The sequence below is a fragment of the Mucilaginibacter sp. P4_A11 genome, assembly GCF_056402535.1.
Genome location: NZ_JBFUHE010000002.1, coordinates 230,686 through 692,058 on the forward strand (window position 1 = coordinate 230,686; position 461,373 = coordinate 692,058).

A 461,373-nucleotide genomic window follows, 5' to 3' on the forward strand; every position below is an offset into this window, starting at 1 on the left:
AGCACTTTGTTACCTTCTTCAAAGGTAAACAGGAAGCTGGCATCAAAACCTTTATAGGTGATGGTATTGCTTAAGCCTCCGAAATATTTAGGTAGCGCGTTACCAACTATCTGACGGTCTGAAGTGTTGATCACGCCATCTTTATTAACGTCTTCGAATATGGCGTTGCCGGTTTGAGGATCAACACCTAATTGTTTATACATCCAGAACGAGAACATAGAATATCCCTGCTGCATGCGGATCCAGTCGCGGCTGTACTGGTTGATTGGTACCGGAAGCGATTTGATCTTGTTAACGTTGCCCGAAATATTGAAACTGCTGCTCCAGCTAAAATCTTTGGTTTTGATGTTGTTTGAACTGATGCTTACCTCGTAACCTTTGTTGCTTATTTTACCAACGTTGCTGTAGTAAGTGCTGTAGCCTGTGATACCAGGCACCGGCAATTGCAATAGCACATCGCTGGTTTGTTTCGAGTACAGATCGACAGATAAGTTCAGGTGATTGTTCAGCAAGCCGAGGTCAAAGCCCACGTTAGCCTGTGCTGTACGCTCCCATTTCAGGTTTGGATTAGCCAATTGCTGTGGCGCTGTGCCAGCTTTATCACCACCGGTTGTATTATCGGGATAGCCGGCACCGCCGCTCCATAAACCCTGTGCAGCAAAGTTGTTGATACCAGCCTGGTTACCGGTAACACCGTAGCTGGCACGCAACTTAAGATCGCTGATGGAATTTACATCTTTCAAAAAGCTCTCTTCCTTCGCGCGCCATGAAGCTCCTACCGATGGGAAGTACCCCCATTTATTGTTGGCACCAAATTTCGACGAACCATCGGCACGGGCACTTACTTCCAGGTAATACTTGCTGGCATAGTTGTATGAAATACGCGAGAAGTACGATGAAAGGTTGGCCTTTGTCCAGGTCTGATTGGCTGTACGTGTTGATGCTGCCGAGATATCAGTATAGGCATTATTAGGGAAGCCGGTTCCCTGGGCAGATGTTAGCTGTACAATATTGCTTTGCAGGGTATTACCCGCCACCACATCTAAGGTATGCTTTTGGCCAAAAAGATGATGATAGGTTAAGGTTTGCTCGTTGATCCAGGCGCTGCTTTGGGTTATGGCCGATGTTGCAAGGCCGTTTGTAGGCGATGCGCCAAGCTGCGTTTTATCATTCCAGTATTCAGATTCGTTGTAGTTGTTATAATCAACGCTCCAGCTTGAACGGAATTTCAATCCTTTCAGGATCTCGATATCGGCATATACGTTGCCTATGTAACGTAAGCTTGTGGTGTTTACATCATAGTTATTCAACAGCACCTGCAGGTTATCAAAACCGGCATACCGGGCAGGTGTACCGTCAGGATTGGTTTCGGGCAGATAAGTTGGTGTATGCAATGCCGATTGGAACAAACCTCCCGCCGGACCATCACCAGAACGAGCCTGGTTGCGGTACGAACGCGAAATGCTATTACTTGTACCCACCTGTACCCTATCGCTGATACGTTGATCGAGGTTTACTTTAAAGCCAAGGCGGCTAAAGTCGATTGGTTTGATATCGGCCTGTTGTTTGGTATAGCCCGCGCCTATATAATATTTAGTATCCTTTGAACCACCCTCTAACGACAAATCGTAGTTAGCCAGGTTACCAGTGCGGAACAACTCACTCAAACGGTCGTAGGTGTTTTGTTGTGATGGTAGGCCACGTGGTGCCGGTGAGGCCGTAGGGTTATCATCAGCAGCACGGAAAGGCACGTAAGCGTAGGTTTTAATACCGGCGGCATTACCCGCTGCAACCGCATCCGCTTCAGAGTTACGATAAAACTCATTTACTATTTCGGCATGCTGTGGACCTGTAGTAAGTTTCCACAATTTATCCTTAGGCTGCCATGCCAACCCCTGCGAAACGTTAAGGTTGATCTTGGGCCTGGTATTGTAATTACCGCGTTTGGTAGTAACGATAACCACGCCGTTTGCACCGCGCGAGCCGTAAATAGCCGTAGCGCTGGCATCCTTCAATACCTCGATATTCTCAATATCATCGGGATTGATATCGGCAATAGGCGATGTTGCCCTGCCGCCGGTGCTAACAGTTTGCAAACTGGTGTTATTCAAAAATACACCGTCGACTATATAAAGCGGATCATTACTGGCATTGATAGACGTGGTACCGCGTACACGGATAAAGATCCCATCGCCCGGCACACCGGTGTTGGAGTTGATCTGTACACCAGATGCTTTACCCTGTAACTGGGCATCAAAACTGGCGACCGGGGTTTTCTTTACTTCATCGGCCTTTATGGTTGATACCGAGCTAATCAGATCCTTACGGGTTTTGGTACCGTAGCCCACCACTACCACATCGTTAAGCTGTTGTGGAATAGGTTTCAGGTAAATTTCAACGGGGCTGCCGTTAACAACAATTTCCTGTTGTTCATAACCTATAAAACGAATGATCAATGTATAAGGAAATTTTTGGCCGGTTACAAAGTCAAAACGACCTTCGGCACTGGTTGAAACCGCGTGGGTTGTGCCCTTAATTGACACTACAGCACCCGGAAGTACATCCCGGGTGGTAGCATCAAATACACGTCCTTTTAAAATTGAATTAACGGTTGCGGGCGGCTCCTGCTGGGCCACTGCTGCAATAGGCAAAAAGAACAAAAGCAGGAAAAGATATTTGGAAAGTACAGTTGTGTTTTTACGGATAAATATTTCCATATTTAACGAGGTTAAAATAAATGATCAATGCGTTTAGTTTAGCTCAGATGCAAACCGGCGGAGTGATTGGCGTTACGTAGCTGGTTTGTCATTCGCCACACCGGCAAGGCTTCCTTGCCGGTTATTTTTAATCAGGGGGTAGTATAGTTTAGTTCATATGCTGCGTTAAAGTACCTTACAATTCAAATCATTTTTTTTCATAGCGATGCAGGGCCGGTTTGTTAACCTGCTATAATCAATTTCACGAATAGATCATGTTATTTACAACAACTGCACATACATGCTTTTGGAGAAGCGTGCATTCGTTGTGATTGTTCAGGAAGTACTGTTGTGGTGGTAAAAAAAGCGTTCATCACTCTTGTTTTTTTATTAGTACGGCGACAAACATAGAAATTAAAAAATAAACTACCAAATCTATAGACTATATATTTAATTTGTTACAATAGCAGGTAAATCGATTTTGAACAGGCAGGAATTATAAATTTCCAAAGGTGATCGGAAGACTTCGGAGATCTGATCAAAAAGAAAAAAGGAAAATTGGCCCGGGAGTATATCCAATCGAAAGTGATAGATGTTGCCAGGGAAAAAATATTTGATACCAGTAAATAGCTGAGTGAGATTGCTTATGGATTAGGATTTAAATATCCGCAGCATTTTACACATTTGTTTAAGCAGCGCGTTGGGTACTCTCCTTATTGAATACCGGTCGTTAAATTAGGCTGCTCAGATAAAAAACGGGCACACTATCCAACAGCATGTGCGCCCGTTCAAGGAACCTGTTACCGCTTCCCGATAAAATTAATTCATAACCGTTTCACCCGGCTGTGCTACTATACGCAGGTAAGGTTTAACTGTTTTCCAGCCGTTGGGGTATTTTTCTTTTGCTTCTTCGTCAGATACTGCCGGAACGATGATCACATCTTCGCCGTTTTTCCAATTTACCGGGGTGGCCACTTTGTAGCCGGCTGTTAACTGCAATGAATCCAGCACCCGCAGTATCTCATCAAAATTGCGACCGGTTGCCATTGGATAAGTAAGCATCAGCTTAATTTTTTTATCAGGGCCGATAATAAATACAGAGCGCACGGTTTGATTAGTAGCGGCTGTACGGCCTTCTGATGTTCCGGGTTCATCAGCCGGTAACATGTCATATAACTTTGCAATGGCAAGGTCGGGGTCACCTATCATAGGATAGTTTACAGCGTATCCCTGGGTCTCCTCTATGTCTTTTGCCCACTCAGCGTGACGCCCTACCGGATCAACACTTAAACCTATCACCTTGCAGTTACGCTGCTGAAATTCGGGGGCAAGTTTAGCCATGTAGCCCAGCTCGGTAGTACAAACCGGGGTAAAATCTTTAGGATGCGAAAAAAGGATTGCCCAGCCGTTTCCTATCCAATTATGAAAATTGATAGTGCCTTCGGTAGTTTCTGCCTGAAAATCGGGAGCGGTGTCGTTTAATCTGATACTCATGATGTTTATTGGTTAAAGTGGTTAAAAAATAAATTGATCGTCTTTACAAGTCGCAAGGTTTACAGAGCCAATAAAACGGATAAGCTTTTCGAGCATACGCATGCAATAACCACCAGAGATTCTAAATCCAGTTAATGGTTTTATATTAAAACTTACAGTGGTTTGGAGCGTTTGGGTTTTCATGGTCTGTTGCTTTTGACATAACAAAGATGCAACAGACAACAGGGTATATTTTGTAACAAAAGATACAAACGCCTGTAACAAAAGTTACAATTCGCTCAGTAATTTAACCTGGTTATAGTAAAGGAGTAATTTATTATCTATTTCGAGCTTTTTAAGCAAACGGGATACAACCACCCTGCTGGTGCCCAGGTCGTCGCCAATTTGCTGATGAGTAAGATTGATGAGCGAAGAACCGGTTGCCTTTGCTTTTTCCTTAAGATAGTTAACCAGCCGATCATCCAGTTTTTTAAAGGCTATGTCATCAATACTCTTTAGGATTTCGGTGAAGCGGTTTAATATCGTTTGCATTACAAAACGCTTCCAGGTTGGGTATTTTACCATCCATCCGTCCATGACATCCATAGGCACACAAAGCAGTTCGCTGTCCTCCTCGGCAGTTCCGCGGATAACACTAAAGTGCGACATCATACAGCAGGTAAATGTCATAGCGCAGCTTTCTCCTTCCTTTACATAATATAGCAATATTTCCTGGCCTTCATCGTTTACACGACTTACTTTAAAAGTACCGCTAAGCAACAGTGGCACAGCCCGTATGGTTTGTCCCGGGTTAAGCATGGTATCGCCGCTTTTTACCGTCATCAGCATGGAGTTTGTTTCCATTTCGGCCAGCAAAGCAGGTTCAAATACTGATTCAAATTTACTAACGGCAGCTTTAACACTAAACATGGTCATAGGTTTTGGAGGCTAAAAATAATCAATTTATCAGATGTTTAAATGCCATAATGAGATGTGTGAAGTATATTGTACAGCTGAGAAAAAACCTTTATATCAATTTTTGCCGAGCACAATAGCAGGCATCTCGTTCACTTTATCAATAACAATCCCCTGTTCATTGTAAAGCGTAAAATGACTGAGCAAGATATTATTCAGCCATACTTCATCAGGCTAAAACTATAACATGTAACTATTTTTTATCGGCCATTTTTTTTTGATCACGTCTATCGGTCATTTTCCAACTTAACTATTTACTCACTTCTCAAACTTTGCACCGGATTAGCCATAGCCGCTTTTATGGCATGATAACTGACAGTTACAGTTGCGACGATGACGGCTAACAATCCTGCTGTTCCAAACATCCACCATTGAATAGGAATGCGGTATGCAAAACCCTGCAGCCAATTGTGCATAGCCCACCAGGCTATCGGCGAAGACAGGACAATAGATAGTAGGACAAGCTTTAAAAATTCTTTGGATAGAAGCCCGTTAATTGACGAAATACTTGCGCCTAAAACCTTGCGTATACCAATCTCTTTGGTACGTTGTTCTGTAGTAAATGCCGCCAGTCCGAATAGGCCCATGGCTGCCAGTACGACGGTGATCATGGTAAAAATGCTAAAAATAGCGGCCAGCTTATCTTCTGCCTTGTACCGTGCATTAAAAGCATCATCCATAAAAGTGTAATCGAATGGTGTATCGGCATCATACTTTTTAAAAATGCTTTGCATCGAACCAAGCAGTGTGGGTAAATTGGTGTGCGGTTTTATTTTTGCGAAAAGGTAGCGGCTCCCCGATCCGAGTGTCCATGATTTTGCCGTATCCGGCGTTATAAAAAGGCCCAGGGGCTGGATCTGGTCTTCCAGCGATCCAAAATTGAAGTTCTTTATTACACCGCCTACTTCATTATTTTTCGCGCCGGTGTTAATGAAGCTCCCTACCGGGTTAGCTGGCAGATGTAGTTTTTCTGCCGCCAATTCATTGAGAAGCACTTTTTGACCAATTTCCAGCTCGGTGCCCTGCAAAGGCGGATATTTCCATTTCAGTCCCAAAATAGAGAAGAAATTTTTGTCGACAGTTAAAAAAGGAAGCATCACGGTTTCATCTTTAGTATTGCCACCTATCCCGATCATATCATAATTACTGAACATTCCGTACCGGGAAGTAGCAACATTGGTTACACCTGATAGCGACATGATCTCATGCTTAAAAGCAGGGTAACTTTTAAAGTTGCCGCCAACCGGTATCATAACCACGTTATCGCGGTCTACACCTGTTTCCGTATGCCTGAAAAAGTAAAGCTGCCTGTCTATCACAATACCACAGATGATCAATCCTACAGATATGGAGAATTGCAGCGTGGTAAATACCTTCCGGATGATAACCCCTCCTGATTGTTTGCTCATCTTTCCTTTAAGGGTAATAGCCGGCTTAAWGGCCGACAATACCAATGACGGATAGCTGCCTGCTACTAATATTGTAAACACCAACAATCCAAGTAAAAGAGATAAGATCAACGGGCTGTAAAAGAAAGCATCATCAATTTCCAGTTGAAGGATGTTAAAAAGCACCGGTTTAAACAGGTAACACAATGCGTAGCCTAACGCAAAAGATACTATCGAAAAAATGGCCGATTCGATGTAGAATTGCAGTGCGATGCTTTTACGGCTGGCGCCTGATACTTTTCGGATCCCAATTTCTTTTGCCCGCAAAGTAGCCCTGGCGGTGGAAAGGCTCATGTAATTGAACAAAGCCAGTAAAAGTATCAATAAGGCAATCAGCGGGAATATGGTAAGGTATTTAAAGTTAGAATTGTCATATGATCTTTTCAAGTGCCGGTCTACCAGCGGAAATAGCGAGAATTTTATTCCAGGATCGGTGTTTTTGCCGGCATAGAGCGATTGGAGTCCACGTTTTAGCATCGCTGTATCCGTAGGGTGCCTTAGTAGAAGATAAATATCGAAAAGCCCCCCGCCTACTTTCTGATCACCCATAAATTTTTTAGCGGCTTTAGTGGTGATAAAACCGCTGTTGGACGCAACGAAATTATACTCAATGGAAGAGTTGGAAGGGCAGTTTTCGGCAACGCCGGTTACCTGGTAGATATAGGCGCTGTCTGTCCTGATCGTAAGCAGTTTGCCAACCGGATCCTCATTGCCAAAATACTTTTTTGACATAGCCTGTGATATAACCACTGAAAAAGGGGCGGATAGAACCTGTGAGGCTTGTCCCGATAATAATTTAAAGGAAAAGAAGCTGAAGAAACCGGCGTCGGCAAACACCAACTTATTTTCGGCAAACTTCCGTTCGGGCTGTGAAGGGTTACTGATAACCACCGACGACATGAAATAATGCATGGTACGCATGTAGTCTTCCACAGCCAGTTGCGACTGTTTGATGATTGGCCCGGATGCATAACTCATTTGGTCAAGGTTCATCGTATTGCCGTTTATCTTCATTTCCGCATAAGGCTTGAATATGCGATCTGCATTTTTATGAAAACGATCATAACTATGTTCATGTGCCACGTACAGCATAATGAGCATGCATACGGCTAAACCTACTGCTAACCCCGAGATATTGATCAGGCTGTAAAGCCTCTGGCGTACCAGGTTACGCCATGCGATCTTGATATAATTTCTAAACATATAATTGCGGTTTAATTTCTCAGAAGGCCAGTTTGAGGTGGCTTCCTGGTACGAAATTATCGCCGTAGAACGGGAATAAGGTGTCAAATGATAAGATGGGCCTCCTTTTTTCAGCTCGCTTTTATATTCAGCCGGACTTTTCCCTGTCATTTCCCGGAAAGTGCGGTTAAAGGTTGATTTGGAATTGAACCCGGTATCAAATGCAATGCCCAGCAATGTTAACCTATCATAAGCAGGGTCCTTCATTTTCTGCACCACCTCCCTTATTCGGTATTCATTAACAAAATCATTGAAGTTTTTCCTGAGTGTCACATTAATGATCCTGGATAATTCGTGGGGATGCAGGTCCAGCTTTTCGGCCAGTGACTTTAAGCTCAATTCCGGGTCCTGGTAAAACCGATGCTCTTCCATGGCTCTCTTCAGCCAGGTGCCTTTTTCTTTCATCGCCACTGAAGGCGATGGCTTTGAAATGACCGGTACCAGGACAGGAGCTGTAGTTTCTGGCTTGGAAAAAACCGCGGCAGCTATCCAGATCATCATTACCGTAAAAAGGAGATATAAAGGATAATAAGTATAAAGGCCAGACGCATTATGGTAATAAAAATAGTCGATGGCCGTATAAGGGATCCACAACAACCATAAGGTACCGAAAACCTTCAATAAACGATACAGCCACCGTAGTTCGTGCCGGTACCTGTCGCCCCAGCTATTAAATTTTACGCCCTGGTAAAAGCGTTCGATTAGCCTGAACGACAAATACAGGTATATAATAACCGAAATAAACGCGGCGAGGTGCAATACCGGGCTCATTTGCTGAAAGGTTAGCGTATTGTAAGTAGCCACGCCCGTGCTGATGCTCTCCCTGATCTCCAATATCAAAACGCCCTGTTCCGGCAATAAAGGGATAAAATGCAGCAGGTCTTTCGAACGGAATTTATATTCCGGCCGGGTTGCTTTCAGCACATAAAAATAGATCAGGGGGCCCAGCGTCAGCGAAAATTGCAGGGGCATCCAATTCCAACGGGGGAAATAAGTTTCCAGCCTGATGTCAATGCACAGGATCCAGGCTACCCACAAAACAATGATTACGAGCGCTATGGCAAAAATCCGGTTGGCAGTTCTGTTAGTGGCCTTGCTAAACCATAACAATAGGGCAAAAGTGAGCCCGATAAATATCGTTCCCAGGAAGGCCAGGTCATACAGGTTAATATGGAAGGTATATGGATTCAAGTATATCTACTATTTCAATTGCCATTCCAAATTTATATGTTACTGACATATAGACAACTCCCTGATATTAAAAAAACAAGTTGTAATAAAACCGGACATCAAACCGTGCGGTTTCGGATTAACTATAACAAAAAAGAGGCGGTATTTACACCGCCTCTTGTCAATAACTATGCTTTTGCCTGGTTGATATCACTAATGGCATCCTCCGCAGCAGTTGCAGACGCTGTGTCATTAACTTTTTTCCGGGCTTCTTCAATTTGCTGTAACGCGGCAATGAGTTTTGGTGCGATACCATACTTTTTGAAACTTACAGCAAGGTCTTTAATGGCGTGAATACCCTGCAATACATACTGCCGGTTTTCCAGTTTGCCTATCATTGCCGGGAACGGGCCGCGCGCCAAATCAAACTTTACCTGAACAGAAGCTTTTCCGAAAGCATTGATCACATACAACCATTCCTTATCCGAGCCATTTGAGGCATAAACCTGAACAATGGCTTGTCCCAATTTCCCTTTGTCGTCCGCTTCCATGCTTTTGGCGGTTTGGAAGGCGTCTTCGGGTGCCACACTATTTAATGCAATAAGAGCAGCTCCTTTAACCGTATATGACGGGCTGGAAAGCGATGCTTTATAAATATCAATATATGTTTTGGATTTTGCGTTCCCTAAAATGCCGATAGCGGCTGCCCGCACAGGATAGTTTTTATCATTTTGCGCAATACCAGCCAGGATTGGCAATGCAGCTTTCGCTACATCCACACTATCCAATTTAAGCGACCTGATCGCTTTTAACTGCACACCATGATATTTATCTTTTAAAGCAGCAAGAACTATATCCAAACCTTCTTTTGAGATTTCCTGATTGATGGCAGCGTTCAATGCCTCCAGCCTGTCAAGATAAAGCGGGGCATGATGATATTGATAGTTAAATTCGGCCAAGCTCTTATGGTCGGTCTTTTTGGTAAGCAGCACTTTATCGGCGTCAACATTAACCAGATCCGGCTTTATAGGGCTATTAAAGATCAAAGTATCGTTCTTTTGTGTAAGCCAAACCTGTTTTCTTGTTATCTTCCCTCCTGCATACAAATCCACCGCTATAGGAACACGGAATATTTGCCCGTCCTGCTTTTGGCTGATAAATATCTTTTGCTGATGATCAGATTCATTCCATTGATAAGTGATATCCAATACTGGGTGACCTGCGCCGTAATACCACTGGTTAAAAAACCAATTCAGGTCTTTTCCGGATATTTCTTCCATAGCTAACCTAAGGTCATGAACTTCGCCATTTTTAAAGCCACGGGTTTTGAGGTAAAGCCCTAACCCTTTAAAAAAGGCATCATCCCCAAGGTAATTACGAAGCATAGTGAGGACTAACCCGCCTTTATCGTAAATATTAGCACCGTTTATCCCTTCCTCGTCAGTATACACAAATGGTGTTAAGGCCTGTTTATAAGCGGTGCCATTATTTAAATAGGCCTGCAATTCATCATATCGCTTGGCATCTCCATCGTCTTTGCCATATTTCTTTTCGTTCCAGTACTTCTCACCGAAAACCGCGAACGATTCGTTAAGCGTTTCGTTGCTCCAGCTTTCGCAGGTAACCAAATCGCCAAACCATTGGTGAAAAAGTTCATGGGCAATCGTTGTTCCTCCCGAACCGTTCGGATCATCGATCAGGTCCCAGGGGGTTTTTTGCACGTACTCGCCGTGCAAAGTAGCCGAGCTGTTTTCCATAGCCCCCAGCGGATAATCACGAACAACAACCTGGCTATATTTCTCCCAGGGGAAATCAACACCTAAGGCTTTCGAATAAAATTCGATCATCTCAGGCGTTTGCCCGAATATTTGTTTAGCATAGGGTGCATAAGCAGGCTCCAGGTAATAGGAAACCTCTTTATTGCGCCATTTATCTTTATAGATCTTAAAATCACCTATCGCCATCATAAACAAGTAAGGGCAATGCGGCAGCGACTGTTTCCAGGTATCCGTACGGGTACCATCGGCATTATTTTTTTGGCTAATAAGCAAACCGTTAGATAGTGTTGTGTATTTTGCAGGCACAGTCATGCTAACCTGTTCGGTTGTTTTTTGATCAGGCTTGTCAATAGTCGGGAACCAGCAGGAAGAGCTTTCGGCTTCGCCCTGCGTCCAGATCTGGGTTGGTTTGCCCGGTTCTTTACCTAAAGGGTTTACAAAATACAAACCTTTTCCGTCAAGTTTAAAACCGGGTTTATCGTGCAACTCGTTAGGTTTGGCCGTATAATCAATAAATAGTGTGTAATGTTCTTTTTCGGTATAGGTCCTGTTAAGCTGAATAGCTAACGAAAGGCTATCTTCATAATGGTAACGAAGCGGCACCACCTTCCCGTTTTCCATGATCCCGATGGTTTTAATATCCATGCCTTTGGCATCAAGCCTTACCGAATCTGTAGGGTAAAAATGAGGCTTCAGGGTAACCCACTCTTTTCCGTATAAATATGATTTTTGATAATCGAACCTCACATCCAGCCGGGTATCTATCAAATCATTGATTTTAACGGCAGTTTCATGATAATAAGGAACTCCGGGAGCATGATGATTGAGCTGGGCTTTTGCCGGTGGCAGAAAACCCGCAGCCAGCATCAAACCAAAAAATAAAGTTTTGTATGTTTTTCTCATTTAATAAAACGTTTTACCAAACGCTAAGATACATATCTGAATGAATAAACTATAAAAGAGTTACCTGTAAAAAGTATCTCTTTTACTAAGATAGGTTGGTCGATATTCTCCGGATCTTTTGTACCTCTTTTACATTAACCAAGAAGACCTTTTGCAAACAGGACAATCAAAAGAGAGCCAAACATTTTCGTAGGTATTGTAATCATTGTCAATAAGCAACACAGCCCAATTACTTAGTCTGACAATCCGTTTTTTGCTTGGTTTTTGCCAGGATCGGCTCGGCCGAATTTTGGGTAATTTCCTGCACATTAATTTTATTAACATACCCTGCTTCAGTGCTCACCACACTAACGTAATTTGCTTTACCCTCAACTACCGTTATTTTTAATGGTGTTGATTTTTTCCCATTTGATAATCCGCCACTCACTACACTAACGGTGTGGTCGCCAACGGGAAGATCATGGATTGAGAACGATTTGTTTTTTAGCTTGCACGTTAACTGATCATCAATGTAGAAACGGTAATTAACGGCAGAACCCGCGTAACCTGTAAGCCTGATCAGATAAACCTGCCCTGTTTTTGTTTGTGAAAAAACATTAAGGGAAGTTGTAAGCATAAACGCAAATACGGCCAGGAATTTGATTGTTTTCATAATTTATATGTTAAGGTAGTTTAATTTAAAAATTGATGATCATCTTTAATCTTATCAGGATTGATATTGCGGCCCAAATCCGGGTTGATGGTTTGAGTAGGCTGATGCAGGATATTCAGGAGCAAAAAGCAGGTGAGTATAAGCAGGTAATTTTTTTTCATTAATGTGAGGCTCAGATACTCAAATGTAACTTTTTTGCCCTGAACTAAACTTTTATCCGTTATTTTTATAAATGATTAAATACTTATCACGCCTGTTATTAACGCTTATCGTTGGTTTGTGTAGCTATGTCACCGTATATGCGCAAGCGGCCGACTCCACCCGGAAAGCAGCTGCAAAAGACAGCAACAGTGTAAGTTTCATGGTCAAAATGCAGGCTTTCGCAAAAAAATCGGCCCACGAAAGCGCCGAGGATTTCAGCGCGGATAAAGCCGCTTTAGCACAAAACAACATCTTTGAGCAGATCAAAAAAACCATGCAAAAGGCCAAAAGCTATTTGAGAACAGGTGTGGATACGGTTGGAACGAGGGCTCAATTTGAGCTCACTCAAAAAGATTTTCTGATAGCAGGCGATGGTGTGCTCACCAACACCGGCACAGCACAAACTTTCCGTAACTTAACAGCCACCTCAAAAATACTCACTGAGCTTTTAAATAAAGCCAATACCAGTAAAGCCCGGCTCGACCATCATCAGCAGGAACTTACAGGGTTCCGTTACCAGTTGGATTCACTGCTGAGCGTACCGGCACTGTTTAAATTTTCGACAGACTCGGTGGTGCTTTCCAAATACATTCAGCAAATTGTAGTAGTAGCCCATGAGATCCACCCTGTTGACAGTGCGCTGAAACAAGCCAACAATAATGTTCAGGGACTATTAAACCAGATAAACGGGCAGGTTTTCAAACTGCAAACCAGCCTGGAGGAAATTGAATTGTATCAAAAAACAATGGCAAAAAACACTTTTGACAGAGAGTTTGAAAACATATGGGGACCACCCGGTCATTACCGTCCATTCGGAGAAATACTTGGGCAGGCAAAAGCAAAAGGGATACTTACACTGCTCTTTTATCTGCAGGATAACGCCGGAAAACTGGTTGTTTTTGTAATGCTCATAATCGCTTCTTATACATATATTCGTTCTTTAAAAAATATTTATGCCGAGCAGCAACTAATCACCAAGGATTATGAAGGGCAGCTAATCTTTCGTTACCCTCTGCTGTCTGCCTTGGTAATTGTTATCAATCTGTTCCAGTTTATTTTCTTTTCGCCGCCTTTTATTCTGAACGTAATATTCTGGACAATTGCCTGTATCAGTCTTACTATATTGTTTAAGAATTTTATTACACCATACTGGATGAAGCTATGGCTGGTTATGATGGGCTTGTTTTTAATTGCTGCTTTTGATAACCTCATCCTTCAGGCGTCGCGTTCAGAGCGTTGGTTCATGCTCATCATCTCTGTGCTGGGCTGTGTTGCGGGCGTAATAGTGATGCTTAAAGGGAAAAAAGAAGAACTAAGAGAAAAATTGATTTTGATAGCCATTAGCTTTATGGCCCTGCTGGAGTTCCTAGCTACCGTATCTAACATATTTGGCAGGTACAACCTGGCCAAAACACTATTGATAAGCGGCTTTCTCAACGTGGTGATTACGATACTGTTTTTATGGGGCATTCGGTTGATCAACGAGGGACTTTTCCTGGCTTTTAATGTTTACACCCACCAGGACCCAAAGCTTTTTTATTTAAACTTTGAGAAAGTTGGCAAGAAGGCCCCCGCCCTATTTTATGTATTCTTAGTTTTTGGCTGGATTATCCTGTTCGGACGAAATTTTGCCGGGTTTGAATACATTTCCGGCCCGCTAAGAGAGTTTTTCAGTGTGGAACGTACAATTGGCGACTACAGTTTCAGTATCAACAACCTGTTACTTTTTATCGTTATAATGGCAGTATCCGTCATTGTTTCAAAGATCGTTTCCTTTTTTGCTTCCGACAGGCACCAAACTTCCGATAAGGACGGAAAAACCGCCGGTCCTGGTATCGGCAGTTGGTTACTGTTGATCAGGATATCTATCCTGAGTATAGGTTTATTTTTGGCAATTGCCGCCGCAGGAATCCCCTTAGACAGGATCACTATTGTTTTGGGCGCATTAGGCGTAGGTATAGGCTTCGGCTTGCAAACGCTTGTTAACAACCTTGTAAGCGGACTAATCATCGCCTTTGAAAAGCCAGTTAACGTGGGCGATGTGGTTGATATTGACGGCCAGGGCGGAACCATGAAGTCTATTGGTTTTCGCAGCAGTATCATCGCTACCTGGGAAGGTGCAGATATGGTAATGCCCAATGGCGATCTGTTAAACTCTCACCTCATCAACTGGTCGTTGGGAGGCAACCGCAGACGTATGTCTATAGTTATCGGCATCTCGTATGATGCCGATCTGGAGAAAGCCCGGCATTTACTGATGGATATTTTGGATGCGGAACAACGCCTTGTCAAAAGCCCGGCACCGGTGGTTCAATACGAACAATTTAACAGCAGTTCTATTGATGTAAAGGTTTTTTTCTGGACAAGGCATCTCCGTGATTCCTATGCAACACGCAGCGATCTTATCATGGCTATTACAGCCTCATTCAGGTCAAACGGTATAGTGATACCTTTACCACAGCAAGATGTACATCTGCATCGCCCTGAAAGTTCCGGCGATAGTAACGGATAGATTACCCATTTAAAGTTCAAAAGTGTTGAATATAAAAAGGTCGACCGGACGATCCAGTCCCCGTCCATCGCGCTTTTATTGCCGTCATATTTGACAGGCTGTTTCTACAAGATAAAGAAAGTTAAATACTACAGTTCCTTCATTATCATCAGCTTGAACGTACTCTCGCCAATAAAGCAATAGCACGTTTAAAACAGCTAAATTGCATTTTTAGCTGTTTTTTTTAAAAAATTTGATAAGATTAACTATTTGATCAAAAGCCCCTCAATCACCTGAGCATACCAGCGCGCAAGGTAATCATTGGGGTGATTGACGTTATTGCCTGTCATGTCCTGGTAGCTTTTGTACTTCAGCAATTCCTCATGCACACCTGTCATATCAGCCAATACAACCCCTTTTTTAATAAGCTTTGTCAGCTCCGCCTTGTATAGCCCTTGCAAACCGGATTGCACGGCGTGCGGATTAGGCAGCATAGGCGCGATCAGGATAAACTCGGCTTTGGGGTTAACGGTAGAAACAGCGCTTATGATGCCATTGATCTGCTCTCGAAATTGCTCCGGTGAAACCTTGTCGCTGCCATCATTCATGCCAAAGCCAATGACCACGAGATCCGGGTTGCAGGCTGTTACGCGTGTTGAAACTGAATCAAGTCCCCATTTTGCAAGTTTACCGGGCACAGAAGCATTGCTATAAGTTACCTGGGCCCCGTAAGCATTTCGCAAATGATAAACAACAAGTTCTGGCCAGGTAGGCATAAAAGGCGCAACATTCTCAAAGCCACTCGCGTTGTAACCTGTTTCTATGCTATTGCCATAAAACAAAATATTTACTTGCTTTTTGGCTGATAGCTTTCCTATGGTAACAGGCAGATCGCTTTCCTCGAATGCCGGCACCGGGCCGTTCCATTTCCTGTTTTTTTCAGGGATATAGGTAACGGAAATCTGCCGGGCACTGAAATATGCATTTTCATTAAACAGTACAAAAGTGCCGGGCGCTTTACCAGCCATCGATAAGCCAGGTTTATTTTCTGTAAAAACGAGGTCCTCTTTTTTTAAAAACGGAATTGCTGATCCCTTACCTATGCTGACCTTGCCGTTTGCATAATTCCAGTCCCTACCTTTTACAAAAGCTTTGCTTTGGTCGGCAGATTTTACAGAAAGGATCTTCCGGGCATTAAAAAGTAACGATCCGCTTGCCTGGTGGTCGCCATCTTTGATAATCTGTATGCGTTCATCCGTAATCGTATCCGCTTTCCAGAACGGCTGGTTGTATCTCGCCAGGTTTATATACTTATCCCATCTCGGTGAAAGCCCCAATTGCTTAAACACCTGAGTAACTGCGCCCGCAATGATCACGTTCCCTTTATCCGAAGGATGTAACCCATCGTAGGTAAAGTTTATTGCTGCCGGTGGATATGGGTACTCGTCGTTTTTAGGATCAAAGGGTACACCTGTTGACAAGGGATAGGTGTAATTTTTGTACTCCCCATTTTTAGGGTCTTTCAGGCGTTTAAAATGCACCAGGTTTTCTATTTTGAGTGATGGGTGATGATATAGGTCCACTACGGGGATGTTCTCATATTTACCGATAGCTATAACGGCGTCTGCAAATTCCTCCAGCGATTGTCCGTTCTTTTTTTGATAGGAACCAAATGCATTATTATTTGCATCTGCTATATAAACAAAGTCATTTCGCTGCATCGGGGTTATGAGAACGATCTTCGCATCCGGGTTCAGCTGCCGGATCTTGTTGATAATGATCCGGAACGAACCATACGCCGTTGTGTTACCGGCAGCATGCTGATAATCATCCATCTTTCCGACAGGCCGGCCCTGCCACCAATCATTTGTGCCTAAAAAAACGGTGTATACGTCGGCTTTAACAAGGCCCAAGCGCTCGATATCCCGGGCGATGGCACCCGCCGTCCAGCCGTTACGCCCCTGGTTTATATACCGCAAATTGGGCAATTGATCTGTTACGCGTGTTAAATAGCCCTTACTAACCCTGTTTCCGGTTTCATCGGGATGATCGTTCAGGTAGGTGATCGAATCACCAATGGCGATCCAGGTTAACTCTTTTTCCTTAAATGAACACATGAGGAATGCAGCGAACACTACAAACAGATATTTTTTCATATTTTTTTATACTAAAGAAAATACCGGCCGATCCTTAAAGATCTGCCAGCATTAACACAATACGTTGACCCTGTGGCCTAACACGGTACAAACTTCCGTTAGTAGTTTTCTCTATCGTACCTTGTTTCGCGGCCAGCCGGTACAGGTGCCCGTCAAATTCATAGCGGGCACTGTTCCCTGTTACTTCCCGGAACGCGGTTTTGGCGTTCTCAGCAACATACAGGTCCAGAAACCAATCGCCAGCCGGCTGGTTCTTTGCAGTGATGACGAGGGAATTCTCTTTCATGTCGATCTCGAATGTACCTTTACCCACTGGCCATAAAGCACGTGCAGTTGTTTTATCTACATTCGTAAAAATCGGATCACCGCCGTGAAGAGGGACTTCCCGCGTACCGTCATTCATCATGAAACGAAACCCTTCGGGCTTACCACGTTTACCCCACTGAAAACCGTCGACCACCGGAAGCGTATAAAAGAAACTTTGATTAACGGTGGTTACATCATTCAGGTATTTATCCGGAATTTTTTCGTTAAACAGGTGGAGATCTGTTAAACGCAGTTCTCCGTTTTCCCAAAGCAGGTTAACCCTGTAAAACCGGCTATTGTACCATACGGTCTTTTTATCGCTTCCCCCCAGGTCCTTACTTACCGTAAAGGTAGTAGACGGAGTAACTTTGTAAGTCTTTTTAAACCATTCGCCCGACTGTGCCATCGTCTCCACCCGCACCTTCCCCTCGTTACGAAGACGGGCTATGATGGGTATCTGCCATTCCAAACCTTTTTTCATCGCGTCCCAGGTGAAAGAATTTTCCTGACCAGCCTGCGTGTAATTATAGCCAAGCGAGGAATCGTTGGCGAACGTTTGCAAAAACCAGTTGATCCACTGCTCGTTCCCTCCCGCGTGGGGGTAAACCGGCTCAAGTGTGGTCACCGATCTGCCGTCGGCATATTGCCGGATGGGGTCGCTGCCCAGCATCCTGAATACAGGTACCGGCAACTGCTGTTCGGCATGCTGTGCCGGCATGTAGGCGTTAACACGGCTTGGATAATAAGCCTGGTTCCAATATCCGCCCCATAGGGTAAAGCCGTCCGTGCCAACCTGGTCCTTGCAATTTGCAGAGGCAACTATCTTATATTTATCATACATGTAATTCAATGAATAAGCGTCGATGACCCAGGACGCGATAGATTTAGGGTAATAACCAAATATTTGCTTAAAGTCTGCAAAGTAAACGTCGATGATCTTTTCACGCTCCGCAGGTGTGTAACCCACAGAGAAACCGACATCGGAATGCCAGTCCCAGGCATATTTTCCACGCCATTTAATACCGGCCTTTTCAATCAGCGGCTGCGGCAGCTCCCACCAGCCGCCAATCTCAAATTGATCTTCGGGCAGTGTTTTTAATAGTTCCTGATACCGTTTATCAATCAGTGCATCATACTGCAACAAGAAAGTACCTCCAAGATGATATTCCTTCATCAGCCTGATCTGGCTTGCCACGGTCTCATACAGTACTTCTTTTGTGATATTTGCATCTCTCGGTTCGATATCCCGAATGAAGTTGACTATGTTAACAATTTTCGGAGCGCCAGCCGGTGTAGGCTTTTGAGCGAATGAACGAGTGACAGTAACAGAAGCCATCACAGTTAGTATGATGAGCGAAAAAAAATTGGATCTCATGAACACTTGTGCTTTTAAATTATTTGTAAATAATGAGTATTTAGTTATCAGCCGCCTAATTAGGTAAATATAGCTACTCAATTAAGTGCGGATAACGCTTATCAATAATATTACGCGCCTGAGGTGAAAGAGAATCGACAGGGACTGGTTTATCCTGAGGACGCGATTGCTTTTGATTAATGGTACCCAACAGGCTCCATTTTCGGGTCATTTGCTTAGGTTCTGTAACATGAACATCATAACGCGTAAAATCGATAACTTTTTCAGGCGTGTTCTTTTTCCAGTCTTTCAATAAAGCGAGGCGAAAATCTTTATTCATAAACCACCTGATCTCATTATTTGCATCCGAGCCGCCAATACCGGAACCCCGCTCTTCAAACCTGTAATTGAAACTGTTGCTTTTGTAATGTTTACGCCACAGTAATCCAAATTCTCCCTGGGTAATCAATCGCGTGCCGGGCCAGCGCTTCCTGATAGCAATTAACCAGTTTTTTAAAGATGCCGGATCATAAGGTAAACTCAATTCCCAGCAATTGGTAACCCAGCCAAAGCCATTGAGTGCAAAACCTTTGTCAAAATGAATAGCCGTTGTATGCATCATTTCTTTCAACCCGGTTTCTTCACCGTATTTACCAATGGTTTCAATAGGGCCAACGCCCATCCTGCTATTGAACCCGTCTTTAAAACCCTCCCTCCGGGCGGCAAGGAAATCAACTGACCAGCCATCTAAATTTACGCAATCAATAAAATCCTTTTTGTTTTGCGCAGGTTTACAGAAATGTTCTTTTGATGGATAAAAAGGGTAAACTACAGCCCCGTCACCATCCTGGTTATCAATACTGAACTGGCTCCATATATTCCCCTGACATACATGGATCCCTTCATATTCAGCAAGATATTGTTGGTTTTTTGCCGACATAAACCCTGCGACTATGCTCAGCGGCCGGTAACCGTTGCCCACCAACTTCTCAATAATTTTCAGCGCGTCGTGTACATCCTGGTTCACCTGCGCAGTTGTATTATAGGCATTGGCAAAATAGGCGCCAGGTATAAAGGTGACATCGTCACCATATTTATAATGATACCCCACCACAAGTTTTCTGATCTCCCGGTAATTCGTAGTGGTATCGTTTAATGCAAGCCAACTTAGTGACCAGGTTATTTTCCCACCCGGAAATCCTTCCGCCACAGCATTCCTGAAAGCAATAACGCGTGCCGGCGTATGTAATGCGCGTTCATCTTCGCCAACATTGCGGTTTCTCGAAACCTCTATCTGGTTAACCCGGATAACAGTATTAAAGGTGAGGAAACGGTTACCCATCAAAGCTGATGCCTTTTTTGATTTATTACCCTGAGCCTCTACACCTGAAAATGAAATCAGCAGCAAAAACGCTATTGAAAGAATGATCTTAAAGTTCATATATAGATAAGTTTTTGACAGCAAGGTGCTGTTGGTTAATATATAAATACCGGGCCGGATAACCAGCCCGATATTTTGATGAATTACCATCCCGGATTTTGTTCCAGTTTATGACCGTTGGTCTGGTAAAAAGCCACCTCTTTTGTTGGTAGGGGTTGCAGGTAATCTTTCGCCGGATCGAACTTCCTCCCCCTTTCGGCGATCAGAAAGCCGTTGGCATCAACTTTACCCGCAAAGCTTGGATCATTATAAGGTTTTCTTGTTGCCCAATCTGTGCCGGATATTTTAATCCCTTTCACATCCTGGGGCAGTTCTGTTTCAGCGGTTTTCCATCTGCGCAGATCATCATAACGGAAACCTTCAAGTGCCAGTTCAACAGTTCTTTCCCGCCTGATCTCCGTTTGCATGTTTAGGTTACTGACAGTGGCAAAAGCGTTGGTCAGGTGCGGCATCCCAACCCTATCCCGCAGCTTGTTGATTGATAAATTAAGATCGTTATCGCTGATAGATCCGTTTTTTTCATACACAGCTTCAGCATAGTTCAACAGAACTTCAGCATAACGGATCAGGTGCCTGTCAAAATCAAATAAACTGTTGTCGCCTTCCCGGCCTGAATTATTGGCTACCGGATCTTCTGACATGTATTTATAAAGAATATAGCCGGTATTATAATTACGTTGTGGCGCATCTGGCCAATTGGCCACTTTGGTTACCGGAAAAAACACACGGTTGATAAGCGTACCGGGTATGATCATGGTTTGTGTCATACGCGGATCACGGTCTTGAAATTCTGAAGTAAAGGTGCTGTAACCATGGAAAACAGTGCCGGCAGCAGTTATCGGCAAGCCATTTTTATCCAGGTACAAATCTACCATTTTGCGGGTTGGGTTATAACCGTCCTGGTCGTACATATACGGCGCGTCATGCCCGAGGATATTCCTTGCGTACCTTCGGTCAAGAATGGTTTCTTTGGCATCATCACCCGCTTCAAGGAACAGATAGCGATAACTTTGCGCCCCACTGCCTGTATAAAGACTGTAAACGCCGCTGGTTATAACCGCCTGCGAAGCGGCCACAGCAGCATCAAGGTATTTACCGGCACTTGCACCGCCCCTTGATTTTTGCCAGGTGCCTTCAAACAGTGCTACGCGTGAAGTCAGCGCCAATGCCGCGCCCTTAGTGACCCGGCCGATATCAGGCGATGAAACATCCGACTGCACAGGCAGGTCGTTTTTAGCTTCATCGAGATCCTTTAAGATAAGGTCGGCTATTTCTGTACGGCTTGACCTCGGCGCGAACAATTCAGGGTCATCCGTTTTAAGCACCTTTGTGATCAACGGAACACCACCATAGATACGGAGTAATTTCCAGTAATACCAGGCCCTGAAAAACTTAGCTTCGGCTACATATTTTTTGATCTCGACGTCGGCATTTCCGGCACCTTTTTCCATAATATTATTGGCAGACCGAATATAACCGTAACTTGAATTCCAGGTGTCTGATGTTTCAGCCGGCACTAACTGTCCGTTGCTTACAGAGTTTGGCACGTTAAACGCGATATCGGATTCTGTATCCTCTTCACCAAACCGGTCCAGTCCGTTATACAGGTTATTCGCTGCAAGCTTGAAATCCGCGCCAGTTTTCCAAAATGTGGCGTCTGTAATGCTGTCCTTTGACACCAGGTTCAGGTCTTTTTTGCAACTGCTCCACAACGTTGCCATAAGCAAAATGCAAATAACTGAGGTTCCGCGTATCGCCTTCATATGGTTAGTACCTGAATTGCTTTTCTTTATTTGATCAGGAGTTAAATATTTAAGTTTCATAGTGTGTTTCATTTAGAATTTAACATTTAAGCCCACCGAATAAACTTTGTTGTATGGGTAAGTACCCTCCTGACGGTAGCCGTCTTCAGGATCAAAGTTGTCGCCGAATGTCCCTTTCGAAAAAGTAAACAGATCCTGACCACTAACATAAATACGGGCAGATTTCATCTTGATGGACCTTGCTATCGCGTCAGGCAGGTTATACCCTATGGTGATCACCTTAAACCGCAGATAGGCAACATTTTGTATGGTTTTAGTAGATGCATGGTAATTATAACTTCCTACATCGTCCCAACCTAAATTTCCAGGCAGATATCTTGGAAATTCTGCATTCGGCCGGCTGGCACTATAGGTTTTGTTATAGAAATATGCAAGTGAAGGCCAAAAGAAGGTGTTGGGCCTGCTAATGTTACTTTCATAGATCACATTCCTTTTGCCAACACCCTGTAAAAATACCTGCAGGTCAAATTGTTTGTAACCCAGGTTAATGGTTGAAGAATAGGTATATCTTGGAGTAACGTTACCCAGGTACACCATGTCGCCGGCCAGCCCTTTGCTTTTATCACCGAATGCGGTCAGTTTCCCGTCGCCATCAACATCTTTATACATCACATCACCTATAGACACCCTCGCCGGCACACCCTGAAGTTTTTTATAAGCGTCCAGTTGTGCCTGGGTTTTTATGATGCCATCATAAACATAACCAAAGTAGGAATTGATAGCATAACCTTTGCGGGTTTCAACGAGGCCTTCGCTATAGTTATCGCTGTTTTTCAATTCCACCAGTTTATTTTTACTGTCACTCAACTGTAGGGATATGCTGTACCGGAAACCATTGATCTTGTCTTTCCAGGTCACAATGGTTTCAAAACCCTTCGTAACCAATTTACCCTGGTTGCTTGATGGCGGGGTAGCACCAAACGTTGCAGGAACAGCGATATTCACCAGCATGTCATCGTTGATCTTGTTGTAATAATCAAATGAAAAGCTAAGCCTTGAACTCAACAGCGCAACATCAACACCGATATTTTTGTTAATGATCGTTTCCCAGGTCCTGTCGGTAGAAGCCGGATTGGCATTTGCTCCGGTAAGACCGGCATTTGGCGCGCCTAAAGGATAATTACCGCTTATTGATATTAATGGGATATAATCGTAAAGACCTAACCTGTTGATCTCCTGGTTCCCCATTTTACCGTAAGACACCCTAAGTTTCAACAGATCAAAAGTGTTCATTGATTTAATGAATTTTTCTTCTGATAAGTTATAGGCTAAAGCGGCTGACGGAAAAACAGCACTCCAACGCTTTGCGGGCGCAAACTTGGAACTTCCATCGGCGCGGGCGGTCACGTCTAAAATCAGTTTGTTTTTATAACTATAGCTTAACCTGCTGAAATAAGAGCCAAGCGCCTGATCATTCAGGTTACCGGTAAAGTCTGCATAGGCAACTTTTGTCCTATCGGCCAGGTTAAGCGTAAACAGGGTATTATTTGGAAAATTGTACCCCGTGGTTGTCTGACCTGAAAAACCGGTTTGTTCCAGCGATGCGCCGCCTGTTAAATTGAAACGGTGATCTGCTCCGAACTCCTTATTGTAATCAAAATAAGCCTGGTAAAGTTTGTTCAACGTTTTTGCGTTAGTATAAGCAGCAGAATTTGGGGTGTTCCTGATGTCCTGTATGCCACCGGTATAATTGCTCCGTATGATCGTAGGATGAATGGCTGTATTATTAAGGTAATCCAACCTTACCGCAGCCTGGCCGATAAGTTTAAGTCCCGGAAGGATCGAATAATCGACTTTGAAATTCGTTGCAAAACGGGAGAAACCATTAGTTGTTGTACCGCCTTCGGCTAAGTAACCCGCCGGGTTTGCATAGCCCTGGTAGCTGTAAAACTGTCCCACCTGATTATAAACCGGTGCATAGGGAAATTGCCTCGTTACGTTTTTTAACGGGCTCTCTCCATTGATCTCCGAAGGGGTTAAGGTATTGGTGTTGTCAAAGTTGGTACGTGTTTCTACAGATAATTTACTGCCGATACGGAAATCGTAATTCATGCGGAGGTTATACGCATCTGACTTATTTTCTCCAAACCGAAGAATTCCATTATCTCTTTTGTAACCGGCAGAGACCATGTAATTATTATTTTCCCCTCCGCCCGATATGGCAACATTATGGATCTGCTGGGAGGAGCTTTTGTAAACAACCTTATTCCAGTCAGTATAACCATAAAAACCAGGATAATTGGTAACACCGTAGTTCCAGCCCTGGTTTAGGTCCGGAGCTGCATTGGCTTTTATCTTCTCGAAAACTTCAGGAGCGAAACCAGGAAGGCCTGTATTCCTTAAACCTTCATCCGCAAATTCGGCGTATTGCAGGGTATTCATCATTTTTCTGAGATAGGTAGGCGTCTTGATACCAAAGTTGGCGGTATAGTTAACCTCGGGCGGCCCTTTTCTGCCGCGCTTGGTGGTTACAATGATCACACCGTCGCCTGCACGGGCTCCGTAGATAGCGGCTGCGGCATCTTTCAGCACGGTTACTTCAGCAATGTCATTGGTATTGATGGTATTGATATCTCCCGGGATACCGTCAACAAGCACTAAAGGCGCATTACCATTGATAGAAGAACTACCGCGCACTTTCAGGTCGAAGTTCCCGCCGCCCGGTTGCCCGCTGTTTTTGGCTATTGTTAAACCAGGAATGGTACCCTGTAACGCATCAAAACTGCTGGTAACAGGCCGGTTCTCAAAAACCTCAGCCTTAACCGAGGAAATGGCACCTGTAACCGCCCCCTTTGCCCGGGTTCCATAGCCTACAACCACAACCTCGCTCAATCTCGAATCTACTTTAACCATTTTGATATCGATAACTGTTTTTCCGTTCAACGGAACCCGCTGGCGCTGATATCCGATATAAGTGAGCACCAGCACGGAAGTTGGCGATGGTACATTCAACGTGAACGCGCCATTATTGTCAGATATAATACCAAGCGTAGTTCCTTCGATACCGATAGATACGCCCGGCAAGGTCTCGCCACTTACAGAATCCCTGACCACACCCGATATTCTTTGCTCAACGATGACGTTGCCGGACGGGCGCGGCGATTCCGCCTGTTCCTTTCGGGTAAGAAGGATTACTTTGTTTACAATGTGGTAGCTAAAGGGCTGCCCCTTAATACACTGCTCCAGTACGTTTTTAAGATCCAAATCTTTTGCCTCCAGCGTAATCGGCCTTGCTCCCTCAATCGCGGCGTTGTTGTAAACAAAGTCGTAATCCGTTTGAAGCTTGATCTGAGCGATCACAGCAGAAAGTGGTGCGTTTTTAACGGTCAATGTGACTCGCTGCGCCAAGGTTGTAGCATGCACCTGTAACAGGGCAACGGCTATGAATAGAAATGTGAGCTTCATTTTTAAGATCAGATTGGAAATTACATAGGAATCCCTCCTGAAAAGTAATTCAGTAAATTTTTTATACATTTGAATGTTAGGTTATTGTGTTATTGGATAGCTTCAATAAATAATTACCTGATTCAGCATCGCTGATCAGCCAGGAACGGTTCGAACGTTCCTGGTTTTGTAAAACTTTCGTGTTTATATTTTTTCTATACAGGGACTCCTTTCTTTTTATTGATTGATCTTTTTTAATTGTTGATTTTTCAGGTTTTATAATGGCGGCTGATGATTGGTAGCATCAGTTACTGACTATGATTTTTCTTTTATCAATTTTAAAATGTACATGACCCAGGCTCTGCAAACTGCTGAGGATGTCGGCCAGGTTGGATGAACGGGAAAATGTTCCGCCAAATTTTTCATCATTGTTACTAAAGTTTTGGTATTCCACATCTACATCATACCAGCGGCTAATTGATCTCATGACACTGCTAACCTGCTGATCATTGAACATGAAAAAGCCGTTCTTCCAGGCAATCACTTCTTCGAGGTTCGCCTCAGTAACCGCTAACCTCCCGCTGTTCCTGTCCAGTCTGGACTGCTGGCCCGGGATCAGGACACCGGTAGCGCCCGAAGTCAGATCTTTTACCTTCACGCTGCCCTGCAATAAGGTTGTGCTGATCGCGTGCTCATCATCATAAGCTTTGATATTGAAATGAGTGCCAAGCACGGTGATCTCCTGTCGTCCGGAGCGTACTTTGAAAGGCCGTGATGTATTATGCGCTACTTCAAAATAAACCTCTCCTGTAACTGCAACAACCCTTTCTTTTTCGCTAAACTGTGTGGGAAAAGAAATCGAGGATGCTGCATTGAGCCACACTTTTGATCCATCTGCCAGGACCAGCGGATAGGGTGATTGTTCGCCACGGCCTGTAACGAGCGTATTAACAGCATTTTTTAACGACTGGCCGGCAGCTGTGCCCCGGTAAGAAACGCCGTTAGCCGGACTGACATTGACCATTGTTTGCCCGAGTTTGACTAAAGTAGCCGACATGGACTGACTAAGGATGATCTTTTTACCGTTAGCAAGGGTAAGTGTTGCCTGAAGCTCCCCGGGTTTAATAATGGCCGTCACCTGCTTTTTTTCGGATACCTGACGGCCAACCGGGTATTTCCAAAGCAGAATGGCAGAAGTTGACGCGATAACGATGGCAGCGGCGGCGCTAAGCTTATATATAAGTGTCCTGACCCTTACCCTACGACGGTTGATCTCTGCTTTAACTTGCTGACGAAGTAAGTTCAAGCGCTCTGCTTCTTTTACATTAGCGGGCACCACAGCTTCTGCTGCATGTAATTGTTCTGAAATCAAATTTCTCAGTACATTTTCATCTGTTGTTCCAAACAGTTGAAAAAGATCAGACAATTCCTCGTCACTACATTTATTGTCAAGAAATTTACAATACAACAGGTAATGGTTCTCTTCCAAAATATTAGGTTCTTTTGTGCTAATACGCTTGAAAAAAACCTGTCATCTACCGGATGCAAAAAAATATTTTTTATCTGGCCTTTTTTGTCACAATTCTCGCGCGGCTAACAAGATAGGGTTGTCCCTTCGCTGCTAAATACGTTTGTACAGGATCCCGTCAAAAGGCAGCCTTCATCTATACCAGAAAAATCACAGGAAAGATCACAAGTTTTTTTGGATAAAATGCAGCAAAGCAGGTATGGTGACGCTGTAGGAGATGTGATGAGTTTTGAACATAAATGTTTTGACCCGCTTTGTCGCTCTGACAATATGCCCGTTAATGGTTGATGTAGAGATGCCAAGCAATTCGCTAACCTCATCATAACTTCTGCCTTCCTGCTTGCAAAGCCTGAAAACGATTTTTTGCTGCTCGGGAAGCTGCTCTATAGCCATCTCCAGCAAGTTATGGGTTTCTTTAAAAAACAAATTTGACGCGGCATCCTCTGTAATGTCATTAACAATATACCTTACCTGCGCCTGCAGTTCGTTTTCACGAGCAAGGTTCCGGTAAAAATCGTAAACCAGGTTTTGAGCAACCTGGTAAATATAGGCTTTCAGTCCTTTTTCTGGATCAATCAGGTGGCGCTTTTCCCAGATCTTGATGAACACGGTTTGCAGTATCTCCTCTGCCACAAATTCCACCTTGATCATCTTAAGCAGCTTCCGGTAAACAGGCAAACTATAACGATCATAAAAATAGTCGAACGCCTTTTCATCACCAGCGAGCAGTTTTTTCAACTGATTTTTTTCCTGATCCGGCAATGGTGTTTGTTGGAGCATTGATTAATAGGCAAGAATTATGTTTGGCTGGTCTATAATAATTGTAACCGCTAAGTTACAATAATCTGTTTTCTTCAAACCTTGAATGGTACTAAGTTATACAATACTTAACAGTAACTATCCCCAACTGTCTGTAACACATTGCTGGTATAGGTATAATCTGGTTTTGTATATCAACTTTATCATCCACCTTTTCGGCTGCTGTAAGGCAACATGGTAAGGCTTATTGTTTTACGGCCGAAGTAATATGGTCATAAATCAGAGCGTCTCTTACTTATAAATGGCCATAATCTGGCCTGCCAGATCATTGAAAGGGCTATTATTATTTACCCAAATCAACCCGATCAAAGCTAATCATAGCGGGTTTTGCCATTGAACCGGAGGAAACAACTAAACCTACCAATAAATATTTTTTTATTTGATTGGTTACAGACCCCATTTTGTCCGTCGATTGAAGAGTAACCGCAGAAAACATCCCCCCTTTCGTTGCAAACGAAGCCAGTAATATCTGTAAGGCGACTGAAAATAACTACCGGCTAAATAAGCGCCTGGCTTGACACAAGAGTATTTACTTTATCACCTGATCATATCGTGGGAGGAGCCTGGTGTACCAGCGGAGCCCCCCGGCTTGTCCTGAAGATTCCGGCTGCATCATCAAGGCTATCTGTGAATAAAAAAATAGCCTGCAATCTAAACGATTGCAGGCTATTGGACAATTCAATATCAAAATTAGCGGAGAAGGAGGGATTCGAACCCTCGGTACCGTTTCCAGTACGTCAGTTTAGCAAACTGATCCTTTCGGCCTCTCAGGCACCTCTCCATTTTCGTTTTTATTAACGTTCTAAAAATCAAGAACTCATAAAAACCGCGATCCAATAAATAAAAAAAGCCCTTAGTTTGGGCTTTTGCGGAGAGGGAGGGATTCGAACCCTCGGTACCGTTTCCAGTACGTCAGTTTAGCAAACTGATCCTTTCGGCCTCTCAGGCACCTCTCCGTTTTACTTTAAATTTATTGTCCCTTTTTCAGGGACTGCAAATATAGTAATTCATGCATCCCGTCAAAAAAAAAAATGATTTTCTAATAATCAATTCGCACGTGGTAAATACTCATCAGCATCCGCTTAAAAATCGCCTTTATAGTTTCAATGTCTTTCAAAGTTATATTACTGTCTTTCAGCTGGTTTTGATCAAGCTTGTATTTCACAATGCGATCAACCAGTACACTGATCGATTCTTCATCGGGCTCCTTTAATGAGCGCGAAGCGGCCTCAACCGAGTCGGCAAGCATCAAAACGGCACCTTCTTTGGTGAAAGGAATAGGTCCGGGATAGCGGAAAATGTTCTCGTTAATGAATTTTTCAGGAAAATTTTTCAATGACGACTGGTAAAAGTAATCCACCCGGGTATTACCGTGATGGGTGCGGATAAAATCGATCACCACTTCGGGCAGATTAGCCTTGCGCGCCATTTCAATCCCCCTGCTCACATGGCGGATGATGATCTGGGCGCTTTCTTCATATGGCAGCTTATCATGCGGATTAAACCCTGAGCTTTGGTTTTCGATAAAGAACAGCGGGTTCTCCATTTTACCAATGTCATGGTACAAAGCCCCTGCCCTAACCAATAGCGCATTGCCTCCAACGGCATAAATAGCGTTTTCGGCCAGGTTAGCAACCTGCAACGAGTGCTGAAAGGTACCGGGTGCATTAAAAGCCAGTTCGCGTAGCAAAGGAGCGTTGGTATTGGTAAGCTCGATGAGCGTAATTTCGGATGTAATTGCAAATACCTTCTCAAACAGGTAAATGAGCGGGTAAGCCAGTAGTGTAAGCAGCACGCTAACCACAAAAGGTAAAAAGTCCATCCAGTCGATATTCAGGAAATCCCCCTCGCGGATAAAGGTGATGCCTAAAAACGCTACAAAATAAGTAAAGATGATGATCACTGCCGAGATCAGGAATTGCTCACGACGTACCAGGTTTTTGATACTGTAAATAGATACCATACCCGCCGTAATTTCATAATAAGCAAACTCAAAGCTATTGGGCACAAAAAAACCGGCTATCAACACCACCAGCAAATGAATATTAAGCGCCAAACGGGTATCAAACAATATGCGGATGATGATAGGCACTATACAATAAGGGATATAGTACAGATTGGTTGGGAACTGTAATTTTATTGCCAGCGATAAGGTAGCCAGCATGGTGGTAATTACCAGCAATATCAGACTCACCAACCTGTTATCAGCATAAATATCTTTACGGAAAAGATACAGGAAGATCATGAGCAGCGATATGGCTATAGCTACCAGGAAAAACTGCCCCAGCAATACCAGATTCCTGTTGCCGTTTACACGGGCATTATCCTCAAAAGCTTTTTTAAACGATTCCAGTTTTTGATACACATCATCATTAACTACCGAACCTTTATAAACTATCACCTCCCCTTTTTGCACCATACCGCGGGTTACCGAAAGTCCATCCACAACTTCTTTCTCCAATCTCGAGGTTAGGTTGTTATCGTAAGCAAGGTTATTTTGCAGACGGTTACTGATCAGATCAAGCAGGAAGGCCTTGTCCAGATCGGTATGTTTACTCAATATCTTATCAGAGTATTCCTGCGCCTTTTCTTTGGTGAACAGTTCACTGGTATTTTTATCAGTGGCAACGTTCTTGTCCAGGATCCTGACAGGATAATTCTCTGAGCCTTGCTGGTACTTGGCATTGGGCTTAAAAACGCCTGTTTGATAAATTTCGGTAAGCAAATCGGTGCCGGCAGTAATATATTTTGGCTTAAGCTTATCGTTAATACCTGCATTATGCCACTTGATTTCCAGGTCAGCTTTAAAACCATCTATTTGCTGGTTTTGCATGGCGGCATCCAGCTGGTAAATCGGCGTTATGCTTTCCAGTGCCGACTTCTGATCGGCCATGATCTCCTGGGGTGTTTTTAAGATGGCGAAATTATAGGGCGATACGAGATCCTTCTGGTTCCAGATCCTACCCTTTTCATGCTCGTAGCTAAATTTTGCCTGCTTGGGTAAAAAGTAAACAATGAGCACGATACTGATCAGCATCATCAAAAACTTAACATTACGGGCGTATTTGCGCAGTAAAGCCTTTTGGCGCGAAGTGGATAGTTTTGCCATTTAAATGATTAACCTGCCAAAAATAATATAAGTTTCTGTTATATGCAGTTTTTCTTGTTTTTACAAAAACAAATTTGATATCTTTGTGATATCATTTTAAAATCAATCTAAATCATGAATCCTGAAAAAACCATCAACCCGCCATCCGGCTTTGCCGCACTTATTTTGGCCGTTTTTTTATTAGTAGTGGCCGTCGTTTGCTTTTGCTACGGCCAGGAACCCCTCGGTTTCATACTGGTTCCGGTTAGTGTTATATTTTTATTTCCTGGTATCATCGTTGTTAACCCTAACGAGTCAAAAGTGCTTACCCTTTTTGGCAAGTACGTAGGCACTGTAAAAACAGACGGTTTTTTCTGGGTTAACCCCTTCACTGTTAAGAAGAAAGTATCCTTAAAGGCGTTTAACCTTAACGGGCAGCAGTTAAAAGTGAACGACAGCATAGGTAACCCTATTGAAATTGCCGCCGTTATTGTTTGGCAGATAAAAGATACGGCTGCTGCTGTTTTTGCCGTCGAGAATTACATTCAGTATGTAAATATCCAAAGCGAAGCCGCTGTAAGGCATTTGGCCAATTCTTTTCCATATGACAACCTGGAGGATGAAACTGCTACCATCACCTTGCGTGGCGGTGCCGACCAGGTGAGCATGTTGCTGGAGAAAGAGCTGAACGAAAGACTTGACCGTGCCGGCATTGAGGTTTTGGAAGCCCGCATTTCGCATTTAGCCTATGCCCCCGAAATTGCACATTCCATGCTGCAGGTACAGCAGGCATCGGCTATTATTGCTGCCCGTAGACTGATTGTTGAAGGCGCGGTTGGCATGGTTGAAATGGCGCTGAACAAACTATCAGAAAAAAATATAGTTGAGCTTGACGAAGAACGTAAAGCAGCCATGGTGAGTAACCTGCTGGTTGTACTTTGCGGCGATAAAGCTGTTAACCCTGTTGTTAATACTGGTACCTTATACCATTAATACCATGGATCAATTCAGAAGTTTTGACCAACTCCGAGTAACAGAATTACCTGTGCTGAGGCACGGCTTTTGGCGACCGTGGTATGAGCTTACCGACGGGCAATTCAGCTACGGCAAGCTCACTTATATTGGTGCTTTAAAACGCAAATGTACGCTTGAAACTGCCTATGGAAGCTGGACAGTGAAACGTAAAAGCTGGCTGGGCCGAAAATTTATAATTGAGCAGCCTGACGGTATGGAGATAGGCCTGGTAACCCCACAGCTTTGGTGCCGTAAGATAAACTTAACTACGAATAATGGCCTTACGGCTACTTTTTATAACAAAAAGATTCTATCGCACAATTATACCTGGGTAAGCGAGCAACTGGGCGATATATTGAATGTGCAAACCAAATTCTGGAAGTGGAAAAAGCCTTTTATTGTAAAAATTGATCCGGATATGATCAAAAAAGTACCAGAACTGTCTTTACTGGCGTTACTGGGCATAAATTTAGTTTTGTTAAAACAGGCCGAAGCAGCGGCCGCAAGTTGATATGGCGGAGAAGAAAGCATTTGTATTACGTATTAATCCCGACATGCTGAAGGAGATTGAGAGCTGGGCTGCTGAAGAATTCAGGAGCACCAACGGCCAGATCGAATACCTCATGCAACAGGCCCTGCTTGCACGTAAAAAAGGCGTGAAGAAGAAAAAGGAAGATCAGTAGACAGTTTACAGTTGCCCGTTTGCAGTTACTATAGTGATATGAGCGGCAGCGACAACCAACTCCAATTCTATATAATCAAAAAACTGTCCACTGATCTAAGAACTGCCCACTGCAAACTAAAAACTGCAAACTAATTTTATTATGCATGCATAGTATTTTCTTTCATTCAAATCACTAAATTTGCCCACCAATTTTAATGAGGGACACATGAAAGAAGTAGTAATAGTAGCCGCCACACGCACGCCTATGGGTAGTTTTGGAGGCAGCTTAGCCGCTATCAGCGCCACGCAACTGGGTGCTGCGGTAATCAAGTCAGCAGTAGAAAAAGCGGGTTTACGGCCCGACCAGGTACAGGAAGTTTATATGGGTAATGTAATGTCGGCCAATATTGGGCAGGCGCCGGCTACCCAGGCAGCTATATTTGCCGGGCTCCCCTATCTGCCTGCTACAACCGTTAATAAAGTTTGCGCATCGGGCATGAAAGCTATTATGCTGGCTGCTCAAAGTATAGCCCTGGGACAAAACGATATTGTTGTTGCCGGCGGTATGGAAAGCATGAGCAATGTGCCTTATTACCTGGATAAAGCCCGCAACGGTTACCGTTTAGGCAATGGTCAAATTATTGATGGCCTGGTAAAAGATGGTCTTTGGGATGTTTATAATGACTATCACATGGGCTCAGCAGCTGAGCTTTGCGCTGCCGACTGTAATATCAGCCGTGAAGAACAGGACGCTTTTGCTATATTATCATATCAACGTGCTCAAAAAGCACAGCAAGACGGCAAATTTAAAGATGAGATAACTCCTGTTGGTCTTAAAGACAAAAAGGGCGATATCACTATGTTTACCGAAGATGAGGAACCTCAAACGGTAAAGTTTGAAAAGATCCCATCGCTGAAACCTGTATTTAAAAAGGATGGTACAGTTACAGCCGCTAACGCGTCAACCTTAAATGATGGCGCAGCAGCAGTAGTATTAATGAGTCGCGAAAAGGCTGATGAATTGGGCATAAAGCCGCTGGCCAAAATAGTATCTTATGCTGATGTCCAGCAGGCTCCCGAATGGTTTACCACAGCACCATCAAAAGCTATACCGCTTGCACTGCACAGAGCAGGCTTGCAAAACTCTGATATCGATTTCTTTGAGATCAATGAAGCCTTCTCTGTGGTATCAATAGCCAACAACCAGCTTTTGAACCTCGACCCCGAAAAAGTGAACGTTAATGGGGGCGCTGTTTCATTGGGCCATCCTCTCGGCGCTTCAGGTGCGCGAATCATTGTTACCCTTTTACACGTATTAAAGCAAAATAATGGTAAATACGGTGCCGCGGGGATCTGCAATGGTGGCGGCGGTGCCAGTGCAATGGTTATTGAAAATTTACGTTAATACTTTTAAAACTACGTCATTGCAAGTAACCATCAGGGAGAGCCCTTAAAGAGATCTTTATGACGTGTAAAATATACTTTAGTGATGTTGCGCGTGGGGCGCGTTAGGGATTGCAGTGAAAAGCCCACAGCGTGTGTAGGGCTTGCGGGCAGGAAAAGCGAGGACTTGCAACGAAAAGCCCGGCCGCAGGCAACGCCCATATTATAAAATAGATCATAAATAAAGTTAATAATCAACAATTTACAATTACGCTATTAATAAAGAACCATGACAACCGACTAACGGGAGCTCATTAATACCTATAAAATCAAATTATAATTATTAATAATCTCATTCTATACAGAGAAACTTGCAAAGCCACCCCACAAATCGGGGATCGCTTCGTTCTTCGCAATGACAAAAGAAATAAGCTCAACTAATTAATTAAAAATCGTGACAAAAAAAGTTGCCCTAACTCTCCTTTCTATCCTGCTTTGCCTGCAAACCTTTGCCCAATATTATGACGAAGGCACACGGGTTAAAAAACTTGGCGAATACCAGGACAGTCTCACCCGTCTCGGCAAAAAAATTGTAAATGACGAGAACGATATGGAGCGGAAAAATGCCAATTACCAGTTCATTAAAACACTGGTGCAGGCGTTAAAGATCAACAACTCCTTCCTTTTCCCATTTGATTCGGTTAAGAGCATCAGCATTATCAATTCGCCAGATAACCGCTTCCGCATCCTGAGCTGGCATGTGATAAATCTTGATGGCAGCTACCGTTTTTACGGCACGGTGCAAATAAATACCGGCGGTCCGCTTAAAATGTTTCCGCTTGAAGATTACTCACCTTTATTAAAAAACCCGGAAGATTCGGTAACCAGTAGCCATAAATGGTACGGTGCCCAATATTACAAAATAGTGCCCGTGTATGGCCCAAAACCTTACTATATATTGCTGGGCTGGAAAGGCAATACGGTAAAATCTACAAAAAAAGTGATCGATGTAATTTCGTTTAATAATGGCGTGCCGCAGTTTGGAATGCCCATATTTAATGGTAACAGCAAAACCCGCAACAGAGTGATATTTGAATACGCCCGGCAGGTATCCATGCTGTTAAGGTATATACCCGAGCAAAACCTTATTGTGTTTGACCATCTTTCGGCCCCCGATGGCAGAAGCAAGGACAAACCCGAAACCTTTGGGCCCGACCTGAGTTACGATGGTTACAAATTAAAAGAAGGCCGCTGGACCTATGTAGAAAACCTCGACATGCGTAACATCGCCGGTGGCACAAACTCAGCTGCTGACAATGAATACATTGATCCGAAAAAGCAGGCTGCTAAAGACCGGGCGCTTGTACCCATTAAACATTAAGAATAAAACCACGGAACGAAGTAGAAAACACAAACATTTATTATATAACTTGTAACACTTTCGGTATTAAATTTCGAATTAATAGAAATATATTACTTTAGCAAAAACTATTGATGATAATGCAAGAAATCTCTGCAACCACCACAAAAAAATCAAGATTCCCCAGAAGTGTCCCTTATATTATAGGGAACGAGGCTGCCGAACGCTTTAGCTTTTATGGCATGCGTTCAATACTTACCCTTTTTTTAGTAAAACAATTCTTTAACCCTACGGGTAGTGCCGCCTTGGCTCAACAGGCTGACGCCCATGCCAATAAACTGAATCATTTATTTGTTATGGTAGCCTACGCTTTGCCATTTGTGGGCGGAATGGTGGCCGACTGGTTTACCGGCAAATATAAACTCATCCTTTATATTTCAGTGGTATATTGCCTTGGACACCTGTTGCTGGCGATGTTTGATACAAGCCTCGATGGTTTTGAGATAGGTATGCTTGTTGTAGCTATCGGTGCGGGTGGTATCAAATCGTGTGTTTCGGCCAACGTAGGCGACCAGTTTGATGCCAGCAATCAGGATTTGTTATCAAAAGTTTACGGCTGGTTTTACTTTAGCATTAACGCCGGCTCTATGCTTTCAACAGTGGCTATCCCTCTTGTTTATAAATATTATGGCCCTAAATGGGCTTTTGGTATTCCCGGCATATTAATGGCTTTGGCAACAGTGATATTTTTCATGGGCCGCAAAAAGTATGTGAAGGTACCTCCGCAAGGCGTAAACCGAAATAACCTGGTGTTTATTACCTGGTACGCACTCACCCACTTAAGTAAAAAGAAACCTGGCCAATCATTACTTGATATTGCTAAAGAAAGTTATGATCCGGAACGCGTTGAAGGAGTTAAAGCGGTATACCGTGTAATTTCCGTATTCTTTTTTGCACTCGCTTTTTGGGCTGTTTGGGACCAATGCCTTTCAGAATGGACGCTTTATGCCGAAAAAATGGATCGAAACATCAACCTCGGTTTTACGTCGTTCAAGATAGAACCGGGTTCAATGTCTACATTTAATACTGTTTTCCTTTTGTTATTCATACCACTTTTTAACTATGTGATTTATCCGGCCTTTGATAAGATTGGATTAAAAACAACACCTTTACGCAGGCTTGGCGCCGGTTTGATTTTAACTGCATTATCGTTTGTAGTTATCGGTTTTACACATGTTAGTATTGACCATGGCGGCTCACCATCAATGTGGTGGCAGGTGTTGGCCTTTTTAATATTATCTGCTGCAGAAGTGCTGGTATCAATTACCGGTTTAGAATATGCTTATACCCATTCTCCAAAATCAATGAAAAGTACCATGTCGGGAATTTGGTTTCTGGTTGTTTCCTTTGGTAACCTAATCACTGCCCTTGTTAACGGGCTTATTGAAGATGGCGGCTGGTGGGCTAAAAATCTTAAGGGTGCCAATTACGAATGGTTTTTTGTGGCTTTTATCGCCGTGTTCATCATCATATTCCTGATTGTTTCGCCACGCCTTAAAGAAAGAAACTACATTACCGACCCCTACGTGGAAAACTAGGTCATTGCAGACACTCATAATCTGTAAAATATTTATATCTAAAAACAGGATTGCGCAAGCTTTCCTGTTTTTTTGTTTTGATGCTCTGTAAATTGATTATTTTCGCACCTTAAATATTCATCTCATTTTCAAAATACTGTTCAGTGCCCGATAGCGTCGTAATCATACCCACCTATAATGAGAAAGAAAATATCGAACGGATGATCCGCAAGGTATTCTCATTACCTCATGATTTTCACGTACTTGTCATCGACGATGGTTCGCCTGATGGTACGCAGGTTATCGTTAAAGACCTTCAACCCGAGTTTGACGGAAGGCTTTTTATTGAAGAGCGCGCCGGTAAACAAGGCCTTGGTACAGCCTACATACATGGCTTTAAATGGGGCATTGCCCGCCATTACGACTACATTTTTGAGATGGATGCCGATTTTTCGCATAATCCGGATGATCTTTTGAAACTAAGGCAAGCCTGCATTGATGGTGCCGACGCAGCAATAGGTTCACGCTATGTAACTGGCGTAAACGTAGTAAACTGGCCCATGAGCCGTGTGCTGATGAGCTATTTTGCATCAGTTTATGTACGTTTTATAACCGGGATGAAGGTACAGGACGCCACCGCCGGCTTTATGTGCTACAAACGCAGAGTACTTGAAACCGTGAGGCTGGATAAGATCAAGTTTGTTGGCTATGCTTTCCAGATAGAGATGAAATACACCACCCTTAAACATGGTTTTAAGCTGGTAGAAGTCCCCATTATATTTACCGACCGCACGGCTGGCACCTCCAAAATGTCCACCCGTATTTTCCGCGAAGCATTTTTAGGTGTGATCCAGATGAAGATCAACAGCATCTTCAGGAAATACCCGGAAGGGTGATTTTTTGAGGCGAAAGGATAAAGGTAAAAGGCGAAAGGTAGAAGCATTTCGCCTTTTTACTTAATCAAACACAAATAACCTTTCACCTTTATCCTTTTGCCTTTAACCTTATTAAAAGAAACAAACCTTTTACCTTTAACCTTTCACCTTTAGCCTAAAAAATTACTAATTTCGTTGGCAATGAATGAGCATCTTGACCCTGAACGCGAACGCCTCAGTCCTGCCGAACGTGATATTGAAAAAGTATTGCGCCCGCAGCAGTTTGAGGATTTTACCGGTCAGCATAAAATATTAGCCAATTTAAGGATCTTTGTACAGGCCGCCCGTCAGCGCGGCGAAGCGCTTGACCATGTGCTGCTGCATGGCCCTCCGGGTTTGGGTAAAACCACCCTGTCGCACATTATAGCCAATGAAATGGGTGTTGGTATCAAGATCACCTCGGGACCTGTTTTAGATAAACCCGGCGATTTGGCCGGTTTACTTACCAACCTTGAAACCGGCGACATCCTTTTCATTGACGAGATCCATCGTTTAAGCCCGCTGGTTGAAGAGTATTTATACTCGGCAATGGAGGATTTTAAGATAGATATAATGCTGGAGAGCGGCCCTAATGCCCGTTCGGTACAGATCTCGCTGAATCCATTCACCCTGGTTGGGGCTACCACTCGTTCAGGTTTGCTAACTGCACCTTTAAGGGCCAGGTTTGGTATTAATTCGCGGTTGGAATATTACGATGCCAAACTGCTTACAACAATTGTACTGCGTTCGGCATCTATATTAAAAACGCCTATTACTGATGAAGGTGCTTATGAAATTGCCCGCCGTAGTCGTGGCACCCCGCGTATTGCCAACGCGTTGCTTCGCCGTACGCGCGATTTTGCCCAGATCAAAGGCAATGGTAAAATTGATACCGAAATTGCCCAGTATGCCTTAAATGCCCTGAACGTGGATAGCCATGGTCTTGATGAAATGGATAACAAGATCCTGACTACTATAATTGATAAGTTTAAAGGAGGCCCGGTTGGTTTAAAAACCGTTGCAACGGCGGTTGGTGAGGATGAGGGTACCATTGAAGAAGTTTACGAACCTTTTTTAATACAGGAAGGCTTTTTGATGCGTACAGCCCGCGGGCGTGAAGCTACCGAAGCCGCCTACAAACATTTAGGAAAGATAAAGCTGGGGGGAAATCCATCGTTATTTTGATATAAACCTACATATATATATCCATCACCACCAATTATGAAAGCCAAATTAAAACTATTGCTCACTACTACTGCGCTTATTTTGAGCGGTGTAACCATTGCATCGGCACAAACAACAACGCCGCCGGTTAATCCACCCGCTCCGGCAAATACCGTTACCTTGCCTGCCGACTCAATTAACAAAGTCAAAAAAGATACTGTACCTGCTGTACACAAACCTGTGCCTACATTAAAAGTGGGCATCATGGGTTTAAACCATGATCACATTCACCTTATATTAAGCGAGTACCGTAAAGGAAACGTGAATATTGTAGGCATAGCCGAACCTAACAAAAAGCTTTGGGAAAAATTTGGCAAAGCCTATAACCTACCCGATTCCCTGTTTTTTGACGACCTGAAGAAAATGTGTACCGTCCGCAAACCTGCTATTGTGTTAGGTTATAACGAGGTTGGCAAACACGTAGATATTGTGGAGACTTGTGCACCGCTTGGGATTTCTGTAATGGTTGAAAAGCCTTTAGCCGCCACTCTTGAGCAGGCTAAACGCATGGAGTTTCTGGCACTTAAATACTATGTTAAAGTGTTAACCAACTATGAAACTACCTGGTACCCATCGTTCCAGGATGCTTACAATACGGTTAAGTTGGATAGCGTAGGCATGATTCGTAAAATGGTGGTGCATGACGGACACGAAGGTCCGCGCGAAATAGGCTGCAGTGAAGATTTCCTGAGCTGGCTTACCGATCCTGTTTTGAACGGAGCCGGTGCCCTTAATGATTTTGGCTGCTATGGCGCCGATTTAATGACCTGGCTAATGAAAGGCCAGCGCCCGATAGCAGTAACCGCCATTGCAAGGCATTACAAACCCAATGTATACCCTAAAGTTGAAGACGATGCTACCATACTGGTTGAATATGCCAACGCCACGGGCCAGATAGAAGCTTCATGGAACTGGCCGTTCGGTATTAAAGATATGGAGATCTTTGGCGCTAAGGGCTATATCCATGCATTTGACAAGGATAGCGTTGAAATAAAAGTTAACAATCGCGTACGAGGATATAAAGCAGCGCCGCTTATTTCGCCTGCCGATGCGCCTGTTGCCTATTTTACCGCCGCATTGCAAAATCCGCTTAAACATCCTGACGACCGTTCGTCATTGAAATACAACATGATCGTGATGCAGATCCTCGACGCGGCTAAGCGCTCTATAAAAGAAGGCAAACGGATAGTTTTGTAATCGAAATTTAACATCAATAAAAAGGCCTGCAATATCTTTCCCTTACGAAAAGATATTGCAGGCCTTTTTATTTTAAGCCATCTCAAACATATTCAAACCTTAAATTGATAATTAAATTTATTTACAATAAAAGATAGGCGTGTTATATAATTATTAATTTAGCCGCCGTTTAAATGATTGAAAAACCAACCTATAATATGATAAAACAAACGTTAGCCATGCTGGCCCTTTGTGCTTTCGGCGCTGTTTCATGCCAGTCGAAACCATCAGATAAAACAATCGCCGCGGCTCCGGCGGCTGCAACGCCGGCTACTGCCAATGCTGCCCCACAGGGTGATGCCGCCGCCATTCTGGCCCGCAAACAGGTACCTATCCTTTGCTATCACCAGATCCGTGACTGGAAACCGACAGATTCAAAAAATGCCAAAGATTATATAGTACAGATTGCCGCTTTTAAAGAACACATCAAAATGCTGGCCGACAGCGGTTACCACACTATACTGCCCGATCAGCTTTATGCATACCTTACCAAAGGTGCGCCATTGCCTAAAAAGCCTATCATGCTTACGTTTGATGATACTGATCTTGATCAGTTCACCATCGCTAACCCTACCCTAAAAAAATATGGTTTTAAAGCGGTTTATTTCGTGATGACCGTATCATTGGGCCGCCCGCATTATATGACCAAAGAGCAGGTGAAACAACTATCTGATGAAGGTAACGTTATCGCAAGCCACACCTGGGACCACCACCGTGTTGACCGTTATTCGCATACCTCTACCCTTAAAATCATTGGTAAAAATGGAAAAATAACCAATCGCCCGGTTGATGACTGGGTTACCCAGATCGAAAAACCAACCAAAACACTGGAAGAGATCACCGGTAAAAAAATGGATTACTTTGCTTATCCGTTTGGTATCTGGAACAAAGCCGCTTTACCTGAGCTCAGGAAACGCGGTTTCAAAATGGCTTTTCAATTAGCTGATAAACGCGATCAAACTGATCCGCTGATGACTGTACGCCGTATTTTAGATAGCGGTTACTGGAGCGCCAAAACTTTAAGCAACAGTATCAGGAATAGCTTTTAGCCCGCCGGCCCCCCTTTTGATTAACATATTGCATTTCAATATAACGATTAACAAAAAATGCCTGGCTCTTTGAGCCAGGCATTTTTTGTTAAACATTCTCCAGACCTCCCCCTTTAGAGGGTTGGGGCAAACTACAAGTTCTCCCCTGCCGGGCCCTGGCCTTTGTTTGACGACGGCATTTTGCTGATATCCTTTTCGTCGGGCTTTAAATGAACTATTTCGGCTATTATGGTATCGTCGCCGGTATTTTCGCCCAACTCGTCATTGTGCAGGTCTGAATAATCATTGTTCATCACTGCTGTTTTATCTATAGTTTCCATAATGGTACGTTTATTTAATTCCAGTTACCCACTTTACGGCTTCATCCAGGTTTTCCAATCTATAGCCTGCAAACTTGCCCGGTAAAATATATTTAAACAAGTGGCTAAACTCGCGCACATCGTCCTGATCGGTTACAACAGCAACCTTATTCCACCGTGTAAAATACTTAAGACCAAGCCTGACGTTGCCGCACCAGGCACCAGCCGAAAAATTTTTAATATTTGTTTCCAGTATCAGTAAAAAGTTTATCCGCCCGGTTTGTTTTACCTGCAGCTCAAGCAAAGGTCGTATGGCCTTCTCATAATCGCCGATGGTAACGTGGCCAACCGCATGTATTCCCAATACATGCGCAGGCAAATATCTTATATGCTCAAGCATGCTATAATTCTCTATTTTTTAATCAGATACAAAAACTGAACCAATAGTAACTTTATAGCAAACCGGAGTAAATAATAATAACGAATAATGTCCATGTGCAAGTATATCCTGGCTACTAAAACCCGCTCGGGTATATTGCTGTATATACACCAATTTCAATTTATACTATCTTTGCATCAATGCAGCAAAACAAGGCCACATATAGTCAACTCATTAAAAGCGAGGCGCAAAAGCTTGGCTTTTTGTTTTGCGGTATAGCCAAAGCAGATTTTTTAGAAGATGAAGCCCCGCGCCTTGAATCCTGGCTCAATAAAAACATGCATGGCGAAATGGCGTACATGGAAAACCATTTCGATAAGCGTCTTGATCCGCGGCTATTAGTTGACGGGGCTAAATCAGTCATATCATTAGGCATTAATTATTATACAGATCAACGGCAGGACGATCCATCGGCCCCTAAAATATCTAAATACGCTTATGGCATTGATTACCACACGGTAATTAAAGATAAGCTGAAACAACTGCTGCAAATCATCAATGAAGAGATAGGTGAAGTAGGCGGCCGTGCGTTTGTTGATTCGGCCCCGGTGCTGGATAAGGCCTGGGCACGTAAAGCAGGCATGGGCTGGATTGGCAAAAACAGCAACCTACTTAATAAAAAGGCCGGTTCATTCTTTTTTTTGGCCGAGCTGATCATCGACCTTGAATTGGAATATGATATAGCCCCCACCATTGATCATTGTGGAACCTGCACCAATTGCATCGACGCCTGCCCTACCGATGCCATTGTTGGCCCCTATGTGGTTGACGGCAGCCGCTGCATTTCATACCTCACCATCGAGCTCAAAAATGAGATTCCACAGGAGTTTAAAGGCAAAATGGATAACTGGATGTTTGGCTGTGATGTTTGCCAGGATGTTTGTCCCTGGAACCGATTTTCGGTACTCAATACGGAACCTGCCTTTACCCCTCACGCCGATCTGTTACATCTAAAAAAAGACGACTGGCAGGATATCACCCAGGATATTTTTCAAAAAGTATTTAAAAACTCGGCCGTTAAGCGCACGAAATTCAGCGGATTGCAACGAAATATCGATTTTTTAAAGGGAGTCTGAACCGTGCCTTTGAACTAAGCGATGTGAAGCTACTGTAGCTCAGTAAAATAGTGTAATAACCGAAAACGTCATTGCGAGGTACGAAGCAATCCCAAACTATACAGAGTGGCTCTGCTAATCGGGGATTGCTTCGTACCTCGCAATGACGCTTTATTTATAATAATTTACCCCTTTTTAAACTTCAATGCCAACTGAGCCAGCATATCATCGTTAACTGGCTGCGCGGGCTCATCCTTCTTTTTAAAAGGTTTGTTTTGATATTGCTGATTTTTGGTATGATCGGGCTTGGTGTATTCCTTTTTTTGATACTCTGGCTTAGGAGCAGCAGGTTGTTGATCTGCCGGCTTTGGCTGGGCTGCTTTGTTAGCCTGGCGCTCAGCTGTTTTTTTGGCATTCCAGCGGGTATAGATCTCTTCGAGCTTACGTTTGGTATACAACGGAAAATCACCCTGCATCATCCATGAGTAGTAGCTTGGCTCGGCGTTTAATACATCCTCTACACGTTTGCCTTTATGCTTGCCAAAGTTTATTAACTCTTCGCCCTGCTCATTGTAAACCATACGGCCTGCAAAATCAACCGGTTTGCTCAGGTTAGTAAACACATGTAAAGCTTCAACATCGCCAACAACCGGAACTAATTTGTTACCTTTTTTGTCCTCCCACTCCACGTTTTCATAACGCTCTATCTGCGCCAGCAAAACCTCCATGGTAGCACGGGTATCAGCCTCGGCCGAATGGGCATTTTCAATTACTTTATTACAATAAAACTGGTAAGCGGCTTTCAAAGTACGCTGCTCCATCTGGTGAAATATATTTTGCACATCCACAAAATGGCGCTCATCTAAAGTAAATGATACACCAGCGCGCAAAAACTCCTCCATGATCATGGGGATATCAAACTTATTTGAGTTATAGCCGGCCAGGTCGCTATCGCCAATAAAATCGGCTATTTCCTGCCCAAGCTCTTTAAATTGTTTTTCGTTTTGTATGTGCTCGTCGTAGATGCCATGCACCAGCGATGACTCAAGCGGAATAGGAATGCCCGGGTGAACACGCCATGTTTTAACGTCCTCACTACCATCGGGATTAAGCTTGATAACAGATATTTCAACTATACGGTCGGCACCGATATTGGTACCTGTTGTTTCAAGATCAAAGAAAGCCAGCGGGCGTTTTAATTTTAATTTCATTTGTTAGTGTTCAGAGATGCAAAGGTCGCAAATGTCCTAAAATTAATCAGCAGAATAAATTTTTTAATTTATTTAATATACCAATTTATTATTTAATTTGATTATCCCTAATTATCACAATTTGTATGAGCAAAATCTCTCTTATTCTTTTGATTTTTATTGGCTTATCACACTTAGCCACAGCCCAGGATTTTGAGGCCGGAGTTACTGATCAAGAGGTTGAAATGACCAAATATGATAAAGATCCGCAGGCCAATGCTGTCTTTTTAAATGAATTTGGCAATACCCGTATAGATGAATATATGGACCATATCAGGCTGATCCATACGTATCACGCCAAAATTAAAATATTTACCAAAGAGGGCTTTGATAACGGCACTATAGCGATACCTATCCATACCGAGAATAACTCGGACGAAGAGGTTAACAATGTTACCGGAACAACTTATTATAAAGATGATAACGGCATAATTCAAAAAGCCGAACTTGACTCTAAAAAAGTGTTTACTGTAAAAGATTACAAATATGGCAGTACAGTAAAATTTGCATTGCCTGCTTTACGCCCGGGTTGTGTTATTGAGTTTAAATATGAACTGATCTCTCCTTACTGGTATCATTTTCGGGGATGGGACTTCCAGACCAGTATCCCGAAAGCATACTCGCAATATGAGGTACATATACCAGGTTTCTGGAATTTTAACGCCTCTCTACGTGGTGCCCTGAAACTAACTAAAACCACTTCTGAAGTTGAGCGGGAGTGTTTTTCATCAGGCGGATCAAAAGCCGATTGTTCACATATTACTTATGCCATTAAAGATATCCCTGCTTTTGTTGAAGAAGATTTTATGACTTCCCGCAAAAACTTCCTTTCGGCTATATTTTTTGAACTGGTTGAATATACCAACCCCTATACCGGCGTTAAAACCGTTGTAACCAAAGAATGGACAGACGTTGACCGCCTGCTGAAAACAAGCGACGATTTTGGTTCACAATTAAGACGTACCAGCTTATTAAAAGAACGCATAGCGCCCGTTATTGCAGGTAAAACAGATGAGCTTGACAAAGCAAAAACTATTTACACCTGGGTTCAAAAACAATTGAAGTGGAACGACTATATAGGTATATACAGCGAAGGGATAAAAAAAGCTCTTGACACCCATACCGGCAGTGTTCCCGATATCAACTTAACCCTTATTACAGCATTAAATGCAGCCGGCCTTAATGCTGAAGCCGTGTTACTTTCAACACGGGAGCATGGAATGGTGAATACGCTTTACCCGGTATTAAACGATTTTAACTACGTTGTTGCAAGGGTAACTATTAACGACAAAACTTATTTACTTGATGCAAGCGATCCGTTGCTTTCATTTGGGCTGCTGCCTCTTAGGTGTATAAACGATAAAGGAAGGGTGATCAGCCTTAATAAACCGTCGTATTGGATTGAACTAACTTCGCAACAAAAAGCCGCAACAACACGCACCCTTGAATTAACTTTGCTCGACAACGGCAAATTAAAGGGCAGCCTTACCACTTACTACAAAGGCTATGACGCTTATGAAAAGCGTAAGGCTATAAAAAAATTCAATTCTGTTGATGAATATGTTGAAGATTTTGATGAAAAGCAGCCTAAATTAAAGGTTATCAAATCAGATATAATGAACCTGGATAGCCTTGACAATCCGTTAAGAGAAACATTTGAGGTTGAGATAGACGCATTTGACAATACTAATCATGACAGGCTTTCGTTTAATCCCTACCTTTGGGAAAAACGCACAACAAACCCTTTTAAACTAACCGAACGTGATTATCCTGTTGACTGGGGCTATGCGTCGGATAAGCGCTTGGTACTGGTGATGCATGTACCCGCGCAATATATCATTGAAACACCGCCGCAAGTAGTGGCCTTTTCTTTACCTAATAAAGGGGGGATGTTCGCTACTTCATTTGAAACGCAGGACAATAGTACCTTCACTTTTTCAAATATCATTCAATTCAATAAATCAGTTTACGATTCGGCCGAGTACCCCTACTTAAAGGAACTTTATAACAAGATCATCCTTACCGAAAAAGCCGACATGATTTTCAAGAAAAAATAATGAAGACATTTTTAACGCTATTTTTTACCGTCATTATTTATACCAATGCCACAGCGCAGGATAATTATGATGTATCCCTTATACCAAAAGAACTTTTACCTTATGCCAGTTCAGTTGTTCGAAATGAAGCAATAACAACAGAGGTTCGTGATCTTGACAATACCCTGCTTCACGTAAAAAGAGCCATTACTGTATTTAATAAAAACGGGGATGACGATGTTGCAATTGGTATTTCGCACAACAAAAACCGCATTATTAAAGATGTTAAAGGAATAGTCTACAATCAATATGGAAAGCCGATCAGTAAGTTTAGTGAAAGTGACTTTGAAGATGACAGCAATCATGACGGATTTTCCTTATTCACTGACGTTAAAATCAAACACTATCGCCCACTGGTAAGCGACTATCCATATACGGTAAGCTATGAGTATGATGTAAAATTGAAACAAACGCTTGAGTTCAGGGATTGGGAACCTAATCCATCAACGGGAGTAGCTGTCGAAAAAAGTTCATACACATTTATTTGTAAGCCCGAATTTAAGATCCGATATAAAGAGGTAAACGTTCCGTCAAAAGTGGTTATTGGCACCAATAAAGACGGATTAAAAACATACACATGGCAGGCAAGCAATTTAAAAGCTGTCAAGTATGAACCATACAGTCCGCTTCGCACTGCAAATTTAAGTTATGTTAAAATAGCGCCCGAAAAATTTAGTTATGGCGGTATAGCCGGCTCGTTTACTAACTGGAAAGAACTTGGTATGTGGCAATATGACAAACTTAATGCCGGCAGACAGGTGCTATCCCCGCAAACTGTAAGCCGCATGAAGGAACTCACTAATGATATGACCGATCCTAAGCAAAAAGCAAGAAAGATCTATGAGTACATGCAAGGTAAAACTCATTACATCAATATATCAATAGGCATTGGCGGATATCAGCCCTTCCCGGCAGCAGATGTTGATCAGCAAAACTACGGTGACTGTAAAGCCCTCGTTAACTATACACAAGCCTTATTTAAAGCAGTTAATATTGATTCATATTATTGTGTAGTTGAGGCGGGAAATGCCAAAGTAAGTATGCTTACTGATTTTGCAAGCATGGACCAGGGTAATCATATCATATTATGCCTGCCCTTCAAAAACGACACAACCTTTTTAGAGTGTACCAATCAAAACATGCCTTTCGGCTACTTGGGCGATTTTACTGACGACCGTACCGTATTGGCCTGCACACCGGAGGGAGGCAAATTGATACATACGCCGAAATATACGGCGCAGGCAAACCTGGAGCAACGCACAGCAGCTTTTACAATTGCCAACGATGGTGCCCTAAAAGGTTCAATTATTACCAACTTTAAGGGAGCGAATTATGAAGACCGTGATCATATCATTTATGAATCGTCAAAAGAGCAGGTAAAAGATCTTAAAAAGATATACCCGATCAACAATCTTGAAATTGAAAGTGCCGATCTGAAACAGTTTAAAACAGGGCAACCATATACAACCGAAAACCTGAAAGTGTCTGCAAGTGATTATGGGTCAGTAGCCGACGGAAAAATTATATTTCTGGCAAACCCGGTTAATCGCATAAGCTCACCGCTCCGTGAGGTACGTAACCGCCGCAATGATGTTTATATTAATCGTGGTTATACCGATGAAGATGAGATCACTTATACCATGCCCGCCGGCTATAAGGTTGATATGCGCCCTAAAAAGGTAAGTATCGAAAAGCTATTCGGAAAATTTGAATCAAGCACAACGGTAAACGGCGATAAGCTAATCTATAACCGCAAATTGCAGATCATCGATGGTACTTACAGTAAAGATACTTACCAGGACCTTGTTGATTTTTATCAATCAATAGCTGATGTTGACAACGATAACGTTACACTGATTAAAAGTAACTAAAGATCACAATACCCAGGATAATGCCAAGTACCATGATCAGATAAAGCATGATCTCGGTACCTGCAAAACGTTTGTATTTGGTCCAAAATGAGTATTCTTCTTTTTTATCGGCCATGATGGCGCAAAATTATTGAAAATTAGGTCACAAATCAGCTCTAATTTTTACGAATTACACGAATGCGACTTAACCTGATATTCATTTAATTCGCACAAATCCTTCTAAAATTCGTGTTAACAGGATTGGGATTATTTTAATTTATACTACTGCTGGTAACACTTTCGATAGAACCTGCCCTGGAGAAGTATTTGTATAGCGAAGGATCACGCAATTTCACAATGATCACCCCGCGGCGCGAGCTGGCATGTACTACATAGCCATTTTGCAGGTAAACCCCCACATGGCTGAACTGCTTTCCGTCGAAATCAAAAAACACCAGATCGCCCTCTTTTAGTTCGTCCTCATATTTTCGTTTGATGATGGTGATCTGCTTACTGGTCATGCGCGGAATGGTGAGGCCATAAACCTGCTGTTCGAGCAAAAAGGTCAGGCCCGAGCAGTCAACACCATCCTTATCCAACCCGCCAAATTTATAGGGTGTTCCCATCCATTGATCGATAAACGCATAAAGGCGACCGTTTTGAATGTCCCCCCTGCCTACCCCCATAATTTCGGAGTATTTTGAGGCGATATCAGGAGAAGGGTTAACTACTTCACCCGGCTGGCCGCGCATAGCGGCCTTGCGCGAATGACATGAGCTTAATATAAAAGGGGAAAGGAAAAACACAAACAAGTAAAAACTACGGCGCAGGTATATGCTCATGAAGTAAAATTAACTTTAAACTTTATTGCAATGATACAGATGTTTTTAACATATCAACATGGGTGAATGTGCAGATATATCTTCATCACATCATTACGAGGTACGAAGCAATCCCGGACTCTACAGGGCGGACCTGCTTATAGGGGATTGCTTCGTACCTCGCAATGACGTGTTTTTTTAGCTCTTCACCACCCTTTGGATCTCATCCAGTTTCATAAGCGCTTCAACCGGGGTTAGGGTATTTACATCAAGGTTATTCAGTGTATCACGGATCTTTACCAATACGGGGTCATCTATCGAAAACATTTGCATCTGCACGGCTTGCTTCTGCACTTTACGGATACTTTCTTTAATATGTTCGCCGCCGGTACGTTCGTTTTCCAGCTTCTTCAGGATCTCATTGGCACGGCTAAGCACTTTGGCAGGCATACCTGCCAGTTTAGCCACGTGGATCCCGAAGCTGTGTTCGCTGCCGCCGGGCACCAGCTTACGTAAAAAGATGATCTGCTGCCCTACTTCCTTAACCGATACATTAAAGTTTTTGACACGGTTAAACGAGTTGCTAAGCTCATTAAGCTCATGATAATGCGTAGCAAACAAGGTTTTAGCCCTTGCAGTTGGGTGGTTATGCAGATATTCGGCAATTGACCAGGCAATGGAAATACCATCATAAGTTGATGTACCACGACCGATCTCATCCAACAGGATCAGGCTCCTATCGCTTAGGTTATTGAGAATGCTTGCTGTTTCGTTCATCTCCACCATGAAGGTCGATTCGCCGGACGAAAGGTTATCCGAAGCCCCTACCCTGGTAAAGATCTTATCAACCAAGCCTATGGTAGCCGCCTTAGCCGGCACAAAACAGCCCATCTGTGCCATAAGTACTATCAAGCCGGTTTGCCTTAACAAAGCCGATTTACCCGCCATGTTGGGACCGGTAATGATGATGATCTGCTGGGTTTCCGAATCAAGAAATACGCTGTTGGTGATATACTCTTCACCTATCGGCAAATTCTTTTCGATAACCGGGTGACGGCCGCCTTTTATATCAAGTACCCTGCTTTCGTTTATCTCGGGCTTAACGTAGTAGTTTTTAATAGAGATGGTAGCGAAGTTAAGCAGCACATCCAAACGGGCTATGAGCTGGGCATTGAGCTGAATAGGTTTGATATACTCGGCCAGCGAATACAGCAGGTCATTATATAGCTGCGTTTCAATTACGAAGATCTTTTCTTCGGCACCTAAAATCTGCTCTTCATACTCTTTAAGCTCAGGCGTAATATAACGCTCGGCATTAACCAGGGTTTGCTTACGGATCCATTCGGTAGGAACTTTATCGCGGTGGCTATGTGTAACCTCCAGGTAGTAACCAAATACGTTATTGAACGATACTTTAAGCGATGGGATCCCCGTTAGCTCGGCCTCACGCTTCTGGATCTCCAACAGGTAGCCTTTACCGCCGAAAGCGATCTTCCTAAGCCTGTCAAGTTCTTCACTGATCCCCTCATTCATCACCGAACCTTTAACCAGCATTACGGGGGGCTCGGGGTTTAGTTCGCGTTCTATCTTTTCACAAATAAGCGCACAGGGGTTTAACTGCTCTCCTATCGCACGCAGGGGGGCACTTTGCGATGATTCGGCAATCCGCTTGATCTGAGCTATAGCGGTCAATGCCTTTTTTAGCTGGCAAACCTCGCGCGGATTAGCTTTTTGCAAGCCAATTTTGGAGATCAGCCTTTCCAGGTCACCTATCTGGCGGAGGTATTGCAGCAGGTCTTCGCGCAGTTCTTCATTGCCTATCAGGTATTCAACCACACCAAGGCGGTCATTAATAGCCTTGATTTGTTTAAGCGGCATCACAATCCAGCGGCGTAGTAAACGTGCGCCCATTGGTGAGCAGGTATGGTCAAGTACATCAACCAGCGTAAGGGCGTTTTCATTAGCCGAACCCACCAGCTCCAGGTTGCGGATACTGAACCTGTCGAGCCAAAGGTACCTGTCTTCCTCAATCCTGCTGATGGCCGAAATATGCCCGAGGTTACGGTGTTCCGTTTCATTAAGGTAATGAATGGCAACACCTGCGGCAATGATGCCCAAATTCAACTTATCAATACCGAAACCCTTGAGCGATTTAACGCCGAAGTGCTTCAGTAGCGTTTCGGTTGCATAATCACCGCTGTAAGGCCATTCGTCAAGGGAATAAGTATAGAAGCGGTCACCATAGGTATCTTTAAAATCGCGAGTGCGGCTTTTGGGATAGATCACCTCGCTTGGCGAAAAAGTTTGCAGCAGCTTATCAATATAATCGCTGTTGCCCTGGGCGGTCATGAACTCGCCTGTTGAGATATCAATAAGCGCTATACCAATGCTGTTTTTTTCAAAATGCAGCGAAGCAAGATAGTTATTGCTTTTTTGATTCAGGATATTATCATTGGTAGCTACACCGGGGGTAACCAGTTCGGTTACGCCTCGCTTAACAATGGTTTTGGTAGTTTTTGGATCTTCCAGCTGATCGCAGATAGCCACACGCTGCCCGGCACGAACCAGCTTAGGCAGGTATGTATCCAGTGAATGGTGCGGAAAACCGGCAAGCTCAATATGTGTAGCGGCGCCATTTGCGCGGCGGGTAAGTACGATGCCTAAAATTCCGGCAGCCTTCACGGCGTCTTCGCCAAATGTTTCATAAAAATCGCCTACCCTAAACAGCAGCAAAGCACCGGGGTACTTTACTTTGATAGCATTATATTGCTGCATTAAGGGGGTTTCTTTGGTAGTATCTTTAGCCAAGCGGTTACTCCTTCTGTTAATCGGGTAAAGTTAATGCATTGGCAGTGGTTTTAGGGCATTGTTGAAAATTCGGGGAGATGTGGATATGTGAACGCCATAACCTGCAAATATTTGTTACTCGATTTTTGTTTAAGCGGTATTCCCCTCACATGGAAAATACCGCCTTTAAACGAGCGTTAACTGGAATTAAACTATTGAAAAGCTAATTACCTCCGGAGCATCCCCATCCGGATCGATGGTAATTGTAAAAACCTGGCTGATCTCCGATAAAATATTCAGGTCACTGGCATAGTGCATTAAAAAACTTCCGATAGTCCGCAAGCTAAACGACTGGCTAAAAACACCGGATATTTTTTTATAGGCATCATTAAAACTTGTATACTGACTATGTTGCTGTACAATATTATTTAAATTTTGAATACCCAAAATAAAATCCTTTAAATCAGATTGCAGCGAGGGATTGGCGCGGATAACACCGGCGTAGGTGTTACCAAAGATCCAATTATCAGGATCGGCTTCAAACTGGGCCAGGTTATCGGGATTGCCCATTTTTTTAATGACACCTTCAGCTGCCGCAGCAAAATCGCTGATGTCGGTATCAGGATCAAAATCATTTAAATAACCAAGCCAAAGGCCACCATAGGTTTGCTGCCGGGTGGCCGGATCACGTCTCAGCTGATAATCAGATATGAAAGTCATGGAAGCTCCCATTGCCATGGCAAGGTATTTAAGGTTTAATCCTCCCCACCCGATACCCCCTATTGTTTGCATTAGCAGTTTAAAAGCAGCCGGAGAGAAAAGCAACTTATGTTCTGTCAAAACCTTTTTATCTTTTACATTAACCTTAGGAAGGTATTTAGCAATAACATTTTCAACATCTGCCGCCTTAATTGCGCCCCAAAGCACAGCAAGGTCAATTAAATCCTTGAAATCATCTTCTTTTAATCTTGTTTCCTCTGATATTTGGTTTACCAGCATGCTAATATCAAACTCGTCAATTGCAGGGATCGCTTGTTTGGAATACCCAGCCATATCGGCGGTGATCAAACCTTTCCATGATCCAGAAGGTTTCCCCAATCCCCACTTGTAACCTAATGTTCTCTCCATTGAAATTTGCTGAGCGGTTTTACCTAAATTAGTTCTTACAACATCTTTTAAATCGGTATAATCCTTACCTAAGAGGCTAAAATCAAATATCTGCAAACCAAAACCCCAGCTTTTGTTAACGGCGAGCGTTTTTTCATTTAAGTACGAATTAACTACTGCGCCAGCTATCTTGTTATCCCGGATATCTTCTAATAACCTGGCAGGTTTAAATTTCAGCAGATCCAAATGATACTTATTATTTGTAATCAAATCTTTAGTTGCCAGTTTAACGGATAATATTTCGTTTTCTTCAGTTAATCTTTTATACTGGTAACTAAAGCTAAAATTCAAACTGGCATTGGCAATGGCTTTTATTTTATCCGGGATTATCTTTTTGATGGCGTCGATCTTATCAATCAGCGCGTTTATCGAATCTGGTACTTTATCCAACTTAAAATAAGTCAATAACTGCGTTACAATTCCCTCCTCGCTTGCAGTAGCAGTATTGTTTTTTATTTTTTGAAGAGCGGCATCAATCTCATCTGCGGTATGACCAAATACCGACTCTATAATTTTTTCATATAATTCGCCAAGTTGCTTTTCAAGCTCACTGGTATTTGATAATCCAATTTGAATAGCTGCGCCAGCACTTACCGCCGTTGAGGTGGCTTTGCCTTTTTTAAATATGACAAGACATTCCTCGTCGGGAAGTTTTTTTACGAAATACCGAAAATCGTCTTTGATGGAAAAATCAACGGCAGCCGTTAAGCTTGGTGTAAGGCTAAGATCAAGGGTTACAGGTACCGGCAACATTCCGGAAAGCAAACTAAGTGATGACGCGAAAATATTTGACCAGCTAACTTTGATGGTGCTTGAGAGGCTTCCGCTAACCAAAAAAGCAAGAGCATCATCTTCTTTAAGAGCCCCAACGTCAGCAGGGTCAAAAATAGTCAGGTATTCACGAGTGTCGTCCAAAAAGGCCGCGTTTATAATATCGGTATTAGTATGCTTTTTATAAAAAACCGATTTCGCATTACCTTCTGAAGTTAAAACCAAATCAAACCCGACACTCGAAATTGGCAAATTCGCATTTAATTTAGCAGTGATTGCGTTTACATATTTTAAATAGGCTTCAGAATCGGAATTAAATGTAATGGGGGCATCTTTTATTCCTGTAAATTCATCTTCATCCTTGTCATCCTCGTCATTAAATAATTGAACACTAACCCCGGCTCCTGCACCGATTGTAAAAGTTACACCTTCAAGATTAATAGATGTTGCCCCATCAGTGCTCAAAACTATAGGCGTTTCATCTGCCATAAGGTCTTTATCCTTTAATGACTTGGTGGTAAGCAACAACTCGCGCACCGGAACAAGAACTTTCGATAAATCAATCATATACAATAGCTTAAGTTTATAATGCAATCTAACATTATACTTTAAACTTAGTACAAAATCTACAAAAAATCTGGCAAAAAAGTTAGTCTGAACTAAACTACGTGGTGGTGCTCCCGGATAGAAATCGGTATATTACCTTAGGTAATGTTTGAGAATTATATAACCCCCATACATAGCTAAACTATTGATCGGGACTTGAAATATTAATGCAAGAAGTTAAGATGCTTCCCTGTTACTTAGCTACCAGCTTCCCGTTTACAATCCTATTTGTATAATCTTGTATTTGCGCCTTACAATCCAGCATTCCTTTTTGCATTTCGGCATTTGGTTGGGCAGTGTTCAGGTTTTTCTCCAATCCTTTATCGGCTACAGCAAAAATGCCGGTGAAGTTTTTCCCATCAAACAGATAGGTATAATTACCCTGCATAAACTGGTAGATATTGCCTGTTGAGTTGATCACTTTGGGCTGCTCATCGGGTAGGTTACTTACCAAACTCCTGCCCCATGATCTAAAGGGTTTGTTATAACCGATCAGATCGACCACGGTTGGATAAATATCCATTTGCGATGCCAGATCAGTACGAACGCCTTTTAGATTATAAGCATTATTGGCACTATAAAACAAAATAGGTACTGCGAAACGGTTAATCTGCTTGCTGTATTCAGGGTAATAGGTTTGACTGGTATGATCGGCCGTGATCACAAAAATGGTGTTACTGAACCAGGGCTGCGTTTTGGCATAATTAAAGAAGATCCGCAGGGAATTATCCGTATACTGAACACATTTATCAATAGCCAGCGGACCGCCCTTAAACCTTTCTTTGTATTTTTCGGGTAGTTGATAAGGGTCGTGAGAGGAAAGCGTAAAAAGCGTAGCCATAAAAGGTTGTTTCTGAGAGCTCAGCGTGCGTCCCATAAACGGGAAAAAATGCTCGTCCCAAATACCCCAGATCCCGTCAAAATCTTTATCATCGTTATATTCGGTACGGCCATAATAGTGCTGATAGCCCAAAATACTGCCAAAACCCTGAAAGCCCATCGACCCGTTTGCCGCCCCGTGAAAGAATGAGGTTTGATAGCCCATACTATCACAAATGGACACTACCGACTGGATTTTTTGCTTGGCATAAGGAGAAGAGGTAAAAGCGTTTTGAAACGAAGGAATCCCTGCTATTACCGACGATACAGCATGAATTGATTGCCGGCCGGTTGCATAGGCATTAGTAAATATAAGACTGCTGTTGGAGAGCGAATCCAAAAACGGCGTATATGATTTAAATCCAGGGATATTAACATTGCGGTTCATGCAGCCCCAATACTCGCGGGCCATACTTTCCAGTATAATGATCACCACATTAGGTTTACTGGCCGGCCTTGTATTATACTGTTTAACGGGTTTGATGTTACTGCTGATGTATGCCTCGTTCACCCAGTGCTGAAGTTTGTAATTATTGGTACCTAATGTCCGGAAAACAGCGAAAGGAGTATTCAGCACAATATCGCCCTGGTTAGGTACAGTGATGTGCTTGTAAGCATCAACCATATTGATTGGCCTGGTACTGTGTGCAAAATCGCCCCGGATTCCTCCGATAACCAGTGTAAGGATGAGCAGAAAAGATACTATGGATGATAGAAAATATATTTTCTTATCCTTTACCACGACAGGCTTCAACTTCACAGCTTTATATAGCCAGATCCAGCAAACTGAGCACAATATAAATATGATGATCACATACCAATAGGCTTCAGAAAAATGAGTGAACAACAGTTTCTTATTATTTTCATCGGCCAATACATCAAGCGTTGCCTTGGTTGAGCGTACCTGGCTAAAGCGATAGTAAATAATATCAACAAAGTTGGTAGCGTAGGCAAGCAAGTTGGTAACAAAGTACAGGATAGCCATACTCTTTTGAAACTTTGGGTGGCTGTTTATAGTCAGCGGCAAAACACTGAGTAAAATGAACAGGCTGTTGATATAAAGTAGCGCCGTAGTGTCAAAAGCCATTCCATAATAGCATAACTTAAGCAGTACCCAAAAGCTATCTACAGCAAACAGGTGTGTATTAAAAGCAAAGAATAACAACCTTGCAATAAAGTAGAACAAATACCCCAAAAACAGCCTGTATAAAAGCACTTTATATTCGGCCAACCTTAATTTACTTTCCATGAAAACACGTTGCTTTTAGTTTCCCCCAAGGTCGGATCAGCAGGAAAAGATCAAACCTGGTTTTCACCGGGAGCTAATAAAAAGCGAAAGTAAAAAAAATAGAATAACAATTATTTAATACTAAATCAACAGCGATTTAATGACATTAGGTTAGCAAATGAGTTGTTAAATATTGAGGAGGGAGAAAGAGAACAGGAGGAGGCAGGGACCACTTTTAAAATCAATAATAAACACGGGGCACCTAACGGAGCCTTAAAGTTTCCATTTTGTTTCCTATAAACACGATACTCCTGCGGAGTGTATCAATTGCTTTAAACTCCGTAGGATTATCGTGTTTATAGACATTTTGTACCCAATATATTGGCTCCGTTAGGTGCCACGTTTTTTTAAAGCGATTTCCCTGAACGCTAAGGCAATTTAAACCCACCCTCTCCTGTAAATTATATAGCTTTTAACTGCCTGTATTGTCGTAAAGTGGCCTGGTTATTTCGTTTGATCCGGTAAGGAAGTTTTTTCAATTTTTCCTGCAATAGCATATAAGACTGAAAATCGGCATTGCCCTGTAATTTTTTAACCAGCTTATCCAACTGATCTTCAAACTTTACAATTTGTTTATAAGCCTCATTATTATCCCTTAAATTAGGTAAAAACTCACGTATGGTACTATAAACCCAAACCTCAAATTTAGGATTTAACCAGCCTGCAAACTTTAGCGCCAGAATCTCACACATCCAAAGGCCATCTGTTTTATTCACAAATATCATTGATTCTAAATCGGCCTGGTTATTAACATGGTTACCCTCAAAATTCGACTCATTAAAGGGCAATGGCAAATTTTTGAGCTCTTCAATAAAATCTTTGGTTTGTTTCAGCTTTAAAAACTCGGTCGGACTTTTTTCAAAGATTTTGCCCATCTCTGTGGCATTTATCATTAAATCTTTATCACTTATATCAAACTCAATAACCTGATTATTGAAATCAAATTCAAAAACTGCATTTACCATACGTCTTCTCTAAAATATGTATTAATTAACATGCAAGTATACCAATAGCTATTTTAAAAACTACAAAAATTAGCATAAAAAATTAAATCTTCATAAAAAACCACAAAAATTAGCAATTAATAATAGCCCGTCTGATCAGGAAAACGCGTCACCACTCAAATAAAACTTTACCACTCCTGTTGCAAAGCTCAAAATATTCCGTTAACTTTGAAATACAAAGTACTTTTAATACAAATGAAATTCAACAGATCATACCTCATTTTAACACTCATCCTCTTCATAACCGAGGTACTTATCGGCGTATATCTGCATGATCGGCTTATCCGCCCTTTCGGAGGCGATCTTTTAGTAGTTATCCTTATTTATTGCCTTATAAAAAGCTTATTCAAAACACCATGGCTAAAAACAGCCTTCGGTACACTGATCTTTTCATATATAGTTGAGATATCGCAGTACTTTAATCTACTTAGCTACCTCAACTTACAAAACTCAAAAGTGGCTGGCATACTGCTTGGGCATTCATTTTCCTGGGGTGATATGCTGTGTTACACCATTGGTATATCTATAGTGATAAGCATCGAACTGCTTTACAGTCAACCCAATAACTTACCAAAAACTAAAATTATATAATATGGACTATTTTGTAGATGAACATTCGATAGTGCGCAAAATTTGGGGTAAGGCAGATACCATCCTGTTCATTTTTGCCGGAGCCGCTGCGGAATTTGCTTTAAATAAGGCTGTCGACTGGCTTTATTTCACAGGCAAGCTCCCGGCCGATCCCCTGACCCGCCTGTTCAGCACCGTTGCTTATTCGCGGCAGATCCTTTTTTCGGAGCGCGAAGCGGCGTTAAAGGCAATTGATAAAATAAACGCTATACATAAAGGCGTTGAAAGCGCCCGCGGCTCCCAAATACCCGACTGGGCTTATCGCGATGTACTCTTCCTCTTGATTGATCTCTCCATCCGCTCACATGAGCTATTGGAAAGGCCTTTGAGCATAGCCGAAAAAACCGAAGTGTTTAATGTGTTTTATAAGGTTGGCAAACAGATGCAGCTAACCAGTCTGCCAAAAGATTATCATCACTATCTGCAAATGCGCAAAGAACACCTTGAATGCAATTTGGTTAACAGCACTTTTACTATTGACCTGTATCATCAATACAGAAAACACCTTGGCTTTCTCCGTTACCAGATCTTGAAGCAGGCACAGTTACTTACCGTCCCTGCGCAGATCGGCCAGCAACTGCCCTTGGGTAAAATAGCCTGGCTTTGGCCTGTATTAAAAGTATACAAGGCAGTAAAAAACATTAAACCCGGAAAGTTTTTAAGGGATGCCCTTTTGCCAGAGCAATACAAAGTTCAGATCCAGGGAATGGACAAGGCATATATTTTAAACTGATCCATGAAAACAATTATCAAACACTTCGGGGCCTTCGTGTTGCAGCAGGCACTCTCCTGCATATTCCCGATTTTGGTATTTACAATGCTGGCACTTTCGCACCTGTTTGCAGGCATTTTGCCCCGGTATGATTTTATGTTGATAGCCTGCCTGCTTATCCAGGCGGCTTTATATTATACCGGGATCGAAACTAAAGATGAAGTGCTGGTGATCTGCATATTTCACCTGCTCGGGTTAATGATGGAGCTTTTTAAGGTTCATTATGGCTCATGGGCTTATCCTGAATTTGCTTATTTGAAAATTGGCGGCGTTCCGCTATACAGCGGCTTTATGTATGCAAGTGTTGCCAGCTACATGTGCCAGGCCTGGCGAAGGCTTAACCTGCAAATACAAAACTGGCCCAACCGGCACATTGCCCGTACTATAGGCGTTTTAATATACCTTAATTTTTTCAGCAATCATTTTATGCCGGATGTCCGTTATGGCATAGGCGTATTGATCCTTTATTTTTTCAGGCGTTCGGTTGTAGTTTTTCACTTACAAGGTCAGGCTTACCGCATGCCCACCATATCGTCATTTTTACTCATCGGCTTTTTCATCTGGCTTGCCGAAAACATAGCTACCCGGCTTGGCGCCTGGCGTTATGCTTACCAGCACCAAGCATGGACAGTGGTCAACTACCAGAAAATAAGCTCATGGGCTTTCCTGGTAATTGTAAGCTTTATCATTGTTGCCGAATTAAAATTCTTAAAAGAGAGCGTGAAGCCATCCCCGGCATTATCGATTTAAACAATGCCTGCTTCATTAATTTCACGCAAAGGCGCTAAGCCGCAAAGGGGACTTCTTTCTTAGCGCCTTCGCGTCTTTACGTGAAACTCCGTCTAATTCGAAATCCGAAATCCGAAATCCGAAATTCTCAAATCAAAGCTCTTTGATCACCCGGCAGGGGTTTCCGACGGCCACTACATTGGCAGGGATATCTTTGGTTACTACACTTCCTGCACCTATGGTAGTATTATCACCTATAGTAACTCCGGGACAAACAATTACACCGCCGCCAAGCCACACATTGTTGCCAATAGTGATAGGCGCAGCATATTCAGGGCCTTTAATTCTCTCGCTGGCAATTACCGGGTGATAGGCGGTATAAAGCTGCACGTTGGGTGCCAGGAAAACATTATCGCCAAAGGTAACGCGCGCACAATCCAGTATAATGCAGTTAAAGTTCAAAAACAGATTATCACCTGCTGTTATATTAAAACCATAATCACAGTAAAAAGGCGATTGAATATCAATATTCCCCTTAAAGTTTCCTAACAGCTGTTTTAACAGCGCAGTTTTGGTTTCCTTATCGTCATAACCGGCAGCATTATATTGGGTAAACAGTTGGCGGGCTTTTGAACGGGCAGCAACAAGTTCGGCATCCCCGGCATTATACAGCTCGCCGGATATCATTTTTTCAAGTTCGGTCATCGGTAGTGTTTACAGGTATTGGTTGCAAATATAGGGCTTACTGGCAATATAACACCGTATTACCAATATGACATTAACCGCTCACCATGCGGTAATCGCTATCCTATTATGTAAATCATTGCTTTTAAAAGCTAACAATTACAGGTTAACAATACAGCTTTTTTAAATTTAAAACTATTAACGCCAATGCAAGTTATACTAATAGTTAATTTTTAATAAATTAAAGAAAAAATGAAGAATTTAAGAATAACAGCCGCAGCTATTGCCCTGTCATTAGCCGGCTCTTTAGCATTAGCAAATGGTCACAAGCCTCAAAATGATGGCGCCACCATAGTAAAGTATACAATGGCGACTGATACCGTACCCGGTAAAAATAAAAAGAAGCCAAAAACACCGGTACCTATACCCAAACCAACCGATCCGGCGCCAAATCCGAATCCAACACCTGCACCAGTACCGACTGATCCAAACCGGGTCCCTATGCCTGTGCCGACGCCGACACCTGCGCCTACCCCAACGCCAACACCAAACCCTTCACCAACACCTAACACCCCTAACCCGGTGCCGCAACCAAACACACCAAATACGCCGAGCCCAACAACGCCAAGCCCGACACCTAATCCGTCGAGCCCAACGATTCCAAGCCCGACTACGCCTAATCCGTCGAACCCAACCAGGCCGTCAAACTTTGGCCCAACCCAGTAATTTCAAGTTCGTTTTAAACAAAAACGCCCCGGGATATTTTAACCCGGGGCGTTCTTGTTATTATTTGTCAATTTCGTTTAGTTACTCGCTTGAGTAAAGGTATAAGGCAAATTAGTAAAAGTACCACCTAATACCTGCGATGTTTCAATGGATGCTATGGAACCATCGTCATTATAATTTACCTTTTTTGTGGTCAAATTATAAGTACCTGTTATTACATTTTTTGTTGGATCTATAGATGTAATTATGATAGTACCTGAGCCCGGTTCAACGGTTCCTACCTGATTATAGGATGTTCCGCTTGTTGATGTAAAATAGGCCATTTTTACTTTATCTGTAGCATCAACTTTATAAGTTGATATCGGAAAAGTATTAACATTAGTGGCATTAGCGTCACTTAATGTAATAGTCCATTTTACCCTTTTCAGATCGGTAGTGCCCACTACATTAAATGTCTTTGTTTTAGCATTAGCATCATAATTTATGGTGGCAGTAACATCATCGGGGATCCATGATGTACCATTGATAGTAGCAGCAAGTATTTGGTCGGAAGTGGTAGAAGCAGAAGTAACAACGTCCTTTTTACAGCCCTGGAATATTATAGCTGACAAAACGAACAGCATTAATAGTTGGATTTTCCTCATATATAAATTTTATGCAAATAACGATGTTTAAGAAGTAATAATCACAACGGAAATTACTTTTTTCACATATTTTAACATTCGCCGATGCGGCGGCTTTCAATAGTTAAGCCCCAATTATAACACAAATCATTTTATTTAACCATATTAGGCCGAAATTTTTAAACATGATCAACGTAAACGAATATTTTGAAGGCGCCGTTAAATCACTGGCATACACTACCCCGCAGGGCCGCTCAACCATTGGCGTTATTGAACCTGGCGAATACGAATTTGGCACATCAAGCCACGAAACCATGACAGTAATTGAAGGCAGTCTTGAGGCCCTGCTTCCCGCAACCGACAAATGGCAAACATTTACAGGCGGACAAACATTTGAAATTGAAGCCAACACATCATTTAAAGTAAAAACAGAAGTGCAGAGTTCATATCTGTGTACTTATAGGTAATGTCTGAATCAGAATTTACAGAATTAGAGAATTTTCAGAATGCATCTTGTTAATTTTAAAATTCTGTAAATTCTGATTCGGACAAAAATTTTGAACCGGGATTTTTTAGGATTAATGGATTCACCGGATTCATTTCCCTGATTAATTAGGTAACCGTTATTAAATTATCCTCTTCGGACTTACGGACTTCTCCAAATTTCTACCATCCACATAGATAAAAGCAGCAAAATTTTATTTGGTTATAGCATAGTTTGCAGCTTTAATAAATGAATTAAGCATAATTACTGCAACTTTATATTGATTCTAAATAATTTTTTTCGTACTTTCATTTTGTACATCATAATATTTATCTCTTTTTGTTGAGATAATGTTAAATAAACATGATTTAAATAATTGATTTTTTAGAAATCTTTAAAAATTACCGTAAATTTTATAATTTATTTGAGTTTTGGTAACTTCGTGGTTACACCCCTTATAAAATTATAAACGGTTTAATTTAAACAATGGATCAAACTGATAGCCACCAGGGTCTTTACAGACCGGAATTTGAACACGATTCGTGCGGAACGGGATTTATAGCCAATATAAACGGTCATAAAGCCAACCAGATCATTGATAACGCGTTAACCATGCTCGAAAACATGGAACACCGTGGTGCGTGCGGATGCGACCCCGAAAGCGGGGACGGTGCGGGTATTTTAATACAATTGCCCCATGAATTTTTAATGGAAGAATGCTCAAACCTTGAGATCAGCCTGCCGGAACCCGGTGAGTATGGTGTAGGTATGATTTTCTTACCAAAGGATTCGGCCCAAAAGAAGGCCTGCCGTAATATTATTAACAACGCTATTGAAAAATTAGGCTTACATAAACTTGGCGAGCGTAAACTCACTGTTGATTCATCAGTTATTGGTGAAACAGCACGCCAGGCCGAACCTGATGTGGAGCAAATTTATATTGCAAGGCCGCATCATATTACCAATGCCGATGATTTTGAGCGTAAACTATTCGTGCTCAGAAGGTATATCAACAAAACCATTACCGAAACTGTAGCCGGTGCTTCTGATAATTTTTATTTTACATCATTAAGCTGTAAAACAATCATTTACAAAGGACAGCTTACTACGTACCAGCTGCGTAAATATTATGCCGACCTTTCTGATCCGCGTATTGCATCGGGCTTTGCCATGATCCACTCGCGTTTCTCAACCAATACTTTCCCTTCATGGAAACTGGCCCAGCCGTTCCGCTTAATTGCGCATAACGGCGAGATCAATACCTTAACAGGTAACCTGAACTGGTTTTATGCAGGCCTGAAATCATATGCTTCGTCATACTTTACTGCCGAAGAAATGGAAATGCTGCTGCCTGTGATAGATAACAACCAGTCGGACTCGGCCTGTTTAGATAATATCATCGAGATCCTGTTGCATTCCGGTCGTTCATTGCCACACGTAATGATGATGCTGGTACCTGAGGCATGGGATGGTAACGAAGCCATGGATCCGCTTAAAAAAGCATTCTACGAGTTTCACGCTACCCTGATGGAGCCATGGGATGGCCCGGCAGCTATTACCTTTACCGATGGTAAACTGGTAGGTGCCCTGCTTGACCGTAACGGCTTGCGTCCATTGCGTTATGTAATAACCAATGATGGCCGCGCTATTGCTGCATCAGAAGCCGGTACTTTAGCTATCGACGAAAGCACGGTTTTACGCAAAGGCCGTTTACAGCCTGGTAAAATGCTGTTGATCGATACTGAAAAAGGCCGTATCATCACCGATGAGGAAATCAAGAAACAAGTTGCATCACAACAGCCTTATGGCCGTTGGTTGGAAAACTATAAAATTAACCTGAGCGAACTTACTGAGCCGCGTTTGGCTTTCGCCAACCTGTCTGAAGCTTCGGTATACCGTTACCAGCAGGTATTTGGTTACAGCCGCGAGGATATCGACACCATTATTAAACCAATGGCGCTTGATGGTAAAGAACCGGTAGGCTCAATGGGTACCGATGTGCCTTTGGCTATCCTTTCCGACAAACCTCAGCACCTGTCAAGTTATTTCAAACAATTCTTCGCACAGGTAACCAACCCACCTATCGACCCGATCCGTGAGCGTTTGGTGATGAGCCTTGCTACCTTCATTGGTAACAATGGCAACCTGCTGGATGAAGATAAAATGCATTGTCATTGCGTAGTATTGAAACACCCGATATTGAAAAACCACCAGTTAGAGAAACTGCGTAGTATCGATACAGGCCTGTTCCACGCTAAAACGCTTCAAACTTACTTTAAGGCTGATGGCCTGCCTGGTTCATTGGAAAAAGGTATTGCAAGGCTTTGCCGTTATGCCGAAGATGCTGTTGATGACGGCTTTGAGGTATTGATCCTTTCGGACCGTGCGGTTGACTCTGAGCACGCCCCTATCCCTACCCTGCTGGCTGTATCTGCCGTACACCACCACCTGATCCGCAAGGGCCGCCGTGGCGCTGTAGGCCTGGTAGTTGAAACCGGTGATGCCTGGGAAGTACACCACTTTGCCTGCTTACTGGCCTTTGGTGCTACTGCCATTAACCCATACCTGGCGCTTTCAACTATCGAAACACTGAAGGACAATGGCAGCCTTGAAACCAGTTATGATATTAAAAAACTGCGAAATAACTACGTTAAATCTATTAACGATGGCTTGTTGAAGATCTTCTCGAAAATGGGGATCTCCACATTACAGTCATACCATGGTGCCCAGGTATTCGAGATCCTTGGTATTAATAAAACTGTTGTTGACAAATACTTCCATGGTGCGGTTACCCGTATAGGCGGTTTAGGCCTTGACGAAATTGCCCGCGAAGCACTTTGCAAACATAAAATGGGCTTTGAGGCCAAAGGTGCCGATAACCTGCTGCCTGAAGGTGGTATTTACCAGTGGAAACGCCGAGGCGAAGCCCACTTGTTTAACCCTACTACCGTTCACTTGTTGCAGCATGCTACCCGCAGCAATAACTACGAGGTTTACAAAAACTACGCTAAAGTGGTTAACGAGCAAACTGAAAAGCATTTCACCATCCGTGGCCTGCTTGATTTTGCCCACCACCGCGAATCTATCAGCATTGATGAGGTTGAACCGGCCGAAAGCATTATGAAACGTTTCGCTACAGGTGCGATGTCATTCGGCTCTATCTCGCACGAGGCGCACAGTACTATGGCCATTGCCATGAACCGAATTGGCGGTAAAAGTAACACTGGCGAAGGCGGTGAGGACGAAATGCGTTACGACAAATTGCCAAACGGCGATTCGTTACGTTCGGCTATCAAACAAGTGGCTTCAGGCCGTTTTGGGGTTACCTCAAACTACCTTACTAATGCCGACGAGTTACAGATAAAAATGGCGCAGGGCGCAAAACCAGGCGAAGGCGGTCAGCTGCCGGGCCACAAGGTTGACGATTGGATCGCTAAAACCCGTCACTCTACGCCGGGTGTAGGTTTGATCTCTCCTCCTCCGCACCATGATATTTACTCTATCGAAGATTTGGCACAGCTCATCTTCGACCTTAAAAATGCCAACCGTGCTGCCCGTATCAACGTTAAATTGGTATCAAAAGCAGGTGTAGGTACTATTGCAGCCGGTGTTGCCAAAGCACACGCCGATGTGATCCTGATTGCCGGCTATGATGGCGGTACAGGTGCATCGCCAATAAGCTCCATCAAACATGCTGGCTTGCCTTGGGAGCTTGGCTTAACTGAAGCCCACCAAACACTGGTACGCAACAAACTGCGCAGCCGTGTGGTATTGCAAACAGATGGCCAGCTGAAAACCGGTAGGGATTTGGCTATCGCAGCCCTGATGGGTGCCGAAGAATGGGGTGTAGCTACTGCTGCCCTTGTTGCTGGCGGCTGTATCATGATGCGTAAATGCCATTTAAATACCTGCCCTGTAGGTGTTGCCACACAAGATCCTGAACTGCGCAAATTATTCTCGGGCAAACCAGAGCACGTTGTTAACCTGTTCCGCTTTATGGCCCAGGAGTTACGCGAGATCATGGCCGAGCTTGGTTTCCGTACCATTCATGAAATGGTTGGCCGCGTACAGTTCCTGAAAGTGAAAGATAACCTGCAAAGCTGGAAAGCCAAAAAGATCGACCTTAGCGGCATCCTGCACCCGGTTACCAACTCCAAAGGCATGACCTTGTACAACAGCGAATCACAGGATCATGGCATGGCCGATATCCTTGACTGGAAACTGTGGGAAACCGCAAAACAGGCCATTGAAGATAAAACCCCGGTATTTGCTTCATTTGATGTGATCAACGTTAACCGTACTATCGGTACCCTGTTATCAAACGAGATCTCGAAAGTATACGGTTCGGCAGGTTTACCTGATAATACCATCAACTACAAGTTCAAAGGCTCGGCAGGTCAAAGCTTCGCTGCTTTTGCTACCAAAGGTATCTCATTTGAATTGGAAGGTGAAGCAAATGATTACGTAGGTAAAGGCCTTTCAGGTGCACAGATAGCGGTTTACCAGGCAGCTAACGCAACTTTCACCCCCGAAGATAACATCATTATCGGTAACGTAGCCCTTTACGGCGCTACATCAGGTGAGCTGTTCATCGGCGGTATGGCCGGCGAACGTTTCGCGGTACGTAACTCAGGTGCTACAACAGTTGTTGAAGGTATTGGCGATCACGGTTGCGAATACATGACAGGTGGCCGTGCACTCATCCTTGGTAAAACAGGCCGCAACTTTGCAGCCGGTATGAGCGGTGGTATAGCTTGGGTTTATAACCCCGAAGGTTCTTTTGCCGAAAACTGCAATACCGAAATGGTTGACCTTGATCCGCTAAGTGTTCAGGATGAAGAGCAGATCCTTACCCTGCTGCGTAAGCACATCACCTTAACAGGCAGCAAGCTTGCACAACAGATCCTGAACAACTGGAACGAAGCTTCGACACAGTTTGTGAAGGTATATCCAAGAGAGTATAAAAAAGTTTTAGAGAAATTACAATATCAAACTATAGGCTAAGAAATGGGAAAACCTACAGGATTTCAGGAGTTTAATCGCGAACTTCCATCAAAAGTTCCGGCTGCTGAACGCGTTAAGAATTATAACGAATTTGTTAATTTATACACCGAAGAGAAGCTTAACCAGCAATCGGCAAGGTGTATGAATTGCGGTATCCCTTTCTGCCATTCGGGATGCCCGCTCGGTAACATCATCCCTGAGTTTAACGATGCGGTGTATCGTAAAAACTGGGAAGAAGCCTACCATATATTATCATCAACTAATAACTTCCCTGAGTTTACAGGCCGGATCTGCCCTGCTCCATGCGAATCGGCATGCGTGTTAGGCATCAACAAACCGCCTGTAGCTATTGAGGAAATTGAGCGCCATATCATCGAGATCGCTTACGAGAAAAACCTGGTAAAACCAACTGCCCCGCTTGTTAAAACAGGCAAAAAGGTAGCAGTTGTAGGTTCAGGCCCTGCAGGTCTTGCCGCAGCAGCCCAACTGGTAAAAGTTGGCCATGCCGTTACCGTTTACGAACGTGACGACCGTGCAGGTGGTTTATTACGCTACGGCATCCCCGACTTTAAATTAGAGAAATGGGTTGTTGAACGCCGTGTGGAAGTAATGGAGAAAGATGGTGTTGTATTTAAATACAACAGCGAGGTTGGTGTAAACGTTGCTGCCGATGAACTGGTACGTAATAACGATGCCGTGATATTGGCAGGCGGTTCAACCATTCCTCGTAACCTGCACATTCCGGGCCGCGAGTTAAAAGGCATCCATTTTGCAATGGACTTCCTGAAACAGCAAAACAAACGCGTAAGCAATATTGAAGTTACCGCTGAAGAAATTATAGCTACCGGTAAAGATGTAGTAGTAATTGGTGGTGGTGATACCGGATCTGACTGTGTGGGCACTTCAAACCGCCAGGGAGCCGCTTCTGTTAAACAATTTGAGGTGATGTTCCAGCCGCCGGCTCAGCGTACACAGCACATGCCATGGCCTACTTACCCAATGGTACTTAAAACTACCAGCTCGCACGAAGAAGGTGCAGACCGTTTCTGGGGTGTTAACACTTTAGAGTTTTTGGGTGATGAGCAAGGTAACCTGCGTGCGCTGAAAGTAGTTGATGTAGAATGGGAACAAGATTTTATGGGCCGCCCGGTAAAATTCCATGTTATTGAAGGTTCGGAACGTGAAATCCCTTGTCAACGTGTATTCCTGGCTATGGGCTTTTTACATCCGCAGCATGAGACATTCATTAGTCAGCTTGGTGTTGATATTGACGAACGTAAGAACGTTAAAGCCAAAGAAGGCATTTACCGCACCAACGTAAGCAAAGTATTTACAGCAGGCGATATGCGCCGCGGACAATCATTGGTTGTTTGGGCTATATCTGAAGGCCGCGAAGCCGCCCGCAAGGTTGATGAGTTTTTAATGGGGCACTCCCTGCTGGAAAGCAAAGATGCTGTTAACCAGTTTGACCAGGTGTTTTAATGTTAGAGATTGGAGGTTAGAGATTGGTTAACATCTTTCGCAGATATCTCCTTATCATATTGTTTTAATTATGAAGCCGGGCAATTGCCCGGCTTTGTTGTTTTACTCCGTAGCAGCTGCCTTAAACTCCATTAGGTTGTGGGTTTGTAGTAATATTTTCAGGACGAAACCATTATCGGCATCTGCTTTGTTAATCACTATCAAAACATTTACACCATGAGCAAACAAAGCAATATCGCCGCACAGCAAAAGTTTGGCGAAGCTGTTAACAGCAGAAATTTTAAAGCATTTTATGATTTGGTGGCTGCCGATTCTATCGATCACGATCCGGCTCCAGGCCAGGTTGCAGGTCCACAGGGATATATTGATTTTTTCACTAAGCTGAGCACCGCTTTTCCAGATATGGAGCTGGCTGTTGAGCAATTAGTTGCCGACGATGAGAACGTATCATTCGCCTATACGTTAACCGGAACGCACAAAGGCGACTTTAATGGCATCCCAGCTACAAATAAAAACATAGAGGCCCGCGGCATGCAAATCTCAAAATTTGAAAACGGTAAAATGATTGAACGTTGGGGAAGCTCGGATGAGCTTGGGATATTGAAACAAATTGGAGCGAGCATTAGCTTGCATTAAATCACCAACGTCAAAAAACAATAAAGCTGGGCGTTTGTCCAACTTTATTGTTTTTAGCTATTTTACTTCAAGGGAGGTCTTCCGCGTCCTCGTGTATGAAAATCAGCCATGTTTTGTCTCCCTACTGCTCACACTTAAAGCTTACATGGGTTTCAACCTTTAAATCTGGCTGCACTTGGATATTAAATACCATTCTATATGCTATCTCCCTCAGCGGCACTACGTCAGTTACTTTACATTGATGGATAAAATCCATTCCATCCATATGCCCTGGAAAATCAAACTCCGCTCCAGCTTCCGGTTTAAAGTCAGCGATGTAATAATACCAGTGTTTCATGCTTTCGTTACCCGTAAATGCCTGTCAAAGGCATGTTCGGATACATTGAAAAGGTGTTTAATAACAAGCGGCGAATTTTCAACTGCTTACGTTCTTGATATTTAAAAACTTACCAAGTCTAAAAGACTTCGTAAGTTTAGTATAGCTGGTCTATTTTTCCAGGTATTGTTTAAGCGAGATCCCGGTAATATGTGTCCAGCCGGCAACAAAATTTTCTTTTTTGAAGGAATCTAATGGTGGGAAGGTTTCCAGGCCGCTATGAGTAAGTACCAGTTTAGTACCCTCCCCTTCAGGGAAAAGCTCCCACGTAACTTCCGATTCACCTTCATAACCGTCATATCGCCAGGTGTAAGCAATAGTTTTGCCCTCGACAACTTTTGTTACCCGGCACAGGTGTAAAAACTCTTGCTTGTCGTCACCACCTGTAAACTCAAATTCAAAGCCTATTTCGGGTTTAAATTCGGCAAGGTCAAAATACCACTCTTTCATTTTTTCTTTAACGGTAATAGCTTCCCATACCTTTTGGATGGGTGCAGCATAAACCCTTTCAATAACAAATGGTTGCGTACTCATAGTTTGTTGTTTTTATGGTTATCTGTGTTTTGTTCATTGGTCAAAAAAGTGTCGAGTGCGTCCAGTTTCTGTGTCCAGAACTTTCGGTATTGCTCAGCCCATTCTGTAACTTGTTTTAACTGCTTCAAATCGGCATGACAAAAGCGCTCCCTCCCCTGCTGTTTAATAACAAGCAAACCGCATTCGGTCAGTATTTTTATGTGTTTGGATACAGCAGGGCGACTTATATCGAAATTATCAGCAACAGCATTAAGGTTCATCTGCCGGTAGGCCAGCAGGTTTATGATCTCTCGTCGGGTAGGATCGGCAATAGCCTGGAAAACGTCTCTTCGCATAATAACCAAACGGTTACATGAAACCGTTCGGTTACAAATATAAATGAAACCTTTTGGTTACACAATGAATTTTTCAATTTTTCCTACGGGCACATTCATGAATGTTTATTATTACCCGGCTTTTCTTCGAGCCTTTCATTATACACTTATTTTCAGACAGATACACATACAAGCATCTTCTGATATTGAAGATCAGAAGATAGAACAGCAGGTAGCAGCACCTGTGCTATAGGTAATTTTACGTAGTGAAAATTGGGTGATTATACCTATTTCGGGGTATTATTTTTTGCCATATTTTTATCGCACCTGAACAATTTAATGCAAGTAATACAATGGCAGTACGTATAGTATGTATAAAAACTGATACCAAACCGCATGAAAACCCCTATGTGGCGATTGACTCATTAGAATGGATCAACGAACGGATCAATGTAAAAGGCCTCACCGAAAGATCAAAACTTTACGACTGGATAAAAAACGAAGACGGCGACGCTTACATCATCGACAATAAGGGGAATAAAACCAGCCTGATCCCGGCCGTTTGCCCCGAGGGTAACAAGTATGTTAAAACCGTTTATGACGAATCGGAGCCGGATTACCTGTTGGGTTTGCCGGAATGTGCATAAAAGCTGCTACCAGCCTTTAAAAGGGTTAACGCTTAAAAAGGAATTGTAATATCGCTTGTCTCCGGTTACCTCGGTTGTTGCCCATGGAGGTAAATCAAATTCTTCATCCTCACTATCGAGCTCGATCTCGGCCATAAGCAGTCCCTGATTATCGCCTAAAAACTCATCAACTTCCCAAAGTTTGCCGGCGTAAGTAATGCGATAACGGTATTTTTCCAATTCGGAGGCTGCAAAACTATCAAGCAGCTGAGTCCCGTCAGCTACTGGAATAGTATATTCAAATTCGCTGCGACTAAAACCTGCTGTACCTCCTTTGATGGTGATATAAGCTTCAGTATCAGTTACTCTGATGCGAATGGTTTTCTTTTCATCACTAAAAATATACCCTTGCCTGAAATGCATTGCATTGGGCTTTGCCAACGGCTGCCATTTTTCGTGATCTACCAAAAACTTACGTTCTATTTCAACTGCCATCAGATTTACCGGATTTATTATAAGTCTGCAATTTTAGCATTATTTAACATTTGAGTGTTTATAATATATCATATATTTATAGTATACCATACTTATATGATAACCACCAAACCTATCACAAACCTAACCTGCATTGTGTTGATCTTGTTTTCCTTCGGCTGTAAACAACGTACTATTGTTAAACACAATGGCGAAAAAGATCTGATTTCCTTTAAACCGATACTGGGTATTAGCTATACCGAAATAGCACGCCGATCGCAGAACGGGCTCTCTTTCAATAGCGTAGGTTATAAATTAGAGCCGCAATGGAAAATGAAATTCGTTTCAAACGATTCAACCAGCATATATAGCCCTATAAAAAAGCAGTTCATCAATTTTCCGCTTAGTTGTGGTTACGATTCCATTTTTAATACGGCCCGTACCTGGCTTAAAGTTAAAACAATGACTAAAGACAGTATGATCATCGAATTGCTCAATGCCCATGCAGATTCGGTTGATACCCGCGGTACCAAAATTTATATGGTTTTTTACGCCGATAATTATATAAAAAACGTACTTCATGGCGATGTAAGTAAATGCAAAAGCCCCAGCCGAAAAGATAGCGTATACATACAATCATTAACCGATACTGCCAATAAAGACTTTACTAAAGCATTTGCTGCCCGGCAACCTGTTGAACTCGAAAGCAAAAGCCCGCATGTTACCTTTAGTAAACGCCATACAAAGCCAACTATGCTTAATAATTTCAGCAGCTCTAACGATTATATGGGTCCCGAGTTCGACATCAAAGTCAACAATGCATATAAAAATTTCAACTATTCGTTTTCGATATTTGTTGATCCGGCCGGACAGCTACATTATGGGAAGCCCCTTGTTTTTATATTAGAAAAAGAGCGTATACCAACCTATATCCACCTTTCGAAAGCTGTAATGGACAGTTACCTGAAATACTACCTGAACTTTATTCCCGGCAAAACACTTGGTATTGTGCATACCAGCGAGATAGCTATACATGTTACAGGAAAGCAGGGAGTGTAGATTAAAATTCGCTGCGGTCAACACCTACTGTAGTTCCTTTTTTAGTGATATAATACCATCAAACCTATATGCTAAACGCTAAACCTGTTACAAAACTAACTTTCATTTTATTGACTTTGTTTTGCTTCGCATGCAAACAACGCAACATTGTTAAACATAATGGCGAAAAAGACCTGATCTCGTTTAAACCTGTTTTCGGCATCACATATACCGAAATTGCCCGGCGTGCACAGGATGGACTTTCGTTTAACAACTATGGCTACCAGTTAGAGCCTCAATGGAAAATGAAATTTGTTTCCAATGATTCAACCAGTATTTACAGCCCTACAAAAAAGCAGTTTATTAACTTTCCGCTCAGTCGGGGTTATGATTCTATTTTTAATACGGCACGCACCTGGCTCAAAGTCAAAACCATGACCAGAGACAGTATGATCATCGAGCTGCTCAAAGCATATGGCGACTCGGTTGATACCCGCGGTGCCAAAGTTTATATGGTTTTTTACGCCGATAATTATATAAAAAACGTACTTCATGGCGATGTAAGTAAATGCAAAAGCCCCAACCGAAAAGACTCAGTTTACATACAATGGTTAGCCGATGCCGCAAATAAAAATATTGACAAGGCCTTTGCCGCCCGGCAACCTGTTGAGCTTAAAAGTAAAAGCGCACTGGTTACTATTAGCAAACGACATACAGAGCCAACCATGCTCAATAATTTCGACACATCTGATGATTACATGGGGCCGGAATTTGACATCACTGTCGATAAAGCCTACGCCAATTTTTACTATTCCTTTTCGATATTTGTTGATCCCACAGGCCAGATGCATTATGGAAGGCCACTTACTGTTTTTTTGGAAGAGGACCGCCGCATTACTTATATCCATCTGTCAAAAGCCGTCATGGAAAGCTATCTTAAATATTATTTGAAGTTGACTCCCGGTAAAACGCTTGGCATAACGCATACAAGCGAAATAGCCGTTCATGTTACCGGCAGACCGCGGGTATACAGCTTAACAAAAAACTTACAATGATGTTCTCTACCGCAATTTCGCTGTTTTTTTAACCGTTTATTGAAATATCTATATCTTTAGCGGCAATGCTACTCATCAATCTAAAAACGTTAAAAACGGCAGCATTCGGACTGCTTATCCTATTATCTGCCTGCATTTCAAGCTGCGGCGATAGCCAGTCAGGTAAAAAGAAAAGGGAACTTATTTCTTTTAAGCCCTACAATGGCATAAATTATTCTGAAGTATCAAGACGCCAGCGCAATGGTCTCTCATTTAACGAATACGGCTATCAGCTGGAGCCTCAATGGAAGCTAAAATTTGTTTCTGACGATTCTATAAGCATTTTCAGCCCTACCAAAAACGCATTTATTAACTTTCCGCTCACACGTGGATATGATTCTATTTTTAATGCTGCACGTTCCTGGTTGAAGGTAAGGAAGATCAATAAAGACAGTATCACTATGGAGATCCTGATCCAGAAAGGCGACTCGCTGGATGTTAAAGGCACTAAGGTTTTTATGCGCTTTTATGCCGATAACTACATTAAAAATGTTTTACATACTGATACTTCGATATTAAGGCGTCCCAGCAGTAAGGACACTTCATTTATCCGCTCTCTCTCGGCAAAAGCTAATGCCGATTATACCAAAGCTTTTTCGGCAAGACAACCTGCCATTATCACCAGTAAAAGCCCGCTGGTAACAGTATCGCGCCGCACCACCAAACCAGACATATTAAATAACTTTGATAACTCTGACGATTATCTCGATCCGACATATGATATTGTGATCAAAAACGCCTTTAAAGATTTTTATTATTCCTTTACCATGTATATTGACGATAAGGGTAATTTATACTTCGGTATCCCCCTTGTTGGATTTAACGGAGATCAGGAAAGAGAGGCCGACTATATTCACACGTGCAAAGCTGTAATTGAAAGTTATTTTAAGTTTTACCTAACTGCAAAGCCAGGCACAACACTTGGTATGATCCACTCAAGCACGGTTTCGGTACACGTTGAAGGCAAGGCTAAAACTACAACTAAGTAACAATTGTGCTATTTTGTATAAGCGTATAGCTTTTAGCGTTTAATTTTCGCCAACCGGTCAAAACGGCATTTGTAAAAAAGTGTTAAATAAACGGCTGCTAAAAATGCAATACGGCTAAATGTTTATATTAGCCCCTGTTACTTCTTTAACTTATATTGATGATCATACGTCGATTTTTACTCCTATTATGCCTGTTAACTGCCTTTGGCGCATCTGTTTTTGCCCAGCAGGATAGCATCCCCCTAACAACCATAATTGAAAAAACCAGCAAGTTTAACAGCAGCTTCCCAATTGAAAAAGTTTACCTGCACACAGATAAACCTTACTATGCTGTTGGCGATACCATTTGGTTTAAAGCTTATGTAACTATTGAAAAACACCAGCCATCGGCTTTGAGCCGCATTGTGTATGTAGATCTGATCAACAACCGGGATTCGGTGGTTGAAAGTCAGCGTATTTCGGTTACAAATGGCTTTGCAAGCGGTAATATTGTACTTAATGGCGATACCTACAAGCAGGGAGCTTACCGCCTGCGCAGCTATACCGGCTGGATGCGCAATTTTGATCCTGATTACTTTTACGACCATACCTTTAATGTTGGTAACGCAATTGATAACCAGGTGCGTACCAACATAAGCTATAAAAGCTCAACCAAAAGAACAGGCGTTAAAGTTGACGCTACCATTCTTTACAAAGGATCAGATAATTCTCCCTATGCTAACAAAAAAGTTAGCTGGCAGCTCATGAAAAACGGTGACCCCGTTAATAAAGGCCGGGGCACTACCGACGACAAAGGCGTATTACTTGTTGATATCCCCGAAAGCCAGGCCGATGTAATTACCGGCGGCATCCTGGTGACAGCGATTGATGTAGGCGATCGTAAAACCATCAATAGCAGCTTTTCTATGCGTACTGCGGTTAAAGGATATGACGTGCAATTTTTCCCTGAAGGTGGTCAATTAACCAACGGTATCCGTACCAAAGTTGCTTTTAAGGCCATAGCCTCAAGCGGCCTGGGTGTTGACGTCAAAGGGACTATCGTTGACGATAAAGGGGCCGAAATAGCCCAGATCAACAGCGCGCATTTAGGTATGGGGGTTTTCGCTGTTACACCTGATATCGAAAGATCATACAAAGCAAACATTATATTTCCTGATGGTTCGCAGGCTTCTTATAACCTGCCGCGCGTACAATCAATGGGGATAAACATTGGCGTTTATAATAATGATCCGGTCAATCTTACGGTAAAAATATCAGCTAATGACCTGTTTTTTCAGCGCAAACAAAACAAAAGCTTTTACCTGGTAGCACAAAGCGGCGGCGTTATTTATTATGCCGCGCAAACAGTATTGCAAAGTACAGTGTATTCGGCCAATATCCCTAAAAGTAAATTCCCCACAGGTATTGTGCAGGTAACGCTGTTTTCATCGGGCGGCTATGCTTTATGCGAGCGGATAGTATTTATTCAGCATAACGACCAGATTAACCTGGCCCTGAAAACGGATAAGCCATCATACAGCACCAGAGGCAACGTTAAGATCACGGTATCGGCAAAAAACAATACAGCCCCGGCCGAAGGCAGCTTTTCGGTAGCTATAGTTGATGATGGTACAGTACCATCAAATGAAGACGCGGAGTCAACCATATTGAGCAATATGTTACTTACTTCTGATCTGAAAGGTTATATCGAAAAGCCAAATTACTACTTCAATAAGCCTGATGATGAAAAGCTGGCCAACCTTGACATTCTGATGCTTACACAGGGTTACCGCCGCTTCAATTACGAGGATATACTGGCCGATAAAACCCCGCCACTTTATTTACTTCCGGAACAAGGCATTGATGTAACCGGAACGTTGAGGACCAATACCGGCCTTCCGGTAGCCAAAGGCAGCCTTCGTTTACTGATTCCTGACAAAAACTTTTCGGCAGAAACGATTACCGACATGACAGGCAATTTTAAGTTCTCGAACGTGAATGTGCCGGATACTTCAAAAATTACACTAAGCGCACGTAACAACCCTAACGGGCGCAACCTTGTTATATCCATTAATGGCGAAGCTTATCAAAAACTGAGCAAAAACAATAACATTCCCGATGAGATCCTGAATATCGACAGTACTTTCCGTCCTTATTTACAGAACAGCTATAAGCAGTATCAAAGCTCGCGTACCATAAAAGAGGTTGTTGTAAAGGCTACCAAGATCGTAAAAAAAGCAAGCCATGCCGACTATGGCACCTTCGCTGGTTTATCGATGCAGGCAGATCATGAAATATCGGCCCAGCAGCTGCAAGGTTGCCCCTTGCTGTTAAACTGTTTATCAACCATGGCAATGGGCCTTACTTATATTGATAATAATTTTTATATCACCCGCGATTACAATTCCGGCAGCCGTACGCCGGTACAGGTGTATGTAGGCAGCTTACCCGTTGATGCCAACTTTTTATCAAGCGTGCAATCAAGCGAGGTTGAGTCTGTCGAGATCTTTTTGAATGATGGTGTAAGTGGCATTAACCGCAGCACCCAAACCAAAGGGGTAATGGTGATCAACAAAAAAGTGGTTAAAAAAGAGAAAATAACGCTTGCCCAATTACAGGAACTTATCCCTAAGCAAAACGTGATCACTTTTGCAGTGCAGGGTTATACCAAAGCCAAAGAATTTTATTCGCCTAAATATGATGCTACCAAAGCGGGCACGCTTGGCGGCGATCTGCGCAATACTATCTATTGGAAACCAAACGTGATTACCGATAAAACAACTGGTACTGCAACAATCAGTTTCTTCAACAGTGATCAGCGTGGCTCATATCGTGCTATCATTGAAGGGATCGACGCCGAAGGCAACATAGGCCGTAGCGTGATACATTACAACGTAAAATAGCACAATACAATTCAAACTAAATAGAAAAGCCCTGATTACTTAAATTGTAATCAGGGCTTTTCTATATCTCCCTGCCCTATCTATATCAATTAAAAAGTGAAGGCAAGCCTACTAATTTGTTTCCTATAAAGCTTTAAGCTTTGTGCATTCGGCTTTTAGCTTTTATTAATTATATTAGTACAACCAATTTAATTTAAACATTATCATCATGAATTTTCAACTCATCAACTGGCTGGCCGTTGTGGTTGCAGCATTATCTGCGTTTTTAGTTGGCGGTATCTGGTACTCACCCGCCCTGTTTGCTAATGCCTGGATGGCCGATAATAAACTCAGCAGCGCCGAGCTTCAGGCATCCAGCAAAGGCAGGGCTTTTGGCTTTACAGCTTTCTTCTCCATTATTATGGCGGTAAACCTGGCCATGTTTTTAGCTGATGCCAAAACCGACCTGGCCTGGGGAGCAACAGCAGGGTTCCTTGCCGGTATTTGGACGTTTTGCGCCATTGCTATCCACAGCCTGTTTGAGCTTAAAAGCTGGCGTTTAATATTTATAAACGGCGGTTACAGCGTGGTATCTTTAACCCTGATGGGATTGATATTGGGTGCCTGGAGATAAGATAATTAAACAATAACAGGAAGCGAATTTATGCGAATTACACAAATAGCCATCGGGCTTTAATTCGTGCACATTCTATTAGGGCGATTTAGTGTATCCTACCATGACATAATTAAAACAGGGGTCATGCTGAGCCTGTCGAAGCATGTTGGGCATGGCCTCTGCGCACAAGTCTTCGACAGGCTCAGACTGACCAGCCCTCTTTTATCATTTCGCCTTCGGAGTTCGTTGTATTTTAACACTCAAAATGACATTTGTGTTATACATTCCATGAACAATAGTGACGGTTTTTAGTTGAACTTTACAGTAGTCAAACCAAAATACATTACCATGGCAAGCACAACAAGTTCATTTGAAAAAACGTTCACCATTGGTGGCGACATTACCATTAATCGTTTGGGTTACGGTGCTATGCGCATTACGGGACCAGGTATCTGGGGACCGCCGCAAGACAGAGAAGAAAGCATTCGTGTATTAAAGCGCGCTGTCGAACTGGGTGTTAATTTTATTGATACGGCCGACAGCTATGGGCCGAATGTATCGGAAGAATTAATTGCCGAAGCCCTGCATCCATATCCTGCAGATTTGTTAATTGGTACCAAAGGTGGCCTGCTACGTACCGGTCCTGGTGAGTGGCCGGTAGATTCTTCGCCGGAGCATCTGAATGAAGCCCTTGAAGGCAGCCTGAAACGTCTCCAGGTTGAACGTATTGACCTTTACCAGTTACACCGCATCGACCCTAAAGTACCTGCCGAAAAATCATTTGAGTTTTTGCAAAAAGCGCAGCAGGAAGGCAAGATCAGGCATATCGGTTTATCTGAAGTAAGTGTTGAGGATATCAAACTTGCCCAGCAATATTTTGAAGTAGTATCGGTACAAAACATGTACAGTGTTGATAACCGTAAATGGGAAGCCGAACTGGAATACACCCGCAATCATAATATCGCCTTTATTCCGTGGTTCCCGCTTGGCGGCGGTAATGTACAGGGCGAGGCGATATTAAACCGTATCGCCGCCAAACATGGCGCTACGCTTCACCAGGTGGCCTTAAGCTGGTTACTGCACCATTCGCCAAATATCCTGCTCATTCCGGGAACATCAAGCGTTAAGCATCTGGAAGAAAACATGAAGACTGCCGATATTCAATTATCAGAAGATGATTTGGATGTATTGGATAGTTTAGCTGACGCGTAACAAAAGGAATTGAAAGTTTATGAATATGTCATTGTTGTAGCTCGGCAATCGCATGCTATACAGGGCTGCTAACGTCCCATCAGGGTCTCTCGCAGAGAGAACATGAGGTTTTGATCTATTTTCCAAAAAATTAAAAAGGATGTCAGTAATTTGGCGTCCTTTTCTTGTTTAAGTTGATAGGAAAAATAGTTACCTGAAGATAGTTACGAACATTAACACCAAATGAGAAGTAAAGAAGAAATACTGAATAGTTATAACACCACCGGAAACGATGGGTTACCTGAAATGAGCGCTGGTGATCTGCTCAAAGCTATGGAAACCTATAAACAGGAATGGGCGGAAGCAGCATTTACAGCGGCGAGACAGCAGGATACATTGGGTAATTACACGTTTAATAATTACGCCGATTTTTTAGATAGCATTGAAAAAACGACTAAACCAATTGATGAATTTGGTATTACCCTTGCTGCCGTGGCCGACAGTATTGTCACCAACTTTTTGCCCGATGATAATTCCGTAACCGAGTTTGATTTTAATTTCACTATGCAAGGCAAAGGTTATACAGCCTTTTATACTAAAGATGCCCAGGGCTATTGGAAAATGAGCCGATGGGCAACTCACAATGGTTAAAAATCATGTCATTGCGAGCGTAGTGCGGCAATCGCATGCTATACAGGGCGAATATACTTCCGTGCGATTGCTTCGTCCCTCGCAATAACATTTATGAGTATCTACAAGTCAGCCACTTTAAACGGCTTTACGTCAACACTTTCCCAAACCCGCTGGGTAATATAAGGGTCTGCATTTTTCCAGGCTTCCAATTGCTCGTAAGTTTCAAATTGTACTATCATTGTTGAGCCTATCATTTTACTGTCGTCATTGAGCATAGCGCCGGCCGCAACTAAATTACCATTGGCTTTAAGCGCTTTGGCTCCGTCAACATGATGCGGGCGCGCGGCCATCCGGCGATCAAATGCCTCAGCGTCTGTAAAATCATATGCGGTTACAAGGTATTGTTTCATGGGATATCTTACTGGTTAAACACGTTTTTCAAGCCCGAATATCTGCAAAACTATCTCATTAAAATAAATTAAAAATTAAATTAAATTTATAACTGTAAACTTGACAATTTTTACAATATTTGTTTTCCGAAAAACTAACCTGAATAATGAAGAATAATTTGCACCAGGAATTTATTAAGATCTTTAACAAAGAAGCAGACAACGCGTACTTTTCGCCCGGCCGTGTAAACCTTATTGGCGAACATATTGATTACAACGGTGGTTTGGTTATGCCATGTGCCATCACTTTTGGTACTTATTTATTGACCTCTCCTAATGAGGATGGTATTTTCCGGTTCAGGAGCTTAAATTTCAGCGAGCAAAAAGATACCCCGCTGCAACTTCATTATGAAAAAACAGGCGAAAACTGGTTTAACTTTCCTATCGGTGTAATTGATCGCTTTACCAAAGACGGTCACCAGTTAAAAGGCATTGATATGCTATTTTATGGCGATATTCCAATTGGCTCGGGTCTTTCGTCATCGGCTTCAATTGAGGTGGTTACTTCTTATGCTTTAAATGACCTGTTCAATAGTGGTTATGATAAGCTTGACCTGGTGAAACTGTCAAAAGATGTCGAGAACAATTTCATTGGTGTTAATTGCGGCATTATGGATCAATTTGCGGTAGCTTTTGGCGAAAAAAACAAAGCCCTGATGCTTAATTGCGATACCCTGGATTACCAGGCGGTTGACAGTAATCTTGGCGAATATGTACTTGCCATTATCAATACCAACAAGCCCCGCAAACTGGCCGAATCAAAATACAACGAACGTGTACAGGAGTGCCAGGCAGCACTTGCTGCCCTGCAGCAGCAACTGGATATCAAATATCTTTGCGAGATAGACAGCGCTACTTTTGAACAATACAAACAGCTGATAGTAGACCCGATTGTGCAGAAACGCGCCAAACACGTAATTGAAGAAAACGACCGTGTAAAACTGGCTGCGACAGCTCTTGCCGCTAATGATCTGGCGGAGTTTGGAAAACTGATGTATGCATCGCACGATTCACTGCGCGATTTATACGAAGTAAGCGGTGTTGAATTGGATACCGTTGCCGAATATGGCAAAACCAACCCTGATGTTGCCGGTGCCCGTATGACCGGTGCAGGTTTTGGTGGTTGTGCCATAGCCCTGGTAAAAGGCGATGCTTTTGACAAATTTAGCCAGGAAGTAAGCGAATACTACACGCAAAAAATCGGCTACGCCCCTTCTGTTTATAGCTCGCTCATTGGCGACGGCGTAGGTGTGCTGGCATCAGTACTTAACTAACGGCTTTTTTTAATATTTTTGCGCCCTTATAATGGTTCATTAGTTCATTACGGTAAAGCACCAATGAACTAATGAACCATTTAACTAATAAACTATAGGGATGCGCAAATTAAAGTTAGATGAGCTGAACCGGGCTACGGTTGATGAATTTAAAGCACAGGATAAATTGCCGGTAGCCGTAGTGTTGGATAACGTGCGCAGCATGCACAATATCGGCTCTATTTTCCGTACTTCTGACGGCTTTGCGGTTGAACAGGTTTGCCTTTGTGGCATCACCGCCCAGCCCCCCCACCGCGAAATTGAAAAAACAGCCCTCGGCGCAACCCAATCTGTTAACTGGACTTATTACGAAACCCCGCTGCAGGCCGTTGAACAATTACGTAAAGATGGCTACCAGATCATAGCCATTGAACAGGCCGAAAGCAGTATCATGCTCCACGAATTTAAACCCGCCGAAGATGGCAAATACGCCCTGATTTTTGGCAACGAAGTAAACGGTGTAAGCGATGAAGTAATGCAGGTTATTGATGCCTGTATCGAGATCCCACAGTTTGGCACCAAGCATTCATTTAATATCGTTGTATCCGCAGGTATCGTACTTTGGGACTTTTTTGCTAAGATGGCGATATAGGGTAAAAAATGAAATGACATATCCACGTCGTCATGCTGAACTTGTTTCAGCACCCCACGAGACAGGTAGGCGATTTGCTTAGCATGGTTGCTTAGCGAGTGAGGTGTTGAAACAAGTTCAACATGACCGTGATTTTTATGTAATAAGTAATAATAACACTGCTGACATTTACTTCTTCAACACATAAAATGACATTTCCTTCCTCGTCACAAAACCGAGCTTTTCATACACTTTAATAGCCCTTTCATTTTCGGCTTTTACATGCAGAAAAGGTATTTCAGCAGCTACTTTAATGCGTTTAGCCTGGCTCAACAATAATTTGCCTGCATAACCGCGCCCCAGGTAATCGGGATGGGTACAAACGGCACTGATCTCGGCGTAAGGCGCAGGGTTTAAACGCTGGCCGGCCATGGCAAGCAGTTTATCGCCATCAAAAATACCCTGATAATGCCCAAATTCAATAGTTCGTTCTATAAAAGGGCCTGGGTTGGTCAATTGAGTAAGTTCAAGCATTTGGGGCACATGCTGCTCTGTAAGCGGCACCGGGTCTTCGCCCGAAACATCAGCAGGTATTTCACCCTCAAAAACCATTTGCAGGCATTTTAGGTAATGTACTATTTTCCACTGTTCAGGAATTTCAATATCATGCGGGGCAATAAATATAAAATGGCTCTCGAAGGGAATAGCATCGTAAAGCAGGTTAAAATTTCCGGCCGATATTTCAGCAGTAGCTACAAAAGGTGAAACCTCTTTCGGGAAATATTTTGCTATATCATTACCGCCTGAAAACGCTTTATTGCCAGTAAGAAGCGCGTTCCAGGCCGGATTATCAAGTATATGCTTCATTTAAATTTGGTGATGGTGGTAAGGGCAAAGCTATTAAAAATACCCTGCTGTGGGGATCCCGGCTTGTCATTCAATTTTAATTTAATGCTTACATTAGCTTTATCCATTATAAAATTATTACGATGAACGCCCTTGCAAAAAAACTGCAGATCAAACCAAATTCACGCTGGCTGCTGCAAAATGCCCCTTCCGGTTACACGGATAGCCTGTCGCCCCTGCCTGATAACGCCAACCTGGTTTTTATCACGGAAGGAGAATTTAATGGCATCCAGTTATTTGTAACCAACGGTGCAGAACTGGCATCAGAGCTTAAAGTGATCACCCCTCTGCTTAAAGCAGATACGGTTTTCTGGATCATCTACCCTAAAAAAAATTCGGGCATTCAAACAGATCTGGAAATGATGAGTAGTTGGGACGCCCCTGCCCAATACGGCTTACGGCCGGTAGCATCGGCAGCAGTTAACGAAGTATGGACGGCGCTGCGTTTCCGCCCTATTGAGGCTGTAAAAGTATCTGAAGGCCGTAACGATGCCGTACGCAATAACGAACACAGTGCTTATATTGATATAGACAACAAGATAGTAACCCTGCCGGACTATATAAAGGAAACATTAGTACAACATCCCGGGGTGCTTGACTATTTTCAATCATTGGCTTACAGCCACAAAAAAGAATATGTGCTTTGGATCCTCACTGCCAAGCAGGAGAAAACCCGGCAGGACCGTTTAACTAAAATGGTAGAAATGCTGCAGAACAAAAAGAAAAATCCATCAGAAAAATAGCAACCATCCAAATGGTTAAAAAACAAAATAGCCCTGAATTTTCAGCAAATACAGGGCTATTTTATGTTCAACTATTATTTACCAGCCTGAGCCTTGTTTAGCATTACCATTTTTGATATGCTCTTCGGCAGTAGCTTTACCCATAATGGCAGCCATTTTGTTTCCTTCACTGTCAGTTCCTGTGGCAATGTATCTGCCCGATTTTACGTCGATAACTGGATTGATCATTGGTACATTTTTAGTTTTTGTTTTCACTGAATAAGCGGTAATACCACTTCCTTTTTCTGTTGCCATGATAAGTTTCTTTTGTTTTTTAATGTTAACCCCATTTAAACTGAATTGTTTTCAGCACAGGTATAATTGGTTTCTATGCGTAAACATGCATCATTTTTTTTTAATTAAAAATAGCCAGCATAAATAATTTGTTAACAGATTTAAGTTTGTGTTAATAACGAGTAAACCATGGTGTCTTCAAAGCGGCCGTTATGCAGGTGATATTCCTTAAAATAAGCCTCCTGAACAAAATTATTTTTGAGCAATAATTTAATTGAAGCGAAATTACCCGGACTTACACGGGCCTCTATCGAATGCAATTTGAGCACATTAAAGCCATAATCGATAGCAGCCGTAACGGCTTCCTGCATGATCCCCTGCCCCTGGTACACAGGGTTTAAAAGATACCCGATCTCGGCACGGTGATTATCTTTCTCTATCCGCCAAAAGCCTATACTGCCAATACATTTATGATTGTTTTTCAGGCAGATACACCAGGTGATACCATCATTTTTGCTAAGCAGATCTTCTATCACATCTATCAGCCCAACAGCATCATCAATGGTTTTATTGATTGGCCGGTTAATGTATTGCATCACCGTTTCATTCGATCGCATTTCAAACAGACCGGCAGCGTCATCATAGGTGAAACGCCGCAATACGAGGCGCTCGGTTGTTAAAACGGGGAACGGGGTAAAGTTAGGGCTAAGCATAAATACCAATGTAAGTAACCGGCTACCGGGCACCGGCAAGTCTACCGTTAAATTTAACTATCAGGTTAAAAAGATCGGTGTATTTGTTAAGCGGCAGCGTGGCGCTGATGTCAAAAACATCATGATAAGCCTTAATACCACCCATAGTATAAATAAAAAAAGCAGGGACACCCTGTTCGGTAAAAAAGTAATGATCACTGTTGGCTGCCTTACCGCGGGAGGCCACTTTCACAAAGTAATTATTTTCCTTGTTGATCTGTTGCATAGCAGCAAACTCTTTAGGATAAACAGTGGCATTGACAACGGTTATCCCATCAACACCTGTCCCGTTAAGATCAAGGTTGATCAGGAAACGGATGTTTTTTAGCGGGATGAGCGGGTTTTGCGTAAAATATTTAGAGCCCAGCAAACCGGCTTCCTCTCCCGAAAAACAAATAAAAGCTACGCTGAACGGTAACGGATGTTTGGCATAGTAATGGGCAAGTCCCATGAGCTCGGAAATGCCACTGGCATTATCATTAGCACCCGGAAAATAAGTTTTATCGCCCATGCCGCCCAAATGGTCGTAATGCGCGGTGATCACGATAACAGAATCAGGTTTGGATGTCCCTTTTACAATACTGCAGATATTGGCTGTTTTAAAATCGGTTATCAGTTTATTTTCGATAGCTACGCTAAGCGTTGTAGGAGTTTCTTTAATTGCCTTTTTATCAACCTGGATCACGGTATAATCCAAAACCTGCCCCTCGGCCGACCAGGTGAGTTTATCTTCGAGCGATAAAATGACCCTGTTTTGCTGATCGATAAAATGGGTACTGTCTTTTTTGATCAGTTGTCCTGTACCCGTTACCCCACGGCTATCCGGCGAAACAATAAAATCTTTACCGGGTCTTAACTGCACACCATTTACAGCCACCTCCATCTTACCGGGAAAAGTATTGACCGGGTAACTAAAGTCCTGTAAAAAACTTTTACCGTCCATTGGCTTTACACCGTATAATTTTAGCTTAGCGCTTAAAAACGCGGCGGCTTTATGAACGCCGTCTTTGGTATAACCACGCCCCCAGAAGTAAGGCGACGTAAGCGTATCAACCATTTTACGGGCAAAAAGGGTATCCTGAGCAAAAAGGCTGTTTGAAATAAAAAGGAATAAAAGGATCAGTTTAGGTTTCATTCGGTATCTAAATAAAACTATCGGCCTCGCGGTAAGCTTTGATCAGTGCAAGTTCGCCTTCTTTTCCTGCTCCGGCAGTGCCGTGCTCCATGCCCATCACACCTTTGTAGCCTTTGTTATAAATGTGTTTGAATATGTTTTTATAGTTCACTTCGCCTGTGCCGGGTTCTTTACGGCCGGGGTTATCACCTATCTGGTAGTAGCCAATCTCGTCATAAACCAGGTCGAGCGTTGGGATAATGTTGCCCTGGTTACGCTGTACGTGGTACATATCATACAGGATCTTGCATGACGGGCTTCCTACAGCCTTGCATATAGCATAAGCCTGGTCGGGCGTACGCAGAAACAGGTCGGGATTATCACTTAGCGGTTCCAGTACCATAATAATACCGTGCGGCTCCAGTATGGCAGTCCCCTTTTTTATGGCCTCAATAACATTACCCGTTTGTACACCAATGGGGAGCTTACGCGCAAAATCGCCGGGAACAACAGTAACCAGCTTACTGCCTATGCGTTTGGCTACCTCAACAGCCTCTTTGCAGGAGGCTATAAATTTTTCAACCTGATCGGCATTGCCTGTTGCCAGCATATTGCTATCATTACCCAAGCCCGGCTGTACAAAAACGCCCATGGCCATACCAAGTTTCGCCAGTGTATCCCCTATCTTTTTTTGCTGTTCAACCGGGCGGCCACCCATTCCGTTATCCTCAATAGCCCGGAAACCTTTATCGTACGCAAATTTTATCTGGTCGATAAAATCCTCACCAGCGTGGTTTTTAAACATGCCGTCATGAATGCCATAGTTGAGATTAAAAAGTTTGTCGCCTGCGATTACGGCAGCTTCGCCGGCAGGCTCAGTACAACTGGTAAGTGTGGCGGCTTTTAAAACACCCGTAGTAAATAACGAAGCCCCGGCCAGCACCGAGCTTTGAACAAAGTTTCTGCGTTTCATGATGGTTGTTGATTGGTTTGCGGGCTAAATATAACATCTATGCTCCATTTGAGACATGGCAAAGATTGATTTATCAGGATTTTTTAGACAGTTCGTGACGGTCTGGAGACAGAGAATGATTGAAAATCCGGCTATTTTGTTTATCTTTGTGTATAAACGGCAAAAATTTAAAGCTATTCCAGCTTACAGCGCCCAGCTATTTTGATGCTGATCTGTTTTATTCCCCGCTGATACCGTTGCTGCCCGGAACTTAACTTAAAGATCATTTTTACGCTCACTAAACAGGTATTTATTACCTGGCCCGGCCTTTTTATTGCTAAACGGAATAGCTATTATTTAACTTAATTGATCTTAATTATGGCTAAATCGCAAGCAACATTCATGAAAAAACAACTGGAAAAAAATCGCCAGAAAAAAAAGGAAGATAAAGAACAACGCAAACAGGAACGTAAACAAAACTCAGGCGGCAGCGACCTTGACAGCATGCTGGCTTATGTAAACGAATTTGGCGAAATTGTATCAACACCGCCCGAAAAGAAACAGGCATAGCAGGGTTTAAAGAGTACATCATCGAAGTATTGTAAATATTTAGTGGCTGTAGCCCGAGTAATTGAACCTTTTACTATTTTAATTGTCATAACAAAAAAATCAACCACAGTTATGAAATTTCAATTAGGCTTTGTTTCCCTTATCGCACTCACGATTGCCTCTTGCTCAGGCAATCGTACAACAAATGATGCTGATACGGTAATTAAAAAGGAAGACACCGCCATGGCCAATGCACCCGATGCCCCGGCAGTAAATATGGAGTATTGCTTTTACGCCACCGAGGGTAACGCTAATCAGGACACTACGAAAGTGAACCTGCATATTAACGGCAACAAAGTTACGGGCGACATGGACTGGCTACCCAAAGAAAAAGATGCCCGCAAGGGCTCGTTGATGGGTAATTTGAACGGCAATGTTATTAAAGCATTGTGGACTTACGGGCAGGAAGGTAGCACAGATACCTTAAGCGTTGAGTTTCAGCTCAGGGGCAACCAGCTTGCACAAAAGCCTTACAAGTACGATACAAAAACCGGCAAACAGCAAACCAACAGCACGGCCGATTACGCAGTAATTTACAGCATGAAAAATTGTCGTTAATTTAAACGCTATTTATAAATTAGCTAAAAAATAAAAAGCAAAATGGAAAAGCGTGAAACCAGCATATTGTACCTTGTATTGGGTTTATATACTTTAATGATAAGCTGGTACTACAACCACAGTATAATTTTACTCATCATTCATTACATATTTTGGCCGGTTTATCTCATATATGAATTGCTGATAGGCCACCTTGCTCATGGCATGTGGAAAACCATTCCGCTTTCATACTTCAAATAAGACAAAAACATTTCCAATAAGTATAAAAACAAAAAACCACCCTGAAAATATTTCAGGGTGGTTTTTCTGTTTTTATGGCAATTTAAACTTTTTCAACCACAACCGCAGTACCGTAGGCAAGCACCTCGGTAATGCCCTGCATTACCTCGTTGGCATCATAACGCATGTTAATGATAGCATTTGCGCCAATTGCCTGTGCATGCTGGATCAAAAGCTGGTAAGCTTCCTCACGTGCATTTTCACATAATTCAACATAAATTGAAAGCCTGCCGCCAAACAGAGACTGAAAACCGCCTGCAATATTGCCCAACGCGCTCCTGCTGCGCACAGTAATGCCACGTACAACGCCCAAATGCCTGGTAATCCTGTAGCCATCTAAGGCTGTGCTGGTAGTAATAAGTGATGTATCCATTTTAGTTTATTTATTGTTCACCAATGTTTATCGGTATTTTTTATTTAGATGCAGTATGGGTAACGATATTACGTAATTGAGTGTTTTTATTTTTACGATTAGTTGATACGATCATGCATTGCTTGTGGTTGACGGCTCATAGACTGCTTGGGTGGTGTGAGGATTATATAAATAAGAGGCTAATTACTGAAACTGTATTTGCATTAGGGATCGTAGCGGATACCGGCCCATGTGGCTAAGGCCGGTGCAGTATGAGCGTAGAGCCCGGGCCGGAGGTAATGCCATAATTATTAATAGTATTTAACAGCCAAATCTTTAATACCATAGCTAAATTCAAAAGCAACTAATCTCTTATCTCCAATCACTAATCTCTATATGGGTGTTACCTGCGACCGGGCTATCCACTCATACGCCTGCAGGCATTACGCTCAGGGCCGGTATCCGCTACTATCTAACGCTTTTTCTGAACCAGGATTTATGGGATTAACGGATTCATCAGATTGATTTATTCACTCATCTTTCTACCACCACTACTATAAAGCCATCTCATAAACCATATACACTCCACTACCAATCACCAATCGTTAACCACGATCTGTGAACTATCAACCATGAGCTAAAATTCCGTACCTTCGCCGAAAAATTAAAAATCGATGCCTGATAAAATTAAAGCTGTTTTTTTAGATCGTGACGGAGTGTTAAACCAGGAAATGGGCGATTATGTACGCCGTTTTGAGGATTTCCACGTACTTGATAACTTCGAAGCCCTTAAAACCTTGCAGGATCGTGGCTATATGCTGCTTGTTGCTACCAACCAGGGCGGTTTGGCCAAAGGCTGGTATACCGAAGAAGAGCTGGCAAAAATGCATAATCACCTGAAACAGGTTTACCATGAGCACGGCGTTGAAATTACCGATTTTTTTTACTGCCCGCATCACCCCAATTTTACCGGCGATTGCGATTGCCGCAAACCCAAACCGGGACTGCTGCTGCAAGGCATAGCCAAATACAACATCGACCCGTCAAAATCATACTTTATAGGTGATCGTGAACGTGACGTTGAAGCAGGAACTGCTGCCGGCATAAAAGGCATCCTGATTGATAGCGATCAGCCTATTAGCTCGGTGCTGGATCAGATAGCTTAGTAATACCATAATAACGTCATTGGGAGGTACGAAGCAATCCCCAAAAAGCAGAGCAGCAATGCAAGTCCCTCTGTATAGTTTGGGATTGCTTCGTACCTCGCAATGACGGTTTTAAAAGATGCGTTTTTACTAAAATAAAACCCTTTCCTTAAAACATTTTCTTCTCTCCTGCTTTTTACCAATATTTATATTATCCTATGCAAAAAAGCCGCTACTTAAAAAACCTCGATGCTGTTTTGGCCGCCCTTATCGGCTGGTTTATATTGAGCTTGTTTTTCAGGTATAGCGGTGTTGGCGTTTCGCCGGATAGTATTATGTACACCAGCGCAGCCAGGAGTTTCAGGGGCCATGGCACCTTGTTAACTTTTAACCATGTACCCATTGTTGATTTCCCGGTTTTTTATCCTATTTATCTTGGCATCATATCGATAATCACACAGATAGACCCGGTTAAATTTGGTGCAGTAATGAACGGGATCATGTTTGCTACCCTCATTTTTACCAGCGGGTGGATCATGGAACATTTTGTACCTGCTTCAAGGATCTATAAATGGCTTATGCTGACAGCCATTATCCTGAGCCCTCCGTTGCTGCAGGTTTACTCCTACTTATGGTCGGAGACCTTGTTTATTCTTGAAATTCTGTTCTTCCTGGTTGCCTTCCGCGAATATCTTCTAAAACACACGCTTAAAGCGCTGGTTGTGGCGGCGGTTATTGCTGCTATAAGTTGTATAACACGTTATGCGGCTATCACTATTGTAGGCACCGGTGGTTTACTTTTACTGTTGGACAGGGTTTTGCCGTTAAAAAAGAAGATAGTCCATATTATTGTCTACGGGCTTGTTTGTATCTCTTTATTGGTAAGTAACCTGGTTTACAACGCCTTTATGTCGGGCACCACTACCGGTCCGCGGGAACCATCCATTACTCCTTTTAGCAAAAACCTGTATTATTTTGGTACCGTGATGTGCGATTGGATGGGCCTCACTCCAAATCAATATTGGGCTGCGACACCTTTAGCTATTATTATTTTTCTGGGTTTTATAGGCGCTCTGGCGTTTAATTACTACAGGCGCAAGCTTGATAGCTTTGAAAACCTTGCTATTACCTTCGCCATGGTTTATGGGGCGTTTATTGTTTTATCGTCAACATTTTCAAGATACGAGCGTATTAACCACCGCCTGCTTTCGCCACTATTTATAACCGCTTTATGGGGCTATACCAGCTGGGCTTTATTACTGCTTAAGAAAATAAAAAGCAATGTTACCCGACGTGTTGCAGGCGTTGTAATGATTATACTCATGCTGGGCTTTATTACCAGCGAATTTTTGATTGACAAAGCCCGCTATAACGACCAGGTGGCCGACGAATACGGCAACCCCGGATTCACCGACGAAAGTTGGATCGACTCGGAGTTTGCCATTTACCTTCGTAGCGGCGATCAAAGCCTCTTTAAACCCGGAGTAAAAGTTTATACCGATGCCCATGAGGCTGTTTACTTCTTCTCGGGTATGTCATCCTACCTGGTGCCGCATCGTTTTTTCACTAAGGATATTGATAAATTTTACAAGGTAAAACACTATTACCTCATTTGGTTCAACGTACTCGAAAACCCTGAGCTTATTAACCTGAAGGATATTCAGAAAGTTAAAAGCCTCAAAAAGATCAAGGACTTTGGCGAAGAGGGCGCGATTTATGAGTATGTGTCTGAACCTTGATTTACAGGATTTTAGGATTACCATGAATGAATAAACGCTGCTTCTTTTCGCAGCAAGTTAGCATATATTCATGCTTTTTGGGGGCCTGTCGGGCCGCGTTAGGGATTGCAGTGTAAAGCCCGGAGCGCGTCTTGGGATTGTGCACAGGAAAGGCGAGGACTTGTAACGGAAAGCCCGGAGCGCGTCTTGGGATTGTGCACAGGAAAGGCGAGGACTTGTAACGGAAAGCCCGGGCCGCAGGCAACGCCCATATTATAAAAACATCCCCTGTCGTTGTTGATGTTGTCATGAATTAACAAGGCCATTATGCATGGGGTAAAGTTGTTGGTAACAACGGCAAAAGGTCAATATTTTAACAACATTGGGGGTTAACCTCATTTTTTCATTAATAAATTAATAATCAATTACTTAATGAAAAAATATTCAATTTTGTGTTAACCCTGTTAACCCCCTGTTATTGCAGTCGGCGGTCGGCGCTGTCACCGAAAAAGGCTAAGGCTAACAAAATTAAATTCTAAAAGCTCGCCTGAAAAGCCATGAAACTTCTTGAAAATTTCATGTACCGGCATACTTTTTTACATTAAATTTTGATTTAAAAAACATCTGTCTATATTTGCACCGCTAATCTATAGTTTTACTATATAAAAAATGAACGGTATCGCACTACATCATCTTCATCTGCATCACCACCATGTGGTGATCAGCTAATATGTATGTTTCTACGCGAAATAACAACCTCCGTTTATATTCTTTTTTATCATAGTCTCTTAAATTCAATCTTTTGAAAACACTTAAAATAGCTATCCAAAAATCGGGTAGGCTCAACGAAAAATCTGTTGAATTATTAAAAAATTGCGGCTTAAATTTTGAAAACTACAAAAGCTCGCTGATCTCCCCGGTATCCAATTTCCCTTTAGAAATCCTTTTCCTTCGCGATGACGATATTCCTGAGTATGTGCAGGATGGCATTGCTGATCTGGGTATAGTTGGTGAAAACGTGATCCAGGAAACCGAAGTTGAGGTAAGCTACCTGCAACGCCTTGGCTTTGGTAAATGCTCACTCAAAATCGCAGTACCCAATAATAGTGACATCAATTCCCTGGCCGACCTTGACGGTAAGGCCATAGCTACCACCTACCCTGCCATTTTAGGCAAGTTCTTAAAGGAAAAAAATATTACTTCAGATATCCGCACCATTTCGGGTTCGGTTGAAATTTCACCCGGCTTAGGCCTTAGTGATGCAATCTGCGACCTGGTATCAACAGGCGGCACGCTGAAAAGCAACGGACTGAAACCTTTTGCCGATGTTATGTCGTCAGAAGCAGTGCTGATTGGCAGCAAAGCCATTGCCGAAAGCGACCTGGTATTGGAGCTGATCCAGCGCATCCAATCTGTTTTACGCGCCAAAGAGACTAAATATGTAGTACTTAACGTTGAGAAGAGTAATCTTACCTCGGTAATTGCTTTACTGCCGGGCGTAAAAAGTCCTTCGGTAGTGCCATTGGCTGAAGAAGGCTGGGTGGCAGTACACACCGTGATCCCCGAACGTGATTTCTGGGACCGTATAAGCCAGCTTAAACAAGCCGGGGCGCAAGGCATTGTAGTAATGCCTATTGAGAAGATCATTTTATAGTAGTTGGCAGTGGCAGTTGGCAGTTTGCGCTATGGTAAATTGCTGATTGTTGCGAACTGCAAACTGATAACTGCAAACTGGAATGAAGACATACAATTATTCAGAACTTTCATCTACCGAGATCCAGAAACTGGTTCAGCGCAATGTTGACCCTGCCAACGAGATCAGGACCATTGTTGAAGATGTAATTGCCAACGTGCAGCAGCATGGTGACAGTGCTTTATTTGACTATGCTTTAAAGTTTGATAAGGTGGAGCTGAGCAAGCTTTATCTTGATAAAGCCGAGCTGGAAGAAATAGCTAAAGCCATATCTGCCGATCAGAAAGCGGCATTGGAAACTGCCTACGGCAATATCTATAAATTTCATAAAACGCAGCTAAAAACCGAGGACAAGGTTGAAACGATGCCCGGTGTAACCTGCTGGCGCGAACTACGCCCAATTGAAAAAGTCGGCTTGTATATTCCCGGCGGTTCGGCGGTATTGCCAAGTACGTTTTTGATGCTGGGTATCCCGGCCCGCATTGCAGGCTGCCATGAAATAGTAGTCTGCTCTCCGCCGCAAAAAAACGGTAAGGTAAATGCCTTTATAGCCTACGTGGCACTGATGCTGGGCGTTGATAAGATCTACTTAGCAGGCGGTTCACAGGCTGTAGCAGCCATGGCTTACGGAACGGCAAGCATTCCTAAGGTTGATAAGATTTTTGGCCCGGGCAACCAGTTTGTAACCAAAGCCAAAACCATCATTCAATCAACCACCACAACGGCAATTGATATGCCCGCAGGCCCATCGGAAGTATTGGTTATTGCTGATGAAACTGCTATCCCGGCCTATATCGCAGCCGATTTGCTGGCCCAGGCTGAGCACGGCATCGATAGCCAGGCGGTATTGGTTTGTACCTCTGCCGATGTTGCTCAAAAAGCCATTGCCGAAGTGGAGAAACAATTACCGGTATTGCCCCGTGCCGAGATAGCCAAACTGGCCATCGATAACTCATACGTAGTGATCGCCAACAGCCTGAGCGAGGCCATGACCTTCAGCAATCAATACGCGCCAGAGCACTTAATACTGGCTACTCATAGCTGGGAACAGATCACCAGCAGTATCATCAACGCCGGTTCGGTTTTTTTAGGCAACCTTACCCCCGAAAGCGCAGGCGATTATGCATCAGGCACTAACCACACCCTGCCAACCAGCAGTTATGCAAGAGCTTATTCTGGGGTATCGGTCGATTCGTTTGTGAAGAAGATCACGTTCCAGCATATCACCCGCGAGGGCATTAACAACATTGGCCATACCGTTGAAGTGTTGGCTGAGCTGGAAGGCTTGCACGCGCACAGGAACGCGGTGAGTGTGAGGATGAGCCCCCCAACCCCCTAAAGGGAGAGTTTGGATCCGGCGAAGAAATGCAAAATATAAACCAAACCGTCATTGCGAGGTACGAAGCAATCGCGAACTATACAGGGCGGCCCTGCTTATCGGGGATTGCTTCGTACCTCGCAATGACGGGTGTAAAAAAGATTAAAAAATGTTCGACATAAATAATATCCTTAGAGAAAATATAAAACGACTTGTGCCCTATTCATCGGCACGTGATGAGTACCAGGGCGAAGCAAGCGTTTTCCTTGATGCCAATGAAAATGCCTTTGGCTCCCCTTTAGATCAGCAGTTTAACCGTTACCCTGATCCTTTACAGTACGACTTAAAAAAACGTATCACCGAAATTAAAGGCGTACCGCCACGTAATATTTTTGTGGGTAACGGCAGTGACGAAGCTATCGATATCCTGTTCCGCAGTTTTTGCAATCCAGGTGTTGATAATGTGATCCTGGTGCCGCCAACCTATGGCATGTATGAGGTATCGGCCAACATTAACGATATTGAAGCCCGCAAGGTAAATTTAACCGAAGACTACCAGCTTAATTTAGAAGGTATTGCTGAGGCTATCGACAAAAACACCAAGCTTATCTTTATTTGCTCGCCAAATAACCCAACAGGTAATTCCATCAACCGCGATGATATTCAAACTTTGCTGACCAACTTTAACGGTATTGTAGTGGTTGACGAGGCTTATATCAATTTCAGCAGGCAAAAATCATTTATCCAGGAGCTTACCGAATGCGCCAATCTGGTGGTAATGCAAACCTTATCAAAAGCCTGGGGTTTGGCTGGTTTACGTGTGGGCATGGCCTTTGCCAGCGAAGAGATCATTGAGGTGATGAATAAAGTAAAGCCACCTTATAATGTTAACGGATCATCGCAGCAACTGGCACTGACAGCTTTGGCAAACGTTAGCCAGGTTAATGATTGGATCAAAGAAACCCTTGCGCAACGCGACAGGCTGGTTTTACAACTGAAAGAATTTGATTTTGTGGTCGATATCTATCCATCTGATGCCAACTTCATTCTTGTAAAAACCACTAACGCTAATGGCATTTACGATTTCCTGGTGAAACAGGGTATCATCGTGCGTARCCGTTCAAAAGTTGAACTATGTGAGGGCTGTCTCCGCATAACCGTTGGCACTCCCAACGAAAATACCACCTTACTGCAAACCTTACAGAATTATAAATGAGCAATTTACAGAAAATATTATTTGTAGACCGCGACGGCACGCTGATCAACGAAACACCCGACGAGCAGATAGACTCATTCGCCAAGCTTTCGTTTTATCCTGGCGCGTTAACCTATTTGCCTAAAATAGCCAAAGAACTCGATTTTGAACTGGTGATGGTTACAAACCAGGATGGCTTAGGTACCTCTGTTTATCCTGAAGATACATTTTGGCCTGTACACAATTTCATCCTTCAAACCTTTGAAGGCGAAGGCGTAAAATTTGCCAACCAAATCATCGACCGTACTTTTGCCCGCGACAATGCGCCTACCCGCAAACCAGGCACTGCGTTACTTACGCAATACCAGGATTCGGAGAAATACGACCTGAAAAACTCATTTACCATCGGCGATCGTAAAAACGACGTGTTGCTCGCTAAAAACCTGGGAGCAAAAGCAATTTGGCTTAACAATAACAGCAATTTAGGCGGCAACGAATTTAGCGAAGCTGATCATATTGATGATGTGATCGCTTTGGAAACTACCGACTGGCAAAAGATATATGAGTTTTTAAAACTCGGTCAGCGGGTATTTGAACACCGTCGTGCTACCAAAGAAACCGATATTTATATCAAAATAAATCTTGATGGTAAGGGCGACGCCAAGATCTCAACCGGTCTGCATTTTTTTGATCACATGTTGGATCAAATTGCCCGTCACGGTAGCATCGACCTGGAGATTACCGCCAAAGGGGATCTGCATATCGACGAGCATCACACCATTGAAGATACCGGCATAGCCTTAGGCGAGGTATTTGCAGCTGCTTTAGGCAATAAAATGGGCATTGAGCGTTACGGCTTCTGTCTGCCGATGGATGATTGTCTGGCGCAAGCTGCTATTGATTTTGGCGGCCGTAACTGGATAGTTTGGGACGCCGATTTCAAACGCGAAAAAGTGGGTGATGTACCAACAGAAATGTTCTACCACTTCTTTAAATCGTTCAGCGATGCTTCAAAAAGCAATTTGAACATAAAAGCCGAGGGACAGAACGAACACCACAAAATTGAAGCTATATTTAAAGCCTTTGCCAAGGCAATAAAAGTGGCCGTAAAACGTGATGTAGATAAGATGGTTTTACCAAGCACGAAGGGGCTGCTTTAGGCAGAAGCAAAAGACAAGAAATCAAGAAGCAAGATTTTTTCTTGGCTCTTGACTCCAGATATCTTTAATCTTAGAAAAATGATAGGCATTATACTATACGGAGCTGGAAACATATTTTCCCTTACCGCCGCTTTAGAGCGCTTAGGTATCCCCTATGGCTTTATCAACAGCGAGGAAGATTTTGATAAGTACGACCGCTATATCATCCCTGGTGTTGGCCATGCGGGTGCGGCCATGAATAAGCTTAAGGCTACCGGGCTTGTGCCGGCTATCAAAGCGTTAAAAAAACCTACGCTGGGTATTTGCGTGGGAATGCAGTTGCTTACTTCCTACTCAGAAGAGGGCGATTCTAACTTACTGGATATCATACCGGTTAAAACTTTAAGGTTTAAAGATAGCGCCGACTACAAAGTTCCGCACACTGGCTGGAACAGGGTTTACCCCGAAAAAGAAAACCCGCTATTTGAAAATATACCGTCAGGTTCACACTTTTACTTTGTACATTCATACTTTATTGAGTATGATAAAGCATACACTTTATTGGCCTCCAACTACGGAAATGAATTTTCGGCATCAATTTGGCTTAATAATTTTTATGGCGTACAATTCCACCCCGAAAAATCGGGCGAGTTTGGCGAAACATTGTTAACTAATTTCTCAAAAATATAAAAGGATATGTACATTATTCCTGCCATTGACATTTTGAACAAGAAGGTAGTCCGCCTTCGCGAAGGCGACTACGCACAGGTAACTGAATATGATGTTACCCTTGAAGAAATGATTGAGCGCTACCAAAGCAACGGCACCAACTTCATCCACATTATTGACCTTAACGGTGCAAAAAACGATTTCAGCAATCAGCAATACCTGTTTGATGTGATCCGCAAAACCGACATGAAGGTGCAATACGGCGGTGGTATCCGCAGTATCGAAAAAGTAAAAGAACTGATAGATGCAGGCGTTCACCGCGTAATTGTTGGCACACAAGCCCTTACTAACCCTGATTTTCTGCCAGATTTAAGCAAAGAGATTTGCGGAAAAGACAAATGTTCTGACCAGGTTGTTGTAGCCATCGACGTGCTTGACGAAGTGATCAAATACTCCGGATGGATGGAAAGCTCGCCCATCAAACTGATGGATTATGTTGATAAATGCCTTGCCTTAGGTTTCTTCCGTTTCCTGTGCACTGATATCAACAAAGACGGTAAGCTTGGCGGTGCCGGTATCGAACTATACGAAAAACTGCTTGATCATTCACCTTTTATTAAACTGATAGCTTCGGGCGGTGTAAGCTCTATGGGCGATATCGAAAAACTTAACCGCTTAAAAGTTGAATCGGTAGTGGTTGGTAAAGCAATATACGAGGGTCACATCACTATTGAAGATGTGAAACATTGGAATCTGGACGCGCTGATATCTATATAAAAATGTATTAAAAACGTCATTGCGAGGTACGAAGCAATCCCCTACTGGCAGGTCCGCCCTGTATAGTTCGCGATTGCTTCGTACCTCGCAATGACGGATGTATTAAATAGCCCCATGCTTGCTAAAAGAATTATCCCTTGTTTAGATGTTAAAGACGGGCGTACTGTTAAAGGTGTAAACTTTGTAGACCTTCGCGATGCCGGTGACCCAGTTGAACTGGCCTGGAACTATTCCAACCAGGGAGCCGATGAACTCGTTTTCCTGGATATTACCGCAACCGTTGAACGCCGTAAAACCATGGTTGAACTGGTAAAAGCTGTTGCAAGGCAAATCAATATCCCTTTCACCATTGGCGGCGGGATCAATGAAATTGCTGATGCTGACGCCTTACTAAATGCGGGAGCGGATAAAATTTCCATCAATTCGGCTGCGGTGCGTAACCCTAAGCTGATAGATGAACTGGCTGCCGCTTTCGGTGTTCAGTTTGTGGTGATAGCAGTTGATACCCGCAGTATTGGTGATAAAAATGTGGTACACCTGAACGGCGGCAGACTGCCAACAGAACGTCAAACATTGGAATGGATATTGGAAGCCGAAAGCCGTGGCGCAGGTGAGATCCTGCTTACCTCCATGGATCATGATGGTACCAAAGGAGGCTTTGATAATGGCTTGCTTAAAACTGTTAATGATGCTGTGCACATCCCGGTGATAGCTTCAGGCGGTGCCGGCAAGGTAGCGCACTTTGTTGATGTTTTTGAAAAAACCAATGTAGATGCAGCACTGGCGGCTTCGGTATTTCATTATGGTGAAATATTGATACCGGATTTGAAACGAATATTACAAGATAATAAGATTGAGGTAAGGATCTGAGATAAAAGCGGCGGCTTGTGCAATTCCCTCCCTTGGGAGGGTGTAGGGAGGGGTTTCAGCAACAGGTGTATTATAACAGGTGCATAAATCCCTCGTCGTCGTTGGTGTTATCATCAACAACAAGTTGCTCAACACAGGCGAGCCGTGCCGATAGCTATTGGTGACAAGAGCAAAGATTCGACAATATCCACACAGTTGCCGTGAGGACACGGCAACGAGGAAAATAGGAAAAGAAAAATGAACATAGATTTTGAAAAAACCGGCGGACTTGTCCCCGTAATTATACAGGACGAGCAAACCCTTGAGGTTTTGATGCTCGGTTACATGAACCAGGAAGCTTACGATAAAACCGTACAGGAAAATATCGTTACTTTTTATTCCCGCTCAAAAAACCGCCTGTGGACCAAAGGCGAAACCAGCAGCAACTTTCTGCATGTAAAAAACATCAGCATTGACTGCGATAACGATACCCTGCTTATTAAGGTTAAAGCCGATGGCCCTACCTGTCATACAGGCTCACGCAGCTGCTTCAATACCGAATTTAATCAAAACTTTATACTGGAGCTGGAAAACATCATTGCCGACAGGTATACAAATCCAGTAGAAGGATCGTACGTGAACAAGCTTCGCAATAAAGGCCTCAATAAAATAGCCCAGAAAGTTGGTGAAGAAGGCGTTGAAACGGTAATAGCAGCCCTTGCCGAAACTGAAACCGACCTGATCAATGAATCATCAGACCTTGTTTTCCATTTACTGGTTCTGCTTCGCGAAAAAGGTTTGACATTGGAAACGATTGCTAAAAACTTAGAATCGAGGCATAAGTAATTTTGTTCATGGTTCATAGATCATGGCTATTTTTTTAGTTCCATTCTATTATGAACTATGAACCAAACCCCATGAACTAAAAGCAATCACCGTACAAAAAACAGTCGAGATGTTACGAAGCATTTTTCTGCTACACCTTTTATTCTTCTTATTTGGCATTACCACAAGTAATGCGCAAAGCGGGAAGCTGAGAGCTCAGATAGCTGAAATTGCTAAAGATGCCAAAGGCACCGTTGGAGTTTCGATATTAAACCTTGAAACCCGCGATACATTATCATTGAATGGGCATGCTCATCTGCCTATGCAAAGCGTGATGAAATTCAGCATCGCAATTACCGTTTTGCATGAAATTGATAAAGGTCATTTTAAACTTGATCAGCTCATCCATATAGACAAAAGTGATTATTATGACACTTACAGTCCGCTGAAGGATAAAAACCCTGCGGCTGACGTTGATATTTCCATAAGGGAATTACTAAGCTATATGGTGTCATTAAGTGATAATATCGCCTGTGATGTACTAATAAAGACACTCGGCGGTATCAATAAAGTAAACGACTACATTCATAGCCTGGGAGTAAAAAACATTGCTTTTAAGGCCACCGAATTTCAGATGGCCCAGGCCTGGCCAATTCAATACACTAACTGGGCCCAAGTAACAGATCTTACCCATTTGCTTGATATCTCATTTAAACTAAACTTCCTTTCAGCAGCAAGCCACGCCTACCTTTGGCAGATCATGCAGGAAACATCAACCGGGCCCAGCCAGATCAAAGGACTGCTTCCAGCCGGTACAATTGTTTACCATAAAACCGGGCGATCGGGTACCAATGATGAAGGCATCACTGCCGCCACTAATGACATTGGCATTATAACCTTACCCAATGGCAAACATTTGGCAATAGCTATATTTGTAAGCGATACACCAGTTGATTTACCGATACGTGAATCAGTTATAGCCAGGATCGCTAAAGCGGCATTTGACAGCGCGGTGAAATAACAAACCTGCAACGGGTTAACTTAATTAATAACAAAAATGATCACCGTACAAAAAACCGCCGAACTTACAGGCCATACCAACCCGATCTTCACGCTTGAGCTATCGCAAAAGCCAGGGATCTTGTTTACCGGTGGGAATGATAAGGGCTTGGTTGAGTGGAGCCTGAAGGATTTTTCGTTCATTAAGGTGATGTTTCCGGTTAATGCATCTATTTACGCCATTCATTGTCCGGAGGGATACCCGCTAATGTTTGCCGGCTTACGCAGCGGTGAGGTTCTGGTATTTGATTTCATTCAGCAGAAATTACTTAAACCGTTAAGACATCACCGCAAGGCCATTTTTGACATCAAATCGTCGGTTAAAAAAGATGAATTACTGACCGCTTCTGAAGATGGCACGGTATCGGTATGGAGCCTTAAAACGTTGGAGATGGTACATAGCATAACCGTATCGAAGGATACCGTACGCTGCATCGCTGTTTCGCCCGATCAAAAACAGGTGGCTTTCGGTTGCCGCGATAATCATATCGCCATTTACGACCTGGAAGATTATACCATCATTAAAGCGCTTCACGGCCATACTATGGCTATTTTTTCGCTTGCCTACAGTCTGGATGGAAATTATCTTGCCTCTGGCTCACGCGATGCGCAGGTAAAGATCTGGGATGCGAATACCTATCACGAAACAAAAAATATCCCGGCACACTTGTTTGCGGTAAATCATATTGTGTTTCACCCTACCCTGCCCTATTTTGCTACTGCCAGTATGGATAAAAGCATCAAGATCTGGGGATCTGATGATTTTAAGCTTTACAAAAACATCAGCAGGGAAAAAGGCTACCCAGGCCATGTACTCTCTATCAATAAATTGGCTTGGGGTGCTGCCGATCAACTCCTTTCAGTAAGTGACGATAAAAAGATCATTTCCTGGGAGATCAAATTTAGCTGATAATTGCATTTCCAGGAAATCTACCTTACTTGCCTGTTTAACGGCAACACGCAGTCAAATTATACTCTTCCCCTGTCTGTACCTTTCCATTTCTGTTAAAGCAGTACAGGAGGTTTTATTTGGTAATATCATAAGCTTCTTTCCAAACAAGCGCCCAAAAAAATAATATTAAACGGTGTATTTTTAACACAAAATCCACTGTTTTAATATACTGGCAACTTCAGTCTATTCATTCCTATTTTGTTTATTCATTTTATTCATTGCAAAAAACAAAACAACATTTATAGTCAAATACTCGTAATTACACACTCAATACTCGAGTTCATAAAAGCAACCTAAATTTCAATCATAGCTTTTAAGAATATAAAAAATAGTATGAATAAGTATAGTTATGAGGCCAAAACTTATCATCTTTATTATTACATTCTTATTCACCATAGGCCTGTTAACAAACAGTACCTATGCGGCAACCACTTATGACTGGAAAGGAGGCAGCAGTACAGCCTGGGATACTCCCACAAACTGGAGCCCAAGCAGAACATCCCCTACCTCAACTGACATTCTGCAAATTGGCGTAGTATCATTTACCAATGCGCCAACGATAACCACCAGTACCAGCAGTGCCAGCACGTCATGCGCATCAATTACTTTCGGTACCATAACATCATCGATAACGTTAACAGTAAACGGCACCTTATCAGTAAGCGGAGCGATTTTACAAAACCCTCCTGCGTTATCATTGCTTGGGCTTGGAGGAACAATTACAACAACACTTACCGGTACAGGATCCATAACATGCGGCTCAATGCAGGTTGGCAGTACCACCTTTTTAAGTGTAGGCGCCATTACTGTAAACCAGGTAACAGTGGTGTCAAATGTTAGCTCATTGCAAATAAACGGAGATCTGAGTGTTTATGGAACCTCCAATTCGGTGGTTGTTTTGTTTGTAACTCTTTTGCAAACAAACAATTCCGCATTCTATCTGCGCGGAGGTACAACAACCATTAGCGGGCAAATTTACACCAACACGTCTGCGGCTTCGGGAGGAATATTAAATATTTCGCTGCTTTCATCCTCAACTGCTACGTTCACTGTAGATGTACCTTCAGGTTCAACGCTTACCCCCCGTTTGGTGTTAACTAATGTTACCCCTATTAAATCAACAAGTAATGCGGGATCGATAGACTTTTATAACAACGGAGGCGGGTCGGGAACCTGCACGGTTGAATACGCAGGCAGCAGCCAAACCGTATATACCGAAAGTACCAGCCAGCTCGATATCAGCCCTACCGCCTATCAAAATATAAAATTTTCAGCAACCGGCACAAAAACCATAAACTCAGGCGATCTAACCGTTTACGGTGACTGGAACTCGGCGTCAACATCGGGCAAGGTTGATGCGGTAACCAACAACCCTAACGTTATCTTTAAGGGGGCAGCTCAGTCACTAAGCGATGCCGGATCAGATGCGGGCAACGGTGTATTGTTTAAAAATGTTTTTGTACAAGGCAGCGGAACAAAAACAATGTCAGCTTCAGGCTCAGGGAAATTTGCAGTTTCCTCTGCAGGGATACTTACAATGGGAGGCACAGCTACATTGGCAGCAGGCGGAGTACTTACATTAAACTCGGATGCTACCGGTTCAGCAACTGTTGCAAGTATTCCCAGCGGTACCGCTATTACCGGCAATGTGAACGTGCAACGCTACATTAACGGCGGGGCAACAAAATACAGGGGATACCGTTTGTTAACCTCAACCGTTAATACAGGCACTTCAACTCCGGTTTTCACGTTGGCATATCTTAAAAACAACACATTTGTTACGGGCACAACATTGGCCGCAGGCGGCTTTGATGTTTCGCCGGGGGCTAATAACCCTTCCATTTACTTTTTTAAAGAAAGCCAGGCCGCTAACCAAAGCTCTTTTACATCCGGCTATTACAGGGGGGTTAACAGTTTGACTTCTCCATACTCTTTTGATGGTGAAACCGGCACCCGTTCTATCGGCATAGGCAACGGCTTTTTATTCTTTTTCCGTGGCGAYCGTACCGCGGCAGGTTCTATAAACAACGCCATATTTACTACTTATGTTCCGCAGCCTACAACAATGACCGAAACCGGAACATTAAACCAGGGAAATGTTACCGTGGCAAATTGGTACAACGGCGCATCGACCTTGCAATATTCAAACCCCGCCGTTAACACTCTTCAGGGTTATAACCTGGTAGGCAACCCTTATCCTGCCACTATAAATTTCGAAAAATTTAACCGTAAAGGCACATCCGGCAGCACTGCCGATCAAAAATCGTCTATCTATATTTCAGGGCAAAAGGCTCAAATTTATACAACCACGTCATCAAACGTGCCCCCCTTAACCTTCATATGGGTTTACAATGTAACAACTAAAATTTTGAGAGCTACCAGCAATATGCAGGGCAGATAACTTCTGTTAATGATACCACCATTACCGTTAACCCTGGTGTACAAAGCGTAATTGGCGGCGCGGCAAGTAATATGATTGCAAGCGGTCAGGGATTTTTTGTTATTGCAAATGGCAGCAGCCAGGCTTTAACATTCAGAGAATCGGCCAAGGTAACCAACCAGCCTTCTTCAACTACACTTGCGGGGGTATTCAGCCTGCCGCAAACTAAAACACCTATTGCACAAGCACTGAGCACGGGCAACAAAGCAATCATGAGCAGTGCAAACTCGCCAATTGCGGCCTCTGATATAACCGAGACGGCGGCTCAACCAAGCCCCGTTATGCATCTTTTACTTGAAAAAGACGCAGCAAATTTTGATGGTATCGCACTTGTATTTGACAAATGGGCAACGGCCGCCTTTAGTAAAGATAAAGATGCCGAAGACCTTGGCGGGAACGGCGCTTTGGAAAGTTTTTCGGCCTTAACCAGCGACAGCGTAAAAACAAGTATCCATCACCGTCCCTTACCCGGAAAAAAACAGGAAATAATCCCTCTTTTTGCAGATGCCACAACATCAGGTCAATATAAAATCAAATTAGCCGGTGTTAAAGATCTGCCTGCTATTTATGAAGTATGGCTTAAGGATAATTTCACCAAAGATTCGGTGAATATTAAAGCTTATACTGATTATAACTTTACCATAGATAAAAGTAATACTAACACTTTCGGCACCGGGAGGTTCCAACTTGTGATGCGCCAAAATCAGGCCCTCATGGTACATTTGCTCAACTTCGACGCTAAGAAGGTAACAGACGAAGCTCAAATTACCTGGCTTACCGAAAACGAGGCTAACTATACAACATATGTTGTTGAAAGAAGCACCAACAACGGTAAAACATTTGATCTTATAGGCACGCTTAACTCAAGCGGGGCAAAAAACTATTCGCTTAATGATAAAACACCGGCGCCTGGCCTTAACCAATATCGCTTAAAACAAATTGACTTAAATGGTGATGCCATTTACTCTAAAATTGCACCTGTGATGTTTGCCAATAAACCGCAAAATACTATAAGCAGTATCATAAGCCTGTACCCCAACCCGGCTACTGATATAATTCACGCCGAAATGTTAATAGGCAATAGCAGTACAGTAAAATACAAAATCAATATCACCAACAGCGAGGGTAAGGTTATAGCCACAGCTACATCATCGCAGTCTAACTGGCAAAATAATGTAGCTGCATTTGTTCCGGGTACTTATATCATGCAGGTAGTTAACAGCAAAGACAACACCGTTGTAGGGTTTAAGAAATTTATCAAGCAATAAGGATAATCAAAAAAAGCGCCTGATGCCACATAGATTATGAGTATGCTTTTTTTGTTCAAGCGAGTATATACCATCCTCATTGATGGTATCAATTTTAACTTTACCGGATGCGTGGATGATGTGCTCATTATTGAGCATAATACCCACATGCGTTACCCGGCCTTCGGCATTATCAAAAAAAGCCAGATCGCCCAGCCTGGCATCTCTTATGGAATTAACTTTATTACCTTCTTTTACCTGCATACTGGCATCACGTTTAAGTTTAAGGCCTTTAAGCTTATAAACTATTTGTGTAAAACCGGAGCAATCGATACCAAAATGCGTGCGGCCACCCCACAAATATGGGGAATTGAGGAATGATTTAGCAGTTGCCGCGATATCCTCAGGCTCGCCAACTTTCCCGATTATCTCAAAACGTTCGTTACCAACACGGCATGAAGTTCCTTCTAAAAAAGCAAGCGAACTGCCAGCTGGTAGATAAACAACACTGTTATCACCAATTTTCCAGGCCTGGGTAACGGCGTGGTAGGTAAGCTTAGGTGGATGGTTCTTAATATTTTTATACGCCATATGACCAAGCATAGCAAATTGCAGGCGACCTATCCATCCCACATATCCGTCACTTTCAGCAATGATCTTAACCCAGTTGTTTTGCCACTCGGTAATTTCAAACGCTTCGCCAAATAATAATTGCGACACCTGTTCGCTCCGCTCGTTAGGTTCGGCCCTAAGCGGGATTACGGACAGGTTACATATCCCGTACTCCATAGTTTCTGCAAATGTCAAATAAACAAAAATTCTACGCGTATTTTAAAAAACACACGGTTAGCAATTTAATATGATGTTAATTTATAATTGGTATCTGTAACCCTGGGGATAAAACCTACACGATAATACAAATATTTTTAGACTTTTCAATCAAACCTGAGATACCTTAAACTCAAGAACTTTACTTTGTCGCTACCTCAAATCTATTGCTAAATAAAAAGGGATATGCACCGCATATCCCTTTTTAATATCATTTAAAAATAAGTTTTTATTCGTTCATGTGCAGCCAGTCCTTTTTGGCAAGCAGTTCTTCTTCGCTTTCGCGGATATCTTCGTCATCAACACAACAATCAACCGGGCAAACTGCAGCACACTGAGGCTCATCATGAAAACCTACACATTCGGTACACTTATCAGGCACTATATAATATATATCGTCAGATAATGCAGCTTGTGTTTCTTCAGCATTCAGGGTATTACCATCGCCAAAATCAATTACCCCTTTCAGGCCCGTCCCGTCGCTAAAACGCCAGGCCGCTCCTGCATCATAAATAGCATTATTAGGGCATTCCGGTTCGCAGGCCCCGCAGTTTATGCATTCGTCGGTGATTTTAATCGCCATATTTCTAAATATCTAATAATCTCAATTAACTTTGCCTGCAAATTGCAAGCGCACAAATATAACAAAAAAAGGCTTTAAGGGTTTAATCCCCTACCATATATATGTCAAAAATTAATATAAAAAAATCAATAAATTCATTTTCGGAGCTGGGCAGGCAAATGCTATCGCCCGATGCATCGCTAAGCGCCCTTATCGAAAATGAACAATATCACAATGCCTGGTTCACGCCGGCAAGTGTTTCGGAGGCAGTAACAGCCATAGGTAATATGCTCAACGAAGCCGACCTAAGCACCTGGCTTTTAAAATATGACCTTGAAACAGGCAAGCCTGCAAAAAACGTTGGACTAATCCTGGCCGGCAATATCCCGCTGGTAGGTTTTCACGATGTTCTTTCCGTGATTGCTTCAGGCAACAAAGCACTAATCAAAGCTTCGTCGCAGGATGCCAGGCTTATCAAAGCTGTACTGGAAAAGCTGGTAACTATTGATGCTGATTTTGCCGGCAGCTTTAGCTTTGTTGACAGGCTGCAAGGCTTTGACGCCATCATAGCCACCGGCAGCAACAACAGCTCACGCTATTTTGATTATTACTTTGGCAAGGTGCCCAATATCATCCGTAAAAACCGTAACAGCATTGCTGTTTTAAGCGGCAAGGAAACTGCCGGAGATTTATTCAATTTAGGCCATGATATATTTGATTATTATGGACTTGGTTGCCGTAATGTGTCCAAAGTACTGGTACCGGAAGGTTATGACTTTACTTTCTTTTTTGAATCGATAGAAGATCATAAAGCCATCATCAATCATCACAAATACAATAACAATTACGATTATAATAAGTCCATATACCTCGTTAACCGTGATAAGCATTTAGATAATGGCTTTTTAATGGTTAAGGAAGATGACAGGCTGACATCCCCACTGTCAGCTTTATTCTTTAACTACTACCGCGACATGACAGAAGCTGAAAACATCATCAGTCAGAACGCTGAAAACATCCAGTGTATAGTAAGTACATTGCCCTTACAAGTAAAAAACCAGGTAGTAGGTTTTGGCCAAAGCCAGCAACCAAAATTATGGGATTATGCCGACGGTGTGGATACGATGGAATTTTTGTCAAGTCTTTAAATAAATAATACCTTTGGGAGTGAGCTAAAAGCAGAAGGCTTAAAGCCGAAAGCGCCTGTAAAAATATAAATTGCTTTAAGCTTTTTGCTTTGAGCCTTGAGCTAACAAAATGTATATCATAAAAGTTAAAGGCGTTGCCAAAATACCCGATTATGTACAGCTGCGCGATGATAAGTTTACGCTGCTGGCTTATTTCAGGGTCGACAGGCCGGAGAAATCGCTGGATAAAGTTGGATTAGGTGATAAGGCCGAACACATCATGAATATTATCAAAGACCTTCCTTTTGGGCAGATCTTAAAATTAGAGCTATAAAAACGATGATTGGAAATTCTATAATAAAACTAAACAACGTTGATATTTTTCAACAGGCGCACCTGGTACTTTCAAACGTAAATTTACATGTTGATAAAGGCGATTTTGTGTGGCTTATAGGCCAGACAGGATCAGGCAAAAGTAGCCTGCTAAAAGTAATTTATGGCGATTTAGGAATTAAAGCCGGCACAGGCCATGCCTGCGGCTATGAGTTGAGCAAGCTACCCAGCCGCGACATTCCCTATCTGCGCCGTAAATTGGGTATAGTTTTCCAGGATTTTCAGTTACTTACCGACCGCACCATTGAGCAAAACCTAAATTTTGTGATGCGTGCCACCGGTTGGAACGATAAAAAGCTGATCGCTGACAAAGCGCTTGACGTGCTTGAAAAAGTTGGTCTGCGTTCAAAATTAAAGAAAATGCCGCATGAGCTTTCAGGCGGCGAACAGCAGCGCGTGGTTATTGCACGTGCCCTGCTTAATGACCCTGAAATAATCCTCGCCGATGAGCCTACGGGCAACCTCGATCCCGAAACATCCGAAGAAATTGTTTTGCTCCTTAAACAGATCAGTCAATCGGGCACAGCCGTATTGGTAGCTACTCACGATTATCACATTATCCGTGCTTTCCCATCGCGCATTATCAAATGCGAAAATGGTAAGGTTTTGGAAGATGTGGAGATATAAAAATTATTTTACCGTCATTGCGAGGTACGAAGCAATCGCAAACTGTACAGGGCAACTTGCTTAGCTACTCTGCCTATAGGGGATTGCTTCGTACCTCGCAATGACGCTTTTAAAAGTCCAACCCGCCAAATCAGCGGTGCATTATGTCACCATTTCTTAAAATTGCTTCATGCCACTGACAGCTTGACCGTTTTGCGGCTATGGCAAGATACTTGATTGGCACTACTCGCTATGAAATTTAACGATATGTTGAAGAAAAAGAAGACAGAAAATACGAATAATATAAACGAAGTGAACAACGATCAAACGCATAATGAAGGGCAGGATCAAGCCCCTGTAGCAGAAGATACAGCTACAGAAACCCAGGAAACCGCTGCTCCTACTGCAGAAGAAAAGCTGAAAGACGAACTGGCACAGGCTAATGATAAGTACTTGCGTTTATATGCCGAATTTGATAACTTCAGGAGACGTACTATTAAAGAACGTGAGGAAGCGCGCAAAACTGAAGGTAAAGATGTGATTGTGGCTTTATTACCTGTACTTGATGACTTTGAACGCGCGCAACGTGCTATGGAGAAGGCTACCGAGGTTGCTCCAGTTAAAGAAGGTGTTACCTTGATTCAAAACAAGCTAAAAAATATATTGGGGCAGAAAGGCCTGAAAGAAATGACATCAATCGGCGATGCCTTTGATGCTGACCTGCATGAGGCCATTACCAACATTCCGGCGCCTACAGATAACCTTAAAGGCAAGGTAATGGATGAAATGGAAAAAGGATACACCCTGAACGACAAAGTGGTTCGTTTTGCCAAAGTGGTAGTTGGAGCGTAAATTAATTAGTGAATTATTGAATTAGCGAATTAGTGATTGATGCTTGTTTGCCGAATTCAGTTCTTCTTTTAATGCTTTACTAAATAAATAAAATATCAGAATACGGGTTGGTAATTTTTAAATCACTAACTCACTAATTCAATAATTCAACATTAAACATGGCTAAGAGAGATTATTACGATGTGCTTGGAGTTGCAAAAGGTGCAAGTGCTGATGACATAAAAAAAGCATATCGTAAAATGGCTATTAAATATCACCCTGATAAAAACCAGGGCGATAAAGAAGCTGAAGAAAAATTCAAGGAAGCTGCCGAAGCTTACGAAGTATTGAGCACTCCTGAAAAACGTCAGCGGTATGACCAGTTTGGTCACGCTGCCAACGCGTCATCACCAAATGGCGGCGGTTATGGCGGTGGCGGTGGTATGAATATGGACGACATATTCAGCCAGTTTGGCGATATTTTTGGCGGCGGCAGTCCGTTTGAAGGTTTCTTTGGCGGTGGTCGTCAAGGCGGTGGAGGCGGCAGGCGTGTAGCCCGCGGCAGCAACCTGCGCATTAAAGTGCGTTTAACCCTTGAAGAAATTGCCAACGGTGCCGAAAAGAAAATCAAGGTTAACAAACAGATCATCTGTAAAACCTGCGACGGCAGCGGTGCAAAAGATAAATCATCATTCCAAACCTGTAAAACCTGCGGTGGCTCCGGAGCTGTGCGCAGGGTAACCAATACTATTTTGGGCCAGATGCAAACTACCAGCACCTGCCCTACCTGTAATGGTGAAGGTTCAACCATACTGTCAAAATGTACCGTTTGTCATGGTGATGGCGTTGTTCGCGGTGAAGAACTGATCACTATACAAGTACCTGCCGGCGTTAGTGAAGGTATGCAGTTGAGCATGAGCGGCAAAGGTAACGCGGCCCCACGGGGCGGTGTTCCCGGAGATCTAATCATCCTGATTGAGGAAGTACCTCACGAAACACTTAAACGTGATGGTAACAATGTGATCTACGACCTGCATGTAAACTTTGTTGATGCTACTTTAGGTACATCTGTTGAAGTACCCACTATTGATGGCAAAGCCAAGATAAAAATTGATCCAGGAACACAAGGTGGCAAGATCCTGCGCCTGAAAGCTAAAGGCTTACCAGAAGTAAACTCATATCACCGCGGCGACCAATTGATCCACATTAACATATGGACACCAAAGGCCCTGAGCCGCGAAGAGCGTGAGATCCTGGAAAAACTACAAAGCTCTCCCAACTTTAAACCCAATCCGGGCAAAAACGAGAAAAGTTTCTTTGAACGAATGAAGGAATATTTTGAGTAGTCTTTGAGGTGAAAGCATAAAGCATACAAAAGCCCGGAGTTTTAACAACTTCGGGCTTTTTAGTTTTGCAACAAGTTCAAACACGGACGCTTGAACTTGCATTATATCACCCCGGCTTTTTCCAGTTCCACCTGCATTTGTTGCTGCAAGCTAAGCGCTTCGGCACGGGCAGCATCAGCAAAATCTTCACCGTTACTCGCATATAATATTGAGCGGGATGAGTTTACAATAAGGCCGCAATCTTTAGTGATACCGTACTTACAAACCTCTTCCAGGCTTCCACCTTGTGCACCTACTCCGGGTACCAGTAAGAAATTGTCGGGCGCATATGCGCGGATGTTAGTAAACTCTGTGCTTTTGGTAGCACCTACGACGTACATGATCCTATCGGCACCGGCCCAGGTATTGGCCTTTTTAATTACATTTTCATACAAATAGCCATCACCGGTTTGCAGGTATTGAAAGTCCTTGCTTCCGACAGATGACGTAAGGGCTAAAATGATGACCCATTTACCTTCATAAGCAAGGTAGGGCGTAACGCTGTCGCTACCCATATAAGGTGTAATGGTGATAGCGTCAAAGCTCATTCCGCCCGATTGCTCGTCAAAAAATGCTTTGGCATATTTATCGGATGTATTGCCGATATCGCCGCGTTTTGCATCAATGATACTCAAACAATCTTTAGGCAGGTATTTATAGGTATCAATTAAGCTTTGCAGTCCTTTTATTCCATAAGCCTCGTAAAAAGCGGCATTAGGCTTATAGGCTATACAGAGATCCTGCGTAGCATCAATGATCCGTTTGTTGAATTCAAGTATAGGATCGGGATATGATCTTAAAAATTCGGGGATCTTGTTGATATCGGGATCAAGCCCAACACATAAAAACGATTTCTTTTTTTTGATCTGTTCAATTAACTCCTGGCGAGACATCATCAGCTGCTGAATAATATTTTAATTGTCAAAAAAACTAAAAATTTGGCTTATGTGTTCTGATATAGGTGATATTTATTTAATTAATTTGAAATTAAAGAATAATTGTTTACACTTGCATCGTTTTCCATTGAATTTTTCTTGCACTAAAGAAACAATTTAAATCACCACGCTTTTTATTATCACTTTCATATAATACTTGCATGGGTTTGGATGTTTACTAAAAACAAGGTTTCAGGATCAATTTCTTTCAATTATAGCCGCATATGTTTTTACATGTGCTCAAAGCTTTACACTTGCATAGAAATTTTTACCGTTTGAAAACACATTACAATTAAAAAATCCCATTGAACTATAATTCATATCATGTCTGATAAAATTGAATTGACCGACAAACTCGTTTCTGAGTTGCGCGAAATTGCCAGAAATTTAGGTATTGCTGAGGCCGACGAACTACGTAAAGCTCAGCTTGTTGCCCGCATTATTGAACAACAACAACTTATTGAGGCCGCCAGGGCCCAACAAAATCTTGTTGAATCAAACTATACCCCCACCCCCGCTCCAGGTGAAGAACCTGCCGAAACCGCGGAAAAACCCCGCAAAAGGGCCCGCGTTATAAAAACTAAAGATTCGTCAAAGCCGCGTGTTGAAGTTCCGTTAGACGATACCAATCTGTTTGATGCACAGGATGATGAGCCATCACAGGAAGACCCGGAAACTGAAGCTCCTGCTGTAACTGCAGAAACAGAAGCTCCGCAGGCAGGCGAAACAGTGACACGTACAGAAGAAGTTGTTCCGGAAGCCCGCCCGCAAAAATTTGAGCGTAGGGTTAACAGCAACCAAAATCAGCAAAAAGCTCAGGAGATCCCAATCAATCTCGACTTTGATAATGTAATTGTAAATGAAGGTGTTTTGGAAATTATGCCTGATGGTTATGGTTTCCTTCGTTCATCTGATTATAACTACCTTACTTCTCCCGACGATATTTACGTATCACAATCACAAATAAAATTATTCGGTCTTAAAACAGGTGATACTGTTAGAGGCAGCATCCGTCCTCCAAAAGAAGGCGAAAAATACTTTCCGCTGGTGCGCGTAGAGGCTATTAACGGCCGTATCCCTGCCGAAGTGCGTGACCGTGTACCTTTTGATCACTTAACACCGCTGTTCCCTTCTGAGAAATTGAGCCTGTTCACCGATCCGAACAATTATTCAACCCGCATCATGGACCTGTTTTCGCCAATTGGTAAAGGTCAGCGTGGTTTGATCGTGGCGCAACCAAAAACAGGTAAAACCATGTTATTGAAGGATGTAGCTAATGCAATAGCAAAAAACCATCCCGAAGTATACCTTATTATATTACTAATTGACGAGCGTCCTGAGGAGGTTACCGATATGGCCCGCAGCGTACGTGCCGAAGTTGTTTCATCAACCTTTGATGAGCCAGCTGAGCGCCACGTAAAAATTGCCAACATTGTGCTTGAAAAAGCAAAACGTATGGTTGAGTGCGGTCATGACGTAGTGATCCTGTTGGATTCAATCACCCGTTTAGCCCGTGCTTATAACACTGTTGCCCCTGCATCAGGTAAAATATTATCAGGTGGTGTTGATGCAAACGCGCTTCACAAACCTAAACGCTTCTTTGGTGCAGCCCGTAACATTGAGGATGGTGGTTCATTAACCATCATTGCTACCGCGCTTACCGAAACCGGTTCAAAAATGGACGAAGTTATTTTTGAAGAATTTAAAGGTACAGGTAACATGGAGCTGCAACTGGATCGTAAATTATCAAACAAACGCATCTTCCCGGCTATTGATATCACAGCTTCAAGTACCCGTCGTGACGACTTACTGCTTGACCGTGATACACTTCAGCGTATCTGGATCCTTCGTAACCACCTTGCTGATATGAATTCGCAGGAATCAATGGAGTTTTTACAAGGTCAGATCAGGGGTACAAAAACTAACGAAGAATTTCTGATTTCGATGAATTCGTAATATTTTAGCGATAATGAAGTTATAGGTAAGTAGAATATTATTTGTAACTTCATTATTACTTAATAAATTCCTGATAACTTCATGGCGAAATGAAGAGACGCGTAAAAAAACACCTTCCTAATGCTATTACCTGTGCCAACCTGTTTAGCGGTTGTATAGGGATTGTTTTCGCCTTCCAGGGTAATCTGGTAGTGGCAGCCTATGCCATTTTTCTCAGCTCGATATTTGACTTTTTCGACGGCCTTGCTTCAAGGGTATTAAATTCTTACTCGTTTATAGGTAAAGATCTTGACTCATTGGCCGATATGGTAAGCTTTGGCGTACTGCCTTCGGTTATTATGTACGAGCTGTTTTTACAGGCACCCCAAATAAATAATGTTAGCTGGATATTAAACTTTGTAGCGTTCCTGCTGCCTGTATTCTCGGCATTGAGGCTTGCTAAATTCAATAATGACACCCGACAATCGGATAGTTTTATAGGTTTGCCTACACCCGCAAACGCCATACTGATAGCATCGTTACCTTTAATAGTACAACAGTACGATGCTTTGGCCCATTATATACTAAACCCGTACTTCCTTACTGTTTTGGTATTGATAATGTGCTCGCTGCTTGTATCCGAGATACCGCTCATGTCGCTTAAGTTCAAGAACCGCGACTTTAACAAAAACATTTTCCGCTATTTACTGCTCTTGTTTTCGGCAATACTCATACTATTTTTTAAATTTGTGGCCGTTCCGGTGGTTATATTTATTTATATCACCTTGTCTCTAATTCAAACAAAACTCACAAATGACAAAGTTCCAGGCTGAAATCGACGTAATGCCAAAAAGAGAAATACTTGACCCGCAAGGAAAAGCAGTGACCGGTAGCATGAAAAACCTTGGCTTAGCCGAAATTCATAACGTGCGCATTGGCAAACACATTACGCTTGAAATAGAAGCCGAAAATGCGGAATCCGCCGGCGCCAAAGTTGACCAGGCCTGCAAAAACCTATTGGCTAACCTCATCATGGAAAGCTATACTTTTAAAATAGAAGAAGTAGCTTAAAGCTCAAGGCTTAAAGCCAAAAGCTTATAAAGCAAAAACATCAAGATAAAAAGAAGGCAACCTTTTGGGTTGCCTTTCTTATTTATATCCTCCAAACAGAAAGGAAAGCTTTCTGCTTTCAGCCTTCGGCTTTAAGCTTACAAATTCGCTTCTTTCTCGGCCTTAATTTCTTTTAAGGTGATCAGGTTTGCTGATACCATGCTGTTTACCTGGTTAAATTTTTCAAATATTTCGGTTGGATTTTCGCCACCTGCTTTGCAGGCTAGTTCAACTTCCTGTATAGTAGCCTGGCTTATGGGCATACCAAAAAAGCCAAGGTTGGGTTTTAATTTATGAGCAGCCTGTGCGGCCAATGCCCAGTCCTGGTTATTTAACGCGCTGCTGATAGTATTAAGTAATTCGGGCGATTGCTCAAGGAACATCCCTATCGAGTCGACAATAAAATCGTCGCTCCCATCAGCAATCTCGTATAAAAAAGAAAGATCAAGATCCTGATCTGGTGAAATATCTGCCATTATAAAAGCTTTGTGTTTATTCAAAAATATGCTTTTTTACGATTAAGTTGTCCTTTAGTTCATCCTTTAGCTGCAAAATATTTTTTTTAAATACCGGATGAATAAGGTCAGGCGCTATCTCGGCCAAAGGGATCAGCGTAAAACTGCGTTTATATAATTCGGGGTGAGGTACTACCAGGTTAAAATCATGGATCACTGCATCGCCATAAAACAAAATATCAATATCAATAATGCGCGAGCCCCATTTAATCTCCCGCTTACGCCCCATTTGCAGTTCAATACCCAATATTTTCTCCAGAACATCCTGCGCCGAAAGATCCGTTTGCAGCATCAGTACCTGGTTTAAATAGTCGGGTTCATCGGTTTTTCCCCACGATTGGGTTTCATAAACCGATGACGTAAGCTTAACCGGGGCAATTTGGGCCGAAATAGATTCAATTGCCTGTTGCAGAAACAATTCGCGGGTACCGAGGTTACCCCCAAGTAATAAAAAAACATCAATCATGTTGTAACAAATATAATGGAAACCGCTCTTAGCATTATACGGCACCTTATTACTAAGTTTGCATAGTTAAAAAGATTTATAACATTAATGAAACAATTCTTCAAATTCGTTCTGGCCACTATTGTAGGGGTAATAATTTCGGGGGTAATAATAGGTGTTGTAGGAGCCGTTCTCGTTATCGGCCTTATTGCATCAGCCGGCAGTGACAAAACGGTAGATGTTAACCCAAACTCTATTTTATACATGTCGCTTAAAAATCAAATAACAGAGCGCAGCCCCAATAACCCACTTGCCGGTCTGGATTTTTTAGGATTGAGTGAAGATAAATCAATCGGGTTGAATGATATCCTCGCCGATATTAAAAAGGCCAAAACCGACGATAATATTAAAGGCATCTATCTTGACGAAAGTTATATGAGCGCCGGCCAGGCCACTACCGAAGAGATCCGCAATGCACTTATCGACTTTAAAAAATCAGGCAAATTTATCATAGCTTACGCAGAAGTTTATACTCAGGGATTTTATTACCTGGCTTCAGTTGCCGATAAGGTTTATATTAACCCTAAAGGCATTTTTGAGTTTCACGGCTTCAGTTCGCAAACCACTTTCCTGAAAGGTGCGCTGGATAAATTAGGTATTGAAGCACAGATCATTAAAGTTGGGACCTTTAAAAGCGCGGTTGAGCCTTTGTTCCTTACTAAAATGAGCGATGCCAATAAACTACAGGTAACCTCCTATTTGGGTTCATTATATGATCATTTTTTAACCGGCATCAGCAAAAGCCGCGGTGTTAATAAAGACTCATTATTTACATATGCCGATAATATGCGCGTCCAGTTCCCGGAAGATGCCTATAAATTAAAGCTTGTTGATGGTTTAAAATATAAAGACGAGATCCTGGACGATTTGAAAAGACGTACCGGTACCGATTTAAAAGACGATCTGAAAAGCGTTGATCTAAGGGATTACGCCAAAAGTAAAAGTGATGATTCGGATGATAAAGGCGACGAGTCATCATCAAAAAACCGCATTGCCATTGTTTACGCATCGGGGGATATTACCGGCGGCGATGGCGATGACAACAACATTGGCTCAGAAACTATCTCAAAAGCATTACGCAAAGCCCGTTTAGACGATAAAGTTAAAGCCGTGGTATTGCGTGTAAATTCTCCGGGAGGTAGTTCGCTGGCTTCAGATGTGATCTGGCGCGAGGTAAAGCTCATTCATGCAAAGAAACCGATCATTGTTTCAATGGGCGATTATGCTGCATCTGGCGGTTATTATATTTCCTGCGCTGCAGATTCTATCATTGCGCAACCCAATACCATTACCGGCTCTATCGGTATCTTTGCCGTATTGCCTAATATGCAAAAATTGTTTAACGATAAGCTGGGTGTAACTTTTGACGGTGTCAAAACCGGCAAATATGCTGATCTGGGCGATATCAGCCGTCCGCTGAGCCCGGAGGAACGCCTGATATTACAAAACAGCGTAAATCGTGGCTACGATGAGTTTACCAAAGCCGTAGCCGAAGGCCGCGGTAAAACACAAGCCTATATTAACAGCATTGGCCAGGGCCGCGTGTGGACTGGTGAACAAGCCCTGAAAATTGGCCTGGTTGACCGTTTAGGAAATATAAATGATGCCATTACTTCAGCGGCTAAAAAAGCCAAGATCAAAACTTATAGCATTGTAAACTACCCTGAGCAAAAAAGCTTTTTCAACAAAGTGGGCAGCGGCTTAAGTGCCGAAGTGCAAACCCGCATTGTGAAAAATGAGCTTGGTGAAAATTACCGTGTTTATCAGCAGATAAAAGGCATTACCCAAATGATGCGTACCCCACAGGCCCGTTTGCCTTATGACCTGGTGATCAAATAAAATTTCATTAATACATTAATTTTGATTGTGAAAAGCTGCCCGAATGGGTGGCTTTTTTTATTAAAGAAAGATCTTTCCGCTTTTTAAAACAAATAAAAAAGCGTCATTTCGAGGTACGAAGCAATCACCTATTGGCAGATCCACCTGTATAGTTCGCGATTGCTTCGTACCTCGCAATGACGGTAGCTGGTAAACATCTTTTAAATACAATGCCCCTACCCCCTCTTCAAATAAGCATTCGGCACATTCTTCGGTACATAGTCAATTCCGTAAGCATGTTTTATAAGCAGGCTTACCACATCCATAATTGTTTGCTCTTTACGATGAAATTGTGGCAATGAGCCCATCATGGCATAACTTATCGGGTTTACAGCAGGTACAAAAGTTTCCCATTCATATCCCTTGCCCCAGATCAATCCATTAACCGTAATATACAGATCGGCGCCGTTTTGTAATAGAAAATGAAGCATATCAACAGAGCTATTTCCGTTTTGGTTCACCGTATGAAAAATAGGCGTATGCCCGCCGAAACCATTTTCATCATACGCTGCCGGAGCATTTACATCAGCTCCACGTTCCAAAAGTAATTTGGCACAGGCAAGGCTGTTATATTCGGCACAAAAATGCATTAATGTACCGCCGGTTAAGGGTGTATAGGTGTTATTATATAAGGAATAAGTTTTTTTAACAACGGAAGGATCTGCAACTATTGCTTCCTTTAATTTCTCTTCGTCATGTGCTAAAACAGCCAGTAGTGCCTTATCTTCGTACTCAAGTCCCGTATCAATAAATGACTGCACACAATCTTTAAACCGGGGGCCGCGGGCATACATTTCAACCATCATGGTAAAAACCGGCATCCCGTCATGAACTTCGTTCGGGCTACCCCCTTTTTTAAAATACGCTTTGATCTCATCAACAGCATGAGTTTCGGCTGCGTAAAGGATGTCAGTGTAATTTGGCATGACTTTAAATTAAATTACTTATTCTCTATCTTGATCTCGTTAAAATCAATAGCACCTTCTATATCTATCACAATTTCCTTACTTAAATATGCAGGGGCATCGCTTAAATAGCCAACTGCATAATATTTGCTGTGCTCCTTTATTATTTTAAGTACCCCGCCTTTCTGTTTTGAAACAATTGCAGGAAGGGGATCATTCATTCTTTTACTGTTACAAACAAAAACAAATGATTTATCTGGCTTCGTGCCGTAAAGCAGTTGTATCTTTTGCATAGGATATATTTTTATGTTTTTATAAACAAGGGTATCATTCTTATAAACGGCGTCTTGCGCGAATGCTACACCTATCTGTAAAATTGCAAAGCCCAATAAAATGATTACTTTTTTCATGAAGTGTGAATAGATGTTTGGTTTATCGAATATACTAATACTTTAAATCTCATTAGAAAGCTTCTTATAAAAACAAACCCACCGTATAAGCTGTCATTACAATGGCTTTTTGTATTTTTACCGCCTCATTGTATTTATGGAAAATAAACCCATAGCCCGTACGCTTCGTTTACTCTCGCAACTCATGGAACTCCATGAGGTTAATCCGTTCAAGATCAAATCGGTAGCTAATGCAGCTTTTAAGGTTGACAAGCTCCCCTTCCCTATCGCCGGTAAAAAACTGGATGAACTGGAAAAGATTGATGGTATAGGCAAAAGCATAGCCGGCAAAGTTGCCGAACTACTTGAAACCGGTACCATAGCCGAACTGCAGGAAATCCTGGATAAAACCCCCGCCGGTGTGGTTGAAATGATGGGCATTAAAGGCATCGGTCCTAAAAAGGTGGCTATTATCTGGAAAGAGCTGGGCATTGAAAATACCGGTGAGCTTTTTTATGCCTGCAATGAAAACCGCCTGATCGAGGCCAAAGGCTTTGGCCTTAAAACACAGGAGGAAATCCGCAAAGCTATCGAGTTTAGGATGGCGAGCAATGGTAAATTACTTTTCGCCCAGGTTGAAAAGGAAGCCAATGAGCTGATGGATGAGGTGAAAGCTATTTTCCCCGATGCGTTAAAACATTTTGCGGGCGAATTCAGGCGTTTGAACGAGATCATTACCGAAATTGTGATCGTGGTAGGCAGCCTTAACCAGGATGTTGCTTATAACGCATTGGCAAATTCCAAAATACTCAGCAACGTAATTAAAAATAAAAACCATATCCAGGGCGAGCTGCAAAATGGCTTGCTGGTTGATATTGTTTGCGTTGATAAAGCCGATTATTACAGAGAACTATTCATTAATACAGGTACCGACGACCATGTACAGGCCGTTTTCGACAGAATCAACGTACCTATCGAACAACCGGAAAGTGAGGAATTAATTTATACCAAAGCAGGTTTGGCCTGGATGCAGCCCGAATTGCGTGAAGGCACCTTATTTATTGAAAAAGCCGAAAAGAACGAGTTGCCAATCCTGATCAACTGGCACGACCTAAAGGGCACGCTCCATAACCACAGCACCTGGAGTGATGGGGTAAACAGCATTGAGGAGATGGCATTATACTGCCGCGATATCCTAAAACTGGAATACCTTGGCATGTGCGACCATAGCAAGAGCGCATTTTATGCCAAAGGGCTGAGCATTGAGCGGGTATTGCAACAACATGAAGAAATTGACGCCCTGAATAAAAAACTTGACGGCTTCCAGATCTTTAAAGGTATTGAATCGGATATTTTGTATGATGGCTCCCTTGATTACCCGGAAGAAATTCTGCAAAAATTTGATTTCATTGTAGCTTCTGTGCACTCTATCCTTAAAATGGACGAGGAGAAAGCAACTTCAAGGCTCATTACCGCCATCGAAAACCCATATACAACTATATTGGGGCACCCTACCGGCAGGCTTTTGCTTAGCCGCAGCGGTTATCCTATTAACTGTAAAAAAGTGATAGATGCCTGCGCAGCCAACAACGTGGTTATCGAAATCAACGCCAACCCTTTACGGCTCGACCTTGACTGGCGCTGGCACCAATATGCTTTGGACAAAGGCGTGATGCTTTCCATAAACCCAGATGCGCACCGCATTGAAGGCTTTACAGATATGCACTACGGCATCCTTGCAGCCCGTAAAGGCGGCCTATATAAAGAAATGTGCATGAATACCATGTCGTTGGCAGAAATCACGAAGACGTTTGCTAAAAAGAGAGGTTAGGAGAAAGAGATTAGAGGATGGAGATCAGAGATTAGGTAGAACAATCTGCTGCTGCCACTAATGAACAAATGAACTATTGAACCAATGAACCACTTAAGAGATAAAGTACAATCCATACAGGCAGCGGCTCATAAACCGGCAATACTGGTTATTGGTGACCTGATGGTTGACCATTATATATGGGGTAGCGCTACCCGCCTTTCGCCCGAGGCACCTGTGCCTATTGTAAATGTAAAAAACGAAACCACTACATTGGGTGGTGCAGGTAACGTGGTTCAAAACCTGGTATCGTTAGGGGCAAAAGTTATTGTTGCCGGTGTAATTGGTAACGACCAGGCGGCAGGTGAGCTAATTAAGATCCTGGCCGATGAAGGCGTTGAAACAGACACCATTATTAAGGACAGTAACCGCCCTACTACCGTTAAAACCCGTGTTGTGGTAGGCAGTCATCAACTGGTACGGGTTGACCGCGAGGTTACCGACGAAGTATCAGAAGCTATTGCCACTGAGCTGATCAGCAAACTAAGCAGCCATATCGATGGTGTGGATATGGTACTTTTGTCTGATTATAACAAAGGCTTGTTTTCGCCGTTTCTAACACAAGGCATTATCAGGGCGGCAAATGCTAAAAGCAAAAAAGTAATTATCGACCCCAAAGGGCTTAATTACGAAAAATACAAAGGAGCTTTTATCATCAAACCCAACCGTAAGGAGTTGTCAGAAGCTGCTAAAACGGAGAAGATCAACTCGATAGAAAGCTTGCAACAGGCCGGAAAGGTAATTTTTGAACAAACAGGGACGCAATATATAGTAGTTACCTTATCTGAAGAAGGCATGGTGATATTGAGCGAACAGGATTATCAAAGCTTACCAGTAAAGGCTACTGAAGTGTTTGATGTAACCGGTGCCGGCGATACCGTGCTGGCAACCATGGCCTACTTTATGGCGGGAGGGTTAAGCATTGAGGATTCATGCGAACTGGCCAACCATGCCGCCGCTATAGTGATCCGCCGCGTGGGCAGTGCAACAACTACTTTAGATGAGATTGTTGAAGATATATTAAGGGACGAAAAATAAGGCGAAAGGTAAAAGGTTAAAGGCGAAAGGTTGGAAGAATGTATATTTCATCGCCCAAACTAATGAACCAGTGAACAAATGAACTAATGAACCAACTTCAAAAAATATTAAACGAACTTAAAGATCACCAGGATACCCTGCAAAAGGTGATTGACACGCTTGGCGGCGATATCGAAGTTGCCTGCGAAATGATCACCTCAACCATAAAAAACGGTAATAAAGTATTGCTGGCCGGCAATGGCGGTAGTGCTGCCGATGCCCAGCATATTGCGGCCGAACTTACCGGGCGTTATGTAAAAGATCGTAAACCTTTACCGGGCATCGCCTTAACGGTTGATACTTCGGCACTTACATCCATTGCTAACGACTATGGTTACGAGCATGTATTTTCACGCCAATTAGAAGCCTTTGCCAGGCCGGGCGATCTGTTCATCGGTATTTCGACAAGTGGTAACAGTCCGGGGATACTGGCAGCTTTTGAGTCGGCTAAAAAGCTGGAGGTTAAAACATTAGGCCTTTCGGGCAGGGATGGCGGTAAAATGAACGGGCTTTGTGAGCTGAATATCATTGTGCCATCAAACATTACCGCGCGCATCCAGGAAATGCATATCCTTATCGGGCATATCTTGTGTACTGCTGTCGATGATCTTTTTGATTAATTAATTACCATAGAGATGCATCACATGCGTCTTTTCTAATGATACAGAGACGCGTGTGATGCGTCTCTACAGAAAAAAATAAATGAGGACAGGCGTCGAAAAAATACTTCTTGATAAAATAACTGATCTGCCATCGTTGCAGGCACAGATCAAAAACTGGCAGGCCGAAGGTAAAAAGGTGGTGTTTACCAATGGTGTTTTTGACCTGTTGCATATCGGGCACCTCACCTATCTGGCTAAAGCAGCCGAACTTGGCGACAAGCTGGTGATTGGTCTTAATGCTGATAGTTCGGTAAGGAGAATTAAAGGCCCAACCCGCCCGGTGAACGATCAAAACAGCCGTGCAGCCTTATTAGCAGCGCTGTTTTTTGTAGATGCTATTGTTGTTTTTGAAGAAGATACCCCGCTCAACCTGATCAGTTCCCTCCTTCCGGATATCCTGGTAAAGGGTGCTGATTATGCAGTTGAAAACATTGTAGGCGCTAAAGAAGTGATAGCCAACGGGGGCGAGGTTAAAACAATTAATTTTGTTGAAGGATACTCATCCACCTCAATAATTGAAAAAATCAGGAACCAGATTTCCTGAGTACTAATAACGGCATGAAGATACTGGTGATCCGCTTTAGTTCGATGGGTGATATAATTTATACCACGCCTGTTGTACGCTGTCTCAAAAAGCAGGTCCCCAATGCCGAAGTTCACTTTTTAACCAAACCGGCCTTTAAATATATTTACGATAATAACCCTTACGTTGATAAACTGCTGTTACTCAAACCCTCATTTACAGACACTATCAACGAGATCAAGGCCGAAAAGTACGATCAGATCATTGATCTGCACAATAACATTCGTACAAGTATCATCAAGCTGCGCACAGGTATCAAGGCATCGACCTACAAAAAACAGCCAATCCTGAAATGGCTTAGTTTAAAGTTGAAACGGAACCTGGTAAGTAAGGAGCATTTGGTTGACAGGTATTTAAAAGCTACTAAGTTTTTAGGCGTTGTTAATGACGATAATCCGATTGACTATTATATCAAAGCCGAGCATGATATAACCAAATTGCTCCCTGCCAGTCACCAAAATGGCTATGTCGCTTTTGTAATAGGTGCTACCCATTTTACCAAGCGCATGCCTAATTACAAGATCATCAGCATTTGCAGGCAGCTTAATTTACCTGTTTTACTATTAGGAGGCAATGATGTAAAGGCAAATGGTGATGAAATAGCTGCGGCAGTTGGCACTTCGGTTTATAATGCCTGCGGAGTAACATCGCTTGATGAGTCGGTTTTCCTGGTATCAAAAGCGCAAAGTCTTATCGGTTTTGATACTGGTCTAACCCATATTGCCGAAGCATTTAACGTGCCGATAGCCTCGGTTTGGGGTGGTACAACGCCCGACTTGCTGGGTGTTTGGCCTTATAAAGTAAAAGAAACGCTGATTGCCGGCATTGAATTATCTTGCCGCCCCTGCTCCAAATTTGGGCTTGAAAAATGTCCGCTCGGGCACTTTAAGTGTATGAATGATATGCCGGAGGCTGATATCGTAAATTTTTCCAATCGCTAATCGCGATCATAAAATATTGCGTAAGTTATACTTACAAACACACTACTGTTAATATTTCACAAAAAAACATCAGATAGCTTTTAATGTTAGTGTATTTGTATAATTTTGTACATTAACTTAAATCCCTTACACGATGAAAAAAACCTTACTCAGCCTGTGCCTTTTAATGGCATCTTTCGCAGCATTTGCTCAATTACCAACTATTGGTTTTAAAGGAGGCGTAAACTTCGCAACGTTAAATGCTTCGGCAAGCGGTACCAATCTCTCTGTTACATCAGGTACTTTAACTACTTTTAATGTCGGCGCTTTTGTTGATTTTAAATTTGGAAATGTTTCATTACAACCAGCCCTTAACTATACTGGTAAAGGCGGAAAATTTAGTGTTTCTACTGAAGATTTTGATGGTTCAGCTCAAATTAAATTATACTATCTCCAGGTACCAGTAAATGTTGTTTACCATGTACCTGCAGTTGTTGGTGATTTTTACTTCGGAGCCGGCCCATATGTAGGCGTAGGTATATCAGGTAAAACTAAAGACAGTGACGGAAGCACGGCAGATGTGAAATTTGGCAGCGACGGTGATGTCAAAAGAACTGATATTGGCGCAAATGCCATTGTCGGATTTAAATTTAAAACTGGTTTCCTGATCAATGCTAACTATGATTTGGGCTTATCAAACATTGCTAACGACAATACAGGTAAACTTAAAAACCGAGTTTTCGGTATTTCAGTTGGTTACGCGTTTTAATTAACCGATGGAAAAAAATAAGAGATCTTTTAATCATCTTAAAAAAGGAGGAGCTGTTGCTTCTCCTTTTTTATTTAGTATTATTGGAAACTTATTGAAAATGTTTCACGTTATATTAACAAAGCCATAATATCATAAACCGATCGCTAACCTGTTTAAAATCATGAAAAAATTATTATTAATACGCCATGCAAAAGCTACCCATGAAAGCGGTTATGTTGATTTTGACAGGCCTTTAAAGCAATCGGGCATGCAGGATTCGGTTTTAATGGCTACCCTTTTAAAAGGACAATTACAAATCCCCCAAACTATAATAACCAGCCCGGCGCTTCGTACCAAAACCACTGCCGAGATCTTTGCCAATCACTTTAAATTACCTGCTCCGGGTGAGGATAAAAGGATTTACGAAGCCAGTGAAAATACATGGGTTAAAGTAATTAATAGCTTGCCCGATGAATATGATTTCATTGGCATAGTTGGCCACAACCCGGGCATAAGCCAAATATTATACTATCTCACAAGCCAGCTAAAAGAGATGCCCACCTGCGCAGTGGCCGTCATTACGTTTGAAAATGATACCTGGCAATCTATCAGTGAAGAAGATGGAAAATTGGTGCATTTTGATTCGCCGAAGGGATAGCGTTGAGTCCGAAAGTCTGGAAAGTCGGCAAGTCCGGAAGAGGCCAATTTTAGATAATTCGCTTTTGGACACTTGAGCGCCCACTGACTTTCTGCGCTTTCCGGCTAATCACTAAAATGTCTTTCGGACTTTCGGGCCGCGGACTTGCGGACTAACAATCAATTCACCCGATAAGTTTTCCCCGGCAGCGAGCTGATATATCCCTGCATTTCCATATTAAGCAGGTTCATTGCCAGCTGGCTCATAGGCATGTTGGCCCTTAACGTCAGATCGTCAATGGCAACCGGTGTACTGTTTTGCCGCAGAATCTCCATGATCAGCAGTTCATCATCCGACAGATCAAACGGCAGCATAAATTGTTCAACAGGTTTACTTACATCGTTCTTTTCCCAGCCCAGGCTAAAAGCCAGATCGGCAACACAGGTCAGCAGGCTTGCTTTATTATTACGGATCAGGAAGTTACAACCTTCAGAAAATTCATCACCCAACCTCCCAGGAAAAGCGAATACATCCCGATTATAGGAATTAGCTATTTCGGCCGTAATGAGTGCCCCTCCTTTAATGCTGGCTTCAATCACCACGGTTGCATCGGCAATGCCGGCAACTATACGGTTACGCTGCGGAAAGTTTTCCCTGTCGGGATTGGTGCCTGAAGGATATTCGGATAATAAACCACCATTTTGGAGCATTTTATCGGCAGTAGCACGATTTTGGGCAGGATAAAGCCTGTCTAGCCCATGACCAAGTACGCCTACGGTTGGCAGGTTTAATTTCACGCATTCTTTATGTGCTGCCACATCAATACCATGCGCCAGTCCGCTTACTATCAATACATTATATTGCTGTAATTCCTCAACTAACTGATGGCACAACTGCTTACCATAGTCGGTAGCGTTGCGGGTGCCCACAATACTAATTACATGGGGCGGGTTAAGTTCCATTTTCCCCTTCGCGTACATCAGCACCGGCGAATCATGACAGTTTTTTAAACGTTTAGGGTAGCAGGAGTCGGTATAAAAAATAACTTCTATTCCATTTTGTTCTATAAACTTCAGTTCCTTTTCGGCCTGCTTCAAAGCATCGTCAAAGTCCCATTTTATAGCGCGCTTCTCTCCTATTCCCGGGATCCTGATCATCTTTTCGGGCGAAGCTTTAAACACTTCCTCCTCGCTACCCAAGTATGCGATCAGGGATTTGGCCGCTACCGGCCCAAGGTTTTTAACAAAAGATAAAGCTACTTTATGGAGTAATGACATTGGGTTTAGATGTGCAGATTATAGATTACAGCCCCGCAAATTATAAATATTCGGCCGATTTTCAAGTAGGATCGGACGGTATTTGTATGTAATATAATCGGACTGAATGTTCTACTTAGCCTTAAAATACATGCTTTCCTTACATAATTTGCATCTGCACATCCATAATCTGCACATCCACCAAAAAACTACAAAAATAGTTTGTAAACTATAAAAATAGTTATACCTTTATATAACTATAAAAATAGTTTACTATGCACATTAAAGAACTAACCAAGGCCGAAGAGCAGATAATGCAGATCCTTTGGCAGCTGAAGGAAGCCATTGTTAAAGATATTATTGAAGAGATGTCTGAGCCTAAACCTGCTTACAACACCGTATCGACTGTAGTAAGGGTACTGGAAGGCAAGGGCTTTATCGACCATAAAGCTTACGGCAACTCGCATGTTTATTTTCCCCTTATCAGCGACGCGGAATACAAAAAATTCACTTTTGATAAGATGATGAAAAACTATTTCAGCAACTCCTATCAAAGTTTGGTATCGTTTATTGTTGACGAAAAGAACATCAGCGTAAAGGAACTGGACGAGCTAACATCATTAATTGATCAACTCAAAAGCAAAAAACAATGAACTGGCTGCATTACCTCCTCGAGGCAAATTTGTACTTGTGTGTATTTTATGCCGGGTATTGCCTGTTTTTAAATAAAGAGACCCACTACACCTTAAACCGTGTATACCTGCTGCTAAGTTGTGTAGTTTCATTTGTTTTGCCGATAATGCAAGTTGGCTGGTTAAAGCCGATGGAGGCTGCAGCAAAAACGGTTGTTATTATTCCACAAACGGGTTACCAAACAACGGTACAAAAGCTTGCCGTACAACCAACTTTAACCTTTCATGATGTTTTAATTTATGCCTATCTACTTGGTATAATAGTACTTACCACCGTACTCTTTATCAGGCTTTATCAACTGGCAAAACTGACAAAGACTACCAAAACTTTGGTAGATGACAAGTATAAACTCATCAATATAGAAGGATCGAATACTGCCTTTTCCTTCTTTAACTACCTTTTTATCGGCACAAAAACTGAGGCAAACAATATCATTATCAGGCACGAACTGGTACACATCCGTCAAAAACATTCGGCCGATATTGTTTTCCTGGAGCTGATCAAGATCATCAATTGGTTTAACCCGCTTATTTATCTATTACAGATTAGCCTGAAAACCATACACGAATATATAGCCGATGAGCAAACAGCCGCGCAGGAAAGTGATGCCCTCAGCTATTCGTCATTTTTGGTGAGTAACGCTTACGGATTAAACGGTTCGCCCCTGGCGCATTCATTTTTCAATTATAACTTATTAAAAAAGAGGATAATCATGTTAAACCAAAAACGTTCGGGGAAATTAGCCAGGCTAAAATACCTCGTGGCCGTACCCATAAGCGCCGGACTGCTTTGCGCGTCGACCTTAGTATTCAGTAAAAGCTATGGATTTATTGATCTGATGCCAGGCCGCAAAACTACATCTTTCACTGCTGCTGCCATCCATAATCCAGTTGTCGACACCTCACAAATCAACAAAGTATCGACCACCGCCAAAGGTTATAAGTATGAAGAAACCGGTTATCTTATTAATAAAAAAACCGATTTCCGGGTGATCATTACCGAAAAGAACGGCGAGCAAAAAGAGTACTATAAAAGCAAAGCAACACCAGAGGAGTTGGCCACGCTGAAGAGTAAATATGGCTATACGTTCCCTAAAATGTTAATTTATCCAAAACTTCCGCCGCCACCACCTGCTCCGCCTGCTCCGACGGCAAAAGGTAAAACACCTAAAGTTGCTGATGTAAAACTTCCTCCACCGCCGCCACCTGCCAGCCCCGTAAAAGCAAAAAGGGCCCCTAAAGTAGTAGAAGTAACACCAGCCGCTCCGGTAGAAGCCCCTTCACCTGCTGAACCCGGCTCACCACAACCGCCGCCACCGCCGCCGGCCAACCCTTTTGACGCTCTTTACAAATACGTTGCTAAACATGTAAGATATCCCGCGAAAGCACGTCAAAATAATATATGGGGAAGAGAAATTGTGAGCATTCATATTGCAGACAATAAAATCAGCCAGTCTAAAATAGTGAAGAGTCTCGACCCGCAAATTGATGCAGAGGTATTAAGGGTGGTAAATAACTACGATGGGCAAATTGGAATAAAACAAGGAACTTATAACGTTGATATTGCAATGGTGATTGTAACTGAAGACAACGGCAAAACTGCTTTTGAACTTCAAAGTAAAATCACAGATCCTAATGCATCAGGCTATGAAGGCACTGCATTAAGCCAGGTGGTGATTGCGTGTTACCCCGCCAAAAAGTAGAAACATCTCCATTAGTAACTGAACGTTACTTCTAATTGCCGACCGGCTCAAACCGTCCCGGCAATTTTCTGCGTTACATCCACTCCTCTTCCTTAAATCTCCTCTTTCACAAATAGTTAAATAATTTCATTTGATATCCAAAAGTTTGTAACTTAGTGTATATCCTATAAAATTTCAATCAAACAAGGCAAACCTATCAAAATACGCTTTGTTTAACAAGTACCAATTATACTTTCTGAACCTTACCGCTACGCTGATTTTGTTCATTTTTAAACTTTATATTATGAAAAAGTTCGGTATTATTTTAGCAATTGTGGGCATTGTGATGCTTATTGCAGGTAATTTTTTCTATAAGCATACTATAAACGCTGTGGATAGCTCAGGCAGTTCAATTATTACTACCGGCTTAAATGGCGGATGGACATTTAAACTACCTGTTTTTGCCGGTGGTGCCTTATTTTTCCTTGGTTTTGTTTTCTGGGCAGCATCACGCACTGACAATCAGCACCATGATCACTTGATATAGAAAGTTCACACCGCATTTTATAAATTATTTCTCGCAAAGACGCGAAGACGCAAAGTAATTCCCTTGGCACCTTCGAGTCTTTGTGTGCATATCTATAAACGCAAAGTGAAGTTAAAGCGGGACTATCCCTTCACATATATCACCTGTTTCGTTTCAAAAAACTCTTCTTTAAAATAGTCTTTCAGGTGATATTGGGCAACCTTTAAACCCGATTCTTTGATCTCCTGATCAAGGTCACCGCCCTTTAAATACAGAATACCATTGGGAAGTTTATTGCTTGATTGCTTGCTGAATTTACCTTTCACCCATGGATAAAAATCCTTTAACTGAGTAACGGCACGCGATACAACGAAGTCAAATTTATCTGCTATTTGCTCGGCCCGCGCGTGCGATGCCTTTACATTTTTAAGGCCTAAAGCAGCAGCAACTTCGGTTACAACCTTAATCTTTTTCCCTATTGAATCAACTAAATGAAACTGTGTTTCGGGAAATAAAATAGCAAGCGGAATGCCCGGAAAACCGCCGCCGGTGCCCACGTCAAGTACATTTTCGCCGGGCGAAAAAGCCATAACTTTAGCAATTCCGAGCGAGTGAAGCACATGTCGTTCGTACAAAAGATCAATATCTTTGCGGGAGATTACGTTGATCTGGCTGTTCCAATGTTCATATAAAGCCGGCAATTTTTCAAATTGCGCAAGCTGTTCAGCACTTAAATCGGGGAAATATTGTAGAATTATTTCAGATGTCATCCCTGTTAAAACGATTAATAATATTGCCAAGAAGGTACCTCGCCCTAAATAATTGAGCCTTTACAGTCCCCAAAGGAAGATCCAGCTGCTGGGCTATTTCTTCGTAGGAAAGCTCATCAAAATAACGCAAAGTAATGAGATTTCTGTAGCGGGTAGGCAGGCTTTCTATCAGCAATTTCAGCTCCTGAGTTTGTTGTTTTTTGATAGATGTTTCTTCAGGATTGAGAATATCAGCCTTAATTTGCAGCGGTTTTTCATCACCTTCATCATCCATCATACCATGGATAGACATGGTACTTAATTTCTTTTTGCGGATAAAATCAATGCAATTATTAGTCGCGACCCTGAAAAGCCATGTACTAAAAGCAAAATCAGGCTGGTATTTTTCAAGCTTTTCAAATGCTTTGGCAAACGTTTCAACCGTTAAATCCATAGCATCTTCCTTGTTATTTACCATCTTCAGCACCATAAAATAAATCGAATCCTTATAACGGTGCATCAGATCAGCGTAAGCTTTTTGATCTCCCTGCCTGGCCTTCACTACCAGGTGAAAATCATTCTTTGCATTTTCGGTAAAGTTGGCGTTTATTTCCATTGAGTAGTTTTTAAAAAGGTACCGATCAATCCAAAAACGTTTAAATACATATAGTAAAATATGTCAAAAAAGGGGAGATACCACAAAAGGTCTTTGCCACTAAGTTTTTTAAATATACGATTATAAATGGCCATTTGTAATATCAACCGAAAAACGCACAAACCTAATGCCAGTAACGGCTCATATCTTAAAATAAGGAATAATATTAACAAAATATAGAATATAAAGCCACTAACTGCATCAAAACTAAGCATCCGCCTGTGCTGGTTTTTATATAGCTTACCTACCCCCATATGGCGTTTTTTTTGCTTAAACCACGATTTAAAAGTGGTTTTGGCCTCAGTAAACATAAACGATTCCGGGTTTAATTCCACAACCGTATTATCGGCAGTAGCGTGCTGATTAACAAACAGGTCGTCATCGCCCGATATTACATGCATGTGTGATGCAAAGCCTTTTGCACTAAAAAACAACGATTTTGTATAGGCCAGGTTACGGCCAATACCCATATAAGGATCGCCGGTTAACGCGCTCGACAGGTAATTTGTTGCCGTTTTTATCGTTTCAAAGCGGGTAAAAGTATTAATAAAGCCGCCGGTTTTATAGTAAGGAGAGTAGCCTAAAACAATCTGCACCCCACTGGTAAAATTAGCGGCCATACGGCTAATCCAATTTTCGGATGCCGGCTTACAATCTGCATCGGTAAATAAAAGGTACTCATTTTTTGAGGCTTTGATTCCCAGTGTAAGTGCAAATTTTTTCCCGGTTTTAAAGCGGTCATGTTCAGTAATGGTAACAACTTTCAGGCGGGCGTACTGCTTTTGCAACGTTTCCAATACTTCGTCAGATGTGTCGTATGAACAATCGTTAATAACAATAACCTCAAAATCGGGATAGTTTTGCTCCAATATGGATGGCAGGTTTTCCTGTAAATTACGAGCCTCATTACGGGCGCTGATAATAACGGAAACGGGGATCATCACCTGGGGCGGAGGCCCTTCGGTGGGTTTAAAGCCTGCAAGACGGGTATGCCTGCTTACCAGGTAATATAGCTGAACTATAAAACAAAGCTGAAAAAGAATAAAAAGTGCGTCGTGTAAGTACGTTTCCAAACAAAAAAAATAATGAGGCAAATTTGTTAAAAATCAATGAAATTAAGGCTCAATATCAGCGTTAATTTGAAGTTTAATATACTCTTATTTAATCCCCCTCAAAATAAAAGTACTTTAATTAACATGGTTTTAATATTCAGCACGTTTATAAATAGCTTTTATCCTGCCGTTGGCTCTGAAAGGGCGGCCATGAGGCTTTTTTTTGCTAATTTTGCAACCCTAAAATGAAATTTAACTTAACAGCACAAGATCCGCTTTCAAAGGCCCGCGCCGGCGAGATCACTACCGATCACGGTACTATACAAACCCCTATATTTATGCCCGTTGGTACTGCAGGTACTGTAAAAGCAGTGCACCAGCATGAGCTTAAACAGGATATTTCTGCACAAATTATACTGGGCAACACTTATCACCTCTATCTGCGCCCCGGGTTAAACACCTTGGAAAGTGCCGGAGGCTTGCATAAATTTAACGGCTGGGACGGCCCTATCTTAACCGATAGCGGCGGCTACCAGGTGTATTCATTAACCGAAGTACGCAAAATTAAGGAGGAAGGTGTTACCTTCCGCTCGCATATTGACGGATCAAAACACCTCTTTACCCCCGAAAACGTAATGGATATTCAGCGCATAATTGGCGCTGATATCATCATGGCTTTTGACGAGTGTACCCCCTACCCATGCGATTATAACTACGCGAAACGATCAATAGAAATGACCCATCGCTGGCTAAAACGCTGCTGCGACAGGTTCGACAGCACCCTACCAAAATACGGTTACAGTCAAACACTTTTCCCAATTGTGCAGGGTTCGGTATATAAAGATCTGCGTGTACGTTCGGCCGAAGTGATAGCTTCCTACGAGCGTGAGGGTAATGCCATAGGCGGCCTTTCGGTAGGTGAACCTGCCGAAGAAATGTATGCCATGACCGAAATTGTATGCAATATATTACCGGAGCAAAAACCGCGTTACTTAATGGGCGTAGGTACGCCTGTAAACATCCTGGAAAATATAGCACTCGGTATTGATATGTTTGATTGCGTTATGCCAACCCGCAACGCGCGCAACGGCATGTTATTCACTAAAAACGGCATCATCAATATCAAAAATGAGAAGTGGAAAAACGACTTTTCGGCTATTGAAGATGACAGCGATCTGTTTGCCGACAGGGATTACAGTAAGGCTTATTTACGTCATTTGATCCATTCAGGCGAGATGCTGGGAGCTCAAATCGCGACCCTTCACAACCTGCATTTTTACCTTTGGCTGGTTAAAGAAGCAAGGAAAAAAATCATTGCAGGCGAATTTTACGACTGGAAAAACACAATGGTAAAGCGCCTCGGTCAGCGTTTATAACCATGCAACAATTAAAAGAATTACCAAAGCAAAACATGGGCATTAATAATCAAATAACCGACAGATGAAAGCTTTTTTTCATAAACATTTAAAGATCATCGATAGGTTTATTATTGGCAAATACCTGGGCACTTTTATATTCACTATGGGTATTTTCATGGTGATATCTGTAGTGTTCGACGTGTCAGAAAAGCTGGATAATTTCCTGAATAAACATGCCAGCTTTCACGATATCGTATTCAGATATTACGCTGGTTTTATTCCATTTTATCTCAATATGCTATCGCCGCTGATCAACTTTCTGGCGGTAATTTTCTTCACCGCCAAGATGGCAAACCAAACAGAAATTGTTCCTATCTTAAGTGGAAGAGCAAGCTTCAATCGTTTTCTGAGGCCTTATGTAATTTCATCTTCTATCATATTTGTGGTATCATTTTTTGCGAATGTTTACCTTATTCCGTTCACAAACCGCTTAAAAATCGACTTTGAAAATGCGAACGGGATGATGGATAATGACCCGACCAAGGTGGAGGTACATATGCAGATTGACAAGCACACCTTTGTTTATCTCGCCAATTACGACCCTACAACGCACCTTGGTTATAATTTCATCATGGAAAAATTTAATGGTGATACCTTGCGCGAGAAACTAATTGCCGACCAAATTCAATACGATTCTTTAAAACGGATCTGGTCTCTGAAGCAATACAGCGTTAAATATGTGAATGGAATGAAGGAGCAATTCATTAAAAGTTTTGCGCCAAAAGATACTGTTTTAGATATGCACCCAAGCGATTTCATTGTGTATGACAACGTATATCAAGCCATGTCATTAAGTGACCTGAACAAGAATATCGACAAGGAAAAGCTCCGTAGGCCCGAGTATTTAAAAGCCATTTATTTTGAAAAATATCATCGCTTTGTATACCCGCTATCGGCCTTTGTGCTCACGCTTATTGGTGTTTCCATATCATCAAGAAAGGTGCGCGGCGGGGTTGGTTTACCATTGGGGATAGGCATTTTATTATGCTTTGCATATATTATATTAGAGAAGTTTGCCCTGGTCTTTTCGGTAAAAGGGGGCATGTCACCATTAGTAGCGGTGTTCATTCCTAACATCATTTTCGGCATTTTAGGTTACTACCTGCTATTAAAAGCTCCAAAATAATGGCACAAAACCACCCATCCACCCTAAATAAGAACCTAATTATCCTCCATTTTACCGTTTTTGTGTGGGGATTTACCGGAATTTTGGGCGCTCTGATCACCATTTCGGCCGTGCAATTGGTGTGGTATAGGGTACTTATTGCCTTTGTTTCGCTGTTTTTGTATTTCAAATTCAATAAAACTGATTTTAAGGTCGACACCAAAACGCTGATTAAACTGGTGTGCACGGGAGCAATTGTAGGCGGTCACTGGATCCTTTTCTTCGCCGCCATCAAGCTTTCAACTGTCGCAGTTACGCTGGTTTGCCTCTCTTCCATTACGCTTTTTACCGCGATTTTTGAGCCGATCATCAATAAGAAAAGCATTTCGAAACTTGAAATTTTCGCCGGCCTTTTAATTATCTCAGGCATTGTTTTAATTTTCAAGTTTGAAGGAAGATACACTAAGGGTATCATAGCCGGGCTCGTAAGCGCCGTTTGCGCAAGCCTTTTTTCAATCATTAACTCACGCCAGGTTCAAAAACTACAGGCTCCCGTCATTGCATTTTATGAACTTTCAGGAGCGTTTGTATGGATCTCGATATACCTTTTTATTACCTCCGGCTATACCCGGGCCATGCTGCTGAAGCCTGCTGATATCGGCTACCTGGTACTGCTTGGCACGGTGTGCACATCGCTTGCTTATGTTGCCGGTGTATCCGTAATGCGCGAGCTTTCGGCGTTCAGGGTTGCGCTCATCACTAATCTTGAACCGGTATACGGTATCATTATGTCGTTTATTTTTTTTGGAGATATTAATAAAATGACGCTGGGATTCTGGGGCGGAGCACTCCTTATTTTGTCTACAATTTTCTTGTACCCCGTTGCTCAAAAGCAAATTGCCAGGCGCAAAAACAGGGCCTGATTTCCGCATTTCCGTATCCTTACTTAACACCTGGAGTTTATAAAAGCTATTCTATTGCCGACCATTTAATAGTCGTGTAGAAGCCTGAACTCATGCTCATTTTTCTCTTATCATCACCTTGGTAGGGGTAAAATACCCACGCCCGTTTAACCCATTTTTAGCCCCTCTGAGCGATTCTATCTTTTTGAGGCATTCCAGGCTCATTCAACACTTCGGACCGAAACAGGGGCAAAATCCATTTTCAACTTAGTGTATCAAAGTAAAATTTAAAATCCCATCAGGAAATTGAGCTATTTGCTTTTCAATCCATTTTTATCATAATAAAAATTTGAATAATTGATTTATATAACAAATATATAAAACTAAAAATCAAATACTTATAAATATTACATAAACAACAAGTTTAATAAAAAAAGCGTAAGTAAAATCACAAAAAACTAAAAAAAATAGCATCATTGTTTTTTACATCTAAAAAGTGTTATATAAATTTAATAATCAAATAATTGAACGTATTTATTTAGCGTAAAACTTTCGAATCAAACAAGAGAGAAGCAATCATTTCAAAGTGTAGTGAAGTAATTATTCAGGAATCGAAAAAAATCGCAGCATCTCTCCCATGTGTATACAGAAATCATTTTCACGATAAATTTCCAATGCTCTCACACGATTTGGAGAAGCAAAATCTGAGAGGAAAAATTAATGTCGCGTCGAATTAGGAAGGACTCCGATAGCCCCAGTTTTTGCAAATGAAAAACGCCGGGGAAATTTCACCATGTTTAAGATCCTCCCTTTTTGAGCAAAAGAATTTTCAGTTGAGCAAACACAAAACATCAGGAGAAAAACCAACACCTAACATTTGTTCCGGCGACGAAGATTTGAATGCACATACATCGGCTCTCAGCTCGTCACAAGCTTCCCGATCTTATAACAATGATTTAACGGAGATCAATTTTTATTAAACATTTAAAAAGCGGATATTGTATTAACTCTAAAATCAACATTCACCATGAGCATTAAAACAATAGTCATTGTAGTCGTCGCTGTTTTGCTTACCATCGTCCTGATGCAAAATACCGATGAGGTTTACTTCAAATTTTTGTTCGCCACTTTCAGGGTATCCAAACTAATGATGATGCTGGTGGTGGCAATAACGGGTTTTATCCTGGGCCTGATCGTGGCCTGGCCTAAAAAACAAAAATTTGATATTGAAGGCTATCATGACGCCATCCACAAAAAAGACGACACCGATACACTAAGTGACGAAGACAGAGAATACATCAGCTAATTATGAAAACAAAAATTGGATTTATCGGCCTTGGCCACATGGGTCTCAATATGGCCAAAAATCTTATTGCCACAGGGTACCACCTGCAGGTTTACAACCGTACACTTTCTAAGATTGACGAGCTCGGCGAAGACAGCGTAACCAAATGCATGAACCCTGCAGAAGCAGCGGCAAATGTGCCATTTTTGATCACCATGGTGTCGGATGATGAAGTGCTGCGAGAATCGACTGTAGGCGACGGCGGAATTTTAAAAACGCTACAGCCAAATGCTGTGCACATATCCATGAGCACAATTTCGCCCGATACTTCTGATGAATTGGCCAAATTACACCAGCAGGCCGGTAGCCGTTACCTCGCCGCTCCGGTGTTTGGCAGGCCTGAAGCGGCGGCGGCGCGCAAGCTCTGGATCTGTGTTTCGGGCGATGAGCATACTAAGACCGATGCCCGCCCGATCCTTGATTTGCTTGGCCAGGGAGTAATAGATTTTGGCCCATCGGTGGGTGGCGCAAATGTGGTGAAAATAGCAGGCAATTTCATGATCATGGCATCAATGGAAATGATGGCCGAAGCGTTTACCCTTGCAGAAAAAAACGGGTTAAGCCGGACACAGGTTTCCGAGTTTTTTGGCTCGACACTTTTCAATGCACCTATCTTCCAAAATTACGGCAAGCTCATCGCCGGCAAGCAATATGTCCCGGTAGGCTTCAAATCAAAATTAGGCTATAAGGACGCGCGCCTCGCATTCAAATTATCGCAGACAAGTGAGATGCCCATGCCTATTGCAAATGCCGTACACGGTCGCTTGTTAACGGCCGTAGCCAGGGGCTGGGGCGAGAGCGATTGGGTAGAAGGAATAGGACGCGGCGTAAGCGAAGATGCAGGAATTTGATTTGCAATTTCGAATGTTTGATTTCGGATTTGTTCAAAAGTAAAAAATCGTCATTGCGAGGCACGAAGCAATCCCCTATTAGCAAAGCAGCTATGCAAGTTTCTCTGTACAGAATGGGATTGCTTCGTGCCTCGCAATGACGCTTTAATATTTATTCATTTGCCAAAATTCTAAATTTCCTTGGCCAACGCAAGTGCCCTCGCTTGTAGCCCGCGTTCAATTATAATGCCCCCCTTTGTGTTGGCAAAGTTCCCATAAGCTGGGACGCTTGCAGTAGCGGTAGATTTCGGACGTTCGATTTCGGAATTTGTCAGTGATGATTTTGAGATTAGGTATCCCCTCAAAACAAGATTCCAGATGGCATTTTTTCCGTCCGAAGAGATCATTCGACGGAACCCATAAATTCTTTATAACAACACGTCATTATAAGGCACGAAGCAATCCCCTATTAGCAGAGCAACTATGCAAGTTTCTCTGTACAGTTTGGGATTGCTTCGTGCCTTATAATGACGCTTTTTTACTTTTAAAAATTCCAGCTAAATCCGAAATCGAAAATCAGAATTCCAATATTACAAATAGAAAACTTCGTTCTCCGCTTCCAGAAATTTCAGATCGGGAGTATCGGCAAAAATACCGAACACGGATGCACCGGTTCCGCTCATGCTAGAGTAGATAGCGCCGACGTCATAAAGAGCAGCTTTGATACCGCGGATCTCCACGTGATTTTTAAACACGGTTTGTTCAAAATCATTTTTGATCAGCTTCTTCCAGTTAGCTATGGGCTCGTTGATCAGATCGAACAGAGAGTCTTTTACAGGAGTTGGTTTTATACCGCGGAAAGCCTCGCCAGTAGACACGTGAACAGGCGGCATCACCAACGCTATTTTGTAAGCCGACAGGTCGAGTTTGATGCTCTCAAATTCGTCGCCACGCTCAAAGGCGAACACTGGCTTGCTCTCAATAAAAAAGGCGCAGTCGGCACCAAGGCGACGGGCATAACCGGTCATCTCTTCAATGGATAATCCGAGCTTAAATTCGTCGTTCATCAGCCTGATAAAAAACGCTGCATCAGATGAGCCGCCACCAAGCCCTGCGCCTATCGGGATATGCTTATGCAGGTGCATACTCACCGGCGGCAGATCATGATCCAGCTTAAGCATATGGTAGCCCTTAACGCAAAGATTATCCTCCACCAGGCCGGGAATGTCCAGGCCTGTTGAGGTAAAACTGAGCTTATCGCTCTTCACTACTTCAAGGGCGTCTTTAATGTCGATAGGGTAAAAAATGGTTTCGAGATTATGATAACCATCCGGTCGGCGTTCGGTAATATTGAGGCCAATGTTTATTTTTGCATTCGGAAATAAAATCATACAAAGTAATTAACACGTGATGTATTTGCTAACATCAGTAGGAAACCAAAGGTAGATTATTTTTCTTTGCCCTTTAAAATTGTTCATTAGTTCATTGGTTCATTAGTTCATTGGTATCTTATCCAATCAACCTGTATAACCACTCACCTAATCAACTACTCACCTAATCAACTAATACAAAATGAAACAGTATCTCGACCTGATGAGACATGTGATGGAAACCGGCGCGCAGAAGCATGACAGAACCGGCACCGGTACGGTAAGTGTGTTTGGCTACCAGATGCGTTTCAACCTTAATGATGGTTTCCCGATGGTGACCACCAAAAAACTCCACCTCAAATCAATTATCCACGAGCTCATTTGGTTTTTGAGCGGCGACAGCAATATCCGCTACCTGAAAGAAAACGGTGTGCGAATCTGGGACGAATGGGCCGACGAGAACGGCGACCTTGGCCCGGTGTATGGCAAACAGTGGCGCTCGTGGCCTACGCCCGATGGCGGCCATATTGACCAGATCCAGCAGGTGCTGAACCAGCTTAAAAACAACCCCGATTCGCGCCGCATAATTGTATCGGCCTGGAACGTTGCCGAGGTTAACCAGATGGCCCTGCCACCATGCCATAGTTTGTTCCAATTTTATGTAGCGCCCCCCGACACCGCAAAGGGAGAATTGAAGGGCAAGTTATCGTGCCAGTTATATCAAAGAAGTGCGGATATCTTTTTAGGGGTTCCGTTTAACATTGCTTCGTACGCGTTGCTCACCATGATGATGGCACAAGTATGTGACCTTGACCTCGGCGACTTTGTACACACCTTTGGTGATGCCCACCTGTACAACAACCACATGGAGCAGGCCCGCCTGCAACTAAGCCGCGACCCTCGTCCGCTGCCAACCATGAAGATCAATCCGGAGGTTAAAGATATCTTCTCATTTAAGTTTGAAGATTTCACTTTGGAAAACTATGATCCGTGGCCGCATATTAAAGCTGAAGTTGCGGTATAGTCATTTGTTCACTGGTTCATTAGTTCATTGGTATAAGGTTTAGATTGAGTTTAAGATTTCAACAGAATTTTGTTATCCTTACAGAATTAAAAAACTACCCGTCATTGCGAGGTACGAAGCAATCCCAAACTATACAGAGTGGCTCTGCTAATCGGGGATTGCTTCGTACCTCGCAATGACGTATTGAAAAATAAAGGTTCATTTGCTCAGCACCAATGAACCAGCGAACCAATGAACTAATGACACTATCTATAATCGTAGCCATAGCCAAAAACCACGCTATTGGTAAAGACAATAAATTACTCTGGTACCTGCCTAATGATCTGAAGCATTTTAAAGATGTTACTACCGGTCATACTGTGATCATGGGCCGCAAAACTTTTGATTCGGTTGGTAAGCCGCTTCCTAAGCGCCGCAACATTGTTATTACCCGGCAGAATATCAGCATTGAGGGCTGCGAGGTGGTGCCATCTATTGAAGCCGCTATTGAGCTTTGCAAGGCTGAGGACGAAGTTTTTGTTGTTGGCGGGGCCGAGATCTACAGGCAGTCAATTCCGCTTACAGACCGCATATATCTCACTATTGTTGACCAGGATTTCGAGGGGGATACATTCTTCCCCGAGTTAAATCCCGATGAGTGGCAGGAAAAAAATCGTGAAGATTTTGAGCCCGACGAAAAAAACAAGTATAAATATTCATTTATCACACTTGTACGTCGCTAACATTTTTTGTCATGATTTTGTTTTAATTTAAAATTTTGTGCTTACGAAATTTTATTAGATTTGCTCCCTTATTAAAAAAAGCTTATAAACTAATTAATTACATATTACAAATTCGATGCAAGGCAAAGGGGTTATTAAATTTTTCGCCATACTACTGGCAGTTGTGTGCTTGTACCAGCTATCATTTACGTGGGTGGCACACAAAGTTGAGAGTGATGCCAAAGTATATTCAAAGGGAGATTCGACCAAAGAAAAAACTTATTTGGATTCAATTTCCAACCAACCGGTTTATCCGCTATTTAAACATGATTACGCTTATGTAAAGCAAAGAGAAATTGCATTGGGACTCGACCTTAAAGGAGGTATGAACGTTACCATGCAGATCCAGCTGGATGAAGTAATACGTAAAATTGCGAACGACAATCCCGATGCTACTTTTAATCAGGCTTTGGCAAATGCCAATAAATTACAGGCTAACGCGCAAACCAGTCAAAAGGATTACGTTGCGTTATTTGTAAGCGAATACGAAAAGTTAAGCCCTAACGGTAAGCTTGCCGCTATTTTTTCAACAAAAGACAACCAGGACCACCTGAAGTTTAACGCTTCAAACAGTGAGGTTAAAACTTATCTTGAAGACTTGGCTTCAACAGCGGTTAAACAATCATTCACCGTATTGAACACCCGTATTAACCAGTTTGGTGTAACCCAGCCTAATATCCAGTTGCAACAAGGTTCAAACAGGATTTTGGTTGAGCTGCCAGGCGTTAAAGAACCGGAGCGTGTTCGTAAATTGCTTTCTGGTACTGCTAAACTTGAATTCTACGAAACTTTTGATAATGCAGAGGCTTACCAATACCTGATCAACGTTGACAACCTGCTTGCTGCAAAAAGCAAAACAGTTAAAGCCGATACCGGTAAATCAGCAAAAGCTGATACTACTGCTAACATTGCTGCTGCAAAAGCCGATACTGCCAAAGGTGGTTCACTGTTAAGCAAGGTTCAAAAGAACGCCGCTAAAAACGATACTTCAGCAGCTTCATTAAGCAAAACAAAATTAGCTTCTCAGCACCCGCTGTTTGCAGTAATGTCATTAAACGTTGGCCAGGGCGCAAACGGTCAGCAGCAATTAGGCCAGGGCCCGGTTGTTGGTTATGCTCCTTTACAGGATACAGCCAAGGTTAACTCATACCTGCACAGTGCCGATGTTTTAGCGGTTATTCCACGCAACATTAAATTTTTGTGGGAAGTAAAACCTATTAAAAACACTAAAACTTTTGCATTATACGCTATCAAGCTTACAGGCGCCGAAAACGGCCCGGTACTGTCAGGCTCTGTAATTAACGACGCCCGTGCTGATAACGATCAAAAAGGCAGCCCTGAGGTTGTGATGATCATGAACTCGGAAGGTGCTCAAAAATGGCGTGCTGTTACTGCCGAAGCATCATCAGGCACCAACAAAAAAGCTATCGCCATTGTTTTGGACGATAACGTATACTCTGCACCTACCGTTCAGAACGAAATTTCAGGTGGTGTATCATCAATCTCTGGTAACTTCACTATTGATGACACTCATGACTTAGCCAACGTATTAAAAGCAGGCCGTTTACCGGCTCCTGCCCACATCGTATCTGAATCAATTGTAGGGCCATCATTAGGCCAGGAAGCTATCTCTGCAGGTATCACTTCAAGTATCTTAGGTTTAGTTGTGGTATTGATCTTCATGATCGCTTACTACAACCGTGCGGGTACTGTAGCGGTAGTTGCGGTGATCATTAACATCTTCTTCCTGATGGGCGTATTAACCAGCTTAGGCGCGGTATTAACCGTACCGGGTGTTGCAGGTATCGTATTAACCTTAGGTATTGCGGTAGATGCCAACGTACTGGTTTATGAACGTGTACGTGAAGAGCTTGGCCTTGGCAAATCATTAAGACTTGCTGTAGCCGACGGTTTCAAACACGCATTGCCTTCAATCCTCGATTCACAGATCAGTACATTCCTTACCGGTTTGATCCTGTTTGTATTCGGTTCAGGTCCTATCCAGGGTTTTGCAACTACATTGATGATCGGTATCGCTACTTCACTGTTCTGTTCATTGCTGATCTCGAGGGTTATATTTGAGTGGATGCTTGATAAGAACATGGATATCAAATTCTCAAATCCATGGAGCTCACATACCTTTAAAAATGCAAACTTCGCGTTCGTAAAAAACCGTGGTAAGTTTTACATTTTCTCGGCTGTGTTCATTACTGCAGGTTTGATCTCTATCTTCACCCGTGGCTTTACCTACGGTGTTGACTTTGAAGGCGGCCGTAACTACATTGTTAGCTTCCCTAACAAAACAGTTACTACAGAGCAGATCCATGACGCTATCGACGCTACTTTAGGTCGCAGTACCGAGGTTAAAACCATGGGTACCGATAAATTCAGCATCACTACCAACTACCTGTTCAACGATAACTCAACAGCTGCTGATGTTAAAGTAAGGGCTACCCTTGTTAGCAAACTGGCCAGCAAACCTGAAACAAAAATCACCGACAGCAACATTTTAGGTGGTTCAAAAGTAAGTGCTACTATTGCCGATGAGTTAAAAACATCAGCTATCTATACGGTATTGTTCGCCATATTTGTGATCTCGGCTTATATCCTGATCCGTTTCCGCAAATGGCAGTTCAGCTTAGGCGCGATGATCGCTACCGCTCACGATGCTTTATTGGTATTATCGTTTTTCTCATTATTCAATGGTTTCCTTCCGTTCTCACTGGATATTGACCAGGCGTTTATCGCGGCGATATTAACGGTTATCGGTTATTCAATTAACGATACCGTGGTAGTGTTTGACAGGATCCGCGAGTTCCTTGATCACTCTACCAAGAACGAAAAACCTGAAGAGGTTATTAACAAGGCCATCAACAGCACATTAAGCCGTACCATTATCACAGCATTAACCGTGATCTTTGTATTGGTGGTATTGTTCATCTTTGGTGGTGACGTTATCAAAGGCTTCTCATTCGCATTATTGATAGGTGTAATTTTCGGTACATATTCGTCGATCTGTGTGGCAACACCGGTGATCGTTGACTTTGGAAAGAAAGACCTCAAATAATATAAAAGAATAAGTTATTGAAAAGGCTCCAAAGTAATTTGGGGCCTTTTTTTGTTGATACGCTACGCCATAACACTCAGTAAAAAACTGTGCCATCACCGACAGATGGTGTTGCATATCTCGTACAATGAGGTATACTTGCACCGTATAATCGTACAGAAATAATCGACGGCACGGAGATTGCGCTACACGCCCAAAACGCACACGCTGCCTTTAAAAAGTTTTTAAACAGATAACCTGCACAAATGAACACATCAAATAATTCGAAATTTCCTCTTGTAGTGATCGTAGGCGGCGGCTTTGGCGGCCTGCAGGTAGCAAAACAACTAAAGGACAAACCTGTAGACGTTTTGATGCTTGATAAACACAACTACCATACTTTTCAACCCCTTTTATACCAGGTTGCCATGGGCAGCCTCGAATCTGAGTCTATTGCGTTCTCCCTGCGGAAAAATTTTGCCAGTCAAAAAAATTTTCGCTTCAGGATAGCTGAAGTAACCAAAGTGGATGCAGAAACCAACACGCTTGAAACCACCATAGGCAATATAGCTTATGATTACCTGGTGATAGCTACAGGCTCGACTACCAATTTTTTCGGCAATAAGGATATTGAGCATTATGCTATGCCTATGAAGTCGATCCCCGAGGCGCTTAACCTCCGGTATTCCATTTTGCAAAATATTGAAGAAGCCCTGCTCAAAGTGGGCAAGGCAGAGCGTGACCCCTATCTTACTTTTGTACTGGTAGGTGCCGGCCCAACCGGTGTTGAGCTTGCGGGCTCATTAGCCGAACTCCGCAATCACGTTTTAACCAAGGACTATCCTGAGCTTAAAAAGGAGGATATGAAGGTTTACCTGGTAGACTTTTTGCCGAAAGTTTTAGGGCCATTTTCCGACCAGGCATCCAACGCGGCACGTACCTTCCTGACCAATATGGGTGTAGAGGTATTAACAGGTGTAAAGGTTGAAAGCTACGATGGCGAAGAAATCAAATTTGAAGGCGGTAAAACCATCCGCACCAAAAATGTGATCTGGAGCGCCGGGGTTATGGGCGTTGTGCCCGAAGGTTTTGATAAAGACGTTATTGAACGTGGAAATAAAATAAAGGTGGATAGTATTGGCCGGGTTACCGGAAGCAGCAACATCTTTGCTATTGGCGACGTTGCAGCCATGATCACCGATGAAACACCTAAAGGTCATCCAGGTGTGGCGCAGGTGGCTATACAAATGGGCCAGCATGTAGCCAAAAACATTATCCATATCATTAATGGCGAGCAAACCTCACCTTTCAAATACAACGATAAAGGTTCATTGGCCACCATTGGCCGTAATAAAGCTGTAGCCGATTTGGGCAAATTGAAGTTCCAGGGATTTTTTGCATGGCTGGTATGGATGTTTGTGCACCTGATTTCGCTTTTAGGAGGCCGTAATAAGGTTATCGTATTTATCAACTGGGTATCAAGCTATGTAACTTATAATGGTGGCACACGGCTTATAATCCGCAAATTTGAGCGTGAAGGTTTAACTGAAGACCAGCATTTACCCAATACGGTTGATTGAGATTGGAAAGTCAAGTGAATAATTTTTACTTTAGATTTAAAACCTAAAGTAAAAAAGCGTCATTGCGAGGTACGAAGCAATCGCGAACTATGGAGAGCAGACCTACAAATCGGGGATTGCTTCGTACCTCCCAATGACGGCTGTTATTATTCCATTGGAGTTAACTCTTAAAAAATGAATATCAAAATAACCGAATGTCCCCGCGATGCCATGCAGGGTATTCATGATTTTATTCCTACCGATATTAAGGCGGCATATATCAATCTGCTTTTGCAGGTGGGATTTGATACAATAGATTTTGGCAGCTTTGTATCGCCGAAGGCCATCCCCCAACTACAGGATACTGCCGAAGTGCTGAAAAAGCTTGATCTGAGCAATACAAGATCAAAACTACTGGCTATTATTGCCAACTATCGCGGAGCCGAAGATGCGGTAAAATATGAAGAGATCAACTATTTGGGGTACCCGTTCTCTATATCCGAAACTTTTCAGCTTCGAAATACAAACTCAACCATTGAACAGGCCTTTGAAACTGTACAGCTAATAAATGAACTGTGTAATAAAAACGGCAAGCAATTATTGGTTTATCTTTCGATGGGCTTTGGTAACCCTTACGGTGACGAATGGAATACCGGCATCATTGAGCACTGGGCAGAAAAACTGATTGGCGAAGGAATAAAGAACATTGCCATTGCCGATACTATTGGAATTGCAAATGCCGATCAGATCAGCAGTATCTATCCAAATCTTTGCCGTTTATTTCCCGATACCGAGTTCGGTATCCACCTGCATTCAACCCCGGATACCTGGCAACCCAAGATAGCTGCTGCTTACCAAAGCGGATGCAAACGTTTCGACACAGCATTAAAAGGCTACGGGGGCTGCCCCATGGCTAAAGACGACCTCACAGGCAATATCGCTACCGAAAACCTGATAAGTCACCTTAAAACACAAAACGAACCCACAGGGCTTAATATGAATAAATTTGAGGAAGCTATGGATTACTCGGGGAAGGTTTTTGGGTAAAACCCAAAAAAATATGTCATTGCCTACGAAGCAATCGCACGGAAGCAAAGCCGCTCTGTAGAGTATGCGATTGCTTCGTACCTCGCAATGACGCGCGATGAGTGTTTTTATCTTTACGCCGCCGCGCTCTTAGCCGCTTTAGCAGTTTTTGTTTTAACCACCCTGTCAAAATTTTCCATTACTAACACAGCTGCGCCAATCAATTCGGCGTCAAAGCCTAATTCAGACACAAGCAATTCAGTGCCGCCGGCTAAACGGGGGATACAGTATTTATGAAGGGCTTGTTGTATCGGAGCCATCAGGATCTTGGCAACTTTGGCACCACGGCCGCTTAATACGATGATTGCCGGGTTCATGATGTGGATAAGAATGGCAAGGGCTTTTCCTATTTTATAACCTGCGTCTGATAACAGCTCAATGGCAAACTGGTCGCCGTTATTGGCAGCTTCTATCAGGGCATCACCCATTAGTTTGGAGTGATCATCCTCGTTGTATTTTAAACTTGTTACACGGCCTTTTTTGATACCTGCGATAGCTTTTTGGGCTACCACCAATAGCGATGCTTCGGCTTCGAGACAGCCGCGTTTACCGCATTCGCAAAGGGAGCCATCCTCTGATAGCGGGATATGGCTCAACTCACCGGCAAAACCATTGTGGCCCCGGAACAGCTTACCATTTACGATCATGCCCAGACCGATACCCCAGCCAAGGTTTATTACCATAACTTCCTGCTGTGATTTGGCTATACCGAATTTTTGTTCGGCAAGCGCTATAAGGCTCGAGTCGTTATCAATATAAGTGGCAATACCGGTTTTTGCAGTAAGATAGGCCGTTAAACTTTGGCCGCCGGCATCAAGATAAGTGTAATTGATACCTTCGGTGATATTGATGAATCCGGGCATACCGATACCGATACCGGCAATCCTGTCCTTAGGGATCCCACTGTTTACAATATAATTATTGATCTCTTCAACCAGTTTAGGCAAAGCCTCCGGATTATTTAGTAGTTTAAGCTCAAAAGTGAGCATATCGGCAACGGGATTATTCAGCAGATCAAACATTTGGATGCGGGCCGTAAGCTGATCGAGCGCGATAGCCAAAATATGCATGGCGCTCGATTTTACCGAATACATTAACGGGCGACGGCCGCCGCTTGAAGGTGCATAGCCTTGCTCAACAACAAAACCCTCATGCATTAATTCGTTTATAGCTTTGGCTATGGAAGGGATACTTTTATCAAATAACTCACTTAATCCTGCGCAGGACATGGCCTTATTAAAATAAAGCCTTTTAATGATCATGTTTTTTAACTGGCTGCCCTTTACCCCTTTATTCGTAAGTTCCATTAACAATTTTTATAGTTTGGTTTATAACAGGCAACACCTTAGTGTTCTGAATTTATAAAATTAAAAATAAAGTAATTAAGTACAACTGTATTTATTACAGTATTAAACCTGTTGTAAGTACATGGACATTATTAACGTACCATTTGCCTACAAAGCACAAAAATATCTATAATATCCGTGTACGATATAAAATAAGCGAAAGTTTTGATTAAAATTTAGCCTGGAGGAATGTTTGAACCCGATATTCAACTACGGCAGCAGCCAAAACCGCCAGCCACCCCAATATTTGTCATATTGTGATCTAAAGTTTTGTAACTGGAGTGATAAAGGTAAGCCATATGAAAAAGCAAAAGCATCATACATTTGCCCTTCGCTGAAATTGATAACGCCTTTAGTTTTTAAATTGTAAACTTTGTATCCCGAATCAACTGCCATACTTAAATTATCCCCTTTCAAGGCATAAACCTTTACATGAACTTGTTCACTTTTGCCTTTGGGTTCAAAATAGGCGGACTGGTTGCTTTCCAACATCGCTTCGCCATGTCCTAATGGAATCCGGGACTCATCGCCGAGTCCTTTATTGCCATAATAGGTAAATGAGAACACTAACAACAGGATGCTTACGACTTTATAAACTGCAAATATCTTCGACCACTTAAAGCCGGTGTACTTTTTCCGTGCTTTTAAAACCAACACCCATAAAAACCAGATTAAAGGCGTATAAATCAGTCCAAGGATAGATGATTTAATTACAACAAACAGCAGGTGCAATAATGTAGTCATAGAATAGTTTTATCTTTTTCAATTTGCATGAACATCCAGCGCTGACCTTCCAGGTCGGCAGCACGGTAGCGCGTGCCAGGGAAACCATATTCAAGTTCGCTTAGGATAGTAGCTCCTTTATGTTTCGCGGTGGTGTAATGCCGCTCTACATCATCTACATAAACCAAAACTCCGTTAATAACATAGGGTACTGTGCTCCATTTAGCAGCAATATCACAATTTTGGGCGTGATGTGCCGGACTTTGATAATGGGGAGTCGGTTCGGCCAGCATTACCAAGCTATTGCCCATTTTAAGCTCACCATGAGTAAGCCGACCGGCATCATTCGTCATCCGCATATTTTCAGTAAAGCCGAATACATCGCACAACCAATCTATAGCCGCAATACCGTCTTCATAGGCAAGCATAGGGATTATTTGTTGATTGATACTACTCATCGAATTATCTTTAATACAAAGCGCATTGTAGATACAACTATAACATCAACCACAAAAATAATCATTAATGCATACCCAAACTCCCGCAAAAACTGCCTGAAGCGTATATTAAAACGGATAATTAAAAATGTGACTAAGGAAATAATGCAAAATATAAGCAGAGGGATCTCCCTAACAAAAAGAGTAACATAAACAAATTTACGGGCATCTATCGGATGTGGCCGGTTAGCCATCAGTTCATTATAATATTCCTGTAAATAAGGGTGTATTGCTAACAATACTATCTTATCAACAATATAAGTCGCCACTAAAAGCATTAAAATAAATGCACCTATTACATCAAACCGGATACGTTTTTTTAATACTATTAACATTGTGCAATAAGTTTAGCAGCACTAAAGGTAAACTATTGCAGTCTATTTATCAAAGCAGCTTATTTTTCCTCCAATTGCTTTTTAAGCTTAGCAACTTCATACTCCAATTTTAGTACATATTCGTTTTGCGGGGCGAAGGCTTCTTTAATTTCATCAACAGTGTACCGCGGAGTGATATGCTGCGGACAATTCCAGTCGAAGGCTTTTATGTCAAAGATGAGCATGCGTTCGGCGGTATGTTTATACTCAGACGGATCTATCAGGTCAAATAGTTCGGGATTGTCGGCAAGTTCAACAATCCGGGCATCAGCATATATTTTGAGCCTTGTTTTGCGGGGATAATCCATCAAAAACAACGACACCTGAGGATGTGCCATCACATTACCTACCGAAATATACTGTTTATTGCCCCTAAAATCAACCACACCAATGGTATGACTGTCTATTACCTTGATGAAGCCGGCAGGCCCTCCCCTGTGCTGAATATATGGATAGCCGTTTTCTCCTATACTGGCCATATAAAAGCTATCCCGGCTTTCTATAAATGCCTGTTCAGATTCGGCCATGCCGTCTTTATCGGCCATGAGGTTTTCCATGCGGGCATAACCATCCCGGCTACCATGTTTTTCCTGTAGTTTTTTAACACCATCGGTAAAGGCAAAGCGTGCAAAGTTCATGATATAAGTAATTTAAGAAGTAAATACTTATGCCCGCCTTGCAGTGCAAGGCGGGCATAAGCGTGTAAACAAATTATAAATCGAATATATTATTTAACCAATTCGGGAATAGTCGGCCAGTCAACCGGTACCTGGGTTAAGGCGTATACGTAATTGGTGATGGTTTTATCACCAACAGCTACCACTACGTCAATCAGGTTAGCTTGTGTATAACCGGCAGCGTAAAAGTTTTCTACCACCTGGTGATCGGCATGGCCTTTATTTTCGGTGATTGATTTAGCTACTTTAACCAAAGCATCAATTTTTGCATCAAATGAGGCAGAACCACCACGAATCTCAACGATCTGGTCATCAGTAAAGCCGTTCATTTTAGCAATGGCTGTGTGGGCGGCAGAACAGTAAGCACAATCATTCACCTGGCTTACTATAAGGTTTACGGCTTCTTTTTCTTTAGCGCGTAATGATGTTTTACCGTTTGAAAGTGATATATAATTAGCCAATGCATGATCTGAAGTTGCAAAAACTGCAAACAGGTTTGGCACGCGGCCTATCACTTTGGTTAATGTATCAAATATGCCCTGGTTTTCTGGTGTTACTTGTTCTCTTGTTGGAATTGCGAAAGTTTTCATTTTTGTAATGTTAATTTTTGTTGTTTTGAATTAACAATACAAAGATGGCGAGTTTAGCAGCCCTGCAGAATAGACAAACTTCCCGGGTTCTTGTAATTATTTCCCTTTGGCTACCAAAACCTTATTATTTCTGAAATCGGTAGGTGAAAAAGAGGTGTGTTTTTTGAAAAAATTGCTAAAATAAGCCGCATCCTCAAAACCAAGTTCATAAGTTATTTCCTTAGCCGATTTATCGGTATAGTACAATAACCGCTTGGCCTCAATAATAAGCCGCTCCTGGATTACCTGCAAAGGAGGCTTGTGGTTATATATCGCAAAAAGATTGGATAACGTTTTGGGCGATTTATTTAATTGCTGTGCATAATAAGCTACTGTATGCTGTTCGCGGTAATTATTCTCAACCATTAAGTTGAACTTGCGGACAGTGCCAAATTTCTCATCGGCTATAGCCTCTTTATGACCGCTGTGAGCCTTTGCCAGGCGGGTTACAATAATGATGAGCCGCTTCAACAGCATCCGGAGCATATCTATCTGGATATTATCTGCAGTTTCAAACTCTTCAATAAAAATATCAAGCAGGCGCTGCAATTTAAACTGCATGGTTTCATCAAGCGTAACAAATACCTGCCCGGCGCTGCCATAAAACAGGAAGCCCACACAGCTTACTTCTTCATCATGGTCAACAATGCAATAAAAATCTCGGTTAAACTGCCAGGCTATAATATCGTCAGGCCGTTCAAAACAGAACGACTGGTTAACCATTAAGGGTAGGATCGTATTGGGCAGAAAATCGTACTCCACCTCATCAATGGTCACAGTTTGCTTTTCGCTCTTGTTCCAGGCTATTGTGAGGTATTTATGCTGACGATCTCGCGTAAAAAACAGCCTGTCGAAATGTTTTTCATTGATAAGCAGCAGCAAATCGCCGCCTGTAGATTGTTCTGTAACCGATAGTTTCATTTTCGCTTGGCGCAAAGGTATTTAAAAGTAGTAATTAAGCACTAAGCACCATCGGTTTATCACCGCCAGATGACCAATCGTGCTGAACGTTAGTCATGAGCAAAGCGTTATCAAACTTTACAGAACCTTTGGGGAATATGGTTTCATCTTCAAAAAAGCTCGATTTAACAGCGCTTACTTCAAGCGCTTGAACTTTCCAGTTATCGGTATGTAATACCAGGCCTTCATACTTATTGCCATTAGGCGAATATCCCGTCGATCCGGCCTTAAAGAAATCAGAAGCTACATCAAGCGTTCTGAATATCGAATCCGGATTGAGTTGATCAGCAACTTTGGCATCCACACTGATCACTGTTCCGTCCGAACTGGTGAAAGCCACGTGATATTGGTTGTCGTGTTCATCAACTTCAAATTTGGCCTGGTAATGCCTGCCGGGAAATACCCTGCCGCCGGCAACCGTATTAAAAAAAGATGATGTATCCCTCCTTGGAATATAAACTCCTTCTTTTAATTCTCCGTTTTCATGCCATTCAACAGCAATGCGATGTGCACCGTTCTCAGATCCAACTCCTAAAAAAGCAGGCATGCCTTTAGGTCGTACCTGTTTAAGTCTGATCAAACAGATACCGGCAATAGCCCTACCATTAAAAAGCTGGGGGCTAAAGGGCGGTGGTACCATTTTACGTGCTATATCCGCATCTACCGTAAAGTTTACCAATATACGCCTGTCAATTATTCCGGTAATTTTTGGAATTTTCATGAGTTAAATTTATGCTGATTTTTTTTGTGGTGAAATAGCCGAACGCAAATTATTTAGGGTCAACTAATCACATGATCTTAACGACCTCTTAACATACTTCATCAAATATTCATGCTTAAAAAAGGCCAAACATCTATCTTGGCGCTCAATTACTTTTAAGAATATTTAAAAGTAATAACCCCTTTTAATTTAAGAATGACTATTACCCAATTTCTTGACCAGCATCAGGATACTGTGCAGGTTGCTTTATATGCTTTTATTATATGCTCATTATGGCTGATGGAAGTTTTCGTTGCTTCTGGTATAATTTCGGTAAAAAAGCGCTGGCAACATAATAAAACTAACCTTATGTTCATTTTTACCGCCCTCCCTATCCAGCTATTGCTTACAACCATTGTTTTGATCGTACTCGGCTGGACCAACGCACATCATTGGGGGCTGATCAATTACATACCCGGTCATCACAATAAATGGATTTATTATATCAGTCTTTTCATGTTGCTTGACCTTTGCGAATATGTTTATCACGTAGTAATGCATAAGATAGACCCGCTTTGGAAATTTCACCTCGTACATCACAGCGATCTTCATGTTGATGTTTCAACCACAGTACGCGAACATCCCGGCGAAACCTGTGTACGTACCTGTTGTTTAATGCTTTGGGTATTTATTTGCGGCCCTGCAATTGGGGTATTAGTATTGAGGCAAACATTCCAGTCACTGTTTAACATCCTGGCCCATACTGAGTTCAGATTACCTCAGCACGTTAATAAAATTGTGGGTTTGGTTTTTATAACCCCAAACCTGCACCACGTACACCACCACTACCAATTGCCGCATACCGATCGCAATTACGGCGACGTACTAAGCATCTGGGACAGGCTTTTTGGCACTTTTGGCGAACTTGAACAGGAAAACACCCAATTTGGCATTGATACCCATATGGATAAAAACGTTAACGGCAAGTTTGCAAATATTCTTAAGATACCTTTTCAAAAGCTGGAGCGGCCTCAAAAATAAAAGGCACTTAACATCCTGTTACAATATGCAGTCCCATAACTTTTAGCAAATTTCCGTTTGTGGCCGGTTTAGACAAATATAAAGTTGGCTGTTCTACATTATAATCGGTTGTAGTGTCAAGGATCAAATCAGGCACTTTATCACCGTCAATATCACCAACAAAAAGTATTTGCGTTAGGGCATCATCAAAACTGGGTGCAGAAGCAAGCATTTGATCAAATAGCTTTCCATTAATTACAGCTTTTATAAATAACCTGTAATTGGTTATCACATAATCTTTGGCTACAATGTCGTATTTGCGGTTACCCGTGGCATACAAAGTGTAAGTGATATTACCATTTGTGAACCGGGTAGATCGCCCCGGAAATAACTCAGTTGCTTTAACATTAATCTGTTCAACCGGCCGGTTAGTTATACCCGTAATCCCGGAAAATAACAATAAGGCACTGTCCTTAACCGATTTCGTTATCTCTACACCCGTAGCCTGTCCTTCATTATCAAACATATCGTCATGGGCCTTCTTAATTACCAGGCTTGTACTTGCTATATAATGTCCGCCGGCCGACTTAAACAAACCTTTCCAGTGATATTTACCCCAATCAAGAGCAACTTCTCCGCCATGAAACAAATCATATCCAGATAAGATCCTTGCCGGATACGAAACAGAATCAGAAGGATAATACACTACCTAATCTTCAATTGGCGCAACCAGGCTCACAGTATGGTGTGTCCGGGAAACAAAGCGCTTATTTGCGGTAGGTTCTTTTTGCCTGCAACTAAAAAAAATGCATATCGCGGGCAAAAAAAAGAGGGAATAACGTTTGGTCATGAAATGAAATGCATTGATACAAGTAAAAGTTATTTTTAAGATGGGCTACCGGCCTTGCCTATACCCCGTCCTCTCCAAAATCTTCCATTACACCAAAATATTCTTCCCATTCCGGGTCTTCGATAACGGTGATATTAATGGGGAGTTCATCAAATTCGGATAAGGCATCGTTTAACCTGTCGCCTGCTTCCTCAATATCTGTGGTATACCAGGCCCACCACCGTTCATTTTCGCCAGTGAATACAAAGGCCAGTATGCTTTGATGATCATCTTCAAGCAGGTCCACCAAGGCATCTTCTACCTGTTCCATCAACAGCATTTCATCTGCCGGGGGCAGCAATGAGGGATCAAACGTTTCATAACTCCAGGTTACGTCCATCCGCTGCAGGTAAACACCACTCTCAAAAAAGTTCAATAAATTAGGCCGGTAACGGACCAGCAGGGGGATATCATCATCGGATACGGCTTCTACCGATACCCAGGTATCGTCTAAGATCATAGGTTTTATTTTACGCTGAAGTTATAAAAAATAGGGGAGAAAATTGTCTCCTAATGCCTGCAATTATTATCAAGATCTGTTATACACCAGGCTCACCATCTATCACCTTAGCCAATAACGACAAAAGCAAATATAGTTTGATGATCTTCTTCAAATATCCTGATCAAAACATCCATTACCGCAGTTGCATCGCTACAAACTCCAATTACACTCCAGTTTTTTGAATTATGTTATGCTTTGAAATTAATCGATCAAAAACCCGATTTTTGTTATAAAATCATTCGCTTTCCGGGCATTGCGTTATTGCCTTGTTTTAGTAAAACACCCAGGTATTAAAAATAGTTGCAGTACGTATACAAAATAAACTGTAATTTTATACATAATCTAAATCTGATGAAAAATAAAATATTACTGTGCAGTATCTGCGCGTTATTTTTTTTCTCCTGTAAAAAAGAAAAAAAGACTACACCGTCAGAAAAACTGTATCCTATCACATTTAATTTAACAGGATTTACGCAAACACAAATACCTATTGGAAAAGCAAAACCCGCATCACTCGCTACCCAGGCTGTTGATCCAATACCCGTAGCCCAGTTAAACTATATATTATATGACGAAACAGGTGCCAATATTATTAGCGCTAATCATAGGCACACCGGAGATACGGACTTCGGAACATTTACGGATCAGGTTGCGCCGGGGAAATATAACGCTGTGTTTTATGGAGGTTCTGATTTACTGCAAATGGGACATCTGTTGTATACAATATACGATGTTATTGCCTATAACAACCGCCCGGGAGCATCCAACGTTTTATCCCCATGGGATGATACCTTCTATAAAAAGGTCCCATTAACAGTTGGTAATTCCGGAGCCATTAACCAAACCGTTACGCTTGACAGAATAACAGCGAGATTAGACATCGTTATTAAAGATGCTATCCCTGCAGGGTCCACTAAATTTTATGTGTCATTCAAAGACACGTGTGCGGTAAAATTATTTGACGGCCAGGGTATTTACACAGGCGACGACGGCCTTCAAATAAATGTTACCACCCGAACGCTTAGCACGGCTGATATTGGCAAATTAAACTACACTATAACGATGTACACCCTTAATAACGCCCCGTTTGATTTAACCATAAAATATTTCGGCAGTAGTGCAACCGATCCTATTTTAATTAAAACAATAAAAAATGTTGTATGTAAAAGAAATTATAGAACTATACTATCCGGAACCTTATTTGATCCGGGTAATACTTCATTTGGCATTACGGTAGATCCCGTTTGGAACACTCCGGTAAACGGCAATTTTTAACAATTAACCTATTCCTATGAAAAAAATATTTATTTACTGTGCCCTGTTAAGCATCATTTTATCGGCCTGTAAAAAAGATAAAAAATCGCAGCCCGAAAGTGCAGACAAGCTTTATCCTGTTAGTTTTGATATTAGCAACTTCAACCAGGACATTGAACCTATAACACAAAACAACCTCAAAACAAATGACGTTGTAACTCCAGAGCAGGCCGGCGTTGTAAAGTTGATGTATAAACTATATGATTCAAACAACACGCTAAAGAAAACCAAAGTATTAAGAAAAGGCAACCCTTTATTTCCATCCATAAAAGACAGCCTAGCGGCAGGTAATTACACCGGTGTTTTTATTGGGATAAAAGATACTCTTGACTTTAAAGACATGGGAACGTATTTTCGGTACTATGAAATTTACCAACATCCAGGAAACGATACGCCAGGACAATATGTGTTTACTGAAACGTTTTACAAAAAAATAAATTTCACCGTTAGCTCAACCGGTATTCAACAGGATGTAACACTTGGACGTTTGAATGCCGAACTTCAAATTATTTTTAAAGACGCCATCCCTATCGGCACGACATATGCTAGTGTATCGATAACAGATTACACTGGTTTTTTATATTTTGACGGCACACCGGTAGGTGCCCAAATTAGTCATTCTGCTACTATATCGATACCTGCGAATAAAATCGGAACAACAAACTTTGCAACAAAACCGATAAGTTATATCTACAATACACTCAATCCTGTAACCGTCACCATAGAATCATCTTGGGGGGGTGGTATTTTGCAAAAAACCATTTCAGGGGTACAATTACAACGTAACACACGGACAATTTTAACCGGTAATGTATTTACAAGCAGCGTTAACAATGCTGGTTTTAACGTTACTTATCAGCCTTTAAATCCTAATGATCTCATTCAAGGCTTTTAATTAATATGTTTGTAATAACGCAAAATTCATTTACAGTAAAAGGTATTATGCGTTATTACAATACATTTTTTGACAACAGTGTTATAAAATTTATTCTACCTCAAACTCCTTTTTAAGTTTGATATCAACCGATGAACTACCTATCATCACTTGAAACTTACCGGGCTCTACAGTCCAGTTCATGTTTTTATCCAGCAGGGCCAGATCATCAGGGTGCAGGGTAAATTGTACTGTTTTCTTCTCTCCGGGATTTAGCGTAACGCGATCAAAGCCACGCAGGTCGTACTCGTAAGTGGTAACGCTGCTTACTTCATCTTTAAGGTAAAGCTGTACCACATCATCGCCTTTGCGCTGGCCGGTATTGGTTACATCAACACTTACCTGAACCAGGCCCTGGGAGTTTCCTTTTTGTGGCGATACCTGCAGGTTGCTGTATTCAAACGTAGTGTAGCTTAGCCCGTAGCCATAAGGGTACAAGGCGCCTTTAACACTCGTTTTGCCCCAGCTGTTTTGCCCACCCTGCTCGGCTTGAGATGAGGGTTTGAAAGGGAAGTTATATTCCAGTTGTCCTGTTGTTTTTGGGAACGTGATCGGCAGTCTGCCGCCCGGGTTGTTATCGCCAAACAAAGTTTCGGCAATTACCTGCCCGCTTTGTACACTCGGGAACCAGGCCTCTAATATGGCCGGCACATATTTATTTTCCCAGTTAATGGTTAGAGGCTGTCCATTGATCATCACCATTACTACAGGTTTCCCGGTAGCCTGTAAAGCCTGGATCAGCTTCAATTGCCTGCCCGGCAGGTTCAGGCCCGTACGCGATAAGCTTTCGCCTACGCGGTCAACATCCTCACCTACTACGGCAATTACAATATCCGACTGTTTAGCCTGCGCCACAGCCGAATCTATACCGGCCTGCTCCTGCGCAGTTAGTGGTGTTTCGATAATCTCGCTCTCCGGCCAGGTGGCATCAATCATATCGCAGCCTTTTGCATAGCTAACTTTGGCATCGCCGCCAACATAATTTTTAATGCCATCAAACACGGTAGTAACCGGGTTGTGCGATGGACCGTACCTGCTCACAGCATAGTTGGTTTCCTTAGCCAGCGGACCGGTTACCAGGATATTTGGATATTTCTTTTTATCCAGCGGTAACAGATTATTGGCATTTTTAAGCAGCACCATCGATTCGCGGTTCATTTTCAGGCTCATCGTCTTATCTGCATCGGTATGTACTATTTTATCTGCAGCTTTAGGATCTTTAACGTACGGACTGTCAAATAAACCCAGTCTGAATTTAACTTTCAATACTTCGCCAACACGGGTATTAATGATCTTCATTGAAATGCGGTTTTCTTTGATCAGCTCGCGCAATGGCATAATAAAAGTTTGCGGCATCGTAAAGTTAGTGCGCACGTTTAGACCTGCTTCAACAGCCTGCCTTACCGCTTCCTTATAATCGGCCGCTACGTGGTGTTTAGAATATAGAAATTCAACGGCCTCGCTATCACTCACTACATAGCCATCAAAGCCAAACTGCTGGCGTAAAAGCTGGGTTAAAAAGTAATAACTGCCTGTAATCGGCACGCCATCCCAATCATTATAGCTACTCATTACGCCCATAGGATGTGCCTCCTGAATCACCCTGCGAAACGGGTACAAATACACCTGGTACATCTCCCGCGGCGCTACATGCGGATCGGTACGCGCACTGCCGTCGCGGCCCCCTTTAGGCACACTATAAACAGCAAAGTGTTTAAGGGTTGAGGCTACACCTTCTTCCTGAATGCCCAGCACCATTTGCTTGCCCATTTCGGCAATATGGAAAGGATCTTCGCCATAACATTCAACTACACGGCCCCAGCGCTGATCGCGGGCAGGATCGAGTATCGGGGCATAAACGTTAGTATATCCCAAAGCTTTAGCTTCGCGGCCAACCGTTTTACCTGCCTCATAAACCAGTTCTTTATTAAAGGTACTGCCTATAGATATTGGCGCAGGCAATGGTGTAGCTCGGTCATGGTTAAGGCCGTGGATACCCTCATTGGTAAAATCAACGGGAATGCCCATACGTGTTTCCTCAACAAACCACTTTTGGATGGTATTAATAGCCGAGGCATGCTTGCTGAACGGATATGAATACTGCGTTGGCGCATCATCTGTATGGGAGGTAAGGTTATTCAGCTCCTCATCAATATTGGCTATCCCGTCTTTCCACACTTCGTTTTTCCAGTTAGGTACGGGCATTTCATCTTTTAACACACGTTTATATCCGTAAAGCGTAGCCATCTGGCAGGTCTTCTCTTCCACGGTCATCTGGCTCACCAAATCGGCCACTCGTTTATCAATAGTTTGCGATGGATCTTCAAACACATCCATTTTGCCGTTTTTATTAAAATCTATCCAGCCTTTATGGTAGATGTTCTTTTCCTGAGCCGATGCAGCCAGGCTGAAGCTAAGGGATAAAGCAGACGCCACAAATACCTGCGGCAGGTAGTACTTATTTCTCATGAAGTTTGTATTGGGGTTGGTATTTCAAATATATAGCTTTAGGCTTTACGTGTATGGTTGTTGCCGTGCCCGGGGCCGTATATTTTAACTATATCGTTTGAGTAGGTGCTGTTACACATGAAACGCGGTATCCACTCACCCCGACATCGCTTCGTTTGTCACTCCCCCTTTGCCGCGCAAAGAGGGGGCTTCATTTTTTTAACCTCTTTGCGCAGCAGAGAAGGGCACCGTGCGCAGCACCGGTGGTGTGAGTCAGCTCTGCGCCTCGCTTTTTTCTCAGCCGATCCACTTGCATTATTCACAAACTTTATACTACTTTTAAGCTTCCAATGAGTTTAAAGCAACCTGTCACCCTAATTTCACACGCACTTATCCAGGCAGGGATCTGCGTACCTTTCCTGATAATCACACTTATTATTTACGGCATTACCCGTGAGGGCAGCGAGATCGAAGCGGCAATCATGTATGGTTTATTTGCTATTCCGGGCTATGTAATTGCCTTTTGCAGTTACCTTATTTACAACATCATTGAAATTAGGCTAAAAAATACATGGAGCATACTCAAATATGCCGTTCCACTGTTTTTGCTGCCCGTTGGCTTGTTAACTATCGCAAGTTATAAAGAAAGTGACCGGCAGATATTTTTAATTATCATAGCCACCATTTTATTCATTGAGCCTGTTAAGATCATTTATCAGCAGGTATTGAAAACACTGTAGTGTATCCAGTTTGGTCGGTTAATACTTCAACTCCGTCCTGAAAAACTTAACAGCCAAACTATCCACCTGTAAATGAACGGCATGCCTGTTAACTGACGGATCATCGGTAAAATATATCGGCGCTTCTTTTTTAACGGCATCAATAGCTTCGCCAAGCATAACGTAATGGCCTACTTTGCCGGGTAGTTCTGTGTACTTCGATTTAGTAATCAACTGATGATAATGCCTTGCATTGGTTTTAACCGGGGCTATACTATCGCTTTGCGAACCTACAATGTATAAAGCACCTTTAATATCTGCTATCTGCTGCTTGCGGGTAAAACCGAAACCTAAGGCAGGTGATATAGAAAAGAATGCTTTGATGCGATTATCCTTTAAAGGCGGCACGTGTTTGGAACCGGCAATCAGTGTGCTATCATCCAATAATTTTACCAAACCCGGAAACTCGGGAATCTCCAGTTCTTTACGGCCCGTGGTTTTATAATAATTGCGGGCCTGCTCAAAATCAAGCTTTGCTCCGGAAAGAGCAATCATGGTGTAGCCGCCAAATGAAAAACCGGTTGCCCCTATCTTTTGCTGATCGATAAGCGGACCAACTTCCGGGTTATTTAGTAATGCAGTAAGGGCGAAGCTGATATCTAGCGGGCGCTCCCATGGCTTAATAAATTCAAGGGGGATCTTATACTCGTATGTATTGCCGTAATGATCAACCGCGGCTACTATACAACCGCTGTTTGCAAGGGCCTGGGCAAGCCACTCCAGGGTTAACCTGCCACCACCTGTACCATGCGAAAGCAGGATAAGCGGCAACTTATTTACCGGGAGTTTACCGTTGCGCACGGTTGGCTGCCTTAAAAAAGGCGAAAAGTGTTTATCAGATGCTTTTAATGTATCGGTGGTAGGATACCAGATTTCAGTAACCACCGGGCGGTTATTGCGGCTTTCATCCTTAAAATTGAAAGTGCGCTCGCCTAAGTCCTGGGCCAAAGTTGCCCCACCTGCCAGTAGTAATATAATAGCGATAAGTATTTGTTTGCACATGATATTTAGCGTTTATATCACAAAACAAGGCATTTAGCATTTCAAAAAGATTGACAATAGTCAATAAATCATTTTTTTGATTTGAGGCGGCTCAGGGTTTCCTGCGAAATGCCGAGATAGTCGGCAACTATTTTATTAGGTAAGCGTTTGATGATCTCGGGCTGGGTCTGCATCAGGATATTGTAGCGGGATTTTGAATCCATGGTGATAAGGCTTTCAATCCGCTGAATAGACGCGATATAATCAAGTTCGAGCCCGGTGCGGTACATGGTTTCAAAGCCTGGGATCTCCTTTAACAGCAAGTCGCGATCTGCATAGCTTAATACCAATAGTTCTGACGCTTCAGGGCTTTGAATAGACGCCACAGAAGGTTCTTTCAATATAAAACTCGGGAACGCCGTACCCATACGCCCTTCAAATATCAGGAACCGGGTCGACTCGTTGCCATTGTCGTCGGTCAGGAACACGCGCAGGCACCCTTTTACTACAAAATACAAATGCTTTGCAATACTGCCTTTTTCAACCAGTATCTCGTTGCGTTTGGTGAAGCGGGGCTTAAAACAACTATCTATTAATTGCTCATGCACTGGCGAGAGGATCAATTTCCCTTCAAGATGTTGTTTTAAAGCGGGGTGCATACATGCTTTTTTGCTTTTAGAAATATAGCTGCACCATTTTACGCCAGTAACGGGCCCGGTGTGCCTCTTCATGCCAAATATACAAGCTATTTTGGATGCCTTTGCTGGCCAGCACCGTGCTTAGATATTTATTATCCTCTAAAAAAGCATCTTCTTCGCCTACGGCCAGGATAATTTGAAGGCGCTTGATCTGGGCAATAATTTCGGGGCTGTGCAGGTCGTTTAAAAATTGGTTAGGCATGTTGAAGTATACATTTTCATCGCGGTAGCCATCAAGCAGGTCACGAAAATTCCCCATGGCCTGAGTAATATCATAGCGCCCGCTCATACCTACCACTTTAACAAATACCGATGGATGTTTAAACCCAATATTAACCGCGTGGTAAGCCCCCATACTACAGCCTGCCGAAATAATTGAGCCGGCGGCATTAAGTGTTTTCATCAACGGCACTACCTCCTGCAAAATGTATTGCTCATAATGCAGGTGCCTTTCCATACGGTGATAAGGATGGCTGTACTCGTTATAAAAGCTTTCGAGATCAATACTGTCAACACAATAAATTTGCAGGTGCCCGGCTTCAATTTTACTGCGCAAAGCTTCAATTACTTTCCAGTCTTCATAATCATAAAATCGGGCTGTTCGGGTGGGAAAAAATAAAACAGAGGCGCCCGCATGGCCAAAAACCAGCAATTCCATATTGCGCTGAAGCGACGGACTGAACCACTTATGGTACTCTCTTTTCATCTTTAAAACCGCTGAAAGATGACAAATGCGTGTAAACCCTATATTAAGCTAATTTGATACTTTGAAGCATTCGCTGTAAAACCGCATTTTTCCACAAAGTGTAACCGGAGCTGCTCAAATGCAAACCATCTTTATCATAATATTCTCGTATTGGTTTACCGGAAGCATCTATCATCTGATTAAATATATTGATGAACTGCCAGTTTTTATGGCGGTGAATTATTTCGTTTTCAATTAAGCTGTTAGTGTACCTGTATTTTTCAACAATAGGCCAGCGGGCAAGGCTTGGTTTAAGCGATATAAAATAACAGGGGATATCACCAAAAAGCCGCTCAACCTCAACAGTTAGCTGCTTAAAAAATATAAAAACCTCTTCGGGATTGCGGCCATCGCCAAGATCATTATCGCCCGCATAAACCACTATGGATTCGGGGTTATAAGAATGAAGAATGCGCTCAAAAAACCACACACAGGCAGCAAGTGTTGAGCCACCAAAGCCGAGGTTAACAGGCTGCATGTCATCAAAATCAGCATCAAGCGTATTCCATAAACGAATGGATGAGCTTCCATAAAAAATTACCCGCGGCACATAATTAAGCTTTGTTCGCTTAATCTCCAACTGCTTCACATCCTCTTCGTACCAGATCATATTCTATTTTATAGGGCCGTATTAATTTAAGCGCTAAAGATAATACAATAGCCCTAACTTAATGTAAAATGATAAAACAATGGTATTAAAATTGTAAAAATGGTTATTCTTCTGCAGCTTCCTCACCTTTGGTGCCCAGTTCAACAATATCGCCTTTTTTAAAAAGGATAGCTTGCAGGGTAGTACGCCAAACAGGTTTTTTGCGCAGTAAAAACTCAAGATCCATTCCAAAATGTTTAAACTCCTCCTGCTGGGCGTTTTGCATAATGGCTTTTGCCTGTTTATCTTTTTCAACCGAAATACGCTGCTCGTACCAGTTTATAGCCTCGGCTTCTTCGGTTAACGAAACTATCATCCGGGCAAAAGTGCGGGTTTCGTCTGATAATTCATTGGCCGGTTCGTGATATTGATCAAATGACATAATACTTTTTAAGGAGATAAGTATTATATAAATGCTTTTGTTTTAGTGCACAAGTATTTAGAATTGTTATTAAGCCACATGTTTCCTGATCTTGATAACAACCAGTTTTGATGTGGGTGTATTGCTTTGTTCAGCAACACTGTTAATAGGGATCAGCACATTGGCTTCGGGATAATAAGTAGCCGTATTCCCTTCAGGGATATTATAAGGCACAACCACAAACAGTCTTGCCGCCCGCTCTATATTTTCGTCATAATTAAACAGATCAACCTTTTCCTGCGCCTTAAAACCAGCTTTTTGCATGTCACTTTCGTTCATCAAAATTATCCGGCGCTCGTTGTGAATGCCCCGGTAGCGGTCGTTAAGGCCATATATGGTTGTATTGAACTGATCATGACTGCGGATGGTGGTCATATGGTATTCATCGTCTGCCAGTTCATGCTTAGGCAGCGGTGCGATATTGAAAGGCACTATACCGCCATTGGTTTCAGTGGTAAATTTACCCTCGCGGGCAGCGTTGGGCAAATAGAAACCACCGGGCAAACGGACCTTTTGATTATAGTCTTCAAAGCCCGGAATAACTTTGGCTATTACATCGCGCACGGCATCATAGCTTTTGGCGTATTTATCCCAATCAATCACCGAACGACTGCCTAAAGTAGCTTTTGCAAGATTACAGACAATTTGGTTCTCGTTCATAAAATGCTCAGACACCGGCTTCAGGATCCCTTTAGACATTTGGATAACCCCCATGGAATTTTCACAGCTAATGAACTGCTCTTCGCCATTTACAACGTCTTTATCGCTTCGGGATAGTGTTGGGAGTATCAAAGCCTCTTCACCATGAACCAAATGGCTGCGGTTTAATTTGGTGGATACATGAACCGACAGCTTAAGCTTGCGCATGGCCTGCGCGGTAAAAAGCGTATCCGGCGTAGCCGAAAGGAAATTACCGCCCATGGCAAAAAACACTTTAAGCTTGCCCTCGTCCATAGCTTTGATAGATTCAACAACATCATACCCATGGCCGCGTGGTGGCTCAAAACCGAAAACTTCTTTCAATTTATCCAGTTGCTTAGGTTTCGGTTTATCCCACACGATCATCGTGCGGTTGCCTTGCACATTGCTATGCCCGCGTACCGGGCATAAACCTGCCCCCGGCTTGCCGATAGCACCTTTGAGCATTGCCAGGTTCACAATTTCTTTCACGGCAGCTACCCCATTTTTGTGTTGAGTGATACCCATAGCCCAGCAAATGATAATGCGGCTTTTATGTTTAAGTAAATCTACAGCCTGCTCAATTTCATTTACTGTTAAACCGGCAGCTTGAGCCAGATCATCAACTTCATATTGTTTCAGGTTATCTAAAAAAGCGACATAACCCGAGGTATTCTTTTTGATAAATTCATGATCAAAAACACTACCCGGGTTTTCCAGCTCTGCTTTGTATAATAACTTTTCCATGGCTTTGAGCAATGCCATATCGCCATTTATTTTCACCTGCAGATACAGATCGGCCAGTTGGGTTTTGATGCCTAAAATGCCTTTCACTGTTTGCGGGTTTTTAAAACCCATCAACCCAGCCTCATGCAGTGGATTAACCGCGATAATCTTTGAGCCTTTCGCTTTGGCCTTTTCAAGCGCACTAAGCATGCGCGGATGATTGGTACCAGGGTTTTGCCCCATGATGATAATCACATCGGTATCGTAAAAATCCTCGAGTGTAACCGTGCCCTTGCCAATGCCAATAGCATCTGCAAGACCAACGCTGGTACTTTCATGGCACATATTTGAGCAATCGGGCATATTATTGGTGCCAAACTCACGCACAAATAGCTGGTACATAAATGAAGCCTCATTACTGGTACGGCCCGATGTATAAAATGCTGCCTCATCCGGCGACGCCAAAGCATTAAGCTCGTCAGCTATTTTTTCAAACGCGAAGTCCCAGCTTACAGGGGTATAATGTGTCGCCCCTTTGGCAAGATAAACCGGCTGAGCTATGCGTCCCTTCTTTCCTATTTCGTAATCATTAAGCCTGGCTAATTCAGCTACCGGATTTTCACCAAAGAACTCCCCGGTTAGTTTTTTAGTAGTGGCTTCCTCAGCAAGGGCCTTAGCACCATTCTCACAATATTCGGCAATGGGTGATCGGTCGTCATCAGGATCTGGCCAGGCACAGCCAGAACAATCAAAACCACCTTTCTTGTTCATTTTAAACAAGCCCTCCATCCCCCTTATCACACCGGTTTCCTTTAATATATCGGCCATAGCAACCGTAACGGCGGGAATGCCCGCTGCCCAGTCTTTCGGATGCGTTATTTTCAGGTCGAGCAGTTCTTGAGGGTTTTCGGCCGCCGGTTCCTGTCCTGGTTGCTTGCTCATATCTTTTTAGTAACTAAAGGATTGGGATAATTATCGCTCTGATCTTCGGCAACTTCGTCTAAACAGGTAAAGTCCTTTTCAACTAACAAATGCAAATTGCCGTGATTACCTTCGTAACCTACCTTGTCTTCATCGGCAAAGCCGGCTATCATTGTTTTGGGTGCATACAACGTTATAGCATTTTCTTTGTAAGTTGCTGAAAGCTGCTCATCATCCACCAGTTTCAAAGCATAGATAAGCTGCTGGCTGCCAAAATCAACCGTTTCCTGTACATAACCTTCTTCGGCCAGTTTTGCTACGTCGGTTTTAGTAAGCCTGTACCTTAATGAACTACCTTTTATCCTTATTTTCATTATATCAGATCAGTTTATGCTGATGGTGCAGTTGACACGGCCTCATCAGCAGGAATCATTACCCGGTGCGCTCCAGTATAAATATTAAAACGCTCATCCCGTAAAAACCCTATCAGTGTAATATTAAATTCGTTTGCCAGCTCTACAGCCAGGCTTGAAGGTGCACCTACCGCAGCTATCATACTGATGCCTGCCATAGCAGCTTTTTGAACAAGCTCAAAACTGGCCCGCCCACTCAGTACCAATACCGTTTGCTGCAATGGCAGCCAATTATACATCATGGCTGCACCTATCAGTTTATCTAAAGCGTTGTGCCTGCCTACATCTTCCCGCAGTAATAACAGCTCACCCAAGGGGGTAAACAACGCCGACGCATGCAGCCCTCCTGTATCATCAAATACACGCTGATGCCTGCGCAATATTTTTGGTAGTTGGTTAAGTACAATGCTGTGGATCATGTTGCCATCATCCAGGCCCGCAAAACTGCTTACTGTACGGATGGCGCTGATTGATCCCTTGCCACATACACCACAACTGCTGGTGGTATAAAAATTACGCTCAGTATTTTGAAGATGCGGTACAATATTCGGTTCGAGTATTACTAATATAGTATTCTCTTTGTTTTCGGCACAGGCTATAAAACTGTGTTCGGCCGATTTTATTTCATCTGCATTTTTGATAATGCCTTCGGTAAAAAGAAAACCGGTTGCCAGTTCGGCATCATGGCCGGGTGTGCGCATGGTTACTGAAATATTACGAACCTCTCTGTGATCAGCAAGGCTATATTCCAGCTTAATTTCCAGGGGTTCTTCAATAGCAATACTATCCTCTTCCCTTGCGCTTTGGTTAGCGTTAACTTTTACAATCGGGATGTGAATAACTGATGATGCAGACATACTCAAATATACAATTATGGCATGGGTTTGTTTATGCGAGTTCCCAAAGCCGACTATAGTTTACATTACTATCATAAACCTATGCAAATTTAAGCGTCTACGCTTGAACTTGCGGAAGAACTTGAACTTGCTAAGTTTCCGATTTGTTAAATTTAATCCTTTAATCGTTTTGTAAGCTAAATTGAATATTTTTGAGATATGAAGATCAATATACTGGCTTTTGGAGTGGCGAAGGAAATATTTGGAAGCAGCGAAGTTAGCCTGGAAATGACCAACGATGCTACTATCTCCAATTTGAAATACCTGCTTGAACAGCAATATCCGCGTTTAAAGCAGCTTTCATCATACATGCTGGCTGTTAACAATGAATACGCCCTGCCCGGTGATACCATTCACGAACGTGATGAGATAGCGATCATTCCGCCTGTAAGCGGGGGATAGATCAGTAGCGGTAAATCAGTTTGCAGTTTTTAGTGGGCAGTTGCAGTAGTCTTAATGTGACGTAAACCAATTTCCAATTTCATCAATATAAATAATCAACCTGACAAAATAATGGCTATCAGAAGCGCTACGGTTGCCGATCATACTGAGATATCAAACTTGCTTACACAATTGGGCTATCCCGGTACGGAGGATTTTTTACCGAAAAACCTTGAAAAGATGCTTGGACTGTCCTCATCGCAGGTTTTGGTTTATGAAGATGAAGGCGAGGTTGCCGGATTTATCGCTATAGATTTTTTAACTCAACTGGTAGTTAAGGGCGATTTTATCCGCATCAGCTGTTTTTCTGTTGATGAAAACACGCGTGGCAAAGGTATTGGTAAAGCCTTGGAGGATTATGTTACCGAACTTGGCAAAGAGCGCAATGCCGACCGGATAGAAGTGCATTGCCATACGCGCCGGGTTGACGCGCATCGTTTTTATTACAGACAAGGCTATTCCGAATCGCCTAAATACCTCATGAAATCATTATTGGATTAACATTGCTATGAACACTCAGATCCTCTTATCGGCCCAAACACTGGATATCCAATCGTGCATCGACTGGATCATGTCGCCCGAATCAGGGGGAATAGATGTGTTTATTGGCACCGTACGTAATGCTACCAAAGGCAAAAAAGTTTTAAGGCTCGATTTTGAGGCTTATGAGCCCATGGCCATCAACGAAATGAATAAAATTGCTGCGCAGGCCTTTGAACGCTGGCCGGTTCAAAAGATACTGATCCATCACCGCACAGGTTTGCTGCAAGTTGGTGAGGTACCTGTTGTTATCGCCGTATCTGCCGCTCACCGGGATGCTGCCTTTGATGCCTGCCGGTATATTATCGATACGCTTAAACAAACCGTTCCTATCTGGAAAAAAGAAAGTTTTGAAGATGGCGATGTTTGGGTAGCAGCACATCCTTAGGAAATGTTTAAAAACGAATAAGAAAAGCGTCATTGCGAGGTACGAAGCAATCCCCGATGAGCAGAGTCGCTCTGTATAGTTGGGGATTGCTTCGTACCTCGCAATGACGCTATTAAATATATCGTCTATTGACATTGTTTCACCAAGATCAACCTATCCAACCTTATATTCCTCTAATCCTCCTTCCAATGAAAACACATCGGCTTCCGGGATCATTTTGAGGATAAGTTTTACGGCTTCGTCGCTTCGCTTGCCTGACGAACAGTAAAGTACTTTGGTATTGGGACTGGTGAAGTAGGCCAGGTATTCTTCTACTTCATCCAACGGGATATGGGTACCTCCAATATCGTAAGCGTCTCGTTCCTGGAGAGTACGTACGTCAATAAGTTCGACAGTATCGTCCAAAAGGATCCGTTTTTTTAGCTCATCGGCATTGATGGTAGGAATTGTAATAGTTGTCTTTAACCGGCGGATGTGCGTTTTAGTAACAGGACCAATTTTAAAGATGCGGCTTTGCATGCTTTGTGCGTCAAAGATCAGTACTTTCCCGGCCAGCAACTCCCCTGTTTTGGTGATGTACTTAATTACTTCGTTGGCCTGCATGCAGCCGATGATACCCGCCAGTGTAGGGATCACCCCGCCCTCGGTACAGTTAGGGATCTGAGTGGCATCTACTTCAGGGAACAGATCACGGTAATTGGGTGAGTTAACTCCTTTTGCATTACTTACATTCCAAACTGCAACCTGCCCTTCAAACTGGTAAATAGCACCGTAAACGATTGGTTTACCGGTCAATACACAGGCATCATTAAGCAGGTAACGGGTTTCAAAATTATCTGTACCATCCAGTATAATATCGTAATTACTGAGAACATCCATCACGTTATCAGACGTTACTTTAGAGGTATGCGGCACAAGCTTAATCCCGGGGTTTTGTGACTGTAAACGCGCACAGGCCACCTCGGCTTTATTCTTGCCCTCATCAGCAGGTGTATATAATACCTGCCTATGGAGGTTACTTATCGATACCAGGTCAAAATCGGCAATGCCCAAAATGCCTACACCTGTTGATGTAAGGTATTGCGCGGCAGGACAACCCAATCCTCCGGCCCCTACTATCAGCACACGGGCTTGCCTCAGCAATTGCTGGGCTTCCTCGCCAAAACCAGGCAGTGCTATCTGGCAGTTATATCTTTGCAAATCCTCATTCATTAGTAGCAACTATTTTATGGTGGATCATTGATTTTACTTTCTCCAATTCTTCGGGCGTATTCACATTAGTCAGCGCCTCCTGCTGAGGGGCATTCAACAGTGTGATATCGCTATTGATCAAAACCTTGCGCGGGCATGAATACCCCTGCGCCAGGAACGATAACAGCACCGGATAACTTTTGGGTTCCCATATGGCTATCAAAGGCTCCGGAAAATCGGTTACCGGGCTGTGATAAGCCGTAGCTACCGATGAACTGTTTCTCCATGCCACTAAATTACGAAGTGTACTTTCATCCATCAAAGGCAAATCACAGGCAATTATCAGCCATGCTGCATCCGGCTGTTCCCGAAATGCCGAAAGAATAGCGCCGTAAGGGCCTAAACCGATAAATGTGTCTTCAATAACGGGATAACTCGAATCAATTTCCTGTTGCTGTCCAGGCCTACCGGAGATGTAAACCTCCCGGCAAAAGTTTTTAAGCAGATCGGCCATATAATAGCGCTGCTGCTTGCCATGCCAGTCAGCTGCTCCTTTATCAAACCCCATTCGGGTGCTTTTACCGCCGGCCAGTACCAATCCGTTTAAAACAGGTTTGGCCTGCTTTAAGGCAGCCTCAAAAAAAGCGACGATCTTTTCACGTTCATCTATCTTTAAAACAGGAATTTGTTGCCAGTGAGGGATCACCTCCTGTATAAAATCGGGGATCTCACTTGCATTATCGGCCAGCAGGAAAAGCTGAACATTATTAAGCTGATCTGTTCTTTTTTGCAGCGACGCTTTTTTGTTAACATCGATGATTACTACCTGCGCTTTGGCTTGCTGATGGTTACCATTAACCAATACCAGGTCGGCAGAGGAAAATTGCTGCAGGAGCTGGTAGGGATATACCGGGTTTTGATAGTTAAACTGCTGGTAGTTTACCTGATCGGTATATTCAAGCGATGCACCGCTTGGCAGCCTTCCGGGCAGCAAAGTAATATCATCATTATGCGATGTATCCACATAAGCACATTTATAAACCGGCGAAAGCGCCCTGATCACATCATCAGCTAATAATTTGATCACCGTACAGGGGCCACCTAAAATTGCCCATTCATTGCGACCAAAATTGCCTGTTGAAGGCCTTGTCAATTTAGCGTGTTTTTTATGCTTGCCTGATGGCTGGTTATGATCTTTTAAAGTCACGTTTACCTCCTGTTTTTGAGATCAGTTTGGTTTCTTTTATCACTATATCATGGCTCATGGCCTTGCACATATCATAAATAGTAAGCGCCGCTATCGAAGCCCCCACCAATGCTTCCATTTCCACACCTGTTTTCGCGGTAATGCTTGCGGTACAATCAACCTCTACCTCCTGCTGTTCATTTATGCGGATGGTAACATTACAGTTATCCAAACCCAGCGGGTGGCAAAGCGGGATCAGGTCGCCCGTTTTTTTAGCGGCCATGATACCGGCAATAATAGCCGTTTGAAAAACCGGGCCTTTTTTGCTTTGCAATTCATTCCCAGCTAAAAGTTCAAATACTTCTGCAGGCAAAGCAACCACGCTACGCGCGATAGCGGTACGGTGTGTAACCTGTTTTTCAGTTACATCAACCATATTCGGATCGCCTTGTTTGTTTATGTGGGTTAACATTTTGAACCTTGATTTACTTGATTGAAGGATTTAAGGATATTTGCTTGCACATTTATTTTTTATCAGGCTAATTCTATCAGGGCAATCCCGAAATCCTACAAATCATGGTTAAATTTCCAAACCTTAAACACCTCTCCCACTTTAAAATTATTCCTTTCGAGCGGGAGTTCTAAAAAGGCTTCGGTATCTGCTAAGTTAGCAAAATCGCCCGAACCATTTCCTTCAACAGGCATAGCTATTAATTGGCCTTGCTCATTACTTATCAGCTTTACTTGCAGGTAATATTGCAATGCGGGCTGAAATATAAAATCTTTTCCCAATATCGCGTATGTCGGCATTTTTGAGGGCAAACCAAGCGTCGTGTTAAGCCAGGTTAAAAAGTACCTATGCAGGCACATGAATGTTGCTACCGGGTTACCCGGAAAGGCAAACACCAATGCACCATTGTTATGCATGCCAAACCAAAAAGGCTTGCCGGGGCGCTGGGCCACTTTATGAAACAGCTTTTCCACCTTTAAATCCTCCAATGCCTGTGGAATATAATCAAACTTCCCCATTGATATACCACCACTTAGCAGCAGCACATCATAATTTTGAAGGCAGTATTGGATCTTTTCTTTGGTGACTGTTGGTTCATCAGGAATGTGCAAAATATCAGCATCAATACCGTGTAGCTTTAAAACGGCCTTAACCATGTAACTGTTTGATTTGCGGATCTGGTACGGCAAAGGTGTTTCGTACACATCAACCAGTTCATCGCCGGATGAAATTACAACAACCCGGGGCATTTTTTTAACCAGCAGATGGGTTTTACCCACCGATGCCGCAACACTGATGATAGCCGGGCTCACCAATTGCCCCGACGTGGCAATAACATCATTTTGTTTTTTATCAACGCCCTGCAAATGCAGGTTCTGTCCCTTTTTAATTTCCCTGGTGTGCAAGCTCGCCGAACCGGAAATGATCTCCACATCCTCATAACGGATCACTGTATCAACCGAAGCGGGCAGTACAGCACCCGTCATGATCTCGATGCATTGATCTGCTTCGTTGATCTGAACCGGCTCATCACCCGCTGCCTGGGTAGCTTTGATGCGGAAAAGATGAATGCCGTTTTCAATAGCATCGTATTTTACCGCTATGCCATCCATGGTTACCCGGTTAAAGGGCGGCAGGTCACGGTCGGCTTTCAGGTCTTCAGCCAAAACATAGCCTAAGGCTTGTTCAAACGGAAGGCTTTGGGTACCATAATTCCGGGTTTGCGCAAGCACCAGATTTTCAGCTTCTTTAACGGTTGTCATCTTTCTTGATCTTTAAACTATCCGCCAATTGTGGCCATTGATTCATGAATACCGGTTTTAGCCACACGACTCCGCTCGGCTTCCCATCCATCTGCCGGACGGTGATTAAAAGCAGTCAGCAGGGCATCCTGCAATGCCTCATCAGAAGCTCCCCTACGCATTAAATCTTTTAAATTAAGCACACCATCGTCATATAAACAGGTTTTCAATTCGCCTTGCGGCGTAATGCGGATCCGGTTGCAGCTACCGCAAAATGTGCGCGAATAGGCCGCTATGATTCCAACACTGCCTTTATGGCCGGGTACCTGATAATTGTACGAAGTAGAATAAGCCGGGTCATCCAGCTTTTTTATTTGCGGGTATTTACTTTTTATTTCATCTAAAATACGAAGGTAATTCCAGTGCAAGCCATCATAAACATGGCCATCGCCGTTAAAGGGCATTTCCTCAATAAACCTCACGCTTACCGGCAGTTCTTTGGCCAGTTCAACCAGCGGGATAATGTCCTGTATATTTTTACCATCCATTACCACGGCATTGATCTTTACCTCCATATCATGGCTCAGCATGGCATCCAAAGCAGCCATCACACTGGCAAATTCGTCCCGGCGGGTAATGGTAAAAAAGCGGTTGGCATCCAACGTATCCAAGCTCAGGTTTACCGACCGTACGCCTATCTTTTTCAGTTCGGGTACATAAGGCGCGGTCAGCACGCCATTTGTGGTCAGGCTTAGCTCTTTTAACCCATCCAGTCTGGATATACCTGTAAGCAAAGCCATAATATCTTTGCGTACAAAGGGCTCTCCCCCGGTAATACGGACTTTTTCGATACCCATTTTTACCAGCAAACGGCAACTGTGCAGCATTTCTTCATAACTCATGAGCTCAGCGCGCGATAGCCAGTTCAGGCCATCCTCGGGCATGCAATAAAAACAGCGCAGGTTGCACCTGTCTGTCACCGCGAGGCGCATATAACTGATTTTCCGGCCGTGATTATCTCTTAACAAAATATAGCTCCTTAATCTTGTAAATTTAATTAATTAACAGCCATTACACCTTTAAGTTCATGCATAGCGATTGTAAAAATAAGCATTACTATACGCAGGGATGTTTACAAAATGTATTTTTTGTTCTGTTATTGGTGGTATGCCTAAGTGAAATTAACTAAAAGAAAATACAGTGATCTGTATTCTGTCCGCAATAAACACATAAACTACAAAAAATCAAATTGTTATAAATGAATAGATATAACTAAAACTTTAATTAAACCATTACCGTATTAAGGCAAGCATCCGCCTTAACGCTTTATAAAAAAGGGAGCCCCCTGAACCCGAATAAACATAATCACGCAGGAAAGGAAGCTATATAAATTGTAATACATGGTTAATAGCCCGGCTTTACAATTCGTAGTTATACTAATACCTAATGTTAACAGTTTATAAAAAATGACAGGGATCATTATTCTGGCAGCAGGCGCATCAAGCCGTTTTGGCTCACCCAAGCAAAATCTTATTTACCAGGGTAAAACCCTTTTACAACGTGCTATCCAAACCGCACTTACCTGCCTGCATTGCGAAAAAGTTATTGTGGTGCTGGGAGCCAATGAAGGACTGATCCGATCTAATATAGATGATCAGCTTGTAGATGTTACTTACAATCCCCGCTGGCAGGAAGGCATGGGTTCATCAATAAAATTTGGTGTAGCAGAAATGCTCAGGCTTGAACCCCACATAACTTCAATTATACTGATGCTTTGCGACCAGCCATTTGTTGATTCATTCCTGATATCGCAATTGATGGAAAAAAAAGAAGCTCACGATTGCGGCATCATTGCCTGCGGCTATCGTGATGTTTTGGGTGCCCCGGCTTTGTTTGATATAAAATATTTCCCGGGATTGCTTAGCCTGGAGGGCCCCGAGGGCGCAAAAAAAATCATCGAAGCAAATGCAGATGATGTTTTTATACTTCCTTTCCCTCTGGGAGCTATTGATATTGATACCACGGCTGATTTAGAACGGCTTAACCAGGCGGGATAGAAAAATAATTAGGCCGAAGCAACCAGTTTATTTACGCTACGGTATACAAACTCATTGAAAATATGCCTGCGGGCAAACCTGCCGGGCGAATCGGCATTGATCAGCTTGGTATAAATTGCTTTGGGTACGCCAAAATATTCATATGTATTACCATCAAGGAAAGTAACCTTTAATACCTGTTGCTTGTACTCAAAATCGGCTATGTTTGATAATGTGGTGGTAGCTGTATAATCTGGCAAGGTTTGCGCACGGGTTTCGGGCGCTATACTTACTAAAAAATGGTAGGCTTCTATTATGGTTTTACTTTTCTCTTCGGCTTCTATCCTGCTCTCGTCCTGGAACCTGTCCGGATGCCAGGTTTTCATCATGCTTTTATAAACCGTACGTAATTCAGTTAGCTCTGCATTTTCGGTTACGTTCAGGAGTTTCCTGTAGTCGACAATTTTTTTCATTGTATATTTAATTCTTTTTTATTGTCGATGAAGGAATTACAGGTAAAACCATGCTTAACACCTCCATGAAAATAACGGCGCGAAGGTACACTTTTTTAACGAAGAAAAATAGCGAGTTTTATTTATTGAATAATGATGATATTAAGTAAAACTTCTGTTAACATTATACTGGTTCTGCTATGATAATTTAGCTGTAGTGTATAAAAAGTAAAGCGAGATAAAAAGGCAATCAAGTAAACCTAACTCAATATTTTATATGAACGTACAAGAACAAATAGAAGAGTATATTACCAGTCAGCCCGAACCTAAACGGAATGACATGCAAGAGTTGCACTATGTGATACTTCAGGTGCTACCAGGGTGTAAATTATGGTTTTTGGATGGTAGGAACAGCGAAAATAAAATTGTTAGTAACCCTAATATAGGCTATGGATCTTACACCATAAAATATACCGATGGAACAACAAGAGAGTTTTATCAAATTGGTATGAGCGCAAACACAACCGGAATTTCCATCTATGTTCTTGGTATCGATGATAAAACATACTTATCGCAAACCTATGGGAAAACAATAGGCAAGGCCAGCGTAACCGGATATTGCATCAAGTTCAAAGCCCTGAAAGATATAAACATTGAGATACTTGAGGCTGCCATACGGTACGGGGTTAAGGCTACAAGTGAAAATCAAATTTCGAACAGTGCTACCGCCAATAAAATACAGTGATAGCTGTTTTAAATTATAAACCGTATTTTTGCGGGCTATGAAGTTTCCAAAATTCGCCGACCTGATACTGTTTGAGAACGATGACGTAATTGTTGTGAACAAGCCGCCTTTTATAAGCTCGCTTGATGAACGCGGTGAAGGTAGCAGCGAGATCAGCATGTTAAGGCTGGCTAAGGCTTACTGGGACGATGCGCAGATCTGCCATCGTCTGGACAAGGAAACATCCGGCGCTCTTATTTTTGCTAAAAATCCAGAGGCTTACCGGTCAGTATCCATGCAGTTTGAAAAACGGAAGGTTAAAAAAGTATACCATGCTATTATTGATGGCACACATACTTTTGATAACCTGCTTGTTGATCTGCCGATATTGAACGTTGGCAAAGGCAGCGTAACCATCAGCAGGCAAGAGGGTAAACGTGCCGAAACCTGGTTCCAATCTTTAAAGTATTATAAACACTACACTTTAGTTGAATGCCGCCCGGTTACGGGCCGTATGCACCAGATCAGGATCCACCTGGCAACACAAAGGGCATCCATAGCCGGAGATGAAATGTACAAAGGCGAGCCCGTTTTCCTTTCAAAAATTAAGCGTAAATACCATTTAGGTAAGGATCAGGAAGAACTGCCCATCATGAAACGCTTTGCCCTGCATGCTTATGAAGTAACGTTTCGGATCAGTCCTGAAACTGAAGTTACCATTCACGCCCCCTACCCGAAGGACTTTGAAACACTTTTAAAGCTGCTTGACAAGTTTGACCTTTAAAATTAAATGGTAGAAATTATTTGATATTTACATATGCCAACGTATTTTTATGCCTAATGGCTTCTCTCTTTAAAAAGTTCTCTCTCTTTATTTTACTGGTGGCGTTTAGTGTAAGCATTTCAGAAGCCTCGCCGTATATTTATCTTTTTGAGGATAGCCTTGTTAATTTTATCAAAATAAAAGACAGGAACCTGCAGGACAAGAAAATAGTTGATTATATCAAGCTCCGTTTTCAACAAGGGCCGCAAAATACTATCCCCGAAGGCAAGGTAGAAGTTTACGAGAAACTGGATAAATACCAGGTTGATGATCGTGAAGCTTTAAAATACTTTATTGAAAGTACTGTACAAAAACGCCTATCCAAACTGCCCGAAGCAGAAACTGCCATGGTCAAGGCCATTGACCAGGCCTCAAAAAATAAAGCCGACTTTTTAATTTACTCATTCATTAGCCATCTTGCGTTTATTCAAACAGACAGAGGCAACCCAATAGGCGCTATTTACAGTTACGGACTGGCTCAAAAGCAAGCGTTAAAACTTAACGAACCATTATTACAGGTATATCTCAATATTAATATATCCGATCTGTATTACAAGCTCAACCTGTATAGCCAGTCATTATATTACCTCAACCTTGCATTTCATATCAAAAAAGAAAACAAGATTAAGGACGACAGGTTTTATACTATAATAAGCTATAACAAAGCTGAAAATTTTTTCAGGAGAAGAAACCTCGACTCACTGCAACGATGCCATGATGAGTTGATGGGACCTAACAACAAAAGCTATAAATTATTTACTTACCAAAACCGTACAGCTTACTACATATCTATATTGCAACATAAGTATAGTGATGCCATAGTGCAGATCAAGGAGTTGCAATCCAATAAAAAATACGTTCACAACGACCTTGAGAGGCAAAACCTGGCCGATGCTTTTTACCTGAACGGACAGCCCGATTCGGCAAGCGCGATAGCTAACCAACTTCTTGCCCTACCCTATTCTACCAATCATCCCGAAATAAAGCATCATCTTTATGAATTGCTGGGTGAAATAGCCCGTGACAGGGGTGATTATAAACTTGCAGCCGAAAATTTTGACCTTGCGCTCAAACAATCAGAAGCAAGCCTGAATAATACTACACAGGTAGGTAACGTATCGGCTCAAATAAAAATAGACAAAATCGAAAATACTTTTACAGATACTGCGGAAAAATACAGGCGCGAACGTCTTATTTTGATCCTGATCAGTATTACCACAGTTTTTATGTTTGCGGTTATAGCCCTGTTATACCGAAGTGCCAGGCAAAAACGCCATTACGAAAAATTATTATACGATACCAAAAAGCGCGAGCTTGCCTTTATCAACTCGCACGAAGTACGTAAGCACCTCACCAATATATTAGGTTTGGTTGAGCTGATGAGCGAAAGCAAAGACAAAAAACAAGAGTTTTTACAGGTTGAGAAGCACCTTTATGACTCTGCTACCAGGCTTGACGAGGCCATTAAGAATATCTCCGAAAAATTAAGTGACTAAATTTCTGCAATAGTAAGCTTTGCCTTACCTTCATCAGCCGAAAAGGGTTAATTGTTCACGTAATGAGTGCCCGGGCTTGCCTGTACCAGGGTATTTTACGTTATTGATAAAAAACACACCCGATTCATTTCTAAAAATACAAAATTGTTAAAAACGCAGTTTTACAGATTCTTTTTTACGGGTTTACAGCTATAATTAACATGTTATTGAAAAAAAATACAAAATTTCTTAACATTTGTAACGAATTTTGTAAAAAAAATTTAAATTCGCCTTAATAATTATTGAGATTAATACAAAAACTATAATTAGAACCCCAACTTTACAAATTAATTAAAAAATGGCAACAAAACTCGAGTACATTTGGCTTGATGGCTATAAACCAACACAAAGCCTGCGCAGCAAAACAAAAATCGTTAAAGAATTTAGCGGTAAAGTAGAAGATTTAGATAACTGGAGCTTTGATGGTTCTTCAACTGAGCAGGCACCAGGTGGTTCATCTGATTGTATCTTAAAGCCAGTTTTTGTTGTTCCTGATCCACAAAGAAAAACCGCTTTCTTAGTAATGTGCGAAGTATTAAGCGCTGACGGCAAACCACACGAATCAAACGGTCGTGCTACTATTGCTGATGACGATAATGATTTCTGGTTCGGTTTTGAGCAGGAGTACTTCCTGTGGGATCCATCAACCAGCAAACCGCTTGGTTTCCCGGCTGCTGGCTACCCAGCTCCACAAGGTCCTTACTACTGTTCAGTAGGTGCTAAAAACGCTTTCGGTCGCGAAATTGTTGAAGAGCACTTAGATGCATGTTTAGAAGCAGGCTTAAACGTTGAAGGTATCAACGCTGAGGTTGCTGCTGGCCAGTGGGAATTCCAGATCTTCGCTAAAGGCGCTAAAGAGGCTGGTGACCAAATCTGGGTTGCACGTTATTTATTAGAAAGAATTGGTGAAAAATACGGAGTTGCTATTAACTGGCATTGCAAACCGCTTGGTCAATTAGACTGGAACGGTTCTGGTATGCACGCTAACTTCTCAAATACTACTTTACGTACTGCAAACAGCAAAGAAATTTTCACAGCTATCTGCGAGTCTTTCCGCCCTGCAGTTGCTGAGTGTATTGCAGTTTACGGTGCTGATAACGATCAGCGTTTAACTGGTAAACACGAAACTGCTTCTATCCATGATTTTAGCTATGGTGTATCTGACCGTGGTGCTTCTATCCGTATCCCTCTTTATGCTGTTGATCACAACTGGAGCGGTTACCTGGAAGATCGTCGCCCTAACTCAGCTGCTGATCCATACAAAGTTGCTGCAGTTATCATCAAAACTGTAAAAACAGCAAAACTTTAATGCCCTGAATAAATAGTTATTGTTTAATCCCCCGGTTTTATAAAACCGGGGGATTTTTTTTGCTTGAAGTAACGAGAATAAAACCCGGCAGATATTGAAGTGAAAATGGCATTCTCAACTGCGTCATTGCGAGGCACGAAGCAATCGCATGCTATACAGAGTGAACCTGCAAATCGGGGATTTCTTCGTACCCCGTATGACGTTTTTGGATAGTTTGCTATATAAAAATCATTCCTTTCAAACAACAACAACCAAACGCCGCCCATTATCCACTTCCAACTCCCAGAGTTCGGCAATATCCGCTAATTTCACTTTAATAGTTTCTACTTTCAGCTTGCCAGCCGCCGCAAGTGCAAACATTTCGGGCAAAATCTCACTAAAAAGTTCATCCACCTGCGCTTTTGACCACGCGCCAAGCCCTGATCCGGTTAATTGAAGATCAACACTCCTGAGATTGGCTGCGGATAACTGTATCAGATCTCCCGACATGCCCCCAACCGATACATACCTAATTTTATTGGTAAATGAACCGTCGCCTTTTATGCAGGCCAATATCATTTCGGCAGTATGGCCCCACAGGTAATCAACAATAATATCAATAGGAGTTTCTGAATGTATTGCGGCGATCTGCTTTTTAAAACTTTCATCATCCTGCAGTACTGAAATTGTTTCATCGGCACCAAGGGATAGCAACTCATTCAATGATTGCTGGTTTCGGCCCGTTGCTATTACCTTCTTTGCGCCATAAATTTTGGCAATTTGAATGGCAATCCGCCCTGTAAAGCCTGTAGCACCATTAATCAGCACCACATCGCCCTGCTGAATATCGGCTTTGAATTTAAGACCCATAGCCGCACCTACTACGGCATTTGGCAAGGCGGCCGCCGTAACATCATCCAAGTCATCAGGCAATTTTACTATCCTGCTTTTGTAAATAGTCGCTTTTTCAGCAAGCGTACCGCTTATACCCATGCCATATACCCTTGTGCCATCTTCCAGCAAGCAAATACCATCGCCACCAATCACGCGACCGTTTTCACTCGGCGCTTCGCTCGAATAGTGCCTGCCAGACGCCCTGCTTTTGTCGAGATGTTTAATGGCTACAGCTTTTACACTAACCAATACCTCATCAGGGTTTTGAACAACCGGTTCAGGAAAATCTGTATATTGAGGTAACCCTCCATTTTGATACATTACTGCTGCTTTCATGTTATTTTCTAGTTTTATAACACAAAATTACCCCGGCGTGCAGCACAGGGACGATAACATATGTTATCAAGTTCAGAAATGCAACCTGCCTTTTGCCAGTTTACTTTTTATACGGCTCAGGTGCACCTTGCTTACCCCGAGATATGAGGCTATATAATGTTGGGGCACCCGCTGTATGATGTGAGGTCTTTCATTTAACAGATGCAGATAGCGTTGTTCGGGCGAGTCCCGGATAATGGAAACAAATTCATTTATATAATGCATTTGCCTCCGGGCAGTCATTTGCAATATCATTTGAGCAAAATCAGGTTCATGACTCAACTCGTCTATTAACCGGAGAACGTATTGCTTAGGCAACAAATAAATTACCGATGGCTCGATAGTTTCGATAGTGAACAAACTTGGCACATTGTTTATAAAGCTATCAAAAGAACTCAGGCCTTCATTCTCAAAGAAAAACTGCACCGTTTTATCGTCACCATTTTTATTAAAAAATGTCCGTACACAGCCTTTTTCAATAAAAATATAATGCTGAGATATTTTCCCCTCCTGGAGCAGTACGGTTTTAGCCGGGGCTTCTATCCGCTTCTGAAATTGCAGGTACCTGTCCCAGTAAGCATTTAACTGCGGAAATCTATCTTTAAAATGGAAAAACATCGTTAACTAAATGGTTATTTGATGCCATTGTTTTGGGCAGATCTATCTTTTAAATATTGGATGTAATCTCCCGCGGGAATCTGGTTGTAAGTATCCACAGGTAAATTATAAATATACATCCAGCAACTCATGATACCGTTATCGGTAAGGATATCAACCTGCTCCCTGATATATTCCTGCGGATGGCTGTACAACTCGCCAATGCCTTCATAATCTTCAATTACTTTTAATATGGCAACAGGGTCATCCATTCTGAATATATTGCCATAAATATAAATCCTTTCGCTGCTATCAATCAAAGCGCCTGGATATTCACCAATATCATAAAGCCGGCCCTTTATTTTACCTGTGCTTATAAATTTACAATGTTGATTAAGATATTCCGCAAACTCATTACCAGGTTGTAGCAGTGTGCCGTAAACAAATAAAAACTGGTTGATTTTTTCCATATAAATAGTTCAAACAAAGGTAAACGCTATTGCGTATTAAACACGCACAGGCTAATTTTTTATAGTTTAAGCCATAATAGCTATCTTGCCATACCTTAACCGGCCATACTTTTTATACCATGAACGAAGAACAGATCAAAGCATATATTGAACAGAATAACATCCAGAAAATCAAATTCGCCTTTGCCGATATTGATGGCGTTTTGCGTGGCAAAGTGATCAACCCTAAAAAATTTATTGATGGGTTACAGAGCGGTTATGGTTTTTGCGATGTGGTTTTTGGCTGGGACAGCAACGATGTTTGTTATGATAATGTACAGTTAACGGGCTGGCAAAGCGGTTATCCCGATAAGCTTTGCCGTATTGACCTCGCAACCCTTCGTAATGTGCCCTGGCAGGATGATATTCCTTTCTTTTTGGCCGATTTCAGCAACCCCGATGGTAATGACCTGCCCGCTTGTCCGCGAAGCCTGCTTAAACATATCAAGGCGCAATGTAATGACATGGGCTATCATGCCGAGTTTGCACAGGAATTTGAATGGTTCAATTTTAAAGAAACGCCGCAAACCCTCGCCGATAAAAAGTTCACCAATATTGAACCGCTTACACCGGGCATGTTTGGCTATTCTATATTACGCACTTCAGAAAACAGCGACTTTTATTACGACCTGTTTAACCTGCTTACCAAATTCAATATCCCCATTGAGGGACTGCATACCGAAACTGGTCCGGGGGTTTACGAAGCTGCCATATTGCATGATGAGGTTTTAGCTGCCGCTGATAAAGCAACGCTGTTTAAAACCGCCGTTAAAGAGATAGCTTATAAACACGGCATCATGGCGTCGTTCATGGCTAAATGGACAGAAACCCTGCCCGGCTGCAGCGGCCACATCCACCAAAGCCTGTGGAATAAAGACCAATCTAAAAACCTGTTTTATGACGCTAACGATGTAAACAAAATGAGCGAAATACATAAGCAATACCTTGCCGGTCAGCTGTATTGCATGCCTCATTTGCTGCCTATGTATGCGCCAACCATCAACAGCTACAAACGCCTGGTTGAAGGCGCCTGGGCACCAACCACCATTACCTGGGGCGTTGAAAACCGCACAACTGCCCTCCGTATCATCAATACTACCGAAAACTATACCCGCCTGGAAACCCGTATCCCGGGCTCTGATACTAATCCGTACCTGGCCATGGCGGCTGCGCTGGCATCTGGCTTATACGGTATTAAAAACAAGCTTGAACTAAACATTGAACCAACTGTAGGTAATGGTTACCAGGATAAACGCAATGGCGTGCTATGGCCCAACCTGCATGCCGCTGCCACAGCCATGCAAACCTCTGATATTGCCAAAGAGCTTTTCGGCGAAGGCTTTGTTGATCACTTTACACAAACCCGCCTGTGGGAATATCGCCAGTTTGCCAAAAGTGTAACTGATTGGGAGTTGAAGAGGTATTTTGAGATTATCTGAACCGGGATTTGGGGGGATTTTTGGAATTTATAGGATTTTGATTTGCATAAGGAGAGTTTTTGATTACTTGCTTATTTTATTACTCGATTATCTTTAAAAATGGATCAACTTAAACATACCGATATAACTGGCAAAATAATTGGCTGCGCCATGCAAGTGCATTCTACCTTGGGTAATGGCTTTCAGGAAGTTATTTACCAAAAGGCTTTGGAAATAGAGATGGCATTAAATGGCCTCGTGTTCGAGCGGGAAAAAGAAATGCCAATCTTTTACAGAGATTTACAAATCGGAACACGCAGGGTTGATTTTTTGTAGGCGGCATGATCATGGTTGAACTTAAAGCAATTACCCAGCTTGAAGATGTACATTTAGCGCAAGCTTTAAATTATCTGGAAGCTTACAATGTTGAAATCGGGTTATTGTTAAATTTCGGCAGTAAATCATTAACCGTAAAGCGCCTTTTAAACAAGAAGTATAAACCATGAAGTCAAAATCCCATACATCCAAAAAATCTCCCCAAATCCAGATTCAGACAAAACGCAAGTAAAATCCTATAAATCCCAAAAATCCCCCCAAATCCCGGTTCAGATAAATATTATATATTTGTACCCTTAATTATAAACCGAATGCTGCCATTGGTGTAACTTTGCCGGCAGATATATACAAATGGACTATTCTTTTATTATCCGCAAGGCCTGGGAGGGGTATGACGCGTCAAAAACTATTCGCGATATTGAAGATATCAGCGCCATGGTTTCAACCAATCATGTGTACCGTATTACGTTCGACGACGACGATATAATCATAGCTAAGCTTTCGTACTTTGGCAAATTTGAGCACTTTAAGGAGGATCACCGCATTATTCAAACGCTGGCAATTAACCTGCTTTACCCGTTTGAGAATTTCCTGGCGCGTTCTCTCCAAAAAAACAACCGTGTTTATATTTATCATCATAAACATGGCAAAACCGATGCCTGGGTAGTATTTTATAACCCAACCCGTATTTTACAGCGCCTGCCGCGCCGGTTGGACGACAATCACATCAAAAAGCTTGGTCAGCAGGTTGGTAAGTTCCACAAGGCCTGTTCAAGGGTAAAAAATGTGCTGCCAAAATCGTCAAAAACTTTACGTACTGATATTTCTGCGCTATTGCTGCAAATCGAAACAGATCCCAAGCAATTTGGCTCTGGCATGCAGGCCGATTTTTTGAAATACCACTGCGAAACCTTCTTAAAGAACCGCTCAAAATACAACATGAGCTCGTTCGAGATCATCCCGGTATTTATCGACTGGAACATCGGCAATTTTTCGGTAACCCCAAATCTTGATCTTTACTCGCGCTGGGATTATGACTGGTTCAGGATGAGTTATCGTCTGCTTGATTTTTACTTCTTCAGTCGTGTGGTATCTGACATTGGCGACCGTACCGTGTTCAGCTACGTGATCAATACCATGATGGAAGACCGTTTTATTCTCTTTTTAAAAGAATATCACAAGGTAAACCCGTTAACTGCCGATGAGATCCGCTTTTTGAAAGAAGCCTACCGCTTTTTTATCCTGAACTATGTAATTAAAGATGGCAAGCACTTTTTTAATGAGCAATACGCCAAAAAACTCCAGGCAGAGGCATTTGATATTTATTTACCATCTGTCGACAGGGATTTTGATGCCGAAAAGATCATTGAAGCTTTAAAATTAAAATAGGTTAACTATCTTTCGGGCTCAGATTACAACAAAGCCCTAAAAACAGATAAGTATGACCCGAATCGACAACTTTAAATCCATAATTGATAAATACGAAGTTGTTTTTTTTGATGCGTTTGGGGTATTAAAAAATTATGGAGGCTTGCTTCCGGGTATCGAAAACACTTTTTCTTACCTGGAAGAACAGGGTAAGGAGTACTATATTGTAACCAATGATGCTTCACGGAGCCCGGTGCAACTGGCCGAATCTTATACTAAAAAAGGCTTAATGGCTATCACGCCCGACAGGATCATATCATCGGGCATGCTTACCAAAGAATACCTCGACTTAAAAGTAAATGACGGCATTGTAGCTTATTTAGGTACGCCAGATTCGGCCCATTACATCGACAGCTCAGGTCTGCACACACTGCCCATAAGCGAGGTAAACGAAAGCAACATTGACCGGGTTAATGCACTTGTGTTTTTGGACGATGAAGGCTTTGACTGGGGCCGGGATCTGAATAAATCAGTTAACCTGATGCGTAAGCGCACCATTCCAGCCATCGTAGCCAATACCGATCATGCATATCCCCTAACCAAGCTTGATGTATCCATAGCTATAGGAGGTTTGGCCAGCATGATTGAGACTATTGTAGGCAAAGCGTTTATCCGCTTCGGCAAGCCTGATTCGCAGATGTTCATGTTTGCTTATGACCTGCTTCGCGAACGCCGGCCGATCAGCAAAAGAGATATTGTAATGGTTGGCGATACCCTGCAAACAGACATCCTTGGAGGCAATAAATTTGGTTTGGATACTGTACTGGTACTATCCGGCAACACACAGGCCAAAGATGCCGAAAACCGCATCACCGCCACCGGCATTGTACCAACTTACATCTGCGACTCGGCAGTGGTTGAGTTGGGTGGATTGGGGTTTTAGACTAATAAACTAAACCATGTCATTTGCGAGAAGCGAAAGAGGAATGAGCGTGGGGGCGACGTGGCAATCGCATGCCATACAGAGCGGCTTTGCTTCCGTTCGATTGCTTCGTACCTTATAATAATATAGTTGTAAGTTATTGATTATTAAGTTATTTTTTATCAACTTACAATATGGGCGTTGCCTGCGGCCCGTGCTATCCGCTCATACTGCACCGGCCTTAGCCACAAGGCCGGTATCCGCTACTATCACTAACGCGCCCTGCGCACCATCACTAAAATATATTTTACACATCATCACTATTTTTTCAAGGGACGCCCCCAATGACATGAAAATCAATCTTCCGCCCCTCCATTTCTACAAATCCTATCAATCTTTCTACGATAACTATTTATTCAGAAAAAACTATTTTAAATGTATGGTTTACATTTATTTTTACCAACTTTGAAATCGCTAAGGTATAACTGTCTACCTTACATGTATTAAGCCAATTATTACCTGATTTTAAACTAATGGAAACTAATTTTGATCTGAAAGAGCATCCTCACAGTAGGTTAAACATTTTAACGGGCGACTGGATCCTGGTATCGCCGCATCGTACAAAACGCCCATGGCAAGGCAAAGTTGAGGCTACCCAGGCCGACGACCGCCCTCAGTATGATCCGGCCTGTTACCTGTGCCCTACAAACAAACGTGCCGATGGCAGCGAAAACCCCGATTATAAAGGAAGCTTTGTTTTCACCAATGATTATTCATCGCTATTGTTAAATACACCAGATGGTGGCTTAAATGAAGATGAACTACTGGTGGCTAACAGCCAGAAAGGCATTTGCCGGGTGATCAGCTTTTCACTAAGGCATGACCTTACCCTGCCACAGATGACTACCAAAGAGATAAGCAAAGTAGTTGATATATGGCAGTCGGAATTTGAAGACCTTGCCTCATATCCATGGATCAAGCATATCCAAATCTTTGAAAACAAGGGCGATATCATGGGTTGCAGTAACCCGCACCCTCACGGGCAGATTTGGGCACAAAACAGCCTACCGGTTGAGGTAGCTAAAGAAACCCAACAACAAAAGCTTCATTTTGAGCAAAAAGGTACAAGCCTGTTAGCAGATTACCTTGCGCTTGAATTGAAAAAGCAGGACCGCATAGTTTTTGAAAACGAACATTTTGCTGTGCTTGTACCGTTTTGGGCGGTTTGGCCGTACGAAACTATGATCATCAGCAAAAGGCATGTAACCAGCATCCTTTATTTTACCGATGAAGAAAAACATGCCCTTGCCGATGCCATCAGAAGACTGACCATCAGGTATGATAATATGTTTGAAACCTCGTTCCCTTATTCGGCAGGTATGCACCAGTCGCCGGTTAACTCGGGCGAGCATCCTTACTGGCACTGGCATATGCACTTTTATCCGCCGCTGTTACGTTCGGCCACGGTGAAAAAATTCATGGTGGGCTACGAAATGCTGGCCAATCCGCAGCGCGATATTACCGCGGAATTTGCGGCTGACAAGCTAAGGGGCTTAAGCGAGATCCATTATAAAGAGAGGGGATAATGAAAAAAAGCTATTTTTAAACCAAACTATAATAAATCTATTTATGAGAAACTTAATTAAAGGTATTTCTTTAACAATTTTACCTGCTTGCAGCCTATATTTGGCTGCTTGTAATCAAAATTCAACCTCACAGAAAAACACTACTATGGCGGATAGCACTCAAACAACTGCATCAGCATTCGAAAAAACAATCGATGGAAAACAAACCCATTTATTTACCCTTAAAAACAAGAACGGTGCTATCGCTACTATTACCAACTATGGTGGCCGCGTAGTAAGCCTGTTAGTGCCCGATAAAACAGGCAAATTAACTGATGTTGTTTTGGGCTTTGATGATGTGGAAGGTTTTGAAAAATCAACCGAGCGCTATTATGGTGCTACTATTGGCCGCTACGGTAACCGTATTGCCAAAGGTCATTTCAAAATTGATGGCAAAGACTATCAGTCGTCAATAAATAATACGCCTAATACACTGCATGGCGGTAAACACGGCTTCCAGGAAGTAGTATGGGACGGCAAATTGCTTGATTCATCAACTGTGGAGCTTACTTATCTTTCAAAAGATCTGGAAGAAGGCTTCCCGGGCAACCTTAATGTTAAGGTTACTTACAGCCTTACTGATGATAACTCATTTAAATGCCAGTATGAGGCTACTACAGATAAAAAAACTGTTGTTAACCTTACTAACCACGCGTTCTTTAACCTGAACGGCGAAGGCAGCGGAACCATCCTTGATCATTTGGTTCAGATAGATGCTGATAACTATTTACCGGTTGATGCAGGCTTGATCCCAACCGGCAAACTTGAAAAAGTGGCAGGCACCCCGTTTGATTTCACCAAGCCTGAAACCATTGGCAAACGTATTAATGAAGACAACGTACAGTTAAAAGACGGTAAAGGTTACGACCACAACTTTGTACTGAACAAACATGACCTGAATACTCCTATCGCTACAGTTATCGGCGATAAGAGTGGTATTAAAATGGAAGTATTTACCGAAGAACCAGGCTTACAGTTTTACAGCGGTAACTTTATGCAGGCTAAAAACGTGATGAAACGCGGAATAAAAGATGAGTACCGTACATCTTTCGCGATGGAAACACAGCATTTCCCTGATTCACCAAACCAACCGCAATTCCCTTCAACCGAGTTGAAACCGGGCGATACTTATAAAACTCAGTCTATTTATAAGTTCTCGGTAGTTAAATAATCGAATACCTTTTTTATACAAAAGTCCTGCCCAACGGCGGGACTTTTTGGTTTATATCCATTATGATGTGTTTGTTACGCAGATTTAAAACAAACCTAAACTTTTTGAGGTTAAAAGGTTAATTAATAACAATCTGTTTACCTATCTATAAAAAAACATCATGAGTGATCAGTCAACCCAACCTGAAGAAAAAGGATTTTTCGAGAAGGTTAAAGAAACAATTGAAAGCCTTTGGGAAGGCACAAAAGACACAGCCGAAGACGTAAAAGAAGTAGCCGAAGAAAAATTTGAAGATATAAAGGAAAAAGTAACCGCTAAAAAAGCAACTGCCACAAAAAAAGCGGCAACTACCAAAAAAGCTGTTATTAAGAAAGCCGATGAAGTAACCGCAAAAGCTAAAACAGCAGCAGCTGATGTTAAAGCTAAGGCCGAAACCAAGGCTAAAGCCATTACCGCCAAAGTGAAGAACGAAGCTGTTGCTGCAAAGAAAGAAGTTGCAGATGTTAAAGCCAAGGCAGCTACCAAGGCAAAAGTCATCACAGCTAAAGCAAAAACGGAGGCTACAGAAACCAAAAAGGCCGTAGCTGCGAAAACCGTTAAAGCAGCCACCGCAGTTAAGAAGAAAGCTACTGCCGCCTCAAAGTAATGCAAAATATTTTGACAAAAAAAGCGATTGGTAACCCAATCGCTTTTTTAATATCATATAAGTTCCCCCTTTAGGGGGTTAGGGGGCGACTTAAGCTTCAAACTTATAACCTACCCCTTTTACCGTAGCAACGCAATCGTCGCCCAATTTTTCGCGCAGTTTGCGGATGTGTACATCAATGGTACGGTTGGTAACTACTACCGAATCTTCCCAGATGTTTTTAAGGATCACTTCACGAGTGTAAACCTTGCCTGGTTTTGAAGCCAGCAGGTACAGCAGTTCAAATTCCTTTTTGGCCAAAACCACTTTAACACCTTTTTGGTAAACCAGGTAAGCTTCGCGGTCAATAACCAAATCGCCTATTTCAAGTTTATTATCAACCACATCTTCAGATGGGGCGTTACGGCGTAGGATAGCGTTTATGCGGCTAACCAGTGCGCGGGGTTTTATAGGCTTTGCAATGTAATCATCGGCACCTACGTTAAAACCGGCAATTTCTGAATACTCCTCGCTGCGGGCTGTCAAAAACACCATAAAAGTGTTTTTAAACTCGGGCATAGTGCGCATAATGCGACATGCTTCTATCCCATCCATTTTAGGCATCATGATATCCAGTACAATCAGATCTGGGAGTGATTTCTTTGCTTCGGCAACAGCTTCCTGGCCGTTACGTGCTAAAAACACCTGGTAACCCTCCTTTTTGAGGTTATACTCAATCAGTTCTAAAATATCCGGTTCATCATCAACAATAAGTATTTTCTGTTTTGCGGTGCTGCTCATGTTGCGTTAATTTTTTTGTATAAAAGTATACGCTTTACAACAGCTAATGGTTAAGCTGATATTAACAAATTGTTAAACGTTACCTAATATTAACCGTAAGTTGAGGCTATTTAAATGTTTTATTTAAAAAAGCTTCAAGATCGGCTCCCGTAATATTCTTGGCAACTATATTTCCCTGAGGATCAATGATAAAGTTTGACGGGATAGCTTCAATATGGTAAAGAGCCTCTGTAGGGCCTTCAAAGCCGTTTAAATCAGAACCATGTGCCCAGGTAAGCTTATCATCGTTAATAGCTTTTTGCCATTCCGGTTTACCTTTATCTAACGATATACCTAAAATATTAAAGCCTTTACCTTTAAAGGTATTGTATTGCTTTACTACGTTAGGGTTTTCCTGGCGGCAAGGCTGGCACCATGAAGCCCAGAAATCAATCATCACATATTTGCCTTTGTAATCAGATAATTTGATTGGATTCCCGTCAATACCGTTAACGGTAAATTCCGGTGCTTTATGACCTATCGATATCGGCTTAACCTTGTCCATTTGTTTAATGAACTTTTGTACAGTAGGGTTATCTTTGAAATCGCCCCGGATGTCATCGGCAAATTTGATCAGCTGCCCTTCGTATTTGGTAGGATCAAGTGTGGTAGCCGCATAAAAACCTGCAAGCGATTTCTTGTTATCGTTCACAAATTTTAAAACTGCCTCGCCACTTTCGCTCACGTTTTTCAAAAATATAGGCATGTATATTTTTAGCAGCGAATCATTACGTTCGCCGTGAGATTTTTCCTGGTACTCTGCAAAAAGCTTGGCGTTTTTATCACCATAAATATTGCTGATGCGGTTAAACTCTTTTATTTTATCCGAGTCATCTGAGCCCTTAATGGTGTACTCATGATTTTTATTGTTATTGTCCGTTTCAAACTCGATATCGTCGCCATTTTTAGCAATGAAATCGAAAAGGTTTTCGCCCTGCATTTCGCTTCCCTGTGGACCGGTATTGCCTACACGAAGTTTAAACAGGTTTGGATAAAGCGCCACATGCTTAAACTCAAACTTGCCGCCCTCGCCCAATGAAGTAGAGTCGACAACTTTTAAGCCCGAGCTATCAGCCTCAATCAAATAAACAGCCTTAAGATTACCCGGATTTTTAATAGTTCCTGAAACGCTGAACTGCGATTTATTTTTACAAGAGTACATGCCTGCGCTAAGCAATAACAGCGCGCCGACAGCCATATTTTTAACTTTCATTTATTTAGCTTCTAATTCCTTTATCAATAGCTGGTTAGTTTTCTGCGGATCGATCTTGCCTTTTGAGTTTTTCATGATCTCGCCCATAAACAGGCCTAAAACGCCCTTTTTCCCCTTTTGGTATTCCTTAACCTTATCAGGGAATTTGGCGATGGCGTCCTTTATAAAACGGGTTACATCATCACCATCAGCACTGATCAACAGGTTAAGTTCTTTAGCCAGATCCTCCGGTTTTTTACCCGGTTCCCTGACCATAGCAGGGAATAACTTGTGCGAAGCTACAGAATTATTTATCACCCCGGTGTCAATTAGTTTGATGAGGGCGGCAAGGTTTTGCGGCGTAACAGCAAAGTTACCAATGGTTTGGTTATGATCATTCAGGTACGAACGCACCGCACCCATCAGCCAGTTGGCAGCAGCTTTATAATGATCCGTATGTTTTATTAGTGATTCAAAATAGACGGCCGTATCCCTGTCGGCTGTAATTACTGAAGCGTCATAAGCCGTTAACCCTAATTGCTCGGTATACTTATGATATAACTGTGCGGGTAGCGCCGGGAGGCTTTTGCGGATGTTCTCGACATACTCGTTGGTAAGTTTCAGCGGCGGCAGGTCCGGCTCAGGGAAATAGCGGTAGTCATTTGCCATTTCTTTTGAGCGGAGTACTGATGTTTCGCCTGTATCTGCATTAAAATTCAGCGTATTTTGGTCGATGTGCCCCCCAGCCTCAATAATATTTATCTGGCGAACAAACTCATGCTCAATAGCACGCTGCACGTTTCGAATGGAGTTAAGGTTTTTCACTTCGCAGCGGTTACCATATGCGGTAGCGCCTTTAAGTCTTACCGAGATATTGGCATCGCAGCGCATACTGCCTTCTTCCATATTTCCATCGCAAATATCAAGGTAGCGAAGCAGCTTACGCGTTTCTGTCAAGAACTGACCAGCCTCTTCTGCACTGCGCATATCTGGTTCAGATACGATCTCAACCAAGGGCACACCGGCGCGGTTCAGGTCGATCAGTGAATCGGCATGGTGCTGGTCGTGCATACTTTTGCCTGCGTCCTCTTCCATGTGGATGTGATGCAGTGCGATATTCTTTTCAGTGCCATCTGCAAGCTTTACAGGTACGTGACCTTTAAGACAGATGGGCGCGTGATCCTGGCTGATCTGATAACCTTTAGGCAAATCGGCATAAAAATAATTTTTACGTGCGAAGCTATTATTAAGGTTGATAGTGCAATTACAGGCCAGGCCCATTTTAACAGCATATTCAACCGCTTTTTTATTAATAAAGGGCAAAGTGCCGGGATGCCCCAGCGATACCGCACTAACATGGCGGTTAGGTTCGGCACCAAAAGCAGCCGAATCTGCCGAGAATACCTTACTTGATGTAGATAGCTGTGCGTGTACTTCGAGGCCTATTACCAACTCGTACTTTTCGGCTACCCCGTCTGCGAGAACTGTCATAAAAATAAAAATTCAGCTATGATTTTACTGATGTATAAAAGTCAAATATATAAAGATTAATACAGTAAAAGCACCATTTTGCTTTTAAAACAACGCTAAAAGTACAATTATATAGTAGCAAGGTAGGGGTTATAGAGATTGATGGCTATCGATTGCCGATCAGGCCCTGAAAATATCCAATCCAAATATGTCCGCCATCATCCCATTAAACTTTCGGTAATTACTGCCGTCTATTTATAAAAGGCACAATAATTGAATATTGCCGCATATTTAGACAGACACCATGAAAAAATTAATTTTAGGAATGCTTGCGGGATGTTTTGTACTTGCAGCTTCGGTTACAAAAGCAAATGCACAGGTAAACGTAAATGTAAACGTTGGTTTATGGAACCCGCCCGCCGAATACGCCGGTGTTAACTATTATTACCTGCCCGATGTAGAGAGTTACTATTATGTACCAACCCATCAATATGTTTATTTAGAAGGCGGTACATGGGTTAGAAGGGCTGCTTTGCCTCCTCGCTATAGAAGCTACAACATTGCCACCGGTTACAAGGTAGCGGTAAACCGCCCAAGGCCATACACCTATTTTGCGCACGACCGTGACACCTATGCCCGTTATCGCGGCACAAGGAACGTTATTGTGCGTGATCATTACCATACCAGGGTGGTGAACCGTACACATGTAGTGAACCGCACCAGGGTTGTAAACCATAACCCAAGGCCGCATACAAGGGTGGTAAAACGTACCCGCGTAGTTGATCACCGTGTACACAATAATGGTCATCATCATTAATATTTATTGAGATTTTATATATAAACAAAACGACCGCCTCTGTTGAGACGGTCGTTTTTGTTTAAAAGTCTATTAAACCTCACGTCATTGCGAGGCACGAAGCAATCCCTAACTATACAGGGTGACTTGCTTAGCCGCTCTGCTAATTGGGGATTGCTTCGTGCCTCGCAATGACGCCCCCTTTATTTATTTGGTGTTACCCTACAAAGCTTTTCGCTTTTACCAGCACATTATCCAACCCACTTACATCACTACCACCGGCAGTAGCGAAAAACGGCTGACCGCCGCCGCCGCCTTTAACCTCTTTAGCCAGCTCTTTTACGATATTACCGGCATGCAGGCCTTTTTCCTTCACCAGATTTTCGGCAATCATTACGGTAATGCTTGGCTTGCCGTCGAAGTCAGCTACCAGCACCAGGAACAGGTTTGATACGATGTCCTTTAACTGGTAAGCCAGGTTTTTAACCGCATCTGCATTTGGCAGGGCTACTTTTTGGGCGATAAAATTGATATCACCAATAGCCTCAGCTTTTTGAGCCAACTCGGTTTTTAAGCCTGACGATTTTTCGAGGATCGATTTCTCGATCTCTTTTTTCAGTTTGGCATTTTCATCCAGCAACCCTTCAATGCTTTTTGAAATATCTTTTGGATTTTTAAGCAGCTCTTTTAACTGGTTAACCAAAGCATTTTGGGTAACGATATATTTTTCGGCAGCAACACCGGTAATAGCCTCAATACGGCGAACACCGGCAGCTACGGCACTTTCGGTTATAATTTTGAAGAAACCAATTTGCCCGGTAGCTTTCACATGTGTACCACCGCAAAGCTCCTTGCTGAAGTTATCATCAAAAGTAATTACGCGCACATATTCACCATATTTTTCGCCAAACAGGGCTGTTACACCGCTGGTGATGGCTTCAGCATACAATACGCTGCGTTCTTCTTTAATCGGAATGTTTTCGCGCACCTTTTGGTTTACAATAGCCTCAATCTGCGCCAGTTCCTCATCGGTAACTTTGGCAAAATGCGAAAAGTCGAACCTCAGGTAATCAGCATTTACCAACGAACCTTTTTGGTTTACGTGGCTGCCCAATACCTGTTTCATGGCAGCATGCAGCAAGTGCGTAGCCGAGTGATTGCTGTTGGTTTGGCTGCGTAAAGCCGGATCAACAATGGCGGTTAAGGCATCGTCAATATCCTGCGGTAGTTTATCGGTAAAATGAACTATCAGGCCGTTCTCTTTTTTGGTATCGGTAACCAGGATGATCTCTCCATCCGGAAAAACCAGTTCGCCCTTGTCCCCTACCTGACCGCCACTTTCAGCATAGAAAGGCGTTTTATCCAATACCAGTTGATATTGTTCTTTACCTTTAGCAGTTACCTTACGGTATTTTACTATGTGGGCTATGCTTTCAGTTTCATCATAACCGGTAAACTCTACCGATTCATCATCTTTTAATACGATCCAGTCGCCGGTATCAATGGCTGTGGCAGCACGGGAACGAGTTTTTTGCAGTTGAAGCTCCTCTTCAAAGCCCTCTAAATCTACAACCCATCCATTTTCTCTCGCAATTAATTGAATTAAATCTAATGGAAAACCATAAGTATCATATATTTCAAAAGCAACTTTCCCATTAATCAAATATGGCTGATTTAGCAAATCGGTTAAATCATGTTTGTTCTGATCGACTTTTCCAATCAAATTAAATCTCTGTGCAGCCCTCTCAAGTTCATTTATGTTCAATCTCTGAAGACCTTTATCCAAGGTTCTTAAGAATGATACCTCTTCTTCCAAAATTACCTTTTGCACAAAGTCTTTTTGCTCAAATAGATTATTGAATACTCCCTTAAACTGCTCAGCTAATAACGGTACCAGCTGATTAAAGAAAGGCTCTTTGAAACCTAAAGTTTGATAGCTATAACGCACTGCCCTACGTAAAATCCTACGGATTACATAACCTGCTTTATTACTTGCAGGCAGCTGCCCATCAGATATTGCAAAGCTGATAGCACGAACGTGGTCAGCCAATACGCGCATAGCTACAGCATCATTCCAATCAGCATCGCCCGGTTTGGCGGCGCTGTTATATTTTTTGCCCGATTTTTCAGCGATGAACTGGATCATCGGCTGGAAAACATCCGTATCATAGTTAGATGTTTTGCCTTGCAGTACACGTACCAAACGCTCAAAGCCCATTCCGGTATCTACATGCTTATTAGGCAGTGGTTGCAATACGCCACCTTTAAGGCGGTTAAACTGCATAAATACGTCATTCCAGATCTCGATAACCTGGTCATGATCTGCATTTACCAATGTAGCCCCGCTTACTTCGGCACGCTCATTATCCGGGCGGCTGTCAAAATGGATCTCCGAGCAGGGACCGCATGGACCTGTTTCGCCCATTTCCCAAAAGTTATCTTTTTTATTGCCGCGCAGGATGTTAGCTTCATCCACATACTGTTTCCACAGTTCGTAGGTTTCGGTATCGGCTTTAAGGCCTTCTTTTTCGTCGCCTTCAAAATAGGTAACGTACAGGCGGTCTTTAGGCAGCTTGTACACTTCGGTAAGCAGCTCCCAGCTCCAGGCAATGGCTTCTTTTTTAAAGTAGTCGCCAAAGCTCCAGTTACCCAGCATCTCAAACATAGTGTGGTGATAGGTATCAATACCGACCTCTTCCAAATCGTTATGCTTGCCGGATACACGCAAACAACGCTGCGTATCAGCCACGCGGGAGGCCTTGGGGGCCGCCTCGCCTAAAAATATATCTTTAAACTGGTTCATCCCCGCGTTGGTGAACATCAGCGTTGGATCGTTTTTAATCACAATTGGTGCCGAAGGAACGATGGTATGTCCCTTTGAAACAAAAAAATCAAGAAAAGCCTGTCGTATTTCAGTAGCAGTCATAGGGAGCAAAGGTAAATAATAGTCCGGAAGTCAGAAAGTCCGGAAGTCGGAAAGTGATTTGTTATTTAAAATACCTGATGCTCAACTTTATAGTTAAAAGTTTAACGTACCGTTAAACTTTTAACTTACGACGATGTCAGAATAAATATATTTATAACTATCGACTATTACATATTAACCTATTTTTGCAATCTATYACAAATTATTATGAAATTTTCCTACAAACCCATCCTTCTATTATTTACTATTACCAGTATCACGGGTCTATCCTGCAAAAAAGACAACCAAACCAGCAATTCAACAAACACTTTCCCAAAAACATTTCAATACCAGGGAGTAACGCTATCGACCGAAAGGGTATTCACCTACCAGGGCGAAGTCACCGACCCTGCTATTAAAGCCAAAGCTATTACATCAACAAGCCTTAACCTTATATCACATCCCACCTCAACAAAGCAAAATGACATTACATTTACATCACCAAAAACAATTCAAATTGCAGCCGATCATTATCATTCGATATCATCAGCTGGTGGTAAACAAGCTTTTTTTAACGATATAGATTCGGAGATTTCATTAGATAATGGAGATGATGTCAGAGCCAAATTTTCGCCTTTTTATAAATATGTGAACATAGTGAATGACAATAATAAATATTCATACCGTAGTTCACTGATTGTCTCGACTGATAATTCGGAAACTAAGATTAACGGACTTGATATTTGCTTTTTGCACAGAGACCCTGTAAGCAACAAATTTATTAAGAGGTATATGATGTCATCCTCAAATGAATTTAACCTGCCTGGAATAAATATGGCGCTCGACAAAAATGACACCATTGCCATAAGGGAGTTTACCAGTAATTACGCGATAAAAAAGTAAACAACCTATTTCCCTGTCCCTTCAAGGCCTCTCGCGGGGCGCCTGAGGGGACAGCAATTTTCTATTTCGGATTTATTTATTAATTGAAGTCTATTTAACCCTCATTCGTCGATACATATTAATACAATTCCCCTTATTTGGTTTAAATTTGTATATGGAAACTTTAAGAGTAGACATTCAAAACGAACAGGAGAAACGAGTACTCCTGGCTTTTCTTGATAGTTTGGATTATAACTACCGCATAGATAATGAAAGCGATGCTGTGCTCGAGCAGCAAGCTAAAGACCTGGCCAGCCGTAAAGCTGATTTTTTAGCGGGCAAAGCCTCTTCCCTACCGTGGAGCGAAAGCAAATAGCTGTATAAAGCACATCCCGGTATCGCCAAGAATACGTCAGCAGCGCCCTATTAATCTGAATGAGACAGAAAATAAAAAGTCCGGGTTTAGTTTCCGGACTTTTTATTTTTCAATTATTTAGCTTTTTTTCTCCAGCAATATTTTCTGCCCATTGAAGCCCGACGAGGCGTCAATCATCTCGGTAAGGAGCGGCCAGTTTTCTGCTTTTTCAAAATTGTTATTGTAAACACGTGTTACCACAATGGTTACTATGTTACCGTTCACACTAGCTTCTGATGAGAACGAACCTGTTTTGTTGGTTTTCTTTGTCGCTAACTCTTCCAAACCTTTGGCAACATACCCTTGTGGCACAACAATACTAATAGTATATTTAAAACTGCGGGAACATGGCATATACACGTCAAATGTGCGTTTACGCTCTTTATCCTCCAATTTATAAAACGAACCTGCAAGTTTACCTGCATCAATAATATAGTTATTGCCTGCTTTTTTTACCAGGTTATCCAACACAAACGATTCGGAGTACTGAAAAACAGGGTTGCTGTTATCAAGACCAGCATTTATAATTTTACAATCGACCACCTGAGTTGGTTCCTGCTCATACTGGGCTTTTATTTCAGCCGTGAATTTTTTAACTGATTTAGATTGATCATCTGAAAAAGCGTAGCTAAAGTCGTCACGCAGTTTTTTTGTTTCAGGATTTTCTGCCAGTCTTTTTTCCAGTTTGTCACTTTTTGACAATTCCATAAGGGCATTATCAATATCAATTACCGGCAACAAACCTAATTGATCATTATGTCTCATAGAACCTGTTTGCTTAACCAGCCTTTGTATCTTCAGCTTTTGCATGCTGGCCGGTAAAAGGGATACTTTAATTTCCTCGTTAATAGTATTGACCGAAGCTGCCATTACCGGCAAAACTGCTGTTCCCTCCGTAAATGAGTATTTGGTGGCGCTTTCCCTCTTGGGGGCAAGTACAATCACTTTTTCGCCCTGGAAGCGCTGGGGAACCTCATTAAAATGAGTTGCAGCATCATCAAAGAACATATATAGTGGCTTTGTATCGTTTATACGGATACATGCATCAAAATCACTATAATTAAAAATATTATCGAGCGTGTTAGCATTGCGCGAACTAACCAATAATACATCGTAATCGATTTTCAGATCATTTAAAACCATACTCATAATAATGGCATTAAACTTTGTAGCCATGTGGCGATAGTTGATCTCATCAACTTTGCCAATATCATCTTTCGAATAGCTTCCAAAAACCATTCCTTTTCTAATATTGTAAAGCACTTTCATTACGCTATCAAGCGGTGCGGCTTTAATATTCTTTTTACCGTCGAAATATTTTTTCAGGCGATCAGCAACCTCACTGAAATAAGGAAGCTCCCGTTCTGTAAAAGCAGCCTCAAAAATTGATTTATTAGCCTGTAACCTATCAGCAGCGCTTTCGCCGGCTTTACCGCCTGAAACAAACTTTACGAAACCCATAGTATGTGAACTGCTGATTTCGATATAAGGAAACTGGCGAAATTTGGAAATCCAAAACTCGCTTGGGTACTTGGCCTGGTCCCTGACCTTAAGGCTGTAGATCTGGTCGCCCGCGCTATTGGTACTGATATCAAACTGGGGTGCGCCATTTGCACAGATATGCTTTACAATATCTTTTTTGGCATACTGAAAATCATAGCTGCTGTATAAAACCGGGTATTCGCCAGCCAACACAAAAACAAGGTCGTTGTCGGCAAAGTTGTCTGTGCTTGCTTTTTCGCTCACGTCAACGGTGCTTACATAATAATCAAGTATATCGCCAACCTGCAAATCAGATATGGCCAGTTTGCTCACCTGGTCTTTCTTTTCATTTTTGATCAGCACCTCTTCGCTGGTATTTACAATAACTTCCTTGCCTGTTGGCTTAATGATCTTGGCGCCAATATAGGTATCATGGGTCATGGAAAATTTAGCGCTCAAAATATGAACGCTTTCGTCAAGACGCTTTTGGTAAGATATGGTTGAAAAATCTTCAAGTGCCGATTTATCATTTATTTTAACCCGCTCATGAAAAGTGATAAGCTTCAGCGTACGCGTGGTTGACGACGCTGTAATGATCATAAATTTAAATTTGTTGGTCTGTGACCTTTGCATACTGTATGATTTTGCAAAAACCACAGCACTTTCATTGCTTAAATTAGTCGGAACCTTTGTGGCGGCAAACTCAGGCACAGTTGTTCCCCACACGTCCTTTCGAATTTCGGCCGCCTTTTCAGCGTAGGTCTGGTTATTGTTTTGTGCACTTGCAGACCCAGTTAATAGTAAAAAGAAAAATAATAAACGTAGAGATTTTTTCATTGTGATACAGGTTTTATAACTAAGTTTTCGTTGTAAGCTTTGTTTAACAGTTCAATATCCTGGTTCCATTGTGCAAAATTTGATTTTGCAAGCAGTGTGTTTTTTATAAGCAATGTTTTTTTGTAAGTTAGTTTCCCCAGCAAGCTAACATAGCTGATATGAAACTCATATCCAGGTTTTGATATGTTCAGATCGGGCGGGATGCTTGAAGCTTTGTAATTTTGCGGCAGTATAAGTTCAACTTCGGTAATAATATGTTCTTTACCTGAAAACCAGTAATCATTTTTCCGATTATCGATAGCAATGGCCGCGTCTGAAAATTCCTTGCGGTTATCCATATCTATGTAATACTCTTTACCAAAGGCTGATATACCGCTTTTACGCTCAACATCGTATACAGCTGTTAAATCCTTGTCAGGATTACTTGTACTGCTTAAAACAAGGTTACTAATGACATAATCGGCGCTGCCGGCGGCGAGATAACGCTTAGTAACATCTTCGATATTTTCGTGTTTAATGCTATTTAGCCCTGCCAAAACCCCTTCCTTATCCTCGCCTTTCCAAACATTGCTCACCTTACCAGCCAGGCTTGCACCAATAATATGAAGCTTGCTTGTTTCACTGCTTAAATTTTGCCCCTGCGGCGCATATGGTATTTTACCAAGAATATATTTATCACCATCCTCCATTAAAACCTGCCGGCCTTGTACCCGCTCGGCGTATTCGTTAAAGCCTAAATAGGTTTCGGTAGCATCAAGATAATAGGTTTTGCCCTTGTAATTTAAAGCACATATCATGTGATTATCAACCGCCATTGAAGGTGTCTGGTAATCATAGGCTATATGTTTTGTGCCAAGCCAGCAAAGCCGGGCGTCATAACCAGCAGCTTCAAGCAAGGCCTTTGTGAGGTTAGCCATGCCCTTACAATCACCATATTTTTTTCGGAGAACCTCGTCGGCTTTTTCAGGCTTAAAACCTGCTATGCCATCTTCAAAAGCTATGTACCTGATATTGTCCTGTACATAATAAAATATTGCTTTTATTTTATCAATATCGTTGGTTAATCCCGCGGTAAGTTCTTTAGTTTTTGCGCTCAGCAGGGATGGGTTGCCGGCTATATCCTTCACCAACTCGCGGTACCAGGAATACTGATCGGCAAGGGTATTAAAATATGTAATTTGTTTACCACCTGCTGTGGCAGATTTGCACATGATGAGCAAATGAGGATATATATAAGTTGGACCCGGGCTATGCGGCTCTTTTTTCATTGCCGGGATATTACTAAAGATATAAGTTATAATATCGGCATCGCTGCTGCTATTGTATGCGGTGCTCTTTTTTATATTAAAACCATTGAAGTTAAATTCTTTAATATCCAGCTTCATCCAGCGCGGAATTTCGATGGTAACTTCACCTTGTTGTACTGGCAATTCATCAGCAAAATAAATATTGGTAAAGTAGCGCGGATCGTTAAGCGTTTCTTCAAAAGTAACGCTCCCCGTACTTCCTTTTTTTGCCAGCTCGAGCGGAAAATAACACACCCGCTCATCCGAATAAAAAATATCGTCACTGCCGTAATAGGTGTATTCGGGCTTAAACCCCCGGGGCGTGCGACCGTCAACCTTGCAGGTGATATCATCAATGGAGATATTGTTGTTGTAGAATTCGGATACCGTGTAATTTACCTGATAAGCATTGCTGGTGTAGATACTATTGAGTTTCTGTTTTATCTCTACACGATTATTTTTGCTGTTCCAATTAAACCGGAATTCATTTTTTAAGGAAGTTACAGTTACAGCCGAATCAGCTTCAACAGCACTTAACTGCATAGCGCTCAACATACATAGGGTGTATGTTATCAATAGTTTAATAGTCATAAGGTTATTAGTCAATAAATATATTACTATTTTTTGATTTTATAAACAACCTATCAACCGCAGAGAAAAAATGCATTTTGAGAAACCAGGCCGGTTATGATTATTATACACATCAGGCCTCACAGAAAATTCCGATTTCGAAATCAAATAGATACATTTGTATTATGCCTTATAAAGAACGTGAAATAAGCAAGATGTACTACACCATGGGCGAGGTATCGGCCATGTTTGATGTTAATCAGTCGCTTATACGTTTTTACGAAAAGGAATTTGATGTATTGCAGCCAAAGAAAAACAAAAAGGGCAACCGCTATTTTACCCCCGAAGACATCGAAAATTTCAAGATCATCTTCCACCTCATCCGCGATAAAGGCTACACATTAAACGGCGCAAAAGAGCATCTTAAAAGCAACATGGGCGATACCAAGGATAACCAGCGCGTTATCGATTCGCTCGAAAACCTTAAAAAATTCCTGCTTGAGGTGCGCGATCAGTTGTAATCTTCCGCATAAAAACTATCTTTATTTTTTAAAAAATTATCAGGTTAACCTATAACCATGTCGCCACCTGCAATAACAATTCCGGAACTAAGATATGATCGCTAACCATAAGGGCGAGATCCCGGTTGTTATTTTATTACTCCCTTTTTTATTGGGCATAAGTATTGGTATCAATTTCAGTTCGGGAATATACTTAATGCCTTTGGCCGTTGGTTTTACAATCCTGCTGACCCTGTTCCTCCTGCTTAATTTTTATTATACGCGCTTTAAAATTTATAAAAAACGGTGGTTGGGCGGTATAATCATTCACCTGTTATTATTACTTGCGGGCTGGATAGCCATCGTCAATAATAACGAACTCAATAATACCAGTCATTTCTCCAAACTCCCTGCACAAAGACTACTAGTACGCATTAATAGTGAACCTCAGCTTAAAAACGGGCTCATCCGTTTTACGGCAAACGTTGTTGCAAACATCAATCAAAAACAGCCAGCCATATCCACAGGAACACTGATGATCGCCATAAAAGATAGCAGCGCATTGCAACTCGCTTATGGCGATGAACTGCTCATCCCCGGCAGGTACGCCCCCATTGATCCGCCGTTTAACCCTGCCGAGTTTAACTATAAAAAATACCTGGCTCATCAAAACATATACTACCAGGAGTTTTTATACCCGGGGCAATACCGGTTGGTGCAATCAAACACGGGTAACCCATTCATAGCAAATGCACTGGCTTTAAGGCGGCAAATGGTTCAAAAATTCAAACAGCAACTCCATGATCCAAACGCTATTGCGGTAGCTTCCACCTTGATATTAGGCTACAAAGCTGATTTAAGCGAAGATGTGCTGCAGGCCTATTCCAAAACGGGCACCATCCATGTGCTCTCAGTTTCGGGTGCACATGTGGCTATCATTTGGGCTTTACTGGCATTTTTGCTGCGTTTCCTGAACAGGTTTAAACATGGCAGGCTAATCAAAGCCATCATCATTATTCCCATCATCTGGTATTATGCCATGCTCACCGGGTTTTCGCCTGCGGTTTGCCGGGCGGCTGTGATGATCAGCACGGTTATCATTGGCAAAACGTACAACAGGTATATCAACAATTTAAATATCCTGGCAATATCCGCCTTTATATTATTGCTTTATAGCCCTTTGCTGATAACCGATGTAGGCTTTCAGCTTTCCTATCTCGCGGTTGCCGGGCTCGTTGTTTTACAGCCTGTGGTTTATGCATGGTTTACGTTTGATAATAAATGGGTTCGCAAACTCTGGGCCTTATGTTCAGTGTCGATAGCCGCACAGGTTATTACCTTTCCGCTGAGTGCCTTTTATTTTCACCAGTTCCCAGTTTATTTTCTCTTCAGCAATCTGTTCATTGTTATTCCTACCGCTGTTATTATGTATAGCGGGATTTTCTATCTTTTGCTGCCAAAAATCCCCTATATATCCACTGCCCTTGCCTGGATCCTTGAAAAATCGATCCTGTTCATGAACTATGTACTGGCCCGGGTTGAGCATTTGCCCTTTGCAAGCATTAGTAAAATATGGCTAACCACAACCGAGTACCTGCTGCTTTACGCCATCATTATATGTGCGTTTTACTTTTTGTACGATAGAAAAGTATGGCTGCTAAGGGCTTCGATAGTCTTGATATTTTTATTAGCTATAAGCATCAGCATAAAAAAGTACCGATCGTACACTACAAACAGCATCGCCTTTTTAAACCTGCGTAAAAATATGGGCATCGTATTTAAAAACGGCAACCAGGGTATTGTATTAAGCAACCTTGCCGATACAGACAAAAACTACAATTATTCTATCAGACCGTACCTGGATAGTTGCAAGATAAATGATGTTGTTTTGTATAAACCAAACCAGGAGATCCGGTCGGGATTTTTAAGAAAACAAGGTGGTTTTATCCAATTCCGCAATCAATTCATTACTATCATCAGTAAAAATTACGAGGATACCACATCAGCAGTAAAACAAAAAACAGATTACCTATATATCACCGGGAGTCCTAAAATTCCGCTTGCAATTATTAATAAAAATCACGAATATCATACTATAATTATTGATGCAACAAATACCCCTAAAACTGTGCAGCTTATTGCAGACCAGGCCCATGCCCTGCATGCTAATTATGTGGTTTTAAAACGTAACAAATCGTTCATAGCGACATCTAATTGAAAAAACACATTAAACTACTTATCTAAAAATTTGTCTTTTAATTATTAAAAATTAATTTGGCATTAAATCAAACTCAAAACATGAACATTAAAATTTTCAACGTTGCCTTAGGCCTCGCCCTTACCGCAACAGCTATCAGCGCAAATGCACAAAAAGCTTACAAAGAGGGTGTAGTAACTATTTCTACGGCTATGCAGGGGCAACAGGTTGAAGCTAAAAGTTATTTCCGTGCCGATTCTGCAGCTATGCAATTTACTACCGGTCCGGCTACTATTAAAATATTAACCGATGCCGATGGCAAATCATTAGCTGTTTTGGTTGATGTGCCTGTTGCTTCTATCAAGAAAGCAGCGATAGCTACTCCTGATGAGGTTGATCAGGCTATGGCTACCTTGCCTACCCTTACTTTTGCTCCGGGTACCGAAACCAAAGTAATTTCTGGTTTCAACTGCAAAAAAGTGGTAGCTACAGATACAAAAACCAGCAAAACCTATGATGTATGGGTAACTAACGACGTTACTTTACCTGTGACTGGTATTGCCAAATACTACCGCGCTGTGGGTGGTTTCCCGATCCAATACACATCATTTTCACAGGGCCAAAGCACTGAGGTTACTGTTAGAAGCATAACTGAGCAAAAAAACCCTGCCGGTACATTCGGGATTCCTGCTGATTTTGAAAAGATCACTCTGGATGACCTGAAAGCTATGAGTGGTGGCAGGTAATCGAAAAATATTTCATTAACAATTCATTAAAGGTTTCTTAACATTGTAGCAAAATATTATTTCTGTTACCCCATGTTAAGGAACCTTTATAGCTTTATCAGATTTTTTTTCTTCTGGCTCATTTTCTTCGCTATAACGAGGGCCACGTTTGAGATCTATTTTCTGCATAAGCTCGATAATGCCAGCATCGGCGAGATCCTGCAAACATTTTTCTGGGGCTTAAGGCTTGATGCATCGGCAACAGCTTATATCTGTATCATCCCCATTGTTGTATTTGGTGTTAACTGGTTCATTCCAAAAGTTCAGATAAAACCTATTTGGCTAAAAGCATATGTTTGGTTTTGCCTGTTCTGCATCTCCTTAAACACCGTACTCAATTTCAATATTTTTAGGGAATGGGGCACCAAAGTTAGCTTCAGGGTGTTTACGTCCTTTTACCATGCCCCTTCGGAGGCTATTGCTTCAAGCGGTTCGTCGCCGGTTGGCAAATGTATTTTTATCGGGATTGCATTATTGGCAACAGGCGTAGTGCTATCACACCTTATTATCAATTACCAGTTTAAAAAGCCTGATGCCCGGCCAACCCTAAAAGTTTCGCTTACTACACTGCTGATTTTTTTAAACTTTGTGCTGATGCGCGGTGGCCTGCAAGCTAAACCAATCAGCCAAAACTCCGCCTATTTTTCCGAAAAGCAGATCCTGAACCAAAGCGCCCTCAACACCGAGTGGAACCTGTTCAACAACGTATTTGAAAACCTGCGGCCGCTTTATAACCCTTATTTGTATGACCATCCGGATGAAGCCACGAAAACCGTTGATGAACTATACGATGTCAGGAATAACTTAACTACTCAGATCCTTACCACCACCAGGCCTAATGTGGTGATCATTCAAATGGAAAGCTATACAGCCGACGTGATCGAATCATTAGGCGGGGATAAAGGCGTAGCGCCAAACTTTGAAAAGTTCATTAAAAACGGATTGTTCTTTGAAAACGTTTATGCCTCCGGCGATCGTACCGATAAAGGCATTGTAGCCCTTATGAGCGGCTTCCCTTCGCAAGCTATCCGTACCATCATCAGCGATACCATTAAACATAAAAAGCTTCCGGCTATATCATCGTCATTTAAAAATGCAGGATATGAAACCGCCTATTTTTATGGCGGCAAAAGCAATTATATGAATTTCGATAAGTTCATGACTTCGCACAATGTTGATCATATTATTGACGAAGCCGGCTTTGATAATACCCATACCAAAACACAGTGGGGTGTTTATGACGATGACCTGCTTACCAAGAACCTGCAATACTCGGCCAGGCAAAAGCAGCCATTCTTCAATTATGTACAAACATCAAGCAATCACGAACCCTTCACTTTGCCGGTAAAACACCATTTTGATGACGATGGCAATGGTGATCCCGCCAATAAATTCAGGAGCACAGCCTACTTCACCGATTCATGCCTGAATGCTTATTTCGAGCGGGCTAAAAAGCAAAACTGGTATAAAAACACACTGTTTATTTTAGTGGCAGATCATGGACATCGCCTACCCCGCAATACCGCCGAAGCTTATGATCCTGCTAAATACCACATCCCGCTCTTGTTTTTTGGCGATGTGATCAAACCCGAATACCGCGGCAAAAAGATTAGCAAACTGGGCGGGCAAACAGATGTCGCAGCTACTCTGCTGACCCAATTAGGTATGCCGCATAACCAGTTTAAATGGTCGAAAGATTTATTGAACCCCGCCACTAAAGATTTTGCTTTTTTTGACTGGGATAACGGTTTCGGCTTTATGCAACCAGGACAGGCTGTATCATATGATAACTCCGGCCGGACAATGATCTACAACAGCAAACCAAATGCTGATAAAAAAAATACCGAAGCTGCGCTTGCCTATGGTAAGGCTTATTTGCAGCAGGTGTTTACGGAGTATATGGGATATTGAGATGTTTTATTTTTATGTCATTGCGAGGAGGAACGACGAAGCAATCGCATGCTATACAGGGCGGATTTGCTTCCGTGAGATTGCCACGCTACGCTCGCAATGACATGGTTTTTATTGTTTATAAAGTTATTTCTTTACCCAATTGCTCAACCCACTGATTAAACAGTTTGGTTTCAAATTCAACAGCTTTTTGAGCGTGTAGTTCCCATTGCGGCGAGAAATGCTGCAACTGGTTGATCATCTCTTCCAGATGGCCTTCTTCTTCCAGGATAATTGATTTCACATTCACTTTGCTGCCAGCCTCGTCAAGGGCATCCTGGTATATAGGATAAAGCTCATCGGCACGAACCTCAATGGCATAGGTAACCAGCAGGTAGGCTGCAAAACGCAACTCTGCCCCTTTCAGGTTTAGTTCCGTTTTTAAATAGCGGCAAACATCAACATCCAACTGGTTTAAATAATATTTGCTTGAACCGGGAGCCAGCAGGTATTCGGCGGCGTAAGTTGGTAGCGTTACCCCTGTTTTTTCCAATTGCTTTTTTAGGTAGAAGGCATGGCGGTGCTCTTCGGCAGCATGCTTCAATATAATGTAAGTAACGGTAAGCGGATCTTCGCTGGCCGAAATCTTGCGCGCCCCGGTGTTTTCCATTAATGATAATGTATTTAACCAGCGTGAGTGCAGCTCGTTATCGGCAATTATGGTAGGTAGTATTTTGTTCAACATAATTTATAGTTTTTCAAGAGCTTGCTCAATTTTGCTGTAAACATAATTGAGTTGCTCATTAGTAATGCAATATGGCGGTAAAATATATATAACGTTGCCTAATGGCCGTAATATGACGCCCGCGGCCAAAAAGTAATTGTATAACTTATCTCTGAGCGAACTGAAGTACGATGTATTATCACCCGTTTCCCACTCCATAGCAAAGATAGTACCGGTTTGCCTTACTGTTTTTATTTTAGGATGATTACGGATCTTATCAGCAAACGCTGCATGAGCAGCTTTGATCCTCGTGATATTCTCTGCCGTTTCAGGCTGTTGAAACAGGTCAAGACTTGCCAGTGCCGATGCACAAGCTATCGGATTAGCCGTAAACGAATGTCCGTGAAAAAGAGTTTTCAGTTTATCATCCGATAAAAAAGCGTCATAGATCTCCTGCGTGCAGGTAGTTAATCCTAAAGCCATGGTACCGCCTGTAAGCCCTTTGGAGAAACACATGATATCCGGCTCTATATGCACGTGATTTGTAGCGAAAGGCTTACCTGTACGCCCGAAACCGGTAAATACCTCATCGGCAATCAGCAACACCTGCTCCTGGCGGCAATGCGCCATTAATTCATTCAGATATTTGGCCTCATACATGATCATCCCTGCCGAGCCCTGAACCAACGGCTCAAAAATAAAACATGCTGTCTGAGAACTGAGATCTGAGATTTGAGATTTGAGACTTTCGATATTTTCTGCGTTGGGAATATCGATAAACTCAACTTCAAACAATAAACTATCAAAAGCCTTGGTAAATGCGCTGCGGCTGCTTACGGCCATGGCACCAAAAGTATCACCGTGATAAGCATTATTAAAAGCGATGATCTTAGTACGCTGATCGCCTTTGTTGAGCCAGTATTGCAGGCACATTTTTATGGCTACCTCAATAGCGGTTGAACCGTTATCTGAGTAAAAGGCCTTTTGCTGATTTGCCGGTAAAATGGCCAGCAAGCGTTCGGCCAGCTCAACGGCACCTTCGTGGGTAAAGCCTGCAAATATCACATGCTCCAACTTGTATAGCTGCTCTGACACTTTTTTAGCGATGTAAGGATGCGCATGCCCGTGGATATTCACCCACCATGATGATACAGCATCAATGTATTGTTTTCCTTCTTCATCAAATAACAGCGCGCCCTCTCCGCGTACAATGCCTACAGGCGGTTGCGCGGTTTTCATTTGAGTATAAGGATGCCATATTACTTGCAAATCCCTTTCGGTAAGGTTCATAGTTCGTTTTGTAAAAGTTCAACCACACGTTTATCTGTCGGAAATTCAAAATCGGCTACACTTAGCGCAGTAAGCGGTACCCACCTGAAAGCCTGCAGCACTTCTCCTTCGCCATCAAAATCAAAGGCTACGGTTTTTATACTCAAATTAACAGGAGTGATAGCCCTCACCATATAATATACACTGATGATCTGCGAATTATTGAAAGCCGATTTTACCGCAAAATCGGTAGTATAAAAATGGCTGACCACCTCTATCTCCAAATTACATTCTTCCATAAACTCACGTTTAAGGCCATCAATCAGACCCTCACCAAGTTCAAGGCCTCCACCCGGAAATTTTGAAAAACGTATGCCATACTCCTGTTCATCGCTTATCAGCAGTTCATCGTCGTCATTCAACAGCAGACCGTAAACCCTTACATTAAAGTATTCCATTATTCAAAGTGTTTTTTATTGCGTACAACCTTTTCCAGTGTCCAGGCTATGGTTTCGGTTTGTGCTTCCGACCGGATAGGACAATTGGGCATGCTGCAATAATGACAGCAATCGGGCAAACAAGGATCAGCATGGATAAAAAGCTCTGTTTTGATGCCCATATCCTTATTGATCATCTTATCAACCAACGAGATCTCGGTATGCACGGTGTTCAGGTCAAAATAGCTTGGCAGGGTCATATGGCAGTCGATATGCAACTCATGGCCATATTTCTGCGCACGCAGGTTATGCACGTCAATCCAGGCTTCGCGGCGCTTTTCGCTTAAAACATGCACAATATCGGTTACCACCTGAAAATCGGCCTCATCCATCAATCCCCCTACCGATTTACGCACTAATTTGTAACTGCTGTATACTATATAAAGGCCAACCAGTATGGACAACACACTATCCAGCCATAAAATCCTGGTAAATTCAATCAGCAATAAACCAACTACCAAACCACCGCTGGTAACGGTATCGGCCAGTAAATGCCGTCCATCGGCATCAAGTGTAATTGAACGAAGTTCTTTGCCCTTACTAATCATATAATAGCCAAGCGCGCCGTTAATAGCACCTGTAATACCTATAATAATAGCACCGGTGAAAAGGTCATGGATAATATTCGGATAAAAAAGGCTGTAAACCGATTTAACGATGATGACGCATCCTGCAATACCGATCAATGAACCTTCAATAAAAACGGAGAAAAACTCAACCTTCCCATGTCCGTAAGGGTGGTTTTCATCGCGCGGTAAAGCTGAAAGGTAGATACTGTAAAAAGCGAATGAGCTTGCTATAACGTTTACAATGCTTTCGGCGGCATCGGTTAGTACAAAGTTGGAGGCTGTTAAAAAGTAGGCGCCAAATTTCGCCAGCATCAGCACTATCCCCGTTATCAGCGAAATTAATATGATCCTTTTTTGTTGATTCAAAGCAAGGTGTTATTAGGCCGCAAATTTAAAAAATAACAACCGTAAGTAGCAGTAAAGTTATTTTCTATATTTGCCGCGATAACATAATTTATATGAGCGCATTAAGTACCCGGATACAAAACCTGTCCGAATCTGCAACAATTAAAATGGCCAAATTGGGCCGTGAACTTGCCGCTAAAGGTGTCGACGTGATCAGCCTTAGCTTTGGCGAACCTGATTTTCATACCCCTGAGCACATCAAGGAAGCTGCCAAGCAGGCCATGGATAAGAACTTCACCTACTACACACCCGTAGCAGGCTACCCTGAACTTCGTAAAGCCGTAGTTGCCAAGCTGAAGAATGAGAACAATCTTGATTATGATTTCAGCGAGATCGTGGTTTCAACAGGTGCCAAGCAGGCTATCGCCAACGCGGTATTATGTTTGGTTAATCCGGGCGAAGAAGTGATCATCCCTACCCCTTACTGGGTTTCATACAGTGAGGTAGTTAAATTGGCCGAAGGTAAAAGCGTTTTCATCAACACTACTGTTGATACCAACTTTAAAATTACTCCGGAGCAATTAGAGGCTGCTATTACGCCTAATACCAAGCTGTTCATGTTTTCATCGCCATGTAACCCTACAGGCAGTGTTTACAGCAAAGACGAGCTGGAAGGTTTGGCCAAAGTTTTTGAAAAACACCCGCATGTTTATATCCTGAGCGATGAGATCTATGAGCATATCAACTTTGTTGACAAGCATGAATCTATCGCACAGTTTGATTATATTAAAGATCGCGTTGTAATAATCAATGGCTGGTCCAAAGCATTTGCCATGACCGGTTGGAGGATTGGTTATACTGCAAGTACTAAAGAGCTGGCGTCTGCCTTTGACAAAATGCAGGGCCAGGTAACTTCAGGTACCTGTTCAATTACCCAGCGTGCCGGTGTTGCAGCTTATGAAGGTGGCTTGGAAAGCGTGCTTGAAATGCGTGCTGCATTCAAAAAACGCCGTGATATTGTTTATAAATTATTGAGCGAGATAGAAGGCATTAATGTAAACCTGCCAGATGGCGCGTTCTACTTTTTCCCTAATGTTACTTCATTCTTTGGCAAAAGCTATGAAGGCCGTGTGATCAATGACTCAGACGACTTAAGCTTATATCTGCTTGAAGAAGGGCATGTAGCCACTGTAGGCGGTGATTCGTTTGGTGATCCGTCTTCTATCCGTTTATCATATGCTGCCGCTGAAGATACGCTGATAGAGGCTATGAGAAGATTGAAAGAAGCGTTGGCTAAACTGGCGTAATTGTCTGAACCGGGAATTTGTCTGAACCCCAATTTATAGAATTAAAGAATTAACAGAATGCTAAGCAATTCAAAAAAATCTTTTATTCGTTTAATTCGAGTTCAGACAACAAATTCGGTAAATCTCCTCCAATCCCGGTTCAGAAATAAAAAAATCCCCTTGCTTTTGGCAAGGGGATTTTTTGTTGTAGTTTATCCGATTCGAGATCAGCCTGATTTTCAAAAATCAGGCTGATCTCGAATCCTAAAAATCATGGTTCAGATGATTTACAATCCAAATCCATAAGCTATCCTCAAGCCAATCAAACCGTAGCTATTGCCCTGACCAAAAAAACCTTCATAACGCAATCCCAAATCAATTACTTTGGTAGCATAGCCAATAGTTGGCGAAAGGATCAGCTTGGTACTTTTGCTGCCATCAGCATAAAGAGAGGTAGTTTCAAAACCCGCACCTGCTTCGGCTCCGAAATACAGCCTGTGAGCAAGGAAAGATTTTATACCAAGTTTAACCGGGATTATACCAAGATCTTTTCCATCAACCGTAGTTTCTATAACTCCATTAGGTGTTACAAAACGTTGGGTATAGGATTTACCGAACATATTGTAATAGCCAGAGGTTAACGTTAAGGCAGTTTTATTACTTAAACCATACTGCAACCTTGCTGTACCGCCTAACTCAAAGTTTGAGATATCGTGGGCGTTTCCAATAGGCCTGCCTACTTCAAGTCCAACTCCTAAACGCCATTTATCAGCAGGTGTAGTTTGAGCATTAACATTTGTAGTAGTAAATAAAGCCAGGGCAACAGATATGCCGGCTATAATTTTTGTAATTCCATTTTTCATATAGCTGTAATTTAAACTCCCGTTAACTTTTTATTAACAGGGCGGCAAATGTATAAAAAAATAAAAGCTCCCTGTTATACATAACAGGGAGCTTTTGTAACGCTTTTTATTATTGGTTACAAACCAAATCCGTAAGCTAAACGCACGCCAACTAAGCCATAGTTATTGCTCTGTCCCGAAAAATTCTCGTAACGTACACCAATATCCCATGATTTAGTTGCATAACCTAAACCCGGAGCGAGGATAAGTTTGGTGTTCTTCTCAGCTCCGGCAACTGGTTCGTGAACCTCAAAGCCGGCACCAACTTCACCTGCAAAATAAAAGCCGTCACCAACAAAAGCCTTGATACCGGCTTTTACAGGGATTATGCCTAACGATCTGCCTTTCACTGTAACTGTAGTAGTTGAGGTAGAATTAGAAAATGACGATGTATAGGTTTTACCAAAAAAATTGTAGTAACCAGAAGTAAGTGTTAATGCTAAATCATTACTTACACCGTATTGCAAACGGGCAGTACCACCCAGCTCAAATTTTGAAATGTCATGAGCGTTGCCTGTTGGAATACCTGCTTCCAAACCAATACCAAAACGCAGCGCGTTTGCCGGCGTAGTTTGAGCTTTCACATTTGTTCCGATAAAAATAGCTGCCGCAGTAAATGCCGAAGCTATCATTTTAGTCATTGTTTTCATAGTTGTGTTTTTTTAGTCAAATTCTACAATGTTCATTTTTAATTTTTCATTGTATTAACTCCTCCTTAACAAATACTTTGCCATTGTTGGCATTACTTGCTACTGCAGATATTATTTTAACTACTAAAAGAAATGCGATTAGTCCAATCTTCGACAGCTTAATAATTGAAAATCAGCACTGTTTTAACTAATAAAAACCGGTACATACATCTTCACATTTACAGAGTTGTATTATTAAAAATCTGTAAAAAACTGCCCTGCTTACACTTCAAAAGTGTACACAAACGCGAAATTTCGAGGCCATAAATAGTTAAATTACGAAACGTAGATGCGTACCAAAACCCTCATAAATCGTAAAAAGAGGAGCTTACGCTCCTCTTTTTACGATTTAAACAATAATTACTAAACCTCAGGCTCGTGCCCTTTTTCAGGTTTATAATTTTTTTCGAGCTCGGCAAGCTTTTCTTTACCATAAGCCATTTTAGTGATCAGGTAAAATAATACCGGTACTATGAATATAGCTAACGAGGTAGCAGTGAGCATCCCTCCAAATACTGTCCATCCTATGGTTTTACGAGCTTCGGCACCGGCGCCAGATGCTATCATCAACGGTACAACACCTAATATAAAGGCCATGGATGTCATGATGATCGGCCTTAAACGCAGGCGAACGGCCTCGAGTGTAGCCTTCTCCAGTTCCATCCCGGCATCCACACGCTCCTTGGCAAACTCAACTATCAGGATGGCATTTTTTGCAGCCAAACCTATTAGCGTTATCAAACCGATCTGCGCGTAAACGTTATTAGTCAAATCGGGCCAGAAAGTAAGGAACAGGATAGCCCCAAATGCGCCCAAAGGTACCGACAACAGCACTGAGAAAGGTACCGACCAGCTCTCATACAAAGCTGCCAGGAACAGGAATACGAACCCAATGGAAAGCGCGAAAATGTAAACCGTTTTTGAACCGGATAATAACTCTTCACGGCTCAGACCCGAAAACTCGTAGCCATAACCTTGCGGCAACACCTGCGCGGCTGTTTCTTTCAGGGCAGTAATAGCGTCACCGCTACTGTAGCCTGGCTTGGTACTACCATTGATCTCCGCCGAACGGAACAGGTTGTAATGTGAGATCAGCGGTGAGTTCTCTATTACTTTGTATGATGTTAACGTACTTAACGGCACCATCGCTCCGGCAGAGTTACGTACAAAATACTGCCCTATGTTTTGCACATTGGTACGGTAGCTGGTATCGGCCTGCGCTACTACCCTGAAGTTACGTCCATAAATAGTAAAATCGTTAATATACGTACTACCTAAATAAGTTTGCAGCGCGTTGTTCACATCAGATATCGCTACCCCCAGCTTTTTGGACTTCTCCCTGTCTATCGTTAACTGGTAAGCAGGTGTACTGGCGGTAAAGAACGAAAACGCCCTTGCAATTTCTTTCCGTTGATTGATTGCACCGAGGAAAGTCTTCAATGTTTTTTCAAATACCTTGATATCTCCACCAGCCTGTTTCTCTTCCAGTATGAACGAGAAACCACCGGTACTACCCAAACCAGGGATAGCAGGCGGTTGAATCACCACTACGTTAGCTTCTTTATATTTAGCAAGTTTTTGATTTAAGCGGCCAACAAGAGCGGTTATTTGCTGTGATTTCTCTTTACGCTCATCCCAGGGTTTAAGCTGCACAAATATGGTAGCGCTGTTTGATTTACTTGCAAAACTAATGGCATTCAAACCACCCAATGCTGCGTAGTGGGCTATTTCGGGCACGCTGTCAAGCGTTTTCATCATGCTCGTCAAAACGTCAACCGTACGGCCTGTTGATGAGGCCTCAGGCAGATCATAAGTAATATAAACACGACCGTCATCTTCCAACGGGATAAAGCCCGATGGCTTGCTTCTGAATAAAAGTATCGTGCCTATAATGATACACACCAGCAAAATGATAATGTACTTTGAATTTTTAATGCTCTTATCAACTGTATTACGGTACCTGCCCGTTACGCGTGTAAACCAGGTGTTAAATTTAAAAAAGAATTTGTCCAACCCTTTTGATTTTTCATCGATCTTATGAGGGCGTAGCAGCAAGGTACACAATGCCGGCGTTAATGAAAGCGCAACAAAAGCCGAGATCAAAACCGAAATAGCAATAGTAATGGCAAACTGCTGATACAATCTACCTACTATTCCCGGCACAAAGCCTACCGGCACAAACACAGCCGCCAGGATCAACGCGATGGCTATTACCGGGGCCGAGATATCAGCCATGGCGTGTTGGGTAGCCTCTTTAGGCGTCATGCCCTCTTCATCCATGTAATGCTGTACAGCCTCAACAACCACAATAGCATCATCCACCACAATACCGATAGCGAGTACGAAACCGAATAGCGTTAACGTATTGATGGTAAAGTTGAGCGGGATAAAGAAGATGAAGGCGCCAATAATGGATACCGGGATAGCCAATACCGGTATCAGCGTTGTACGCCAGCTTTGTAAAAACAGGAATACTACCAGAATAACCAGCACCAGCGCTATAACCAGTGTTTCAATCACCTCACTTACTGATACTTTTACTACGGTGATAGCTTCAAAAGGAACTACATAATCAATATCTTTAGGGAAGCTCTTTTTAAGCTCGTCCATAGTGGCGTAAACATTGTCGGCAGTTTCAAGCGAGTTACTGTTTGGCGCCTGGTAAACCAGCAGGTAAGAGGCACGTTTACCATCCACAAATGAATTACCTGAATAGTTGAATTTACCCAGATCAATCCTGGCAACATCTTTAAGGTGCACTATACCGCCATTGTTAGGCTGGGTTTTAACAACCACATTACCAAATTCTTCCGGCTTCTCTAAACGCCCCTTTACAATTACCGAATACTCAAATGTTTGTCCTTTTAATTGTGGTGTAGCGCCTACTGTACCAGCGGCAACCTGCGCATTTTGCTCCTGCAGGGCATTGGTTACGTCGGCAGCACTCATACCAAGGGCAGCAAGTTTATCCGGGTTAAGCCAGATGCGCATACTAAAGTCATCGGCACGTGTAACAACGTCGCCCACGCCCTTGGTTCGCAAAATAGCATCCTTTATAAACACGTTGGTATAGTTATCAGTAAAAGTAACATCATGGGTGCCTTTGGGGCTAAACATAGCCACAAGCATCAGGATACTTGGGTTACGCTTACGTACCACCATACCCAAACGCTGTACTTCCTGCGGTAAGGTTGGCAAAGCAATACCTACACGGTTCTGCACGTCGAGCGCCGCGATATTAATATCAGTACCAACATCAAAGTTAACGGTCATGCTCATTTGCCCGTTACTGCTGCTGTTACTTTGCAGGTAGGTCATGCCCGGTACGCCGTTTACCTGCACTTCGACTGGCGTGGCTACGGTTTGCTCAACCGTTAGCGCGTCGGCACCAACGTAGTTACCGCTAACAGATACGGTTGGCGGGGTAATATCTGGGTACTGGCCAATTGGGAGGCTGGAGATTGACAGGATCCCCACTATTAATATCACCAGGGATATTACAATGGCGGTAACCGGTCGTTTTATAAAAGTATCTGCGATCATTCTTTCTCTATGTTAAGTTTTCCAGGGTAGATGTGCCCCTTGTTCGGCTTAAAATTTTTCCTGTTGATATTTATTTTTTAGGCGCTGCCCCTGCCGGCGCTGCTTTTCCTGTGGTTACCCTGCCACCGTCGCGTAAGCGCTGGAAACCATCGGTAATCACTTTATCGCCTTGTTTTATACCTTCCATTATCACTACATCGCTGTTAATGCGTGGGCCTAATTTCACCTTCACCTGTTTGGCAATTGTATCGCGCCTGTCTTTAACTGTTTTATCAGCTGCTGTATCTTTAACAACAGTATCCCTGGTGGCAAAAACAAAAAACTCGCCCATTTGCTCGGTTACCGCTTTATACGGAATCTGAACCCTATTGCCGGATTGGCTGTTCAATACCTGCAAAACACAGCTCATCCCATCCTTCAGTACATCATCTTCATTCGGGAACTGGATCCTCACCTTGATACTACCTGTTTGGTTGCTTACGCCCCTGTCAATTGCCAGTACTTTACCCGCTTTACTGTATTTACTTCCATCGGGCAGTACCAGTTTAAAGGTGCTATCGGTGCTTGACTTTTGCAGACCATAAAAGCGGTTGATATCCTGCTCGTTGATCACTACGTCAACACCAATAGGATGCTCGGCCGATATGGTGTTCATCAATGTAGTTCCTGCAACTACCTGCGTCCCCAACCTAACCTGTGAGATACCGATACGCCCGGTAAAAGGGGCGGTAATAGTGGCATAGGATAAATCGGTACGGGCCGACTCAAGCGCAGCCTTTGCTACGGCAACCTGGCTTTTATTGGTTTCATAGGCCGCCTGTGCCTGATCTACCGTTTGGCGGGCAATCGCATCGCTTTTCAGCAGCATGTTATACCTGTCAATGTCTTTTTGCGCTTTAACCAAATTGGCTTCGGCGCTTAACACATTGGCTTTGGCCTGGTCAAAAGCTGCCTGGTATTTACGTTTATCTATTTCATACAATATTTTGCCTTTTTGCACAACATCGCCCTCTTTAAAAAATATGCCCGTTACAAAACCCGGCACCTGGCTGCGTAGTTCGACAGTATTTACCGAAACCACAATACCCTGATATTTATCATAATATACTGCTTCGGCTGTTTTAGCGTCGGCAAGATATACAGGAGTTGGGGGCATGGCGGCCGGCCCGCCCTTTTGAGGTTTACCGCATGATGCCCATGTTAAAAGTGCTGCAGGGGCTAACCAATATATAAATGTATGTTTCATGTAGAATAGGTTGTTCGTGTGTTGCTGTAGTTTTTTGTTTTTATGGCGATATTTTTACGGTTACTGAACAGGCAGGATCCCCAGGGCCCGCTGCAAATCAATTTTACTGCTCAGCAAATTAAACAGGGCATTATAATAGCTCAATTCGGCAGTACGCAGATCGGCTTGCGATACAATTACATCAAGGTAGGTTTTTACCCCCTCGCGGTATTGCAGGCTTACTACCTTATATACATCCTTTGCAAGGTTCACATTTTCACGAATGAGCTGGTAGCTGGTATAATTGCTTTTATACGCGGCCAACGCCTGGGTATACTCGGTATATATGCTATTTTTTGTATTGATCAGGTCCAGATCGGTACGCTCGACCTGTAGTTTAGCTTTAGCAAGGTTTTGCAGGCGCTTAGTCCCCTGAAAAATAGGTACGGCCAGTGTTAAGCCAACATACCCTGTCGGGAACGAACTGTTATACAGATCGCCAAAATCATGGCTGAAGTATGCATGCTGATAGCTCCCAACTGCCGATAGCGAAGGCAAAAATCCAAAGCGGTAATAGTTTACGTTAAGGCTATTAAGCGCCTTTGTTGTTTCCAGCAAGCGATATTCGATGCGGTTATTGGGGTTAAACAACTGCAGGGTATCAATACTTGCTTCCTGCTCATACCGGGTTGAATCATAAGCCAGGTTTATTGGCGTAGCCGCTCCCACGCCCATGATCTGCTTCAGCAAAGCGGTTTTACTTTTAATGGCTTCTTCTGTTTGCTTACGGGTAGCCACTGAATTATTAAGGGCGATTGTAGCCTGTTTATAATCGGTAGGATCAGACACACCTGCAGTATACCTGCTTTTGGCATCCTTAAGGCTTCTTTGTAGCCTGATGATATCCTCTTTAGTTATATCCAATTGTTTTTCGGACAGTAAAACGTCGAAAAAAGCTTTGCTTACATCGCTTACCACATCGATCTGACTGCTTAGGGTGTTCTGTTTATAGTACTCCCGTGAGTATCTTTTGGCCCTTGAAGCCAAAAACACATCGTTATTATACAAAACCTGTGAGGCGGTAACACCTAAAGTTGAAAGGTTACGGATAGTACCCGCATTGCTTGGGATATTAGCACCGGATGCTCCTGCCTGCGGACTGCCTTTATAGTAATAATTATAAAGACCCGATCCGTTTACCTGGGGTAACCATGCTGATAGACCAATTTTTATATCACGCTCATTGATTTGTTCATCAATTGAAGCTTGCCTTACTGTTGGCTGGTTGCGCAAAGCAAAGTCGATAGCTTGTTTCAGCGAAACAGGGCCGCTTATACTATCGGCAGCATTTTGGGCATAACTATTGCTATGTAAATTAAATGTTAAATTAAGTACAAGAAGCGCAAAAAAGTACTTGTGTTTTTTCATACGGTGGCTATAGGTAACAATGTATATCAAGCAAAATCATAAAGAAAAGTTTTATGATCGATGCAGATTTATACGGGAGAATGCGAATATGTAATTAATAATACTAAATTAAACTGTGGAACAAGAATTTTACGCAAAAAATTACAAAAACGCGGGATAGTGTAAGCTTTTTGGGCTTTTTACAAAAAAATGAAAATAATAGGCTCGATATAAATAAAAAAATTAATTAATTTGCCCTGTAAGAATTTGTGTGCTTCTTAAGTAGTATTGATACGTTAATAGGCATTATTTAAAAAAAATTTACACACACCGTATAAGTTATATGCTTATTCATGGTATTTTTACACAAAATTTAAGCAGAGTTAATATACATGGTTAAAAAACTACATGGGAAGATCGCTCAGTTTCAAGTAGCAAATATGCTGCGTGAACGGGGGTTATATCCTTATTTCAGGCCTATTGAGTCTGCACAAGACACTGAGGTAATTATTGACAACAAGCGGGTATTAATGTTCGGTTCTAACTCATACTTAGGCCTTACCAATCATCCAAAAATCAAAGAAGCTTCAAAAAAAGCAATTGACAAATATGGAACAGGCTGTGCCGGTTCACGTTTTTTGAACGGTACACTTGATATCCACATTGAGCTTGAAAACAGGCTGGCCAGCTATGTAGGCAAAGAAGCCACTGTTTTATTTAGCACAGGTTACCAGGTAAACCTTGGTGTACTTTCGTGCGTTACCGGCAGGAATGACTATATCATACTTGATGAGTATGATCATGCCTGTATCATTGATGGCAGCCGACTGTCGTTTTCAAAAGTGATCAAGTACGCCCATAATGACATGGCCGATCTGGAGCGCAAATTAAGCATACTTCCTGAAGATGCCGTGAAGATTATTGCCGTTGACGGTATTTTCAGCATGGAAGGCGATATCGTTAAATTGCCTAAAATTGTTGAGCTTGCCGATACTTATGGTGCTAATATCATGGTTGATGATGCACACAGCCTTGGTGTAATTGGTGATAAAGGTGCAGGTACCGCCTCACACTTTAACCTTACTAACGAGGTTGACCTCATCATGGGTACCTTCAGTAAATCATTAGCCTCATTAGGTGGTTTCATTGCCAGTGATCAGGATACTATTGATTATATCAAACACCGCGCACGTTCATTAATGTTCAGCGCAAGTATGCCTCCAGGCTCTGTAGCCAGCGTAATTGCAGCATTGGATATCATTGAAACCGAGCCTGAAAGGATTGAAAAACTGTGGGATAATACCAATTATGCCATGAAGCTTTTACTGGAAGAAGGTTTTGACCTTGGCCCTACCGAAAGCCCTATTTTGCCAATCTACGTTCGCGATAACGAAAAAACTTTCGCGGTTACCAAGCACTTGCAAGCTTCAGGTGTATTTGTTAATCCGGTTGTATCCCCTGCCGTTCCTTCCGATTCGTCGCTGCTTCGTTTCTCATTAATGGCTACCCATACTTTTGAGCAAATTGATGAAGCTGTTGAAAAACTTGCAAAAGCCTTTAAAGAAGTTGGTGTAAACGCTTCTGTTAAAGAAAAAATATAATGAATAATCCTATTGTGCATTTAGCTGCTTTTTTATTAAAGTAAGCTAAATGCACATTTTTATTTAAAGCAATACCAATTTGCTTTATCAATCATTTACCACACATGATTACAATAGTAACGGTTAAATCGAAAAAAGAACTGGCTTCGTTTATTGATTTTCCGCATGACCTGTATAAGGACGATCCTTACTATGTTCCGGAACTGTTCATAGCTCAAAGAGATCTCTTAACCAAACATCCTTTCCATAAGCACAATACCGTACAACCATTTTTAGCTTATGATGGAGATAAGATAGTTGGCCGGATAGCCGCCATCCTTAACAACGGTCATAACGAATACAGCCATGTTAACGATGGCTTTTTTGGTTTTTTTGATTGTATAAATGACACCATGGTTTCTGACCTCCTTTTTGAAACCGTTACCAAATGGCTTAAAGAAAAAGGCGTTACAGGCAAATTATTGGGCCCTACCAACTTTTCAACCAACGAGCCCTGCGGCTTATTGATAGAAGGTTTTGACAGTTCACCATTCCTGATGAACACCTATAATTTTGCTTATTACGCCAACCTGGTTGATCATTTTGGTTTTGCTAAAGATGTAGACCTGATAGGATGGCATTGGGAAGGGCAAGCCTATGATGATAAATCGGTACGTTTATTAAACGCGCTTGAAGATCGGTTAAAGCGCAACGATATCGTTATCCGTAAGATCAATCTTAAAAATTTCAAGGAAGAGGCCGTCAAGCTACGCGAAGTGTACAATTCGGCCTGGGATAAAAACACAGGTTTTGTACCCCTAACCAATGAGGAATATGATTACCTGGCCAAAGATCTTAAGCTGATCCTTGACCCTGATTTTGCCATCGTTGCCGAGCAGCACGGTAAGATAGTTGCGTTTGGCTTAGCTCTCCCTGATTATAATGACATTTTCAAGAAAATAAAACGCGGCAGGTTATTACCTACCGGTATTTTCAAATTGCTGTTTGGCAAAAAAAGCATCACCGGTATTCGCATTTATGCATTAGGTGTTATTGAAGAGTATCGTAAAATGGGCATCGAAGCCTGCTTATATGGCACCATTATCAAGGAATATAAAGCTAAAGGCTACAAGCACGCTGAAGCCGGCTGGACGCTTGAAAACAACGAGATGATGAACCGCGCCATTGAGGCAATCAAAGGCGATCCTTATAAAAAATACAGATTATATCAAAAAGCAATATGAGGGAGCGGGTTTTAATAACCGGTGCAAGTGGTTTTGTTGGATATCATTTAATTAAGGAGGCTTTACAAAACAATCTGGAGGTTTTTATAGCCGTCAGAAAAAGTAGTAAAATAAGTCACTTAAACGATTTAGATATTCAATATATTTACCCCGAGTTTAACAATAAGGAAACATTAAGTAAACAACTGGCGGAAATTAAGCCTGATTATATCATACACGCTGCAGGTGTAACCAGCGCCCGCTCCGAAGCCGAATATAACCGCATAAACGCTACGTATACTTATAACCTCGCTTCGGCAGCTTATGAAAGCTGTCCTGATTTAAAAAAGTTTGTACTTATTGGCAGCCTTGCTTCTGTTGGGCCGCTTAATTCGTTAACCGGTACTATAACCGAAGCCACCCCTCCGCATCCTGTCACGGCCTACGGCAGGAGCAAATTGCTTGCGGAAGAAAAGCTAAAAACGGTAACCGGCCTAAATTATACCATACTAAGGCCCACCGCGGTTTATGGACCAAGGGATACAGGCATATTTATATTTTTTAAACAGGTGGTGAGGGGCATTGAACCTTATATAGGTAATGCGCAGCAAAAGCTCAGCTTTATATATGTTAAAGACCTGGCCAAAGCAAGTATTAAAGCTTTGTATGGTGGTAATAATAAGACATTTAATTTAAGCGATGGTAATTTTTATGACCGTTATGAGTTAGGTAATATCACCAAAGATGTGCTAAAGCTTAAAACGCTCAAGTTTCATCTGCCTGTAAATTTTGTAAAAATCATTGCAGCTGTGTCTGAAAAAATAAGTTCTTTGAGCAACAAGGCTGCGATACTGAATATTGAAAAGCTTAATGAATTAACCGCCATTAACTGGAATTGTGATATTGAAGCAGCTAAATCCGACCTGGGTTTTTATCCTTTATACAATCTGCAAAACGGTATGGCCGAAACGCTAAAATGGTATAAAGCCAACAAATGGCTTTAGCCAGTTAATTTTAAATAAATAATAGTTACATAAATGAAAATCAACATTACACCTGCCAAAGGTAAGCTTGGTATCCTGATCCCAGGGTTAGGCGCCGTGGCAACTACCCTGATTGCCGGCGTTGAAGCCGTTAAAAAAGGCATCTCGCAGCCAATTGGCTCCCTTACTCAAATGGGCCACATACGCTTAGGAAAAAGGACCGAAAACCGTAATCCTAAAATTAATGAGTTTGTTCCGCTCGCTAACTTAAACGATTTAGTTTTTGGTGGCTGGGACGTTTATGAAGATAACGTATTTGAATCTGCATCAAACGCACAGGTGCTTGAACCAGGTCTGTTACAAGCAGTTAAAGCCGAATTGGAAGCTATAAAACCAATGAAAGCTGCGTTTGATAAAAACTATGCTAAGAACCTTGATGGTACCCACGTTAAAACCGGAACCAGGCTTGAGCTTGCCGAGCAGGTTATGGCAGATATCAAAAACTTTAAAGAGGCTAACGGTCTTGACAGGGTTGTTTTGGTATGGTGCGGTTCAACCGAGATCTATTATGAAGCATCGGCTGTACACCAGTCATTAGCTGCTTTTGAAGAAGGTTTGAAAAACGATGATAAACTGATCGCTCCAAGCATGATCTATGCTTATGCAGCTTTAAAATTAGGTGTACCTTTTTCAAATGGCGCTCCTAACTTAACGGTTGATATCCCGGCATTGATCGAGTTAGCTAAATTAACTAAAACCCCAATTGCAGGCAAAGACTTCAAAACTGGTCAAACCTTGATGAAAACTGTGTTGGCCCCAGGCCTGGCAGCACGTTCATTAGGTGTACATGGCTGGTTTTCGACCAACATTTTGGGTAACCGCGATGGCTGGGTGCTTGACGATCCGGATAACTTTAAAACTAAAGAGGTATCAAAACTGGGTGTGTTGGAAGATATCTTCAAACCTGAAGATAACCAGGAGCTTTATGGTAACATTTACCACAAGATCCGCATCAACTACTACCCTCCGCATGGCGATAACAAAGAGAGCTGGGATAACATAGACATTTTTGGCTGGTTAGGCTACAAAATGCAGATCAAGATCAACTTCCTTTGCCGCGACTCGATCCTTGCTGCCCCCATCGCACTTGACCTTGCTATCTTCAGTGACCTTGCAAAACGTGCGGGCATGAGCGGTATCCAGGAGTGGTTATCTTTCTACCTGAAATCGCCTCAAACAGCAGCTGGTTTACACCCTGAAAATGATATATTCAAACAACTGATCAAATTGGAGAATACGCTTCGTTACTTAATGGGCGAAGACCTGATCACCCACCTTGGTTTGGATTATTATGACGATATGTTCGCTACTGAATAATCGTTAAATTACTAAATACCGTCAAAACAGCCGTAAGCACTTGAATCCTGCTTCACGGCTGTTTTGTTTTTGTGAAGTAAAAAAATCACGACCGGGTAACATTATTTAGAAGCAATAGTCCTAACAGCACTAAATATTAAACTGTTAAATAATGTTATTTGTGTAACCTGCAAAGCCTTTGATCGATGATGAAAACCACAAAAAACAGCTAACTATCAGTATATTACGAAAATAATATCATTGTAAGCTCAAACAGCCGGCATACTAACTGCCAGTTAAAGCCGTTGTTTGGATTTACTTATAGTTACAAATTATGGTGTCATAAATAGCTGTAAACAATATTTGACTTTTTGACCACATTAGTCTGTTCTGATTTTTTTTACCTTTGGCTTGTTAATTGCAACCTCCGTAACAACCATCTGCCGGGAGTGTACAAAGTAGGGTAAGCGGGGAGAGATTCGGCAAACAGGGCAACAAAAAACATACAGGGGCGGGCATAATTAATCTGCCAAAAATATTTGAATAATTAATACATACCTCTTTATCCAATATAACAGTATTTAATTGAAAGGAAGTTTGTATTTGCACAATGCACAAAATACATGGATTGTAAAAAAATTTATAAAAGCTTATTTTTCTTAATACTGTTCTTTTCTGCTTCGGTATTATATGCACAGCAAACGGTTTTAACCGGTACTGTTATTGATGCCGGTAACAAGCAAACCTTGCCTTCTGTTAGTATTTCATTTACAGGTACTACAACCGGTACCACTACTGACCTTAATGGTAAATACCGCCTGGTAACAAGTAATCAGCAATACAAACAAATCAAAATTTCATTTTTAGGTTATAAAGATGCGTTTTTAGCTATTGTTCCCGGCAAAGAACAAGTTGTAAACGTAAAGTTATTCCCTGAATCCCAGCAGCTTAACGAAGTTGTGGTAAAATCGGGCAAAAAACCTAAATACCGTAATAAGGATAACCCGGCCGTTGAGTTGATTCGCCTGGTGATAGAAAACAAAGAAAAAAACCGTCCTGAAGCATACAACTATGTTGAATACAAGGAGTATGATAAAATGATGTTTGCCTTGAGCAACGTATCTGCTCAGTTTTCGGACAGGAAGTTTTTTCGCAAGTATAAATTCATTTTAGATAACCGCGACAGTACATTAATCCCGGGTAAATCACTCCTTCCTATTTACCTTGATGAAAAATTGCAGCAGGTTTATTATCGTAAAAACCCCGAAAAAACAAGGGAAAATATAACAGGGCAAAAAAGTGTGAACTTTGGCCCGGGTATTGACAATGAAGGCCTTACCCAATACTTTAAGCACTTATACAACAAGGTTGATATCTACACCAACAATGTATTTTTAATAACCAGCCAGTTTCTGAGCCCTATCTCTGATAACTCGCCTAATTACTATAAATACTTTATTGCAGATACAGTTCTTGATGAGCACAACAATAAGCTTGTAAAGCTTGATTTTACGCCACGTAATACAACAGATGTACTTTTTGAAGGAAGTATCTATATTACACTTGATGGTAATTACGCCGTACAGAAATGCGACCTAACCATCAATAAACATATCAATATCAACTTCATCAGGTCGATGACGGTGAACCTGGAGTTTCAGCAAAACCCCGATGGCCGCTATCATCTGAGCAAGAGCACCACCATTGCCGATTTTGGCGCATCAAAAAAAGACGCAAAGAGTGGTTTGTTTGGTATAAGGGCCATAACCTACAGTAATTATGTTGTTAATAAAGCACACCCTGATACAACCTACCAGGGATCGGAATACGCTGAATTAAGTGATGAAGTGAAGCACCGCCCCGAATCGTTTTGGCAGGAAAACAGGCCCGATACCTTAAGAACCGCCGAATCAAAAGTATACAAGAATATTGACAGCCTGCGTAACATGCCTTCGTTTAAGCGTACGGTTGATATAGCAACCCTCCTGCTTGCGGGTTACAAAGGCTTTGGTAAGTTTGAGTTAGGTCCGGCCAATACGTTTTACAGCTTTAACCCGGTTGAGGGTTTCCGTTTGCGTGTAGGCGGCAGAACTACGCCAGACTTGAGCAAGCGCTACTATTTTGAAACTTATGCGGCCTATGGTTTTAAAGATGAGCGCTGGAAGTACTTTTTAAGTGCAACCTACTCGCTTAACGATAAATCCATCTATCGCTTCCCGCAAAACTATATCAGGGCAAGTTTTCAGCGTGATACCAAGATCCCCGGCGCTAACCTGCAGTTTGTACAGGAGGATAACTTCCTGCTATCATTTAAGCGTGGTGTAAACGATAAGTTTCTGTATAACGACTTTTACAGGTTTGATTATGTACATGAATTGGAAAGCCATTTTTCTTACGCCGCAGGCTTTAAAAAGTGGACACAAGAACCGGCCGGATCATTGTATTTTGACAATATCATCAATGATCTGCCAAACTCTATCCATCATTTAACCACTACCGAGCTTACTGCAAGCGTACGCTGGGCACCGCATGAACAGTTTTACCAGGGCAAAATCTACAGGATCCCTATCCCTAATAAATACCCTGCTTTTGAGCTCGATTACGCTGCTGGTATTAAAGGCTTATTTGCCGGCGAGTATAATTATCAAAAGCTTGATTTCCGTGCCGATAAACGTTTCTACTTTTCGCAGTTAGGTTATGCGGATATCAATGTTTCGGCAGGTAAAATTTTCGGTTCGGTACCATACCCATTGTTAACCATACACCGTGCCAACCAAACTTATGCATATGACATCGACTCATACAACTTAATGAACTTTTTGGAGTTTGTGAGTGATAAATATGCAAGCTTCAGGATCGACCAGCACTTTAGCGGTTTCTTCTTCAATAAAATACCATTGTTAAAGAAGCTGAAATGGCGCGAAACAGCATCCGTAAAAGTATTATACGGAGGTTTATCTGATCAGAATAATCCGTCAATACATCCGTCATTATACCAATTACCTGTTGGCACCGATGGCGTGCCGATCACTTATACATTAGGTAAAACACCTTATGTTGAAGGTAGTGTTGGTATTGAAAATATATTTAAATTTATACGCGTAGATTTTGTAAGACGCTTTAACTACCTTGACCAGCCAAACGTTGCCCAATGGGGATTGCGGACAAGGCTTAAATTTGACTTCTAAACATCATACCTAAATAGCAGAGAGAAAAATGGAACAGCAAACAACCACACTTAGAAGATCGTTCAGAACCAACCTACAGTTAGGTATTTATAAGGTTATTGATCCGTTTGTGAAGATCCTTATAAAAATAGGCTTAACCCCCAATGCCGTTACTACTATAGGCTTCGTGCTTAACGTAGGCGTGGCAGGCATATTTATTTTAGGCGCTGAAGAAGGCAACCGCGGCGACCTGAGCTATGTTGGCTGGGCAGGCGGTTTGATCCTTTTTGCAGGTTTATTTGATATGCTTGACGGACAGGTAGCCCGCTTAGGTAACATGAAATCAACCTTTGGTGCTTTGTATGACTCGGTACTTGACCGCTACAGCGAGCTGATCATGTTCCTGGGAATCTGCTATTACCTGGTGGCCCACCATTACTTCCTGAGCTCGATAGCTGCCTTTATTGCGCTTATCGGTTCAATGATGGTTAGTTACGTACGTGCCCGTGCCGAAGGTTTAGGCGTTGAAATTAAAGGCGGTTTAATGCAAAGACCAGAGCGTGTAGTCACTATCGGTTTATGTGCCGCACTTTCAGGTATACTGGCCCAATATATTGGTGGTAACTATAAATTATTTATCCCTGGCATCAAATTTCATGTATTTGAAACCATATCGATATTTACAATTCCGCTGGTAATACTTGCAGTTTTAACCAACATCACCGCATTTAACAGGTTAAGAGACGCTAAAAAAGCTTTAACGAAACTGGAAGAAGGCGAGGAATAGTTTTCAGTTGGCAGTGGCAGTTTGCAGCTTCAAGGTCGACAATATAAGCTTAAATTCTTGACGTAAAACTTTCGGCTCAAGACTTAGAACTTCTAACTTACAACTACCGGCAAAATATCATATCTTCGTAACAATAAAATAAAGGCATTTACACTTAGCAATATCTTTGCTAAAATTGCCTTTTGTTGGTTAAAGGCCAGCCATCTTTAATAAATTAAAAATACACCATAACAGGCAGAGAGATCCTAAAAACATTTTAACCCCTGATTATAACAATGAAAAAGAAATATATATCCAACTCGCAGGAGTCTGTGCGAATGTTCAAAAGCGATTTTTTTGAAGGCTTATCAAAGGTACACTACACCGTACCCTTGTATATTTTTGTGCCCGTTATTGGATATTGCAGCTATAAATTCTTTGATTTAGGGTTAGACGTATTAACCTATTTCGGCTTGTTCATCTTCGGCTTGTTCATCTGGACCATCACCGAATATATTATGCATCGCTTTATTTTCCATTACCAGCCAAGCGAAAAGCTGGAATGGGCACAGCGCCTGCATTTTATTATGCACGGTGTACACCATGATTACCCGAGCGACGCCAAACGTTTGGTATTGCCACCCTCATTAAGCATTCCGCTGGCTACAGGCTTTTTCTTTTTGTTTAAATGGATGTTACCTGTAAACTATATTTGGGGCTTTTTCCCGGGTTTTATTTTAGGCTACTTGTTTTATGACATATCTCACTATGCCATGCATCACTTTAATTTTAAAAGCGGGTTGTTCAAAAAAATAAAACAACACCATATGCTGCACCACTACCAGGATCCTGAAAAGGGTTACGGTGTAAGCTCACCTTTCTGGGATAAAATTTTCCGTTCAGATTTCTTAAAAAAATAGCATGACCGATGCCAACAATGGTGTCACGATAAATATCCGCTCGATAATTATTGTTTCGCTGCTTTCTATTGCTTACCTGGCGTTTTCAACCTTTTTAATAGGTTATAAACCCGATGAGCTAACATTGGTGGTCATTTTCAACATCTTGTTTTATGCCTCGGCGATAACCCGCAAGTTTATATTAGGCTTCACTATTTTCATAGTTTACTGGATCATTTTTGATTACATGAAGGCCTTCCCCAATTACAACTACAACCCGGTACATATTGCCGAACTTTATAATGCCGAAAAACACCTGTTCGGCATCCATTTTAACGGCAAACTGCTTACACCCAACGAATACTGGCTGGCTAACAGTAACACCTTTATTGATGTGGTATCGGGCCTGTTTTATTTGTGCTGGATCCCCGTACCGCTGGGCTTTGCCGCTTACCTGTTCTTTAAAAACAAAAAGCAGTTTCTCAATTTCTCTTTAACCTTTGTTTTGGTGAATATACTGGGCTTTATAGTTTATTACACCTACCCTGCTGCACCACCATGGTTTGTTCAGTATCATGGCTTTCATTTTATTCCATTAACCATGGGTAACACTGCAGGGCTTGCCAGGTTTGACGCCTATTTTCATGCAGGCATTTTTAAAAATATTTACACCAAAGGTTCAAACGTTTTTGCAGCTATGCCATCCCTGCATTCCTCCTACCCGGTTATAGTGCTTTACTACGGCTTAAAAAACAGGCTGGGGCTTGCTAATATCTTTTTTGCTATTGTAACTGTTGGCATCTGGTTTACGGCTGTATATGCAAGCCATCACTACGTGCTTGATGTGCTGGCCGGAATCACCTGTGCCGCATTAGGAATCACATTGTATAACGTGTTGTTAAAGAAATTCGCCGGATTACGATCTGCTTTAAACAATTACGAACGCGTGATTTCCTAAGCACCACAATTCGGCATAATCTTCTTTTATATACACATTTAACTGTTTAAGTTGTTGCTGTGGAAAACAACCGAACAATTGTTAATTAATATTTCCAGGCCTATCTTCCTGAAAAACAGCCAATACAGCTCAAAAACAAACAAAAAGCCACAACGCTTCGATGAACACACATTAAAGCAAACTTAAACAGGCACGCTATTTGCCTAATTATAAGCAGATTATTGTATTTTCGAGTAATCTGTTATATGAAGAGACTTATTACCTTACTTTTTATTCTGACAGCCACCCTTAAATTATCTGCACACGCAAGTGATCTGGATAGTCTTAAGCAAAAATTACAGCTTACCGGCGACTCCTTAAAAGGCCCTATCTATACCCAGATAGCCGCATATTATTTGAACTACGACACCGTATCAACCCGGCGGATGAAATACTATTTTCAAACCGAGGCGCTTAATTACACCATGCTTGCCCTGCATAATTACTCTAATTATAATGACACTTTAGGCTTGCGTACAAGCTTTAACGCGCTGGCGAAGGTTTACCGTTCGCAGCGTAAATTTAGCCAGGCTAAATGGTTCATATTGCAATCGAACACCATATCAAGGCAAATAAAGGATACGCTTAACATCATCAATTCGCTTATTGAGTTGGCAGGCATTAAAAGCGATATAAAGGATTATAAGCTGAGCAAGAAAGATCTGAACGATGCCCTCGCTCTATCACTCAAAACCCACGACCCTAAAAAGGAATCGGTAGTACAGGTAGGCTATGCCGAACTATACAGGAAAATGAACGATTACGATAAAGCTGCCGAGGCCATAAAACGTCATGAGTTTCTGGACGACAGCCTAAACCAGGTTACTGTCGACAGTATTGCTAAAGTAGTTGCTGCAGATTCGATCAAGATCAAAAAGCAGGATTCGGCTATAGCGAAAAAAAAAGTATATACCAGCAATTCCAGGCGCAGGCCAATGCTAAGATACGCAAGGCACATAACGTCATTGTCGTTCTCATCGTCATCACTCTTATTCTCGTCGTTATAACCATCGTTATCATTTACAGGCGAAAGAAATCTGGCCACTGGCGTTCAGTTATCAGGCGACCTAAACAATAATTTAAACCACAAGCGTTTAAAACTGTCAAAGCATTACGATGAAGAAGTTGATAGTATTTTTTGCTGGGTTGATGTGTCTTGGTAACGCCTATAGCCAAAGCAGCAGAAATTTCAGGACAGAGTTTTTAAACAGCATTAATGCCAACCGCCAAAAAGGCTGCAATTGCGGCAGCAAATACTTTCCGCCGGCCCCTCCCCTTACCTGGAACAATGACCTGGAAGATGCCGCTGCAGGCCACGCCAAAGATATGTCCCGTCAAAACTATTTCAGTCATGATAGTAAAGACGGCCGCAGTATGGAAGACCGGATTGTTTACGCCGGATATAAGTTTAAAGGCTTCAAGAGTTTCGCTATAGGCGAAAACATTGCACAAGGCCAGCAAAGTATTGCAGAAGTAATGGCCGGCTGGTTTAAAAGCGAAGGCCACTGCCGCAACCTCATGAACCCCGATTTTAAAGAAGTTGGTGTAGCCGAATATAAAACCTACTGGGTACAGGATTTTGGTGGCCGTACCTCATTTTCGGCACAACAACAAAGGTTGATTAAATCAGGTAGATACAGGCTAATTCAGGAAAAACCTGTAGAAGGTCATTGATGTTGTCTGAACTCGAATTAAACGAATTAAAGGAATTTATTGAAGTTGCTAAGCATTCTGTCCATTACTTTAATTCAATAAATTCCGGTTCAGACAATTATTTCCCTTCTTCAGTCTTCGGTTTTGGCTCCCTTGGGCCGCGTTTGTAAATGATAAGGCCGTTAAGGAAATTACGCAGGATCTGGTCACCGCAAGGTTTAAAGTTGGGGTGATCATCGGCACGAAATATAGCACCTATCTCGGCTTTGGTGATCCTGAAGTTGACAAGCTCTAAAACTTTGATGATATCATCATCAGTAAATTTCATAGCCACCCGCAGCTTTTTCATGATATCGTTATTGCTCATTGTATCTATCTTTTTAACAAAATTACCTCGAAATTTCCATCTTCACCTTTTTGCCTTTAATTTTTTCGGCTTTTACCTGTTTTACTACACCTTCTATTTTGTCGCGTTTGATGGCAGCATATGATGAGTAGTCAAGCACTTCTATCAGGCCGAGGTCGTCCTTTGCCAAACCGCCTTTTTTGAGCAGTAGGCCTACTATATCTACTTTGTTAACCTTATCCTTTTTCCCGGCGGCTATGTACAAAGTAACCCACGGCGACGCCGGCGGATAGATCAGCTTTTCGGGCAGTTGCTCTACCTCAGGCAATTCTTTTAAGTAAGGTAGTTTTTCGTCAGGCGTGAGCATCAGGTATGATGTCCCTTTAGCGTTCATTCGCGCTGTGCGGCCATTGCGATGTAAAAATGCTTCCTCATTGTGCGGCAACTGGTAATGCACTACATATTCTATCTCTGGGATATCCAGGCCGCGTGAAGCAAGATCGGTAGTGATCAGCAAACGGTGACTGCCATTCCTGAATTTTAACAGGGCACGTTCACGATCGTCCTGTTCCATACCGCCGTGAAAAACATCGTGCTCCAGTCCCTTATACCAAAGCAGCTCGCTGATCCGGTCGACCGCCTCTCTGTGGTTACAAAATACCAGGGTTGCTTTATTCCCGATTTTACAGATGAGGGCAAACAAAGCGTCCAGCTTATCGGCGGCTTCGGATATCACAGCTTTCTGTTTTATATCTGGCGCGGAAGTTACATTACTTAAAAAATTCACTTCAACAGGCTTGGTGATACCGGTAAATTCCGGGATCTCGTTCATTTTAGTTGCCGAAGTAAGGATCCGCTTTTTAACGGCAGTCAACTGCCTGATGATATAAGCCATATCTTCCTGGAAACCAAACTCAAGCGCCTTATCAAACTCATCCAGGATGAGGGTACGCACAGTATCGGTACTGAAATTCTCTCCGCGCAGGTGAAAGGCAATCCGGCCCGGTGTACCAACCAAAACTGCAGGCGGATGTGAAAGGTTATTACGCTCAATTTTTACGGCATGACCGCCATAACAGCAGTTGATCTTAAAGCCGGTTCCCATAGATTTCCAAACCTGTTCAATTTGCAAAGCAAGCTCTCGCGATGGTACCAGGATCATTACCTGTACCGTAGTAACTCCCGCATCAAGCAGGTTAAGCAGCGGCAATAAAAAACCAAGTGTTTTTCCCGAACCTGTAGGTGATAAAAGGATCACATCACCCTTTTTGGCGGCACTAAGCGCGGCAAGCTGCATGGGGTTAAGGGCAGTTATGCCGAGATTACTCAATGCCTTATCAATCATGATTTGTTTTGTTGAGGCGCAAAGATACGGTAAATATTATTGGCACTATTAAGTAGTATTGCCCGTGCAAGCTTGCGCAGGTTTAAGCGTCCACGCCATAACCGTTAACTTAAGGCAAAAAAGCGCGGGCTTGTGCGATTCCCCTCTTGAGAGGGGTGGAGGGGTGTGTTTCTGCTTTAATAAGCTTGTAGCAGGAACACACACCCGCTACCGCTCATTCCTCCGCGCCCCCTCTCAAGAGGGGAGTTTTTCTTAGTTACCTAACACTCCTACTCCGCTACCTCGGCGCTAAAATTATGTTTGATAAACCTTGCTACCTTCTTTGCTTCCCGATGGCTTAAATCGCCCATACAGGTATATTCCCACTCGTGCATATCATCGTCAAAAACAATATCTCCAAGATCTGTTTCGCCCTCACTTAACCTGAACACACCCATTGCATACACTTGTGTGCCGGGTATCAGCTGGTGTACCGCTTCAATGCTGATCTGGCGAATACCATCCTCGGTATCCAGATCATAAATCACCGACTTTTCCATGTATCAACTACAATTTCAAAGCGGTTTTGTTTAAATATTTGCCTTAAGATTAATATGCTTACCAGCTCATGATCTCGATAACACGGGCAAATTCTGGTTGAAGTGCGGCTTCTATTTTCACGTCCTCGCTGGTTACCGGATGTTTAAAGGCCAGCTGCGAGGCATGCAGCAACATGGTGGTCATTTCCCATTGTTCTAAAAACAATTTATTTTGTTTATTACAGCCGTGGGTACGGTCGCCTATAATGGGGTGAAAAATATGGCTCAGGTGCTTGCGCAGTTGGTGCATCCGCCCGGTAGTGGGAACAGCCTCAACCAATGAGTAGCGGGAAGTAGTATGTTTGCCAAAGGCGATATTAAGTTCGGCACGTTTGAGGGTAGTGTAACTGGTAAATGCGTCCTGTAGGGTGCCGTTTTCTTTGCGCAACGGATAATCTATATCCTCTGCGTCGGGTGTATGGCCCCGTACTATGGCCAGGTATCTTTTGCTCACCTGGTTTTCCATAAAAGCCTTTTGCATGGCAATTTCCACTTCTTTATTAAAGGCAAAAAGCAGGATACCCCCGGTTTTACGGTCGATACGATGTACGGGATTAACTTTCATACCAATCTGATCGCGGAGCAATTGCAGGGCAAATTCTGAAGCATCGGCCGCTATGGATGAACGGTGTACCAGTAAGCCGTGCGGTTTATTGATGGCAATCAGGTGCTCATCGCGGTATATGATCTCTAACATTGACATAGTTACAAGGCTGCGAATTTACGGCAGCATTTTGGTTTTATTTTGGAAACCTTTTAAAATCTCAACGTAGAGACGCATAATTGCGTCTCCCGCATCCAAATTGCGGTGGGTTAACGCTGTGCAAAACGGTGTTTCCTACGGGAGACGCAATTATGCGTCTCTACAATGAAATCTTTTTAAACCTCTTTTAAAAGTTCACAGATGTAAAAAAATAATTTTAAATAGTATGGCTTTTACTATCTTTAGTTCATACCTAAAATACAATTAAACTAATGGCTACCACAGCAAACCAGGCAAGCGCCAAACAGGCCGACGATATAAACGCGGCCCCTACCCGCTTATTTTCATTGGATGCCCTTCGGGGTTTCGATATGTTTTGGATCATGGGCGGCGAAGAGATCTTTCACGGTATGGCCAAAGCTACCGGCGCACCTTTCTGGGGCGCAATTGCTAACCAGTTTACCCATCCCGATTGGAACGGTTTTCACCTGTATGATCTTATTTTTCCGCTATTCCTGTTTATGGCCGGTGTATCAACCCCGTTTTCTGTTGGGCGCGAACTGGAGAAAGGAAAAACCCGCCAGCAGTTACTACTACGGGTTATAAAACGGGCATTTATTTTAGTGCTGCTTGGCCTTGTAGTAAATAACGGAATAAAAATTATGCCGATTTCGGAGATCCGGTTCCCGAGCGTACTCGGCCGTATCGGTGTTGCTTATATGTTTGCCAACATCATTTACCTGTACAGTAAAGAGCGCTGGCAGATGTTTTGGTTTGCCTTTTTCATCATCGGCTATTGGCTGCTGCTTAAGTTTACCTCTGCTCCGGGCTTCCCTATTGGCGACCTTACCATGAAAGGCAACTTCGCCTCATACGTTGATCGCAGCATTTTACCGGGCCGCTTGTATTTAGGCATCCACGACCCCGAAGGACTTTTCTCAACCATCCCGGCAATCAGCACCGGCATATTGGGAATACTTACCGGTATCCTGCTTAAAAAAGGCGGGATTACGCAAATGCGCAAAGTAGCCACCATGGCTGTGGTTGGTGTGATCTTTCTGATTCTCGCCCAGATCTGGAACCTTGATTTCCCGATCAACAAAAACCTGTGGACAAGCTCATTTGTGCTGCATGTAGGCGGTTTAAGCTTATTGCTGATGGCATTGTTTTACTATATCATTGATGTAAAAGGATATAAGAAATGGGCATTTTATTTCAGGGTGATAGGTATGAACTCCATTCTCATTTATATCTCCGGTCACTTCATTAAATGGGATTATACCAACGAAGGTTTCTTTGGATGGATAGGTCAGTTAGTAGGCGATCCATTTAACATTGTGGTAATGGCAATTTGCTATGTGATGGTAAAATGGATCTTCCTATATTATTTATATACCAAGAAGACATTTTTGAGGGTGTAATCTGAACCATGATTTATGGGATTAGAGGATTACATGATACAGGCATATCGTGAAAATCTTTCAATCCCATAAATCATGGTTCAAAAATAAAGGTATGGGGCAATCCTTTAATCCCATAAATCATGGTTTAGATATCAGGAACGTCCTAAAATCCTACTAATCATGGTTCTGTTTGTTTACCCCACGCCTGCTGTTCCTCAGGAGTCAAAAATGTCCAGGCCATGATACGGCTTGCTTTTTGGCCTTGCGACATATTGATGGTTTGCACATCTTTTACGCCTTCATTTTGAAGGGCATTGTATAAGATGCGGAGATTTTCTTTTTTTGATACCAGCGTGGTAAACCACAAAACCTGTTTTTCAAAAGTCTTGCTTTGCGCAGCCATCAGCTTCAGGAAAGCGGCCTCACCGCCGGGATACCAAAGCTCGGTATTTTGGCCTCCGAAATTAAGTATAGGTTGTTTATCCTTTCTTAAACCCAAATTATCCCATTTACGGGCCGAACCGGCAGCCGCTTCTTTAGCCGAAGCATGGAACGGTGGATTGCAGATAGTAAGATCAAATAATTCGCCGGGCTTGATGATCCCTTTAAAGATATCTGCCTTTTTACTTTGCTGCCTTAACTCCACGGCAACCTTCAAATGGCTGTTTTGCTCAATAATGCCTTGTGCCGATGCCATAGCCTCCAGTTCGAGCTCGGAACCAACAAAGTTCCAGCCGTACTCTTTGAAACCTACTATAGGGTAAACAAGGTTAGCACCCGTTCCGATATCAAGCACACGCACTTTCCGGCCTTTACGCACAACACCCGCATTAACAGACGCAAGCAGATCTGCCGCATAGTGAATATAATCTGCACGACCTGGTATAGGCGGGCACAAAAAGCCTTCGGGGATATCCCAATGATTTACACTGTAATAATGCTGCAACAACGCCTTGTTAAGCATTTTTACCGCCTCCGGATTGGCAAAATTGATAGTAAAATTATCGTATTCATTAGTACGCACAAATTGCCTTAAGGCTGGCGTAGTTTTTATTAATGCCTTAAAATCATACCCCTCGCGGTGTTTGTTGCGTGGGTGCATATTGGTTTTAGCCTCAGGCTGATTGGGTTCTTGTGCTGACAATGGAATAGTGTTTTGATATATAATTAACCTACGATCCCTTTCAGATCGGCAGGTGAATAATTAATAGATTTTAATGTTTTATGATCAGATGTACGGTACACCAGGTAAAGACCGTCTATTTCTTTATAATACGCATCTGTATTGGCCGTGTTTTTATAATGCTCGATGGTTTTCTCGGCCTCTTCAATTGTTTTGCAGGCTTTGCTCATGTTTGAGCGGTGCACCTCATCAAACAGTTCCTTGAATTTTGAACCAAGACCAAACTCCAATACAGCTCCCGACAATACATATTGCAAATCGCAAAGGGCATCGGCTACTTCAACCATGTTATTATCATCAACGGCCTGTTGCAACTCTTTTAATTCTTCGGCTATAAGCTCAATACGCAGATCGCTGCGTCCTTTTGAGGGTATTGCAGGCTTTTCAACTATAGGGTGCTTAAAAGTGGCATGAAACTCGGCTACCTGTGTTAATGCGCTTAAATCTTTGATCATGTTGTTTTAGGGCGATAAATAAACGGCTAAGTTATGAATTAACTTAAAGGCTTTCAAAAAATTAGTGTAAGCCGCACCAAACAACAACATTATAAAACGAATAAATAAATAAGAAGCGTCACACTAATAGCATTGATTATCAATTAATAAAAACTTAACATATATAACACTTGTTAACATAAACATAATATTAAAAGCACATTATATTAACCTACCTTTGCAATTCGAAGAAAAAACTCTGCTTCGATTGATTTTCTAATCCATTCACATGAAAAATATAAAAGATAAAGCCGCTACCAAGCAAGCACGCAAAGCTCTTAAAAAACAATTAAAAGAAAAATTAGTGATCCAGATTGAAACCCTGGTGAGTGAATTTGGCCCTGATATCAGCAAGGCTAAAAAAGCTATCGACAAAGCTGCAAAAAACCTGGCAAAAACATTGGCTGGTAAATTAAGCCCTGAAGTACACGCAGCACCTGCTGAGCCGAAAGTAAAAAAAGAGAAAAAAGCTGCAGAAGCTACTCCTGTAAAAGTCGCTGCAACTAAAAAAGCTAAAATTACCGAGCCTGAAAAAGCTGTTTAAATAAAAAATTAGCAAATAAAATACATTCCGTTTATTTTTTGAATCCAAAAAAGCCATTTATTAAAGATTTACCCTCTTTGATAGTTGGCTTTTTTATAATTTCATAAATAATACATTAAAAAAACAGATGAACACCATAATATTTTAATCAATTTCAAATAAAACATAATTTCTAATATAAATTTTCGAATAAAATAGATGAAATATTGATAATTGTTTAATAATTATTAACTTAGGTTAAGTAAACATTATTATTTCAGTCTCATCCCCCCATTTTATGAAGAAAATTTTACTATTAACCTTTATTTTGCTAACCATAACTCCCCTGTTAGCATTAGCACAAAAGAAAACCATAACCGGAACCGTTACCGACGCTGCAAACAACGCTCCAATGCCCGGAGTATCGGTACACATTAAAGGAAGTAATTTAGGCACCAGCACCAACGCAAAAGGGATATTCTCCATTTCGGCAGCAGCAACTGATGAATTGGTTATAAGCTACACGGGTTACAAAACCTTAACAGTAGCCATCAGCGGGCGCAGCAAAATTGATATTACCCTGGTTGGTGATGTAGCCCAGTTAAATGAAGTAGTATTAATAGGTACACGGTCGGCCGGGCGGGTAAAGCTGGAAACAGCCGTACCTGTTGATATCGTTAATGTAGGCAAAGCTGCCTCGGTAACCGGCCGTATGGATATAACCGACATCCTTAATTATTCGGCCCCTTCATTTAATTACAATAAACAATCGGGCTCGGATGGTGCCGACCACGTTGAACTGGGTACTTTACGCGGTTTGGGCCCCGATCAAACCCTGGTTTTGGTAAATGGCAAGCGCCGCCACTCCACCGCTTTCGTTTCTGTATTCGGTACGCGCGGTCGCGGCAACTCCGGGGTCGACCTGAGTTCTATCCCCACAGCATCTATTGATAGGGTTGAGATCCTCCGCGACGGTGCTTCGGCTCAGTACGGATCTGACGCTATTGCGGGTGTTATCAATCTTGTGTTAAAGAAAACTACCGGTGTGTTTAATGCAAACGTTGGCTACTCCGGTTATTATGACCCTGCCTTTAACAGCGATAAAAGCGTTGTTGCTTCGCAATATCCGCATGGCGGCGCTATCGATGGTAATGGCATTACCATTGATGCCAATTATGGTTTAGCACTTGGTAAAAATGGTGGCTTCATCAACTTTACCGGCGATTATGCCAAAAACGGTAAAACCTTCCGTCAAACACACGATACTACAACCTCAAACCCTAAAGCATTGCCTATAAATCCTTACAGGCGTGCCAATGGTGATGGCTCGGCGGAGAGCGGTACATTCTTTTTCAATCATGAATCGCCGCTTGCAGGTACCCGTACAACTTTGTACAGCTTTGGCGGCTACAGTTATAAAGCATCTGACGATTATGCTTTCACCCGTAATTTCTCTGGTCGTCCTGAACGTTTCCCTACAGACAACAGCGGCAACATAATCCCTGTTAGCGGCATTATTTTTAACACTCCTGATGGCGAATCCTATTATAACCCCATCATCCGCACCCACAATACCGATATCGCTGTAGCAGTTGGTGCCAAAGGTACTTTGGGCGATGCCTGGGACTGGGACCTGAGCAATAACATCGGTAATAACAAATTTCACTTTTTTGGCTATAAAACATTCAATGCCTCTTTAGGGGCCGATAAAACCAATTTTGACGATGGCGGATCGGAGTTTTTACAAAACACCAGCAACCTGAACATCAACAAGCATTTTGGCAATGTAATGCAGGGCCTTAACCTTGGTTTTGGTGGCGAATACCGTTACGAGCGCTACAAGATCTTTTCGGGCGAGGAAGCTTCGTATAAGAACTATGATCCAACCGGTGTAAAAGCGGCCGGCTCGCAGGGCTTCCCCGGTTATCAGCCAAGCGACGCGGTAAGCGCCCACCGCTCGGTAGAAGGTGTATACGTTGATCTCGAGGGTGATATCACTAAAAAATGGCTGGTCGATTTTGCCAACCGCTACGAACATTACAGCGACTTTGGTTCAAACTTTAATACCAAACTGGCAACACGTTATAAAATCACTGAAAACTTTAACATCCGCGGTTCATTAGGTACAGGTTTCCGCGCGCCATCATTACAGCAGATCAATTACAGCTCAACCTTTACCAATGTACAAGGCACCGTAATATCTGAAGTTAAGATAGCGCCAAACTACAGCCCTATCACCAAAGCGGCCGGGATCCCTAACCTTAAACAGGAAAAATCAAAAAATGCCGGCCTGGGCTTTACCTTTAAACCGTTGCCTGGGTTAAGCTTTACTGTTGACGGATACTATATTAAAGTTACCGACCGCGTAGTGCTTTCGGGCCAGTTCAGTGCCGATGACGATACCCTCGACCCTACATTTACCGATGCTCTCAAAAACCTGCATGTAAGTTCTGCCCAGTTTTTTGCTAATGCCGTAAACACCACCAACAAAGGTTTGGACGTAGTAATTGAATACAATAAAACTATTGGGGCTAATAGGTTCAGGGTACTGTTTACCGGTAACTTCCAAACCATGAAGATTAACAAGGTAAATTATCCTCCAATATTGGGTACTACCGCCGCCCTGCGCGAAACCTTTTTGAGCGAACGTGAAAAGAAATTTATCCTTGCATCGGCCCCGCCTCAAAAACTTAGCTTAAATCCCGAGTTTAGCCACAAAAGCTTCACCGTAGGCACCCGCTTTACCTACTTTGGCAAAGTTGTGATTGATGGCTACGGCGATGGCACTACCCTCACCCCTACTGTACCAACCGATAATGGTTCAGCCCAACTGCCAGATCAGTACATCTATAGCGGCAAAGTGGTGAGCGACTTGTATTTCGCTTACAAAGTGGCCAAATCGGTTCGTTTATCCATTGGTGCCGATAACATTTTTAACGTACACCCCGATCTTGCTTATGTAAAAGGCGCTAAAGGATATGCCTTCAACAACGAACCATCAGGCCCGTTTGATGCGGTGCAAATGGGTGAAAACGGCCGCCGCTTGTTTGCAAGAGTAGGCTTTACATTTTAAAACTATTAACTAACTGACCTCATAGCTTCAGCTGCCCCGGCTTTCCGGGGCGGCTTTTTTTATTTTAATGATCTATAAATTTTGATATCAATGTAACTTTATACCCCAATAAAACTCTAAACTTGCAAACTGTTAAAACATGTTAAACAAGTGCGAAAGTTATTTTTTGTACATTCTTTAACTTAGCATTGCAGATAAACAATGCCTGCACCAAATCCACATATAACCCATACCGACGAACAGCTTTTACAGCTCATGGCCTGCGATAACCGCGAGGCTTTTACCGAGTTGTATAACCGGTACTGGGATAAAACCTTTGCCGTAGCATATCATCGTTTAGATGATGAACACGAAGCCGAAGAAGTGGTTCAGGAAGTATTTTTAAGCATCTGGCAGCGCCGGGCGAGCCTTAAGTTAACCCATACCATGGCTACCTATCTTTCGGTAGCTGTTAAATACAGGGTGATCAATCATCTCGATCGTCAATACAGGAAGCAACAGCACCTGGATGAACTCACTATCACTTCGCCGGAAACAGAGGACAGCACCATGCAATGGCTGGAGGAAAAAGAACTGCGGGAGCGGCTTGATCATAGCATCAGCCAGCTGCCCGAAAAATGCCGCATTGTATTCCTGCTTAGTCGTGATGAAAATAAAACCTATGCCGAGATAGCAGCAGAACTGGGGATCTCGCAAAAAACGGTTGAGGCACACATGTCAAAAGCATTAGGTACGCTCAGGCAATCGCTTGGAGTTTCCTTACCGGTGCTATTTTTACTGCTCAGTTAACATTAGGGCTGGCTACAGTTTCACGTAATGAAGCGCAATACATCCAGATCAAGCACTTTTGATTCTATTAACTTTAAACCCAGCTTTTCCTTTAAACCGGTAGCTTCCAGCAACCCTCTCCCTTCGCCTACAATTACTGGATGGATCACAAAATGGAACTCATCAACAAGGCCAAGTTCTATAACTTGTAACGGCAGGTTTACTCCAGCGATTGAAATATTGCCTCCTTGCTGTTGTTTCAGTCTAACGATCTCATCTTCAAGATTGGCACGAACAATTCTTGTATTTTTTTCGTCAACACGGGTTAATGTTCGTGAGAAAACAATTTTATCAATGGCGTCAAATGTCTTTGCAAATTCACTGCCTGGTTTGCTTGCGTTTGGGTCTTTTGCAACATCGGGCCAGTAAGGAACCATTAATTTATAGGTTTTACGCCCGTATAAAATCAGGTCAACACCGTGCATAAGCTGCGTAAAATATTCCAGTATATCATTACCACCACCGAATTTGGTGTGATCGCAACAACCGTCTAAACTCAGGTTGATGCCGTAGATTACTTTTCTCATTTGATTGGTTTTAGTTTGGCTTAGTTAAAATTAACATTTTTTCGATCGGTATGGCTTCCTCCGGTTTCAATCTCAAAAAAGAAAACAACGTCAGTAAAAATATTTTTCATTTTTCACTAAGGGTATTTCCATCCGTCCCTGACTATATGTGTAAAAGGTTGAAAAATTAGTTTACGATGGAAAACAAAACCTACGATGTAAAAGAACTTGCCTATAAACTAAAGCAAGGCACCATTAGCCCGGAAGAGCAAGCCTGGCTTGATACCTGGTATACCGGCTTTAATGATGAGGAAGTACTGTTATCGGCATCAAAACACCACACTCCCGAACAGCTGCGGGAAAGTATTTTGAATAAGATAACCGCACAAATGGAAACACCGGGGCAACCCGCGCGTAAGGTTATTACCTTATGGCGAAACATAGCTGCTGCAGCGGCTGTGGTATTGCTGATTACATTTGCTGCGCTTTACAAAAATGAGGTTTTGGAGGCAATCGATCCTGCCAAACAGGTTGAGCTGGTTACGGCCCCAGGCAAACACCGGCAGATCAGTTTGCCGGATGGCACCAGGATCTGGCTTAGCCCCGGCAGCCATATCAGCTATCCCGACAAATTCAGGACTAAAGAACGCCTGGTAAAACTGGAGGGTGAAGCGTTTTTTGACGTTGTGCATGACGAGGACCATCCCTTCGTGATCCAATCGGGCCAGCTTAAAACTGTTGTACTGGGTACCAGCTTTAACATTAAAGCCTACCCCGATCAGATCATATCTGAGGTAACAGTAATCAGCGGGAAAGTGGCTGTACAGGAGCATAATCTGCCAAAAAGCAAACTAGCCATTATGGTACTTAACCAAAGGGCCGTATATAACAAAACCGACAGGTCATTAGTGAAACAGGAATATCCCAACGCTTCAAAATTCCTTTCACAACGTACCGGCTTGTTCAGTTATGATGGAGCATCGCTACAGGCTGTTACTGACGACCTTTCACTTCAGTACGGAGTTCGTATAGTCCTTACTCCTGACGTCAGCAAAAAAGGTTTTTACGGCCATATCAACACTAACGAACCCCTCAACAAAACATTCGATAAACTTTGCGCTGTGATGGACCTTCGCTGGGGCAAGCATGATAGTGGTTATTACCTGCAACTTTTACCACCCAACAATTAACCTTTTCATTTTTAAAACATCATCTCCTAAAGGGATAAACAAACACCAACAATTTAAAGCAACTATGAAAACCAACAGACCGGCATGGCCCTCCATGCTGATTTGCGAAATAACGCGAATACCCTTCCGAACGGCACTCTGCATGTTATTTTTCCTGATCCTGGCACAAAGTAATGCATACGCACAAAGCCCTCTTGATAAAACAGTTTCTATCAACCTGAACAATGAGCCCCTTAAGCAGGCTTTGGATAAAATAACAGCCGCAAGCGGTGTACGATTCACTTACAACGAAACCGTTGCCAAAAGCACAGTACAGATCAGCGTGAATGCCCAAAATCAGCGTTTAGGCGATGTATTACGCACGGCTCTTACTTCTCATCCTTTCAGCTTTACAGTGCTTGAACAGGACATATTAATTAAATATGATGCCTCAAAAATAAAAAAGCAGGTGACCGCCCCGGCAGACGGAAAATACACCGTAAGCGGCACCATTAAAGCCAAACAAACCGGCGAAACCATCATTGGCGCAAGCATCCGGGTAGCCAATGCAAATGCAGGTACATCAAGTAACGAATATGGCTTTTACTCGCTCACTTTGCCTGCCGGCAATTATGAGCTTTCGGTAAGCGCCATGGGTCAACAATCTGCTGTAGTGTCCGTATCATTAACCAGTAACCATCGTTTAAATATCGAACTGGATGACAACGCCCAGCAACTGCAGGAAGTAACCGTTAAAGCAGCTCCCGCCGGTGCCCGCGACCTGGCCAGCCCACAGATGGGTGTTGAACATCTCAGTATTCAGGAAACTAAAAATATTCCCGTATTGCTTGGCGAGCGTGATGTGATCAAAACCATCCAATTGCTGCCGGGCATCAAATCGGCCGGGGAAGGCAGCGGCGGCTTTTTTGTGCGCGGAGGAGCAACTGATCAAAATCTGATCCTGCTTGATGAAGCACCGGTATACAATGCATCGCATTTGCTTGGTTTCTTCTCTACCTTTAATTCGGATGCCATCAAAAACATCAATATTTACAAAGGCGACATGCCCGCGCAATATGGCGGAAGGCTGTCATCAGTATTGGATATTAAAATGAATGATGGCAACAACCAAAAGTTTGGTGTAAGCGGCGGCATTGGCCTCATAGCAGCAAGGATCAATGCCGAGGGGCCTATTCAAAAAGGTAAATCATCCTTCCTGATCTCGGCACGAAGAACTTATGCCGATGCGTTTTTAAAACTATCTAAAGATAGCGTAGCCAAAAACAGCCAGCTTTATTTTTATGATGTTAATGCCAAGGCCAATTATGTTTTGGGCGATAAAGACCGTTTATTTATTTCGGGATATTTTGGTAAAGATGTACTCAGCGCCGCCGATATAGCCGGTATCAACTGGGGAAATACCACGGCTACCCTGCGCTGGAACCACATTTTTAACAGTCAGCTATTTTCTAATACCTCGCTCATTTACAGCAATTACGATTACAAGCTCAACATCAAGCAGGATGTAAACGAGTTCAACATTTATTCGCAGATCCGCGATTTTAATTTTAAAGAGGACATGCAATGGTACGCCGGCCAAAAAAACACCATAAGCTTTGGCGTGAACAGCATTTACCATACCATTAAACCGGGCGAAATTTCGGCCACGGGCAACTCGGGCATTATATCGCAAAGCCTGCAAAACAGGTACGCCCTTGAAAACGCGGCCTATGTTACCAACACCTGGAAAGCAACAGATCGCTTTACCTTAACTTATGGTGTACGCCTGTCGGCCTTCACCATATTTGGATCGGGCGATTATTATGATATCGATGCCGATGGCAATATCATCGGCTCAAAACATTACACCTCCGGGCAGGAGGTTAAAACCTATGTTAACCTGGAGCCCCGTATTGCGGCAGCTTTCCAGTTAAATGATGTAAGCTCTATCAAAGCATCATATGCCCGGAACGCGCAAAACCTGCATTTGATCTCCAACTCAAATTCGGGTTCGCCAACGGATAAATGGGTAGCCAGTACAAACCTCATCAAGCCAGAAATTGCCGACCAATTCTCTGTTGGATACTACAAAGATTTCAACGAACACAACTATGAATTTACGGTTGAAAGCTATTACAAGAAGCTGCAAAACCAGATAGATTACCGCAACGGTGCCAACGTGTTTACTAACCAGCCTATAGAAACACAATTGCTTTACGGCAAGGGCCGCGCCTATGGTGCCGAGTTTTTGCTAAAAAAGAAAACTGGCAGGCTTACCGGCTGGATCAGCTATACGCTGTCAAAATCTGAAAGGATGATTGATGGCATCAACAATAACCAATGGTACAATGCCAGACAGGACCGCACGCATGACATAGCCATTGTGGCCATGTACAAAGCCAGTGAGAAATGGACATTCTCGGCCAACTTTGTTTACTATACCGGCGATGCCGTGACCTTCCCGAGCGGTAAATACCAGGTTGACGGCGTAAACTACTACTATTACACCAACAGAAATGCCGACAGGATGCCGGCTTACCACCGCCTTGACTTGGGTGCTACCCATCAGCTGAAAAAAACGGCGAAGTTTCAGTCTGATTTAACCTTCAGTTTGTATAATGCTTATGGCAACCCTAACGCTTACCGCATATTTTTCCGCGATAACAAGACCGATGCAAGCCGTACCGAAGCCGTGCGTACCACTTTATTCACCTTTGTACCTTCGGTTACCTATAACTTTAAATTTTAAGCCGATGAAAAACACTATAAAATATATAACCATCATGCTTTTTGCAGCAGCCCTAAGCTCCTGCGAAAAGGCCATCGACCTGAAACTAAAAGACACCACGCCGCAATATGTAGTTGAAGGTGTATTGACCAATGAAGCCGGCGGTTGTAAAGTATTGCTTAGCAAAACCAAAAACTTTACTGATAATAATGACTTTAACGGTATAAGCGGAGCAACTGTCACCATTGCCGATGATAATAACCATGTTTATCCGCTTACTGCTACAAGCACCGGCATTTACCAAAACAGCACTTTGACAGGTACTCCGGGTCATACTTATCAACTTAGTGTGAGCATCGATGGTAAATCATTTACATCAAGTTGTACCATGCTGCCTGCGGTTCCTTTAGATAGTATTTACTTGGTTAAAGACGAACTTATAAACAATAAAGACGGTACTCCGCGCAAATATGTTACCGTGCGATATCAAGACCCTATAGCTACCAAAAACTATTACCGCTTTGTACAGTACGTAAACGGCCGCAAAGAGGAAACAATTATGCTGGAAGATGACGAATTTACCAACGGGCAGGAAGTGAACAACAACCTTAGGTTCAGCAATGACAATGATAACCCAGCAAGGGACATCCGCCCGGGCAACCAGGTAACCATCGAAATGATGAGCATCGATCAGGCCGTTTACAAATACTTTTACAGTCTCAGCAACAGCGCCAATGGCGATGGCAACAATGCTGCCCCAGCCAATCCCTTAACCAATATTAAAGGTGGTGCGCTGGGATACTTTAGTGTGCATACGGTGGTTAAGAAAACATTGACAGCTCCATAATCTGGTTCAAGTTTAGCTACGGCGTAACTTGGACCCAAAACCGGGTAAGCATTCTGCTTCCCCGGTTTTGGTAAAACGCCCCCGTTATTTTATCTGCTATCCAAACAAGGATTGTTTAACTCAAGCTGAAAGCTTAAGCCATTTTAGGACGAAGTTACGCTATCGCTAAACTTCGACCTGTAACAGTGGCAACTTATACATTTCCGACTGCCGACGCAATATTTTCACGCCTGCTGCAGTTAACGCTCTGTATATAAAGACTTTTTTATTGTTTTACAACTAAAAAAAAGGAACACACTTATCATCAACATGATCAAATTTACCTGAAAAGACAATTGAGGATATTTAGTATTGTCATAGAAAAACAGTTTAATAACTACATTAAAAACATCATAATGGAAACCGTAATCAAGCCCTCCCCAATTCTTTTTAAAATAAACTGATATATCAGGGCCTAAATTATTGCTAATGATAACTCCTCTCCCACGAAACTCAAGGCCAGAAATTAAACTATATATTGCGTTCGCAAGTAAAATCAATTCATAGCCATTTTCGGATCCTTTCTTGAACAAAAAGAATAAGTTAATCAGTACGATAAATAGATTAATCAACAAAACAGTGATAAAGAAGATATTGAAATTTCCTATTATTTCGCTGATTTTTGTAATTAAACCGAAAAGGGTCACCAATCCAATAAAAGTTAAATATATTATCAAAGCCTTAATAAATTTGATCTTCTTATTCGTCATCATGTTTTCCTGTAATTGTATATTACGAATATGCGAATTTAAGCCAAGCATTGAATCTGCTTTTAGATCAGCGGCCGTTTTTTTTCCATGGGATTTTAAATTAATGATCTGATTTTAATTTCTTAATGACTTTCGACCAATCAATGATTTTAAAGGCAATTCACACTGTTACCATCATTCAAATAAATTCCTAAATTTAGCATGTGCAAGATTACCTTTTATTCATAGATACCGAAACCTCCGGCCTGCCCAAAAAGTGGGACCTTCCCTATTGCGATAACGACAACTGGCCTTATGCGCTGCAAGTGTCATGGATTGTTTATACCAGCGATATGCAGGAGCTGAAGCGTGAAGATCATTACATTAAGGATAATGACTTTACTATAAGTGAAAAAGCACGTGCAGTTCACGGCCTTACGCAAGAATACCTGGTTGAGCATGGCGAATGGCGTAAAGAGGTAATGACCATGCTTGCCAATGATCTGGTTGAATACCAACCGCTGGTAATAGGTCATTTTATTGAGCTCGACCTGAATGTTGCCGGTGTTGAGTTTTACCGCACAGGCATCGCCAACCCGCTTCAAAATTTAAAAACGTTTTGTACCATGCTGGCGACCACCAAATGGGTACAAAACCCACAGGTTAAATATTTAAGGTTAAACCAGTTGTACGAGGTACTGTTTAACAAAACATTAGACAGGCAGCACAACGCCCTTGAAGATGCCGAGGCTACCGCCGAATGTTTTTTTGAGATGCTGAAACGCGGCGACATTACCGACGATAGTGTACAGCACCAGGAAGTTTACCTGCAAAAGATCCGATCTGAAAAAAAATACCTTTTACCTGCAGCCATTGTTTTAATATTGATCATCATCATAGCTTTTTGGTTATATGGTTCAACGTCTTGAATTTTTAAGTAAAGTATCTCCCTTTAATTTATTGCCTGCGGAGGTACTGGAAGAGATTGCAGATCAGCTGCAGGAGATCCGCTATAGTAAGGATACGGTCATCTACCAGCAGGAAGTAACCAAAATGCGCGGTGTGGATATCGTTGCCGAGGGCGAATACGAATCTTTTTTTTACGATAGCCAGCAAAACAAGAGGCTATTGGAGCATCATCATTCGGGTTATTGTTATGGTGGCATTTCGGTATTGCTTAACCGCAAGCAATCCATCCGCACGGTGATCGCAAAAAAGGGTACTACCGTTTTCTTTCTGCACCGTAAAGATTTCCGTTCGCTTTGCAAAACCTACGAAGAGTTTTTTCAATACTTTACCTCCGATTTTGGCAAACGCATGCTCAATGATGAGTTTGCACATTTCTATAAGCGCCCGGCAACTTTTGAGGAAAGCTATATAGCGTCCGAGCAATTGTACTCGCGCAAAATTGAAACCATCGAATACCGCGAAATAGTATCCTGTCCGCAAAGCACCCCTGTTTATGAAACTGCCCGGTTAATGGCGAAACATAAGGTAAGCTGCATTTTTATCAGGGATGAACATGCCAAAATTGTAGGCTATGTAACCGACATTACGCTTCGCGACAACGTGGTTGCCAAACAAGCCGACACCGCTCAACCAGTTGGTAACGTAATGGGCAACCCCATCGTTTGCATCAGTACCAATGCCTATGTATATGAGGCTATTTTGATGATGTTCCGAACCAAAACACGGTACCTGCTCATTAAAAACGGTGATGAATTTGTAGGCAGCATCAGCAGGAACAAACTCCTGGCCGAGCAGGCGCAATCGCCGCTGGTATTTATCCAGTCGGTTAAGCAGGCAATTTCCGTACAGGAGCTTAAACGCAAATGGGAGTCGGTGCCTCAAATGGTTACGCAATTACTTGGTCGCGGTGTAAACGCCGAAATCGTGAACCAGGTGATCACCACTATTGCCGACACTATTGCCATAAAAGTAATTGAAAGCGTTATTGAAGTGATGGGGCAGCCGCCTGCCAAATTTGTTTTTATGGTACTTGGCAGCGAAGGCCGTAAAGAACAAACTTTTAAAACCGACCAGGATAACGCCATTATTTACGAAGACAAAGCTAACGAACACCGCGAACTGGTGCGCGAATATTTCCTGAGCTTTGCACAGCAGGTATCTGAAAAGCTGGACCACATTGGCTTTAGCTTTTGTACCGGCGGCTACATGGCTCAAAACCCCAAATGGACACACTCCCTTTCCCACTGGAAACGTAACTACGAAAGCTGGATGACGGAAGCTGTTCCCGAAACAGTGATCCAGTTCTCTACCTTTTTTGATTGCCGCTACCTTTATGGTGAAGCCGGCATTATGGACGAACTGCAAGAGTTTTTAGACGAAGAACTGCAGAAGCCATTGGGTAAGATCTTTTTCCACATGGCTAAAAACGCGCTGCAATACGAGCCACCGCTCACCTTTTTCAAAAACATCAAAACATTCACCAAAGGCAGCCAGGAGGTTTTCGATATCAAAAAATCAATGACCCCAATCGTAGATCTGGTGCGCATGTATGCACTGCGTCATCGTATTTTTGAGGTTAATACCGGCGAGCGATTGAAAGCATTAAAGGAAAAAGACGTTTTCAACGAAAAGGAAGTCCACGAACTGATCCAGTCGTACTATTTTTTAATGAGTCTGCGCCTCCGTAACCAGGCCTCCCAAATTATCCAGGACCGCACCGAACCCGATAACTATATCGACCCCGATAAACTCACCAAAATTGAAAAAGTGGCGTTGAAAGAGATCTTTAAAACGATAGATAATTTTCAAACAAGGATAAAGCTGGAGTTTACGAATAATTTGTTTGGGTAGAGGGTGAGATCCCCATCCACCCGTCATGCCGAATTTGTTTCGGCACCCCATATGCTAAGAAGTACGTGAGCTAAGCATATCTGCAACCTATCTCGTGGGATCCCGAACCAAATTCGGGATGACAATAGTTTCATCTTAATTTTGTTTGGGTAGGGTGGTATTCCCATCCCAATCGTCATGCAGAACTTGTTTCGGCACCCCACGTGATAAGAAACACGTGAGCCAAGCAACCGGATAATATCAACCCAATTCCAAATCGTCCTTTAAATCCTTAATCGTTGGATTAATAGATTTGATCAGATTGATCTTCCAATCCTTATGCCAATTCTTTAATTGCTTTTCTCTATCAATAGCATCGGTTATTCTATGAAAGTGTTCATAATAAACCAGATCATATAAGCGATACTTCTTTACAAATAATGAACCTTCTCCATTAATATGCTGCCAAACTCTTGCACGAAGATCGCTTGTGACACCTATATAAAATGTAGTACGATAGGCATTGGTCATAATGTAAACATGACCTTGTTTATCAGGCATTGTGATTGGGTTAGTTATGCCAAATTAAGACATTCCTTACTCAAAACAAAACTTCATTGCTTTACATGCTGCAGACTCAGCGAGTGGGGTGCCGAAACAAGTTCGGCATGACACAATTAATTTGCCGTCATGTTGGAACTTGTTTCAACATCTCACTTGCTAAGCCACATGCTAAGCAAATCGCCCACCTTTCTTGTGGGGTGCCAAAACAAGTTCGGCATGACACAATTAATTTATCGTCATGTTGAACTTGTTTCAACACCTCACTCGCTAAGCCACATGCTCAGCAAATCGTCTACCTTTCTCGTGGGGTGCCGAAACAAGTTCGGCATGACGATATAGTTTATTTCTCCTTACAACTTCCCTGCCTTCTTCAAGGTAGCGGCGGCTTCAACCATCATTACACCGCTTAGCTGCGTTGTAAGATCGGTAGTACCTGATGGTTGTTTTTTCCAATCCGGACTGATCATTAGTGACGGACGCTCGATGCCGGCGGTGTACAAGGTTTCTGAGTTAAACTTCAGGAAGCTGATAAATTTAGCTCTGTCTGTTTCTGATACATCGGGATCAAGGGCCAGTAGTGTAAGGTACCGGATCAGGATGCCCTTAAATAATCCACCATCACCTTGCCCTTCCGATTTCAGGATACCACCCGGCGAGATCTCTGTATCATTGATAGTTGCGTTGGCAGAGTTTACAGCATCGGTAAGATAGGCAGCATCTTTGGTAACATGATAAAGTTCCAGTGCTGCACCAATAAACACACCCTGGTTATAAGTAAACTTCCACTTGCTGATTTGCCCGTCGCCATTGGCATTTATACCATCCCAAATGATGCCAGAAGGATCAAGCAGGGTTTTCTTGAGCCAGGTGTACAAGCGTTTTGCTGTTGCAAGGTCGGCCTCATTTTTTTCCAGGGCATATAAGCGGGCGGCAAAAATAATAGCAGGTGCATTTGCAGGTGTATTTTTATAATCCAACTGATTCTTGCGCCAGGCTATACCGCCACCTTGGTTACTGTTTTCGCCGGTTTGGATATCTGTCCAAAGCGTATGGGCAGCTGTAAGATAAGTGGCATCTTTTGTGGCGCTATAAGCGCGCAGGCTTGCAAGGTCCAGCCATTCCATATCATCATAAAAATTATTTGAAAGACCGCCATTAGTGGTTTTTATCCCGGCTAAAAGCGAGCTCATTCTTTGCTTGTAGATATCGTTATTGGTGCGCAGGTAAGCATCGGTAAAAATATCCAGCGTATGAGCGTTAGGCCAGTAGTTAAACTGGGTGCTGCCGGCATTATTTTGTACAACATAATTGCCGTTTGCCGATATGAAGGTAGTATATGTTTTTTCCTGTAATGAATCTGCGGTTTCGGCATACTTAAATTCCACCTTTACTGAAGCTTTATTGCCATACAGCGGGAAAGGTTTGTCCTTTAGGCACGACGAAAAACTCATGGCCATACCACCCACAAGGGTGGCAAGGGTTATGTTATTGAATAGCTTATTTTTCATAAATATCTTTTATCATCAACCCGCCGCTATACTTTTAACAGCATAGCGGCAGGCTGCGGTTAGTATTATTTAACAGTAACTACATGGGTATATGCAGCTGCATCAGCACTAAAATCAACTACGATATCAGCGTTATGATTGTCGGCTGCTCCGGTAAACTTAAAGGAGAAATCATACTGCGAATCGTTCACAGGCACCATATACCAAAATGATTTGGCCGTATTGGCATCCGGGCGACTGTTATCTGAGTTTTTGCTGCCATAAAACTGAACGGAGGCATTACCGGCTGCATCTTTGAAGGCAAAGCGGAATTTATAACGCTCATCCCTGCCCCACGATTCCTGGTGAAACACGATAGAAGCATTATCAATTTCCCATTTACCACCAGCTTTGTAAGGGATTGGAAACCAAACTTTGTTATCAGCTGCAAACCACAACCCAACCTCGGTTACTTCGGTTATAGTAGCTGATGCCGAAGTAAAATCGACTACAATACGCTCAACCTTAGTAGCCCCGGTTACGGTGGTAGCCCCATCTTTCAGCAGTTTGATGCCATCTATTGAATAAGTGGCAGGTGTGCCTGCGTTACGTTCGGCAAAGTGATAGGTACCCGCTTTAATTGATGTCCAGGCTTCAAAAACACCTGTTGCTGTTTGTTTAAAATGTACCGCTTTACTTAAGTCTTCTCCACCTTCGGTAGCTGAGCCGGTTAGGTACAGATCGGCAGGAATATCGGTGAAGCCCGCAGCACGCTGAACCTCAATAATGCTTGAAGCAGTTGCCTTAACCACATTGATGCCTTTTGATGACATTACTGTCCATTTCAATTTACCGGTAGCCTGCGGCTGGATCCCGGCCAGATCGGCCACTTTATTCAGGTCTTTATAAGAGATGGTGAGTTTGTTGTAAAGTCCGTTAGCATCCGAAGGAATAGTGTAAACAGGTTTTGAGAAATCACCGCCCTCTTTATCAAAAGCTACTTCATACAATACCAGGCCATTGTCTTCGGCATGGGCTTCGGCCCATTCGAAAGTGGCCGAACCGGTTACCGGCTCCAGCTGGATAAATTTATTATTTGCAGGAGCAAACAGGTTGTTTACTGCCGATACCTGGGTATGCTGTAAGGTTTTATCCTTTTTACAGCCTGTTACCATTAAAATGGTTATGATGCCTGCCATAAGGCAGTATGTAATATTTTTCATGATCGTAATTGATTATAATGTCTTTTTTATAAATAATTATTGATTTACCAGCCCGGGTTTTGAGTTAGGTTAGGGTCAACGGCACGCTCATCGCGCGGAATTGGCCACAGGTAGTTTTTACCCTTATCAAAAGTGCGCAGGTTAGCCCTGATGTAACCATTATCAACAGATGCGGGGCCATATTTGGCACCATGTGCCCAACCACTAAGTACGGTTTCCGCAGTACGCCAGCGGCGGATATCAAAGATCCGAAGGCCTTCCATAGCAAATTCCACCCGGCGTTCGTTACGTACTATGTTACGCAGTTCGGCCTGACCAACAGCATTGAAATTTAAGGCAGGAGCATCGGTAAAACCGGCACGTGCACGCAATGCTTTAACGGTTTTATCCCAAACACCGGCATCAAGCTGATTAAGCTCATTTTTGGCCTCGGCATACATGAGCAGCACATCGGCATAACGAATTAATATTAGGTTTAACCCCGACTGAAAATTGGTGGCAGATGTAGGGTCGTAGTATTTACGCGTGTAATAAGCGGTCGGCGAACTTACCTTCCCCGGTGCATATTCATCGAGCTTAGTAGATGCAGGGTCATCGCCCGGTTTGGTATAAATAACTTGTGTGGTATTATCAGGCTTTTTCCATTGATAGCCGTTGTAAACAACAGTATTGGTAAGTCGCGGGTCGCGGTGTACGTAAGGGTTGCTTTCATCATAACCAGAACCCACATCAGATATTTTTTTGCCATTATCCATCAGGTAGCTGTCAACCAGTTCCTGCGTTGGCGCAAGCGCATTTAAACGTGCGCCCACTGCCAGCGGGGCCATATCAAAAAAGTTACTGTAGGTACGTACAATCGGCACATATTCCAGATCCAGTATTACCTCGCTGTTATATTCGTTTTGCGGCAAAAACAAGCCTTCATATGATGCGAACAAGCTGTATGTACCGTTGCTGTTATCGTTCATCAGCTTTTCGCATGTAGTGGCCACTTCCTGCCAGCGGCCTTCATACAATAACACTCTTGCTTTAAGGGCAATGGCAGCGCCTTTTGTAATGCGTCCCCTGTCGGCTTCTTTATAAGCGGTGTTCACCGGCAAATCAGCGGCAGCGGCATCAAGTTCTTTTAAAACAAAATCAACTACCTGCGCCTTTGGCGTACGTGCAATAGTTTTTGAGTCTTCAATGCTGATATCGTGATCAAATAAAGGCACATCGCCCCACCAGGTTTCGAGCGTAAAGTAATGATAGGCACGGATAAACCTTGCCTCGGCTTTCATGCGTGCTTTTAAAGTAGCATCCATAACAGTGACTTTGTCAACATTCTCTAAAAAGATATTACAGGTTTTTATGCCACTGTAGTGAAAGCCCCACTCCTGTTTTAAACGCCCAAGCGACGGATCATAGGTACCGGCAGCCAACGATGCAACTCCCTGGTTATCCCCCCTGCCGTTGTAAGCGTTGTCTGACATTCCTTCGTTGTAAAAGAAATAATCGTTGTTATACATTTGAGTATAGGCCGTATTAAGTACACTGCCGGCCTTTTCAGTTGTTGTCCAGAAATTGCTGTCGGTAAATTTGTTTACTGGAGCCAGGTCAAGTTTTTTACATGCCGATACCAAACCAGTAAGCAGTATGAAAAAAGCGATTTTATGTGTTGAGTATTTTTTCATGATGGATAGTATTATAGGGTTACATCTAAGCCAAAACCATAATAAATTGGTGTTGGATAAGCGCGAGCACTGTTTGCCCCACCAGCACTAAGGTTATTGTTGAACTCGGTCGATTCAGGATCGATAAACTTCATACCTGAAAAAGTGAGTACATTTTGACCCGATACATAAGCCCTCAGTTTTTGTAAACCCAATTTCTTCGACCATGTGGTGGGTAAAGTATAACCCAGCTGCACATTTTTCACCCGCAGGTATTTACCATCAAACAGGTACATGTCTGATCCCCGCCTAAAGTTATTTTCGTTTGACTGGCTACCGCTGGCAGCAAGTCTTGGGTAACGGGCATCGGGGTTTTCGGGTGTCCAGTAATCAAGCTGATGCTGGTAAATAACCTGTGAGTAGTTTACGTGAAAAGGCTCTACCTGCTCTCCCCTTACAAACATGGCACGTTTGCCTACACCTTGTAAAAACAGGTTAAAATCAAATCCCTTATAATTTACATTATAAGTAAAACCAAAAGTGAGGCGTGGGAACGGGTTACCCAAAACAAACTTATCGTTGTCATCAATAACACCATCGCCATTAACATCCACATAACGGTTATCACCCGGCGAAACGGTTAAACCGGCAGGTTTAGCCCCAGTTTTGATATCATTAAGGTTTTGGAAATAGCCATCGCGCTTTAGGCCAACATATGAGCCTATTGGTAAACCAACCCGGTTAATAACCTGCATTTCATCATAAGTTTTTAACTGGTCGCCACCTTCCAGGTACAAAACCTTGTTTTTACTATCGGCCACATTAAAGCTAAAGGAGTGCTTAAAGTTTTGAGTGGTTAAATAATAGTTAACAGTGAGCTCCCAACCATGATTTTGAACCTTACCCGCGTTATAACTCGGAAGCCCGGCGCCGAAAGTTCCGGGAACAACCGGCGGCAACAATATATCACGCGTTGTTTTGTTGAAATAATCAACAGACACACTTAAGCTGTTTTTAAAAAAATTGGCATCAACGCCGGCATTAAACGTTGCCGCGCGTTCCCAACGCAGGTTTGGGTTGGCAAAATCAATTGTTATGCCGCCAACGCCCGAGTTATTAAACCCGTAAGGATTGGGATTGATTGTTCCGTCGCCGTTTCTGTAAGGCCCATACGTGCGCAGGTATTGATAATCGCCTACGCTTTGGTTGCCCAAAATACCGTATGATGCCCTCAATTTGATATCACCAACTTTATCATGATAACTTTGCATAAACCTTTCTTCGGTTAGCCTGTAGCCGCCCGAAACAGAAGGAAAAAATGCGTTACGATTTTGCGTATTGAATTTGGATGAGGCATCAAGGCGAAAATCAACCTCGCCGTAAATCTTATTCAGATAAGAGTAATTGGCCCTGCCAAATAATGAATTAAGGCTTGTTTCAACAGTATTATTGTTAGTAGTTGATGATGCAGGGTCAATTACCGTACCGGTAACCGGGGTACCAAGTTCTGGGTCGGTATATTTTAAATAAAGCTTGTTGGCTTTATTGGTGGTCGACTCATTAGCCACACCGATCAGCACATCAACATTATGCGATTTATTAAAGGTTTTTGTGTATTGCGCCAGGAACTGGGCATTAGTAAAAAGGTTTTTATTGTTTTCATCGTTCGTATTTCTATCCGCACCATAGGTGCCTGATGGATAAAAATTAACCTGCATAACCCTGGCAAACATATGGTTTGATAGTAATGTACCACCAAATACACCTTTTAACTTCAGATCTTTAGTGATAGAAAGCTCGGCATTAAGGTTACCAAATACGTTGTCATTATCGCGTAAGCGGTAGCCGCCTTTTTCGAGTATGCCCAATGGGTTAAACTCGGTAAGCACATCATTAGTAAGATAGCGGCCCTGATCATCCTTGATCTTATAATAAGTTGGTGTACGGCCTGCGTCAACAATAAGGGTACCTGTGCTGTATGAATGTTCTTTGATCTCGGTACGTGAGTATGCAAGAATGCCTGTTAACTTAAGTTTACCATAATTACTTGTAAGGTTCATCCTGTAATTGTAACGCCTTAAACCATAATTGGGGCCAACAAGATTGCTCCGCTGATCAGTAACCCCGGCCGATACCAGGAATGTTGTATTGGCGTTTCCTCCGGTTAAAGCCAAATTATGATTTTGCTGCCATGCATCCTTTAAAATGGCATCCAAAAACCATTGCTGATCGCCTTGCTGTTGAAAATTACGAATATCCTGCGGACTATAAATAGGTTGCAAGCCAGCATTTACCACAGCCTCGTTGCGCAAAATGGCGTTTTCATAGCTATGCACAGGTTTGTATCCAACGTGTGGTGATTGAATACCAGCCTGCCCGTTATAGGTAAGCGTTGTACGCGAGTTATTTTTTCCTTTTTTGGTAGTAACCAATATTACGCCATTAGCCGAACGAGACCCATAGATTGCAGCCGAGCCGGCGTCCTTCAGCACCGAAACACTTTCGATATCCAAAGGGTTAAGTAAGTTGATATCGCCGCCTGTAATACCATCAATAACCACCAGTGGATTATTGTCATTAAGAGTGCTCATACCACGAATATTAATATTGGCGTAAGCTCCCGGCTCCGAACTGGTTTGCTGGATAATAAGGTTTGGCGATGTTCCCTGCAAAGCTTGGGTAAGGTTGACTGATGGCTTTGTTTCGATAGCCTTCGAGCTGATCTGGTCAACCGCACCGATAACGTTTGCACGCCTTTGAGTCCCATACCCAATAACTACTACCTCATTAAGAGATGTCCTTTCGGGAACCAATTGCACATCCAGCGTAGTTTGGTTACCTACAGGCAGCTCCTTTGCTGTATAACCAATAAAGTTAAACACCAGTACTGCGTCAGCATTGGGAGCATCAATAGTGTAATTTCCGTTAACATCGGTTACGGTACCTATAGTAGTGCCCTTAACCCGCACACTTGCTCCGGGTATAATTAAGTTGTTTTCGTCGGTAACTTTACCTTTAATTTTGATGGGTTGCCTGGGACCTTGCTGAATGCCTCCGGTGCTGCTCTCTATCTCGGGCTTTTCATCAATAACAATAACATCGTCAATGATCTTGTAGCTGAGGTTAAAGGGCGTTAAAACCTGGTCGAGTACTTCCCTGATACTTTTGTCTTTAACCCTAAGGCTAACAACATAAGTTGGTTTAAGTACATTGTCGGCGTAGGCAAATTTGATATGCTTTTCGTTCGAGATCTTATCCAGCGCATCGGTTAGCTTGGCATTTTTTAATTTGAGCGTAACCGATACCTCCAGAAATTTTTGGCCAAACGAGTTGTTTGCCACGGCCGTAAAGCACATCAGGCAAACCACAAAGCAGGCAAGCGAGGTAATTTTCATTAATATTAATACATGACGAATTACTCCATTTGAAAATAGAGATATATTCATAGATTTGAGAAAATTAAAGTGTTTGAAATTCAAGTGTTTCGTTCTGAATTGGACCTCTAAACGCTGCACTTATTAATAACCCGGCATTTTAGTTTAACCCTGTCAAAATCCTTTTTGAGCAGGGTTTTTTAATGTATTTATGTTGTCATAGCTTGTTATTTAGGTTAACTGATAATTAGTATATCTCTTTTATTAATTGGTTTTTATGTTAACAACCCCGCCCTTTTAGCTGGTAAACCGTACCTTTTTGCACAGCTTTTCCCTTTACCAGTTTTGACATGATCTTCATGATATTTTCCAGCGAAACATTGGTAAAATTGGCCGTAATGGAGCATCGCACAAGGTTAACATCGGCCTGTACGGTTACATTGAAGTGGCGGTTAATGGTGTTGAGCACCTCGGTAAGTGCCATGTTTTTAAATACCAGCTCGCCGTCCTTCCAGCTGCTTAGCGCGTTCACATCAACCTGTTTATTTTTGGTGACCGATAAGCCATCTTTATTAAACACCACCTCCTCAGCAGGGGTTAAAAATGTAGTTGTACTTTTAGCCTTGCCGGCGGGTGTAACCACCCCTACCTTGCCGCTCAAAACATCAACCTTAATAAAACGTTCGTTAGCGTAGGCTTTGATATTAAAACTGGTACCTAATACATGTGTGCTCACCTGCCCGGTGTGTACGATGAAGGCTTTGGCTGGGTCATGGGCCACATCCAAAAAAGCTTCACCTTCAAGCTTAATTTCGCGTTTTTCACCGCGGAATGTTTCTGGATAGGTAAGCTTACTACCTGCATTTAACCATATTTTGGTACCATCGGCAAGAGTGAAGTTTACAGTTTGGCCGTTAGCAGCAACCAGTTGTTTATTGGCGATAGGATCTAAACGATCAAGCAGGGCATAACGGTAATAATAGGCCGCTGTTACCGAAATGCATAAACCCGCAATAAGCGAGGCAGCAACCATCCATTTTTTTGATTTACCTGGATTTTTCTTTTCTGCATTATCTAAAGCGGCATTGATCCCGCTGTAAACACTGTCGGCATTAAATTCCACATCGTCCCCGGCTTCGTTTTGTACGCTGCTGAGATCAAGCTCGTCGAAATACTTATTTACAAGCTCTTCCTGCAAATGCCTGTCATTTGCACCGGATTGTTTTTTTCTGAAAGGGAACTTTGCCATGGTTTATAATTGCAGGATGCAATAAACCGGGGTACCCCCCAAAGCAATTGAAAATATTTTTTTGGCGAGGGTTTATTTACCAAACATATGCAGCAATAGCAGCGCCACTACAGATGGCAGGTAGTCTGTTAAACCGGTACGCAAATACCGTAAAGCAATAGTGATCTGGTTTTCGACGGTTTTGATGGAAATGTTTAACCGGGCGGCTATTTCTTTATTGCTGAGATATTCCTTACGGCTCAGGGTAAAGATCTGTCTGCATTTTTCGGGGAGTTGCGCCACGCCATCTTCCAGTAAATGAACAATATCATCCTGGAACAGCTTACTATCAGCCGAATATTTTTCAACCAGTGTTTCAATTACAGCAAGATCTACAGAAGCTTTTTTAGTGCGCAGATAAAATAACACCCTGTGCCTGATGGCTACTTTAAGGTAAGCTTCAAGCGAAGTGATGTTTAATTGATTACGCTTTGTCCACAGGTCGATAAATAATTCCTGCACCAAGTCTTCACAAACATCCTTATCCCTGAAAAGATTATAAGCCGCGTAAAACAACTTCGATGAATATTTATGGTACAGAATTTCAAACGCCTTACGGTCATCAAGCCTTATTTGCTCCAATAGCCGGGCATCAGGCCACATTTGATATTCCTTTTCGTGGACCATAAGTGGGCAGTAAATCGGTTTACTGATTGGTGAGGCATATTTACAAGAAAATTTTTAAATAAAAAAACTTTTAAATGTTCCCTCAGACAAACATTGCTAACCTACCGATATTTTTTGTCAGTTCAGTTATTCAATCACTTCAAACAAAAAACGCCTGGCAGCTATTGCCGGGCGTTGAAAGATTTTAGAAGATGTTTAAAATTGATGAAGGTTGTTTGAGAAGTTTTTATGTAGAGACGCATCACATGCGTCTCCCATAGGACAAGCCGCTTCATAATCATTAACTTCAGGGATTGCATGCGGGAGACGCATGTGATGCGTCTCTACATTTTAAAATAATTAGATTCAAACAGCGTCTTAAGGAATGAGCCCTACTTTATCGTTGTTATAATAAGTGCTGAGTTAAGCAGCAACAATATTGGCTGTATCAAGGTCGAAAAATTCTGCAGTTTTTCATTACGTAGCGATTTCCTGTTTTGCTCAATGTATATAACATCGTTGTTTTGCATCATCATGGCCGGACTGGATAACGAGGCTACATCGCTCAGATCAACCTCCATGATCTGCGGATTAACTATTCCGCCGCGTACAATTTTAACCCGTTTCTCATTCCCTTTATCGGTAATGCCGCCGGCCTCGCCAAGCATATCAATTAAACTGGCATTATCCTTAATCAGCTGATAATTACCCGGTCGCCTGACCTCGCCAAGTACCGTAACTTTAAGGTTAATGATCTTTACATCAATAATGGGATTTTTGATAAGATTTTTGCCGTACAGGTCCTGAATTTTATTGGCCGCTTCCAATCTTGATAAACCATCAACCTTTACCCGGCCAATCACCGGCAGTGCAACGGTACCATCTTCGGCCACTTCATAACTTTGCCCCACAGCAGCAGCACCGCCACCTGATGATGAAGGAGCCGCTCCGGCCCCCGTCGGGATGTCATCAACTATGTATTTAATGTTTTGCAGGTTACGCACCTGCAAAACATCCTGTGGCCTTATTTTATATACCTCTGCATTGCCTGTGAAGCCCGCTATCGGCGAGGTTGCATCCTTCTTTTCAAGGAAAGCCTGATTTTGTTTATAAGAACATGAGCTGAAAAAACTCAGCATCAAAAACGCCACTAAAATCAATTTAAATGGCAGGGGGAAATTACAGTTGATCATTTTTTTATTGGGGGAATAAAATTGGGTTGTTGTTTAAGCGTTCTCCAGAAATAGTGCAACTTCCATTTTTCCTGGTAGTACCGGTTGTGTTTTTACAGCGTCCAGTTTTATACTTTCGAAATGGCTGGCATAAGAGTTCACGATATTTTCGCAGGTATAAACCGTTTTGATCTTATCCGTATTATTGACCAAAAAGTGCTCATATGCCTTATCGTTCTTATTTACAGCCCTTAGATGTTCGGCTACATCCATAGCTGTACTAAAGTAAAAGGCATCGTCACCCAGCACCGCGCGGTTAAATTTATTATCGTGCGAACAAACAAGACCATTTGAAGCCATCGCCTCAAGTAAAGAAGGATTTGTACCGCCAACTGTATGCCCGTGGAAATACAGGTTAGAATAGTAGCGCAGGTTATTAAGCTTACCCATATCATAAACACCACCTACAAACCTTATTTTATTAAGGGGTGCAAATTTCAGTTTCAGATATTCGCCAAAATCATTGGCTGTATTACCAACCACCAGGAATGGCCTGTCCCTATCGGCCCTTACCACGCCGTCAAGTATAGTTTCAATGCTGTTTTCGGGTTCCATCCTTGCTATCAGCATATCATACCCATGAACCTTAATATCATAATCCTCCAGTATTTCCGGGCTTGGGTTTTCAAACACCCCGGCACCGTAGGGGATAAAAGTTGCTTCCTTTTTATACTTATTCGCCAGATAACGCTGTATCTCGGGCGAATCGGCTATGAGGTGATCACTGTGCTTCACGGCAAGTTTTTCGGCAAAGTGCAAAAAGCGCTGTACCGGCTTTGAATATTTAGCCCGTTTCCATTCCAACCCATCCATATTGGTGGTTACTACCGAATTGCGCGGGAAAAGCCATGACCAAACCGAGCTGCTGGTATAGCCTAACTGGAGTATAATATCAAAATTGCTTTTCCGCAGATCCCTGATACAATTAAGATCGTAAAAAAACTGACCTATGGTACCCAGCTTACATTCGGGATCATAACAATGCCGTATCTCAACGCCATTCCATTCCTTTTGCTGGTACGGATGATTATGCGAGTTGTAAACCACAACTTCATAACCCTTTTTTACTAAACCAACCGATAAATATTCGGCACATTGTTCAAAACCACCGTAATGATTTGGGATACCTCTGGTTCCGATAATAGCAATACGCATAAGCCAAAATTTTGATATTATATAAATATTAGTTTTTAATATATTAGTTTTAATAACCGTTTTAAAGTCCGGCTTAAGAACTAACGAATGACTAATATTACGTACAAAAAGGCAATTTTGATGCTTTTTAAAGGTACATGAACGGAATGAACGGGATGAACAGATGTGAACAAAACAAACAGCAATAAAATAATAAATCCATAATAATACTATTATAAAGTTATTATTTAACAGACATTTTATGTATCTTTAGCCCTCTGCAAACCAAAGCTCCGGGGTGCTGATTTTTAACCAGAGGGGCGGGGCGGGAGATTGAGAAATAAGTATGTATATTTAAATAAGTTCACAGCCATTTAACCTTATTTAATAAATGAGCAAAACACTAAAACTGCTTTCGCGTGTCAACCTGAAAACCATTATTTTTAATTTCAAATACTTTCCGTTTAAAACAGCCATAAAGCTGCCGGTTTTAATTTCAAACAACATTTATCTTCACGAAACCAAGGGAAAGATCACCATAAACGGCCCTATCAAAACTGCATTGATACAAATTGGCTACGGTAAAGTAGGGATCTCTGATTTTAAAAGGGCCCGCGGTGTTTGGCAGGTTTTTGGAGAAGTAGTTTTTAACGGCCGCGCCTTCATTATGCACGGCTGTAAAATAAATGTTGGCGAAAACGGTCAGCTCACTTTTGGCGAAAACTTTAACATGAGCACCGAGTGCGCCATAGTAGCCGAAAAGAAAATAACCATTGGCAACAATAGCGGCATTAGCTGGGAAAGCCTGGTAATGGATACTGATTTCCATCATATTTTTGATGAAAACGGGCAGGTTTTTAATCACCCCAAAGAGGTTATTATAGGCGATAATGTTTGGGTGGGCTGCCGCTGTACTATTTTAAAGGGGGCCAACTTACCAAACGGAAGTATCATTGCAGCCGGATCATTAGTTACTAAAAAACTGGTTGGAGAGAAAAGTATTTTTGGCGGTAACCCGATGCGGGTGCTCAAAGAAAATATTACCTGGAAATATTGATCATCAGATAATTGGCAAAATAGCATCGCCCAAATCATAATTCAGCTGTTCGTTCCTTTTAGCTATAGGTTTAGCGGGGATCCCGCCTACTACCGTATATGGTGCAACATCCCGGGTAACTACAGCGCCGGCAGCGACTACCGCTCCTTCGCCAATAGTAACACCCGGTAAAATTATTGCCCGCGAGCAGATCCAGGCATAGTTTCCAATAGTAACCGGGGCACCGGTTTGCGCAAAATTACTATCGTTATAATCATGATGTAAAGTCCAGATCATCACCTCGTTGCTTAGGTTAACATTATCACCGATGGTTAAACCGCAACGGGCATCGAGCAATGCCCCGTGACCAATAACCGAACTATTCCCGATGGTTAAAAGCCGTGGCCGCCTAATTTCAAATCCTCTATAAATACCGGTACGCTGACCCACTTTTGCTTTCAGAATACGCAGACAAAAGATCCGTAGGGTATGAAAAGGCAGGTAACCGATCACACCACAGATCATATAAATAAAAGAACCTTTTAATTTTTCAAACGGCGTTGCCACAACAGCCGGCGCTTCGTCTGTTGATACATGCATTATATTTTGTTCGGTTATATTCATCTTGAATCGAAATTCTTTTATAGTTCTAAGCCACCTTACCTACACTGATCACCTTACGGTTTTTCAAAACTTTTCCCGGCACACCGGCCACTACCGAATCATTATCAACCGACCGGGTTACCACGCTCCCGGCAGCGATCACACAGCCGTTACCTATAGTCACCCCGGCTAAAATGATAGCCCCGGCCCCTATCCAGCAATCGTTTTTGATGATCACCCCATCACGTGATACTCCCTGATCTTTAATATTTAAGTTAAGATCCGAGAAATTATGATTTTCAGAAAACACCTGTACCCCCGGACCAATGATCACATTATCCCCAATTTCGATACCGCCTTGTCCGCCGAGGTAAGCGCCGGCATTGATACCCGTGTTATTACCTATACTTATGCCTTTACCTTTTTGCGATATAATTCCGGTGCCTACCAGGGTACAATTGCGGGCGATGGATACATTATCTTTTACCATTATGCCATCATATGAAAGCGCATTGATGAATACATTATCCTCGATGATCAGGTTTTTACCGGCCGAAAAAAGGTAAGCATGCCTTATTTTAACATTCCGACCTATAAAAAGCAGGCCTTCAACATGTTTTAAAAACAGGCGGGTATATCCGCCCCGCATTATCTGGCCAAACCTGCCCGATAATATTACCCCCATGTCTCTGAAGGTATACTTGCTTTCCCATTTATAATCGGGGTTGCGCTTGAGCTTCCGAATAATTTTCTCTACCAGCATAAGCCTCAGTAATTAAGGTTAATATTTCGTTTGCGGCTTTTGTCCATGAAAATTTTCGTGCCTGGGCAATGCCCTGGTTTACTTTTTCATCGTACAAAACCGGGTTGGTTAAAAGCAATTCAATTTCAAGAGCAATTTCACTTTCATCATCAGGATTGGCATAAAGTGCTGCATTTCCGCAAACTTCGGGCATAGCCGTTCTGTCTGAAACCACCACCGGAACGCCGCATTGCATGGCCTCAAGCGGGGGCAAACCAAAACCCTCTGCGTATGACGGGAAGCAAAAAACCTTGGCCCGCGCATAAAGTAAATGCAGATCGGCCTCCGGTACATGCCCGGTAAAAATGATACATTCCCCAAGCTGTTTTGAGGTTATGTATTCATCAAGTTCAGGATAACTACCGCGTTCTCCGGCTATAACCAGCTTCAGATCAAAATTTCTCAACTGGTTCAACGCCCTAACCAGGCCGGTAAGGTTTTTACGAATATTTATCCTCCCAACATAAAGCAGATAAGTTTTTGGCAGATTGTATTTCGCTTCAAGGGCTGTAATATCATTTTCGTTATAAGCATGAAGCGATTTAAAAGCTTTGTTAATTCCGTGATAAACTACATTGATCCCCAGTGGGGCATTTACACCATGCTTCAGCATACGTTCTTTTTCGCAATTGGATATGGTAATGATCTGATCGGCCTTAGCCGCAAAACGGATCATCTGTTTAAAGTATGATACCTCCGTTTTGGTATAATATTGCGGATAATCAAGAAATAGCACGTCATGTATATAAGCTATTTTTAAAGCTCCGGTTGGCCATGCACTGCCAAAATTCTGAAACAGTACTACTTCAATATTATACAACCAGGTCATTAACGGAACAAGAAACAGGTTTGATAACAAATTGGGGATACCCGGCAAAAAGATGAGTTTTACATGTGTCGGAAAATAGGCCTGGGCCCTGGCCTTGTTTTTACTAACCAGGAAAAGGCATAGTTCAAAACGGTCATCATCGGCGCGAATAATTTCATCTACCAGGTTTTTAACCACCATGTGGCCGCTCGGCGGACCGTCAAAATACCACTTTGCATCTATTCCAACCCGTATTTTCAAGTCCCGGTTACTCATATTATAAAACAATTAAGTTTTCATTTGCTACCAGGTAAGCGGCACTCTRCTCGTGCAACCTCATGGCTTTTGTATAAATATCATCCAGTGTATCCAACCGTTTATCCCACTTAAAAGCGGCGGCATAGGCAATTGTGGTTTGCGCCAGAGCTTTTAACAATTGGGGCTTTACAAGCAACTCGCTCAGGCTTGCAGCTATGCTTTTCACCATTGCCGGGTATTCATCAACCTGTACTTTAATACCACATTTACTGCATATTACATCGCCCATACCATGATGATCAATAGTAAGCGAAGGAACACCGCAGCTCATGGCTTCAAAAACCACGGCAGGGTTATCCTCCGCTATGCTTGTAATGATGTGCAGATGAGATGCTGCCATCATACTCATGGCTTCGGTACGGTTTAGGTGCCCATGCCATATAATTTTATCCTGTAAACCCAATTGGGCGGCGTATTGCTTCAATTTGCCGGTAAGCGGTCCTGTTCCCAGCACGTCAAGCTGCCAGTTTTCATTTTCTACATGAGCCAAAGCATCAAGACATAGCTGGAGGTTTTTCCGCTCAATATGGGTACCGCACCATACCAATTTCACTATATGACTTTCAAACTTTGTTTCGTTCAATGATATTTCGCCGATAATACCCTGTTCAGACAGGTAATAACTATCACGGCCAAACCTGTTTGAGATAGTTTGCTGCCCGGTTTTAGTTGCCGAGATCAGTACATCGGCTTGTTCAAAAGCTTTCTTTATGCGTGCCGAGTAGCCGAGTTGTACCCTGTTAATGATATTTTTAAGCGTGAATTTAACCCGTGTGACCAATGGTTTATTCCGCATTAAGCGTTCATCAATAACCATCATCCCTCCTATTGGCCCCCATACTGTCGGTTTACCCAATTTGTATAAAAAACCAGGTTCGCGGTAGCCTATAGGGCCAAGCTGATGTACCACATCAATATCAACAGTTTCTAATAGTTTTTGAGCAGCCTTGTATGCCTCCTTCTGCCATAAATAATAGGCGAAGTAAAAGAACCAACCCAGGCCCGCTTTATTAAGCAGGTTAATGGTCCGGGCAAAAAAACCAGGCTGTACTTCAATGAAACTTACATTGGTAACTTCATTTTCTGACAAATACCTGCGCATGGTTTGCGTGTCGCCCATATGATCGTCAGACATGCCGTAAAGCACCCATAATTTGTGCCGCGTAGAAAGGTTCATGACCGTATTCCAGGCCGCGCCATATTCTGAACCTTTACTGGGCGATATTGCATAAGCCGATATAAGTATATTTTTATTCATGTGCTATGCTTGTAAAGTCATTGGTTTCCTGAACGGATCTTTATAGAAAAAACGCCAGCGTAACCGGTTCAGATAATTAAACAGGTACGATAACAGATAATCAAACCCGCGAAGGTGCCTGCGCATTACCTTTAGCTCTTCACGGTGCATTTTAGCTGTATCGTTACTCACGCCATCGGTACGCATGTAGGCAATTACTTTGTTGATATATTTTATGCTGTACCCAAATCTTTTAATCCGTAAAAACATATCAAAGTCCATTGCTATACTTAGCCCGATATCATAGTTCCCCACGTTGAGATACACACTCCTCCGTACAAAACAGCTTGGATGCATAATGTACATCCCGAAATTAAGCCAGCCAACCTTGCTCTTTTTGTCACGCTCGGTGCCATTGCCGCCTATGAGCCTGATATTACCGCAGCACACAAAATCATCCTTTGATATATTGAGCATCATATTCTCCACGGCATCCTCAGCGTACCAGTCGTCGGCATTGATCATGCCTATCCACTCGCCACCGGCCATCGAGATCCCCTTGTTAAATCCATCGCCAATGCCCTTATCAGTCTCACTTATAAAGCGGTGTATCCGGCTGCGATATTTTTCGATGATCTGCAGCGTACCATCCGTGGAACCACCATCAACAATGATATATTCTAAGTTCCTGTAAGTTTGATTGATAACGCTTTGTATGGTACCTTCAATGGTATTTACAGCGTTATAAACAACCGTGATGATGGTTACTTTTTGCGGTTTGTAAATTTGCTCCATATCCTATCTTTATTAAATATTTAAACCTGCCAATTGAAATTCTGCAACCTGCTGCCTGATCTTTAATTTGTGCATCAGCACATGTACGTTCAGGTAGCTGTAACCAAGTAATACCATAACTATGCTCATTTCCATATTAAAAAAGGCAGTTACGATATAATTGGTAAGCAGCAAACTCAGTACGCAACCAATAATAAAGGCCGAAAAAATGCGAATGACTGGCTTGCCCTGCACATCGGCATATGAGCGCCATTTGGTTACGATTAGGCCGAAAAAAATGCTCAGATAAACCAATACGCCAACAGCTCCCGTTTTTACCAGGATATAAAGCCAACCATTATGCAAAACCGGGATATATTGAAAATCGGCGTCCTCGCCAAGGTGTACGAATGTTTTTAAATCGATAAGCTTGCCCAGGCCACCAAATACCCAATCGCGCAAGCCACCGTCTAGATAGCCTTTAAAAGCCATGAATGATTCATAGCCACGGTAACGAAGATTGATATCCTGTTCGGTATTGAAATTACCCACGCTCACCTCATTAAATGAGCCCATGATCTTGTTTAGGAATGTACTGTCCGAACTTAAACTTACTGTAATAAAAGGGACCACGATAACAAACAGCCCCAACAAAAATATCACCGGGAAGATCCATACCCGCTTTATCTTGTCGGCAATTAGCAGTAGCACGAAACACAGGGTAATAATAAGATAGGTACGCGAAGCAAACATGTAAATACCGAAGCCATTGATACCTAAAAACAGCCTGAACAAATTGCGGTTAAACAGCCTGACATCAAACTTCCAGGTAAACAATAAACAGGCAAATGCTATCGGTGGCGCAGGCGTGCCCACAATACCAATAGCGTAATGGGCCGAATATGGATCGGTTAAAGCCCCTACCCCCATGTATGATATAGAAATACCTGTAACAAGGATAGAAACCAGCACACCGGCTATCACAACCGTTTTCAGAAACAATTCAACATCAATGCGCCTTGCCAGCATAATACCTGCAAGCGTGAATAATATCGGTATCGAGAAATAATAAAAATCTTTAAAGATTAAGTAAGTGCTGTTTTGATAACCGGCAATTAAGCCCAGCATGGCAGGTATAAATAAAACAGCAAATACCCCGGCCATTTTGATAGCTGCAAACTGGTGTTTTACAGGGGGCAAAATAATAAGCACAGCCAGCCCAAGCACAGGCGCCTGCATGTGGAAGAACGATGCCAGCACCATCACCAAAAATAAAAGGGCGTATACAGTTTGATTTACCTGCTGCATGTTTCCAACTCCATTTTATAAGTATCACGTATATAAACCGCGGGGTTCCCGGCCCAGATCTGCTCGTCGGGGATACTCTGAAAAACTACCGAACCTGCCCCTACTATTGAGTTTTTACCAATGGTTACCCCCTTGAGAATAGTAGTATGACCGCCTATAAAAGCCCCGTCTTTAATGATTACCGGCTTAGTTCGCAATCCATCCAGGCGTTCGGGAATGTCATTAYGGGCTTCGGCGTACAGTGAATGAAAATCGGTATCATAGATCACTGTATTGATACCTATTTTTACATGGTTGCCTATCTTAATTTTATCATGGCAAATGAAGGCTACCGACGTGCAACCTACATGGTCGCCAATACTTAGCTCACCGCCGGCTGCAACCACAAAATAGCATTGCTGCTGCCGGCCACCCATGGCATGATATTTACCGCTGTTAAACCAGAATTTTTTGCCGATGCTGAACTTCCCTTTCAAGTTAACATCAAGGATAGGGATGCCATAACCGGTGAAATCTTTATGATAGCTAACGTTGTTCAACCAGAATTTAAACGTAGTTACCACATGCGAATAGCTTCGGGCCGACTTAAAGTAGATCACCCTTAACGCCCTGTAAAATTTCCTGATGATATAACCTGGTGTCATGTTACTGATCTCCTTATTTGTTAAATACCCCGGTTGCCGTACGGTTAATAATGCGGTTGGTCTGGCTTGAGAAAACAATACCCATCACCACAAAAATGATGGCATTTGCAAGCGGAATGCCTGCCACACCGATGAGCTTGCCCAAAAAGATAGATAGCGGAATATTAATTACTGATGTAGCTATCCCCAGGTACAGCTGTAGTTTTATTTTACCTATGCCATTGAGGAACTGCACGTGGATAGCCTGCCATATCAGCGTTATGATATAAATACACATGGCTATAGAAAGGCTCAGCGGCACCGAAATGCTTTTACCTACCCACACGTCATACAACCAGGGCGACAGCGCTGTGAGCGCCACTGTACACAAACTGAGGCCAAGCCAAAGCTTGTTTATTTTAGTAAGCGCATTTTTGATCCACTCGTACTCGTTTTTAGTATAGGCCTCTGTGAATGCGCTCCAGAAAGGAGTTATCACCACTACAAAAAACATCAGCACTACCGAAAACAATTTGTAGGCGATATTGAATGTAGTAACCTCCTTAGGGCCAAACAGCTGTGTTATAACAATATTATCCGACTCGTACATCACCAGGGCGCAGATCTGGATGATAAAAAACGTACTCCCAACGCCAAGCATTTGCTTCGCGCTTTTTAAATTTACTACGCTGATGGCGGGTGCCAGTAACCTGTAATCGCCTTTAAATATTAGCATACTTCCCCCAAGCATTACTAACAAAGGCACACCCGCCATCACCATCACCAGCCAGGTTAATGAACCCGGCACCAATTTCATCAATATTAATATGGCCAGCAGCGAAAGCACCTGACCAACAAGATTTAGCTGTGCTGTTTTAGCCGGCTCCTGGTTGGCAGCCAGCACGGTATTAATGAGCTGTACCACAAACTGAAAGCAAAAGAAGCCGAAGATGATGAGTACAATTTTATTCAGATAGCCGCTGCCGTCATCAGGTACATTTAAAATGCTTGTCCATTTGATATAAGGATTAACAAAGTAGAAAACCGCGAACATGAGCAGCCCGATAACACTCATAATGGCGTAAGTTGAGCTGATGTAAACCCGGCCCTTTTCGGGCTCGTTAAGGGCTATGGCCTGCGCCAGTTTATTCTTGAGGCCATTACCCAGGCCCATATCAAACAAGGCAGCCCAGGTTATCAGCGAGCTTAAGGTAAGCCAGATACCATACTGGGTAGGGTTCACGTACCTGATGGTAAGCGGGATCATGACCAGCGTAATAACTACGCTGCCCCCTTTCAACACTATTGAGCGGAAAATATTCTTCCGCGCCCTTACCGAGCGTTCGTGTCCTTTGTTAAAAAAACGGCTAATACCAACTGTTAATACCTGCAACATAAAATGGGGTTTAGGGGGATTTAAAGCAGATTAAGAAGAATCTTATTTTACCAAACGTTCATTTTTATTTTCCGGAGCCAGTCAGCTACCTTACTGCTGCTATCTTCATCAGGCGATCCGTAGCCGTAACTGCCATAGCCGTGTCCGTAGCCTGTAATGGTATTGGTACGCATTTCAATATCATTCACTATCAGGTACATGTGCTTGGCTTTTTTGGTGCGATGCAGATCATTTACAATACCCAGCTGTGTTTTGAGCGTATAATTTTGCCGCACCACGTAAAAAGTAATATCAACAAACTCTTCAATGATGAGTGCGTCAGATACCAGGCCTACCGGCGCAGTATCGATGATCACGTAATCAAACTTTTTCTTCAGGTCATTGATTAGGGTTTTAAGCCTGTCGTCCATCAGCAGTTCGGCAGGATTAGGCGGCACCGGGCCTGATGATATGTAGAAAAAATTGGGATTACTTTCAAATGGCTTAACAAGACAGTCGACGCAGCCTTCGGGCGATATTACATAGTTTGTGAAGCCATAATCATCCTTCATACCGCCTATGTTTTTGAGCAGTTTAGGCTTACGCAGATCAAGCTCAAGCAATACCACTTTTTTGCCTGTAAGCGCTATAGAATTGCCCAGATTAAGCGAAATGAATGATTTACCCTCACCGCTCATACTTGAGGTAAACATGATCACATTCGATCCTTTTTTATTATCGGTAACGTACTTTAAACTGGTACGCAGCGCCCTGATCTCTTCGGCCACCGTTGAGCGGGCGTCGTTATAAACCAATGATTTTGAACGCTTATCGCCGCGGCTTATCTCGCCAAATAAAGGCACGCTGGTATGTTTATCGATATCGGCCTTAGTGTTGATGCGGGTGTTCAGCAACTCTTTAACACTCAGCCCAGCTGCCGGGATACAGATCCCGGCAATTGCGCCAATAAGATACAACAGTGATTTTTTAGGTGCGAAAGGCTTTTCGTCGGCATCGGCGTCATCTAAAATACGGCAGCTGGAAAGTGTTGCTGTTTGCGATATAGCCGTTTCCTCACGTTTTTGCAGCAAGAACAGGTATAGGTCCTGTTTAAGGCTTTGCTCACGTGCATAATCCAAATAGATGCGCTCTTTTACCGGTGCGTTTGTAATTTTATCTTCAATGGTGGCGTTTTGTTTTTTAAATGCCGATTGTGATACCTGCAAACTGTTGCGGTAATTGCTGAGACTGGTTACCAACGCCAGGCGGGCCAGTTCAATTTGCTGATCAAGATTTTTGATGATCACGCTGTTATCGGTAAGCGTCATCCTCAGTTGTTCCTTGCGCAGCAGCATTTCATTATAGCCGTTTATAGCGGTGCCGAAAGCCATATCCTTGGTAATTAAAGAACTTGGCACTACCTGCGGGTTACCGGCATCGTTTACATATTTATAAAGATCATTAGCTATGGCAAGCTGAACTTCGTTATCGTTCAGCTTACTCTGATAGGAGTTTGCACCTTCTATCAGTGCTTTTGACTGCGCGTTGATATCCGAGATCTTGTTTTTTACTTTGTACTGCTCCAGGTTCTTTTCAACCTTGCCCAGTTCGGCACCAACAACTACCAGGCGTTTATCAATAAACTTCATGGTACTATCGGCAATCCGGATCTTGTTGGCCAGGTTATTTTGCAGATAAACGTCCATCAGCTTTTGGAGTATCACACGCCCGCGTTCCGGGTTATTGTAGCTCAGGTTTAGGTCAATAACAGTGGCCTGCTTGTCATCCAAACCAACGCCCAGGTTTTCATCCAGCTCTTTTTCAATTTGTTTAGGGGTTTGGATCCTGATCTTGTATTCACCTTCGGGTTTAAAGTATTGCGTTTTGAGGAAGGTTAAGTTATACTGGCGTAAGCTTACCGGTTTATCAAAAGTACCGGTAATACCCTCCGACTCTTTATCATTTACCAACCTGAATGTACTGCTGTTCAGCACCTCTAAAGTATAATTAGCCAATACCAACTTATCGGTTTTGTAGCCTATATTAACCTTAAAGGGGCTGTCGTCAAACACCTCGGCTTTGCGGAAGCCGTTATTATCATAAATGTGGATATTAAGATCGAGCAGGTAAACCACCCTTTTAATCAGGCTGCGCGATTTAAGTACCTTAACTTCATTATCGGCATTGCTCTTGATATCGAACAATGAAGCCAGATCAGAATTTACACCGTTGGTAAGGGCCTTGGTAGGCGAGTTTTTTTCGTCCTCAACAATAATTTTGCTGGAGATATTCCATTTGCTTGGCTCGTACTGGATGTATATAAAAGTAGCAACAACGCATACTACTATACCAAGGCAGAAAAGGTACCAGTAATTAAGGCAGATGGCGACGAGGCTTCGGACATCGCCGGGGGCTTCCTCCTTTTTGTAAACAAAATCGAGCTTGTCAGCTAAAAGGTCCAATTTATCCATATCAACATTTTATTAAAATGCCAATAATCATGATAAAGCTATCTTTCCATAAGTAGAAATAATAAGCAGCTCAATGATCAGGGCAAAATTTATGTGCTACTAATTTGACCGAAAGTTAACTCACAAAAGCCGTTTTATACAGATAATGAACGGTTATGAACAAAGTGAACGATGAATCGATAATGAACGAAATGAATGATTGAAGTGTGAGATTAGAGGTTTGTGGTTAGAGATCAGGCTGTATATCTCATCATATAAAGATATTATTATAAAAATAAAATATTACCTAAACCTTAATAACAGGTTACCTTTTCTATGTCGGGGTATAAATAATAAAATATAAGCCATGACTAAAATCGTAATGGGTGAGAGAAAATGGATATTAGTTGTAATACTGCTGATATTATCAGGCGTTGCCATTTACAACCTATATAACTATGAAGACAGACGATCAGAGCATGCTGTATCATTCAAGAATTGCACTGTAAAATATTACTATCTTACCAAAGAGGCAGGAACGGATGAGTACGTAAACCGTGTGGCAGAAAACAGGTTGGCACATTGCCTGTGTAAAAGCTATGAGCAAAAGAAAGACACAGCCATTGCCCGGAAGATCATGGAAATTTACCACCAAAACACAAGTGATATTTTCTTCAACACTTCACATCTAAAAAACTACAACAAACTTGATTCGGTAATAAAACAAAGGGAAATGGTATTTGACACACTGGTTTTGTTAGATTGAGAAGTATCATCAATCTCAATAATCATAAATATGCTCAACGATAATATGCTGAGCCTGCAATTGCCTTAACAAACTGCTCAAATTACCAACTGTAGTAACCAATGCTATTCTGTTGATGCCTGGTGTGGTTATAATGGGTTGGGTAAATAACAGCTTAAAATCATCGCTGCTATTTAGCGATTTACCGGTTAGCATTGTAAGCATAATGGCGCCTTTATTACCCGTAATCTCTTCGAAATTAAAACCTGATGAGGCCAGCCTTGATGCCTCGGTATTGAACCGCGCATAACGGGGTAAATCGGCCATGAGCATACCGTTTGCCAGTTTTACCGCTCCCGGTAAAGCAGCTCCCTCTGGTATCTTATTAAAAACAACTTTAGTGTTCAATAGAGCTGTACCATAAGCAGATTGCGTACCTAAACCAATAAGCCAGCCGTAACCGCTTTTTATCAGGAGTTCGGTAGTGAGGTAATATCGGCGCTCAAGCTTACGCAATATATGCGGCCCCGCAAGCCCTGTTCCAGTCCATAACGTTTTAAGCTGATGATTAAAATCATATTGATACCAGGGCAGGTCTTCAATGAACTTAACATAGCTTTGTTCATAAGCAGCGTTAAATTTATCCTCATCGGTCATGTCGGCTCCGGGCGAAGTATCAGTTACGCTTCCCACAATAGTTTCATAAAACGATTTGATGCTATACTCAACGGTTGTGCTGCCTGCAATAACCATGATCATAACATGATAACCTGTGTTAAACGGGTAATTGCCTTTTATTTGATCGTAAACCACACCATAGCTTCCCCACATCTGATCAACATGCTTCATATACGGAAAAGTGGTGGAGGTATGCGTTTTAAAATAAGCCGCTTGCTCTGCCGGACTAAAAACCAGGAACCACTCGGGGAAAGTGAGAAATGTTTGATCTGGCGGTCGCACATCTTTTTGCGGCGTAAGCGGATGAGCATTGCCGGCAAGCCAGGCCTTATCCACCAGCAGCCCCTTCCCGGCGGGAATGGTTGATGGCTTCCTGTTTTTGATATTGAACACAATAACAGCAAGTGCTACCGAAATAAGGGTTAAGATCCTGAGCCTGCGCATGTGGGTTTATTTTGTAAATAGCATTAAAGTATTATCTGACGGGTCTTTGTCCTGGAGGATCCGTTTACCGGCATCCTTAAACCCGGCTTTTGATATTATGGTTGCCCATTCATCGACCGACTTAAAGTTCTTGAAATCCTTTTTTTCAAAGTCGAGGGTTTCATTAAGCCCCACGTTAAAAACAGTATGCACCAGCGAAACAAACGTCGCCATCTCTGCCGACTTAACATCATGATCCCTGATAATAAACGAACCTCCCGGTCTCAGGATACGGTATATCGACGCTACAAAACCATCAAGCCTGGCTACAGGGCAATGGTGCAAGCCTATGTAACAGGTTACAACATCCACGCTATTTTCGGCAATTGCGCTTATAGGTTCATATCCATTAATATCTATAAATGTACCCAGCTTACCCAATTGTCCCCGCTCCATAATATCTCCCGGCGAATTGGTTGGGGCGAGATCATTAATGAGGTAAACAGGACCGGTAACTTTTATTTCTTTTCTTAACTGGCTGATATACCGGCCTGTTGAGCCTATCTCCAAATAACCGTCAATCTGTTTCCTCTCACCAAGCAGGCCGAGCGTTTGCCGGGCTATTTCCTTTTTCTGCTTTTTAAGGGCGGGCAAAGCGTAGGTAAGCTCCGAAAGGAAGGGCTTTATAGTTGAAAGCTTGCCCTGTACAGCCTTGTATATCTCCTCATCGGTATTGTTTACTGCTGTTTCCTGCCTAATAAGCTGGTGAAATTTATCCTCGGGATATAAATGAAATATCACTTGTAAAAAGCGGTAAAAATCGTCGCTCCATTTGGTATCGTTAAACACGGCTTTAAATGCCGATGCGGTATTAGCCATTGTTTTGCATTTTTAAAGGTTTGTAATAGGTATCCCATAACGTATTCCTGAACCTGTTTTGCGGGTCGAGCTTAGCTTTCAGGTCGAATAGTTTTTGAGCATTAGGGTATGCTTTATGAAATTGGCTGGCGGTTGGGTGCACCTGGTAAGGCAGGTAATAAGCCCCGTTAACGGCTATTACAGCTTCGGCCAATTCACGCGTCCATACGGCTACGGCATGTTTCGAGGCCTCGTCAGTATGTTGTTTATAGTATACTACAAAAGCAAAAACCTCCTCACGCGCCCAGGCCATATAAGTACCCGGATCGGCTTTGGCATGCCTGATGGAAACGTTAAGCACGTTCACATTAAAGCGGATAAAGATTTCGGCCATGGCAGCTTCAAATTCTTCAAAGCGCTGCACGGGTACAAAATACTCCAATAGCACATAAGTACTATCGGTACGTGAACGGGGTTCCAGTTCGGCTACATCGTAACCCGCTTCGTAATTACGCCAATGGATTTTTTTACCACGGAACAGCAAGGGATCAATAATGAACTCGCGCCGCCATTTGCCCAGCGGCGTTTCCGTAAACGACCATAAAAAATACCGCTCAAGCGGGTATGATTCTTTAAGCGGCATCAGCCTGGTCTTAACCGTAGGTTTCTCATCCGTTTCCAGCCAGGTAACCGAACGCAATCTTTTGTACTTAGGCGGATAGATATCGCCATTGTGAAATACAGCTTTTGGATTTTCCCTGATGTTTTTGAAGAAATAGGTTTTATAATCTTCAACCCGCATTTTTTTATCGATCCTTTTTATAGCGAGGTTATCGGCCAGCTCAAGCTGGGCTTGCGCAATAATTCCTATGGCGTTGTATCCCCCTATCGCCCCAAAAAACACATCTTTGTTTTCGGTAAGAGAAGCATGTACCAGCGAGCCATCGGCCAAAACAACATCAATAGATCGTACCGAAAGCACAACTGGTCCCATACCCATATAGCGCCCATGTGCATTTACGCTTAACGCACCGCCCACAGTAAAATTGGCATAGGTTTGCATGATCTTAACACTCAGATCGTCGGCATCAATATGCTGCTGAATATCACACCAGCGCATGCCTGCTTCAACTGTTATCAGCTTTTGTTCTGTTGAATAATCAAGCACCCGGTTCATGCCGCGCATATCAATATGTACACTTTGCGCGCTCGCGGTTTGTCCGCCCATACTAAAGCGGCCTCCCCCTATGGAGATAGTCCCCTTGGTGTCCTTTACCATCTGGCACAACTCCTCAACTGATTTGGGCCGTAATATTTTTGAAACCAATATGGGGTTGAGGCGCGTAACATCATCAATAATGCGCTCTTCAGTTTTTAAGTGTGGAATTTCCCGGCCATTATCGTTCTTAAGATAGTCGGCAGCTACGCCCGGCACCGTGCCATAATAATTACCTTCAGGGCTCCCCTTTCTGAAGCCGAGCAAATAAATAAGCCACAGCGGACCAAAAACAGGTACAAGAACAGCCAGCAACCAATATCCTGAACGCCCCCTGTCATGCAGGCGCTTGGTTGAGGTTGCTATGATGATCCAAAATAAAAGCGGATAAAGCACAAAGGTTGCCCCTGCACCAATGCCAAACAGCAGGGCATTATATAATATATAAAACGTGCACCAGTAAAATATGGCGGCGGTCCAGTAAACACCGCGTGATATCCGTCCGTTAAAAGTGAAAAGCAGGTAGCTAACAGGTAACTTTTGTTTTAAACGCATTGATCTGGTTAAGGTAAAAGGTACGGGCAGCGCTATATTTTGCCCTACCAATAAGCTAATATAACACGTTGGTTTTAAAAACAAGTATTTGGGCTGGGGAATGTTAATCCATACCTTTGTATTATGCCAGTCACCCAAAATATAAAGGTTGCCGTTGATGCGGTAGTATTTGGATATACCTCGAAGGAGGGCCTGTCCGTACTACTCATCAAACGCAATATCGAACCTTTTAAAAACAGCTGGGCATTGCCGGGTGGTTTAGTGGCTGATTATGAATCGTTAGAGGAAGCTATTCAGCGCGAGTTACGGGAGGAAACCGGCGTTAACATTACTTACCTGGAACAATTATACAGCTTCGGCCAGCCGGGGCGCGATCCACGAAACCGGGTGATCTCCATAACATATTACGGCCTTGTACGGCCGGATGCCTTTGTTGTTAAAGCCGCTACCGACGCCAGTGATGTAAACTGGTTTAATATCAAAAAGCTTCCCGCCCTCGCGTTTGATCATACTACCATTATCAGCGTGGCACGCGAGCGCCTGAAAAGCAAAATGCTTTATCAGCCCGTAGGCTTTGAGCTGCTTGAAGAAAAGTTCCCCTTCTCCGAGCTCGAGAAACTCTACCTCTCAGTACTCGACCGCCCTATCGACCGCCGTAACTTTAAAAAGAAGATCACCAAATACGGCTTCCTGGAAGAAACCACCGAAAAACAAGCCCTCGAAGGCGCCGGTCGCCCGGGTAACCTTTTCCGTTTCAATGAAGAAAAGTATTACCAGCTGCAAAAAGAGGGTATTAGTTTCGAGATATAATAAGCCAACTCCATTTTCACATTCTTTTATTTTTTGTCATTCTGAGCGATAGCGAAGAATCCTCTTCAAGTTACAGAGCCGCTATACAGGGCGAAGAAGATGCTTCGTGCCTCAGCATGACAAGTTAAAAATGGGTGTCATGCTGAGCTTATCGAAGCATGGTGAGCGGGGCCTCTGCGCGCGACCCTTCGATAAGCTCAGGGTGACCGGCCCTCTTTTGCCATTTCGCGTCAGAGTCAGAGGATTTAAGCACTCAGTATAACAAGTTTATAAAAGATCTCCCAAAAAAAATCAAAAATAATTTGCGTATTAAAAACACATATTTATATTTGCGTATAATTAACGCAAAACCAAGATGAAAACAGGAGTAATTATAGCACGCTTTCAAACGCCGTACCTGCATGAGGGTCACAGGCAACTGATAGCACAGGTTAAGCAAAATCATGCCAAACTGATTATATTACTGGGTGTTAGCCCCATAAAAGGCAGTCGCAAAAACCCTTACGACTATTACACGCGTGAAAAAATGATCAAAAAAGATTATCCTGAAATTGTGGTACTGCCCATCAGCGATAATCCGAGTGATAAGATTTGGTCGGATAATCTGGACAATCTGCTGAAAAGTGTTTTCAATGCCGAACAGTTTTGCCTGTATGGCAGTCGCGATAGCTTTATCCCCTACTACAGCGGCAAATTTGAAACTATCGAACTGCCCGAGCATGGCGACTATAACGCCACCGAACTGCGCAAACAATATGCCGATAAGGTTTTCGACTCCAATGATTTTCGTGCAGGGATCCTGTATGCTTATTATAACCAATATCCCAAGGTATACCCTACTGTGGATGTTGCCCTGTTCAGGAATAACCGCAGCGAGATCCTGTTAGGCAAAAAGGCCATCAACAATAAATGGCGTTTTGTAGGCGGTTTCTCTGATCCGGAAGATGGCTGTTACGAAGATGCCGCCGAACGCGAGCTTGCCGAAGAATGCGGTGAAATGCAAACCACCGCCATGCAGTATGAAACATCGGCCAAAATAAACGACTGGCGCTACCGCAGCGAGGCAGATAAGATCATTACCCTGCTGTTTAGCTGTGATTTTATCGGCGGTGAGCCAAAGGCCCAGGATGATATTGCCGACCTGGCCTGGTTTAAACTTACCGACCTGCCTTTAATGATAAAAGATGGCTCTATTAGCGAAGAACACATTGAATTGTTTAATTTCATCACCGGCAAATACCTAAAAAACTAAAGCCATGAAAAGGGAAAATCTGATTCTTTTAGCCGACGCATATAAATACGCCCACCATAAATTTTACTACCCCGGCACAACCAATATTTACAGTTACCTGGAAAGCCGCGGTGGCATGTTCAACGAAACCGTTTTTTTCGGTCTGCAATATATTTTGAAGGAATACATGCAGGGGCCTGCCTTTAACCAGGTTGACCTGGATGAAGCCGACGAATTTCTGAAACAGGTATTTGGCCGCAATGATGTGTTTGATTGCAGCAAATTTCAGTACATACTGGATAAATACAACGGTCACCTGCCGGTACGCATCAAAGCCGTGGCCGAAGGTACCAGCGTACCCACCGACAACGTGCTCATGACCATCGAAAACACCGATCCTGAATGTTACTGGCTCACCAACTTCCTCGAAACCTTGCTGATGCAGGTTTGGTACCCCTGCACTGTAGCCACACTGAGCCACGAGGTTAAAAAAGTGGTTACCCAATACTATGAAGAAACCGCCACGCCCGAAGCTTTCGGCGGGATTGGTTTTGTGCTGAATGATTTTGGTTTCCGCGGGGTGAGCAGCGTGGAGAGTGCCAAACTGGGTGGGGCGGCCCACCTGCTTAGCTTTGCAGGCAGCGATAACCTTGCGGGTTCAGGCATGGCTATTAAATACTATCATGCGCAAAAAGTACATGGCCTGAGCATTCCGGCTACTGAGCATAGTATTTGCACCCTGCTTGGGCAGGAAGGCGAACTGGAGGTATTTAAACACGTACTGCGCAGCTTCCCTACCGGCGTTATTGCTTGTGTGAGCGATAGCTTTAACATTTTCCGCGCCTGCAGCGAATACTGGGGTGAAGACCTGAAAGAAGAGATCCTGAAACGCGACGGCACCCTGGTGATCCGCCCGGACAGCGGCGACCCGGTAATGACCCTGTTAGAGATCTTTAAGATCCTGTTTGATAAATTCGGCTTTACTACCAATGCTAAAGGGTATAAAGTGCTGCCTCCGCAGGTAAGGGTGATCCAGGGTGATGGGGTTAACTATACCGAGATCGGCGTGATTTACAAAGCCCTCAAAGAAAACGGTATCAGCGCCGAAAACCTGGTGCTGGGCATGGGCGGTGCATTGCTGCAAAAGGTTGACCGTGACACCCAGAAATTTGCCCTGAAATGCAGCAGCGCGGTAATTGATGGAAAAGAAATAGCCGTTGAAAAACACCCAACCGAAATGGATGTCAACGGCAATATTACCTCAAGCTTTAAAAAGAGCAAAGGAGGCAGGCTTAAACTGGTAAAAACCGACGAAGGATATAAAACCATTCACCAGAACGAACAACCCGAACTGACCGACCAGCTCCAAACCGTTTTCGAAAACGGCCATATTGTTAAAGAATTTACCTTTGAACAGGTAATTAATACCTTGCAGCACCAATAAATCACATTAACAAAAAAGCTTTGTGCTTTATACATTCTGCTTTAAGCTCTTAAATAATGAAGAAACTACTTTTTGCCATAACCGGTTATGAATACCTCGCCGAGAAAGTGCTTGCCCTTGGTCATTGTGAACGCGGAGAAATTGAAGTAAGCTACTTTACCGACGGCGAACGCTATCAACGCATCCTCTCCAACGTGGAAGGCCGCGAGGTATTACTGATCGGTGGAACAGTGAACGACAGCGCAACGCTCGAACTTTATGATCTTGCTTCATCACTGGTGAGTTACGGGGCCGATTCGCTTACACTGGTGATCCCCTACTTTGGTTATAGCACCATGGAACGCGCCGTTAAACCCGGCGAAATTGTAACCGCCAAAACCCGCGCCCGCCTGCTCTCGGCCATACCTAAATCAAACCGGGGCAACAAGGTAATGCTGTTCGACCTGCATAGCGAAGGCATCCAGTACTATTTTGAGCAGGACCTGTACCCTGTACACGTATACTGCAAGGATATTGTGATAGAAGCAGCCACCCGCTACGGCGGCGACAATTTTGTAATGGCCAGCACCGATGCAGGCAGGGCTAAATGGGTAGAATCATTAGCCAACGACATGGGCGTAAATGCCGCATTCATCCTCAAACGCCGCCTAAAAGGCGACCATACCGAAGTAAGCGCCATCAACGCCGATGTAGCCGGGAAAACGGTGATCATTTATGACGATATGATCCGCTCAGGCGGCAGTATTGTAAACGCAGCTTTAACCTACAAAAATGCCGGTGCCTGGGATATTTATGTGATCACCACGCACGGCCTTTTTGTGAATGATGGTATTGGGAAATTAAAAGCTTGCGGGGCTATTAAAAAGCTGATCTGTACCGATACGCATGTGAATTGCAAGGATTTGGAAGGAGATGATTTTGTGGAGGTGAGGACTGTGGCGGGGTTGATTTGCCCCCCGGCACCGTGAATGGCATAGTTGTCGGTATAACTCAAGGTAAAAAGCAATAGATAACAACACATAACCCAAAACTTTTTCATGAAGGCAATTTGGATGTTCCTTATTATTTCAATTTCAACACTTGCAAATAATGCTTTTGCCCAAAAAAGTCCATTGCGCTCTGTTAAGGTCGAATGGGAATCTTTTTCGACAGAAAGCGTTGTTGCCGTTAACTGTGACCAATTTGAATATTCCTTTCTGGACACACGGAAATACAAGTTATTGACCAGTAAACCTGAATTAGCTAAATTAAATTCGTTAATAACCACGAAGCTATTTACGAGAGAGAAAGAATACAGATCGATAGATGTTCGTGGTAAAATAATTTTCAATTATTCAGGATCAACGATAAAATATTGCTTTGATCAATTTGGTCATTTTTATTATGAAGGGAGATTGCTGAATAACAAATTACTTTGGGCATTTATAACTAAAATTATTCCAAAAGGCGACCGATAAATGAATCCTCTCCCAACTGGCGCGAGTATGCAGCGCAGGCTAAAAGCGTGGTGTACTCGTGACTTTGTAAACGAATGAGCCTCAATTATAGCACCACCGGACTAACCAAGATAACATCGATTAAACCGGGCATACCGGCATAATCCTTCGCGCTGCTATAAAGATAATCTTCTGGTTTTTCAACAAAACCAGCCACCACTGGATTGTTGTGTGTGTAATCAAGCTTTTGATTTAATATTTTGTTATCGTAAAGCTCAATTGGATGATTATCCTGTTGCCATAACTGAAACTCAATATTTTGACTATTTTTCTTCCCTGCCTGATCCATCATCCACAAAATCCATTCCCGTCTGCTTTCTCCCGGATGCTGCTTAATTGCAGCTTTTAATGCCAAAGATGTATGCTTTTTCATGTCGCGCATTATATTTTCAAGCTTCTCCCCCTCACTTCCAATTATCATATGAATATGACTTGTCATAATACACCAGCCATAAATTTCAAGCCCTTTATGAAGCTGACAATATTTCCAACTATCAAGTATAATTTGCTTGTATTCGGTGCGTATAAAAAGATCAATCCAATTAACTACCGAAAAACTTATAAAATATAATTGTTCTTGTTTTCTGAATTTATATTTGGTACTCATTTATTAGTTAAATATACTTATAAATGGAAAAAGTCACGAGTACTCTGCCCACAACCCAGCGCTGCATACTCGCGCCAGTTAAAGGCCGGTTAAGAAGACGCTTGCGGTAGCACATACAGCATTAATAAAAGCTACCGCAACCTTGCAAGGCCTAAATAAACTACATCAATAACACTTTCCAGGCATCCATTACCCGGCCGTTATCTAACAGTTGTTTGGCTTTTAAATGCAGATGCAGGGTGCGGCTTTCACTGATGGTAGCATCAACCAATTCTTTCATTTCATCGGTTCGGCCAAACGCTTTTACCTCCTCGTCGGATGGTAGCGTTTCTACAAGCCCCAATACCCCCAGATTATTCCCGGTTAATACTTTGGAGTATTTAACCTCTTTTGGGAAAGCATCTACGCCGATACCTATTCCGGCACTGCCTGGTGGTTTGGAAATTTTAAATAAATTATCGCTGGTTACCCTGCAATACCAGTCGCCGCCTAAACGGGCCACCAGGTCTATTTTATGCGGATCTATTTTATCATTAGCATCCAAAATAGCTTCGTTGATATGAATCCGTTTCACCTCGGCAATAACCAAATTACCCGCGCCACCGTTTTTTCCTAACGATATTACATCATTCACCATACATTCCAATTGAACGGTCGATTCCGCTACCCTTGGCGGCTTTACCGTCTCCGAAGCCAATTCAGTAAACCCCGCTTTCGAAAATTCATTAACCCCTTTTTTGTAATCCATACTGGTTAAATAGGTCTGTTGCACCATATCGTAGTTCACAATATTGATCACACATTCAGGTACTTCCAAAACGTTTTCAAGCGTGTGTTTAGTGGTATTATCCCTCGCCCTGCTTGTCGGCGAAAAAACGCATATTGGTGGATTGATACTAAAAACATTAAAAAAACTAAACGGACTTAAATTAACCTCGCCATTTTTGCTGATAGTGGATACAAAGCATATTGGCCGGGGTGCAATGGCATAGTGCAAATAAGCCTGCATTTCGGCCGGTGTCAACGATGATGCATCAATGGTTCTTAACTTCATTCAAATTTTTATTTAAAGCTTAATCAGCCTGACAGCTATTTTCTTTGAGCCGGTATCGCCCCATTTGGTTTGTTCTTTAAAATAGTATTATTTAACAAGCCTAAGCCGATAACTTCCATCTCAACAATATCGCCGGATTGCAGCCATGACATAATTAAAAAAACTGTCATCCTGAGGCACGAAGGATCTTCTTCAACAAGCATGGCTGCTATACAAAGCGAAGAAGATGCTTCGTGCCTACCCATGACATAATAAAAATCAAAGTCATGCTGAACTTGTTTCAGCACCCCACTCGCTAAGCGGCCATGCTAAGCAAAGCGGCCACCTGTCCTATGGGGTGCCGAAATAAATTCGGCATGACGGTAGGCATATGTCATCTTTCTTTCAGAGTCTACTGGATTTAAATACTCAACAACAAGAGCTTGCATAACTTAGCATGATTTCCACAAGCGAGGTCGTTTGCAGTAGCATGTTTATAACTTACCAGTCTGCTATGGATGTGCCTTTTTCCCGTCCGCCATCAAAGCGTTCAATTCTTTTTGAGATTTTGCATTGGCTTGTTTTGCCTGCGCTATGACAATATCCAACTGTTTATATTCAGGCGTACCCATTTTGTATGTGCCCCCAACCGGACAGACACCATTAGGGCACATTGTCCAGCTTAGTTATGTACTGGATTTTCCGTTGTCGTAACGCTGTATCATAAAAGCATCCCGAAGCTCTGCTTTAAAGTTAACATTAACCTTTTTAGAATTAGTTTTTTTAGGGCTTTTAACCTTCGAGAGTTTAACAACAAATAATTGCTGCGAAAGAAGTACTTCCCGCTCTTTTTCTACCGTGACGTTTGAATCTGCCGAAAATATTTCGCTTCTCATTGCATAAATACCCCTGCAATTACACAAAATAACAAACAGGGTCAATAAAAATAAGCCGATGGATACGGCAATAGTTTTTCGGATAGGTTTCATTGTGACTTGGTTTATGAATATAAAAGTAGCGCATTGTTGCCGGGTTTACAACATGATAAATATGTATTCGGCCACAACATCAACGTTCTTGCTTCTGTAAACATCCTTACCCATGTCCCTCGCTTCAGTAACCTTTTTAAAGGTCAGTTATATAATTAAAATAGCATGGAATACGCTGCAAGCGTGCATCAGCATTGGGTGTAAAGAATACATATGAGCCTGGAGGCTGGAAACTTTTGCCTGGAGTTGAGCTTATATTTTGAACTTCCAAATGATAGTATAAATTTGCCTTTAATTATAACTGACGGTGGATTATCTTGTTTTAATTGATTTTATTATATGTATTGTTGCAATATATCTTTATATCAAAGCAAATTTTACGATTATGCATATTGATAAAGGTATATGGAAATTTGGCTTATGGAAAACCTGGATTAGTTTCAAAGAACTTAAAGCCCGCGCCTCGAATGCCGCTGACAAAACCCAGATGGACAAGTATGGGAACGCAATCAAAATGCTCAGACTGTTTAAGTGGCTTACCGTGCTGCTATTAATATTAAATATCATAATCGGTCTATTTAGATAACTCCACGCTGGTGCGTACACGTGGTGCGTTTTCAATACCGACCTGCCCTGTAGTTAATAGCATTTATCTTCACAATCTCTACCTTTATCAATACCATGCTCATTTACAAGGAAATCAAAGACCACGAACTCTATTTGTATATGAATGGCAAACTCATTTACAAAAGGTGGCTTGATACAGGGGCATCAAAAGTATTTGACGCAATGGCTTATGATAAATATACCCTTGCAAGTATCAGGGATGTGAGCCATCAGGAAAAACACCAATTGATTTCAGTTAAAGCTTTAATAAGGCTAAAGGCAACTGAAGATGGCGGAAGATTAACCGGAATATTAAGCGGGTACAGGCCAGATCATGTTTTTGAATATGGCGAAAACGGCAATATGATTGAAGCATACATGGGGGATATTAGGTGGAATGATGGACTTGCAATTGGGCCCGGCGAAGAAAAAGTAGTAACTGTGAGACTTTCGTCAAGTTGGAAAATAGAGCGCTACCTAAATATTGGCCGAAAATGGTGGATACATGAAGGGCCAAGATGCCTTGGAGAAGCGGAACTGATTGAATTTATATAAAGCTGACTGCGGAACACGCGGCACGCGTACGCCGGTTTTGAAGGCGGTGCGTTTTGATTTAAGTACTACTTTTTCGGTATAGCAAAAGTGAAAACTAACGAATATTTTTAACGCTAATAGAGAACAAAAATTAGTTTTAGTTAAATGCCCCAGTCAGCGAGTGAGAGGGGCGTTTTGATTTATACTAAATCGGGGGCATGTATAAAGTTACGAGCAGGGATGCTTGCAGCAGCTTTAATTATTAACAGCTTTAATTACAGGTTGAAAAACCACTAAAAAAGACCGAAGTTACACTATCGCCAAACTTTGACATAAGCAAGGATTTACCACTTTTTAAACGGAAGGAATTTACCTTCCATCACCACTTTAACGCGGTCGCCGGCAGGGTTTTCAACTTTGCTGATATCCATGGTAAAATCAATGGCGCTCATGATGCCATCGCCAAACTGCTCATTGATAATAGCTTTTAAGGTTGTACCATAAACCAGCAGCAATTCATAAAAACGATATTGGGTAGGGTCTTTAGGTGGCATTTGATCTAACGCCCCCCTGTCGGGGATTTCCTGCAGAGATGTTACCAATTCTGCATCCAGTTCAAGCAGTTCGCCAATCTTTTCAGCTTCCTGTTTTTCCATTACGGCCTGCCCATGCAGCGCGAGGGTTGTCCATACCAAACTGCGCCCAATGGCATCGGCCAATTCCTGGTATTTAACCTGTTTATTTTTGATCTGCCTGATGATGATTTCAGTTGCTATTGTCCTGTTCATTTTACTTTTGTTTTTAAAGTAAAATTAGCAGTTAACCTTGTGTAAACCGTGGTGCTTTTCAGGCAAGCAATGGTACAAATCAACGATTTTTATCGTTTGGCATATGGCGTAACCTACTCCAACAACACCTCGCCAGCTTTAAACCCGCTAAATATCATCCTAAAATAAAACGGACCAAATGCACATGGTACTCGTGTCCCTGCACCAGGCAATAATTAATTTCCTATAACTTAATTTATTTAATATGTAAAGTACTTCACAATAAATGTAAAGCAAATTGATCGTAACTATACATCGTTATATATCTATATTTATTCCATCAGATCGATCTGAAATCTGCTTAATCAATATTATAGCCATTAATAATTTAACTGCAAATAAATAAAAATGGAGAAAGAAATTTTGAAGGATATTATTGCCTGGGATGTAGTAAACTGGTCAAAAGCACTTGACTACTGGCAAAATAACACTATGGTTTTCAATAAGGATTATAAGTGCCTTGAATTGGGATCAAGCAAGGGAGGAATGTCTTTATGGCTTGCACTTTACGGAAATAAAGTATTGTGCACGGACCTTAATGGCCCGGAAAAAGCTGCCTACAACATTCATGAAAAGTACGAATGTTCATCGAGAATAACCTACGGCTCGATCAATGCCACCGATATCCCACACGAGAACGAGTTCGATGTCATTATATTCAAGTCTATTATAGGTGGAATTCCCCAAGACAAAACAAAAACACTAAATGAAATTCACAAAGCCCTTAAGCCGGGGGGAAAATTACTATTTGTCGAAAATTTAAAATCTACCTTTTTGCATATGTTTTTGCGGAAGCATTATGGTACAAAAGGATGGGACTATTTAAAAATTGATGAGGTAGATAAAGTATTCGCATCTTATAACAAAGTGAGCTATACTACCACAGGCTTTTTTGGTTGTTTAGGCAGAACTGAATCGCAAAAGAATTTTTTAGGAAAGATTGATACTTTACTTGAGCGGGTTATCCCCAAAAGCAGTAAATACATAGTGATGGGTGTTGCTGAAAAATAAATAATCAAGACGGAAATAAACATAACCGGCACAAAACAATGTAGCCGGCATCAACCCCTAAAACGGCGCGAATACACGGCAGCGGCTAAGTGTGGCGTCTCCCGATGTTTTCCAGGACAAGACTATCAGCTTATGTAAGTATGGCGAAGCTACGCTTCGCCATACATACATAAGCACACAAAATTAAGCTTCCCTGCTTTAATCAATGGTGGCACTACTTTGTCACCTTCAAATTCAAACAACCGGCCTTATCTAAAAAATGTCAAAAAACGGATAAAAATACACTCAAAAATCTGCCGTTATATCAGCAAGCTTGAAACACTAAACAAATACTCTATAAAGTTTTAAATACTCATTATCAGCAATTTAAGAGTGTTCTCTATAAAACCACAAATAACTGACTATCAAGCGATAGCATTTTTAACCCGTTCCGTTGTTTCACTCTTAAAAAATGGAACACCATGATTTTCAAAAAAAGAAACACCGGGCTTTTTTTTATTTTTTTTGGGAATCAAAAAATTGGGACACCCCATTTGTTACAATGGTACCCAGCCACGAGAGAGTCTGCACCTGCATACTATCAGATTCTATTGATCACTCCAACAACAACGCGTCCTCATCATCAGTAAGGTTAAGCTGAATAGTATCATTCCCTGCTATACCTTCAATACTACCGCGAATGTGGGCGGCGCTTAACAGTACTTTATCCAATTGCTTTTCGCGGGCCTTCCAGAGTTTTTCCATGGCATCACGTTCACGCTGGATTGACTGGCGCATGCTCATATACCCTTCTCTAATAGCTTTCCACTGCTCCGAGAACTCGCTGCTGGTGAGGTAATCATACAGCAGGTGCATTTTATCCCCCCTGTTATCCTGCGATTTAGACAGGTTTGACAGCTTCATTACCCCATCCCTTAAAATGTAGGATACCGCCTTCACCTCGTCAAAACTACAGATCCAAACGCCATCACGTTCGCCGAAGCAATCCATCCCTTTAGGGTAGCATTGAGTTACAATAACGGCTACATCAACACCCATGCTGCGCATGTCCTTTTTTAGTTTCTCAATCCAGTCCATCGAAAAAGCGTTGGTACGTTTACTTTCGTAAATAATCCGTCCGCACTCCTGCCCAAACTGGTTACGTACGGTTTGCACGCAGTCGGCCCCGCGCACGCCCTTCCCTACCTCGCTGATAACATCAAACGGGAAATAATTGCGCAGCAGTTCTTCCAGTATCAGTTCCTGAGCTTCGCCCTGCAGCTGCATGGAGCCCTGCTCGGCTTTGCGCTTCATTTCATCGGCCAGTTTCTTTTGGTCGTCAAGCTGTTTTTCAAGCTCTTTAACCTTGAGCTGGTATTCAGTATCTTTTATGCTATGACGCTCAGCTTCCTGCTTGCGGATCTGGTCTGTAAGTTCGTTCCGCTGTTCCTGCAGCTTGCGCTGAACTGCAAGTTCCATTTCCTCTTCCTTTTGCTTCAGCTGGCTTTCGCGCTGTAAAAACTCCAGCTCTTTCTGGCGGGATAGCTTTAGTTTTTCTTCGGCTTCGGCAGCCGAATTTTTGAGCAGCACAAGACGGTTTTCAAAATCCTCGCTTATGGTTTTACGCAGGTCACCCTCAAGCGTTTGATGCAATTGCTTTTTTTCGTTGTTAAGCCTTTGCTCAAAGGCCGATTGTTGCTGGCGTTCTTTATTTAAAAACTCTTCATCCTTTTTGCGGTATTCCTCCTCTTTTTGACGAGTATAATCCATCATTTTCACTCTGAGCTCTTTTTTATACTCCTCGGCCATTACCTCTTCTATCGGAAAACCGAAACCGCAACTCGGACACTTAACTTCTGTAGCCATATTATTTAAAAGGAAAGTATTTCCTGTAAATCAAAGATAGGGATTTTACTGTTTAGCATATCATAACAGCAGTTCCTGACTTTATTAACATTATTGTAACAAAATGAAACTGTAATGATAACAATCTATTGCAAATGCCGTTTATAATACCGAAGTTTATAACATGCAGATATTGAGAATAGGAAAGGTAATGTGGAGTCATGATTATGACCTGGGCACATTAGGGTTGGCAAATGACGGAGGAGCATTATTTGCATTTACCCCACCACCCCACCATTACAACGGCGAAATTATACTTACCCCAAAAAGCATAGTACTTGACGGCGACAGTTATGAGCACATTCCGCTTGATAGCCTGGAGCAATTGTATTTAGGTTTTGATGAGGTCTACAAACGGTCGATGGTACGTAGCAATGGGTTATTCTGGCAACCGTTGAGATTACGTTACAGGTTAAAAGAAGAATTGATAACATTATATCTTATTGTTGACCATACCCTTTTTGGTGCCAAAAATCAATTGTGGTTCAACACATTAAAACAACTGCTTTCCCGAAAAGCGTAGGTTAATCGTTTTCCCATCTATTTTTGCCGGCAAGGCCTTTGTAAACTAAGCAGCTGATCAGCAGTTACTAATACAGGTTGTAAAAATACCTCATTACAGGTATTTCATAAAAAGAAATATAGCGGCATATTTGCAGCGCAGTAATTGCGCTAAATACCATTATCACTTTTTATGAAAAAACTCAGTTACCTGAGGCTGTTCTCTTGTTTGCCCCTCATCGCTGTTATAATACCGGATGTAACCGAAACTTTTATTAATCCCGGTTTTGAATTACCTTTTTTTCACGTTGTTGCCTGCGCGGCCCTTGTAACTATCATCGGCACGTGTACATTAATAATCCGCTATCAAAAAAAGCAGGAATTAAAAGTACAATACCTGCATTCTTAAGCATTAGATCATCCACTGTCTGTATATAAAACAAAAAAACGGCGCGGGTTATCCGCGCCGTTCCTGTTAATGTATTTTCGCTATTATTTGGCTTTGCCAAACTCGCCGTTAGCTTTAATAGTTACTTCGTCGCTTACTACAGCGCCAGGAAATTTTGAACCGAAGTTAAAGTCAGAACGGTTAATAGTACCTGTTAACTGGAAACCTGCATCATCAGCTTTGCTCATTGGGTTTTGGATAGTACCACGGTACCATAAATCAAATGAAGCTGGTTTAGTTACACCATGTAAAGTTAAGTTACCGGTAAGTTTGTAGTGCTTATCAGATGTTTTGGTTATAGCAGTACTGGTGAAAGTAAGAGTTGGGTAAGTAGCAACATCAAAAAAGTCAGGGCTTGAGATGTGTTTATCGCGCTGATCATTATTAGTAGTTACTGTTGCAGTTTGGATACTGATCTGGAATTTAGCATCGCTAAAGTCAGGTTTTGTAGTAGTGATGGTTGCATCATAGCCTTTAAACTCGCCGTCAACATCAGATACTAATAAGTGGGTTACAGTAAATTTAACGTTTGAGTGAGCTTTGTCTACAGTCCAGGTTGTTTGTGCTGATGCTGCCGTGTACGAGAATGCTGCCGCTAACAGGATAAGAATTTTTTTCATTGCTTTAATTTTTAAATTTCTTGTTTTGATTTATAGCTCAAAAGTATACAAATGATCGGGACTTTAAACAAAATAAATGTTTAAACATCTTTTTATTAAAATCGGATGACAATATACTACCATTTTAGTAGAACTTACAAGAGCAATAAGCTATTTTTGAGAAATTTATAGCTTATGTTTTTAAAGTTTTTTGTTTGTTGCGAAGCATGACCATAGCCTTATCGGCCCTTACTTTACGGGTAGCCTCCTGCTTAGCCGAACCCACCCAATCGCAATAACCTTTTTTGTACAACTTAGCGAGGCTYTCAAAAAATTCATTGGCTTCAACATCGCTGTCAAGCAATACCTGTAATTCGGCTGGCGTGCCTTCAATATGTTCGCCGGGTTCAAGCATGGTCTTATTATTGGGATTTGTTTCCGGCTAAATACAATATTAATTGGGATAAACATCTGGTTGAAAAACCATGAATATGGCCAGTAAAATCACTATCAGAAATGAGATGGCTAAAAGCGTGTCAACAAGCAGCCTTTGGTTCTTTGATTCCATATTACTATTAGTTAAACAGTAAAAGCCGCAGGTTAGCTTATGATTGAATATTGTAGAAACGGTATCGGCTTGTTATTATTATAAGACAATTAATAAAAAAAACGTATGTAACTCAAATTTTATAAAACCTAAAACAATCAAAGTTGTTGACAGATCATAATTGAGATTCACTAAAATTAAGTAATTATGTTTGATGACCCGGCGTAAAAACCGGGTTATCTTTTTTTAGGATTCACACTAATAATTACCATTGGGCTGAACCATCATTTCAATGGTGATGAAATGGCTGCTCAAAAAAATCATCAACCTTTTTATTAAACTCGTCGGCATGCTCAACCAATGTACCGTGGCCCGAATCGGACAGGATCCATAAATAAGCATTGGGGATATTCTCGGCTATCTGAACTGTGTGTGTTGTTACAATGAGATCGTGATCACCGGCAATGATGAGCGACGGGCATTTAATAGCTTTCAACGTCGATAGTTTAATATTGGGCTCCTTATAATCGAGCATAAAGATCTTCCGGTCATTCTTTTCTTTAGCGGTGATAAAATGATAATTCTTTTTAGCAGCATATTCCTTTTCCATATCCTTCCACAACGAAGGAATAAGGGCAGTAGAATCAGGCCAGAGGTTAGCACCTGTCGATGCCAGCTTAATCACTTTTTGAGGATGACGCATAGCCATTACCAGGGCATTGATGCCGCCGTCACTCCAGCCTATCACATAAGCCGAATCAATGTGCATTACATCAAGCAAGGCAGCAAAATCATCGGCCATCATTTCAAAAGTAAGTGAATCACGCGGATCGGTAGATTTGCCATGTGCTCGGCTGTCAACAGCTATAACCTTATACTTTTTAGCAAAATAGGGAATGTTCTTTTCGAAAGCGCTTATGCTGCCACCATTGCCATGTATCATTAAAATGGGCTTGCCTTTACCATAAACTTCGGTATAAAGCTTTACGCCCCTTACATCATAATACTTACCGGCAGCAGCATTATCGCCGTAAACAATACCTTTTTGCTGGCTGCATGCCATAAAGGCCTGGCATACCAGTACAACCAATAACAGTTTTTTCATCATGATCGGCACGATTTAAGTTCATTAAATATACATAGATAATGCAAAGTTTACACTTCCGTTGCAGAGGCACTCCAATTAATTTTTAAATAGTGCTGTAAATCAAACATGTATTATATTTGCGCACTTTAATTAAAGTGTTTTTTAACCATACGGTTAAAACAATATCATACCTGTAACTATTATAGAATGAAACGTTTATAAACTTGTATACATAGATTCTTCATGCCTGCTGCCTTTCCTAAAAAATACAAAACAATTACCTCGTTTTTTTCGCTGTTATGCATGCTTTCCGTTGCCAATTGTTTCGGACAGCAGAGTACAGTAGCAGTACCTAATCGGTTCAAGTTTAAAACGGTGATTATCGATGCCGGGCACGGGGGCAAAGACCCCGGATCGCACGGGGCTTATTCAAAAGAAAAAAACGTTTCGTTAAGTATCGCCAAAAAGTTAAGGGATGCCATAAATGATGAAATGAGCGGTATCAAGGTGGTAATGACCCGCAGCACCGACGTTTTTATTGAGCTGCACAAACGCACTGATATAGCTAACGATAATCACGGTAACCTGTTCATTTCCATCCACTGCAATTCATCACCGCAGCGCAAAGGATCATCAAGGGGAACATTATTGCTTGTGTATGGTTTTCACCGCAGCCAGGAACAACGAGAGGCCCTTCGCGAAAATGCTTCCATATTTATTGAAAAGGATTACAAGGAAAAATATAACGGTTATGGCGATGATGCTGCAGTGAATACCATTGTACTTAACACGTTTCAACAAAAATACAGGAAGCAAAGTATTCAGTTTGGCGATTTGGTAGACAACCAGTTTCGTAAAACCAATGGCAGGCATAGTTTGGGTGTAAAAGAACAAGGAGTTTTAGTATTAGCACAAAGTGGAATGCCTGCTGTACTGGTAGAAACTGGTTTTATTAATAACCCATCCGACGAAGAATACCTAAACTCGGCGAACGGACAAAATGAAATCGTACGGTCCATACTCACCGCGCTCAAACAATACCGAAATAATTTGGAAGGGAACTGAGAGCGACCGATATATCATTATTTTTACTACCTGGAAGCTCAATTAACTATCACGCTTCTTTTCGATATTTATTATTGGTAGTCAAATATTTATTTCCACTTCGCAACAAAACAATCAGCCTTAACGGGGTTTTACCGCTTATATTATCGTTTAAAATCTAAATAAAAATTTATTTTATAAATATTATTTAAAGCGATTTTTGCCAAAATATCTTTTGTGTTTCGCCGTTTCAGTGGCTCAACAAAACCAAAACACAAATGAAAAAAAACCTTGTCTTAATCCCTGCATTTTTATTGGCGTTTCAAATTTCAAAAGCCCAAACCGAAAAAGGCTCACAAACCATTGGCATTGATCTTCAATTTACGCATCAGAAAACATCAGAGAACATCATTCGCCCGGGTGTGGATACCTATAATTCTGATCTTAAACTAACAAATTTTAACATCGGTCCCACTTACAGTTATTTCATTGCTGATAAACTTGATATTGGCGCAAGCCTTACTTATGCTTACTCCAAGTTAGACAATCAAAACACCAGTTACTCCAGCATCCAAACTTCACGCCAATACGGAGCTAACATCTTTTTACGTAAATATTTTATGTTTGGCGATAAATTCGGCCTCCGTGCCGGCCCTTATCTTGGATATTCCCGTTATAATTATAAAACAAATAACGACGGCGCTACAACCATGAATAAAAGTGACAACTATATTGTGGGTGCAAATTTGGCGTTTGTTTATTACCCGGTAAAAAAACTCGGCATCTCGGCCATGCTGGCTAATCTCTCTTATCAACATAGTAAGCTAAAAGATAATACCAGGCAAACTGGAAGCGGCGATAACGTCAATTTCAATGTGATCAATGATGGCTTGGGACTTTCTGTATTTTATGTATTTGGCGGTAAATAAGTGCTAAATTTCGGGGCAGGATAATAAACATGTAGCTTACATCCTGCCCCTTTTTTATTTTACCCGATGAATAATAAATCCGTTATGAACGGTTTCCATCCCCACTTTAGGATAATACTCCATGGCAGTAGTAGCCGAGAGCAGCAAAAGCATAGTTTCATCACCAATGGCCTCTTTTGTTAATTCGATCAGCTTTTTACCGATCCCTGCTTTTTGATAATCTTTAGTAATCGCCAGATCCGAAAGATAACAGCTGTAGCAAAAATCGGTTAACGCTCGGGACACTCCTACCAGTTTCTCGCCATCCCACGCACTTACCACAAGGTTTGAGTTTTGATACATCCTGGCAATCCGTTGTGCATCATGTGTTGGGCGCTTCAACCCGGCTGTATCATAAAGTTCTATAATTTGCTGTGCCGATGGTATTACGCCTGTTTTATAAGTTATTTCCATACTGCTATTAAATTGTTTATATCCAAATGTAAACAGCAGTTGTACTTTGTAAATAAGCCAGGATTAAGAAAGTTGGTAGTCCAGCGATATCAAAGCGAGATCGATAAGTACAATTTAAATCGGTTTAATAAAGTGGTTTTCAATCACCATTTTTTAAAAATCACAAATACGGCCAACACAATAAGTCCGAAACCTACCAAATGGTTCCAGCCCAGTTTTTCATTTTTGAAAAGCAGGGTTGTGAATATCATAAATACGGTTAGTGTGACAGCTTCCTGTATGGTTTTTAATTCAACCAGGGTAAAAGGACCGCCGTTTTCCTTAAAACCGCCTTCGTTAGCCGGTACCTGGAACAGGTATTCAAAAAATGCCAGCCCCCAGCTTATTAATATAATGGCTATTAAGCTTAAGTTTTTACCCCATTCATACTCTTTAAACTTAAGGTGCCCGTACCAGGCAAATGTCATAAAGGTATTAGATATAAACAGGAATGTAACGGTGCGTAAGCCTTTCATTAATACAAATTTTGGTGTAAATGTCAATAAATTGAGATTGATAACACCGGCAAGTGTAAATTGTTACAAGTAATGCTACAAACTAATTTAATTAAAATTTGAAAACCAGCTCGGCTCCAAGTGACAGGGAATTCCAGTTTTGTTTTCCGGAAGCATCACCTAAAGTAAGTTTTTGAGAAAAGAAATTATATTTTGATTCAATGCTGACACCTAATTTAGGAGTTATTGGAAATATCACACCCACTTTAGGAGCATAGTATAATGACTGCGACCACTTATCGTAAACAAAGGGATCTATACCATCAATTTCATAAGCAACAGCAAAATCAGTAAAATACAGTCCTAGATTCACACCGCCATAAACCCTGAAATTATCTGCTACATCAATATTATAGGCAGCGCCACCGTATAAAGAAATTACCGGCATATCGGCATAATAAGTGTTTGAGGCCGAACTACTACCTTCTATTGGCTCAGAAATAAAATACTCGTCGGGTTTAAAGTTCATGTACCCTAAGCTTAAGCTTGCCGTAAAAGGGCCTAAAAACCTGTAAACGCTGGCATTAAAATTAATAGCAGGCTTAAAAATATAATTGAAGTTACCCTGTGGTATATCAACCCCCGTACCTGCAGCCACGCCCCAGCCATCGTCAAAATTAACGGCACCGCTACCCCCGCCACCATAAGTTAAAGCCCTGGTTGAACGATGCTGTGCCATAACGGTATCAAGGCAACAAAACAGAATAACTATTAAAAATAGCCTGAAACAGATATTTGATTTTTTCATGAGGAGATAGTACACCCAGCAGGGAGATTTTAGATAATGGTGTTTAGGGGTCATTTACCCGTAAAAATAAAAAAAATAAAGACAACCGGAACACCTAAATTAATTTCATAACACTGTAAAGACCATAAAAAAGCCCGGATTTAACAAACCGGGCAATGGGCATTATTAAAGGATATTAAACGATGTTAAAGTTTAAAACAATCAATATGATGAAATTTGAGGCTACACGCTACTTTAGCAGGTAACCTTTTATCGCAACTGCGGATCAGGGGGATTACCCAATTTTCTTATATAAACTATGCCCAATGAACACGCAATTATAAAAACTAATAAAAAACACTCAATATAAATATGAAAAGGTGAAATATCCTTAAATCGGCCAACTATAAAAGTAGAAATATCGGGCAGTAATAGTCCAACCAATGGAAAGCCTGCAAACATTCTTAAAATTGCCAATTTCTCCATAACATTAAAGTAAAATTTAATACGCCTAATTTACAACTTTTGAGAATAATAAAAAATAAATATTTACTAAAAAGCAATAAATATTTTCTATATGGTTAATGAACATCATATAATCGAGAGGGTTAGAGTTTATAATACTCTTCTATCGAGCGACCTATTTCCTGTAAGGGGATTAAATGGTCGCCGAAACGATGTTCAATAATCTCCCAATAACCCCGTGTCAGCCTGGTTATGGTATAAAAAGCCGAGTAATTTAATACACTGAAAGTAGTTTTATTAGCAACCGAGGGAATAATTTTGTAAGTTCGTTTATTAACTTTTAGTTCAAAAGGTTCCATACGTATCCGTTTCCACAAATCTATTGTGTAATATACAGATATGCAAGTCTGATACACCCCGTATTTTAACCCATTTTGCACTACGTATTTTTACCCATAAAAAAGGGTTAAAATGGCATTGCTTTTACCAGTTCAAGTACATTTTGTTTTACAGCCGGATCATTTTCGATGATCTGCACAAGTTCATTATCATCTGATACTAAAACAATCACAAAATTTTTATCCTGGTTCCAAAAATTACCACTTATAACTACCTTACCATTATTTTTAAGGTTATCGTAATAACCGATCCTCTCGGTTAAACATTGCTCATTATCTCGCTGGTTGCTAACTTCTTCAAAAAAGAGCATCACATGATGCGGATCTTTATAGGCTGATGCATGTACCATAAACTGATTATTTTTATTTAGATACTTAATTGTTCAATTTGTTAAGCCAAACAGGTAACCTCTGTAAGGATATTACCGGGAGCATTAAAATAAAATCCGTAACCACCGCGCAAAGAGCCCGGTGACTGTGCTACATCTATCCCTCCTTTTATAAGACGGTCGTAAACTTCAGTCACCTGCTCATGGCTATCTACCAGGAAACCTATATGAAAAGCATCGGGGTAATTGTTGTCACCATTACGATTAAAGCTATCCGCCATAAGCACAAGGATGAAGCCATCCTCACCCTCCAACACAGCCAGCATATTATTGCCCTTTACACCGCTGGATTTAAAATTAAAATATTGCTCAAAAAATTGGGAACCGACGGATACGTCGGCCACCGGCAAATTAATATGATTAAGTTTTATATTGGTTGTCGGCATAACGATCAAGGTTTTAATGCTTTTAATACAAGGCCAAGCGTTTGTTCCATTAGCTTGTCATCCAGTGTAAAACTGCTGTTCACATAGCTATTACCCTGGTTATGAAATTTGATGAGCTGATAAAGAGGCGCATAAGCCACTGCCCAGTAAACTTCAAAAGGCAGTGGGATAAGCTGTTTCTTATCTTCGGCATTACGCATAAATGCCCCTAAAATTTGCCCGAAACTAACAGTAAGCATGGCGGTTACTTTTTCATAAAAATGGGTGTAACGCATAATTTCAATAAATTCCATATCCAACGGACATTGCATGAAATACTCAAGCCTGTTATGCCATTGTACTTTTAACCCTTCTGCAAAATCCATATCGGGTGAAAAATTCTGAAGACTAAAATCCATCATTTTTTCGGCCACCCCCACACAAATACTGCTTATCAGCTCTTCCTTATCCTTATGATAAATATAAATGGTAGCTGGCGATACACCCGCTGCCCGGGCAAGCTTATTAACTCCAAAACCATCGAGCCCTTCAGCAACTATCAATTCTATTGCTTTCTGGCGTATCTGTTGTTCTTTATGTTCGTCGCGAGGTCTCATTTTCCAAACAAAGATAAGTGAGCGTTCGCTTATTTAAAAATTTATTTTATTTCTTCCCCTTGAGATCATAACAACACATCGCTAACAAACCAACAAAGTGAGCTAAAAAAACAATTATCATTTTCCAGTGTTAAGCTTGTACTTAATTATTAATTATCAAAAATGTATTAACGACTTTCTATTGGAGAGTCAATATGCCTCAAATAGCATTTTTGAAAGTTTTAATCAACAAATGTTAAATTTTATTTAAATTATAAAGAAATAGTCCGTATCTTAGTATTGTCATACTAAATGTTAATAATTATGGAAAAATTAATAATATTAAGAATGTTCTTTTGCTTCCCGCTGGTTGGTTTATTATTACCCGATGCCGGTATTTTACTGTCAAATTATCCCGGTAAGGTTCCGGTAATTCATGTAATGATAGAGGCAGCCTTATTGATTTGTATTGCGCTTTGTACTGCCGCAATAACATACGGTAAAAGACGTAACCAGAACAGAACAAACGAAGCATCTTTTTCTTGATCATCGATCTTAAAGAAGCAAAGAGATAGTTCAAGCACCTTTTTAACGCATAATAGGCTTTGAAATTGGGGTTTTTATGCCCCAATTTTATTTCAATATCATGGCCCTCTCCACTTATTCCTTATTAGTTATAAGGTATTTAATGATGGTACAGGTTTTGCAATGGTCAATAATAGTTTTTTTATTGATATTTGATAAACCGCTGTCGCGTTCATGAAAAAAATTCTATTTCTACTTTTCTTACCGCTATGTTCACTTGGCCAAACGGCAAGTACATACATCCAGGAAGGAAATTCAAAAGCCAATTCCAAAGACTATCAAGGTGCCATACAAAACTTTACACGCGCCATCGATTTAAACAACAAAAACGCTGATGTTTTTTATTATCGGGCAAATGCTTACGGCAACCTCAAAGACTACAAAGCGGCCATTAATGATTATGCAGAGGCAATTGCCCTAAAACCCGGCCTTACAAATGCCTATCTTTACAAGGCTAATGCCGAGGCCGCAATACAGAACTATCAAATAGCCGTTATTGATTTTGATAAAGCTATAGCCCTGGGACCTAAAACGGCCGATATGTTCCACTACCGGGGAAATGCCAAAAGCAATGTGAGCGATTATGCAGGCGCTATAGCTGATTTCACAACAGCGCTGCAATTTACCCCCAACAATGCCAATCTGTATAAATACCGTGGCTTAGCCAAAAACAACAATAGCGATTTTGCCGGGGCCATTGCCGATTATAATACGGCTGTTAAACTGAACCCTAACAGTGCCGAGATCTACCAATATATGGCCGGCAGCAAGGCCAGTATGAATGATTATAACGGCGCTATCGCCGATTATACAAAAACACTTTTACTTAATCCGAATAACGCCGAGGCTTATTTTTACAGGGCTAATACCAGGGCAAAACTAAATGACCTTAAAGGAGCTGTTGACGACTATAAAAAAGCAGCCGCTATAAATCCCAACCAAACAAATCTTTTGCTTTACATGGCCAACGCCCAAAGCAGCCTGGGCGACGCAAATGGCGCGCTTGATTATTTTAACAAGGCAATTGCACAATCTCCCAAAAATGCAAACCTGTACATGTACCGCGGAATTATAAAAAGTGACAAAAAAGACAATCAGGGTGCCTTGGAGGATTTTAACAAAACCATCTCACTTGACCCTAAAAACGGCGAAGCATATCAAAGCCGTTCATTTTCAAAATTGGCTTTAGGTAATTACGAGGGTGCCAAAATTGATGCAGATTCGGCAATTAAAATAAATCCTAACAGCATAAGCGCCTATGTGAGCCTAAGCAAAGCTAAAATGGCCATGAAAGATACCGTAGGCGTTATTGCCGATTTAACAAAAGCAATTAACCTGAACAGTAAAAGCGATGAAGCTTATCTATCTCGTGGTGATGCTTACCGCGATTTAGGGGTTCCGCTCGCTGCTGTTAATGATTACACTAAGGCCATTGCCATAAACCCGGTTTATACGTATGCTTTTTTAAACCGTGCCATTGAAAAAACCAAACTGGGCGATTATGCTGCTGCTGTAAAAGATCTTGAAAAACTGATCAGCATAGCTCCCCAACAGCAAAATGGCTATTTACGATTGGGTAAGATCAACAACTTTTACAAATACACCAATAATGGAGTGCAACTCTTTACTAAGGCCATAGCCCTCAACCCGGCAATTGCTGATTTTTACCTTTACCGCGGTGAGGCGAAAGCTGCAACAGGTGACGCCAAAGGAGCTATGGCTGATTATAATACAGGCGCGCTTAAAGCTCCTAAAAATATCACTTTATTATTAAAGCGTGGCTTAGCAAAAATTGATGCCGAAGACTATAATGGTGCTCTCACCGACCTGAACAGTGCACTGAAAATTGATTCACTATCAGACTCAACTGCTTTGGTATGGCAGGCAAGAGGTTCTGTAAAAGCCAGGCTTAAAAACTATAAAGGTGCCCTTACCGATCTTGACCGTGCTGTATCAATTTTCTCAAATGACGAAACGTTTTTAATCAGGGGCGATATCAAAGTGATTTTAAAGGACTACGGCGGAGCTGCCGACGATTATCATAATGCCACCTATATGAATGATGCAAATATAAAAGCCTATTCACATAGTGGTATCGCTAAAAGCTACCTTGGTGATGCCCAGGGTGTAAAAGATGATTTTGCCGCCGCTTTTAAACTTGCACCCAACAATCCCGATATATATATCGACAGGGCCACTGCTAAGATAAATTTAAAAGATATTAACGGAGCAATTTTGGACTGTAATACTGCTATCAATCTCGATGCTAAAAATAGCCGGGCCTATTTACAAAGAGGACTTGCGAAAATAACCCTTGACGATAAAGCGGGTGGATGCGCAGATATGAATAAAGCTCTAAGTATGGGCTCAAAAGAAGCGCCAGACTTAATAGCAAAACATTGTAAATAACAACAACTATTTATTTACAATACCCGTATAATAAGTAACTATTAACTGATCTATAAATAAACGAAGCCCCGTAAGGGGCTTTTACATTTACCAGGAATTTATCCTGGCTAAACTGCCTTTTTATCCTCTATATGTAGTTGCGCGCGCAGTTCCTTTAATTCCATTTCATAGGCGCGCATACGGGCCTGCAAAATATCAACCTCTGTACGCATCATCTGTATTTCGGTAATGAGCTTAGCAGATTCGGGCTTGTTGATTATTTTTTCGCCAGTTCCAAGGATCAGCCACTCGGGCGAATATTTAAGCTGAAAACAAAGCTTCCTTATTAGGTAGTAGCTAATATCCTGCTTTTTGTTGATCACCTTACTAATAAAACCCTGGTCAACGCCAATAGCACCGGCAAGCCCTAACTGGCCGCCGTGCTCTTTCACAACAACCTTTAACCGTTTTATAATCGCTTCGTCAGACATAAGTGACTGCAATAATAATCATTTTGTTTATCCGTGCAATATATAATTGCTTTATTGAACAAGCCTTAAAACAAAAAAGGTCAAATGCCCCAACAGCAAATGACCTTAAAGTAAAACTAACCAACAAAAACTATATATGACAATAAAAATAAGCTTAGGTTAAAAGCAAAAATTATTTATTTCCTAACTTTTCAACAAGCTCGCCAAGTTTATTATTATAAACAGACAAACTGATTTTCCCGGTATTATAATCAACGGTTATCTGTTGCAGGTTTGCCTCTACCTTTTGCTTAGCATCATTAGGCCTGTTCAGGTAAGATGTGTTAGCAGTCAGTTCCGCATTAATTTTATTTAGTCTCTGATCCATACACCGTTTCATAAGTAACGGCTGTACATCGTTCGCGTTTTTCAGCAACGAATCAACTCTGCGCTGCTGTTGTTTTTCAAACTGTAAAATAACAAATACCAGCCCCAGCCCTGCTATCAGAAACAAATAAAAATAATCCATATCCCCCTGATATTAAACGTTCATTATACATTTTAATACGAAGCCTATAAAATAAGGTTGCATAATATTAAAAACTTTTTTGAATATTTATTTTAACGTTTAAAATTACATCAGGCACAAATTTTAAAATACGCTTAAAAAGCCGACATTTACATTCATAATCCCTTAATAAAAGGGATACATAAAATTTGCGATCATTATGAAACCGGGCGATAAGGTAATCTGTATAAACGACAAAATAGATCCTGAAAAGATGGCTGAAATACGGCAGGACTTTGAGATATGGATCACCAAAGATAAGGAATACACCATACGTGAAATACTTGACAATAATGGCATAGTAACCGGTTTGTTATTAGAAGAGGTTCACAATTTCCCAAAATTTTTTAAACTGATAAACCGTTTCCAGGAACCTGCATTTGCCCATTGGCGTTTCCGCAAATTAAACTATGCCAGTCCGGAGGCCGAAGCTGTTACCGAGGAGCTGGAACTTGTTGAACAAACTGAAAAAGAACAACAACTGGTGAAAGTTAAATAGTTAGGCCCTCTCCCCTGCTATTACCCAATACAGTATTTACTTTGTTAAAATAAGTTAAACATTTTGCCGTAACCCATTCATAAAAGGATATACTTAGCAATGTGGCCAATGCCGATAGTACCATCGTCATGGCAAGTATGGAGGATAATAGCTTTAACACCGTAGCCAAGCTCAGGGCTGCCAAAACTAAACTCCATCTTATTAACAGCAACTATACCCCAAATGATACCATTAGGTTTATCAAAGCGGGAATCCCTTACCAGTTGCTACTGATACACGCTACCGGGCATTTCCCGATGATTGAAAACCCTGCGGAGTTTAACCGGCTTTTACAAAAAGCTATCACTCAAATTTAAAACAACATTTAAAGCAATTTTAAAAGGCTTGTTAATTATGTAACAAATGCCAAATAGCATAGTTTCAAACTGATCTAATATTCATAATCGCTTGCCGCTCCCGCCTCAACAAGTTGTGTAAGTAAGGCTTTCAATATAGCTTCACGGGCCCATTGTTGTTCAAGTGCAGACGCATCATCTTTGTACCATTGCACAGGGGCATTAATTTCTATACGTGCTTTATAAGCAAAGTTTTTAGTTGGGTGCAATTTGCTACCCTCGTAGCTATTCAGGTTTTCGGCTTTAATGATGTGGGCCATATCACGCACCCGGATATCCACCTGCAGGCATTCATCAATTGAATTTTTAAAGTCCTGCTTATCCTCCAGCCACAAAGTAAGCGCTTCGTCTGTAAGATCATGCTCAGCAATACTGATCCTGCTGTAGTCATAATCAACAGATATAATAAGCCACCAAAGCTGACTTTTAAGTTTTTGAGAAATTTTTATCATGGTAATTAGTTTTATTGATTGCTTATTTTTAATTATAATACCTACACCTGCAACCGGATTATTAACGGTTAAAAGCAGGCATCCATCCCGGCATATATTTTTGGATGGCAGTAATTTCATCTCTATATTTTTCACAAGCGGCCCTGTAAGCCTCAAAGCGCTGCAAAGCCTCATGCTCATTTAAAATATTCAGGTTATTTTGATTATGGCTCTCCCCTGTCAATTGTTGAAGTGCTGAAAATGCTATATACATAACGTGTTATTATCGGTTATTTATTGTTATTATTTCTTGATTTTAAATTACAGAACACTGTATCCAAACAAAAGAATACTCTTTATAAAACAAGTTACCCATTTTGATTTATCAATAATTTGACTTACATTAGCAATTATTAACGAAACAAATATACAGAATAATCTTTATTTTAATCAAGAAAAATCTTTAATTATTTTTATCATGGAAGACGAAACAAAACCAGGCAAAATAAAGATTGTACGTCCCGAAACGCTGGAGTTTATAATACTTTACAATCAACTTAAAGGAAAGGCATTTAATGGCAATGCGCAGTTAGCTGAAGCATTAGGCTTTAACTCTCCAAGCTCCATCACTGAAATAATAAAGAGCAGGCAAAACATAGACACAGAAAAACTCCGTATTTTTAAAGAAAAATACAAAGACTACATAACAGGCGAAAAAAAACAGAATATTTCTGAATCAAAACCTGTATCTAAACACAGTGAAGGAATACCAATGTATGAGATCTCTGCAACTGCCTCAGGTGTAGAAGTCTACAACGACATAAATGATTCGCAGCCGGTTGGCCATATGAATTTCCCGGGCATTGAAGATTGTGATTTCGCGCTCCCGGTTTGGGGGCACAGTATGTACCCTTATCTTGAAAATGGATGCTGGGTCGCTTTAAAAATAATTCATGACAAGAAGATCCTGCCCGGCGAGGTTTATTATATTGAGTGGGGCGATTATCGCATGTATAAACGTCTTCTTGCAGGGGATATGCCTGATGAGGTAATTGCACATTCGGACAATACAACCGAAATGGTTGGTAACCGGCTCAAATACGCCCCCTTTATTATAAAGGTAGCCGACATCAAAAAACTTTGCCTTGTTAAAGACATCCATAAAAAGCATAATCATTAACATCTTATGGCGGTGCAATTTATTAAGGGAACAACAATTGTACCGCTGTTATCTCATCCAATCAATTCAAAAATATCCGGCACATAACAACATTCTTGCAACTCCACTGTTAACATTATACATGCTCATCCTGCTTATTATTTCGGCGCCTTTATTAAACCTTTAAACATTCAGGCAATCAAGATTTAAAGAATATCAGGCAGGTAATTTTTTTAACAATGCAAAGTAAGATGTTAAAACAAATCATTGACGAACTCAGCGTTGGCAACTGGGTGCAAAATCTGGCGTTTTACAGCTTGCTACTCCTACTATCCTGGACCGTCATTATGCAAATAAGATCTACGTCAAAAATTGGATTAAAAAGACAGGCGCATTAAAATAAGCCAATTATTACGTCAAAACTTCTATATTTTAGCTGTAATTTCTATTTACAGACGACATGATAATCCGACTGGCTATCCTCACTGATATACCGCAAATACTAAGTCTTATAGCCGATGTAATACCTGTTATGAAAGCAGCAGGTAACTTTCAGTGGGATAATGACTACCCCAACAAACAGGTATTTATCCAAGATATTGACCTAAACCAACTTTGGGTAGCCGAGATTGCAGGAGCAATAGCAGGCGTAGCTGCCATAACTACCGATCAGGATGCTGAATATGCCCAGGCCGGGCTTGACATTACCGAAACTGCTATAGTTACACATCGCCTTGCTGTAAACATTAACTATCAGGGGCGCGGCGTTGCAGCGGCACTTCTAAAGCAAGCCGAGCATGAAGCTATACGGCGTGCGGTTAACATACTAAGGATCGATACCAATATTGCCAACCAGGCAACACAAAAGCTTTTCCCAAAGCTGGGCTATGTTTTGGCAGGCGAAATCAGTTTAACTATACGGCCAGCCTTAATCTTTTTATGTTATGAAAAGCGGCTCAAATAGCAATTTATATTAACAAGTTTGGCTTTCTATATAGTTAAATCCCAGTTAAATTTCACACATTCACATAAAAGCTACAATCATTTCTCAATAGTTATTCACAAATGGGCATTTTATCAACAATTGCCTTTTAGTTTATTTTTTATTCAGTTATATTTATGCTAATTATAAACCGCAGGCCCTCAGCCTGAGATCATAAAGCCGTAACAAAAAGAGAAGAAGATGGATCCTATAATGACGTTGGTAATTGTTGCTATTATTGCTGCTATAGTTTTAGTAGAGTTTAACAAACAACAAAAAGCAAAAGTGAGCGATAATACGCATATCACTTTTGACATTCAACAAGCATATCTGCTTAAAGCAGCTGAATATAAAATAGAAGTTATTGAAGACCATCAAAAACACAGTACTGATACAAATAGTACTGCCGTTCAACACCTTGAAGAAGAACTAACACAATTAACCAAAGCTTTCGAAAAAGGCGACATTCAATTAAAAGAGTTCAATCTTAAGTTGGATACCTTGCTCAACAACCTCGACCCGGGTAAAATTTCGCTGGCACAGGCTTCGTAATTTCGTTTTTAACAACAACTTGTATTCAAGCTAAAAGCGGGATGTCAAAAGCATAAAGCTAAGTTGATTATCCATATCGTTTAATACTTTATGCAAAAGAGCTCCTTGTAATTCTCCTGGCAGCTTATCTATAGTAGTTTTTGCCTGAGCATTTTATTAAATCAATCATTATTTTAAAAGAACAATGTATCCCGATAACGGCTTACTGCCATCTTTAAGGTCAACTACATAGTAATAAGTACCGGAAGGCAGCACATACCCGTTAAAAGCTCCATTCCAATTCTTAGCATAACCCACCGAACGGAATATCCCGGCACCATACCGGTTAAACACGTTAACCGTGCAATTTGGATACGCGGCAAGCCCGGCAATACTCCAGGTATCGTTAACGCCATCGCCATTGGGCGTAAAAGTATTAGGAATAACCATTTGTTCCAGCACATTAACCTTAATAACGGCCGATGCCGGGCATCCCCCTGCTGTTACCGTTAATGTATAAGTAGTTGTTGTTGCTGGCGATGCTGTTGGGGCCAAGACAGCAGAATTACTTAACCCAACCGACGGCGACCAGCTATAATCTGTAACATTATTTGACAGAACAGGTGATAAGATAATACTTTCGCCTTTTTTGATAGTAACATCTCCGTTAAACGCCACAGTAGGCAACACTTTAGTTTGAATAACAAGCTCAGTGCTTGTACCTGGTATAGTACACTGCGCAGAGCTACTTATGGTACATGTTAACAGATCACCTTTTTTCAGGGTATTACTTGTAAACTTATTACTGTTTTCACCAACGTTAACATGATTCAATTGCCACTGATAATTTGGATTGCTACCTGGGTTAGGTGAAACTGCTGTAAAAGTTTGGTAGTCTCCCTCACAAACAGGATAAACCGAAGGGGTGGAAATAGTTACTATTAAAGCTACCTGGGCATTATATGCGGGTAATACCGGAAGTGACGTTATCCCCAGCGGGGTATCAGTACAATCACTTGTATTAACCAGTGTAACGGTTACCTTATCAGCAGTGGTGATAGTTGCGGGCGCAAGAAATGTTTTGCTGTTATTATTTTGATCGATACCATTTAGCAGCCAGCGGTAAATTGGATTAATACCTTCGCTGCCACTCGTATTTGCCACAAAAGTTACGGGCTGGCCTGCGCAAACCAAATCGGGCTGTACAACTGTTACAGTCGGTGACACCAATGGTTTATATACGGGCGATACCGGAAGAGAAGTTATCCCAAGGGGGGTATCAGTACAATCACTTGTATTAATGAACGTAACGGTTACTTTATCGGCAGTGGTGATAGTTGCAGGTGCAAGAAATGTTTTGTTGTTATTATTTTGATCGATACCATTTAGCAGCCAGCGGTAAATTGGATTAATACCTTCACCGCCACTCGTATTTGCTACGAAAGTTACGGGCTGGCCCGGGCAAACCAAATTGGGCTGTACTACTGTTACAATCGGTGATACCAATAGTTTATATACGGGCGATACAGGAAGAGAGGTTACTCCCAGCGGGGTATCAGTACAATCACTTGTATTAATGAGCGTAACGGTTACCTTATCAGCAGTGGTGATAGTTGCAGGTGCAAGAAATGTTTTGCTGTTATTATTTTGATCGACACCGTTCAGCAGCCAGCGATAAATTGGATTAATACCTTCACTGCCACTCGTGTTTGCCATAAAAGTTACGGGCTGGCCCTGGCAAACCAAATCGGGCTGTACCACTGTTACAGTCGGTGACACCAATGGTTTATATACGGGCGATACCGGAAGAGACGTTACTCCCAGCGGGGTATCGGTACAATCACTTGTATTGATCAGTGTAACGGTTACTTTATCGGCGATGGTGATAGTTGCAGGCGCAAGAAATGCTTTGCTGTTATTATTTTGATCGATACCATTTACCAACCAGCGATAAATTGGATTAATACCTTCACTGCCACTCGTATTTGCCACAAAAGTTACAATTTGGCCCGGGCAAACCAAATCGGGCTGTTCTACTGTTACTATTGGTGACACCAATGGTTTAAATACGGGAGATATTGGAGCGGAAGTTGCGCTCAAAGGGCCGCAGTCGCTTGTATTAATAAGTGTAACTGTTACCTTATCGGCAGCGGTAATAGTGACAGGCGCCAGAAATGTTTTATTGTGACTATTCTGATCGATATTGTTAATTTGCCAGTTATAAACAGAATTAACACTCTCCGAGCCATGTGTATTTGCCACAAATGTAACCGGCTGCCCCTGACAAGCCAAATCTGGTTGTTCCACTGTTACCATCGGGGTTATTAATGGTATATACATAGGCGATGCCGGGGCGGAAGTAACAGATGGCGTGCTCGTGCAATCGCTTACATTAGTAAGCTTTACCGTTACAATATCGGTACTACTAAGCGCAGAGCTTATAAAATTCACGCTACTCGACCCCTGGGGATTCCCATTTACAGACCACTCATAAATGGCATTATCGCCACCGTTGAGTGACAACGCCACAAGTATTACCTGTTCGCCCGGGCAACCTAAAATTTGTTGATTAATACTTACCTCCGGCGTCACAATTGGCTTTACAACTCCATTTACCGGCACATGAACATCAACTGCTCCGGTTGATTTCAATAATACATCACCTGTCGGGTTACCGGCGGGTGATGTAGCTCCAGAACGCACATAAACAGCGATTCCATCTCCATCAGGAGGCAGCTCTAAATCCGCAAGCGTTATGGTAACAGTGCTGCCGTAGCCCCCAACCGGTGTCAACGATACCTCAAAATTAGCAGGAGCTATAACAATTCCGTCATTGGTAAGATTAGTTCCTGACACCGTGAACATTTGGTAATTTGCAGATGCCGTCCCAATACAGGCTGTAATAACCCCACTAACATCGCCACTACTGATAATTGGCTTTGCCACATCGTCAACCTCTATACTCAATATAAACTTACTACTGCCATCGGCGTTATATGCAGTAACCGTATAGTTAGTGGCTGGCCATAATACAGTCGGGGTACCGGTAATGATTCCTGTTTTCGGATCAAAGATAAGACCGGTAGGCAAAGCTTTATCAATAGTATAACCGGTTGCTATAACCTGCTTTATGGAGTTTTTATCATATTCCGCCACATATAAATTACCATCAAGGCCTATTGTTATACCACTTGGGCTACCAAAATGAACATTAGTACCAACCCCGCTTTCGGCTCCAGGCGGACCGCCCCCTGCTATAGTTTTAACCTCACCATCCGGCGCAATCCGGCGCACGGTACCTCTCCCACTGTCAGTTACATATAAATTACCCGAGGCATCAACCGTTATCCCTATTGGAGATTGAAAGCTGGCCGCTGTTCCATTTCCATCGGCCGTTCCGAAGTTACCACTACCAGCTATTGTTGTAACCTGCCCGTTAGCGGTAATTTTACGAATCACAAACCCACCCTGGTCTGCAACATAGATATTCCCCGCATTATCAACGGCAAGCCCTGCTGGCTTTTTAAATTTGGCATCACGCCCAAGCCCATCTACAGTACCTTCCGAAGGCTGCCCTGCAAGCGTAAATACATAACCCGACGGAGAGATTTTGCGTATTGCATTATTCCCATCCGACACGTATAGGTTGTCATCCTTATCAATAGCGATACCATTAGGATTGATAATGTTTGCCATATCACCGGGGCCATCGGCTGTGCCGCTTAGGTTAATACCGGCAAAAACCGTTATTGTACCAGACGGGGTTATTTTTAATATATTGTGATTGCTGTAGTTTGCTACAAATAAATTGCCACTTTTATCCTTAACCACCCCACGGGGATTGTTAAGCTTGGGCACGTTAAAAGGCGGCCCCGGCAGCGCATCGGTACCTATTGACGAAACCTGCCCCGAGGCACTTATCATACGGATCCCCCCGCCGCTTTCAGCTATATAGGTATTTCCGTCAGCATCTATACTGATACCATACGGCAATTTAAATTGCGCGGTAGCTACATCGCCATTTACATTACCAAACTGACCTGTGCCTGCTATAACCTTGGTTTCACCATAAATTGTAGCAGGTACCGCTCCGCCGGTATTTGAAGGATTTAATGCGGGTATTGCAGCACCAATAATGTAAACATTTGGAGTAGTATACGTAATATCGGGTGCCTGGCCAAAAGCTGAAAAAGCTACAAGCCAAAGCACAATTAATGTTATTGCCGGTTTTAAAAAATTGCGGCGCATTGCAGCTACTTTAAATTGCCAACAAATTCAGAAACCCAGGAGCGCGGAGTATAATAAATATAGTTGTTCATTAAATTGCAGGTAAGGTTACAGTAATATGGTTATTTCAAAGGCTTATCAGTTACTGATAGCTTATACTAAAATAAGCTTTTTCCGATACTGTTAATCAAATAATTATTATCATAATTTAAACTATATAATTCCACGTCACCTGCAAAAACAAAAAAAGCCGGCATAGCCGGCTAATATTTTGAAAAAGAAGAATAAATGTTTTATCTGGTATTAATTACGCCTGAAGCCACCTTTTTGGCCACCACCGTTAAAGCCAGGACCTTTGTCTTCGGCTACGTTAACCGTGATCCTGCGGCCATAATAACTTGCTCCATTCATGCAACGTATCGCTTCTTTCGCTTCATCCTCGTTAACCATCTCCACAAAACCAAAACCCTTACTCTCTTTTGTTTCGCGATCTTTAATAATCCTGAGCGATTTAACCGGCCCAAAATCACCAAAAACAGCTGTTAATTCGGCCTCATCTACTTCTAAAGGAAGACCTGCAATAAATACTTTCATCAATGTTTTTAAAATTTGCATAAAGGTACGAAAAAAGAGCCGCATTACAGCCTCCTTAGCCACTAATTATCATTAGGTAATGGCTTTTTTACCTTAATATTACTGAATGAAAGTTTTCCCGAACTCCGTTTGAAAATAGAAAAGGAACTTATTTAAGCAGCAGCTCAAAGCTGCCCTCAACACGGTAAAAAGGCGAGTCGGACTTATCATCTTTAGCTAAAAAGGTAAAGAATGTACCTTTTGCAATCATATTTTCATGATTATACTGATCCATATCTATCTTACCAAAATCCTGTTGTCCTGCATATTTGGTAAGCGTATATTGGAGTAAAGGTTTTTTTTCATCAACCTTAAATAAAAATTGACTTCCGGCCACATCATTGCTGGTCTTTACCGAAGCTAACCCTAATGAGCTGATACCAAAACTCATGTTATGTGCTTTGTTGATCGCAGTGATACCAAAATATTTATCGTCGCCGTTATGTACATTTATGAATGCTATCGAATCTTTGCTGGCATCAAAGGTGTAAGTCGAATCTTCGATAGTAACTTTTAAAGTACCTTTTCCTGCAAGGAAATTGCCCGGAGTATTGATGATGTTTACTGATGATACGCTGTCTTTACTTGCAGAAGTCTTAACCGCGTTTATATCCTTCACTTCCTCATCTTTTTGACAGGAGGTTAAGGCCACCGAAATGGATAAACTTAGTAAAACAAACCACTTAGTAAAACTGGTACGGATCATAGGCTTACTGGCGAATAAACATAGCAATAAATAATTACAAATCTCATTAAATATGGTTAAACAAATTAATTTTTAACTTTTTTTAACCTTTATATGATATACAGCAATATCTACGCTAAAGTTACCGGTTTATCGCGACATAAAGCACTTTTAATAAAAATGCAAAAACAAATTACCGGCGGGCCGCTTTCGGGTATTTTCAAGACTAAAAAATGTAAAAATTAAAATACGGATCACTGACAATATACTGTCAATCAAATCAATACACAAGCATTAAAACACTTCGCCCACATTAATAAACAAGCCTCTTGACCCTTCGCGCCCGAAGCCATAATCAATAGCAATATTGGTTTTAGACACTTTGTTTAATTTAACCCTTAAACCTGCACCAAAACCGGGCTGCATGGTTTGTAAAGCTGTACCCGGCGCTGCCGAAAATGATTCGCCATTTACAAAAGCTACGCCTCCAAGCAAACCATTACGGGTTATTGCAAAACGGTATTCACTTTCCAGGTAAACCATTTGCGCGCCCCTAAACCTGCCCTGTATATATCCGCGTCCGGTGGTAAAGCTGGGGTCGTGTCCGGTTGCAGGTAGGTCAAGGTATGCCGGCCGGCCATTAAGTACCAGCCAATCGTACGACCAAAAAGCCAATACGTTATTTGAGTTTTCGGGAAACCTGAAATATTTGCGAACATCAACAATCAATGAACGCCAGGCAGTTGTACTGCCTAAAAATGTATAATTATCCCTGTATTGTAACGAAGTATAAAATCCGCGTGATGCATTGATGGGATTATCACGGCTGTCATACAACCCGCTAAAGGTTATCCCCGTTGATATAGCCCTGCTAACGGGGCCGTACCTTTCATAGTCTGATACTTTTCCATTCAACTGGCCCTTCTCGTACATATTCCACCTGTCGTCAAAAATATAGCCCAAGCCGGCATAAAAATTACCGGCTATATTGCGCAAAACGGTTTCATGAAAGCGAAAAAAACTATAAACCAATGGGTTTTCATTCGCTCTGTCAGAATTACTGCCTAAGCCAAAACTGCTTTGGGGATATTTGTAAAACCTGAAATCACCAATAAAATCATACTTGTTATTTTTTGACCAGATATTTGATTGTATAGGAATGATCACCTGCTTATTTTGAGTATAGGCAGGGTTTACTGTTATGGTGGAGATCCTGGTATCAGGTGCCAACCTAAAGATCACATTGCCGGATATAGTACCTGCCAGCCCCGTTTGCAAGGTATACCCAATGGCCGGGATAATTGATATTACCGGTTTTGAAGTTACAGAATCAACCTTACCAGGTTTCTTACTTTTGCCAAAAACAGATCCGATAACATCAAAAATGTCTTTTTCAAACGTAGTATCGGGGTGTGTAACCAGTACTGTATCTTTATATTTAGTGTGCCCTATCGGTATGTATCTTTTATCCTGGCCGTGTACGCTGATACTTAGGAGTAAGCCTGCAAAAATTAAAATGCCTGTTTTATTAATACCCATTATAATTATTCGATGCAGGAAACGTAAAGGTTAACCCTGCAATTATAAAATAATTATTTAAGTTATTTGTTTGAATCAGGTTTTATTGGGCTTTAAGCCTTGGATCAAAAGCAAACTTGCTTACACTGCTAATAGCTATTTTGTTGTAATCGGGATGGGTAGGATTAAACAGGTAATTATATTCGAGATCGATAATTGCCGATGGCACTTTCAAAACAGCAGTTTCCATTTTACGAAGCCAGGTATCACCAAGTAATTGAGTAACCGGATAGTTGATTACCTTGTGCCAGTCGGAATTAAGCTTTTGAAGCTTATTTAAAGTAATTTCGAAAACAGGCAGATTATCCGGTATTCGAAATATAATAACTGAAAAGTCGCCAGCGTATAAGGCTGTACCGGGCGAATGTACCAGTTTTTCAAGACATGAAAGCGCTAATGAACCGCCGGTGTAGATCATGTATTGACCTAATGAGTTCCAGCGCCCGTCTATTCCTGAGCCCTTACGATCATGGGCATATTTGGTTTGACTTATCCGGTAAACGTTCAAAAGACAGATGAGATAGATTAAAAAACTATTTAGTTATCACAAAACAAATTGCGCAAAAAAAGCTATTATGCAAGCACGCCGTAATCAATGCGGATAAGCTGGCTTATCACAATGCTGATGCCTGTTATGGTATCAAGCAGATCATAAGGAATGGCATCAATACCCGGATTATATTGCTTTAACCAACCTTTAAACTGATCAAGGGCACCGAAGGTATCAAGGCCTTTATCAAAAAGTTCAAATAGCTGAATAATATGCTCACTAAGCCCCTGGTTTAACTCATGCGCACTTTGCAAATGCTTGCGCAGAGTAGGCTCGGTTATGTGCAACCATTTAGCAATATCACTTTGAGTGGCCCCGGTTACCTTTAATAAATCAGTGATAGAGTTTGAACGCAGGCCCTGTTTGATAGCCCCCAACTTAGCCAAAGGCGATTTAAAATAGGTTTCATAAGGCACCAGCAGATCATTAAAGGCTTGCAATGGAGCATCAGTAAATACGTATGGTTGTGATGCAGCCTGCCCCTGCCTGGCTTCAATAGCTGTACTGCGTTTAATTGCTTTACTCATACACAAATGTAAATATTTTCTATTAAAAAAGAAAATATTTACATTTTATTCTTCTTCATGCCTCTCCTGCCCATTTATTCAACTTTAATTAAAATATTGCCAATAAAATTAGTAATTGTAAAAAACATTTCCGACATTTGATTATTCTTTTATGCCATTCGGCATTCAAAACATAATGAAACCTGATATATCTTCCTTTAATGACGCCGCCCAGGTTGAGCGGCTCATTGACAAGTATTTCGCCCGCATACAGGGCAAATATCACCTTGAACAAAAACCGATTAAAAACAGTAAAGACAATGCAGAAACTATTGAACACAAAATTTGGGACCGGGAACCAGAACCGGCAACCCTATCAGGGCTGGCCCTTGCCCTTGGCTTTAACAGCCGGCAGGAGTTTAACAACTATATACAGAACGGCAGGTTTGCACCTGTTGTTAAACAAGGGATTTTACGTGTAGAAGCCTGCTATGAAGCTCATTTGCATCAAAACACAACCGGGGCGATGTTCGCATTAAAAAATATGGGATGGAACGAGAAATACGAGCCATCACCAACCAACACCGAAGCCGGTAACATATTAAATGTAAAGCTCTTCAACTCGGGTCCTCCCCCTGCCGACAGCGAAAAAGATGTACAACTATAACAGAGGTGCCCCATGTACACTTGGGCTACCGGATTAACAATTAATAACAATGACCAATGAAGAAACAAGCCCCGATATTACATCAAAGGAGCCTGAAGGCTTTCAGTGTTCTATCCTGTTCAAACAAAATTATCAGTCAACCGCGCATATAGTAATTAACCAGGGAGGTACCAGCAGCGGTAAAACATTTGCCATTGAGCAGGCGCTGTTTTGTATTGCAGGCGAAAGTCCAAAGCAAGTAATAACCATAGTTGGGCAGGATATTCCCAACCTTAAAGCGGGTGCAATGCGCGATGCATTGAATATATTCAACTCATCGCCGGTATTACAGGCAAAAATTAAAAACTACAATAAAAGCGACCGCATTTTCGAATTTCTGAACGGTAGTATAATCGAGTTTAAAAGTTATGACAACAGCCAGGATGCGAAATCCGGCAAGCGCGATTATCTTTTTATAAATGAAGCCAACGGCCTGACATGGGATGTGTATACAGAACTCGCCCTTCGCACTAAAAAACGTATTTTTATTGATTACAACCCCAATACAGGTTTCTGGGTACATGAGCACTTAATTGGGAAACCAGGGGTGCAACTTATCGTATCCGATCATAGGCACAACCCGTTTTTAACTTCGGAAGTAAGAGATAAAATTGAAGCGCTAAAAGCTGTTGATATTGAATTATGGAAGGTATATGCCCGTGGCTTAACCGGCAAAATAACAGGCCTCATATTTGATAACTGGTATATCTGTGAATCTATCCCGGCCGATGCGCGTTTGATAGCTCTGGGCCTCGATTTTGGTTTTACCAACGACGAAACCGGGTGTATTGAACTGTACCAGCAAAACGGCGAGCTGTGGGCTAATGAATTATTTTATGAAACAGGTTTAACCAACACGGATATATCCGCAAAGCTAAAAGACACGGGGGTAAGTCTCAAAAACGAAGTTATTGCAGATAGCGCCGAGCCGAAATCAATAGAAGAGTTAAAGCGTTTGGGCTGGCGCATTACCCCCGCAAAAAAAGGCGCAGATAGTGTTAAAAATTCTATCGATATTCTTAAACGGTACAAAATAAATGTAACCCGCAACAGCGTAAACCTGCGCAATGAGCTTAACCGTTACAAATGGCGTGCAGATGCAACAGGCAAAACCATTAATGAGCCGGTTGATTCATGGAACCACTTAATAGATCCGTTAAGGTATATCGCCCTCAATAAATTAAAAATACATAATGCCGGAAAACTTCAGTCACGCCTTCCGCACCAGCCAGGCAATCAGCAAATAAGCGCATTACACGGGCTTATCTAACATCGATAATTATTCACGAAACCTATACAGGCTTTATAGCTATGACAGAACGAATATTAAAAACCACCGAAGGCAAACTGCAGATCCAGATGCCAACACAGTTAAATGAAGTAACCCTTGGCCAAATGATGGACTTACAGGCTAAGCCGGATATAACAGATATCGAGGCTATCAGCATCCTTTCGGGCATACCGGTTACTGAGCTTCAGAACATTAAAAACTATGATGATCTGCACCAGTTTGGTGATGTAGTGCTTTCATTATCCTACCAGATCAAATATCTGTACAACAGTAATGAAATCCCCAAAGAAGTAATTTTCATTATACCTGAGGCCGATGGGACATCACTCAAAAAAACAAAAGTAAAGGTGATGCAAAACCTTTCGGTTGAACCAGCCGGTGCATTTATGGCCGCCCGCGATATCATAGCCGAAGAAATAACTACCCATATAAAAACACATGGCGAAGATGATTGGCAGGAACATTTTAACCCTTCATTAAACGCCTGCTGCCAGGTGTTGGCGCAATACTTTTATTGCCGGGCGACAGGCAAAAAATACAACGAATACGAAGTGGAAAGCTTTATTAACGAAGTAAAAAAACTACGGGTAACGGAGGCACTGCCCATCTCAAAGCATTTTTTTACCTTTTATCCCAGCTTATCGACAGTGAAAACAAGCTTTTGGCATCGGCTCCTACCGCACTTGAAAAAAGAGCGGGCATCCAATCGTTCGAAAAATTTAAATACATCAATACAGTAAATTCACTGGCAGGCGGTGATATTACCAAATGGCACCTGATCATGAGTATGCCATATGAGCGGATTCTTACTAAACTACTACTCAACAAAACTGAAGCCGAATATCAAAAACGATATAGCGAGCTATCTCAAACTACAATCTGAAGCGCCTTATCCCTGCAAGGCTATTAAACACCAAATCACCCCAACCAGGGATAGGGGCTTTAATTATTATGCGTAACCAAATAGAAGCTATTGTACAAACACTCAACGGCAGTCCGGCATTCGCTTACGGTACCCAGTCCGAACTGAATACCCTTGCAGATGATGTCACTTTCCCCTGCGTATTTCTTTACCCGTTTCAGCCTATTGAGGTAAGTCCGCAAGTTAACGGCTCTGTTGACAATACATTTACCATCTACATGGAATTTTTGTTCAAAACAGATTTTGGACAGTTTACCACCGAAAACGAAACCTATATCTCGCAAGCGCTGCAATTGGCTAACCAATTTGTAGTTAAAGCTTCAAAATACCGCGAAGGCGAAGGCAGGTATTTCAGGGTTAAAGCGGGACAAAAAGCCAAATGCGCACCGGTTTATAACAAGTTTGATGTTAATACCACCGGAGTCGGGTTAACCATAACGCTATCGGCCATGTATTTTGATATTTTTTAACTCCCACATTCTAATTAAAAAAAATGAGCATAACAGCCACAATTAATGAAACCATCAGCTCAACAACCTACCCCGATCAAAACGGAGGGCAGATTGACCAGGGCGATGTGTTCATCAGCATTATTGATACCAATACCCGGCAACCCACCAATGGTAATAATTGCGAAGTAACCTATCAGCGTAACGAAAATGGCTATACAGGCAACTTCACTGTTATTGTAGCCGGGCAGTCATTCCCGTTGTATTCAGGGGTGATCAGAGATTATGAATACAGCCCGCAGGGTGATATGATCCGGAGCAACTATGTATCATTCAGCATAATTTCCGTGAAACCCGGAGATAATCCGTCCACTAATCCATCTGTCTGTGATCTGAAGATAAATTACATAGATATCAACAAGATCGAATCTGCACCAGGGGCAGCCGACGCTCAGCTTACAGTTAATGCAAGTTCAAGTTTTGCATTAATACAATATAGTATGGATATGGGTGTAAGCTGGCAAACCTCGCCTGTTTTTACAAACCTGAACGGTGGACTAAAACATGTGCTGGTAAAAGACAGCAACCCATTAGGCTGTACAGATACGGCTGAGATAAGCATTTCAACGTCCACCAACCTGTTAACCGGCGATCCCTCGGTAACCCTTCCTGACGGTTATATTTCGAGATGGAACGCGGCGTTCAATCCTATTGTTTTCACCTATCAAAGAAAAGATTTCACAATTAAAAGTATAACAGCCGATAGCGGACAAGGGCACGCTAACATCAGCGTTAATACCAATTTCAATGATCCCAATACAGGTCTGCCGAAGGTGAAGGAAGGCGACAAGGTTTATGTAAATACAGCTTCGTATAAAGGTGTTTATATCGTTGAAAAGGTAATTGGCACTAATAGCATAGTAATAAATACTCCTTTTACAAATAATGACAATACCGGGTTCATTAATATAAACAGTATGTACCCGTATTATGAGCTGCATACACGAATTACTTATACAGATCCGCTCACCGGTGTACAATCAACCATAAAATCAGTAAATAGGCCTGATAATGCAGGATTAATTAAGGCAGACCTGTCAAATTTTTTACAGAGTCTGTTACGCCCTGCCGACGGCAGCGACTATAATCAGGTTAATTATTATGACACCAACCTTTGCACCAGTTATACAATTGAGTACGCACAACATTATGACGATGGATCGGCTAAAGGATTTACAACCAGCTTCAGTCAAATTCAACATCCATACTATGTTGTTTATGCGGCCAAACAGCTTGGAGATAAATATGGTGGCAACTTAGCGGCTTATGTGCCAAACGTTAATACGCCCGCACAATGGATAACAGATTTTAAAGAGCCGGCATACTCCGCCGGATATCCGTTCGACATTGGTTTTATTTATACCGATGAGATGACAAACCTCCAGCCCTATTGTATGCTTACCCTGCTGGATATTAACCGGAATGTATTACCGGGAGGTTCTGAACCTGATTATCTGCAAAACGAAGACAATTCATGGATCCTGAATGAAGACGGCAGCAAGTTTAGCATTGGCAATCAAACATCATTTATAATACCGTTAGCTGGCCCGGTTGGCCTGCACCGGTTTGTGGTTAATGCCAATTTCCCGCCCGAAGCTTATTATTTTAATATCCAGATCAAGTATGATGACGAAAATGGCACACATTCACTAACCAGGGCACAAACTATTAGGATTGATGATGCTGTTGACGATAACTCCATATACCTGAGATGGATCGGGCTTAGCGGTTCCTGGCAGTACTTTCGTTTTGTTTTTAATCAGGAAATAAGCCTTGATGTTCAGAACGCTGTGATCATCAAAAACTTTGTACAAAACTGGCAAACCCAGGAAGGAATTGAAGAAGTGATCAGCAAAAGCGCAGGACAAAAGATGAAGGTTATGGCCGAAGACCTGTCTGTAAATGACATCCGCGGCCTACAATCAATAAAATATTCGCCCAAGGTACAGATGCTGATCAATAAAAACCCTATCAGGTGGCAAACCATAGTTATAAACACAGCTACCTATAGCGAATATGAAACCCGCAACGGGCAGGCTCCATTCAGCCTGACATTCAATATGCCATCAATAAATATTCAAACTCAATAACAGCTCAATCTTTCGCAAAACTAATGTTATCAATGCCGTAGTAATGATCCCCATTAACAGTTGTACTGCTTTCATAAGTTACTTCAAGCGTGTTTTCAGTAAGCGTATTAACGGTATAAGTACCCTCGTAAAATGCCGGTGTTGTTCTACTTATCGTTAATACTTTATCGTTCAAAGTGTATTGATATTTAATAAGCGCAGTTTCACCGGAAGAGGTCAGATTTGAGGTATAGCCGGAGCCATCATTACTAAAAACTTCAAAATCAGTAACAGAGTAATCTTTACGGCCGGTATCCCTCAACAACACCTTGTTTTTATAGCTGCGGGTACGGTATTTTTTCAGGTACCATTTACCCACAATAGTAACCGCAGGGCCTGCAGCCTTATCATCTTTTTTGCATGACACCAGCACACATGCAAACATGGCAATTATCAAAAAAAGCTTTACATGCATTGAAGGTTGTTTTAGATTAACTGGTCAGGATCAGAAGCGATAGATAAACTTAATTAAATTACTGATAATAACCCAATTATTTTAAGCAATGCTCAGGAAATAACACTCACTAATCTCATGAATCAAATACAACTTTATATTAATGACCAACTGGTTGACCTGACCGATGATAACCCCATCGCGCTCACTTTTCAGATTAATAACCTGGCCGAGGTTAAAAATCAACAGGGAAATACCAGCAATCAGTTTAAGCTTCCGCTAACACAGCGCAACCGACAAATACTGGGCTTCCCGGATGACATAGCTTTTACCTCAGCCCTTCCTTATGATAACTATCAGGCAAAAATTATACAGGATGGTCTCGAGATCGTTCCCTACGGACTGGCTGTACTCAACAACATCGAGCAGGATATGGCCAACATAACCATACTAAGCGGCAACGTTGATTTTTTTGATGCCATTGACGGTAAGATATACGACATGGGCGATAGCACGAGTCAGTGGAGTAATTTTGGCAAAACCTTGCTTTGGCAACCATATGATCATAAATGGAATGTTCAAAATGTGGTTACGTCGCAAACTAATACCAGCGGCTGGATCTGGCCGGTGGTTGATTATGGTTTTATTGGTGAGGTTGATTTCACCGAACCTATAAATGTACGCAACCAGCGCCCTGGTTTTTTTATTAAAACAGCTATCGATCTGATGGTAAAATCGGCAGGATATAAAGCTAAAGGATCCCTGCTTAACAATCCATTATATCCATTGCTTATTTGCCAGTTTGCTAACGATAGTTTTGAGCACGGCACCAATCTGCAAAACGCCGTCGACGGCTTGGGCCAGTCGACCTCCTTATCATATACATCAACGTCAGATATAGTATTAGATGGTGATCCCTTAGGTCTGAATGCAGATGACCCTACTGATATCACTATGCCAATTGGCTTTCAGGAATACCATGCCACACAAACCATTCACGGTACCGCCAGTGTAATATTTGACATGACCATGGCGGGCATAGCAGGTACCGGCAACGATGGCTATTTTGAGCTTTTTATCTATTATCGTGATGTTAATGGTGTGTCAAACCCACGAGAAACGGTTAGATTAAATTTTGACCAGAAATCAACTCCGCCTGGCGCACGCGATCGTTTTGAGGAATTTAAGAACATCAAAATAACACATGATTTTGACTTGGTAAAAGGAGAATCGTTGTTTGTATCATTTCACCTGCACCGTTACAATACCCGGGTGATCATTAAAAAAGGTGCAAAATTTCAGTTCGTTGCCGATCAAAAACCGGTACTTTACGGCCAGGAAATTCAGTGCGAACGTATTTTCCCGGATATAAGTCAAAAAGATCTGCTTAAAGATACATTGCAACGTTTTGGTATTGTTTGCCAAACAGACAACAGTACCAAAACAATATCTTTTAACTCCTTTGCAGATATCGTTGCCAATATTCCTGTCGCAAAAAATTGGACATGCAAGTGTATTGACCAGGGCAAAACCATCTCATTTCAATTAGGGGGCTATGCGCAAACAAACTATATGAAATACAAAGAGGATGATAATATTACACCAAAAGACTTCGCCAATGCACAGATCACCGTGCCAGATAAAACCTTACCAGCTATTGCCGATCTATTTGAAAGCCAGTTTGCTCCAACATTTAACCGCCCATACATTGGCGGCACCATTGCGCAGATAAAAAAAGCCGACACCACCAGCGATGATGAGAGTTTCAGCATTAGCACATCGCCACGGATCCTGGTTGATCAAAAGATCGACCCTCGCTATTACGGCGATAATACCAGCATAAAGTTTACTGACGGCGATGCTGCTAATGACGTTACAGTTAACGACATCATATCAGTACCCTACTTTTATAAACCCGATGGCAACTATAATCTTTGCTTCAAAGATATGCCGGGTAAAACTGGTATACAGGCCGGCTTAAAAACAAACTATTATCCCCAACTGGAAAAGATACTAACACAAACCAAAAAAGTGGTGCGTTATTTTTTACTAACCCCGCGCGATATCCTTGAGCTTGATTTACTCATTCCTGTTTATCTTGAGCAGGATAGTTGCTATTACTATATTAACAAAATTGACAGCTGGCGTAAGGGGCAGCCCACAAAAGTTGAATTGGTAAAATTGGGATAATCACCTTAAGGCGGTTAAAAACAATTCTTCAATAAATTATTGTAATATTAAAATGTTAAAAAATATTTGGCCCCAATATTTTTTTTATGGAAACCGCCGCTTATATTTACCAATAAAATTAGCAAATCCTAAATTATCATGTTAAAACCGGAAAGCCAGCAACAGAACAAGAAAAAAAACAAGAAAAGATTAATATGGTTAGTGAGCGGCTTTTCAATTATCTTAATTCTCGTAATCGCATTTTGGTGTAATAAAAGTTTTTTGCATCTCTATTATTATAACCTTGAGAGCAATCATTTTAAAATTAATGACAAACTTTACGCTATTGAGCCTTCACTCGTCAGTTCATCTCATATAATCCTATTTAGAAAAGTGAACCCTGTAAACGGTAATTTGAACGGGGGACCTTTTATGGCGAGGTGTGGCTGGGTAATAAGTACTGATAGTTTACTTAAATACAAAACAGCTTTTATAGGTAACTACACCGGATACGAAATTCAAAGCACGGAAAATATAGATAACGAATACACTCCTATGCTTTTCTTTTCAATTACAACAAACAAGAAAGCATTAATAAAGATAGACTTTAAGAGTAATCCGCCGGCGGGATATGAATTTGAAGACGGCCCGCTTTACTTATGGGCTATCGAGGTTACAGGTAAAGAATCTCCTATTTTCAGCAAATAAAAAATTACCCAAGATCGAATCTTTCTTACTTAAACAAATCTCCATGTCAAATAAAAAGAAATATATCATACTTGCTATTACAGTTATTTTAATATTCATCGCGTTTTTGGGCTTTACAAACCGAAGACTTATAATGGTTTATTATTATAATTACAAGGTTAATCACTTTAGTAGGGGTGAAAAGGTTTACGCATATAAATATTTTGTGAGCGGAGTAACATCGCTTAAGCTGCCATTAATGCGCTTGATCAAATCGACAACTTCAGCTGATTTTAAATTCATCTCTTCGGGGAATGCAATTGTAAATGATAGTTTAAGTAAATACAAGTCATCGTATATCGGCACTTATATCGACTATAAAATATTTCCATCTAACGATAAGGGCAAAGAAGGAATCTGGCGTATTTACTCGATAAACCCCAATTGGAAAGTAGTTAACAAAACTGCGTCAACACCAGCCCCCTTACCGCCAAACTACGTATTTGCGGATAATAATTTTTATTTAAATTGGACTAAATGTGCCGATAAAGAATTAAATGAATTTTAATAAACGATGTAATCATTCTACTGATGGAAAAATCCAAAGGCTAAACTATGCCAAACAGCATTTAAAACATAAAAAACATGACTGATTATAACTACAAGCTCTACCTTAGCAATGACGATATTGAGAAGGCAAAAAAATACACTGATGCTTTAAATGAATTAAAAAAAGCTGTAATCGGTGTAAACAGCAAATTACCCGAGTTTTCGGATGGCCTAAAAGAAGGCATTAAAGCCATTGGCGAAAAACTGCCGGAAGTGGTAGATGCCATGCAAAAGCTAAATGAACAAAATAAGGAACTTGCCGCATCAGGGCAAAAGCCTAAAAATATTATAAAAGAGTTAGCATCTTCATTTTTATCGTGGAACTCTCTCATCTCAGTTGGAATCACTTTGCTTGCCAGTTACAGTGATGTAATTATCGACTGGGTAGCCGACATGATCAAGGGACAAACTACACTATCGGCCTTAGGTAAAGCAATGAAAGATAACACAATCATTGCTGAATCACTTGTACAAACTAAGTTAAAGGCCGACCAGGCAGCCCAAAACGAAATTACAAATCTTACTGCCCTGTATCGCGCTACACAAAGCCAGTTGGTACAGGCAAATGAAAAAAAGAAAGCAATAGCAGCATTAAAAGATCAATGGCCCGGAACATTTAAAAGCATGAAAGATGAAGCCATTATAGCGGGAGATGCGGCAACAGCCTACGGGAAATTAAAAGATCAAATTTATGCTACTGCCTATGCGGAAGAAGCGAAAAGTAAAATCTCTGTAAATGCGAGCAGGGTGCTGGACAATAATGAAAAGATTGCAAAAGAGCGAAAGAACAATCTCAATCTTCTCAAAAATAAAGTGGTAATCGATGGTCGCTATGAATATGCATTAAAACATCCTGCTCACGACGAAGGCGCCACGATCAAGGGATTAGCCCAGAGTTTACAACTCGCCACGAAAGATCTCGACACCAGCGATAAAATAATTTATGATCTATCAACGGATTCGAAACTATTAAACAATCAGAATGAAAAATTATACCAAGAAATTGAAGCGAGGCAGAAATTAATTTTAACCAACAAGAAGTTAGATGAAAGCGGTTCGGATAAAACAAATAACAGCGGCCCCATTATCCCTCATAAGAAGGTAGAAAAACCGACAATTGAACAAACCCGTTCTTCCGAAATTCTTCAAGCCAAAGCAATTAATTTTGCAAAACAAATTGAACTTGATAAACAAAATTATGATACTGAGCTCGCGTTACTGAATAAACAACTGGATAAAAAACTGATCAGCCAGGAAGATTACAACAAAAAAAGCGAGCAACTTCAGCAGAAATTCCATCTTGGTATTGGCGATAAGATCCAGTTTTTCAATAAGAATGATTTCACAGAAGCTCAAAAGCAAATGCAGGCGATGATAGACAGCCGTCAGCACGAGGATACGATAGCGAAAGATGAAAAAAAGGTTGGTAAAGCCTTGCTACCTGGCGAAAAGTTAAATGCAGAAAAAAAATTGATCGACGATAAATACTCTTACGAGATAAACCTTGTAGCCGGTAATGCTGAGAAGATCAAGGCGCTGGAAGATCAAAAGCAAAAAGATATTACCCAGTTAACACAACAATACGAGCAACAACGTACAGAATTTGCACTGCAAAGCGCACAACAGGTATCAGATAAGGCATTTTCTATTATCCAAAACAATATCAAAACCCAAAGCGATGCCAAAATAAAAGGCCTCGAAAAGGATAAGGCGGCCGAGTTAGGCAATAAAAATCTGACCAACACACAGCGCCAGGCTATTGAAGATAAATATCAAAAAAAGGAAGCTGTCGAAAAAGTAAAAGCTTTTAAAGCTGAACAAAAGGCATCAATATTACAGGCCGTAATCAATGGAGCATTGGCAGTAACCAAGGCTACTTCACAAACCGGCATATTGGCACCATTTGTAATACCCGGCATAATTGCTTCTACGGCCATACAGGTTGCCACTATCGTATCCCAAAAACCACCACAATATGCTAAAGGCGGTCTGCACTATCAATCTGACGGTCGCGGTGCGCTATTATCAGGCTACAGCCGCACGGACAATACAAACGCCTACCTTCGCTCGGGTGAAGCCATTGTAGTATCAGAGGCGATGCGCAACCCATGGGCCCGCAACCTGGTAAGTGCTATTAATGTGGCACACGGAGGTCGCGATTTCTCAATACCCAATCCAGGTCGCGGTTATGCAATAGGCGGTATATTTACAGATGGAGGCAATGCCAACCGGTATTATAATCAACCTGTTAATGATGTAAAAGATCTGGCTAATACGCTTGCCTATCAAATGATCAATAACTTCCCTCCTGTTTATGTTGATGTTAAGGATATCAACAACCAGCAAAATATATTAGCTCAAACCATTAACCGTGTAAATCTTTAACAAAATTATGCCATTTATCACACTAACCTCTAACCTCTAACCTCTATGGATATTCAAATCGCCAACGCCCTGTTTGATGAAGGCATTTTCTCGGCCATGTATAAGGCTGGCTTCATCACTACCAAAGTGTTTGTGTACCGTGAAATTTATTTATGGGTAAACGCACAGCAGCAAACACGCGACATTTCTAAAAATCAAGCTGTACTTGAAGCCGAAATCAAATTCAATAAAGATGAACGCACTATCTGGCGCGCGCTCAATTGTTTTTCTGAAAAAGCGGCTTAAAACGCTTCCACTGACAAAACACTGTCACCAGATTAAAGGAAATTTGTGCCGACATTTGTTATGTCAATTCACCGGAACTAAAAAATTACTGAAGATTAGAACGAGCCAAAGCAAATCCAACCCATTCAAATAATTCAACAAATTCCGGTTCAAGCAACCACTGACAAAACACTGTCACCGTTAAAATAAACAATAACCACGACCTTTGATTTATGCCAACCGGCATTGTAAACATCAAAAAACAGTCTGTTATTCCAGGCAAAATAATAAGCCCAGTCCCCCTTTCGGACTATCTGACTTCCCGACTTTCGGACAAAATAACAATCCAATATGAGCTACAAAATTTATTTATATGACACTGAAACCGACTGCATTGGTTCAGGCAACTTATCATCGGCTTACATACAAACCCAGCTTGCGGCTGCAGCCGGCAGCGATGTTGAAGTACACATCAGTTCGGTAGGCGGCAGCGCGTTTGATGCCATTGCCATTTATGATCTCCTTAAAAAATATCCCGGTAAAGTTACTACCTATATCGATGCGCTGGCCGCCTCGGCAGCGTCAGTTGTTGCAATGGGTGGCCGGCAGGTAGTAATGAGTAAATATGCATTACTCATGATCCACAAACCTATGGTTAGCACCGGCGGCAATGCCGATGAACTCTTGAAAGATGTGCAGATGTTAAATGTAGTGCAGGAGCGCCTGGCGCAGATCTACATAGATAAATCAGGCTTAGACGGGGTTACGGTAAACAGTTTGATCAACTCCGTTACCTGGATGACCGCCGATCAGGCCCTTGACCTGGGTTTTATTGACCAGGTTGAGGATTACAGTACAGAGATCACCAACAGCGCCCTCATTAAAAATTACACCAGCACAGCCCCCGCGGTTTACCAGCGATGCATTAACAAAATCTTAAACATAAAAAATAACAACAGCATGAATATCGAAAACAAAGAACTTATCGAGAAAACCACATCGGTATTAGACAAGATCATGAACTTTTTTAAAAAAGTGGTAAACAAGCAAACCATCACCGATAAAGGCACGCTGCATCACAGCGGGCAAATTGAAGAAGGTGCCGAAGTTTACCAGGACGAAGACATGACCTCGCCGGCAGTAAGTGATACTTATACCTGTGCCGATGGCAAACAACTGGATATTAAACAAGGAAAGATCCAAAGCGTAACACCTGCCGATCCTGAAAAAACACCCGAAGCAGAAGATGACGACGACGATCTTCCTGAGAGCAAATTTAAATCAGCTAAAAAACCTGCCGATGTCCAAAACCGGATGCAACAGCTAAAAGCCCGTTTACATGCGCAAAATGCCTTACTAACTGAAGTCCGAGCCGCACTCGAAGAAGCGAACAATCGCCTGCAAAAAACACGCACCGAGGTAAAAAACGAGATCAAATCAACCTTTACCCCCGAAGGTTCAAAACGCAGCAATAAAGCGCATACCGAGCCTGCTCCGTTCTTCGCACCACAAAGCGAGATTGCTAAGAACGCCGTTAAAAAAGCTATCGCTTCCTAAACCAATCAACATATAACCGAAACCTTATCGCATCTAATTAACCCATCCTTACTATCCCTATAAGTAAAACCGTTTAAAAAGCTCTCCCTTTAGGGGGCCGGGGGGCTAAACTTTATGGCTCAATTTACATTTACAAACAACACCTACGCCGGCGAAGCGCTGGCAGGATTTATGGCAAGCACATTACTCGAAGCCGATTCGGTAAAACGTGGCCTGCTCACAGTGATTAACGACGTAAAAGCCCGCAAGGTAATTCTTGATGTTGACGATGACGTTGTATTACAAAACCCTTCGGGCATCTTTACCGATCAGGGTACAACCGCTCACCAAACCGAAAGCTATCTCGACCCGGTAGTTTACGAGTTTATGAAACAGGAGCAGTGGGATAAACTTGCCCAAAGCTGGGAAGCCCAGGCCTTAAAACCCGGCGCCTTTATGGATTACGAAGGCGTGGTCGACCTTTCAGATTTTATGGTACAGCGTTATTTAACCAAGATCCAGATTGCTAACGAGCGTTTGTACTGGCTTGGTAAAACTGCCACTAAAGAGGCAGCCTTTACCGCCGATTTCCCTGGTTTACTTCCTTCTATTGCAGCGGCATCCGGAGTTTATAAAGTAGGTTTAAGCAAACCTGCTACGTCATTGGCAGCAACAGCAATTGATGCAAACGGTATTGTAACCGTAGCCGATACCTCAACCCTTGCCGACGGCGACGTTGTTACCATTACAGGTATAACCGGTACCAGCAAGGATACCACCAATGGTGCGCCTGGTATCGCCATTCAGGGCCAATCATATTTTATCCAGATTGCCAGCGCAACTTCATTTAAACTGGTGCGCAATTACAACGAGGTTAACAGCCGTAAACCTGCAACTTTTAGCGGTACAGCTACCGCCGCAACTGTAAACTACATTAACGTAAGCAATGTTCTACAGGTACTGGGCAGCGTTTACGCCCAACTTGATCCTGCCGACAGGATCCAGGATGATTTTAACTTACAAATCCCTTTGCATGTAGGTTACGCTTATGCCCAGGCACAGGCTAACAAAGCACTCAACGTTATCAATGCCTTTACGGATATGAAAAAAATGGATTACTTAGGTATTCCGCTTCAGATCATGAACCACTGGCAGGCCAATACCATTTTAGGTGCACGGTCGTCAAACCTATTCCTTGGCGTTGATCTTTTGGGTGATGCCTCCGAGCTATCAACCGTATACCTGAAGCCGTATACTAACGACAACGTGGTACGTATGAAGGCCCGCATGAAAGCAGCCGTGAACTTCAAATTTGCTAACGAGTTGTTTTACCTGTCGGCGTAAGATCAATTATTGAATTAGTGAGTTATTGAATTAGTGAATTGATTCCATAGAACATCAATAATTACAATCAACATTCAATAATTCCTGATTCAATAACCTGCCAATTCAATAACTCACTAATTCAGTCATTCACTAATTCACTAACTAAATTCCATGTCAATTTATAATAAAATAAACGCCGGTTTCAGCCTGGGTACAGATGAGCCGATCACCTCGGGTATTGAGGATGTGATCTACATTTTTAATGCAGATGATATTGTGCTCACTTATGATACTACCAACCCGCTTATTGTTAAAGGCCTGACTGCCGTGAGCAACGCGAAGGTTTACAAATTTGAGGGAACAAACAACAGCTTCAATACAACATCTAAACTGACCAAAACCCAGGTAGGCCCTCGTTATACCGAAGAGATCGATTTCAATATCGCCGGTTTATCTGTTGAGGTTAAGGCACAGCTTATGGCTATGGGATATGGCCGGGTACGTGCCATCACAGTTAATAACTATAACTCAAGCGATTCGGCAATAGAGCTTTTTGGTGCCGTAAATGGCTTGATCCTTACCGATGCCGAACGTAATGCTGCTGATGAATCGCTTGATGGCGGTTACAAATTAAAGCTCACCAACCCAGATAAAATGAAAGAGCCTTATCCACCACGTGCAGTGTCTATTGCTCCAGGAACCGGTACCGCCACATATGCCAGCACCATAGCGGCTATTGAGGCATTGGTTGCAGCATAATCCATTGTGTCATGAGGTCATTAGTCATTTTATAATGGCTAATGACCCTTAAAATTCTTTTTATAACCTAAAATTAATGACCAAATGCCTAATGACACATTGAAAAAAAAGTACATTCTTAAACCAGGCCTTCATCAATTTGCACCCGGTTCGGCAGCCATCCATAGTAATGAAAACCTGAGCGACGAAGAAGCGGAATGGTATTTACAACGATACCCACATATAGCAGCATTATTTGCTCCCCGGCCCCCTGAAGAGGAAACTACAGTGCAGGTCGATAATAAGGGCAAATTATCAAAAGATGAAATCTCAGATAAAGGAGGTCCAATATGAAAACCTACCTCCCGCAAATTGAACGGCGAATACTGGTAAGGCCAAATCAAACTTACGGCATCCTCAACTACGACCTGGACAATGCTTACCCTCAGCGCATGCTGGAGTTGGTAGCCGGATCCCCAACAGCAAAAGATTGTTGGAACAAACGCACCAAATTCATAGCCGGTAATGGGTTTGAGCAAAAAGAATTGGGCAAACAGGTGATCAACTCCAAAGGTTTAACCATTGCTAAATTATTAAAAGCTTTGGCCACCGACAAAGCGCTATTCACCGGCTTCGGTATTCATGTAAATTACAATGCCAGCTTCAGGGTAACATCAGTAAGCTATGTAAAATTCGAGGACATCCGCATGGGCGATTCCGACAGCCCGGAAACGGCCGACAAATACGCATTATACTCCGACTGGGGCCGCAAAACCTGGAAAAACATCATGCGCAGCAGGGTCACTTTTTTAGACAGGTATGATCCCGAACCGGAAGCAATTAGCGAGCAGGTACGCGTTGCCGGTGGATGGGAAAATTATAAAGGCCAGTTGTTTTATTTTAACCCCGAAGTTGATGATTACCCGCTAATTGAAGCGGATTCGGTGTGGGAGGATTTTGAAACCGAAGCCGGGATCAAAATTTTCAACAACCGTGAAGTAACCACCGGCTTTCTGCCGTCAACGATGCTTTTTATGCAGTCGCGCCGCGAAGAAGCCGAAAATACCCGGCCCGATGCTGATGAATATGCGGGTATCAATATACCATCACAACTCGAAAAAGACCTCGGTGCATTCCAGGGAGCGAAAAGTGCACAAAAAATCATTGTTATTGAATATGAAGACGAAAACTCTAAGCCAGAGTTCAAGGCCTACCCTATTCAAAATAACGACAAACTGTTTGAAACTACTGAGCGATCCGTAGAGGCCCGCATCATTAAAGGCTTTTCTGTGCCGAAAGAACTCATCAATGCTGAAAAAGTATCGGGACTAAGCAACGGTAGTGAAAAGAAACAGGCTATCCTCGAATTTAATGACAATACTGCCTCCGACAGACTTGATCTGTCCGAAACATTGGCCGAGATTTTTAGTCGTTTTTACAGGGATATAAATCATGGTAACAACTGGAACATTGTACCGGTAACTGCGATAGCAGCCGATGACAACCCGGGCATTAAGGCTGGAAACGCTATCAATGAGCTCCTGCAATCAGCCATTCCTCAAAAAAGCAAAATAGCTGCTTTGGTATATGCCTATGGCTTCAAACAAACCGAAGCCGAAGCTATGTGCCCTTGATTAAGTCACGAGTCTTTAGTTGTAAGTTCCAAGTATATCAAAAAAACAACTTAAAACTTCAGGCTTCCAACTTGAGGCTCCCCTAATATCAATAAACACAATCATAAACAAACATTTCATCTCCCCACAACAGGGATGTAGGAGGCAATGCTATGATCTATTTAATCAATCAAACTATATTTCAGCAATACGAGGATATCAACGTAAATATTAAACCCGAACGCCTCAAAGTATTCATAAAAAAAGCCCAGGAACTGGACCTGAAACCATTTTTAGGTTATGCCCTATATTACCAATTAATAACCTATTGCAATGACGACGGCACTGTAAAGGACGATGCGCCGCATGCCTATAAAGATCTTTTAAACGGCAGCGAATACCTTGACGAGTATGGTCGTATCGTTTTGTATGAAGGCCTTGCCCCCGCTCTGGTTTATTTCACTTCTGCCCGCTTTATCGAAAACGACGCGGTACACTACACAGCAACCGGACCGGTAATTAAACGCCACGATAATGGCGATGCGCTTTCATCGCCCGAGATAGTGAAACTGGTACAGCAACAACGCAGTGTAGCTAATGCTTATGCCAATGATATAGAAAAGTTTTTAAGAGATAACCACCAAGACTTTCCGCTTTGGCGCTATAATGAAAACAATAAAAGCAGCCGTCAATCCGGTCCGCGGATTAGGGGTATCGACAAAACGGATTTCAATTATCCGGGCACAATTAACAATTACAATTTACCAATAACCGATTTTTTAAACTGATGGCAAACGATAAAAAAATAAGCGAGTTACCGATAACAGAAACTATAAATGCCTCCGACCGATCAATTCTGGTCAGTAATAATGCCGATTACCAGTTTGATTTTGCGACGCTGCTCCAATTTATTAATTCAGGGCTTAACGCAGGAGCTAACTTGACCTTTGGCCCGGTGCTGCCGCAAAATACAACCGGTAAAAATGGGGATGTATTTATCAATACTGCCGCAGGCTACTTTGCCCAAAAAATAGCAGGTGTATGGACAATTGTTTACACTATTGCTGCAGGAGGCAGCACCGATACTACTGTATTGTACGGCACTTCCACCCCGGCAACAGCAACCGGCAACAATGGAGATACTTTTATAAATACCGTAAGCGGAATCTTTTACAAAAAGACCGGAGGCGCATGGGGCCAGGTATTTTCCATGCAAACAGGCCCACAGGGACCACAAGGTACAACCGGAACAAACGGCACCAATGGCACTAACGGCAAATCCATATTAAACGGCACAACCAACCCGGCCAACAGTCTCGGTACCGATGGAGACTTTTATATTAACACCGCGTCATACTATTTATTTGGCCCTAAAAGTGCGGGTGTTTGGGGCACCGGAATCTCCCTGATAGTTTCGGGCGTACAATTTGAAGAAACCGACAATAAAAACACTCCAAACGGTTACGCTGGCCTGGATAGCAATGGTAAAATTGCATCAGCACAGCTCCCCAGCTATGTTGATGATGTACTGGAGGTTACAAATTATGCATCACTGCCTGTAACCGGCGAAAACGGAAAAATTTATATAACTACCGACACCAACAACGAATACCGGTGGAGCGGATCGGCATATATTCAGATTGTTGCATCGCCTGGCACAACCGATGCTGTACCTGAAGGTACTACAAATAAATATTTCACCTTGTCGCGGGTGTTAAACGCAATACTCACCGGCATTAGCTTTGGAACTGCCGCTGCGGTATCTGCAACTGACACCGTTTTACAAGCGCTGGGTAAATTGCAAGCACAAATTACTGGTTTGTTTAAGATTCCTGCCGGTGGGGCAAGCGGACAGATCTTAGCAAAAAACAGTAGCTCCGACGGTGATTTACATTGGATCAATGCACCTTCAGGAGGCGGTGGTGGTGGTTCATCGGAACCTTCTGGTCAAATTAAATCTTTCAGGGTTGATTATGGTGCTGTTGGTGATGGGTTGACGGATGATACGGCGGCTGTGAATGCGGCTTTAGCGGCTGAAGCAAGTATTGAAGATAGCGGAGACTTTTTTGTATCCTCAATTCCGATAAATAAATATGGTACTAAAATTCTGGGTAATGTTCGTATTTTAAGAAATAGCCCTAACGGCAACGCTATAAAACAGCAACTAAACAGTTATGCGGATGATTGCCAGCATATATTTGGAACTGAGTATTTGAGTTCATTTCACAAAAAATTATATGCCAACCTAACAGCAACATCACCTACAGCATTGAAAATTGTTTTTTCAGGCGATAGTACTACTGGGGGTACAGATGAGGGATCAGATACGGCTATAGATCAAGTATGTGCGCGTTTAGCTGCTCGCGACTATATTACAAATTTAACCTTTGTAAATAAAGGAATTGGAGGTCAAAGTTCAAGCGCGTGGCTGTCAACGTATTTAACAGCAGATTTAGCATTAAACCCACACGTATATGTTTTAAGATGGGGTATTAATGATACCAATGGTTCTACCCCAAAACAGTTGCTTGATCGGATGGATACAGGGTTGAGTACCATTCGTGGAAATTCAAGTTTCACAAAAGACAAGCTTGCGATTATCTTGTGTTCTATGAATACCACTACAGATGATAATCAGAATCACCAAGGCGAAATTTTTAACGAGGAGTATAATAAAGGCTTGCGCCTACTTGCAAGGAAGTATGCATGTTGCTATATGGACTTATACGCTTTGTGGCAGGATTCAAGAAACGGGCAGGACTATTTTAACCCTTACGATGTGGGCAGGCCTAACGAATTGATTCATCCTGGAAAATCGCTAAAAATACTGATAGCTTGTAAAACATACGATGTCCTATTTCCGCAGTATTATCGTAGGAACGATATTGTTGACAAAAGCCAATCAGGTAGATTAGCTTCTACCTTACTTGCTACATATGATCTTGGGTTAACTTATGAATATGTAGTTATCAGCGATGGTTGGCCTATAAACGGCTTTTTAACGACCCATAAAATGTCGACTGGTATGTATAGACAAGAATTAACAGCATTTGGATCGCTGGAGACTAAGTTATACATAAGGATTGGTTGGGGACCTTCAGGTTGGCAGCCATGGTATACGTTAGAGCCATTGAAAACGCAGGTCGCCTTTATTGGTACATCGTTCGGTTCTATTCCTTCCACTTCGGCTTATACATATTGGCCAGAAGGAATGCAGGTTGATTATGTAAATTCTTCTGATGGATGGCCTGTAAATGGGAGTCTGGTTACATTTAAGAACAATGGTGTATTTCAGCAAACACTTACAAGTACAAGCGCGCCGGTAAGACAGTTTACGCGCGGCTCTTATGCCGGAACGGGAACGTTTAAAGAAGTTACCCTAACCTAATAAAAAGTTATAAATTCGTGGGAAATAACACACTGCTAATGTTTAATAATAAGTTCAAAAGAGCTCTATTGATAGCTTCTTTGTCGCTCAATGCCTTATTCGTTTTGTTTTTTATTGGTAAAAGATTTTATTATAGTCACGAAACCCTTTTTCAGGCTAAAGTAGACCGTTGGGATGAATATCTAAAATTAAAACCAGATGCAGCAGAAGTTTTATTTTTAGGAACAAGCATAACCGAGGGTTTTCCCGTGCAAAAGGAGTTTAATAATGTTCACGTAAAAAACATGGGATTTGCAGGTAGTATATCGAAAAACGGGATTCAAGTAATAAACAGACTGATTTATCGAAAGCCCAAAAAAGTATTTTTAGAGTTCGGCGTGAATGATTTTAAATATAATATTAGTTCAGATACCGTGCAAGCACATCTTGCAAGCATGATTGATATAATCAAAAAGCAGTCCCCTAAAACAGAGATTTTCGTGCAGTCAGTGTTGCCTACAAATATGGATTCGTTAAATGTTAAAATTATTTCATACAACGCTGAAGCCCAAAAAATTTGCATGCAAAAAAGTGTAACATTTATCAATTTATATCCATCATTTTTACGAGGCAATAAAATTGATAGCGATTTAACTTTTGACGGCACCCATCTTACAGATATCGGGTATTTTCATTGGAGAAAACTTATTTGCGAACTGGTAAATTAAATAGTTTATTATTTTGAAAGTAAGAAGTTTGATATAAGTATATAGTAAAACGACTTATTTATAATCAAACAAACCACGCTATAGAAGTCAGAAGTAATATACACCCCTCCTATCGCAACGGAATAAAAACGCATCCCCTGTGCTTTTCCCAACCAATCACTAACAATCTACACCATGACAACATTTGAACACAGAGAGATCAGGGGCATTACCATTAAGAATATGATAGTGACCATAGCCAGCACCATAAGTATTGTGGTTTCTGTAATGACCGGTTACTTCCAACTGAAGGGAGATATTAAAGATATTCGCTCATCTCAGGATACCCAGAGCAGGATCAACGAGATCAGATTGAAAGTCCTCGAAGGACAAGTTAACGTACTGCAACAGGAAGTTCAGGGATTAAAAGAAGGAAAGAAATCTTAAATACCTTGCATTAAGGGGGGTGTGTGCCCAGAACGAGATTCGAACTCGTACATCCTTACGAATGCCACCCCCTCAAGATGGTGCGTCTACCAATTTCGCCACCTGGGCTTTTAAAAAATGCGAGAATCTTTCGATTCTCACATTCCAATTTTTCTTACTTAAAAAGGCGTGCCCGAAGAGAGACTCGAACTCTCAAGAGACAATTCTCAACGGCTTCTGAGACCGCAACGTTTACCAATTTCGCCATCCGGGCTTATCGTTTTATTAACAAGCGTGCAAATATAATCGTTTCCGGCAAATTGCAACCTAATAAATTAAAAAATCAATATTATGTTGTTTAATGGTCATTGAAAACATAATTTAGGTTTCATAAAACACTTTATATCAAACTAGATGAAGCTAAGCCGCATTTTTATTTCAGGTACCTTATTTTGTTTTTTAGCCTTAAATTCCGCTTTAAAAGCACAAACTATTACCATCTTACAGCAGGATAAGCCAACAAGTATCCGCGGTTTATCTGTAGTTGATGATCATACGGCGTGGATTAGCGGCAGTAAAGGATACATTGCTAAAACTAACGATGGCGGCAAAACCTGGAACTGGCAGCAAATAAAAGGCTATGAAAAATCCGACTTCAGGGATATTGAAGCTTTTAATGATAAAGAAGCTGTGATCATGAGTTCGGGTACGCCGTCATTCATTTTAAAAACAGTAGACGGTGGGCAAACCTGGCAGGAAAAATATCAGAAAACAGATACCACCTATTTCTTAGATGCCATGGACTTTGCTGACAACCTTCATGGTTATATTTTAGGCGATCCGATCAACAACAAATTCCTACTACTGGAAACAAAAGACGGTGGTGAAACATGGAACGAATCAATAAATGCACCGGATGCCCTATCCGGAGAAGCTGCCTTTGCCGCAAGTGGGACATGCCTCAGAGTATCAGGTAACGGAGCGATATACATTGCTTCGGGAGGAACAAGTGCGAGACTTATTTCATTGCAGCCAGGCAATGACAAATGGCAGTATACAAACTTGCCTATTACACATGGTCAAAGCAGCGAAGGTGCTTTTTCATTGTCAATAGGACAAAATCAGGGAATTATCGTTGGAGGCGATTATGCAAATGATAAAAAGACCGACTCAGTTGCTACTATCCACACAGTTCACTCCTTTCTCAAATTTACACAGCCACAAACAGGGCCTACAGGTTTTCAATCAGGTGTTGAGCACATAAAATCAGGCATATTTCTGTCAACCGGCACTCCCGGAAGCAATATTACTACCGATGGAGGAAGGACATGGAAGCAGATTGACAGCACAAGTTTTAATGTTTGCCGCAAGGCGAAACACGGAAAGCTCGTATTATTGGCAGGAAACGGCGGCAAAATAGCCCTCTTGAATTTATAGTTTACTGGTTATTAATAGCTTAAAAAAAGCTTTACATTAATTTAAAAAATAGCTTGCAGGGAATAGTTAAGAACCCTATATTTGCACCACTTTAAACGGAAACGGTTAACAGAACCAAAAAAGTTTAAAGAATGATTCCGTAGCTCAGCTGGTAGAGCATAACACTTTTAATGTTGGGGTCCTGGGTTCGAATCCCAGCGGGATCACAAGCCTTTGAAAAGAGGCTTTTTTATTTAACAACAAAGCTGCACTTTAACAGCCTCGCCTTGAAAAGCGAAAAATTTAAAGAATGATTCCGTAGCTCAGCTGGTAGAGCATAACACTTTTAATGTTGGGGTCCTGGGTTCGAATCCCAGCGGGATCACTGAAAGGGAGGCAGAAATGCTTCCCTTTTTTGTTTATAGATTTTGTGGGCCAGGCAGACCGTACGTTTTTTAAATCTCTCTTAAAATTTGCTCTACATTGTTGCATTCTTTACCATTCTCTCCATTCTTCGGTTATATCTTCATCCTCAGAATTATAACCTTTGTTGTGCCCAACTGTAATAATTATAGTCGCTATAGCTTCCCGTTCTCCGGTTTCAATTAATTCTTCACCAGAATTTTCATTCAATTCGTTTAACTTTAAAACTGTAGCTTTTACGACTTGCATTCCATCTTCCTTCGATTTTGAATTTGACATTTCAACGTTATACTCAGTGAGAATTTGCACACATTTTTCTATATCCTTTTCAGTATAATTTGGGTGTGTAGCATTCATATAATCCGTCATTGACTTTTTTAATGACATAATCTGGGCTTCGATACTTTTATTTTCCATAGTTGGATTTTCTTTTGGCTTTTTTACAGTTTTATTTACTTGCTGACTTGGATTTGATTTGCTGTTGCATGAAATGACTAACAAAATCGTCACTAACATGATAATGGATTTTATATTCATTACTTCATTTGTTTATAATCTGATATACTTTCAGTGCTTTTCTCCATCTCTGGATTAAAAAATGTATCAAAATAGTTCAAAGTAGTAAAGATAATTATAATGCTTAAAGTTTATTTTATTCGTATTTGCTTGCTTTACCCCCCGCCAACAACTTCAAATCTTCCATCAAATGGTTCGAGTTTTGTACCAGCGGGATCACAAAGCCACTCCAAAAGAGTGGCTTTTATTATTTTAGGCTGGAATTAGAATAGGGGGGGACGACGATTTCACCGATCAATCAAAATAACGCCAACAATTGGAGAAACTCCAACAAAGACTACTGAACGCCTTTTTTCGTTATATTGGCCGTACAATCAGGCTCAATCAATTTAAACCATTTGCTAAAAAATGACCGGCGGTATTAAGAATGATAAGGTGAATATGAAAATGCTTGCGAAAGAACTCAACCTTTCAACCGCAACCATATCAAAAGCGCTGCGCGATAGCTATGACATAAGCCATGAAACCAAACTTAGGGTAATGGAAGCCGCCAGGCGCTTAAATTATGTACCTAACGCTTATGCCAGCAGTCTCCGCAAACAAAGCAGCAATACTATAGCTATCATCATTCCCGAAATTGCCGATAGCTTTTTCAGTCAGGCTATTAACGGGATAGAAAGTATTATCGCCCCCCAAAAATATCATGCGCTAATCTACCTTACCCACGACAGCTATGAACGGGAGGCATCTATGTTTAACGATCTCGCCAGCGGACGTGTTGACGGTCTCATCATGTCGGTAGCCAGCAGCACACAGGATACTGATCATATCAAAAAATTGCAGGAAACGGGCATTCCTATAGTTTTTTTTGATAGGGTGTGCGAAGATGTTACTGCGGATAAAATTGTAACCGATGATTATAACAGCGCCTACAACGCTACCACTCATTTGCTGCTGGCAGGGTGTAAAAATATCTCGCTGGTTACTATCAGTGGCTATCCTTCTATTTTATCGGCCCGCGAGCAAGGGTATCGCGACGCTTTAAATAACAACGGATTTACAACTGACGATACAAGGATAGTAACCTGCGCCAATAAGTATACGGAAGAAAATGTAAACGTGATCAAAGCGCATTTAACTACCGTTAAACCCGATGGTATAATAGCCACCGTTGAGCAATTGGCAACGGCTACCTACCTGGCCTGCGATGAGCTGAAACTACAGATTCCCAGTGATATAAAAGTTGTTTGCTTTACCAACCAGATTACTGCAGCCATACTTAACCCGCCGCTTACTACTGTTTTACAACCGGCATATGATATGGGCAAACAAGCGGCTGAAATACTTTTCGGCCGCTTGTCCGGAAGGCTTATTGAAGCTGAGCAAGAGCTGGTAATGCCGTCACAATTGATTGCAAGGGCATCTACAGCATCTTAACAAATTAATCTTTTTGAGGAATATTGGTCATAGTGAAAGCCAAAGTACCGCCATGGCTAATTTGCTCATGCGATATCACATGATCTTTTATTGGCACTCCGTTAAAGGTAACCACCTTCACATATTTGTTTTGGGTAGATAAACCAGTTGCTTTGATCACCAGCTTATTCCCATTTTGCAGGTTTAGCGCTATGTATGGAAACTGCGGTGCGCCAATGCTGTACATGCCCGATGCAGGCGTTACCGGATAAAATCCCATGGTGCTAAAAATGTACCAGGCCGATGTTTGGCCGCAATCGTCGTTACCATTTATGCCGATAGGTGCATTCCTGAAATTTTGCCATGAGGTATGCTGCCTCACCAGCTCCTGCGCTTTCCATGGCATACCACAGTAGTTAAACAGGTAGATATAATGATGCCCCGGCTCATTATCGGCACGGTAATGTCCATCATTAAAATTGTGGGTTAATTTATCTGCGAATGCTTTCTCACCACCCATGAGGGTGATCATACCCGGAACATCCTGCATAGCGCCAAAAGTATATGTCCAATTTGTACCTTCGGTAAAACCACTATCCGGCTGGGCCGACCAGCTCCCATCGGCATTACGGGGCGCCATAAAGCCGGTTGAGGTGTTGTATACGTTTTTATAATTTTTGCTCCAGCCCATCAGCTGGTTATAATCACTGGTTTTGCCTAAAGCCTTGGCAAGCTGGGCAACGCAATAATCGTCAATGCCATACTCAACAGTGCGCGATACAGACTCCTTTGTTTTATCAACCGGAACGTATCCCAATTTATGGTAATTGGTAAGCCCTCCCCTGGCCTCAAAGCTCGTCCAAAGGTCACGGTCGCCCCATTTTTTCTGAACATCACCATCGGGTGCGGTAAATGCGTCTTTATGCAAGGCTTCGTAAGCTAAGGTGGCATTGTAGCCCCTGAAACCTTTGATATAAGCATCGGCAATTACAGCATCGGCATGGGTACCTATCATGATGTTGGTATAGGTTGGGTTAGGCCACATCGGCATCCATCCTCCCTCCTGGTACATTTGCAGCAACGATTTTACCATATCATTTACACGCTCGGGCTGGGTAAGGATAAGCAAGGGATGCAAGGCCCTGAAGGTATCCCATAATGAGTAATCATTGTAAGAAACGCCGTTATGTACCTTATCATCAAATGCGCTGTAATATCTGCCATATTCCGAAAACTCCCTTGGGAAAAGCATTGTATGAAATAACGCTGTGTAAAAGATCGTCTTTTGCCCATCGGTGATATCGGCTACCTGTACTTTTTTTAATTGTTGCTGCCAGTTATCGCGGGTGCTTTTCACCACTTTTTCAAAGTCCCAATCCGGGATTTCCTTTTTAAGATTGTGGCGTGCCTGATCTATACTGATAAAAGAAGTTGCTACCGTAACTTTGACAACTGTACTCCCCGTTGTTTTGAACGATACATAAGCCCCCATCCGGGTACCAAATTGTTCTTTGCTTTTCTTCTTAATGGTTTGATTATCCCAGGTGCCATAGCTGCGGATAGGCTTATCAAATTTAATAATAAAATAACCTTTAAAGTTTTTAAGCGGCGGGCCAAGCTGGGCCGATTGCCTATCCGGGTTATAGCCGGTTATTTCGTTATTAACGGTATCAATATGAACATAGCCGCGCATCTCTTTCATCCGCACTTTAAAATCGTTGGCCCAATCCGTAAGTGCCGGATTAAGATTGATACCCTGAATGATGAGATGTGCCTGATCTGCCTTTGGGAAAGTAAAGCGGAACATACCACAGGTATTGGCACCGGCTATTTCCGCTTTGATGCCTGCGTTGGCACCGGCCTTTAGTTTTACTGAATAGTAATATGGTTTGGCTACCTCATCTTTGTGGTCAAACATTAGTTTACGCTCTTCGGGCAGTACACGGAGGTCACCGATCTGGGGCATTACGGATACATACCCATAATCACCCATCCAAACGGTGGGCTGGTGCGAGGCCATCAGGCCTATTACCGAGTTATCTTCATAGGTATAACTCATCTTGCTCATCTTATTTTCGCCGGTTTGGGCTACAAAGTTGGTCATGGCAAATGGCACGTTTACGCATGGCATGGTGCCGCCGCCGTCAAGTCCTTTGGCAAAGCCGGTTGATGCGGTACCGATGAGCGGGTTAACATAGTCAACCTCATCCTTTTTTACTTTTGCTGTTTTTTGCTGCGCGTTTGCTGTTGCAGTGACCAACGAGAGCATTATCAACGGGTAGATTTTCCGTTTAAATTTCGGGCAAATGTTTAAGATCATTTCAGATAGATTTTTAGGCTTGTTTAAACAGGCTTGGCAAATCTCTAATTTTTCAGGTCATATTTATGGTAAGCCCGTGATTTTTTTCGCGAATATTTTTGCTGATACAGAATTGAACGAAATACTATTTTTCTGAAGATACGATAGCCTTGATATCATCCGCAGATAGAGCGGCCTTAAACACTTTCACTTTGTTGATATACCCATGAAATATCCGCTCCGACGGGAACTCTTCATTTCGCCCTAAGGTCCATTTGTTATTTACAGACAGGTCGGCGCTTACTTCTAATACAGAAGTTCCGGCTAATATGCCATCAATATAAACGTATAGCATTTTACCGCTACACACACCAGCTATATGATGCCAATGCTTTTGCCAATCGGCAGGCAGGTTTACCGTACAATCTCCCCTGCCCCATCCGCCGGCAAAAAAAGTGAGTGTTTTGCTATCAGTCATTTGCAAAACATGATTATCACCCTTACTGATGATATCCACAAGCCCCCCCTCGTTACCCATCGGGTATACCCATTCCATCATGGAAATAGATTCGCCCATCCTATCTAAAGCTGGTGAATTTGGAACTTCCACATAGGTACTGTCACCAAACAGCAGCTTGTCTTTATTCGTTATTGCCGAGGTTGAAATGATATTCCCATCATTATGAAATCCCGAGCTATCAGGTACGGTTTTACCCAGCTTAACCGATCCAAAATCGAGGAGCAATGATTCAATGCTATTTACATAAACTTTATAGGTGGTTTTGGCGGTATCAACCCTCACGTATTTAAATCCTTTTTTTAACGATTTAACATTATGGCTGATGGTTTTAACTTCGCCGGCATTCAGTTTAATGCTATCTGTAAAAGCAACTGAATCATTTTGGATTATGGGGATGATAAAGGTTTGTTTAAGTCCACCTGTATTCTTTATCTGATACTTAATTTCCTGGTTTTCATTTAGCCTGATCATCGGCCTTACTTCCAGTCCGAATATTTTGAATGGATGTTCCTGCGGCTTTCCGGGCAGTTTTACCTCAACTGCAAATGGAGGTGTATTATCAAGTTTCAGTACTGTTTTTCCTACCGGATAAAGCCTGAACTCTATAGAATCCTGAACAGTTTGTCCCGGCTCAACCAAACAATTCTTATACCCGTATGGCTTTCCGTTAGCCAACAATTTCACCGTTTTAACACCTACGTTACCTGTATTTTTAAGCTTGAATTTTATCACAAGAGGCTCATCGGGAACCACGCTTTTTTTATTAACCGAATAATTCAAGATACTGAAAGCCGTGTTTTTTTGTGTGGCCGATAACTCAACCGGATCTTTATCAATCGGCCAGCTACCCGGCTGTTTGCCCATGTCAAAAGTCATTATACCTCCGCTCGTCAACGTGAAGTGCGACAAGGTCAATTGCCCCCAGAGTTTACCATTTACATGTAGCGATTGTACATAGTTATTTTTCGCCTCCGAATTATTACTATTGATAACAAACTTTTTGCCGTTCGGCAGATGAAGCGTTACAGATTTGAACAACGGCGCACCGATCGCATAAAGCGGCCTGCCGGGGCATACCGGATAAATCCCCATTGCGCTGAAAATATACCAACTGGATGTTGAACCAAGATCATCATTACCGGGTAACCCACCGGGCGTAGCGCTGAACCTGTTAAGCATGATTTCCCTAAGCCACTTTTGTGTTAACTGCGGTTTGCCGGTCTGGTTAAACAGGTAAGGGAGATGAAATACGGTTTCGTTATCAAACAGAATAACATTATTACTAAGCGCCGAATCCAGGCGAGCTACAAATTGTTCGTTCCCGCCTGTCATATTGATGAGGTCTCTGCCGTTTTGGGGCACAAAGTATGAGTACACCCATTTATCGCCTTCTTTATAACCAGATGTGCCGGGTTGAAGTTTAAACTCTTCACCGTTTCGCGGGAGCATGAACAATTCGTCTTTATTTAGAAGATTGCGATAATTAAAGCCCCTGTTTGATAATAATTGATAAGCAGGCTTATCGTTCATTATCTTATCCGCGAATTGTGATAATCCCCAATCGTCATAAGCATATTCAACGGTGCGCGTAACCGATTCCGGTCGGGTAAAAGGAACATAGCCTTTTTCATGATAAACCTCCATGTCCGACTGAACAAACGGCCCTTCAACCAAATCCTTTTTCATGGCTTTATAAGCAAGCTCCTTATCAAAGTCAGTTATTCCCTTTAAATAGGAATCAACAATGATTGGTATAGCATGATTACCTGTCATAGTCTCCGTTGGCAAATGCCCGCTTTGCTTGTAAACATCCAGCATGGATAAGATCACGTCTTTTTGTTTTTGCGGGTAAAGCAGGGTGAGTAATGGGTGTAACGACCGGAATGTATCCCAGGGAGAAAAAGCGCCATACTGATTTTGCCCTGTTTTTTGATATACCTTACCATCATGGCCCCGATAATTACCATCAGCATCATCAATAACCCATGGCAGCAGCAGCGAATGATAAAGTGCAGTGTAAAACACTGTTTTGTTTTGTTCGTTGCTATCGGTTATATCCACTACCGATAATAGTTTAGCCCATTCACGACTGGTTTGCGCACGAACCTCATCAAAACTCAGGCGACCGATCTCTTGATCAATATTGTGCTGCGCACCGGAATGATCTATAAATGATTTGCTCAGCTGCAAAGTGATAATTGTGGCATCGGTTTGGGCTTTAGGAAAGGTAAATAACCAACCGCCTTTAACTTCCTTTTTGTCTGTGTAACCTTCACTAAAATTTATAACTGTATTTGCGCCCGAAGCATGGATTATTTCATTTGATATGGCCTGAATTTCACCCGTATTGCCAATAAAAATTTGCGGGTTGGTGTTTCCGTCGAAAGTAAAACGGAACATGCCTGTCCTGATGGTGACAGTGACTTCTGCAGTAATATGCTGATCGTTAAAATAAACCTTATAATAACCCGGCGAAGCGGTTTCTTTTTTATGCGAAAAGTGCATGGCTGATTTACCGGCTTCAAAATCAGTATCGCCACTTAATGGCATTATAAAAAGGCGACCGGATGAACCTTCCGGGAAGCCGCTCATGTGCCCCAGGCAACTGAAATAGTAAATTGAGCTATCGGTATAATTATATCCCCTGGCACCGGTAACCCTTGTTTCGGGGCTTAATTGTATACTCCCCGATGGCGCAACTGCACCGGGATAACATCCGCCATTGTTGCCCCATTTGGTGAGCACATTGCTTACCGTAGTGCCAATAAACGGGTCAACATAATGCAGGTGGTTTATTTGCTGGGCAAAAAGATTTGTACCCAATAATAATCCGCTTAAGAAAAAAATGAAACGAACCGATTTATTCAAAATCACCGACATATAATTAATAGAATTTTTCAAAAAAGGCTTTCAGCTTTGAGCTTTATGCATTCCGCTCTGAACTATATTTTAATATAGATCTTCTTTTTATCAAGCACATACGCCACCAGCCAGCAAAGCATCATATAACAAAGGGCGAATACCAGCGTACCAAAAGCACCGGGGAATATCTTTTGATAAAACACCTGGTTTATCCAGTCGTAAAAACTTAGCTGCGATTTTACCCAAATGGTTTGAAAAACGGTAAGCAACAATTCCGACAGCAGGTATATAGCCAATGAATTTCGTCCGAAAATGAGGAAGAAGTTTGTACCACTTTTTATCTTTTTTATTTCGATAGCAAATACCATAAAGCCTAACAACAAAAGGTCGATACCGATGGTAAGGAGCGTGAACGAGCTTGTCCACAGTTTTTTGGCGACTGGAAAAAATTGTGCCCAGAATAGCGAAGCGGCAATTAATAATACACCGCACATGAACAACCTTGCAACCGACTCATAATTTTTACCCTTACGCTGAATGAATGCGCCAGCCAGGAACCCGCCAATTACATTCACAATTCCGGTCATGGTGCTGAGTAACCCTTCTGGGTCGAAAGCGATGGGGCCGCCTTTGTCGTGATATAAATGGTCATTACCTAATATTGCTATATCCAGCCGGGTGCCCGCGTTGCCAAGCATGGTATATTCCTTACCCGTTTCGCCTAAAAATACAAGGAAAGCCCAGTAACCAATTAAAAGCAAGACGGATATGATAATAGCAGTTTTTTGTGAACAATAATGCACTATTAGTGCGCCAAAGAAGTAGCATAAGGCAATACGCTGCAACACGCCCATAATACGGGTATGGCTCAAAGGATTAAATACCCAGCTGCCAGCTTCCCTATGAAAAAACGGGAACCAGTACATAAGATACCCCAATAGAAAAATAATGACCGTACGTTTAAAGACCTTCCCGATAAAAGCGGCATCGGTTTCAAATTTCTTTTTAGAAAAGCTAAGCGCGTTGCCAACAGCGAACAGGAACGATGGGAAAACAAGATCGGTGGGTGTAAAACCAATCCAGGCCGCATGATCAAGTGGCGACCATACGTTAGCCCCCGAACCGGGGGCATTAACGATGATCATAAAGCAAATGGTCATACCACGGAAAACATCAAGTGCGGTAAATCTCTCGGTTGTTGCAGCCATTTTCTTCTGTTATATTAATTAAGGGGTATTGAAATTTCTTTGATTAACCGGCCTGCCGCCACTTCGGCTACAATGCTGGTTTTGTTGATATTGCTGCCGTCTTCGTCATAAACCACCAACTGGTTTAAAACGGGCTTAAGCCAGCATTCGGGGATATAAAGGCTTTTCATATCCAGCTTTTCAGGATATCGGCCTAAATTATGTCCGTTAACCCAAACAGAGCCGTGCCCTAACTCTGCCGGATTAAAACGCCAGATGAATGTATTTCCACCTGATAGCGGTACACTGAAAGTGGTACGATAAAAGGCCGGGGCATTTTTAGTTTGCTTAGCTTCATCAAGCTTCCCCCAACCCTGAACGGCCAAGGCATCACCCGGACCGCCCTTTAATTGCCAGCCGGTTATGGTAGTAGCATCTCCAATGGCATTGATCTTTATGGGTTGATCAATCCCTCCTTCGTTCGAGTAATTCTCGATAAAGATTGTAAGATTGATAGCATGTTTTAAAGCTTCAGCATCGGTAATGTTCACCTCGAAGGGCTGGTTCCAGCCATCGTGATGAGCTACCTGTTTACCGTTAATAAATACGGTGGCATTTTCGTCAACACTTTTAAACAGCACTGTTATTTTCGAAGTGCCTGCGGGTTGTTGCGGGATGGTTGTGTGAAACCAAGCAAAGCCCTCTTTCAGATCAAAAACATCCGCCCCTATTTTATATTTTTTATATACCGATGTATCAAACGGAGGCGGCCCCTGCTTTACATCATCCTTTTTTGCGGCTTTGGTAAAATACCAGTTTTCAAGCTCCGAAATAAACGGTCCGCCTTTTTTAATCAGCGCAGTACCGAAAAGCCCTTTGCTATCCACTTCATCTATCGGGCCAAGGTAGGCAGCCAACTTATCGCGACCGTCATGCGCCGCAAAAATTGCCAGTGTATGCTTTCCTTTTTTAAGATCGAGCGATAATTCATTATCGTTCAGTTTCCATTTGGCAGCAGGTTTACCATCAATAAAGGCTTGTCCCCTGCCGCCGCCTTTTACTTGCAGGGTATATTTTCCGTTTGAGGGTATGTTTAATGCAGTCCTGTACCAGGCATTGGCAGTAACATCGGCATCCGCACCCATAGGCTGCGGATCTTTTGATTTGAGCCAGGCTCCTGTATTTACGTTCGATGCCGCATTGACGGCTGCGTTTTTATATTGCCAGTTAGATAAATTGATGATTTGCTGCTGTCTGTCATTTTTGGCATCGATATTAAAAGCGATCCCTTTAGTGTCTGTGTATAAAATTGCTTTCTGAGCGACACTTTGCGTTAAAGGCGTTTCTGCTGTGATTTTAAATTGACCATTTTTAACCGAGGCTTCACCAACATAGTCCAGCCCGGTAATGATATAGTTTTTACCTTCAGTTTCTGTGATCCATGTCTTATCGGTCAAAGCGCGGTTCATAGCCAAAACCCTGATGGTTTGCGAACCAGAGGTAAAGGTAAATTCAACAGGTGCATCCATGGCAACAGGCATTTTCTCGTCAATCAGCACATCATTACTACCAATTTTCACAACAGTAGATTTTGATGAGGCTTTATCTTTTGTGATGAATCGAAGTAACAGCGGATCGCCGGGTTCAGCGTCAACAACTATAGTAGTAGTGTTAGCCTGCTTAACTATGGCGAATACGCGCGTAAATGCCCAATCAAGCGTAACATCATCGTTGAGTTTATAGTTATGCACTACGGGGAAGATCTCTTTGGGTTGAACGTTGAAAGTTTTACCCGCAAGCAGATCTTCGGCACCCTTGATATTTAATGATGCGCTTGCTTTAGAAGCACCCGGATTATCTAAAAATATCAGATCACCGGCAGGGCTTGTGCGGGCAGATACTTTCAGGGCAGTATCCTTAGTTACACCACTATAAGCAGCAGATGCATTTGTACTGTTCTCCAATACATCCTGAAAACTGCGCGAAAACCATGCAGCCCGTTTAAATGTATAATAGATTGGCCGTAAATCACCAGCCTGACCTATGGCTGTACCATAATCATATGAAGCGGCATCCTCATCATTATTGGTATAGCCAAAGTTTGAGCCGCCATGCACCATGTAGTAATTATATCCATTACCACCATGGGCAATGATTTTCCACGTACGCCGGTCATAAAGACCGGCATCGCCCGGCTTAGCGCCGTATTGTGAATACCAAACGGCCCAAAACTCTGTAGAGAACCATGGATTTGGCCGTTTATCATCGTCAAGTTTTCCATCGCCTGCAGGATCACTGGCATGGTGTAAGCCGCTGAAGAAATATGGTACCTGCATACCCATTTGTAATGCTTTTGATCGCAGGCGTTTAAAATATCCGTCGGGCATTATAGTACCCCAACCATTAGGATGTTCATTCTCCAGCTGCACCAATATTACCGCACCACCATCGTTTATCTGTCGTTTAAATACAACCGGCAGCAGGTGATCGAAAAAGCGATCTACGTATTGTTCAAAAGGTTTATTGTCTTCACGTACGCGCAGGCCTTTTTTGAATTTAAGCCATATCGGGTAGCCACCGTTATCCCATTCGGCACAGTAATACGGGCCAACACGCACAATGGCGTACATGCCCAAATCTTTTACTATGTCCAGGAATTTACCCAAATCACGGTCACCGGTGAAGTTGAATTTGCCTTCCTGCTCTTCGTGAAAGTTCCAGATGGTGTAGATCTCGATGCAGTTGAAACCTGCCCGTTTTATCCGCAGCAACCTGTCATACCAAAGTTCATGCGGGATGCGGGCGTATTCCAACCCGGCTGATACGATGAACGTGCGTTTGCCATTCACCATAAAACCTTTGCTGTCAAAATCAATATAAGGCCTGACAGCAGCCGTGGCCGGGAAAATATGATCGTTCGCGCTTTGACAGTGTGCTTTGGTCAAGACGCTTAGTAGTAAGATAAATGTTGGTATATAATAGCGTATTCTCATAAGTTATTTTACGATCCTGACATTTCGGTAAAATCCAGACTTACGAAGTTTTAAAAACTTCGTAAGTCTTATCTGCAACTCTGCCTTTTTAAGGTTATTTAAAATTTCACAAGCGTAATTGCGAGGAACGAAGCAATCCCCAATTAGCAGAGCCTCCCTGTACAGTTCGCGATTGCTTCGTTCCTCGCAATGACATTTTAATTAAGTTTCTTAGCGAGTCCCTAAAATCACCGCACTATACTTCACAAACAATTGCTTTGATTTTTCAACGGCATCACCTTTAGCTGCATCGGTGTAGGCGTTATCATGCTTGTTTACCCACTGCCATTCCCAGTCTTTCACCTGCTTGTCAAAAGCATCAGCATTAAAATCGATCTTAGTCGACAACGACTTATCCAATTGGCTAAAAAACATTCCCCAGCGTTGTTTATAATAACCTTTTATTAAACCAGCCCATTGGCGGTTGGAGTATTCCCTTAAACCGCTTTCCTTATCGCCCCAAAGGGTAACCAGGTCGCGTGCGTTAAATTCGTACAGGTTTTTCTCTTTGTCGGTTATGCCGTTAGCTCTTGCCTCGTTGATCCATTTGCCTAACAGGAAATCTTTCCGAGTGGTTAGCAGGGCATCCATATCATCCATTAGTTCGAGGAACTGACTGCTGTATAATTTAAACTGCTGCTGATCTTTATTTTGATAGGCCTGTGCCATTTTCTGTTGCAGCGGACTCGCATAGTTTGCCAATACCTGCCGGGTTACATCAACAAGGTCATACTGAAAGCCATCGCTTTGTTTCAGGCTGTCGGCAGCATTTATGAGCAGGCTCCAGGCTTTAACCAGTTGCATCGGGTTATAATCTAACTTAGTTAATACCCTGTCGATGTATTTTTTAAACGTTGGCCTTGCTACAATAATTGATTCCGGGCCACCTTCTGTTAAGCCACCCGAATAAACCGAATTTAACAGGACGTGCCATGCTTCGCTTGCTTGCGTATTAACCTGTCCGTAACGGCGCTGTGCATAGTTAGCAACCCAGGTATCGGCATCAATCGGGGTATCGCGCCAAACGTTCTCCAGCATCAGGGCAAACAGCGCCGGGTTTTGTTCAATGCCTTCGGGGGTAACACCAATACCGCGCATATTTTTTGATTCGGGATCATGCAGGGCAATGGCGGGATCGGCAGCTACGTGGCGCATGCGGCCAAACAGGCTGATGTTGCCGCCAAAATTTTGCAGCATACTCCAGATCCATGGTTTGCCGTAGTAAGCTTCGGTACGGTTCCAAACCGGGTGTGCATCGCTGTACAAATCAAGCACTATCATTTGTTCATTGGGCACAGCGTTAAGCAGGGCCTTGATTTGCTGCGGTTGCCAAAATTTATTATTGTAATGGAACATCCAGCCCTGCATTACCCAAATAGCTTTTGGATCGGCAGCGGCCATGGAGTTGAATACTTTTTTACTCATGCCATCCAAATACGTTGAATCGTTGGTTGGCGGCACGTTTTCATTAAAAGTATCGGCAGAGTACAGGTGATCGGTGCCAAACTCTTTTGTCTGTGCTTCTATATATTTTTTGCCGATGGTTTCAAACATCGGATCGTCGGGGTCAAGTATAAAAACATCGGGAAACCCGGCATCCCAGTTGGTTCTTTTAACCTTAGCACCAGGGAACTTATCTTTAAATGATGGCGGCACGTGGCCTGTAAATGACGACAAAACAGGTGTCATCCCAAATGAGCGCTCACGCTCTAAAATCTTTTTTTGTAATGCTTTGTGCGAGTCCATCCAATGCTGCGGCAGCGGACCACCCCAGGCATCAATGTTCCCCATCCAAAACCATGAAAAATAAGCCGGGCCGCTAAAAAACTCATCCAGTTGTTTATCGGTAAAGCCCATGTCTTTGTAAACGGTTTGCCAAACGGCTTCTTCGCCGGTTATAGCCAGCGGCAGGTTAATACCGTTCAGGGCCATCCAGTCAATTTCTTTTTGCCAGCGGTCCCAGTCCCACCAGGCCATGGTATAATTAAATGTACAGTAGTTTAAATAGTAGCGATATTGGTAAGGCGTGGTTTTATGGATGAGACCTTTAACAGCAGGCAGGGTTGCCGGCAAATTGAGGTTAGTGCCATTCCAGCCGATATCGCAAAAACAGTAAGTTTTAAGATAGTAGTTTAATGCCGATGCTATTGACAGGCCGTTGTTGCCCCTGAGTACTATTTTGCCGTTACGACTTTCCAACTCAAATGCATCCTTGCCGTTTTGCTGTGGGATAGCTTCAACAGTAAATAGATTGCTTTTGCCGGGAATCACCCTTTCAATAAAATCATAAGCGGCTTTCTGATCAACCTGGGCACCGGCTTTAAAGCCAAATGCAATAATAACAGCTAAAACAAGTAAACACTTTCTCATTCAATACATTATTAAATAGCGGCATTAAATAATGCCTTAAAAAAAAATACCGGCAACAGGAGGCTTGCCCCTGCTACCGGTATGTGGTTATTATTATTTGAAATTAGGGTTCTGTATTAATACACCTTTACTCTTATCAATTTCCACCTGCGGAATCGGGAAGTAATAGTTTTTAGGGCGAACAAAAGTTACCGTCTTGTTTTGATCAAGCGGGGCTTTAGAAACAGCGAGGTTATAAATAGCCGCGATATCGACAATGTTCTTTTTGTCCCAGCGCATCAAATCCTGGTGGCGTTGGTCTTCACCGGCCAGCTCAACACGGCGCTCGTGGATCAGTTCTTTCATCCCCGCCCCCGAAACCGGTTTTAATGCGGCTGATGCACGGTGCCTGATCTGGTTAATCAAAGCATCACCTGCACCCGCGCCTTGCGTACGGATCAAAGCTTCGGCTACTAACAAGTAAATATCGGCAGATCGCATTAAAGGCACTGCAAAACTGTGATCAACACCACCACCGGCAGCTGCAGTATTAAATACAGCGTACTTTTTAAAAGCAAAACCCGTAGCCGAAAGGTCAGCCGTAAAGGTTGTTAAGCCATTGCCATCGCCTAAATCCACTTTATCCCCTACACTTAACAGGGTTGCAGCTTTACGCGGATCACCTGCTTCAAACTCATTGGCAAGTCCCTGTAATGGTTGGCTAAAGCCATAACCACCCCATGGGCGCGGAATGTAGTATACTGTAAAGTCGTTTTGAACAACGTTTTGTACCGCCTGAATAGAGAAAAGTAATTCGGTACTGGTTTCATTTGCACGGGTAAAATTATCAGCATAATTAGCAGCCAAAGCATAATGCGAATTGGAAATCACTTTTTGACCGGTTGCAATTGCCTCAGGAAGCTTTTCCCAGTACATGTAAAGCTTGGTTAATAAACCCAATGCTGTTCCCTTGCTTACGCGGCCACGATCGGCGGCGCCATAGCTTTCTGGTAACAGGTCAACCGCTTTCAATAAATCAGTTTCAATTTGTTTGCGGACTTCTTCAATCGGCGATTTTGCGACGTTGAAATTCAGAGATGTGTAATCAGCTTCAGTAATAATAGGCACCTCACCCTGGATGATCATCAAACGCCAGTAACCGAAAGCCCTTAAAAAATAAGCCTCGCCCATACTGCGGTTTTTAACATCGGCAGATATGGCAGTAATTTTAGGGATATTGATGATACAGTTAGTAGCCCTGTTAATTTCCTCATATCTCCATTTCCAGGGATACCTGATAGCCGCGTTTGAAGCATCGTAGGTAAGGTTTTCGATGCCTTCATCCTCTCCGTGGTCACCCGAGCGCCAGTAATCGTCAGATGGGGTATCAAATGTTGATTCGGCATGGCCTATGTAATCCTCTTCCGGTAAAATACTGTAGATGCCGGTTATGGCGTTAACAGCATCAACCTCATTACGAAAATAATTGCCAGAGCTGTAAACACCTTGTTGCTTTAAATCAAGCGCCTTTTTACAGCCGCTACCCATCAGGGCAAGTGATACAAGCGTATATAATATTTTGTTCGATTTCATGATGTTATAATTTAAATGTTACACCAAATGTTATTGTCCTTACAGATGGATATTGAGCTACGTCAACCCCTCTTTGCAAATTGCCGTTGGTATAACCCAGCTCAGGCGTGTAGCCCTTATAGCCGGTTATAAAAAACAGGTTTTGACCAGATGCATATAGCCTTACGCTTTTTAAAGTAGCCTTTTTTGTCCAGCTTGTAGGAAGAGTGTAACCTAAAGTGGCATTTTTAAGACTTACATAGCTTCCGCTTTCAACAAACATGTCGGATGTGCGGTAGTTGTCATTAGCACGATCAAGCGATAACCGGGGGATAGTATTGCTTGTACCCTGACCTGTCCAACGGCCAAGGGTTTCGGCATACAGGTTAAACGGATAGGTTGGATCAATACCCTGCATTCTATCGGCATTGTAAAGGCTTACACCAAATACACCGGTAAAGTTTGCAGAAAAATCAAAGCCTTTGTATGATACACTACCCTGTAAACCTGCGGTAACGTTAGGGTTGGGGTTGCCCAGGTTTGTACGATCGTTACCATCAATCTGGCCATCACCGTTCAGGTCAAGGAAACGAACATCGCCAGGCCTGATATTGCCCTTACGCGAGTCATTTTTAAGCGCCGGATCGTTATCAATGTCGGCCTGTGTTTGGTATAAACCATTGGTTTTCCATCCATAAAACGAAGCGATTGGCTGCCCTTGATAGGTACGTGAAATTTCCTGGCTCGAGCGGCCGTAAACAGTTGAGCCCACAAACGTGCCCTCGCCATTAAGCTTGGTTACCTTGTTTTTAATGAATGAGGCATTAGCACCAACCGAATATTTTACCTTGTCGCCGCCATGGTAATTTAATTCAACCTCCACACCACGGTTATTCATGGTACCTATGTTTTGAAAAGGAATACCTACCGAACCAGCCGTACCTACAACCGGAGGTGCTAAAAGCATATCTTTAGTGTTTTTATTAAACCAGGTTAATGTTGTGGTTAACTGGTTGTTTAAAAAGCCTGCATCTAAACTGATATTGGTCATAGCTGTACGCTCCCAGGCTATGACAGTATTGGCAAGCGTGGCAACAGCCGCACCTGTATAACCAACACCACCAAAAGTATAACCATTGTTTTCATAAGTGCTACCCAGTCTTATTAGGCTGTTATATTGAAACGGGCCTATGTTCTGATTACCCAACTCGCCATAACCGCCAGATAATTTCAGGTTACTTATCCAGGTTAGGTTTTTGATAAACTGCTCGTTAGATAACCTCCAGCCTAAAGAGAATGCCGGGAAATAACCCCACCTTTTTGACGGAGCAAAATTGGATGACCCATCCGCACGGAACGTTACCGTGGCCAGGAAGCGGCCATCATAATCATAAAACAACCTCCCAAAGCCCGATTGCAGCGATGACGGCTCTATCCGTGCACTTGTGTTGAACTGGCTGTTACCTGTAGCAAGCACACGCTGATCTACCGAAGTGTCATCGTATCCTATCCTCCAGGCGCTAAAACCATAAGTTTTGAAGTTTTGATATGAATATCCTCCTGTAAAGGTTATATGACTTTTGCCAAACACCTTATCATAGGTAAGGAACGATTCTAACAACTGTGATGATAGTTCACCTTCGGTTTGGGTTAATTGCGAAGTTGTATTTTGCCTGGCCTGGTTAACATCAGCTATGCTGAAGTTATAAGTACGGTTTAAAGTACCATCATAAGCATAGTTTACGCGGAGCTTTAACTCTTTTAAAAAAGTAATTTCGGCGAAAGCACTGGCCAGCGCCCGGTATTTTTTATTAAACCTGTCGGCCTCCTGGATGGTAGCATAAGGACTGTTGATATCACCTAACTGATTAGCGAAAGCTTTTGATGTACCGTATGATCCATCCGGATTAACCAAAGGAATTGCCGGATTAAAGCGCAAAGCCGAGAAGATCAAACCTGTTTGCGAGTTATTGTTATCAAACCCAACATTATTGGCGTAGCTTAACTGGATATTTTCGCCCAATTTCAACCATTCGGTTACCTTGTGCTCCGAACTAAACCTGGTGCTGAAGCGCTTAAAATTGGTTTTATCAATTATACCATCTTCATTATAAGCCGAGGTAGACCAATAATAGTTAGATACCTCATTGCCGCCCTGCAGGTTAATATCGCCATTAATTACGTGGCCTGTTTTCATGATAGCCCGCTGCCAGTCGGTTCTTTGAGTGGCGTAATAGCTGTTATTCCACGGCGCATCGATTGCGACACCATCATTAGTATAGCGTTCTCTTTTTAATGTATAAAGATCCGGGGCAGTCAACAATTTAAGGTACTTGGTTGTATTAGAGAAACCATTGTAAAAGTTGACATTGGTAGACAGTTTTTGATTATAACTACCCTTTTTAGTGGTTACCAATACAACGCCATTGGCTGCACGTGTACCGTATATCGCAGCTGCCGATGCATCTTTCAATATATCAACCGAAGCAATATCGTTGGGGTTGACATCGCTCAGGGCGTCAGGGTCGCTGGTAGGTATACCGTCAATAACAACAAGCGGGTTGGCATTATTAAGCGTACCCGTACCGCGGATACGGATACTTGACGCGGCGCCCGGCGAGCCATCATTACGTACAATGTTAACACCGGCTGCGCGGCCATCCAACGCCTGGGTTGCCGATGCTACTGGTAGGTTTTGAATATCACTGCCCTTTACACTTGCTACGGAACCGGTAACATCTATTTTTTTAGTGGTACCGTAACCTACTACCACTACTTCTGTTAACGCAGATGGCAAAGGAACCAATGTTATGTTTAAAGTTTGGCTTCCGGTTATGGTAACCACCTTTTTCTCGTACCCGATATAAGATATTTCCAATACTCCATTAACCGGTGCATCAATGCTGAAATTACCATTTATATCGGTAGTTGTACCTTGGTTTGTACCTTGTAACCGGATGTTCACACCAATAAGCGGTTCGCCTTTGGCGTCAACAACCTTTCCCTTTACAAGGGCTAAACTTTTGGCATCCTCCTGGTTTGCAATGATCACTACATGATCATCATTCATTTTGTAGGAGAGCTTATCATCGATAATAGCCGCAAGCAGTTCATCAATTGTTGCATCTTTCACATCAAGATCAACCTTGCCCAGTTTTTTGATGGAAGCATAGTTGTAAAAGAAACGGTAATCGCTTTGTTTTTGAATTTTGGTAAGAATACTACTTACCTCAGCCTGCTTTAAGCTAAGTGTAAATTTCTGCTGTGAATACACTTTCGCAGAAACTTGTACACAGGTAGCCAGAACCAAAAAAAATACTGCTTTCATCAGCAAAATAACTTTGAGACATACGGGTGCACCCTGAAGCGAAAACACCCTTCTTGTTTTTTTCATTACATTTGTTTTGAAAATAAATGGATGGAGTAAGCGCTGTTTTGCAATGGCTTACTCCGTTAATAAAATCCTATTTGTTTGCAGGGAGGAGTGCCAGCTCTTCCCTTGTTTGTTTTGGATTTTCAGGAATCTGATAAGTAAGTTTTCAATACCATAAGCTGTTAATTAAGTGGTTAGTTTATTTGTTTTTATTTATCTTTTTTCGACAGGTAAACCGTTTGTCCATCCACCCTGAATTTGAACGGCGTGGTCATTTCAATAATGCCCAAAGCCGCTTGTAACGACTCTTTATCAAGCAAACCGCTTATCTGTTCGGTACGCAGCTTCTGATCTTCAAACACAACTTGCACGTTGTATTTGCGCTCAATTTGCGCGGCCACATCCTCAAACACTTCATTCGTGAACAGGATCCGGTTATCAACCCAAGCTGTTTCCTTTATTTCCTCGGGTTTAACATCAGGTAATTCGGTTACCTGGTATTCTATTTTGCTCTCTTTAGGTTTTACACTTTTGGGCTCGCGATTATTAACAACTATCAGTTTTTCGTTAGGCAACAGGATGATCTTTTTTTCCGGATTGTTCTTCAATTCAACCTGTACCTTACCCTTTAACAAAGTGGTTTCAACAGTTTTATCATTATTGTAAGCTTTTACGTTAAAAACCGTTCCCAATACCTTTACAACAAGCTTCGCCGTATGTACCAGAAAAGGTTTCTTCGCATTTTTGGTAACTTCAAAAAAACCTTCACCGGTAAGGCTTACATCACGGGTGTTTTTGTCAAAAGCTTCCGGGTATGAAAAAGTACTGCCTGCATTTAATGTAACCTGCGTACCATCGGGTAGCTTCAGTTTTTGAGTTTTACCATAGGGCACATGAATTTCATATAATACATTTTCTGCAGCCAGGCTGTCTTGTTGCTCCATTCTTTTGTAAAACAAAGCACCCACAGCAACAAACACCAATATGGCAGCGGCAACCCATTGCCACCTGAACATTGGCCTCACCTTAGTATCAACCTCCGTATTTTCGTTCGAGCTTTTGATCCGGTTCCAGATCTCTTCCAGGTTTCCGTTAATATCTTCAGGCTTCGCTTCAACCGGTTGCGCACCGTTTCCTTTTAAAGCATTAGTAACCTCGTACGTTTTTTTATAATCGGGAAATTGTTCAAGAAATATGTCGAGTTCGGCCAACTCCTCTACACTGGCACATTCGCCCATACTTTTAGCCATTAACTCAATAAACCTGGATTTGCTCATAGTAATTGGTATTCTGGCTTAAGGACACAGCTCCTCCTGGTTTTTCCTAAAAGAAATTAAAATATTTTTTTGAGTGAGGGTATTATGTCAATAACACAAGCTAAGTTTACACTTTTCACATAGGAAGATTTTACGCAATTGCCGTTCTGAAAGCTTTTTTCAACATTCAAAAACGGACATATCCATGTTCGGATCTGTTACAGTATATTTAATCATTATTATATATCCACCTGCTTATCAATTAGTTGAAATCTTGGAACAAGGATTGATTTAATTACATGACTTGAAAGCATATACTTTCCATATCGATCTTTATGACCTGGCTTTCCTGGGAACGATATCCGTCGGTCTTGCTTTCAGCCTTATGCTGTTACTTGCCTAAAAAGGCAACAAGGCCGCAAACCGGATTCTTTGCCTGATCTTGATTGTTACCGTCCTGAATATGATCCGTGCTTTAGGCACTGACATTTATATGGAAACCACTTTACCTCACTGGAGCCTGCAACTTCCGCAATTTTCGCTGGCCGTAGGTCCGCTTATCTATTTTTATGTATTGAGCATCACAAAGCCGCATTATAAATTCCGGTTTAACGACCTGCTGCATTTCAGCCCCTTGCTTGTGGAATCTGGTGCTGCGATTTACGTTACATCAAAACTACCGGGGCTGACAACAGCATTTCAACTATTGGGATTTATTTCGGTTTGCGGCTATCTGCATGCCGCACAAAGGTTGGTTAAATGCTTTTCCAGAAAGCTGAATTTTAACAGGAGCGATCGTTACCGGTTGAAATTCAAGTGGCTGATCAATTTATTGACTGGTTTTACCTTTTTATGGCTATTGTGGATACCTTTTTATATCATCGCTTACGTATACCACAATAGCCCATCAACGCTCTTATTTCATCCTTTGTATCTCCTTTTAGCAGCCTTCGCTATAGGGACGGCCGGAGCAGTGATCTTAAAGCCCGAAATCAACTTGCCCTCAGATGAACCTTATTTTTTGAAGTTACCCGCGCCGGATGAGTTTAAACATAAAGCCGGCTGGCTTAAAAGAACAGTAAAAGACCGTGGTTATTATAAAGACCCCGAACTCAGTTTGACCTCGCTGGCCGAAAAGCTCGGACTAACAACCCACGAATTGTCCCGGATCCTCAATACCGCGCTTAAAAAAAGCTTTAATGATTTTGTCAATGAATACCGCGTAGCCGATGTCGCCAAAAAAATGTGTGACCCCGCTTTTGATCACCTCACCCTGCAGGGCATCGCTTATGATTCCGGCTTTAACTCTCCCAGCACCTTTCACCGTGCATTCAAACAACTGATGGGGAAAACGCCCGCGGAATATAAAAAACAACTGCCATCTTATAATTTGACATATGGTTACCGGCCCGCAGCGGTAATTTCGAACCAGGTAAACCGCAATCATATGTTTAAAAATTATTTAAAGATCGCCTGGCGAAATACGACCAGGAACAAAGCCTCTTCGTTCATCAATATTAGTGGCCTGGCCGTGGGTATGGCTGTGGCTATGCTGATTGGCTTATGGATATGGGATGAACTGTCGTTCGATAAATCCAATACAAATTATGACCGCACCGTACAGGTTTTGGCCAATGCAAATGCCGGCGGCACCCTTTTCACCTATTCCTCGCTGCCCCTGCCGGTATCGGCAGAACTACGTGGGCAATACGGCGACGAATTTAAACAAGTGGCTTCGACCATTACTTCCGAACAAAACATTAGTTATAACAACCATGCCTTTTCAAGGATGGGTTGTTATGCTGAAACTGCTATTACAGATATCATCACCCTGAATATGATCAGGGGATCGAAAGCATCCTTTAAAACACCCGGATCAATATTGATCAATGAATCAATGGCACAAGCCATATTTGGTCAAACCGACCCGATCAATAAAACCATTAAGCTCAATGATACTTACCTGGTACAGGTAACAGGTGTATACCGGGACCTGCCCCGAAATACACAATTCAGCGATGTGAATTTCATAGCGCCTGTCAATCTCCTGTTTCCAAATGGCCGTGATATGAATAACTGGTATAGCAGTTCATTCCAGGTATATGCCTTATTAAACCAGGGCAGCAACCTGCACAGGCTTTCACGCAAAATTCAAAATATTGTGTATGACCACTCAAAAGATGCAGCAAAACCCGCGCTCTTCCTGTTCCCCATGCGACAATGGCATCTGTATGAATTCAAAAACGGCGTTGCCATTGCAGGGCGGCTGCAGTTCGTGTGGCTTTTCGGCATCATAGGCCTGTTCGTGCTTTTGCTGGCCTGCATCAACTTTATGAACCTGAGCACAGCCCGGAGTGAAAAGCGCGCCAAAGAAGTGGGGATACGCAAAGCCATTGGTTCATTGCGCGGCCAGTTGGTCGCTCAATTCCTAAGTGAATCATTTTTGATCGTTGCCCTGTCGTTCCTGATCGCTGTATTGCTGGCATGGCTGACCTTGCCCCTTTTTAACAACATTTCGGGTAAACAACTACACCTGATCTGGACTGATCCGCTGGTTTGGTTGATATGCTTTTGTTTTTGCCTTTTTACCGCGCTGATTGCTGGCAGTTACCCGGCTATCTATTTATCATCCTTTAATGCCGTTAAAGTACTAAAGGGTACATTCAAAGCAGGCCCTGCGGCTGCTATACCCCGTAAAATACTGGTGATCATCCAATTCGCTGTTTCGGTCACCATTATCATAGGTACCATCGTTGTTTTCAAGCAAATTGAGTTTGCAAAAGACAGGCCGGTAGGTTATAACCGGAACAACCTCGTATCTATCCCCTTCAACGCTATCAAGGGATACCGTGCTTTCCGTGAGGAACTGCTGAGAACCGGTGCGGTTTCCGGTGTATCGGCTTCATCCAATCCCGCGACCGGCGTTTGGTCATCGGCAGATAACCTAAACTGGAAGGGCAAAGACCCTAACCGCCAGGAGATATTCGGCACAGTGCTGGTGGATCCTGATTTTGGCAGCGTTGTGGGCTGGAAAATGAAAGAAGGCAGGAATTTCTCCAACCAGTTTTTGAGTGATTCATCAGGCTTTTTATTTAATGAAGCGGCTATCAAACAGATGGGCTTGAAAGATCCATTGAACGAAACCATTAAATGGCACGGGAAAGACTGGAAAGTACTGGGCGTTGTAAAGGACATGGTAATGACCTCGCCTTTTGATCCTATTACGCCGGTGGTGTTTTTAATGGATGACAAGCAGCGGTCATTTAATGTGGTCAATTTGAAACTTAAGACAGGCATGCCCGTTGCCGGAGCACTCACCAGGATCGAAGCCGTTTTCAAAAAATTCGCGCCCGAAGCTCCTTTCAATTACAAGTTCGCGGATAGTGATTATGCGGAAAAGTTCATAGCTGAAGAACGTACAGGAAAGCTGGCTTCCGTATTCGCCGTACTCGCTATCTTCATATCTTGTCTTGGACTATTCGGAGTGGCATCTTTTGTAGCAGAACAGCGAATCAAAGAGATCGGGATACGAAAAGTGCTGGGCGCATCGGTGACGAGCATCTGGGGTTCCTTATCCAGGGACTTTGTCATCCTTGTAGGTATCGCATTGCTCATTGCCATCCCTGTTTCTTGGTATTTCATGCACCAATGGCTGCAACATTACACCTATCGTACAGGGCTCTCCTGGTGGGTATTCGTACTAACCGGCGCAGGTGCAGTGCTCATTACTTTGCTCACCGTTAGTTATCACAGCATCAAAGCAGCATTGACCAACCCGGTAAAAAGCCTTCGGTCAGAATGATGCTCCAAAGAATTTAAATGCATTGTCGGAAGAACCGAGATTGATACCGTAATTGATAATTATAAAATCTCGCGAGGAACGAAGCAATCGCACGAAACATAATTGCCCTGTATAGCCGTGCGATTGCTTCGTCGGTCCTCATACCGATGACATTTTATCTTTTATGCACTCCCAAGCGCCTCATCCAATTTCTTCAAAGCAATAGCAAGCTGCGCAAATACCGTTTTGTTTGATAGGCCAAGAATATCGGCCACCTCATTGCAGGATAGTTCATCTTCCTTAACCATTTTAAAGATGAGCTTGCAACGCGGGGGTAAACTATTTACCGCTTTTAATACCCCGCCTTCCAGCTCCTTACTGATGAGCAATTGCGCCGGATCAACCGATAAATGAAAATAGTAGGTTTCGGCAAGCTGGGCATCGCGGTTCCTTTTTGAGGTATTGCTCCGGATATGGTTGAGACAGGCATTTTTTATCGCCACATAAAAGTATACTTTCGGGTTCGAGATTTTGTTGAGCTTGTGGCGGCTCGTCCAGATATTTACAAAAAGGTCATTGATGATCTCCTCACAAGCCTCCTTATCGCCCAAAAACGACCAGGCAAACTGATTAAGGTTATTGATCAGCAGCTTATACAATTCATTAAAGGCAGATTCGTCATTGTTGTAATGAATGGAATCTATAAGTTCTTTAATCTCCAATGTTGAGCGGCTTGCTTTTAAAGGAACAGTTAACTGAAATAATGTACAATTTTAAGTAAAAAATCTTGATCAAAGCTATTTTAGGTTGATTTAGAAACTCACATTGATCAGCACTAAACATCAAGGACCGGCATTATCTTGCTTGCTTGCTTGCACATATTTATTATTAAGCATTCGAATTGTCTAATTCAGGAAGCTAAATGTCCGGTTGCGCCATAAACCTATTTTTCAATAGCCAGGTGGGCCATATTTTAGCAGTAACAGGGAATAATTAAGGGGTTTAGTCAAAACAGATTAAAGATTAATACTGCTTGTGCTATCACAATACCGGATTTAGTTAACAGGCCGGAATTAACTTTATATTTGTCCGGCAACCGTCCGTATTTCCGTAAACATATTGCAATAAATGAAAGATACAGCATTTAAAATTTCTCCCGGAATCATATGGAGCAGTTCAATTGTCCTCGGTCTGCTGGCTTCTGTGCCCCAGATAGCCGAACGTCATTTCAAGCCTGCCGAAGCGGCAGTAAACTCGGCCGTTACCGCTGCGTTTTCGCTGTTTGTATGGTACTATAATATTTATACGCTGCCAAAACAATCGGGTAATAAGCAACTCAATAAAAGCATCTCTTATTCCCGACTCCTTACAACGCTTGTGATAGGTATGGGGGTGATGCTGGCCTTAGCATACATACAGCAACTGATATTAACGCACCTGAATTTTGGTCCGGTGATGCTGATGATCGAAGTAAGGGGCATACTTATTAACCTGGTATTTTATATGCTTATAAACCTGCTGTACCAAAACTATCAAAACCAGCAGGTTAACGTTGAGCTGGAACGCATTAAGGCAGATAACCTTGGTGCGCAGTATGAGCTGCTTAAACAGCAGATCAACCCCCACTTCCTGTTTAACAGTCTCAATACCCTGAAAGCCATGGTTGAAACAGCCGATAAACATTCGGTAGATTTTATCCTTAAACTGTCCAATTTTTATCGCTTTACCCTGGAGAGTCGCAAGTTAGATCTCATCCATTTATCCGAAGAACTGGAAATTGTGGAAGCTTATAATTTTTTGCTGAAAGCCAGATTTGAGGATGGTTTTATTTTCACCAACAGCATTGATGAGCAATATCGCGGTACGCTGATCCCCCCTTTCACGTTACAATTATTGATAGAGAACTGCATTAAGCACAATGTGGTATCATTAGATCATCCCCTGCATATTAAGCTATACATCGAGGGCGATAACATCGTTATAGAAAACGAGATAAAACCCAAACGCTTTGAAGAACCATCAACAGGCGTAGGACTAAAAAACATCAATCTGCGTTATGATCACCTGCTTGATAAACACATAGAAATTATATCTGAAGATAAAATATTCAAAGTTAAACTACCTGTTATACATGAACATTATCATAATTGAAGACGAATTAAAGGCAGCACGCTCGCTTGAAACTATCATATTGGAGTTAAGGCCCCATGCAAAGATCCTGGTGAAATTGCAGAGTGTTGAAAGCTCGGTTACCTATCTTTCCGAAAACAGGCAGCCTGATCTTATTTTTATGGACATCCAGCTTTCGGATGGCTTGTGCTTTGAGATCTTTAAATCGGTAAAGGTGTCATGCCCTATTATTTTCTGTACCGCATTTGATGAATACTCGTTAGAAGCGTTTAAAGCCAACAGTGTTGATTATGTGTTGAAACCTTTTTCGAAAACAGATATAGCTGATGCCTTTAAAAAAGTAGATGAGCTGCGTAATTTCTTTCAGCGCGGTTCACAGCCGGATATTACCAGCCTGCTATCGCAGGTTACGCCTCCGGCAGGTAAAAAAAGCTTTCTGGTATTTAAGAATAACAAGTACATCACGGTACTTACCAATAATATCGCGTTCTTTTATATCCGCAACGAACTGTCGACCATTATGACTTTTGATCAGCAGGAATACGTTGTTAACCAGTCACTCGACCAGATCAGCGGTCAGCTTTCACAGGATCAATTTTTCAGGCTCAACAGGCAATACATTGTAAACTTCAGCGCGATAAAAGAAGTTGAGCACTATTTTATGCGCAAGCTGTTTGTTAAACTGGTGATCCCAACACCAGAGAAATTACTCATCAACAAAGAAAAAGCGCCGGTGTTTTTAAGCTGGCTCGAAAACAGGTAAAGCACCAAATTTCTTTACCCCGATAATTGCCCAACTGAGCTTTAGATATGTCCGGTTGGGCTTTTTTGTGCTGTTTAAATCGCTGTTTAGGGCATAATTTTGATATAAATTAAAAATCAAAAGATATGAAATTGTTAAAAATTTTTAGCTTTTGTGTCGGTGCTGTTGCACTGGCACTTGCTACTGCCGCTTATGCCAGCCGTAAAATAAATACTGTCAAAACTGTAAATACCGCCACTCCCGGAAAAGGTTTTGCCTTAGTTGAATTGTTTACTTCAGAAGGGTGTTCAAGCTGTCCTCCTGCCGATGAATTACTGGCCCGCATCCAAAAGGAAACACAAGACGAACCTGTTTATATCCTGGCCTACCACGTTGACTACTGGAATAACCTTGGCTGGAAGGATGTATTCAGCAATGCCATGTTTTCAAAACGTCAGAGAGAATACAGCTCTTATTTAAACGCCCAGGTTTATACCCCGCAGGTTGTTGTTAACGGCAAAACCGAATTGGTAGGCTCTGACGAGCCGGTACTTCGCGAAGCTATTTCCAGCGCTTTAGCAACTGCCCAAACCGCGCAGGCTACCCTTCAGGCGCAACAAAACGGCGATAAGCTAACTGTAAATTATGAGTTATCCGGCAACACTGATAACCAAAATCTGCTGATAGCTATTGTACAAAAATCGGCCATCAGTAAAGTTGCCAAAGGTGAAAACGAAGGCAGAACTTTATCCCATGCCCAGATAGTTCGTGATCTTAAAACAGTTGCCTTAAACCAGGCGAAGAAAGGTCAGGCCGTCATCAACTTACCTAAAGAGTTTACTCCGCAAGGTTGGGAAGTGATAGGGTTTATTCAGAACAAAGCAAACGGTCAGGTTTTAACCGCAACAAAAGCAACATTAACTACCAACGCTGTAGCCAAAATATAACAAATTCAAAAACCATGAGCAAGTTGAAACAAGGCCGGTTATTAATGGGCTTCCTATCGCTGTTCTCATTATCATTTCTTACAAGGGCACCGTTTGAGCGTAACCCGCAAGATTGTGAAATGATCTGCGTACCGGGGAAGAAGAAAAAACCGACAGAAAATAGTTAACAAAATTCACCATAAACATTGCTGGCCCGTTTTATCGGGCCAGTTATGTTTTAAATAATACTATCATGAAAAAACTACTGTTAATTGTCATAACCACATTTTGCAGTATTGGCGCTTACGCCCAGGCAAACGAATTAAACTGTACCGAACAAGCACTGACCTTTAAAATAAGCCTGCCAACAGGACGCCATAATTCTTCATCTAAAATTGGCCGTTTTGATCCGGCCCAACTCTCACCTGAATTTAGATTACCGGTCAGTAATGTTGCTAAACAAACCCAACAGGAAACTAACGTTCCTTCCGGCTTTGAAAAAGCGTTAGGCCAGGCAGATGCTTATCCTTCAACAAATATCATCCTGCCTAAAAAGATGACATTTCCATACTCAAAAATAAATACTGTAACAGGTAAATTTACCTGTACAACCTATGATCATTTTAAACTATTGCCAATGCCCGTTACAGGCACTTTAACTCTGCTTTTAAACTAATCATCATTAAACATAAAAAAGCAAACCATGAAAATCAACTATTACGGTCACTCATGTTTCTCGGTGGTTGCCGGGGGTAAACACATCCTGTTTGATCCCTTTATCACAGGCAACGATTTGGCTAAAGACGTTAACATTGACGAAATTAAAGCCGATTACATTTTTGTATCGCACGGTCATTATGATCATGTTTTGGATGTTGAAACTATAGCAAACCGCACAGGGGCTATGGTTGTGGGCATTTTTGAAGTATATGACTACTTCAGCAAGAAAGGTGTTAAAAATGTGCACCCTTTAAACCCGGGCGGTAAGGTGACCTTTGATTTTGGCACTGCGAAATCGTTCATTGCCCAGCACTCGGCGAGCTTTCCGGATGGCAGCTATGCTGGTGTGGCCTGCGGTTACGCTTTAAAAACCGACGACGGTAATCTTTATTACAGCGGCGATACCGGCCTTACCCTTGATATGGAATTGGTGGCTAAGTGGGTTGATCTTGATTTCGCTGTTTTCCCGATAGGTGATGTGTTAACCATGGGTGTTGAAGATGCCATTGAAGCAGCAAAGCTGGTAAAGGCCGACAAAGTTTTAGGCGTTCACTACGACACCTTTGGCTTTATTAAAATAGATACAGCCGATGCTGTCAAACAATTTGAAGAGGCAGGATTGAAACTATTTTTACCGGCTATTGGCGAGAGCATAGATATTTGACCGGCCTAAATGTTTTGTTATCATCTGAAAGTGAAATAACAAAGCCGGAGAAGACGTACTAAGTTTTAAAAACTTCGTACGTCTGGATTTTAAGAATGCAAAAAAGGCCTGCCCCAGTAATTGGAGCAGGCCTTTTTCTTTTCAAAGCTCCCCCTTTAGGGGGCTGGGGGGCGTGGCTTTACACCAGGTTGATCTCAACGTTGATGTTACCATAAGTTAATTTAGAATATGGACATGTTTGGTGAGCTTCTTCAAGCAGTGCCTTGGCAACTTCCACATCCAGGCCTGGTAAACTTACGTTTAAACGGGCTTGCAGAAAGTAAGCACCGGTAGTGATCCCCAAATCCACTTCGGCATCAATGGCCAGTTCGGCAGGAAGTGCAATCCTTTTTTTAGCAGCAGCTATTCCGATAGCGCCTTCAAAACAAGCTGACCAGCCGGCAGCAAATAATTGTTCGGGATTAGTACCTGGTTTAGGAGTTCCCGGAGTTGAATGTTTGATGTCCAACTGGCCATCACTACTAACAGACGAACCGCCATCACGGCCGCCAACTGTACGAACTTTAGCGGTATATAATACTTTTTCGATTTTATTAGCTGAGATACTTTCGATTACCTTGATCTTATCGGTAGCTGAATTTTTAATAGTTTCCATTGTGTTGTTTATTTAAACAGTTTTTGTTTTTTGTATGCTCAAAGATACCCTGATCTCGGCCCGAGTCCTATCAGTAACTATGCGAGCCGGACATTGCATACCACGAACCGGACATTCTTTAAGCCGAAAATCCAGTCAACAAAAAGGGTTATTGAAACTTTTAATTACAATCGATAACAGATAAAGAAAACTGGCAATGTTTTACTCATAATAATTCTAAATAAATTTGGATACTACGTTTATAAACAGCATTTTTAAATAACCTTTGTTCGTAAACCAATTGAAAAAACTCATTGCCCTGATGTTGATTAGCATTCACCTGCTTAATGTGTGCGGGCATGTTGCTTTACATCAATTCCTGGTTTACAAAAGCAATAAACACTTTACCGAACAAACTGCCAAAGGCTTTTACAATGTAAATGACCTTACCGAGGTAGTTATCCCGGCTAACATGCCCGGCATAACCGACTGGAAATACTACGAGAATATCCATGGCCAGATCCAGTTTGGCAGCAACAGCTACAATTATCAAAAAATGCGCGTAACAAGGCATGCCATTTATTTAATGTGCACTCCTAACTATGCAACCACCCGCCTGGCAGATAAAAACATCCTTAATGCGAAGGATGTAAAAGAGAATCCGGTACCGCAAAAAGAGCACGTACCCTTTGGTAAAATAAATATGCAGGATAACCTCAATTTCGCTTTTGTGCACTTTGAGTTTAGTTGTCCAATAAAATATACTCAACAAATTGTTGTTCACCCGGTTCAACAGTTAATTCCTGCTCACCAGGATATCCCGGAGCAACCGCCTAAGGCCGTTTGCTAATTCCCCGCTGTTTTAATTCATTTTTTCGGGTAGCTGTTGCATTACTCTATTACTGTGTTATTATTTATTTCTGCCGATAGTTTATTCATGGCTCAAGGGCTATGATAATTACTATGTATCGATAGCAATAATAATCTCCGGACAGGTGCATCCTCTACCCAACCTACAAACATTCAACTAATTATTTTATGCCTTATATTACCCTTGAAAGCCATTTGCCGGGCATTACCGGCTTATTGGAGTATGCCAAAGAACCGGCACAACCAATCCGGAACCTTACGCAATTTCTATTGCGTTGCCCATCAACCTTATCCGAAGCGGATCGTGAGCTGATTGCCACCGTGGTATCACACAATAATCAGTGTACCTTTTGCACTACCGCGCACACCGCCGCCGCCGATCTGCTGGCTGGCGAAGCCGAAACAGCGCAAAAGGTAAAGGAAAACATTGAAACCGCTCCAGTTACCGAAAAAATGAAAGCCCTGCTTACCATTGCCAAACTAACCGCGCAAAACGGCCGAAATGTAACAACTGAAGCTGTTGACCGCGCCAAAGCCGCCGGGGCTACCGATGTCGAAATTCATGATACCGTATTAATAGCGGCCCTGTTTTGCTATTACAACCGCTATGTTGACGGACTGGCCACCGCCCTCCCAGCCGATGCCGGTTACTACAATGTACTGGCCGAACGCCTGGTTAACCATGGCTACACCCGCCTGCCGCAAGGCTATGACCATTTAAAAAAATAACCCTAATCCCTGATTTAAATTAAAACCCGATCACAATGAAAAAACTTTTATTATTTGTATTACTGTTCACATCCATAAACCTGTTTGCCCAGGAAATTAAGGTAACGGGCAACATTACCGATGCGGCTACAGGCAAACCTGTTTCGGGTGCAAGTATTTCTGTTAAAGGAAAACTTACAGGCACCACTACCGATTCAAAGGGCAATTATACTTTGAGTGCCAATAAATTAAAATTGCCCTTTACTATCGTTATATCAGCCGTAGGCTTTGAAGTGCAGGAAAGCCAGGTAACATCTGCCGATAATAACATCAGCATTAAACTAACACAAAAAGCTATTGTGCTTAACGAGGTAGTATCATCTGCCACCCGCATCAACCAAAGCATTTTACAATCGCCGGTTAGTATTGAAAAGATGAGCCTTAAGGCCATTAAAGAAAACCCTTCGTTCACTTTTTACGATGGATTGCAAAGTTTAAAAGGGCTTGAAGCTGTTACCAGCAGCTTAACTTATAAACAGATCAATACCCGTGGCTTTAACAGCACCGGCAACAGTCGTTTTTTACAACTGGTTGATGGCGTTGATAACCAAACGCCTGGCTTAAACTTTTCGGTAGGTAACCTTTTCGGTGCTTCGGATATTGATATCGAAAGCGTGGAAGTTATCCCGGGAGCTGCTTCGGCATTGTATGGCCCGGTGGCTTTTAACGGCTTACTTTCCCTTAAAACCAAGGACCCTTTCAAATACCAGGGCTTAACCGTACAAGTAAAAACCGGCCTTAACCACTTTGGCGAATCAGTTGTAAAACCACAGGGTTTGTATGATTTTGCTGCCCGTTACGCCAAGGCATTCAACGATAAATTCGCATTTAAAATCAATGCTTCATACCTCACCGGGCGCGACTGGTATGCCGATAATTATACCGATGTAAGCGCCGCCACCCCTGCTGCACAGCGAGGCCCTAACAATCCCGGCCGCGATGCGCTTAACATTTACGGCGATGAAGTTTCAAAAACCTTACCCGGCATTGGTTTGGTTTCAAGAACGGGTTATGAAGAAAAAGACCTGATGAACTATAATGTTTACAGCCTTAAACTGAACGGCGCTTTACAATACCGTTTCAGCAATAACCTGGAAGCAATTTACCAATACAACTATGGTCGCGGTACTGCAAGTTATACCGGCAGTAGTCGTTTCGACCTTAATAACTTTGTGTTACAAACGCACAGGGTTGAGCTAAAAGGCAGCAATTTCTTTATCCGTGGATATTCGGTTGGTGAAAACTCGCACGACTCATACAATACCCGCTCACTGGCACAGTTCATCAACCGCGACTGGGTGAAAGACCTGAACGGTAATACAGTAACACCTGATAAAGCAGATGATACCTGGTTTACCCGCTATGCCGCGGCATTTAACGGAACGGTAAGCGGTGTTACCCCCAATAGCAATTCTGCTGCAAGAACATTTGCCGATCAGGGCCGGTTTTTACCGGGCACCTCAGCGTTTAACGCTGCCAAAGATGCATCAATCCACAATTATGGCTTAAGCGGTGCAGGTGTTTTCAGTAACAGTAAATTTTATCATGCCGAAGGTCAGTATGATTTTACCAGTGCCATAAAAGTATTTGAACTTTTAGCAGGCGGCAGTTTCCGCGATTACAGGATGTTTACGAATGGCAGCTTGTTTGATGATAAAGATAAGCCTATAACTATCAAAGAATATGGCTCGTTTTTGCAGGCAGCTAAAAAGCTTTTTGATGATAACCTGAAACTGACAGCCTCTATCCGTTACGATAAAAACGAGAACTTTAAAGGAAGCTTCACTCCTCGCTTTTCTGCAGTGTATACCGTTGATAAAACCTCCAACTTCAGGGCATCATACCAAACCGGTTTCAGGAACCCAACTCCTGTTGATCAGTTCATTCACCTTAACGTAGGGCCTATCACCATTTTGGGCGGTGCACCTAATAACAGCAAAGGTTTAAATGTTTACGAAAATTCATTCACCTCATCATCGGTAAGTGCTTTTGGCGCAGCGTTTGGCAAGGCCGTACAAAGCGGTACACCTTTTCCGCAAGCTGTTGAACAAAATAAAGGCTTGCTTCAAAAAGCCAGTGTAGCCTATATCAAACCCGAGCAGCAAAAAGCATTCGAGCTTGGTTACAAAGGCCTGATTATGGATAAACTATTAATTGATGTAAACTACTATTATAGCAGCTACAACAATTTCATCCTCAACACTGTGGTTATCCAGCCTGAAAATACCATCCTTGGTTCTGATGGTAAAGTAACCACAGCCGCTGCATCTGATATCCCCGGCGGCAAGGTGCATGCGTTCCAGTTGTATACCAACGCGCCCGATAAAGTATCGGCCCAGGGAGCAAGCGCAGGTTTAACTTACCTGCTCAATGGCGGTTACGCTGTGGGTGGTAACGCTACTTTATCTGTATTTAACCTTCGCAATGCCAATCCTAATAACATTGCGGCATTTAACACACCCAAATGGAGCACCAACGCCACATTTGGCAACAGCAACGTGATCAATGATTTTGGCTTCAATGCGGCATGGCACTGGCAAACCGCTTATGACTGGTATGGTACTTTCAATGGTACCCGTCCGGGTCGTGTTGATGCCTACTCAGTTGTGGATTTGCAGGTGAGCAAAAAGCTGCCAAAGATCAAATCAACTATTAAACTGGGGGGCAGCAACATCTTTAACAACCGTATTTACCAGTCATACGGCTCGCCGGCAATTGGCGCCATTTATTATGTATCAATAGTATTTGATGATCTTTTAAAATAAACAACATGAGCACTTTAACAATTGATGGTCAGGTTGCAAAACCTCAAACAAGCCTCAGCGCCACCTATAAGGTGGTGCTGTTCGCGATCTGTTTTCTTAGTACTGCCCTGGGTGGCTCCGTGTCAACACTGATGTCGGTTTACCTGCCCGTTGTAGTAAAAGACTTGCAGGGCACTGTGCCTGCCGATGAGATCAACGCCATCAGCGGGTATATCAACGCCATCTTCATTTTTGGATGGGCCTTTGGCGGCTTTACCTGGGGCGTTATCAGTGATAAAATGGGGCGTAAAAAAGCCTTGCTGCTCGCTATTGGCAGTTATGGTATATTTACCATTTTAACAGGGTTGATGCCAACCTGGTGGGGCGTGCTGCTTTGCCGCTTTTTCAGCGGTTTTGGCGTAGGAGGTGTTTTGGTAACCTCCATAACCCTGGTAAGCGAAGTTTGGCCTGCCAAAAGCAAGGCGGTGATCATAGGCATTCTTTCTATTGCCTTTCCGGTAGGTATTTTCTCCGCCGGGCTCATCAACCTCATTGTATCATCATGGCGGTCGGGCTTTTTAGTTGGGGTAATTCCTCTTACCCTGGCCTTGATAGGCGCGCTGGTTTTGAACGAATCTGAAAACTGGCTCAACTATCGCAATGATATCGCTAACCGCGAAAATCCGTTAAATAAGCTGCTTTCTAAAAACCACCGCCGTGAGCTTATTGTAGGTTCATTAACCTTTGGCACTATGCTGATAGGTTTATGGGCGATATTTTCATGGCTGCCTACCTGGGTACAAAGTTTAATTACCGACCATGATGCCGCTAAAGAACGTGGCCTGAGCATGATGTGTATGGGGATGGGTGGTTTAACGGGCGGTTTCTTTTCAGGCTGGCTGGTTAATCTGTTATCCATCAGGCGCTCAATGGTGATCTGTTTCGCGGTTTGCGCGGGCATGTCATTCATCCTGTTTAAAACCAACACCACATTCAGTGCAGCAGTTTACATCGAGATCATCATACTCGCCTTATTCTTTGGCGCAAGCCAGGGCGTATTATCAGCCTATATCCCGCAATTATTTTCAACCGGCATCAGGGCAACAGCTACGGGCTTTTGCTTCAATATAGGGCGTATATTTACAGCTACAGCCGTATTGTTTGTAGGTGTGTTGGTATCAACACTGGGTGGATATGGAAACGCACTGGTTATCTTTTCACTGGTGTTTGTGATAGGATTGCTTGTAGTATTATTTGTACGGGAAAAAGCAAAAGACACGAAGCTAAAAGCTTAAAGCCGAAGGCTAAAAGCGAAATAATAATTCAAATCAATAATTCACTAATTAAGAAAATCACTAATTAAAAAGTATGGCACACATTAATGTACCCGAAGGCGTTCCGGGCATCCGTTCGCTGGTAATGTTCAGGCCCGAAACCGGTCAGTATTTGTATGAACTGGCCGAAGTACTATTACGTGGAGAATCAACCCTTAGTCCGGCCGACCGCGAGCTAATAGCTGCTTATGTATCATACCGTAACAACTGTACGTTTTGCTACAGCAGTCATGCTGCCGCTGCCCGTTGCCTGTATGAGGATGATGCCCTCATTGTTGACGAAGTACTACGCAACATGACCGAAGCGCCCATCAACGCCAAGCTAAAAGCCTTGTTAAATATTGCTGGCAAAGTGCAGATCCTGGGCACAGAAGTAAAGCAGGAAGATGTTGATGCGGCACGAGAGCAGGGAGCTACCGATCGCGAGATCCACGATGCTGTATTGATAGCCGCAGCATTCAGCATGTTTAACCGTTATGTAGATGGGCTTGCAAGCCTTACCCCTACCGACCCGGAAGCTTATGCCGAAATGGGGAAACGCATGGCGAAAGGTTATGTATTACCCCAACCACAGCATTAATTTAAAACCTGATATTATGGCACATATTGAATTAAATAATGATTTGCCCGGCATCCGCGGCCTCATGTTTTATAGTCCGGAAACAGAAGCCCCGTTAAACGCCCTTGCCGAACAGTTGCTTCGAGATGATAACAATTCCTTATCGCGCGGCGAACGGGAACTGATAGCTACCTACGTATCTTATCTAAACGATTGTTTCTTTTGTCAGAATGTGCACGGCGCAGTAGCCGGGCACTACCTCGGCTGCAATATTGATGAGATAGATGCTATCAAAGTAAATTTTTCTGCAACCGATCTATCACCAAAGATCAAAACACTGTTAGCCATTGCCGGTAGTGTACAAAAAGGCGGCAAACATGTAACCACCGAACAAATTGAAGCAGCCCGCGCCGAAGGTGCTGACGATAAGGAGATCCATGATACTGTATTGATCGCTGCTGCTTTTTGCATGTTTAACCGCTATGTTGATGGTCTCGGAACCTGGGCACCGCAAGACAGGCAGATCTATATCGACCGTGCACCCGAGCGTGCCGAAGTTGGCTATATATCAAGCATTTTCAAAAAAGCTTAATACCTACTGCTTTATCACACCTGTAGCCCGGAGTTTTTAACTTCGGGCTGTTTTTTTATGTCTCTTTTGTCATTTCGACCGTAGGGAGAAATCTTATACGCCCTGCTCTGCGGACTTTGTATAACGCTTAGCAGGGCGTACAAGATTTCTCTTTCGCCCCGGCGCTTATACCGACCCATGCTCCATCGAAATGACAAAAACAAAAATAATTATTCTATTTAAACACCACCCTGCTCCCCTCGCTATGAGCATTAAATTCCGGCGCGTACATACATTGAATACTGGTAATCCCTGTTGAAAAATTACCCGGTTGAGCCACCCTCAGTTCATATTCAAACACATAACTGCCTTTGTTTAAATAGCTGATGAAAAAGTTGGTAGCCACATCTTTAGTTACCTGATAATAGGATAAACCATCCTGGTATTTATATTCGGATAAAACTGATACTGGCTCTGTACCGGCCGGGCGAAGATCTTTAAGCTGCACATATTCATAGTCGCGACCGGCCTTCAGGTACACCACCACTTTGAGCAGGTTACCGGTTTTAGGCTGATGAGCTGCATCAACCTCCTGCAATACAGGGCCCGTGTCTGTTTGTTTTTTGATGAAGTATTTACGCTCAAGATGGATATCTGTTGATGAAGGTGTGATCTTATCCATCTGCTCCAGGCACTGCCAGTACATTGCGCCATAGCTGACAGATTTCCCATTATTTTTGATCGCTACCTTGCCTAATGAAGGCCTTATCTGCTCATCAATCCAACTGGTTTTGATATAACCTGTACCTGCATCTGCTTTAATATCTGGTTTTAGTTCGGCAAGAGGCTTATTATCCAGCTTAATTTCAGATGCAACTCCGGCCTTCAGCCAGTCCTCCTGTTTTAATAACAAGGCATACACAGCTGCGGCGGTTGCTTTGGTAGTTTTCCAGTTGTTGGTTTGCTTGTTGCGCATCAGCCAGATCTTCATTTCCTCAACAGCTTTATCATTGCCGCCTGTTTCGGTAAACAGCTCGATCATTAAACTCTGCGTTTCAATTGGCGACTGGTACCAATAATAACCCACGATGTTTTTGCCCCAGTACATGCCCATCTCATCCGAAGTTTGAGCAGTCTCTTTCAGCGATTTGATGATGGCTTTTGTAATCAACGGCTTTCCGTTGCGCAACATGGTGAGGGCTATCATCCCCTGTTCATAAATACTTTGTGTTACCCACTGATCTTCGGCACGTTTCAGATAATTATTGGAGATAGATTTTAGTACCGGCTCCATGGCTTTATCGGTATAATAACTCCGCACATACCACGCATGAACCTCATTATAACCAATATCTCTTGACTGATAGTTCTTTTGTTTTTTTTCCTCTTTATCCTCCCTTATCAATTCATTATCCATGTAATTCAGGGCTTTATCGGCAATATCCTTTAAAGTTTGATCATTGGCGGTAGCTATCTTCAGGTGATTAAGCTGCCCGATTCCCTCCAAAACATGGCGGCTGATATAGTCATCGGCATAAGTACCGCCAAACCACGGGAAAGCCCCGTTTGGCAATTGCTTCTGCTTCAGCTTATCCAGATTGGCCTTCATCTCGTAGCTCATTCTATTGAGGTCGAACAACTGGGCTATCCTTTTCTTTTGTTCCGATTCGCTAAGGGCATCCTGTAGCCAGGGAGTTTCCTCAAGCAGGGTGGTTTTCAACTCCTGGTTCTTTTCAAGGTTTGAGAGCAGTTCTTTACTATCGCTATTTTTCCATTGATCAAATACCTGTTTGATAAGCGGCATTTTACTGATCAAATCTGTCGACAGGCTATTGGCATAGTAACGACTAAATAATTGTTCCGAGCACTCATAAGGAAACTCCATCATGTATGGGATAGCCTGCACCGCATACCAGGCTGGGTTTTGACTATACTCCAGCGTGAGTGTTTTACTTTTTAGCGTAGTGCTGTTGTTGTTAATCAGTTTATCAAAGTTGAAATTTTTGCTTTGGCCTGCCCGCACCATCATCGGCATACTTTCGGTAACCAACAGGCGGTTTGGCAACACCAGAATGGTATTTTCCTCGCCATCGCTGTATTTACCCGCATCGGCGGTTAGGCGGTAAGTAAGCGCATCCAATCCGGACGGAATAACCAGTTTAAAAGAAACCGATTGGGTTGCCGAAGCATTGATCTCAAACTTTTGCTGTGCATCGCCTTTGTTCACCAATAAAGAAACAGGTTGCATATTGATCCCATTAAACATTTGCAACTCAACTTCTCCCTTTAACGGTTCTGTATTTAAATTGGCCAGCCTTGCTGATACGGTTACGGTATCACCTTCCCGTAAAAACCGCGGCATGTTTGCGTTTATGCTCAATTGTTTTTGCGTAACTACTTCGCCTTCTAAATATCCAAGCTGCAATTGCTTGTTGTGTGCAAAAGCCCTGAATTTCCATTTGGTAAGTGCCTCTGGCATGGTGAATTCTATCAGTACCTGCCCCTTTTCATCAGTGCGAAGCTGGGGGTAAAAGAAAGCAGTTTCGTTGAAGTTTTTGCGGGTGGTGATGGGTTTAGCAACTCCATAGCCAATTGATAAAAACTCACTATCATACTTCGCACCTAGTTTGAAGGCCTTTTCCCGCAAAGGCATGTTATAACCGTATTGATTGGGCTGTGCTGCATCATAAGCAACTTGTAATCCAGGGGTTCTCCCTTGCAGCGCTCTAACTACATTAGGCTCACTTTCAAAAACCTGTTTCACATCGCTATTACCTACCGGTTCATCAATCCTGATCTCATTGAGAACATCTGCTGCCATTGATTGCGACCCATAATCATAAACTATAAACTCTTTTCCATTAACGTTTGTTCGTGTTGACTTTTCAAAATTCATCCTCACATACCCGTTTGCGGCTGGGCTAACATATTTCATAACTAAATGCTGACCGCTAAATATCAATGTGGCATTTCGCGGCACCCTAATCTTATAAAAGCCAAGGGAGTTGGATAGTGTACTAATGCTTGTTCCTTTAATTGCAATTTTCACACCGGACAGCGGTATATTAAATTCATTAAGAACCCTGCCGCTTACTACTGAGCCATTTTTTATAAGTACAGAATTTTTAACAAACATGGCCTCAATCCGCTGATCCTTAGCCGATCCTTTTTTATATTCTTTTACTGATTCGATATAGGTATTATAAACATAATTATCGCCACCAAAATAATTGTAGCCAAACCAGTTTAGGGTTTCATAATTAAAATGCAACAGGCGCATATCATAATATGGGGGCCCATTAAAAGCCGATGTGCCAATAGCCCTAACAAATTCATCATAAGTTTGCCATGCAAAATATTCAGGATTATAGCCATAGGTTGGCAATTGCTGATCCCAGTTTTGGGGCGTCGCTACATCATCAAGCGAGGCATCATACATACCGGCCAGCAGTTCGGCCTGTTGCTTCTCTTTACCCGGTGCCGATACCTGTACTTTCCATTGTTCTTTTTCACCGGGCTGTAACTTGTTTCTAAAAGTGAGGAAACGGATATTCAGTGCCGTAGTAGTATCTCTTATTTTGATCTGCTTATAGTAACGGTACAATCGGTTATCATTCAGCATTAAAAACTGCACCGCGAAATTATTTTTAGCGGTAGCAGGCACTGCTATTTTCAAACTTTGCTGCTGATCGCCGCCAACGGTAAGCCATTGGGATGAAAGCATTTTAGCACCTTCGTATTTTTCAACCAGTACCTGGCTTTCCCTGTTTACACCCAGCCAAAATTCAGCTGCTTCGCCCCCCTTGTTTATTTCATCGTTAATCGTAGTTAACCAGCTATCCATATCAGGCGCTTTACCCGGATCAGCATGAAGCTTAATGAAATAAGTTCGTGATGTAGTATCGCCTTTGCTGCTTTTTGCATTTATAACCAGTTTATAAACCCCGGTGAGCTGCTGTTTCAAGGAGGTTAAATCAAGCTGGCTGCTTGTGGTATCGTTAACTTTTATATCGGCATCAATAACTGTTTTATTTATTTGCCAGGTATTGCGGTCATCTTCAGTTTTATAGGCATATGCGGCAAACAGCTTTTTAAACTCATCTGCGTTCATTAAATATTGGTCTGGCGCTTCCCATAACCGCTTTTTAAATCCACCGCCGGGCTGGTTTAACGAGTAAACTTTTACATTCAGCACGCCGCTTTGTGACTGCCCGTTTATATTGCTAAGCTTTACCGGTAACACGATTTTATCTTTTGCTGATAGCTGTTCAGGTATCGATACATCCAGGTCAAGCACGTTATTACTTACTTTTACAACCGTAGTTGCCGATTGTGTTTCACCGCTCCCGTCGGTTACATCGGCAGTAATGTTGTAATTGTACATATCCGGCAGTTTTCCATTACCCGGCGAAGCTTTAAAAGCAAACCGAAATTCGCCATTAGCGCTGGTCTTAATTGTATCTGAGGCTATTTCAGCATTACCCGAATTATTGTAGTAATCATCTCCTCTCATTTTCAAATAATAAGGCCGGTAAGAAGGAGTTCGTTTAACATGATAAGCAACATTAGCACCTGAAAGCCCATACCCCGAAAACGCGGTAACTTTCCCGCTTATATGAACCGAGTCATTAAACCGGTAAGCTTCCTTAACCGGCGAAAATGTTACCTGGAACGTTGGTCGTTTATATTCCTCTATACGAATCAATGCCGAACCATGATCTGTAGTCACGAACATCATGCCACCAAGGGTTTGCTGAGGTATAATAAATGAACCGATTACCGTACCATATTCATTGGTTTTAAGGTTTAGGCTACCTTGTTTTTGCCTGTTGACATCAAATAAGCTAATAATAACCTGCTCATTAGGTACAATGGTGCTTTTATTATTAAAAGTGCTTATTTGTAAGCCTTTAAAATAAACCGTTTGCCCCGGGCGATAGATCTGCCTGTCGGTAAATAAAATGGTATGTTCAATAGGCTTAGCTATGGGCTGCGAAGTTTCCATGACCCCGCTTACGTAGTTATTTTTACTCACGAATTTATCACCGGCAGTAGCAAGGTCTACATTGTAATAATTCCCCCGGCATGTAAAAGTGAATAAACCGTTGGCATCCGAAATACCGTTACTAATAGGGTTTTTTAATGTTTTTCCATTATAATTATAGGTATTGTATACATTAATCTTTACCCCACTTAATGGTTTACCGCTATCACGATCAAGCACCCTTACTTCCTTTACACCGTCGGGCCTTTGCCTGGTAACATAAGCTAAACCGCTTACCCTGAAACGCGCCAACCCCGCTAACCACGATTTTTCTGATGAAGCATCATCAACTGCAATGATGTAATTACCTGGCTGCAGTGGGGATATTTTAAACTCGGTTCGGTGGGTTTTGTAATCATGCAGATCGGGCAGTGAAAGATCGCCGGTTTCAACAGGTTTTAATTTATTTACAAAATCATATACCTTCTTCGTGATGATCAACTCCTCCCCTTCATCCTGCTGACCATCGCTTTTAAGCTGGTTTAATTGCACATCGGTAATATTGTAAACAGCAAATTTTGCCTGTTTAACATTACCATATTGCAAACTGGCCAGCAAAGGTTTGCCGGGGGCATATACTTCTTCAACCTGGGCCGATAAAACCTTCCTTTCTATTTGTCGGATGTAAACAGCCGCGTTTTTGCCGCTTATGCTATTAGGAAACAACTCTTTAGCTTTTTCATAGTAACCGTGTGCAATTACAAGACTATCAAGCTGCTGATAATAAAGACCTGTAAGCACCAAAGCTTCTGCACTTATCGGTTTTGCAGCATAATCGGATGCTATCTCTTTTAATCCAAGCAGGTATAATGAATCTGCATTGCTTAAAGTAGATTTTTCATGCAAAAACCTGAGCCGTCTCAGTTCAAGATCAGCAAGGGCCTCATCGTTATTTTGGCGCAGATGAAATGCCGTTGCATGCTGTAGCAATTTAATACCCCGATACCATGTTGAGGCGGTGTCGGTAGTGCTGATATTCATCTTAACAAATGAGCGGGCGTCACTAAAAAAGGTAGGATCATTTAAGGAGAAAGCCATTTTAGGCTTGATGATCACCGGTTCATCCGCCAGGAAAAACTCAAATGCACGCTGCACCAGCAGGTCGTACAGCATAGGCCGCAGGTAGCGGACGGTTTTATCGCCTTTTAAAACCCCGTCAAGCACACTAATTGGCGTGGCTTGCTCTTCTTTAGCATTGGCAAGTGAAAGCTGGTAAAGGTTGCCGGTTTCGGAGATAATAGTTTGCAGGTCCCATTGGGTATAGTCATCACCATGTTTTTCAACACGGCTTCGCTGGCTGTATTGGTAACGGTTTTGCTGATAATAATTCCAATACATTTCGGCCAGCATTGATTGTAATACCGGCTTTACAGGGTAGTGTGCTTTATCAATATCAGTTTTTAGCCTGGCGATAATAGCCACCAATGCAGCTTCTTCAATGTACGATTGAAAGGTCATCCGGTAAATCACCGCGTGGACCTGCTGCGGGGCATTCTTTTCATCATGCGCCAGTTTATCAAGCTTATCAACCTCTTTCAAAGCCGATTTGGGCAAACCTACTGCTGCTAATGAATCGATCCGGAAACTGAGTGCATCGTATTTATTTTGTGCCGATACTGTCTTAACAGAAAAAAGAAGGCTTAAAATAAGCAGGCACTTCAATGTTTTGGCAAGTTGTGATAACATGCTGGATAGTGGTTTTGGTTGATGCTTAAACGGTGAAACAAGATAGAAAATATTCACAGGCTAAAATTTAGTGTTTTTTAACAGTTGTTTTTCTCGCAGAGGCGCAAAGCCGCAAAGCATGCATCCATTAGCGCCTTTGCGGCTTCGCGTGAAACCTATTGTTCAATATTAAGATGTGGATTACATTCATTTTCCATAAATAAATTTTCAGTCCTCATAACCAGCCAATTGAAACAGTAATATTACTTTGTAAATTAATTTAATAAGTTAATTTTAATCATGCTAACCACCACTTATAAACCAATTAAAACCCTGCTGCTCACAGCACTCATTGGTCTGCAAGGCTTGCAAAGCAAGGCCCAAACCAAGCCCGGCACAACCGAAATAACCAAATGGCAATACGGCAAAACCGGCGCTGTTTCTCTTACTTATGATGACGGCTCCATGAACCAGTTCAGAAAAGCCCTGCCTGTAATGGAACGCCTTAAAATGCCGGCCACCTTTTTCATTATTACCGGCTCTATTCCCGGCTCTAAATATCATGGCAAGTTTATCGGTCGCCCGGTAAAGGAGCTCATTAAGGAATCGGCAACGGTACCTACTAACGATCAGAACTTTTTTGAACGGTGCTCAGCTGCGGGATACCTGGGTTATATGGGCACAATCGCTTCGCATACCCAAGCAGGTAGTTTGTACGACAGCGGCAAAAAAGAAAAGGCTTTTAAGGTGCTGGATGATATCTATGCTAAAGCCCGCAACGGCGAATTGAAACCGGGCTACGAACCAAATGATGAATTTAAACAGTCTGTAGGTTCAACATGGGATGATTTCAGGAAGGATGCCGCCAAAGGTTATGAGTTTGCCAGTCACTCCATTACCCACCCCAGCATGCCCGGGCTTGATGAGCCAAACCTGCTTTGGGAACTGGAAAAAAGCAAGGCAGATATTCTCGCCCAGCTTGGCCCCAAACATACGTTTTCGGCAGAGTGCCCTTACGGTTTTGAAAACGACAGGGTGATGAGTTATGCACTCAAAATTTACCCGGCCCTGCGTAACCGCATGCCCGAACCCTGGTTAAAAGAGATTGACAGGGCCAGCAAGCAAACACCCGGCTCGACAGATAAAGATTATATTCAATGGCAGCGCGGTGCAACAACCAAAACACCGCTGCCTATGATGAAGCTTTGGGTTGATACTACACTTAACCATACCAATACCTGGCTGGTGCTCGTTTTCCACGGCATCGATGGCATGGGCTACGAGGCGTTGCCGAGCACCCTACTCGATGAATATTTCCAATACATCAAAAGCAAAAACGATAAGCTTTGGGTAGCCACTTTTGGCGATGTAACCCGCTACATACGCGAGCGTGAGCACGGCAAAGCCAACGCTTCAACGGCAGGAAACACGATACAGGTTAAGGTAAGCCATAGCCTCGATGGCAAAATGTATTATCTGCCGGTAACACTCAAGACCTACGTATCAACCGGGTGGACAAACGTCACCGTTACACAGGGCAAGAAAAGCAAAAAGGTAAGATCTGCCAAAGATGACCAGGGCACTTATGTACTATACCAGGCTCAGCCAAATGAAGCGGTAGTGACACTAAAAAAAGGATAATCCGGATTGAATAATTTATTTCGTGCTGAAGTAAAGCTTACATAACTCCAGCTTGCTTCAGCACAAAATAGGTGTTACTTTCAGTTCAACTGCAAGGTTTGCGGGCCAAACTCTTCAAAATGGATCAATTGTTTATCGATATCTTTCTTAACCAGTTCGCGGTAATGCAGCTCAATAAACCCGGCGGGGCCGCAAATGTAATACTCGGTATTTGGCTCAAATATATCATCGCTTAGTTGGTTTAGGTCAACCCAGCCGGTATATAAATTATCGGCTACTCCTTCTTCAACTTCGCTATAGAAAATGTGCTTTTTAACCTCTTCGTTTTTACCTTCCCAGTGTTCAATAACCTCTTTAAAGGCATGAACATTTTTATCACGACAACCGTGGATCCAGGTTTTTGGTCGCTTACTGCCGCTTTTGATCAGGCTTTCCATCATGCTCATCAACGGGGTTTGACCAACGCCGCCGCTGATAAAAACTATCGGATGGTCGCCGTCACCGCTTAGCGTAAAGCCGCCTGCAGGTGCCGATACCTCGATGATATCACCTTCGTTAACAAAATTATGCAGGTGGTTGCTGATCATGCCATCGGCAAGCAGCTCCGTTCCGGCTTCACGTTTAACTGAAATGCGGTAATACTCGCCGTTTGGCGCGCTCGAAATACTGTACTGACGAGGCTGCAACAAATTAAGTTCAGGTAAAAACAAACGCACACTTAAAAACTGACCGGGAGTAAAATCAGGCACCGCGCAGCCATGTGTAGGATAAAGGTAAAACGAAGTGATCTCTGCCGATTCCTTTACTTTTTGCTTTACGACAAATGGCCTCCAGCCTGTCCAACCACCCTTTTTTGCTACCTGTTTACTGTATAAATTTTGCTCATGACCAGCCATAATAGCCGCCAGCTGATTGTAAGCAACCGTCCAGGCTTCCAGTAACTCAGGTGTAGCAGCATCACCCAATACCTCACTTATTGAAGCAATAAGGTGTCCGCCAACAATAGCATAATGCTCGGGCCTGATATCCAAACTTGTATGTTTTTGACCAATGCCGTCAAGTACAGGCATCAACACTCCCGGATTCTCAATATGTTCGGCATAGGCCAGTACGGCCATAGCCAGTGCTGTTTGTTGTTTGCTGTTTTGCTGATTGCCCATGTTAAACACATTTTTAAGCTCGGGGTTGTGGGTAAACATCCGGTTGTAAAAATGAGTTGTTAACAATACTCCATGCTCCTTCAATACAGGCACCGTGGCCTTAACCAGCTCTTTTTGTTCTTTAGTAATCATCGTATTTACAGTATATATTTATAATTAATTGCTGTGCCTGTTTATCCCTGTATTAAAAGACAAATACTATCCTCGAGGGCCTGCAGGCTGTGCAGCACGTTTATTGGTATTTCAAAATCAGCATCGCGCTTTAAATCAACCGAGCGTTCATGTTCGTTATACAACACGTTCCCCTCGGTAACTATCAGCGTGGCAGGTACGGCGGTTTTATGTTCTTTTAAAACTGCTCCTTTTTTCAGGCCGATAACCATCATTTTATAGCTATTGCCTTGCTTTAATATTTTGACTACCGGGCCTGTAGCCAATGCCATTTGCGCCCGCACTTGTTCTATGATCATATTAATTAATGTAAATATTATCCGGCTCCAGGTATTTGATCTGCGCACCGTTGGCCAGCACAATCCAGGCCTTAAAATCTTCTATTATTTTAAGCATATGCTGCTCATTGGCCGGGATCAGGAAAGTTTCACCTTTGCTCAATTCATAGGTTTCGCCGGCATAAATGAGTAGCGCGTTCCCGTCTTCCACAATCAGGTAAGCATCTGATGTGGCTATGTGCCTTTTCATATTAGCTCCGGCTGTAAGTTCAATTTTAACTACCTGGAAGTGCTCGTTTGTTTGAAGCTGTTTCATAACATTTGATTTTTCTTGTGTTGATAGCTTTTTTTAATTCCCTCCCCTGGGAGGGTGCGGTTGGTAAGTGCAGTGGCAGGGAGGGGTTTATGCGCTTTGCTTGCTGATGGGCTTCCTAATGCCCCCCTACCCCCTCCCAGGGGAGGGAATCGCCCATCCCATTGCTCGAAAAAACATCTATTTAGCGGCATCCACTACATGATAACCCTGCCCGCCCCACCTTTCATGTTGGCCAGCTTACTCATAAACATTACGGCCATCAGGTTCGCCCTGTTCTTGGCATCATCAGCCATCGGACCGGCAAAGTGATCATCAACTGTTTGGATAAACAGTTCCAGCCAGCGGTTAAAATGGTCATCACTAATAGGCAGCGGCGCATGTTTAGCAAATGGATTACCCTTAAACCCCGGCACACCAAACAGAGCAGCATTCCAGAAAGCGTACATTTTATCAAGGTGCGGCTGCCAGTCGTCTTTTATAACGTCGGCAAAAACGGGTCCCAATAAACCGTCAAGCCGCACTCTGGTATAAAATTCATCAACCAGTATTTTAATTGATGTTATGTCTTGTATATCGTTCATTTTTTGTCTGTTCAGTTATTCGTGGGACAGATCACTACTATTGCAACTGTCACAATTATTATTTTCATTAAACACAGAGGCCTGATTGAGCCTAAATAAGTTTGTCATCCTGAGCGATAGCGAAGGATCTTCTTCAATATGCAAAGTAGCTATACAGAGCGAAGAAGATGCTTCGTACCTCAGCATGACAAAGGCTCCTTAACCTCTAACCTCCAATCACTAACCTCTCCCCCTACAGCTTCACCGCAAGCGATGTAATAACGAAATACCCCGTCCATGCTACAAACAAAACTATTCCCACCACCACCCACCACGGGATACTTTGCGGAGTTTCGCTGCCCGCCAGCATAAAGGTTTTCTGATCACCTTTACCGTAGGCGTTGATCATCAGCGGCAATACTCCTTCCACAATCTCATCTTTCTTCAAACCCTCAATAGCTATCGCCGGACCATTACGCACCACAAAAGGGATCAGCTTAATACCCTCCTTGCCCTGGTGATCTTTACTTACTACTTTCAGCACATGGTTGCCATCGGTCAGTTTGCGGGTATCCAGGTCAAAGGTTACCGGCGCCGGGAATTCCCCTATCGGCTTCAGGTCCTCGTCAATAAATAAGGTTACAAAACTTTGATCTCTCATGGCTTCAGGTCGTTTAAAATCATCCGTTTAATATGTTCCTGGTTCTTTTCGCCGGGTTTTATAAAGCATTTGATGGTTGCTATAAGCACGTACAGCGTAATCACTACCATTACCAATACAATAAGGTAATCCCAGTTGCTATCGGGACCTGCCCCATGGGTTATGCCGCCGAAACCGGCGGGTTGTTGCTTTTTACAGGCCTCGCAAGCCATGACATCCAGCTTAAGGATGAGCATGAGCAGCAGTATGATATATTTTTTCATTTTGTGAGGAGCTTGATTTTACTTTTTAGCAATTGCGGTTTCGGGTTTATCAAATGAGGCTATGATCTTTTTCACATCATCGGCTGTCACCTTTTTAGAGCTATTCCCCCAGCTACTACGTTCATGATTTACGATGGCTGCCACTTCTTCTGGTTTGAGGTTGTTATTAGTTCCAACAGCAGGCATTACACCGTAACCCTCGCTTGCGCGGCCATTATAGCCCTTCATGATAATAGTTACCTGTACCTCGGGGCTATCGTCAAGCACCACTTTGCTACCTTTTAGCGCAGGGAATGCGCCAACCAGGCCTTCGCCATTTCCCTGATGGCACGACTGGCAATTGGTGGCGTAAAGTGCAGCCCCATCAAATTGTGGTTTGGCGGCTGCGGCTTTGCCCGGAGTTGTAGTAGCAGTCTTTTCAGCCTCGCTTTTGCCATACAGGAATATCGGTACCGGCTTACCATCGGGCAGGGTAATTTCTTTTAACGAGCGCAGGTAAGCTACCAGCGCCACTGCTTTGTGCGATGCCACAATTTTGCCGGTTATACCCCTTTTAAAATCATCGGGCACATTCACCACCACATCATTTGGCCAGTCATAATCCTTGATATCAAACAGCCACTCATATGACGGCATTACTGACTCCGCCACCACCGAACGCGGGTTAAATAGATGCAGGTAATGCCAGTCGTTACTTGGCTGCCGGGTGCCTACATTGGTTAAATCGGGGCCGGTACGCTCAGAGCCCATGAGGGTGGCTGTGTTGCGCCAAACATCAGTACGGGTAATATTGGCATAATCGGCTGCAATGTTTGGACGAGCGCCCCAAACTTTATCCATCTCTACATTACGTACCTGCTGGGTGTGGCAGGCTACACATCCTTCGGCAATAAACACTGCCTTGCCTTCGGTTTCAAGGCGCGTTAATGGTTTACTGCCTGGCAACGGGGCATTATTATTCTGACTGGTGAATGCAGGTCCTATCGCCACAAAAAATGTGAGCAGCAGGAAAAAGCATAACGCGGCAGTAAAAAGTTTTTTATGATTGTTATAGATTTCCATAGTGATCAGATTTCGGCGTTAACGGGTATAGTATCTAACTTCTCAAAAACTTCCTTCCTGATATCAGGATCGCTTTTATGGCCCGAAAACATCACATAAATGTTCCAGGCGAACACCAGGTGCGATGCCCACATCAGCGAACCACCAATGGCGCGCCACAGCCAGTAAGGAGCCATCAGCACCACGCCATCAATAAATGGCTTTCCATCACGCCAGGCTATCCCTTTAAGGGTACCGCCTATCATGAGCGGGATGGTGTAAAACAATACGCCTATCAGCGCCATCCAAAAATGAGCGCCAACAAGGCCCTGTTTAGGCTCGTTACCGGTAAGCCTCGGCACTATGGTATAGATGCACGCCCAAAGCATAAAAGCTATGATGCCGTACATGGTGAGGTGTGAGTGGGCCACCGTAAAATCTGTAAAATGCCAAATGAGGTTGGTTTCCCTGAAAGCTTCGGCCGTGCCCTGTGTTGAGCCGGTGAAGTAGAACAGGATACCAACAATATAGAATGGCAGTGTATAGCTCCGGCCTATCTTATTAAAATTGCCCCTGAAGGTCATGATAAAATTGGTGGTGCCCGAAAACACCGGGATCAACATCCCCATACTGCCTACTATAGCTACTGTTTGCAACCACCATGGTATCGAACTGAAAATAAAGTGATGCGTGCCTATCAGTGTATAAAACAAAATCTGCGACCAAAACGCCAGGATCCCTAAACTATAGGAGTAAATTGGTGTATTCAACTGTTGCGGCAAAAAGTAATAAACCAGCCCCAGGTTAAAGAACATAAACCACATGCCTACGGCCTGGTGCATGTAATAACCCTGTACAATGGTTTCGCCAAGGCCATCCTGGTAAAAAGGCAGATAACCAACGGTTACGATCACCGTTAAAAACATCATAGCCGAAACAATGTACCAGTTGGAGATATAGATCTCTTTGGTTTTACGCTGCGCTATGGTTTGAATATAATTGACTAAACTTACCACAATACCGCCGGCAAAAAGCGCCATAACCGGCCAAATATATTCACGGTATTCGCCGCCGCCATTATTGATGCCGGCCATCAGCATACCGCTGCCTATCACAATTGCGGCATTCATGAGTATCAGCGAGTAATACCCCCTTTTTATACTGTAAACTACTGTATTGCTAACTGTACTAACAACGTAGTAACCAAGACCTAACATTGCCATTGACGACCAGCCCCAGAAAACCATATTGGTATGCACCGGTCTTAAGCGACCGAAACTCAGCCAGCTGATATGGTCGGCATCCGGTGATACAAATTTGATACCGATATACTCGCCTACCGAAGTACCCAGCACCAACCAAAAAGCTGCGCTGCCCAGGTACCACATAATCAATTTTACCAGTTTAGGATCGGTCTGGTGCTTATGCGCCGCTTTGCGCTTGGAAGCAAAAAACCGCGGACCATGAACCTCATCAACATTGAGCAGGATGCCTTTTGAATCTTCAGGTTCAATTGTACCGGCAAGTTCATTGTTGGTTAAATGGTAATCAAGCGCTTGTTTACGCTTAATCAGTTCTTCATATACCGCGTCATCGGTATCAACGGCTTCTGCCAGTTCCCGGGTTTCTTTTTTTACGCGGCTGTAGCGGCTTTTAGCGGCCACATTACGGATTTTTAGCCCTATCAAAAAAACCGTAACCACCAGCGGAATAAAGATCAGCGTAAGCATGATGATCATACCCGGGCTGGTTAAAACATTTTTGCTTTCGGCCGGTGTTTGCGCCTGGGTAGCTAACGATGAAAGCACCAGCAATAACACCATAACAGCGGTAAAGCCGTTATTGCCGCCCTTTACTTTATTGATCGTTTTTTTACGGTGGTTCCTGCGGCTGATCAGCTGATCAAGCTGCCGGCTGTCCAGGCTGTTTATTTGCCTGAAGATCCATTTATCGCCATTTCTTTCGCGCGCTGCTTCATCCTCTTTAAGGCCGCGTGCAAGGCGGGTAAGCCAAAGCAGCAGCAACAGTAAAAAGAAAATTGTAATTGCAATAATGATGCATATGCCGGTATTAAAAGCGGGGTCGGGCTTTAATACATCGGCTGCATAGGCCGCTGTGCCGGGGGTAAGCAGCAGCATGCCTATAAGGCTGAAGATTAAGTAGATTTTGAGTTTCATATAAAATATATTAATACCTTTTTATCTTTTTATTTATTTGTTTCGGTACACTCTATAATTTAATTCATTAAACATTGGGATCATTTGACCGCGCCTTTAACCTTTTTGGCGGATCGGGTTATTTTTTAAGTACTACAATTCCCAGATTCAGATCTTCGTTGAACTGGCCTATGGTGATAGATTCAAGCATGCTTTGCAAACGGTTCCTTACATCTAAAAAATCATGGTGAAGCGGGCAGGGATTTTTTGATGAGCATTCCTTTAATCCTAAACCGCAATCCCTGAATATGCCTCCGCCATCAACAGCTTCTATTACATCCGACAGCGGGCGGGACAGGCTTTGCGCATCCAGGTAAAAACCGCCGTTAGGCCCTTTTACCGATTGAATGATACCTCTTTTACTCAGATCCTGAAGGATCTTGGCCAGGAAATGCTCGGGCGAATCAATGTTTACGGCTATTTCCTTTATGCCTACCCTGCTGCCATCGGCGGTGTGCTGAGCTATAAAAAATACCGCCCTTACCGCATACTCACATGTTTTTGAAAATATTCCCATTGCTTTATAAAGCAAAAGTAGTTATTTAGATCAATAATAAAAGACATTTTTATCTTTTATTATTTCCTTACCTGGATATGCCTTTTTAAGCCATCAATTTTACCGCCTCCTGCCCGGTGTTATTAAATTTATTTTGCTGACTAAGCGGCAAGCTAAAAGAAAATACAGCCCCGCCGTTTTTCCCATTTTCGGCCTTCACCGTACCGCCGTGTTTTTGGATAATATTTTTCACAATGTATAAACCGAGGCCCTTACTGTTTTTTTGCCTTACCGATTTTTGGTTGCACTGGTAAAACTTCTGGAACAGCGCCTGGCTATTTTCTTCATTAATACCTACGCCCTCGTCATGAACCGATACTTCAACATCATTTTCATTGCGGTCGATATTTATGTTGATGTGCGAGCATGGCGGCGAAAATTTGGCTGCGTTGGTTAAGTAATTGATGAGTACCTGCGTGATCTTATATTTATCCCCCCTAACCAAAATACTATCGGCAGTTGGATATTTACAAAAGCGGTGACCAGGATAAAGGATCCTCATTTCACCAAGCACAGTATCAACCAGGTCATTAACATCAAACAAGCTAAAATTGAACTGTGCCGATTTGTCGTCGCTGGTTGATGGTGATAAATATTCATCAACAAGTTTGGTCATGCCGTTAATATGCTGATCAACCATGTTCAACAACCTTACCGGCTGTTTATTGATGCTGTGTGCAAGGTGATTGATCAAAAACTGGGTATTAAGCTTAATAATAGTTAAAGGTGCTCGCAGCTCGTGGTTTACAATGGCCATACTCAGGCATTCTTCGTTAACTTTTTGGGTAACATCTTCAATGGTGCCAATCATTTGCTCGGCAGTGCCCCACCTGCGTGAGTATAAAACCCCGGTTAGCTGAATCCATTTTTCGGAACCATTGGGCGTTACAATTTGTACCTGTTTTTCAAATTTGGTACCATTAAAACAAGCAACCTTAAACTCATGGACAAGCCCGCTCACCTGAGCAGGCTTAACCAGTCCAAAAAGTTCTTCAATTTTTTCGTCATATCCTTTTGATAGTTCAAGGATCTTGCGCATCCGCGGGCAAAAAGATACTTTATTTGATTTGAGCTGAATTTTCCAGTTACCTATATACGCCGCTCCTATGGTATGTTCAGGTATTACACCTGCCCTGCTTTCCATATTTCTGATTTCCCTGTTCATTTGGATATGTTTTTCTTAGATTTTATTTTATCACTGATAGATTTAGCCTTATTACGCTATTGAATTTTGACCACAGCCTTAACGACATTCCTTTAATGTAGGATCTGTAATCGCTCATCAATATCCCCTTCATATCATAGTTCATTAACCGGATAGCATACACCAAACTACACTCATTATGTTTACCTGATGATCTACAGTGATATGTTTCCACGATCTCAAAATCATCTGGCGGAATGAGCTCATTATATTGCAAACACCTGATGTGTTCGTTCTCAATTACAAAATCATGGTTGAAGCCCCGCTCCTGCAGATCAATAATGAGGCTTATCAATTGTTCATCATCGTGGTGCATATCAACATTATTAAACAGGTGATGTTATCATAGTATTGTTAATTGGATTTGCCTTGTAAAGCCATAAGCGCCCCTGTAAAGCCATGTAGAAAAAAAGCAATAAGGCCTGTACCACAACAAGCGATACAGTTATGCTCATTGCTAAATTAATGTAGCTTCCCATCAGCAGTATTGTCATATCCGCCGTTATAAAACCTAAGCTCATTTGCTTAAGTACAGGCTTACCCGGCATAAGCATAATAACCAGCAGAGCAAATTTTGTATAACAAATACCATACAGTACTATTATAAAAAGTCGGGTTGGCACCAGAGGAGTCATCAGGTTTGTGCTAAGTTCGATGAACAAGCCTATTGTTATAAACATTAGGATGCTCGTAAAGAAGGCTACTGCAAAACAGTTGAACTTTTTCATAGGCTGAACGTTACGTGTTGTCAGTACAGTTAAAAATGTTCAATTATTAACTGTTGTTTAACAATGTAAAGTTCGGGCTGGAGATATCCAAAATCAATGTACTAATTATGGTTTCAGTAGTACAAATTACGTATAGCCTTAATCAATTGGGTTTTTAGTATTGCAAAGGATAATTTACATTTTCGATGGTTCCGAACTGTTTTTCGGCCCGGAAAATAAGTGTGATCACCACACCATTGTTGTTTTCCATTTTAAAACTTCCCCCAAGCTGCTTGCTCAGGGCTTTCATCATTTCCATGCCTAATGACGACGCCTCTTTTATGTCAAAGCCCTGCGGCAAGCCGATGCCGTCGTCCGCTATAGTCAACATTATATTATTATCATCGAGCACTCCAAGCGAAATATTTATATACCCGCGCCTGTGCGGAAAGGCATATTTAATAGCGTTGGTTATAGCTTCATTAAGCATTAGGCCAACGGGTATAGCCTGGGCCACATCCATTTTTACAGGCTCTATTTGCTGCTCGATCCTGATACCGCGATCATGGGCATCATAACAATCAGCAAGATAGCTAACAAGTTCACTGATGTAAACTGCAATATCGATATAAGCTACATTTGAGCTGCTGTATAATTTTTGATGGATCAGCGCTATAGCCTGTACCCGGTTTTGACTTTCGCGAATAGCGGCAAGCGCCGCATTATTTTTCAAAAACGCCGATTGGGTATTAAGCAGGCTCATTACTATTTGCAGGTTATTTTTTACCCGGTGGTGCACTTCTTTCAACAGCCAGTCTTTTTCATCAATCAAGCGGTCTTTATCTGCAGTTAAATGCTGTAGAGTTTGATCTTGCTCAATAATTTCTTTTCGCTGTAGCAGTATTTGTTTATTATTCCATTGCTTTTGCCTGTAACCAATATAGGCAAGGCTCGAAATGATAAGCAGTGCAACAACGTCGGTAATTATCAGGTCCCAATTAACAATAATTAAACTACTCCTGGCCAATAAAATATATTTTGCGGTATTATCATATTGTTGCGCCCGGGCACTTATGGAAATCAAGTGCAAAAAGCCTGTAAGTATCAGCTTACAATAAAACCCGGGCAAGTTTGTATTGATATTCACTTGATATTATTTTTATGATCGGTCAAAAACTAACAGATTTTGATCGCAACACACGGCTTTGCCTGTATAAACCTGCGCTCAAATTCAACTTATAAAAATAATATTCTTTCTAAACCTAACAGATGTATTAAATACGGATTTTGATGTATAAATTACGTATTGTATTTGCGGCCCTACAATAAAGATGATATTAACCTATATAATTAAAAATCAAAATATAGATACCATCCTTACTGATTTAAACTTTTCATTCGTAAAATGGTTAACTTATGCCGCTTACCAACAGCAAAAAACAAGGCCATCTTCATACCCCTCCTGCTATTTTTCAACAAGCAGTTTTCTGAAATCATGCTATCATTATGCAAATCGGATGCTTAGTAGTGCAAAAAAAAGATACGATATTTCGCTCCTCAACCAGGTATTTAATGATATTTCGTTAAGGGCAACCCTCTTAAAAATAATTTAATAAACTGATTATCAATGAAATAAAAATATCGGCACGAATTTAGAGTTATGGCATATGCCTTACAAGCTTTAAACTGAGCAGCCATGAAACAATTTAACGATTTTGCACCGCTACATTTTGAGAAAGCATCTAATTGCCTCCCTTTTAAGATCCATACTATTGAATGGACCAAAGAAAATGGCATTGATCTTCCCTATGATTATTTCATGCTGATATGGATAGTTGCCGGCACCGGCTACTATAGGCTCAATTTACAAAAAGAAGCAGTAGACACTAACCAGTTATTGCTGATAAAGCCTGGCCAGCTGCATGATCTTAAATTCAGCAGCGGCCTGCAGGGTTACGTAATATCGTTCACCGATTCATTTCCGGACATAGATGATTACGGGAGCGAACATGTGTACAGTGCCATTTATCAAATGTTTAGTCATACACAAGTAGTTACCATTAACAGCGAACTTGCTGATGACATGAGTGATATTACCGAAATAATGATGAAAGAATATAGCAGGCATAACCTTTACCGTGCAGAGATATTAAAACGTTATTTTAAGATCTTCCTCATTTATCTTTCGCGTCAGCTGGAGTCTATAGAGCAAGCGCCAAAACAGTCGCGAAATACCGCCATCCTCCAAAATTTCATGGCGCTGCTTGATAAAAACTTCAGGGAGTATAAAATGGTAGCTGATTATGCCGATAGGTTATCAGTAACTCCTAATTATCTCAACGAGGTGGTAAAAAAGTTAACAGGCCAACCGGCAGGGTATCACATCAGACAACGGGTGGCCGCCGAGGCTAAACGGCAGGCTATACACCCTGATAACTGCATGAAAAAAATAGCATACGACCTGGGTTTTTGCGACATGGCCCATTTTAGTAAATTTTTCAAAAACACTACAGGTATCAGCTTTTCTGATTTTAAGAAGAGGGGAACGGTATTACAACCCGTTTTTTAATAAACGTCACATCAACTAATTAAACTCAATGCCATGTCAGAATCAGTACAGCTAATCCCCGGCGATTCTTTGATCACCGCCACACCCCAGGAGGGCCGTGAGCTTGCCATTAAAATGGCTCGACTTATTATCAAAGTAACCCAGCCCGATGCCGAAGTTCGTGGCAGGCTCAGGGGTGTTTACGCAGAGGATGCCGCCATGCTTATTGCTGTAGGCCAAACAGTAGCAACCGAATTTGCCACAATAGCGGCAGCTAACAACTACTGGAGATAGTAGTGTAATGCCTATTGTTCTGCAAATTATTTACATCTATTTTTAAGCCCGGTAACATATTGTGCATACACAGGTAATTATTATCGGCGCCGGTCCAACCGGCTTAATGGCGGCTTGCCAATTGGCCCGCTTTAACATTGATTTTATTATTATTGATACAAAACCTGCGCCCACTCAAGAGTCGCGGGCCATGCTGGTTACTGCCCGAAGCATGGAAATTTACCAGCAGATGGGTATAGTTGGTGCAGTTTTACAGCAGGGAAAGGTGATCAGCAAATTTGCCATTTATATGAATGGCCGTGAAAAAGCGACACTCAAAACAGCCGAAGCAGGCAATGGCCTTACCGACTTCCCCAATCTGCAGGCCTTTGAGCAGTTTAAGAACGAAGAATTGCTGTATGAGCAATTAAAAGCAACAGGCCACGATGTTTTATGGCGAACCAGCCTCTTAAGTTTTGAACAACATGAGGATTTTGTTCAGGCCAACCTTTATGATAAAAGTGACCCATTCAGAAAAATAGCAATTAAAGCCTCATATCTCCTGGCGTGTGATGGTGCATCGAGCCTGGTGAGGCAGCAGTTGGGATTAGATTTTTCAGGGGGTACCTATCAAAATAAGTTTTTTGTTGCTGATGTTCAGCTTAACTGGCAGCAGCCGGTAAATAAGCTAATCGCCTCACTGTCGCGCACTAATTTCTGTGCTTTTTTCCCGATGTACGGCGATAACAATTACCGCATATTAGGCACACTGCCCGAAGATTTTGTCGGTACCGATGATGTTAGTTTTGATGACCTGAAAGAAGTGATCATCAAAAATGTAAAACTGCCGCTGAGCATTGAAAAACTGAACTGGTTTTCTATTTATAAATTGCACCATCGCTGTGTTGACCAATTCAGGGTGAACCGTTGCTTTTTATTGGGCGATGCTGCACATATCCATAGCCCGGCTGGCGGGCAAGGTATGAACACAGGCTTGCAGGATGCGCATAATCTTGCCTGGAAACTGGCCTTAGTGTTGAATGGTATTGCAGGAGAAAAGCTAATAGATACCTATCATACAGAGCGATATCCTTTTGCCCAATGGCTCATGAAATTCACGGATAATATATTCGCTTTCATGACGGGGCGTAACAGGTTTATATATCTATTACGCACCTATCTTATGCCCTGTATTTTACGTCTGGTATTGTCAACAAAGTGGATAACGAGACGTATGTTCAGGGTGCTTTCGCAGATTTGGTACTCATATAATAAAAGCCCGCTGTCATTGCAGTTCATCAAACAGAAACTCCAGTTTAGTGCCGGCGACAGGTGCCCTTACGTAATGACAGAGATAGATGGCAAATTGCAAAGCATTTATCACTTGCTTACCGAACCCAAATTTCACCTGTTATGCATTGGTGGCAATTGGGATAGCGAGCATCTCCCAGAACTTTTAAAGGACTATATTAAAATAGCTAACCTGCCACTTAATGAAGGCTGGCAAAAGTTAGGGGTAAAATCCAACCTATACCTTTTGATAAGACCCGACAATTATATTGGCTTGCTTACCGACGAAATAAGCCCTGCTTTGATAACCGGCTATTTTGATAAATTCAAAAACAAAGATTAAAAGTATGGTTTTATGGGGGTTATTTATTCAGGATGTTTACCGAACGATATGGCCATTCTGTTCCATGCGTTCATGGATACTATGGCCAAAATGATCTGTGCTACGGTGACCTCGCCAAACGTAGCAACTGCTTTTTCAAACAGTTCATCGCTTACACCATGCTTCGATATTAAAGTGATATGTTCTGTGAGTTCGAGTATCACCTGGTCTTGTTCGCTGAACCAGTTACGGGCCTCACGCCAGGCGCTCATTACAAAAATACGTTCCTGCCTCTCGCCATACTTTAAAGCGTCTTTAGTATGCACATTAAGGCAGTAAGCACAGCCGTTTATTTGCGAGGTTCGAATCTTGATCATTTCGCGCTGAATTCTGTCCAGCTGGGTATCAGCGAGCATTTTATCAAGTTCAAGAAAAGGTTTATAGGCCTGCGGAACAGCCTGTAACAGATTAAAACGTGGTTTCATCTTATTATTGGTTTTAAGTTTTTGGTATTATGCTTCATCATATAGAAAATCAATGCTCCAGCGATAGGTAGCTATGCCCGCCAGCATTAAACTCGCTGCGCTATCGGCCCAAACCGAATAACTAAAGGGGGCTTTAATACCTAAAAACAAAGCCATGCAAAGCGCAAAGGTGAACGTAAGGCCAAAACTTGCATATGCTGCAGTCCTGATCTTAAAGCCAACTATAAACATAATGGCTATGCACACCTCGCCCACTGTAGCTAAAAAGCCCATAACACCTGCCAAGGAGCGGCTGAGGTAGGGCATCAGTGTGTTGGTATAAACTACAAAATTGTCCCAGCTGCCCCAGCTTACCGAATTTTGCCCCGCAGGTCCCAGGAAACCTAAACGATCGGCAACGGGCAGCAGAAAACCGATACCTAAAGCGAAGCGAAAATAAAGTTGTGCTATTTGCAGGGTATTTTTCATGTATAAAGAATTATCCATCTAAAGTAAAGCTTTAATAGCATGCTAAAAAGCCCAAATCCCATGTTTACACAAGTACGATAAAAGTGTCATTTTTTTGTTGAGAGTTGGTTTCAGCAACATTAATCCAGATTTTCTACAGATTGTGAGGGTAGTATCGCATCATTCACATGCCTGCGATAAGTATAGTAAAAAGGGCTGCTGCCTACGTTACCTCATTGATGGAAGAAAACCTTCCGGCAACCATGCATTTTCATAATCTTGGGCATACTCAAAGGGTTGTGAACGCGGCAATTGAAATAGCTGCACATAGCAAGTTAAAAAGTCAGGAGTTAAAAATTTTAACAACAGCCGCCTGGTTTCACGATACGGGATACCTTTATCATTATAAAGGACATGAAGATACCAGCATGATCATTGCCGGTACTTTTTTAATGCAGCACCACTACAATAATGATTTTATACAACAGGTATGGGATTGTATCGAAGCTACAAAAGTTCCGCAATCGCCCAAAAACCTCATCCAACAAATTATTTGTGATGCCGATATGCGTCATTTTGCATCTCCTGATTATCTTAAATGTGCTCACAATTTAAAACTGGAATGGGAGATACATTTGGGCAAGCAATGCAGCGATGAAGAATGGCATAACGTTAATTTAAGCCTTTTACAGCAGCATCAATATTTTACCGAATACGGTAAAACAGTATTACAAGAAGGAAAAGAGAAAAACATTGACCTTATGAAGAACCAAGCTTAATGTTTTTTCGCCGTTTCTTTTCGTACGCGGCTTAAAGTTTCGGGTGTAATGCCTAAATAAGATGCTATCATTGCCTGGGGCACTCTTAATGAGAGATCTGGATATTTCTGTACAAAATCAAGGTATTTCTTCTCGGCAGTAAAAGAAATGGCCGAATGGATGCGGTTTTGACTGGTGATAAAGCTTTTATTAATGATTGCGTTCACCATATCATTCAGGGCCGGTATTTCCAGGCAAAGCCTGTCGAAATTTGTTTTGGTGATCAGTATCAGTTCAGTGTCTTCAATAGCATCGATGTTATTTTTAGATGGCTCGCCGGTAAGCAGGCTTGCACGATCGCCAGTCCACCAGTTTTCTTTGGCAAAGCTTACTATGTTTTCGCGCCCGCTTTCATCAACACTGTAAAAACGTACAAGTCCTTTGGTTATAAAGGCATTATATTTCCAAACATCGCCTTCCTGCAACAGGTATTGTCTTTTACGAAGTTTTTTGTAAATACAAACGGCTTCTATTTTAGCGTATTCGGCTTCGGTGAGGGTTGTTTTCTGGCTGATGTACTCTTTAAAGATCTCAAACATATAAAAGCAAATATCCCCTTTATCCGGGGATATTTGCTTTAGCTCAGGTCATATTTTTCTGATTGAATTATGCGGAGTATTTGCTCAGCCATTTGGTTTTGATGGCAGCACGGGCATCAATAAATTCCTGGTCGGTACCCTGTGCAACGGCGTCAAGCGGGTAACGCAACGGACGAGAGCCTTTTTCCATTTCAACCAGGTGCAATATACCATCGGCAATGGTTTGTGGATCCATATTAAACTCGGCCATTTTACTGAACAGCGCGGCACCCATAGCATTAAATTGCTGAGCCGAAGCCTCGCCATATTCAGCGATAATTTCGGGTTTATCGGCATGTACACCTGCTTTGCTACCGTTATTCATTTCAGTTGGATACACGCCTGGCTGGATACTCACATTTTCGATATTGTATTGGGCAAGCTCATCCTGTAAACCCTCGGTAATGCTTTCCACACCAAATTTTGAGGCAAGGTAAGGGATCATAAATGGCAAGGTGTGGCCGCTTGCGCCTGATGTAATATTGATGATAAGGCCGCTCTTGGCTGCACGCATCCCTGGTAATACAGCAAAGATAGTGCGTAGGGTTCCGTAAAAATTCACTTCAAACATTTGTTTGATCTGATCAATTGAATAGCCTTCCAACACACCAAAACCTGAAACCGCGGCATTGTTCACCAGCACATCTATATGGCCATATTTGGTTAAAGTATATTCAAAAGCGGCTTTAACCGATGCATCGTCGGTGATATCCACCTCAACCACTTCAACGTTTGGCAGGGCCGACAGTTCTTTGGCTACAACTTCGTTTTTACCATTTATTCCGCGCATACCTGCTATTACGGTATGGCCTGCATTTGCAAGGGTTATAGCGGTTATTTTACCAAATCCTGTGCTTGTTCCGGTTATAAAAATTGTTTTTGACATTTTGTATCGTTTTTTTGTTGATACAAATCTACCGTGATGCTATAACCTGTGCATTGATGTTTGATAAGAACGGAATTGATATTTATCAAGAAAACTGAGGCGCTGTAACGGTATCGTCATCGCGAGGCATGAAGCAATCACGAACTGTACACTCTCCACCCGTCATTGCGAGGCACGAAGCAATCGCGAACTGTACACTCTCCACCCGTCATTGCGAGGCACGAAGCAATCGCGAACTGCGCAGGGTCACTAGCTTAGCCGCTCTGTAAATCGGGGATTGCTTCGTACCTCGCAATGACGGGTGCTGAATGGGATTACTTTGTACCTCGCAACGACGATCTTTTAAACTACGTTGCTAAACAACTACTTACACATCCCCTACTTTGTTCCTGAAGGCACAGCCAAAGTCTGCCCATCCTTTAATGGCACTCCAAAATTTGGCGAGCCATCCTTGTTCCAGGTAAATTTTTGTGCACGCGGTGAGCGTTTATTGCCACAGCCTTCATTAGGGTTTGAATTGGCATGATAAAGAATCCAGTCTTCCCGGCCATCAGGCGATTTAAAGAAGGAGTTATGTCCCGGCGCATAAACACTATTTTCGGGCGATTGCTTAAATACCGGCTGCTCTGTTTTTATCCATGATGCCGGGTTTAACAGATCGCTGTTTTTGGAGGCAGTAAGCATACCTAAAGCATAAAAATCAGTCCAACAACCGCTCGCCGAGTAAATCAGGAATAGCTTATCCTTATGTTTTAATATTTCGGGACCTTCATTTACGCTTACGTGAGCCGGGTTACCTGCATCATGCAGATCCCCATTAGTTTCCCATTGATAAGCCGGGCTTGATATTTTTACCCGCTCGCTGCCAATGGTAATGGCATCCTTCATTTTAGCGATGTAGATATTTTGCTGACCGTTGTGATCTCCCTCCCAGCCCGACCAGATCATGTACCAGTTCCCGTTATTTTCAAACACCGAAGCATCAATGGCCCATTTATCGGTACTGTCGGCTATTTTTCCTTTAAACTCCCAGGTACCTTGAGTAGGATCGGCCGAACTGTTTTCCAGTGCATAAATGCGGTGATTGTTATTATCGCCATTATCTGCAGCAAAATAGACATACCATTTGCCTTTTATAAAATGCAGTTCGGGTGCCCAAAGCTCTTTTGAATAAGCCATACCAGCCGGTGGTGCCCAAACAGCTTTTTTAGGTGCAGTGCTTAATTTGGTAACATCCTTAGTTTTCCAGATAACGATATTGCCCCCTGTTGAATTGGTGTAGTAATAAAATCCGTCTTTATAGATCACCCAGGGATCAGCACCCGATGGCAATATTGGATTAGTAAAAGTTTTATCGCCGGTGCTTTGTGCCATAACAGCTTTAGAAAATAAAAGCAGCAGCAAGCAGGCATTGAACAATTTTTTCATAGGGCTGAAAGGTTTTAGCTTGGTTTATAATGCGCTAAAAATCTGTAAAAGATTTTACAAAAACAACAAATGTTAAGAATACATTTATTATAAACCCGGCATAGTTCACGGTTAAGCTTTTACCGGCTGCGATGAAGCACGGATAAAAACCTGGGTAGGTAACACCGTAGTTTCAAACTCGGTAACAGGGCGTTTGCTTTCAATAATACTGATGAGCATTTCGGTCGCCTTTTTTCCCATTTCAAAGCCAGGCTGATATACGGCACTTAAGGGAGGGTTTAAAACTTCGGCCAATTGGGTGTTGGTGAAGCCGAGCAAAGCGATATCGGCAGGGATCCGGTAGCCTAATTTGTGAAGGAGCGATAAAGTGGTGGTTGTGATCCTGTCGGATGCTGTAAAAATAGCATCGGGCTTATTATTGGCAAACAGCTCGCTTAGGGCGTTCTCAATCTCCGCAAGGTCTTTACCACCATGCGGGCAGTATTTGATCAGCTTTTCGTCAGACTCTATGCCATGTTGTTCAAGCGCTTTTTTATACCCTTTTAATCGTTCGGCAGTAATGGATACGTTTACTGAGCTGGTAATATGTGCTATTTTGCGATAGCCTGCTTTGATCAATTCGGTTGTGGCATCATATGCACCGGCAAAATTATCGGCCACTACTTTATGTGTGTCAATTTCATCGCTAACCCTATCAAAAAAAACTATCGGCAAACCTTTTTCATGAAGGTTTTTCAGGTGATCGATATTGTTGGTTTCGGTTGAAAGGGAGATCAATAAGCCATCAATAGATCGGAAAGTTAAATGGCGTACATTCTGCATCTCCAGATCATATGATTCGTGGGTTTGCGTAATGAACACATTATACCCTTTACTATGCGCTACAGATTCGATACCATTAATTACCTGCGAAAAAAACTGATTATCGATGGTTGAAACCACAATACCGAGAGATTTGCTATTGCCCTGTTTAAGGCTTTGAGCATTAAGGTTGGGCTGATAGTTGAGTCTTTGGGCACACTCCAACACAAGCGCTTTAGTTTTTTCACCAATTTCGTGACTGTCTTTAAGCGCCTTGGAAACCGCCGAGGGTGAAATCCCCAGCTCTTTAGCAATATCCTTTATAGTAACTCCGCCAAAATTCATTTCGTCCCCCTTGCTTATAATCTCAAAATTAACAATCCGGTTATATATCGGATAGTAAACATAAGAAAAATAAGTTCTACAGAGTATAAAGATGTATTACGCCTCGTAATATCGCATTGATGGCCATGAGGTTAAATTACCTATCTACAGGTCCCCCGTCCCCTCAGGGTCTCTCGCAGAGGACCCTGAGGATTCATGGCAGTTTTTGTATTCACTGGATTATGGCCATGTTTATGTTGCGAGCATTTATTAAAAATGTTGCTGATTGCATTTGCAAAACTGTATACTTTGCATAGCGAATACCTCAGGGTCCTCTGCGAGAGACCCTGAGGGGACAAAAGACCAGCGGGTAATGATAATTATTTCACAACCACTATAGCCATACCGTCATGCTCTTTAGTACCTACAGTTTGGATAATAGTAGCTGTTACCTGCTTATTATCAGCAAGAGCTTTATTAAAACGCTGCACTCCCCTAACCCTTTCATCATCACAATTATCATCAAGCACTTTACCTTCGCGAATAACATTATCTGCAACAATAAGGGTACCCGGTCTTGAAAGCTTAAGCGCCCATTCAAAATATTCGGTATAGGGTGGCTTATCAGCATCAATAAAGATCATATCAAACGGACCTTCATCTTCGGCATCAAGAGCGGCGAGGCTATCCATTGCTTTCCCTACTTTGATATCTACAATTGGGTCCAAACCAGCTTTGATGATATTTTGGCGGGCAACATCAGCATAAGCCTGCTCCAGTTCAAGAGTGATCAGCTGGCCATTGGCAGGCAAGGCACGGGCAAGCCAAATGGTACTGTAACCACCAAGCGTACCTATTTCCAATATCTTTTTGGCACCGCATAAACGGGCCAGCACCTGTAAAAACTTACCCTGGTTAGCTGTTACATTGATGCCCGGGATTCCCGCATCCCTCATTGATTTCAAAGTACCTTTCAGCACCGCATCTTCTTCGCCCAACAGGTTACCTATATACTGATCAACTGATTCAAAAAGTGAAGTATCCATAACGTTTATTTTGGGGTGTGATAAATTATATAAACCAAATTACTTTAAATACATAAGCAAAAATCAACTTATCGATAAATAATTTATCAGCTTTCGGCCTTGAGCATTTTGCTTTCAGTTTCTATATATACACTATTTACCGAAAACCACTTTGCCTCCTGCTACCGTCATCATCACCTTTATGTCGTAGATTTTATCGGAATTAATAGTGGTAGGGTCATTATCAAGCACCATCAAATCGGCCAGCTGACCGGCTATCAACCTGCCCTTTTTACCTTCTTCAAAAGTGGTATAAGCACCGCCGTAAGTATAGGCTTTAATGGCATCCTCAGCATCAATACGCTGGTTTGCGCCTATTACAATTCCGCCATCTTTTGTTTTACGGTTAACGGCACTGCCCAACCTGATCATGGCCGGGTACGGCGAAATAGGTGCATCAGAATGCAGCGCGTAAACAATGCCCATATCCATAGCTGTTTTGGTTGGGTGCAACATGGCCATGCGCTTTTCGCCATAAACCTGCATTTTATCGCCAAGCTCATACATATAGCAATGAAATACAGGTACAATCCCATCAGCCTTGATCTTATCTAAAATATCCTGATTGGTGATACTACAATGCTCAATACGGTGACGGGCATCACCGCGGGGATCTGCCTTTTGAGCTTTTTCAATTGCCGAGATCACCATATCAATTTCGCGGTCGCCATTGGAATGACAGGCAATCTGTAAACCAGCTTTATGGATAGCCAGAAACAGGCTATCAAGCGATGCCTGGCTCCGTGCCGGCGGGATACCGTAATAATCTTTTTTACCTGTAACCGGGTTGATCATATCGTACGGTTCGTAAAGCCAGCAGGTTTTACCGCTTAAGGAATTACCATGAACAACTTTCACTCCTTCAATACGCAGATGACCCGTATTGCTTCTTTGTATTTTACCGCTGATGAGGTCGGCAGCATATGGGGTACCCATCAACAGGTTAAAACGCATCGGGAAACCTTCGGCAACCAGTTTACGGTAGATCTTTACTCTTTCAGGTGTTGTCCATGCGTCGCCTATGCTGGTTACGCCACTGGCAAGTACATTGTTAAAATATTTGCGATAACCTTCTATTTCCTCATCGGCTGTAGGTTGCGGCGGATATTTTATTTGTTTTGATTTATGGAGATAAGATGCGGCCACTTCTTTGCAAATCCCATCAGGACGTTTGCTGTTCGGGTAACGTTCAAAAGCGCCCCCTGTCGGATCGGCTGTATTTTCATTGATCCCATTCATCTCCATCAGCAATGAGTTAGCCGCCGAAAGGTGCCCGCTCACATGCGAAATAATGATCGGGTGATCGGTAGAGGCCTTATCCAAACTATCACGAATGGGCTGCCCGCCCAGTTTCGTTTCGTTATAACCCACACCTCTGATCAGCATTCCTTTGGGTGTTATGGCAGCTTTGCGCTTAAGCAGGGTAATGAGGTTTTTCATGGATGTTACCGTATCCAGTTTAAGCGTTGCATAAGGCTTATCAAATGTATAAAGTGGTGCCGGGTGCTGGTGCACATCGTTAAAACCGGGCAATACGGTTTTTCCTTTCAGATCGATAATTTTTGTTCCCTTGCCAATGAACTTACGGATGGTCTGAGTCGAACCTTCGGCGATGATCTTGTCACCCGCTATAGCAATGGCCTGCGCTCGGTCGCCTTTTTGTTTCAGTGTAATGATATTGCCGTTGGTTAAAACCAGGTCGGCCTTTTGTGCAAATGCAGATACGGAAAGCAATAATAAAAAAACGGAAAGGCAGGTATATTTCATGTTGACGTAATAAACAATGATTAAACAAAAAGTAACGGAACAGCCTCAATAGTAAACTGTTCAGGGTCAAACACCATTACCCCGTTATTGAACAGGCAGCGGGCTACGCAAGGGCCATAAAGCCATTGTATTTGATCAGATAGTTTGTATTTGCCAAAAGGATTGCGCTCAATATGATCTTCATTACAAATGCTAACTCCCTCAAAATGCATGTGCCCGCTAAAACCGGTACGGCTGCCATTTTCTTCAATAAAGTTCAGGTGCTCATGGTAAGCATCCGCCACCTGCGGAAAACTGGCCTTAACACCATGTAGATCTGGATAGGCAAAATGTGAAAAGAATACTTTATGTCCGTTAAAATCGCGCACAGCAAAATCGGGTACAGATTCCAGCCAGGATTTGTCCTCCCTGGTCATGAGGGCATTAAGCTGCACTTCTTCAAAAAGCAGCACACGGCCATCGCTCCATTTTTTGCGCTCAAAAAAATCAAGCTCGTACCAGTTTTCCGGGAAACCCAAACCACCGTCATATTTAGGCAGCTTTTTTACCTGGTACAAATCATTATTACCGATAACCACTGTGCTGCAGTTAGCCCGAATCATCGCTATACATTCGTGCGCACTACGGGAGTCAAGGTAGTAATAGGTATTTACCTTATATCCGGCTATATCGCCGAGGCAAACCACTTCGGTACAGCCCGCTTTTTCCAGTACATCAAAGGCCTTACGCAAGGCTACAATATCTTCGTGGATATCGCCTAAAATACCTATTTTCATATTTGAGCCTAAAGCTTTTTGAGCCAAAAGCGTAAGGCTGAAAGCAAAAAGCTATCAATCTTATGCTATTTATAATTTTAAACGCCTGTGTTCAGCGTATTTAATTCTGTTTGCTCTGCAGCTAATGGTTGTATAGCAACGCTGTAATCAGCACGGTATTTGGTTATCCCGTCAACAAATACATGAGATACCGAAGCGAATGATTTCTCGCTGCTGAATGCTACCAGGTCGGCTTTTTTACCAACCTCGATACTGCCTGTTTCGGCATCAAAGTTCAGCAACCTCGCCGGGTTTAATGACACCATGTTAACCGCCTTACTCGGGCTGATGCCGTTACCTATCATTTTAACCACACTGCCCAGCATGGTCGGGAAATGATAATCGCTGCAAAGGATATCGCAAAGATCTTCGGCTATGGCGTCGATACTTGAAAGATTGCCGCAGTGCGAACCTCCCCGGTAATAGTTTGGCGCACCAAGGCAAATCCACAAACCAAGTTCTTTGGCTTTACGGGCCGCCACCAATGTTGTAGGCATTTCAGATAATGTGGCGCCATAGTATTTGCCTTCCTCTACGTGCTCAACAGTAGTATCATCATGACTGCCAAGGATATATTTATCCTTAAACGTTTCATAGATCTGTGCCCTGTTGTTGATCTTGCTCGTTTTATCTATCTGTTTTTGCAGGCGGGCCATAGCTTCATCGGGTGTTATGCCGAATGCTTTGGTTCGCAGCTCAATCTGCTGCTGCAAAGTATATTGCCTTTGGCCGGGGATATGATCATTATAAACTACCATATACAAGCTTTCCAACTGCCGCATAGGCTCCAGATAAGCCAGTAAGCCTTCCGAGTTTGGGTCGATGCGGGCATGCAGAAAGTGGCGCACCAGCAGCGAATGGCGGGCAGCATCAATCTGGCGCGAAAGCTCCATAGCCTCGCTCAGGCTCCTGTTTTTCTCCTCGTTATCAGAAAAACTTACCGCGCTGAAAACTGTAGTAATACCACAGGCCGCCGCACGGGCATCCATAAAATGAAGGGCAAATGGCAAGGGAAACCCGGCACCCGAACGTGGGTAAATCTCTTTCTCCAGGTAGTCGGTATGAATATCAATACAGCCAGGAATCAACCACTGACCGTTCAGGTCGGTGCCTTCGGTATAGTATTTATCCTTTATTATTTCGGCTATAATACCGTTTTCAATGATAACCGAACCGGTAAAATCCTCGGTCGGCGTAACGATGCGCGCATTGGTGAGCAGATGCGTATTCATTTTATTATTAGTATATTTTATTGATGGTAAAAATATACTCCAATTGTTAGCGTGATATTAGGGAGGGGTGAGTAGTTGATTGTCTGAATCAGAATTTACAGAATTTTAGAATGAACAGAATTAGATAGCGGTTTTGTCTGAACTCGAATTAAACGAATTAAAGAATTTATCGAATTTGATTAGCATTCTGGTAATTCCTTAATTCGTTTAATTCGAATTGAGACAAATTCTGAAAATCCTAAAATTCTGTAAATTCTGATTCAGACAACCTACCTCAACTTCCCATCCCCCAAAATCCGCTTCCTTAAATAATCCGATAGCTTTTCAACTAAAATAACCAGCACAATAATAATGGTGATCAGTGCGGTAACATCTTTATAGTGCAGTACGCTTTTAGCCATTTGCAGCTGAAAACCTATACCTCCGCCTCCAAAAATACCCAGACCTATTGCAGCACGCATGTTCACATCAAAGGCATACAGCAGGTTGGCAATAAATGAAGGCATAATTTGCGGGATAATGGAGTATCTAATCACCTGTAAGCGGCTGGCCCCTACCGAAAATATGGCCTCCCCTGGACCGCTTTCCACATTTTCAATAATTTCTGTAAAGAGTTTGGCAAATGATCCTATAGTAACAATAACCAGCGTAAGCACACCAGAAAATGATCCCGGTCCAACTGCTATCACAAATATCAGTACAACAACCAGCGCTGGGATAACCCGTAGCATGGATACAAATACCTGCGTTATGATGCGCACTGCTTTATAAGGCATGGTATTGGATGCTGCTAAAAAACCAAGTACAAATGCTATCAGACCGCCGTAAAGCGTGCCCAAAAACGCCATGGACAGAGTTTGTAGTATAGAAATACCTGTAGATGTATTTTCATATAGCATCTGGTAATTGGGCATAAACATTTCGCCAAGCAAATCGCGCACATAATGAAACTCCGTGAAGAACATTATGGGATTAAAGTTCATGTAAAAACAGGCTACCGATATCAGAATAGCTGATATTGTAAAAATGGTTGCCTTTTGCTTGTATTTTTTTGAAGGCAGGATAATATCAACCGTACTCATTTCAATGCCCCCTCTACTTTAAATTTTTTCCTTAACATGTATGATAAGCGTTCGGTACCGAAGATCATGACTATGACCACGATCATGGCCGTGAAAGCACGGTGGTACTGCAGCATACTGAATGAGTAATCAAGTTCGTAACCTATCCCACCAGCGCCGATGGCCCCCAGTATTACCGATAAGCGGATATTGATCTCAAACCTGAACAGCGCATATGAGATAAGATTGGGGATAATTTGCGGTATTACACAAAACCAGATGATCTGTAATTTATTGGCACCTAATGACTCCATCGATTCTATCATCACCGGGTCTATCTCCTCAATAATATCGGCCAATAATTTGCCCAGCATCCCTATACAACCTAACGATAAAGCCACGATGCCCGGCATGGAACCTAAACCAAAAGCTGCGATCAGCAATAGCAGGATCACTATTTCGGGTACTGACCGTTCTAATCCTATCAGGATACGGGCCGTATTGCGTACCCATTTATGCGAGATATTTGAAGCTGCCAGCACGGCAAACACCACTGAAAGTAGGGTACCGAATATGGTACCTAACAGCGCTATGGTGATGGATTGGAAAGCAGGCTCCAGCATATCCTTAAATGCAGCCCAATCGGGCGGAAACATGAAGCCTAAAAAAGAAATGCCTTTTACAAGGCCGGTTTCCAACTTATCAAAGGTGGCTCCGCAAACTATTGCTGCTCCTTCGGTAACCGCTATGAGCAAAATAAGCGGGAGCACAAATTTGCGGTACCGCTTAAAACTGTAGGTGGCCTGCCCTATCATATCCTTACAATTTCAGGTGTTGGTACGATGTGTTCGTGCTGCTCAATTTGTGCCAGCTCTTCGCCGTAAATATCTTCAAGCGTTTGGTTGGATAGCTTCGGATCACCATCATAAATAACCTTACCATCCTTTATCGCTATAACGCGGGTGCAGTATTTTGCCGTCATTTCGGGTTGATGAAAAACACCAACTACAGGGATATTTTCTGACAGCGGACGGATCAGCTTCATGATCACCTTGGCATTGCTTGGGTCGAGATTGGAGATCGGCTCATCGGCCAGCAGCAATGTAGGCGATTGAAATATAGCTCTTGCAATAGCTACCCGCTGCATTTCGCCGCCGCTTAAACTGCCGGTGCGGCTTTGTGCCAAATGGGCCATTTTTACTTTTTCTAAGGCCAGCAGGGCTTCCTCGGCTTCTTTATCGGTGAACCCGTAAACCAGGCTCCGGAAAGTACTGATCTGCCCAAGCCTGCCTATCATCACATTATCTAACACCGAAAGGCGCTTCACCAAATGATATCCCTGGAAAATAACCCCTATCCGTTCACGAACGTGACGCAATTGTTTTTTATTGATCTGGCAGATGTCATGCTTTTTGCCATGCTCATCCTCTACCAAAACCGAACCTTCATCGGGTTTTAATAAGCCATTCAGGCACCGCAGCGTTAGCGTTTTCCCTGCCCCGCTTGGTCCCAATATGCCCACAAACTCTCCTTTTTTCACTGTAAAATCGATCCCGTTCAACAGTTTGCGCCCATTAGGCAATGTTTTGGTTAAACCCTTTACTTCAATCATCGTGCTTATGCTTTACGTTATTAACCGGTTATTTAATTACACTTAGGTCTTTAATTCCAGATGCTATTGCCCTGATCCCGTTATACATCGAATCCTGAACGGTCATGTATGAGTAGCGTTCGGGCTGGGCATGCAACAGCTTCATATATTTCAAAAAAATACCCGGCTCATCTTTGGCCAGGTTCAGATATAGGTTTTGGATCTTTTTAACAAACGCCTTATTCAGATCATTGCGTACCACAATAGGACTGCCTACAATTGGCGCAGATTGCCATAGCACTTTGATCTGATCTTTTTTTACGAGGCCCTTGCGTTCGGCAAGTTCAAGACCGTATTCGGTAGCGGCACAGCCAACATCAATTTTGCCCGATGCTACGGAAAGCGTAGCTGCCACATGGTTACCGGCAAAAATGGTTTCTTTAAAAGCGTTCTTATCCGGGTTTAACCCAATAGTGGTGAGGTATGCCCGGGGTATCAAATGGCCAGAAGTTGATGCCGGGTCGGCAAAACAAAGGGTTAAGTTTTTAGCTTTAGCCTTCAAATCGGCAATGCTGTTTATACCACTATGACTACTGGTAAAAATGGTGCTGTGATACATGGACTGTTTTCCATCTTCGCCTGTGGTTATAATGGGAGTAATATCATGCTTTTGCGAAGCCAGCACATATGAAAATGGGCTCAGGTAAGCTATATGTACTTTTTTAGTCCTTATAGCCTCAATAACAGATGTGTAATCGGTAGTATAAATGAACTCTACAGGCATCCCCAGCTTTTTTTCAAGATATTCCTGAAATGGTTTGGCGGCACTTTTAAGTGCAACGGGGTCATCAGTACCGTAATGCGCAATAACCAGCTTAGCCGGAATCCTGTTCGCATCCAGATCGGCACTATTCCGGCAGCCACCGGAAACCAGCAGCGTACTTAAAAAAAACAAGTTTAAAATCAGGTTCCTCATCATTGCAGCTTTTTACTTTTGCTTCAGATCTTTTATACTTCCTGCAATTTTGCGCAGCTGGTTATATGCCGAATCCTGGATGGGCACGTAAGCCATCTCCTTCGGATTGGGCCAGTACAGTAAAACATACTTTTTAAAAGCTTCAAAATCGTCGCGGTTGGCGTTAACGTAAGCCTGCTGTACTTTTTTAATAAAATCTTTATTAAGATCGCTCCTGATAGCGATGGCATCATTCACAATAGGCGGCGATGTCCATAGGATCACAATCTCTTCGCGCTTAACGATATGCTCGCGGATCAGTTTTTCCAAAGCCAGCTCACTCGTTGAGCAGCCTATGTCCACTTTTTCCGATTTGACACTTAAAATAGCGGCAGCGTGACTACCTGCAAATATGGTTTCCTTAAAAGCTTTGTCCGGGTCGAGGCCGATGGAGTCAAGGTAACCACGTGGAATAAGATGCCCTGAGGTTGAAGCGGGGTCGGCAAAGCAAAGGGTAAGATCTTTAGCACGGGCCCTCACATCGGCCATGGTTTTAAGGCCTGTTTTTTTATTAGTAAAGATGATGCTATGGTATACAGTGGGCTTGCCCTTAATGCCGAGGGTAACAATGGGTTCCAGGCCCGGTCTTTGTGTAGCCAGTATATAAGCATAGGGTGTTAAATGCGCCATGTGGATCTTTTTTGAGCGCATGGCCTCTATCAGCGCAGGATAATCGGTGGTGTAAAAAAACTCTACTTCCATGCCCAACTTTTTGGATAAGTATTTGGCAAAAGGATCAAGCGCTGAGCGATATTGCGCCGGGTTATCGCCCCCGTACGAGCCAATAAGCAGTTTACCGGGAACGCCATTGGCGTCCAGGTCCGCCTTGTTTTTACAACCGCTTATGGTAACTGTAACCAGTACAGCCAGCAAAAAATGGATAAATGCTTTCATACTTAGTTTGCTTTTAAACTTTTAATGCTGCCTGCTATTTTCCTTAAGCCGTTATAAAGGGTATCGTTTGCTACCATATAACTACGCCTGGTGGTATCTTTTATAAAGATTTTTACGTAGGCCTTCAAAATTTCGGGGCGCTCTTTGTTCATATCCAGGTAGGCCTGTTGGATCCGTTTTTGCAAATCCTTATTAAGCTCACTTTTAGCAACTATGGGGTCGCTCACGATAGGGTCTGATGTCCAAAGTACCCTGATATCGTCCTCGTTGATCATTTTAGCTTTTGTCATCAACATGAAGATCAGGTTGGTAGTACAGCCGATATCTACCTTACCCGATTTTACCGACAATACAGAAGTAAGATGGTTACCGGCGAAAATGGTTTGCTTAAATGCGGTATCGGGATTTAAACCGATGGAATTTAAATACGCTCTCGGGATAAGGTGGCCCGAAGCCGATGCGGGCTCAACAAAGCCAAGAACAAGTTTTTTTGAGTGTGCCTTTACATCATCCATGGTTTTAATATTACCATGTGCGTTGGCTATGATCACGCTTTTATAAGTAGTTGGTTTGCCATTGTTACCCAGCGTAACCAGCGGATTAAGCTTGAGCGTACGGGTGGCAATAACATAGGCAAAAGGCTGCAGATCGGCCATGTGAGCTTTGTCAGCCCTCAAAGCTTCAATAACCCCGGTGTAATCGTTACTGTAGATCAGCTCAACGGGCATCTTTAGCTTTTGCTGCAGATAATCACGCATTTGCTCACGCACCTGTTTTATCCCCTCTACCCCTTCCGATTGTACAACAGCTATGGTAAGTGTTTGGGGCATTCCGTTGCTATCGAGCGCAGTTTTATTTTTGCAGGCCGAAAATGCCGTTACAGCAATAAGGGCAATAGCGGTGATCAGTTTTTTCATAGGTGGTGGTTAACAGTATTTATCAATGAATACTTCTAAATTGAGCAGATCGTTAAAGTTTTGTTCCAAGGTTTCGCGGTCCCAGTTCCACCATTCGCTGGCGAGCAGCTTTTCAATAGTGTTATCATCAAATCGCTTTTTGATCACTTTGGCAGCTACTCCAACCGCTATTTCATAAGGGCCAACATCTTTAGTGACAATGGCTCCCGAACCAATGATTGCCCCTGTACCGATGTTCACCCCCGGCATGATTACAGCGCCGTGGCCAATCCAAACATCATGGCCGATGGTACATTTATGATCGCGTCGCCATTGAAAAAACTCCTGATCGTCTTCACCTAAACCATAATGGGCACGGCGATAGGTCATATGGTGCTGGGTAACGCGCCACTGCGGGTGGTTACCGGGATTGATGCGCACGCTGTTGGCAATGGAACAGTATTTACCAATTTCGGAGTAAATGATTTGTACGTTACCGGCTGTATAACTATAATCGCCAAATGTTGATTCAACCAGCCAGGTACCTGCACCAAGGGCAGTCCAGGGGCCAAGACTGCTGTCGCGTACAATACAGGTAGAATGGATATAAGGCTCCTCCCCCAACTGGTGCCCTTGCTTTTGTTCGGTAACCGGCGGGTAGTTTTCAAAATATTTCATCACGAAAAAATTTGATTAAAATTGATGAACAGGGTAATTGTCCTTCTTCATAAAATTGGCCAGGTGGTTGTATCTCCTCAGGCCGGTAACCGCAATATTGAAGTAGTTATCCTCAATAGCCAGGCTTTCGTTGATCTCACTGATCACGCTGGCTAAATGTTCTTTTTGATTTTTATTGAGATTTTGTTCGATATAGGTTAAGGTGATATGACCGATGAAAGGGCGGGTCATTTTTACATCCAGTTTGGCCAACTGCTCATCAGCATAAAAAGCCGACCGGAAATTCACGATTTGATTGTAATCCTCCTCATCCTCAAAAACACCCAAAATGCCTATAGCCGTACTAAAAATGCTTAACCCCGCCATTTTCATGCGGATCAGCGCTTCACCTTCGGTAGATGGAATATTGTTTAAAGCTTTGGCTACGATAGATGGGTAAGTTTGCTCAATACCAGCGTAAAGTATCTGTTGCTTAAATCTATCAGCCGATAAGGTATTGGCTACTGTTTGATGAAAACTTTGAGGGGGAAGCTGGTAAAAAGCAGTACGGGGCGAAAGGATTAAACTCAGCTCTTTTTGAATGGCAGTTAACCGGGCGGCAAGCGGCTCATTACCGGGGTTTTCATCCAGCATGGACACTACGGCAAAGCCCTCATATTCCAGTGGTTGCCAACCATCATTTTTATAAATGAAATTACCTGCGGGGCGTGCCTCTAAGGCCCGCTCCTTATTCCGCTCTGCCGAAATTTCGTAGACCTGCCTTTGGTTATAATCATCAAATGACAAATCCATTGTGCTTGCTGTTGCCTGCTTATAGCTCATTGGTTAGTGATAAATTATTATCCGGTTGATAGTCCTTATTATAATTTATTTTATTGCTGGCCTGTGCCACTATGTGGCCCCTTACAATGGTATGCGTTACCATCGGGATGCCATCAAGCAGCTTTACTATGACCAGGTCGGCATCTTTACCGGTTTCGATACTGCCGGTATGATTGCTGATTCCTACCGCCTTTGCAGGATTAAGGGTAGCCATTTTTACGGCTTCGGGCAACGGCATGCCTTCTTCATTGTACAACTTAAAGATAGCGTGAATAATGGCTGGGGGGTAATAGTCAGAGCACAGCGAATCGACGGCGCCCTGCAATACAGCATCCTTCATGTTGAGGTTGCCCGAAAGTGAGCCACCCCTTAATATATTGGAAGCGCCGCCAACCACATGCATTCCTAATTTGGCAGCATGCTGGGCGGTTTCCATAGTGATAGGAAATTCGCAGATATCGATGCCTAAACTGCGCATGTAATCAACTTTTTCTACGCTGTCATCATCATGTGAGGCTACAGCAATGTGTAATTGCTGGGCATGTTTAATCATGGCTTCCAGTTCTTTACCTGCAATGATGGGCATAGTCAGTTTATCGATGAAAGCCTGCTCAGCTTCCTCGGCAGATTTACCCATTTTCATGGCGAAGGCTATAAAATACTCTTTGCTGATCTGGCCTTGTCCCGGAGTATGGTCCATTACAGAAAGCAGCTGCACATAACCTTTATCCATCAGCTCGAAGCAAGTTTCGTAGGCTTTTACCCCTGATAGCTCAAACCGTAAATGGATCTTGTTATTTAAAAGCGTACTGCCTTTTGAAGCCCGGTGAACCGTTTCAAAAACCTCATCGCGAGTATATTTACTGCGCGAGTGCAGTTCGGCCATATCATAACCCAAGTGCATGGAGTGATAAACAGTGGTAAAGCCACAGCCGCTCATTTTACGCTCCAATTCGCGAAATGCCACATTGATAGGGATATCGGCACCCGAACGCGGAACGATCTCAGCATCCATAGCATCGGTATGGATATCAATAATGCCCGGCATCAGGATAGCGCCATCGGCATCAATGCTAAACTCCGCATGCTGCTCATCAATTTGAGGGGCGATATGGGTAATAATACCATGCTCAACCAATACCGATGTGTTTTGAAGCACTTCGGATGGTGTTACCACCGTGGCATTACTGATAATGAATGATCTCATTTTTAAATTATCTTTTATTTTTTTCTGTAGAGACGCATCACATGCGTCTCCCGCATGCAAATTCGCCCTGCATTGTTACTTGTCCTGTGGGAGACGCATGTGATGCGTCTCCCACATTAAATCACTCAACAACCTCCACTTCATTGATCCTGCCAAACTGCAGATCGATCCGCCTGTCGCAAAGTCTTTCCAGCGTATACTCATCGTGTGAGATACATAGCACCGAAGTGCCGTTTTGCTTCAACCCCAGGATCATATCAATCACTACATCTTTAGTGCGGGCATCAAGTGAAGCTGTTGGCTCATCTATCAGCAAAAACCTTGGCGAAGCAATGATAGCGCGGGCCACGTTGATCCGTTGCTGTTCGCCGCCGCTGAACGTTACCGGGAAAGCATCGAACAGTTCGCCGGGCAGGGCCAGTTCTTCCAGCATTTGCTTTGCCTTATCGCGGGCAACCTGTTTATCTTTTTCTATCCTGAAAAGGTTTTCGCAAACCACATCAACGGCGGTAACCCTTGGTATTACACTTAAAAACTGCGAGCAATAATTGATCTCGGTTTTACGCAGCTCGATAACGCGGTGGTCATCGGCTTTCACCAAATCAAGCTGACCATCTTTTGAAGTATAAATGATTTCACCTGTTGATGCCAGGTACGTGCGGTAAATGCACTTCATCAAACTTGATTTACCCGAACCCGATTTACCGGTAAGCCCGATGATCTCGCCCTCCTGCATCGTAAAATTAATATCGGTAAGGGCCTCAATTTTTTTATTATTGAGGATATGCAGGTTAAACACCTTGCTCAGGTCATTTACTTCTAATATATTCATCATTAATTAAATAGATGATCTAAAAATTTCATTTACAACAGGGAACTTACTAACAGCTGTGAATATTCATGCTGCGGATCCTGCAGAATCTGGTCGGTTAAACCGCTTTCAACTATACGGCCGTTTTTCATCACCATTACCCTATCGGTAAGCATGCGGATGACCGATAGATCATGCGATACCACGATCATGGCAATGCCTAAATCAGTTTGCAGCTCGCGGATCAGATCAAGTACTTTGGCCTGTACAGAAACATCCAACCCCGTAGTTACCTCATCCAAAAACAATAAAGGCGGATTATTGGCGATGGCTTTGGAAATTTGTACCCTTTGCTGCATGCCACCGCTAAAAGTACTGGGGCGGTTATCCATTCGCTGCACGGGCACTTCGGTTTTGTTAAGCAGGTCTGAAGCTCTTTCACGGATGTTGGCTACGTTCATTTGCCCGGCCATGATCAGCTTTTCGGCGATATTACCTCCCGATGAAAAACCGAAGTTTAGCCCATCGCGAGGGTTTTGGTATACCATACCCATCAGGTTGTTACGGATATAACGTTTGCGCTGGTTTGATTCTTCGAGGATATCAAGCAAGCCATCGTTATAAGGTTTGAGCCAGGCAGAACCGAAAGTTTTTTCCAGGTCGAAGTACAGCATTTTAACTACCGTGCTTTTGCCCGATCCGCTTTCGCCTACAATACCCAGCACTTCGCCTGGATAAAGGTCAAAACTGATATTGGCGCAGGCAACGATGCTTTCTGTTTCGGGGCAGATGTTGGAACCAAACTCCGGACCGGTTGAAGTTAGAGTCCTGTCGTTTGGTTCGCCATATATTTTGGTGAGGTTGCGCACGCGCAGCAACCAGTTATCCTCGTTAAAGGCCATATTCTTGCAGTTGGTCTATGTATTTATTGCTGTATTGATGGGTTTCCTGCTTTTCGCTCTTTTTGTCCAGGAAATTGCTGTCGCTGATCACAAATTTCCGCTCGCCCTCGTCCGAGTAGATCTCGTCAAGGAAAGCCCTTCTGTAACCAGTTTTATAGCACTCGCTTTTGCTGAAATCCTCTATCTCAAAGTTCACATCCTCAAACTCCAGCGGCTCAACATCGGTAAACGGAGGTACAGCATAAAGGCGTTTTTCGCGACCGGCACCAAACAAAAACAACGTTTGTGCCTGATTCAAATTAGGAGTGTCCCAGCGCGGTATAGGCGATGGTGACATGATATACCTGCCATTTACCATTACCGGGTAACCTGCACCCTGCATAATAGCACCGTGGCGCACGTATGATTCATAAAGTGATACATACATTTTGGCATAATCGGCCTCGGCATGCATTTGCAGGGTTTTGTATTCGTAGCGCTCAACCATGCGTAAAGGCTCGGGCAATGGCACCTGGAAAACGATGATCTGCTTATCGGTCAGTTCTTCTTCAGTAATGCGGTGGCGGGTTTGGATTAGCGTAGCTTCGGCAGTGTCAAAAGTGGTTTTGCATCCGGTCATTCCGTTTACAAACTCACGCAGGTTACAGGCATTAACGCTGGCATCGCTGCCCTGGTCAATGATCTTGAACACATCTTCTTTACCGATAACTGCCAGTGTAATGTGCAAACCTCCTGTACCCCAGCCGCGCGAGATCGGCATTTCGGGTGATGAATACGGCACCTGGTGACCGGGGATTGCCACAGCCTTCAGCAGCTTACGGCGGATCTCCTTTTTGGTAGCCTCATCAATAAAGGCAAAATTGTATTTGTTGGTATACTTGGTATTTTCAATCATGATAGGGTACTTTAAACCGATGCCATCTGGATCATTTGCTGTTCAACCTCTTTATTATTTTGATTGCTCCGCTCAACTGCCGCGCGGGTATTGCTCAGGCTTGATTGGAAAGTAACATAGTGAGGCAACTTTAGGTGGTTAGTGAAACCCATAGCCTCAACACCTTCGGTGTGGTATAGTACAAACTCCTGATCGTTGGCAGGGGCTCCCATTTCCGGGCGGCGCATGGCAGTATCCAGTGTGCTCATACAAATCACCTTGGTTTCGTTATGGCCAAAGCATAAGCCGTAACCAATGGTAAAATATGGCGGCGTGCCTTTTTTAGCAGCCTTACTGCCTGTAATCATTTCGTTTTCGGTAACCTCAATTTTACCTATGTACCGGTTGCGGCCGCTGGCATCTTTTACGCGTACCGGTACAGTACCATAGCGAAGCTCGCCTACGGTTGGGTGTACTGCACCAAAACCGCGCTGGCTGCTATAACCCAATGCCATCAATCCGCCGGTTTCCGCACGGGCCATCATCTGTAACCTTGCCGAGCGGGGCGCAGGGAATTTGATAGCCTCCCGGGTAATATCAATAAGACTGCGGTCTTCTGTTGGATCAACCGGAGCCAGCAGGCCTTCCTGCTGCAGCAGATCTATCACTTTACCAAATGTGCTGATGCCTTCCAGTTTTTCAGGATCAATTTTTGCATCAAAGCCATCTAAAAATGTTTTTATGTCGATACCTGCTTCAGTTGCCTTCGCGGTATCAAGGGTACGCTGGGTATAATCCCTTGTAGGGCCAAGGATCTGCCCGCCCGGAATTTCACGGAACGATGCCGAGATCTTGCGTTTAACAAACATCTCTCGGGTATTGATCACCTGCGAATAATAGTTGCGCTGCAATGTGGTACGGAAAGCCCTCAATATAAAGGCGGCTTCGTACACATCACCTTCGGCCTGTTTCAGGGCTATGGCGGCATACTCGGGGGCGTAAATACCGCCCTCGCCCATTACCTTATCAATAGCCAGGCGCATTTGCGCACGAATCTGTTTTATATCAATAGGGGTTGTATCACCTTTTACACGGTAAAACTCAGCCAGCTCGCTTGCGTTGTGGATGGCTTCGGTGCCGCCCTTTACTGCTACGTATCCCATGGTTTAATTAATTTTAGTGTAAGTAAACGCGTTACTGCGTGGAACGCACAGCAGGTTATTATGCCTGTCGGTAATGATCAAATCAATACCTAAAGGATATTCAACGTTTTGTTCTTTTAAGTAATCAAGCAGGGCCGGGTTGATCCCGCTTACAAAAACCTGTGCCTCACCGTTAACGCCTGGGCCTTTAAGGGTAATGCCCAGGCCGCCTTCAATAGCTCGTTCGCTGATAAGTTCGGCCGTTGCTATTAATGTAGCACTGTCTTCCGGGTAAACCGGCGTACCAACACGGGCTTTTTCCAAACCCCTGCCGTCATGGTTTTCGGGCAGAAAAATATATTCGGCAGTATCAATGCCGGCTTGTTGCGATGCGGTATTTACCAGAAAATACTGTGCAATATCAGCACTGTTATACCCTGCTATATAATAAGTAGTATCAGCATTAAGCAAGGCGAAACCTGTAAGCGCCGATGCCTGGTTTAAACCTACCGGCGGCAGGATCTCCATAGCAGGAAAAGTATTGATCTTCCCCGGGCGCGACATGCTATCAAGCAACAACCTGAAATGCTGCTGCGCGTCAAAAACGGTATCGTAATGTAATTCAGTTTGCATATTATTCCTGTTCCATCAGTTTAAAATCAACGCGGGTGCGCATGATCTGGTTATACTCTAACTGCTCGGCTCTTTTTATCAGTTGGTATTGTTCGTTTAAAAAAGCTTCAACTGCCTCTAAGTCGGCACCCGGCAATTGGGTTAAGGCATCAATAAAAGCAATACAATAGCCTCGTACAGGCTCATCGCCAAGGCAAATGCCATAGCCACGCTGTCCGTTAACTATAACCTCACATTCTGTAGTAAGAGCTTCGCCTAAATAAAAATCCTGGAACTCAACCGAGTCTTCGGCCTGGATCATGGTCATGCAGGTTGAGGGGGCTTTGGCAATTGTTATTTCAAAATTACCTTCAATGGAGGCTACGAAATCCCTGAGCGGTTCCAGTTCGCACTCGCATAATATAAAATCCTGTTCTTCCATCGGGCTTAATGATTTGAATCAAAATTAGCCCGCAATTATTTGGGAATAATTAGGGAAGGGATATTGTTTTGTTAGGGGATTGTTAGCCCCGCCGGCGATCCCGTTGTCTGAACTCGAATTAAACGAATTATTAGAATTTATCGAATTTGCCTGGCATTCTGTTAATTCCTTAATTCGTTTAATTCGAGTTCAGACAAACGCGGGCATGCGGCCGTGAGGGACACGGCCGCCAGGGAAAAGTTCATGGTAATCTTCAAATCCTAAAAATCAAGGTTCAGGCTCACACAAACCGCTCATTAAACCTATACCCTACCGATCTTACAGTTTCCACAGCATCCTTATATTCACCTAACTTTTTACGTAAGCCGGCAATCTGCACATCAATGGAGCGTTCGGTAGCAAAGTATTGTGAGCCATTGATCCGTTCAATGATCTGGTTCCGGGAAAATACTTTGCCGGGCTGTTTGGCCAGCAGTTCGAGCAGTTTAAACTCGCCGATGGTAAGTTCAAGCAGTTCATTATTTATATATACTTTATAGCTCACCAGGTTCATGCGGAGCACACCGCATTCTATCGTTTCTTTTACCTCTTTACGGGTGCTGACAACATCTTCTGAGCTTTTGCGGCGCAGAATCTTTTTTACCCGGCTCATCAGCTCGCGCATACGGATGGGTTTGGTTACATAATCTTCGGCGCCTACTTCAAGAGCGGTTACGGCATCTATCTCGTCGTTTTTTCCGGTAAGCATCACCAAGGGGATATCGCGGGTGGAAGGGCTCATTTTAAGGTTACGGCAAAGCTCCAGTCCATCCATTTCTGGCAGCATCCAGTCGGTAACCAGCAGGTCGGTATTATCGGCATTGATATACTTGAGGGCATCAACCGCATTGAAAAACATTTTCACCTCATACCCTTCCTGCACCATGTTATGTTTCAGGATTTCAAGGATATCATAATGATCATCGATAATAACGAGCCTGTGTTTCTTCATACTACATTTTTACCATACGATATTACCTAACATAGTTGAATAAAAGATTAGCCCATTGTTAAATCCTAATAATAAACGGTTGATTTACTGTTAAATTAAACCACACACAACACAAAACAAACCATCTACTAACCATTCACTAATATTTTATGATCGCCGGGAATTTCTTTCAAGAGCTTATTACCATCAACAGTACAACCCGACAACTTTAATTAAAAACTAATCATCAGCTAATAATTGCCGAATGTTGATTGTACAATTTAGATTGCTGATATTGCTGATGTGGAAAATGTTAAAATTATCACCATAAATACATGGAAATGTGATGGTGAATACCGGGTGCGCATGGACATACTTGCCAAACAACTAAAAGACTTAAAACCCCATGTTATAGCCTGCCAGGAATGTTTTTACAGCGAAGAAGCAAATGCCGATACCCTGAAGTTTTTGGCTAAGGAATTAAATATGAATTATTGTTTTTTACCCGGCCGATCCAAGAAACGCCTGTTTGAAGGCCACCTGGTTAACAGTACGTCGGGACTGGGTATATTATCTGTATACCCGCTTACTGAAATCGGCAGCTTTGATTTACCTGTAGTACCAGAGGATAACGACCGTAAGGCTTTCCAGGCGGATGTAACACTTCCATCGGGCGAAACACTTACAATCACTACTACCCATCTTACACATTTGGGTCAGCATAGAGGCCTGAGAAAAGCCCAGGCCGAAGCGCTTGCGGACTTCGTTAGCGAAAACACAGCGCATCAATACCATATTATTTGCGGAGATTTTAATGCTACGCCCGATTCGGAGGCGGTTATGGCTTTCAGGGAGCTATCAAAGGCCGCTGATTGTTATACCGAGGGCAATGGCATCGAACCAAGGTACAGCCTTACCGATGCCTATTATAAGGCTAACAAACAGGTATGTGTTGACCAGATTTTTACTTTGCCCTTGCCCGGCAGCAATAACTACCCGCAGTTTACCAATTCGGCAGTCGTGTTGAACATACTTGATGAAACAAGTGGCCTGTACCCGAGCGACCATTTTGGCATCACAACCACACTTGTAATACCCTAACCGTGAAAACACCTTATGTATTAGCCATCAGTAGTTTTGCGGTGCACGGCACAGCCAGCTTAAAAACGTTTACTACTATTTTGGGCGAACGGATTTTGCCGGTGCCAAGCCTCATGCTTAACGGGCTCACCAACATGGCGCTCATCAAAAAGCTTGATGTACCCTTTGCTGAATTGTTGCAGAGCTCTTTTGACCTGGCCATAAACCGTGAGCTTGAACTGATCTTGTACATTGGCTATTTGGGCAAGGCCGACCAGGTGGACGTTATTATGGAGATGATCAACACCTATCGCCCCATTATAAAAACCATCATTGTTGACCCGGTTTGCGGCGATCACGGACGTACCTATGTACCTGCAGATGTAATAGCCCGCTGGCCCGAGCTCATTAAGCTGGCCGATTGGGTTTTCCCTAACCTTACCGAGATAAAGATCCTTACGAGCCATGAGCCTGAGGGTAACCAACCTGCTATCTTTTATATCGAAACATTCAGGAAACAATACCCGAACACGCAACTGGTAATAACCAGCATTAAAAGCGATGATGATACAATAGGCATACAATATTATAAGGATGATGAGTGTTATAATTATTCGCATCCTTTATTGCCTAAAAACTACGGCGGTACCGGCGACGCTTTTTTAGCAGCATTTATATTGAACCATTTTTATAACCCCATGAGCTTTGACGCGGCCTTAAAAGCAGCTGCCGATCAAACTTACGAACTGATCAAAAACTCCATCGACACCAATTCAAACGATTTGACCCTTTCAACAATAAAGATTTTATCCCCTAACCATGAGTAAGCTATTTTATGTTATCGGCGCATCAGGAGCCGGCAAGGATACCCTGATGAATTACGCCCGCAAGCAGATCAACGGAGCAGAAAATGTAGTATTTGCTCACAGGTATATCACCCGCCCGCCTTTTTCTGGTAATGAGAACCATGTTAGTTTAACCAATGAGGAATTTGCGTTGAGAAGCAAGGCCGGCATGTTCGCTTTGAGCTGGGGAAGCCATGATAAATATTACGGTATAGGCCAGGAAATAAACAGCTGGCTCAATAAAGGCTTTAATGTGGTGGTTAATGGTTCGCGCGAATACCTGCCTGTTGCGCAACGACTTTACCCGGATTTGAAAGTGGTTTTAATAACTGCCAGTACGGAGATTATTGCTCAGCGGTTGGCCGTTCGCGGGCGTGAAGATGCTGAGGAAATAGCCAAACGTATTGCCCGTACTGCCGAGATCAATACCAACCTTGAAAACTGTATCGAAATACAAAACGACGGCGCAGTTGAAATTGCAGGGAGCGAACTGGTAAACCTGATTTCGATAACAGAAAAGCAACTGGCTTAAACCTGTTTTACAAATCCTGATGACCGGATCACATAACCCATTTTTTGATAAAAGGCATGGGCAACTTTCCTGTCGTCGCGGTTGCCACTGTTGATGATCACTGTGTTCAGGCCTTTTTCAACGGCGTAATCCTCACAGGCTTTGATCAGTATTTTACCGATGCCAAGGTTACGTACAGTTTGCTTCACCACAAAGGCAAGTACGCGGAGATATTTGCCATTCTTTTCATAATAATTGCCTTTTACCAGGCCCGCCATGCCTACTATTTCGTCGTTATAAACAGCTAAAATTGTTTTATAATCGTGGTGGATCAGTATTGGCTTCATGCGAGCCTGCATTTCGGCCACTGTGGTTGGATAGCTCAAATCGGTCATGAGCGCGGCTATAGTTTCAATATCGCCCTCCTGGGCATCCCTTAATATTACCTGGTTTAACATTTGATATGGTGATGAAAAACTACTATTGCTTCAATAAGCTGAACACAAAAGTAGCAGAACAAAACTCCGTTTTAATTATTAGCCATTTATTAGCAAGCTGTAAGAAATAATTGGGAATATGGTGATAAAATATACCTAAAAGTGGGTATTTCTGAAAGGTGGCATTAAACGTATGTTTATAAAAAACAAAACGAAGCTTAAAAAAGGGTAAATATTTAACCTAAACCCTATTATATAATTTAGCCATCTGCCTAAACAGCAAGTGGCTTTTTTATTTATATAGATTTTCTGACAGTTGTCGCTACTTATCTTAAGGTGGCGTAATTATAAAACTGCAATCTTCCGGTACCCTGTACACTTATAGTTTTAGTTTCGGTTGCGCCTTGTGCGTTTTTAAGGGTGATGCGTACCTGGTTATCTCCTTTTTGTAAAGGAATGCGGGCATAGGAAATATAGGCAGGTAAACTTTGCCAGTTACGGGTATCGGCTTTTTCGGATAGCAGACTGTAAAGCTGAATGCCATAGCCAAGGCCCTCCAGCAGTCCGTTGGTTTTACCATCGCTTTTTGCTGCGGCACGTATTGAATACTCGGCTATTTTTTTCACCGCAAGGCGCGACAGGATCCCGCCCATTTCTTTTAAGGTTCGTTGCTGCAGGGTTTTAAATGCCAGTTCATTAATATCTTCGGTCTTTACCAACGATTCATCCTGATTGTTTACAGAAATACTCGCGCTTGAATAATAGGGTGTTTGTGCAACGTACTTAGGAAAAGCTACGCGAAGGCTTTCAACCGATTTGGTGTTTACCCTGTTCCTATCTCCATCATAATTAAACGGAACCACTATGCCTCCGGCTGCATCGCTGAAAAACAGATCGCCGTTGCTGTTACGGATCAGGCTAAAAAACAGGTCGACCTGCGTTTTTACCGGCGCAAGGCCATTCTCCCAAAAAAATATCAACTCTCCGCCTTCCGATGGTTTTACAGGCTCGTATTTAATGCCAAAGGTTGTTTCAAACTGATCAGCTTCTGTTGTAAACCCGTTCAGCTTTGCTGTACGGATCACATCTTCCTCTAACCCTACAGGCATTGGAGTGCCGTAATAAGTTTTATCAGGACTTTTAAGATAAATCTCAGCTGCGTTCCGGTATGATATAAATGCGTTATTTACATCGTTGTTGCTTTCATACAACATGCCCTGCAGTGTCAGCGAAAACGCATCGTTTGAATAACGGCTATCTTTATTGTTGTATTTATCACCCTGCTCCTGGGCCTGCAAGGTGATCCGACGGGCCTCTACAATGGCATCCTCGGTTTTATTCAGGTACAAATAGTTAAGCGCTTTATAATAGTGGATCATGAACTTTTCAAAATCCTCGCCTTTGTATTTTTGTGATGCAGAGTTCAACAAAACACCAACCGCAGCATCAGATGCGCTGGTCAAACCTTCGTCAAGTAACTGATCGGCCTGGTTAAAGTAGGTATTGCTGTTTTCGTATTCGCCTTTTAAATGGCAAATCCTCCCCTTCTCCATCAGGTACAGAAGTTTATTTCGGGGTGCCTGAATGAGGCTGTTTTTATCAAGCTCCTTCTCGGCCTGGGGATAGTTCCCGGCAGATACGTTTTTATAATAAGGCGCAACACTTTGATTATAGGTGGAACATGCCGATAAAAAAAGCATCAGCCCGATAAAAGAAAATACCCGGAGAATATGCGAACGTAAGTTGACCATTATTAAATGCAAACTGCCCCGAACACAGACGTAACGGGTTCAGGGCAATGATGTTTACCAGCTTTAGTTTTTAACGTATTTGGCAATTTTCTTTTCGCCTATCCAAACCACTTCATTTGTTTGAATGTTGGTAAGCTCCAGATTTACCTGGTAGTAAACAACTTTTTGACGTTTGTGCGAATCAACAATTGAATTGATTGATCCTTGCAGTATGTAATCGGCACCATTTTCCAGGCCGAATTTCTTCATGCTTGATACAGTGGCATTTGTTTGCTGATCGGCTTTTTCGGCGCGCAATTCATCACGTTTTTTTCCGCCCTGCACCAAACGTACTTTTTGCGATTGGATGAATGAGCTTTCAATATCAGTTAAGAATGTTTCGGCATCAATATGCTCGTGGCTTTTATTTTGAACAAAGCCAACTATAACCACCGGGCGTTTACCCTGATGTTCGTTAAGGTGAGTATCGATCCAGTTAGCACCCAAAATTTTGCCGGTAAGCTCGTCGGCAGCCATTCGTGCATCACTGTTATTCCAGTTGCCGCTAACATCAATAGTTTGATCGGTGCTAACGCGTGTAACCTGCCTTGAACATGAGGCTATAAAAATCCCGGAAACTGCTATTGCAGCAACTGTTAAAATCCTGTTAAATTTCATCTGTAGTATATATTATAAATTATGATATGTTAGATTGAATGCTGCTCAATTTGTTACCAGCCAAAACCGACACCAATGCTGGTGCGGCCTCCCCAGCGGCCACCATAATTGCCGCCCCAACGGTTACCCCAGCCATAGTTTAAAAATGGTGAATAAGAATAACCACCATATAAACCCCATGAAGGCGAGTAATCGTAGTATCCGTTCATGCGTTCCTCATGCCGCCATTCGCGGTTTTGACGACGGCGTTCCAATTTGGCTTCGTACCAGTCGTACGCTTTATAAGTATTTTGTATGGTTGTACCGTGCAGGCTGTTCAGGGTATCAGCACTCCTGAGATACTTTGCCATGCTTTCCATGTAACGGGGATTTTGATCTGCAACCAATGATGCAGTTTGCTGGGCTTTTACGGTGCCGCTAAACAAACCGCCTAAAAGCATCAAGGCCATAATGAAGATATTCTTTTTCATCGCGCTTAATTTAATAAGTAAAGTTACGTAAAATGCACTCCAAATATTACACTGGCATTCAGCATAAACCGTTAAATTATGTTAATCGGGAACTTTTTTACTTAATTATGAATTGCGGGAGGGCCTTACACCTTTTTTAACTATACAAATGGTTATTATTACTGTCACCATAAGTCATGATGGCGCGTCATCATGATATATTTTAATACATTTAAGATCATGAAAAGATCAACCTATACCATACTTATAACAGGCATTGCAGCCATGCTGTTTGCCTTTGCTGCAAATGCTCAAACAACCTCTTTTAGGCCGAAAGATCAGCAACTGTATAATACCATTGCGCATATGGATAGTGTAATGTTTAATGCCTTTAATAGCCGTAATTTGGATGTAATGAAAACACTGTTTGCCACAGATGTTGAATTTTACAACGATGGCAAGGGTATAACTGGCTATGACGCAACCATGACGGGTTTTAAGGGCATCTTTGAAAACAAACAGACTGCCGACCTGCGCCGCGATTTACTTAAAGAAACCCTTGAGGTTTACCCCATGCCCGGCTTCGGCGCTATTGAAATGGGCACCCACCGTTTTACCCATACTGAAAACGGAAAACAGGTTATCGGTTTGATGAAGTTTGTACATGTTTGGCAGTATAAGGATGGGCAGTGGAAGGTAACGAGGGTGGTGAGTGTGGGGCATTGATTTATTGGAACCTCAACAAAAAAATGTCATTTCGATAGAGCATGGGAGGGTATAAGGGATGGGAGCGAAAGAGAAATCTTGTACGCCCAGTAGAGTCGCCCTGCGTATCGTATAAGATTTCTCATCCTTACCCCGCTATTCCCGGCCCTTCAAGGATTCGAAATGACATTTTTTTAAAAGAATCGCACATCCCCATCCTCAAAAAACTTATTCAACCCGCTCCTTCAAAGCGGCTTCCCAACCTATTATTACATTTTTGCGGGTACTTCCCCAATGGTATTGGCCAATTTCACCGGTTGATTTAATTACGCGGTGGCATGGGATCAGGAATGCTACGGGATTGCTGCCCACTGCTGTTCCCACCGCACGGTAAGCGTTTTGGTTACCGGCTTTTTTGGCGAGTGAGGCATAAGTGGTCAAGCCTCCGGCAGGTACTTTTAAGAGTGTTTCCCATACTTTGATCTGGAAATCGGTTCCCTTTAAATGCAGCTTGACCTCATCCAGGCGGCTCCAGTCCTGGGTGAAAATAAACAGGGCATTTTGCTGAAACCTATCAACCAACTGGTTGTATATGGCATTGGGGAAACTTATCTTCAGTTGTTCCAAAGCTTTTTCTTCGCCTTCGTCAACAAAAGCCATGTGGCAAATTCCTTTAGCGGTTGATGCTACAATGACCTTTCCAAAGGGGGTATCGGCAAATGAATAATTGATCTGCAGCAAAGCACCTCCATTTCGATACTCGCCGGGTGTCATACCTTCTACCTTAATAAACAGGTCATGCAACCTGCCACCACCCGAAAGACCGGTTTCCAGTGCGGTATTGAAAACATTGGCATCCTCCTGTTTCAATATTTCCTTGGCATGTTCCACACTTAAATATTGCAGGAACTGCTTAGGGGTTACCCCCGCCCAATCCTTAAACATCCGCTGAAAATGGAAGGGGCTTAAGTTTACATGTTCCGCCACTTCTTCCAGTTTAGGTTGTGCCTTAAAGTTTTCCCGGAAAAAGCCTATTGCGTCGGCTATGCGGGTATAATCTAATTCTTGCTGGGTTTTCATAATGTCTTATTATTAAATAAATTCAATTGTGTTTTTATTCTTTTATAACACAAAATTACCATCCCAAACAACCCTCAACAATCCGATTCTTGCGGAGTTGCTATGCAATATGATCATCAATTATAGTTTTTAATACCACAGCATTGTTTAATGCCAACTCCTTTGAAGAAAACACCAGCGTCACTGTTTTATGCTGTTTTATATAGTCAAGCAGTTCAGGCAATGCCTTAGTTTTATCAATTTCGGCGTAATATTTTTGGCTAAACGCTTCAAACTTTTCCGGCTCATGGTTATACCATTTCCTTAACTCGTTGGATGGCGCAATTTCTTTAAACCACTTGTCGATATGGGCATCCTCTTTTTTTATGCCCCGGGGCCAAAGGCGGTCCACCAAAATCCGGGTGCCGTCGTCTTCGGCGTAAGGCTCATAAACACGTTTAATTTTGAGATCCATTGTATGTATTTATTAAGGTTTAAAACTCCGCAAGAATCGGATTGCATGCCGGTCGCCACAAGTATAATTTTGAAACTATTCAAAATAACAAAATGACTTCGGAACAAACACTTAAAGATCGCATCAAAAACCTAAACTGGGACCAGATCAACCAAACATTACATAATAAGGGTTTTGCCATTGTTAAACAGGTTTTAAGTGAACGAGACTGCGATACATTGATCAGCAATTATGATGCAGACGAATACCGGAAAACCGTTAACATGGAACGCTACAGGTTTGGTTACGGCGAATATAAATATTATAAATACCCGCTGCCTGCCATAATAACCGATTTAAGGGAAACGGTTTACCCAAACATAGCTCCTATCGCAAATAAATGGATGGCAGAACTCAGGATTGATAAACAATTTCCGGATACCCACGAAGAAATGAAACAATTAAGCCATGACGCCGGACAAACCAAACCTACAGCCCTGATATTGCAATATACCGAGGGCGGGTTTAACACTCTGCATCAGGACCTTTATGGCGAAGTATATTTTCCTATACAAATGGTTTTCATGCTCGATCAGCATAACAGCGACTACACCGGCGGAGAGTTTGTGATCACAGAACAGATCCCGCGGGCGCAATCGAAAGTAAATGTACTTAATCCTGACATGGGCGATATGGTTCTATTTACCACAAACTATAGGCCGGTAAAAGGCAGCAAAGGTTATTACAGGGTGAATATGAAGCATGGCGTAAGCCCGGTGCACAGTGGCAAACGGCATAGCCTTGGCATTATATTTCATGATGCACTTTCTTAAACAGATTGATGTAGCTTTAGCTATTATTGTTGAGAATACTGTAAAACAATGCTTCAAAACCGCGTAAACCCATTTGGACAACTCATTAAAACACCTGAGCGAGGTGCCTGGCTCGGTAACCGCGGGGTAATCCATAATGAGCAGAAGGAAATTGTACGTGCCTTTAAGATAAAGGCATGGATAACATGTGTTCTGGAGTTTAGGGGACGTCACCGGGAAATTATGCTGCCCGACCGCTGGACAAAGCTTTTCTTTCTTGACGAGGCCACAGCTTTTTCAGCCGGGCACCGCCCCTGTTTTCAGTGCCGGTATAAAAACCATCAACTATTTAAAGAGTTTTGGTTAAAAGGAAACCCAAAATACGGGTTTAACATGAAAACGCCGGTATCTAAAATAGATGAGATCCTACAGGCCGAACGCATTGCTGCAGATAGATCAAAGGTTACTTATGAAGATGATGTAAAAAGGCTACCCAACGGCACATTCATAATTTATAATGAGCATCCGTATTTGCTCAAAGATGACCGGTTATACCAATGGAGCCCTGCCGGCTATCAAAATGAAATAGCACTGCCTAATGTGGCTGTGCTTCCGGTATTAACTCCCCGGTCGTTTGTTAATATGTTCAACGCGGGATACGTACCGCAAATGAGTATCTAAAGTTTTTTCAATCAGCCGTAATATAATGGATTTGATAATAGCTACTTAGCCTATCGTAATAAGTCCGCTTGCCACGGCGGCCAACTGGAAATATCTTGCGCTCACACTCCAAACTTTCCAATCACACCAAAAAGCATTACCAGAAGATTTTTTTGAGTTGTGAAATTTCACTTGATTAAAGCTAAACCTGATTATTAAATAAAAAGATAGAATATAAATTTTTAGCCAAAAATTCTCCTTATTATTATTTTTGATAACAAATTCACCTCATTTGAAAAACCTACCATTTGATACAATTGATACAGACGCTGATGATATTCAAGCTCTCGAGAATATTTATATTTCGCTAAAAGAAAAATTCTCCGTTGGATTACCTATTGAAATGGACATTCAATTAAATCAATTTGAAATTTTCAGCAACTGTCCTGGTGCAAGTATTGGAGGTACACTCCTAATTAACCACCCTGAAATGGGTTGTTATTTGCTATTTGTTAAAGTTCCTACACATATACAAAATGGACGCGGACCATCCATTAATTATTATAAATATCAGGTTTGGGCATATGTTACTTTGAGAAACGACTTTGGAAGGGTAATTATTAAACGAGAAACGTTTATCGAAAGATTATTGAATACTATACATCCCGTTGAATTGAAATTTGATGACGAACCCTCATTTAATAAAAATTTCAACGTTATTGCCAATGACAAACACAAGGCTTTAGATGCAATGACTCCTGATTTTCGAAATGCTATTAAGAATATCAAACAAAAAAACTTCATTATTGAGATAGTAAATAGTTCTTTGCTAATTGGCTCAATTGAGCTTATTACCCCACAACAGACAATAGAGTTATCTTTGATCGCCAACAATTTATCCACTTTAAAATAAATACCTCTCCGTTTTACATCCATTCCATTCATTAAATCCCCTATGTACTGTTCATCGATACAAAATTTAATATTCGTGCATCGCGGTTGATTTTACGCCATCAAATAATTGGATCAGCGATAAGGTTTTCTACAAAGACAGTAAATGACAGGCACAATTGTACTGTTAATATTTCTAAGCCACTTATCAGCTTCAGAGCATTTAATAACCGCTCATCTAAACTCCATTTTCCTTCTTGTATCGGCTTAATTACAAGTGTTTTTAAACGCATTTCACAACGAAGTCAACTTCAAATTCTCAAATATATCTTGTTAACATATAGCCTATATAATTTTTAAGGATTTTGGCATTGTTCGTTATCGTACGCTGATAGTGCGCCTCAAATATTAATGAAAGCACTGTTAGAAGTTTTATGTGTCGATAGAGTGTTCAATGTTATCGATGAACCTTTATTTTATGTCACTTATTTCTTTGAGATGAGTTTAAAATTGGAGAATTTAACATATGAACGGTGCGACCCATAGGTGCTGTGATAAAGGCCGATCTGTAAAGCACCGCCATTTAACTCAGGTCTTGATACGGGGCTTCCGGGCAAATCAGCCCAATGGATACCGTCGCTGCTGCTCCTGATGTAAAACACATCGCCCGATTTTTGGATTTGTAAGTAGCGGTTATAATTCCAGCCGGTTTGGGTATTGGTTTGCATCCGGTAGCCGGCTTTATAATTGGTGAGCATATTGCCGCAATTCCAGGCCGGGAAAACACTGTTCTGGATCAGGTTTTCGCTGCCTTCAGTGCCGGGTTGTTTGGCTTTCCGTACCATCAAGCCCATATCGCTGTTGCCGGCTACCTTTTTTTCTTTAAGGCCGCTTACATCGGCAACCTCCACTTCGGCCACAAAATCGCCTGAAACATTGCTGTACAAAAATGGGCCGTAAGGCAGATTCCCATCCCAGTTTGAGCCTTTTGACTCCAGTGTAAGCACGTTATCGCTAATAAAAACCTTACCCTCCTGTTTATCGCCTCCACCAATTAAACCGTTCCATATAGTGCCCGCGATACCATCATCGGCAAAGTCTCCGTTAACCGTAAACTGATCTTTAACGACATGAAACAATGCTGATGATGTACTCACAGGCAGTGCCGCCGTTTTTAAACTTATATTACCATAGTTGTCTTTTACCTTAAATGAGTAAGTATAATTTTTATCGGCCGTGAGCCCGTAACTGATATAATGCGGATCAGCCTGCCAGCCACTTGATTTGCTGCTATCTACCTCATTGATAAAATCATATTGAAGATTTGATTGTACTGAAGCATATTCAGGTGCCTGCATCTCAACCATCCCGGGCGTTATAGCTTTAGGAGCGATTTTAAACGTTAACGATCCGGCTACAGGCGGATGATAGTTTTGCTTCCAACCACTGCTCAATTGTTTAACCTCAATTGGTGATAAGCTATGTTTGTACACCACGATATTACCTATCGCGCCCTTAAAGCCATCGCCCAGCAACAAATTACCTGCAAGGCTACCGGCTTTTGCCGAGGTTGAAATCAACACACCATCTACATATTGTTTAGCTTTACTTCCGATTACTGTTTTGATGATATAGTGCCATTGTCCTTCACCTAAATATTTACCGGCATTGATGAAAGGCTCTTTCGACGATTGTGATTTCAGTATCGAACCGTTTTTCGTTACTCCATTTTGATACACACTTAAAGCGATACTGTATCCTTCTTTGCTATTCACAGCAAGATCATTATTAAATATAAGAGGGCTTTTCCCGTTAAAGTTAACGGCTATTTTACCTGCAATGTCGGCTACTTCGGCACCCTTTGTATCTACAGGTAGAAATGCTCCACCTGCATCTCCGTTATTGATCCATTTCTGAAGTGGTCCGTAGTTGAGTTTTGAAGCGTCGAGGTAAATAACAATGTCTGATTTTGCGGGGTGTAAAGCCCATTGTTTTATTACACTATCAGCCAATGGCCTATCGTAAATTCTGAGGGAGGAGATAGCACCCGAAAAATATGCCGAGCGGTTTGTTTTAGCACTGATGATAAACTTATCTGCACGCTGCAAAAAAAGCATCTTATTTTCGGTATTGTTCAGTTCGCCATCAACAAATAATTTTTCAAACGAGCCATCAAATGTAACAACTACCTGGTGCCATTTCCCGGCAGCGGGCATTGTTTTATATTGAAAATCAGAAACACCAAAATGCTGTACCGCTCCCGCCGTGCGGTTACTACCGAAACCAAAAGTAGCGCTGCGATGATCTGATTCGCCGTCTGTCCAGCTCAATATTGGGTTTTCATCTTTAATCTGATCAGCATAAACTTCATATGATACCGTATAGCTGTTATTACCCGCAAGCGAGCGGGGCACCGCAACTGATGATTCAAGCGCTTGTGTACCATTAAATACCAATGCCTTTTTGCCGGCGATGATATCGACAACCGGAGGTTTGCCTGTTGCTATAAAATTGCCGCTCAATGCCCCGTTATTAGTCCATTGGTTTACTGCTTCGCCAGCCTGGAAGTTAGCGGCATCCAGGTTTACTAATAAGCCATCTTTCCCTTCCTTAACAGTTTTTTCAATTTCGGGGGAGATAGTTTTGGATAATTCTTCTTTGTTTGCATATGCGATGGTTTCGGTTACTACCCGTTCACCATAAACTTTTACATTCCAAACCGCCTTATACAAACCGGGATATTCTGTCCCAGTAATCGTTAACCGGATGAACCGCGCTTTAGCATTCCCTGAATCTATAATCGGCGAGCCGTGCTGTGTATTTCCTCTCCTGTCAGAAAATACCTGCCAGCTTTTTCCATCTACCGATGATTCTATCAGGTATTGGTAATACCAGGTGGAATATTCAAACTGGGTTAATACCTGTTGTACTGTTTTTACAGTTCCCAAATCAATGGTAAGCCATGCAGGGTTAGTTCCATTATCAGCAGGTTTCCATAGCGTGCCATTATTGTTATCCACCGCAAAGGATGGTTTATAGCTCTCATTATAAAAAGAAGACGCAGTTACCTTTTCCTGATAGGCCTCATCAGGGGCGTTAATGGTACTTTTCCCTAACAAACCTACGCCAAGATGTGTTGGGATGATCTTCTCAATATCACCATCCGCATCAAATATGATCTTATCCGCGCAAACCTGCCGGTGATAGCCCCCGTTGGAATGTGGGTTGTTATGCCGGTGATATACCATGTAAAAATCATCCCCAACCTGCACTACCGACTCATGCCCCGGTCCGTGGATAGTTCCATCACTATTAGTACTCAACACCGGGTTATTTTTGCCAAACTCAAATGGCCCCATTGGCCCGGTTTTGCTGATCGCATATTGCACCCGGTAGGTAGAGTCTTCGCAAAGACCAGATGAGTAGGTGAAATAATAGATGCCTTTCCGTTTAAACATGAAAGGTGCTTCAAAAAAATCTTTGGCGATAGTATTGGGGATCTTTGCTGTTTTGGCGAAGGTGTGCATATCCGGGTTCAACAAACCAACGCCGCAGCCATGATCAGGATAGATGCCCCAGGTACCCCAAAACATATAAATTTTACCGTCGTCATCTTTAAAAGTTTGCCCATCCAGCGTAATCACCCCGGGAATAAAATAATTGGGGATCATTGATTTGCCATCGGGTAACAAAGGCGTCCAGGGTCCTGTTGGGCTTGCCGAAGATGCACCATAAATATCAACCGGCTGGCAGTAGTACATGTAATATTTACCATCATTACCATTAATTACATCGGGAGCCCAATAGTAATTGGAGGTAGGCCAGTTCATATCATGCATGGTCCAGTTCACAAAATCTTTGGATGTCCATACCTGTGATGGGCCATGCCCGCCGCCGTTACCATCGGTAGTTGCGTAAATGTAATAGGTATCGCCAAATTTCCTCACGGTTGGATCAGCAAAGTAACCGGGGATAATGGGATTGCCATTGCCCGGAGCTGTGGCCGACTGTTGCTGCGCATAGCCGGTTAATGCTGCTATGCATAAACACCATGAAAGAAATATCGTTAGCTGAAATTTACTCATTTACTACTCTGCCTAATATGATTTAATTATGCGCCAATTCATCTGTATTCCTTGCAGGCGGCTCGGCGTTAAGCAGGTGCTTTACAAAAAAGTCGCGTTTCTTTTTACGGCCGTACGGACCGCCGTCGCTATGGCCCATACCGGGTACCACCAGCAGATCAAACATTTTATTGCTTTTGATCAGCGCATCTGCAAAACGGAAAGTTGATTCGGGCGGCACATTGTTATCGGCCTCGCCTACAATCAGCATCAGGTCACCCTGCAATTTACCGGCATTAGTAATATTTGATTGCTGCTCATAGTGTGGCCCAACGGGGTAGCCCATCCATTGCTCGTTCCACCATTGTTTATCTATCCGGTTATCATGACAACCGCAGGCGGATACCGCCGCTTTATAAAATTCAGGGTGAAACAGCAATGCACCTGCCGAGTTCTGTCCGCCGGCCGATGTGCCGTAAACCCCTATCCTACTGATATCAACCTGCGGATATTTGGCGGCAAGCGCCTGCATCCATAAGATACGATCGGCAAAGCCGGCATCGGCAAGGTTATGCCAGCATACATCATGAAATGCTTTTGAGCGGTTAGCCGTACCCATACCATCCATCTGCACCACAATAAAACCCAGTTGGGCTATGCTTTGCATCTCGTTAACAACCGAAAAACTTTTGGGCACAAATGAATCCTGCGGACCGGCATAAATATTTTCAATTACCGGATAACTTTTGTTAGGGTCCATATTGGCAGGACGGTAAACCACACCCCAGATATCCGTTTTACCATCCCTCGCTTTGGCGACAAAAACCTCGGGGAGTTTTACACCGGTAGCTAAAAGACCTGTCAAATCAGTGTGCTCCAGCGTCATTACCGTTTTCAGATCGGCGGTGTTTTTAAGCAGCACTTTAGGAGCGATGTTAACTTCAGAATAAGTATCGATGTAATATTTCCTGTCGGGCGAGAAGGCTATGCTGTGGTTGCCTTTTTCGGGCGTAAGGTCGGTAAGGTTTTTACCATCAAAGCCTATGCGGTAATAGTGCATAAAGTAAGGGTCTTCTCCTTCGTTTTTACCGCTTCCTTTAAACCAGATCTGTCTTTTTTTAACATCAACACTATCAACATCGCGCACTACCCAATCGCCTTTGGTTACCAGTTTTTCTTTACCGGTTAGTTCATCAACAAGGTAAATATGACGCCATCCGTCTTTTTCGGTTACCCAGACTATCTCGTGTGTTTTAGCGCTGTAATACGTGTAGATCCTTTGCTCGTAAATAAAAGTATTTGTTTTTTCATCGATGATGTTACGGGTTTTACCGTTGTTAATATCTACCTCAATAACCCTGAAACGCTGGTGACCACGATCTGCCTTTTCATAAGTAAAATAGCGGCTGTTACCATCGCGCCAATGTAATTGCGGTGCACCAAAAAAGTCGATCTTTTCGGCATCGGTTTTTATAGCGCTTTTATCGGCGATATTAAAGATATACTGTTGGTATGAAGTAAACTCATCACCCGGTTGATCATATTCATGCGATTTCAGTACCGCACGCGTAGTACCCGGTACCGAGCTCAGCAGGTAATAAACCTCTTTTGTCTTTTTAGGATCGATGCGGTAACCGACCAGGTGCTTACTATCCGGCGACCAGGTAAGTTCGCCGTAAGGCTTATCTAAATTGCCATCCGTAGTTAATTTGATCTCGGTTGAACCTTTCAACGATTTAACAATGATATTACCACCTTTTACAAAAGCCGCCCATTGTTTATCCGGCGAAACTGAGTCGGCAGCCGAACCTTCCCAACGATAATGGCGTACCTGCAAGGGTCTATCTGTGTCATAACTTTGGTGTATGGTATCGGTAGTTTTACTGCATTGAAGCGTGGCCAGATCGCACTTAAGCCAGGTATTGCTTGTTTTAAAAGTGGCCTGCTTTTTATCGGCACTAAAAAACATATCTTCAATCCGGAAGCCGCCATCTTTTACGGTTTTACCCGTTGCTTTGCTTACCTCAGCAGCCAGTTGCCCGCTTTCAAAAATGGTTTTCTTTGTTCCTTTTTCAGGCTCAACAATTATGTAAGCTGTTTGATTATTTGCAATTCTTTTACTGTACCAAAATTGGTTACTGCCGGCCTGCCAGTTGGGCTTTACGTTAGTAACGTACGGAACCTTTTTTAATGCTGAATCAAGCGCGTCGGCTGCTTTATAGTTTTGCAGCACATCCGCATGGGTGGGATAATAAGGTGTAACTGTTGTTTGTTGTGCATTGGCTAATTTGCCCGCGGCTGCTAAAAAAACAGTTAACAGTAAATATTGGTGGTACCTTGCCATAAGTTATAGTGTTGCGTAAAAGTACCCAACATTGGCCAAATGATGTTTCCATAAATTAACACATCATAGCAGGCATTTAGCAAAACAAAGCAAATTGGTATGACGCATAGTTGACTCACCCGGTCTGCGCTACGCTGGACCACCCTCTCTTCGCCTTTGGCGGAAAGAGGGTAAAGGAAAAAAGATAAAAATCCCCTCTTTACGCTTGCGTAGAGAGGGGTGACAAGCGCAGCGATGTCGGGGTGAGTCGATACGGCGGTTATTTCTTTACTTATACTTTTTCATGGACTATTAGTGGAAAGAGCAGGGGTGTGTCTATACGATTATCTTATCAGAGCAGAAACACACCCCTCCGCCCCTCTCAAGAGGGGAATCGCACAATCCCACACCTTTTATTCACTCTATCCTCTTAACGCCTCAATTTCCTGGCGTGTTTTAGGCAGGTACTTACCCAATAGCTGGCTGCCGGTGTCGGTTATTAAAAAGTTATCCTCAATACGGATGCCGCCGAAATCACGATAGGTGTTCAGCACATCGTAATTAATAAACTCGGTAAATTTCTTTTCAGCCTGCCAGCGGTCTATCAGCTCGGGGATAATATAGATGCCCGGCTCAACAGTAAGCACATAACCTGCTTCCAGTTCGCGGCCCAGTCTTAAGGATTTTAAGCCGAAAACGGTTTCCTTTTTCAGCGTATCGGTATAACCAACGTATTGCTCACCCAGGTCTTCCATATCATGGGTATCCATGCCCAGCATGTGGCCTAAGCCGCATTGAAAAAACATAGCATGGGCACCAGCAGCAACGGCTTCTGCAGGGTCACCTTTCATCAGGTTTACTTGTTTAAGGCCCTCAGCCAGTTTTTGACAAGCTTGGATATGCACATCTTTGTACCGTACGCCAGGTTTTAGCATACTGATGGCATGATCCATCGAATTTAACACCACATCATATAACTCCCTTTGGCGGGTGCTGAACTGCTTACCAACCGGGAAAGTACGGGTCAAATCGCCGCCATAATGCATGGCATTTTCGGCACCGATATCGCTTAAAACCATATCGCCATCTTCCAAAACATTACCGTAATAATGCGTGTGCAGGGTTTGGCCATGTTTAGTGATGATAGCCGGGTAACCCAAACGTGAGTCGTTAGCAATCGCCACTTCATGCGCTTTGGCAACCAACTCGTATTCCCTGATACCGGGGCGGGCGTATTTCATAACTGCCAATTCCATATCAACGCTGATGGATACAGCCTTTTCTATTTCGGCAACCTCCAGCGGGGTTTTGATCACTCTTTGAGCTATCACAGCTTTTACCAACTGCAATGAAACGCGACCGGCAACATCTTCCAGGCTGGTGTTTAACCATTCGGCCAGTTTAATTTTGTTTTCCGGGCGATAAGGCGGCAGGATATGAACCTGGCGACTACCGGTAACTGCTTTGTGGATGTAATGCTTAATTTCGGCATAAGGCCTGGTTTGTGAAACGCCAACCAGTGCAGCCATTTCACCAACCGATGGCAGTGTACCTGTCCAGATGATATCATCAATGGTGAGATCGTTACCCAAGATCACCTCTTCGCCTGTATCCGTATCAATAATGGCAGCCAAACCGGCTACATCAAGCCCGAAGTAATATAGAAAGCTACTATCCTGCCTAAAGAGGTAGGCATTGTCTTTATAGTTCATGCTGCTATCCTCGTTCCCTAACAAAACGATGATGCCATTACTGCCCATGCTTTGCTTTAAAACATTGCGGCGCTGTACGTAAACCTGCTGATCAAAAAGTTGAAGTTTCATAACACAAAATTAAACATGCCGGCAACTTAAGGCTGCCGGCATGTGCAAGTATAATTGAAATTTGATTATCTGTTGACGTTTAACGCCGTACTATTTCTTCCATTCACCGTCAAACAAGCGCCAGATCTTTGTCGGGTTAGCTTGTTGTAAAGCCAGCGGCAACAAAGCATCAGGGCAGTTTTGAAAGCAAACCGGGCGTACCCACCTTTTAGCCGCGTTGATACCTACAGCGGTAAAACGACTATCAGTAGTGGCCGGGAACGGACCGCCATGCACCATACTGGCACAAACCTCAACACCTGTTGGTACGCCATTAAACAACACCCTTCCGGCTATTGACGGCAGCAGCTGTAACAGGCTTGAATGACCTGCAAAATCATCATCGGTACCCATTACGGTGGTAGTCAGTTGGCCCGATACTGATTTTAATACTTTGATCAGTTCCTTTTCATCTTCACAGCTAACCATTAATGAGTATGGCCCGAACACTTCTTCATGAAGCAAATGGTTTTCGAGAAAGGTTTCGGCACTTACCAGTGCTACGGTTGGCTGCGCTTCAATATCAACGGCTTCCGTGGTTGATTTCACTACGCTTGTTACACCATCCTGTTCCAAAGCGGCATGGCTCTTTTTTTCATACGCCGAGTGGATGCCAGCGTGCAGCATTTTAGCCGGTTTAACACCCGCAATACCATTCCCCAACTGGGTGAAAAAGTTATCCAGGCCTTCACCTTTAATAGCCAGCATTAAGCCGGGATTGGTACAAAACTGGCCCACTCCTAAAGTAATGGAGCCTGTATATTGTGCAGCCAGATCGGCAGCATTTTTGTTTAATGTATCCGGTAAAAATATAACCGGGTTGATGCTGCCCATTTCCGAAAATACAGGGATAGGCTTTTTGCGTTTCGATGAATAATCTAATAGGGCCAAACCGCCAACGGTTGAGCCTGTAAAGCCAACAGCAGCTGTATCATCTGCTTGTACCAAAGCTTTACCGCTTTCAAACGAAGTACCGTGTACGTGCTGAAAAACATGCTCGGGCATATTGCAGCTAACTATCGCTTTTTTTATGGCCTGGTAAACCAATTCTGAAGTTTCGGCATGGGCAGGGTGAGCTTTCACTACAACCGAACAACCTGCGCCTAAAGCACTGGCGGTATCACCACCTGCGGTTGAATATGCGAACGGGAAATTACTTGCACCAAAAACAACTACCGGTCCCAGGGGAACAAGCATTTTGCGGAGATCCGGGCGTGGCAGCGGCGTCCTGTTTGGCAGTTCGGTATCAATGCTGGCTTCAACCCAGCTTCCTTCGCGCAGCATGCCTGCAAACATACGCAGCTGGCTTGTTGTGCGACCGCGTTCGCCCGTTAAGCGGGGCAAAGGAAGGTTAGTTTCTTCTGATGCTTTTTGCAACAGGACATCACCCAGTGCTTCTATTTCATTAGCAATAGCTTCTAAAAACAAGGCTTTTTCTTCGGCACTTGTTTTTTGATAAGCCTCAAACGCGCTTTGCGATTGTTGCATGATGATATTTATTTCTTCAACGCTTTCTTCTTTAAACTTGTTAGCCATAGCAGATATTTTAATGAAAAATGAATGGCTTAAGCCATTATTATGCGAGAGCAAATATATCTAACATTGAATAATATGGGGTGAAGATTACTAACCAGTTATAGCAGGATTTTATCTTATTTATTTCCTAAACCTGAAAAAAGAATTAAAAAACGGGCAACTACGACAATTATCAATAACCAAATAATCAACGGCTTACATCACTTTATAAAGCCTTACACCATGCGGCGGGATATTGCAGGATACTGCAGTAACATTTTTGGCGATATCTTTTTGCTGCCAGATATCGCGCAGCACTTTAGCCTTTCCCATTTTTATGCTTTTGAGATAAAGATCGTACCTTGAATATTTTTCGCCGAGGTTAAAGATGCAAATCGCTTTACTCCCATCAGCCAGTTGTTTAACCCAAACCTGGATCTGTTTATCGTTAATCAAACGCTCGGCTTGTTTGCCTGCCACATCCTGATCAATGGCAATTACTTCGCGATTTTTTAGCAGATTAAGGGTAAACTCATCAAGCTTATCCATATCGCAACCAATCAATAGCGGCGCTGATAAAAGGCTCCACAAGCTCATGTGGGTGTACTGCTCATAGGGCGTTAAGTTGGTTTGATGGAGGTTTTCGCCCCAGCCTACCCTACCTAAAATGAGCATATCGGGGTCATTCCAACCTCCCGGCGCAGCATAGGCCGCATTATTGGTTTGGCTAAAGCCGATGCCGTAAAGACTTTCCCAGGTATCAGTAATATCCTCGGTAGTGCGCCACAGGTTTCCGTTCATTTGCGCACCCCATTTCCAAACGTCTTTTATGCCGTACTGGCAAATGCTGTAAACAATGTCACGCTGTTGCTTCGCCAGTTCATCGCGCATTACCATGTACGGCTTTTGCTGGGCGAACAGCGTGGTATCACCCGCTGTTTGATCCGAATAGCTGCACAAGTCGTACTTCAAATAATCAACGCCCCAGTTAAAATAAGTGCCGGCATCCTGCCCCTCATGTCCCAACGAACCCAGGTATCCGCCACAGGTTTTAGCACCCGGGGATGAATAAATACCAAACTTTAAGCCTTGCTGATGCAGATACGCCCCTAAAGCTTTCATATCATGAAATTTTTCATTGGGTGCTATTTCTCCGTCTCGTTGTCTTGTAGTTGCCTGCCAGCCGTCATCAACATTAATGTAATTCCAGCCGTATTCGGTGAGCCCTTTATCTACCATAGCTTTGGCCGAGAGCCTTACCTTTTCGTCACTTACATTTAATCCCCAGCAATTCCAGCTGTTCCAGCCCATGGGAGGGGTAAGCGCCAGCAATTTGCCCGATTTAATGCTCAATTTTTTTTCATCTTTCCCTAAATTATTGCTTACGGAAACTGATACCCGGTAATCGCCGGCCTTGGGTGCAATACCGGTTATGATGCCTGTTTTAGGGTCGAAGCTTAAACCTTGAGGCAGATTTTTAACTGTAAACTTTAACGGCTTTTGCCCGCTTGCCGGGATCTTGAAAAGTACCGGCGAACCCGGATGCACACCTAAAACTCCCGCGCTGTTGATCATCGGTTTATGCGGTGCTTGGGGAGTAAGCAGATACGGGGCTATCTCAGTAAAAGTTTTGGTTTTGCCGGATGCGTTTTCAGTAAATTCATAAAACAGCTTGATACCCTCACGATGCGGAAAGGCAAGCGTATAAGTTTCCTTGCCCAATGGTAACAGGTTTGCGTTTACAGTTTTTTCAGCAATCGTTTTTTGAGTAACCTGGTCAACTATCCGATATTGAAATTTGCCTGTGATATTGGTTTTAAAACTATTACCTATAGTCAATTTGCGTACGGACTGCGCATTGGGTAAAAAGCTGATCTCGGTTTGGGTAAAAACAATGCCGTCAAATTTTTCGAGCATATCGATATAAGGTGCACCCATAAAAATACCGCCCGAACCGCCACCATCGTACACTTTAATAGCGATGATATTTTCCGCGTCCCATTTAATAGCCGGATCATTTGCTGCTACGCAATAATTACGTACTGCGGGCCATTTGCTCAAATAACCGCCTTTATCTTCGGGGAACGCGCCTGTTTTTCCAATCAGCTTGCCGTTAAAATAAGTTTCATCAACATCATTAACATGGGCAAGGAATACCCGCAGGCTATCGCCCCAAACCGATTGTTTTTTTAATGACGATGGAATAACCACGTGGATGCGGTACCAGGCAACGCCATGATAGTCCGGGTAGCCCTGCTCCTGCCATACATCGCCAACTTTAATATTTTTCCATTGTGTATCGTTAAAACCGGTTTCTTTCCAGGTAGCGTCATTACCGGTTGAAAACTTAGCAGTGCTTAGTTTAACAAAATTTCCGTTTTGAGCATGAGCTGCTATGCCCATGGTGATAAGCCATAGCAGCGATAAGATCTTTTTCATGAATGATAGTCTATAAACTTTCAACAGGGAGCTCGGCGACTTTGCGTTGTTTGCTGCCGCCTATCAGGTAATAAACCGGAATGCCGGTTAATGTGATGATGAGGCCCGGATAGGTATAAGCCGGTTTGTATTTGATGAGCAACAGGCAAAAAGCTATCCCCATAATAATATAGATAACGGGCAGCACCGGGTAACCGAAAGCTTTATAAGGGCGCTCGGCATTGGGCATTTTTTTGCGAAGGATAAAAATCCCGATGATGGTAAGCACATAAAAAACCACGACCACAAACGAGATCATATCCAGCAGATCGCCGTATTTACCGCTCAGGCTCCACAGGCAGGCAAAAACGCATTGCAGCCACAGACCAAAGCCCGGTACCGAGTTCTTATTCAGCGTGCCTACTTTTTTAAAGAAAAGCCTGTCTTTAGCCATAGAATAATAAACCCTTGCACCCGACATGATCAGCCCGTTGTTACAGCCAAAGGTGGATACCATGATTAGTAAGGCGATGATCACTGTACCCGAACTGCCAAAGATGTGCTGTGAAGCCACAACGCCTACCCTGTCCTTATCGGCCGAGGCTATGTCATGCAGGGAAAGTACGCCTGTATACATCACATTGGTTAAAATGTAAATCACTGTTACAATCAGCGTACCCAGGGCCAGACTTAAACCGATATTTCTTTTCGGATTTTTGATCTCACCTGCTATAAAGGTTACGTTGTTCCATGAATCGCTGCTGAATATGGAACCAACCATTGCCGATGCGATTGCGCCTAAAGCAGCAATAGTGGTGTACGAAGCGATAGAACCATTCGCGCTGAGGCTATGCATGCTCCAGGCGTTTTTCCAGTTCTCATTCCATACCGAAGCTTTTAAAGAAAACAGGCCGAACACAATTAAACCCAGCAAGCTCAGCAACTTGGCCATGGTGAAAATAGTCTGCACAATTTTGCCGCTGTTAACGCCGCGGGTATTAATATAAGTTAAAAATACAATCACGATAATCGAAAGCAGTTGCGCCGGTGATATGGTCACAAAGCCGAGATCGACAGCGACAAGGCTTTCACTTAATTGCGGGATGAGGTACGCGGTAAACTTGGCGAAGGCCACACCTACTGCCGCTATGGTAGCCGTTTGGATCACGGTGAAAAAGCTCCAGCCATATAAAAAACCAACTAAAGGACTGTAAGCTTCCTTTAGATAAACATATTGGCCGCCCGCCCTCGGGAACATGGCACTCAGTTCGCCGTAACTCAGGGCGGCGGTAAGGGTCATAAAACCGGTGATGAGCCAGACAAATAGCAGCCAGCCTGCGCTGCCCACATTGCGGGTAATATCGGCGCTCACAATAAAAATACCGGAGCCTATCATACTGCCCGCCACCAGCATGGTGGCATCCATTAACCGCAACGAAGGCTTAAAAGAAGTGCTGTTCTCCATAATTTTTTTTATAGCTAAAAGCTGAAAGCATAAGCTTAAAGCCTTCCATTAATGCTGTTTTATTAACTATTTGCTTCCGAAATCGTAAAACTTCCAGCTTGTTGTAAAATCTTTAGTTAAAGCCTGGTTGGTTAAGGTAGCACGAAGCATCTCAACCGGGATCAGGTTTTCTTTAATGGCGGCATCATGGAATTGTTTGTAGGTCATTTTGCCACTGTCAACCAGTTCTTTTCTTAGTTCTGTCAATTGCAAACCACCTAACAGGTAAGCTACCTGGTAAAGCGGACTGTAGCCCCCTTCAAACGAGCGCCTCACTTCGCCCTCGGCGTTGGCACGTTCATGGCCTACACGGTCAACCAAAAAGTCAATACATTGCTGCGGAGTCCAGTTGCCCAAATGATAGTTGAGCGAAAATATGATCCTTGCACAACGGTGCATGCGCCAAAACAGCATGCCTACACGTTCTTCAGGAGTTTTGGCAAAGCCTTTGTCGTACAACAATAGCTCCCAGTATAAAGCCCAGCCTTCAACCGCAAATGGCGTCCCGAAATCCTGGCGATAAGCTTTATAACGACTGTTCATAAAATATTGCAGGTTATGACCGGGGATCAGTTCATGCTGCACAGTTCCCCTTGAAAAGTAAGGGTTATTGCCGCGCATACTCATCAGCCTGTCGTCATACTGCATGGTATTGGTTGGGTACGAGATACTGATCTCCTTGCCACCGGTGAAAAATGGATTAACCAGCTGCCTTTGCGGCGACATCATTACCATGCCCCAGGTTTCTTCGGCAAGCGGCGGTATCGTGATCAGGTCGCGTTCTTTGATAAAGCTAAGAGCATCATTGTATAGTTTAACAATTAGTTCAGGCTGATGACCTACCGGAACATAACTGTTCTTTACTTTTTCGAGGGCTTTTTTCCAATCGTTGCCGAAACCCATTTCCTGCGATGCCTTCAGCATTTCCTTATCGCACCAGGCAAACTCTTTGTTGGCAAGTTTAATAAGCTCTTCGGGTGTATAAGGGATCATTTCGGCCTGTAGCTGGTTAATCAGCTCCTGCCTGCCAATTGGCACGCCTTTTATTCCGCTGCTATCGCTTTTCTGGCTGGTATTTATCTTGCCTTTGCTGATAGCCAGTTCGCTGTACCTGCCCAGCGCGCTATCAAGCGCCTTGTATGGTTCGGGCACCCACCAGGTAAATGATGGATCGTATTTATTATAAAAGCCGAAGAAATCTTTCAAGCGACCTCTTAATCCCACTAAAGCTGCTTTAGTTACTTTAGCCACGGGCATATCCAACGAAGGGAGTTTATGAAAAGCCGTAGTATCGGCCTTAAGTTCTTTCAGGATCTTGTTCAAATCGCCTGCAACCTTTTCGCCATCTACAAATGTTCCGCGGCGGCGTTTTTGCTCCAGCGAGTAGATCTCATCGGCAAATGAAATGTATTTAGCAGCCTGGCTGTACAGGTCTTCTTCCTTCTTCAGGTCTTTCAGATCAAAGTTGATGCGTTTCTTCAGCAGGATATAATCCACCTTTCCGTAAATGCTCAGGGCGTTAAAATCTGTCTGATCCAGTTGTTTCAGGTAATCATTATCAACCTCAATGAGCCTCTTACGCTGCTCGGGCGAGTTAATGACATCCTGCTTGTACTGATCTTCGCCACGCTCATTAACATTGTAAGGCGAATAAAAATCATGTATGGCATTCATATCCTGCCCGTACCTGATAATGGTACCGGCTATTTCGCTGGTTTGCTCATACAAATTGCCCGGCGCGGCAGTTTGCGCATTTAAACTCAGGGTACCAATAGTAAGGGCGCAAAAAATTAGCCCTTTTACAGTTTTAGAGGGATGTATAAACACAATATGGTGGTATGTTTGATTAAATAATAAAGCGCGCTGTATTTAGCTTGCAGCTCTGTTAAGGCTGATGAGATTATTGTTGTAAGAGTCGAGATAACCGCGGGGCGAATTACCAATTACGCATTTAAATACCCTATTAAAGTTGGTGATGCTTTTAAAGCCGCATTTATAAGCTACGGTATTGATGCTTTCAAACTTATGCGCGATGAGCTTTTTGCAGGCCTCGTTGATACGGATCTCGTTCAGGAAAGAAATAAAGGTATGGCCTGTATGCTTTTTGAAATACCTGCAAAACGACTCAGGCGTCATATAGGCAACTTTAGCTACATCCTCCAGCGTAATTGGCTCGCTGTAGTGCTGCATAATGTAGTTGTAGATATTACCTATCCTGATCCCTTCATTTTCGGTAATGCCCGGCAGGTTGCCGTAAGTTGATAAAGGGTCAAGTTTTCCTTTGATATTGGTAAGCCCTTTAAGCAAATGAAAAAACTGGATAAGCTGATCGGGGCCGGAAGCCTTTTGCAATGCGATCATGATCTGCGATACTTTATCAACAACAGAATGCGGCAATTTAAAGCCCTGCTGGTGCTGCTGCATAAATATGAGACTGGGTTTAAGCTCGGGCAAATTAAACAGCGGCGCCAAAGCCCCTTCCGGGTTAAAAAATATAGTAAGCGCTTCTATCTGTTTATTGGCGTTGGGCGCAAAGTATTCGGGGTTGCTTTTAAACACATGCGGCAGGTTGGCACCTATCAAAAACAGATCGCCGGCAGAGTAATCATGCATGTTATTTCCGGCTATCAACGTGCCCTCACCCTGCTGGATCCAGGTAAGCTGAATTTCTTTGTGGCGGTGCAGGTAGGGATAATGATAAGGCAAACAAACCTTTTCTGCAATCACACTTTTATCGTGCGGAACCGGGATGGTAAATTGTAAAACTTTCATCTGCTACATTGTTTAATACTTGTTGAATTTACAATTACTTAACTTAATTTACCAACAAATGCAGTTAAAAGGATAAAATACGGGCAATATTTGGTAATTTATGGTTGATACCCCTGCTAAAATTGACCGAAAAACCTGCTTTTAACCAGCAAATAAAAAATCAATTAAATGTTATACAAACACTTAAAAGCAAAACTATAGTTGATTCATTCGTAATTTGACCGAATAAAATACCTTTAATTGTCAATTAAACAACTATTAATCATTTTATCAAAACCACCTGATTTACGCAGAAAATCGGTTTTTAATACGATTTTTATGACCCAGGTAATAAAAACCACACCCGTTAAAGCAAAAAACCGCTCATCAGGGGCGATGAGCGGTTCTGTTTTTCCGGCAAGCCGGAAGGGTAACCAATTGTTTAAATTAAGATCTTTCGGGAGCAAATGCTTTGATATCGATAGTAGTCGGTTTGCCCGATATAATTTCACTTGCCAGCAAACCGGTTGCCGCGCCAAGGCTTAGCCCCATCATGCCGTGCCCCGTCGCAACAGTAAGATTGCCGTACTGCCTGCTTTTACCGATATAAGGCAAGCCATCGGCAGACGAAGGCCGGAAACCGAACCAAATGTCCTTTTGCTCAGGAACAGCAGGCTTTAAACCCGGGAAATACTTTGGCACCGATTCAACAATCCCTTTTACACGGTTCATGTTAATGCGGTCGTTGATTTTATCAAGTTCCATGGTACCACCATAGCGCAAGCCGCCATTCATTGGGGTAATAGCAACACGGGCTTCGGCCAGTAAAGCCGGGATGTGCATCATTTCGGTATCATCCTTTACATTAAAAGAATAACCTTTACCCGGCATAAGCAGGATCTTCAGACCCAGCAGTTTGCCTATAGCCGGCGACCATGAACCGCCCGCAATAATGTATTCATCGGCAGTAAACTCCTCATTGCCTGCCAATACTTTGCTAACTTTACCGCCTTTGGTTTCAATTTTAGTAACCTCTTTATTGGTAACCAGCTTCACACCAACAGCTTTCAGGTGTTTGATCAAAGCAGCCATTAGCTTGTTTGGCGACAGGTGTGCATCGCAACGGTAATGTACCGCGCCTAACACATCAAGTTCCAATTTTGGTTGGAGTTTTTTACAGTCAGCAATACTAAGCACTGCCATATCCAAACCTAATTCCCTCCCCTTTTCGGCCATGTGCGCCTCTTCTTCGCCGGCCTTTTCAGTTTTATAAAACATCAGGATGCCTTTTTCCACCAGGTCAAAATCAAAGCCGGGTTCCTTGCTCAGGTCCTCATAAAGTTTTTTGCTGAGCAATGAAAGCTCCGTTAACGGAACAGCTGATTTTTCAACATGCGCGGCATTGGCTTTCTTTAAAAATTTCAATCCCCATGATATCAATTCGGGATTTAAGGACGGCTTTACGTAGAAGGGGCTTTTGCTGTTAAACATCCACTTGATGCCCTGGGAAACCATACCCGGAGTTGCCAGCGGGATAAAATGGCTTGGCACAATCATACCGGCGTTTCCGTATGAGCAGCTATCGGTCATATCGCTCTTATCAAGCACAGTAACCTCATGCCCTGCCTTTTGTAAATAATAAGCCGAACTAAGCCCTACTATCCCACCTCCTATTATCAGCACCTTTGCCATTTTTTTGTAGCTTAAAGCTTAAGGCGGAAAGCCGAAAGCTTGTTAATAATTCTTTTTAAAAATCTATTAAACGCCCCATCAGGGTCTCTCGGAGAGGACCCTGATGTATACACCATGCAGATAGGCTGTTCAAAATATCCTGTTAGATGTTTAGAAAGCGGTAAACCTCAGGGTCCTCTGCGAGAGACCCTGAGGAAACATGACCAGAATCTATTAAACCAGAACGTCATTGCGAGGAACGAAGCAATCCCAAACTATACAGGGCGGGCCTGCCAATCGGGGATTGCTTCGTTCCTCGCAATGACGTTTGGGGATACGTTATATCACCTGGAAACCGTGAGCATAAGGATCATCATCATCTATCTTGATGGTGTTGTAACCATATACTTTGGCCCAGCCTTCCACACTTGGTATGATGGCATCAAAATCATTGATCTTAACCACATCCTCAACCTTGCCAATAAACTTACTGCCGATGATACTTTCATGAATAAAAGGCTCACCTACTTTCAGTTTACCCTTGGCAAACCATTGCGCCATACGGGCAGAAGTACCCGTGCCGCAAGGCGACCTGTCGATAGCTTTATCGCCATAAAACACTGCGTTACGCGCAGTAGCATCTGCCGATAACGTTGCACCAGCCCAAAGAATGTGGGTACAGGTATTGATAGTAGGATCCTGCGGGTGCACGAACTGGTATTTTTCGTTAATGCGCTTACGCAATACCTGGCTCCAGGCTATCAGCTGTCCTGCGGTATAATCTTCAATGCCTTTAAAATTAGGCTGAGGATCAACAATAGCGTAATAATTACCACCGTACGATACATCAATGGTGAGCGTACCTAAATCCGGGCATTCCACCTGCAGATCAGTTGCAGCAAGATAAGCCGCCACATTCCTGAGTTTTACCGAGGTTACTTTTTTGCCTTCCTGCTTGTACTCAATAAGCACCAGACCGGCAGGTGCTTCCATACGCACTATACCCGGAGTTTTAGGCTGGATCAGCCCTTCCTCAATAGCAATGGTTATCGTACCGATAGTTCCGTGACCACACATAGGCAAGCAACCGCTGGTTTCAATGAACAAAACAGCAACATCGTTTTCCGGATCATGAGGCGGATACAGGATACTGCCCGACATCATATCATGCCCGCGAGGTTCAAACATTAAGCCTGTCCTGATCCAGTCGTACTCCTTTAAAAAGTGCTGGCGTTTCTGGCTCATATTATCGCCTTTAAGCGTGGGACCGCCGCCGGCCACCAGCCTTACAGGATTGCCACAGGTATGGGCATCAACACAAAAGAAAGTTTTACTTGCCATATGTTATTATAACGCTACTTCGGTTAATTTACCCCAGCTGCCTACAGGCAATTCCGGCCTTACGGCAAGAGCATCATTTATGATTTTTTGAACTTTTTCGCGCTCAGCACCAATTAATGGCAAACGCGGCGCACGCACATTTTCTGTACCTATACCGGTTGCAACTTCGGCCAGTTTAATGTACTGTACCAATTTAGGATGGATATCCAACTCAAGTACTGGTAAAAACCAACGGTAGATAGTCAATGCCTCATCATACCTTTTTGCTTTAACCAAACGGTAAATAGCAACAGTTTCTTTAGGGAAAGCATCAACCAAACCTGCAACCCAGCCATCAGCACCCATCACAAGGCTTTCCATAGCCAGCGGATCAACACCGGTAAAGATCTTGTACCTGTCACCAAAACGATTGATCATACGGGTAACGTTTGATACATCGCGGGTTGATTCTTTTACTGCCTGGATATTATCATAGGCAGCAAGCTCGGCAAACATATCTAAAGTAACTTCAATCTTATAATCAACAGGGTTGTTGTAGATCATGATTGGCAGTTCGGTACTTTTTGCAATAGTTGTAAGGTAAGCAACCGTTTCGCGCGCTTCGCTATTGTAACGCATAGGCGGCAATAACATCAGGCCGTCGGCACCTTTATCAAGTGCTTTTTGAGCATACGCAACAGCCGCTTTGGTAGTTTGCTCGGCAATATTCAATATAACAGGAACTTTTCCTTCAACAAACTCAACAGTGTGGGCAAGCAAAGCGAATTTCTCATCATCGCTTAAAACGCTTGCTTCACCTAATGAGCCGCCTAATATAAATCCGTCAACACCTGCTTCAAGCTGGGCATTCAAGTTTATATCAAAAGCATCAAAATCAAGCTCGTCATTATCTGTAAATTTAGTAGTTACTGCAGGGAGTACGCCTTTCCAATCAAAATTTATCATTGTATATTATTTTTCACAAAATTAAAATAGTACTTATTATCGTTTATTTAACAATTTAGCAGACACTAACCGTATTTTAACATATAATGCCACCTACGGACAAGTTGCCTGCTAAATAATGCCTATTGCGCATCCCACCAAACCCTGTCAGTAAGCTTAGCACTTTGCTGCGGCTGCGGGTTTGCAGTCATTTCTGTTTGAGGATACAACACCCTGCGCGGAATATCGGACAAGGCATTTTTAACCTTGGTTAAGGCCGGATAGCCTGTACGCCTCCAATCGGTATAGTTCTCCATCGACAGGAAGTTAGCTACAACCTTTTCCTCAATAATGAGCTTCATGGCGTTGGCAGTGGTAAGCGTTCCCCTTGAAGTTAAGTAGCTATCCGCAACGGCATCAGTAATACCCAGTTTTGACATATGCGATTTAACAGCCAGCGAATAAACCGGCTGTGCAGCTGTAGCGCCCGATAGTACAAATGTAGCTTCTGCTTTTAAAAATAACGCTTCAGAGTAAGTAACAATGTAGTTATTTGAGTTTGTGCTTGCATAAAAAGCGCCACCCAATGAATACGACTCCAAACTACCAATATCGTCCGAGCCGATCACCCTTCCGGTGTATAAACCACCTTCAATTGCAGGAGCTACCATTTTTGATAAGCGGGGATCTTTCCTGGTTGCAAAACCATCAACAAATGTTGATGCCAGTACCAGTGTTGAGCCCGGTAAAAAGTTTTGCTGCCAAGGGTTTTCAGCACCTGCTGCACCGCTGAAAGGCATTTTCATGTCGTCATCATTACTTACCATACCGTTTTCAAGGGCAGTGAGGGCCAGTTGTGCCTGCGCTGCTGCCGTATGCCCCGGAGCCTTGGTCAAGTGCATATAATAACGCGCCTTTAATGTATAAGCCGCCTTTTTCCATTTCTTCATATCGCCGGCGTAGTAAAAATCATCGCCCGTAGGTACCGTAATTGTGTTTTTAGCAATATCGGCAATCGCATTATCAAGCAGGGTTTGAATCTGCCCATAAACCGATTCCTGGCTATCATAAGTCGGGGCAACGTTTGCAATACCTTGAAAGCCTTTTGAAAACGGCACATCGCCCCAGACATCGGTAGCCGAGCCAAGCGTGTATGCGAGTAATATTTTTGATATGCCAGCGTAATTAGCGTTGCCATCGGCCTCTGCTTTTTTGTTTAACAGTACAAGGTTATTCATCACCTGCGTATAGAAGTTGTACCAGTCACCATCCATATCCTGGTGGTACATGAGGTAGGTGCCAAAATTTGGCGGTACCTGATTCAAAGCTATTACCTGCAGGTATTGCTGCAATACTATGGCAAGGTTACCGCCACCCGCGGCATTAATATTTTGCGATATGGCTGCCTCAACCGGGGCAAGGACCTGCGCTTCCTTAACATCTATAGGCCTGTTGGGGTCCTGGTTTACATTAATGTATTTTTTACAGCCCGTAAAGCTTACCAACGCGCATGTTATTAACGTGATATATTTATTTTTCATGACAATTTCTTATTAATGATTTAAATTATAGGGTAACTTTCAGGCTAAAATCAACTGATCTTGAAGTTGGAGTTGAGAATGAATAGATCCCCTGTGATCCGTTTGAAGAGCCAAATGAGCTAACTTCGGGGTCGCCGCCGGTAAAATGCGGAGCATGGATCCAAAGATTGCGGCCGGTTACACTAAATGTTGCCGATTTGAAAGGGCTTCTGCTTAACCATGATGGCTTTAAAGTATAGCCTAAACTTACGTTACGCAGTTTTACATAGCTGCCATCCTGAATAACAGATTCCAAAACGCCGTTTGCACGCTGATAATAAGTCTGGCCGTTAACTGCAACAGTGTTTGGCTGCCCAGTAGTTGCATTTACACCATCAACCACCCTTAAGCCACGGTTTTCGGTAACTTTTGGTGTACCATAAAAATAGCCGTAGCCATCAACGTTGTTCTGGATATCTCCCCCGCGCTTGATATCAAAAAAGAAACTGAAAATGAATTGTTTGTACCTGAAATTATTGTTGATACCACCAAGCCAGTTAGGGTTAATATTACCTACTATACCCTGTGTATCGTCGGCATAAGGAAGGCCTGTATCATCAATCAACAACTTACCTGCAGCATTACGGGCGTAGCGGGTACCGTATATCACACCATAAGGCTGCCCAACTACAACATTGGTAAAGCCATTGCTAATCAATGACAGGTCTTTATCAATGTATAATACTTTATTCCGGTTACGTGTAAAATTCAAGGTAAGGTCCCAGTTAAAATCACGGCTTTTTACCGGCGTAATATTTAACAATATTTCGATACCCTTATTACGCATTATAGCCGAATTTACACTTGTGTAAGCATAACCTGTTGATGGCGCAAGGGCCACTGTTGGGATGATCCCATCAATTGTTTTTTTGCTGTAGAATGAGGCTTCAAGGCTGATACGATTATTAAAAAAACCAGCTTCAAACCCTGCTTCAAACTCGTTAATACGTTCGTTTTTCAGATTGGGGTTACCAAGTACATCACTTTTCAAAAAGCCGGCCTGCCCTGCATAAGGGAATATAAGATTACGTATAGTTGCGCTATTATATGGTGTTAATAAACTGTATGCACCTATGCTGCCGTCATTTCCAACAGTACCATATGAAACCCTTACTTTACCCAGGTTCATCACTTTAGAAAATTCCGGGCTAAAAAATTCTGAGAAGATAAAGCTACCGGCGGCAGAGCCATACGGATAAAAGCTATGGTCTGTCGACAATACCGAATTACCATCATACCTTCCTGTTAACGATAGTAAAAGGAAGCGCTTATACTCTATGTTTGATTGCAGGTAAAAACCAACTTTGCGTTGTAAGTACGAAGCCTCTTTATAAGTAACTGTTGATGCCGAAGCCATATTATACAAACCAGGTACAGTTAAACCTACGCCATTTGCATATGTATTTTCTGAATAGTTTGAGATAAGGTTATTACCCAAAACAACATCCAAATTAAAATCACCAAATTGCTTATTTGCACTGATCAACAGGTCGTTGTTGTACTGACGATAGTTAATATTCTGATCAACGAGCCTACCATTGGGGTTTGATACCGATTGGGTTGATTCATGGTACCTGTCCATTTCGGTGTAAATATCAGCGCCAAACCTTTCAGTAATGGTTAACCATGGTAAAGGTTTATAATCGGCAGTAAAAGTTGGTAAAAACCTGTTAACGCCCGAATGATTTTTGATGTTATCCAATACCCAGTATGGGTTATTTCTGGAGAAACGGTATAAACGCTGGGTTCCATCGGCATTTAAATAAGGCTGCAAATTATATGAAACCGGCGCTGTAAAAATTGTCCAAACCGGGCTTTCCAACGCGTAACCTTCAGGCAGCCTGTCATTTTGTGAATTGGAATAATTTAACTGAAAGGTAGTATTCAGGTTTTTAAGCACCTGCGCACTATATTTTGCAAAGAAGGTATTACGCAAAAATTTGGTTGTTGGTACTGTACCCTGCTGGTTTAAATTTGAGTACGAAACGAGGTAAGCAGAATTGTCATTGCCGCCGCCAATGTTTACAGTATTGTTATAAGTATGACCGGTTTTAAAGAACAGATCAGACTGGTTATAAACCTTTGCAGGCTGCCCGTTTATTTTCAGGGTATCCATTTTGGCTCCCCATGAGGTGCTTGTTTTTTGATTTACACCATCATAGTAAATACCGTTTGTGCCTTGCGAATACTTGCTTTGAATTTGCGGCAATAATGGATTTTCAAAAGAAAAATCAGATGTAAAAGTTATAAGTGGTTTTTTAGTCAGGCCACCGCTTTTAGTTGTGATAATAATAACGCCATTTGCTCCTTTTGAGCCATAAAGCGCGGTAGCAGCTGCGCCCTTCAATACGTTGGTACTGGCTATAATAGATGGATCAATATCAGCAATACGGTTAGTTCCCGGCCCTGAGTTAAGATTACCTGTTTCTGTGTTATCAACCGGCACACCATCAATAACCATTAAAGGCTCATTAGTACCGTAAATTGAAGATCCACCACGGATTACGATCCTTGCTGAACTTCCTGGCGTACCCGATGAGCTTGTTACCTGCACACCGGCGACTTTACCAGCTAAGGCATTTACCAGGTTGGGTTCCTTTGATTGCACAAGCGCATCGCCTTTAATTTCCTGGGTACTGTAGGTTAGTATCCTTTTGTCGCGTTTTATACCAAGTGCGGTAACAACAACTTCGTTAAGCACCTTATTGTCTTCTACTAAAGCTACATTAACTTGTGTTTGGCCAGTTAACTTAACTTCATGCCCGGTAAAACCGATGGCAGTTATAACTAATGTTCCTTGCCCGGTATAACTAAGGCTGAACAAACCACCGGCATTGGTAACTGAGCCTGTGCTTGTATTTTTTATTCTAACAGAAGCGCCGGCTATAGGCTCGCCCTTCTCGTCGGTTACCTTTCCTTTTAATGTTACCGTTTGCGCGTAAGTGCTGTAGCAAAACACAAACACACTTAGTAAAGGCAAAATGAACCTCTTTAGTAATTGTTTAA

Annotated in this window: 407 protein-coding genes, 6 tRNA genes and 4 pseudogenes (2 of these 417 cut by a window edge); 194 read left to right on the top strand and 223 right to left on the bottom strand. The window is 42.5% G+C overall.

Annotated elements, in window-relative coordinates; all coding sequences use genetic code 11:
* From AC1DUD_RS04800 to AC1DUD_RS04835, 8 genes are all read right to left on the bottom strand, one after another.
* A protein-coding gene (locus tag AC1DUD_RS04800) for a SusC/RagA family TonB-linked outer membrane protein (RefSeq protein WP_477372158.1) crosses the window boundary here: on the bottom strand, positions 1–2,717 show its 5' portion. It extends 415 nt beyond the left edge of the window; the window shows 2,717 of its 3,132 coding nt (coding positions 1–2,717); the start codon lies at positions 2,715–2,717; the stop codon falls past the left edge of the window.
* 798 nt (positions 2,718–3,515) lie between these two features.
* Positions 3,516–4,190, bottom strand: a complete 675-nt coding sequence (locus AC1DUD_RS04805) for a peroxiredoxin (protein ID WP_477372160.1) — start codon at positions 4,188–4,190, stop codon at positions 3,516–3,518.
* A 21-nt stretch (positions 4,191–4,211) separates the two neighbouring features.
* The gene (locus tag AC1DUD_RS04810) at positions 4,212–4,373 is read right to left on the bottom strand and encodes a hypothetical protein (protein ID WP_477372162.1); all 162 of its coding nucleotides are present in this window, start codon (positions 4,371–4,373) and stop codon (positions 4,212–4,214) included.
* A gap of 84 nt (positions 4,374–4,457) precedes the next feature.
* Positions 4,458–5,099 carry a Crp/Fnr family transcriptional regulator gene (locus tag AC1DUD_RS04815; RefSeq protein WP_477372164.1) on the bottom strand — a complete coding sequence of 214 codons (642 nt, stop codon included), beginning with the start codon at positions 5,097–5,099 and terminating at the stop codon, positions 4,458–4,460.
* Positions 5,100–5,398: 299 nt separating this feature from the next.
* Positions 5,399–9,025: an ABC transporter permease gene (locus AC1DUD_RS04820; protein WP_477372166.1), complete on the bottom strand. Its 3,627-nt coding sequence runs from the start codon at positions 9,023–9,025 to the stop codon at positions 5,399–5,401.
* A 167-nt stretch (positions 9,026–9,192) separates the two neighbouring features.
* Entirely contained in the window at positions 9,193–11,685 is a 2,493-nt protein-coding gene (locus tag AC1DUD_RS04825; protein ID WP_477372168.1) for a M1 family aminopeptidase, read from the bottom strand.
* Between the two features lie 229 nt (positions 11,686–11,914).
* Positions 11,915–12,337 carry a hypothetical protein gene (locus AC1DUD_RS04830; protein ID WP_330862743.1) on the bottom strand — a complete coding sequence of 141 codons (423 nt, stop codon included), beginning with the start codon at positions 12,335–12,337 and terminating at the stop codon, positions 11,915–11,917.
* Positions 12,338–12,357: 20 nt separating this feature from the next.
* A complete protein-coding gene (locus tag AC1DUD_RS04835; protein ID WP_477372171.1) occupies positions 12,358–12,498 on the bottom strand; it encodes a hypothetical protein in 141 nt (46 codons plus the stop codon).
* 71 nt (positions 12,499–12,569) lie between these two features.
* On the opposite strand from AC1DUD_RS04835, the gene AC1DUD_RS04840 reads away from it, so the two are divergent.
* On the top strand, positions 12,570–15,050 hold the full coding sequence (locus tag AC1DUD_RS04840) for a mechanosensitive ion channel family protein (protein ID WP_477372173.1): 2,481 nt from the start codon (positions 12,570–12,572) through the stop codon (positions 15,048–15,050).
* 245 nt (positions 15,051–15,295) lie between these two features.
* On the opposite strand, the gene AC1DUD_RS04845 is transcribed toward AC1DUD_RS04840, so the two are convergent.
* The 10 genes from AC1DUD_RS04845 to AC1DUD_RS04890 all read right to left on the bottom strand — a co-directional run bounded on the left by AC1DUD_RS04845 (position 15,296) and on the right by AC1DUD_RS04890 (position 30,949).
* A complete protein-coding gene (locus tag AC1DUD_RS04845; RefSeq protein WP_477372175.1) occupies positions 15,296–17,185 on the bottom strand; it encodes an SGNH/GDSL hydrolase family protein in 1,890 nt (629 codons plus the stop codon).
* A gap of 34 nt (positions 17,186–17,219) precedes the next feature.
* Positions 17,220–18,866: a hypothetical protein gene (locus AC1DUD_RS04850; RefSeq protein WP_477372177.1), complete on the bottom strand. Its 1,647-nt coding sequence runs from the start codon at positions 18,864–18,866 to the stop codon at positions 17,220–17,222.
* A 73-nt stretch (positions 18,867–18,939) separates the two neighbouring features.
* On the bottom strand, positions 18,940–20,376 hold the full coding sequence (locus AC1DUD_RS04855) for a DUF3863 domain-containing protein (RefSeq protein WP_477372179.1): 1,437 nt from the start codon (positions 20,374–20,376) through the stop codon (positions 18,940–18,942).
* Positions 20,370–22,109, bottom strand: a complete 1,740-nt coding sequence (locus tag AC1DUD_RS04860) for a RagB/SusD family nutrient uptake outer membrane protein (RefSeq protein ID WP_477372181.1) — start codon at positions 22,107–22,109, stop codon at positions 20,370–20,372. Before AC1DUD_RS04860 ends, AC1DUD_RS04855 begins: the two co-directional genes overlap by 7 nt.
* A gap of 12 nt (positions 22,110–22,121) precedes the next feature.
* Complete coding sequence (locus AC1DUD_RS04865) at positions 22,122–25,514, bottom strand: TonB-dependent receptor (RefSeq protein WP_477372183.1); 3,393 nt, start codon at positions 25,512–25,514, stop codon at positions 22,122–22,124.
* Positions 25,515–25,797: 283 nt separating this feature from the next.
* On the bottom strand, positions 25,798–26,982 hold the full coding sequence (locus AC1DUD_RS04870) for a FecR family protein (protein ID WP_477372185.1): 1,185 nt from the start codon (positions 26,980–26,982) through the stop codon (positions 25,798–25,800).
* 201 nt (positions 26,983–27,183) lie between these two features.
* Positions 27,184–27,801, bottom strand: coding sequence for an RNA polymerase sigma factor (locus tag AC1DUD_RS04875; RefSeq protein ID WP_477372187.1), 618 nt, complete (start codon positions 27,799–27,801; stop codon positions 27,184–27,186).
* A gap of 733 nt (positions 27,802–28,534) precedes the next feature.
* Positions 28,535–28,621: transfer RNA gene (locus AC1DUD_RS04880), tRNA-Ser, on the bottom strand.
* An 88-nt stretch (positions 28,622–28,709) separates the two neighbouring features.
* Positions 28,710–28,796 (bottom strand) — tRNA-Ser (locus tag AC1DUD_RS04885).
* A gap of 83 nt (positions 28,797–28,879) precedes the next feature.
* Positions 28,880–30,949, bottom strand: coding sequence for an HD family phosphohydrolase (locus AC1DUD_RS04890; protein ID WP_477372189.1), 2,070 nt, complete (start codon positions 30,947–30,949; stop codon positions 28,880–28,882).
* Between the two features lie 114 nt (positions 30,950–31,063).
* Between AC1DUD_RS04890 and AC1DUD_RS04895 the strand changes: the two genes are divergently transcribed.
* From AC1DUD_RS04895 to AC1DUD_RS04940, 10 genes are all read left to right on the top strand, one after another.
* The gene (locus tag AC1DUD_RS04895) at positions 31,064–31,921 is read left to right on the top strand and encodes an SPFH domain-containing protein (protein ID WP_477372191.1); all 858 of its coding nucleotides are present in this window, start codon (positions 31,064–31,066) and stop codon (positions 31,919–31,921) included.
* 4 nt (positions 31,922–31,925) lie between these two features.
* The gene (locus AC1DUD_RS04900) at positions 31,926–32,453 is read left to right on the top strand and encodes a hypothetical protein (RefSeq protein WP_477372193.1); all 528 of its coding nucleotides are present in this window, start codon (positions 31,926–31,928) and stop codon (positions 32,451–32,453) included.
* A gap of 1 nt (position 32,454) precedes the next feature.
* Positions 32,455–32,625, top strand: a complete 171-nt coding sequence (locus tag AC1DUD_RS04905; RefSeq protein WP_330862104.1) for a type II toxin-antitoxin system antitoxin — start codon at positions 32,455–32,457, stop codon at positions 32,623–32,625.
* A 207-nt stretch (positions 32,626–32,832) separates the two neighbouring features.
* Positions 32,833–34,011, top strand: a complete 1,179-nt coding sequence (locus tag AC1DUD_RS04910) for an acetyl-CoA C-acyltransferase (RefSeq protein ID WP_477372195.1) — start codon at positions 32,833–32,835, stop codon at positions 34,009–34,011.
* Positions 34,012–34,443: 432 nt separating this feature from the next.
* Positions 34,444–35,370, top strand: coding sequence for a hypothetical protein (locus tag AC1DUD_RS04915; RefSeq protein WP_477372197.1), 927 nt, complete (start codon positions 34,444–34,446; stop codon positions 35,368–35,370).
* Positions 35,371–35,489: 119 nt separating this feature from the next.
* Positions 35,490–36,947, top strand: coding sequence for a POT family MFS transporter (locus AC1DUD_RS04920; protein ID WP_477372199.1), 1,458 nt, complete (start codon positions 35,490–35,492; stop codon positions 36,945–36,947).
* A gap of 143 nt (positions 36,948–37,090) precedes the next feature.
* A complete protein-coding gene (locus AC1DUD_RS04925; protein ID WP_477372201.1) occupies positions 37,091–37,822 on the top strand; it encodes a polyprenol monophosphomannose synthase in 732 nt (243 codons plus the stop codon).
* A 180-nt stretch (positions 37,823–38,002) separates the two neighbouring features.
* Positions 38,003–39,025, top strand: coding sequence for a Holliday junction branch migration DNA helicase RuvB (gene ruvB, locus AC1DUD_RS04930; RefSeq protein WP_321558233.1), 1,023 nt, complete (start codon positions 38,003–38,005; stop codon positions 39,023–39,025).
* 36 nt (positions 39,026–39,061) lie between these two features.
* Positions 39,062–40,261, top strand: a complete 1,200-nt coding sequence (locus tag AC1DUD_RS04935) for a Gfo/Idh/MocA family protein (RefSeq protein ID WP_477372203.1) — start codon at positions 39,062–39,064, stop codon at positions 40,259–40,261.
* 197 nt (positions 40,262–40,458) lie between these two features.
* Positions 40,459–41,349, top strand: coding sequence for a polysaccharide deacetylase family protein (locus AC1DUD_RS04940; protein WP_477372205.1), 891 nt, complete (start codon positions 40,459–40,461; stop codon positions 41,347–41,349).
* A gap of 131 nt (positions 41,350–41,480) precedes the next feature.
* Here the strand turns inward: AC1DUD_RS04940 and AC1DUD_RS04945 are convergent, their stop codons facing one another.
* Positions 41,481–41,669, bottom strand: coding sequence for a hypothetical protein (locus AC1DUD_RS04945; protein WP_477372207.1), 189 nt, complete (start codon positions 41,667–41,669; stop codon positions 41,481–41,483).
* Between the two features lie 10 nt (positions 41,670–41,679).
* A complete protein-coding gene (locus AC1DUD_RS04950; protein ID WP_477372210.1) occupies positions 41,680–42,048 on the bottom strand; it encodes a SpoIIAA family protein in 369 nt (122 codons plus the stop codon).
* 179 nt (positions 42,049–42,227) lie between these two features.
* Here AC1DUD_RS04950 and queG point away from each other — a divergent pair, with 179 nt between their 5' ends.
* Positions 42,228–43,163: a tRNA epoxyqueuosine(34) reductase QueG gene (gene queG / locus AC1DUD_RS04955; RefSeq protein ID WP_477372212.1), complete on the top strand. Its 936-nt coding sequence runs from the start codon at positions 42,228–42,230 to the stop codon at positions 43,161–43,163.
* A gap of 164 nt (positions 43,164–43,327) precedes the next feature.
* On the opposite strand, the gene AC1DUD_RS04960 is transcribed toward queG, so the two are convergent.
* Positions 43,328–44,353 (bottom strand): exonuclease domain-containing protein, encoded by a 1,026-nt coding sequence (locus AC1DUD_RS04960; RefSeq protein ID WP_477372214.1) that lies wholly within the window; start codon positions 44,351–44,353, stop codon positions 43,328–43,330.
* A 125-nt stretch (positions 44,354–44,478) separates the two neighbouring features.
* Here AC1DUD_RS04960 and AC1DUD_RS04965 point away from each other — a divergent pair, with 125 nt between their 5' ends.
* Both AC1DUD_RS04965 and AC1DUD_RS04970 read left to right on the top strand, forming a co-directional pair.
* Positions 44,479–46,449, top strand: coding sequence for a DUF3857 domain-containing protein (locus AC1DUD_RS04965; protein WP_477372216.1), 1,971 nt, complete (start codon positions 44,479–44,481; stop codon positions 46,447–46,449).
* Positions 46,449–48,359, top strand: coding sequence for a DUF3857 domain-containing protein (locus AC1DUD_RS04970; protein WP_477372218.1), 1,911 nt, complete (start codon positions 46,449–46,451; stop codon positions 48,357–48,359). The genes AC1DUD_RS04965 and AC1DUD_RS04970 overlap by 1 nt, the downstream gene beginning before the upstream one ends.
* On the opposite strand, the gene AC1DUD_RS04975 is transcribed toward AC1DUD_RS04970, so the two are convergent.
* The 6 genes from AC1DUD_RS04975 to AC1DUD_RS05000 all read right to left on the bottom strand — a co-directional run bounded on the left by AC1DUD_RS04975 (position 48,346) and on the right by AC1DUD_RS05000 (position 57,622).
* Positions 48,346–48,474, bottom strand: coding sequence for a hypothetical protein (locus tag AC1DUD_RS04975; protein ID WP_477372220.1), 129 nt, complete (start codon positions 48,472–48,474; stop codon positions 48,346–48,348). The two genes, AC1DUD_RS04970 and AC1DUD_RS04975, sit on opposite strands and share 14 nt — an antisense overlap.
* A 136-nt stretch (positions 48,475–48,610) precedes the next feature.
* On the bottom strand, positions 48,611–49,180 hold the full coding sequence (locus AC1DUD_RS04980; protein ID WP_477372222.1) for a C40 family peptidase: 570 nt from the start codon (positions 49,178–49,180) through the stop codon (positions 48,611–48,613).
* A gap of 177 nt (positions 49,181–49,357) precedes the next feature.
* Positions 49,358–51,967 carry a DNA mismatch repair protein MutS gene (gene mutS / locus AC1DUD_RS04985; protein ID WP_477372224.1) on the bottom strand — a complete coding sequence of 870 codons (2,610 nt, stop codon included), beginning with the start codon at positions 51,965–51,967 and terminating at the stop codon, positions 49,358–49,360.
* A gap of 186 nt (positions 51,968–52,153) precedes the next feature.
* Positions 52,154–54,451 carry a hypothetical protein gene (locus tag AC1DUD_RS04990; protein ID WP_477372226.1) on the bottom strand — a complete coding sequence of 766 codons (2,298 nt, stop codon included), beginning with the start codon at positions 54,449–54,451 and terminating at the stop codon, positions 52,154–52,156.
* A gap of 232 nt (positions 54,452–54,683) precedes the next feature.
* A complete protein-coding gene (locus tag AC1DUD_RS04995) occupies positions 54,684–56,618 on the bottom strand; it encodes an LTA synthase family protein (RefSeq protein WP_477372228.1) in 1,935 nt (644 codons plus the stop codon).
* A gap of 440 nt (positions 56,619–57,058) precedes the next feature.
* The gene (locus AC1DUD_RS05000) at positions 57,059–57,622 is read right to left on the bottom strand and encodes a KilA-N domain-containing protein (RefSeq protein WP_477372230.1); all 564 of its coding nucleotides are present in this window, start codon (positions 57,620–57,622) and stop codon (positions 57,059–57,061) included.
* Positions 57,623–57,856: 234 nt separating this feature from the next.
* Between AC1DUD_RS05000 and AC1DUD_RS05005 the strand changes: the two genes are divergently transcribed.
* Genes AC1DUD_RS05005 through AC1DUD_RS05015 form a run of 3 tightly spaced genes read left to right on the top strand, consistent with a single transcriptional unit; the run spans position 57,857 to position 59,813 of the window.
* On the top strand, positions 57,857–58,252 hold the full coding sequence (locus tag AC1DUD_RS05005; protein WP_477372232.1) for a ribosomal maturation YjgA family protein: 396 nt from the start codon (positions 57,857–57,859) through the stop codon (positions 58,250–58,252).
* Between the two features lies 1 nt (position 58,253).
* Complete coding sequence (locus tag AC1DUD_RS05010; protein WP_477372234.1) at positions 58,254–59,024, top strand: oxygenase MpaB family protein; 771 nt, start codon at positions 58,254–58,256, stop codon at positions 59,022–59,024.
* A gap of 3 nt (positions 59,025–59,027) precedes the next feature.
* Entirely contained in the window at positions 59,028–59,813 is a 786-nt protein-coding gene (locus AC1DUD_RS05015) for a DUF817 domain-containing protein (RefSeq protein WP_477372236.1), read from the top strand.
* A 132-nt stretch (positions 59,814–59,945) separates the two neighbouring features.
* Here the strand turns inward: AC1DUD_RS05015 and AC1DUD_RS05020 are convergent, their stop codons facing one another.
* Positions 59,946–60,497 (bottom strand): sugar O-acetyltransferase, encoded by a 552-nt coding sequence (locus AC1DUD_RS05020; RefSeq protein ID WP_477372239.1) that lies wholly within the window; start codon positions 60,495–60,497, stop codon positions 59,946–59,948.
* A gap of 231 nt (positions 60,498–60,728) precedes the next feature.
* On the opposite strand from AC1DUD_RS05020, the gene AC1DUD_RS05025 reads away from it, so the two are divergent.
* Entirely contained in the window at positions 60,729–61,202 is a 474-nt protein-coding gene (locus AC1DUD_RS05025) for a hypothetical protein (RefSeq protein ID WP_477372241.1), read from the top strand.
* Between the two features lie 77 nt (positions 61,203–61,279).
* Here AC1DUD_RS05025 and AC1DUD_RS05030 read toward each other — a convergent pair whose 3' ends face one another.
* Positions 61,280–61,846 carry a hypothetical protein gene (locus AC1DUD_RS05030; protein ID WP_477372243.1) on the bottom strand — a complete coding sequence of 189 codons (567 nt, stop codon included), beginning with the start codon at positions 61,844–61,846 and terminating at the stop codon, positions 61,280–61,282.
* A gap of 164 nt (positions 61,847–62,010) precedes the next feature.
* Here AC1DUD_RS05030 and ppnP point away from each other — a divergent pair, with 164 nt between their 5' ends.
* The 4 genes from ppnP to AC1DUD_RS05050 all read left to right on the top strand — a co-directional run bounded on the left by ppnP (position 62,011) and on the right by AC1DUD_RS05050 (position 69,431).
* Entirely contained in the window at positions 62,011–62,292 is a 282-nt protein-coding gene (ppnP, locus tag AC1DUD_RS05035) for a pyrimidine/purine nucleoside phosphorylase (protein WP_477372245.1), read from the top strand.
* A gap of 503 nt (positions 62,293–62,795) precedes the next feature.
* Positions 62,796–67,313: a glutamate synthase large subunit gene (gene gltB, locus AC1DUD_RS05040; RefSeq protein WP_477372247.1), complete on the top strand. Its 4,518-nt coding sequence runs from the start codon at positions 62,796–62,798 to the stop codon at positions 67,311–67,313.
* A gap of 3 nt (positions 67,314–67,316) precedes the next feature.
* Positions 67,317–68,795, top strand: coding sequence for a glutamate synthase subunit beta (locus AC1DUD_RS05045; RefSeq protein ID WP_477372249.1), 1,479 nt, complete (start codon positions 67,317–67,319; stop codon positions 68,793–68,795).
* A gap of 216 nt (positions 68,796–69,011) precedes the next feature.
* The gene (locus tag AC1DUD_RS05050) at positions 69,012–69,431 is read left to right on the top strand and encodes an ester cyclase (RefSeq protein WP_477372251.1); all 420 of its coding nucleotides are present in this window, start codon (positions 69,012–69,014) and stop codon (positions 69,429–69,431) included.
* 121 nt (positions 69,432–69,552) lie between these two features.
* Here AC1DUD_RS05050 and AC1DUD_RS05055 read toward each other — a convergent pair.
* The 3 genes and pseudogenes from AC1DUD_RS05055 to AC1DUD_RS05065 form a co-directional block, all read right to left on the bottom strand.
* Positions 69,553–69,780, bottom strand: a pseudogene (locus AC1DUD_RS05055) (SRPBCC family protein); the annotation flags it as partial.
* Between the two features lie 138 nt (positions 69,781–69,918).
* Positions 69,919–70,341 carry an SRPBCC family protein gene (locus tag AC1DUD_RS05060; protein ID WP_477372252.1) on the bottom strand — a complete coding sequence of 141 codons (423 nt, stop codon included), beginning with the start codon at positions 70,339–70,341 and terminating at the stop codon, positions 69,919–69,921.
* A complete protein-coding gene (locus tag AC1DUD_RS05065; RefSeq protein WP_477372254.1) occupies positions 70,338–70,676 on the bottom strand; it encodes an ArsR/SmtB family transcription factor in 339 nt (112 codons plus the stop codon). The genes AC1DUD_RS05060 and AC1DUD_RS05065 overlap by 4 nt, the downstream gene beginning before the upstream one ends.
* Positions 70,677–71,008: 332 nt before the next feature.
* On the opposite strand from AC1DUD_RS05065, the gene AC1DUD_RS05070 reads away from it, so the two are divergent.
* Positions 71,009–71,302 carry a hypothetical protein gene (locus AC1DUD_RS05070; protein WP_330862467.1) on the top strand — a complete coding sequence of 98 codons (294 nt, stop codon included), beginning with the start codon at positions 71,009–71,011 and terminating at the stop codon, positions 71,300–71,302.
* 6 nt (positions 71,303–71,308) lie between these two features.
* Here AC1DUD_RS05070 and AC1DUD_RS05075 read toward each other — a convergent pair whose 3' ends face one another.
* On the bottom strand, positions 71,309–71,776 hold the full coding sequence (locus AC1DUD_RS05075; RefSeq protein WP_477372256.1) for a CYTH domain-containing protein: 468 nt from the start codon (positions 71,774–71,776) through the stop codon (positions 71,309–71,311).
* A gap of 96 nt (positions 71,777–71,872) precedes the next feature.
* Here AC1DUD_RS05075 and AC1DUD_RS05080 point away from each other — a divergent pair, with 96 nt between their 5' ends.
* From AC1DUD_RS05080 to AC1DUD_RS05110, 7 genes are all read left to right on the top strand, one after another.
* Positions 71,873–72,814 (top strand): hypothetical protein, encoded by a 942-nt coding sequence (locus tag AC1DUD_RS05080; protein WP_477372258.1) that lies wholly within the window; start codon positions 71,873–71,875, stop codon positions 72,812–72,814.
* 68 nt (positions 72,815–72,882) lie between these two features.
* Positions 72,883–73,848: a hypothetical protein gene (locus AC1DUD_RS05085; RefSeq protein WP_477372260.1), complete on the top strand. Its 966-nt coding sequence runs from the start codon at positions 72,883–72,885 to the stop codon at positions 73,846–73,848.
* Positions 73,849–73,913: 65 nt separating this feature from the next.
* Positions 73,914–74,876: a hypothetical protein gene (locus AC1DUD_RS05090; protein WP_477372262.1), complete on the top strand. Its 963-nt coding sequence runs from the start codon at positions 73,914–73,916 to the stop codon at positions 74,874–74,876.
* 158 nt (positions 74,877–75,034) lie between these two features.
* A complete protein-coding gene (locus tag AC1DUD_RS05095) occupies positions 75,035–77,758 on the top strand; it encodes a carboxypeptidase regulatory-like domain-containing protein (protein WP_477372264.1) in 2,724 nt (907 codons plus the stop codon).
* Positions 77,759–77,966: 208 nt separating this feature from the next.
* The gene (locus AC1DUD_RS05100) at positions 77,967–78,371 is read left to right on the top strand and encodes a DUF1761 domain-containing protein (protein WP_321558200.1); all 405 of its coding nucleotides are present in this window, start codon (positions 77,967–77,969) and stop codon (positions 78,369–78,371) included.
* 330 nt (positions 78,372–78,701) lie between these two features.
* Positions 78,702–79,565, top strand: coding sequence for an aldo/keto reductase (locus AC1DUD_RS05105; protein WP_477372267.1), 864 nt, complete (start codon positions 78,702–78,704; stop codon positions 79,563–79,565).
* Positions 79,566–79,787: 222 nt separating this feature from the next.
* Positions 79,788–80,195, top strand: coding sequence for a hypothetical protein (locus tag AC1DUD_RS05110; protein ID WP_477372269.1), 408 nt, complete (start codon positions 79,788–79,790; stop codon positions 80,193–80,195).
* A 101-nt stretch (positions 80,196–80,296) separates the two neighbouring features.
* Here AC1DUD_RS05110 and AC1DUD_RS05115 read toward each other — a convergent pair whose 3' ends face one another.
* On the bottom strand, positions 80,297–80,587 hold the full coding sequence (locus AC1DUD_RS05115) for a YciI family protein (protein ID WP_477372271.1): 291 nt from the start codon (positions 80,585–80,587) through the stop codon (positions 80,297–80,299).
* A 146-nt stretch (positions 80,588–80,733) separates the two neighbouring features.
* Between AC1DUD_RS05115 and AC1DUD_RS05120 the strand changes: the two genes are divergently transcribed.
* Both AC1DUD_RS05120 and AC1DUD_RS05125 read left to right on the top strand, forming a co-directional pair.
* Positions 80,734–81,900: a galactokinase gene (locus AC1DUD_RS05120; protein WP_477372272.1), complete on the top strand. Its 1,167-nt coding sequence runs from the start codon at positions 80,734–80,736 to the stop codon at positions 81,898–81,900.
* A 100-nt stretch (positions 81,901–82,000) separates the two neighbouring features.
* Positions 82,001–82,531, top strand: a complete 531-nt coding sequence (locus AC1DUD_RS05125) for an RNA methyltransferase (RefSeq protein ID WP_477372273.1) — start codon at positions 82,001–82,003, stop codon at positions 82,529–82,531.
* Between the two features lie 168 nt (positions 82,532–82,699).
* Here AC1DUD_RS05125 and AC1DUD_RS05130 read toward each other — a convergent pair whose 3' ends face one another.
* Positions 82,700–83,377, bottom strand: coding sequence for a GNAT family N-acetyltransferase (locus AC1DUD_RS05130; protein ID WP_477372275.1), 678 nt, complete (start codon positions 83,375–83,377; stop codon positions 82,700–82,702).
* Positions 83,378–83,499: 122 nt separating this feature from the next.
* Between AC1DUD_RS05130 and AC1DUD_RS05135 the strand changes: the two genes are divergently transcribed.
* Positions 83,500–84,159, top strand: coding sequence for a YdeI/OmpD-associated family protein (locus AC1DUD_RS05135; RefSeq protein ID WP_477372277.1), 660 nt, complete (start codon positions 83,500–83,502; stop codon positions 84,157–84,159).
* Positions 84,160–84,237: 78 nt separating this feature from the next.
* On the opposite strand, the gene AC1DUD_RS05140 is transcribed toward AC1DUD_RS05135, so the two are convergent.
* The 4 genes from AC1DUD_RS05140 to AC1DUD_RS05155 form a co-directional block, all read right to left on the bottom strand.
* Positions 84,238–84,453 (bottom strand): hypothetical protein, encoded by a 216-nt coding sequence (locus AC1DUD_RS05140; protein WP_330863423.1) that lies wholly within the window; start codon positions 84,451–84,453, stop codon positions 84,238–84,240.
* 140 nt (positions 84,454–84,593) lie between these two features.
* On the bottom strand, positions 84,594–85,145 hold the full coding sequence (locus tag AC1DUD_RS05145) for a GNAT family N-acetyltransferase (protein WP_477372280.1): 552 nt from the start codon (positions 85,143–85,145) through the stop codon (positions 84,594–84,596).
* A 22-nt stretch (positions 85,146–85,167) separates the two neighbouring features.
* Entirely contained in the window at positions 85,168–86,319 is a 1,152-nt protein-coding gene (locus tag AC1DUD_RS05150) for a M28 family metallopeptidase (protein WP_477372282.1), read from the bottom strand.
* Positions 86,320–86,326: 7 nt separating this feature from the next.
* Positions 86,327–87,271 carry a hydroxypyruvate isomerase family protein gene (locus AC1DUD_RS05155; RefSeq protein WP_477372284.1) on the bottom strand — a complete coding sequence of 315 codons (945 nt, stop codon included), beginning with the start codon at positions 87,269–87,271 and terminating at the stop codon, positions 86,327–86,329.
* A 357-nt stretch (positions 87,272–87,628) separates the two neighbouring features.
* Here AC1DUD_RS05155 and AC1DUD_RS05160 point away from each other — a divergent pair, with 357 nt between their 5' ends.
* The 3 genes from AC1DUD_RS05160 to AC1DUD_RS05170 all read left to right on the top strand — a co-directional run bounded on the left by AC1DUD_RS05160 (position 87,629) and on the right by AC1DUD_RS05170 (position 88,657).
* Entirely contained in the window at positions 87,629–87,820 is a 192-nt protein-coding gene (locus AC1DUD_RS05160) for a hypothetical protein (RefSeq protein ID WP_121229697.1), read from the top strand.
* 111 nt (positions 87,821–87,931) lie between these two features.
* Complete coding sequence (locus AC1DUD_RS05165) at positions 87,932–88,417, top strand: hypothetical protein (protein WP_477372286.1); 486 nt, start codon at positions 87,932–87,934, stop codon at positions 88,415–88,417.
* A gap of 42 nt (positions 88,418–88,459) precedes the next feature.
* The gene (locus AC1DUD_RS05170; protein ID WP_091210644.1) at positions 88,460–88,657 is read left to right on the top strand and encodes a hypothetical protein; all 198 of its coding nucleotides are present in this window, start codon (positions 88,460–88,462) and stop codon (positions 88,655–88,657) included.
* 82 nt (positions 88,658–88,739) lie between these two features.
* Here the strand turns inward: AC1DUD_RS05170 and AC1DUD_RS05175 are convergent, their stop codons facing one another.
* On the bottom strand, positions 88,740–89,069 hold the full coding sequence (locus AC1DUD_RS05175) for a YbjQ family protein (protein WP_477372288.1): 330 nt from the start codon (positions 89,067–89,069) through the stop codon (positions 88,740–88,742).
* A gap of 653 nt (positions 89,070–89,722) precedes the next feature.
* Here AC1DUD_RS05175 and AC1DUD_RS05180 point away from each other — a divergent pair.
* The 14 genes and pseudogenes from AC1DUD_RS05180 to AC1DUD_RS05245 all read left to right on the top strand — a co-directional run bounded on the left by AC1DUD_RS05180 (position 89,723) and on the right by AC1DUD_RS05245 (position 106,095).
* Entirely contained in the window at positions 89,723–90,214 is a 492-nt protein-coding gene (locus AC1DUD_RS05180) for a D-glycero-alpha-D-manno-heptose-1,7-bisphosphate 7-phosphatase (protein ID WP_477372290.1), read from the top strand.
* Positions 90,215–90,411: 197 nt separating this feature from the next.
* Complete coding sequence (locus AC1DUD_RS05185; RefSeq protein WP_477372292.1) at positions 90,412–91,932, top strand: hypothetical protein; 1,521 nt, start codon at positions 90,412–90,414, stop codon at positions 91,930–91,932.
* Between the two features lie 781 nt (positions 91,933–92,713).
* Positions 92,714–93,565 (top strand): ATP phosphoribosyltransferase, encoded by an 852-nt coding sequence (hisG, locus tag AC1DUD_RS05190; protein ID WP_477372294.1) that lies wholly within the window; start codon positions 92,714–92,716, stop codon positions 93,563–93,565.
* Positions 93,566–93,647: 82 nt separating this feature from the next.
* Positions 93,648–94,943: a histidinol dehydrogenase gene (gene hisD, locus AC1DUD_RS05195; protein ID WP_477372296.1), complete on the top strand. Its 1,296-nt coding sequence runs from the start codon at positions 93,648–93,650 to the stop codon at positions 94,941–94,943.
* Positions 94,944–95,091: 148 nt separating this feature from the next.
* Positions 95,092–96,138, top strand: coding sequence for a histidinol-phosphate transaminase (hisC, locus tag AC1DUD_RS05200; protein WP_477372298.1), 1,047 nt, complete (start codon positions 95,092–95,094; stop codon positions 96,136–96,138).
* A complete protein-coding gene (gene hisB, locus AC1DUD_RS05205) occupies positions 96,135–97,277 on the top strand; it encodes a bifunctional histidinol-phosphatase/imidazoleglycerol-phosphate dehydratase HisB (protein WP_477372300.1) in 1,143 nt (380 codons plus the stop codon). Before hisC ends, hisB begins: the two co-directional genes overlap by 4 nt.
* Before the next feature lie 78 nt (positions 97,278–97,355).
* Positions 97,356–97,946, top strand: coding sequence for an imidazole glycerol phosphate synthase subunit HisH (hisH, locus tag AC1DUD_RS05210; protein ID WP_477372302.1), 591 nt, complete (start codon positions 97,356–97,358; stop codon positions 97,944–97,946).
* A 6-nt stretch (positions 97,947–97,952) separates the two neighbouring features.
* Entirely contained in the window at positions 97,953–98,702 is a 750-nt protein-coding gene (locus tag AC1DUD_RS05215; protein WP_330859129.1) for a 1-(5-phosphoribosyl)-5-[(5-phosphoribosylamino)methylideneamino]imidazole-4-carboxamide isomerase, read from the top strand.
* A 114-nt stretch (positions 98,703–98,816) separates the two neighbouring features.
* Positions 98,817–99,572 (top strand): imidazole glycerol phosphate synthase subunit HisF, encoded by a 756-nt coding sequence (hisF, locus tag AC1DUD_RS05220; protein ID WP_477372304.1) that lies wholly within the window; start codon positions 98,817–98,819, stop codon positions 99,570–99,572.
* Between the two features lie 231 nt (positions 99,573–99,803).
* Positions 99,804–100,397: pseudogene (gene hisIE / locus AC1DUD_RS05225) on the top strand (bifunctional phosphoribosyl-AMP cyclohydrolase/phosphoribosyl-ATP diphosphatase HisIE); the annotation flags it as partial.
* Positions 100,398–100,506: 109 nt separating this feature from the next.
* Positions 100,507–101,397, top strand: coding sequence for a class A beta-lactamase, subclass A2 (gene bla / locus AC1DUD_RS05230; protein WP_477372306.1), 891 nt, complete (start codon positions 100,507–100,509; stop codon positions 101,395–101,397).
* Positions 101,398–101,433: 36 nt separating this feature from the next.
* Positions 101,434–102,345 (top strand): WD40 repeat domain-containing protein, encoded by a 912-nt coding sequence (locus AC1DUD_RS05235; protein ID WP_477372308.1) that lies wholly within the window; start codon positions 101,434–101,436, stop codon positions 102,343–102,345.
* Between the two features lie 391 nt (positions 102,346–102,736).
* The gene (locus AC1DUD_RS05240) at positions 102,737–104,788 is read left to right on the top strand and encodes a hypothetical protein (RefSeq protein WP_477372310.1); all 2,052 of its coding nucleotides are present in this window, start codon (positions 102,737–102,739) and stop codon (positions 104,786–104,788) included.
* A 71-nt stretch (positions 104,789–104,859) separates the two neighbouring features.
* The gene (locus AC1DUD_RS05245; RefSeq protein ID WP_477372312.1) at positions 104,860–106,095 is read left to right on the top strand and encodes a T9SS type A sorting domain-containing protein; all 1,236 of its coding nucleotides are present in this window, start codon (positions 104,860–104,862) and stop codon (positions 106,093–106,095) included.
* Between the two features lie 6 nt (positions 106,096–106,101).
* Here AC1DUD_RS05245 and AC1DUD_RS05250 read toward each other — a convergent pair whose 3' ends face one another.
* A complete protein-coding gene (locus AC1DUD_RS05250) occupies positions 106,102–106,863 on the bottom strand; it encodes a C40 family peptidase (RefSeq protein WP_477372314.1) in 762 nt (253 codons plus the stop codon).
* A 268-nt stretch (positions 106,864–107,131) separates the two neighbouring features.
* A complete protein-coding gene (locus AC1DUD_RS05255; protein WP_121229730.1) occupies positions 107,132–107,485 on the bottom strand; it encodes a 4Fe-4S dicluster domain-containing protein in 354 nt (117 codons plus the stop codon).
* Between the two features lie 101 nt (positions 107,486–107,586).
* Here AC1DUD_RS05255 and AC1DUD_RS05260 point away from each other — a divergent pair, with 101 nt between their 5' ends.
* The 5 genes from AC1DUD_RS05260 (at position 107,587) to dnaJ (ending at position 111,767) form a co-directional block, all read left to right on the top strand.
* Positions 107,587–108,612 (top strand): acyl-CoA reductase, encoded by a 1,026-nt coding sequence (locus AC1DUD_RS05260; protein WP_477372316.1) that lies wholly within the window; start codon positions 107,587–107,589, stop codon positions 108,610–108,612.
* Positions 108,613–108,721: 109 nt separating this feature from the next.
* Entirely contained in the window at positions 108,722–108,925 is a 204-nt protein-coding gene (locus AC1DUD_RS05265; protein WP_121229732.1) for a fructose-6-phosphate aldolase, read from the top strand.
* Positions 108,926–108,930: 5 nt separating this feature from the next.
* Entirely contained in the window at positions 108,931–109,611 is a 681-nt protein-coding gene (locus tag AC1DUD_RS05270; RefSeq protein WP_090526556.1) for a cell division ATP-binding protein FtsE, read from the top strand.
* Positions 109,612–109,842: 231 nt separating this feature from the next.
* Positions 109,843–110,442: a nucleotide exchange factor GrpE gene (locus tag AC1DUD_RS05275; protein ID WP_477372319.1), complete on the top strand. Its 600-nt coding sequence runs from the start codon at positions 109,843–109,845 to the stop codon at positions 110,440–110,442.
* A 158-nt stretch (positions 110,443–110,600) separates the two neighbouring features.
* Positions 110,601–111,767 (top strand): molecular chaperone DnaJ, encoded by a 1,167-nt coding sequence (gene dnaJ, locus AC1DUD_RS05280; RefSeq protein ID WP_477372321.1) that lies wholly within the window; start codon positions 110,601–110,603, stop codon positions 111,765–111,767.
* A gap of 101 nt (positions 111,768–111,868) precedes the next feature.
* Here dnaJ and pyrF read toward each other — a convergent pair whose 3' ends face one another.
* Positions 111,869–112,699 carry an orotidine-5'-phosphate decarboxylase gene (gene pyrF / locus AC1DUD_RS05285; RefSeq protein ID WP_477373028.1) on the bottom strand — a complete coding sequence of 277 codons (831 nt, stop codon included), beginning with the start codon at positions 112,697–112,699 and terminating at the stop codon, positions 111,869–111,871.
* A 366-nt stretch (positions 112,700–113,065) separates the two neighbouring features.
* On the opposite strand from pyrF, the gene rho reads away from it, so the two are divergent.
* The 3 genes from rho (at position 113,066) to purS (ending at position 115,747) form a co-directional block, all read left to right on the top strand.
* A complete protein-coding gene (gene rho, locus AC1DUD_RS05290; protein ID WP_477372323.1) occupies positions 113,066–114,697 on the top strand; it encodes a transcription termination factor Rho in 1,632 nt (543 codons plus the stop codon).
* A gap of 89 nt (positions 114,698–114,786) precedes the next feature.
* A complete protein-coding gene (pssA, locus tag AC1DUD_RS05295) occupies positions 114,787–115,509 on the top strand; it encodes a CDP-diacylglycerol--serine O-phosphatidyltransferase (protein ID WP_477372325.1) in 723 nt (240 codons plus the stop codon).
* Positions 115,490–115,747, top strand: coding sequence for a phosphoribosylformylglycinamidine synthase subunit PurS (purS, locus tag AC1DUD_RS05300; RefSeq protein ID WP_477372327.1), 258 nt, complete (start codon positions 115,490–115,492; stop codon positions 115,745–115,747). Before pssA ends, purS begins: the two co-directional genes overlap by 20 nt.
* A 137-nt stretch (positions 115,748–115,884) precedes the next feature.
* Here the strand turns inward: purS and AC1DUD_RS05305 are convergent, their stop codons facing one another.
* Together AC1DUD_RS05305 and folK are read right to left on the bottom strand one after the other, a co-directional pair.
* Positions 115,885–116,262: an Hpt domain-containing protein gene (locus AC1DUD_RS05305; RefSeq protein WP_477372329.1), complete on the bottom strand. Its 378-nt coding sequence runs from the start codon at positions 116,260–116,262 to the stop codon at positions 115,885–115,887.
* Positions 116,263–116,278: 16 nt separating this feature from the next.
* Entirely contained in the window at positions 116,279–116,767 is a 489-nt protein-coding gene (folK, locus tag AC1DUD_RS05310) for a 2-amino-4-hydroxy-6-hydroxymethyldihydropteridine diphosphokinase (RefSeq protein ID WP_477372331.1), read from the bottom strand.
* A gap of 87 nt (positions 116,768–116,854) precedes the next feature.
* Here folK and sppA point away from each other — a divergent pair, with 87 nt between their 5' ends.
* Positions 116,855–118,645 (top strand): signal peptide peptidase SppA, encoded by a 1,791-nt coding sequence (gene sppA, locus AC1DUD_RS05315; protein ID WP_477372333.1) that lies wholly within the window; start codon positions 116,855–116,857, stop codon positions 118,643–118,645.
* 215 nt (positions 118,646–118,860) lie between these two features.
* Here the strand turns inward: sppA and AC1DUD_RS05320 are convergent, their stop codons facing one another.
* The gene (locus tag AC1DUD_RS05320) at positions 118,861–119,610 is read right to left on the bottom strand and encodes an ankyrin repeat domain-containing protein (protein WP_477372335.1); all 750 of its coding nucleotides are present in this window, start codon (positions 119,608–119,610) and stop codon (positions 118,861–118,863) included.
* 14 nt (positions 119,611–119,624) lie between these two features.
* Positions 119,625–119,999: a hypothetical protein gene (locus AC1DUD_RS05325; protein WP_477372337.1), complete on the bottom strand. Its 375-nt coding sequence runs from the start codon at positions 119,997–119,999 to the stop codon at positions 119,625–119,627.
* A 136-nt stretch (positions 120,000–120,135) separates the two neighbouring features.
* Here AC1DUD_RS05325 and AC1DUD_RS05330 point away from each other — a divergent pair, with 136 nt between their 5' ends.
* The 7 genes from AC1DUD_RS05330 to AC1DUD_RS05360 all read left to right on the top strand — a co-directional run bounded on the left by AC1DUD_RS05330 (position 120,136) and on the right by AC1DUD_RS05360 (position 126,499).
* Positions 120,136–121,809, top strand: coding sequence for a helix-hairpin-helix domain-containing protein (locus tag AC1DUD_RS05330; RefSeq protein ID WP_477372339.1), 1,674 nt, complete (start codon positions 120,136–120,138; stop codon positions 121,807–121,809).
* Between the two features lie 84 nt (positions 121,810–121,893).
* Positions 121,894–122,886: a D-glycero-beta-D-manno-heptose-7-phosphate kinase gene (gene rfaE1 / locus AC1DUD_RS05335; RefSeq protein WP_477372341.1), complete on the top strand. Its 993-nt coding sequence runs from the start codon at positions 121,894–121,896 to the stop codon at positions 122,884–122,886.
* 86 nt (positions 122,887–122,972) lie between these two features.
* Entirely contained in the window at positions 122,973–123,545 is a 573-nt protein-coding gene (locus AC1DUD_RS05340; RefSeq protein ID WP_477372343.1) for a D-sedoheptulose 7-phosphate isomerase, read from the top strand.
* 82 nt (positions 123,546–123,627) lie between these two features.
* Entirely contained in the window at positions 123,628–124,131 is a 504-nt protein-coding gene (gene rfaE2, locus AC1DUD_RS05345; protein ID WP_477372345.1) for a D-glycero-beta-D-manno-heptose 1-phosphate adenylyltransferase, read from the top strand.
* Between the two features lie 14 nt (positions 124,132–124,145).
* Positions 124,146–125,111, top strand: a complete 966-nt coding sequence (locus tag AC1DUD_RS05350) for a glycosyltransferase family 9 protein (RefSeq protein WP_477372347.1) — start codon at positions 124,146–124,148, stop codon at positions 125,109–125,111.
* A gap of 133 nt (positions 125,112–125,244) precedes the next feature.
* Entirely contained in the window at positions 125,245–125,859 is a 615-nt protein-coding gene (locus AC1DUD_RS05355; RefSeq protein ID WP_477372349.1) for a porin family protein, read from the top strand.
* 163 nt (positions 125,860–126,022) lie between these two features.
* Positions 126,023–126,499 (top strand): SixA phosphatase family protein, encoded by a 477-nt coding sequence (locus AC1DUD_RS05360; RefSeq protein ID WP_477372351.1) that lies wholly within the window; start codon positions 126,023–126,025, stop codon positions 126,497–126,499.
* A 158-nt stretch (positions 126,500–126,657) separates the two neighbouring features.
* Here AC1DUD_RS05360 and dprA read toward each other — a convergent pair whose 3' ends face one another.
* A complete protein-coding gene (gene dprA, locus AC1DUD_RS05365) occupies positions 126,658–127,755 on the bottom strand; it encodes a DNA-processing protein DprA (protein ID WP_477372353.1) in 1,098 nt (365 codons plus the stop codon).
* A 254-nt stretch (positions 127,756–128,009) separates the two neighbouring features.
* Between dprA and AC1DUD_RS05370 the strand changes: the two genes are divergently transcribed.
* From AC1DUD_RS05370 to AC1DUD_RS05380, 3 genes are all read left to right on the top strand, one after another.
* Positions 128,010–128,387 (top strand): BlaI/MecI/CopY family transcriptional regulator, encoded by a 378-nt coding sequence (locus AC1DUD_RS05370; RefSeq protein WP_477372355.1) that lies wholly within the window; start codon positions 128,010–128,012, stop codon positions 128,385–128,387.
* Complete coding sequence (locus AC1DUD_RS05375) at positions 128,384–130,129, top strand: M56 family metallopeptidase (protein ID WP_477372357.1); 1,746 nt, start codon at positions 128,384–128,386, stop codon at positions 130,127–130,129. The genes AC1DUD_RS05370 and AC1DUD_RS05375 overlap by 4 nt, the downstream gene beginning before the upstream one ends.
* A 283-nt stretch (positions 130,130–130,412) precedes the next feature.
* Positions 130,413–130,655: a hypothetical protein gene (locus AC1DUD_RS05380; protein WP_091162272.1), complete on the top strand. Its 243-nt coding sequence runs from the start codon at positions 130,413–130,415 to the stop codon at positions 130,653–130,655.
* A 122-nt stretch (positions 130,656–130,777) separates the two neighbouring features.
* Here AC1DUD_RS05380 and rsmG read toward each other — a convergent pair whose 3' ends face one another.
* From rsmG to AC1DUD_RS05395, 3 genes are read right to left on the bottom strand one after another with little or no spacing between them, the layout of a single operon-like run.
* On the bottom strand, positions 130,778–131,404 hold the full coding sequence (gene rsmG / locus AC1DUD_RS05385; RefSeq protein ID WP_477372359.1) for a 16S rRNA (guanine(527)-N(7))-methyltransferase RsmG: 627 nt from the start codon (positions 131,402–131,404) through the stop codon (positions 130,778–130,780).
* The gene (locus AC1DUD_RS05390; RefSeq protein WP_091210688.1) at positions 131,394–131,999 is read right to left on the bottom strand and encodes an RNA polymerase sigma factor; all 606 of its coding nucleotides are present in this window, start codon (positions 131,997–131,999) and stop codon (positions 131,394–131,396) included. Before AC1DUD_RS05390 ends, rsmG begins: the two co-directional genes overlap by 11 nt.
* The gene (locus tag AC1DUD_RS05395) at positions 131,990–133,111 is read right to left on the bottom strand and encodes a glycosyltransferase (RefSeq protein ID WP_477372361.1); all 1,122 of its coding nucleotides are present in this window, start codon (positions 133,109–133,111) and stop codon (positions 131,990–131,992) included. The genes AC1DUD_RS05390 and AC1DUD_RS05395 overlap by 10 nt, the downstream gene beginning before the upstream one ends.
* Positions 133,112–133,335: 224 nt before the next feature.
* On the opposite strand from AC1DUD_RS05395, the gene tgt reads away from it, so the two are divergent.
* From tgt to AC1DUD_RS05420, 5 genes are all read left to right on the top strand, one after another.
* Complete coding sequence (tgt, locus tag AC1DUD_RS05400; RefSeq protein WP_477372363.1) at positions 133,336–134,466, top strand: tRNA guanosine(34) transglycosylase Tgt; 1,131 nt, start codon at positions 133,336–133,338, stop codon at positions 134,464–134,466.
* A 64-nt stretch (positions 134,467–134,530) separates the two neighbouring features.
* Positions 134,531–135,634, top strand: coding sequence for an LptF/LptG family permease (locus tag AC1DUD_RS05405; RefSeq protein WP_477372365.1), 1,104 nt, complete (start codon positions 134,531–134,533; stop codon positions 135,632–135,634).
* Entirely contained in the window at positions 135,634–136,536 is a 903-nt protein-coding gene (locus tag AC1DUD_RS05410) for a DMT family transporter (protein ID WP_477372367.1), read from the top strand. The genes AC1DUD_RS05405 and AC1DUD_RS05410 overlap by 1 nt, the downstream gene beginning before the upstream one ends.
* A gap of 1,006 nt (positions 136,537–137,542) precedes the next feature.
* On the top strand, positions 137,543–137,821 hold the full coding sequence (locus AC1DUD_RS05415) for a LapA family protein (protein ID WP_330859815.1): 279 nt from the start codon (positions 137,543–137,545) through the stop codon (positions 137,819–137,821).
* A 2-nt stretch (positions 137,822–137,823) separates the two neighbouring features.
* Positions 137,824–138,711 carry an NAD(P)-dependent oxidoreductase gene (locus AC1DUD_RS05420; protein WP_477372369.1) on the top strand — a complete coding sequence of 296 codons (888 nt, stop codon included), beginning with the start codon at positions 137,824–137,826 and terminating at the stop codon, positions 138,709–138,711.
* 569 nt (positions 138,712–139,280) lie between these two features.
* Here AC1DUD_RS05420 and ispE read toward each other — a convergent pair.
* The gene (gene ispE / locus AC1DUD_RS05425; RefSeq protein ID WP_477372371.1) at positions 139,281–140,081 is read right to left on the bottom strand and encodes a 4-(cytidine 5'-diphospho)-2-C-methyl-D-erythritol kinase; all 801 of its coding nucleotides are present in this window, start codon (positions 140,079–140,081) and stop codon (positions 139,281–139,283) included.
* Between the two features lie 181 nt (positions 140,082–140,262).
* Between ispE and AC1DUD_RS05430 the strand changes: the two genes are divergently transcribed.
* The 5 genes from AC1DUD_RS05430 to AC1DUD_RS05450 all read left to right on the top strand — a co-directional run bounded on the left by AC1DUD_RS05430 (position 140,263) and on the right by AC1DUD_RS05450 (position 147,497).
* The gene (locus tag AC1DUD_RS05430) at positions 140,263–141,084 is read left to right on the top strand and encodes a thymidylate synthase (protein ID WP_477372373.1); all 822 of its coding nucleotides are present in this window, start codon (positions 140,263–140,265) and stop codon (positions 141,082–141,084) included.
* 239 nt (positions 141,085–141,323) lie between these two features.
* A complete protein-coding gene (locus AC1DUD_RS05435) occupies positions 141,324–141,806 on the top strand; it encodes a dihydrofolate reductase (protein WP_477372375.1) in 483 nt (160 codons plus the stop codon).
* Positions 141,807–141,921: 115 nt separating this feature from the next.
* On the top strand, positions 141,922–144,912 hold the full coding sequence (gene secDF, locus AC1DUD_RS05440; RefSeq protein ID WP_477372377.1) for a protein translocase subunit SecDF: 2,991 nt from the start codon (positions 141,922–141,924) through the stop codon (positions 144,910–144,912).
* Positions 144,913–145,157: 245 nt separating this feature from the next.
* Positions 145,158–146,471: an NAD(P)/FAD-dependent oxidoreductase gene (locus AC1DUD_RS05445; protein ID WP_477372379.1), complete on the top strand. Its 1,314-nt coding sequence runs from the start codon at positions 145,158–145,160 to the stop codon at positions 146,469–146,471.
* A gap of 174 nt (positions 146,472–146,645) precedes the next feature.
* Positions 146,646–147,497 (top strand): hydroxymethylglutaryl-CoA lyase, encoded by an 852-nt coding sequence (locus tag AC1DUD_RS05450; RefSeq protein ID WP_477372381.1) that lies wholly within the window; start codon positions 146,646–146,648, stop codon positions 147,495–147,497.
* A gap of 113 nt (positions 147,498–147,610) precedes the next feature.
* Here the strand turns inward: AC1DUD_RS05450 and AC1DUD_RS05455 are convergent, their stop codons facing one another.
* The 8 genes from AC1DUD_RS05455 to AC1DUD_RS05490 all read right to left on the bottom strand — a co-directional run bounded on the left by AC1DUD_RS05455 (position 147,611) and on the right by AC1DUD_RS05490 (position 153,463).
* Positions 147,611–148,843: an ROK family protein gene (locus AC1DUD_RS05455; RefSeq protein WP_477372383.1), complete on the bottom strand. Its 1,233-nt coding sequence runs from the start codon at positions 148,841–148,843 to the stop codon at positions 147,611–147,613.
* Positions 148,844–149,092: 249 nt separating this feature from the next.
* Positions 149,093–149,626 carry a hypothetical protein gene (locus AC1DUD_RS05460; protein ID WP_477372385.1) on the bottom strand — a complete coding sequence of 178 codons (534 nt, stop codon included), beginning with the start codon at positions 149,624–149,626 and terminating at the stop codon, positions 149,093–149,095.
* Complete coding sequence (locus AC1DUD_RS05465; RefSeq protein ID WP_477372387.1) at positions 149,623–150,033, bottom strand: VOC family protein; 411 nt, start codon at positions 150,031–150,033, stop codon at positions 149,623–149,625. The genes AC1DUD_RS05460 and AC1DUD_RS05465 overlap by 4 nt, the downstream gene beginning before the upstream one ends.
* Before the next feature lie 26 nt (positions 150,034–150,059).
* Complete coding sequence (locus AC1DUD_RS05470; RefSeq protein ID WP_477372389.1) at positions 150,060–150,437, bottom strand: hypothetical protein; 378 nt, start codon at positions 150,435–150,437, stop codon at positions 150,060–150,062.
* A gap of 59 nt (positions 150,438–150,496) precedes the next feature.
* Entirely contained in the window at positions 150,497–151,114 is a 618-nt protein-coding gene (locus AC1DUD_RS05475) for a pyridoxamine 5'-phosphate oxidase family protein (protein ID WP_477372391.1), read from the bottom strand.
* Between the two features lie 89 nt (positions 151,115–151,203).
* Complete coding sequence (locus tag AC1DUD_RS05480; protein ID WP_477372393.1) at positions 151,204–151,743, bottom strand: carboxymuconolactone decarboxylase family protein; 540 nt, start codon at positions 151,741–151,743, stop codon at positions 151,204–151,206.
* 96 nt (positions 151,744–151,839) lie between these two features.
* The gene (locus AC1DUD_RS05485; RefSeq protein ID WP_477372395.1) at positions 151,840–152,703 is read right to left on the bottom strand and encodes a helix-turn-helix domain-containing protein; all 864 of its coding nucleotides are present in this window, start codon (positions 152,701–152,703) and stop codon (positions 151,840–151,842) included.
* Between the two features lie 34 nt (positions 152,704–152,737).
* A complete protein-coding gene (locus AC1DUD_RS05490; protein WP_477372397.1) occupies positions 152,738–153,463 on the bottom strand; it encodes a DUF2071 domain-containing protein in 726 nt (241 codons plus the stop codon).
* Positions 153,464–153,658: 195 nt separating this feature from the next.
* Here AC1DUD_RS05490 and AC1DUD_RS05495 point away from each other — a divergent pair, with 195 nt between their 5' ends.
* Complete coding sequence (locus tag AC1DUD_RS05495) at positions 153,659–154,483, top strand: sterol desaturase family protein (RefSeq protein WP_477372399.1); 825 nt, start codon at positions 153,659–153,661, stop codon at positions 154,481–154,483.
* A gap of 7 nt (positions 154,484–154,490) precedes the next feature.
* Here AC1DUD_RS05495 and AC1DUD_RS05500 read toward each other — a convergent pair whose 3' ends face one another.
* Together AC1DUD_RS05500 and AC1DUD_RS05505 are read right to left on the bottom strand one after the other, a co-directional pair.
* Positions 154,491–155,168 (bottom strand): hypothetical protein, encoded by a 678-nt coding sequence (locus AC1DUD_RS05500; protein WP_477372401.1) that lies wholly within the window; start codon positions 155,166–155,168, stop codon positions 154,491–154,493.
* A 202-nt stretch (positions 155,169–155,370) separates the two neighbouring features.
* Complete coding sequence (locus AC1DUD_RS05505; protein ID WP_477372403.1) at positions 155,371–155,811, bottom strand: DUF695 domain-containing protein; 441 nt, start codon at positions 155,809–155,811, stop codon at positions 155,371–155,373.
* Between the two features lie 53 nt (positions 155,812–155,864).
* Between AC1DUD_RS05505 and AC1DUD_RS05510 the strand changes: the two genes are divergently transcribed.
* The 3 genes from AC1DUD_RS05510 (at position 155,865) to AC1DUD_RS05520 (ending at position 158,062) form a co-directional block, all read left to right on the top strand.
* Positions 155,865–156,035, top strand: a complete 171-nt coding sequence (locus tag AC1DUD_RS05510; protein ID WP_477372405.1) for a hypothetical protein — start codon at positions 155,865–155,867, stop codon at positions 156,033–156,035.
* Positions 156,036–156,204: 169 nt separating this feature from the next.
* Positions 156,205–157,128: a hypothetical protein gene (locus AC1DUD_RS05515; RefSeq protein WP_477372407.1), complete on the top strand. Its 924-nt coding sequence runs from the start codon at positions 156,205–156,207 to the stop codon at positions 157,126–157,128.
* 16 nt (positions 157,129–157,144) lie between these two features.
* Entirely contained in the window at positions 157,145–158,062 is a 918-nt protein-coding gene (locus tag AC1DUD_RS05520; RefSeq protein WP_477372409.1) for a hypothetical protein, read from the top strand.
* Between the two features lie 90 nt (positions 158,063–158,152).
* On the opposite strand, the gene AC1DUD_RS05525 is transcribed toward AC1DUD_RS05520, so the two are convergent.
* Complete coding sequence (locus AC1DUD_RS05525) at positions 158,153–160,570, bottom strand: glycoside hydrolase family 3 N-terminal domain-containing protein (protein ID WP_477372411.1); 2,418 nt, start codon at positions 160,568–160,570, stop codon at positions 158,153–158,155.
* 329 nt (positions 160,571–160,899) lie between these two features.
* Between AC1DUD_RS05525 and AC1DUD_RS05530 the strand changes: the two genes are divergently transcribed.
* Positions 160,900–161,289 (top strand): hypothetical protein, encoded by a 390-nt coding sequence (locus tag AC1DUD_RS05530; RefSeq protein WP_477372413.1) that lies wholly within the window; start codon positions 160,900–160,902, stop codon positions 161,287–161,289.
* A gap of 18 nt (positions 161,290–161,307) precedes the next feature.
* Here the strand turns inward: AC1DUD_RS05530 and AC1DUD_RS05535 are convergent, their stop codons facing one another.
* The 8 genes from AC1DUD_RS05535 to fdhD form a co-directional block, all read right to left on the bottom strand.
* Positions 161,308–162,330 (bottom strand): alpha/beta hydrolase family protein, encoded by a 1,023-nt coding sequence (locus AC1DUD_RS05535; RefSeq protein WP_477372415.1) that lies wholly within the window; start codon positions 162,328–162,330, stop codon positions 161,308–161,310.
* 68 nt (positions 162,331–162,398) lie between these two features.
* Entirely contained in the window at positions 162,399–163,040 is a 642-nt protein-coding gene (locus tag AC1DUD_RS05540; protein ID WP_477372417.1) for a Crp/Fnr family transcriptional regulator, read from the bottom strand.
* Positions 162,985–163,713 (bottom strand): esterase family protein, encoded by a 729-nt coding sequence (locus AC1DUD_RS05545; protein ID WP_477372419.1) that lies wholly within the window; start codon positions 163,711–163,713, stop codon positions 162,985–162,987. The genes AC1DUD_RS05540 and AC1DUD_RS05545 overlap by 56 nt, the downstream gene beginning before the upstream one ends.
* Before the next feature lie 43 nt (positions 163,714–163,756).
* Positions 163,757–164,362: a GDSL-type esterase/lipase family protein gene (locus AC1DUD_RS05550; RefSeq protein WP_477372421.1), complete on the bottom strand. Its 606-nt coding sequence runs from the start codon at positions 164,360–164,362 to the stop codon at positions 163,757–163,759.
* Between the two features lie 103 nt (positions 164,363–164,465).
* Positions 164,466–164,783 (bottom strand): ferritin family protein, encoded by a 318-nt coding sequence (locus AC1DUD_RS05555; RefSeq protein WP_091210719.1) that lies wholly within the window; start codon positions 164,781–164,783, stop codon positions 164,466–164,468.
* Positions 164,784–164,852: 69 nt separating this feature from the next.
* The gene (locus tag AC1DUD_RS05560) at positions 164,853–167,168 is read right to left on the bottom strand and encodes an FdhF/YdeP family oxidoreductase (RefSeq protein WP_477372424.1); all 2,316 of its coding nucleotides are present in this window, start codon (positions 167,166–167,168) and stop codon (positions 164,853–164,855) included.
* The gene (locus tag AC1DUD_RS05565; RefSeq protein WP_477372426.1) at positions 167,165–167,521 is read right to left on the bottom strand and encodes a DUF7009 family protein; all 357 of its coding nucleotides are present in this window, start codon (positions 167,519–167,521) and stop codon (positions 167,165–167,167) included. Before AC1DUD_RS05565 ends, AC1DUD_RS05560 begins: the two co-directional genes overlap by 4 nt.
* 14 nt (positions 167,522–167,535) lie before the next feature.
* Positions 167,536–168,417, bottom strand: coding sequence for a formate dehydrogenase accessory sulfurtransferase FdhD (fdhD, locus tag AC1DUD_RS05570; protein WP_477372428.1), 882 nt, complete (start codon positions 168,415–168,417; stop codon positions 167,536–167,538).
* Positions 168,418–168,615: 198 nt separating this feature from the next.
* Between fdhD and AC1DUD_RS05575 the strand changes: the two genes are divergently transcribed.
* The 3 genes from AC1DUD_RS05575 (at position 168,616) to AC1DUD_RS05585 (ending at position 169,825) form a co-directional block, all read left to right on the top strand.
* Complete coding sequence (locus AC1DUD_RS05575; protein WP_090526447.1) at positions 168,616–168,858, top strand: MoaD/ThiS family protein; 243 nt, start codon at positions 168,616–168,618, stop codon at positions 168,856–168,858.
* A 111-nt stretch (positions 168,859–168,969) separates the two neighbouring features.
* Complete coding sequence (locus AC1DUD_RS05580) at positions 168,970–169,398, top strand: GNAT family N-acetyltransferase (RefSeq protein ID WP_477372431.1); 429 nt, start codon at positions 168,970–168,972, stop codon at positions 169,396–169,398.
* A 7-nt stretch (positions 169,399–169,405) separates the two neighbouring features.
* On the top strand, positions 169,406–169,825 hold the full coding sequence (locus tag AC1DUD_RS05585; RefSeq protein WP_477372433.1) for a molybdenum cofactor biosynthesis protein MoaE: 420 nt from the start codon (positions 169,406–169,408) through the stop codon (positions 169,823–169,825).
* A gap of 153 nt (positions 169,826–169,978) precedes the next feature.
* Here AC1DUD_RS05585 and AC1DUD_RS05590 read toward each other — a convergent pair whose 3' ends face one another.
* From AC1DUD_RS05590 to moaA, 5 genes are all read right to left on the bottom strand, one after another.
* A complete protein-coding gene (locus AC1DUD_RS05590; RefSeq protein ID WP_477372435.1) occupies positions 169,979–171,037 on the bottom strand; it encodes a ThiF family adenylyltransferase in 1,059 nt (352 codons plus the stop codon).
* Complete coding sequence (locus AC1DUD_RS05595; RefSeq protein WP_477372437.1) at positions 171,030–172,223, bottom strand: NTP transferase domain-containing protein; 1,194 nt, start codon at positions 172,221–172,223, stop codon at positions 171,030–171,032. Before AC1DUD_RS05595 ends, AC1DUD_RS05590 begins: the two co-directional genes overlap by 8 nt.
* Positions 172,204–172,674: a cyclic pyranopterin monophosphate synthase MoaC gene (gene moaC / locus AC1DUD_RS05600; RefSeq protein ID WP_477372439.1), complete on the bottom strand. Its 471-nt coding sequence runs from the start codon at positions 172,672–172,674 to the stop codon at positions 172,204–172,206. The genes AC1DUD_RS05595 and moaC overlap by 20 nt, the downstream gene beginning before the upstream one ends.
* A gap of 95 nt (positions 172,675–172,769) precedes the next feature.
* A complete protein-coding gene (locus AC1DUD_RS05605; RefSeq protein WP_477372441.1) occupies positions 172,770–173,975 on the bottom strand; it encodes a molybdopterin molybdotransferase MoeA in 1,206 nt (401 codons plus the stop codon).
* Positions 173,976–173,992: 17 nt separating this feature from the next.
* The gene (gene moaA / locus AC1DUD_RS05610) at positions 173,993–174,982 is read right to left on the bottom strand and encodes a GTP 3',8-cyclase MoaA (RefSeq protein WP_477372444.1); all 990 of its coding nucleotides are present in this window, start codon (positions 174,980–174,982) and stop codon (positions 173,993–173,995) included.
* A gap of 438 nt (positions 174,983–175,420) precedes the next feature.
* On the opposite strand from moaA, the gene AC1DUD_RS05615 reads away from it, so the two are divergent.
* A complete protein-coding gene (locus tag AC1DUD_RS05615; protein WP_477372446.1) occupies positions 175,421–176,011 on the top strand; it encodes a nucleotidyltransferase family protein in 591 nt (196 codons plus the stop codon).
* 8 nt (positions 176,012–176,019) lie between these two features.
* On the opposite strand, the gene AC1DUD_RS05620 is transcribed toward AC1DUD_RS05615, so the two are convergent.
* On the bottom strand, positions 176,020–176,463 hold the full coding sequence (locus AC1DUD_RS05620) for a KTSC domain-containing protein (protein WP_121229867.1): 444 nt from the start codon (positions 176,461–176,463) through the stop codon (positions 176,020–176,022).
* Between the two features lie 256 nt (positions 176,464–176,719).
* On the opposite strand from AC1DUD_RS05620, the gene AC1DUD_RS05625 reads away from it, so the two are divergent.
* The 4 genes from AC1DUD_RS05625 (at position 176,720) to AC1DUD_RS05640 (ending at position 180,833) form a co-directional block, all read left to right on the top strand.
* On the top strand, positions 176,720–177,187 hold the full coding sequence (locus AC1DUD_RS05625) for a DUF1801 domain-containing protein (protein WP_477372448.1): 468 nt from the start codon (positions 176,720–176,722) through the stop codon (positions 177,185–177,187).
* A 37-nt stretch (positions 177,188–177,224) separates the two neighbouring features.
* The gene (locus AC1DUD_RS05630; RefSeq protein ID WP_477372450.1) at positions 177,225–177,950 is read left to right on the top strand and encodes an RluA family pseudouridine synthase; all 726 of its coding nucleotides are present in this window, start codon (positions 177,225–177,227) and stop codon (positions 177,948–177,950) included.
* Between the two features lie 56 nt (positions 177,951–178,006).
* A complete protein-coding gene (locus AC1DUD_RS05635; protein ID WP_477372452.1) occupies positions 178,007–179,485 on the top strand; it encodes a tetratricopeptide repeat protein in 1,479 nt (492 codons plus the stop codon).
* 337 nt (positions 179,486–179,822) lie between these two features.
* A complete protein-coding gene (locus AC1DUD_RS05640; protein WP_477372454.1) occupies positions 179,823–180,833 on the top strand; it encodes a glutamine synthetase beta-grasp domain-containing protein in 1,011 nt (336 codons plus the stop codon).
* A gap of 237 nt (positions 180,834–181,070) precedes the next feature.
* Here AC1DUD_RS05640 and AC1DUD_RS05645 read toward each other — a convergent pair whose 3' ends face one another.
* From AC1DUD_RS05645 to AC1DUD_RS05655, 3 genes are all read right to left on the bottom strand, one after another.
* A complete protein-coding gene (locus AC1DUD_RS05645; protein ID WP_477372456.1) occupies positions 181,071–182,042 on the bottom strand; it encodes a quinone oxidoreductase family protein in 972 nt (323 codons plus the stop codon).
* 72 nt (positions 182,043–182,114) lie between these two features.
* Positions 182,115–182,699 carry a Crp/Fnr family transcriptional regulator gene (locus AC1DUD_RS05650; RefSeq protein ID WP_477372458.1) on the bottom strand — a complete coding sequence of 195 codons (585 nt, stop codon included), beginning with the start codon at positions 182,697–182,699 and terminating at the stop codon, positions 182,115–182,117.
* A gap of 14 nt (positions 182,700–182,713) precedes the next feature.
* Positions 182,714–183,148 (bottom strand): gamma-glutamylcyclotransferase family protein, encoded by a 435-nt coding sequence (locus tag AC1DUD_RS05655; protein WP_477372460.1) that lies wholly within the window; start codon positions 183,146–183,148, stop codon positions 182,714–182,716.
* A 119-nt stretch (positions 183,149–183,267) separates the two neighbouring features.
* On the opposite strand from AC1DUD_RS05655, the gene AC1DUD_RS05660 reads away from it, so the two are divergent.
* From AC1DUD_RS05660 to AC1DUD_RS05690, 7 genes and pseudogenes are all read left to right on the top strand, one after another.
* Positions 183,268–184,626, top strand: a complete 1,359-nt coding sequence (locus AC1DUD_RS05660; protein WP_477372462.1) for a glutamine synthetase family protein — start codon at positions 183,268–183,270, stop codon at positions 184,624–184,626.
* A gap of 150 nt (positions 184,627–184,776) precedes the next feature.
* A pseudogene (locus tag AC1DUD_RS05665) lies at positions 184,777–185,111 on the top strand (GxxExxY protein).
* A 181-nt stretch (positions 185,112–185,292) separates the two neighbouring features.
* Complete coding sequence (locus AC1DUD_RS05670; protein WP_477372464.1) at positions 185,293–186,330, top strand: hypothetical protein; 1,038 nt, start codon at positions 185,293–185,295, stop codon at positions 186,328–186,330.
* A 52-nt stretch (positions 186,331–186,382) separates the two neighbouring features.
* On the top strand, positions 186,383–187,252 hold the full coding sequence (locus AC1DUD_RS05675; protein WP_477372466.1) for an HAD-IIA family hydrolase: 870 nt from the start codon (positions 186,383–186,385) through the stop codon (positions 187,250–187,252).
* A gap of 512 nt (positions 187,253–187,764) precedes the next feature.
* Positions 187,765–188,817: a UDP-glucose--hexose-1-phosphate uridylyltransferase gene (locus tag AC1DUD_RS05680; RefSeq protein WP_477372468.1), complete on the top strand. Its 1,053-nt coding sequence runs from the start codon at positions 187,765–187,767 to the stop codon at positions 188,815–188,817.
* 145 nt (positions 188,818–188,962) lie between these two features.
* Positions 188,963–190,027 carry an aldose epimerase family protein gene (locus AC1DUD_RS05685; protein WP_477372470.1) on the top strand — a complete coding sequence of 355 codons (1,065 nt, stop codon included), beginning with the start codon at positions 188,963–188,965 and terminating at the stop codon, positions 190,025–190,027.
* A gap of 160 nt (positions 190,028–190,187) precedes the next feature.
* Positions 190,188–190,673 carry a hypothetical protein gene (locus AC1DUD_RS05690; RefSeq protein WP_477372472.1) on the top strand — a complete coding sequence of 162 codons (486 nt, stop codon included), beginning with the start codon at positions 190,188–190,190 and terminating at the stop codon, positions 190,671–190,673.
* 90 nt (positions 190,674–190,763) lie between these two features.
* Here AC1DUD_RS05690 and AC1DUD_RS05695 read toward each other — a convergent pair whose 3' ends face one another.
* From AC1DUD_RS05695 to gatB, 3 genes are all read right to left on the bottom strand, one after another.
* A complete protein-coding gene (locus AC1DUD_RS05695) occupies positions 190,764–191,453 on the bottom strand; it encodes a response regulator transcription factor (protein ID WP_347529683.1) in 690 nt (229 codons plus the stop codon).
* 106 nt (positions 191,454–191,559) lie between these two features.
* On the bottom strand, positions 191,560–192,705 hold the full coding sequence (locus tag AC1DUD_RS05700; protein WP_477372475.1) for a redoxin domain-containing protein: 1,146 nt from the start codon (positions 192,703–192,705) through the stop codon (positions 191,560–191,562).
* Entirely contained in the window at positions 192,706–194,175 is a 1,470-nt protein-coding gene (gene gatB / locus AC1DUD_RS05705; RefSeq protein ID WP_477372477.1) for an Asp-tRNA(Asn)/Glu-tRNA(Gln) amidotransferase subunit GatB, read from the bottom strand. It lies immediately after the preceding gene.
* A gap of 283 nt (positions 194,176–194,458) precedes the next feature.
* On the opposite strand from gatB, the gene AC1DUD_RS05710 reads away from it, so the two are divergent.
* Entirely contained in the window at positions 194,459–194,971 is a 513-nt protein-coding gene (locus tag AC1DUD_RS05710) for a hypothetical protein (RefSeq protein WP_477372479.1), read from the top strand.
* 196 nt (positions 194,972–195,167) lie between these two features.
* On the opposite strand, the gene alaS is transcribed toward AC1DUD_RS05710, so the two are convergent.
* Positions 195,168–197,876, bottom strand: coding sequence for an alanine--tRNA ligase (gene alaS, locus AC1DUD_RS05715; protein ID WP_477372481.1), 2,709 nt, complete (start codon positions 197,874–197,876; stop codon positions 195,168–195,170).
* Positions 197,877–198,083: 207 nt separating this feature from the next.
* Here alaS and AC1DUD_RS05720 point away from each other — a divergent pair, with 207 nt between their 5' ends.
* Together AC1DUD_RS05720 and AC1DUD_RS05725 are read left to right on the top strand one after the other, a co-directional pair.
* On the top strand, positions 198,084–198,758 hold the full coding sequence (locus AC1DUD_RS05720; RefSeq protein ID WP_477372483.1) for a hypothetical protein: 675 nt from the start codon (positions 198,084–198,086) through the stop codon (positions 198,756–198,758).
* 154 nt (positions 198,759–198,912) lie between these two features.
* Positions 198,913–199,113 (top strand): hypothetical protein, encoded by a 201-nt coding sequence (locus tag AC1DUD_RS05725; RefSeq protein ID WP_477372485.1) that lies wholly within the window; start codon positions 198,913–198,915, stop codon positions 199,111–199,113.
* Positions 199,114–199,230: 117 nt separating this feature from the next.
* Here AC1DUD_RS05725 and AC1DUD_RS05730 read toward each other — a convergent pair whose 3' ends face one another.
* A complete protein-coding gene (locus AC1DUD_RS05730) occupies positions 199,231–201,471 on the bottom strand; it encodes a hypothetical protein (RefSeq protein WP_477372487.1) in 2,241 nt (746 codons plus the stop codon).
* A complete protein-coding gene (locus tag AC1DUD_RS05735; protein WP_477372489.1) occupies positions 201,468–203,348 on the bottom strand; it encodes a transglutaminase-like domain-containing protein in 1,881 nt (626 codons plus the stop codon). Before AC1DUD_RS05735 ends, AC1DUD_RS05730 begins: the two co-directional genes overlap by 4 nt.
* Positions 203,349–203,512: 164 nt before the next feature.
* On the opposite strand from AC1DUD_RS05735, the gene AC1DUD_RS05740 reads away from it, so the two are divergent.
* The 4 genes from AC1DUD_RS05740 to AC1DUD_RS05755 all read left to right on the top strand — a co-directional run bounded on the left by AC1DUD_RS05740 (position 203,513) and on the right by AC1DUD_RS05755 (position 208,720).
* Positions 203,513–203,848 carry a MerR family transcriptional regulator gene (locus tag AC1DUD_RS05740; RefSeq protein WP_426586292.1) on the top strand — a complete coding sequence of 112 codons (336 nt, stop codon included), beginning with the start codon at positions 203,513–203,515 and terminating at the stop codon, positions 203,846–203,848.
* A 94-nt stretch (positions 203,849–203,942) separates the two neighbouring features.
* The gene (locus AC1DUD_RS05745) at positions 203,943–206,045 is read left to right on the top strand and encodes a ComEC/Rec2 family competence protein (RefSeq protein ID WP_477372492.1); all 2,103 of its coding nucleotides are present in this window, start codon (positions 203,943–203,945) and stop codon (positions 206,043–206,045) included.
* An 80-nt stretch (positions 206,046–206,125) separates the two neighbouring features.
* Complete coding sequence (locus AC1DUD_RS05750; protein WP_477372494.1) at positions 206,126–206,770, top strand: hypothetical protein; 645 nt, start codon at positions 206,126–206,128, stop codon at positions 206,768–206,770.
* A 72-nt stretch (positions 206,771–206,842) separates the two neighbouring features.
* Positions 206,843–208,720 carry an LTA synthase family protein gene (locus AC1DUD_RS05755; protein WP_477372496.1) on the top strand — a complete coding sequence of 626 codons (1,878 nt, stop codon included), beginning with the start codon at positions 206,843–206,845 and terminating at the stop codon, positions 208,718–208,720.
* Between the two features lie 118 nt (positions 208,721–208,838).
* Here AC1DUD_RS05755 and AC1DUD_RS05760 read toward each other — a convergent pair whose 3' ends face one another.
* From AC1DUD_RS05760 to AC1DUD_RS05775, 4 genes are read right to left on the bottom strand one after another with little or no spacing between them, the layout of a single operon-like run.
* Positions 208,839–209,444: a hypothetical protein gene (locus AC1DUD_RS05760; RefSeq protein WP_477372498.1), complete on the bottom strand. Its 606-nt coding sequence runs from the start codon at positions 209,442–209,444 to the stop codon at positions 208,839–208,841.
* A 3-nt stretch (positions 209,445–209,447) separates the two neighbouring features.
* Positions 209,448–210,713: an adenosylmethionine--8-amino-7-oxononanoate transaminase gene (bioA, locus tag AC1DUD_RS05765; protein ID WP_477372500.1), complete on the bottom strand. Its 1,266-nt coding sequence runs from the start codon at positions 210,711–210,713 to the stop codon at positions 209,448–209,450.
* On the bottom strand, positions 210,710–211,150 hold the full coding sequence (locus AC1DUD_RS05770) for an NUDIX domain-containing protein (RefSeq protein WP_477372502.1): 441 nt from the start codon (positions 211,148–211,150) through the stop codon (positions 210,710–210,712). Before AC1DUD_RS05770 ends, bioA begins: the two co-directional genes overlap by 4 nt.
* A complete protein-coding gene (locus AC1DUD_RS05775; RefSeq protein ID WP_477372504.1) occupies positions 211,150–212,124 on the bottom strand; it encodes a cation diffusion facilitator family transporter in 975 nt (324 codons plus the stop codon). The genes AC1DUD_RS05770 and AC1DUD_RS05775 overlap by 1 nt, the downstream gene beginning before the upstream one ends.
* A gap of 92 nt (positions 212,125–212,216) precedes the next feature.
* On the opposite strand from AC1DUD_RS05775, the gene AC1DUD_RS05780 reads away from it, so the two are divergent.
* Positions 212,217–213,410, top strand: coding sequence for a pyridoxal phosphate-dependent aminotransferase (locus AC1DUD_RS05780; protein WP_477372506.1), 1,194 nt, complete (start codon positions 212,217–212,219; stop codon positions 213,408–213,410).
* A gap of 266 nt (positions 213,411–213,676) precedes the next feature.
* Here the strand turns inward: AC1DUD_RS05780 and AC1DUD_RS05785 are convergent, their stop codons facing one another.
* The 5 genes from AC1DUD_RS05785 to AC1DUD_RS05805 form a co-directional block, all read right to left on the bottom strand.
* Positions 213,677–214,252, bottom strand: a complete 576-nt coding sequence (locus tag AC1DUD_RS05785; protein ID WP_477372508.1) for a hypothetical protein — start codon at positions 214,250–214,252, stop codon at positions 213,677–213,679.
* Between the two features lie 116 nt (positions 214,253–214,368).
* Positions 214,369–214,941 carry a hypothetical protein gene (locus AC1DUD_RS05790; protein ID WP_477372510.1) on the bottom strand — a complete coding sequence of 191 codons (573 nt, stop codon included), beginning with the start codon at positions 214,939–214,941 and terminating at the stop codon, positions 214,369–214,371.
* Between the two features lie 402 nt (positions 214,942–215,343).
* Positions 215,344–218,523, bottom strand: a complete 3,180-nt coding sequence (locus tag AC1DUD_RS05795) for an efflux RND transporter permease subunit (RefSeq protein WP_477372512.1) — start codon at positions 218,521–218,523, stop codon at positions 215,344–215,346.
* Positions 218,524–218,593: 70 nt separating this feature from the next.
* Entirely contained in the window at positions 218,594–219,769 is a 1,176-nt protein-coding gene (locus AC1DUD_RS05800; RefSeq protein ID WP_477372514.1) for an efflux RND transporter periplasmic adaptor subunit, read from the bottom strand.
* 60 nt (positions 219,770–219,829) lie between these two features.
* On the bottom strand, positions 219,830–221,176 hold the full coding sequence (locus tag AC1DUD_RS05805) for a TolC family protein (RefSeq protein ID WP_477372516.1): 1,347 nt from the start codon (positions 221,174–221,176) through the stop codon (positions 219,830–219,832).
* 371 nt (positions 221,177–221,547) lie between these two features.
* On the opposite strand from AC1DUD_RS05805, the gene spt reads away from it, so the two are divergent.
* The 10 genes from spt (at position 221,548) to AC1DUD_RS05855 (ending at position 233,800) form a co-directional block, all read left to right on the top strand.
* The gene (spt, locus tag AC1DUD_RS05810; RefSeq protein ID WP_477372518.1) at positions 221,548–222,756 is read left to right on the top strand and encodes a serine palmitoyltransferase; all 1,209 of its coding nucleotides are present in this window, start codon (positions 221,548–221,550) and stop codon (positions 222,754–222,756) included.
* A 104-nt stretch (positions 222,757–222,860) separates the two neighbouring features.
* Positions 222,861–223,979 (top strand): GNAT family N-acetyltransferase, encoded by a 1,119-nt coding sequence (locus AC1DUD_RS05815; RefSeq protein ID WP_477372520.1) that lies wholly within the window; start codon positions 222,861–222,863, stop codon positions 223,977–223,979.
* Positions 223,976–224,962, top strand: a complete 987-nt coding sequence (locus AC1DUD_RS05820; RefSeq protein ID WP_477372522.1) for an NAD-dependent epimerase/dehydratase family protein — start codon at positions 223,976–223,978, stop codon at positions 224,960–224,962. The genes AC1DUD_RS05815 and AC1DUD_RS05820 overlap by 4 nt, the downstream gene beginning before the upstream one ends.
* A gap of 33 nt (positions 224,963–224,995) precedes the next feature.
* A complete protein-coding gene (locus tag AC1DUD_RS05825; RefSeq protein WP_477372525.1) occupies positions 224,996–226,318 on the top strand; it encodes an inositol-3-phosphate synthase in 1,323 nt (440 codons plus the stop codon).
* 602 nt (positions 226,319–226,920) lie between these two features.
* Positions 226,921–229,485, top strand: coding sequence for a DUF5686 family protein (locus AC1DUD_RS05830; protein WP_477372527.1), 2,565 nt, complete (start codon positions 226,921–226,923; stop codon positions 229,483–229,485).
* Positions 229,486–229,513: 28 nt separating this feature from the next.
* Positions 229,514–230,251, top strand: coding sequence for a CDP-alcohol phosphatidyltransferase family protein (locus tag AC1DUD_RS05835; RefSeq protein ID WP_477372529.1), 738 nt, complete (start codon positions 229,514–229,516; stop codon positions 230,249–230,251).
* Between the two features lie 275 nt (positions 230,252–230,526).
* Positions 230,527–231,150 carry a sterol desaturase family protein gene (locus tag AC1DUD_RS05840; protein WP_477372531.1) on the top strand — a complete coding sequence of 208 codons (624 nt, stop codon included), beginning with the start codon at positions 230,527–230,529 and terminating at the stop codon, positions 231,148–231,150.
* Position 231,151: 1 nt separating this feature from the next.
* Complete coding sequence (locus tag AC1DUD_RS05845; protein WP_477372533.1) at positions 231,152–232,087, top strand: phosphatase PAP2 family protein; 936 nt, start codon at positions 231,152–231,154, stop codon at positions 232,085–232,087.
* A gap of 245 nt (positions 232,088–232,332) precedes the next feature.
* Positions 232,333–233,133, top strand: coding sequence for a tetratricopeptide repeat protein (locus tag AC1DUD_RS05850; RefSeq protein WP_477372535.1), 801 nt, complete (start codon positions 232,333–232,335; stop codon positions 233,131–233,133).
* Between the two features lie 109 nt (positions 233,134–233,242).
* A complete protein-coding gene (locus tag AC1DUD_RS05855; protein WP_477372537.1) occupies positions 233,243–233,800 on the top strand; it encodes a CAP domain-containing protein in 558 nt (185 codons plus the stop codon).
* 97 nt (positions 233,801–233,897) lie between these two features.
* Here AC1DUD_RS05855 and AC1DUD_RS05860 read toward each other — a convergent pair whose 3' ends face one another.
* The 4 genes from AC1DUD_RS05860 to AC1DUD_RS05875 all read right to left on the bottom strand — a co-directional run bounded on the left by AC1DUD_RS05860 (position 233,898) and on the right by AC1DUD_RS05875 (position 236,745).
* Positions 233,898–234,146, bottom strand: coding sequence for a DUF1456 family protein (locus AC1DUD_RS05860; RefSeq protein ID WP_477372539.1), 249 nt, complete (start codon positions 234,144–234,146; stop codon positions 233,898–233,900).
* 22 nt (positions 234,147–234,168) lie between these two features.
* A complete protein-coding gene (locus AC1DUD_RS05865; protein ID WP_477372541.1) occupies positions 234,169–235,470 on the bottom strand; it encodes a DEAD/DEAH box helicase in 1,302 nt (433 codons plus the stop codon).
* 269 nt (positions 235,471–235,739) lie between these two features.
* Entirely contained in the window at positions 235,740–236,009 is a 270-nt protein-coding gene (locus AC1DUD_RS05870) for a hypothetical protein (protein WP_477372543.1), read from the bottom strand.
* 58 nt (positions 236,010–236,067) lie between these two features.
* Positions 236,068–236,745 carry a pseudouridine synthase gene (locus AC1DUD_RS05875; RefSeq protein WP_477372545.1) on the bottom strand — a complete coding sequence of 226 codons (678 nt, stop codon included), beginning with the start codon at positions 236,743–236,745 and terminating at the stop codon, positions 236,068–236,070.
* Between the two features lie 278 nt (positions 236,746–237,023).
* Between AC1DUD_RS05875 and AC1DUD_RS05880 the strand changes: the two genes are divergently transcribed.
* Positions 237,024–238,172, top strand: a complete 1,149-nt coding sequence (locus AC1DUD_RS05880; protein WP_477372547.1) for an acyltransferase family protein — start codon at positions 237,024–237,026, stop codon at positions 238,170–238,172.
* Positions 238,173–238,332: 160 nt separating this feature from the next.
* Here AC1DUD_RS05880 and rlmF read toward each other — a convergent pair whose 3' ends face one another.
* Both rlmF and AC1DUD_RS05890 read right to left on the bottom strand, forming a co-directional pair.
* A complete protein-coding gene (gene rlmF / locus AC1DUD_RS05885; protein ID WP_477372549.1) occupies positions 238,333–239,298 on the bottom strand; it encodes a 23S rRNA (adenine(1618)-N(6))-methyltransferase RlmF in 966 nt (321 codons plus the stop codon).
* Between the two features lie 23 nt (positions 239,299–239,321).
* Positions 239,322–239,792 carry a pyrophosphohydrolase domain-containing protein gene (locus tag AC1DUD_RS05890; RefSeq protein ID WP_477372551.1) on the bottom strand — a complete coding sequence of 157 codons (471 nt, stop codon included), beginning with the start codon at positions 239,790–239,792 and terminating at the stop codon, positions 239,322–239,324.
* A gap of 268 nt (positions 239,793–240,060) precedes the next feature.
* Between AC1DUD_RS05890 and AC1DUD_RS05895 the strand changes: the two genes are divergently transcribed.
* The 3 genes from AC1DUD_RS05895 to AC1DUD_RS05905 all read left to right on the top strand — a co-directional run bounded on the left by AC1DUD_RS05895 (position 240,061) and on the right by AC1DUD_RS05905 (position 244,216).
* Positions 240,061–240,375 carry a hypothetical protein gene (locus AC1DUD_RS05895; protein ID WP_477372553.1) on the top strand — a complete coding sequence of 105 codons (315 nt, stop codon included), beginning with the start codon at positions 240,061–240,063 and terminating at the stop codon, positions 240,373–240,375.
* A 277-nt stretch (positions 240,376–240,652) separates the two neighbouring features.
* Positions 240,653–243,427, top strand: coding sequence for a TonB-dependent receptor (locus tag AC1DUD_RS05900; protein WP_477372555.1), 2,775 nt, complete (start codon positions 240,653–240,655; stop codon positions 243,425–243,427).
* Between the two features lie 201 nt (positions 243,428–243,628).
* Entirely contained in the window at positions 243,629–244,216 is a 588-nt protein-coding gene (locus AC1DUD_RS05905; RefSeq protein WP_477372557.1) for an RNA polymerase sigma-70 factor, read from the top strand.
* Positions 244,217–244,236: 20 nt separating this feature from the next.
* Here the strand turns inward: AC1DUD_RS05905 and AC1DUD_RS05910 are convergent, their stop codons facing one another.
* Positions 244,237–244,782, bottom strand: a complete 546-nt coding sequence (locus AC1DUD_RS05910) for a dihydrofolate reductase family protein (protein WP_477372559.1) — start codon at positions 244,780–244,782, stop codon at positions 244,237–244,239.
* 176 nt (positions 244,783–244,958) lie between these two features.
* On the opposite strand from AC1DUD_RS05910, the gene AC1DUD_RS05915 reads away from it, so the two are divergent.
* The 3 genes from AC1DUD_RS05915 to AC1DUD_RS05925 all read left to right on the top strand — a co-directional run bounded on the left by AC1DUD_RS05915 (position 244,959) and on the right by AC1DUD_RS05925 (position 249,505).
* On the top strand, positions 244,959–245,951 hold the full coding sequence (locus AC1DUD_RS05915) for a FecR family protein (RefSeq protein WP_477372561.1): 993 nt from the start codon (positions 244,959–244,961) through the stop codon (positions 245,949–245,951).
* Between the two features lie 64 nt (positions 245,952–246,015).
* Positions 246,016–248,679 (top strand): TonB-dependent receptor, encoded by a 2,664-nt coding sequence (locus AC1DUD_RS05920; RefSeq protein ID WP_477372563.1) that lies wholly within the window; start codon positions 246,016–246,018, stop codon positions 248,677–248,679.
* A gap of 4 nt (positions 248,680–248,683) precedes the next feature.
* Positions 248,684–249,505, top strand: a complete 822-nt coding sequence (locus tag AC1DUD_RS05925) for a DUF4249 domain-containing protein (protein WP_477372565.1) — start codon at positions 248,684–248,686, stop codon at positions 249,503–249,505.
* Between the two features lie 239 nt (positions 249,506–249,744).
* On the opposite strand, the gene AC1DUD_RS05930 is transcribed toward AC1DUD_RS05925, so the two are convergent.
* A complete protein-coding gene (locus AC1DUD_RS05930) occupies positions 249,745–250,305 on the bottom strand; it encodes a hypothetical protein (protein WP_477372567.1) in 561 nt (186 codons plus the stop codon).
* A 152-nt stretch (positions 250,306–250,457) separates the two neighbouring features.
* Here AC1DUD_RS05930 and AC1DUD_RS05935 point away from each other — a divergent pair, with 152 nt between their 5' ends.
* Positions 250,458–251,162 (top strand): 3'-5' exonuclease, encoded by a 705-nt coding sequence (locus AC1DUD_RS05935; protein ID WP_477372569.1) that lies wholly within the window; start codon positions 250,458–250,460, stop codon positions 251,160–251,162.
* Entirely contained in the window at positions 251,146–253,053 is a 1,908-nt protein-coding gene (locus AC1DUD_RS05940) for a DUF294 nucleotidyltransferase-like domain-containing protein (protein WP_477372571.1), read from the top strand. The genes AC1DUD_RS05935 and AC1DUD_RS05940 overlap by 17 nt, the downstream gene beginning before the upstream one ends.
* Before the next feature lie 240 nt (positions 253,054–253,293).
* On the opposite strand, the gene AC1DUD_RS05945 is transcribed toward AC1DUD_RS05940, so the two are convergent.
* The 9 genes from AC1DUD_RS05945 to AC1DUD_RS05985 form a co-directional block, all read right to left on the bottom strand.
* Positions 253,294–253,593 carry a GIY-YIG nuclease family protein gene (locus AC1DUD_RS05945; RefSeq protein ID WP_477372573.1) on the bottom strand — a complete coding sequence of 100 codons (300 nt, stop codon included), beginning with the start codon at positions 253,591–253,593 and terminating at the stop codon, positions 253,294–253,296.
* Between the two features lie 353 nt (positions 253,594–253,946).
* Positions 253,947–255,104, bottom strand: a complete 1,158-nt coding sequence (locus AC1DUD_RS05950; protein ID WP_477372576.1) for a glycoside hydrolase family 76 protein — start codon at positions 255,102–255,104, stop codon at positions 253,947–253,949.
* Positions 255,105–255,169: 65 nt separating this feature from the next.
* Positions 255,170–256,306, bottom strand: a complete 1,137-nt coding sequence (locus tag AC1DUD_RS05955; protein ID WP_477372578.1) for a SusE domain-containing protein — start codon at positions 256,304–256,306, stop codon at positions 255,170–255,172.
* 44 nt (positions 256,307–256,350) lie between these two features.
* Complete coding sequence (locus AC1DUD_RS05960) at positions 256,351–257,979, bottom strand: RagB/SusD family nutrient uptake outer membrane protein (protein ID WP_477372580.1); 1,629 nt, start codon at positions 257,977–257,979, stop codon at positions 256,351–256,353.
* Positions 257,980–257,990: 11 nt separating this feature from the next.
* Entirely contained in the window at positions 257,991–261,353 is a 3,363-nt protein-coding gene (locus tag AC1DUD_RS05965; RefSeq protein ID WP_477372582.1) for a TonB-dependent receptor, read from the bottom strand.
* A gap of 259 nt (positions 261,354–261,612) precedes the next feature.
* On the bottom strand, positions 261,613–262,581 hold the full coding sequence (locus AC1DUD_RS05970; protein WP_477372584.1) for a FecR family protein: 969 nt from the start codon (positions 262,579–262,581) through the stop codon (positions 261,613–261,615).
* Positions 262,582–262,653: 72 nt separating this feature from the next.
* The gene (locus AC1DUD_RS05975) at positions 262,654–263,247 is read right to left on the bottom strand and encodes an RNA polymerase sigma-70 factor (RefSeq protein ID WP_477372586.1); all 594 of its coding nucleotides are present in this window, start codon (positions 263,245–263,247) and stop codon (positions 262,654–262,656) included.
* A 371-nt stretch (positions 263,248–263,618) separates the two neighbouring features.
* On the bottom strand, positions 263,619–264,419 hold the full coding sequence (locus AC1DUD_RS05980; protein WP_477372588.1) for a polysaccharide biosynthesis/export family protein: 801 nt from the start codon (positions 264,417–264,419) through the stop codon (positions 263,619–263,621).
* Between the two features lie 33 nt (positions 264,420–264,452).
* On the bottom strand, positions 264,453–265,613 hold the full coding sequence (locus AC1DUD_RS05985; protein WP_477372590.1) for a DUF1972 domain-containing protein: 1,161 nt from the start codon (positions 265,611–265,613) through the stop codon (positions 264,453–264,455).
* 370 nt (positions 265,614–265,983) lie between these two features.
* Between AC1DUD_RS05985 and AC1DUD_RS05990 the strand changes: the two genes are divergently transcribed.
* Positions 265,984–266,649: an acyltransferase gene (locus AC1DUD_RS05990; RefSeq protein ID WP_477372592.1), complete on the top strand. Its 666-nt coding sequence runs from the start codon at positions 265,984–265,986 to the stop codon at positions 266,647–266,649.
* Positions 266,650–266,652: 3 nt separating this feature from the next.
* On the opposite strand, the pseudogene AC1DUD_RS05995 reads toward AC1DUD_RS05990, so the two are convergent.
* The 9 genes and pseudogenes from AC1DUD_RS05995 to AC1DUD_RS06035 form a co-directional block, all read right to left on the bottom strand.
* Positions 266,653–266,862, bottom strand: a pseudogene (locus AC1DUD_RS05995) (DapH/DapD/GlmU-related protein); the annotation flags it as partial.
* Between the two features lie 415 nt (positions 266,863–267,277).
* Positions 267,278–267,994 (bottom strand): acyltransferase, encoded by a 717-nt coding sequence (locus AC1DUD_RS06000; RefSeq protein ID WP_330858678.1) that lies wholly within the window; start codon positions 267,992–267,994, stop codon positions 267,278–267,280.
* Positions 267,945–269,117 (bottom strand): glycosyltransferase family 4 protein, encoded by a 1,173-nt coding sequence (locus AC1DUD_RS06005; protein WP_477372595.1) that lies wholly within the window; start codon positions 269,115–269,117, stop codon positions 267,945–267,947. Before AC1DUD_RS06005 ends, AC1DUD_RS06000 begins: the two co-directional genes overlap by 50 nt.
* 1 nt (position 269,118) lies before the next feature.
* On the bottom strand, positions 269,119–270,417 hold the full coding sequence (locus AC1DUD_RS06010; RefSeq protein ID WP_477372597.1) for a glycosyltransferase family 4 protein: 1,299 nt from the start codon (positions 270,415–270,417) through the stop codon (positions 269,119–269,121).
* Between the two features lie 3 nt (positions 270,418–270,420).
* Entirely contained in the window at positions 270,421–271,191 is a 771-nt protein-coding gene (locus AC1DUD_RS06015; RefSeq protein ID WP_477372599.1) for a glycosyltransferase family 2 protein, read from the bottom strand.
* A 12-nt stretch (positions 271,192–271,203) separates the two neighbouring features.
* Complete coding sequence (locus AC1DUD_RS06020; RefSeq protein WP_477372601.1) at positions 271,204–272,478, bottom strand: hypothetical protein; 1,275 nt, start codon at positions 272,476–272,478, stop codon at positions 271,204–271,206.
* The gene (locus tag AC1DUD_RS06025) at positions 272,466–273,122 is read right to left on the bottom strand and encodes an acyltransferase (protein WP_477372603.1); all 657 of its coding nucleotides are present in this window, start codon (positions 273,120–273,122) and stop codon (positions 272,466–272,468) included. Before AC1DUD_RS06025 ends, AC1DUD_RS06020 begins: the two co-directional genes overlap by 13 nt.
* A gap of 13 nt (positions 273,123–273,135) precedes the next feature.
* On the bottom strand, positions 273,136–274,497 hold the full coding sequence (locus AC1DUD_RS06030) for a lipopolysaccharide biosynthesis protein (RefSeq protein ID WP_477372605.1): 1,362 nt from the start codon (positions 274,495–274,497) through the stop codon (positions 273,136–273,138).
* A gap of 47 nt (positions 274,498–274,544) precedes the next feature.
* Positions 274,545–276,947 (bottom strand): GumC family protein, encoded by a 2,403-nt coding sequence (locus AC1DUD_RS06035; protein ID WP_477372607.1) that lies wholly within the window; start codon positions 276,945–276,947, stop codon positions 274,545–274,547.
* Positions 276,948–277,293: 346 nt separating this feature from the next.
* Between AC1DUD_RS06035 and AC1DUD_RS06040 the strand changes: the two genes are divergently transcribed.
* Positions 277,294–277,692, top strand: coding sequence for a hypothetical protein (locus tag AC1DUD_RS06040; RefSeq protein WP_477372609.1), 399 nt, complete (start codon positions 277,294–277,296; stop codon positions 277,690–277,692).
* 15 nt (positions 277,693–277,707) lie between these two features.
* Here the strand turns inward: AC1DUD_RS06040 and AC1DUD_RS06045 are convergent, their stop codons facing one another.
* From AC1DUD_RS06045 to AC1DUD_RS06055, 3 genes are read right to left on the bottom strand one after another with little or no spacing between them, the layout of a single operon-like run.
* Complete coding sequence (locus AC1DUD_RS06045) at positions 277,708–278,793, bottom strand: hypothetical protein (RefSeq protein ID WP_477372611.1); 1,086 nt, start codon at positions 278,791–278,793, stop codon at positions 277,708–277,710.
* Positions 278,794–278,799: 6 nt separating this feature from the next.
* A complete protein-coding gene (locus AC1DUD_RS06050) occupies positions 278,800–279,651 on the bottom strand; it encodes a methyltransferase domain-containing protein (protein WP_477372613.1) in 852 nt (283 codons plus the stop codon).
* Positions 279,644–281,401 carry an FAD-binding protein gene (locus tag AC1DUD_RS06055; RefSeq protein WP_477372615.1) on the bottom strand — a complete coding sequence of 586 codons (1,758 nt, stop codon included), beginning with the start codon at positions 281,399–281,401 and terminating at the stop codon, positions 279,644–279,646. Before AC1DUD_RS06055 ends, AC1DUD_RS06050 begins: the two co-directional genes overlap by 8 nt.
* A gap of 123 nt (positions 281,402–281,524) precedes the next feature.
* On the opposite strand from AC1DUD_RS06055, the gene AC1DUD_RS06060 reads away from it, so the two are divergent.
* The 5 genes from AC1DUD_RS06060 (at position 281,525) to AC1DUD_RS06080 (ending at position 286,343) form a co-directional block, all read left to right on the top strand.
* The gene (locus AC1DUD_RS06060; protein ID WP_477372617.1) at positions 281,525–282,211 is read left to right on the top strand and encodes an NUDIX hydrolase; all 687 of its coding nucleotides are present in this window, start codon (positions 281,525–281,527) and stop codon (positions 282,209–282,211) included.
* Positions 282,212–282,566: 355 nt separating this feature from the next.
* A complete protein-coding gene (locus tag AC1DUD_RS06065) occupies positions 282,567–283,463 on the top strand; it encodes an NUDIX domain-containing protein (RefSeq protein WP_477372619.1) in 897 nt (298 codons plus the stop codon).
* A gap of 4 nt (positions 283,464–283,467) precedes the next feature.
* A complete protein-coding gene (locus AC1DUD_RS06070; protein WP_477372621.1) occupies positions 283,468–284,886 on the top strand; it encodes a nicotinate phosphoribosyltransferase in 1,419 nt (472 codons plus the stop codon).
* A gap of 56 nt (positions 284,887–284,942) precedes the next feature.
* On the top strand, positions 284,943–285,854 hold the full coding sequence (locus AC1DUD_RS06075; protein WP_477372623.1) for a ribose-phosphate diphosphokinase: 912 nt from the start codon (positions 284,943–284,945) through the stop codon (positions 285,852–285,854).
* Positions 285,855–285,923: 69 nt separating this feature from the next.
* Positions 285,924–286,343 carry a hypothetical protein gene (locus AC1DUD_RS06080; RefSeq protein WP_477372625.1) on the top strand — a complete coding sequence of 140 codons (420 nt, stop codon included), beginning with the start codon at positions 285,924–285,926 and terminating at the stop codon, positions 286,341–286,343.
* Between the two features lie 85 nt (positions 286,344–286,428).
* Here AC1DUD_RS06080 and AC1DUD_RS06085 read toward each other — a convergent pair whose 3' ends face one another.
* From AC1DUD_RS06085 to AC1DUD_RS06100, 4 genes are all read right to left on the bottom strand, one after another.
* Complete coding sequence (locus AC1DUD_RS06085; protein ID WP_477372627.1) at positions 286,429–286,989, bottom strand: REP-associated tyrosine transposase; 561 nt, start codon at positions 286,987–286,989, stop codon at positions 286,429–286,431.
* Positions 286,990–287,149: 160 nt separating this feature from the next.
* Entirely contained in the window at positions 287,150–288,043 is an 894-nt protein-coding gene (locus AC1DUD_RS06090) for a flavin reductase family protein (protein WP_477372629.1), read from the bottom strand.
* Between the two features lie 35 nt (positions 288,044–288,078).
* Entirely contained in the window at positions 288,079–288,288 is a 210-nt protein-coding gene (locus AC1DUD_RS06095; RefSeq protein WP_477372631.1) for a hypothetical protein, read from the bottom strand.
* Positions 288,289–288,708: 420 nt separating this feature from the next.
* On the bottom strand, positions 288,709–289,011 hold the full coding sequence (locus tag AC1DUD_RS06100) for a hypothetical protein (RefSeq protein ID WP_477372633.1): 303 nt from the start codon (positions 289,009–289,011) through the stop codon (positions 288,709–288,711).
* A 726-nt stretch (positions 289,012–289,737) separates the two neighbouring features.
* Here AC1DUD_RS06100 and AC1DUD_RS06105 point away from each other — a divergent pair.
* Positions 289,738–290,172 (top strand): hypothetical protein, encoded by a 435-nt coding sequence (locus AC1DUD_RS06105; protein ID WP_477372635.1) that lies wholly within the window; start codon positions 289,738–289,740, stop codon positions 290,170–290,172.
* 323 nt (positions 290,173–290,495) lie between these two features.
* Here the strand turns inward: AC1DUD_RS06105 and cynS are convergent, their stop codons facing one another.
* Positions 290,496–290,939 carry a cyanase gene (gene cynS, locus AC1DUD_RS06110; RefSeq protein WP_477372637.1) on the bottom strand — a complete coding sequence of 148 codons (444 nt, stop codon included), beginning with the start codon at positions 290,937–290,939 and terminating at the stop codon, positions 290,496–290,498.
* A 387-nt stretch (positions 290,940–291,326) separates the two neighbouring features.
* Between cynS and AC1DUD_RS06115 the strand changes: the two genes are divergently transcribed.
* Positions 291,327–291,989, top strand: a complete 663-nt coding sequence (locus AC1DUD_RS06115) for a class I SAM-dependent methyltransferase (RefSeq protein ID WP_477372639.1) — start codon at positions 291,327–291,329, stop codon at positions 291,987–291,989.
* A 594-nt stretch (positions 291,990–292,583) separates the two neighbouring features.
* On the opposite strand, the gene AC1DUD_RS06120 is transcribed toward AC1DUD_RS06115, so the two are convergent.
* On the bottom strand, positions 292,584–293,834 hold the full coding sequence (locus AC1DUD_RS06120; RefSeq protein WP_477372641.1) for a DUF2130 domain-containing protein: 1,251 nt from the start codon (positions 293,832–293,834) through the stop codon (positions 292,584–292,586).
* Between the two features lie 163 nt (positions 293,835–293,997).
* On the opposite strand from AC1DUD_RS06120, the gene AC1DUD_RS06125 reads away from it, so the two are divergent.
* Together AC1DUD_RS06125 and AC1DUD_RS06130 are read left to right on the top strand one after the other, a co-directional pair.
* Positions 293,998–294,396 carry a hypothetical protein gene (locus AC1DUD_RS06125; RefSeq protein ID WP_147446039.1) on the top strand — a complete coding sequence of 133 codons (399 nt, stop codon included), beginning with the start codon at positions 293,998–294,000 and terminating at the stop codon, positions 294,394–294,396.
* Between the two features lie 171 nt (positions 294,397–294,567).
* On the top strand, positions 294,568–294,783 hold the full coding sequence (locus AC1DUD_RS06130; RefSeq protein ID WP_477372643.1) for a hypothetical protein: 216 nt from the start codon (positions 294,568–294,570) through the stop codon (positions 294,781–294,783).
* Between the two features lie 83 nt (positions 294,784–294,866).
* On the opposite strand, the gene AC1DUD_RS06135 is transcribed toward AC1DUD_RS06130, so the two are convergent.
* The 3 genes from AC1DUD_RS06135 to AC1DUD_RS06145 form a co-directional block, all read right to left on the bottom strand.
* A complete protein-coding gene (locus AC1DUD_RS06135) occupies positions 294,867–295,442 on the bottom strand; it encodes a YceI family protein (RefSeq protein ID WP_477372645.1) in 576 nt (191 codons plus the stop codon).
* A 172-nt stretch (positions 295,443–295,614) separates the two neighbouring features.
* Positions 295,615–295,836, bottom strand: a complete 222-nt coding sequence (locus tag AC1DUD_RS06140; RefSeq protein ID WP_477372647.1) for a YdeI/OmpD-associated family protein — start codon at positions 295,834–295,836, stop codon at positions 295,615–295,617.
* A gap of 421 nt (positions 295,837–296,257) precedes the next feature.
* Positions 296,258–297,076 carry an alpha/beta fold hydrolase gene (locus AC1DUD_RS06145; RefSeq protein ID WP_477372649.1) on the bottom strand — a complete coding sequence of 273 codons (819 nt, stop codon included), beginning with the start codon at positions 297,074–297,076 and terminating at the stop codon, positions 296,258–296,260.
* Between the two features lie 222 nt (positions 297,077–297,298).
* Between AC1DUD_RS06145 and AC1DUD_RS06150 the strand changes: the two genes are divergently transcribed.
* Both AC1DUD_RS06150 and AC1DUD_RS06155 read left to right on the top strand, forming a co-directional pair.
* Complete coding sequence (locus AC1DUD_RS06150) at positions 297,299–298,120, top strand: N-acetylmuramoyl-L-alanine amidase family protein (RefSeq protein WP_477372651.1); 822 nt, start codon at positions 297,299–297,301, stop codon at positions 298,118–298,120.
* Positions 298,121–298,377: 257 nt separating this feature from the next.
* Positions 298,378–299,028: an autotransporter outer membrane beta-barrel domain-containing protein gene (locus AC1DUD_RS06155; protein ID WP_477372653.1), complete on the top strand. Its 651-nt coding sequence runs from the start codon at positions 298,378–298,380 to the stop codon at positions 299,026–299,028.
* A gap of 54 nt (positions 299,029–299,082) precedes the next feature.
* Here AC1DUD_RS06155 and AC1DUD_RS06160 read toward each other — a convergent pair whose 3' ends face one another.
* The 7 genes from AC1DUD_RS06160 to AC1DUD_RS06190 form a co-directional block, all read right to left on the bottom strand.
* Positions 299,083–299,481, bottom strand: a complete 399-nt coding sequence (locus tag AC1DUD_RS06160; protein WP_477372655.1) for a GNAT family N-acetyltransferase — start codon at positions 299,479–299,481, stop codon at positions 299,083–299,085.
* Positions 299,482–299,624: 143 nt separating this feature from the next.
* Entirely contained in the window at positions 299,625–299,996 is a 372-nt protein-coding gene (locus tag AC1DUD_RS06165) for a DMT family protein (protein WP_477372657.1), read from the bottom strand.
* A 91-nt stretch (positions 299,997–300,087) separates the two neighbouring features.
* Positions 300,088–300,783 carry an outer membrane beta-barrel protein gene (locus tag AC1DUD_RS06170; protein ID WP_477372660.1) on the bottom strand — a complete coding sequence of 232 codons (696 nt, stop codon included), beginning with the start codon at positions 300,781–300,783 and terminating at the stop codon, positions 300,088–300,090.
* 587 nt (positions 300,784–301,370) lie between these two features.
* Positions 301,371–301,586 (bottom strand): hypothetical protein, encoded by a 216-nt coding sequence (locus tag AC1DUD_RS06175; protein WP_121230069.1) that lies wholly within the window; start codon positions 301,584–301,586, stop codon positions 301,371–301,373.
* A gap of 107 nt (positions 301,587–301,693) precedes the next feature.
* Complete coding sequence (locus AC1DUD_RS06180) at positions 301,694–301,975, bottom strand: YciI family protein (protein WP_477372662.1); 282 nt, start codon at positions 301,973–301,975, stop codon at positions 301,694–301,696.
* A 41-nt stretch (positions 301,976–302,016) separates the two neighbouring features.
* Positions 302,017–302,400, bottom strand: a complete 384-nt coding sequence (locus AC1DUD_RS06185) for a VOC family protein (protein ID WP_477372665.1) — start codon at positions 302,398–302,400, stop codon at positions 302,017–302,019.
* A gap of 5 nt (positions 302,401–302,405) precedes the next feature.
* The gene (locus tag AC1DUD_RS06190; RefSeq protein WP_477372667.1) at positions 302,406–302,996 is read right to left on the bottom strand and encodes a TetR/AcrR family transcriptional regulator; all 591 of its coding nucleotides are present in this window, start codon (positions 302,994–302,996) and stop codon (positions 302,406–302,408) included.
* A gap of 303 nt (positions 302,997–303,299) precedes the next feature.
* Between AC1DUD_RS06190 and AC1DUD_RS06195 the strand changes: the two genes are divergently transcribed.
* Together AC1DUD_RS06195 and AC1DUD_RS06200 are read left to right on the top strand one after the other, a co-directional pair.
* Positions 303,300–303,521: a hypothetical protein gene (locus AC1DUD_RS06195; RefSeq protein ID WP_477372669.1), complete on the top strand. Its 222-nt coding sequence runs from the start codon at positions 303,300–303,302 to the stop codon at positions 303,519–303,521.
* Between the two features lie 213 nt (positions 303,522–303,734).
* Positions 303,735–305,969, top strand: a complete 2,235-nt coding sequence (locus AC1DUD_RS06200) for a tetratricopeptide repeat protein (protein ID WP_477372671.1) — start codon at positions 303,735–303,737, stop codon at positions 305,967–305,969.
* 107 nt (positions 305,970–306,076) lie between these two features.
* Here AC1DUD_RS06200 and AC1DUD_RS06205 read toward each other — a convergent pair whose 3' ends face one another.
* Together AC1DUD_RS06205 and AC1DUD_RS06210 are read right to left on the bottom strand one after the other, a co-directional pair.
* Positions 306,077–306,439, bottom strand: coding sequence for a helix-turn-helix domain-containing protein (locus AC1DUD_RS06205; RefSeq protein WP_091163248.1), 363 nt, complete (start codon positions 306,437–306,439; stop codon positions 306,077–306,079).
* Positions 306,440–306,611: 172 nt separating this feature from the next.
* Entirely contained in the window at positions 306,612–306,947 is a 336-nt protein-coding gene (locus tag AC1DUD_RS06210; RefSeq protein WP_477372674.1) for a hypothetical protein, read from the bottom strand.
* Between the two features lie 199 nt (positions 306,948–307,146).
* Between AC1DUD_RS06210 and AC1DUD_RS06215 the strand changes: the two genes are divergently transcribed.
* Complete coding sequence (locus tag AC1DUD_RS06215) at positions 307,147–307,485, top strand: hypothetical protein (RefSeq protein WP_477372676.1); 339 nt, start codon at positions 307,147–307,149, stop codon at positions 307,483–307,485.
* Between the two features lie 101 nt (positions 307,486–307,586).
* Positions 307,587–307,841 carry an alpha/beta fold hydrolase gene (locus tag AC1DUD_RS06220; protein ID WP_477372678.1) on the top strand — a complete coding sequence of 85 codons (255 nt, stop codon included), beginning with the start codon at positions 307,587–307,589 and terminating at the stop codon, positions 307,839–307,841.
* Between the two features lie 74 nt (positions 307,842–307,915).
* Here the strand turns inward: AC1DUD_RS06220 and AC1DUD_RS06225 are convergent, their stop codons facing one another.
* Positions 307,916–308,332, bottom strand: coding sequence for a hypothetical protein (locus AC1DUD_RS06225; RefSeq protein ID WP_477372680.1), 417 nt, complete (start codon positions 308,330–308,332; stop codon positions 307,916–307,918).
* A gap of 61 nt (positions 308,333–308,393) precedes the next feature.
* Entirely contained in the window at positions 308,394–308,585 is a 192-nt protein-coding gene (locus AC1DUD_RS06230) for a hypothetical protein (protein ID WP_477372682.1), read from the bottom strand.
* A gap of 204 nt (positions 308,586–308,789) precedes the next feature.
* Here AC1DUD_RS06230 and AC1DUD_RS06235 point away from each other — a divergent pair, with 204 nt between their 5' ends.
* The 3 genes from AC1DUD_RS06235 to AC1DUD_RS06245 all read left to right on the top strand — a co-directional run bounded on the left by AC1DUD_RS06235 (position 308,790) and on the right by AC1DUD_RS06245 (position 311,004).
* Positions 308,790–309,491 carry a S24 family peptidase gene (locus tag AC1DUD_RS06235; RefSeq protein ID WP_477372684.1) on the top strand — a complete coding sequence of 234 codons (702 nt, stop codon included), beginning with the start codon at positions 308,790–308,792 and terminating at the stop codon, positions 309,489–309,491.
* 439 nt (positions 309,492–309,930) lie between these two features.
* Positions 309,931–310,434: a GNAT family N-acetyltransferase gene (locus tag AC1DUD_RS06240; RefSeq protein WP_477372686.1), complete on the top strand. Its 504-nt coding sequence runs from the start codon at positions 309,931–309,933 to the stop codon at positions 310,432–310,434.
* A 219-nt stretch (positions 310,435–310,653) separates the two neighbouring features.
* The gene (locus tag AC1DUD_RS06245) at positions 310,654–311,004 is read left to right on the top strand and encodes a hypothetical protein (RefSeq protein WP_477372688.1); all 351 of its coding nucleotides are present in this window, start codon (positions 310,654–310,656) and stop codon (positions 311,002–311,004) included.
* 168 nt (positions 311,005–311,172) lie between these two features.
* Here AC1DUD_RS06245 and AC1DUD_RS06250 read toward each other — a convergent pair whose 3' ends face one another.
* From AC1DUD_RS06250 to AC1DUD_RS06275, 6 genes are all read right to left on the bottom strand, one after another.
* Entirely contained in the window at positions 311,173–315,231 is a 4,059-nt protein-coding gene (locus AC1DUD_RS06250; protein ID WP_477372690.1) for a T9SS type B sorting domain-containing protein, read from the bottom strand.
* 282 nt (positions 315,232–315,513) lie between these two features.
* Positions 315,514–315,804: an RNA recognition motif domain-containing protein gene (locus tag AC1DUD_RS06255; RefSeq protein WP_090523751.1), complete on the bottom strand. Its 291-nt coding sequence runs from the start codon at positions 315,802–315,804 to the stop codon at positions 315,514–315,516.
* A gap of 148 nt (positions 315,805–315,952) precedes the next feature.
* A complete protein-coding gene (locus AC1DUD_RS06260) occupies positions 315,953–316,549 on the bottom strand; it encodes a hypothetical protein (RefSeq protein WP_477372693.1) in 597 nt (198 codons plus the stop codon).
* 273 nt (positions 316,550–316,822) lie between these two features.
* A complete protein-coding gene (locus AC1DUD_RS06265; RefSeq protein WP_477372695.1) occupies positions 316,823–318,067 on the bottom strand; it encodes a hypothetical protein in 1,245 nt (414 codons plus the stop codon).
* 82 nt (positions 318,068–318,149) lie between these two features.
* Entirely contained in the window at positions 318,150–318,614 is a 465-nt protein-coding gene (locus AC1DUD_RS06270; RefSeq protein ID WP_477372697.1) for an RES family NAD+ phosphorylase, read from the bottom strand.
* 65 nt (positions 318,615–318,679) lie between these two features.
* Positions 318,680–319,183, bottom strand: coding sequence for an antitoxin Xre/MbcA/ParS toxin-binding domain-containing protein (locus AC1DUD_RS06275; RefSeq protein WP_477372699.1), 504 nt, complete (start codon positions 319,181–319,183; stop codon positions 318,680–318,682).
* 175 nt (positions 319,184–319,358) lie between these two features.
* Between AC1DUD_RS06275 and AC1DUD_RS06280 the strand changes: the two genes are divergently transcribed.
* From AC1DUD_RS06280 to AC1DUD_RS06300, 5 genes are all read left to right on the top strand, one after another.
* Positions 319,359–319,829 carry a terminase small subunit gene (locus AC1DUD_RS06280; protein WP_477372701.1) on the top strand — a complete coding sequence of 157 codons (471 nt, stop codon included), beginning with the start codon at positions 319,359–319,361 and terminating at the stop codon, positions 319,827–319,829.
* A 49-nt stretch (positions 319,830–319,878) separates the two neighbouring features.
* Positions 319,879–321,138 carry a PBSX family phage terminase large subunit gene (locus AC1DUD_RS06285; protein WP_477372703.1) on the top strand — a complete coding sequence of 420 codons (1,260 nt, stop codon included), beginning with the start codon at positions 319,879–319,881 and terminating at the stop codon, positions 321,136–321,138.
* Positions 321,139–321,179: 41 nt separating this feature from the next.
* A complete protein-coding gene (locus tag AC1DUD_RS06290) occupies positions 321,180–321,899 on the top strand; it encodes a hypothetical protein (protein WP_477372705.1) in 720 nt (239 codons plus the stop codon).
* A gap of 211 nt (positions 321,900–322,110) precedes the next feature.
* On the top strand, positions 322,111–322,551 hold the full coding sequence (locus AC1DUD_RS06295; protein ID WP_477372707.1) for a hypothetical protein: 441 nt from the start codon (positions 322,111–322,113) through the stop codon (positions 322,549–322,551).
* A 23-nt stretch (positions 322,552–322,574) separates the two neighbouring features.
* Positions 322,575–324,680: a hypothetical protein gene (locus AC1DUD_RS06300; RefSeq protein ID WP_477372709.1), complete on the top strand. Its 2,106-nt coding sequence runs from the start codon at positions 322,575–322,577 to the stop codon at positions 324,678–324,680.
* 4 nt (positions 324,681–324,684) lie between these two features.
* On the opposite strand, the gene AC1DUD_RS06305 is transcribed toward AC1DUD_RS06300, so the two are convergent.
* Positions 324,685–325,134 (bottom strand): hypothetical protein, encoded by a 450-nt coding sequence (locus AC1DUD_RS06305; RefSeq protein WP_477372711.1) that lies wholly within the window; start codon positions 325,132–325,134, stop codon positions 324,685–324,687.
* Positions 325,135–325,251: 117 nt separating this feature from the next.
* Between AC1DUD_RS06305 and AC1DUD_RS06310 the strand changes: the two genes are divergently transcribed.
* The 14 genes from AC1DUD_RS06310 (at position 325,252) to AC1DUD_RS06375 (ending at position 340,961) form a co-directional block, all read left to right on the top strand.
* Positions 325,252–327,303 carry a hypothetical protein gene (locus tag AC1DUD_RS06310; protein ID WP_477372713.1) on the top strand — a complete coding sequence of 684 codons (2,052 nt, stop codon included), beginning with the start codon at positions 325,252–325,254 and terminating at the stop codon, positions 327,301–327,303.
* A gap of 138 nt (positions 327,304–327,441) precedes the next feature.
* Positions 327,442–327,990 (top strand): hypothetical protein, encoded by a 549-nt coding sequence (locus AC1DUD_RS06315; protein WP_477372715.1) that lies wholly within the window; start codon positions 327,442–327,444, stop codon positions 327,988–327,990.
* A gap of 205 nt (positions 327,991–328,195) precedes the next feature.
* Positions 328,196–328,537: a hypothetical protein gene (locus AC1DUD_RS06320; RefSeq protein WP_477372717.1), complete on the top strand. Its 342-nt coding sequence runs from the start codon at positions 328,196–328,198 to the stop codon at positions 328,535–328,537.
* Between the two features lie 77 nt (positions 328,538–328,614).
* The gene (locus AC1DUD_RS06325; RefSeq protein ID WP_477372719.1) at positions 328,615–330,963 is read left to right on the top strand and encodes a hypothetical protein; all 2,349 of its coding nucleotides are present in this window, start codon (positions 328,615–328,617) and stop codon (positions 330,961–330,963) included.
* Between the two features lie 45 nt (positions 330,964–331,008).
* Positions 331,009–331,248, top strand: a complete 240-nt coding sequence (locus AC1DUD_RS06330; protein WP_477372721.1) for a hypothetical protein — start codon at positions 331,009–331,011, stop codon at positions 331,246–331,248.
* Positions 331,249–331,578: 330 nt separating this feature from the next.
* Positions 331,579–332,784 (top strand): head maturation protease, ClpP-related, encoded by a 1,206-nt coding sequence (locus tag AC1DUD_RS06335; protein ID WP_477372723.1) that lies wholly within the window; start codon positions 331,579–331,581, stop codon positions 332,782–332,784.
* Between the two features lie 114 nt (positions 332,785–332,898).
* Positions 332,899–334,107 carry a hypothetical protein gene (locus tag AC1DUD_RS06340; RefSeq protein ID WP_477372725.1) on the top strand — a complete coding sequence of 403 codons (1,209 nt, stop codon included), beginning with the start codon at positions 332,899–332,901 and terminating at the stop codon, positions 334,105–334,107.
* 153 nt (positions 334,108–334,260) lie between these two features.
* Positions 334,261–334,848 carry a hypothetical protein gene (locus tag AC1DUD_RS06345; protein ID WP_477372727.1) on the top strand — a complete coding sequence of 196 codons (588 nt, stop codon included), beginning with the start codon at positions 334,261–334,263 and terminating at the stop codon, positions 334,846–334,848.
* An 84-nt stretch (positions 334,849–334,932) separates the two neighbouring features.
* A complete protein-coding gene (locus tag AC1DUD_RS06350) occupies positions 334,933–335,181 on the top strand; it encodes a hypothetical protein (RefSeq protein WP_477372729.1) in 249 nt (82 codons plus the stop codon).
* Positions 335,178–336,461, top strand: a complete 1,284-nt coding sequence (locus AC1DUD_RS06355) for a hypothetical protein (protein WP_477372731.1) — start codon at positions 335,178–335,180, stop codon at positions 336,459–336,461. Before AC1DUD_RS06350 ends, AC1DUD_RS06355 begins: the two co-directional genes overlap by 4 nt.
* Positions 336,462–336,613: 152 nt before the next feature.
* The gene (locus tag AC1DUD_RS06360; protein WP_477372733.1) at positions 336,614–337,228 is read left to right on the top strand and encodes a DUF6712 family protein; all 615 of its coding nucleotides are present in this window, start codon (positions 336,614–336,616) and stop codon (positions 337,226–337,228) included.
* Positions 337,228–339,828, top strand: coding sequence for an SGNH/GDSL hydrolase family protein (locus tag AC1DUD_RS06365; protein WP_477372735.1), 2,601 nt, complete (start codon positions 337,228–337,230; stop codon positions 339,826–339,828). The genes AC1DUD_RS06360 and AC1DUD_RS06365 overlap by 1 nt, the downstream gene beginning before the upstream one ends.
* A 38-nt stretch (positions 339,829–339,866) precedes the next feature.
* Positions 339,867–340,535, top strand: coding sequence for a GDSL-type esterase/lipase family protein (locus AC1DUD_RS06370; RefSeq protein ID WP_477372737.1), 669 nt, complete (start codon positions 339,867–339,869; stop codon positions 340,533–340,535).
* Positions 340,536–340,709: 174 nt separating this feature from the next.
* Entirely contained in the window at positions 340,710–340,961 is a 252-nt protein-coding gene (locus AC1DUD_RS06375) for a hypothetical protein (protein ID WP_477372739.1), read from the top strand.
* Positions 340,962–340,985: 24 nt separating this feature from the next.
* On the opposite strand, the gene AC1DUD_RS06380 is transcribed toward AC1DUD_RS06375, so the two are convergent.
* Both AC1DUD_RS06380 and AC1DUD_RS06385 read right to left on the bottom strand, forming a co-directional pair.
* Positions 340,986–341,069: transfer RNA gene (locus AC1DUD_RS06380), tRNA-Leu, on the bottom strand.
* Between the two features lie 61 nt (positions 341,070–341,130).
* Positions 341,131–341,214, bottom strand: a tRNA-Leu gene (locus AC1DUD_RS06385).
* Positions 341,215–341,354: 140 nt separating this feature from the next.
* Between AC1DUD_RS06385 and AC1DUD_RS06390 the strand changes: the two genes are divergently transcribed.
* The 3 genes from AC1DUD_RS06390 (at position 341,355) to AC1DUD_RS06400 (ending at position 342,741) form a co-directional block, all read left to right on the top strand.
* Positions 341,355–342,377, top strand: a complete 1,023-nt coding sequence (locus AC1DUD_RS06390) for a WD40/YVTN/BNR-like repeat-containing protein (RefSeq protein WP_477372741.1) — start codon at positions 341,355–341,357, stop codon at positions 342,375–342,377.
* A 133-nt stretch (positions 342,378–342,510) separates the two neighbouring features.
* Positions 342,511–342,583 (top strand) — tRNA-Lys (locus tag AC1DUD_RS06395).
* Between the two features lie 85 nt (positions 342,584–342,668).
* Positions 342,669–342,741, top strand: a tRNA-Lys gene (locus tag AC1DUD_RS06400).
* Positions 342,742–342,851: 110 nt separating this feature from the next.
* Here AC1DUD_RS06400 and AC1DUD_RS06405 read toward each other — a convergent pair.
* The gene (locus AC1DUD_RS06405) at positions 342,852–343,316 is read right to left on the bottom strand and encodes a hypothetical protein (protein WP_477372743.1); all 465 of its coding nucleotides are present in this window, start codon (positions 343,314–343,316) and stop codon (positions 342,852–342,854) included.
* 387 nt (positions 343,317–343,703) lie between these two features.
* Here AC1DUD_RS06405 and AC1DUD_RS06410 point away from each other — a divergent pair, with 387 nt between their 5' ends.
* Positions 343,704–344,732, top strand: a complete 1,029-nt coding sequence (locus AC1DUD_RS06410) for a LacI family DNA-binding transcriptional regulator (RefSeq protein ID WP_477372745.1) — start codon at positions 343,704–343,706, stop codon at positions 344,730–344,732.
* 4 nt (positions 344,733–344,736) lie between these two features.
* Here AC1DUD_RS06410 and AC1DUD_RS06415 read toward each other — a convergent pair whose 3' ends face one another.
* The 8 genes from AC1DUD_RS06415 to AC1DUD_RS06450 form a co-directional block, all read right to left on the bottom strand.
* Complete coding sequence (locus AC1DUD_RS06415) at positions 344,737–347,031, bottom strand: GH92 family glycosyl hydrolase (RefSeq protein ID WP_477372747.1); 2,295 nt, start codon at positions 347,029–347,031, stop codon at positions 344,737–344,739.
* A 124-nt stretch (positions 347,032–347,155) separates the two neighbouring features.
* Positions 347,156–350,410 carry a GH92 family glycosyl hydrolase gene (locus AC1DUD_RS06420; RefSeq protein ID WP_477372749.1) on the bottom strand — a complete coding sequence of 1,085 codons (3,255 nt, stop codon included), beginning with the start codon at positions 350,408–350,410 and terminating at the stop codon, positions 347,156–347,158.
* Positions 350,411–350,472: 62 nt separating this feature from the next.
* A complete protein-coding gene (locus AC1DUD_RS06425; RefSeq protein WP_477372751.1) occupies positions 350,473–351,600 on the bottom strand; it encodes an acyltransferase family protein in 1,128 nt (375 codons plus the stop codon).
* Between the two features lie 14 nt (positions 351,601–351,614).
* A complete protein-coding gene (locus tag AC1DUD_RS06430) occupies positions 351,615–354,524 on the bottom strand; it encodes a beta-galactosidase (protein ID WP_477372753.1) in 2,910 nt (969 codons plus the stop codon).
* 258 nt (positions 354,525–354,782) lie between these two features.
* On the bottom strand, positions 354,783–356,981 hold the full coding sequence (locus AC1DUD_RS06435; protein WP_477372755.1) for an alpha-N-acetylglucosaminidase: 2,199 nt from the start codon (positions 356,979–356,981) through the stop codon (positions 354,783–354,785).
* Between the two features lie 93 nt (positions 356,982–357,074).
* Positions 357,075–358,553 carry a RagB/SusD family nutrient uptake outer membrane protein gene (locus AC1DUD_RS06440; protein WP_477372758.1) on the bottom strand — a complete coding sequence of 493 codons (1,479 nt, stop codon included), beginning with the start codon at positions 358,551–358,553 and terminating at the stop codon, positions 357,075–357,077.
* A 4-nt stretch (positions 358,554–358,557) separates the two neighbouring features.
* Positions 358,558–361,926: a TonB-dependent receptor gene (locus AC1DUD_RS06445; protein WP_477372760.1), complete on the bottom strand. Its 3,369-nt coding sequence runs from the start codon at positions 361,924–361,926 to the stop codon at positions 358,558–358,560.
* 188 nt (positions 361,927–362,114) lie between these two features.
* Entirely contained in the window at positions 362,115–363,182 is a 1,068-nt protein-coding gene (locus AC1DUD_RS06450; protein ID WP_477372762.1) for a FecR family protein, read from the bottom strand.
* Positions 363,183–363,624: 442 nt separating this feature from the next.
* Between AC1DUD_RS06450 and AC1DUD_RS06455 the strand changes: the two genes are divergently transcribed.
* Positions 363,625–366,963, top strand: coding sequence for an ABC transporter permease (locus AC1DUD_RS06455; RefSeq protein ID WP_477372764.1), 3,339 nt, complete (start codon positions 363,625–363,627; stop codon positions 366,961–366,963).
* Between the two features lie 161 nt (positions 366,964–367,124).
* On the opposite strand, the gene AC1DUD_RS06460 is transcribed toward AC1DUD_RS06455, so the two are convergent.
* Positions 367,125–367,664, bottom strand: coding sequence for an RNA polymerase sigma-70 factor (locus AC1DUD_RS06460; RefSeq protein WP_477372766.1), 540 nt, complete (start codon positions 367,662–367,664; stop codon positions 367,125–367,127).
* Between the two features lie 406 nt (positions 367,665–368,070).
* Here AC1DUD_RS06460 and AC1DUD_RS06465 point away from each other — a divergent pair, with 406 nt between their 5' ends.
* The 6 genes from AC1DUD_RS06465 (at position 368,071) to AC1DUD_RS06490 (ending at position 372,124) form a co-directional block, all read left to right on the top strand.
* The gene (locus AC1DUD_RS06465; protein ID WP_477372768.1) at positions 368,071–369,093 is read left to right on the top strand and encodes a sensor histidine kinase; all 1,023 of its coding nucleotides are present in this window, start codon (positions 368,071–368,073) and stop codon (positions 369,091–369,093) included.
* A complete protein-coding gene (locus AC1DUD_RS06470) occupies positions 369,074–369,835 on the top strand; it encodes a LytR/AlgR family response regulator transcription factor (RefSeq protein WP_121230140.1) in 762 nt (253 codons plus the stop codon). Before AC1DUD_RS06465 ends, AC1DUD_RS06470 begins: the two co-directional genes overlap by 20 nt.
* Before the next feature lie 125 nt (positions 369,836–369,960).
* Positions 369,961–370,761 carry a DUF1223 domain-containing protein gene (locus AC1DUD_RS06475; protein ID WP_477372770.1) on the top strand — a complete coding sequence of 267 codons (801 nt, stop codon included), beginning with the start codon at positions 369,961–369,963 and terminating at the stop codon, positions 370,759–370,761.
* Positions 370,762–370,775: 14 nt separating this feature from the next.
* Positions 370,776–370,928, top strand: coding sequence for a hypothetical protein (locus AC1DUD_RS06480; RefSeq protein WP_477372772.1), 153 nt, complete (start codon positions 370,776–370,778; stop codon positions 370,926–370,928).
* A 65-nt stretch (positions 370,929–370,993) separates the two neighbouring features.
* The gene (locus AC1DUD_RS06485; protein WP_477372774.1) at positions 370,994–371,416 is read left to right on the top strand and encodes a hypothetical protein; all 423 of its coding nucleotides are present in this window, start codon (positions 370,994–370,996) and stop codon (positions 371,414–371,416) included.
* Between the two features lie 27 nt (positions 371,417–371,443).
* Entirely contained in the window at positions 371,444–372,124 is a 681-nt protein-coding gene (locus AC1DUD_RS06490) for a metal-dependent hydrolase (RefSeq protein ID WP_477372776.1), read from the top strand.
* A gap of 178 nt (positions 372,125–372,302) precedes the next feature.
* Here AC1DUD_RS06490 and AC1DUD_RS06495 read toward each other — a convergent pair whose 3' ends face one another.
* Entirely contained in the window at positions 372,303–372,779 is a 477-nt protein-coding gene (locus AC1DUD_RS06495; protein WP_477372778.1) for an organic hydroperoxide resistance protein, read from the bottom strand.
* 280 nt (positions 372,780–373,059) lie between these two features.
* Here AC1DUD_RS06495 and AC1DUD_RS06500 point away from each other — a divergent pair, with 280 nt between their 5' ends.
* The 6 genes from AC1DUD_RS06500 to AC1DUD_RS06525 all read left to right on the top strand — a co-directional run bounded on the left by AC1DUD_RS06500 (position 373,060) and on the right by AC1DUD_RS06525 (position 379,625).
* Positions 373,060–373,608, top strand: coding sequence for a hypothetical protein (locus AC1DUD_RS06500; protein ID WP_477372780.1), 549 nt, complete (start codon positions 373,060–373,062; stop codon positions 373,606–373,608).
* 188 nt (positions 373,609–373,796) lie between these two features.
* Positions 373,797–374,357, top strand: coding sequence for a carboxymuconolactone decarboxylase family protein (locus AC1DUD_RS06505; RefSeq protein ID WP_477372782.1), 561 nt, complete (start codon positions 373,797–373,799; stop codon positions 374,355–374,357).
* Positions 374,358–374,392: 35 nt separating this feature from the next.
* On the top strand, positions 374,393–377,161 hold the full coding sequence (locus AC1DUD_RS06510) for a TonB-dependent receptor (protein ID WP_477372784.1): 2,769 nt from the start codon (positions 374,393–374,395) through the stop codon (positions 377,159–377,161).
* 5 nt (positions 377,162–377,166) lie between these two features.
* On the top strand, positions 377,167–378,435 hold the full coding sequence (locus AC1DUD_RS06515; RefSeq protein WP_477372786.1) for an MFS transporter: 1,269 nt from the start codon (positions 377,167–377,169) through the stop codon (positions 378,433–378,435).
* Between the two features lie 73 nt (positions 378,436–378,508).
* The gene (locus AC1DUD_RS06520) at positions 378,509–379,054 is read left to right on the top strand and encodes a carboxymuconolactone decarboxylase family protein (RefSeq protein ID WP_477372788.1); all 546 of its coding nucleotides are present in this window, start codon (positions 378,509–378,511) and stop codon (positions 379,052–379,054) included.
* Positions 379,055–379,070: 16 nt separating this feature from the next.
* Positions 379,071–379,625: a carboxymuconolactone decarboxylase family protein gene (locus tag AC1DUD_RS06525; RefSeq protein ID WP_477372790.1), complete on the top strand. Its 555-nt coding sequence runs from the start codon at positions 379,071–379,073 to the stop codon at positions 379,623–379,625.
* 214 nt (positions 379,626–379,839) lie between these two features.
* Here AC1DUD_RS06525 and AC1DUD_RS06530 read toward each other — a convergent pair whose 3' ends face one another.
* Entirely contained in the window at positions 379,840–386,334 is a 6,495-nt protein-coding gene (locus AC1DUD_RS06530; protein WP_477372792.1) for an alpha-2-macroglobulin family protein, read from the bottom strand.
* 279 nt (positions 386,335–386,613) lie between these two features.
* On the opposite strand from AC1DUD_RS06530, the gene AC1DUD_RS06535 reads away from it, so the two are divergent.
* Positions 386,614–387,954, top strand: a complete 1,341-nt coding sequence (locus AC1DUD_RS06535; protein WP_477372794.1) for a polysaccharide deacetylase family protein — start codon at positions 386,614–386,616, stop codon at positions 387,952–387,954.
* Positions 387,955–388,034: 80 nt separating this feature from the next.
* On the opposite strand, the gene hmpA is transcribed toward AC1DUD_RS06535, so the two are convergent.
* From hmpA to AC1DUD_RS06600, 13 genes are all read right to left on the bottom strand, one after another.
* Complete coding sequence (gene hmpA, locus AC1DUD_RS06540) at positions 388,035–389,246, bottom strand: NO-inducible flavohemoprotein (RefSeq protein ID WP_477372796.1); 1,212 nt, start codon at positions 389,244–389,246, stop codon at positions 388,035–388,037.
* 41 nt (positions 389,247–389,287) lie between these two features.
* Positions 389,288–389,584, bottom strand: a complete 297-nt coding sequence (locus AC1DUD_RS06545) for a cupin domain-containing protein (RefSeq protein ID WP_477372798.1) — start codon at positions 389,582–389,584, stop codon at positions 389,288–389,290.
* A gap of 1 nt (position 389,585) precedes the next feature.
* Positions 389,586–389,879, bottom strand: a complete 294-nt coding sequence (locus AC1DUD_RS06550) for a cupin domain-containing protein (protein WP_477372800.1) — start codon at positions 389,877–389,879, stop codon at positions 389,586–389,588.
* Positions 389,880–390,073: 194 nt separating this feature from the next.
* Positions 390,074–390,460, bottom strand: a complete 387-nt coding sequence (locus AC1DUD_RS06555; RefSeq protein WP_477372802.1) for a group III truncated hemoglobin — start codon at positions 390,458–390,460, stop codon at positions 390,074–390,076.
* A 232-nt stretch (positions 390,461–390,692) separates the two neighbouring features.
* A complete protein-coding gene (locus AC1DUD_RS06560) occupies positions 390,693–391,100 on the bottom strand; it encodes a cytochrome C (RefSeq protein ID WP_477372804.1) in 408 nt (135 codons plus the stop codon).
* The gene (locus tag AC1DUD_RS06565) at positions 391,097–391,363 is read right to left on the bottom strand and encodes a hypothetical protein (RefSeq protein ID WP_477372806.1); all 267 of its coding nucleotides are present in this window, start codon (positions 391,361–391,363) and stop codon (positions 391,097–391,099) included. Before AC1DUD_RS06565 ends, AC1DUD_RS06560 begins: the two co-directional genes overlap by 4 nt.
* Positions 391,364–391,381: 18 nt before the next feature.
* Positions 391,382–392,425: a cbb3-type cytochrome c oxidase subunit II gene (locus AC1DUD_RS06570; protein ID WP_477372808.1), complete on the bottom strand. Its 1,044-nt coding sequence runs from the start codon at positions 392,423–392,425 to the stop codon at positions 391,382–391,384.
* A 5-nt stretch (positions 392,426–392,430) separates the two neighbouring features.
* Complete coding sequence (locus AC1DUD_RS06575; protein ID WP_477372810.1) at positions 392,431–394,581, bottom strand: cbb3-type cytochrome c oxidase subunit I; 2,151 nt, start codon at positions 394,579–394,581, stop codon at positions 392,431–392,433.
* A gap of 118 nt (positions 394,582–394,699) precedes the next feature.
* Positions 394,700–395,137 carry an RrF2 family transcriptional regulator gene (locus tag AC1DUD_RS06580; RefSeq protein WP_477372812.1) on the bottom strand — a complete coding sequence of 146 codons (438 nt, stop codon included), beginning with the start codon at positions 395,135–395,137 and terminating at the stop codon, positions 394,700–394,702.
* 85 nt (positions 395,138–395,222) lie between these two features.
* A complete protein-coding gene (locus AC1DUD_RS06585; RefSeq protein WP_477372814.1) occupies positions 395,223–396,341 on the bottom strand; it encodes a PAS domain-containing sensor histidine kinase in 1,119 nt (372 codons plus the stop codon).
* A 22-nt stretch (positions 396,342–396,363) separates the two neighbouring features.
* Positions 396,364–396,696, bottom strand: a complete 333-nt coding sequence (locus AC1DUD_RS06590; protein ID WP_477372816.1) for a hypothetical protein — start codon at positions 396,694–396,696, stop codon at positions 396,364–396,366.
* A 10-nt stretch (positions 396,697–396,706) separates the two neighbouring features.
* Entirely contained in the window at positions 396,707–397,108 is a 402-nt protein-coding gene (locus AC1DUD_RS06595) for a hypothetical protein (RefSeq protein WP_477372818.1), read from the bottom strand.
* A gap of 154 nt (positions 397,109–397,262) precedes the next feature.
* The gene (locus AC1DUD_RS06600) at positions 397,263–398,234 is read right to left on the bottom strand and encodes a sensor histidine kinase (RefSeq protein WP_477372820.1); all 972 of its coding nucleotides are present in this window, start codon (positions 398,232–398,234) and stop codon (positions 397,263–397,265) included.
* A 549-nt stretch (positions 398,235–398,783) separates the two neighbouring features.
* On the opposite strand from AC1DUD_RS06600, the gene AC1DUD_RS06605 reads away from it, so the two are divergent.
* The 3 genes from AC1DUD_RS06605 (at position 398,784) to AC1DUD_RS06615 (ending at position 401,541) form a co-directional block, all read left to right on the top strand.
* Complete coding sequence (locus AC1DUD_RS06605) at positions 398,784–399,656, top strand: AraC family transcriptional regulator (RefSeq protein WP_477372822.1); 873 nt, start codon at positions 398,784–398,786, stop codon at positions 399,654–399,656.
* Between the two features lie 33 nt (positions 399,657–399,689).
* On the top strand, positions 399,690–399,929 hold the full coding sequence (locus tag AC1DUD_RS06610) for a hexameric tyrosine-coordinated heme protein (RefSeq protein ID WP_477372824.1): 240 nt from the start codon (positions 399,690–399,692) through the stop codon (positions 399,927–399,929).
* Between the two features lie 61 nt (positions 399,930–399,990).
* Complete coding sequence (locus AC1DUD_RS06615; RefSeq protein WP_477372826.1) at positions 399,991–401,541, top strand: FAD-dependent monooxygenase; 1,551 nt, start codon at positions 399,991–399,993, stop codon at positions 401,539–401,541.
* A gap of 23 nt (positions 401,542–401,564) precedes the next feature.
* On the opposite strand, the gene AC1DUD_RS06620 is transcribed toward AC1DUD_RS06615, so the two are convergent.
* Together AC1DUD_RS06620 and AC1DUD_RS06625 are read right to left on the bottom strand one after the other, a co-directional pair.
* On the bottom strand, positions 401,565–402,005 hold the full coding sequence (locus AC1DUD_RS06620; protein WP_477372828.1) for a carboxymuconolactone decarboxylase family protein: 441 nt from the start codon (positions 402,003–402,005) through the stop codon (positions 401,565–401,567).
* Between the two features lie 27 nt (positions 402,006–402,032).
* Positions 402,033–402,491 carry a hypothetical protein gene (locus AC1DUD_RS06625; RefSeq protein WP_477372830.1) on the bottom strand — a complete coding sequence of 153 codons (459 nt, stop codon included), beginning with the start codon at positions 402,489–402,491 and terminating at the stop codon, positions 402,033–402,035.
* A gap of 149 nt (positions 402,492–402,640) precedes the next feature.
* Between AC1DUD_RS06625 and AC1DUD_RS06630 the strand changes: the two genes are divergently transcribed.
* Positions 402,641–403,231 carry an HD domain-containing protein gene (locus AC1DUD_RS06630; protein WP_477372832.1) on the top strand — a complete coding sequence of 197 codons (591 nt, stop codon included), beginning with the start codon at positions 402,641–402,643 and terminating at the stop codon, positions 403,229–403,231.
* Here the strand turns inward: AC1DUD_RS06630 and AC1DUD_RS06635 are convergent.
* From AC1DUD_RS06635 to AC1DUD_RS06750, 24 genes are all read right to left on the bottom strand, one after another.
* Complete coding sequence (locus tag AC1DUD_RS06635; protein WP_477372834.1) at positions 403,228–403,809, bottom strand: Crp/Fnr family transcriptional regulator; 582 nt, start codon at positions 403,807–403,809, stop codon at positions 403,228–403,230. The genes AC1DUD_RS06630 and AC1DUD_RS06635 overlap by 4 nt on opposite strands.
* Positions 403,810–403,876: 67 nt before the next feature.
* Complete coding sequence (locus tag AC1DUD_RS06640; protein WP_477372836.1) at positions 403,877–404,734, bottom strand: SDR family oxidoreductase; 858 nt, start codon at positions 404,732–404,734, stop codon at positions 403,877–403,879.
* 378 nt (positions 404,735–405,112) lie between these two features.
* Complete coding sequence (locus AC1DUD_RS06645; RefSeq protein ID WP_477372838.1) at positions 405,113–406,162, bottom strand: glycoside hydrolase family 43 protein; 1,050 nt, start codon at positions 406,160–406,162, stop codon at positions 405,113–405,115.
* Positions 406,163–406,273: 111 nt separating this feature from the next.
* On the bottom strand, positions 406,274–407,308 hold the full coding sequence (locus tag AC1DUD_RS06650; RefSeq protein WP_477372840.1) for a LacI family DNA-binding transcriptional regulator: 1,035 nt from the start codon (positions 407,306–407,308) through the stop codon (positions 406,274–406,276).
* Between the two features lie 359 nt (positions 407,309–407,667).
* Positions 407,668–408,333, bottom strand: a complete 666-nt coding sequence (locus AC1DUD_RS06655; RefSeq protein WP_477372842.1) for an O-methyltransferase — start codon at positions 408,331–408,333, stop codon at positions 407,668–407,670.
* 132 nt (positions 408,334–408,465) lie between these two features.
* Positions 408,466–410,139, bottom strand: a complete 1,674-nt coding sequence (locus tag AC1DUD_RS06660; protein WP_477372844.1) for an amidohydrolase — start codon at positions 410,137–410,139, stop codon at positions 408,466–408,468.
* Positions 410,140–410,159: 20 nt separating this feature from the next.
* The gene (locus tag AC1DUD_RS06665; protein WP_477372846.1) at positions 410,160–410,915 is read right to left on the bottom strand and encodes a metallophosphoesterase family protein; all 756 of its coding nucleotides are present in this window, start codon (positions 410,913–410,915) and stop codon (positions 410,160–410,162) included.
* Between the two features lie 77 nt (positions 410,916–410,992).
* Positions 410,993–412,186, bottom strand: a complete 1,194-nt coding sequence (locus AC1DUD_RS06670; RefSeq protein ID WP_477372848.1) for an alpha-D-ribose 1-methylphosphonate 5-triphosphate diphosphatase — start codon at positions 412,184–412,186, stop codon at positions 410,993–410,995.
* Between the two features lie 269 nt (positions 412,187–412,455).
* On the bottom strand, positions 412,456–413,268 hold the full coding sequence (phnE, locus tag AC1DUD_RS06675; protein WP_477372850.1) for a phosphonate ABC transporter, permease protein PhnE: 813 nt from the start codon (positions 413,266–413,268) through the stop codon (positions 412,456–412,458).
* Positions 413,265–414,062, bottom strand: a complete 798-nt coding sequence (phnE, locus tag AC1DUD_RS06680; RefSeq protein WP_477372852.1) for a phosphonate ABC transporter, permease protein PhnE — start codon at positions 414,060–414,062, stop codon at positions 413,265–413,267. The genes phnE (AC1DUD_RS06675) and phnE (AC1DUD_RS06680) overlap by 4 nt, the downstream gene beginning before the upstream one ends.
* On the bottom strand, positions 414,059–414,859 hold the full coding sequence (locus AC1DUD_RS06685) for a phosphonate ABC transporter ATP-binding protein (RefSeq protein ID WP_477372854.1): 801 nt from the start codon (positions 414,857–414,859) through the stop codon (positions 414,059–414,061). Before AC1DUD_RS06685 ends, phnE (AC1DUD_RS06680) begins: the two co-directional genes overlap by 4 nt.
* Positions 414,860–414,887: 28 nt before the next feature.
* Positions 414,888–415,817 (bottom strand): phosphate/phosphite/phosphonate ABC transporter substrate-binding protein, encoded by a 930-nt coding sequence (locus AC1DUD_RS06690; protein WP_477372856.1) that lies wholly within the window; start codon positions 415,815–415,817, stop codon positions 414,888–414,890.
* Between the two features lie 9 nt (positions 415,818–415,826).
* Positions 415,827–416,747: a phosphate/phosphite/phosphonate ABC transporter substrate-binding protein gene (locus AC1DUD_RS06695; RefSeq protein WP_477372858.1), complete on the bottom strand. Its 921-nt coding sequence runs from the start codon at positions 416,745–416,747 to the stop codon at positions 415,827–415,829.
* Between the two features lie 2 nt (positions 416,748–416,749).
* On the bottom strand, positions 416,750–417,664 hold the full coding sequence (locus AC1DUD_RS06700) for a phosphate/phosphite/phosphonate ABC transporter substrate-binding protein (protein ID WP_477372860.1): 915 nt from the start codon (positions 417,662–417,664) through the stop codon (positions 416,750–416,752).
* Positions 417,665–417,673: 9 nt separating this feature from the next.
* Positions 417,674–418,321 (bottom strand): LbetaH domain-containing protein, encoded by a 648-nt coding sequence (locus tag AC1DUD_RS06705; RefSeq protein ID WP_477372862.1) that lies wholly within the window; start codon positions 418,319–418,321, stop codon positions 417,674–417,676.
* A gap of 15 nt (positions 418,322–418,336) precedes the next feature.
* The gene (locus tag AC1DUD_RS06710) at positions 418,337–419,143 is read right to left on the bottom strand and encodes a hypothetical protein (protein ID WP_477372864.1); all 807 of its coding nucleotides are present in this window, start codon (positions 419,141–419,143) and stop codon (positions 418,337–418,339) included.
* Complete coding sequence (locus tag AC1DUD_RS06715) at positions 419,133–420,350, bottom strand: alpha-D-ribose 1-methylphosphonate 5-triphosphate diphosphatase (protein WP_477372866.1); 1,218 nt, start codon at positions 420,348–420,350, stop codon at positions 419,133–419,135. The genes AC1DUD_RS06710 and AC1DUD_RS06715 overlap by 11 nt, the downstream gene beginning before the upstream one ends.
* 121 nt (positions 420,351–420,471) lie before the next feature.
* Positions 420,472–421,185 (bottom strand): phosphonate C-P lyase system protein PhnL, encoded by a 714-nt coding sequence (locus AC1DUD_RS06720; RefSeq protein WP_477372868.1) that lies wholly within the window; start codon positions 421,183–421,185, stop codon positions 420,472–420,474.
* Between the two features lie 29 nt (positions 421,186–421,214).
* A complete protein-coding gene (locus AC1DUD_RS06725; protein ID WP_477372870.1) occupies positions 421,215–422,063 on the bottom strand; it encodes an ATP-binding cassette domain-containing protein in 849 nt (282 codons plus the stop codon).
* Complete coding sequence (locus tag AC1DUD_RS06730) at positions 422,053–422,958, bottom strand: alpha-D-ribose 1-methylphosphonate 5-phosphate C-P-lyase PhnJ (RefSeq protein ID WP_121230232.1); 906 nt, start codon at positions 422,956–422,958, stop codon at positions 422,053–422,055. Before AC1DUD_RS06730 ends, AC1DUD_RS06725 begins: the two co-directional genes overlap by 11 nt.
* Before the next feature lie 11 nt (positions 422,959–422,969).
* Positions 422,970–424,100 (bottom strand): carbon-phosphorus lyase complex subunit PhnI, encoded by a 1,131-nt coding sequence (locus AC1DUD_RS06735; RefSeq protein WP_477372873.1) that lies wholly within the window; start codon positions 424,098–424,100, stop codon positions 422,970–422,972.
* Positions 424,101–424,103: 3 nt separating this feature from the next.
* Complete coding sequence (phnH, locus tag AC1DUD_RS06740; RefSeq protein ID WP_477372875.1) at positions 424,104–424,712, bottom strand: phosphonate C-P lyase system protein PhnH; 609 nt, start codon at positions 424,710–424,712, stop codon at positions 424,104–424,106.
* A 1-nt stretch (position 424,713) separates the two neighbouring features.
* The gene (locus tag AC1DUD_RS06745) at positions 424,714–425,133 is read right to left on the bottom strand and encodes a phosphonate C-P lyase system protein PhnG (RefSeq protein ID WP_477372877.1); all 420 of its coding nucleotides are present in this window, start codon (positions 425,131–425,133) and stop codon (positions 424,714–424,716) included.
* A 280-nt stretch (positions 425,134–425,413) separates the two neighbouring features.
* Positions 425,414–426,124, bottom strand: coding sequence for a response regulator (locus tag AC1DUD_RS06750; RefSeq protein ID WP_477372879.1), 711 nt, complete (start codon positions 426,122–426,124; stop codon positions 425,414–425,416).
* A gap of 282 nt (positions 426,125–426,406) precedes the next feature.
* Here AC1DUD_RS06750 and AC1DUD_RS06755 point away from each other — a divergent pair, with 282 nt between their 5' ends.
* Genes AC1DUD_RS06755 through phnN form a run of 3 tightly spaced genes read left to right on the top strand, consistent with a single transcriptional unit; the run spans position 426,407 to position 428,560 of the window.
* Positions 426,407–427,204, top strand: coding sequence for an endonuclease/exonuclease/phosphatase family protein (locus AC1DUD_RS06755; RefSeq protein ID WP_477372881.1), 798 nt, complete (start codon positions 426,407–426,409; stop codon positions 427,202–427,204).
* A gap of 2 nt (positions 427,205–427,206) precedes the next feature.
* A complete protein-coding gene (locus tag AC1DUD_RS06760) occupies positions 427,207–428,010 on the top strand; it encodes a bifunctional hydroxymethylpyrimidine kinase/phosphomethylpyrimidine kinase (RefSeq protein ID WP_477372883.1) in 804 nt (267 codons plus the stop codon).
* Entirely contained in the window at positions 428,003–428,560 is a 558-nt protein-coding gene (gene phnN / locus AC1DUD_RS06765) for a phosphonate metabolism protein/1,5-bisphosphokinase (PRPP-forming) PhnN (RefSeq protein WP_477372885.1), read from the top strand. The genes AC1DUD_RS06760 and phnN overlap by 8 nt, the downstream gene beginning before the upstream one ends.
* Here the strand turns inward: phnN and AC1DUD_RS06770 are convergent.
* The 4 genes from AC1DUD_RS06770 to AC1DUD_RS06785 all read right to left on the bottom strand — a co-directional run bounded on the left by AC1DUD_RS06770 (position 428,557) and on the right by AC1DUD_RS06785 (position 431,854).
* A complete protein-coding gene (locus tag AC1DUD_RS06770) occupies positions 428,557–428,997 on the bottom strand; it encodes an N-acetyltransferase family protein (protein WP_477372887.1) in 441 nt (146 codons plus the stop codon). The two genes, phnN and AC1DUD_RS06770, sit on opposite strands and share 4 nt — an antisense overlap.
* 305 nt (positions 428,998–429,302) lie before the next feature.
* On the bottom strand, positions 429,303–430,727 hold the full coding sequence (locus tag AC1DUD_RS06775; protein ID WP_477372889.1) for a COG3014 family protein: 1,425 nt from the start codon (positions 430,725–430,727) through the stop codon (positions 429,303–429,305).
* Positions 430,728–430,790: 63 nt separating this feature from the next.
* Complete coding sequence (locus AC1DUD_RS06780) at positions 430,791–431,384, bottom strand: penicillin-binding protein activator LpoB (RefSeq protein ID WP_090533063.1); 594 nt, start codon at positions 431,382–431,384, stop codon at positions 430,791–430,793.
* A 53-nt stretch (positions 431,385–431,437) separates the two neighbouring features.
* The gene (locus AC1DUD_RS06785) at positions 431,438–431,854 is read right to left on the bottom strand and encodes a hypothetical protein (RefSeq protein ID WP_477372891.1); all 417 of its coding nucleotides are present in this window, start codon (positions 431,852–431,854) and stop codon (positions 431,438–431,440) included.
* Between the two features lie 219 nt (positions 431,855–432,073).
* Between AC1DUD_RS06785 and AC1DUD_RS06790 the strand changes: the two genes are divergently transcribed.
* Positions 432,074–432,559, top strand: a complete 486-nt coding sequence (locus AC1DUD_RS06790; RefSeq protein WP_477372893.1) for a nuclear transport factor 2 family protein — start codon at positions 432,074–432,076, stop codon at positions 432,557–432,559.
* Positions 432,560–432,766: 207 nt separating this feature from the next.
* On the opposite strand, the gene AC1DUD_RS06795 is transcribed toward AC1DUD_RS06790, so the two are convergent.
* Both AC1DUD_RS06795 and AC1DUD_RS06800 read right to left on the bottom strand, forming a co-directional pair.
* Entirely contained in the window at positions 432,767–433,618 is an 852-nt protein-coding gene (locus tag AC1DUD_RS06795; protein ID WP_477372895.1) for a methylated-DNA--[protein]-cysteine S-methyltransferase, read from the bottom strand.
* 100 nt (positions 433,619–433,718) lie between these two features.
* Positions 433,719–434,072 carry a DUF488 domain-containing protein gene (locus AC1DUD_RS06800; protein ID WP_477372897.1) on the bottom strand — a complete coding sequence of 118 codons (354 nt, stop codon included), beginning with the start codon at positions 434,070–434,072 and terminating at the stop codon, positions 433,719–433,721.
* A gap of 92 nt (positions 434,073–434,164) precedes the next feature.
* On the opposite strand from AC1DUD_RS06800, the gene AC1DUD_RS06805 reads away from it, so the two are divergent.
* From AC1DUD_RS06805 to AC1DUD_RS06815, 3 genes are all read left to right on the top strand, one after another.
* Positions 434,165–434,884 (top strand): 2OG-Fe(II) oxygenase, encoded by a 720-nt coding sequence (locus AC1DUD_RS06805; protein WP_477372899.1) that lies wholly within the window; start codon positions 434,165–434,167, stop codon positions 434,882–434,884.
* Between the two features lie 48 nt (positions 434,885–434,932).
* The gene (locus tag AC1DUD_RS06810; protein ID WP_477372901.1) at positions 434,933–435,544 is read left to right on the top strand and encodes a hypothetical protein; all 612 of its coding nucleotides are present in this window, start codon (positions 434,933–434,935) and stop codon (positions 435,542–435,544) included.
* A gap of 271 nt (positions 435,545–435,815) precedes the next feature.
* Entirely contained in the window at positions 435,816–436,436 is a 621-nt protein-coding gene (locus tag AC1DUD_RS06815) for a hypothetical protein (protein WP_477372903.1), read from the top strand.
* 463 nt (positions 436,437–436,899) lie between these two features.
* Here the strand turns inward: AC1DUD_RS06815 and AC1DUD_RS06820 are convergent, their stop codons facing one another.
* The 13 genes from AC1DUD_RS06820 to AC1DUD_RS06880 form a co-directional block, all read right to left on the bottom strand.
* Complete coding sequence (locus AC1DUD_RS06820) at positions 436,900–440,499, bottom strand: family 43 glycosylhydrolase (RefSeq protein WP_477372905.1); 3,600 nt, start codon at positions 440,497–440,499, stop codon at positions 436,900–436,902.
* A 22-nt stretch (positions 440,500–440,521) separates the two neighbouring features.
* Positions 440,522–442,822, bottom strand: coding sequence for a S9 family peptidase (locus AC1DUD_RS06825; protein ID WP_477372907.1), 2,301 nt, complete (start codon positions 442,820–442,822; stop codon positions 440,522–440,524).
* A gap of 401 nt (positions 442,823–443,223) precedes the next feature.
* Complete coding sequence (locus AC1DUD_RS06830) at positions 443,224–444,624, bottom strand: aminopeptidase P family protein (RefSeq protein ID WP_477372909.1); 1,401 nt, start codon at positions 444,622–444,624, stop codon at positions 443,224–443,226.
* 90 nt (positions 444,625–444,714) lie between these two features.
* Positions 444,715–446,199 carry an aldehyde dehydrogenase (NADP(+)) gene (locus AC1DUD_RS06835; RefSeq protein ID WP_477372911.1) on the bottom strand — a complete coding sequence of 495 codons (1,485 nt, stop codon included), beginning with the start codon at positions 446,197–446,199 and terminating at the stop codon, positions 444,715–444,717.
* A 195-nt stretch (positions 446,200–446,394) separates the two neighbouring features.
* On the bottom strand, positions 446,395–448,617 hold the full coding sequence (locus AC1DUD_RS06840; RefSeq protein WP_477372913.1) for a putative Ig domain-containing protein: 2,223 nt from the start codon (positions 448,615–448,617) through the stop codon (positions 446,395–446,397).
* A gap of 10 nt (positions 448,618–448,627) precedes the next feature.
* Positions 448,628–450,061, bottom strand: coding sequence for an APC family permease (locus tag AC1DUD_RS06845; protein WP_477372915.1), 1,434 nt, complete (start codon positions 450,059–450,061; stop codon positions 448,628–448,630).
* Between the two features lie 66 nt (positions 450,062–450,127).
* Positions 450,128–451,927 carry a DUF885 family protein gene (locus AC1DUD_RS06850; RefSeq protein WP_477372917.1) on the bottom strand — a complete coding sequence of 600 codons (1,800 nt, stop codon included), beginning with the start codon at positions 451,925–451,927 and terminating at the stop codon, positions 450,128–450,130.
* A 42-nt stretch (positions 451,928–451,969) separates the two neighbouring features.
* Entirely contained in the window at positions 451,970–452,872 is a 903-nt protein-coding gene (locus tag AC1DUD_RS06855) for an AraC family transcriptional regulator (protein ID WP_121230305.1), read from the bottom strand.
* Between the two features lie 426 nt (positions 452,873–453,298).
* Positions 453,299–454,543 (bottom strand): NAD(P)/FAD-dependent oxidoreductase, encoded by a 1,245-nt coding sequence (locus AC1DUD_RS06860; RefSeq protein ID WP_477372919.1) that lies wholly within the window; start codon positions 454,541–454,543, stop codon positions 453,299–453,301.
* A 318-nt stretch (positions 454,544–454,861) separates the two neighbouring features.
* Positions 454,862–455,863 (bottom strand): 4-hydroxyproline epimerase, encoded by a 1,002-nt coding sequence (locus AC1DUD_RS06865; RefSeq protein WP_121230309.1) that lies wholly within the window; start codon positions 455,861–455,863, stop codon positions 454,862–454,864.
* 6 nt (positions 455,864–455,869) lie between these two features.
* On the bottom strand, positions 455,870–456,808 hold the full coding sequence (locus AC1DUD_RS06870; RefSeq protein ID WP_330862118.1) for a dihydrodipicolinate synthase family protein: 939 nt from the start codon (positions 456,806–456,808) through the stop codon (positions 455,870–455,872).
* A 122-nt stretch (positions 456,809–456,930) separates the two neighbouring features.
* Positions 456,931–458,328, bottom strand: coding sequence for a SusD/RagB family nutrient-binding outer membrane lipoprotein (locus AC1DUD_RS06875; protein ID WP_477372922.1), 1,398 nt, complete (start codon positions 458,326–458,328; stop codon positions 456,931–456,933).
* A gap of 25 nt (positions 458,329–458,353) precedes the next feature.
* Positions 458,354–461,373, bottom strand: the 3' portion of a protein-coding gene (locus AC1DUD_RS06880; protein ID WP_477372924.1) for a SusC/RagA family TonB-linked outer membrane protein. 7 nt of this gene lie beyond the right edge of the window; 3,020 of the gene's 3,027 nt are visible here — the last part of the coding sequence; its start codon lies off the right edge, out of view — the gene reads right to left on this strand; it ends in the stop codon at positions 458,354–458,356.

Excerpts from the sequence above, each read along its gene's own strand:
- AC1DUD_RS04805 (WP_477372160.1), bottom strand. The coding sequence starts at position 4,190 with ATGAGTATCAGATTAAACGACACCGCTCCCGATTTTCAGGCAGAAACT.
- AC1DUD_RS04810 (WP_477372162.1), bottom strand. The coding sequence starts at position 4,373 with ATGAAAACCCAAACGCTCCAAACCACTGTAAGTTTTAATATAAAACCA.
- AC1DUD_RS04815 (WP_477372164.1), bottom strand. The coding sequence starts at position 5,099 with ATGTTTAGTGTTAAAGCTGCCGTTAGTAAATTTGAATCAGTATTTGAA.
- AC1DUD_RS04825 (WP_477372168.1), bottom strand. The coding sequence starts at position 11,685 with ATGAGAAAAACATACAAAACTTTATTTTTTGGTTTGATGCTGGCTGCG.
- AC1DUD_RS04830 (WP_330862743.1), bottom strand. The coding sequence starts at position 12,337 with ATGAAAACAATCAAATTCCTGGCCGTATTTGCGTTTATGCTTACAACT.
- AC1DUD_RS04835 (WP_477372171.1), bottom strand. The coding sequence starts at position 12,498 with ATGAAAAAAAATTACCTGCTTATACTCACCTGCTTTTTGCTCCTGAAT.
- AC1DUD_RS04840 (WP_477372173.1), top strand. The coding sequence starts at position 12,570 with ATGATTAAATACTTATCACGCCTGTTATTAACGCTTATCGTTGGTTTG.
- AC1DUD_RS04845 (WP_477372175.1), bottom strand. The coding sequence starts at position 17,185 with ATGAAAAAATATCTGTTTGTAGTGTTCGCTGCATTCCTCATGTGTTCA.
- AC1DUD_RS04850 (WP_477372177.1), bottom strand. The coding sequence starts at position 18,866 with ATGAGATCCAATTTTTTTTCGCTCATCATACTAACTGTGATGGCTTCT.
- AC1DUD_RS04855 (WP_477372179.1), bottom strand. The coding sequence starts at position 20,376 with ATGGTAATTCATCAAAATATCGGGCTGGTTATCCGGCCCGGTATTTAT.
- AC1DUD_RS04860 (WP_477372181.1), bottom strand. The coding sequence starts at position 22,109 with ATGAAACTTAAATATTTAACTCCTGATCAAATAAAGAAAAGCAATTCA.
- AC1DUD_RS04865 (WP_477372183.1), bottom strand. The coding sequence starts at position 25,514 with ATGAAGCTCACATTTCTATTCATAGCCGTTGCCCTGTTACAGGTGCAT.
- AC1DUD_RS04875 (WP_477372187.1), bottom strand. The coding sequence starts at position 27,801 with ATGCTCCAACAAACACCATTGCCGGATCAGGAAAAAAATCAGTTGAAA.
- AC1DUD_RS04890 (WP_477372189.1), bottom strand. The coding sequence starts at position 30,949 with ATGGCAAAACTATCCACTTCGCGCCAAAAGGCTTTACTGCGCAAATAC.
- AC1DUD_RS04895 (WP_477372191.1), top strand. The coding sequence starts at position 31,064 with ATGAATCCTGAAAAAACCATCAACCCGCCATCCGGCTTTGCCGCACTT.
- AC1DUD_RS04900 (WP_477372193.1), top strand. The coding sequence starts at position 31,926 with ATGGATCAATTCAGAAGTTTTGACCAACTCCGAGTAACAGAATTACCT.
- AC1DUD_RS04905 (WP_330862104.1), top strand. The coding sequence starts at position 32,455 with ATGGCGGAGAAGAAAGCATTTGTATTACGTATTAATCCCGACATGCTG.
- AC1DUD_RS04910 (WP_477372195.1), top strand. The coding sequence starts at position 32,833 with ATGAAAGAAGTAGTAATAGTAGCCGCCACACGCACGCCTATGGGTAGT.
- AC1DUD_RS04920 (WP_477372199.1), top strand. The coding sequence starts at position 35,490 with ATGCAAGAAATCTCTGCAACCACCACAAAAAAATCAAGATTCCCCAGA.
- ruvB (WP_321558233.1), top strand. The coding sequence starts at position 38,003 with ATGAATGAGCATCTTGACCCTGAACGCGAACGCCTCAGTCCTGCCGAA.
- AC1DUD_RS04935 (WP_477372203.1), top strand. The coding sequence starts at position 39,062 with ATGAAAGCCAAATTAAAACTATTGCTCACTACTACTGCGCTTATTTTG.
- AC1DUD_RS04940 (WP_477372205.1), top strand. The coding sequence starts at position 40,459 with ATGATAAAACAAACGTTAGCCATGCTGGCCCTTTGTGCTTTCGGCGCT.
- AC1DUD_RS04945 (WP_477372207.1), bottom strand. The coding sequence starts at position 41,669 with ATGGAAACTATAGATAAAACAGCAGTGATGAACAATGATTATTCAGAC.
- AC1DUD_RS04950 (WP_477372210.1), bottom strand. The coding sequence starts at position 42,048 with ATGCTTGAGCATATAAGATATTTGCCTGCGCATGTATTGGGAATACAT.
- queG (WP_477372212.1), top strand. The coding sequence starts at position 42,228 with ATGCAGCAAAACAAGGCCACATATAGTCAACTCATTAAAAGCGAGGCG.
- AC1DUD_RS04960 (WP_477372214.1), bottom strand. The coding sequence starts at position 44,353 with ATGAAATTAAAATTAAAACGCCCGCTGGCTTTCTTTGATCTTGAAACA.
- AC1DUD_RS04965 (WP_477372216.1), top strand. The coding sequence starts at position 44,479 with ATGAGCAAAATCTCTCTTATTCTTTTGATTTTTATTGGCTTATCACAC.
- AC1DUD_RS04970 (WP_477372218.1), top strand. The coding sequence starts at position 46,449 with ATGAAGACATTTTTAACGCTATTTTTTACCGTCATTATTTATACCAAT.
- AC1DUD_RS04975 (WP_477372220.1), bottom strand. The coding sequence starts at position 48,474 with ATGGCCGATAAAAAAGAAGAATACTCATTTTGGACCAAATACAAACGT.
- AC1DUD_RS04980 (WP_477372222.1), bottom strand. The coding sequence starts at position 49,180 with ATGAGCATATACCTGCGCCGTAGTTTTTACTTGTTTGTGTTTTTCCTT.
- AC1DUD_RS04990 (WP_477372226.1), bottom strand. The coding sequence starts at position 54,451 with ATGATTGATTTATCGAAAGTTCTTGTTCCGGTGCGCGAGTTGTTGCTT.
- AC1DUD_RS04995 (WP_477372228.1), bottom strand. The coding sequence starts at position 56,618 with ATGGAAAGTAAATTAAGGTTGGCCGAATATAAAGTGCTTTTATACAGG.
- AC1DUD_RS05000 (WP_477372230.1), bottom strand. The coding sequence starts at position 57,622 with ATGGTAAATGCAGTTTTTGAATTTGATTTCAATAATCAGGTTATTGAG.
- AC1DUD_RS05005 (WP_477372232.1), top strand. The coding sequence starts at position 57,857 with ATGAAATTCAACAGATCATACCTCATTTTAACACTCATCCTCTTCATA.
- AC1DUD_RS05010 (WP_477372234.1), top strand. The coding sequence starts at position 58,254 with ATGGACTATTTTGTAGATGAACATTCGATAGTGCGCAAAATTTGGGGT.
- AC1DUD_RS05015 (WP_477372236.1), top strand. The coding sequence starts at position 59,028 with ATGAAAACAATTATCAAACACTTCGGGGCCTTCGTGTTGCAGCAGGCA.
- AC1DUD_RS05020 (WP_477372239.1), bottom strand. The coding sequence starts at position 60,497 with ATGACCGAACTTGAAAAAATGATATCCGGCGAGCTGTATAATGCCGGG.
- AC1DUD_RS05025 (WP_477372241.1), top strand. The coding sequence starts at position 60,729 with ATGAAGAATTTAAGAATAACAGCCGCAGCTATTGCCCTGTCATTAGCC.
- AC1DUD_RS05030 (WP_477372243.1), bottom strand. The coding sequence starts at position 61,846 with ATGAGGAAAATCCAACTATTAATGCTGTTCGTTTTGTCAGCTATAATA.
- ppnP (WP_477372245.1), top strand. The coding sequence starts at position 62,011 with ATGATCAACGTAAACGAATATTTTGAAGGCGCCGTTAAATCACTGGCA.
- gltB (WP_477372247.1), top strand. The coding sequence starts at position 62,796 with ATGGATCAAACTGATAGCCACCAGGGTCTTTACAGACCGGAATTTGAA.
- AC1DUD_RS05045 (WP_477372249.1), top strand. The coding sequence starts at position 67,317 with ATGGGAAAACCTACAGGATTTCAGGAGTTTAATCGCGAACTTCCATCA.
- AC1DUD_RS05050 (WP_477372251.1), top strand. The coding sequence starts at position 69,012 with ATGAGCAAACAAAGCAATATCGCCGCACAGCAAAAGTTTGGCGAAGCT.
- AC1DUD_RS05060 (WP_477372252.1), bottom strand. The coding sequence starts at position 70,341 with ATGAGTACGCAACCATTTGTTATTGAAAGGGTTTATGCTGCACCCATC.
- AC1DUD_RS05065 (WP_477372254.1), bottom strand. The coding sequence starts at position 70,676 with ATGCGAAGAGACGTTTTCCAGGCTATTGCCGATCCTACCCGACGAGAG.
- AC1DUD_RS05070 (WP_330862467.1), top strand. The coding sequence starts at position 71,009 with ATGGCAGTACGTATAGTATGTATAAAAACTGATACCAAACCGCATGAA.
- AC1DUD_RS05075 (WP_477372256.1), bottom strand. The coding sequence starts at position 71,776 with ATGGCAGTTGAAATAGAACGTAAGTTTTTGGTAGATCACGAAAAATGG.
- AC1DUD_RS05080 (WP_477372258.1), top strand. The coding sequence starts at position 71,873 with ATGATAACCACCAAACCTATCACAAACCTAACCTGCATTGTGTTGATC.
- AC1DUD_RS05085 (WP_477372260.1), top strand. The coding sequence starts at position 72,883 with ATGCTAAACGCTAAACCTGTTACAAAACTAACTTTCATTTTATTGACT.
- AC1DUD_RS05090 (WP_477372262.1), top strand. The coding sequence starts at position 73,914 with ATGCTACTCATCAATCTAAAAACGTTAAAAACGGCAGCATTCGGACTG.
- AC1DUD_RS05095 (WP_477372264.1), top strand. The coding sequence starts at position 75,035 with ATGATCATACGTCGATTTTTACTCCTATTATGCCTGTTAACTGCCTTT.
- AC1DUD_RS05100 (WP_321558200.1), top strand. The coding sequence starts at position 77,967 with ATGAATTTTCAACTCATCAACTGGCTGGCCGTTGTGGTTGCAGCATTA.
- AC1DUD_RS05105 (WP_477372267.1), top strand. The coding sequence starts at position 78,702 with ATGGCAAGCACAACAAGTTCATTTGAAAAAACGTTCACCATTGGTGGC.
- AC1DUD_RS05110 (WP_477372269.1), top strand. The coding sequence starts at position 79,788 with ATGAGAAGTAAAGAAGAAATACTGAATAGTTATAACACCACCGGAAAC.
- AC1DUD_RS05115 (WP_477372271.1), bottom strand. The coding sequence starts at position 80,587 with ATGAAACAATACCTTGTAACCGCATATGATTTTACAGACGCTGAGGCA.
- AC1DUD_RS05120 (WP_477372272.1), top strand. The coding sequence starts at position 80,734 with ATGAAGAATAATTTGCACCAGGAATTTATTAAGATCTTTAACAAAGAA.
- AC1DUD_RS05125 (WP_477372273.1), top strand. The coding sequence starts at position 82,001 with ATGCGCAAATTAAAGTTAGATGAGCTGAACCGGGCTACGGTTGATGAA.
- AC1DUD_RS05130 (WP_477372275.1), bottom strand. The coding sequence starts at position 83,377 with ATGAAGCATATACTTGATAATCCGGCCTGGAACGCGCTTCTTACTGGC.
- AC1DUD_RS05135 (WP_477372277.1), top strand. The coding sequence starts at position 83,500 with ATGAACGCCCTTGCAAAAAAACTGCAGATCAAACCAAATTCACGCTGG.
- AC1DUD_RS05140 (WP_330863423.1), bottom strand. The coding sequence starts at position 84,453 with ATGGCAACAGAAAAAGGAAGTGGTATTACCGCTTATTCAGTGAAAACA.
- AC1DUD_RS05145 (WP_477372280.1), bottom strand. The coding sequence starts at position 85,145 with ATGCTTAGCCCTAACTTTACCCCGTTCCCCGTTTTAACAACCGAGCGC.
- AC1DUD_RS05150 (WP_477372282.1), bottom strand. The coding sequence starts at position 86,319 with ATGAAACCTAAACTGATCCTTTTATTCCTTTTTATTTCAAACAGCCTT.
- AC1DUD_RS05155 (WP_477372284.1), bottom strand. The coding sequence starts at position 87,271 with ATGAAACGCAGAAACTTTGTTCAAAGCTCGGTGCTGGCCGGGGCTTCG.
- AC1DUD_RS05160 (WP_121229697.1), top strand. The coding sequence starts at position 87,629 with ATGGCTAAATCGCAAGCAACATTCATGAAAAAACAACTGGAAAAAAAT.
- AC1DUD_RS05165 (WP_477372286.1), top strand. The coding sequence starts at position 87,932 with ATGAAATTTCAATTAGGCTTTGTTTCCCTTATCGCACTCACGATTGCC.
- AC1DUD_RS05170 (WP_091210644.1), top strand. The coding sequence starts at position 88,460 with ATGGAAAAGCGTGAAACCAGCATATTGTACCTTGTATTGGGTTTATAT.
- AC1DUD_RS05175 (WP_477372288.1), bottom strand. The coding sequence starts at position 89,069 with ATGGATACATCACTTATTACTACCAGCACAGCCTTAGATGGCTACAGG.
- AC1DUD_RS05180 (WP_477372290.1), top strand. The coding sequence starts at position 89,723 with ATGCCTGATAAAATTAAAGCTGTTTTTTTAGATCGTGACGGAGTGTTA.
- AC1DUD_RS05185 (WP_477372292.1), top strand. The coding sequence starts at position 90,412 with ATGCAAAAAAGCCGCTACTTAAAAAACCTCGATGCTGTTTTGGCCGCC.
- hisD (WP_477372296.1), top strand. The coding sequence starts at position 93,648 with ATGAAGACATACAATTATTCAGAACTTTCATCTACCGAGATCCAGAAA.
- hisB (WP_477372300.1), top strand. The coding sequence starts at position 96,135 with ATGAGCAATTTACAGAAAATATTATTTGTAGACCGCGACGGCACGCTG.
- hisH (WP_477372302.1), top strand. The coding sequence starts at position 97,356 with ATGATAGGCATTATACTATACGGAGCTGGAAACATATTTTCCCTTACC.
- AC1DUD_RS05215 (WP_330859129.1), top strand. The coding sequence starts at position 97,953 with ATGTACATTATTCCTGCCATTGACATTTTGAACAAGAAGGTAGTCCGC.
- hisF (WP_477372304.1), top strand. The coding sequence starts at position 98,817 with ATGCTTGCTAAAAGAATTATCCCTTGTTTAGATGTTAAAGACGGGCGT.
- bla (WP_477372306.1), top strand. The coding sequence starts at position 100,507 with ATGTTACGAAGCATTTTTCTGCTACACCTTTTATTCTTCTTATTTGGC.
- AC1DUD_RS05235 (WP_477372308.1), top strand. The coding sequence starts at position 101,434 with ATGATCACCGTACAAAAAACCGCCGAACTTACAGGCCATACCAACCCG.
- AC1DUD_RS05245 (WP_477372312.1), top strand. The coding sequence starts at position 104,860 with ATGATTGCAAGCGGTCAGGGATTTTTTGTTATTGCAAATGGCAGCAGC.
- AC1DUD_RS05250 (WP_477372314.1), bottom strand. The coding sequence starts at position 106,863 with ATGGAGTACGGGATATGTAACCTGTCCGTAATCCCGCTTAGGGCCGAA.
- AC1DUD_RS05255 (WP_121229730.1), bottom strand. The coding sequence starts at position 107,485 with ATGGCGATTAAAATCACCGACGAATGCATAAACTGCGGGGCCTGCGAA.
- AC1DUD_RS05260 (WP_477372316.1), top strand. The coding sequence starts at position 107,587 with ATGTCAAAAATTAATATAAAAAAATCAATAAATTCATTTTCGGAGCTG.
- AC1DUD_RS05265 (WP_121229732.1), top strand. The coding sequence starts at position 108,722 with ATGTATATCATAAAAGTTAAAGGCGTTGCCAAAATACCCGATTATGTA.
- AC1DUD_RS05270 (WP_090526556.1), top strand. The coding sequence starts at position 108,931 with ATGATTGGAAATTCTATAATAAAACTAAACAACGTTGATATTTTTCAA.
- AC1DUD_RS05275 (WP_477372319.1), top strand. The coding sequence starts at position 109,843 with ATGAAATTTAACGATATGTTGAAGAAAAAGAAGACAGAAAATACGAAT.
- dnaJ (WP_477372321.1), top strand. The coding sequence starts at position 110,601 with ATGGCTAAGAGAGATTATTACGATGTGCTTGGAGTTGCAAAAGGTGCA.
- pyrF (WP_477373028.1), bottom strand. The coding sequence starts at position 112,699 with ATGTCTCGCCAGGAGTTAATTGAACAGATCAAAAAAAAGAAATCGTTT.
- rho (WP_477372323.1), top strand. The coding sequence starts at position 113,066 with ATGTCTGATAAAATTGAATTGACCGACAAACTCGTTTCTGAGTTGCGC.
- pssA (WP_477372325.1), top strand. The coding sequence starts at position 114,787 with ATGAAGAGACGCGTAAAAAAACACCTTCCTAATGCTATTACCTGTGCC.
- purS (WP_477372327.1), top strand. The coding sequence starts at position 115,490 with ATGACAAAGTTCCAGGCTGAAATCGACGTAATGCCAAAAAGAGAAATA.
- AC1DUD_RS05305 (WP_477372329.1), bottom strand. The coding sequence starts at position 116,262 with ATGGCAGATATTTCACCAGATCAGGATCTTGATCTTTCTTTTTTATAC.
- folK (WP_477372331.1), bottom strand. The coding sequence starts at position 116,767 with ATGATTGATGTTTTTTTATTACTTGGGGGTAACCTCGGTACCCGCGAA.
- sppA (WP_477372333.1), top strand. The coding sequence starts at position 116,855 with ATGAAACAATTCTTCAAATTCGTTCTGGCCACTATTGTAGGGGTAATA.
- AC1DUD_RS05320 (WP_477372335.1), bottom strand. The coding sequence starts at position 119,610 with ATGCCAAATTACACTGACATCCTTTACGCAGCCGAAACTCATGCTGTT.
- AC1DUD_RS05325 (WP_477372337.1), bottom strand. The coding sequence starts at position 119,999 with ATGAAAAAAGTAATCATTTTATTGGGCTTTGCAATTTTACAGATAGGT.
- AC1DUD_RS05330 (WP_477372339.1), top strand. The coding sequence starts at position 120,136 with ATGGAAAATAAACCCATAGCCCGTACGCTTCGTTTACTCTCGCAACTC.
- rfaE1 (WP_477372341.1), top strand. The coding sequence starts at position 121,894 with ATGAACCACTTAAGAGATAAAGTACAATCCATACAGGCAGCGGCTCAT.
- AC1DUD_RS05340 (WP_477372343.1), top strand. The coding sequence starts at position 122,973 with ATGAACCAACTTCAAAAAATATTAAACGAACTTAAAGATCACCAGGAT.
- rfaE2 (WP_477372345.1), top strand. The coding sequence starts at position 123,628 with ATGAGGACAGGCGTCGAAAAAATACTTCTTGATAAAATAACTGATCTG.
- AC1DUD_RS05350 (WP_477372347.1), top strand. The coding sequence starts at position 124,146 with ATGAAGATACTGGTGATCCGCTTTAGTTCGATGGGTGATATAATTTAT.
- AC1DUD_RS05355 (WP_477372349.1), top strand. The coding sequence starts at position 125,245 with ATGAAAAAAACCTTACTCAGCCTGTGCCTTTTAATGGCATCTTTCGCA.
- AC1DUD_RS05360 (WP_477372351.1), top strand. The coding sequence starts at position 126,023 with ATGAAAAAATTATTATTAATACGCCATGCAAAAGCTACCCATGAAAGC.
- dprA (WP_477372353.1), bottom strand. The coding sequence starts at position 127,755 with ATGTCATTACTCCATAAAGTAGCTTTATCTTTTGTTAAAAACCTTGGG.
- AC1DUD_RS05370 (WP_477372355.1), top strand. The coding sequence starts at position 128,010 with ATGCACATTAAAGAACTAACCAAGGCCGAAGAGCAGATAATGCAGATC.
- AC1DUD_RS05375 (WP_477372357.1), top strand. The coding sequence starts at position 128,384 with ATGAACTGGCTGCATTACCTCCTCGAGGCAAATTTGTACTTGTGTGTA.
- AC1DUD_RS05380 (WP_091162272.1), top strand. The coding sequence starts at position 130,413 with ATGAAAAAGTTCGGTATTATTTTAGCAATTGTGGGCATTGTGATGCTT.
- rsmG (WP_477372359.1), bottom strand. The coding sequence starts at position 131,404 with ATGACATCTGAAATAATTCTACAATATTTCCCCGATTTAAGTGCTGAA.
- AC1DUD_RS05390 (WP_091210688.1), bottom strand. The coding sequence starts at position 131,999 with ATGGAAATAAACGCCAACTTTACCGAAAATGCAAAGAATGATTTTCAC.
- tgt (WP_477372363.1), top strand. The coding sequence starts at position 133,336 with ATGAAATTTAACTTAACAGCACAAGATCCGCTTTCAAAGGCCCGCGCC.
- AC1DUD_RS05405 (WP_477372365.1), top strand. The coding sequence starts at position 134,531 with ATGAAAGCTTTTTTTCATAAACATTTAAAGATCATCGATAGGTTTATT.
- AC1DUD_RS05410 (WP_477372367.1), top strand. The coding sequence starts at position 135,634 with ATGGCACAAAACCACCCATCCACCCTAAATAAGAACCTAATTATCCTC.
- AC1DUD_RS05415 (WP_330859815.1), top strand. The coding sequence starts at position 137,543 with ATGAGCATTAAAACAATAGTCATTGTAGTCGTCGCTGTTTTGCTTACC.
- AC1DUD_RS05420 (WP_477372369.1), top strand. The coding sequence starts at position 137,824 with ATGAAAACAAAAATTGGATTTATCGGCCTTGGCCACATGGGTCTCAAT.
- ispE (WP_477372371.1), bottom strand. The coding sequence starts at position 140,081 with ATGATTTTATTTCCGAATGCAAAAATAAACATTGGCCTCAATATTACC.
- AC1DUD_RS05430 (WP_477372373.1), top strand. The coding sequence starts at position 140,263 with ATGAAACAGTATCTCGACCTGATGAGACATGTGATGGAAACCGGCGCG.
- AC1DUD_RS05435 (WP_477372375.1), top strand. The coding sequence starts at position 141,324 with ATGACACTATCTATAATCGTAGCCATAGCCAAAAACCACGCTATTGGT.
- secDF (WP_477372377.1), top strand. The coding sequence starts at position 141,922 with ATGCAAGGCAAAGGGGTTATTAAATTTTTCGCCATACTACTGGCAGTT.
- AC1DUD_RS05445 (WP_477372379.1), top strand. The coding sequence starts at position 145,158 with ATGAACACATCAAATAATTCGAAATTTCCTCTTGTAGTGATCGTAGGC.
- AC1DUD_RS05450 (WP_477372381.1), top strand. The coding sequence starts at position 146,646 with ATGAATATCAAAATAACCGAATGTCCCCGCGATGCCATGCAGGGTATT.
- AC1DUD_RS05455 (WP_477372383.1), bottom strand. The coding sequence starts at position 148,843 with ATGGAACTTACGAATAAAGGGGTAAAGGGCAGCCAGTTAAAAAACATG.
- AC1DUD_RS05460 (WP_477372385.1), bottom strand. The coding sequence starts at position 149,626 with ATGACTACATTATTGCACCTGCTGTTTGTTGTAATTAAATCATCTATC.
- AC1DUD_RS05465 (WP_477372387.1), bottom strand. The coding sequence starts at position 150,033 with ATGCTTGCCTATGAAGACGGTATTGCGGCTATAGATTGGTTGTGCGAT.
- AC1DUD_RS05470 (WP_477372389.1), bottom strand. The coding sequence starts at position 150,437 with ATGTTAATAGTATTAAAAAAACGTATCCGGTTTGATGTAATAGGTGCA.
- AC1DUD_RS05475 (WP_477372391.1), bottom strand. The coding sequence starts at position 151,114 with ATGAACTTTGCACGCTTTGCCTTTACCGATGGTGTTAAAAAACTACAG.
- AC1DUD_RS05480 (WP_477372393.1), bottom strand. The coding sequence starts at position 151,743 with ATGAAAACTTTCGCAATTCCAACAAGAGAACAAGTAACACCAGAAAAC.
- AC1DUD_RS05485 (WP_477372395.1), bottom strand. The coding sequence starts at position 152,703 with ATGAAACTATCGGTTACAGAACAATCTACAGGCGGCGATTTGCTGCTG.
- AC1DUD_RS05490 (WP_477372397.1), bottom strand. The coding sequence starts at position 153,463 with ATGAAAATTCCAAAAATTACCGGAATAATTGACAGGCGTATATTGGTA.
- AC1DUD_RS05495 (WP_477372399.1), top strand. The coding sequence starts at position 153,659 with ATGACTATTACCCAATTTCTTGACCAGCATCAGGATACTGTGCAGGTT.
- AC1DUD_RS05505 (WP_477372403.1), bottom strand. The coding sequence starts at position 155,811 with ATGATCTTAGACGATACCTGGGTATCGGTAGAAGCCGTATCCGATGAT.
- AC1DUD_RS05510 (WP_477372405.1), top strand. The coding sequence starts at position 155,865 with ATGCCTGCAATTATTATCAAGATCTGTTATACACCAGGCTCACCATCT.
- AC1DUD_RS05515 (WP_477372407.1), top strand. The coding sequence starts at position 156,205 with ATGAAAAATAAAATATTACTGTGCAGTATCTGCGCGTTATTTTTTTTC.
- AC1DUD_RS05520 (WP_477372409.1), top strand. The coding sequence starts at position 157,145 with ATGAAAAAAATATTTATTTACTGTGCCCTGTTAAGCATCATTTTATCG.
- AC1DUD_RS05525 (WP_477372411.1), bottom strand. The coding sequence starts at position 160,570 with ATGAGAAATAAGTACTACCTGCCGCAGGTATTTGTGGCGTCTGCTTTA.
- AC1DUD_RS05530 (WP_477372413.1), top strand. The coding sequence starts at position 160,900 with ATGAGTTTAAAGCAACCTGTCACCCTAATTTCACACGCACTTATCCAG.
- AC1DUD_RS05535 (WP_477372415.1), bottom strand. The coding sequence starts at position 162,330 with ATGTGCAAACAAATACTTATCGCTATTATATTACTACTGGCAGGTGGG.
- AC1DUD_RS05540 (WP_477372417.1), bottom strand. The coding sequence starts at position 163,040 with ATGAAGAGGCACACCGGGCCCGTTACTGGCGTAAAATGGTGCAGCTAT.
- AC1DUD_RS05545 (WP_477372419.1), bottom strand. The coding sequence starts at position 163,713 with ATGAAAAGAGAGTACCATAAGTGGTTCAGTCCGTCGCTTCAGCGCAAT.
- AC1DUD_RS05550 (WP_477372421.1), bottom strand. The coding sequence starts at position 164,362 with ATGATCTGGTACGAAGAGGATGTGAAGCAGTTGGAGATTAAGCGAACA.
- AC1DUD_RS05555 (WP_091210719.1), bottom strand. The coding sequence starts at position 164,783 with ATGTCATTTGATCAATATCACGAACCGGCCAATGAATTATCAGACGAA.
- AC1DUD_RS05560 (WP_477372424.1), bottom strand. The coding sequence starts at position 167,168 with ATGAGCAAGCAACCAGGACAGGAACCGGCGGCCGAAAACCCTCAAGAA.
- AC1DUD_RS05565 (WP_477372426.1), bottom strand. The coding sequence starts at position 167,521 with ATGAAAATAAGGATAAAAGGTAGTTCATTAAGGTACAGGCTTACTAAA.
- fdhD (WP_477372428.1), bottom strand. The coding sequence starts at position 168,417 with ATGTCTGCATCATCAGTTATTCACATCCCGATTGTAAAAGTTAACGCT.
- AC1DUD_RS05575 (WP_090526447.1), top strand. The coding sequence starts at position 168,616 with ATGAAGATCAATATACTGGCTTTTGGAGTGGCGAAGGAAATATTTGGA.
- AC1DUD_RS05580 (WP_477372431.1), top strand. The coding sequence starts at position 168,970 with ATGGCTATCAGAAGCGCTACGGTTGCCGATCATACTGAGATATCAAAC.
- AC1DUD_RS05585 (WP_477372433.1), top strand. The coding sequence starts at position 169,406 with ATGAACACTCAGATCCTCTTATCGGCCCAAACACTGGATATCCAATCG.
- AC1DUD_RS05590 (WP_477372435.1), bottom strand. The coding sequence starts at position 171,037 with ATGAATGAGGATTTGCAAAGATATAACTGCCAGATAGCACTGCCTGGT.
- moaC (WP_477372439.1), bottom strand. The coding sequence starts at position 172,674 with ATGTTAACCCACATAAACAAACAAGGCGATCCGAATATGGTTGATGTA.
- AC1DUD_RS05605 (WP_477372441.1), bottom strand. The coding sequence starts at position 173,975 with ATGACAACCGTTAAAGAAGCTGAAAATCTGGTGCTTGCGCAAACCCGG.
- AC1DUD_RS05615 (WP_477372446.1), top strand. The coding sequence starts at position 175,421 with ATGACAGGGATCATTATTCTGGCAGCAGGCGCATCAAGCCGTTTTGGC.
- AC1DUD_RS05620 (WP_121229867.1), bottom strand. The coding sequence starts at position 176,463 with ATGAAAAAAATTGTCGACTACAGGAAACTCCTGAACGTAACCGAAAAT.
- AC1DUD_RS05625 (WP_477372448.1), top strand. The coding sequence starts at position 176,720 with ATGAACGTACAAGAACAAATAGAAGAGTATATTACCAGTCAGCCCGAA.
- AC1DUD_RS05630 (WP_477372450.1), top strand. The coding sequence starts at position 177,225 with ATGAAGTTTCCAAAATTCGCCGACCTGATACTGTTTGAGAACGATGAC.
- AC1DUD_RS05635 (WP_477372452.1), top strand. The coding sequence starts at position 178,007 with ATGGCTTCTCTCTTTAAAAAGTTCTCTCTCTTTATTTTACTGGTGGCG.
- AC1DUD_RS05640 (WP_477372454.1), top strand. The coding sequence starts at position 179,823 with ATGGCAACAAAACTCGAGTACATTTGGCTTGATGGCTATAAACCAACA.
- AC1DUD_RS05645 (WP_477372456.1), bottom strand. The coding sequence starts at position 182,042 with ATGAAAGCAGCAGTAATGTATCAAAATGGAGGGTTACCTCAATATACA.
- AC1DUD_RS05650 (WP_477372458.1), bottom strand. The coding sequence starts at position 182,699 with ATGTTTTTCCATTTTAAAGATAGATTTCCGCAGTTAAATGCTTACTGG.
- AC1DUD_RS05655 (WP_477372460.1), bottom strand. The coding sequence starts at position 183,148 with ATGGAAAAAATCAACCAGTTTTTATTTGTTTACGGCACACTGCTACAA.
- AC1DUD_RS05660 (WP_477372462.1), top strand. The coding sequence starts at position 183,268 with ATGAACGAAGAACAGATCAAAGCATATATTGAACAGAATAACATCCAG.
- AC1DUD_RS05670 (WP_477372464.1), top strand. The coding sequence starts at position 185,293 with ATGGACTATTCTTTTATTATCCGCAAGGCCTGGGAGGGGTATGACGCG.
- AC1DUD_RS05675 (WP_477372466.1), top strand. The coding sequence starts at position 186,383 with ATGACCCGAATCGACAACTTTAAATCCATAATTGATAAATACGAAGTT.
- AC1DUD_RS05680 (WP_477372468.1), top strand. The coding sequence starts at position 187,765 with ATGGAAACTAATTTTGATCTGAAAGAGCATCCTCACAGTAGGTTAAAC.
- AC1DUD_RS05685 (WP_477372470.1), top strand. The coding sequence starts at position 188,963 with ATGGCGGATAGCACTCAAACAACTGCATCAGCATTCGAAAAAACAATC.
- AC1DUD_RS05690 (WP_477372472.1), top strand. The coding sequence starts at position 190,188 with ATGAGTGATCAGTCAACCCAACCTGAAGAAAAAGGATTTTTCGAGAAG.
- AC1DUD_RS05695 (WP_347529683.1), bottom strand. The coding sequence starts at position 191,453 with ATGAGCAGCACCGCAAAACAGAAAATACTTATTGTTGATGATGAACCG.
- AC1DUD_RS05700 (WP_477372475.1), bottom strand. The coding sequence starts at position 192,705 with ATGAAAGTTAAAAATATGGCTGTCGGCGCGCTGTTATTGCTTAGCGCA.
- gatB (WP_477372477.1), bottom strand. The coding sequence starts at position 194,175 with ATGACAGTTCTCGCAGACGGGGTAGCCGAAAAGTACGAGTTGGTAATA.
- AC1DUD_RS05710 (WP_477372479.1), top strand. The coding sequence starts at position 194,459 with ATGAAAAAATTAATTTTAGGAATGCTTGCGGGATGTTTTGTACTTGCA.
- alaS (WP_477372481.1), bottom strand. The coding sequence starts at position 197,876 with ATGACTGCTACTGAAATACGACAGGCTTTTCTTGATTTTTTTGTTTCA.
- AC1DUD_RS05720 (WP_477372483.1), top strand. The coding sequence starts at position 198,084 with ATGAAATTTTCCTACAAACCCATCCTTCTATTATTTACTATTACCAGT.
- AC1DUD_RS05725 (WP_477372485.1), top strand. The coding sequence starts at position 198,913 with ATGGAAACTTTAAGAGTAGACATTCAAAACGAACAGGAGAAACGAGTA.
- AC1DUD_RS05730 (WP_477372487.1), bottom strand. The coding sequence starts at position 201,471 with ATGAAAAAATCTCTACGTTTATTATTTTTCTTTTTACTATTAACTGGG.
- AC1DUD_RS05735 (WP_477372489.1), bottom strand. The coding sequence starts at position 203,348 with ATGACTATTAAACTATTGATAACATACACCCTATGTATGTTGAGCGCT.
- AC1DUD_RS05740 (WP_426586292.1), top strand. The coding sequence starts at position 203,513 with ATGCCTTATAAAGAACGTGAAATAAGCAAGATGTACTACACCATGGGC.
- AC1DUD_RS05745 (WP_477372492.1), top strand. The coding sequence starts at position 203,943 with ATGATCGCTAACCATAAGGGCGAGATCCCGGTTGTTATTTTATTACTC.
- AC1DUD_RS05750 (WP_477372494.1), top strand. The coding sequence starts at position 206,126 with ATGAACATTAAAATTTTCAACGTTGCCTTAGGCCTCGCCCTTACCGCA.
- AC1DUD_RS05755 (WP_477372496.1), top strand. The coding sequence starts at position 206,843 with ATGTTAAGGAACCTTTATAGCTTTATCAGATTTTTTTTCTTCTGGCTC.
- AC1DUD_RS05760 (WP_477372498.1), bottom strand. The coding sequence starts at position 209,444 with ATGTTGAACAAAATACTACCTACCATAATTGCCGATAACGAGCTGCAC.
- bioA (WP_477372500.1), bottom strand. The coding sequence starts at position 210,713 with ATGAACCTTACCGAAAGGGATTTGCAAGTAATATGGCATCCTTATACT.
- AC1DUD_RS05770 (WP_477372502.1), bottom strand. The coding sequence starts at position 211,150 with ATGGAATACTTTAATGTAAGGGTTTACGGTCTGCTGTTGAATGACGAC.
- AC1DUD_RS05780 (WP_477372506.1), top strand. The coding sequence starts at position 212,217 with ATGAGCGCATTAAGTACCCGGATACAAAACCTGTCCGAATCTGCAACA.
- AC1DUD_RS05785 (WP_477372508.1), bottom strand. The coding sequence starts at position 214,252 with ATGAAAAATGGAATTACAAAAATTATAGCCGGCATATCTGTTGCCCTG.
- AC1DUD_RS05790 (WP_477372510.1), bottom strand. The coding sequence starts at position 214,941 with ATGAAAACAATGACTAAAATGATAGCTTCGGCATTTACTGCGGCAGCT.
- AC1DUD_RS05795 (WP_477372512.1), bottom strand. The coding sequence starts at position 218,523 with ATGATCGCAGATACTTTTATAAAACGACCGGTTACCGCCATTGTAATA.
- AC1DUD_RS05800 (WP_477372514.1), bottom strand. The coding sequence starts at position 219,769 with ATGAAACATACATTTATATATTGGTTAGCCCCTGCAGCACTTTTAACA.
- AC1DUD_RS05805 (WP_477372516.1), bottom strand. The coding sequence starts at position 221,176 with ATGAAAAAACACAAGTACTTTTTTGCGCTTCTTGTACTTAATTTAACA.
- spt (WP_477372518.1), top strand. The coding sequence starts at position 221,548 with ATGGTTAAAAAACTACATGGGAAGATCGCTCAGTTTCAAGTAGCAAAT.
- AC1DUD_RS05815 (WP_477372520.1), top strand. The coding sequence starts at position 222,861 with ATGATTACAATAGTAACGGTTAAATCGAAAAAAGAACTGGCTTCGTTT.
- AC1DUD_RS05820 (WP_477372522.1), top strand. The coding sequence starts at position 223,976 with ATGAGGGAGCGGGTTTTAATAACCGGTGCAAGTGGTTTTGTTGGATAT.
- AC1DUD_RS05825 (WP_477372525.1), top strand. The coding sequence starts at position 224,996 with ATGAAAATCAACATTACACCTGCCAAAGGTAAGCTTGGTATCCTGATC.
- AC1DUD_RS05830 (WP_477372527.1), top strand. The coding sequence starts at position 226,921 with ATGGATTGTAAAAAAATTTATAAAAGCTTATTTTTCTTAATACTGTTC.
- AC1DUD_RS05835 (WP_477372529.1), top strand. The coding sequence starts at position 229,514 with ATGGAACAGCAAACAACCACACTTAGAAGATCGTTCAGAACCAACCTA.
- AC1DUD_RS05840 (WP_477372531.1), top strand. The coding sequence starts at position 230,527 with ATGAAAAAGAAATATATATCCAACTCGCAGGAGTCTGTGCGAATGTTC.
- AC1DUD_RS05845 (WP_477372533.1), top strand. The coding sequence starts at position 231,152 with ATGACCGATGCCAACAATGGTGTCACGATAAATATCCGCTCGATAATT.
- AC1DUD_RS05850 (WP_477372535.1), top strand. The coding sequence starts at position 232,333 with ATGAAGAGACTTATTACCTTACTTTTTATTCTGACAGCCACCCTTAAA.
- AC1DUD_RS05855 (WP_477372537.1), top strand. The coding sequence starts at position 233,243 with ATGAAGAAGTTGATAGTATTTTTTGCTGGGTTGATGTGTCTTGGTAAC.
- AC1DUD_RS05860 (WP_477372539.1), bottom strand. The coding sequence starts at position 234,146 with ATGAGCAATAACGATATCATGAAAAAGCTGCGGGTGGCTATGAAATTT.
- AC1DUD_RS05865 (WP_477372541.1), bottom strand. The coding sequence starts at position 235,470 with ATGATTGATAAGGCATTGAGTAATCTCGGCATAACTGCCCTTAACCCC.
- AC1DUD_RS05870 (WP_477372543.1), bottom strand. The coding sequence starts at position 236,009 with ATGGAAAAGTCGGTGATTTATGATCTGGATACCGAGGATGGTATTCGC.
- AC1DUD_RS05875 (WP_477372545.1), bottom strand. The coding sequence starts at position 236,745 with ATGTTAGAGATCATATACCGCGATGAGCACCTGATTGCCATCAATAAA.
- AC1DUD_RS05880 (WP_477372547.1), top strand. The coding sequence starts at position 237,024 with ATGGCTACCACAGCAAACCAGGCAAGCGCCAAACAGGCCGACGATATA.
- AC1DUD_RS05890 (WP_477372551.1), bottom strand. The coding sequence starts at position 239,792 with ATGATCAAAGATTTAAGCGCATTAACACAGGTAGCCGAGTTTCATGCC.
- AC1DUD_RS05895 (WP_477372553.1), top strand. The coding sequence starts at position 240,061 with ATGAAAAATATAAAAGATAAAGCCGCTACCAAGCAAGCACGCAAAGCT.
- AC1DUD_RS05900 (WP_477372555.1), top strand. The coding sequence starts at position 240,653 with ATGAAGAAAATTTTACTATTAACCTTTATTTTGCTAACCATAACTCCC.
- AC1DUD_RS05905 (WP_477372557.1), top strand. The coding sequence starts at position 243,629 with ATGCCTGCACCAAATCCACATATAACCCATACCGACGAACAGCTTTTA.
- AC1DUD_RS05910 (WP_477372559.1), bottom strand. The coding sequence starts at position 244,782 with ATGAGAAAAGTAATCTACGGCATCAACCTGAGTTTAGACGGTTGTTGC.
- AC1DUD_RS05915 (WP_477372561.1), top strand. The coding sequence starts at position 244,959 with ATGGAAAACAAAACCTACGATGTAAAAGAACTTGCCTATAAACTAAAG.
- AC1DUD_RS05920 (WP_477372563.1), top strand. The coding sequence starts at position 246,016 with ATGAAAACCAACAGACCGGCATGGCCCTCCATGCTGATTTGCGAAATA.
- AC1DUD_RS05925 (WP_477372565.1), top strand. The coding sequence starts at position 248,684 with ATGAAAAACACTATAAAATATATAACCATCATGCTTTTTGCAGCAGCC.
- AC1DUD_RS05930 (WP_477372567.1), bottom strand. The coding sequence starts at position 250,305 with ATGCTTGGCTTAAATTCGCATATTCGTAATATACAATTACAGGAAAAC.
- AC1DUD_RS05940 (WP_477372571.1), top strand. The coding sequence starts at position 251,146 with ATGGTTCAACGTCTTGAATTTTTAAGTAAAGTATCTCCCTTTAATTTA.
- AC1DUD_RS05945 (WP_477372573.1), bottom strand. The coding sequence starts at position 253,593 with ATGCCTGATAAACAAGGTCATGTTTACATTATGACCAATGCCTATCGT.
- AC1DUD_RS05950 (WP_477372576.1), bottom strand. The coding sequence starts at position 255,104 with ATGAAAAATAAGCTATTCAATAACATAACCCTTGCCACCCTTGTGGGT.
- AC1DUD_RS05955 (WP_477372578.1), bottom strand. The coding sequence starts at position 256,306 with ATGAAAAATATTACATACTGCCTTATGGCAGGCATCATAACCATTTTA.
- AC1DUD_RS05960 (WP_477372580.1), bottom strand. The coding sequence starts at position 257,979 with ATGAAAAAATACTCAACACATAAAATCGCTTTTTTCATACTGCTTACT.
- AC1DUD_RS05965 (WP_477372582.1), bottom strand. The coding sequence starts at position 261,353 with ATGAAAATTACCTCGCTTGCCTGCTTTGTGGTTTGCCTGATGTGCTTT.
- AC1DUD_RS05970 (WP_477372584.1), bottom strand. The coding sequence starts at position 262,581 with ATGGCAAAGTTCCCTTTCAGAAAAAAACAATCCGGTGCAAATGACAGG.
- AC1DUD_RS05975 (WP_477372586.1), bottom strand. The coding sequence starts at position 263,247 with ATGGTCCACGAAAAGGAATATCAAATGTGGCCTGATGCCCGGCTATTG.
- AC1DUD_RS05980 (WP_477372588.1), bottom strand. The coding sequence starts at position 264,419 with ATGATCAACTGTAATTTCCCCCTGCCATTTAAATTGATTTTAGTGGCG.
- AC1DUD_RS05985 (WP_477372590.1), bottom strand. The coding sequence starts at position 265,613 with ATGCGTATTGCTATTATCGGAACCAGAGGTATCCCAAATCATTACGGT.
- AC1DUD_RS05990 (WP_477372592.1), top strand. The coding sequence starts at position 265,984 with ATGAGCAAAACACTAAAACTGCTTTCGCGTGTCAACCTGAAAACCATT.
- AC1DUD_RS06000 (WP_330858678.1), bottom strand. The coding sequence starts at position 267,994 with ATGCTGGTAGAGAAAATTATTCGGAAGCTCAAGCGCAACCCCGATTAT.
- AC1DUD_RS06005 (WP_477372595.1), bottom strand. The coding sequence starts at position 269,117 with ATGAGTAACCGGGACTTGAAAATACGGGTTGGAATAGATGCAAAGTGG.
- AC1DUD_RS06015 (WP_477372599.1), bottom strand. The coding sequence starts at position 271,191 with ATGGAGCAAATTTACAAACCGCAAAAAGTAACCATCATCACGGTTGTT.
- AC1DUD_RS06020 (WP_477372601.1), bottom strand. The coding sequence starts at position 272,478 with ATGCAGCAGGTAAATCAAACTGTATACGCCCTTTTATTTTTGGTGATG.
- AC1DUD_RS06030 (WP_477372605.1), bottom strand. The coding sequence starts at position 274,497 with ATGTTGCAGGTATTAACAGTTGGTATTAGCCGTTTTTTTAACAAAGGA.
- AC1DUD_RS06035 (WP_477372607.1), bottom strand. The coding sequence starts at position 276,947 with ATGGATAAATTGGACCTTTTAGCTGACAAGCTCGATTTTGTTTACAAA.
- AC1DUD_RS06040 (WP_477372609.1), top strand. The coding sequence starts at position 277,294 with ATGACTAAAATCGTAATGGGTGAGAGAAAATGGATATTAGTTGTAATA.
- AC1DUD_RS06045 (WP_477372611.1), bottom strand. The coding sequence starts at position 278,793 with ATGCGCAGGCTCAGGATCTTAACCCTTATTTCGGTAGCACTTGCTGTT.
- AC1DUD_RS06050 (WP_477372613.1), bottom strand. The coding sequence starts at position 279,651 with ATGGCTAATACCGCATCGGCATTTAAAGCCGTGTTTAACGATACCAAA.
- AC1DUD_RS06055 (WP_477372615.1), bottom strand. The coding sequence starts at position 281,401 with ATGCGTTTAAAACAAAAGTTACCTGTTAGCTACCTGCTTTTCACTTTT.
- AC1DUD_RS06060 (WP_477372617.1), top strand. The coding sequence starts at position 281,525 with ATGCCAGTCACCCAAAATATAAAGGTTGCCGTTGATGCGGTAGTATTT.
- AC1DUD_RS06065 (WP_477372619.1), top strand. The coding sequence starts at position 282,567 with ATGAAAACAGGAGTAATTATAGCACGCTTTCAAACGCCGTACCTGCAT.
- AC1DUD_RS06070 (WP_477372621.1), top strand. The coding sequence starts at position 283,468 with ATGAAAAGGGAAAATCTGATTCTTTTAGCCGACGCATATAAATACGCC.
- AC1DUD_RS06075 (WP_477372623.1), top strand. The coding sequence starts at position 284,943 with ATGAAGAAACTACTTTTTGCCATAACCGGTTATGAATACCTCGCCGAG.
- AC1DUD_RS06080 (WP_477372625.1), top strand. The coding sequence starts at position 285,924 with ATGAAGGCAATTTGGATGTTCCTTATTATTTCAATTTCAACACTTGCA.
- AC1DUD_RS06085 (WP_477372627.1), bottom strand. The coding sequence starts at position 286,989 with ATGAGTACCAAATATAAATTCAGAAAACAAGAACAATTATATTTTATA.
- AC1DUD_RS06090 (WP_477372629.1), bottom strand. The coding sequence starts at position 288,043 with ATGAAGTTAAGAACCATTGATGCATCATCGTTGACACCGGCCGAAATG.
- AC1DUD_RS06095 (WP_477372631.1), bottom strand. The coding sequence starts at position 288,288 with ATGGGTAGGCACGAAGCATCTTCTTCGCTTTGTATAGCAGCCATGCTT.
- AC1DUD_RS06100 (WP_477372633.1), bottom strand. The coding sequence starts at position 289,011 with ATGAAACCTATCCGAAAAACTATTGCCGTATCCATCGGCTTATTTTTA.
- AC1DUD_RS06105 (WP_477372635.1), top strand. The coding sequence starts at position 289,738 with ATGAATGGCAAACTCATTTACAAAAGGTGGCTTGATACAGGGGCATCA.
- cynS (WP_477372637.1), bottom strand. The coding sequence starts at position 290,939 with ATGAACAGGACAATAGCAACTGAAATCATCATCAGGCAGATCAAAAAT.
- AC1DUD_RS06115 (WP_477372639.1), top strand. The coding sequence starts at position 291,327 with ATGGAGAAAGAAATTTTGAAGGATATTATTGCCTGGGATGTAGTAAAC.
- AC1DUD_RS06120 (WP_477372641.1), bottom strand. The coding sequence starts at position 293,834 with ATGGCTACAGAAGTTAAGTGTCCGAGTTGCGGTTTCGGTTTTCCGATA.
- AC1DUD_RS06125 (WP_147446039.1), top strand. The coding sequence starts at position 293,998 with ATGCAGATATTGAGAATAGGAAAGGTAATGTGGAGTCATGATTATGAC.
- AC1DUD_RS06130 (WP_477372643.1), top strand. The coding sequence starts at position 294,568 with ATGAAAAAACTCAGTTACCTGAGGCTGTTCTCTTGTTTGCCCCTCATC.
- AC1DUD_RS06135 (WP_477372645.1), bottom strand. The coding sequence starts at position 295,442 with ATGAAAAAAATTCTTATCCTGTTAGCGGCAGCATTCTCGTACACGGCA.
- AC1DUD_RS06145 (WP_477372649.1), bottom strand. The coding sequence starts at position 297,076 with ATGATGAAAAAACTGTTATTGGTTGTACTGGTATGCCAGGCCTTTATG.
- AC1DUD_RS06150 (WP_477372651.1), top strand. The coding sequence starts at position 297,299 with ATGCCTGCTGCCTTTCCTAAAAAATACAAAACAATTACCTCGTTTTTT.
- AC1DUD_RS06155 (WP_477372653.1), top strand. The coding sequence starts at position 298,378 with ATGAAAAAAAACCTTGTCTTAATCCCTGCATTTTTATTGGCGTTTCAA.
- AC1DUD_RS06160 (WP_477372655.1), bottom strand. The coding sequence starts at position 299,481 with ATGGAAATAACTTATAAAACAGGCGTAATACCATCGGCACAGCAAATT.
- AC1DUD_RS06165 (WP_477372657.1), bottom strand. The coding sequence starts at position 299,996 with ATGAAAGGCTTACGCACCGTTACATTCCTGTTTATATCTAATACCTTT.
- AC1DUD_RS06170 (WP_477372660.1), bottom strand. The coding sequence starts at position 300,783 with ATGAAAAAATCAAATATCTGTTTCAGGCTATTTTTAATAGTTATTCTG.
- AC1DUD_RS06175 (WP_121230069.1), bottom strand. The coding sequence starts at position 301,586 with ATGGAACCTTTTGAACTAAAAGTTAATAAACGAACTTACAAAATTATT.
- AC1DUD_RS06180 (WP_477372662.1), bottom strand. The coding sequence starts at position 301,975 with ATGGTACATGCATCAGCCTATAAAGATCCGCATCATGTGATGCTCTTT.
- AC1DUD_RS06185 (WP_477372665.1), bottom strand. The coding sequence starts at position 302,400 with ATGCCGACAACCAATATAAAACTTAATCATATTAATTTGCCGGTGGCC.
- AC1DUD_RS06190 (WP_477372667.1), bottom strand. The coding sequence starts at position 302,996 with ATGAGACCTCGCGACGAACATAAAGAACAACAGATACGCCAGAAAGCA.
- AC1DUD_RS06195 (WP_477372669.1), top strand. The coding sequence starts at position 303,300 with ATGGAAAAATTAATAATATTAAGAATGTTCTTTTGCTTCCCGCTGGTT.
- AC1DUD_RS06200 (WP_477372671.1), top strand. The coding sequence starts at position 303,735 with ATGAAAAAAATTCTATTTCTACTTTTCTTACCGCTATGTTCACTTGGC.
- AC1DUD_RS06205 (WP_091163248.1), bottom strand. The coding sequence starts at position 306,439 with ATGTCTGACGAAGCGATTATAAAACGGTTAAAGGTTGTTGTGAAAGAG.
- AC1DUD_RS06210 (WP_477372674.1), bottom strand. The coding sequence starts at position 306,947 with ATGGATTATTTTTATTTGTTTCTGATAGCAGGGCTGGGGCTGGTATTT.
- AC1DUD_RS06215 (WP_477372676.1), top strand. The coding sequence starts at position 307,147 with ATGAAACCGGGCGATAAGGTAATCTGTATAAACGACAAAATAGATCCT.
- AC1DUD_RS06225 (WP_477372680.1), bottom strand. The coding sequence starts at position 308,332 with ATGATAAAAATTTCTCAAAAACTTAAAAGTCAGCTTTGGTGGCTTATT.
- AC1DUD_RS06230 (WP_477372682.1), bottom strand. The coding sequence starts at position 308,585 with ATGTATATAGCATTTTCAGCACTTCAACAATTGACAGGGGAGAGCCAT.
- AC1DUD_RS06235 (WP_477372684.1), top strand. The coding sequence starts at position 308,790 with ATGGAAGACGAAACAAAACCAGGCAAAATAAAGATTGTACGTCCCGAA.
- AC1DUD_RS06240 (WP_477372686.1), top strand. The coding sequence starts at position 309,931 with ATGATAATCCGACTGGCTATCCTCACTGATATACCGCAAATACTAAGT.
- AC1DUD_RS06245 (WP_477372688.1), top strand. The coding sequence starts at position 310,654 with ATGGATCCTATAATGACGTTGGTAATTGTTGCTATTATTGCTGCTATA.
- AC1DUD_RS06250 (WP_477372690.1), bottom strand. The coding sequence starts at position 315,231 with ATGCGCCGCAATTTTTTAAAACCGGCAATAACATTAATTGTGCTTTGG.
- AC1DUD_RS06255 (WP_090523751.1), bottom strand. The coding sequence starts at position 315,804 with ATGAAAGTATTTATTGCAGGTCTTCCTTTAGAAGTAGATGAGGCCGAA.
- AC1DUD_RS06260 (WP_477372693.1), bottom strand. The coding sequence starts at position 316,549 with ATGATCCGTACCAGTTTTACTAAGTGGTTTGTTTTACTAAGTTTATCC.
- AC1DUD_RS06265 (WP_477372695.1), bottom strand. The coding sequence starts at position 318,067 with ATGGGTATTAATAAAACAGGCATTTTAATTTTTGCAGGCTTACTCCTA.
- AC1DUD_RS06275 (WP_477372699.1), bottom strand. The coding sequence starts at position 319,183 with ATGAGTAAAGCAATTAAACGCAGTACAGCTATTGAAGCCAGGCAGGGG.
- AC1DUD_RS06280 (WP_477372701.1), top strand. The coding sequence starts at position 319,359 with ATGAAACCTGATATATCTTCCTTTAATGACGCCGCCCAGGTTGAGCGG.
- AC1DUD_RS06285 (WP_477372703.1), top strand. The coding sequence starts at position 319,879 with ATGACCAATGAAGAAACAAGCCCCGATATTACATCAAAGGAGCCTGAA.
- AC1DUD_RS06290 (WP_477372705.1), top strand. The coding sequence starts at position 321,180 with ATGACAGAACGAATATTAAAAACCACCGAAGGCAAACTGCAGATCCAG.
- AC1DUD_RS06295 (WP_477372707.1), top strand. The coding sequence starts at position 322,111 with ATGCGTAACCAAATAGAAGCTATTGTACAAACACTCAACGGCAGTCCG.
- AC1DUD_RS06300 (WP_477372709.1), top strand. The coding sequence starts at position 322,575 with ATGAGCATAACAGCCACAATTAATGAAACCATCAGCTCAACAACCTAC.
- AC1DUD_RS06305 (WP_477372711.1), bottom strand. The coding sequence starts at position 325,134 with ATGCATGTAAAGCTTTTTTTGATAATTGCCATGTTTGCATGTGTGCTG.
- AC1DUD_RS06310 (WP_477372713.1), top strand. The coding sequence starts at position 325,252 with ATGAATCAAATACAACTTTATATTAATGACCAACTGGTTGACCTGACC.
- AC1DUD_RS06315 (WP_477372715.1), top strand. The coding sequence starts at position 327,442 with ATGTTAAAACCGGAAAGCCAGCAACAGAACAAGAAAAAAAACAAGAAA.
- AC1DUD_RS06325 (WP_477372719.1), top strand. The coding sequence starts at position 328,615 with ATGACTGATTATAACTACAAGCTCTACCTTAGCAATGACGATATTGAG.
- AC1DUD_RS06330 (WP_477372721.1), top strand. The coding sequence starts at position 331,009 with ATGGATATTCAAATCGCCAACGCCCTGTTTGATGAAGGCATTTTCTCG.
- AC1DUD_RS06335 (WP_477372723.1), top strand. The coding sequence starts at position 331,579 with ATGAGCTACAAAATTTATTTATATGACACTGAAACCGACTGCATTGGT.
- AC1DUD_RS06340 (WP_477372725.1), top strand. The coding sequence starts at position 332,899 with ATGGCTCAATTTACATTTACAAACAACACCTACGCCGGCGAAGCGCTG.
- AC1DUD_RS06345 (WP_477372727.1), top strand. The coding sequence starts at position 334,261 with ATGTCAATTTATAATAAAATAAACGCCGGTTTCAGCCTGGGTACAGAT.
- AC1DUD_RS06350 (WP_477372729.1), top strand. The coding sequence starts at position 334,933 with ATGCCTAATGACACATTGAAAAAAAAGTACATTCTTAAACCAGGCCTT.
- AC1DUD_RS06355 (WP_477372731.1), top strand. The coding sequence starts at position 335,178 with ATGAAAACCTACCTCCCGCAAATTGAACGGCGAATACTGGTAAGGCCA.
- AC1DUD_RS06360 (WP_477372733.1), top strand. The coding sequence starts at position 336,614 with ATGATCTATTTAATCAATCAAACTATATTTCAGCAATACGAGGATATC.
- AC1DUD_RS06365 (WP_477372735.1), top strand. The coding sequence starts at position 337,228 with ATGGCAAACGATAAAAAAATAAGCGAGTTACCGATAACAGAAACTATA.
- AC1DUD_RS06370 (WP_477372737.1), top strand. The coding sequence starts at position 339,867 with ATGTTTAATAATAAGTTCAAAAGAGCTCTATTGATAGCTTCTTTGTCG.
- AC1DUD_RS06375 (WP_477372739.1), top strand. The coding sequence starts at position 340,710 with ATGACAACATTTGAACACAGAGAGATCAGGGGCATTACCATTAAGAAT.
- AC1DUD_RS06390 (WP_477372741.1), top strand. The coding sequence starts at position 341,355 with ATGAAGCTAAGCCGCATTTTTATTTCAGGTACCTTATTTTGTTTTTTA.
- AC1DUD_RS06405 (WP_477372743.1), bottom strand. The coding sequence starts at position 343,316 with ATGAATATAAAATCCATTATCATGTTAGTGACGATTTTGTTAGTCATT.
- AC1DUD_RS06410 (WP_477372745.1), top strand. The coding sequence starts at position 343,704 with ATGACCGGCGGTATTAAGAATGATAAGGTGAATATGAAAATGCTTGCG.
- AC1DUD_RS06415 (WP_477372747.1), bottom strand. The coding sequence starts at position 347,031 with ATGATCTTAAACATTTGCCCGAAATTTAAACGGAAAATCTACCCGTTG.
- AC1DUD_RS06420 (WP_477372749.1), bottom strand. The coding sequence starts at position 350,410 with ATGTCGGTGATTTTGAATAAATCGGTTCGTTTCATTTTTTTCTTAAGC.
- AC1DUD_RS06425 (WP_477372751.1), bottom strand. The coding sequence starts at position 351,600 with ATGGCTGCAACAACCGAGAGATTTACCGCACTTGATGTTTTCCGTGGT.
- AC1DUD_RS06435 (WP_477372755.1), bottom strand. The coding sequence starts at position 356,981 with ATGAGAAAGTGTTTACTTGTTTTAGCTGTTATTATTGCATTTGGCTTT.
- AC1DUD_RS06440 (WP_477372758.1), bottom strand. The coding sequence starts at position 358,553 with ATGAAATCGAACAAAATATTATATACGCTTGTATCACTTGCCCTGATG.
- AC1DUD_RS06445 (WP_477372760.1), bottom strand. The coding sequence starts at position 361,926 with ATGAAAAAAACAAGAAGGGTGTTTTCGCTTCAGGGTGCACCCGTATGT.
- AC1DUD_RS06450 (WP_477372762.1), bottom strand. The coding sequence starts at position 363,182 with ATGAGCAAATCCAGGTTTATTGAGTTAATGGCTAAAAGTATGGGCGAA.
- AC1DUD_RS06455 (WP_477372764.1), top strand. The coding sequence starts at position 363,625 with ATGATCCGTGCTTTAGGCACTGACATTTATATGGAAACCACTTTACCT.
- AC1DUD_RS06465 (WP_477372768.1), top strand. The coding sequence starts at position 368,071 with ATGAAAGATACAGCATTTAAAATTTCTCCCGGAATCATATGGAGCAGT.
- AC1DUD_RS06470 (WP_121230140.1), top strand. The coding sequence starts at position 369,074 with ATGAACATTATCATAATTGAAGACGAATTAAAGGCAGCACGCTCGCTT.
- AC1DUD_RS06475 (WP_477372770.1), top strand. The coding sequence starts at position 369,961 with ATGAAATTGTTAAAAATTTTTAGCTTTTGTGTCGGTGCTGTTGCACTG.
- AC1DUD_RS06480 (WP_477372772.1), top strand. The coding sequence starts at position 370,776 with ATGAGCAAGTTGAAACAAGGCCGGTTATTAATGGGCTTCCTATCGCTG.
- AC1DUD_RS06485 (WP_477372774.1), top strand. The coding sequence starts at position 370,994 with ATGAAAAAACTACTGTTAATTGTCATAACCACATTTTGCAGTATTGGC.
- AC1DUD_RS06490 (WP_477372776.1), top strand. The coding sequence starts at position 371,444 with ATGAAAATCAACTATTACGGTCACTCATGTTTCTCGGTGGTTGCCGGG.
- AC1DUD_RS06495 (WP_477372778.1), bottom strand. The coding sequence starts at position 372,779 with ATGGAAACTATTAAAAATTCAGCTACCGATAAGATCAAGGTAATCGAA.
- AC1DUD_RS06505 (WP_477372782.1), top strand. The coding sequence starts at position 373,797 with ATGCCTTATATTACCCTTGAAAGCCATTTGCCGGGCATTACCGGCTTA.
- AC1DUD_RS06510 (WP_477372784.1), top strand. The coding sequence starts at position 374,393 with ATGAAAAAACTTTTATTATTTGTATTACTGTTCACATCCATAAACCTG.
- AC1DUD_RS06515 (WP_477372786.1), top strand. The coding sequence starts at position 377,167 with ATGAGCACTTTAACAATTGATGGTCAGGTTGCAAAACCTCAAACAAGC.
- AC1DUD_RS06520 (WP_477372788.1), top strand. The coding sequence starts at position 378,509 with ATGGCACACATTAATGTACCCGAAGGCGTTCCGGGCATCCGTTCGCTG.
- AC1DUD_RS06525 (WP_477372790.1), top strand. The coding sequence starts at position 379,071 with ATGGCACATATTGAATTAAATAATGATTTGCCCGGCATCCGCGGCCTC.
- AC1DUD_RS06530 (WP_477372792.1), bottom strand. The coding sequence starts at position 386,334 with ATGTTATCACAACTTGCCAAAACATTGAAGTGCCTGCTTATTTTAAGC.
- AC1DUD_RS06535 (WP_477372794.1), top strand. The coding sequence starts at position 386,614 with ATGCTAACCACCACTTATAAACCAATTAAAACCCTGCTGCTCACAGCA.
- hmpA (WP_477372796.1), bottom strand. The coding sequence starts at position 389,246 with ATGATTACTAAAGAACAAAAAGAGCTGGTTAAGGCCACGGTGCCTGTA.
- AC1DUD_RS06545 (WP_477372798.1), bottom strand. The coding sequence starts at position 389,584 with ATGATCATAGAACAAGTGCGGGCGCAAATGGCATTGGCTACAGGCCCG.
- AC1DUD_RS06550 (WP_477372800.1), bottom strand. The coding sequence starts at position 389,879 with ATGAAACAGCTTCAAACAAACGAGCACTTCCAGGTAGTTAAAATTGAA.
- AC1DUD_RS06555 (WP_477372802.1), bottom strand. The coding sequence starts at position 390,460 with ATGAACGATATACAAGACATAACATCAATTAAAATACTGGTTGATGAA.
- AC1DUD_RS06560 (WP_477372804.1), bottom strand. The coding sequence starts at position 391,100 with ATGAGAGATCAAAGTTTTGTAACCTTATTTATTGACGAGGACCTGAAG.
- AC1DUD_RS06565 (WP_477372806.1), bottom strand. The coding sequence starts at position 391,363 with ATGAAAAAATATATCATACTGCTGCTCATGCTCATCCTTAAGCTGGAT.
- AC1DUD_RS06570 (WP_477372808.1), bottom strand. The coding sequence starts at position 392,425 with ATGGAAATCTATAACAATCATAAAAAACTTTTTACTGCCGCGTTATGC.
- AC1DUD_RS06575 (WP_477372810.1), bottom strand. The coding sequence starts at position 394,581 with ATGAAACTCAAAATCTACTTAATCTTCAGCCTTATAGGCATGCTGCTG.
- AC1DUD_RS06580 (WP_477372812.1), bottom strand. The coding sequence starts at position 395,137 with ATGGGAATATTTTCAAAAACATGTGAGTATGCGGTAAGGGCGGTATTT.
- AC1DUD_RS06585 (WP_477372814.1), bottom strand. The coding sequence starts at position 396,341 with ATGAACAGGGAAATCAGAAATATGGAAAGCAGGGCAGGTGTAATACCT.
- AC1DUD_RS06590 (WP_477372816.1), bottom strand. The coding sequence starts at position 396,696 with ATGCACCACGATGATGAACAATTGATAAGCCTCATTATTGATCTGCAG.
- AC1DUD_RS06595 (WP_477372818.1), bottom strand. The coding sequence starts at position 397,108 with ATGAAAAAGTTCAACTGTTTTGCAGTAGCCTTCTTTACGAGCATCCTA.
- AC1DUD_RS06605 (WP_477372822.1), top strand. The coding sequence starts at position 398,784 with ATGAAACAATTTAACGATTTTGCACCGCTACATTTTGAGAAAGCATCT.
- AC1DUD_RS06610 (WP_477372824.1), top strand. The coding sequence starts at position 399,690 with ATGTCAGAATCAGTACAGCTAATCCCCGGCGATTCTTTGATCACCGCC.
- AC1DUD_RS06620 (WP_477372828.1), bottom strand. The coding sequence starts at position 402,005 with ATGAAACCACGTTTTAATCTGTTACAGGCTGTTCCGCAGGCCTATAAA.
- AC1DUD_RS06625 (WP_477372830.1), bottom strand. The coding sequence starts at position 402,491 with ATGGATAATTCTTTATACATGAAAAATACCCTGCAAATAGCACAACTT.
- AC1DUD_RS06630 (WP_477372832.1), top strand. The coding sequence starts at position 402,641 with ATGCCTGCGATAAGTATAGTAAAAAGGGCTGCTGCCTACGTTACCTCA.
- AC1DUD_RS06635 (WP_477372834.1), bottom strand. The coding sequence starts at position 403,809 with ATGTTTGAGATCTTTAAAGAGTACATCAGCCAGAAAACAACCCTCACC.
- AC1DUD_RS06640 (WP_477372836.1), bottom strand. The coding sequence starts at position 404,734 with ATGTCAAAAACAATTTTTATAACCGGAACAAGCACAGGATTTGGTAAA.
- AC1DUD_RS06645 (WP_477372838.1), bottom strand. The coding sequence starts at position 406,162 with ATGAAAAAATTGTTCAATGCCTGCTTGCTGCTGCTTTTATTTTCTAAA.
- AC1DUD_RS06650 (WP_477372840.1), bottom strand. The coding sequence starts at position 407,308 with ATGAATTTTGGCGGAGTTACTATAAAGGATATTGCTAAAGAGCTGGGG.
- AC1DUD_RS06655 (WP_477372842.1), bottom strand. The coding sequence starts at position 408,333 with ATGGATACTTCACTTTTTGAATCAGTTGATCAGTATATAGGTAACCTG.
- AC1DUD_RS06660 (WP_477372844.1), bottom strand. The coding sequence starts at position 410,139 with ATGAAATATACCTGCCTTTCCGTTTTTTTATTATTGCTTTCCGTATCT.
- AC1DUD_RS06665 (WP_477372846.1), bottom strand. The coding sequence starts at position 410,915 with ATGAAAATAGGTATTTTAGGCGATATCCACGAAGATATTGTAGCCTTG.
- AC1DUD_RS06670 (WP_477372848.1), bottom strand. The coding sequence starts at position 412,186 with ATGAATACGCATCTGCTCACCAATGCGCGCATCGTTACGCCGACCGAG.
- phnE (WP_477372850.1), bottom strand. The coding sequence starts at position 413,268 with ATGAGTACGGTTGATATTATCCTGCCTTCAAAAAAATACAAGCAAAAG.
- phnE (WP_477372852.1), bottom strand. The coding sequence starts at position 414,062 with ATGATAGGGCAGGCCACCTACAGTTTTAAGCGGTACCGCAAATTTGTG.
- AC1DUD_RS06685 (WP_477372854.1), bottom strand. The coding sequence starts at position 414,859 with ATGATTGAAGTAAAGGGTTTAACCAAAACATTGCCTAATGGGCGCAAA.
- AC1DUD_RS06690 (WP_477372856.1), bottom strand. The coding sequence starts at position 415,817 with ATGATGAGGAACCTGATTTTAAACTTGTTTTTTTTAAGTACGCTGCTG.
- AC1DUD_RS06695 (WP_477372858.1), bottom strand. The coding sequence starts at position 416,747 with ATGAAAGCATTTATCCATTTTTTGCTGGCTGTACTGGTTACAGTTACC.
- AC1DUD_RS06700 (WP_477372860.1), bottom strand. The coding sequence starts at position 417,664 with ATGAAAAAACTGATCACCGCTATTGCCCTTATTGCTGTAACGGCATTT.
- AC1DUD_RS06705 (WP_477372862.1), bottom strand. The coding sequence starts at position 418,321 with ATGAAATATTTTGAAAACTACCCGCCGGTTACCGAACAAAAGCAAGGG.
- AC1DUD_RS06710 (WP_477372864.1), bottom strand. The coding sequence starts at position 419,143 with ATGAGCTATAAGCAGGCAACAGCAAGCACAATGGATTTGTCATTTGAT.
- AC1DUD_RS06715 (WP_477372866.1), bottom strand. The coding sequence starts at position 420,350 with ATGAGATCATTCATTATCAGTAATGCCACGGTGGTAACACCATCCGAA.
- AC1DUD_RS06720 (WP_477372868.1), bottom strand. The coding sequence starts at position 421,185 with ATGATGAATATATTAGAAGTAAATGACCTGAGCAAGGTGTTTAACCTG.
- AC1DUD_RS06725 (WP_477372870.1), bottom strand. The coding sequence starts at position 422,063 with ATGGCCTTTAACGAGGATAACTGGTTGCTGCGCGTGCGCAACCTCACC.
- AC1DUD_RS06730 (WP_121230232.1), bottom strand. The coding sequence starts at position 422,958 with ATGATTGAAAATACCAAGTATACCAACAAATACAATTTTGCCTTTATT.
- AC1DUD_RS06735 (WP_477372873.1), bottom strand. The coding sequence starts at position 424,100 with ATGGGATACGTAGCAGTAAAGGGCGGCACCGAAGCCATCCACAACGCA.
- phnH (WP_477372875.1), bottom strand. The coding sequence starts at position 424,712 with ATGCAAACTGAATTACATTACGATACCGTTTTTGACGCGCAGCAGCAT.
- AC1DUD_RS06745 (WP_477372877.1), bottom strand. The coding sequence starts at position 425,133 with ATGGAAGAACAGGATTTTATATTATGCGAGTGCGAACTGGAACCGCTC.
- AC1DUD_RS06750 (WP_477372879.1), bottom strand. The coding sequence starts at position 426,124 with ATGAAGAAACACAGGCTCGTTATTATCGATGATCATTATGATATCCTT.
- phnN (WP_477372885.1), top strand. The coding sequence starts at position 428,003 with ATGAGTAAGCTATTTTATGTTATCGGCGCATCAGGAGCCGGCAAGGAT.
- AC1DUD_RS06770 (WP_477372887.1), bottom strand. The coding sequence starts at position 428,997 with ATGTTAAACCAGGTAATATTAAGGGATGCCCAGGAGGGCGATATTGAA.
- AC1DUD_RS06775 (WP_477372889.1), bottom strand. The coding sequence starts at position 430,727 with ATGGTCAACTTACGTTCGCATATTCTCCGGGTATTTTCTTTTATCGGG.
- AC1DUD_RS06780 (WP_090533063.1), bottom strand. The coding sequence starts at position 431,384 with ATGAAATTTAACAGGATTTTAACAGTTGCTGCAATAGCAGTTTCCGGG.
- AC1DUD_RS06785 (WP_477372891.1), bottom strand. The coding sequence starts at position 431,854 with ATGAAAAAGAATATCTTCATTATGGCCTTGATGCTTTTAGGCGGTTTG.
- AC1DUD_RS06790 (WP_477372893.1), top strand. The coding sequence starts at position 432,074 with ATGAAAAGATCAACCTATACCATACTTATAACAGGCATTGCAGCCATG.
- AC1DUD_RS06795 (WP_477372895.1), bottom strand. The coding sequence starts at position 433,618 with ATGAAAACCCAGCAAGAATTAGATTATACCCGCATAGCCGACGCAATA.
- AC1DUD_RS06800 (WP_477372897.1), bottom strand. The coding sequence starts at position 434,072 with ATGGATCTCAAAATTAAACGTGTTTATGAGCCTTACGCCGAAGACGAC.
- AC1DUD_RS06805 (WP_477372899.1), top strand. The coding sequence starts at position 434,165 with ATGACTTCGGAACAAACACTTAAAGATCGCATCAAAAACCTAAACTGG.
- AC1DUD_RS06810 (WP_477372901.1), top strand. The coding sequence starts at position 434,933 with ATGCTTCAAAACCGCGTAAACCCATTTGGACAACTCATTAAAACACCT.
- AC1DUD_RS06820 (WP_477372905.1), bottom strand. The coding sequence starts at position 440,499 with ATGAGTAAATTTCAGCTAACGATATTTCTTTCATGGTGTTTATGCATA.
- AC1DUD_RS06825 (WP_477372907.1), bottom strand. The coding sequence starts at position 442,822 with ATGGCAAGGTACCACCAATATTTACTGTTAACTGTTTTTTTAGCAGCC.
- AC1DUD_RS06830 (WP_477372909.1), bottom strand. The coding sequence starts at position 444,624 with ATGAAACTTCAACTTTTTGATCAGCAGGTTTACGTACAGCGCCGCAAT.
- AC1DUD_RS06835 (WP_477372911.1), bottom strand. The coding sequence starts at position 446,199 with ATGGCTAACAAGTTTAAAGAAGAAAGCGTTGAAGAAATAAATATCATC.
- AC1DUD_RS06840 (WP_477372913.1), bottom strand. The coding sequence starts at position 448,617 with ATGAAAAAGATCTTATCGCTGCTATGGCTTATCACCATGGGCATAGCA.
- AC1DUD_RS06845 (WP_477372915.1), bottom strand. The coding sequence starts at position 450,061 with ATGGAGAACAGCACTTCTTTTAAGCCTTCGTTGCGGTTAATGGATGCC.
- AC1DUD_RS06855 (WP_121230305.1), bottom strand. The coding sequence starts at position 452,872 with ATGAAAGTTTTACAATTTACCATCCCGGTTCCGCACGATAAAAGTGTG.
- AC1DUD_RS06860 (WP_477372919.1), bottom strand. The coding sequence starts at position 454,543 with ATGGCAAAGGTGCTGATAATAGGAGGTGGGATAGTAGGGCTTAGTTCG.
- AC1DUD_RS06865 (WP_121230309.1), bottom strand. The coding sequence starts at position 455,863 with ATGGCAAGTAAAACTTTCTTTTGTGTTGATGCCCATACCTGTGGCAAT.
- AC1DUD_RS06870 (WP_330862118.1), bottom strand. The coding sequence starts at position 456,808 with ATGATAAATTTTGATTGGAAAGGCGTACTCCCTGCAGTAACTACTAAA.
- AC1DUD_RS06875 (WP_477372922.1), bottom strand. The coding sequence starts at position 458,328 with ATGAAAAATAAATATATCACGTTAATAACATGCGCGTTGGTAAGCTTT.